We start from the raw sequence: 461,373 nt of genomic DNA, 5'->3' as shown, positions 1-461,373 counted from the left end.
TTCGGTGACGGCGTCGACAGCGGTGGTGGGTTCGACGAGGACGAGGATGTCTGGGGCGGCGTGCAGCGCACGAGCCAGTGCGACGCGCTGCCGTTGGCCGCCGGAGAGATTGCCGCCGAGCTCTTGGATCCGGTGGTCGAGGCCGCCGTCGACGAGGTCGAGCAGCTCGTCGACGCCTGAAGCGGTGAGCACTTCGGCGGAGATCGGCAGGTGGGCGGTGGTGGTCCGGGGCGTGTCGGCTGGGTGGACGGCTGTGCCGGGCTGGGCTGGGCCGGTGTCGTCGGCGGCGGCGACGACCATGGCGATGTTCGAGGCGATCGTGCCTTCGAACAGATCGACCTCGTGCGGTGCGACGAGCATCGTTTCAGGACCGAGGCTGCGAGAGTGGGCGGTCAGGGCCTGCAGCACGGCGGCTGCGTCCTCGGCATCAGCGGCGACGATGCAGGTCAGAGATCCTGTGGGGGCGGTGAGGTGACCGTCGGGTGTCGGCCAACCGGTGATGGTGACTCCGGACGCGGTGGTCGCGACTGCCGGGCGGGTGCCGGCGGCATCACGGGTGGAGGGGGCCGCCTCGGTGAGGGTGTCTGTTGCGGTGGGGGTGTCTGCTGCATCGTCGGGGTCATCTGCAGAGCCGGGGTCACCTGCAGCGTCGATGCTGGTGAGCAGGCGGGCGATGCGCTCGGCGGCTCCATGGGACTGGGCGAAGAGGCCGACGATCTCGGCGAGCGCGCGCATGGGCTCGGTGAGGAAGGCGGTCATGCCGAGGATGCCGATGAGAGCGCCGACGCTCATCAGGCCCTCGGTCAGGCGGAGGCCGGCGACGATGAGGACGATCGCCAGCACCACGGACATGACGAGCGCCCCGAGTCCGGCCAGGCGTCCGGTCCTCTCACCTGTGGCGATGCCGGCGACGGCGGCGGCATCGGAGGTGGCGCGGTAGCGGCGCACGGCCCACGGCTCTCCGCCCATCGCCTTGATCACGCGCAGCCCGTGCATGAGATCGGAGGCCGAGCGTCCGGCGGAGGCGACGGCTTCGAGCTGTGCGGTCGCTCGCTTCGACACGGAACGGCCGGGCAGGGCGACGATGACGAGGCCGATGGGGACCGCAATGAGGACGACGAGGCCGGTCACGGGATCGGCGATGAGGAGGAAGACGGCGGCGGTGATCATGCCCAGCACCGAGGCGATGCCGCGTCCGGCCTGCTGGAAGGACGCAGCCGCGGTGTCTGCGTCTGCGGAGGCGATGGACAGGACCTCTCCCGAGGTGCGGTCGGCAGGCAGGGCGGAGGCGGTCAGCGCTGCGTGTGTGATCTCGACGCGCAGGGCGTGGGCTTCGTGTTCACGGGCGGCGTTGCACAGGCGGGCACCGAACCGGTAGCCGACAACGCTGAGCACGGTGAAGAGGAGGCCGAGGCCGATGATCGAGACGATGAGCGCGGGGATCGACAACGGGATGATCGCCCGGTCGACGATGATGCCGATCGCCACCGGCACAAGCGCTTCGCAGACCTGCCACACCGACAGGGCACCTGCTCCGCCGATCAGCGGACGGAGACGCCGGCGGGCGGCTCGGCGCAGCAGCTGCGCACCGGTTTCAGGGATCTTCGGCACGAAGGCTACCCTAACATCGTCGGTATTCGAAGGGCTTCGGTTCGGACTCTGCTGTTCCGGTCATTCCTCGGTAGAATGCCCGACATCGGCCGCGAACGTTTGCAACGCCTCAGCGAGTGCTTCTGCCTGGCGACGCAGATCGGCTGTGCCTTCGGCGGCTGACATATCATCGGGAGGCGGGGTGCCGTAACTATGATGCCTAATACTGCGATCGGCCCCAGCGTCGACGTCGAAGACCACCCGGTCTCCTCTGTGCCAGGTACAGAAGTATTCGACTGCTCGGCCGCCGTCATCCTGGCTTGTACCCTCGAGTACGAGCAACGGAGTCCCGTTGGGAACTCCCATATCTGCGGCGACATTTCCCGAAGCCGAGACTGCCCTCACTTGCCGATGACCGGCCGAAACGGGAATACCGAACCGGGTGTCGAGTATTTCGTGCAATGAGGCGTTGACAAGGTCCTCGGACTGGAGCCCCGGTACGGTGGTCCTTGCCAGCCAGGTGTGGATGAGAGCTATGGGCTCTCCGCCGACTCTGCGCAGACGCAACAGTGAGACGAGGTCCGTGGTGCCCAACGCGTCCTCTGCTCGAGAGATGAGGTCCGTAGCGCCCAGTGCATCCTCGGCGCGAGGGGAGGACGCCAGACTGAAACACAGCACCTCTGTGGTCACGATATCGTCAGGACTCGCGATCTGTGCGGAGAGTCCGGACATCTTCTGCACGGCGCGGTGGTGCTCGTGCTTGGGTGCCACTACACTTCCCCGCCCACGCCCGCGTTGGATCAGTCCATCGTTAGTGAGCCCAGACAGCGCCTGTCTGACCACGGAACGAGAGATGCCGAATCGCTCTTGGAATTGCGCTTCTGTGGGTAAATGAGCCCCAGGTGGCAAATCACCTTCCAAGATCGCCCCACGCACCACATCCCCGAGTTGCTTGTGGAGAGGGAAGTCGGCGGACGGGTCGAGCAGGGTCGGTGACTGCTCATCGATCCACATAGTTACTCTTCCTCAGGGGGCTCAAGGGCGACTTCAGGGTATCTCACATCGCCTGCGCGGCCTCCCACACGACATTCCACTTCGGCGCCAGCGCAGCCGCGCGTTCGATCGACAGCACCAAACTCGCTTCTCGGGCGATGCCCTGTCCGGCGATGTCGAAGGCGGTACCGTGGTCGACCGAAACGCGCACCACCGGAAGCCCGACGGTAATGTTCACGCCGTCGTCACCATAGACAGCTTTGAACGGAGCGTGGCCCTGATCGTGGTAGCACACGACTACGAGGTTGACCTCGCCGCGAACTGCGGAGGGGATGAGAGCGTCGCCTGGCAGCGGACCGTCAACGTTGAGTCCCTGCTCTTTCGCCGCAGCAACGGCTGGTGCGAGCACATCGGCATCCTCATTGCCAAACAGCCGATTCTCCCCCGCATGCGGATTCAGCCCCGCAAGTCCGATTAGCTCGTCAGGTGTACCCATCGATTCGGCAAAGGCGCCCGCAAGTTTGAGCACGCTGAGAGTGCGGTCGAAGGAGATGTCTTCGATTGCCTGACGCATCGATACGTGCGTGGTGAGGTGGAAGAAATAGAGGTCTCCGGCTGAGAGCACCAGCGAATAGTCCTTGACACCGAACTCATGGGCCAGCAGCTCGGTGTGGCCCGGGAACTGGTGACCACCGGCATGCATGGCAGCCTTGTTCAGCGGTGCGGTGACGATGCCGTCTACTGCACCGGCCTTGGCAAGCCGGCAAGCTTCGACAACATAACGATAAGAGCCGTCTCCAGCAGAGGCACTGAGCTTGCCCACTGCAACATCCGCCAGAGACTGACCGACTTGAATAACTTCGACAGTGCCGGGAATGTTTCGAGCTTCTTCGGGAGAGCCGATCTCTCGTACTGCTGAGACATCTCCTCCGACGGTTTCGACTCCACGCCGGATGGATGCCACGTCGCCGATCACGACCGGCACGCACTTCTCTCGCAGGTCATTGTGTCCGAGCAGCGACTTCGCGGTGATCTCAGGCCCGATCCCGGCAACGTCTCCCACGGTGATAGCCAAAACGGGTAGCTTCATTATTCGTTTCCTTCTATTTCGTAGTCCAATAGATCTGCGGCGATATGTGCGACATCAAGACGACGGCCGAATCCGCCTGCCTTGGTGACGACGGTCGTCCCGTGGCGACCCCCACCGCCAATGGTGCCGATCGGAATGCCCTCTCGTACCGTCGCATGGATTTGAAGGCTATGTGCACCAAGATGGTTGAGCACAGCTCTCGCACCTTCTCCTCCTAGCAGCATTAGTCCGGCCGACGAGTCGGAGCCAACAACCGCGGCCGTCGTCTCGGCGATGAATTCTGCGACAAGGTCCGTCTGGGAGGTCCGTTCTGACGGAGGACTGATGACAGTGATTGGTGCGACAGAGCCGCTTGCTCGGACCTCCGTCAGCCACTCACGACGTGCTCCACCTTCCAGGACCTGCGCAAGCTCCGGTTCCCGAACGTCGACTATTCCAGGCAACGTCTCAGTGAGGGCGACAATCTGTTCTCGGGTCACAGTATGTAGAGAACTCGCGACGATGACCAGGCGTTTGCACGTCGGCGCGGTCCACACCCTGGGCTCAAGGTCCGACCCCCAGACACTCGAGAGGGCGGAAGCGAGTCCTGCTGAACCGACGGGAACGATGTTTCCGCCCATTTCAGAGGCCACCTCGGCGATGATTCTGAGATCGTCGTCGGTGCTGGCATCGACGGTCAGCGACATCGATGCCGACCCACGAATGCTTTCGATCGCACCCTTCAGCTGTTCGCGATCAAGAGGACCGACGAGAACGGTGCTGCCAGGCAGGATATCCGCAACAGCGGATGTCGTCACCGGAGTGACCGGGTCTGTTCGGATCGCCGTCTCGTCGACCGGGACACCGTCAACCAGGAGCCTTCCACCAACGACTGTCCGGCCCATCGCTGGGTATGCGGGGCAGACAAGGGCAACCGCTTCAGGATGCCTCGACTTCCATTCTGCTAGGGCCCCTTCGATCTGCGCGGCGACGGAACCTCGGAGCGTGGAGTCGATTTTGAGAAAGAGTCGTTGATTCGGCGCGGCTGCACCCGAGCGCACAGCATCCTGAGTCTTCTGACATGCCTCGTCGGCATTCATGGCTCGAGCGTCTGTGACTCGGGCACTGACTGTTCCGTCCTCCTGATTCTCACGTCCGGGCTCGGCCAGCTGCAGTCGGGTTTGCCAACCGGCACGAGCGAACTGCACAGAGGAGTCAGTAGCTCCCGTCAAGTCGTCAGCGACGACCAGGACCGCCGGGGAGGTCATAGCCCCTCGGGGCGCAGTGGGGCCGACTCAGTTTCCTCGTTCTGGTCTTTGAGCCCGCCCTCACGCTTGAGGACCCATGCGGCAAGCAGCGGGGCGAGCACTGCGGAAACAAGGACCGCTGAGGCGACCTGGGCGGTTGCTACCTCAACATAAGGCTCAAAGGTCGGATCAGCTCCGGCGATGATGGCCGGAGTGGCAATGGCATTTCCTGCCGTCGTGGCCGAAGCGATGCCAATTCCAGACTGCTTGCCGCGTCGAAGAATCCACCGGTAGCCGAAATAGGCCAATGTTCCAGTGAAGAGAGTTGCGAAGGCTCCGACAAGAAGGCCGGAAAGACCACCTGTGACGACGTTGCCAAGATCGATTCCGGTTCCGAGCGCAAAAGCAAAAAAGGGGATGACCATGTTCGGAATCGGCCGCATAATCTCTGTCCACTTCTCATCGAGATTGCCGACGATGACGCCAAGAACGAGCGGGATCACCGCAGCCAGCAGCAGCGTGTATGGGATGTCAGCAAGTCCTGCGGCACCGAGGAAGAGCATGGAGAAGAACGGACCGTCATTGATCGCTGAAGCCATATAGGCTCCACGATCGCGAGCATCTCCATAGCGGCCGGTAAAAGCAAGCCAGAGACCACCGTTGCTGTTGTCCATAGTGACGATCAAAGCAAGAATCGAGACCCCGAGGATTCCATCGATGCCCACGAAATGACCGAGAAGGACAACAAGGAATGCCGGGATGATCGACTTCGTCAGGAGAATAGTTCCAGCCGTAGCCAAGACAGGCCCCGACGTCTTCAGCGTGATCTGCATACCCGTAGCAAAGATAAGGATGCCGATGAGCGGCAGAGCCGAGTCCTTGAAGAGTGCTGTGGTGAAGTTTCCGAGGTCAAGAAACCCGGGGAAGAAGGTCCCGACGATGGAGCCGAGGATGAGCGGAATGAGCATGATTCCACCCGGAATCCGGTTCATTCCGTCGAAGAGCGGTACGCGGCTTCTGATCTGTGATCCGGCAACCATGACGAATCCCCTTTGCAAGAAGTGATGTGAGCACATCAATGTTTATTTGTACGTACACAGTGTACGTACAAATTAACAAAGCGCCAATACCACGTTACTGCGGACTGCAGGCCGCCAGACTCACCTCTCCCCTGTCAGCGGAATGCCTGCTGGCCGGTGATGTGACGGCCGAGGATGAGGGTGTGGATCTCGTCAGTGCCTTCGTATGTGCGCACTGATTCGAGGTTGTTCGCGTGCCGCAGCGGCGAATACTCGAGGGTGATGCCGTTGCCGCCGAGCATCGTCCTGGCTTCGCGGCAGATGGCGATGGCTTCGCGGCAGTTGTTCAGCTTGCCGACCGAGATCTGCACAGGGTCAAGGGTGCCAGCGTCCTTGAGGCGTCCGGTCTGGATGGCCAGGAGGGTGCCCTTCTGGATCTCCAGGGCCATGTTCACCAGCTTCTCCTGAGTGATCTGGTAGGCGCTCAGCGGCTTGTCGAACTGGAGGCGATTCTGCGCGTAGTCGAGGGCGACCTCGAAGGAATCGCGGGCGGCGCCCATGGCGCCCCACATGATTCCGTATCGGGCCTCATTGAGGCAGGAGAACGGACCCTTCAGTCCCGTGACCTCGGGCAGGACCGCCTCGGCGGGCAGCTTGACGCTCTCCAGGTCGATATCGCACTGGATGGAGGCGCGCATGGACAGCTTCTGCCCGATCGGGGTGGCGGTGAAGCCGGGGGTGTCGGTGGGGACGAGGAATCCGCGGATGCCGTCGTCGGTGGCCGCCCAGATGACGGCGATGTCGGCGATCGAAGCCAGGCCGATCCAGCGCTTGGCGCCGTTGATCTCCCATCCCCCGTCTGGGGTCTTCGTCGCGGTGGTCGCCATGGATCCGGGGTCGGAGCCTGCGGTCGGTTCGGTGAGTCCGAAGCAGCCGATGATCTCGCCCTTGGCCATGCCGGGCAGGTAGCGGTCCTTCTGCTCTTCGGAGCCGAATTTGTGGATGGCCGACATCGCCAGCGATCCCTGCACGGAGACGAAGGTGCGCAGACCGGAGTCGCCGGCTTCGAGTTCGAGGGCGGCAAGACCGTATTCGACGGCGGAACGGCCGGGGCATCCGTACCCCTTCAAGTGCATGCCGAGGAGTCCGAGTTCACCCATCTCTCGCACGATCTCGGTCGGGAAGATCGCGCTTTCGTACCAGTCGGCGATATTCGGGCGGATCCGAGCGTCGACGAAGGTCCGGACCTTGTCGCGCAGCGCCAGCTCGTCCTCGGTGAAGAGACCCGCGAGGTCGAGCAGGTCGGACGGGTCGGTGCTGATATCTGCGGTCATGGTTGGCTCCTGGGACGGTTGGCGGCTGGGCGGGCTTGTTTGGACTGCGAAGTCCTTCTCTTTCACTGTGCCACTCGCATTACAACAAGTCCAAGACTTAATATTGACCCTATTGATTGTTCTGATTGATCAATCCGTGGCGGCTGCGCCTCAGCTGCCGCGGAAGCCGCGAGGCGGTGCCGAGATACTGAGCCAGAGGAGCACCGGCATGGAACTGAGACATTTCGAGGCCTTCGTCGCCGTTGCCGAGGAGCTGCATTTCGGCCGTGCCGCCGAGAAGCTGCACATCGCGCAACCCGCGCTGAGCCAGATGATCCGCTCATTGGAGAAGGAACTCGGGGTACGGCTCTTCGACCGCACGACGCGTCGAGTGCGCCTGACCGCCTCAGGCGAGGCGATGCTCGAACCCGCGCAGGCAATCGGAACGCAGGTCGACGGGGCGAAGCGGATCGCACGTGCCGCCCAAGACGGTGCGGTCGGTCGGGTGCGGATCGCCTTCGGAGGGACGAGCGGCTATTCGATCCTCTCGCTCATCGCGCGTGAGGTGGCGGCCAGACAGCCGGGCATCAGCCTCGATCTCAATCCGCAGATGTACTGCGGTGAGGCCGCACAAGCCGTGCGCGACGGCGACATGGATCTCGCGGTCGTCAGTCCGCCGGCACCGGCGGGCATCGACGTCCACGTCATCCGGCAGGAGACCGTGATGGTCGCCGTACCGAGCAGCCATCGATTGGCTGACGAGGATGAGATCTCGATGGCCGACCTCGCTGACGAACCGTTCATCTCCTATGCGCCTTCGCACGGTTCACAGGTCAGGGAGGTGATGGTCCGGCTGGCCGATGAGGCCGGGTTCCTGCCGCATGTCATCCAGGAGGCGCCGGACCCCTACAGCCTGCTGGCCCTCGTCGGCGCTCAGGTGGGAGTGGCTGTGGTCGTCGAGTCCTCGGACCACATCCGCATCGACGGTGTGCGCTATGTGCGCCTCGCCGAGGGCGGTGATGCGTTCACACTGGCGCTCGGCTGGCGCCGAAACAACCCCTCGGAGGCCTTGGCACGAACCCTCGACATCGTGAAAGACCTCCTCCCCTCCCCTCTTGCTACATGACGGCGCCCCAGCAACCCGGCGCTGGGTTGCTAGGGCGCCGTCACGTAGCAATTACCAGGAGATGACCTGGGGGACGCTGACGTGCTTGAGGCCTTCGAGGCCGAATTCGAGGCCGAAACCGGACTTCTTCACCCCACCGAAAGGCACGCGGGGATCGACAGCACCGTGCTTGTTGATCCAGGTCGTACCCGCTTCGAGTCGGGCCGCAACCCGACGGCAGGCATCAAGATCTGTGCCCCACACCGAGGATCCGAGACCGACTTCGAGTTCGTTGGCCCATTCGATGGCCTGCTCGAGATCGGTGTACTTGATGATCGGCAGCACGGGACCGAACTGCTCCTCGGCGACAAGCGGGTTGTCGTTGTCGATGTCGGCGACGAGCGTCGTCGGATAGAAGTACCCGGGCTGCTCAGCAGCAGGGTCACCGCCGGTGAGCACGCGCGCTCCCCCATCCTTCGCCGCCTGCACGAGGTTCGCGACGATGTCGTACTGCTGCTTGTTCTGCAGCGGTCCGAGGACGTTCTCCTCGTTCAGGCCCACGCCCATCGGGGACTGCCCGGCCACCTCGACGAGAGCCTGGCAGACCTGGTCGTAGAGCGATTCGGGGACGTAGAGCCGCTTCATCGCCGCACAGGTCTGACCGGTGTTGATGAATGCGCCCCAGAACAGATCCCCGGCAATCGCCTTTGGGTCCGCGTCATCGAGCACGATGCCCGCGTCGTTGCCGCCGAGTTCGAGGGTGATGCGGGCGAGGTTGTCCGCGGCGGTGCGCATGATCGCCTGCCCGGTCTTCGTCGATCCGGTGAACATGATCTTGTCGACATCGGCATGGCTGGTCAGGGCGGCGCCGACGGCTCCGTCGCCGGGCACGACGGTGAGCACATCGGCCGGCAGCACCTGGTTGACCACGGCCACGAGCGCCTGCACGGACAGCGGGGTGTACTCCGAGGGTTTGAGGACGACGGTGTTGCCCATCTTCAGCGAGGGGGCGAACTGCCAGACGGAGATCATCATCGGCCAGTTCCACGGCCCGACCGCACCGACGACACCGACAGGCCTGTAGTGGAGTTCGGCATGGGTCTCCCCGTCATCGACGAGGACTTCGGGTTCGAGTTCGAAGGCGGCGTTCGCACGCAGCCACGCAGCGCACGCGCCGACTTCGAAGCGGGCATTGGGGCCGTTGAGGGGCTTGCCCTGTTCACGGGAGAGGAGCTCAGCCAGCGCCTCGGCGGAGGCTTCGATGGCGTCGGCGGCCTTGCCCAGCAGTTCGCTGCGTTCCTGAGAGCTGCGCTCGGCCCAGGCAGGCTGGGCCCGGTGTGCGGCGGCGACGGCCGAGTCGATGTCGGCGGGGGTGCCTTCAGCGGTGCGGCCGACAACCTCACCGGTGGCGGGATCAAGGATCTCGCGACCGGAGGGGTCCTCGATCGCCGTCAGGATGGCGGCCGCGGTTGTGAGGTCGGTTGCGGTGGTCTCGGTGGTCATGATGCTCCTTTTATATCGGGGACTGTCAGATCAGTGGTGGGTGCGTCGGACTCGGGTCGGTCATGCGCCTCGGCGATGGGGCGGTCTCTCATCCCAGGCTTCCACCGGAACCGATTCCTGCATAGAGGTTCGGTGAGGACGAGCGGAGGACGAGGGCCCAGATGGTGCCGATGAGTCCGGGGACAAGGACGATGGCTGGCAGCAGCCAGGACAGGACCGTGGTGCCTTCTGTGCCGATGAGGACGTTGAAGTTGATGACGATGGAAACGAAGAGGATGAGGAGGCCGACCGCCGACAGCCCCGGCGCGATCGCGCGGGTCCACAGTGAGTACTCCCCTGCCTTCGTGCGCAGGAAGCCGACGACGGCGAGGGCGGTGAGCGCCATGAGCAGGACGAGGCCGAAGGCGCCCATGTTCGTCAGCCAGGTGAAGAGGGTGACGACGGGGAACAGCAGGTCATCGCTGCCGGAACCGACCACCGCGAAGACGAGGATGATCACGAGTGCCAGTCCCGACTGAGTGAGGGAGCCTGCCACCGGCGCACCGGTGCGCCGCGAAGTCCTGGCCAGACCCGCAGGAAGGACCCGGTCGCGGCCGAGGGCGAAGACGTAGCGGGCGACGATGTTGTGGAAGGCGACGAGCGCGGCCAACAGCGAGGTGAGGAACAGCAGGTTCGCCAGGTCGACGAACCACACCGGCGCGTGCTCGCCGAGGAAGACGAACATGAGGTCCGGGCCGAACTGCTGCGACCGGACGATGACCTTCGTCGCTCCCTCGCCGACGACCATCGCCCAGGCGGAGAACGCATAGAACACCGCGATGATGGACACGGCGATGACAGTGGCCCGACCTGCGGTGCGCTTGGGGTCCTTGACCTCCTCGTTGTAGATGGCCCCGGATTCGAAGCCCATGAAGGCCGCGATCGAGAACGCCAGGGCTGCACCGACTCCGGGGGCGAAGAGCTGGTCGATGGCGAAACCGTCGGTGGTGATGCCTTCGGGGCTGTGCGCGAGTCCGATGATGTCGAAGACGATGACGACGAGGAACTCCGCACCGACGATGATCCCGAGCACTTTCGCGGAGAAGTCGACTCGGAGGACTCCCATGATCCCGACGATGACCCACGCGATGAGGGCGCAGACCCACCATGACCAGGAGATGCCGAAGAGGGAGTCGAGGAAGGAGGAGAAGACGAAGCCGAACATCCCGGCGATGCCGATCTGCATGGCGTTGTAGGCCACCAGCGCGGTCATCGCCGCACCCATTCCGACGGGCTTGCCCAGTCCTTTGGAGATATAGGCGAAGAAGGCGCCGGCGTTGTGGACGTGGCGACTCATCGCCGCATAGCCGATCGCGAAGAGGATGAGGACGATCCCGAGGACAACGAAGGACAGCGGAATCCCGACCAGCCCGGTGACGGCGAAATTGCTGGGGACACCGCCGGCGACGACGGTCAACGGCGCCGAGGCGGCGATGATCATGAAGACGAGCGCGGGGATTCCGATGCGGCGGGCATCGAGTGAGGCCGTGGCCGCAGGGGCGTGTCCGACCTCTGTGGAAGGCTGATCGGCAGCGCCGCCGATCGGGGAACCCAGGCCGCCTTTGGCCGGTTCCGAGCTGAGAGTGCTCATGTGATCCACCTAACAGTAAGAGGGAATACTGCAAGTGTGATCGCCGGAGGCCTGCCGCGTCTTGGCTTTGCAGGCAGAGTTCTTGACGATTCGCGCATCCGGGGCAGGCCGACTCGGGCCCGCGCGGCCGAACCCCGTCAGTCGGACTGGGCGCTGCGGCGATATCCGGCGGGCGGCTGACCGACTGCGCTGCGAAAGAGGCGGGAGAAGTGCGCGGGATCGCTCAGCCCCCAGCGGGCGCCGATGGCGGCCACCGGAATCTGACGCTGTCCGGGGTCGGCGAGGTCGAGTCGGCATTTCTCGATGCGGCGGCGCCGGATCTCCCCGGCCACGGTCTCCCCGCTGCCTTCGAAGATCTGATGCAGGGTGCGCACCGAGATGAAGTGGGCGGCCGCGATGGTCGACGGGCTGAGCTGCGGGTCGGAGAGATGCGCGTCGATGAAGCTCGTGATCTCGGCCCACAGGCGCTGCCGCTCATCAACATCACCTCCGGCCGCCGAGAGTTCGTCGGCCATCACCGTGGTGAGCAGGTCGACGACGTTTCCGGCCAGCCGCACCCCGGTCGCCCGATTGAGGGTCGGCAGCATGGCCCCGGCCTGGGAGATGACCTGAGCGACGACCGCGCCGAGCTGGTGGTCGGTGCCGATCGGAGTGGCCGTGAGCTGGCCGACGGTTCCGGCGGGCAGGTTGACCCGCGACTGCGGGAACATCATGACGTAGGACGAGAAGTTCGAATCGAAGCTGAGCGTGTACGGGCGGGACGTATCGTAGATGGCCAGGGTTCCGGGCGCCAGGGCGACCTCGCGCCCGTCCTGGATGAGCAGGCCGTGTCCGTCGAGCTGCAGCGAGACCTTGAAGTAGTTCGTCCCGGCAGAGCAGTCGTGCGCCCCCGATCGGGCACGGGCGATCAACTCGGGAGTGCGCAGGACGGCATGCGGGTTCGCATTGATCTGCGACATCACCACGGAGTCGTAGTCACGCGCGCTGATGCGCCCCTGGAATCCGCCGCGGCGCTGAGGCTCGGTGTCGAGGGGGACGAACGAGTCCGAGACCAGGCTCTGCCAGCCGTCGAAGTCGTTCGCGGTGTCTTCAAGCAACATCGTCGTCCTTAGATCGCTCGGCCCCGACCGCTTCGTCGAAGGCGTGTTGTCCGGTCACTCTATCCCCAACCGGCGGGGCAGTCACGACCCTGAGCCAGATTACCGACCATTCGGTCGCTTACCGACGACCCGGTGGCCTCCGGCCCCACCTTGCCGCTGCGGCGGCCCTGGGTCAGCTCTGCCGTCCCAGCCGACCGATGACATAGTCGAGCTGGGCCCGGAACCCGTCGAAGTCGAATCCGCGTCCGCCGATGATCGCTGTGGTCTGCGCCCCGAGCAGGTAGGTGAGGAGGACTTCCGTTTCGGACTCGATGTCCGCCTCGCCGCGCAGCTCACCGTCCGTACGGGCCTGTTCCAGCCACGCGACGATCCACGTCCGCCACAGCTCCATGGTCTCGGCGGTCGCGCGGGCATGCTCGGGGTTCTGGGCCACCTCGGCGAGGTAGGACAGAACAACGCGGGCTTCGTCGCGCAGCTGCGGCGTCACCGGGAGCACCTCGTGGGCGAAGGCGCGCAGAGCGCCGAGTCCGCGCTGCCCCTGCGTCGAAATCGTCACCCGGGAGTTCGTGGCCTCGAAGACGAATAGGTAGGTGGCCGCGAGGAGGTCCGCCTTCGAGCCGAAATACGTCTTGACGACCCCGTTGGCGAAGCCGGCTTCGGTGGCGATATCGCGCATCGTCGCCCCGTCGAGCCCTTGCCGCGCGATCAGGCGCAGCGTCGCCTGCACGAGGTCCCGACGACGCTGATCATGGTCGACGATCTTGGGCATGATTCCTCCGCAGCGGTGCAATTCGGGTCTTGACTTTATTTCCTACAAGTGTAGATTTTAGCGTGACTCAGCCCACAGGCCCAGATTGCAAAGGTGCATAATGTCCTGCCATTCCTCCGCTGCCGTCGCCGAGGCGACCTCAGCCACCCCTTTCACCCTGCCCACCGAAACCGAGATCGCAGGCGTCACCTCGGTGCTGCGCTCGGCCGGGCACTTCCCCGACACAGCCCGCATGGCCTATGTCGGCCTGCTCGACCCCGTGCGCGGCACAGATCGGACCGCCGCCGAGGTGGACCGCCGTTTCCGTGCCTTCATCCTCGACAAGACCGCCGGCACGGCCCGCGACATCATCGTCTCGGTCACCCGTGAGTCGGTCGAGACCGTCACCGAGGTGGACTCGACCGAGATGGGCGAGTTCCCTGTCATGGAAGAGGAGTTCGAGGTCGTCGAGGAGGTCCTCGCTTCCGATCCGACATGGCTGGCCAGCCTCGAGAAGCGCGGGCTGCCCGTCGAAGAGGTGCGAGTGGCACCGCTGTCGGCCGGTGTCTTCGAATACCCGGAGGAGAAGGGCCGCAGGATCCTGCGCGGCCTGGCCTTCCACCAGCAGCACGAGGCTGATTCTGCGTGGGCGCACCCGATCGACGGACTCGTCGCCTATGTCGACGTCACGAACAAGACCGTCGACCAGATCCTCGACCTCGAGGTCGTCCCGGTGCCTGCCGAACACGGGAACTACACGGACCCGGAGCTCACCGGTCCTGTGCGGACCACGCAGAAGCCGATCTCGATCACGCAGCCGGAGGGCCCGAGCTTCACGGTCACCGAGGGCAACCACATCGAATGGGAGAAATGGTCCTTCGATGTCGGCTTCGACATGCGCGAAGGCCTCGTGCTGCACAATATCGCTTTCGATGACGGCGAGCGCCGTCGCACGATCCTCGACCGGGCAGCTATCGCGGAGATGGTCGTTCCCTACGGCGACCCCTCCCCGGTGCGGTCGTGGCAGAACTACTTCGACACCGGAGAATATCTCGTCGGGCAGTGGGCGAACTCGCTCGAGCTCGGGTGTGACTGTCTCGGCGACATCACCTACCTCTCCCCCTGGGTGGCGAACAACCTCGGCGAACCCCGGCAGATCAAGAACGGCATCTGCATGCACGAGGAGGACGCCTCGATCCTGGCCAAGCATTCGGACCTGTGGTCGGGGGTGGCCTACACTCGCCGCAACCGTCGCTTCGTCGTCTCGTTCTTCACTACGGTCGGCAACTACGACTACGGCTTCTACTGGTATCTCTACCTCGACGGCACGATCGAGTTCGAGGCCAAGGCCACCGGTGTCGTCTTCACTTCCGCGCTGCCGAATGGGTCGACGGATTTCGCCTCGGAGATCGCGCCCGGCCTCGGCGCACCGTTCCACCAGCACCTCTTCGGTGCCCGACTCGACTTCGCCCTCGACGGCGGCAAGTGCCGGGTCGAGGAGGAGGACGTCGTCAGGCTCCCGGTCTCGGACGACAATCCGCGCGGCAATGCCTTCAGCCGGTCCCGCACCGTCCTGGGTTCGGAGCTCGAGGCGCAGCGTGATGCGGACCAGTCGAAGGCTCGGACCTGGGTGGTGACGAATCCGGAGTCGGTCAACCGCCTCGGCGAACCTGTCGGTTACAAACTGCATCCGATGGGCCTGCCGACCCTGCTGGCGGATGAGGATTCGTCGATCCATCGCCGCGCGACATTCGCGTCGAAGGCGCTGTGGGTGTCGCAGTATCACGAGGACGAACGCTATCCGACCGGTGATTTCCCGAACCAGCATGCCGGGCATGCGGGGCTGCCGGCATGGACCGCCGCGGACCGGAACGTCGATGGTGAGGACATCGTGGTCTGGCACAGCTTCGGGCTCACTCACTTCCCGCGGGTCGAGGACTGGCCGATCATGCCCGTCGACACCGTCGGCTTCAAGCTGCGCCCCGAGGGCTTCTTCGACCGCTCCCCCGTCCTCGACGTCCCGGCGCCGGAGTCCGGCAGCACCTGCTGCGACTCCTAACCTCCCCATTTGCTACTTGACGGGTCCCCAGCAACCCGGCGAGGGGTTGCTGGGGACCCGTCGGGTAGCACGGAGGGCTTGAGCAGGCACGGAATTGACGATGCGCGCACAACCGTCAGCGACGGCTTGCCGAATCGTGCACACCTCAACCGCCCCCATTCCGCCATAGTGACCGGCGTCACTAGCCTGTGGCCATGACTACTGAGCATGAAGCAGGCACCGTGGCCTCGAACACCGCAGACCACCCGGATACGTTTCCCACGAAGTTCCCGACCGAGCGATTCGACTACATCGTCGTCGGCGCGGGCTCGGCCGGGTGCGTGCTCACCCGCCGCCTCCTCGACGCCGGCAAGAAGGTCTGCCTCGTTGAGGCCGGTGAGGACGAGACCAATCCGAACATCGACCATCTCAACAACCTCGGCCTGATCTGGCACTCGGCCCAGGACTGGGACTACTACACTCCCCCGCAGCCAGCGGCGATGGACCGTCGCATTCATCTGCCGCGCGGCAAGGTGCTCGGCGGCTCGAATGCGCTCAATGCCGTCATCTGGGTCCGCGGCGACGCGTGGGACTACGAGCAGTGGGTCGAGGCCGGATGCCCGGGATGGTCATGGGACGATGTCCTCCCCGTTTTCGAAGCGATCGAGAACTATGACGGGGAGATCACTGCAGGTCGGGGCACCGGCGGGCCGATGGATGTGCGTGTCGGCTACGAACGCAATCCCCTGCAGGAGGACATGTTCACAGCCGCCGAACAGACCGGTGTGCCCGTCAACGAGGACTACAATTCCGGCAGCGTCGAAGGCGTCGGACGGATCCAGCTCAACGTCCGCGACGGCAAACGACTGAACACATGGCGCGCCTACCTCAAGCCCCGCCTCGGCGATGGCAATCTCACAATCCTCACCTCGGCTCACGCACGTCGGCTCCTCCTCGACGGGACGACGGTCACCGGTCTTGAGGTCGATTTCCGCGGTCGGGTCGGCACCTTGTCCGCCGCTGAGGTCGTCCTCTCCGCCGGTGCTCTGGCGTCTCCCGAACTGCTCCTGCGCTCGGGCATCGGTCCCGCCGCGGAGCTCGCCGAGGTCGGGATCGACTCGGTCCACGACCTGCCGGGAGTCGGTAAGAATCTCCAAGATCACTGGCTCTCGCCTGTCGTCTTCTCAACCGGCGACCGGGAAGTGCCGATGGGCGAGGTCGCACCGGCGGAGGTTCACTTCTTCGCGAAGTCCCGGCCCGAGGTGCCGGTGCCCGACACTCAGCCCCTGTTCTTCTCCGTACCGATGTACGCCCAGGATGCCGCCCCTGCCGCACAGACCGGTCCGGGTCCCGGCGGAGCCTTCACCTTGCAGGGCGGCCTGGTGCGCCCGGAGTCTCGCGGCGAGGTGCGGCTCAGCGGACCGAATCCGCAGGATCCGCTCATCGTCGATCCGCGTGTGCTCTCTGAGCAGGCCGATGTCGACGCGCTCGTCGCCTCGGTGAGGCAATGCCGTGAGATCGGCCGGGCAGAAGCGCTGTCACCGTGGCAGCCGACGGAGATCTATCCCGGCCCCGAGGTGGCCGACGAGGATCTCGAGGACTATGTCCGCGGGTCGGTCGTCACCTATCACCACCAGGCCGGGACCTGCCGGATGGGTACGGACGCCGAGGCGGTCGTCGACCCGAGCACCTTCGAGGTCCGTGGCCTGACCGGCCTGCGCCTGGCCGATGCGTCGATCATGCCGTTGGTGCCGACGGGGAATACGAACGCTCCGACGATCATGATCGCCGAACGCGCCGCAGCCGCGCTCGTCGGCTCGAGTGTGGAGGGCATCACCGCTCCCGCCTCCCACTGACTCCCTCATTTGCTACCCGACGGGTCCCCAGCACCGTGGCGCCGGGTTGCTGGGGCGCCGTCGGGTAGCAAGGGGCTGGTATCTTCTACTTCGTCGGCCGATCTGCAGACGAGAGGGACTGGGAGTGCACGAGGCAAGCGAAACGACCGTTCCCGCTCAGGAGCTGCTGGTGACCATCGGGGCCGGGCTGCTCGCCGGCGGGATCTCCTCGGTCGACGTCGAAGATGCCCTGACCGGCCTGGCGCCCGCCGTCGGATTGAAATCCATCAATGTCGCCGCCCTGCCCAAGGGGCTGTTCCTCACCGTCGGCCCCGGCAGTCCCACCCGGTTCGAACGCATCGGCCCTGATCTCCGGTTCGACCAGACCGCGAAGCTGCTCGACATCGTCGACGCTCTGCGATCCCGACGCCTCGGCGTCGAAGCAGCCCGACGCATGATCGACACCGAGGTCGTCGCCAGTGCCCCGCGATGGCCCGCGTGGGTGACCTACCTCGGGGCGCTGCCCATCGGCATCGGACTCTGCCTGCTGCTCGAACCGGGACCGGTCAACCTCGCCTTCGCCGCCTTCGGCTCCCTCATCGTCGCCGGCGTCCTGGCGCTCAACGCCAGGCATCCCAGCCTCGGCCCGCTGCTGCCGGTCGCCTCGGCGTTCATCGTCGCCGTCCTCATGCTGATCGGCTACCGACTCGATTGGCTCGAGAGTCCGCTGCGCACGATCGTCGCCACCCTCGCCCTGCTGCTGCCCGGCAGCGCTGTGGTCACGGGTCTCACGGAGATCTCGGCCGGCGCCCTATCGGCCGGCAGCTCACGGCTCGTCTCCGCCACCGTGCAGCTGGCGATGTTCATCGCCGGAGTCGCGGGTGCCGCCGTGATCACCGGAACAGGCGCCGAGGCGCTTGCGAACTCCCAGCTGACCGATTCGACGTGGTGGCTCTCCGCCCTCGGAGTGGCCGCCGCGACCGTCGGCCTCATCCTCTACCTGCACACCCCGCTCGAACACACGGTGCCGATCGTCCTGACCATCGGTGCGGCGGCGCTCGCACAGTTGGGCATCGGTGCCCAGTTCGGTGCCGCCATCGGCGGCCTCGCCGGTGCCCTGACCGCCTCGTTGGTGGCCGTCGTCCTCTCCCGCCTGCCGCGGGGTCCGATCTGGCGGATCAGCTTCGTGCCCGCCTTCCTCGTCGTCGCACCCGGATCGTTCGGGCTCCTCAACGCCTCGCAGATCGAATTCGGCAATGGTGCCGGAGTCACCGGCAGCCTGCTTGCGGCAGGGGCGACGTTCTTCACGATCGCCATCGGCACGGTCATCGGCTCGGCGCTGGCCCATGCGGCCGAACCCAAGGACGAAATCGTCGCCTGAGACCCTCCCAAACAACCCGACGGCCTCCCAGCACCGTGGCGCCGGGTTGCTGGGGGCCCGTCAGGTAGTAATGGGTTAGGAGGGGTCTTCCTGGGCGAACGGTGCCGAGGCCGAATCGAGCCGCTCGACCTCGTCCGCGCTGAGTTCGAGCTCGGGTGCGGCCATGAGCGCTTCGAGCTGCTGGGGCGTCCGGGCAGATGCGATCGGAGCCGTCACTCCCTTGGCCAGCAGCCACGACAGCGCCACGGTCGTCGGCGCCACTTCATGGGACTTCGCGATCGCCACGAGATCATCGACGGCCTTGAGGCCCTCGGCGCCCATATATCCCTGGACCATTGCGCCGCGATCGGCGCCCTCGAGGTCGGCCTCGCTGCGGTATTTGCCGGTGAGGAATCCGGCGGCGAGGCTGAAGTAGGAGAACACGGCCAGGTCGTGCTTCTCGGCTACAGGGCGCAGATCGGTCTCGTACTCGTGGCGGTAGACGAGGCTGTACTGCGGCTGGATGGCGACCGGCTTGACCAGGCCTTCGTCCTCGCAGGCGGCGAACCACGCGGCCAGGCGGGCCGGCGAATAGTTCGACACGGCGATGTGCGTGGCCTTACCGGACCGCACGATCTCATCGAAGACGCGGGCCACCTCGGCGATGGGGGTCACCTCATCGTCACGGTGGGCATAGTAGAGGTCGACGTAATCGGTCTGCAGCCGCTCGAGCGAGGCATCGATGGCGGTGCGGATATAAGCGGGATCCTGGGTTTTGTGGTCGGGGTGATCGCCGACCTTCGTGGCGATGATGACGTCATCGCGGTTGTCACGACTGGCCAGCCACGTGCCGATGATGGTCTCGGATTCGCGACCGGTCTTCCCGGGCACCCAGGCCGGGTACGACTCGGCGGTGTCGAGGAAATTTCCTCCCGCAGCGACAAAGGCGTCGAGGACGGCGTGGGATTCGGCTTCGTCGGCCGTCCAGCCGAAGGTGTTCGTGCCGAGGTTGATCGGGAAGACGGACAGGTCGGTACCGGGGATCTGCTTCCGTGACGTCAAATTTTCCTCCATTCGTCGAGTGCTCGGGCCACATACGGCCCACACTTCCGCACAACGGAATCGTGGGGAGGACTATTCCGCCGAGGCGGCCTGGCCCTCTGTCCGCGAAGCGCGGGAGGTCGTGAACGCCGCCTTTTCGTAGCCGGCCCGAGCGTCCTCCCGCACCTGCGCCACCTGGTCGGGGACCATGGCTGCGAAGACACGGTCCCTGACCGGCTGCGGCAACAGGCCGGCCACTCGGGTGACCGGGCCGATGAAGCCGGGGACAGTGATCTCGAAACGGGGCCGATGCGCGGCCGCGACGACGGCACCCGCAACATCATCGGGACGCAGCAGCGGGCCCGCCCCGGTCCCGGTTCCCGCGGCCAGGACGGTGTCGACGACGACGGGCATGACCACGGAGATGTCGACCCCGGCCCCGCGCATCTCCGCGCGCACCGCCCTGAGGTAGCCGAGCACCCCGTGCTTGGTCGCCGCGTACGTCGCCTCCCCCGGGGTGGGCAGGATCGAGGCCGCCGAGGCGACCGTGATGAGGTGCCCGCGCCCGGCCTCACGCATGGCAGGCGCGGCCGCCTTGATGCCGTTGATGACGCCGAGGAGGTTGACCTCGACCTGCGCGCGAGCTGCCGACTCCGGTTCTTCGTCGAAGCCTCCGACCCACATGATGCCGGCATTGTTGACGAGCACGTCGATGGGGCCGAGATCGCGGCGGACGTCGTCGAGGAAGTCCGTGAACGAGTCGAAGTCGGTGACGTCGAGCGGATAGGCATGCACGCCGAGCTCGGCGCCGGTTTCCCGTACGGTCGCGAGGTCGCGGTCGCCGATGGCCACTCGGGCTCCGGCGGCAGTGAGGCGAGCGGCGATCGCCTTGCCGATACCGCGTGCCCCGCCGGTGATGGCCACGACCGTGCCGCGAGATGTGCGTGTCCGGCTCATGCGGCGACCGCCCTCTTCTTCATCTCCCGTTCGATCTCCCACAGGTAGTGGTCGAAGTCGACTTCCATGGTGTGTCGGGGCGAATCGTAGAACTGCTTCTTGTTCCGGCGGTCGTCGCGGGCCATCTGCTTGACCATGTCCCGTCGGCTCGGCAGCTCGTAGGCTCCGGTGAGGATCTTCGCCACGAGCTTCGCCTGGACCTCGGACAGCGGCATGACCGCCCCCACCGGTTGGAGCAGTCCGATGAAGAACAGTCCCGGCCTGTCGGGGTGGACCATCCGCTTCCACAGCGGCAGGTCGTTGTTCTCGACGTCGACGACGTCCGAGGACAGGAACGGGAACGACACCCGGTAACCGGTGGCCCAGACGATGAGGTCGGCCGGTGCCGAGGTGCCGTCGGTGAAGACGACACGGTCGCGCTCAAGGCGGTCGATCCCCGGACGCACCGTCACGGCACCTGCCTTGAGCCGGTCCCGGATGGCATCCGACTGCACAGGGTGGGACTGGCCGGGGGTGTGCGGAGGCACCGGCAGTCCGTATCTCTTCAGTCCTCCGGAGGCGAGCGCACCGAGGCGCAGCCTGGCCGAGGTCATCCACCAGGGTGCCCATCCGGGCAGGACGACCTGGTCCGTCGCCATGCCCATGACCGTCTTCTTCATCACCCATTGGCCGCGTCTGATCGAGAGGTTGACGCTGCGGGCCCGGTGGGAGCCTTCGACGGCGATGTCCATGGCCGAATTGCCGGCACCGACGACGACCACATCGCGTCCTTCGAGCTGGTCACCGCTGCGATAGTCGTGGGCGTGGATCTGTTCGCCGTCGAACTCCCCCGGATAAGCGGGGTCGGGCCACCGGGCATCCCAGTGATGGCCGTTGGCGACCATCACCGCGTCGTAGTGCCGGGTCTCTGTTCCGGCAGCGGAGGTGATGTCGACATCCCAACCGCCGCGGCCGCCTCGGCGAACATCGGTGACCTCGGTGTTGAAGGTGATGGTGTGCCCGAATCCGAAGTGGTCGACATAGTCGCGGAAGTAGTCGAAGACCTGATCGTGGCGGGCGTAGTGCGGGTAGTGCTCGGGCATCGGGAAGTCCGAGAAGGCCATGCGCGGGCACGAGGTGTTGATCTGCAGCGTCTCGTAGCAGGCGCTCTGCCCGTTGGGGTTGTCGAAGAGCCAGGTGCCCCCGATCTCGCTGCCCTTTTCGAAGCAGTCGAACGGGATGGCCGAGGTGTAGAGGGTCTTCGCCGCGGCGATGCCCGAGGATCCTGCCCCGATGATGCAGACCTTCGGCAGTGAGGGGTCCGGAGCGATGGGAGCAGTGTGGGCCGGGGCGCGACGACCTTGTCGAATCATGTAAGCCATGACACAGAGTATGCCAGTGAAAATATGAATTTTCACTATAATGGGGATATGGATTCTCCTCCGGCCCAGCCCACTCCCCCACGTCGCTGGCACGGCACCCTGCGGGCGGAGCGAGATTCGGCCCGCCGCGAACGCCTGCTCGAGGCCGCTCTGAACCTCTACGGAACGATCGGGTTCCGCAAGACCTCGGTGCAGGCGCTGTGCCAGGAATCGGGAGTCTCCAGCCGGTCGTTCTATGAGCTCTTCCCGACTCAGGAGAGCCTCCTCGAAGAGCTCTACATCGAACTCAACAATGAGATCATCACCGCCCTCGACACCCTGCAGCTCGCCTCCACGGACACCCTCTTCGCCTCCACATACCGGGTCGTCGACACCGCGCTGGCCCCGATGCTCGACGACGAACGCAAGGCCAGGGTCCTCGAGGTCGAGGTGGTGGGAATCTCCGAATCGCTGGAGAACCGCCGCCACCTGACGATGCGTCTGCTGGCGGCCGCGATCTCCGCCGCCGTAGTCGAGTTCGATCAGGCCTATCGGGTGATCGACGAAACGACGCCGACCACCGCCGAGGAGGTGCCGACCACGGTAGGGCCGACCATCACCGAGGAGGGACCTGGCTTCGGTCTCACCAGCCTCGTCCTCGTCGGCGGGATCACCGAAGTCCTCGTGCAGAGAATCCATACCCCACCCGGCCAGCGGACGGCGAGAGGCGACTTCCTTACCGAGATCGCCGAGGTGGTTCTGCGGGCTCATGGCATCGCCGAGCGGCAGTTCCATTCCCTGCCGCTGCAGGGACCCTGATCGCGGCCCGCGCCTATTTGAGCAGCCGGTCCATGCGCCGGTCCGAGAGCTTCTTCCCGCCAGTCTGACACGTCGGACAGTACTGCAGCGATTTCTCGGCGAACGACACCTCCGCGATCGTCGACCCGCAGACCGGACAAGGCTGACCGGTGCGGCCGTGGACGGAGAATCCGCGCTTCTTCGCGGCTTTGACCTTGCTTGGCGGCAGGCCGATGAGTGCCTCACGGGCGGCGCCGAGGACAGTGTGGATCGCTGCCAGCAGCCGACCGGCGTCGACGGAGTCGGCCGGAGCGAACGGGGAGATCTTCGCGGTATGGAGGATCTCATCGGAGTAGGCGTTGCCGATGCCCGCGATGATCTCCTGATCCTCGAGGACATTCTTGATCCGCCCGTGGGAGGTCGACAGCGCAACGGCGAACTGGTCGTCATCGACCTTCAGAGCGTCGGGTCCGGACGCGGCGAGGGCGGCCACCTCGGCGCGATCGGAAACGAGGGCCACCGAGGCGTTCTTCTTCGTTCCCGCCTCGGTGAGGTCGATGCCCGCCCCTGAGGCCAATCGGATGCGCATCCCCAAAGGACCCTTGCCCATCTTCAGTGGGGCGGTCGGAACCCTGTCGTGCCAGACCAGCCAGCCGGCTCGGGCGAAGCGGCAGACGAGGTCGAGGCCGGCGAATTCGATGATGAGGGACTTGCCGACGCGAGCGGTCCCGGTGATCTCGAGACCGGCGAGTGAGTCGAGGCTCGGGTCAACGGTTTTGAGCAGGCTGAGTTCGGCGATGTCGATGCGTTCGACGAAGTCACCGACGATCTTCCGGCGCAGGAACTCAGCGAGCGCGTCGACCTCTGGCAGTTCCGGCATGGGTCAATTATGCGCCCTTGTGGCCCCACTACACGAGGGATACGGTGAGGAGAGAATTCGAATGCGTGCATCCCCACGGATTCGATCGCTGCTACAGGAGGTTGATGATGGCCGAGAATGTCGCGCAGAAACTCATCCGATCGCATCTGGAGTCCGGGGAGCTCGCTCCCGGAAACGAACTCGGGATCCGAATCGACCAGACGCTCACCCAGGATGCAACCGGCACTCTGGTCATGCTCGAGCTCGAGGCGCTCGGCCTCGATCGGATCCGCACGGATCTGTCCGTGCAATACGTCGATCACAACCTGCTGCAGACCGATGAGAAGAACCCGGAGGACCACGAGTTCCTCCGCTCTGCGGCGGGACGGTTCGGACTGTGGTTCTCTCCTGCCGGCAACGGCGTCTCCCACCCCGTCCACCAGTCCCGGTTCGGCAAACCCGGGGCCACCCTCATCGGTTCGGACTCCCACACATGCGCGGCCGGGGCGCTGGGAATGCTCGCCATCGGCGTCGGCGGTCTCGAGATCGCCATGGCCATGGCCGGTGAGCCGCTCTACATCAGCGCTCCGCAGATCATGGGCGTCGAACTCACCGGAACACTGCCCGACTGGGTCTCGGCCAAGGACGTCATCCTCGAGATGCTGCGCCGCCACGGCGTCAAGGGCGGAGTCGGCAAGATCATCGAATACCACGGCGACGGGCTGAAGAACCTCACCGCCATGGACCGTCACGTGATCGCGAACATGGGGGCCGAGCTCGGTGCCACCGCCACCGTCTTCCCTGCCGACGACGCCGTCCGCGACTACCTCGAGGCCAGTGACCGCGCCGACGATTTCACCCGACTCGAAGCCGACGAGGGCGCCGAATACGACCTCACCGACACCATCGACCTCTCGCAGCTCGAACCGCTCATCGCCGCACCGTCATCGCCGGGCAACGTCACCCCGGTGCGCGAAGTCGCCGGCGCAGACGTCTTCCAGGTCGTCATCGGCTCCTCCGCGAACCCGGGGCTGCGGGACTTCGCCGTGGTCGCGCAGACTCTGGCCGAGCGGCAGATCCATGAACAGATCTCCCTCGACATCAACCCCACCTCCCGTGAGGTTCTCGCCGATCTCATCGCCGGCGGCTGGCTGACCTCCCTGGTCGGCTCCGGGGCCCGGATCCACCAGTCGGGCTGCATGGGCTGCATCGGGATGGGTCAGGCACCGGCGGTCGGCCGCAACAGTCTGCGCACCATGCCGCGCAACTTCCCCGGGCGGTCCGGCACCGATGAGGATTCGGTGTGGCTGTGTTCGCCGGAGACCGCTGCCGCGGCCGCGCTGACCGGGAAGATCACCGACCCGCGCGACCTCGACATGGACTATCCCGGCGTGCGGCTGCCGAAGAAGTTCTCTGCGAACCGGAAGATGCTCGTGCCTCCGCTCGAGCCGGAAGAGGCGCGGAAGGTCGAACTCGTCAAGGGCTCGAACATCTCGACCCTGCCCGACTTCGAACCGCTGCCCGACGACATCGATCTGGAGATTCTGCTCAAGGTCGGCGACAACGTGTCCACCGACGAGATCATGCCCGCCGGGTCCCGTGTGCTGCCGTACCGGTCGAACATTCCGAAGATCTCCGAGTTCGTCTACATCCAGGTCGACGACACCTACGCCACTCGTGCGATCGAGCATGACGGCGGCCATGCCATCGTCGGCGGAGAGAACTACGGGCAGGGCTCGTCCCGTGAGCATGCGGTCATCGCTCCCCGCTACCTGGGGCTGCGGGTGGTGGTGGCGAAATCTCTGGCCCGTATCCATTGGCAGAACCTTGCGAACTTCGGTGTTCTCGCTCTCGAATTCACCGATGAGGCCGACTACGAGGCTCTGTCCCAGGGCGATGTGCTCGCCTTCCGCGGCCTGCGCGATGAGCTCGGCAAGGGGACGACGATCACCGCCGAGGCGGCCGGTCGGACGTTCGAATTCAGCCATGGCCTTTCGCCTCGTCAGGTCGAGATGGTCCTCGCCGGCGGCCGCATCCCCCAACGCGCCGCCCACCTCGCCTAACCCCTCCTACTACCCGACGGGCCCCCAGCAACGTGGCGAACGGTTGCTGGGGGCCCGTCGGGTAGCAATAGGGAGAGAGAAGAGACGACGGCGGCCCGGGTATCTGTTCGGTACCCGGGCCGCCGTGTGTTCGAACGGTCAGACGCTCAAAGTCTCAGAGCCTCAGCCCTTCACCTTGGCCTCGATGGCCGCGCCGACCTCTGCGTCGATGTTCTTCCAGTACTGGATCGCGTTCGACAGCACCGGCTCTTCGACTCCGTCGGAGAGTCCGCCGACGACGGTCTCGATAAGACCCTGACGCTCTTCCTCGGTGTAGACCTCGCGCACCAGGGTGTGCGCCTGACCGAAGTCATCATCCTCGGAGTGCAGGCTGTAGGCGCTGCGCACGAGTTCGCCATCGGATTCCCAGCCGTTGTCGACCGGACCCTGTTCGTCCTGGTAAGAACGTCCATACGAGTTCGGGGCGTAGACCGGTGCATTACCCGAGTGGTGGTACTGCATCTGGCCTTCCTTGTCGTACGAGTTCGTCTTCGTGACAGGGGCGTTGACCGGCAGCTGGTTGAAGTTCGTGCCGATGCGGTTGCGCTGCGCATCCGGGTACGAGAACACGCGGCCCAGCAGCATCTTGTCCGGCGAGAGCCCGGTGCCCGGCACGGTGTTCGAGGGGCTGAAGGCCGCCTGCTCGATCTGTGCGAAGTGGTTCGAAGGGTTCTTGTTGAGCGTGAACCGGCCCACCTCGATGAGCGGGTAGTCCTTCTTCGACCAGGTCTTCGTCAGATCGAAGGGGTTGAACCGGTAGTCCTTGGCCTCTTCGTACGGCATGATCTGGACGCTGAAGGTCCAGGACGGATAGTCGCCGCGCTCGATGGCCTCGAACAGGTCGCGACGGTGGACGTCACCGTCTTCACCGGCAAGCTTGCCGGCTTCCTCGTTGCTCATGTTCTCCACACCCTGATCGGTGTGGAAGTGGTACTGGACCCAGAACTTCTCGCCCTCGGCATTGACCCACATGTAGGTGTGCGAGGAGTAGCCGTTCATGTGGCGCCAGCTCTTCGGCAGACCGCGGGGTCCCATGAGGTAGGAGACCTGGTGCGCCGATTCGGGCGAGAGTGACCAGAAGTCCCACTGCATGTTGTTGCTGCGCAGACCCGAATCGGGGGTGCGCTTCTGCGAGTGGATGAAGTCAGGGAACTTCATGGGGTCGCGGACGAAGAAGACCGGCGTGTTGTTGCCGACCATGTCGAAGTTGCCCTCTTCGGTGTAGAACTTCAGCGCGAATCCGCGCACATCGCGCCAGGAGTCGGGCGAACCGAGTTCACCGGCGACGGTGGAGAAGCGGGCGAGCATCGGGGTCTTCTTGCCCGGCTGCAGGAAGTCCGCCTTCGTGTATTTGGAGACGTCCCCGGTGATTTCGAGCTCGCCGAAGGCGCCGGAGCCCTTCGCGTGCGGGCTGCGCTCGGGCACGCGCTCACGGTCGAAGCGGGCCAGTTTCTCGACGAGTGCCACATCGTGGAGCAGAAGCGGACCGTCGGCTCCTACGCTCAGCGAGTGGGCGTCGGATTCCCTCGGCGCACCCGATTCGGTCGTCGAGGCCTTCTTATCGTCGTGTCCGGCGTATTCATGATCTGTATGTTGCGTCATCACATCTCCTTCAACCGTTTGACATCAGGCGACCGCGCGCCGTCCACCGTTTCTGCCGCACCGAAGAGATGTCTGTCTCGCCGGTGCTGTGGATCGGAGGGCTGCACATGCCTCGCCTGATCTCGATTTCCCGACTTCGGCTGTGCAGCGCTTCGGCTGTACAGCGTCGGAATTACTTTCAACCTAGCGAGGTTATCCATTCAGTACAACCCAGGGTAGACTTTATTCATTCCATTTTAGGGTGTTGATCAGCTCACCCCTGCGCCGAGGCGGCCGAACCCCCGCTCGAACCGCCGGCAGACCCGCCGGTTCCCGAGCCCGACGACCCGCCGCTGCCCGCGGAGGATCCGCTGCCGCCGGTGGCCGATGAGCCGTCCGTGCCGCCGCCGGTATCGCCTGCGCTCCCGGAGGCTCCCGCACTGTCCGAGGCTGTCGATCCGGTGCTTGCATCGGTGCCGTCGGAGGTCGTCGAGCCGGTATCGGTTCCGGTGTCTGTCGTGGTGTTCGCTCCCGGGTCGCCCTGGCTGGAATCCGTGCCCTGCGAGCCGGTCTCTCCCGTCGAGGTGGACTGCCCGGGCTGCCCGCCCGAGCCGCTGTCGGATGAGTTCTGCTGTCCGTCGGCGCTCGAGCCGGAGCCGCTGCTCGAGTCCTCACCGGACGATCCGGAATCGGAGGTCCCGGTATTCGTCTCCTCGCCCGTCGTCGACTGCCCCGAGACCGATCGTGAGATCTGCGAGGTGCCCGGGGAGATGTCGGCATCGGTAAAGGATTCGGCCATGACGACGCCGCCGAGCCCGATTCCGAAGGCGGCAACGCCGATCGTCAGCGGGTAGAGGACCCGCTTGCGGCGCAGATTCTGCCACCAGGTGCGGGGTTTGTCGTCGCGTCCGCTCTCTGCTTCGCTGTCGACCGTATCGTCTCCCTGCGCCGAGGCGGCTGTCTCGTCCGCGTTGCCACCGGCGGGTTCCGGTGGGGCGAAGGCCGAATCCTCGGCTAGTGAGGGATCAACAGCGGTCGCTTTGTCGGTGGGGTTCTTAGCGATCTTCGCCTTGACGGCCGGGGCAAGTTTGGAGCCGACCTCTTGGATCTTCTCCTTGCCTTTGTCGAGGCTGCGGCCGTACAGGGTGACGGCCAGCGCCGTGACGATGCTGGCGACTCCGGCACCGACGACAGTGCCGGCCACGCCGAGCTGACCGCCGATCACCGACGAGGTGGCTGCGGCGCCCGCACCGGCGATGAGCTGGGTGGCTGAGATCCTGCCCTCGGACTTCTTCTCATCCTCGGCCTTCTCAGTGCCCTCTTCGACGTGTGTCGCAGCGGCAGTGGACGCGGTGGTCATCCCAGCCCTGGATCCGTCGGTCATGGCCCGCGTCTGCTCGGCGAGGTTTTCGTCATGGGTCGGCCCAGAGGATTGGTTCGCTGCGTTCGCGGCGTCCCGGCGGATCGGGTTGGGCGGCATCACCGGAGTGGTCACGTGTTCGGTCGGTGTGTGGGCCGCATTCGGGTGAGCTGCTGCGAGCTCTTCGGTGATCATCGGCAGGGTCTGGGAATGGTTCTGCGCGCGAGAGTCGTCTGTGGTGTCGCGCTGTCCGCTCTTCTCACTGTGGCCTGCCGTCAATGTTCCTCCAAAAGCCGGTGGAATTCCATTCTCGGACAGCGATGTTCGGGCATCCTGAAACCGTGTGACCGAAGCTGGGAAAGCCCTGATGGACGATGCCTTCGTAAAGGTTCCCACCTGGGATGATGCGTGAGAATGTGACCTGAAGGACAGCCGTCTCTCACCGATCTTTCAGGTCGGTTCGACGCCGGCGAGACTTCACTGCCCAGACTGCGGTCCGCTGAGTCCGACAACGGACCGTTCGTCGGCAAGAACGTCATCGGGCTCGAGCGCGAGAAGACAGAAGCGCGGGTGGTCAGGCGTGGGGTGCAAGGTGAGCACGAAGCGGAATTCATGTGTGGGAATCGGCACCCCGACGCTCATCGAGAGGACGTCGTCACCACCACCATCACCAAGGTCACCGACGCCGGATTCGGTCTCGTCGACCATGAGGTTGATGGCGAAGCAGCTCTCCGCCAATCCGACGAGGTTGACCTCCTGGCTGCCGTGGAAGCGTGCAGGCTCGGCAGGGCCCACCCGGCGCTCCTGCCCGTCGATTTCGAGAACCACCTCGCTGGTGGGCAGAAAGGTGCGGGCCAGTGTGGGCAGGGGTGAGAACGGGCTGGGCCTGTCCAACCGGGCGATGCTCAATCGCCACGGCCGCAATCCTGGGGTGAGTGTGGCCGACCCGGCGAGGGAGACGAGCTCGGTGGTCTCACCGGCGCCGTTGGCCCAAGCAACGGCGGGTCGGTCGGCGAAGGAGGCGAGCGCGCGCATGACTCAGCTGCGCACGGTCGGGTAGGGCCGCCTCGGTGCCGGTGAGCTCATCCCTTGCAGAGGCAGAACGGGTGACCGGCCGGGTCGAGGAAGACCCGGAACGTCTCGCCGGGCTGTTCGGGGGCTTTGCCCGCACCGATCTCGAGCACGGACTTCTCCGCGACGTCGAGGTCGTCGACGATGACGTCGAGGTGCATCTGCTGCGGGTGGGCCTGACCGGGCCAGCTTGGTGCGTGATAGTCCTCGACCTGCTGAACGCACAGCGGGGGCCAGGAATCGGAGGTGACTTCCGCCCAGGTGCCGTCCTCCTCGACGGTGACCTTCCAATCGAGGAGCTTTCCGTAGAACTCTGCGAGTTCGGCGGCGTCGGGAGCATCGAGTACGACCACAGGTTGCTTTGCGATAGCCATGACCTGAGTCTACGCCGCAGCACGGACATGGCGAAGGGGTCAGGAAACGGTGGCGTAGGCTCGTTGAGCAGATCCGCCGGGCGAGCGATCGCGCCGGCACCCCGAGCGAAGGTGCGCGATGAGTTCTCACATGCTGCCAGTCAGCGACACTCCGGCGGTGTACATCATCCACGACAATCCCGAATGGATCGCTCCATTCACGGAATCGCTCGATCACCTGGGCGTTCCTCACATCGAATGGCTGCTGCCCGAGACCACGATCGATCTCGCTGCCGAACCTCCGCAGGGCGTGTTCTGGTCGCGGTTGTCGGCCTCGGCTCACACCCGCACCGATCCGCACGTCAAGGAGTACGGGCGCGCAGTTCTCGACTGGCTCGCCGCCGCCGGGCGCCGGGTCATCAACGGTCGCGGAGTCTACGAGCTCGAAGTGAGTAAGGTCCGTCAGCATCGCGCGCTGTCCGCCCGCGGCTTCGATGTGCCGCGCACTGCGGCCGCCTTCGGCTCGCAGGCGCTCGTTGAGACAGCGCAGACCTTCACTCCCCCGTTCATCACGAAGCACAATCAGGGAGGCAAGGGGCTCGGGGTCCGCCGCTTCGACTCCCATTCCGAGCTCGCCGAGGAGGCCGCTGATTTCGCGCCCGACGGCGCGAACGCCCCGATCGACGGCATCACGCTCGTCCAGGAATACGTGCTACCGGCCGAGCCGTTCATCACCCGCGCCGAGTTCATCGGCGGCCGCTTCCACTATGCGGTGCGCGTCGACGTCTCTACCGGGTCCTTCGAACTCTGTCCGGCCGACGCGTGCGCTGTTCCCGGCACATCGGAAGCATCGGTCGATCCGTTCACCCGCCGGGAGGAGATCACCTCTGAGACTCCTCTCGTCGGCAGGCTCGAGTCCCTGTTGAGCGAGCTGGGCATTCACATCGCCGGCATCGAATTCATCGAGACTCTCGATGGGCGTCAGGTCGTCTATGACATCAACACGAACACGAACTACAACCCGAGCGTCGAGAACGCCGAGCGCGGGTCAGGTCGACTCGCTGCCGCAGACCGAATTGCGGAGTTCCTCAGCAGCGAACTCGCCGAGGCGGTACCCGGCCTCGAGGCATACGCGCAGTCCCGCTGAGTCCGGCGAGTGCCGCCCGGTTACCCTGGTCGGTATGAAGAGTGCGCGTCGAGCGGTCCTTCGCCGCCTGCTCACGGCGATCTGCGAAGTGCGATCCGGTCGTCGCACCCTCATCGCCGTCGATGGTCTCGACGGTGCCGGCAAAACGGTCCTCGCCGAGGAGCTCGTGGGGTTGGCGGCAGATGGCTTGTCCGCTCGTCCGGTCGCCTCGGTGAGCATCGACGGCTTCCACCACCCTCGAGAGGTTCGCTACGCCCGAGGACGGGGGCCCGAGTCCTTCTTCCGCGACTCCTACGACTACGCAGCCTTCGAACGCGCGGTGGTCTCCCCGTTCCGGCGGGGAGCATCGGTCACCCCAGCGGTCTGGGACGTCGACGCGGACGCGTCGATTCCGCCGGAGGCGCTCGATCTGCCCGAGGACTGTGTCCTCCTCATCGACGGAATCTTCCTCCATCGTCCCGAACTGCGCGAGCTCTGGGATGCGAGCATCTGGGTCGAGGTTCCATTCGAAGTGTCCGTGCCTCGGGGAAACCAGCGCTTCTCCCACCTCACCGACTCAGACCCGGGATGCGAGGCCAACCACCGCTACGTCGGCGGACAGCGCCTCTACTTCGCCGAGGCTGCACCGTGGGAACACGCCACCTGGGTCGTCGACAACGAGAACCTCGATGACCCACGGCTGATCACAACGCCTATCGGGAACACTCACCAGCTGCGGCGGCCCCTGATCTGACTTGGTCGATGTCTTGCGAAACGGCATTCTTACCGGCCCAGGGAAGCCTCTGAAAGACGATACCTGCTATGATCTGAGCCAGACTCTCAATGTCGGCTGGGAAAAGGTAGACGCGAGTAAGTGCAAGTAAGCCTGAATAAATATCGAGCCGGGATGTTGATGCTGTTCGTTGCCAATTGCGCCTTTCTGGTTGCTGGCATCATCATCCCGGTTATCGATGGAGTCGTCCCGATTACTCAGTTCGCGCCACTGGTAATCAGCGTGTTCATCACTGTGGCACTCTCATTCTCCGAGGATGCGGGCCGAGGATTCAACGAACGCCGCCCCGTGTATTCGACATTGTCAGCGGTCCTCGTCGCCATTGGCGCTGTCTCAGCATTCCTCGGTTTGACTAGCGCCTGGATCAGCTCTATTTCAGGGCTCTTGCTTCTGGTGCTGGTATCGATCGTCGTCGACAAAAAGAGAACCGCGCCCCACAAGGCTGGCGATCGAAAGTAGGCCACACCACTCCCCTAGACTGGCCTCATGAGCACAGGTGTTGATGCAGTCGTCGTCGGATCCGGCCCGAACGGCATGGCCGCCGCTGTCACCCTGGCACGGGCAGGACTGTCCGTGCAGGTCTTCGAGGCCCAGCCGACGATCGGCGGCGGCGCCCGCACCCTCGACCTCGGACTGGCCGCGGGCATCACCCATGACATCTGCTCGGCCGTCCACCCGCTGGCCATCGCCAGTCCCTTCTTCGTCGACTTCGACCTGCGCGCCCGCGGGATGGAACTGACCACTCCCGAGATCTCCTACGCCCAGCCTCTCGACGGCAAGCCCGCCGCGCTGGCATTCCACGATCTCGACGAAACGGTCGACCGCCTCGGCGAGGCAGGGCCGGAATGGCGTCGTTTCTTCGCGCCTCTGCTCGACCGCGTCGATGATGCGATCTGGCTCTCCCTCGGTGACAAACGGTCCGTGCCCGAGACCCTGCGCGATGTTCCCGGCATCGCGAACATCGTGAAATTCGGGCTGCGACTGCTCGGCCAAGCCAGCCCCGCCTGGAACATTCCGCTGTCCCACGAATCGACGCAGTCCCTGTTCACCGGGGTCGCCGCCCACGCCATCGGCGGGCTGCCGGCCATGGGCACGGCGGCCACGGCCACGATGCTCTCCACCGTCGCCCACGCCGGCGGGTGGCCCTCCCCCATCGGCGGTTCGCAGGCGATCATCGACCACCTCGTCGCCGACCTCGAAGCCCACGGCGGAACCGTCACCGCGAACGCACGCATCGACCACGTCTCCGACCTGCCTGCGGCGCGCGCGTACCTGCTCGACACCTCGGCGCTGGGTGCCGCCCAGATCTTCTCCGGACTGCTGCCCGCACAGGTCGACAAGGCCCTGCGCGGTTTCAAACAGGGCAATGCGGCCGCGAAGGTCGACTTCGTCCTCAACGGACCGGTCCCCTGGTCCGATCCCGAAGTGGGCCGAGCAGGCACGATCCACGTCGGCGGAACACGGGCGCAGATGGCCGCCGCCGAGGCGCAGGTGACGAACGGACGGATGCCCGCCGATCCCGTGTGCCTCGTCTCCGACCCGACCGTCTTCGACCCGTCCCGCGAGGTGAACGGCCTGCGACCGCTGTGGACGTACGCCCATGTCCCCTTCGACTGCCCACTCGACCCGACCGAGTACATCACCCGGCAGATCGAGCGCTTCGCCCCCGGTTTCCGCGACCGCATCGTCGCCCACAATGCGATCCCCGCCTCGGAGATGGCCGGGCACAACCAGAACTACATCGGCGGGGACATCGCCACCGGCGTCGTGTCCTTCTATCGCATGATGGCCCGCCCTCGCCTGAGCTGGGACAACTACAGCCTCGGCGTCCCCGGTGCCTTCCTGTGCTCGGCCGCGACCCCGCCGGCGCCGGGCGTGCACGGGATGAACGGCTGGTTCGCCGCCCGCCGAGCACTGAAGACCCGGTTCGGCATCACCGAGGCCCCGAGTCTGGCCCCGAATCCGGCCTCCTGAGACCCGGCCGTCGAGCTGATCTCGCCCGCCACACACCGTTGGCCACGGCTACTGCCGCGACGACGAGCCCGGCCCCGATCGCCTGACCGAGGGTGAGCCTCTCACCGAGGATCAGCGCAGCGAGCACGAGCGCCAGCACGGGTTGGATGAGCAGCAGACTCGCTGTCATCGTCGGTGCCAGCCGCACGCTCGCCCCGTTGATGAGCAGCCACGCCACCACCTGACCCAACAGCGCCAGGGCGATAAGCAGCATCCACGAACGCGGGCTGATTCCGCCGAGGTGAAGGCCGCCGGTGAACTGCGCGATGATCGCCGATGACACCGCCGCCGAGGCGGTCGCCCAGGCCAACGGCTGAATCGTGCCCTCGGCCTTGCGCCTCGTCCCCCGGCGGGTGAGGAACATGTACACGCCGTATCCGGTCCCGGCGATGAGACCGAGGACGGTGCCGAGGACGGCACCCTCACCCACCTCGGCGAGGGAGAGGATTCCACCCACGAGTCCGACGCCGATGAGCATCAGCGGCAGGGCGATGAGGAAACGGCGGCTCACCGGCTCACGGTCGACGATGAGGGCCAGGAGCGGGAGCACGATGACCTGAACGTTGACGAGCACGGTCGACACACCCGCACCGACGAGGTAGATCGCGGCGGTCCAAGCGATGTAGTCGATGCCCAGGGCGATTCCGGCAGCGATCGCCCAGGCGATTCCGGTCCGCGACAGCCCGCCATGGCGTCGGCGTTCGACGAGCGCCAAGGGGACGAGTGCGATGACCGCGATGGCACACCGCAGGACTGCGGTCGTCGCCGCATCCACACCCGCGAGCTTGACCAGGATGGCCGAGATCGACAGGCACAGCGCGCCGCCGAGGACCGCCACGACGGCGATCGCCTCGGGTCGCTTCTGCGGCTGGCGAAGGTCGGCGGTGGTCATCACTCGACAGTAGGTCCAAAACTCGGCCGGCGCCATGGCAGGGCGCCGCGCTTCGTCCGCCGGAGGCGACCGCCGAAGCTCAATTCATCGAAGAACGGGGTGAGCGCCGGGAACTGCCCGCACGCATGAGGGGATCGGCACTCGTCCCGTTTTTCGGCGCAGGAGCCTCGTCTTCGACGTTCACCGGCACAACCGCCTCGGCGGCCAGTATCCGGGCACCCTTCGCGGCCTTCACCCCCGCGCCGAGGACCCCGATGATGACGAGGACGGCTCCGCACAGCTCACCGAAGCTGACCCGCTCACCGAGGACGATGAACGCCGCGCTCATGCCGACGACGGGCACAAGCATGGAGAACGGTGCGACGACTCCGGCGGGGTTGCGCGACATCAGCCACGACCAGATTCCCGAGCCGAGGATCGTCGCGATGACCACGGTGTAGACCAGCCCCGCGATCGCCCACAGCCCGGTCGAGGTGGTCAGCCCGACAAACGATGCGCCGACCCTCTGCGGTCCTTCGACGAGGAGGGAGAGGATGAGCATCGGCACCGGTGAGACGACGGACATCCACATCGTCAGCTTGACCGGCTCCGTCGTGTGCGCCTGCCGGTTGCAGATGTTGCCGATCGCCCATCCGAAGGCACCGGCCAGGGTGAGGAGGAAGGGCAGGAAGCTCGCGTGCGAGTCGAAGCGCTGCCAGCCGACGACGGCGAGGCCGGCCATCGCGAGGAGGAGGAAGGCCATCTGGGAGCCTCGCACCTTCTCACGCAGGAATGTCATCCCCAACAGCACCGTGAACGGACCCGACGCCTGGAGCACGAGAGAGGCGAGGCCCGCGGGCATCCCGGCAGCCATCGCCCAGTAGAGGAAGAGGAACTGCAGCAGACCGAACCCGAGCCCGTAGCCGATGATCCACCGCGCCCTGACATCGGGTTTCGGCACGAAGAGCAGCGCCGGGATCGCGAGCAGAGCGAACCTCAGAGCGACGAGGAGGAACGGCGGGAACTGTGCCAGGGAGAGGTCGATGGCGAGGAAATTCAGTCCCCACATGATCGCCACCGAGGCGGCGAGAAGACAGTGCTTGAGCGACATGATCCTATTTTCACCGCCGCTCAACCATTAACACAATCGAAAGTTTCTTATCTGACCATGTAGCCACACTTCACAGTCGCAGTCTCGACACGTAGCCTGAGAACATGGATCCCCGCCACCTCGAACTCCTGCGCCAACTCGACGAACGCGGCAGCGTCACCGCCGTCGCCGAGGCGACGTTCCGCACCCCGTCAGCGGTGTCCCAGCAACTCAAGGCCGCGACCAGGGAATTCGGACACACCCTCGTCGAACCGGCCGGGCGCGGACTGCGGCTGACGCCGGCAGGGCGGCTGCTCGCCTCCGGGGGTCGACAGGTGGCCGCAGCGATCGCCGACGTGCAGGCGGACTGGGAGGACTACCTCGGCGAGGATTCCGGCGAAGTGCACATTGCGGGCCTGCCCAGCGCGCTCACCTATCTCATTCCTTCGGCGCTGACGGAGCTGCGGGCAACCAGCCCGGCGATCACCGTCCACACCTCAGACGTCGATATCGCCGAGCACGAATTCGCGGGCCTCCTCGGCGATGTCGACCTCGTCATCGCGCACTCGCTCATCTCCCAGCGCCCCGTCGGCACCGAAGGACTCACCGTCGATGTCCTCGCCCGCGAACCCATCGACGTCGCGGTGGCCGATGACCACCGTCTGGCCGGGCGGTCGGAGGTGAGCCCCGACGACCTCACCGACGAGCAGTGGATCGGGGTGCCGCGAGGCTACCCGTTCGATACGATCCTCACCTCGATCGAGCATGTCACCGGACACCCCCTTACCGTGACTCAGCGCATCCGGGACAACCGGCTCATCGAAGCCCTTGTCGCCGCAGGAGACCACATTGCGCTGCTCCCCCGGTTCACGACGCCGCGGAATGCCGGTCTGCGGCTGATCCCTCTGGCCGGGATCTCGGCGACCCGCTGGGTCGTCGCGGTCAGGCGCTCGGACGCGACGGGACGCCGTGCGGTCACCCGTGTGCTCGAGGCGCTGCGAAGCGCCGCGGCACGAGTCTCTCCAGGGGCAGGAACGCCGCCCAGCAGATGACGGTCGGCAGGAAGTGGATGCCCAGCGCCAGGTAGGTCATGAGGTGGAACAGGAAGAAGAAGGCGACGGCAGCGTAGAGCCACTTGCCCTTGAGGAACAGGACCACCGGTGAGAGGAACTCGAAGACCAGCGTCGCCCACTGTCCGGCGATGAGGAGGCCGGGCATCTCGAGGAACGGCTTCGACCATTCGGCGCCGCGGCGCATGAGCGCCCAGATGATCACGGCGCCATTGGCCCAATGCGTGATGTTGCCCGAGGCGATCCACTTCATGAGCACCGAGTAGAAGTAGGTGAGCACGACCGCGATCTGCACGACCCGAAGTGCCCATCCCGCCTTCGCCGAGGTGGTGCTGACGTCCCGGAAACGTGCGGGTCCGATCGTCGGCAGGACGAGGGCGGCGATGACGAGGGCCATATGGTCGTGCGCGACGTAGCCGTATCCCTGGGTGTAGAACATCCACGCCCCGAAGGTGATCGCCACCGCCCAACCGCTGAGGCGCTGCAGGATTCCTGCCGCTGCGAGCAGGGAGAAGACGATGATGAGGGTGAGGAGGATCTGGGCGCCGAGGACGCTGACGGCGGGGATGTGGAGGAACCTGGCCAGCCACAAAGGTTGGTAGAACTCGGGAGTCCAGCCGTGGGCGATGACGTCACCGGAGATGGTGAGCACGTCGATGATGATGAAGACGTAGATGAACACGCGGAACACGGCCACGCGGGCGAGGGGGACCTCGGGCATGAACCAGCGCAGGAACGCATTGGTGGGGGCCGCCTCGGCGGGAGCATTCGTCAAGGTCGGGGTGCGGCTCATCGGACCTCCCACGTCGCCAGCGTCGTCTCTTCGGGTTCGCCGACGCTCAGGCCGTTCTTCAGCTGCGTGGTGGTGCGGCAGAGGATCATCTTCTCCGGCTTCGGCTCATTCGGGTGCAGGCGCTCGTAGGAGTCGGCCATGGACTGCATGAGCTCGGGGTGGGCGATGACCCGGTCGAGCTGGGATTCGACGTCGCCGCGTTCGATGCCGACGGTGGCGGTGTTGAAGCCGAGCCGGCGCGGTTCGTCTTCCCCGGGGAACTGGGCGGCGATGCAGGTCGAGCCGACCGTGCCGTTGAGGTCCTTGGCGGTGGCGTACTGGGTGAGCGAGCCGAGCGGGAAGAAATCGTTGGTGTTGAGGAACTGTCCGCAGGTGAGGATGACGAGCGCCACGGCCGGAACGGCGATGCGCCAGCCGATCGAGAGCTTCGACAGGGGTTTCACGCGGGTCGCAGGCTTCGAGGAGTGCGTGTCGGTGCGACCGGTGCCGGTGGCCGAGGAGGGTGCGGAGGTGGACCCCGCGGGGTCTGCTGCGGACGCGGCAGGGTCGTGTCTCGTCAGGAGACGACGCTTCTTCTCTTCCATACGCTTGCGGAGCTCGTCCTCTCGGGTGCGGATCGTTCGCAGACAATCCTATGCCCACCACTACCCGACGGACTCCCAGCACCCTGGCGTGGAGTGGTCCCCGAAAGTTGGACTGTGATCAACACAAGACAACTTGAAGGGACCACTCCATGCGTAAGGACTGTCTGATCACAGACGAACAAGCCAGGGCCGCGATCGACCTCTTCGACAAAGGGCACGGCTATGCCGCGACAGCCACGAAGCTCGACGTGCATAAACCCACGCTCAAACTCCTCCACGACCGGTGGCTGGTGCGTGGAACAATATCGGTCATGGAACCGCACCAGCCCCGCCGCATACCGGCAGAGACGAAGATCGCGACTGCGAAACGGTACCTCGACGGCGAACACAAAGTCGTCCTGGCTCAAGAGCTCGGTTTGGCGTCCTCGCGTACCGTGGTTGATTGGGCGAAGAAATACCGGGACAAGGGCGAAGACGCGTTCGTGACACCGCCGCCGGCCAAAGGCAAGACAGCACGAATACGAGCCCTCGACAACGGTCAGGACCCCGATGCTGATCCGGCACCGTCGAAGCCAGACCTGATGGCGAAGAAGACGCATGTCGAGGACATGAGTGTGTCAACCCCATTTGGCCCCACTGTGATGCTTTGATTTGGCCCCACCCCAGCATGTGTGGTCGTGCTCGCCGCGCGTTGGTAACAGTCGCGGCCCAGCGGGGTCGGGCGGTGTTGTGTTGCGAGCCTTTCTCCGGCCACAGGAGTGGCCGGGCCTCTCAGGTTCCAGTGTGGTCAGAACGGCGGATCGCCAGGGCCGTAGTCGGGTTCGGTTGGTCCGAATCGGCGACGCAGTCGCTGAAGGTCCTCAATAGCCGAATCGATCAGATCGGCGGCATGCTCGCGGCCACTGGGCTGAACAGACTCGATGGTGACACTGATCCCGTCCAGGAGATCCTGGGCGTCATTGAGGCGTTGGCTGATGTAGGCGACCCAGTCCTCGGTGGCATCGATGGCATTTCCGCTGGCTGGTTCCTGATCCTCGGTGGTGATCATGGTTGATCTCCTTCCTGCAAAGTGGCCTCTTCGCTCCTGGCCCGGGTGGTGCGCAGCCGGTAAGAGCTGGTGCCGGTGTTGATGATGTGGGCGTTAAACGTCAACCGATCGACAACGGCCGCGGCCAGCCGCGGGTCGGTGAATGTCTGCCCCCACTCGCTGAACGAGGCGTTCGAGGCTGTCGCAATCGAGGCTCGTTCCTCACGTTCGGTGATGATCTGGAAGAGTAACTCAGCTCCACGAGAATCGAGGCTGACATACCCCAACTCATCCAGGCACAGCAGGTCCAGGCGAGCATAGCGGCCCACTACCCGGGAGAGCTGCTTGGCATCGGCGGCCTCGGTGAGCTCGTTGACCAGGGCCGCCGTCGTGACGTAGCGGACTCTGCGGCCCTGCTCGGCCGCGGCGGTCCCCAGACCGATCAGCAGATGCGTCTTCCCTGTCCCGGAATCACCGAGTAGCACCAACGGCTCACCGGCATCGATCCACGCTCCGGTGGCCAGAGTCGCCAACCGGGCCGGCGGCAAATCCTCGATGGCGGCGGTATCGAAGTCGGACAGGTGCTTGGTGCGAGGAAACTTCGCTTCCTTGATCCGCCGGATCCGACGGCGGGCATCACGATCATCACACTCCGCGGCCAACACCTCAGCCAGGTAGGCCTTGTGCGAGAGCCGTTCTCGGGCTGCTGCCTCGGCCATCGGTGAGGCCTGGTCACGGATCGTGGGCATGAACAGGGTCCGACAAGCCGTGGCGATCGCGGCCTCAGCCGCCTGATCACCCAGAGCAGTCACTGCCGGCGTCGATGCCGGGATGGTTTTCGCGTTCATGCTCCCACCACCGAGACCAGTTCGTCATAGGCGCCCAGGCCCGGCACCGGCCTCTCCCCGACTGGTCCGACGTGGGCCGGGACGACCACCGCCGGTGGCGCAGTCATCGCCTGACCGGCCCGGCGGGCCTCGACCGCGACCACATCAGCATCGAAGCATCCCAACCCGGTCGCGGTTGTCAATGCGGTGACAATGTCACCGTTGGGCAGGCTGCGGTGCAGTAGCAGCACACCGATGAGCGCCCGGGTCCCGGCCGTGTCGCCGAGTTGCCCACGCGCAGCATCCCAGAACCGTTGATGAGCGTTCGTGAACATCCCGGACTTCCGGGCAGCCGCCAGCGCGGTGGCCCCGGCGAATGCTCCGGGCTTGCGTATGAGGACTTCCAGGTAGTGATCGAGGACCAAATCTTCGGTGTACTTATGCAGCGACCGGGTATGGACAGCGACCACCCCCGACTCAGCGATCACGGTCACCGTCGTGGCCCCCAAACGCACCTGGAGGCGTCTGCCAGCCAACCGGGCCGGCACCGAGTAATAGGACTGACGTACGCACACTCTGGCTCTCGCATCGACCCGACACGACAGGGTCTGCGCGGCATCGAAGACCTCATCGGGCAAACCCCGCAGGCCAGGCAGCTCCCGGGCCGCCGCGGCCCCGACCGTCTCGACCCGGCCGGTGATCTTTCGGTCGTCATCACCAGCATCGGCAGCGACCATGAAAGCGTTGAGCTCGGCTAAGGAGGCGAACTCGGGCACCGGCACCAGATGACGGCGCCGGAACCGACCGACCTCCCCCTCGACGCCACCCTTCTCATGAGCACCCTTGATCCCGGGCTGGCAGAAGAAGCTATCGAACCCGTAATGCGACCTCAGGGCGACAAACCGGGGATTCTCCTCCCGTTCCCGACCCAGCAGCACCCGCACCACCGCCGGAGTCAGGTTGTCATACCGGATCATGCCCGTCGGGACTCCACCGAGCCGGTCGAAGGCCTTCACATGACCGTCGAGAAACGACTCCTGAGCCTGGTTGGCGTAAGCAATGTGCACGGCTTTACCCGAATGCGATAGGCGCAGAATGAACATCCACAGCTTCAACCACACCCCACCGATGAGGGCGTAGAACTCCCCGAAGTCGACCTCGGCTTCAGCCGCCGGGGCATGGGTTTGAGGAACCTTGACCTCCAACGACTGATCGAAAATGTCCCGGCGCAGCTTCGCGACCAGGGTTCGCACACTCGACTCCGCAACCTCGACTCCTTCCTCCTCGACGAGGCGCTGCCAGACCCGCCGGGCGGTATGACGCTGCTTCCGAGGGACCTCTTTGTCAGCAACTAACCAAGCCCGGACGGTGGCAACGTGCTCACCGAGGACTGGTGCTACCCTCTCCGGAGTCTTCCGCCGCGGTGGTACCGCATCCGCCAACGCCTGACGTACCGTCCTGCGGTGGACCTTGTACTTTTGGGCTAACTGTCGAATCGACATCTCATGGTCTCTGTGGTCTCGTCGGATATTCTCGAATTGCTCCACTCTCGACATCTCCTTCATATGCCCCACCTCTTCGTGAACGTCTTGGTCGACATCACGAACGGTACGGCTGGTAGGTCGGGGGTGGGGCCAAATCAGAGGATCATTTTTGCTCCAAGTGGGGCCATTTCAGACTGTCACACTCAAGGACATCAGCCTGGCCGAGTATCGGCAGCTGCAAGACCGGCTGCTGCGGGCTGAAGCGGAGAACGCTTACTTGAAAAAACTGCGGGCCTTGAGGCAAAAAGGGCAGCTGTGAAAGCACGCATTGTTGCCAGTCTCAAGGCAGACTATCCACTGCCATTGCTGCTGCAGGTCGCGGGTTTGGCCCGGTCGACGTTCTTCTACCACCAGAAACGATTCGACGTGAGACCCGACCCATACGCGCAGGTGAGAACCCTCATCGAGGACATCTTCGAGAAGAGTCACAAACGCTACGGGCACCGCAAGATCTGGGCTGTCTTGGTCAAACAGGGCATCACGATCGCGAAGAAGACCGTACTGCGATTAATGCGTGACATGGGTCTGCAGACCGAGGTGCGGAAGAAGAAATTCGACTCCCATCGCGGCACGGTCGGAGCCGTTGCTGACAACGTACTCAATCGGGAGTTCACCGCTGATGAACCGAACGAGAAATGGGTTTCCGACGTCACGGAATTCGCTGTTGAAGACAAGAAACTGTATCTGTCACCAGTGATCGATCTGTTCGATGCCGGTGTGGTGTCGTACTCGATGTCGACGTCACCGAACACGGCATTGACGAACGAGTCGCTGATGCGAGCCTGTCAGGGACTGCGTCCCGGGCAGACACCGCTGGTGCACACGGACCAGGGGTTTCAGTACCAGCACGTGTCCTGGGCGTCGATTCTAGCTAAGCATGGTGCTACACCGTCGATGTCGCGGAAGGGAAACTGCTGGGATAACGCGATGGCGGAGAACTTCTTCGGGCAGTTGAAGTCCGAGATGTTCTATCTGCAGAAGTTCGACACGGTCGAGGACCTCAAAGCCGCGATCAATGAGTACATTCATTGGTATAACTACGAAAGGATCTCGACACGACTTGGCGATCTTGCCCCGATGGAATATCGGAACAAGACCGCCAAGGATGGTGAGCCTATTTACGAACTATGCTGACCTCACAGCAGTCCAACTTTTGGGGACCAGTCCAGCGCCAGGTTGCTGGGGACCCGTCGGGTAGCAAATGTCAGGAGCTGCGGGCGTAGAGGTTGAGCTGCTCCCAATTCGCCGCGTACTTCTGGAACGCGGCGACCGCAGACTCGGAGTCCTGGTTGCTCAGCCCGGTCACCCACGAATCGACGAGCTCCGGGGCTTCGGTCGGCCACAGCACATCGGACATTCCGCCGAGGTCGAGTTCGAGGATCGAGTTCATGTCGAAGCTGTCGACCCACTCGGCGAGCACCGAGGTCTGTTCGACCATGTCGACGACTTTCGAGTTGTCGGCGATCGTCTCCGCCGCCCATTCCATCCGCGCCGAGGCGGCCAGGATGTCCGTGCGGACGAGCACCCGCAGACCGGCATCGGTCTCGTCGGTGATGATCTGGTCTTCGGACAGCGAAAAGAACAGCCACCATGCCGGCGGCACGTCCCACGCCGAGACGCGGGTGAAGATGCGAGTGTCTTTTGCGTCCTGGAGCCACTCGGCACGACGGCTTGCCGCACGTCGGCGAACGGACTTCGGAGCGATGATGTCCAGCGTCGCCTTCGAGGTGTGCTCGGTCAGCGATTCGAGTGCCTCCCACCCGCGGATGTCCTCTTGCGCGGGACAGAAACGATCGACTCCGTCCGCTGTCTGAGACGCCGGAAGATAGACGGGAGTGCGGCGGAAGGAGTCCGCCACAGGGCTCGGCGGCAGGGAGATCAAGCGGTTGTCGGCGTCTTGGGAGATCTGCGCTTCGATCCGCTCCCGGTTGTCTTCCACCTGCCTGTCTTGCAATTCGGAATGCACCACAATGGGCTCGAAGATCCGCAGGGTGACGACATAATCGCGACGATAGGACATGGGTCAAGCCTATCCAAGGTCGCCTCGCAAAATGGAACTTCCCAGTACGAACAGGTAGGATTTAAGCGCATAGCAGAGATCTAGTCCGGGGCCAGTCGCCCCAATGACGACGGAGGGGGTCACGCCAGTGGGTCGCGGCCGCGCAAAGGCAAAGCAGATCAAGGTAGCTCGGAAGCTGAAGTATTACAGCCCGGATACCGACCTTAATAGACTCCAGCAGGAGCTGGGCGCCGACTCGCGCAAGTCCGGTTCGTCTGATCCGTACGATGACGAGCCTGATTACTCGGCCTACGCCGACAAGTACAACGTCGACGATGATGACGAGTACGAGGACGACTGAGCACAGGCGGGACTGGCCGGATACGGCTGATACGACTTCTCAGAGGGCGGGGACTTCGGTTCCCGCCCTCAGTCGTGTCCGCGCAGTTCCCGTGCAGGTTCGTCCCTTCACCGAGGCGGCCCTGTACAGGCCAACTCCCCCACCGAGGCGGCTCCGCGCAGTGGTGCCCGCTCCAAAGCATCCATCACCGTTACCCTCACCGCCAACAGCTGGCGCCAGCACCTACCGGAAGCAGCACACCCCCGCGTAGGACCACGGGGGTGTGAAGCTAAGGGTGAGGGATGCTCCCGGGGCGGGCCGGAAACACCTCCCGGGGCAGAACCAGAACCGGAACCAGCGCAGACGGCCAGGCCGCGGCCTACTGCAGGATCGCTGCGCCGCCGTCGACGCCCTTGGCGCCCTGCACATAGTAGGGGTCGGAGGCCAGCGCACCATCATCGGCAGCCACCTCGCCGAGCACCCAGGCGCCGGGGCTGGCAGCGAGCACACCGTCGACCGCGGACGGGTCGACGACGAGGACCATGCCGACGCCGAGGTTCCAGGTGCGTTCCCGATCGGCCTGCGGCACTCCGCCCAAGTCTCCGAGCACGGAGAACACTGCCGGGATCTCCCACGAGGAACGCGACATCGTCGCGACCAGTCCCTGCGGGAGCACGCGTGCGACATTGGCTGAGAGTCCGCCGCCGGTGACGTGGGAGACCGAGTGCACGGCTCCGGGCAGAGCGTCGAAGAGGGCCGCGAGCTCACCGGTGTAGACATGCGTGGGAACAAGCAGCTCCTCACCGAGGGTGCGTCCGAATTCCTCGACGTGCCGGTCCAGGCCCCATCCCGCCTCGGCGATGATGTGGCGCACCAGCGAGTAGCCGTTGGAGTGGATTCCCGATGCGGGCAGCCCGATGAGCACGTCTCCGGCACGGACCTTCTCAGGTCCGAGCAGATCGGCGGCCTCGACGACGCCGGTGGCGGCACCGGCGACATCGTATTCGTCGACGCCGAGCAGACCCGGATGTTCGGCGGTCTCCCCGCCGACCAGTGCCACACCGGCCGAGGCGCAGGCGTCGGCGATGCCGCGCACGATGTCGGCGATGCGTTCGGCCACGACCTTGCCGCAGGCGATGTAGTCGGTCATGAACAGCGGGCGGGCACCGCAGACGATGATGTCGTCGACGACCATGCCCACGAGGTCGTAGCCGATGGTGTCATGCTTGTCGAGAGCCTGGGCGATGGCGACCTTCGTGCCCACTCCGTCAGTCGACGAGGCCAGCAGCGGACGGTCGAAGTCCTTGAGCACGGATACGTCGAAGAGTCCGGCGAATCCGCCCATTCCGCCCACCACATGAGAGTTGTGGGTGGCCGAGACTGCGGCCTTCATGAGTTCGACGGCGCGGTCTCCGGCCTCGACATCGACGCCGGCTGCGGCATAGGTGGTGGACTTCGGCGCGGTGGCCTGCGGGTTCGCGTCGGAACTCAACTCAGCATCCTTTGTCGGCAGGGGTGTTGTTGACGGGAATCGGGTACTCGCCCGAGAAGCAGGCCGTGCACAGCTGGCTGCGCTCCTGCTGGGTGGCGGCGATCATGCCGTCCAGTGAGATATAGCCCAAGGAGTCCGCGCCGAGGTTCTCGCAGATCTCATCGGTTGTCAGCCCGTTGGCGATGAGTTCGGCCCGGGTCGCGAAGTCGATGCCGTAGAAGCACGGCCACTTCACCGGCGGGGACGAGATGCGCACATGGACCTCTGCCGCTCCGGCTTCCCGCAGCATCCGCACGAGGGCTCGCTGGGTGTTGCCGCGCACGATCGAATCGTCGACGACGACGAGGCGCCTGCCTTCGATGTTCTCGCGGATGGGGTTGAGCTTGAGGCGGATGCCCAGCTGCCGCAGGGTCTGCGAGGGCTGGATGAAGGTGCGTCCGACGTAGGCGTTCTTCATCAGCCCCTGCCCGAACGGGATGCCCGAGGCTTCGGCGTAGCCGACGGCGGCGGGGGTGCCCGATTCGGGGGTGGCGATGACGAGATCGGCGTCGACCGGGAACTCTTCGGCCAGCTGCCTGCCCATCTGGGTCCGCGCGGCGTGGACGTTCTTGCCGGCGAGCATGCTGTCCGGGCGGGCGAGGTAGACGTATTCGAAGACGCAGCGAGCCTGGCTCGGTTCGGCGAAGCGGTGGGAGCGCAGCCCGTCCTCATCGATGGCGATGAGCTCGCCGGGTTCGATGTCACGAACGAACTTCGCACCCACGATGTCGAGTGCCGCGGTCTCCGAGGCCACGACCCACCCGTTTTCCAGCCGGCCCAGCGAGAGGGGACGGACTCCGTGCCGGTCGCGGGCGGCGTAGAGGGTGTGCTCGTCCATGTAGACCAGCGAGAACGCTCCCTCGACATGCGGCAGCAGGTTGAGAGCCGCCTCGGTGAGGTTCTCTCCTTCCTCTGTCGCGAAGAGTTCGGTGACCAGTGAGGTGTCGTTTGAGGAGTCGCGGAAGGGTCGGGTGCGGGAGGTCTTCCTCGTCGCCTCTTCGACGACCTTCGTCGCGTGGTCGCGGCGGGAATCGGCCATGGCCTCGAGCGCGTCGAAGTTCGTCAGGTTGCCGTTGTGGGCCAGCGCCACGGTGCCGAACGGGGTCGGTCCCAGGGTGGGCTGGGCGTTTTCGAACGACGGTGATCCGGTCGTCGAATACCGGGTGTGTCCGACGGCGATGTGTCCCTGCAGAAGTTCGAGGTCGCGTTCGTGGAACACCTGGGAGACCAGGCCCATATCGCGGTAGATGAGGATCTGCTTGCCGTTGCTGGCGGCGATCCCGGCGGACTCCTGTCCGCGGTGCTGCAGGGCGTAGAGCCCGAAGTAGGTGAGTTTGGCGGTTTCCTCGCCGGGTGCCCAGACTCCGAACACACCGCATTCATCCTGCGGTCCGCGGTCCTGGGGGTCGATTTCGTGCGTCAGCTGCCCGTCTCCTCTAGCCACGAGTGAAATTGTCTCATACCCGCAACCGAGCTCAGACCGCTCGATCAGACTGTGGAATCGGGGGTGCTTCCGCGCCTGGAATCCCCATTGTCGACCGCGTCATCGACGTCCACGGACTCCCCCGCCGAGGCGGTCGGATCGTCGGTCGAAGCGCCCGCCGAGGCGGTCGGATCGTCGGTCGAAGCACTCGCCGAGGCGGCCGGTTCGTCCGTCGCAGCACTCGCCGAGGCGGTCGGTTCGTCCGTCGCAACGTCCGTCGCCGCGTCCGCAGTCGCCCCCGCATCCGGGTCCTCTCCGCGGGCTTCGGCGATGCGCCGGCGGGCGACTTCCTTCGGGTCGTCGACCATGTCGATCTGCGCGTCGACGCGGTATTCCTTCGCCCGCTTCTTGCCCGTCCAGTCGAGGATGAGGGCGACGAGCCCGCCGAGAAACAGTCCGCCGATGCCGAGTACGAGCAGCAGCAGACCCAGCCCCTTGGCCACCGTGTAGCCCATCGGCATATCGGTCGGGTCGACGAACATCGCGAGGATTCCTGCGACGATGACGCCGAGCACCGCACCGATGCCCATGAACACCGAATACTTGGGGCTGCGGCGGACGGCGACGTCGATCTGGTCCTTCATGATCTCCTCGGGCGGGGGCCGCTCACGGCCGATGGCTCACCGGGCAGGGCCCGGCACTACAGGTCGCGAACATTCTAGTCGAGTCACCCTGAGCCGCTTCCCAGACTGTCTCGGGGACGCACTTCCCAGGCAGTCTCGGGTCCGTGCCCATAGACTGGACTCATCCAGTTGGGCGGTCACAGCAGACAGGGGTTCAGACATGGCACACACGATCATCGTCGGCATCGACGGTTCCGATAACGCAGCATGCGCACTGCAGTGGGCGACCACGCACGCGCAGAAGACCTCCGCCGAGATCCGTCTCGTCGCCGCCTACACCGTCCCCGGCGTGAACATGAGCCAAGCCGATATCGTCTACCCCGCCGACTTCGATGCGGCTGTGAAGAAGACCGTGGAATCCATCGCCGAGGCGGCCGCCGACTCCGTCTCGGACGCCGGGGTGCCCGTGTCGACGACGATCGTTCCCGGTGACGCCTCGGGTGTCATGGTCGAGCATTCGAAGAATGCCGATCTCGCCGTCGTCGGTGCCCGCGGCCGCGGCGGATTCGCCGGGCGTCTGCTCGGTTCCGTGGCGCTGGCGATGCCCGCGCATTCGCACTGCCCCACCGTCGTCGTCCCGAGCACCTGGCCGACCCGGGTCATGCCGACCTCTCCCCTGCCCATCGACGATCCCGTGCGGGCGAAGGAGGCCAGGACCGCCGAGGCGGACGGAGGGCAGCGTCCCGACTTCTCCGGTGAGATCGTCGCCGCCGTCGACCCGTTCGAAACGGATACTCCGGTGCTGCGGGCCGCGGCTTCGCAGGCGGCGATCTACCAGCTTCCGCTGCGACTGGTCGGCGTCACCGCCACGCACATCCTCTCGCCCGAGTGGATGCCCAGCGAGGAGCATCTCATCACGATGTATGACGAGGCGGCGAAGTCCTATGAGGCTGCGGCGGAGTCCCTGACCGGGGACTTCCCCGATCTCGAGGTTCGCTATTCGATCTTCGATGCTCCCGCCACCGAGGTGCTCGTGTCCTCCACGTACACCGCCGAACTCATGGTCATCGGTTCCCGCGGTCGCGGCGGCTTCGTCTCGACGATCCTCGGGTCGACGTCGCAGGGAGTCCTCTCCCACGCCGTGTGCCCGGTCCGGGTCGTGCGGGTGAACAGGCGTCAGCCCGGCCGTCGCCGCTGAGCCGGACCCGAGCGCCGAAACCCAGCCCCGAGCCCCGAGAACGGTCGGCTCCTCAACGAGCCGACCGTTCTCAGCCGAGGGCGATGAGTCCGATGCCGGTGACGACGACGAGGGCGCCGAGGAGTTTGAGCACGACGTTCTTCTCACCGAAGAACCACCAGGCGAGCAGAGTGCCGATGATGATCGAGGTCTCCCGCACCGGGGCCACGAGCGCCACCGGCGCCTGCTGCATCGCGTAGAGGACGAGCACATAGGCCAGCGGTGAGAGGATCGCCACGGTCACCAGCGCGCGTTTGTGCGCCCGGAGGATCTCTCGGAAGTCAGCGCGCCTGATCGCCCCGCCCGGCAGTCCGAGGATGCCGGCGGTCATGAGGATCCCGACGCAGGCCTCGGAGACGGCGAAGTACAGCAGCGGGGAATCGCTGATGTGGTTGACTGCGAAGTCGTCCCACAGAGTGTAGGAGGCGATGAACGCCCCGATCAGTGCGCCCCAGGCGAGCCCGCGGCGCAGCCCGGAACCGCCTCCGATGCCGTCGCCCCCGCTGCGGGGACGGATGGTCACCACCGCGATGCCGGCGATGACGATGAACGCACCAGCCGCCTCGGCGAGGGTGGGACGTTCACCGAGGAAGGCCACGGCGATGATGATCGTGACCACCGGTCCGGTGCCTCTGGCCGTCGGGTAGACCACACCCAGGGGCGCATGGTCGTAGCCGGACTGCAGGGCCACGGAATAGGCGATGTGGAAGACCGCGCTGAGCGCGGCCGCTGCCACCAGCGTCCAGTTCAGCGCTTGGATGCCGGTGGCGATGATGGCGACTGCGACCGGGGCGAGCAGGATCGCCGAGAGCCCGTGGTAGGCGAGCACGAAGGCATAGCCCTTGCCGGTGACGGACTTCGCGGCGAGGTTCCACAGGGCGTGGGCGACCGAAGCGATGAGGACGAGGCCGAGCACCGGGAAGGTCATCGGCGCACCGCGCCCCAATCCCAGCCCACGACCGAGCCGCGCTCAGCGGCCACCCGCGTTGTCACAGCTTGATGGCGACGGTCTTCGTCTGCGTGTATTCGTCGAGGGCTTCGATGGACTTCTCGCGGCCGTAGCCGGACTTCTTGAATCCGCCGAAGGGCAGCTCCACTCCCCCGCCGGCGCCGTAGGTGTTGACGAAGATCTGACCGGCGTCGACCTCGGCGGCAACCCGATGCGCCCGGGAGATGTTCTGCGTCCACAGGGCGGTGACGAGACCGTAGTCGGTGCCGTTGGCCAGCTCCACGGCTTCGTCCTCGTCGGCGAACGGCATCGTCACGACGACGGGGCCGAAGACCTCTTCCTGAGCGATCCGCGACTGCGGGTCCACGGAATCGACGAGGGCCGGGGTGATGAACGCCCCCTCGGCGAGGTCATCGGCCAGACCCTGCGGCCGCGTGCCGCCCGTGACGATCTCCCCGGAACCGGCCGACCCAGTCCCGGCCGCCCCGGAACCACCCGACCCGAAGCCACCCGACCCGGCACCGGCCGAACCCGAACCGGCCCCCACCTCGGCGAGGAACCCTGCCACCCGGTCGTGCTGCTTGGCCGAGATCAGCGGTCCGAGCATCGGATCGTCGAGGCCGTAGCCGATGGTCACACTCGACATCGCTGCGGTCATCTTCTCCACGACTTCGGCGTGGACGTCACGGTGGACGAGCAGCCGGGATCCGGCTGAGCAGGTCTGTCCGGCGTTCTGGATGATCGAACGCAGCAGCGACGGGATGGCCGTGTCGATATCGGCGTCGGGGAAGACGATGTTCGCGGACTTCCCGCCGAGTTCGAGCACCGTCGGCACGACCCGATCGGCTGCGGCGTGGGCGATCGCGGACCCGGTCTGCGTCGATCCGACGAAGCCGAGGTGCGCCACTCCCGGATGCGCGCTCAGGGCGGCTCCCGCTTCGGCGCCGAGCCCGGTGACGACGTTGAACGCTCCGGCCGGGAAGCCGACGGCGTGGATGAGTTCGGCCAGGCGGACCGTCGACCGGGGTGTCTCATCGGCGGGTTTGGCCACGGCGCAGTTGCCGGTGGCCAGCGAGGTCGCCGCGGCTCGGCCGATGAGCTGGAGCGGATAGTTCCAGGCGACGATGTGCCCGGTCACGCCGAAGGGTTCGCGCCGAGTGTAGACGTGCATGTCATCGGCCATCGGGATCTGGTGCCCGTAGTACGACTCGATGGTGTGGCCGTAGAACTCGAAGTAGCGGGCGCACACGTCGACGTCGGCATATGCCTGCGTCAGCGGTTTGCCGGTGTCCTCGGATTCGAGGCGGGCGAGGTCATCGCGGTGGGCGGTGATCATGGCCGCAGTGGCCACGAGCAGTCGGGACCGCTGTTCCGGACTCGACCTCTTCCACTCCTGCTGCGCCTTCGCGGCCGCCTGGACGGCCCGGTCGACTTCGTCCGCACCGGCGCGGGAGACATCGCCGAGGATGCCGCCGGTGGCCGGATCGACGTTCGCGTAGGTGATGAGCGAGGGCACATGCCGTCCGCCGATGAACGACGTCGTCTGCGTGATCTGTGCGCTCATCGTCGGTCCTCGAGGTCTGCTGCGGTGAACAGCGGAAGGTGATCGCTGAGGTCCGCGCGAGTCCCGGAGGCCTCGATACCGCCGTCGGCGAGCGCGGTCGCGAAGTCGGTGCGGCCGGCGACGAGGTTCAGCCACACCTCGGCGGAGGTTTCGACGACGTTCGGCGGGGTGCCGCGCGTGTGGCGGGGCCCGGCGATGCATTGGGTGACCCCGAACGGCGGAACCCGGACCTCGACGCTGTTGCCTTCGGCGCGGGCGGCGAGCTCCTCGAGGGCGAAGCGGACGGCGGTGGCGATGGTCGGCCGGTCGACCGAGCCCGCGTCGAGCGACGTCTGCCGCGACCACATCTCCAATGCGCTGCGACCCTGATCGGGGTCGATCCTTCTGCGAATCGCCATCAGTCCCACTTCCTCTCACTGATATCGGCTATATCTTTCCCGAGCTCCAGCCGTCCGACAACGTCCGTCCGCCCATCGGAATCGGTTCCGCCGGTGACCGGGTCCGTGATCGCCGCGATCGTCGCGTCGATCTCCTCATCGCTCACCGAGGCGGTGCGGCCGTCCGTCACCGAGGCGTCCTCCCTCACCGAGGCGGTGCTTGCCGTCCCCTCCCCCACCGAGGCGCCGCGCTCCCCCGCCGAGGCGGTGCCCGGCCCGGCGTCGAAGGCGCCGACCAGTTTGAGCAGGGTGAGAGCGACGAGGCCGGTGGCGCGGGAGGATCCGTCGAGGCACTTCACCGCCACCGAGTATCCGGCGGGCGTGGCCATGACGATGACGCCTTCGGCCCCGCCCTTGGCGAAGATCCCGAGGCGTTCGATCACCGTGGTGTTCGGCCTCCCGTGGCCCTCAATCGCCCACGGATCGGCGAAGACCGCCTCGGTGAGGGTGCGTGCTTCACCCGCATACGCAGTCCAGTCCTGTCCCGTCGCCGAGGCGGAACCGAGGTCGGCGCCCCCGCTGCCGAGTGCCATGACTCGGCCGATGGCCCGGGCCAGCCCGGTGAGGCTGAGTGCGAACACGGGAGCTCCGCAGCCGTCGACGCCGACCGCGGCCGGGTCTTCGGAAGCGAAGGCGGTGACCACCTCGGCGACCTTCTTCTGCACGGGGTGGTCGGGGTCGAGGTAGGTGGCGGTGTCGGCGCCGATGGCGCGGGCCGCGGCGAGGAACGCCGTGTGCTTGCCCGAGCAGTTGAAGTACAGGGGCGAGCGCGGGTCGGTGTTCTCGTCCCCCTGTGCCCGTGCGCGTTCCTGCAGTTCGCGGCGGAAGGCTCCGTCGGCGGGATGGGCGGAGGGACACTGCAGATCGGACACGCTCAGCCCGGCGGACTCGAGCATCGAGGACACGACCGACACGTGCCCGGCTTCGGACTTGTGCGAGGCCGTGGCCAGGGCCGCGGCGGGCCCGGTCAGCTGCGCGCCGAGGCTCATCGCGGCGATCGCCTGCAGCGGTTTGAGGCTCGACCGGGTGAAGACGGGAACCTCGGGGGCACCCAAGCGGATCACCGGTGATCCGTGCGGGTCGAGGACGACGGCGGACCCGATGTGCCGGGATTCGATGAAATCGGAACGGATGACCACGGCGAGCTCGGCGGCGTCGGCGGCGGTGAAAGTCGAGAAGGTCACGCACTCAAGCCTACGACCCTTTAGGCTGGTGGCGTGAAGGTTCTTGTCATCGGTTCGGGCGCCCGTGAACACGCCCTTGTCCTCGCCCTTTCGCGCGACCCGCAGGTCGACGCCGTCATCGCCGCACCCGGCAATCCCGGGATCGCACAGATCGCCCACACCGAGGCGGTCGATGCCTCCGATGCGGCCGCCGTGACTGCGCTGGCCGAGTCCCTCGACGTCGATCTCGTCGTCATCGGACCCGAGGCTCCGCTGGTCGCCGGCGTCGCCGACGCTCTGCGCGAAGCCTCATTCCCGGTCTTCGGGCCCAGTGCGGAAGCCGCCCACCTCGAGGGGTCGAAGGCGTTCGCGAAGGAGATCATGGAGTCCGCGAACGTGCCGACGGCACGCACCGTGGTCGCGTACTCTCCCGATGAGGCCTCTGCAGCGCTGCGCGAATTCGGCGCCCCGCACGTGGTCAAGGCCGATGGACTGGCCGCCGGCAAGGGCGTCGTCGTCACCGACGACTTCGATGCCGCGCTGGACCATGCGCGCTCCTGTCTCGAGGTCTCCGATCGTGTCGTCATCGAGGACTTTCTCGACGGCCCCGAGGTCTCCCTCTTCGTCCTCTGCGACGGCAAGACCACGGTCCCGCTGGCACCGGCGCAGGACTTCAAACGCATCGGCGACGGCGACACCGGCCCGAACACCGGCGGCATGGGTGCCTATTCGCCGCTGCCGTGGCTGCCGGCCGGCACTGTCGAGGAGATCATCGACACCGTCGCCCAGCCCGTCGTCGATGAGATGGCTCGCCGCGGCACCCCGTTCACCGGGCTCCTCTACTGCGGACTGGCCATGACGTCGAAGGGGCTGCGCGTCGTCGAGTTCAACGTCCGCTTCGGCGACCCCGAGACCCAGTCCGTGCTCGCCCGACTGCAGAGCCCGCTGGGTCAGACCCTGCTCGCAGCCGCCGAAGGCCGTCTCGAGGAGGTCGGTGACCTCGACTGGGATCCGCGCGCCTCGGTGACGGTGGTCATGGCGGCGGAGAACTACCCGGGCACACCCGGCACCGGCGACATCATCCGCGGCCTCGACACGGCAGGAACACTGCCCGACGTCAGCGTGCTGCACGCCGGCACGAAGCTCGCGACCGGCTCCAGCGGCGGTTTCGCCCCCGAGGATGCTGTGATCACGAAGGACATCGCCGAGACCGGTGACATCGTCACCGCCGGCGGACGCGTGCTCTCCGTCGTGTCCTTGGGCGATGGCCTCGACGATGCCAGGGCCCGGGCGTACGCGGCGATCGATGAGATCAAATGGGCCGGTGAGCAGCACCGGACCGATATCGCCGAGGCGGCCGCCGCCGGCCGAATCGCACTGGCCGACATCTACCCCGCCCCCGAGGTCGCTCCCACTCCTGCAGGTTCCCGCGCGGCAGGCACCGGCACTGCAGGTACCGGCGCGGCAGGTTCCGGCGCTGCAGGTTCCGGCGCTGGCGCCGGCCTGTCCGCCGCGGCTCCCGAGCTGCCGGGCTGGAAGCACGTGTACTCGGGCAAGGTCCGCGACCTCTACATTCCTGCGGACGCCGCCGATGCGGCCAGCGCGGAATCTCTGCTCATGGTCGCCTCCGACCGGATCTCCGCCTATGACTGGGTGCTCGATTCTGAGATCCCGGACAAGGGCAAGGTGCTCACGGGGCTGAGCCTGTGGTGGTTCGATCAGCTCTCCGAAATCATCGGCAACCATGTCATCAGCTCCGATGTTCCCGAGGCCGTGCGCGGTCGCGGACTCATCGTTGCGAACCTGTCGATGTTCCCCGTCGAATGCGTCGCCCGCGGGTACCTCACCGGTTCCGGCAGGGCCGACTATCAGGCCACCGGTTCGGTCTGCGGCATCCGGCTGCCGGCAGGACTCGTCGAGGCCGACCGCCTCGAACCCCCGATCTTCACCCCGGCGACGAAGGCCGAGCTCGGTGAGCACGATGAGAACGTCAGCTTCGACGCCGTCGCGAAGACCGTCGGCGATGACACTGCTGCGAAGCTGCGGGACCTGACCGTGGAGATCTATCAGCGCGCCGAAGCCATCGCGCGCGAACGCGGAATCATCCTCGCCGACACGAAGTTCGAGTTCGGCACCCTGGCCGATGGCACGATCGTCCTCGGCGACGAGGTGCTCACCCCGGATTCCTCCCGCTTCTGGGATGCCGAGGGATATGAGCCCGGGCAGACGCAGTCGAGCTTCGACAAGCAGTTCGTCCGCGACTGGCTGACCACCGAGTCCGGCTGGAACAAGTCCTCGGACACCCCGCCCCCGGCACTGCCCGACGAGGTGGTCGAGAAGACCCGCGCCCGCTACATCGAGGCCTTCGAGAAGCTCACCGGGCAGACCTTCCCCGCCTGAGTCCAGTCCTTCCCCGGCTGAGCCCAGACCTTCCCCGCCTGAGCCCAGACCTCACCCATCTGAGTCCCGCCTTGCCGGGCCCGCGGCCCCACGCCGCGGTCTCGCGCCCAGCTGGGACCCGCACCTCACCGTCTGTGGTCACAGCACCGAGGAGATCCGCCGAATTCGGCTGAGTCGCCTCGGCGCTGTGACCACAAACGCATTCAACAGCCTTCGCGCTGCGTCCTTCACGCCGACCCACGAACGCGAGCCCCCTCGCGCCCCGACCCCTACGCGCATGTTCCTCGCCGACCCCGTGCGCACTTGCCGCACGCCCTGCGGAAAACGCACAGCGCGACACTGATTCAGCGGCCACCGGTGCAGCCGAGTAGAAATAGTTCAGCATCAGCCGTCTCAGCCAACGAAATTGGTGGAATTCGCCTCTGCCATCGACTACTGTTCTTCAACAGTGACGCGCGCCACAAATCGTGGCGGTCACTCGACGGGAACGAACGGGTAACGGCTGAGCGGAAGCTCTTCTGGCCCCGACCGCCCCGCCTTAGAATGACAGCCTGCGGAGCACGTCCATCGTGATTCCGCCTGATCTTCGACAACGCAGTCGGGAGGCAGCTTTGGATATCGACATCCTCGACGTCACGATCTTCGACGGGGACTCGATCCGGCCGGAGAATCGGGTGAGCATCCGCGACGGCCTCATCACCGAGCTCGGCACCGGCCCCGCACAGTCACCGGCGGATCGAGTCATCGCCGCCACCGGCCGCCTCCTCACCCCCGGCTTCGTCGACGCCCACGTGCACACGACCTTCGGCGGGCAGGAGTCCCTGGCCTGCGATGTCAGCGGCGCCGACGGCCTCACCGAGACCCTGAACATGATCCGTGACTACGTCGCCGCAACGAACGCAGAGAACCCCACCTCCGCCGAGGCGGACGCCACCGATATCCCGGATCCCACGAACTCGCCCGCCCCCACTGCCAACTGGGTCATCGGCGGCGGATGGTCGATGGCCGACTTCCCCGGCGGCAACCCGACCGCAGACCTCCTCGATGCCGCCTGCCCGGACAGGCCGGCCATTCTGCTCAGCGCCGACCACCACTCCGCATGGGTGAACACTGCGGCACTGACCATCGCGGGACTCGACGCCACGACTACGGCACCGGCCGGCGGCGTCATCGTCACCGACTCCCACGGCACTCCCACCGGATGTCTGCACGAATCGGCGATCGACCTCGTCTCCGCCCACGTACCCCCAGCCTCCGACGCCGAGGTCCACGCGGGTCTGCTCGCCGGGCAGTCCTACCTCAACTCCCTCGGCGTCACCGCGTGGATGGACGCCATCGTCGGTGACTACGGCGGGCACCGCGACCCCTATGACACCTATGTCCGCGCCGCCGCCTCGGACGATCTTCACTCCGAGGTCGTCGGCAGCCTGTGGTGGCCGCGCGAGGTCACGGACATCGACGCCGAGGTGGCCGAACTGACCGCTCGGGCCCGCACCGAAGGACGCTTCCGCACCACCTCGGTGAAGTTCATGCTCGACGGCATCGTCGAATCCCGGACCGCGGCTATGAGCTCGGAATACTCGTGCACCTGCGGCGGCCGCGGCACGAGCTACTTCACGAAGGACCACCTCGAAGCCTCGTTCGCCGCCCTCGATCGGGCCGGTTTCGACATCCACTGCCATGCGATCGGCGATGCCGCGGTCAGGGCCGCCCTCGACGCGTTCGCGGCGATCGGTTCGCCCCGCGCCGACGCCCGTCACCACATCGCCCACGTCCAGGTCGTCGATCCCGTCGACGTCCCCCGCTTCGCCCAGCTGGGTGTCACCGCGAACCTGCAGGCTCTGTGGGCCTGCTATGACGAGCAGATGATCGACCTCAACCTCCCCGTCCTCGGCGACGAACGCACAGGGTGGCTCTACCCGTTCGGCTCCTTCGCCGCCGCCGGCACTCACTTGGCGATGGGCTCGGACTGGCCGGTGTCGACCGCGAACCCCTGGGAGGCGATCCACGTCGCCGTCAACCGTTCCCATCCGGGCGCCGCCGACACCTCACCGCTGCTGCCGGAGCAGGCCCTCGACGTGGAGACCGCACTGCGCGCCTACACCTCGGGCTCGGCTCACCTGCTGCGCTCCCGCTCCAACGGCGGCATTCGCCGCGGCGAACCGGCGAACCTCGCTCTGACCAGTGCGAACCCCTTCGAAGTCGCTCCCGGCGAGATCGCGGCCATCACGAACGACCTGACCATCTGTGCCGGCCGGATCGTCCACGACGCCCTGCCGGCGCAGGCACCGACACTGCCGCCGCAGGCACGAACGCAGGCACCGCCGCACCGGCCCACGCCGCCGCCCGCTCCCACCGACTCCGCTCCCGCCTGAGACGAAAGGCCCACCATGACCAGCACAGCGACCGCAGAGACGACACCCGCCGCCGGACTCGACCACCTCGAGATCCAGGGTGTGAAGAAGGTCTTCGGCGACAACACCGCCATCGCCCGTCTCGACCTGTCCGTCCACCGCGGTGAGTTCCTCTCCTTGCTCGGCCCGTCGGGCTGCGGGAAGACGACCCTGCTGCGGATGATCGCCGGCTTCGAAACCCCCACCGACGGGGCGATCTTGCTCTCGGGCAAGGACATCGTCTCGCTGCCCCCGCACCGGCGTCCGGTCAACACTGTGTTCCAGTCGTATCTGCTGTTCCCGCACATGAACATCGCCGACAACATCGCCTACGGGCTCAAGCAGGCGAAGGTGCCCAAACCCGAGATCGCCCAGCGTGTGCGCGACGTGCTCGCCCTCGTGCAGATGGAGGACTTCGCCGGGCGCAAACCCGAGCAGCTCTCCGGCGGTCAGCAGCAGCGCATCGCCTTGGCCCGCGCCCTCGTCAACCGACCCCAGGTCCTGCTCCTCGACGAACCGATGTCCGCACTCGACCGGAAGCTGCGCGAGGAGATGCAGCTCGAACTCAAACGCCTCCACACGAAGCTCGACACGACCTTCGTCTTCGTCACCCACGATCAGGACGAGGCGTTGGCGATGAGTGATCGCATCGTCGTCATGTACGACGGCGTGATCCAGCAGATCGGTTCCGGTGAGGACATCTACGCGAACCCGCACAACGGCTTCGTCGCGGGGTTCATCGGCAAGCAGAACTTCATCCCCGCCGAGGTGGCCGCCGCCGAATCCGGGTCCGTGACCCTGCGGACGGCGAACGCCGTCCTCTCCGCACCGACGACTGCTGCCAAGCCCGCCACCGCAGCCGGGGAGGCCTACGAACTCCAGGTCGGCGACAGGGTCCGCGCGGCCATCCGCCCCGAACGGATGACCGTCGGACCCGCCCGGCAGGGTGAGCAGGCGACGAACACCGCGCGCGGGCGGGTCATGTCGTATTCGTTCCTAGGCGATGTCATCCAGTACATGATCGTCGTCGGCGACAACGACGAGATCCTCGCCCGCGTCCCCGCCGCCGGGCGGGAGATCTTCTCCGCCGACACCGAGGTGGAGCTGAGTTGGGACGCCACCGCCGTCGCCGTCTACTCCGGGGACACCGGAACCACTGCCGGGCAGACCGGAACCTCTGCCGGAGAATCCGGATCGCTCGGTTCCGACCGTGAAGGCGGTGCCTGAGATGGCGCGAACGAGACCCGATGTGACATTCCTGGCTCCGCGGGCCGCCTCGGAGAGGTTGTCCCGGCGAGCGCTGTTGGCCGGTTTCGGCGTGGTCGGCCTCGGTGCGCTGAGCGCTTGCGGGAAGACCACGAAGATGGCCGCGTCCCCGGCCACCGACGGAGAGCTCGAATCGAAGCTCAACCTCTACTCCTGGGGTGACTACGACAATCCCGAACTCATCGAGGCCTTCAAATCGAAGTACGACGTCCTCGTCCAGGTCGACGCCTACGGGTCGAACGAGGAGCTCGTCGCGAAGCTCTCGACCTCACGCGGCACCTCCGGCTATGACGTGGTCGTGCCGACGGGGTCGAACATTCCGCAGATGCTCGAACACGATCTGCTCCAGGAACTCGACCTCAGCCTGATCCCGAACTTCGAGCACATGGACCCGAACTTCACGCATCAGTACTTCGACCCCGACAACACGTACTCGATCTGCAAGGCGTGGGGCACCACGGGGTTCGTCTACAACACGACGAAGATCGACCGGGAGCTCACGAGCTGGCAGGACTTCCTCGACACCGCGCAGAAGGAAGCGGCCGGCACGACTGCGCTGCTCGAGGACCCGTGGGAGGTCTCAGCGATCGCCCTGGCCGCGCTCGGCTATGGTCTCAACACCGAGGACGAGGGCGAGCTCGACAAGGCCCGGAACATCATCGTCGATGAGCTGGCCCCGAACGTGAAGGCCTACGTCGGCAACGCCGCCACCAGCATGATCCAAGGCAGCTTCACCCTGCTGCACGCCTACAACGGCGACGCCCGGCAGGGTCTGACCGAGGTCAAGGATCCGGAGAACTGGAAGTTCGTCTTCCCGACCCCCTCGGCGAATCTGTGGATGGACTGTTGGGCGATCGCCACCGGTGCTCCGCACCCGGATTCGGCGCACGCGTTCATCAACCACATGATCTCTCCGGACACCGCCGTCGAGCAGCTCGACTACATCGGCTACCCGATAGGGACGAAGGGTCTGGCAGAGCAGGCGAAGAAGGCCGATCTCGACGAACAGGACCTCATCTTCCCCGCGCAGAAGGTCCTCGACCGCCTCGAACCGAGCAAGCAGACTCCGGCCGATCAGATCCGGACGAAGATCCTCACCGACGCCCAGGCCAGGAGCGGAGCATGAGCACTCAGCCACGACCGGAACAGTCACGACCGCAGCAATCACGACCGACGCAGTCACGGCGTCAGAAGTCTCGGCCGCAGAAGCCGGCGACGAAGTTCTTCGGCGCCGCAGCCATGTCGTTCCCAACGTGGGCCTATGCGCTGTTCTTCTTCATCATTCCCCTGGCGCTGGTCGTCTTCTACAGCTTCGGGTACAAACCCGACCAGTTCACGGCCATCGCCACCGACCACCTGTCCTTCGACCGGTACCCGGAGGCGATGAGCTCCAGCTTCGTCTCGACGTTCTTCGCGACCCTGCGCATCTCACTGCTCGGCACCCTGCTGTGCCTGCTCATCGCACTGCCGTTCGCGTACTGGCTGGCGATCAAGGTCGCACCCGCCCGCAGGTCCCTGGCACTGGCGTTGGTGATGGTGCCGTTCTGGACGAACTTCCTGGTCCGCACCCTCGGCTGGCAGATCATGCTCTCCCCCGACGGGTTCCTCTCGAACTGGATGCAGAGCCTCGGACTGCTCGACGGACCGCTGGACATCCTCTACACCCGCTCGGCGGTGCAGATCGGCGTCGTCTACAACTATCTGCCGCTGATGATCCTGCCGCTGTTCGTCGCCATCGACGCCTCGGGCAAGAAGCTGCGCGAAGCCAGCTACGACCTCGGTGCCGGGAAGGTGAAGACGTTCATGCGGGTGACGCTGCCGATGGCGATGCCCGGAGTCGTCTCCGGGTGCCTGCTCGTGTTCATCCCACTCAACGGCGACTACGTCACGGCGACCGTCCTCGGCGGGGCGAGCGGGTCGATGGTCGGTCAGCTCATCGCCAACCAGTTCAACACCGCTCAGAACTGGGCGGTCGGTGCGGCCATGGCGATGATCCTCATCATCTCCACTCTGGTCGTCGTCGGGATCGGCTTCGCCCTGCTCAAGCTCGGGCAGGCGATCACGGCCAGACTCAACAGTGTTCCGCTGCACGACGGGAGGGCCTGAGATGCCGAAGAAGAACACGTTCGCGCGCCGGACACCGACCGATATCGCTCTGCACGTCTGGGGCATCCTCGTCTTCGTCTACCTCTTCGTGCCGATCGCGGTGATCATCGCCTACTCGTTCAACAACGGCAAGGTGCTCGCGAACTTCCACGGCTTCGGCCTGCACGCCTATATCAGCGGCATCAACAACGACATCATCGTCTCCTCGATCGTCACGAGCCTGCAGGCCGCGGTGGGCACCGCGATCGTCTCGACGATCTTCGGCACCCTCGGCGGGGTCGCTCTGGCCCGAGCCCGCAAGGGCGCCTGGTGGGCGCTGGGACTCACGGCGATCCTCGGTCTGACCTTGGTCACCCCCGAGATCGTCGACGGCATCTCGTTCCTGCCGTGGTTCGTCACCGTCGGCGTCGATTGGGGCATCACTCCGCTCAACAACGGCCTGGTCAGGCTCATCATCTCCCATGCGATGTTCTCCATGGCGATCGTGACGTTCATCGTCCGGGCCCGGCTGGCCGGAATGGACACCCAACTCGAGGACGCCGCCGCGGACCTCGGAGCGACCCCGTGGAACCGGTTCAAGGACATCACCCTGCCGATCGCGGCCCCCGGCATCCTCGCCGGTGCGCTGATGTCGTTCACCGTCAGCCTGGACAACACGATCCTCTCGAGCTTCGTCCAACAGCCGGGCTACACCCCGTGGCCGGTCTACATTTTCTCCGCCGTGCGTGTGGCCCTGCGCCCCGAGGTGGCCGCGATGTCGACGGTGATGTTCGTGCTCACCCTCGCCGCCCTCGGCTTCGTCGGATTCGTCCTGCGCAAGGCCGGCGGCAATACGACAGAGATCATCAAGACGATGGCCGGATGATGCCCACCCACGCCCTCGCCGAGGATGGGCCCGGGTTCCAGCCCTCCCCGCGCCTCGGGGAGGGCCTCGAGTGCCGTCCCACCCGCACCGAGGTGGCCCATCAGTCCCGCACCACCTGCCCCTGCCGTCTGGCAGAGTTCACACCACCAGCACCTGCCGCCCGGCAGAGTTCGCGCTAACCGCACCAGCAAGAAAGTGAAGTGACATGGACGTGCACGCCGCACTGGCCGAGGCATCGACCGTTCCGTTCTGGCTCGACTCCGATGAGCGCCCCACCCCGCTGCCGCCCCTGACCGAAGACTGCGAGGTCGACCTCCTCATCGTCGGCGGCGGGTTCACCGGGCTGTGGACGGCTCTGCAGGCGAAGGAGCGGGATCCTGACCGGCACGTCGTCCTCGTCGAGGCGAACACGATCGGGTGGGCCGCCTCGGGGCGCAACGGCGGTTTCTGCGCGGCCAGCCTCACACACGGCTATGACAACGGGAAAGCCCACCTGCCCGATGAGAACGAGCGTCTGGCCCAGCTGGGTCGGGAGAACCTCGACGCCATCGAAGCCGCTGTCGCGAAGTACGGGATGGACTGCGAGTTCGAACGCACCGGTGAGCTCGACGTCGCCACCGAGGACTACCAGGTGGCCGAGCTGCGGGAGGCCCACGATCCGGACGCCGGCTTCATCTTCTACGACCAGCAGCAGCTGGCGCAGATCGTGAAGTCACCGACCTACAAAGCTGCGCTGTGGGATTCGCGAGAGGTCGCCCTGGTGAATCCGGCGAAGCTGTGCTGGGAGCTGCTGCGGGTCGTCCGCAACCTCGGTGTCGAGGTCTTCGAGGGCACGAAGGTCACGGATGTCCGCGACGCGAAAACCACTGTGCGGGTGCAGACCCGGGTGACCGCTGAGACGATCGAGGACTGCGCGACCGCCCGTTGCAGCACGATCACGGCGAAGCGTGTGGCGCTTGCGACGAATGTCTTCCCGTCCCTGCTCAAGCGGGTGAGCCTGCACACCGTGCCGGTCTACGACTACGCGCTCATGACCGAACCGCTCAGCGATGAGCAGATGGCGGCGATCGGTTGGGAGGGCCGGCAGGGCATCGGCGACTGCGCAAACCGATTCCACTACTACCGGCTGAGCGCGGACAACCGGATCCTCTTCGGCGGGTGGGACGCCGTTTACCACTTCGGGCGGCAGATCTCGTGGAAGTACGATCAGCGGCCGGAGACCTTCGAGACCTTGGCCGAGCATTTCTTCGCCACCTTCCCACAGCTGGAGGGACTCAAATTCACGCACAGATGGGGTGGCCCGATCGATACGTGTTCGCGGTTCTTCTCGTTCTTCACCAGCGCGTATGGGAAGAAGGTGGCGATGGCGGCGGGATTCACCGGTCTCGGCGTCGGTGCCTCCCGGTTCGCCGGGACCGTCATGCTCGATCTGCTCTCCGGAGATTCGACCGAGCTCACCGAGCTCGAAATGGTTCGGAGACTGCCACTGCCGTTCCCGCCCGAACCCGCCGCGTGGCTGGGCATCAAGGCGACGACGAACGCCCTGATCAAGGCCGATGAGAACGCCGGCAAACGCGGCCCGCTGCTCAAGGTTCTCGACGCCGTGGGCATGGGCTTCGACTCCTGAGTCCGGCGAGCGGACTGCGGGCCGGGGCGCACGCCATGCTTGATAGACTTTGGGCGAGCGCGGGAGGAACTCCCGAACACTTTCACAAAGGAGCAGAACACGCATGGCACGTGTCGTCGTTGAGGTGATGCCCAAACCCGAGATTCTTGACCCGCAGGGCAAGGCGATCTCCGGCGGGCTGACTCGCCTCGGCTTCACCGGGTTCGGTGAGGTTCGTCAGGGCAAGAGGTTCGAACTCGAGGTCGCGGGCGAAGCCACCGACGAAGTGCTCGCCCAGGCGCGCGAAGCCGCGGAGAAGCTCCTGTCGAACCCGGTCATCGAGAATGTCGTGGCCGTGCGGGTGGCCGAGGACGCATCGTGACCGCTGTGGCCGATGATCCCACCCTCGCCGAGGCGGGGGCTGAGTCCGGAGTCTCCGTCGGAGTCGTCACGTTCCCCGGAACACTTGATGACCGTGACGCGGCCCGTGCCGTGCGTCTGGCGGGTGCGAACCCGGTGAACCTGTGGCATGCGGATTCGACGCTGTCCGGTGTCGACGCCGTCATCCTGCCCGGCGGGTTCTCCTATGGCGACTACCTGCGCTGCGGCGCGATCGCCGGTTTCGCCCCGATCATGGAATCGGTCGTGGCCGCGGCGAATGCGGGCATGCCCGTGCTCGGCATCTGCAACGGCTTCCAGATCCTCTGCGAATCCCACCTGCTGCCCGGTGCGCTCATCCGCAACGACCACCAGCATTTCATCTGCCGCGACCAGGACCTCCTCGTCGAGAACGCAGACACCGCCTGGACCGGCGACTATGAGCAGGGCCAGACGATCCGCATCCCGCTGAAGAACGGCGAAGGCGGATACGTCGCCACCGACGAGGTGCTCGACGAGCTCGAGTCCACCGGTCGCGTGGTCTTCCGCTACCAGGGATTCAACCCGAACGGCTCTCTGCGCGACATCGCCGGCATCACGAACGAAGCCGGCAACGTCGTGGGTCTCATGCCCCACCCTGAGCATGCAGTCGAGGCCGGATTCGGCCCTGAGGACGGCGGCGGTATCGACGGTCAGGGATTCTTCTCCTCGGCCGTGCGCACACTCGTCGCCAAGGGCTGAGTCGACTACTTCGTTTCCAGCCGAAGACACCTCAGGCCCCGAGCCTCGGTTCCAAACCGAGCTCGGGGCCTGAGCTGCATTCACGGTCGATCCATGCGGCCGATCGGCTCCCACCGACCGCTCTCAATCCTTGATAGTGAACGTTCCCTCGGACTTGAGGTCACCGCATTCAGTCATGACTGCGTATTCGCCTGTGTGGTCCTCGACCCCAGCCGGAGGCACCACGTGCACCGATGCGGATTCATCCTCGCCGACCAGCTGCGACTTCTCCTTCAACACCTTATTCGGTGCGTCCTTCTTCGCCACCTTGAAGTTGGCCGTGCTGTCGGCCGGACATTGCACCACTGTGAGATCGATTCCAAATTGTTTGAAATCGGCGACTGTCAGCTCATCGTTGTCGATGATGACGTCCCCATCGGCGGAGGCACCGCGATCGCCTTCCACCACGTCGATGCTTGCGGGGAACTCCTTTTTCCTCTCACCGTCTCGCTCCACTGTGACGGTGAAATCGACAGTGGTGTCGGCTTCGGGCTCCCTGTCAAACATGATCGAACCGTCATAGGGGCCGTCTTTGTCCACTCGATCGATCTCGTCGGTCAGAGTATTGGTGACGATGTCTCCCTCTTCCAATGAATCAATGGTGTATTGAATCCCGCCGAAACTCGAAAACCCCATCGGATTCATATACGAGTATTTGAGTGCAAGGCTGGCCTCGACTGGATTCGACTCTTCGCCCGAGTCTCCATTCTTGGCGCTGTCGTCCTGCGCATCGGCCGCTGGGACTGCCAGAGCGGCGTTGCTGGAATCAGTGTGATCGTGTCCGGCGGCCGCCGCGGGACCGGCGGTGAGAGCGGAGAGGCTGATTGCTGCGGTAGCGGCGAGAGCGAGTGTCTTCTTCATTGTGATCATCCTTCTTTCGGCGTTGAAATTCTGTTGACCGGTGATTCCGTATTCGGTTATGCCAACGACGATACGAACCGAGGACGACGCTTGTAGAGTTCTGATCATTGTGGTCATGACAACTTCGAAACAGAGATCTTATGCCCATGTGATGCCAACGCGACCTGTTGAATCGTACGTTGAGACGACGTTCAGAGTCGGATTCCATTCGGAGCCTCAACCTCGCCGAGGCGGCTTCATCGGTCCAGGTCAACACGGTCGTTCGAGCTCGTCTGCGCCAGAGCGCAATGATCATCCACGCACGCCCACTCATCTGTGCACAGGTCATGATCAGATTGCCGATCACATCGTCATCAACCCGCAGGATTCAGCAGGGGCAATTGTTATCGGCAGTTTCGGTGGTTCCCGGGAGAACAAGCGTTCGACGAGATGCACGTCAGCGCGCATGCAAACTCGTTCATCAACGTTTTCGGCGGCGGATTCAAGCTATCGTTGCAACACCTGTCGAATCGTCGTGTTCGTTCAATAGCTTAGCCAGGGCCTCGGCCGGTGTCTTCCAGCCCAGCCGTTTCCGGGGTCGGGCGTTGAGCTCAGCAGCGACCATATCGAGGTAACCCGACCCCCACTGGCTGAGGTCAGTGCTCTTCGGGAAGTACTGCCGATACAGCCCGTTGGTGTTCTCATTCGTTCCCCGCTGCCAAGGCGCATGCGGGTCACAGAAGTAGATATCAAAACCCGTGGCCTCAGCGATGCGTACATGTTCAGACATTTCACTGCCCTGATCCCAGGTCAGTGAGCGCTTCAACTCGGCCGGCAGCTGCGCCATCTTCGCGATCATCGCCTCGGCCACTGCGTTGGCTGTGTGTGACTCAGGCAGATGCAGCAACATCGAAAACCCCGTGGCACGCTCGACCAGAGTCCCGATCGCTGATCCCGATTCGACTGTCCCCAGGATAAGGTCGCCTTCCCAGTCGCCCGGCACGGCCCGGTCCTCGACCGCCTTGGGCCGGTCGGCGATGTTGACCATGTTCGGGATCCGTCCCCGCCGCTCCTGACTGGTTCTGCGCGGTTTACGCAGGCTGCGGCCCGTACGCAGATGCTTGACCAGTTCGCGCTTGAGTCCGCCTCGGCCTTGGACGTACAGGGACTGGTAGATCGTTTCGTGCGACACCCACATCTCCGGATCATCGGGGTAGTCCACGCGCAGTCGTGACGCGATCTGCTCGGGACTGTGGTTCAGTGCCAATCGTGCCTGCACCTCACGGCGCAGGGCAAGATTGGTAGTCAGCTTCCGGTCCCGGTGCCGATGGCGTTTCGCATCAGCGTCTTCCTGGGCGATCCTGGGCCGATAGGCCGGTCGGGAGGGTCTGACGTGTTCCGGGGCGCGTGCGGCGCGGCGCAGTTCGCGACTGATCGTTGACGGGCTTCGATTCAAACGCTCAGCGATTGCTCTGACGCCCAGCCCCTGACCCCGATAAACCGCGATGTCTTCACGGTCATCGATGGTCAGGAACCGGGTTGGGTGACCATAACCGATTGGTGGTTTCACACCTCCACGATGGCGAAACCACCGCCGAAGGATCGATACCGACACGCCCAATACCTCGGCGGCCTCTTCGACGGTCAATCCTGTCCTGATCAGGTCCCAGAATTGGGCCTCGACTGTTCTGGGCAGGGAACGGGGTCCGGGACGGGCCATGGCAACATCCTCCTCACTGGAGGTGTTGCGACGACTCCTTGAACCCAAGGGCAAGAACGCGACACAGATCGACCCCGGCGCTCGACGTTGAATCGAGGGCCGGGGCCGATCTCTTCCTCCAGGACCGGTTCGCGCCGTCGGGCCGGGTGGAGTCACCAACCCGACGGGTCGCCGGTCACTGTCAGCTCTTGTTCTTCCGACGTGCCACGGTGATAGCTGCGGCGCCGCCGAGGATGAGCAGTGCTCCGGCAGTCAGACCGGTGAGTTCAGCACCGGTGCGCGGCATCGACGAGCCGCCTCCGGAACTTCCCGCCTCACCAGAATCTCCGCCGTCTCCACCACCGGATTCGTCACCGGTGACGACGAACTTTCCACTCCCGGGGATATCCATGCAGCTGGTGTGCACGTTGTAGGTGCCGACGTAGTACGCAGGATCATCACCGAGGCCGTAGACCTGGACTCCGGCCGTGCCTTCGTCGTTGGCCGTCGCCGTCTGCTCGTAGAGCTTCTCGCTCATGTCCTCGGAGTACACCTCGAACTGAACGTCGGCGTCTGCGGCACAATCGGTGACGGTCAGCTGCACGCCTTTGTCGCGGTTGATGAAGTCCTGTCCGGAGAGTCGTTCTGGCTCGATCGACAGCTTCGGATCGACGACGCTGCCGTCGTCGGTGACGGTGAAGGTGGTCTCTGCTCTCTTGTCACCGCAGGATGCCGTGACGAGATATTCGCCTACCCATGCGGCTCCTCCATCGCCGTCTGGTGTGAATTGCACGGATCCGGCCGCATCTTCACCGGCCTTCTGAGTCTCGTCCCAGATCACGGTGTCGGGGTCGTCCTTGGCGCTCACTTGGAACGTCACGTCAGAATCGACGTGGCAGTTGACCAGAGTCATGTTGACCCCGTTCTCGAGGAAGTCCTGCAGCTTCTGAGATTTCGGCGTGACGGTGAGATCCGCATCCGCCTCAGCTTCCTCGGTGACCGAGAACGTCGTCTCTGCGGTCTCATCGCCGCAGCTCGCGCTCACGACATAGTCGCCGATCCAGTCCTCGCCGCCCGTTCCCGGCACGAAGGTGGTGAACCCGGCAGCATCCTCACCGGCCATCTGGGTGTCCTCCCAGATGGTCGCGTCCTCTCCCTTGCGTTTGACGGTGAAGGTGACTTCTTCATCCATCGTGCAGTTGGCCATTGTGATGCCGACGCCGTTGTCGAGGAACGTGTCGAGACCCTGCGTCTTGGGATCGACGCTGAGCTCGGCATCGGAGCCGTCATCGGCTGCGGTGATCTCCACACTGCCAGTGAAGGTCTTCGACTCCCGCCCGTCTCGGGCGACTGTCACTGTGACCTCGAGGGTGTCGCCCGCTCTGAGTTCGGTGTTGCCGCGAAGCTCGCCGTTGAACGTTCCGTCGCTGTCGACAGTGATGGAGCCGTTCCCGCCGGGTCCGGCGGTCACGGTGTCTCCGGCCTTGAGACCGGTGATGGTGTACGGGATCGCTTCAGCCGCCTCGTCGACGGTCATCGTCGCCTTGTCGAGGGAGAACGACGCCTCGATCGGTGCCGAGTCCTCGGTCGGCTCGTCCGAACCGTCGTCAGGGTCGGCCGCTTCTTCACCGTCACCAGGGTCCGTGGCATTCTCGTCGCCGCCGGGATCGGTGGCATCTTCGTCCTCTCCCGGGTCGGTGGACGCGGCGCCCTCACCGGGGTCCTCAGGTGGCGTCTCGGTTCCCGGGGGGTCCGCTTGAGCGTCGCCTGCTTCTCCCGCAGCTTGGACGTCTGCCGTTTGAGGTGCCGTGCTGTCATCTGCCTGTGCGGCCGCCTGACCCCACCCGCCGAGCGAGAGAGCCAGGGCGAACGCTGCCGCCATTGCCAGCCGTTTCATGATGGTCCTTCCAGAGTTCTGGCCGGTTGCCGTCTTCAGTTGTGGCTCGGACATTACGCAGGTGACGACGGACACACGACTTTTGGTCATTTAGATCATGACAGAAGTGATATTGCTGATTTGCCGAATGTTTATCACTTCGCAACTCTCGGCTCTCACCGTTTGACTGCTGACCGACTGTAACCGGCGTCCGGCTGAAGCCTGACCAGGGCAAGCGACAGTCGTCAAGCCGATTGGAGCCGACTGTCGACCAGCCGGAACTTTGTCACGGAATCATCGATTTCGACATTTCCGGCTGAAAAAACGTTATGCGGGAATTCCGTCTGCGGGGAGGGAGTTGTGCCGGTGCGACACAGCTGTCGACGTTGCAGCTTCTCGTGAATGCGCCGCGGGGTCCCCGAGCTTGAGCTCGAGGACCCCGCGGTTTCATGGCGTTTCTACTGCTGCGGCGTCGGACCGGTTCTCGACGACGACTCCGCGTCTCCGTCCGAACCGGCCGTGTCGTCGGCAGCAGAACCGCCGCCGTCCGAATCTGCCTGGCCGCCCGAGGCCGCCTCGCCGTCACCGGCTGCAGCATCCTCGCCGCCATCAGCGACATCGGTCTCGGCGTGCGCATCGGCGTCCGTCGCGGCGAGCACCTCAGCATCCGTCTCGGCGAGCACTTCGGCGGTGAACTGCTCTTCAGCGTCCTCACCGCGGAACTGCGACATGTAGAGGCGGTAGTAGGCTCCCTTGTCCGCGAGCAGCTCCTCATGGTTTCCGTGCTCGACGATCGCGCCGTCTTCCATCACGAGGATGGTGTGGGCATCGCGGATCGTCGAGAGCCGGTGGGCGATGACGAACGATGTCCGATCGGTTCGCAGCGCTGCCATCGCCTGCTGCACGAGCACCTCGGTGCGGGTGTCGACCGAGGAGGTCGCCTCATCGAGGATGAGCAGCGACGGGTCGGCCAGGAAGGCGCGGGCGATGGTGATGAGCTGTCGTTCACCGGCGGAGACGCTGCCTCCGTCGGAATCGATGACGGTGTCATAGCCGTCAGGCAGCTGCCGGACGAACCTGTCGACCATCGTCGCCTTCGCTGCGGCGATGACCTCGTCGTCGGTGGCGTCGAGCCGACCGTAGCGGATGTTCTCGGCGATCGTGCCTTCGAACAGCCACGCGTCCTGGAGCACCATGCCCACGTGCGAACGCAGATCGGCGCGACTGAGCTCGCGGACGTCGATGCCGTCCAGGATGATCGTGCCGCCGGTGATCTCGTAGAAGCGCATCACGAGGTTGACCAGGGTCGTCTTGCCTGCGCCGGTGGGGCCGACGATCGCGACCGTGTGGCCGGGTTCGGCGGTGAATGACACCTTCTCGATGAGCGGGGTCTCCGGAACATAGCGGAAACTGACCTCGGAGAACTCGACCTTGCCCGGAGTCCGCGGAGGTAAGGACTGGCGCACCTCGTCAGGTTCCTCCTCATCGGCGTCGAGCAGTTCGAAGGTGCGCTCGGCCGAAGCGACTCCGGACTGGAGCATGTTCGCAACGCCGGCCATTTCGGCGATGGGCTGCGAGAACTCGCGGGAGTACTGGATGAACGCGGTCGCATCGCCGAGCGTCATCTGCCCCGTGGCGACTTTCAAGCCGCCGGCGACGGCGATGAGCACATAGCTGAGGTAGGACACGAACTGCATCGACGGCATGATCATGCCGGAGACGAACTGGGCTCCGGCCGATGCCTTGAACAGCGATTCGTTGCGGCGGTCGAACTCTTCGAGCATGACCTCGTCACGGCCGAAGGCCCGGACGATGTCGAGTCCGGAGAACGACTCTTCGACGTGTCCGTTGACCTCACCGGTGTGCTTCCACTGCGCTTTGAACATCTTCTGCGACCGGGTGCCGATGACTCCGGCGATGATCGCTGACAACGGCAGTGCGATGAGTGCCAGCAGCGCGAGCTGCCAGGACACGATGAACATCATCACGCCGATGCCGATGATCGTCAGCGCCGATTGCACCAGCTGCGAGAATGCCTGCTGCAGCGCCTGCTGGATATTGTCGACGTCGTTGGTCACTCGAGACATCACGTCGCCGCGCTGCCTGGTGTCGAAATACCGCAGCGGCAGGCGATTGATCTTTCGTTCGATGTCTTCACGCAGCCGGTAGACCACGCGCATGACGAGTGCGTTGAGGATGTATCCCTGCGCCCACATGAGCATCGAGGCCACGAGGTACATGAGCAGGACGATGATGATGATCTGCCCGAGTGCCGTGAAGTCGATGCCCTGTCCGGGCACGACATCGGCGGTGGAGAGCATGTCGGCGAAATCGTCGCGGCCTTCGGCCCGAGCACCGGCGATGATGTCGTCGATGTTCGCCCCGGCCGGCAGCTGCGCGCCGATGATTCCCGAATAGACGACGTCCATGGCCTTGCCGAGCACCTTCGGTGCGATGACGGTGAGGACGACGGAGCCGACGACGAGCGCGACGACGTTGATCAGTCCCATCTTCTCGCTGGCCATCAGCCCGAAGAGGCGTTTGACCGAGGGCCAGAAGTGCTTGGCCTTGCGCGGAGGAGCACCTCCGCTCATCTCGAGTTCTTCACCGCTGGGAATGTATTCGTCGTCCGAGGACACGACGGTCTCGGTCGAGGTGTCGTTCGTCATGTCAGTTCACCTCTTCCGTCGTCAGCTGAGATTCGATGATCTCGCGGTAGGTGGAGTTGGATTCGGCGAGTTCCTCATGGGTGCCGCGTCCGACGATCTTGCCTGCTTCGAGGACGATGATCTGATCGGCGTCACGGATCGTCGAGACTCGCTGGGCGACGACGATGACGGTGGCATCGCCCGTCGATTCGTCGAGTGCCGCGCGCAGACGCGCGTCGGTGGCGACGTCGAGGGCGGAGAATGAGTCGTCGAAGACGTAGATCTGCGGTTTCGCGGTCAGCGCCCGAGCGATGCACAGTCGCTGCCGCTGCCCGCCGGAGTAGTTCGTGCCGCCTTGGGCGACGCCCTGATCGAGCTGGTCCTCCTTGTCGGCCACGAAGTCATCCGCTTGGGCGATGCGCAGAGCTTCCCACAGCTCGTCATCGGTGGCCTGGTCATTGCCGAAGCGCAGGTTCGAGGCGATCGTGCCGGAGAACAGGTAGGGCTTCTGCGGGACCAGTCCGATGAGCTGCGCCAGTTGGTGGCGGTTGAACTCGGTGACGGGAATTCCATCGATGAGCACCTGTCCTGCCTGCGGGTCGATGAGGCGGGGAACGAGGTTGACGATGGTCGATTTTCCCGCGCCTGTGGAGCCGATGATCGCCGTCGTCGTGCCCGGCTTCGCGGTGAAGTTCAGTCCCTCGAGGACGGGAACCTCGGCACCGGGGTAACCGAAGGTGACATTGCGGAACTCGAGTTCGCCTCGGCGAGGGAGTTCGTCGACACCGTCCGGAATCGTCATGGTGGTGCGGGCGTCGAGGATTTCGGCGATGCGTTCGGCGCAGACGACGGCGCGGGGGATCATCATCATCATGAATACGCCCATCATCACTGCCACGAGGATCTGCAGCAGGTACTGCAGGAATGCGGTCAGCGAACCGACCTCCATCTGGCCGGCGTCGACGCGGTGTCCGCCGAACCACAGGACTGCGGCGGTGGCCAGGTGGAGGATCATCATGATCGCGGGGAACATGAGGACGAAGAGGTTCCCGACCTTGACAGAGGTCTCGGTCAGGGCGCGGTTGGCGTCGGCGTAGCGGTCGGTTTCGAAGGGTTCGCGGACGAACGCACGGATGACGCGGATGCCGGTGATCTGTTCGCGCAGGACGCCGTTGATGTCGTCGACCTGTCCCTGCATGCGGCGGAACAGGGGCATGAGGAGGTAGACGAGGATGGCGACGACCACGAAGAGGACGGGCACGGAGACCCAGACGAGCCACGACAGGCCGACGTCCTCACGCAGGGCCATGATGATTCCGCCGATGCACATGATCGGAGTGGAGACCATGAAGTTCAGTGTCATGAGCACAAGCATCTGGACTTGCTGCACATCGTTGGTGTTGCGGGTGATGAGGGTCGCGGAGCCGAACTTGGCGACCTCGAGCATCGACAGGTCGTCGACCTGACGGTAGATGGCGCGCCGCAGGTCCCGTCCAACACCCATGCCGGTGCGCGCACCGAAGTAGATCGCGATGATCGCGGTGATGACTTGGACGAAGCAGACGAGCAGCATCGTCATGCCCGTCGACCAGATGAAGTCGGTGTCGCCCTTGGCCACACCTTCGTCGATGATCCGGGCATTGAGGCTCGGCAGGTACAGGGCAGCGATGGTCGAAGCCAATTGGAGGATGACGACGAGAACGATGAACAGCCAATAGGTTTTGGCATATTTCAGGGACAGGCGGAGTAAAGCCACGTTGAACGTCCTGAGTGAAGAGTGACTGATAGATGAGTCGTGAGACTTGCGAAGCGCAACAGGCTATCTTACATGTATTCCCCTTCCAGCGATAGATGGCCGACGTCACTCGGAATTGCCCGTCGGCGTGCTGTCGCTCAAGCACACCATGCGGCACTGACACGACCGCTCCACCGCGTGCCTCCTCGATTCTCGTGCGCTCCGGCATAGGCTGGAATCATGAGCTCAACTCTGCAGGACCTGGTCAATCGCGCCGTCTTCTACTCCACCGAGGTGCAAACGCATTTCGGTGGGCTCATCGCCGATGCCGAATGGGAAGTCGACTTCGGTGCCGACCCGCACCTGACGTTCAGCTCCTCCGACGGTGTCGTTCTGCGCGCACGACCGCACCTGCTCGGCTCCGAATCGAGCCGGGACAAGACCTGGCTGTGGGGTTGGGAGAATGTCAACGACTTCCCCGAGGCAGTCGTCGGTCTGTCCCATGAGGTTCGCAAGTTCGGTGCCGCCGAGGAGGTCGCTGAGCTCACGACCGCCGAACTCGACCTCGATGAGGAGTTGGCGCTGCGCCTGACTCTCGCGGCGAAGGAAGCGACCGGCAAGTGGGCGCACTACCCGGCCGGTGCCGGTGCCGGCACGACCGTGTGGCTTCTCATCGAGTCCCCCGAGATCACCTTGCCGGAACCGCAGGTGAAGGTCTCCGTCCGCGCGTTGATGCAGGGTCTCACACAGACGACGGTCAGCGATCATCGCGCCGCCATCGACGCGTACGTGGCAAAGCGCGGAATCCCGGTCCGCGAGCTGCCGGACGGCGGCCTGCGGATGCTGTTCGCTGACGGTTCGGCTGACTTGTCATTCGATTCCGAGCGACGCATCTCCAACTGCGATATGAATACTCCGCTCGAGGGCGAAGCCGCCGAGCAGTTCGCGGTAGCAGGGCACACGCCCGCCGAGGCGACGCCGAGCACACCGACACCGTCTGCAGGTGCGTCTGCCGACACCCGACCGGCTGTGCAGTCCTCCCCTGCCGGGTCGGCGACGACGCCGTCCCCCGCCGAGGCGGCCCCCACCTCCGGCGCGGGCGCGGACTCCGCGACAGGACCCGGTTCGAGGGACTCGGTTCGCGAAGAGCCTGCCGCACCGTCGGCAGAGGAACACTCCCCCGCCGACTCCGTCCCCGCCGAAGAACCAGCTGCCGATGACTCGGTCGACTCCGCTGCCGCAGAACGGGCGGCTGCGGAGCCTCAACCGCAGTCTTCCGGTGAGGACGAGCACAAGGCCGAAGAACCATCGGCCAAGGAAGACAAGCCGAAGAAGAAGGGCCTGTTCTCCAAGCTGTTCGGACGTTGATTCGAGCTGTAGACACCAAAGTTGTGGGCCCGCAGATCTCTGCGGGCCCACAGCTGTCTTTGGTGTCCTACCGGTTCACCGGCGCCTCCGGTCCCCATCGGAATCCGCGGTCGAAGAGGAACCGTCGTTCTTCGTCGCTCTTGATCGTCAGTTCGCTGTCATCGACCTTCAGGGAGTAGGTGCCGTCACCGATGTCCTCGTAGTCGAACTCGAGTGTGCCTGACGCGTCGCGTATGAGCGTCTGGGCGCCTTCTCGGATGGGATAGAGCTCCGCGGTCAGTGATGATCCGTCGACGCTGTACAGGCCGTCCTGGAAGTCGCCGTCGGCGTAGCGGATGCTCATCCGTTTGCCCTTGCCTGAGCCGACTTGGCCGAAGGCGATCTGGGTGATGTCGTCCGTCGTGTGGCCGGTGCCGTCGATCTTCGCCGGCTCTCCTTCGGCGGTGACTGTATAGACGCCCGAGATCTCTTCTGGTCCACTGGTGCGGCCCCAGCCGAAGCTCAGCCCGGAGGCCACGCCGCTGCCGACGATGATGACGACAGCGAGGGCTGGTGAGATCCAGCGGGTGATGCGTACGAAGGTGCGGTTGCGCCAGATGAGCCCGCTGACGGCCGGTCCGACACTGCGGCCGAGCAGGAACTTGGCAACGCGCGGGACATTGGGAATGAGCAAGATGAGGCCGACCAGGGCCATCGCGCCGGACAGCTGCTTGACGGGTACGTCGAAAGTCAGGTTGAGCAGGAACACGACACTCATGTCCAGAGCTGCGATCAGGGCGCCGAGCCAGGCGGTCCGGCGGAAGAGCAGGAGGATGACGGCGATGAGCTCGGCAAGGCCTGCCAGGAGCTGCACTGTGGGAGAGAACGCCATGAAGCGCCACAGCAGTCCCATAGGACTCATCTCTCCGTATTGGACGATCGCGTCGGCATAGTCGGCATAGCCCATCTGCACGTGGAAGACCTTGGTCCATGCGTATGGCAGGAGCGATACGGCAAGTCCGATGCGCAGCAGCCAATGGAGCGCCCACAGCACTCCGAACAGCCGAGGGCGGTCACTGCCGGAGGTCTCCGCCGCTGAGCCGATTTGGGGATTGTGGGGAATGGATTCTGATGGTTCGGAAGCCGATGATGTGTCGGTCTCAGTAGTCGTCATGGATTCCACATTACCGACAACATTGCATGTTGGAACTGTGGTTTTCCCGAAGGCGTTGTCGGGTGATCCCATGAGAGCACAAAGGGATGAATGCAAAAAAGGAGAGTGTGGGACACAACCCCTAAAAGGTTGTACCCCACACTCTCCAAAAGAATATTGCGGCAGTCACTTACTCTCCCACAACCACCAAGTTGCAGTACCATCAGCGCGCATGGGCTTAGCTACCGGGATCGGAACGGTTAACCGGGCGTTTCCCCACCACTATCACCACCGCAAAACCACACAGACCACCACCACACACCCCACAAGAGGGGTTATGGGCGGTAATGGTCCAAGAACCGCACAGCGAACGCGAACACCAAACAAAAGGCTACATAACACGCACCCCGTCAGGGGTGAAACAATCTTGTCAACACTCTCTTATATGTGTGACCACAAACAAACTCCACGCACACCACCCCAACCAAATAGTTAGAGTGAGTGAGTGATCGGTGTATTAGTACCAGTCAACTCCACACCTCACAGTGCTTCCATACCCGGCCTATCAACCCCATCATCTATAGGACACCTCTCCCGTGCAAAACACGGATGGAAATCTCATCTCGGAGCAGGCTTCCCGCTTAGATGCTTTCAGCGGTTATCCATCCCGAACGTAGCCAACCAGCCATGCTCCTGGCGGAACAACTGGCACACCAGAGGTTCGTCCGTCCCGGTCCTCTCGTACTAAGGACAGACCTCCACAAATTTCCTACGCACGCAGCGGATAGGGACCGAACTGTCTCACGACGTTCTAAACCCAGCTCGCGTACCGCTTTAATGGGCGAACAGCCCAACCCTTGGGACCGACTCCAGCCCCAGGATGCGACGAGCCGACATCGAGGTGCCAAACCATGCCGTCGATATGGACTCTTGGGCAAGATCAGCCTGTTATCCCCGAGGTACCTTTTATCCGTTGAGCGACCACGCTTCCACAAGCCATGGCCGGGTCACTAGTCCCAGCTTTCGCTCCTGCTCGACACGTCCGTCTCACAGTCAAGCTCCCTTGTGCACTTACACTCGACACCTGATTGCCAACCAGGCTGAGGGAACCTTTGGGCGCCTCCGTTACTCTTTAGGAGGCAACCGCCCCAGTTAAACTACCCATCAGGCACTGTCCCTGAACCCGATCAGGGTCCGAAGTTAAGGAATCCACTATGGTCAGAGTGGTATTTCACCGATCGACTCCACATGATCTAGCGACCACGCTTCAACGTCTCCCACCTATCCTACACAAACCACACCGAACACCAATACCAAACTATAGTGAAGGTCTCGGGGTCTTTCCGTCCTGCTGCGCGTAACGAGCATCTTTACTCGTAATGCAATTTCGCCGAGTTCGTGGTTGAGACAGCAGAGAAGTCGTTACGCCATTCGTGCAGGTCGGAACTTACCCGACAAGGAATTTCGCTACCTTAGGATGGTTATAGTTACCACCGCCGTTTACTGGGGCTTAAATTCTCCGCTTCACCCACAAGTGGGTTAACAGGTCCTCTTAACCTTCCAGCACCGGGCAGGCGTCAGTCCGTATACATCGACTTACATCTTCGCACGGACCTGTGTTTTTAATAAACAGTCGCTTCTCTCTGGCCTCTGCGACCACCACCAGCACATCCAGGAGCAAGTCCTGTTCACCGGGATGGTCCCCCTTCTCCCGAAGTTACGGGGGCATTTTGCCGAGTTCCTTAACCACGATTCTCTCGATCACCTTAGTATTCTCTACTCGACCACCTGTGTCGGTTATAGGGTACGGGCAACACACACCCTCACGTCGATGCTTTTCTCGGCAGCAGAGGATCACCAGATCACCCCACCAATGTGGGGCGCCCATCAGCTCTCACACACTTGTGGGGACGGATTTGCCTACCCCCACGTGCTACAACCTTAGACCGTGACTACCATCGCACGGCCTGGCTACCTTTCTGCGTCACACCTCACGCTTACCGACTCCACACTCAGGTCCCCCACTCAGTCCCAACCACAGACCCGAAGGTCTGACGGGGACATCACAGGGTTAGTATCGTGTGTTTTGGTACTGTCGGTTGTGTGTCGGTACCAGAATATCAACTGGTTGTCCATCGACTACGCCTGTCGGCCTCGCCTTAGGTCCCGACTTACCCAGGGCGGATTAGCCTAGCCCTGGAACCCTTGGTCATCCGGTGGACGGGTTTCTCACCCGTCTTTCGCTACTCATGCCTGCATTCTCACTCGAATCGCCTCCACCACTAGTTCACACTGCAGCTTCACCGGCAACTCGACGCTCCCCTACCCAACACCACACCATTACGGCTATTCGTGGTGCTGCCACAACTTCGGCGGTGTACTTAGCCCCGCTACATTATCGGCGCTCAATCACTTGACCAGTGAGCTATTACGCACTCTTTCAAGGGTGGCTGCTTCTAAGCCAACCTCCTGGTTGTCTTCGCAACTGAACATCCTTTCCCACTGAGCACACGCTTAGGGGCCTTAGTTGATGGTCTGGGCTGTTTCCCTCTCGACAATGAAGCTTATCCCCCACTGTCTCACTGCCACGCTGAACCTTGACTGGCATTCGGAGTTTAGTTGACGTCAGTAACCCGGTGGGGCCCATCAGCCATCCAGTAGCTCTACCTCCAGCAAGAACCACGCAACGCTGCACCTAAATGCATTTCGGGGAGAACCAGCTATCACAGAGTTTGATTGGCCTTTCACCCCTAACCACAGGTCATCCCCTCCATTTTCAACTGAAGTGGGTGCGGGCCTCCACGCGCTCTTACACACGCTTCACCCTGCCCATGGCTAGATCACTCCGCTTCGGGTCTAGGACACGCGACTCATACGCCCTATTCGGACTCGCTTTCGCTACGGCTACCCCACACGGGTTAACCTCGCCACGCACCGCTAACTCGCAGGCTCATTCTTCAAAAGGCACGCCATCACAGTCATCTAGATACTGCTCTGACGGATTGTAAGCACATGGTTTCAGGTACTCTTTCACTCCCCTCCCGGGGTACTTTTCACCATTCCCTCACGGTACTATTCCGCTATCGGTCATCAGGAAGTATTTAGCCTTACCAGGTGGTCCTGGCAGATTCACACGAAATTCCACGAGTTCCGTGCTACTCGGGCACACGCACACTGACAGTCGATCGATGTTTCGTCTACGGGACTCTCACCCACTCCGGTCCTGTTTCCCACCAGGTTCGACTACACCCACACACTGACAGACTGGCCATGCTGGACCAGACCATGCGAACCCCACAACACCGTGTACACAACACCAGCACGCTTGACACGCACACGGTTTAGGCTCATCCAGTTTCGCTCGCCACTACTCCCGGAATCATTGTTATTTTCTCTTCCTGCGGGTACTGAGATGTTTCACTTCCCCGCGTTCCCCCCACATGCCCTATATATTCAGACACGGGTCACCACCCTCACGAGTGGCGGGGTTCCCCCATTCGGACACCCTCGGATCAACGCCTGTTTATCGGCTCCCCGAGGCTTATCGCAGATTTCCACGTCCTTCATCGGCTCCTGATGCCAAGGCATCCACCATGCGCTCTTAGACACTCACCACACCCCTACACAAAGGTCGGGTTGATGGGCGTGCGCGAAACAATTGTCTTTCAATCACACAAGATGATGACAAGAAAAATCACATTACATAACACCACAACCCACAAGAGGGTTGCAGCATTGATGCTCGCGTCCACTATACGATTCTCAAACCACTACCAAACACCCACCACCCGCGCCAGCATTCCTGCTGCACGGATCCTGGGGTTGGTCCTGTTGGTTGAAACCACACCCAACACATATGTGTTGGGGTTTGTGATTCCAGGACCCAATAACGTGTTCGTTCTAGCCCACCCGAAAACCACAACCGCACCCGGGGCATTGACCCCAGCCAGGCTGTGTGGGCGAGCGAAGAAAAGTGATGTTCCACCCTTGAGCTCCCAACCGGAAACACGTTCGGCTTCCGCTGTTGGGGTTCTGATGTGTGCTCCTTAGAAAGGAGGTGATCCAGCCGCACCTTCCGGTACGGCTACCTTGTTACGACTTAGTCCCAATCACCAGTCCCACCTTAGACGGCCCCCTCCCCATAAGGGGTTGGGCCACCGGCTTCGGGTGTTACCGACTTTCGTGACTTGACGGGCGGTGTGTACAAGGCCCGGGAACGTATTCACCGCAGCGTTGCTGATCTGCGATTACTAGCGACTCCGACTTCACGTAGTCGAATTGCAGACTACGATCCGAACTGAGACTGGCTTTAAGGGATTCGCTTACCCTCACGGGCTCGCCTCTCTCTGTACCAGCCATTGTAGCATGCGTGAAGCCCAAGACATAAAGGGCATGATGATTTGACGTCATCCCCACCTTCCTCCGAGTTGACCCCGGCAGTCTCCTATGAGTTCCCACCATCACGTGCTGGCAACATAGAACGAGGGTTGCGCTCGTTGCGGGACTTAACCCAACATCTCACGACACGAGCTGACGACAACCATGCACCACCTGTACACCAGCTCCAAAGAGAAGAACTGTTTCCAGAACGGTCCAGTGTATGTCAAGCCTTGGTAAGGTTCTTCGCGTTGCATCGAATTAATCCGCATGCTCCGCCGCTTGTGCGGGCCCCCGTCAATTCCTTTGAGTTTTAGCCTTGCGACCGTACTCCCCAGGCGGGGCACTTAATGCGTTAGCTACGGCGCGGAGAACGTGGAATGTCCCCCACACCTAGTGCCCAACGTTTACGGCATGGACTACCAGGGTATCTAATCCTGTTCGCTCCCCATGCTTTCGCTCCTCAGTGTCAGTTACAGCCCAGAGTCCCGCCTTCGCCACCGGTGTTCCTCCTGATATCTGCGCATTTCACCGCTACACCAGGAATTCCAGACTCCCCTACTGCACTCTAGTCAGCCCGTACCCACTGCCCGCGCAACGTTAAGCGTTGCGTTTCCACAGCAGACGTGACCAACCACCTACGAGCTCTTTACGCCCAATAATTCCGGACAACGCTCGTACCCTACGTATTACCGCGGCTGCTGGCACGTAGTTAGCCGGTACTTCTTCTGCAGGTACCGTCACTTTCGCTTCTTCCCTGCTGAAAGCGGTTTACAACCCGAAGGCCGTCATCCCGCACGCTGCGTCGCTGCATCAGGGTTTCCCCCATTGTGCAATATTCCCCACTGCTGCCTCCCGTAGGAGTCTGGGCCGTGTCTCAGTCCCAGTGTGGCCGGTCGCCCTCTCAGGCCGGCTACCCGTCGTCGCCTTGGTAGGCCATTACCCCACCAACAAGCTGATAGGCCGCGAGCCCATCCCCGATCGAAAAACTTTCCACCAGAACAGATGCCTGTACTGGTCATATCCGGTATTAGACCCAGTTTCCCAGGCTTATCCCGAAATCAGGGGCAGGTTACTCACGTGTTACTCACCCGTTCGCCACTCATCCACCCACAGCAAGCTGCGGGCTTCAGCGTTCGACTTGCATGTGTTAAGCACGCAGCCAGCGTTCGTCCTGAGCCAGGATCAAACTCTCCATAAAAAAATTATGTTACGAATGAATCCCAGCAAGACAGTCAACCCACTTCACGGGGTGAAGAAGGTTGACCAAATAAATAACAGACCCGAACACACAATCAGGGTGCCAGCCGGCGAGGGCTGCCACCCGAGTGTTCGAACCTGTCGGTTGTCTCACCAGAAAATATAATTATCTGGCATCACTTATTGTTCAAACAAACACGCTATTGGATTCTCAAACCACAAACACTCACCCATCACCACAACCCACCATTTTGGGCGTGTTCACTGGGGGCGCCAGTTTCATTGTGTGTCACCCACCCGAACACCCAACCACACTGACAAACCCTGTTTGTCCTGGTCAGGTCCGGTGGAAACCATGTCTTTCAGACCGTGTTTCCGGCCGGGCAACGAGATATAACTCTAGACCAGGCAATCCCGACCACGCAAATCCAAACCCGACTTCCACCACGTGACACCCACCACACACCCCACACAAACACCCACCCACCCCGGAATCACGCGGCAGGACAGGGAATGGACTCCCCCGGAGCTCAGAGTGTCGACGTGGATATTGCTCGAAGGTGCTCACTCTGGGACTCGATGACTGCACCAACCGCGTCCCGCTCCGTGCTGCCGATCCCCTGGCCGGCTGCCACCGAGTTCCATTCGGCGACAGCGTCTACGACCTCGTGGATGATCATCCGGGCCGCCGGTGCAGTCAGGTGACACAGTGGCGCGAAGTCGAGGAGTGCTTCGGGTTCGTCATCTGCTGAGACCGCTCCGTTGATCGCAGTCTGCCGTTCGACTGCCGGCTCAGGTTCGATGTTGATATCAAATGCCGGGCTCAGCTGCCATCCCGCTTCTGCTCGAAGGAAACCGTGGTTGCGCAGATGGTCGTCTGTATTGTGCACCGCGGCAGAGAACACCACTCGTCGATACAGTTCGGCACAATCTTGTCTCCAGCGCCGGCTGTGATCTTCTATTGCCTCTACGACGTCGAGGTAGTCGGCAGCTTCTCCGTCGCGCCGCCCGGCCGCTGTCATTGCACTGATGTACCCGATTCGTCTGTCGGAGGCCCTGTCGAACCGCTCCAAGAGGAGGACCGATCGGTCCTCGATGCTGAGGACTCTGCTCTTTGGGACTTCGATACCCGCCATTCGAGCGAGCTCGAGCGCCACTCCCTCCCACGCGATCACGTCCCACTCATCCGTGGGGCGCGTGAACTTAGCGATCTGCAGTCGTCCCGCGTCGTCGGCCACCGATGCCTTGGGGCGAGCACCACCCAGTGATCCGGTCCCTGCATCGAGGAGGCGCTTGATGGCCGCAGCGGACCCCTCTGTGACGCCATCTGCTGCGCGTTGGAGTTCGGGCAGTGCCAGCAGCTTCGGTACCCGGCTGTTGTCGCTGAGGAATGGTCCGTCAGCACGGCGGCGGAACCGAAGCGCTCCTTGGCGGGTCGAGTCGCTCACTCCGAGTAGGTAGTCGATATCTGTGAGACGGCGGTCGCTGACCATACCTGCGGACACAAGTCGCCGATGTTCTTTGGCAACGAGGTTGCGACCCCACCGGTCTGGTGCGCAGTCAGCGAAAGCACCAGGCAGGCTCGGAACACTGAAGGGTGCCGTCGACAGTGGGAGCTCAGGATCTATCGAGTAGGCCCACCGGGACGATGCATACTCGTCGGAGTACTTGAACGTGGTCGAGGTCTGCCCGCGACCGATGTGGAAATAGGCGGTCCCCACGAAGATCGGAGCACCGTCGTGTTCCATCTCAACCCGGACCTGCTCACTCATCGGCGGACTCGCTCGGGCAGCGATTCTGTCGACCGCAGTCGTCCGACATCGGTGCTCAACGGGTCGAACGAAGCTGCCACGTGGTCGAGCTGCCCCAATGCCTGCATCACCGACATGACTGCGCCGAGGGAGACGCCGGCGTCTCCTCGTTCGATCTTCTGCAGCGTCGATCGTGAGATCCCGGCACGTTCAGCGACTTCGGCAGCTTTCAACGACTGCATCAGTCGCCACCGTCGAATCGATGAACCGATTTCATCGAGGCGGCGTTCGACCTGACGGGTGACAGACATCTTTGCCCCTAACGGTGCGTATCGAACTCGCTACATCATCTAACGACTATGATACGCGTCATTACTGAGGTCAACAAGAGTGCATCCAGCCGGCTGCCCGAGGGTTTCGGGTGTACCTGGTGAATGCAAAAAAGGAGAGTGTGGGACACAACCCCTAAAAGGTTGTACCCCACACTCTCCAAAAGAATATTGCGGCAGTCACTTACTCTCCCACAACCACCAAGTTGCAGTACCATCAGCGCGCATGGGCTTAGCTACCGGGATCGGAACGGTTAACCGGGCGTTTCCCCACCACTATCACCACCGCAAAACCACACAGACCACCACCACACACCCCACAAGAGGGGTTATGGGCGGTAATGGTCCAAGAACCGCACAGCGAACGCGAACACCAAACAAAAGGCTACATAACACGCACCCCGTCAGGGGTGAAACAATCTTGTCAACACTCTCTTATATGTGTGACCACAAACAAACTCCACGCACACCACCCCAACCAAATAGTTAGAGTGAGTGAGTGATCGGTGTATTAGTACCAGTCAACTCCACACCTCACAGTGCTTCCATACCCGGCCTATCAACCCCATCATCTATAGGACACCTCTCCCGTGCAAAACACGGATGGAAATCTCATCTCGGAGCAGGCTTCCCGCTTAGATGCTTTCAGCGGTTATCCATCCCGAACGTAGCCAACCAGCCATGCTCCTGGCGGAACAACTGGCACACCAGAGGTTCGTCCGTCCCGGTCCTCTCGTACTAAGGACAGACCTCCACAAATTTCCTACGCACGCAGCGGATAGGGACCGAACTGTCTCACGACGTTCTAAACCCAGCTCGCGTACCGCTTTAATGGGCGAACAGCCCAACCCTTGGGACCGACTCCAGCCCCAGGATGCGACGAGCCGACATCGAGGTGCCAAACCATGCCGTCGATATGGACTCTTGGGCAAGATCAGCCTGTTATCCCCGAGGTACCTTTTATCCGTTGAGCGACCACGCTTCCACAAGCCATGGCCGGGTCACTAGTCCCAGCTTTCGCTCCTGCTCGACACGTCCGTCTCACAGTCAAGCTCCCTTGTGCACTTACACTCGACACCTGATTGCCAACCAGGCTGAGGGAACCTTTGGGCGCCTCCGTTACTCTTTAGGAGGCAACCGCCCCAGTTAAACTACCCATCAGGCACTGTCCCTGAACCCGATCAGGGTCCGAAGTTAAGGAATCCACTATGGTCAGAGTGGTATTTCACCGATCGACTCCACATGATCTAGCGACCACGCTTCAACGTCTCCCACCTATCCTACACAAACCACACCGAACACCAATACCAAACTATAGTGAAGGTCTCGGGGTCTTTCCGTCCTGCTGCGCGTAACGAGCATCTTTACTCGTAATGCAATTTCGCCGAGTTCGTGGTTGAGACAGCAGAGAAGTCGTTACGCCATTCGTGCAGGTCGGAACTTACCCGACAAGGAATTTCGCTACCTTAGGATGGTTATAGTTACCACCGCCGTTTACTGGGGCTTAAATTCTCCGCTTCACCCACAAGTGGGTTAACAGGTCCTCTTAACCTTCCAGCACCGGGCAGGCGTCAGTCCGTATACATCGACTTACATCTTCGCACGGACCTGTGTTTTTAATAAACAGTCGCTTCTCTCTGGCCTCTGCGACCACCACCAGCACATCCAGGAGCAAGTCCTGTTCACCGGGATGGTCCCCCTTCTCCCGAAGTTACGGGGGCATTTTGCCGAGTTCCTTAACCACGATTCTCTCGATCACCTTAGTATTCTCTACTCGACCACCTGTGTCGGTTATAGGGTACGGGCAACACACACCCTCACGTCGATGCTTTTCTCGGCAGCAGAGGATCACCAGATCACCCCACCAATGTGGGGCGCCCATCAGCTCTCACACACTTGTGGGGACGGATTTGCCTACCCCCACGTGCTACAACCTTAGACCGTGACTACCATCGCACGGCCTGGCTACCTTTCTGCGTCACACCTCACGCTTACCGACTCCACACTCAGGTCCCCCACTCAGTCCCAACCACAGACCCGAAGGTCTGACGGGGACATCACAGGGTTAGTATCGTGTGTTTTGGTACTGTCGGTTGTGTGTCGGTACCAGAATATCAACTGGTTGTCCATCGACTACGCCTGTCGGCCTCGCCTTAGGTCCCGACTTACCCAGGGCGGATTAGCCTAGCCCTGGAACCCTTGGTCATCCGGTGGACGGGTTTCTCACCCGTCTTTCGCTACTCATGCCTGCATTCTCACTCGAATCGCCTCCACCACTAGTTCACACTGCAGCTTCACCGGCAACTCGACGCTCCCCTACCCAACACCACACCATTACGGCTATTCGTGGTGCTGCCACAACTTCGGCGGTGTACTTAGCCCCGCTACATTATCGGCGCTCAATCACTTGACCAGTGAGCTATTACGCACTCTTTCAAGGGTGGCTGCTTCTAAGCCAACCTCCTGGTTGTCTTCGCAACTGAACATCCTTTCCCACTGAGCACACGCTTAGGGGCCTTAGTTGATGGTCTGGGCTGTTTCCCTCTCGACAATGAAGCTTATCCCCCACTGTCTCACTGCCACGCTGAACCTTGACTGGCATTCGGAGTTTAGTTGACGTCAGTAACCCGGTGGGGCCCATCAGCCATCCAGTAGCTCTACCTCCAGCAAGAACCACGCAACGCTGCACCTAAATGCATTTCGGGGAGAACCAGCTATCACAGAGTTTGATTGGCCTTTCACCCCTAACCACAGGTCATCCCCTCCATTTTCAACTGAAGTGGGTGCGGGCCTCCACGCGCTCTTACACACGCTTCACCCTGCCCATGGCTAGATCACTCCGCTTCGGGTCTAGGACACGCGACTAGGTTCGCCCTATTCGGACTCGCTTTCGCTACGGCTACCCCACACGGGTTAACCTCGCCACGCACCGCTAACTCGCAGGCTCATTCTTCAAAAGGCACGCCATCACAGTCATCTAGATACTGCTCTGACGGATTGTAAGCACATGGTTTCAGGTACTCTTTCACTCCCCTCCCGGGGTACTTTTCACCATTCCCTCACGGTACTATTCCGCTATCGGTCATCAGGAAGTATTTAGCCTTACCAGGTGGTCCTGGCAGATTCACACGAAATTCCACGAGTTCCGTGCTACTCGGGCACACGCACACTGCTAGCACATCGGTGTTTCGTCTACGGGACTCTCACCCACTCCGGTCCTGTTTCCCACCAGGTTCGACTACACCCACACACTGACAGACTGGCCATGCTGGACCAGACCATGCGAACCCCACAACACCGTGTACGCAACACCAGCACGCTTGACACGCACACGGTTTAGGCTCATCCAGTTTCGCTCGCCACTACTCCCGGAATCATTGTTATTTTCTCTTCCTGCGGGTACTGAGATGTTTCACTTCCCCGCGTTCCCCCCACATGCCCTATATATTCAGACACGGGTCACCACCCTCACGAGTGGCGGGGTTTCCCCATTCGGACACCCTCGGATCAACGCCTGTTTATCGGCTCCCCGAGGCTTATCGCAGATTTCCACGTCCTTCATCGGCTCCTGATGCCAAGGCATCCACCATGCGCTCTTAGACACTCACCACACCCCTACACAATGGTCGGGTTGATGGGCGTGCGCGAAACAATTGTCTTTCAATCACACAAGATGATGACAAGAAAAATCACATTACATAACACCACAACCCGAAAGGGGTTGCAGCATTGATGCTCGCGTCCACTATACGATTCTCAAACCACTACCAAACACCCACCACCCGCGGCAGCATTCCTGCTGCACGGATCTTGGGGTTGGTCCTGTTGGTTGAAACCACACCCAACACATATGTGTTGGGGTTTGTGATTCCAGGACCCAATAACGTGCCTGTTCTAGCCCACCCCACACCAACGATGACACGGCAGTCACCGGACAACGCTGGAAGGTATGAGCGAAATGAGTGATGTTCCACCCTTGAGCTCCCAACCGGAAACACGTTCGGCTTCCGCTGTTGGGGTTCTTATGTTTGCTCCTTAGAAAGGAGGTGATCCAGCCGCACCTTCCGGTACGGCTACCTTGTTACGACTTAGTCCCAATCACCAGTCCCACCTTAGACGGCCCCCTCCCCATAAGGGGTTGGGCCACCGGCTTCGGGTGTTACCGACTTTCGTGACTTGACGGGCGGTGTGTACAAGGCCCGGGAACGTATTCACCGCAGCGTTGCTGATCTGCGATTACTAGCGACTCCGACTTCACGTAGTCGAATTGCAGACTACGATCCGAACTGAGACTGGCTTTAAGGGATTCGCTTACCCTCACGGGCTCGCCTCTCTCTGTACCAGCCATTGTAGCATGCGTGAAGCCCAAGACATAAAGGGCATGATGATTTGACGTCATCCCCACCTTCCTCCGAGTTGACCCCGGCAGTCTCCTATGAGTTCCCACCATCACGTGCTGGCAACATAGAACGAGGGTTGCGCTCGTTGCGGGACTTAACCCAACATCTCACGACACGAGCTGACGACAACCATGCACCACCTGTACACCAGCTCCAAAGAGAAGAACTGTTTCCAGAACGGTCCAGTGTATGTCAAGCCTTGGTAAGGTTCTTCGCGTTGCATCGAATTAATCCGCATGCTCCGCCGCTTGTGCGGGCCCCCGTCAATTCCTTTGAGTTTTAGCCTTGCGACCGTACTCCCCAGGCGGGGCACTTAATGCGTTAGCTACGGCGCGGAGAACGTGGAATGTCCCCCACACCTAGTGCCCAACGTTTACGGCATGGACTACCAGGGTATCTAATCCTGTTCGCTCCCCATGCTTTCGCTCCTCAGTGTCAGTTACAGCCCAGAGTCCCGCCTTCGCCACCGGTGTTCCTCCTGATATCTGCGCATTTCACCGCTACACCAGGAATTCCAGACTCCCCTACTGCACTCTAGTCAGCCCGTACCCACTGCCCGCGCAACGTTAAGCGTTGCGTTTCCACAGCAGACGTGACCAACCACCTACGAGCTCTTTACGCCCAATAATTCCGGACAACGCTCGTACCCTACGTATTACCGCGGCTGCTGGCACGTAGTTAGCCGGTACTTCTTCTGCAGGTACCGTCACTTTCGCTTCTTCCCTGCTGAAAGCGGTTTACAACCCGAAGGCCGTCATCCCGCACGCTGCGTCGCTGCATCAGGGTTTCCCCCATTGTGCAATATTCCCCACTGCTGCCTCCCGTAGGAGTCTGGGCCGTGTCTCAGTCCCAGTGTGGCCGGTCGCCCTCTCAGGCCGGCTACCCGTCGTCGCCTTGGTAGGCCATTACCCCACCAACTAGCTGATAGGCCGCGAGCCCATCCCCGATCGAAAAACTTTCCACCAGAACAGATGCCTGTACTGGTCGTATCCGGTATTAGACCCAGTTTCCCAGGCTTATCCCGAAATCAGGGGCAGGTTACTCACGTGTTACTCACCCGTTCGCCACTCATCCACCAGGTGCAAGCACCGGGCTTCAGCGTTCGACTTGCATGTGTTAAGCACGCAGCCAGCGTTCGTCCTGAGCCAGGATCAAACTCTCCATAAAAATTTATGTTACGAATGAATCCCAGCAAGACAGTCAACCCACTTCACGGGGTGAAGAAGGTTGACCAAATAAATAACAGACCCGAACACACAATTCGGGCAACCAGCCGGCGAGGGCTGCCACCCGAGTGTTCGAACCTGTCGGTTGTCTTACCAGAAAAAATTATCTGGCATCACTTATTGTTCAAACAAACACGCTATTGGATTCTCAAACCACAAACACTCACCCATCACCACAACCCACATTTTGGGCGTGTTCACTGGGGGCGCCAGTTTCATTGTGTGTCACCCACCCGAACACCCAACCACACTGACAAACCCTGTTTGTCCTGGTCAGGCCCGGTGGAAACCATGTCTTTCAGACCGTGTTTCCGGCGGGGCAACGAGATATAACTCTAGACCAGGCAATCCCGACCACGCAAATCCAAACCCGACTTCCACCACGTGACACCCACCACACACCCCACACAAACACCCACCCACCCCGGTTTCCACCGGCCTGACTTCGCTTGCTGTTAGCGTCCTTCTATGAGCTTTCAGCCTGATGAGACGGCATCCGCGAACGCCCGGGGAGCCGATGCCGCCCCCACCGCCTCCACGAGCTATGACAACGGTGCGGATGCCGCAGCCCGCGCACCGGTTGCAGCGGTGGCCGGGGCCTCCGGCTTCATCGGCGGAGAGGTGCTCAACGCGCTGAGGTCCTGGGGATATACGACACGAACGATCGGCCGCTCCCCTGCCCGTGCCGACGTCACATGGGATGCCCCTGAGGCGATCGCCGAGCTCGTCGATGGCTGCGATCTGCTCATCAACCTTGCGGGTCGCAGTGTCGGTTGCCGGTACACCGATGCTAACCGGCAGGAGATCTGGGATTCGCGCATCGCCACCACCCGCACGCTCAATGACGCGGTGCGGGCCGCCTCGGCGCCGCCGCGACTGTGGATCAACTCGAGCACGGCAACGATCTATCGCCATGCGATCGACCGGCCCCAGACCGAAACGGACGGGGAGCTCGGGGAAGGGTTCTCCGTCGATATCGCGAAAGCCTGGGAGAAGGAGTTCTTCGCCGGCAGCCTGCCGGCCACCAGACGGGTGGCGCTGAGGATGGCGATCGTGCTCGGTGACGGAGCCGCCCTGAACATGCTGGCCACCGCGGCCAGGTTCGGTGCCGGCGGGCCCCAGCACGAGGGACGCTGGTTCCCGCACCGGCGCTATCGCGGGATCGGCCCGGAGGCGTCAGGTCCGACAGTGTGGCACGGGCACCCGTCGACTCACGGGCGGCAGCGGTTCAGCTGGGTCCATATCGATGATGTCCTCCGCGCCATCCGCTTCATCGACACTCATGAGGACCTCGACGGCCCGGTCAACGTTTCGAACCCGCAGGTCACGGACAATGCCACCTTGATGAAAGCACTGCGCACAGCGGTGCGCATGCCCTTCGGGATCCCCGCGCCCCGGTGGCTGCTGGAGATCGGGATGATCGTTCTGCGGCAGGAGTCGGAACTGGTGCTCAAGAGCCGGTGGGTTCTGCCCGAACGGCTCGAGGCCGCCGGATTCGACTTCCGTTGGACTGACATCACAGCGGCGGCGAAGCACCTGCTCCGGTAGGGGACGGTGAAGATCAGCCCGCGGACGCCTCGGCGGGGATTCCCTGTTCGACGCAGTCGGTGCAGTAGGGCTGCAGACCTTTGTCGGTGCATGAGGCGCACCTCAGGTACTGCTTGCGGCACTCGAGGTTTGCGCAGTTGACGAACTCCGGGGTGCTCTCTCCGCAGGAGACGCAGTGCCCGATCGATTCAACGTTGTCACCGAATTCGACGTGCATGCGTTTGTCGAAGACATAGAGGGAGCCGTCCCAATAGCCGGAGCTGCCGAAGGTCTCGCCATAGCGGACGATGCCGCCATCGAGCTGGTAGACCTCTTCGAAGCCGCGGTTCTTCATGAGCACGGACAGGACTTCGCACCGGATCCCGCCGGTGCAGTAGGTGACGACCGGCTTGTCTTTGAGGTCGTCATATTTGCCGGATTCGATTTCGGCGATGAAGTCGCGTGTGGTGTCAGTCTCGGGGACCACGGCATCGCGGAATTTCCCGATCTGGGCCTCCATCGCATTGCGGCCGTCGAAGAAGACGACATCGTCGCCGCGCTCGTCGAGCAGTTTGTGCAGGGCTCCGGGCTTGAGGTGCTGTCCGCCGCCCTGGACGCCGTCCTCGGTCACCGTGATCTCATCCGGAGTGCCGAAGGTGACGAGCTCGTCCCGCACCTTCACGCTCAATCGCGGGAAGTCATCGCCTTCGCCGTTAGACCATTTGATGTCGGCCTTCTTGAACGGAGCATAGGACTTCGTCGCCCGCACGTACTGCTTGACGTCGAAGATGTCCCCGCCGATCGTCGCGTTGATGCCGTCCTTCGACACGATGACCCGGCCTTTGAGGCCGAGGCTCTCTGCCAGGGTGTGCTGCCACAGCTTGACCGCCTCGGGGTCGGGCAGCGGGGTGAAGACGTAGAACAGGACGATTTTCGGGGTTGCCATATCCCCCATTCTAAGGCGGCGCACCGCGCGGAGCTCGCCGAGGTGGTCCACCGGTGGACGCGCTTCGTCGCCGATGCGGGGACACGGCTAAGATTGGCCGTGAGTGCCGTGTCGTATGAAAGGGCCCCGAAGAGGACATGACGTCAAACCTCAGCCCTGCGGATTCCACGCAGGTCGATTCACCGCAGAACGCTTCGAAGAAGGTCAAGGAGACGGTCGAGTTCGCTGCGGCGAACCCCGACGTCGAACAGCCTTACGCCGATCTCGGTCTCACAGCCGACGAATACGAGAAGATCAAGGCGATCCTCGGACGTCGCCCCACCTCGGCGGAGTTGGCCATGTACTCGGTGATGTGGTCCGAGCACTGCTCGTACAAGTCCTCGAAGGTCCACCTGTCGAAGTTCGGTGACAAGGTCACCGAGGACATGAAGAAGCACCTGCTCGTGGGCATCGGCGAGAACGCCGGCGTCGTCGACATCGGCGACGGCTGGGCCGTGACCTTCAAGGTCGAATCCCACAACCACCCCAGCTATGTCGAACCCCACCAGGGTGCGGCCACGGGTGTGGGCGGCATCGTCCGCGACATCATCTCCATGGGTGCGCGCCCGGTCGCTGTGATGGATCAGCTGCGCTTCGGAGCCATCGACCACCCTGACACCGCCCGCGTCGTCCACGGCGTGGTCGCCGGCATCAGCAACTACGGCAACTCCCTGGGGCTGCCGAACATCGGCGGCGAAACCGTCTTCGACTCCGTCTACCAGGGAAACCCGCTGGTCAACGCCCTGGCCGTGGGTGTCATGCGACATGAGGATATCCGCCTGGCCAACGCCTCGGGCCTGGGCAACAAGGTCGTGCTCTTCGGTGCGCGCACCGGCGGTGACGGCATCGGCGGCGCCTCGATCCTCGCGTCCGAGTCCTTCGACGATTCGAAGCCCTCGAAGCGTCCGGCCGTGCAGGTCGGTGACCCCTTCGCCGAGAAGGTGCTCATCGAATGCTGCCTCGAACTCTTCCACGCCGGTGTCGTCGAAGGCATTCAGGACCTCGGCGCGGCGGGCATCTCCTGCGCCACCTCGGAGCTGGCGTCCAACGGTGACGGCGGAATGCACATCGCGCTCGACGACGTGCTGCTGCGCGATGAGACCCTGACGCCCGAAGAGATCCTCATGTCGGAGTCGCAGGAGCGGATGATGGCTGTCGTCCGCCCCGACCGCCTCGAGGAGTTCCTCGAAATCGTCGGCAAGTGGGAGGTCGAGACCTCGGTGCTCGGCGAGGTCACCGACTCGGACCGTCTCGTCATCGAATGGCACGGCGATGTCATCGTCGATGTGCCGCCGCGCTCGGTCGCTCACGACGGCCCCGTCTACAACCGTCCGTTCACCGAACCGTCATGGACCGCCGAGGTGGCTGCGAACACCGTTGCGGCCGCGGGCCTGGCAAAGCCGGAGTCCGATGAGGAGCTGCGCTCGACCGTGCTCGAGCTCGCGGGTTCGCCGAACCTCGCCTCGAAGTCATGGATCACCTCGCAGTACGACAAGTACGTCCAGGGCAACACTGCGCTGGCCTACCCGGACGATGCCGGAGTCGTCCGCGTCGATGAGGAGACTGGGCTCGGCGTGGCGATCGCCACCGACGCCAACGGTCGCTACAGCTTCCTCGACCCAGCGCGCGGCGCCCAGCTGGCTCTGGCCGAGGCCTACCGCAATGTCTCCACATCCGGTGCCATTCCGCGTGCGGTCACCGACTGCCTGAACTTCGGTTCCCCGGAGGATCCGGAGATCATGTGGCAGTTCGCGCAGTCCGTCGATGCCCTGGCCGGAGCCTGCCAGGATATGGGCATCCCGGTCACCGGTGGCAATGTGTCTCTGTACAACCAAACCGGCGGAGTGGCCATCCACCCGACCCCGGTCGTCGGTGTGCTCGGCGTCTTCGACGACGTCACCCGCGCCACCCCCAGCGGCTGGAAGGAAGCGGGCCAGACCATCTACCTGCTCGGCACCACCGAGGATGAGCTCGACGGTTCGGCGTGGGCCGACGTCACGGCGGGCCACCTCGGCGGGGTTCCTCCGCAGTACAAGCCGGCAGCGGAGAAGGAGCTCGGCGAGATCCTCATCAACTGCTCGCGCGACGGAATGATCGATGCTGCGCACGATCTGTCGCAGGGTGGACTCTCGCAGGCGCTCGTCGAGTCGTCGCTGCGGTATGGCACCGGTGCCCGGATCTGGCTCGACGAAGTCTGCGAGCGTGACGGCGTCGACGTGTTCACCGCACTGTTCTCCGAGTCCTCGGCACGCGCGATCGTCGCCGTCCCGCGCTCGGAAGAGGTCCGGTTCAAGGACATGTGCACCGCGCGCAGGTTCCCGTTCGTGCGTATCGGCATGACCGATGCCGGCGATCCGGAGCCGAGCCTCGACATCGTCGATCATTTCTCCATCGGCCTCGACGAACTCGGTCAGGCCCACGAGGGCACGCTGCGTGATCGCTTCGGCGGCAGCGTTGCCGCGGTGACCGAGGCCGCCGTCTGAGCGACGGCGGTCTGCGATATATCGAACAGACCCCTCAGCACCGAGCTGACCAGCTGCAACTGGTCGGTTCGAGGCTGAGGGGTCTGTCTTCTGTGCCCAGTGAACGGGTCAGTGCTCGGAGGTTCGCTGCGCATCGGCGTCGGCTCGGTCCCCGTTGCGGTTCGGGTTCCGACGTCTGCGCCAACGGTCACGGACCGGCCCGACCACTGCCCACGACACCGTGGTGAAGACGGCCACGATCATCCAGTAGATCAGCCAGAAGGAGTCTGCCAGGCCAGCGATCACGATTCCGCCGATCAACAGGGCGATCGTGATCGAGGACGCGGTCAGACACCGCAGCCAATACGCCAGACTGGTCTTTGAAGGCACAGCCGGCGCCGACTCCTGAGCCGAATACCGCTTCGCAAAACGCCGGTCGACTCGAGCAATCAGTTCCGGGCCGAACACGACGGAGAAGCCGACGTAGAACGCGGCCAGACCGTGGCTGAAATCCGACGTAGCACCCCGGTACAGATCGATATACGTCAAGACGATGATGACGATGTCGATGAGTGGTGTGGCAATGAGGAGAATCGTCGACGCCGTGCGCCATCGCAACAGGTATCTGGCGCACACCCCGGCCAGCAGGAAGACCCAGAACAGTGCTTCTCCGATGACAATGTACGGCAGCATCAGGCAACTCGCTTCCGTGTGTGGGCTTCTCGTGCCGCTTTCTCGTATGGATCGAGTGGTCCGCGGTCGAAACTAGTGATGAGGATTCTGGCGAGGATTCTGTCGAGAGTCCCATTCAGGAGGCCACTGGTTTGTGGAGGGCTGGCTGGGGCGAGCCTGCTGACTCGGCGGCGAGACCGTTCCTCCGCGGATTCGCCCGAGCAGATGGCAGAGTCCGAGGACACCGAACATGATGACCAGCCACACAGCCTGAACGGCCACCGCAACTGTCACTCCGCCCGCCCGCTGAGCTGCCAGCACGTGATCGAAAGACGTGTTGAGGATGTTGAGCACCACTGCGATCGCGACGGCGATGACGAGGATCCACCACCGGCGATTGCGGGCGATGCACCATCCGCAGAACACAGCGGCCAGATAGATCGTGCTCAACACCCCCTGGATGATCGCCACGGTCAGCATCGAATCGGCGGGCCCGGCTCCACTCATGCCCATGAACATCGATATCAATGGGGTGAGGACAACCAAGGCGAGGCTGCCGATCAGGTAGATCCCGGCGCCGACGATTCTGCGCGCCCATGTTGTGTTCTTCACCAGCAGTATGGCGATCGTGCCGAGGACGAGTCGCAGAACTCCTCCCACCAGTGTCCCGGCGGAATAGAAGACCACGGCGTCCGGTCCTCCGGCGTAGGCCATCGGGGCCAGCACCAGCGCCGGGAGCGCTCCGATGATGAGCGCCGCCCAGAACAGCGACCGGGCAAGCCACCCAGGATGCCGCGAAGCCTGCCCAGTCGATCCCGCAGAGTCCTGATATCGCCGCGCGGCGTCCAGATCGCCGGGAGGCTGATGTCCGCTGTTGAGCTGAAAGTCGCCTGCACCCGACTGCCACGACTGATTCGGCTCAGGCCAGTTGCCCTGATTGTGACTGCTCTGTCCGCTGCTCATACTCCCAGCTTAAACATCAACTGCCCCCTGTGCGGACCGGGCAATGTCGATCGATTGCGCTCTGACCATCGGGTGAATTGCTCATAATTCCACTCTAGGAACCTGAGCGGTTCACTCGTGTGGCAATGCTGACACGGGTACAGCTGCGTCCGGCCCCGCAGCCCGCCCCCGTCCGGCCGCGCAGCATGCCCCGTCCGCGTCCACGTGACGCGCGCCCACGTGACCCAAGATGACGCCGGACACACATGCACCACTGCGAATGTGATTGCCTGAAAGGGATCGCTGCGGCGCACCGGCCGCAGCCATACCGCACGATCGACCAGAGGAGTCAGTTATGGCGACCATTCGCACATCACACGCAGGATCCTTACCCCGCACCCCCGAACTCATCGAGGCCAACAAGGTCAAGCAGCAGCAGAACACCGCCCGCCTTGCCGGAGAGTCCGTCTCCGATGCGGATGCACAGCAGTTCGAGGAACTGCTCGCCGCCAGCGTAACCGACCTCGTCAAGCGTCAGAAGGACCTGGGCATCTCGCTGCCCAACGACGGCGAATACGGACACGCCATGGCCGCCGAGTTCGACTACGGGGCGTGGTGGCACTACTCGTTCGCCCGCACCGGCGGACTCGAACTCCATGACCTCAACCTGTTCGAAGAGCCCGCGAATCGGTCGACTCCCGACAACGTCGTGCTCACGAGCTTTTCCGATCGCCGCGACCGCAACCTCTTTCCCAATGTCTACACCGATGCCAACGCCGGCACCGACACCGGGACCCAGCCTCAGTTCCCGAAGGCGACGGGACCGATCAGCTACATCGGTCAGGACCAGGTCAACCGCGATATCGCAAACCTCAAGGCAGGTCTGGCAGCGGCAGGCTACGACGAGCGCGCCGGCTACATCAACGCCCTCTCCCCCGGTTCGGCCTCCCGCATCGCCAACGAGTACTACAAGACCGACGAGGAGTTCATCTGGGCGTGGGCCGATGTGCTGCGTGAGGAATACCTCGCCATCACCGAGGCGGGGCTGACCGTCCAGATCGACGATCCGTCCCTGGCCGAGAACTTCGACCAGATCAACCCGGAACCGTCGTTCGACGATTACCGCAAGTTCATCCAGGTCCGCATCGACGCGCTCAACCATGCGCTGCGCGGCATCGACCCGGCTCAGGTGCGGGTTCACACATGCTGGGGTTCGTGGCACGGACCTCACGTCACCGACCTGCCGTTCATCGAGATCGTCGATCAGGTGCTGTCGATCAACGCCGCAGGCATCACGTTCGAGGCCGCCAACGTCCGGCACGAACACGAATGGCGGATCTGGGAAGAGAAGAAGCTGCCCGAGGGCAAGTACATCATCCCCGGCATCGTCTCCCACTCGACGAACGTCGTCGAGCATCCCGAACTCGTCGCCGAACGCATCGGTCGCTTCGCCAAGCTCGTCGGCCCTGAGAACGTCGTCGCTTCCACCGACTGCGGCCTGGGCGGACGTGTCCACCCGGACATCGCCGTCGCGAAGCTGCAGTCGCTGACCGAAGGTGCGGAGATCGCGTCAAAGCGCTTCTGAACCTGCCCTGCAGAGACTGCAGAATCTGCAGAAACATCGGTCCCCTCCGCTCGGCTCACGTGCCGGACGGAGGGGACTTCTGCATTCCTAGACTCTGCCGGGCAGACCCTCACGCCCCGTGACCGAGCTCCTCGTCGAAGCATTCCGCCAGGGTCGGGTGGGCGAACTGGTAGCCGGTTTCCTGCAGCTTCTCCGGCACCACTCTCTGATCGGCCAAGGCGAGTTCCTTCGCCCCGTCACGGCCGAGCATGAGCTCGGTGATGAAACCAGGCGTCGGGATCCACGCAGGTCTGCGCAGGTGGGCGGCGAGCGCCTCGGCGAATTCCGCCTGCGAGACGAGCTCGGGGGCGACGGCATTGACCGGACCCCGCACATAGTCATAGAGGACGGCGTGCACATAGGTCCGCGCAACATCGTCGAGCGAGATCCACGCCAGGGCCTGCTCCCCGCTGCCCAACCGCCCGCCGGCACCGGCGAGGAACAGCGGCGCCTGCAATTTGAGCAGCCCGCCCAATGAGCTGAGCACGACCCCGGTGCGGATCGACACGTGCCGGATCCCGGCCTCTTCGACTCCGGCCGCGGTCTCTTCCCACTTCTGACAGACCTCGGCGAGGAATCCGTCACCGGCCGGACCCGATTCGTCGACCGGTTCGTCCGCCTTCGCCCCGTAGTAGCCGACCGCCGAAGCACAGACGAAGACCGCAGGCCGCTTGGCCTCGGGCAGACCGCGCATCGTTTCGACGAGCAGCCTCGTCGAGTCGATGCGGGAGGACCAGATCTCATCCTTCGCATGCTTGGTGAACCGGGTGGCGATGGATCGCCCGCCGAGGTGGACCACCGCATCCGCCCACGCGAGGTCCCGTGGGTTGAGGATTCCCAAGTCCGGATTCCAGTGCACCTCGTACGGAAACTTCGGCGTCTCGCGCACGAGGAGGCGGACGAAATGTCCCGCGGTGGAGAACAGTGCGGCGACCTGACGCCCGATCAGACCGCTGCCGCCGGCGATGAGGATGTGTCTGCCCTTCTTCCGGGTGAGCAGCGGCGCCCTCGTCGATTCGAGGAACTCGATGTCCTGGAGCATCCGCCGGTGTCGGGCTTCGAAGGTGGCCTCGAGGTAGCGGGTGAGTCCGCGATCGATGACGTCGAAGCCCTGTGGTGCCATGGAGAATTCGACGTGGTCGTCGATCTTCGTTCCGCCCGCCACCGAGGTGAACTCATGAGTGTGCTTCCACTGGCTCAGCGGCCCCTTCTTCAGTTCGTCGACGAAGGAGAACCGCGACGGCCCTTCCGAGTGCACCGAGCTGAAGGGGCGCCGCACGAGTCCGTAGGTGCCGGGCACACTCGTGCGGACCTGAGCGACCGAGCCCGGGGCGATCGGAGGATAGCTCTCCTCGACGATCTCCTGCGCCCAGTGCGGTGAGAGGCGGGTCAGCGCCCCCGGCCGAGCATGCCAGTCGAATGTGGTCTCCGCGCCGAGCGGAACCTCAGATGTCCACTCAAAGTTGGTCATGGCATCCCTCCTACCTCGAATGATGCCACCAGAATCTGAGAATGTGACCTACAACGCACCCAAGTCCAAGTGAATTGTTCGCGCCGAGGCGGCTCACCCTGACAGCTGCCATGCTGCGACCGTCCGGCGGGGTCCGAATCCTGCTTCCGCGGGTTCGAAGAGTGCGCGCAGTGATCTGGATCAGGGCGCCCGCACTTCGAACCCGCGGGTGCGGCTCGGTCAGTCGGCGGAAGGAATCTTCCCGAAGCGGAACGCCGACCAGAAGTCACCGCGCACATAGCCGTGTTCGGGTTCGGGGTCGAAATCCCAGTGGCGGACCCGCCCGACCTTGAGCGCATCGGCGACGAGCTGCCGGCTGCGCTGTGACCGCAGCACGTGATCCTCGAGGTGGTCGAGGTCGTAGCGGGATTCGAGCTCGGCTCGCATCGCCGCCAGCGTCTCGGCATAGGCGGGATCCTCGGCCCGATTGACCAGCTCGTCCGGATCGGCGGCGAGGTCGAAGAGCAGCGCGGGATCGCCCGGGCACAGGGTCAGCTTGCAGTCCCCGCGGACGAGCGTGACCTGCGGTCGGTAGGTGCCCTCGGCGAAGTATTCGATGACGACGTCCCGATCCGCAGGTCCGGCCTCACCGGTGACTTCCCGCCGAGCCGACTCGAGCAGGGAGGTTCCGACGAGCCCCTCATCCAGCGCCGAGGCGGAACCCGAGTCTGCGTCCCCGACCGTTTCGGACGGGGCAGAGCCATTCCCGCCCGTGGCGGTCCCCCGAGCGATCTCGAGCAGAGTGGGCGCGAGGTCGACGAGGCTGACGGGGTTCGCATAGCGACCGGGAGTGACCACCTCGGCGGGTCCGTTGATGATGATCGGCACCCGCGAGGACTGTTCGTACGGCGACATCTTGAACCACAGTCCCTTCTCCCCGAGCATGTCGCCGTGATCGCTGGTGACGATGATGACGGTGTTCTTCGCGAGGTCGAGCTCCTCGAGCCGCTTCCGGATCGCACCGATGTGGTCGTCGATGTAGTTCACCGCCGCATAGTAGGCGCGCCGGGCCCGGCGCACGTCTTCGATGCCGGGTTCGCGCTGGTCGAAGCCGCACATCGTGCGCAGCCGGTGGCTGTGCGGGTCCACGGCCGCGTCGGGAACCTCGGGGTGGGCTGGGTCCGGGATGGCCACCTCGGCGAATCGGTCCCAGTTGGCCTTCGGCGGCTCGTACGGGTCGTGGGGGTGGATGAACGAGGTCACCATGAGGAATGGCTGATCGGTTCCGGCCGCCTGATTCGCTCGTTTGCGGTCATTGAGGTGACGCAGGCTCTTGAAGATCACCTCATCGTCGAAGTCCTGCTGGACGTTGGCCGTCGCCGCGCCCGCGGTGAACACGGGGTCGGCCTCGTGGTACCACTGCAGCTTCTCCTCCAGCGGTCGCTTCCAGTCGGGAACCATGTCGAGGTCTGCCGGGTAGACGTCAGTGGTCAGGCGCTGTTCGAAACCGTGGTGCTGATCAGGGCCGATGAAGTGCATCCGTCCGATGAGCGCCGTGTGATAGCCAGCCGTGCGCAGACGGTGGGCGAACGTCGGCACCGAGGCGGCGAAGTCGTCACCGTTGTCGAGGCAGTCGACGTCGGCGGGCATCCGCCCGGTCATCATCGACGCCCGCGACGGCGCGCACAGCGGAGTGTTGCAGTAGGCGCGATCGAAGACCGCGCCGTCGGCGGCCAGGGCGTCGATGTTCGGCGTCAGTGCTGCCTCGTCACCGTAGGCGCCCAGCGCCTGAGCTGCCATCTGATCGGCTTGGATGACGACGATATTCGGGGTGGTCAAGGTGTGTCCTTCCTGGTCAGCCACGGGAATCGGTGGTGCTGTCTGAGTCATCGGCGGAGGCGGTGCCGCTCACCGAGGTGGAATCGTCCGCCGAGGTGGTGCCTGAGTCATCGGCAGCGGTGGAGTCACCGGCAGCGCTGGAGTCGGCGTCGGCGTCGCCGGCGTCAGCCTCGGCGGAGTCGGAGGACTCGGGTTCCGGAGTCCATCCGTCAGCCCACTCGCCCGTCTCGTAGTCGAAGCCGACGGGGTCGCCGTTCTCGTCCGTGCGCTGGTACCAGCCGGTGTAGTCTTCGTGCTCGGAGTCGATTCCGCCGTTCGCACCGTCACCGGGCTCGGTCGGCACGACCTGGAGGGCGAAGTCGTCACCGTAGGCATCGGCACCTGCAACAACGGCGTTGTCGACCGCGTTGAGTGCATACTGCCGGCGCAGGGCCCGCGGATCCGTGCGCAGCTCCTTGAACCACGCGACGATGATGAAGAGCATGACGATCGCGAACGGCACCGCGGTGACGATGACGAGCTGTTGGAGCCCTTCGAGTGCACTGGCGTCGCCGAGCAGAAGCATGACCACGGCGATGCCCGACATCACCAGACCCCAGAACACGACCACCCACTTCTTCGGTTCCTGATCACCGCGGCTGGTGAGCATGCCCATGACCACCGAGGCGGAGTCAGCGGAGGTGATGAAGAAGATCGCGAGGACGAGGATGACGACGAACGGCAGCCATTCGACGAAGGGAAGGTTGTCGATGAGGGTGAAGAACACCTCGGGGGCTTCCATGCTGTCGCTGAAGCCCGAAGCACCGGAACGATACATCCAGATCGAGGTTCCGCCCATGATTCCGTACGCGACGAAGAGCAGGGTCGAGGGGATGAAGATCGTGCCGAGGATGAACTGGCGAATGGACCGGCCACGGGAGATGCGGGCGATGAAGGTGCCCACGAACGGCGACCAGGAGATCCACCAGGCCCAGTAGTACACGGTCCAGATCGACTGGAATTCCTGGGTCTCGGCACCCCAGGACAGGGACCTGCCCATCATGTCGAACATCGAGCCGAGGTATTCCATGAACGCCGAAGGCAGCAGGTTGAGCAGGTAGAGCGTGGGCCCGAGGAAGAGCACGAGCGCGACGATGCCGACGGTCAGCACGATGTTGATCGACGAGAGGTAGCGGATTCCGCGGGAGACGCCGGAGACTGCGGAGATGATGAAGCCGAGGGTGAGGACGAGGATGATGATGACGAGCATATTGTTCGTCATCGGTCCCGCGCCGGAGACGATGCTCACGCCGGTGCCGATCTGCATGGCAGCGATGCCCAGGGCCGCGGCCGTGCCGAAGAGGGTCGCGACGATCGCGAAGATGTCGACGAGTTTGCCGGCAAAGCCCTCGGTCTGTCGTTTGCCGAAGAGGGTGACGAAGATCGAGGACAGCAGCAGGGAGCGGCCGCGACGGTAGGCGGCGTAGGCGATGGCGCCGCCGACGAGGGCGTACATCGCCCAGGCATGGAAGCCCCAGTGGAAGTAGGTCTGGGCCATCGCACCGTGGAGCGCCTCGGTGGTTTCGGGGTCGTTCGTCAGCGGCGGCGGAGAGATGAAGTAGGTCAGGGGTTCGGAAGGTCCGAAGAAGAGGACGCCGATGCCTATGCCGGCCGCGAAGAGCATGGCGACCCAGGAGAAGGTGCTGAACTCCGACTTCTCCCCGTCCTTGCCCAAGGGGATCTTGCCGTAGGGAGAGAACGCGAGGATGAGCAGCGAGACGAGGATGATGATGGCCACGAGGTTGAACAGCCACCCGACGTTGAGGGTGGCCCAGTCGTAGGCGGCCTGGGCGACGGTGGCGACGCTGCTGGGGCTGGAGATGCCCCAGATGACGAAGGCGACGGTGAGTGAACCGGCGATCGCGAAGATGATCCGATCAAGTGAGTAACGGCGTCGCTGCTCGTCGATGGCGATGCCGGGGACGAGGATCGGGTGGGTGTCGTGCGGGTAGTGGGTGTTGTTCTGCTCGGCCGCCTCGGCGGTGCGCTCCCTGTCGTCGGGCCGGCGATAGTCGAATTTGCCGAGCTGACGGCCGGTCTCGCGACTCACCCGCCCCGCTTCGGCGCTCACGCGCTTCGCGTCAGCCTTGATCTTCTCGCGCGGGGCCGAGCGGGGATGTCCCGCCCGATTGCCCTGCTGCCTCGAGTGCTCGCCCTCCGGCGTTGAGTGCGCCGAGTCGGTGTTCGTCACCGACTCGGTATCGGTTCTCTTCTTGCGGGCATCGGTCATGCGTCAGCTCTTTCCGGTGGAGGTGGTCAATGGTGAGAGGTGACCAGCCACCGGCCGCTGCGGTATACGCAGTCTCGCCCGCTGACAATCGATGGTCGGCGGGTCGGCTGAGCGTAGGCGAATGGAGTGAAAAGCGGCCGGACTGGTCTCTGCGTCAGCGGCTCAGGGCTCTCCGCCCCACCAGCCGATGGCTGCCTCTTCCCAGGAGTCATCGGCGAAACCGCAGCTCGGGCGCTCCGCATTCGGGGTCGCAGTTCCGCAGTATCGCGGAAGGACATCACCGATGGGGGCCATAGTTCTGGACGATAACAGCTTCATTGCGGCTTCTCAACAAATTCTCAGCAACCAGCAGGCGAACGCGGGCCCAGCGAAAGTCGTGCGGAAACCAGACGCAGAGCCCTCCGACTCGGGCTGAACGCGGGCCGCAGTCGCTGCACTCGGTCGATCGGAGGTCGATCGGAGGTCGATTCAGTCGGTCTCAGCCGAGGTCCGACCGGGCTCGGGCCGGATGACGACGCAGCACCGACCTTCTCGCGGGCACAGTTCGGCCCGCTCGGCATCCTCGCCGCGCCCTTCGAGGACTCCGCCCAAGAGCGCATGATTGAGTCCGCAGACGAGATCGGTGTGGCTGCGGCTGAGCCGATGGAACGGGCAGTTGCGCAGGCCGATGCTCCCGTTCGCCTCGACCATCGGCTCGTAGCCGCGCTCTTCGAGCAGGTCGCACAGTTCGTCCTGGGGGCTCGATTCGCTCAGGTCGCTCGACGGGTCCGAGCCTGCGGCACCGAAGCGGCGCCCTTCGGCACCCGCGGCGCGGAGCAGCGCGGTATGGACGATGCCGTCGTCGTCATCATCGAAGGCCGTGGCAAGCAGATCCGCGAGCAGCTCGTAATCACGGGGAGGCACAGACACAGCGCGCTCCTGCTGAATCCGAAAGTAGTGCTTGGCCGGACGCCCGGCACCCGGCCCCGCGGCTCCGCCGGGGCGAGCGAACGACGTGCCCAACAGGCCGGCGTCGACGAGCAGATCGAGGTGGTAGGCCGCCAGGGTTCGACTGATCCCTGCGGCCTTGGCCGCCGCGTCTCTGGTGATCGGCTCGTCGGATTCGGACACCGCGGTGTACAGGCTCTGCCGAGCCGGGTCCGCCAGGGAGCTCAGATCGCGCAGGGCTTCCGCTCTCGACTGCCCGTCCGGGCTCGACTGCCTGCTTGTGCTCATGCCGAAATTCTATCACCAAAAAAGTTTGACAAAAGGGTCGGGCGGGTGAAGTCTATAAATAACAACTTTTAGTTTTAGAAGGTGGTCATCATGTCTCACACATCCGCACCGATCAGCTCCTCCCCCACGAGAGCCGAGGTCGGGAAGGACCCCGCCCACAGCGCCTACGTGCTGCTGCGACTCGGGTTCATCGCCCTCCCGCTGCTCATGGGCCTCGACAAGTTCACCAATCTGCTCACCGATTGGCCGCACTACTTAGCACCGTGGCTGACCGACCTGCTTCCGTTCTCGGCGCAGACGGCCATGTACCTCATCGGCATCGTCGAGATCGTCGCGGCCATCGCGATGGTCATCCGTACGCGGTGGGCTGCATGGGTCGTCGCCGCATGGCTGGCGGGCATCATCATCAACCTGCTCACGTACTCGGGCTTCTACGATGTGGCGCTGCGGGATCTCGGCCTGCTCATCGCCGCGGTCACTCTCGGCCTGCTCGCACGGAAGTACAACCGTCCCCGCAGGCCGGGAAGCGGCGCATGAGCTCGCCGGAGCACCTCAGCCTCGACGTCGACCGGGATATGGCCGGCGCCGAGGCGGCCGCTGCCGATCTCCTCACTGCACTCGGTCTCGACTTCAGCTCGACGCACCTGAGGGAGACTCCAGGCCGTATGGCCCGGGCGTGGGCCGAGATGCTCACCCCGCGGCCATTCGATGCCACCGTGTTTCCCAATGACGAAGGCTACGACGAGCTCGTCCTGGCCCGCGATATTCCCTTTCGGTCGATCTGCGAGCACCACATGCTGCCGTTCGTCGGCACTGCCTGTGTCGCATACCTGCCGGGTGAGCAGATCCTCGGGCTGTCGAAGCTGGCACGCCTCGTCGAGTACTTCGCGTGCCGCCCGCAGACGCAGGAGCGCCTGACCAGGCAGGTCGCGCTGTGGCTTGAGGAGCATCTGCAGCCGAAGGCCGTCGGCGTCGTGGTCCGCGCCGAGCATTCGTGCATGACGCTGCGCGGCGTTCAGGCCACCGGTTCGTCTACGGTGACGTCAACGCTGCTGGGTGGCCTGCGCAGCGATCCGCGCTCCCGTCAGGAGTTCCTGGCGCTGGCCGGGGCTGGCCTGTGACTGAATACGCCAGCCTGACAGCACGTTCCCTTACGCCGCCCTCGGCGCCTCAGCCGGCTTCGACGAGGATGACTCCGACGACGATGCAGCCGATGCCGATGAGCGCGCGCCGCGTCAGCGGGTCCTTCCAGATCGCGCGGGAAAGCAGACTGACCAACGCCACACCACAGGCGGCCCACAGACCGTAGGCGACGCCGAGCGGCATCCCCGCGGCAAGAGTTCGACTGAGGAACCAAAATGCCGCGAGATAGCTGACTGCCACGGGGATGACCCAGATCTTGCGCTGCAGACCGGAGCTGGCGCGCAGACACAGGGTGCCGGCGACTTCGCTGAGAATGGACAGTGCGAGCCAGATCCAACTCATTCGGTCACCTCTGCTTCCACGGATTCGGATTCCTCCGGTGATCCGGATTCGACGAGGATGACGCCGATGATGATGACGGCGATGCCGATGATCGCGCCGATGCTCAGGTGCTCGCCGAAGAACACCACACCGAGTGCGGCGACGAGCGCGACTCCGCTTGCCGACCAGGTGGCATAGACGGCGCCGAGCGGCATGCCGAGGCGCTGAGTGAGGCCGAGGATGAAGAACGCGATGGCGTAGAAGACGACGACTCCGGGAATCCAGATCGGATCGACGACGGACGCGCGCAGCATCAGGGTGGCGGCCACCTCGGCGAGGATCGCTGCCACGAGGAGGAGAATTCGGCGCGCGGTCATGCGGCCCCCTTTCCTTCTGCCGCATCGATGAGGGCGAGCGCGTGCTCGCGCACCAGAGCGAGATCGGCGGCAGGGAAGACGCCGGTGGCCTCGGACATCCATGCTCCGTCGGCACAGAACCGGGCCGCGGTCAGCAAGGCTGCGTTGCGCGGCTCGAGGCCATCGACGTCGAACCACGAATTCAGGTGGTCACTCCAGGCCTGCGCCAGCTTCGGGTGGTAGAGCGCGTCGGAGAAGATCCAGTAGTCGGCGCGCGAGACCTCCGCGGTCGTGGCGACGGCGACATATGCGCGGTGCCGGTCGAAGCTCGAGAGTTCTTCGGCGGGCCGTCCGGTGTGCTCGCAGAGCATGAGCGCCCAGTGTTCGGCGGCGTGCTCGACGAGCCCGACCATGAGCGCTTCCTTCGACGGGAAGTGGTACATGAGTCCCGGCTTGGTCAGCCCGGCCTCCTGGGCGACCGACTCGAGTGAGATCGTCACACCCTGCACCGAATCATGGGATTCGGCCAGGGCCTTCGCCGCCTGGAGAATCCGTGTCTTCACATCTTTTGCCATGGCTCAACTTTACCAACCGGTTGGTAAAGTACACCAGTCCGTGCATCGAAGATCACAGCCCGAGGGGCGGCCCGCACTCCTTCAGCGCGGACCGCCCCTCGTCGGCCGACTCTCGTCTCAGCCGTGACCTCAGTTGAGCAGCGCCCGGTCCCCCAGGCTCGCACCCTTGAGCTTCGAGAATTCCCCGAGCAGGGTCTCAACGGTCAGGTCCTTCTTCTCCTCGGCGGTGGCCTGGTAGATGATCCGGCCCTCATGCATCATGATCAGCCGGTTGCCCAGGGCGATCGCCTGCTCCATATTGTGAGTGACCATGAGCGTGGTCAGCCCGTCGGCTTCGACGATCTTCTTCGTCAGCGCCGTCACGAGGGCCGCACGCTGCGGGTCGAGAGCCGCGGTGTGTTCGTCGAGCAGCAGGATCCGGGGTTGGGTGAAGCCGGCCATGAGCAGACTCAGTGCCTGCCGCTGTCCGCCAGACAGCAGCCCGACCTTCGTCTTCAACCGGTTCTCGAGACCGAGTTCGAGGGTGGCCAGCTCTTCTTTGAAGTGCTCCCGCCGCGCCGAGGTGGTTCCCCGTCCCAGCCCACGACCGCGGCCGCGTTTGAGCGCCAACGACAGGTTCTGTTCGATCGTGAGGTCCGGTGCGGTGCCGGCCATCGGGTCCTGGAAGACTCGCCCCAGATACTTCGACCGCTTGTATTCGGGCATCCGGGAGACTTCGGCACCGTCGATCGTGATCGATCCGGTGTCGATGGGCAGCCGTCCGGAGATCGTGTTGAGCAGGGTCGATTTGCCGGCTCCGTTGGAGCCGATGACGGTGACGAAGTCGGATTCGTCGAGTTCCAGGGACAGTTCCTGCAGCGCCTTGCGCTCATTGACGGTGCCCGAGAAGAAGGTCTTCGAGATGTTGTCGATCTTGAGCATGGCCCTCAGCCTTCCTTGCCCGTGGGAGCACCGGTCGCCGCAGCGGGGATATCGGCGATCTCGGCGGGGTCCTTGGTGTCGGTCGTTCCCTGCGGCACCGAAGAGGCCGCGCGATTGCCGCGGCCGCGCAGCGACGGGATCCGTTTGAGGAAGCCCCATCTGGGCAGCAGCAGTGCGATGACGACGAGCAGCGCGGTGGTCAGCTTCATGTCGTTCGTGTCGAGTCCGGCACGCAGTGCGAGGAAGATGATGAGTCGGTAGATGACCGAACCGAGGAGCGCGCCGAGGCTGGACATGAAGATGTTGCGGCTGCCGAACACGGCTTGACCGAGAATGACCGAGGCCAGTCCGACGAGGATGAGACCGATGCCCATGCTGATGTCGGAGAATCCCTGGTACTGGGCGACGAGCGCACCGCAGAGTGCGACGAAGCCGTTCGACAGGGCGAGAGTGAGCATCGTCGTGTTGTCAGTGTTCACGCCGAGGCTGCGGATCATCTCTCGGTTGTTGCCCGTGGCCTGGATGGCCAATCCCAGATCGGTGGTGAGGAACCAGTCGATGGCGAACTTGAGGATGAGGGTGAAGACGAGCAGGATCGCGATCGAGATCCAGGTGCCCAACCACATGTTCTCCCGCAGGAAGGTGAACACGGTGTCTTCTCGCAGCAGCGGCAGGTTCGCCTTGCCCATGATCCGCAGGTTGATCGACCATAGGCCGATCATGGTGAGGATTCCCGCGAGCAGTCCGTCGATGCCGCCCTTGGTGTGGAGGAGACCGGTGATGTAGCCGGCGATGAGTCCGGCTCCGATCGCTGCGGCGGTGGCCAGGTAGGGGTTGACCCCGGCGATGATGAGGGAGGCTGCGGTGGCGCCGCCCGTGGTGAAGCTTCCGTCGACGGTGAGGTCGGGGAAGTTGAGGACCTTGAAGGTCAGATAGACCCCGAGCGCCATCGCGCCGTAGATGAGCCCGAGCTCCAATGCTCCGAACATGGGTTTCCGTTCATATGGTGGTGTGGTGGTTCGCAGTGACTCCTGGGGCCGCCGACTCTGTGTCGTCGGCCCCTGGAGCCTGTGGCCCTCACCCGGCGATGCCGACCGTGGGCCACAGCGGTCGAGCCGGAGGCGCAGACCGGATCATGCCTGCTGCGCCTCCGCCCGCGGTGGTCACTCGATGACGTTGTCGGCTTCGTCGATGAGCTTCTTCGGGATTTCAGCGCCCTGGGCCTTCGCGGCCTTCGGGTTGACGACGAGTTCGAGATCCGAGCTGGTCTCGACCGGCAGCTCTGCCGGCTTCTTCCCGTCCTGAAGGATCTGCAGAGCCATCTTTCCGGTCTGTTCGCCGAGCTTCGTGTAGTCGATTCCGCGCGTGATCGCCGCACCCGATTCGACCTGTCCTGCCTCGGAACCGACGAGCAGGGCCTTGTTCTTCTCAGCGGCCTGGACCATGGTGGACACGGCCGAGACGACGTTGTTGTCGGTGGGCACGTAGTAGGCGTCGACCTTGCCGAGTGAGTCGACGGCCTGAGCGAGTTCGCCCGAGTTCGCGATCGTCGCTTCCTTGATCTCGACGCCGAGTCCCTTGGCGGCCTTCTTCGCGAGGTCGACCTGCACCTGGGAGTTGACCTCACCGGAGCTGTAGACGATGCCGACGGTCTTCGCATCGGGTTTGACATCCTTGACGAGCTTGAGCTGCTCCTCGACCGGGTTGAGGTCCGAGGTGCCGGTGACGTTTGCGCCGGGCTTGTCGTTGCTGTCGACGAGTCCAGCTTCCTCCGCGTCGGTGACGGCGGTGAAGAGCACGGGCTTGTCCGTGATCGCCTGTGCCGCGGCCTGGGCGGCCGGGGTGGCGACGGCGAGGACGAGGTCGAGGTCCTCGTTCGCGAAGTTCTGGGCGATCGACGTCGCGTTGGCCTGCTCACCCTGAGCATTCTGCTCATCCCATTCGACCTCGACTCCAGCGTCGTCGAAGGACTTCTTGAAGCCTTCGCTGGCGGCGTCGAGCGCGGGGTGCTGGACGAGCTGCGAGATGCCGATCTTGAACGAGTCGCCCTCGCCGCCTTCTCCGCCGCCGTCACCGCCGGAGCAGGCCGAAACCGCAAGAATCGAACCGACCGCCACGATCGCTGTGGCCAATTTCCTGAGATGCATAGTTCTCCCCTTTGAAAATCCGGTCCGCCGGTGCGGATCCGTCACAGTATCCGCGTCAGATGCCGCCGCCCGCGCGCAAGGACGGTCGGCAACGCAGATCAGTGATGTGTCGGTCCTGCCCAGACCTTTCTGGTTCAATGACGCACATCACGTCGAATGTGATGATATCCACCTTATGGCCCGCCACTGACACGGGGTGCCGTTTGCGGGTTTTGGAGACAATCGTCCCAGTATCGTTATCTCTGGCGACAGACGTCCTATCAGGGTTCGATTTCGACGTCCGATCGTCCCAGAACATCGAGGATCCAGGCGAAGTCGAACGCGGTCTCCCTCCACGCGTCATAGCGGCCGGAAGCGCCTCCGTGGCCGGCGACCATTTCGGTCTTGAGCAGGGCATTCGCACCGACTTCACGCAGCCGGGCGACCCATTTCGCGGGTTCGACGTAGAGGACCCGGGTGTCGTTGAGCGAGGTCACGGCGAGGATCTTCGGGTAGTCCGTGTCGGTGACGTTCTCGTACGGGGAATACGAGCGCATGTACTCGTACACGTCCGGATCGTGCAGCGGATCGCCCCATTCCTCCCATTCGATGACGGTCAGAGGCAGCTCCGGCATGAGGATCGAGGTCAGGGCGTCGACGAACGGCACATGCGCACTGATTCCGGCGAAGATCTCCGGAGCCATGTTCGCGACCGCGCCCATGAGCAGCCCGCCTGCCGATCCGCCGGTGGCGACGAGCTGATCAGGCTGAGTCCACCCCGCATCGACGAGGTGGTGCGCGGCGGCGACGAAGTCCGTGAAGGTGTTCTTCTTCGCCGTGGTCTTGCCCTGGTCGTACCAGTGGCGACCCATCTCCCCGCCGCCGCGGACGTGGGCGATGGCGAAGACGACCCCTCGATCGAGCAGCGACAGCCGGGAGACCGAGAAGTACGGGTCCATGCTCGCTTCGTAGGAGCCGTATCCGTAGAGGACGAGCGGTGCGGGTTCGACCGGCGCCGAGGCGGTTGTGCGCTGACCGGCGCCTCCGAAACGATGCAGATCCGACCGGTAGACCACCGAGATCGGCACCTGCGTGCCGTCCTCGGCAGTGGCCCACAGGAGGGTCTCGTCGTAGGCGTCGAGGTCGACGGAACCGAGCACGGGCTGACGTTTGAGCACCGTGTCTGTGCCGTCTGCGACGCTGTGGGAGTAGAGCACAGACGGGGTCGACATGGAGGTGAAGAGCAGCCGGATGGCAGTCTGTGCGAACTCGGGATTGCCGGAGAGCATGAGGGTTCCGGTCTCTCGACCGAAGGGCAGCTCTTCCAGGGCGGCAAAGGGCGAGGCGGAGTCCGTGCCGAGTTCGATGATGCCGACGCGGGCGAACCCGCCGCGGCGATAGCTGAGGACGATGAAGCCGGCGAAGGCGTCGACGTCTTCGATGCGCAGGCCGTCGACGTCGTCGAGCACGGGGCGCGGCTGCGCGGTCGGGTCGGCGGCGGGGACGTCGACGAGTTCGAAGTCGGCGCGGTTGCGGTTATGGGTGATGAGGAAGCGGTCCTCGCCGCCGATGACAGCGTGTTCGACGTTGTATTCGACGCCGTCGACTCGCGGCCAGACTGCCTGCGGTTCGGCTTCGAGGTCGTCGGTGCTGATGACCCAGTAGCCGGTGGTCGTCTTCGACCCGGTGACGACGAACATCATGGTCCCGGAACGGGAGAATCCGGAACCGACGAAGTAGCGTTCGTCGGGCTCTTCGAAGATGCACACATCCTCGACAGCGGCGGTGCCGACGCGGTGGCGCCACACCTTCTCCGGACGCCATGCGTCGTCGACGGTGGTGTAGAAGACGTAGCGGCCGCTCGGGTCGATGGAGGCTCCGGCGAAGGTGCCGTCGATGACGTCGTCGAGGTCCTGTCCGGTCGACAGGTCCCGCAGACGCAGCGTGTAGCGCTCGTCGCCGGAGGTGTCGACGCCGTAGAGCAGCCACCTGCCGTCGTCGGAGAGTGAGAAGGATCCGAGTGAGAAGAACTCCTGGCCCTCGGCAGCGATGTTCGAGTCGAAGACGACCTCTTCACCGGGCAGCGCGTCTTCGCCGACCTCCGGAGGAGTCCAGTCGTCGGGGCCGGAGACGGGGACACGGACGCTGATGCCGTAGTCGAGTCCCGCGCGGGTGCGTGAGAAGTACCAGAAGTTCCCGCGCCGGCTGGGCACGGACATGTCCGTCTCTTTGATGCGGGTCTTGATCTCGGTGAAGATCGATTCCTGCAGCCCCTCGAGATGAGCGGTCTGCGCCTTCGTCCAGGCGTTCTCCGCTTCGAGGTGGGAGATGACCTCCGGCGATTCCTTCTCCCGCATCCACTCGTAGTCGTCGACGAAGGTGTGCCCGTGGTGGGTCCGCTCGAAGGGCACCTTCTTCGCCACCGGAGCGGACGGGATCGCTGTGCCGGAAGAGGGTGTCGCCCTTGCCTCGGGGACGGTGTTCGCAGAATCGGAATCAGTCATGGTCCCACCCTAGTCACTCCGCTCCGCGGCTCCCAGACGCTCCGACACCCACCTGCGCAGAATGCACACAACGCGGTCAATGAGCAGAACGCGCAGAGTGCGCATAATCTCGCAGTGGACACTCAGCAACCTCTAAGGTGAGTCTCACATCACACCTGCCTTCAAAGGAGAAGTCCGTGCCACAGGCGCCACCTCCCGAGGATTCGACTGTCGAATCCTCCCATCCCTCCCGACGAATGTTCGGCCGCATCGCCTACGGCGTGATCGCGGTGGCCGCGATCGGAACGGCGACGACCTACTCGGTCAGGGCCGCCTCGGCGAAGGGAGACCTGACCTCGAACCTCACCCTCATCGCCCCGGCCGGCGCCGGCGGCGGTTGGGACGGCTTCGCTCGTGAGACCCAGCAGGCCATGCGCGTCGAAGCGCTGGCCAACAACGCCCAGGTCGTCAACATCCCCGGAGCCGGCGGCACCATCGGCCTCGGCGAATTCTCGACCATGGACGGCCAGGCCGATACGCTCCTGGCCACCGGCACCGCCATGGTCGGCGGAATCGCGCTGAACAAGTCACCGGTCGGATTCGACGACACCACTCTGCTGTCCCGCGTCGCCGAGGACTACGACGTCCTCATCGCCGCCGCCGACTCCCCGCACGACACCATCGACGATGTCATCTCGGCATGGAAGAAGGACCCGAAGGGCTTCGTGTGGACGGGCGGCTCGGCCGGATCCGTCGACCACCTGACCATCGCGCAGCTCGCACTGCTCGGCAAGATCCCCGCCTCGGACATCACCTACATTCCGAAGTCCGGCGGCGGCGAGGCGATCCAGACGCTGCTCTCGGGCACCACCGACTTCGCCTCCTGCGGCTTCAACGAGGTCTCCGACCAGATCGAAGCCGGACGGGTCAAGGCCATCGGAGTCGCCGCGCCCGAACGCATCAAGGGCTTCGACGATGTGCCGACCATGTCCGAGCAGGGCTATGAGGTCACATTGACGAACTGGCGCGGCTGGCTCGGGGCACCTGGAATCACGAAGGACGAATCCGCTCAGCTGCTCGAGGTGCTGAGCAAGACCCGCGACAGCGCCTCGTGGAAGGACGCTCTCGACCGAAACAAGTGGACAGACGTGTGGCTGACCGGCGACGAATTCGCCGAGTTCGTCAAGGAGGACACCTCGCGGGTGGAGAAGCTTCTGAAGGAGTTGGGACTGTGAGCGTTCCCACGCAGATGACTACGACCAGGACGGGCCACCTCGGCGCGGGGACCTGGTGGCAGGGCCGATCGGGCCTGATCGTTCCGCTCATCATGGGCGCATTCTCGACGTACCTGCTCGTCGGCATCCTCACGATGGAGGTCGCCGAGGATGCCGACAAACCGGGCCCTCAGTTCTTCCCGATGCTCATCATGCTCGTCGGCTATGCGCTGACGGTCCTGCTGACGATCGCCTATATCCGCACCCCGGAGCCGGTCGAAGTCGACGACGAAGTGCCGGCGACCGCGGAGGAGGACAAGGCGTTCTCGACGCCGGTCACCTCGGCGGTCTCGGCCTCTCGGCTGTCCCCGCACGAGGAGGACGAACCGGAGGACGATCGCCAGGCTCTGGCCGCGGCACGGGCCGCCGATTCGAAGCATCGCACGCACAGCGACTTCGTGTCCCTGGCCTGGGGCGCAGGCGGTTTCGCGGCCTTCGCACTCATCCTCGAGTTCGCCGGCTGGATCATCGCAGCGGCCCTCCTGTTCTGGTGCGTGGCGAGGTCGATGGGGTCGAAGAAGCCTCTGTTCGATCTCACCCTGGCACTGACCTTCTCGTCCCTGGTCTACATCGCCTTCGCGGTGATGCTGGGACTCAACCTGCCTTCGGGCATTCTGGGAGGCGGGTTCTGATATGGACGCTCTCATGTCCCTCTTCGAGGGCTTCTCACATGCTCTGACGCCGATGAACCTGCTGTGGGTCGTCGTCGGCTGCTTCCTCGGCACCGCTGTCGGCGTGCTCCCCGGACTGGGCTCGTCGATGGCCGTGGCGCTGCTGCTGCCGATGACGTTCGCCCTCGACCCGACCGGCGCGTTCATCATGTTCTCCGGCGTCTACTTCGGCGGTCTCTTCGGCGATTCGACGATGGCGATCCTCATGAACACACCGGGTCAGGCCTCGGCGATCGCCTCGACCTTCGAAGGCCACAAGATGGCCCGGGCCGGACGGGCTCCGCAGGCTCTGGCCACGGCTGCGATCGGTGCGTTCATCGGCGGGCTCGTCTCCTGTTCGCTGGTCATCTTCGTGGCACCGGCCCTGGCGTCGCTGTCGACGAGCTTCGGCCCGGCCGAGTTCTTCGCTCTCGCGCTCTTCGCCTTCGTCGCGACCTCCTCGGTGGTTGCCGATTCGGTGCTCAAGGGCCTCATGGCACTCGTGCTCGGCATCGGAATCTCCGTCATCGGCATCGATTCCGTCTCCGGCACCGAGCGCTTCACCTTCGGTGTTCCCGAGCTCTTCGACGGGGTCTCCCTGGTCACGGTGACTGTGGGCATCCTGGCTCTCGGCGAGGTGTTCTTCATCGCCTCGCGGATCCGTCGGAAGGCCACGGACAATACGATCAACGCCTCCGGCCGTCCCTACCTCAGCCGCAAGGAGTTCGGCCAGGCCGTGCCCGCGTGGCTGCGCGGCACCGCGATCGGCCTGCCCTTCGGCGTCATCCCGGTCGGCGGAGCCGATGTGCCGACGTTCATGGCCTACGGACTTGAGCGCAAGCTCGATGCCCGCCGGAAGGATCCGCAGTTCGGCAAGGGCGCGATCCGCGGACTTGCCGCCCCCGAGGCGGCCGGTTCGGCGACGACGGGCATTGCCATGGGTGCCCTGTTGGCTCTGGGTCTGCCGATCTCGGCGACCGCGGCGATCATGCTCGCAGCGTTCCGCCAGTACGGCATCCAGCCCGGCCCGCTGCTCTTCGACCGCTCCCCCGAGCTGGTGTGGGGTCTGCTGGCGAGCTTCTTCCTCGCGATGATCGTTCTGCTCATCATCAACCTGCCGTTCGCTCCCCTGTGGGCGAAGCTGCTGAAGATCCCGGACCCGTACCTGTACGGCGGCATCGCGGTGTTCTGTGGTCTGGGCATCTACGCCACATCCGCATCGACGTTCGAGCTGCTCATCCTGCTGGGCATCGGCATCATCAGCTTCGTGCTCAAACGCTACGGCGTGCCTCTGGCACCGCTGATGATCGGCATGGTGCTCGGACCCTTGGCCGAGTCGAGTCTGCGGGATGCACTGTTGGCTGCCGGCGGCGACGCAGGGACACTCGTGTCCTCGCCGATTACGATTGTGCTCTACCTTGTGCTCATCGCCGCCCTCATCTACACCGGTATCGGTAGGGTGCTGGCCCGCAGGCGGCAGAAGCAGACGACGCAGGATCAGGTCGCCGTGGCAGAGGATGCTGTCCACTGATCAGCGGCGCGACTCCGTTCCTGTCCTGACGACGAAGGCGGCCGGCCCACTGCGGGGGCGGTCGCCTTCGTCGTTCTCGGGCCCTCATTCCTGAGGCTCGCCGCCTCTCACTTCACGGTCTGTCGCGTCGGTTCTTCCTCACACCGGCTCTTCCTCGCGACGGTGCGGAGTTCGGCGATGCGATAGGTGAAGGTTCCGGTGTATTCATAGACACGTCCGATCATCGGCACATCGACGACGAGGTCGATTCTCTGCCGGTCGATTGTGTCGTCGAAGCGCTCGTTCAGGGCAATGGCGGGGCGAACGGCTTTCGGCACGGACACTCGCAGCCGACCGAGCCGGAGGGCGATTCGAGAACTGTTCAACCGCAGTCCCCCATCGACGACGTCGACGGAGAATTCGGCCTCGACGATGGACGGCATCCCGAGCACGTCGACGACACCGCCTCGAACGACGGACACTGCGTCGACCATCGACCATTCACCCGAGTCCAACCGCATGGTGCGCGTCGCTGTCTGCCGACCGCTCACAGTCCGGTTCTCGACGCGGAACGGCACCCCACGGTGCATGCCTGGCACGATCACCCTGCACCGCCTGGCCACGGCCAGGAGCGGGCGCAGCCACCGTCGCTCGGAGCCAAAGACCTCGAAGACCCCTTCTCCGATTCCGACGGAGCCTGCGGGAATCGCAGCGAAATAGCGGCGGAGCGCCGGATGCAGTTCGTCGACTCGCGACCCGAGCGCCCGCTCGTACGGGGATCGGGTCTCGCGGCTCATGTCTGCGAGTGTAGGGCATCCTTCTCGCCCTGCGCCGTAGCGTCAGCACCGGGCATGAGCCGTCCTGCACCCTTGAGACCGAAGCTCGTGAGCACCGCGGCGACGAGGACGAGGACGACTGCCGAACCTGCCGCCCACTGCACGCCGAGTTCGAAGGCGGGAACGACCACCTCGGTGATCCGCTCCCCCGCGGCCGCGCTCAGGGTTCCGGCGTGTTCGAGGGCCGAGCCCAAGGTCTCGAACTGCGGCCGGTCCGCCCTGTCCCCGAGAGTGGACTGCAGTGCGGATCCGTAGACAAAGGTCGACAGTCCCCCGAGGACGGTGGTGCCGAGCACCGATCCGAACTCGTAGGCGGTTTCCGATATCGCCGAGGCGGCTCCCGCCTTGCGAGCCGGGACCGCGGAGAGAATGAGGTCGTTCGTGATGACCTCGGCCCCGCCCAGCCCGATGCCGAGGACGAGGAAGGCGAGCAGCATGCCCACCACCGAATGCTCGGGGGTGAAGGCGACGATTCCCATTCCGACGGCGTTGAGCGCGAGCGCGCTCGGCACGACGATTCTCGGTTCGAGGCGGGCGACGATCGGGACGACCAAGTAGCCTGCCGCGATCGATGTCACCAGTCCCGGGATGAGCACGAGGGCGGCCTCGAGCGGGGAGAGTCCCAGGACGAGCTGCAGGAGCTGGGTGCCGAAATAGAGGAATCCGGCCAGCCCCATGACGCTGAGCAGGTTCGAGACCACTGCCGAGGTGAAGACCCGGTTGGCGAAGAGCCGGACGTCGAGCATCGGATTGGGAGTGGCGAGCTGCCGGAGGACGAAACTCGCACCGGCGATGATCGCCACGGACAGGCTGGCCCAGAAGAGGATGTCGACGCCTTCGGACATCGCGTGCTTGATGGCGAAGACGAGCGGAGTGAGCGCGAGCATCGACAGAATGATGGAGAACGGGTCGAACCGGCCGGGGTTCGGATCGCGGGATTCAGGCAGAAGCAGAGCGGCCGCCGGGATGAAGAGCGCGATGAGCGGCAGGTTGATGAAGAAGATCGAGCTCCAGTGGAAGTGCTCGAGCAGGATGCCGCCGAGGATGGGCCCGAGCGCCGCTCCGCCGGAGAACATCGCGGCCCAGGTGGCGATCGCGATGCGACGGTCCTTGTCGTGGGCGAAGATGTTGCGGATGAGTGAGAGCGTCGAGGGCATGAGTGTGGCACCGAATACGCCGAGCAGCGCCCGGGCGACGATGAGCATCTCCGCCGAGGTGGAGAATGCCGCGAGCAGCGATGCCAGCCCGAAGCCTGCGGCTCCGATGAGGAGGAGGCGTCGGCGTCCCAGCCGATCGCCGAGGCTGCCCATGGCCACCAGCAGACCGGCGAGCATGAGCGCGTAGATATCGACGATCCACAGCAGTTGGACACCGGTCGGGTGCAGCCCGGTGCTGATGGCCGGGATGGCGAAGCCGAGCACGGTGTTGTCGATGGAGATCAGCAGCACAGGGATCATGAGCACGGCCAGGCCTGCCCATTCGCGGCGGCCGGCACGCAGCTGTGGAGCGAGTGTCGTCGTCATGCGTTCCACTGTACCGTCCGGACGGTACAGTTGAAAAGCTCGAACCCGTGTCTGAGTCGAATGCTCAGCGAATGCGCAGATCGGCTGCACCGACGCGGCCTCCGCGCCCGATCGACTCGGCCTCTGCGCCTGATCGACTAGGCTCGTGGTCATGGCACGCAATCCGTCCGAGACCAAAGAGAAGCTGCTCAACGCGTTCGACGAACTCCTCGACGAGCACGGCACTGCCGGTGCCACCCTCGACGCGGTGGCAGCTCGCGCAGGAGTCTCCAAGGGCGGACTGCTCTATCACTTCGGGTCGAAGGCCGAGCTCATCAGAGGCAGCCTTGAGCGGCTCGAGCTTCTCGTCGCCGAGGACGTCGAGGAGATGAAGGCCGCCGGCGAGCGTCTTCACTATCACTACCTCGAGACCTCGGCCGAGGTCGGCACCGCACTTGACCGCAGCCTCATCGCCGCAGGGTGCCTGGCCCTGGAGAACGACGATGCGAAGGCCGCGCTGCGCACGACCAGGGAAGCGTGGTTCAACACGCTCAACGACCACCTCGGCGATGCTGATCTGGCGATGACGATCCAGCTTATCGGCGACGGCATGTACTTCAACCAGAACTTCGGACTCTCGCAGGACGATGCACTCGCACACGTCAAACGGATCCTCAAACGCCTCGGACTCTAAAGCACCTGCCTCTGCACACCTCGGCTTGGCACACGCACTAGGAGGTCGAAATGGTCACGTTCCGTGCTGCAGAACGTGACCATTTCGACCACCCAAGAGCCGATTTTCCGACCGCCCCAGTTTGGGAGTCAGCCGCACCTGTCAGCTCACGTGATGGACCTCCTGCAGCCCGTATACCGGGGTGTCCATCCCCTCGTAGCGGGCCTTGAGCTGGAGGGCCAGGTAGAGCGAGTAGTGCCGGGCCTGGTGGAGGTTGCCGCCCATGAACCACAGATTCTCCTGCTGGGTGGGCTTCCACATATTGCGCTGCTCGCCCTCCCACGGACCCGGATCCTTCGTCGTCTCGGAGCCCAGTCCCCAGCACTTGCCGACCTTGTCTGCGGTCTCCTGGTCGACGAGGTCGGCGACCCAGCCGTTCATCGAACCGTAGCCGGTGGCGTAGACGACGAGGTCTGCCGGAAGCTCGGTGCCGTCGTCGAGTACAACGGCATCCTCGGTGAGGTGGTCGACCTGCCCCTTGACGAGCTTCACCTTGCCGTCGGCGACGAGCTCTGCCGATCCGACGTCGATGTAGTAGCCCGAACCTCGGCGCAGGTATTTGAGGAACAGACCCGACTCATCGTCTCCGAAGTCGAGGTCGAAGCCGGCGGCTTCCATCCGCTGGTAGAAGTCCTTATCGCGTTCCTTGATCTGGTCGTAGAGGGGGATCTGGAATTCGTGCATGATCCGGTACGGAAGCGAGGCGAAGATGAGATCCGCCTTCTCCGTCGTCACACCGTTGTCCAGCGCTCGTTCGGAGTACAGGTCGCCCATCGCGATGTCGACGAGCGAATCGCTTTTGACGATGTGCGTGCTCGAACGCTGCACCATGGTGACGTCGGCGTCGCTTTCATACAGAGCACCGCAGATGTCGAACGCCGAGTTGTTGCTGCCGATGACGACGACCTTCTTGCCTGCATATGCGTCGGGCCCCGGGTGCTGGGAGGAATGCTGCTGTTCGCCCTTGAACACGTCCGAGCCGGGGAAGGTGGGGGTGTTCGGTTTGCCGGACATGCCCGTGGCCATCACCAGGTGGGTGGGTCGCAGCGTCAGCTTCTCCCCGTTCCGTTCGACATCGACCGTCCACTGGCCGGCCGCTTCGTCATATTTCGCCGAGGTGGCTGACGTGGCCGACCAATACGGGATCTCCATCACCTTCGTATAGAACTCCAGCCAGTCCGCGATCTTGTCCTTGGGTGCGAAGACCGGCCAGTTGTCCGGGAACTTCAGGTACGGCAGGTGGTCGTACCAGACGGGATCATGCAGGCACAGGGATTTGTATCGTGAGCGCCACTGATCACCGGGGCGGTCCCACCGATCGATGACGAGTGCGGGAACACCGAGCTGGCGGAGGCGAGCGCCCAGAGCGATTCCGCCCTGTCCCCCACCGACGACGAGGATGTACGGGTCGGCGGTCTTGCCCCAGGCCGCATCCTCCTCGGCGAGCTTCTCCGACCAGCTCTTCCGTTCAGGATCGACTCCGTGTTCTGCACCTTTGACCCTTCGGGTGCCGCGTGGCTCTTCGTGGCCGGCGATCTCCTGCAGTGAGGTCAGCATGGTCCATGCTTTGGTGCCGTCCTCGTCGATGAGCCGGACGAGGCCTTTGCCGCGTCCCACCGAGGTGGTGAAGGTGAACCAGGCTTCGGTGACTCCGTCTGCCGTGGCCGCGGGCTCGGCAAGACCGAAGTCCGCTGGTGAGACCCGGTCGAGATTGTGGGCCAGCAGGTCGGTGACTCCATCGGGGTTCTCAACGGTCTTGAGGTTCCAGGTGAAGGACACAAGGTCGCGCCAGTAGCTGTCTGTGGCGAACAGGCCCGCCGCGGCGGGGATGTCGCGGCTGGCCAGCGCGGCCTCGAATTCCTGGAGCCATGCCGTGGCGATGTCATCGGCAGTCAGTCGCGGACGGTCAATCGTCGTTGTCATCTCATTCCTCCTCATTGAGTTCAGTGACTCCAAGCTAATCCCGGCGATGCAGCGGAGGAAGAGTTGCATCGAGTTGCATCGGTGTCATGGTCAGGACCGTTGTCCCGACCTATACTCAAGTCATGCTTCAGCCGGATCTGGCGCATCTCGCCAGGGATCTGACACGCATTCACGATGCTGTGATCGCCGGGGCCTCGCCCCCGGTGCAACCGCGCGCGCTCGTCAGGCGCTCGTGGGATCGGATGCTGCGCTTGGGGCTCGACCCTGCGGGGGCGAACCGTCGAATCGTCGATGACACTGCGGAGGTCGAATCCCGCCGGCAGAGATCGAAGCTGCGGCTGGTCGTCGACGAGATGCGATCGGTGCTGCTGAGGGCCCCGGATGCCGCGCCGTTCATCCTCGTCGTCACCGATGCCGATGGGGTCATCCTGTGGCGCGACGGAGCGGTCTCAGCCAGGCGGCAGGCCGATGATCTCGGATTCGTCGAGGGTGCCCATTGGGCCGAATCGACGGTCGGGACGAATGCCATCGGCACTGCACTCACCGAGGAGGCTCCGGTCCAGCTCTTCTCCGCAGAGCATTTCGAGTCCACGCAACATCCTTGGTACTGCAGTGCCGTACCAGTTCATGATCCTGACGACGGGACGCTCCTCGGCGTCGTCGACATCAGCGGACCGGCGATGACTCTGCACCCGGCGGTGCAGTCCCTGGTGACCACTGCGGTCCGCCTGGCCGAGGCGCGGCTGATGATCGCTCAGCAGGAGCAGCTGAATACCCTGCGTGATCGGATGTCGGCGATGCTGGCGGGGACGCCGGGTCCCGCGCTTGTCGTCGATGATGCCGGGTGGGTGGCCTATCAGCAGGGAGTGCGCAGCCGCGACCGCATCGAAGTGCCGGCCGCTGACCGTTCGATCCTCATCCCCGGTGCAGGACTGTGCCGACCGGAGAAGATCACCGGCGGCTGGCTTCTGCGGCCCGCAGGTGACCGCCGCGCTTCCGTCACCCTGAGAACCTCAGCGGATCCGCCCGTGCTCGAGATCCACTCGGGTGATGAGCCGTTTGTCGTTCCGCTCACGCCACGGCGGGCGCAGATTTTGGCAGCGGTCACCTCGGCGGGTCCATCCGGGATCACCACCGGCGATCTCAGCCGGCGACTGCACGGGGACTGCGACCATGTGGTCACCGTCCGCGCCGAGGTGTCCCGCCTGCGCCGCTCGATCGGCGCCATGCTCGCCACTCGGCCCTATCGGTGGGCCGATGGGGTGAGCGCGCGGGTGGAATGAGGACCCCGGCCCGACGATCCATCAGGCGGAAACGGCCATCACCAAGCTGTCAGTTCCCTGCCGCGTCGAGCCACCAGCGGTATCGCATTCGCAGCGCCCTTTCGGTACTCGCCACAGCGGTCACGACGGCGATGCCGATCGTGACCCACAGAGGCATCGTGAACAGCGGCTCGATGGGGCCGATCCGTTCGGCGATCGGAGGAATCCGCAGGACTGGCACGGCGATCTCCTGTAGCAGCAGTGCGACTCCGACCAGCAGAACCACGACTGAGATCACTCCCATCGCACGGCTGAGGCGCGGGCGACGCTCATCCAATTTCGCTCGCCTCCCCTCTGCGGACCGGCCATCCGGCTGCAACTGCTTCTCGGCCCCGTCTTCGGCGACGAAGTGGCATCGCTTCAATCCGAAGTTGCTCGCGGCGACTTCGATGCTCCCACCCTCGACCGGAAAAACGGCAGGAACTCGCGAAACCGCATGCTGGCGACCATCCCGATAGAGGAAGACCTTGAGATAGCCGTTCTCGTCAGTCTTCCACTGGCGGACGTCGACCGAATAGCGGACCGGACGGGCTTCGGAATCGTGATGCTCGAGATGAAAGAGCGACCGGCCGAGCAGCTGCCACCACCGGAACGGCGACAGCACCCTCCCGTCCCCGTGCTCAATCCGCTCGATCGCTCGACGACGTCTCCACTGTCGAAGCATCTGGGTGCTCCTTCGGCACTCGAAGTATTTCCAACACAGCGTATTGGTGAGTTCACGAGTATACTAACACGGTGTATTGGTCAGCGATAGGGGAACGGAGTCGGTGCACGTATGAGTGGGACTGAACGTGGGGACACTCGAGATCGCATCCTCGCCGCAGCGGCGGACATCATCGCCGAGGAGGGAGTGACGGCCAAACTGAGCGTGCGGGCAGTCGCAGCCCGCGTGGGTGTGAGCACAGGCTCCCTGCGGCATCATTTCCCCACCCAGCAGCTGCTGCGAGATGAGGTCATGCGGCGCGTCTACGACTGGTTCCTGCCGCGCACTGACATCCACGATTCCGCGGTTCCGCCGCGTGATCGCCTGGTCGGATGCCTTCGCCAGGTTCTGGCCATGGCTGGGATCGGCGCCGAATCTCGCGCGGCGATGACGACGGTCACGGAGAGCTTCATCTCCGCTGAGCAGACCGACGATGTGCGCGAGGCGTATCTGGCCATGCAGCGCGACGGGCAGCGCCGCGTCGAAGCATGGCTTCAGGTGCTTGCCGATGAGGGAGCGCTCACCGACAGCACCCGCATCCCCCAGTCGGCGCGCTTTCTCTGCACCGTCCTCTCCGGACTCTCGCTCGAACGAGCTCTGCCGTCCGAAGACTCGCTCGTACAGTTGGAGACCGAGACGCTCTACATGGCCGCAGACGCCGTCCTCAGGTCATAGCGCCCCCGGTGCTCCGGCACGCCGACGGGCGGACGCCTCGGGGCGGTGCCCCGCGAACGGCAGAGGCATCTCCACCTGTCGGCCCGCCAGCACCCGTCAGTCGCCCTGCGCCCCGCGGTAGCTGCCGATCGACCACAGCACGCCCTCCGGATCCTGGATGCTGAAGTCGAGGGATCCGTAGTCCTGTTCGGTCAGGCCCATGACTTCGGTGGCACCTGCGGCGAGCGCACGCGCATGGAGTTCGCGGACGTTCCCGGCGGCCAGATACACCGACCCCGAGGCGACTCCGGTCTTCGTCATGGCCCCGCCGTCATCGCGGACGGATCCGAGCATCACTCCCCCGCCTTCGGGCCACGCCAGTTCAGCGTGGTCGACGCGGTCGGGATCGTCGGCGTTCGTGTACTCGGCGACGACGTCGAAGCCGAGTGCTTCCTGCAGGAAGGTGATCGCCGCTTTGGCATCGCGGTAGCGGAAGGTGGGCCAGACATTGGCATTCGTGTCGGACATGTTTACTCCTCTGATCGTCTTGGCTGGATCTCCATCATCGACGCCTCCCCCGCGCCCGGTCTTGGACGAATGGGAACAGATCATTCGCTCGACGAGGCGGCTCCCACAGAATCCGACCCCACCGCGGCCCGTCGCGCCAGGTCATCATCGGCCAACCACTGGCGCGGGCTGAGTCCGACGAAATCCTGGAAGTCCCGGTTGAGGTGCGATTGATCGGCATAGCCGCAGATCACAGCGATCTCGGCCAACGACGTCTGCCCCGTCGACACCAGTCGCCTGGCCCGATCGAAGCGGACGACGCGCGCCGCGTCCTTCGAACCGATCCCATATTCCGAGCGGAACTGGGTGGTGAGGTGGCGTCGGCTCCAGCCGATGCCATCGGCCAGCAGCGACACGGGCAGCCCGCCATGGCTGTCGGCGATGCGACGCCAGGCGGCGACCACCTCGGCGCGGGGACGGATGGCGTCATCGATCGTGCGCATGAGCACCTCGTCGACGGCGGCGAACCGTGCGGACCATTCGGTCTCGGCATTCACCCGTTCGTGGAGCTCGGCGGCCAACGGCCCGGAGATGTGGGCAAGGTCCACGCTGTGATGGGCGAATTCACCGGCGGGTATGCCGAAGAAGGCACGCGGCGCCAGCGGATTGAAATTGATCTGGATTCCGGCCATCGTCCCGGGATGAGCGATGTGAGTGGGGCGCAGGTGGAGACCGGCCAGCAGGACGTCGAAGTGCTCGCTCGTGCCGGTCTGTGCATCGACCTGGCACAGCGGTTCGTCGATCGAGACGATGAAGGTCAGCGTTCCCGACGGCAGCCCGAGATGCGTCCCCGCGGGGACGCCGGAGATGTCGTAGCCGGCGTAATCGCCCACGAACGGTCGCAGCCTCGGGTGAGGCTTGCGGGTCAGCTCGTCACTGCGCGACGCGGACATGGCGCCAGTGTAGACCCGACGCAGCTGTGGCCGTGGGACAGAACCGTACGGCCAGTCAGGACCGCCGGGCGATGTCCCAGATCGGGTCGGTGAAGGAACGGTCGAGGTCGAACCCGAAGTCCTCACCGAGCACTGCGGCGAACTCGGCGGAATCAGTCAGGGTCCGCTCGGAGAGTTCGGGCTCGCTGCCCGGTCGACGACTGCGCAGATGACGGCCCTCGAGCGAGACCTTCCCACCGTTGTCGAGAGCCCTCGCCACCACCGGCGCCCCGGTGAAACGTGTGCTGGGCTTCGTCGCCGTGAACCAGTTCGACACTTCGAGGTCGGCCTGCTCACGTGCGATGTCTGCGAAGGCATAGACGGTGCGGAACTCTTGGTCAGCGCTGGTCCGGGATTGCAGTGCCCAGTCGGCTTCGGCCCGCATCGTCGGTTCCAGCACGGTATCGGCCGGGACCAGTCGGTGCTCTCCGTGCTCGGTCATCCGTGGCCCAGCCTCCGCGTCGAATGCGAGTGCAGCCTCCGGAGTCCCGCCGCCGAATCCGGGATCGACGAGGTACCGCCGACCGTCCAGATCGACGACCGTCGCCTGATGCGTCAGCCCTCCCGGTGAGGTTCTCCCCTCGCCGAGGTGGACGCGGGCGAGGATCGGATAGGCACTCAAACCGAGCTCGGTGAGCACGGCACGGATGAGTATCGCGTGTTCGTGGCAGTAGCCGCCGCGACCGGCATCGAGGAGCTTCGCGGTCAGGGAGTCGAGCTCGATGGGGATGCCGCGAGGCTCACCTGCCGCACGTACGGCGATGACGTCGAGGTTCTCGAAGCAGATCGACCGCACGTGGGCGCTCAGCAGCTCGTCGATGAGGTCGATGACCTCGGCAGGCGTCCCTTCCGCCCGACGCCGCAGCACCTCTTCCGAGCTGTCGAGTCCGAGCCGATGGGCATACCTGGCGACGAGCGATGACGATGACAATGCGGTTCCTTTCGCAGGTGGGGCCATGTTCAAACCCACGGCCGTGCTCCGGGCACGGGTGAGTTCAGGCCCACGGTTGGGGGCGGAGTCCGTGTCCGCCGCGATAGTTCGGTGATGCCGGTTCGGTCCACTCGCCGAGGAGGTGCTCGGGCAGCCGATAGACCGTGACCTGCAGAGGATGGCAGTTCTCGACCGCGTCGTCGCCGTCCTCGCCGAACATGGGCGCGGACAGGTCCCCTCCGGGGCAGGTGGACAGTGCCGCGAGCAGGTCCTGCTCGGCGAAGAACTCAAAGTAGTCCCCGGGTTTCGCCGGGCAGGTCTTCATGAAATATTCGTCGTTGTCATTGAGCCCCGTGCATTGGAAAACGTTGAGCACATCGTGGACGTCGAACTCGGTGAGCCCGAACGGCACGATCGCGCGGACGAGGTTCGAATGGCAGTGATAGTCGAAGTCCACGCCGCTGAGCATCTGTGACACGTAGGGATCGCAGCGGGTGCCCAAGGTGTCATGCAGGCGGCCGCCCTCAGAGTCGGTGCCGTAGTCGGCCAGGGTGTCGCCGACGATCGTGGCCATCGGGCGCAGAAACGGCAGTGTCGACCACAGCCGGTCGAAGGTCGAGACGTGGGCGGCCTGCAGCTGCCGGGTCCGGGCCGCCCAGAACCGTTCCCTGGGGTCGCGGCGGTTCCACAGGTTGAGGTCACCGACTTGTGGGCCGTCGACCGTGGAGATCCGACAGACGTGTCCGGCTGGGATCTCCCACGCCTGACCGGACCGGATCGGAATGGTGAACGTGTCGACGGTGTCTCGGTCGCCGGTTTCCTTGCCGATGCGTGAGTAGAAGTCTTCGTCGACGTCGAGTGCGGCACCTTGATAGGCCGCTTCGGTCAGGCGTGAGGCCTGTGGCATGACTGTTCCTTCCCTGCTGCGGTATCCGCTGTCCTGCCTGCCACGATGCCACCTTCTGCCGCCGGACCCAAGAGGCTGCGATTCGGGTCTATGCTGAAAAGAGAGCCTTCACGCACCGAATATTGGGAGGTCGGCATGGCTGAAGAGACCATTGACGTCGAGCTGCAGGACACAGGAGAGTACCTGGCCAGCATCCACACTGACACGGGCACCGATGAGATCGATCTGATGCTCTCCGATGCAGAGGAGGTCTCCGACGGCGTCCTGGGCAATGACGAAGCCACGGCCCGCGCGACGGTGGAGTTCCTCCTGCGCCACCAACACTCCGGCGACTTACCGGAACGCATCGACCTCGTCGACATCTCCGCCGCCTATGACGGAGCGATCGAGTCCATCCGCCAGCTGCGCGGATAGCAGGACCCAGTCCAGCAGTCCCAGCACACTGCACACAGTGAAGGGCGGGACCGACACACAGTCGGCCCCGCCCTTCACTCGCTCCTCAGTCCTCAGGGGCCGAGTCACCCAGCCCTCAGGGCCCGAGTCTTTCAGTCCAGCAGGTCGTGGCGCACGATCGACTGTTCGCGATCAGGGCCGACACCGATGACCGACATCCGGCAACCCGAAAGCTCCTCGAGGGCGAGCACGTACTTCTGCGCATTCTCGGGAAGGTCGTCGAAGGTTCGGGCCTTCGTGATGTCCTCGCTCCAGCCGTCGAAGTACTCGAAGATCGGCTTCGCGTGGTGGAACTCGGTCTGGGACACCGGCATCTCGTCCTTACGCACTCCGTCGACGTCGTAGGCGACGCAGACGGGGATCCGGTCGATTCCGGTGAGCACATCGAGCTTCGTCAGCACATAGTCGGTGAAGCCGTTGGTGCGTGCGGCGTAGCGGGCGATGACCGCGTCGTACCAGCCGCAGCGGCGCGGGCGTCCGGTATTGACTCCGAATTCTCCGCCGGCCTTCTGCAGGTATTCGCCCATCTCGTCGAAGAGCTCGGTGGGGAACGGGCCGGCTCCCACGCGTGTGGTGTAGGCCTTGACGATGCCGACGACGCGGTTGATCCGGGTCGGTCCGATGCCCGTTCCGACGCAGGATCCGCCGGCGGTCGGGTTCGACGAGGTGACGAACGGGTAGGTGCCGTGGTCGACGTCGAGCATCGTCGCCTGGCCGCCCTCCATGACGACGACCTCACCGCGGTCGAGCGCCTCGTTGAGCATGAGCTCGGTCTCGGCGACGTAGGGGCGCAGCCGTTCGATGAAGGGTTCGAAGTATTCGACGATCTCCTCGACAGACACAGCGCGACGGTTGTAGACCTTGACGAGCAGTTCGTTCTTCTGCCGCAGGGACCCTTCGATCTTCTGCCGCAGGATGGATTCGTCGAAGACATCCTGGACGCGGATGCCCAGGCGCCCGATCTTGTCCATGTACGCCGGGCCGATGCCGCGGCCGGTGGTGCCGATGGCGCGCTTGCCGAGGAACCGCTCCGTCACCTTGTCCAGCGTCTGGTGGTAGGGCGCCACGAGGTGGGCGTTCGCCGAGATCCGCAGCTTCGAGGTGTCGGCTCCGCGGGACTCGAGTGCATCGATCTCCTCGAAGAGCGCCTCGAGGTTGACGACGACGCCGTTGCCGATGACCGGGGTGACGTTGGGTGAGAGGATACCGGCGGGCAGAAGCTTGAGTTCGTACTTCTCTCCTCCGACGACAACCGTGTGGCCGGCGTTGTTCCCACCATTGGGCTTGACCACGTAGTCGACGCTGGTGCCGAGGATGTCGGTGGTCTTACCTTTACCTTCGTCGCCCCACTGAGCGCCGACGACAACGATTGCTGGCATGAGAGTGCTTCACCTCGAAGTGAAAAGGGGATGTCATTACTCGCTAAGTCTACTGGGTCACACCGACACGGCCGCGAACGGGAGGCCTCAACCTCCCGCCCGCGGCCGAATCGAGACAAGTGGCCGATTCGAGACAAGTGCCCGAATCGAGACACGTGCCCGAACCTGGCTCCGTGCCCGGCGCCGGGCACGTACTCACTCCATGCTCATCCCCTTGGCCGGCGCGATCCGCGACATCGACCTCGCCGGAATCGCCGAGGCGAGCACTGCGGCCAGCACCGCGGCGACGCCGATCAGTCCGATCTGCGCCCACGGCACCGACAGGACGGGGTCCGCGGCCGCAGGCATCAGCGACGCCGTTCCGACCCATCCGTAGAACGTGCCCACCACGGCGCCGGCGACCAGCGCGATGAGCGTCATCAGCAGCGATTCGATCGTGATCATCCGCGACATCGCCGAGCGGGTGAAGCCGAGCGCCCGCAGCAGCGCGCCTTCCCTGCGCCGGTCGATGACAGAGAGCGTGAGCGTGTTGCTCACCCCGATCACCGCGATGACCACCGCGGCGGCGAGGAGCCCGAGCACCACGGTCAGAGCGACCTGGAACATCGAGGCGAACTCCGCCCGATGCTGTGCCGCAGTCGCATCACCTGTGGCACCGACGGCGTCGAGTTCTGAGGTCAGGACCTCGATCTGCGAACTCGAAGCGTCATCGGCGATCTTCGCCCACGTCTGTTCGGCCACATCGTCGCCGCCAGATGTCTTGAGGGTCTTCGCATCGGCGCCGCTGACCAGAGCCGTCCCCGCGGGGACGTCGTACGAGGTCTCGATCGTGAGGTCGAGGTCCTGCTCGCCGAGGCGGACGGTCGCGGTCTGGCCGTCGACGTCGGAATCCGCGTCGTCGAGTCCCATCGATCTCGGGTCGATGAGGATCGTGCCCTCATCGATGTCGTACCCCTCACTGCGCAGGACTGGGGAGTCGGCGGCCGCCTCGGCGCTGGTGATCGCCACATCGCCCGAGCTCTTCGTTCCCTCGACGCCCACCTCGGCGGTGGGAGCAGGGACGTTCACGCGCTCCTCGACGATCGGCGAATCATCGAGCACGGAGGCGATCTTCGCTTCGTCGCCACCGCTGTGGCCCGTGGTCGAAACGACGAGATCGACGGGGGTGTCCTCGGCGGTGGCGAGTTCGAGGGTCCGCTGCAGGCTTGCCGACCCGACGACGACGGCGGTGACGAGGGTGACGCCGATGAGCAGCGCCCCCGTCGTCGAGGCGGTGCGGCCTCCTGCCGTGCTCGCCGATCGTCCGGCCAGCTTCACGGCAGGCGAGCGCCGGGTGAACAGGCCGACGAACCCGGCCAGCAGCGCCACCAGCGGCGGGACGAAGACGCGGGCACCGATGAGGAGGGCGACGAAGAGGGCGAAGCAGCCGGCGATGCCGAACAGCACGTTGTGGCTGGTGGCACCGAGCAGGCACAGGCCGATTCCGGCGATGCCGAGCACGAGCGCCAGAGTGAGTCGCACCCACCGGACTCGCGGTACGGCGGCAGGCACGTCGACCGGGCGCATGGCCTCGATCGGGGAGACCCGGGAGGCGCGGATAGCGGGGATCAGCCCCGCCGCGAGGGTGACGAGGATGCCGACGACCGGACCGACGATGAACGCCGCGGGGGTCAGCGACATCTGGGCGAACTCCGGCATCCACAGGGCCCGGACCAGGGAGGACAGTCCCCAGCCGATGAGGAGACCGAGCCCGACGCCGAGCACGGAGCCGACGATGCCCAGGCTGAGACTCTCGACCACGGCGGCTCCGCGCACCTGCCGGCGTGAGGCACCGACGGCGCGGAAGAGCGCGAGGACCCGGATGCGGGAGGCGACGAGGACGTTGAAGGTGTTCGAGATGACGAGTGCTGCGACTCCGGCGGCCAGCAGTCCGAAGGCGATGCCGATCGTCGAGAGGATGTCCGAGCTGTCAGAGAGCGATTCCATCTGCTCGTCGACGACCTGGTCGACGGTCTGGACCGTCACGCCCTGCTCATCTCCGGTGTCGGCGAGCGCGGATTCGACTGCCTCGGCGAGTGCCGTGCGATCGCTGCCGTCGTCGGCGACGATCCGGATGGAATCGGCCATGAGCTCACCCGGTGCGGTCTTCAGCCCGCCGTCGGTGAGGTAGAGGTTCATTCCTGCGGCCGAGGAGCCGGGCATGATTCCGGAGACGGTGTAGCTCGGTCCGTCGCCGGAAGGACGACCGGCCCCGTCGAATTCGTCGAGGCTGATGGTGTCGCCGACTCCGGCCCCGAGGGTCTTCGCGTCGGCTTCGCGGAGCATGAGTTCGTCATCCGCGGTCGGGACCGCGCCCTCGATGGTCTCGACGTGACCCTGTGGGAGGTTCGTCGCCGATCCCGTCACCGAGGTGGACCCCGAGGTGACCGAGACGAAGGCGGACTCCGTGAGCTGGGCGGACTCGACCCCGTCGACCTCGGCGACCGTCTTCGTCAGGGACTCCGTGAGAGGTGAGGAGGCAGAGCCTTCTGCGGCAGCGGCAGGGTCGTCGGGGGCAGTCGCGGTGACGGCGACGTCTGCTCCGGCCCATTCGGCGCTGACCTGGTTGCGCAGGGTGTCGCCGAAGGACTGGGAGAACAGGAGGGCCGCGACGATGAAGGCCACGGACACGGCGATGGCGATCATCGCCGCAGCCAGGCGCCCGGAGGCGCTGCGGAGGTTGGACCAGGCGATGCGGATCATCGGGCACCTCCGTCCGACTGCGCAGCGGTGCCGGCAGCATTGCCCGGCGATGCCGTGACGTTCATCAGTGCGGCCGCCACGGATTCCGGGTTCGGCTGAGTGAGTTCACCGGCGAGGCGACCGTCGGCGAGCAGGACGACACGGTCGGCACGCGCGGCTGCGCGGGGGTCGTGGGTGACCATGACGACGGTCTGGCCGAGTTCGTCGACGGAGGCGCGCAGGATGTTGAGGACCTCTTCGCCGGCGTTCGAGTCGAGGTTGCCGGTGGGTTCGTCGGCGACGAGCACATCGGGTTGGGACACGAGGGCGCGGGCGACGGCAACTCGCTGCTGCTGTCCGCCGGAGAGTTCGTGGGGTCGGTGTTTGAGACGCCCCCGCAGACCGAGCAGGTCGACCATGCGGTCGAAGACCCGGCGGTCGGGCTTCTGCCCCGACAGCTGCGAGGGCAGCAGGATGTTCTCCTCTGCGTTCATCGCGGGCACGAGGTTGAACGACTGGAAGACGAAGCCGATGCGGTCGCGACGCAGCGCCGTGAGCTTGCGGTCGCTGAGACGCGAGATCCCCGTGGAACCGATGTAGACCTCACCCGAGTCCGGGGTGTCGAGTCCGGCGAGCATGTTGAGAAGCGTCGATTTGCCCGAGCCGGAGGGTCCCATGATGGCGGTGAAGCGCTCGGCTCCGATGTCGAGGCTGAGGTCGTCGAGCGGCCTGACCTGCGCATCCCCTGTGCCGTAGGTCTTGCGCAGCCCGATGGCCTGGATGGCCAGCCTCGGTGCAGGGTTCTCTCCCTGCCCGCGGGTCGAGCCCTGGGCGGGGTTCGGCGAGGAATTCGGGGACGGATGGGCGTCGGTGTGCGTCGCTGATGTGTTCATGCCTCCAGCTTCGCCTCCGACCCGCCCTCGCACATCGGACCTGAGGATGGTCTTGTTCCCCAGCGCCGAGGCGGCCGTGACCCGGCCGTCATACCTGAGGATGATCTCGGTTCCCCCGAGGATGGCTCCGGTTCGGATCGATGAGTTCCGATTCAGCGCCGGTGCCCGACGAGGCCTGCTTCGTAGGCGAGCACGACGGCCTGCACGCGATCACGGGCCTCGAGCTTCATGAGGATACGACCGACGTGGGTCTTCACCGTCGGCTGCGCGAGGAAGAGCCGTTCGCCGATCTCAGTGTTGCTCAGGCCGGTGGCGATGAGCACGAGGACTTCCCTCTCCCGCGGAGTCAGAGATTCCAGCCGCCGAGCTTCTGCCTCGCTGAGCCGGCTGCCGCCCACCTCAGCCGATGCAGATGCCGCGACGTGGGCCCCGGTCCCCGAGGTTGTCGGAGCCTGCCCGGTCCCCGAAGTTGCCGGAGCCTGCCCGGTCCCCAAGGATGCCGGAGCTTCCCCGGGATGAGACGGGTCCTCCTCGCGGAGGTGGGGCAGCAGTCGGGTGTCGAGCAGACGTTTCGTGGTGGTGGGGGCGATGACCGCGCCGCCGTCGACGACGGTGCGGATCGAATCGAGGAGCACCTCGGGCAGGGTGTCTTTGAGGAGGAACCCTGCCGCACCGGCCCGCAGCGCACGCAGAGCGTATTCGTCATCGTCGAAAGTGGTGAGCACGATGATCTTCGGGGCCCGAATCGTCCCTGCGTCGGCGAGGGCGAGGATCCGCTGAGTCGCTTCGATTCCGTCGACGCGGGGCATCCGGATGTCCATGAGCACGACATCGGGTTCGTCCTGGGTGACGATGTCGAGGCCCGCGACACCGTCGCCGGCCTGTCCGACGACGGTGAGGTCCGGCTGGGAATCGATGACCATGGCGAACCCCGCCCGGACGAGGGCCTGGTCGTCGACGAGGACGACGCGCAGCGGTCCGGTCCTCGCCTCATCACAATCGCTCATCGGCTGCCTTCCTCGGCTCCGGGGTGAGCCGCCTCGGCGAGGTTCCCCTCCGCAGCGGAATCTGCGCGGGCAGCGGAACCCGTCCGGGCCGCGGATCCTGCCCGGGCAGCGGAATCTGCCCGTGTTCCGCCTGCTTCCGGGGCGGGCAGCGGGAGCCTGGCCTCGACGAGGAATCCCGTCATCGATCCGAAAGCGCTGCCGGGGACCGCACCGGAGGAGAACCCGGGCGTCGCATCATCACGCTTCTCGTTCCGATCGCTCAGTCCCGTCGACCGGATCGGTCGTGCGGTGAGGGTGCCGCCGTAGAGGGCGACGCGTTCCTGCATGCCGACGATGCCGTGCCCGCGTCCGTTCTTCCGCGTCGAATCATCGGTTCCGCGAACCGAGGCGACCCCGCTGCCTCGTCCGGTCCCGATGTCGCCTCCGGTTCTGCTGCCGCGTCCGGTTCCGTTGTCGCTGATGCGCGCGACGAACTCCTCATCCTCGACCTGCAGTTCGACATGTGCCCGCGCGCCGTCCCCGGCGTGCTTGAGCACATTCGTCAGCGCCTCTTGGACGATGCGGTAGACGGCGAGAGAGGCTCCCTCGGGCAGCTGTCCGCGGTCGAAATCATCCACACCGGCGACCGAGACCGGAAGGCCCGCCGCCCGCACATCGGCGATGAGGGAGCCGATGTCAGAGATGCCCGGCAGCGGCGCCGAGGGACGGTCGTCGTCGCCCTCGGCACGGAGGAAACCGAGCAGGGAACGCGTCTGCGCCAGCGCCTCCCGGCCCGTGTGTGCGATGGTCTCGAGCGCTCCGGCTGCGACGGAGGGATCGGTCTTCGCCGCATAGCGTCCCCCGTCGGCTTGGGCGATGACGACGGACAGGGAATGGGCGATGACATCATGCATCTCCCGGGCGATGCGCATGCGTTCGGCATCGGCGGCCAGCCGGGTCTCGGATTCGCGTTCGCGCTCGAGCAGCCGGTTGCGTTCCCAGATGTCCTCGATCCTGCGGCGACGGCGGTAGCCGGCACCGCCCCACAGCCAGGCGATGAGCACGATCGCAGCGCACAATGCCACGACCACGGCCATGAGCACGTATTCGCCGGTCTCCATGGGCCGCGGATCGGCTCCGATCGTCGTCTGCAGGAAGATGAGGTAGAGCCAGCCGCCGAGGAGGACTGCTCCGATCAGCCCCAGAACGAGCACGATGCGACCGTGGAGGCGGGTGCCCCAGGCCGTCGTCGAATACACGGTGATGGGCACGGCGACCATCCCGAATGTCGGTCCGATCATCGTGAGCACGGTGAGCAGACTGCCGATCGCGATGAGCGAGGAGCTCCACAGCGGGGCCGCGCGTCGCAGGCCGAGCGGCAGGGTCTGGAGCAGAACGATCCCGATCTGCACCCAGGTGGGCACGAGGGCCAGCGCGTTCTGCTCCGCTTGGGAGGCGGCGATGACGACCGAGAGGTACGCGATCGGCAGGGCCCAGAGCAGAGAGTCGACGATCCAGGGCCGAGCGGTGACGAAGCGACGGAGGCGATCGAAGCGGTCGGGGGTGCGCTGCTGGGGCTCTGGCCGCCCGCCCACGGCCGCAGTCGATCGATTGCTCATGCCAGCCATGGTAGTTCTGAGCCGGCGGGGCTCACATCATACTCAGGGCTGATCCCCGTTGATCGCTGCCTCGTACAGCCGCTCCCTCACAGCACCCCGCTCAGCCGCGGCGAGAGCGATCGGCCAGGATCTGTTCGCGGAGGATGTCCGCGTGACCGCAGTGCTGAGCGAGCTCACGCAAGACATGGAGAAGTACCCAGCGCAGCCGCAGCGGCCCCGACCTGTGTCCGGTGAGCACGGTGTCCAAATCCAGCCCCTCGACCGCGGCGTGTGATCGTTCGACCGCGGCCCGGTAGTCGGCGCTCACCGAGGCGATGGTGTCCGTCGACTCGAGCAGGAACGAATCCCGCGAGTCCTGCGGCAGCCCGTAGTCAGTTCGGTTCCTACCCGTCACGGCCTCACCGAACCAGACGGTTTCGACGAAGACGGCGTGCTTGAGCAGCGACAGGAGCGTCGTCCGGCTCGGCACCAGGTGCCGTCTGGCCTCCTCCTCACTCAGGTCGTCGAGGCACCCGAGCAGATGGCGCCGATGTTCATCGATGAACGCGGCGAACTGCACATCGAGCTCGGATCCACGCACATCGAAAGGGCTGGGTTGGTGCTCGACCAGCTCGGTTTCGCGCGCATCGAAGGGGTTGGACTCTGAGACTCCGCTGTCTGTCATGGCTCAAGCGTAGAGCCGCCTCGGCGAACACACCCCACATCACGGGCACCGCAACATCCTTGTTCGGCAGGTCACCCGGCCCTATGCTGAAGTCACCCACGTATTCCGTCGTTCGGGCAGGAGCCTTCTGAACGTCGCCGGAGCAGTCGACTTCAGGGCATCACCGCTCTTAGGAGGTTGCTCATGTCCACCACCTCAATGCATTCGGCCGCGAATTCCCCTCAGGGTTCGACGCAGAGTTCGCAGCAGACCCCCGCGCTGCCTTATGCCAGCCGCCACGACCAGCTCATCGGATCCGTCATCGACGCCTCCACCACGCTGCTGGCCGCCTACGATCACGACATCGTCAAGTTCGGCATGGGTGCGCCGGCCCCGGACATGCTGCCGTCGAAGGACTTCGCGCGCATCGCCGGAGACGTCTTCTCCCCGGAGAACTTCACCTACGGGGAGACCAAGGGCGAACCGATCCTCCTCGACGCCCTCCACGAGTACCTGTCCTCGACGGGACAGATCCCGCCGGAGCAGCAAGGCAATCTCGACCGGCTTCTCATCACCTCGGGAGGTATGCAGGGCCTCGATCTCGGGTTCAAGCTCTTCGTCAGCCCCGGTGACCTCGTCGCCTGCGAGTCCCCCACCTACACCAACGGTTCGGCCACGGCCATGAGCTACGAGGCCGAGATCCTCGAGGTCCCCGTCGACGAGAACGGCATGCAGGTCGAGGTCCTCGAAGAGCACACCGCCCGCACCGGCCGAGCACCGAAGGTCATCTACACCGTTCCGACCTTCCAGAACCCGGCTGGGGTGACGATGTCCCTGCCTCGGCGCGAACGCCTGCTGTCCTTCGCTCACAAGCACCGGTCGGTCATCATCGAGGACAACCCGTACGGCATGCTCCGCTTCTCCGGCGAGTCCCTGCCGGCGCTGAGCGACCTCAGCCCGAACGATCCCCTCATCTTCGGGGTGCGCACGTTCTCGAAGTTCGTCGCCCCCGGTCTGCGGGTCGGCTGGATCGACGTCGACCCGGAGGTCCGCGAGCTCGCCGTCAATGCGAAGCAGACGATGGATTCGTGCGCGGCCGTGCCCAACCAGCACCTCATCGCCCGGTGGCTGGCCGAAGGCGGTGCCGAATCCCACGTCGAAACCCTGCGCGTGGCTTACCGGGAGCGCAAGATCGCGATGGCCGAAGGTCTCGAACGTCTCTTCCCCGGCGAGATCAGAGCCACCGACCCCGACGGCGGGTTCTTCCTCTGGGTGACCTTCGATGACGAGACGATCGACACCGAAGACCTCATGCCCACCGCCTTGGAAGAGGGTGTCGCCTACATTCCGGGGCCCGCGTTCTCGCCCGCCGGGAACTTCTCGAATGCACTGCGTCTGTGCTTCGCCTCGGCGACGCCCGATCGCATCGACGAGGGGCTCGAACGCCTCCGTCGTGCCGTCGACCGGTACCGTTCCGAACGCTGACCGCGCACGGCGACACAGAGTACAGAGTCCCTCGCCGAGGTGGCCCGCCCTGGCCGCGCCACCTCGGTGATCGTCGGCGACCGCCTCGGGCCGATCCCTGCCGGCGGTCGCTGTGTCCGTGGCCTGTGACAGAATGATCCTGATGGTCATCCGTCACGGTGGTGGGGCTCACCGTTCCCAACCTCGACGCGGACCTCATGGTCTGCGAGCGACAACAGTCCCTACCTCGACCGGCGTCAGCATGCCCGAAAGGTAGGAGAGTCCTTGGCCGAAGCACGCCCCCTCCATCTGCGTCTGCCCTATCTGGGCCTCGCCGTCCTCGGCGGCACTCTCGGCACGGCCGCCCGCGAGGCGATCAGCCTCTCTGTTCCCGACCTCGCTGGGATTCCGATGGCGATCCTCGGGATCAACATCCTCGGTGCGTTTCTGCTCGGTGTGCTCTTGGCCGGCCTGTCACGGCTGGGACCTGATGCAGGTATGCGACGGCGGGTGCGGATCATGCTCGGCACGGGTTTCATGGGCGGGTTCACGACATACAGTGCACTGGCCGCGGATACTGCGGGCCTCCTCGGCGAGGGTCGGGTGGGTGCCGGTGTGCTCTACGGTCTCGCGACCGTGGTCATCGGCGGCCTCGCCACGTGGGCGGGAATCGCGACTGCGTCGGTGCTCGTGAAAAGGGGCGCGAGGTGAGCCCGCTGCTCTTCATCGCCATCGCCGTGGCCGGTGGACTCGGAGCCGGTGTGCGCATGCTCTTCGACGGCGCCTATAAGGTATGGAGCCCACGGTCGACGCCGTGGTCGACCCTGCTCATCAACGTCTCGGGCTCGCTGGTGCTCGGGTTCCTCACCGGTCTGGCGGGCGCCCAGCTGCTGCCCGAAGCCTGGCATCTCATCCTCGGCACGGGTTTCCTCGGCGGGTACACGACGTTCTCGACGGCCAGCTTCGAGACCATCAGCCTCATCGAGGAACGCAAATGGGGATCGAGCCTGCTCAGCGGCCTCGGTACTTTGGTCTTCGCGACTGCAGCGGCCGGCCTGGGACTGTGGCTGGGCGGATTGGGCTAGGCGCTGTCCGCGCACACGCCGCACTGCCAACGCCAAACGGCCCAGGTGAAAGCGAACAGCACACGATTGAACGTGGCCTATTCACCATCCCCTGGGCCGCCGGCCTGGGCCGTCAGCGCGCGAGCGTCAGCTCAGTTGTACGCGCGGTGGTACTGAGCCGGGCGGTAGTCGATGTCGAAGCGCAGTGCGTCGGCGGCTCTCAGCGCGAAGTTCGGGTCGCGCAGGTACTCTCGGCCCACGAGGATCGCATCGGCCTGTCCGGTGGCCAGGATGTGCTCGCCCTGGAACGGCTCATTGATGAGTCCGACTGCCGCGGTCGGCAGACCCGATCCTTCCCGCACGCCTGCGGCCAGGTTCGTCTGGTAGCCGGGGCCGACCGGGATCTTCGCCATGACGTTGCCGCCGGAGGAGACGTCGATGAGGTCGACTCCGTGGTCCTTGAGCCAGCCGGCGATTTCGACGGTGTCCTCCAGATTCAGCCCGCCTTCGGTCCAATCCGTGGCCGACAGGCGCACGAACACGGGAACGTCCTCGCCCACCTCGGCGCGGGTGGCGTCGACGATCTCGAGCAGCAGACGGGCCCGATTCTCAGAACTTCCGCCATAGGAATCAGTGCGGGTGTTGCTCAGCGGGGAGAGGAACTCGTGGAGGAGGTAGCCGTGTGCGGCGTGGATCTCGACGAAGTCGAACCCGGCCTCGATCGCCCGGCGGGCCGAATCACGGAAGGCCGCGACCACCTCGGCGATCTCCTCTTCGCTCAGGGCACGCGGTGCGGCGAGCCCGTCGAAGGCGAGCGCCGACGGGGCGACGGTCTGCCAGCCGCCTTCGCTTTCGGGAAGGCTGCCGGACTGGTCATTGCCCCACTCCGGCCAGGTCGAGGCCTTGCGGCCGGCGTGGGCGAGCTGGATGCCGGCGGCCGCGCCCTGGGAGTGGAGGAAGTCGACGATGGGGACGAAGGCGTCGCGCTGCTCGTCGTTCCACAAGCCCAGGTCCTTTGCCGAGATCCGCGCCTCCGGGGTGACTCCCGTGGCTTCGACGATGACGGCACCCGCTCCCCCACGGGCCATCGAACCGTAGTGGACGGTGTGCCACGGCGCGGGAACGCCGTCGAGGGTTTCGACGGAGTACTGGCACATGGGCGGGACCCAGATGCGGTTGCGGAACGTGAGTCCGCGCAGGGTGAGCGGTTCGAACAGCAGATGAGACATAAGACCTCGTGATCTCGTCGAGAATGGTCGTTCGGAAGTATGAGATTCTTCGTACTTCGGGTTCGCACTTTACTACGAGATATTTCGTACTACCAAATGTTTCGTACAATGGAGGGAGACGACAGTGAGAGGAGGTCACCGGATGCGCCTACTCGAACATCCCACCCGGGAAGAGATGAGACTCGATACCGTGCTGGCTGCCCTCGCGGATCCCGTGCGTCGCTCGGTCGCCTGCCGGCTCAATGACGCGTTCGGCGATCACGCCTGTGCGACCTTCGAGCTGCCCGTGTCGAAGTCGACGGCGACCTACCACTTCCGCACCCTGCGCGAGGCCGGAGTCATCCGCCAGGAGTACGAGGGCACGAAGATCATGAACACCCTCCGCAAAGACGACCTCGACGCTCGGTTTCCCGGCTTGCTCGACGCCGTCTTCGCTGCCCAGGACATCGAACGCGGCGATTCCTGAGCTCAGATACGGCTTCTGCCCGCATCGGCTGAATGCAGCCCCCGCATCGGCCAAAGATAAGTGGGGCCAGATTGCACGCCTACTCGCAAGTAGCGGACAATCTGGCCCCACTTAATTCGCATTCAGCACGGCTACCGGCGTCGCGGCACCGTGAAAGCAGGCAACAGCCGTGAGCGCAGGTCACAGTGCCGTCAGCTCACCGGGTGGAGCGTCTCACTCCCCGCGGCCGATAGCTTCCACAGCCGTCGGGTCGGAGGAGTTGAGGAACTCTTCGATGCGGGCGGCCTCTTCGCCTTCGCCGATCGCTCCGGCGGCGCGGCCGAGGGCGTAGAGGGCGCGGAGGAATCCGCGGTTGACTTCATGCGAGTACGGGATCGGTCCGGCGCCGCGCCATCCGGCGGCGCGCAGGGCGTCGAGTCCGCGGTGGTAGCCGACGCGGGCGTAGGCATAGGCGTCGACGAGGCGGCCTTCCTTATGCGCTTCATCGGCGAGTTCGGCCCACGCCAGGGACGAAGCCGGCAGTGCAGCGGCCACGTCGATGGGCTCCTCACCGGCGTCGATGCGCGTGCGGGCTTCGACGTCCGGGTGGTCCTCGGGCAGGTAGGTCGGCTGCGGGCCGAGCTGGCTCGCATCCAGGTTGCCGATGTGCGATGGGTTGCCGATGGGCTGAGTCATGGATTCTCCTGAATCGTTGTCGGGGGCGTTTTCGTCATCGTCTCGCCGAGGCGGCTGCTCGCCCCGGCATCATGGTCAGTCGGTCTTCACTTCGGAGGGCAGGACCTTGTACGGGTTCGTGCTCAGCGCGCCGACGACTCCGGCGTCGGCAAGCGTCTCGAGCTGCTTCTTGTCCTTGACGTCGGTGGCCCACACATCGAGGTCGACCCCGGTCCACTTCGCGGCGATATCGGCCTCGACGGCCATGGCCGTGTATCCGTCCCCGGACAGCGACTCGTTCCCGGTCGCCGTCACATCGCCGGTGAACATCGCGTCGATGTTCGCATCGGCGGCAGCACGGGCCACCTCGGCGTCGTCGGTGCGCACGATCGTCGAATCCTCGAGCCCCGCCTCGGTGATGGTCTTCAGTGCCGGTTCGGCCACCTCGGGGGAATCGATGGCGGGCAGGAACACTGTGTCCCCGCCGATCTCGTCGACGAGATCGTCCCAGGTGATCGTCTCGCCGCTCGCTGTGTCCTTGCGTGGGGGTGTGATCGTTGCGTCGTCGAACTCGGACACCGTGACCTCGTCAAGGCTCTTCTTCAGGCCCATCTGATCGGCTGCGGTCTCCGGATTCGCGGCGACGATCGTGCCGTCCTTCAGCGCGAACAGGGTCGGGGCGGGCAGGTAGCCGAACTTCACGTTCTCGGTGAAGGCGAGCTTCGAGTTCGCCGGGTACACCGCGGATCCCCCATCGAGCGCTGCCACGGCCGGAGGATTGAGCGATTCGACGGTGAGCTGGTCCTTCGACCCGAAGACGTTGAACAGGATGACGCCCACGACGAGGAGGACGACGATCCCGCCGGCCCACAGGGGTGCGTAGAACTTCTTCGGCTCCGGCCGTTCGGGGACGGGGATGCGCTCATTGGATTCGGGGTCGACGCTCGGCAGCGGATCGGTGAGCCCGCGACCGTAGCGGTCCTTGTCGATGCGACGCTTCTTCTTGCTCATCGGCTGCTGTCCTCTGTCGTTCCGGCCCCGGTGACCAGGCCCTTGAGGAAGCCTGCGCCCCAGCACAGGTGCATGGTCGGCAGGATGAGGCCGAACCAGAATCGCTCACGTCGGCCGCAGTCCTTCGCCGCCGAGGCGGTCGCGAGGATTCCGGCAATGTAGCCGAAGCTCGGCACGTGGATGAGGGAGGTGAAGCGGCGGAGGAACTTCGGCCACGTCTTCGTTGTGCCAGTGAGCTGGAGCAGGGTTTCGATGACTGCCGCGCCCATGCCGAGCACGAGCAGCGGCGGGGCGAAGTAGCGGATCGAGTTCTGCGCACCGTAGCGGCGGATGAGTTCGGCCCGCCAGATGCCGGTGGCCCAGAACTGCTGGGCGATCTTCGACCAGGTGCCGCGCGGCCAGTAGGTGACTTCCATGTCCGGGTTGAACCAGATGCGCCCGCCGGCGGTGCGGATACGCAGGTTCAGCTCCCAATCCTGCCCGCGCTTGATGCCTTCGTCGAAGCCGTCGAGGATGTCGAAGACTTCGCGGCGGTAGACGCCGAGGTAGGCCGATTCGGCTTCCTGCGCTTCGTCACCCGAATGGTAGGCGGGACCGCCGAGGCCGACCGGGGACATATACGCCCGAGCCACCGCTTTCTGGAAGGAGGTCTTGCCGCGGGCGAGCATGAGTCCGCCGCAGTTCGCGGCCTTCGTCTCGCGCAGGGTGTCGATGGCCTGCTGAGTGTATTCGGGGCAGAGTCCGGAGTGCGCGTCGACGCGGATGATCACTGGATGATGGGTCGCGGCGATCGCGAGGTTGAGGCCGATCGGGGTCGCGGCCTGCGGATTGTCGACGGTCTGGATCCGCGAATCGGTCGCCGCCATGGCCGCGATGATGGCGTTCGTGTCGTCGGTCGACGGGCCGAGGGCGAGGACGGCCTCTTTGTCTCCGTCGTAGTCCTGGGCGAGGATCGTGGTGATCGCCTGGCGGATGTGCTCGGCCTCATTGAGCACCGGCATGATGTAGGAGACGCCGGGCTTCTCGGGCAGCGGCGGCAGCCCGTCCGGGGTCAGGATCTCAAGTACTTTCGACACGTCCTCAATCTTCCCACATCCGCACGCACGCGGCCTTGAGGGGGCGCTCAGGTGACCACCCTCACCGAGGCGGCCGGCCCTTGCCCTGCATCGTCGCCAACGTGATCCGAGGACCACTGGCAAATAAATAGAATAAATATCGTTTGGATGCTCGATCGGGTTGCGTTGGATTCCGTCGTGAGCACATGGTGGACTTCCCGTCGCAATTCCAGGTAGGCAGGCTCGTTTTGGGTGAGTCACCCGAAGGGCTGGTGGTCTCCGCACCGTTAAAGCATTGCCGCCGACAAGGTCCTCAATCCATCTGGCGCGAGGTGTTAAAGTAAATAAAATAAATACGATTCCTCCGAGTCGGCAGGAGACTGCAGTGGCTGACCCAAATGTTTACGGCCCAAGCCCATTTACACCGGGCTACAGTAAGCCTCCGCTAGTGTTCGGCGGCCATCAGTCTGAACTCAACGAAATAACTGAGGTCTTCCGTACGCTCGATTTCGGGGAGAACGATTCCCTGTTGGTCTCGGGACTCCGCGGCTCCGGCAAGACTTCCATGCTGTCCCGGCTTCAAGACGCCGCACGCGAAGCCGGATGGATTGTCCTTGCAGACGATGCAAGCTCGGGCCTGATGGAGCGGATCACTGAGTCATCCATCCCGCGAGAGATCAACCGACTTACAGAGACTACGCGCGCCAGGCTCAGCAGCATAGGAATTTGGAAGTTCTCAGTTGGCTTGGAATACGTCGACCGGAGTCGCACCGTAAAGCCGCTTCTCCGCGATGACCTTATTGCACTTTCTACTGCGCTGAACGGTGAAGCCGGAGTCCTCATCACCATCGATGAAGTATCGTCAGGAAAAGTCCGGTTGCGCGAGCTGTCTCGGTTTGCACTTGAGGTCGCACACGCAAAAACTGAAGGCGCCAACATCATGATCGCCTTTGCCGGAATCAAGGTGGATCTGGACGAACTGGCGAAGAACGATCACACAACCTTCATCCGGCGCTCTCGCGATTTGGATTTCAGACGTCTGAATCCCAAAGAGACTAGGCATGTCCTCGAAGAGACCATTCGAATCGCCGGCAGATCTATCGCGCCTGAGGCTTTAGAACTCCTTGTCCGAGTCACCCAAGGCTATCCATACCTGATCCAGTTAGCAGGCGACTATGCATGGAGAAATACTCCCACTGAGGATACGATCTCAGTCACCGACGCACAGATCGCCCATGATAAGGCGATCAAGTCTGTGCAGCGTCGAGTCATCAGCCGAGTTTACGAAGATCTGTCTGACCGCGACAGAGATTTTGTCAACGCAATGGCAGTAGACGAATCTGGACGAAGCAAGATCTCCGATATCGCTGACCGAATGGGCACTTACGGACAATATGCACAGATCTACAAGACCCGCCTGATCAATAGTGGATATGTTCAATCCGACGGGTGGGGATACGTTGCATTCTCCCTGCCCTACCTTGGCGACTATATACGTTCAATGACCCCACAGAACCCCGCGACTTCGGCAAGTGTCAACGACTGGAGTGCATACCCGCCACCACCAACCGTGTAGGTGCGCACACTTCGTCACTTACTTGAGCGGCGCTCGACCACCTCAGTCGGCGAAGGCGGCCCGCCAGGGTCAGTCGGTCGTCTCCGGTGTGAGTGCGTGGTGGAGTTCCCGGCGCAGCTCGAGAAACGCCGGGTCGGCTTCGATGGCGTCACGGTCACGCGGCCGAGCGAACGGCACGTCGAGTTCGGCTTGGATGGTCGCCGAGGGGCCGTGGGAGAGGACGAGGATCCGATCGGCCAGCAGCAGCGCCTCGTCGACGTCATGGGTGACGAGGACGAAGGTGCGTTTCTCGTGCTCCGAGAGTTCGAGCAGCTGCTGCTGCAGCGCATACCTCGTCAGTGCGTCGAGGGCACCCAAGGGTTCGTCGAGGAGCAGGACCTCGGAGTCGAGTGCGAAGGCGCGGGCGATGCCGACCCGCTGGGCCATGCCTCCGGAGAGCTGGTGCGGCTTGAGATCGGCAGCCTCACTGAGCCCGACACGGTCGAGCCACTTGTCCGCGATCGCCTCCCGTTCCCCAGCGGAGCGTGCCGACGTCCCGACAGAGCGTGCCGAGCCTCCGGCCGCGTCGAGGGCGAAGAGCACATTCCCCTTGGCGCTCAACCACGGCAGGAGGACGTGCTGCTGGAACACCATGCCCATACGTCGGCTGGGGCGGGTCACGGGCTGACCGGTCAGCGTGACCTGCCCGCGGTCGGGGGTCTCGAGACCGGCGAGGATGCGCAGCAGCGTCGACTTCCCCGACCCCGAGGGACCGATGACTGCGACGAACTCGCCGGCACCGATCTCGCAGGAGACGTCGGAGAGGATCTGCTGCGTTCCGCCCTTGGGACGGCGGAAGCTTTTGGAGATCCCGGTCAGACGCAGCTGCGGGGCCGCCTCGGCGAGGGTGCAATCCTTGGGATCGGAATCGCTCAGGGTGTCAGTGGAGGTGTTCATGCGGCGGGCACCAATCGGTGGAGTTGGGCGACGGCGCGGTCGAGGAGGAACCCGACGACGCCGATGATGAGGATGGCGACGACGATCGAATCGATGTTCATGGCGTTCCATTCGTTCCAGACGAAGGTGCCCATGCCGCGGTTGCCGACGATCATCTCGGCGGCGATGATGACCAGCCACGCCGTCGACAGGGAAGTACGCAGTCCGGTGACGATCGCGGGCACGGTGGCGGGCAGGACGATGCGCACGGTGTGCTGCCAGGCGGTCGCCTCCAGGGTCCGGGCGAGGTCGAGGAAGTGGGGGTTGACGCGGCGGACGCCGTCGATGGTGTTGATGAGGATGATCCACAGCGAGGCCATGAAGATGACGAAGACCGCGGTGGCTTCGGAATCGCGGAGGATCGCCAGGCCGATGGGAAGCCACGCCAGGGGTGAGACCGGGCGCAGCACCTGCACGATCGGGTCGAGGGCGGTCTCGAAGAGGCGATTGCTGCCGAGGAAGAGCCCGAGCGGGATCGCGATGGCCGCGGCGAGTCCGAAACCGAGGAGCACTCGACGCAGCGAGGCGAGGAGGTGGAAGACGATTCCGACGTTGTTCGGCGGTTCGAAGACGAACGCGGTCGACACGACTTCGACGAGGCGGTGCCAGCTCGCGGCCGGTGTCGGGGCGAGTCCGCCGTCGTCGTACCCGGCTGTGACCAGCTGCCACGCGAGGATGAAGGCGGCGGCGAGGACGATGAAGAGTCCCCCGGCCTTGAGCAAGCCGCGGATTCTGAGCACACTGCCGACGCCCGCGGTCGCGTGCGTCTGCCCCTGTTCGGAGATCTGCCCCTGCACCGAGGTCTCCGACTGGCTGCTCAGCTGACCTCTCGTCTGACTGCTCATCGGTCTAGATGCTCCACTTCTTCGGATGGCGAGGGTCGAAGGTGCGGCCGAGCACGGTCTCGGACAAGTGTTCGCGGGTATCCCCGCCGAGGCGGTCCAGCACTGTCGCAGCCGAGCGCGAATCGAAGACGGATCGCACTGCCGTCGAATAGTCAGCCGCCTGCGCAAACTTCTGCGTGCCGGTGAGTCCGCCGCGGTTCATCGCGTCGAGCATCCACACTCCGTAGGATTCGTGTGGGTACGGCTGGAAGCCGATCCTGTCGGGCACGGACCTCTTGCGACCGGTTCCGTCGGCGAATTTCCCGGTCAGCACGGCTTGAAGTACGGGCTTCGGCATTCCCAGCGCCGATCCGGCGGCCATGAGGTCGGCGGTCTGTGCGCGGTGTGCCGGTTCGTCGATCCACAGGGACACATCTGCCAGTGCGCTCAGCAGTGCGGCGTAGCTGTTCGGGTTCGCGCTCGCGAAGTCCTCGCCGACGGCGAAGCTGCAACACGGGTGGTCGGGCCACAGGTCCTTGGTGAGCAGGTGGATGAACCCGACCCCTTCGGCAACGGCGCGCTGGTTGAACTGGTCGGGCAAGCAGAACGCGTCGAGTTCGCCCACGGCGAGCGCGGTGACCATATCGGCCGGGCGCATGATCCGCAGGTCGACATCACGCTCCGGATTGAGGCCGCCGGAGGCGAGGTAGTCGCGCATGAGCAGGCTGTGCACCGAATAGTCGAAGGGAAGGCCGACGCGCAGCCCGGCGAAGTCCTCCGGGCCCTTGACCGTGCCCCGCAGCGACCGGGCGACGGTGACCCCGTTGCCGTTCGTGTTCGTCACGAACGGCAGGCGCAGGTTCCGCTGCCCGGAAGCGAAGTTGTGGTGGATGGCCAGCGGCATAGGCGCGAGCATCTGTGTGGCGTCGAGTTCACCGGCGACGAACGCGATCCACAGTTCCGCCCAGCCGGTATAGCGGCGCAGCGTCACCTCGAGTCCGTACTTCTCATAGACGCCGAGGCCTGCGGCAGTGACGATCGGGGTGCCGCAGGTGATCGGCACGTACCCGACCGTCAGCTGCCGTTTCTCGAGCCCCGTCGGCGGGTCGAGGGAGGGCACGAAGTCCGCCGCGGCGATGCCGGTGCTTCCAGCCTGCGTCGCGGTGCAGGCGCTGAGCAGGGCCGCAGCTCCCGCGGCCCCGCCGAGTCCCAACAGCCGTCGTCGTGACAGCGCCGAGGCGGCCGGCCCCGTTCTCATGATCGTGTTCATCCGTGACGCTTCGTCCTACTCCGCATCGTCCGGGTCAGCCCAGACGGTCGAGCTCCCACCGCAGCTGCCCTTCCGAGGGCGACTGGACGGGGATGAACGTCGCTTCCCGGAAGCGGCGGTTGGCGTGCGAACCGACGGCGTAGCCGCGGCCGCCGGCCGTGCGGATCTCGAGCCCGGAGGCGGCCGTGGCCACTCGACCGGATTCGAGACGTAGGGACAGGACCTCGCTCGGCTCGGGACGATTACCCGAGGAGATGCGTTCGATGACCTCGCCGAGGCGGCTCTTCGCTTCGTTGAGCGCCTGTCCTTCTTCCTCGACGTCGTCGGTGAAGACTTCGTTGATGCCTCGCAGTCCCGCCTCGGCACCGGTGTGGGCCGCCGCCGCCAGGCCGAGGCAGAAGCTCGACTGGAGGACTGCGGCGACGGGACGCCAACGGGCGAGCAGGCCGGTGAAGTCCTCGCCGATGACCTGCCCGTGGTCGAGATCGCTGATGTCGACGCTCACCGAGGTCGACGCTGTGCCCTTGAGTGCGAGCAGGTCGAGTTCCGGGCCGACGGTGACGCCGTCCTCGGATACCGAGAACGCGACGATCGACTTCGGTCCGGACTGTCGGTCGGCGGAACCGATGGTCTCGGACGGCGAACCATAGGCGGCCGAAACGATGACCGCGCCGGGATAGAGGTTCGAGGCCCACGCGAGCTTGCCGCGCAGCGCGAGCCGGCCGGTATCCGTACCGCCCGCACCAGTGTTGCCCGCATCGGTGCCGCTCGCATCGGTCCCGACTTCGAGTCCGAGTTCGCCGGCACCGGCGGAGGCCTTGAACGCCGGGGCCATTCCGGACACGCCGATAGTCTCACCGCGGCGCAGACTCTCCAGATGCCGGTCGGCGAAGTCCCCACCGGTGGTCGCGAGGTAGTCGATGGCCATCCGCTGCCCCCACACGGAGAAGGCGAGGCTCAGCGAGTGCCGGGCGATCGTTTCGATCACTGCGGCCTGGTCGGCCAAGGTGCCGTTGGCCCCCTGCCCGTCCCTGCCGGCCACACCGAGGTCGAGGAGTCCGGCACGACCGAGTTCGGGGAGGAACTCGGAAACCTGCCGGTCTCCCCGATCAAGGGCAGGAGCCGCCTCGGCGATGGTTTCAAGCAGTTCGGCCGGGACGATCTCAGAGGTGAGTGCGTCGGTCGGGCTGCTGATGGTCTCGGTGCTCATGGTCAGGCGTTCGACCCGGTGGTCGTCGCGGTCTCGAGTTCGACGGGGCGGATGAAGGTGTTCGCCACCGGTGACCACTTCACGGCGTCGTCGCTGATCTGCTTGAGCGTTGCGTCATCGGCGTCACCGTCGAGCGAGATATTCGCGCGCACCTTCGTGATGCCCAGTTCCTTCTCCGGGTCGAGGTCGCCGACGCCCCAGACGGCGGAGATGTCGATCTCGCCCTCAAGCTCGATCTCGATCTTCGTCAGGGTCACGCCGCGGTAGGTGGCGATGGCCTGGATGCCGACGTTGATGCAGGAGCCGAGGGCGCCGAGGGCGATCTCGGTGGGGTTCGGGGCCTGATCATCGCCGAGGAGGGGGTGCGGTTCGGAGATGAGGAACGGTTTGTGGTCGCGGGCGTAGTTGAGGTTGCGGAATCCGGACTCGGTCACGGACTTGACCTGGATCTTCTTGCGGCCCTGTTCCGGGGTGGCCTTGTTCTTCTCCGAGAGGTCCTTGAGGCGGTCGACGTCGATGTTCTTCGTGGTGTCGATGCCGTTGTTCGTGTCAATGCTCATGGGGCTCACACTCCGTACTTTCAAACGCGGTTGGTGAGGCCCAAGCTATCGACGAGTGGCAGAACGTGAGCCCGAATCGTCATCTTTCGACACATATTGCTCAACAGTTCAGAATCTACTCAAGCGAAGCTCACGTTTCTCGGAGGCTTTCTCAAGGGGCATTCAGGAACAACGTCATGCAGTCCGGTGCATCGGCGGACTTCTCGGCCGTGGATGTGCTCAACTATTCACCGAGGCGGCGACGGTGAGATGAATTCCGCCGTCGCCCCGAGCCGTGCGGCTGCGAGGGCTCGCCTTCGACGCCTAGTCACAGCCCGCGGGCGATGAGCTCCTTCATGATCTCGTTCGTTCCGCCGTAGATCTTCTGCACCCGTGCGTCGGCGTACATCCGGGCGATCGGGTATTCGAGCATGTAGCCGTACCCGCCGAAGACCTGCAGGCACCGGTCGATGACCGAGTTCTGAACGTCCGCGGCCCAGTACTTGCCGGCCGATGCCTGCTCGGTCGTCAGTGTGCCGGCGGTGTGGGCGGCGATGAGGTGGTCGACGAAGCTGCGTGCGGCGAAGGCTTCGGTCGCGCATTCGGCGAGCACGAACTTCGTGTTCTGGAAGCCGAGGATCGGCTGCCCGAATGCCTCACGCTCCTTCGCATAGTAGATGGCCTCGCGCACCGCGGCCTCGGTGGTGGCGGCGGCGCCGACGGCGATGGACAGGCGTTCCTGCGGCAGCTGCTGCATGAGTTGGACGAAGCCGCGTCCCTCTTCGCCGCCGAGGAGGTTCTCGATGGGAACCCGCATGTCCTCGAAGAACAGCTCACGAGTGTCCTGACCCCGCTGCCCGATCTTGTCGAGTACGCGACCGCGCGAGAATCCGGGCAGGTCGGCCACCTCGGCGACGATGAGGGAGAGTCCCTTGGCGCCGGGTGCGTCTCCGGTGCGGGCGACGATGACCACGAGATCGGCGTGGGTGCCGTTGGAGATGAAGGTCTTCGCTCCGTTGATGACGTACTCGTCGCCGTCGCGGAGTGCCTTCGTCTGCACGTTCTGCAGGTCCGAGCCCGTGCCGGGCTCGGTCATCGCGATGGCGGCGACGAGCTCGCCGGAGGCCATGCCCGGCAGCCATCTGCGCTTCTGATCCTCGGTGCCGAAGGCGTTGATGTAGTGGGAGATGATCGTCGAGTGCACGCTGTTGGCCCATGCGGCGTCGCCGATGAAGCCCTGTTCCTGGAGGATGACGGCCTCGTGGGCGAAGGTGCCTCCGCCTCCCCCGTATTCCTCCGGGATCGAGATGCAGAGCAGCCCGGCCTCGCCGGCGCGGTTCCACAGTTCGCGGTCGACCTGCTTCGCCTCGGCGAAGCGGGCCTGGTTCGGCACGATCTCCTTGGCGAAGAATCCGCGTGCCAGATCGCGCAGATCGTCCGTCTCCGCGGTTTCCCATCCACCGCGGTATCCGTCAAGAATCATGCTCTCGTCTCCTGTCTGGTGGGGTCATCTGTTCCAGTGGGTCGCTGCGTCCGGTGAGGCGACTCGACCCGGTGGGGTCACTCGTCCTGGTGGGGTCATTGGTGCGCGATCTCTTCGATCGGCAGATCGTGCTCTGCGGCGAAGTCGGTCCAATGCGCCGTCGGCTGCGCCGCGAAGGCCCGTTTCAGCTGCTCGTGCTCGGACCCGAGCTGCGTGGCCAGCGCCTTGGCGAAGTGCGGTTCGATGCACGCGACCGCAACGTGCCCATCGGCGGTGGCATAGGTGCGATAGAACGGGGAACCCCCGCCGAGGTGGCCGCCCGGAGAGCTCAATCCGTGCCGTGCCGGCCCTGCCGCCCAGGCTGCCGCCTCGTCGAGGACGACCCGGCGGACGATTCCACCGCCCTGTCCGGGGGCGCGCAGGTCTCGCTGTCGCAGGTCTCGCTGGCGCAGACCGGCGAGCGCGGCGACGACGGCGTTCTCCGAGCCGAGGACATCGGCGATCGGAACGGTGGGCATGGTTCCCGGGACGAGTGTGGCGTGGGCGGCCTGGTAGGTCAGGTCGTGGCCGGGAACATCGGCTCGGTCGCCGGAGAAGCCGACGATTTCGACGTGGACGAGGTTGTGGCGGTCGATGAGTTCGGGCAGACCGAGTGCGGCTGCGGCGCGTGGCCGCATGGCGGTGAGGACGATATCGGCCTCGGCTGCGAGAGTGTCGAGGCGTTCGCACCCGGTCGGATCTTTGAGATCGATCGTCACGACGTCCTGCCCGACCGTCAGCTCGTCGTAGTACTCGCGGACCGCGAAGGTCAACGGGTCGCCCTGCGGCGGTTCGACCTTGATGACGCGCGCACCCAAAGACTGTAGGCGGGCAGCGGCCAGTGGGCCCGGTAAGTTCACCGCCAAAGAGATAACTGTGACGCCATCGAGGGGCTCCCGATCCTGCATTCCGTCTCCTCGCCTCTCTGCAAGCTGTATTTCCCTGAAAGCGCGTCTCTCTGAAAGCTGCGCTTTTGAATGAACGTACAGTAGATTGAAAGAGTGTTCAATAGCGGGCACGGAAGAACCGATGTCGCAACACCGCAGCGAATGAGATGAGGACCGTGGCAGAAGCAACCGGCACAGACCCGATCGACAACGGCACGGCCGACACCAGCACAGATACGACCGGGGATCTCGCCGACTTCGGCGAGCAGGACCTCACGAGCCGTGCGCGAATCCGCAACGCCGCACTCCAGCAGTTCGCCGCCCACGGCTTCGCGGGCACCCCCCTGCGCGCCATCGCAGCCGAGGCGGGGGTGGCCATCGGGCTGATCTCCCACCACTTCGGGTCGAAGGCCGGACTGCGGAAGGCACTGGAGACCTGGATCGTCGGACTCTTCGAAGCGGCCATCGATTCTGCCGATGAGCGGACGACGGGTTCGGTCGCCGACGCACCTGCACGTGATGCCGCCGTCGCGCAGATGCTCAGCGACCACCCTCCGGTCGTCGCCTACCTGCGCCGCGAACTCCTCGAACCGCCCGAGGATCGCACCCTCATCACGCGCCTGAGCAGGGCCTCGCAGAAGAGCGTCGATGCGATGCGCGCCAACGGCCTCGCCTCGACGAGCCGAGATCGCGTCGAGCAGGTCGTCACCGTCATGGTCCGACAGCTGGGAAAGCTATTCATGCAGCCGCTCGTCGATCAGATCGTCGACTCGTTCCCCGAGGATGAACGCCCCACTGGCACACCCGAGATCAGCGTCGAGGTCAATTCCACCCGCCCGCACGACTGACCTACGCACGGCAGCCACACACCCCTGACCTGCGCAGACGTCACCCACACCCTGCACCGGGTTGTGCCGTGTCGCACATTCCCGTAGATTCACAACATAGGACATCATACGTCCTACGTGTCAGTTGGGACTCGACGCTCTCACCGGTCCCCCTACGAAACTCACTGTGAGGAGGGAGCATGGACGCTCCGGGACTCGGCGGCCTCAACTGGGCCGTGATCATCATCTACCTCTTGGCCACTCTCGGCATCGGGGTCTGGTTCACCAAACGCGCCAGCGGAGGAACAGAGGAGTTCTTCAAGGCCAGCGGCCGCATCCCGGCCTGGGCGGCCGGCTTCTCCATCTACGCGACGACGCTGTCGGCCATCACCTACATGTCCACACCCGAGCAGGCCTTCCTCACCGACTGGTCGTATGCCGCCGGAAACATCGCAATCTTCGCGATCGTCCCGCTGCTCGTGCTCTTCTACATCCCCTTCTTCCGCAAGCTCGACGTCACCACGGCCTATGAGTACCTCGAGGAGCGCTTCGGCCCGAGCATCCGCGTGCTCGGCTCCGTGCTCTTCGTCCTCTTCCACATCGGCCGCGTCGCCATCGTCATCTACCTGCCGACCCTGGCCATCAGCTCGGTCACCGACATCAACCCGGCGCTCGTCGCCGGCGCCGTCGGCGTGCTCTCGGTCGTCTACACCTTCCTCGGCGGCATCGAGGGCGTCATCTGGTCCGACGTCGTCCAGGGCATCATCCTGCTCGTCGGCGCGGCCGTCATCCTCGTCTTCGGCATCATGGCCCTCGACGGCGGGCTGGCGACAGTGGTCTCCGATGCCGCGGCCGATGACAAGTTCATCTCCGCGGACAACTGGAAGTTCGGCGGGGCCGCCGCGGCGATCCCGATCGTCTTCCTCGGCTCGGTGTTCAACAACCTGCACCAGTACACGGCCAGCCAGGACGTCGTCCAGCGCTACCAGACCACGGACTCGCCGAAGTCGACGGCACGTTCGCTCATCGTCAACGGCTTCCTCGCCCTGCTGACGATCCCTCTGTTCTACGGAATCGGCACCGTCCTCTACAGCTTCTACCAGCACTCGGAGGCCCTGCCGGAAGGGTTCAACACCTCGGCGCTGGTGCCCTACTTCGCGGTCACAGCACTGCCGGCAGGCGTCTCGGGGCTGCTCATCGCCGCGATCTTCGCCGCCGCACAGTCGACGATCTCCTCGAGCCTCAACTCGATCTCGGCCTGCGTGACCGTCGACATCCGCGACCGCTTCTTCCCGCCCAAGGACGGCAAGCCGCGCACCGGAGTCGCCTTCTCCCGCGCCGTCATCGTCATCGTCGGTGCACTCTCCGTCGGGGTCGCGCTCTATCTCTCGGCCACCGATCAGGCTCAGACCTGGGACCTGTTCCTCTCGATCACCGGACTCTTCGGTGTTCCGCTGGCCGGTGTCTTCGCGCTCGGCATCTTCACGAAGCGGGCGAACACCTCGGGCGTGCTCGCCGGGCTCCTCCTCGGTGCGGGCCTGGCCTGGATCGTCCAGGAGCAGGCCGGCCTCACACCGTTCGCCGTCTCCACCGTCGCATTCGTCGGCGCCATGATCTTCGGCTATCTCGTCTCGCTGCTCACCGGCGCCATCGGCGGCCGCAGCGACCACGATGTGCTGCCGCTGACGATCTACGGCAAGCGCGCCAGCTACACCCGCCGAGTTCCGACTCAGCCCACCAACCCCGCCGAGGCGGTCTCCGCCTCCGCGGCCACCGCCGAGTCCACGTCATCGATCGGATCGGATCCGACCCGCCCGACGACCACCTCGGCGACAGTCAACACGCACGATAGGCAAGGACACGATCATGACTGACTTCCACGGAATCATCCCCCCGCTGCTCACCCCGCGCACCTCCGACGGAGAGATCGACCGGGCGGGCATCGCCGCCCTCGTCGACCACCTCGTCGCAGGCGGAGTGCACGGAGTCTTCGTGCTCGGGTCCTCCGGCGAGGTCCCCTACCTCACCAATGATGAGCGTGACCTCGTGCTGGCCACCGCGCTCGAGGCCGCGGCCGGCCGGGTGCCCGTGCTCGTGGGCATCAGCGAGCAGACGACGACGCGCGTCATCGACGAAGCCGACCGCCTGCTGGCGATCGGCGGGGACGCGGCCGTGGTCACCACGCCGTTCTACGCCCTGTCCGACGCCGCCGAGGTGGAGCGCCACCTGCGTGCCGTCGCCGCCCATGTCAGCGTGCCCGTCTTCGCCTACGACGTGCCCGTGCGCACGCACATGAAGATGCCGCTCGACCTGCTCGTCCGCCTCGCCGAAGAGGGCGTCATCGCCGGCGTCAAGGACTCCTCCGGTGACGACGTCGGCTTCCGCCGCCTGCTGCTGGCGACGAAGCACCTGCCGGACTTCGCCGTGTTCACCGGCCACGAGGTCGTCACCGACGGCGCGATGCTCGGCGGCGCGGCAGGCATCGTCCCCGGCCTCGGCAACGTCGACCCCGCCGGGTACGTGCGCACCTATGACGCGGCGAAGGCCGGCGACTGGACGGCCGCGGTCACCGAGCAGGACCGTGTGGCTCGCCTGTTCGACATCACCGGTGCCGCGACGCCGGGCCGCGTCTCCGCCGGTGCCGCGGGCCTCGGCGGGTTCAAGACCGCACTGCAGCTCATGGGCATCATCGATTCGAACCGGATGGCCGAGCCGATGGAGGCCCTCGACGCCGCAGAGACCGAACGCGTCCGCGAGATCATCACCGCCGCAGGACTGCTGTGACCCTGCCCGCCACTGTTGCCGTCGATATCGGAGGCACGAAGATCCGTGCCGGTTCCGTCATCGACGGGCACCTTGCGCACGTGCGCAGCGTGCCGACGCCTGCGACGTCGGGTGCGCAGGCGGTCCTCGACACCATCGCCGAGGTGGCCGCCGCCGTGATCGCGGAAACGCAGGCTTCCCGTGACGGATCCGTTGACGGTGACGGTTCCAGTTTCGGTTCCGGTGACGGCTTCGGTTCCGGATCCGGTGCCGATTCCGGTGCTGACTGGGCGGGTCCCCCTGCCGGTTCGTCGGGCTCTTCCGCCGATCCCGTGTGGCGCATCGGCGTCGGTTCGGCCGGGGTCATCGACCCCGCGACCGGGGTCGTGATCTCGGCGACGGATTCGCTGGCCGGTTGGGCCGGCACCGAGCTGACCGTCGAGCTCTCCGCCCGCACCGGACTGCCGGTGCGAGCTGTCAACGATGTCCATGCCCATGCGCTCGGCGAGGTCGTCGCCGGAGCCTCCCACGGTTCGAGCAGTTCCCTGCTCGCTGCTGCCGGGACCGGAATCGGCGGCGGGTTCATCACGGATGGTCGCCTGCTCACTGGCAGGAACTCGGCCGCCGGACATATCGGCCATCTGCCATCGGCAGCCGCAGCCGGACTGCCCTGCCCGTGCGGCGGCACCGGACACGTCGAAGCGATCGCCTCGGGACCCGCCATCCTGGCCACCTACCACCGCCTGCTGCGGACTAACGGACCCGCAGCCCCAGAGCCGAGCGCACAGCCTGCGACCGCATCGCCCGCGCCCGACCCGACGGCAACGAGCACCCGATTCTCAGCGTCATCCCCGGCGAACACCCGCGAATTGGCGGCGACCGCCTCGGCGGGGGATGCTCTCGCCGTCCGCGCCTTCGATACGGGCGCGCGAGCCTTGGGATCGGCGCTCGGCGGGATCGTCAACGTCCTCTCCCCCGAGGTCGTCGTCATCGGCGGCGGCCTCGCCGAGATGGGCAGCATCTGGTGGGTGCCCCTGCGCGAGGCCTTCGCCGCCGAACTCATCCGCGCCACCGCAGGGGCCGAGCTGCGGAAGGCAGAATTGGGACAGGACGCCGCCCTCATCGGCGCGGCAGGACTATGGGCCGACACCGTCTCACCGCACGCCGCCACCGCCGCGCACGCCACCTCCGGATCCGAGGATGCCCCACCCGATTCCACCACGAAAGAGACTCACTGATGCTGTCGAAGACCGAAATCCTTGAGGCTCTGCGCGGGCGGCTCATCGTCTCCGTGCAGGCCTACCCTGGCGAGCCGATGCGGGATCCGAACACGATGGGCCAGATCGCCGCCTCGGCGGTGGCAGGCGGCGCGGCGGCTGTGCGCGTGCAGGGACTCGGCGATATCCAGGCCTCCCGCTCAGCGGTCGAGGTGCCTGTCATCGGACTGTGGAAGGACGGGAAGGACGGCGTCGTCATCACCCCGACCTTCCAGCACGCCTATGCTGTGGCGCTGGCCGGATCCCACATCGTCGCGCTCGACGGTACCCGGCGCGAACGACCTGACGGGCTGAGCCTGGCCGAGACGATCGGACGTCTCCACGAGCAGACGAACGCCCTGGTCATGGCCGATTGCGGCAGCCTCGATGATGCTCGGGCGGCGGTCGAGGCCGGTGCCGACATCATCGGCACGACCTTGGCCGGCTACACCGACGAACGCCCGAAGACCGACGGCCCCGACCTCGACCTCATCAGCGAAATCCGTGACGCAGCGCTTCCCGCGATGCTCGTCGCCGAAGGCCGCATCCATTCCCCCGCCCAGGCCGCGGCCGCGCGTGACGCCGGTGCCGAGGCCGTCGTCGTGGGCACCGCGATCACTCACCCGACCACGATCACCTCATGGTTCGCCGAGGCGGTCGAGGGCTGAACGAACCGCCCTCGACGACACCGGCGACCGCTCGATCGGCGACCCATCAGAGGGCGCGCGTCATTTGCGGCAGTCGCACCGCTCAGAGGTCCTGCCAGTCCGGTTTGTTCTCGTACGCGTGGCGGTAGTAGTCGGCAAGCTGGAGCCTCGAGGCCGCCGCATCGTCGAGCAGCACCGTGACGTGCTGATGCATCTGCAGCACCGACGCCGGCCACATCGCCGAGATCGACCCCTCGACCATCTGATGCACGGCCTCGGCCTTGTTGCCGCCGGTCGCCACGAGCACAAGGTGCCCGGCCTCCATGATCGTGCCCATCCCCTGCGTCAGGCACAGCTTCGGCACCTGCTCGACGTCACCGTCGAAGAACCGGGCGTTATCGACCCGCGTCTGATGCGTCAGCGACTTCACCCGCGTCCGGGACGCCAGGGATGAGCCGGGTTCGTTGAACGCGACGTGGCCGTCGGTGCCGATGCCCAGGATCTGCAGATCGATTCCGCCCGCCGCGGCGATCTGCGCCTCATAGTCCGCCGAGGCGGCCGCCAGATCATCCGCGGATCCATCGGGTCCGTGGACGGCCCCCTCGGCGAAATCGACGCGCGAAGCGATCTGCGCCTCGATGACGTTGCGATAGCGTTCCGGGTGGTCGGCGGCGATGCCGACGTATTCGTCGAGCATGAACGCCTGCGCATGAGCGAAGGACAGTCCTTCGTTCTTGTGGCGGGTGGTCAGCTCGTCGTAGATGCGCAGCGGACTCGAACCGGTCGCCAGCCCGAGGACCGGTGACGTCTGCGTGCGCAGCAGCCGCTCGATCGCATCGGCGGCGAGCTCCGCCAGGGTGTATTCATCGGCGATGACAACTTCCATCAGTTCTCCTCGAGGGCGCGCATGATCGGCTCGTAGTGGGCGGTGATTGCGTCACGGAACGCTTCGGCATCGCCGGATTCCGCGGCGTCGAGCATGAGTCCGTGCGATTTCGCCGTCTGCTCCAGGTCGGCGGCCACGGCGACGTTGAGTTTCGGCAGCACTGCGGTGTGGACGTCCCAGAAGGCTGCGACGAGTTGGCCGACGAGTGAGTTGCCGAGCTGGGCGAGCAGCCCGGTGTGGAAGGCGCGGTCCTGCTGCGGGAAGGTCTTGCCGTCGGCTGCCAGGGCGGTCATCTCGTCGACGAGGGCGTGCAAGTCGGGGTTCGAGGTGCCCTGCAGGGCGCTGACGATCTGATCGGCCATTCCGTGGTCGAGGGCCTTGCGGACGTCGACAACGTCGCGCAGCGGATCGAGGTCGTCGCCGGGGCTGAGCACTCCGCGGAAGACGAGGGCTTCGACGAGGGCGTCGAGGCTCATCTCGCCGACATAGGTGCCGTGTCCGTGCCGGACGTCGACGATGTCGAGGGTGGAGAGCTTGCGGATGGCCTCGCGCACGTTCGATCTGGAGACTCCGAGGCGGTTGCACAGTTCGCCTTCGGTGGGCAGGAGGTCGCCGGGGCGCAGTCCGTCTGAGAGGATGAGATCCTTGATTCGGTCGGAGGTCGTCACCTTCCGACCGGCCGCTGTCGCCTCCGTCATGAGCACCTTCCGCCATCGATTCCGTGCTGAGTCTCCAGTATACGTCTGACATCAGATGTGTGGGTGATCTGTTGCAGGTTCCGGACACGCTCCAACTGCCTTGTCATATTCCGTATCCCGGTCGCAGCCCGGCAGCCTTGTCGCATTCCAGCTGCCTTGTCATATACGGAAGCCGGTTCGACTACTAAGGTGGTAGGCACCAGCGGTCGTCCTGCGGCCGAACTCTACGACGCATTGGAGCACTCATGACTGGATTAGTGGCCACAGTCGCCATAATCATCGTCATCCTCGTCATCGCCGTTCTGCTCTTCGGCAAGCTGCGCACCAGCATGTTCTTCACGGTGAAGACGCAGGAGAATGTCATCGTCGAGCGATTCGGCAAGTTCAAGAAGGTTGCGAAGCCGGGACTGAATACGAAGGTGCCGTTCGTCGAGACGACGAGCCGGCCGATCTCGCTGCGAGTCCAGCAGCTCGAGGTCAATATCGAGTCGAAGACGAAGGACAATGTCTTCGTCACCGTTCCCGTCGCCGTCCAGTACGTCGTCGAAGAGGACAACGTCGCTGATGCCTACTACCGTCTGGCGAACTCTGAGGAGCAGATCCGCTCCTACGTCTTCGACACCGTGCGCTCGGCGCTGTCGGGGCTGACACTGGATACGGCGTTCGAGTCGAAGGACGATATCGCCGAGAACGTGGAGCGTCGGCTGTCGGAGTCGATGAAGCGCTACGGGTTCAAGATCGTGAGCACCCTCGTCACGGACATCACGCCTGACCCGAAGGTGCGCGACTCGATGAACTCGATCAACGCCGCACAGCGCGACCGGGTCGCGGCACAGTCGCTGGCCGAGGCGGACAAGATCAAGCGTGTGACCCAGGCTCAGGCGGAGTCCGAAGCGATGCGCCTGCACGGTGAAGGTGTCGCCGCTCAGCGGAAGGCGATCGCCACCGGTATCGCGGAGCAGTACGCGAAGCTGCAGGAGGTGGGCATCGACAAGACGGCCGAGCAGCTGCTGATGATGACTCAGTACTTCGACACCATGCAGAACGTCGCTCAGGAGGGACGCTCGAACGTGCTGTTCATGCCCTCGAACCCGGGTGGTCTGGGCGAGATGGGCCAGGAGATCCGCAACGCCCTGTTCGCCGCCAACGCCGCCGAGGACGGAGCGACCTTCACGGCACCGGAGAGCCGCTACAGCTCGAGCCCGAGCCATCGCTCCGAGCAGCCGGCAGTCCCGCAGCAGCCGACCAACCCACCGAGCTCAGGTGGGTCCGGCGGGTCCGGCCAGTCGAACTCGCAGTCGGGCCGGTCGGCAGGCCAGGCCGTCCGGTCGGCGGCACAGTCCGCGAAGTCGGCTGCGCAGCAGTGGAAGCAGGGCCAGCAGCCGCCGCAGAATCCCCAGCAGTAGTCGCAGACGCAACCGGGGACTCAGTCGTTGCGGTCGTTCACCTGCCACTCACCACGAACGGAAGGAAGAATCATGCAAGCTCTCTACACTGCAGAAGCACTGGCCACCGGCGAGGGCCGTGATGGCCGTGGACGGACGAAGGACGGAAAGGTCGAGGTCGATCTCGCCACTCCCACGGAGATGGGCGGCAGCGGCGAGGGCACCAACCCCGAACAGCTCTTCGCGGTCGGCTACGCGGCGTGCTTCCACTCGGCGCTGCGCCTCGTGGCCGGTCAGACCAAGGCGAACATCGAGGACTCCTCGGTGGGCTCACGCGTGAGCATCGGCAAGAACAACGAGGGTGGGTTCCAGCTCGCCGTCGAGCTCGAGGTCACTCTCCCGCACGTCGACACGGCCGAGGCCCAGGCGTTGGCCGACAAGGCGCACAAGGTGTGCCCGTACTCCAATGCCACCCGCGGCAACATCGACGTGACCATCACCGTCACCGACGACTGACCATCGGCGGGGAGGCTGCCAACTGCGGGGCCGCCCGCCCGGAGCCCCGCGTCGGGAACTCAACTGAAACTCCGCGCACAACACAGCTGAGGGGCGGGTGAAGATCTTCCTTCATCCGCCCCTCAGCTGTGCGCGGGCCCAGCCCTATCCGGACCGAACGGCCCGCGCACGCGAACGCCGCGTCAGCGCTTGGTCGAACCCAGCGTCAGCGCTTGGTCATCGCTTCGAGCGCGGACTTCTCGACCGCCTCGGCGACGGCCGGGGCCACACGGGGATCGAGCGCACCAGGCACGATGTACCCGGGAGCCAGGTCATCCCCGACGAGGTCGGCGATCGCCCGAGCGGCGACGAGCTTCATGTCATCGGTGATCTCGTCGGCGTCGGCGTCGAGCGCACCGCGGAAGATCCCGGGGAACGCGAGGACGTTGTTGATCTGGTTCGGGAAGTCGCTGCGCCCGGTGGCCACCACGGTGGCGTACTTGGAGGCGATGTCGGGGACCACCTCGGGGTTGGGGTTCGATAGGGCGAAGATGATCGCATCATCGGCCATGTTCTCCAGGTGCGCCTCGTCGATGGTGCCCCCGGAGACGCCGATGAAGGCGTCGGCTCCGTCGAGGGCTTCGCCGATTCCGCCGGAGATTCCGCGCGGGTTCGTCGACTCGGCGAGGAGCTGCTTCGTCTCGGACAGGTCGGGGCGTCCGGATTCGACGACGCCCTTCGAGTCGAGGACGACGATGTCGTTGACGCCGGCGTCGGCGAGGATCTTCACGACGGCAACACCGGCGGCGCCGGCACCGGAGACGACGACGCGGACGGAGTCGAACGACTTCTTCACCACGCGCAGCGCATTCGTCAGCGCGGCGAGGACGACGACGGCGGTGCCGTGCTGGTCATCGTGCATGACGGGGATGTCGAGGGCCTCCTTGACCCGGTCCTCGATCTCGAAGCAGCGCGGGGCGGAGATGTCCTCGAGGTTGATCGCACCGAAGGTCGGAGCCATGCGGATGATGGTCTCGACGATCTCGTCGGTGTCGTTGGTGTCGAGCACGATCGGGATCGCGTTGAGTCCCGAGAAGGACTTGAACAGGGCGCACTTGCCCTCCATCACCGGCAGCGAGGCGGCCGCGCCGATGTCACCGAGGCCGAGCACGGCCGACCCGTCGGAGATGACCGCGACGAGGCGGCCCGTCCAGGTATGGGTGCGTGCGAGCTGCGGTTCGTCCTTGATCGCGGTGCAGACCTTGGCCACGCCGGGCGTGTAGGCGATCGACAGATCGCGCTGGGTCTCCAGCGGGCTGGTGAGTTCGGCGGACAGCTTGCCGCCTTCGTGTGCGGCGAAGATCTCCTCATCGGTGATGGGAGTCGGCGCGTTCTGGCCCGAGCCGGTCGAGTTTTCGGCGGTGGTCGTCATGTTTGATCCTCGTGGTTGATGCGGCGACAGGTCGTATTCGCTGTTGCCGGCAGTGATCGTCTGAACGTGCGCCGTCGGGGGCGCGGTCTCGGCTGCACTCGCGCGGGTTTACGTGAGCCCGCAGGGTTCGCATGTTCACATGAGCCTGCGCAAATTCGCATGAACCTGCATGGGTCCGCGTGAACCCTGGTCGGTTCGCCGAGGCGGTCCTGACGAAGAACTGGTCACCAGTGAAGGATGGTGCGGTGACGTCTGCGCGTCCTGTGGTGCAGACCCTAGGTGAAGGGCGCCGCAGGTGCGCGCTGTGCGGATACGGCTCGCATAAGGGCGAGTGTCGACCTCATGGGTCGCATCCGGCAACCCCCACAGCATAACCGATGGCGTGACTCACTTCACCCGAAAATCCACCCCTCGCCGAGGTTGTCCGTCGTTTCGGTGGCATGTTCTCCAGACCATTGGCCGGAGTTCACGGCGCCGGTCGTCGGCAGCGACCGGCACTCCTACTCCTGGTCGGCCTTCCTGTACCACTACCGCTCCAGCCACCCGGTCCGGTCTGTTCCCGACACATGCACCTCCCCGACCCCGGGTGGTTCATGTGTCACCCCCTGCCTAAGTTCTCGTGTCAGTGCCGAATGGGAAGATGGTCAGACATCGAAATCATCGAGCGCAGAAAATCGACAAAGATTCGAACTATTTGAATATTTGCTATTGTGCATTGTCGTTCGATGCTCTACTATAGAATTAACAACTTTTCAATTCAGCTCCACTTCTCCGACGATGAGGTCCGAGGCAGGTGAAATCGCAATGAAGGGCACCACAGATTCGACACAGGCGAGCGCCGCCGAGGCAGCGTCGTCCGACTCCTCGCTGCGAGTCACCATCCGGTTCGAATCGAACATGACCCACTTCGCCGAGGCGGCCATGGTCTCTGATCGCGCCCGCTTCGAGGTGCTCGAGTCAGCTTCGGCGACTGTGCTCGAACAGGTTCTCCTCGGTTTGGACTTCGCCGTTCCCGAGGGAGCTCAGCCGTTCCGCTGTGCAACGATCGCCGGGACCTTGGAGCGCCGCCACCGGGAAGCCCAGGCCGAATACGACGCTGAGGAGCGTCGTCGCAAGGATGCAGGCAAGACCGTCGCCGGCGCGAGGTGCGTCGCTACCAAAGACGCGGGCAGCAGCGACGCGACCTCGACGGAGATCGAACTCTATGACGAGGAGTTCGCCCGCGCTCAGCAGGTTGCTGCGGACAAAGCCGCGGCGCTGCAGCTTCCCGACTTCCCGAACTTCACGCCCACGTCGTGGTTCGCGCAGTGGGTCTATGACAATGTGGAAGCGGACGACCTCGTCGAGATCTCGACGATCCTCGGCACGAACAGCGCCCGCACGTACAGGCAGCTGTCGGGAGCAATGACGGTTTTCTACGGGCTCCCCCGCTTCGCCGATCGCGTTCGCGCCGGCGAATTCACCCAGGCACACGTCGACGTCGTCACCCAGCTGTGCGCGACCGTGAACTTCGAGTTCCTCCCGAAGCTCGACGAGTTCCTCGCCGCCAAGCGCGCGGACATCACCTGCGAGACCCTTCGCCGGTCGCTGGCGAAGATGATCAGCATTCTCGTTCCTCCGGTTGCCATGACGGAGATTGCCGCCAAGCGCCGCCGCGTCGACGTCGAGGGTTTCAAGGACGGTTCGGCCTGCCTCACCGTCAGCGGCCCCTCTGCCGAGATCTTCGCCTGCTACAACCGCGTCCAGGCCATGGCACTGACCATTCATGGGAAGAACAAGTCGGCTCTCAACCTTCCTGTCGGGATGGCGATCTGCGACGAACGGTCCATCGACCAGCTCCAGTATGACCTGTTCGTCCGCCCCGTGCCTGAGCTGAAGGTCAAGGTCGTGTCCATCGACCCGGTCACCGGAATCCAGACGACCGACGAGAAGTCGATGCTCGACGCTGACGGAGAGCTCATTCCCGGCGTCGACACTGACGAGGGGCTCGCCGAGTTCGCCAAGACCGTGGGCGCAGAGCCCACGGACGCTGACGACGATTCGTCCAGCAAGGCTGCCGGCTCCGCTTTCCGCACTGCCGACTGCGGCGACGATGGCGACGGGCTCGGTCCGGCCGAGCATTGGGTGAAGGTGCGCATGCCCACCACTCAGTGGTGGCTGTCGAGCCAGGCGGCCACCGTCGCAACCGTGCCCTTCCTGTCGCTGACGGGTGACTCGGACCTGCCCGGTACCTTCTCCGACGGTTCGCCGATGCCCGCCGAAGTGGCACGCACGATCGCTGGACGTTCCAAGACCATCCAGCGGATTCTCACCGACCCGGCCACCGGAACCCCGATCGACGCGAAGGCCACGAGCTACCAGATTCCCAACGACCTGCGCAGGACGTTGGTCGAACAGTGGACCGTCTGCTCCGTCCCCGGCTGCCAGCGCAAGGCCGAGAAGTCGGAAATCGACCACGTCGTACCGTTTTTCCACCTCAACCCGCTCAAAGGCGGGCTGACCCGGTTCGGAAACCTGCACCCGCTGTGCAAAAAGCACCACGCGCTGAAGACCGCCGGTCGCTACGGCGTCACTATGCCCAAATCCGGAGAGGTCGACTTTGAGTTTCGGCACGGGATCTCGGCGAAGGCGACGGCTCCCGAGCAGCCGATCAACATCGCCCAAGCTCTCGAGCTCGAGGCTTTGGCGCAAGTCCACCTCAAGCGGTGGAGTCTGCCCAAAAGCATGGTTCCGCCTGCACCGCAGGTACTCGAACTCATGCCCGGCGAGTCGACGATTCGTGCGAGGGACGAAGCGAAGCGCCTCCAGGAGGAGCTCGCGGCACGGCAGCAGCGGCTGTCGAAGGCGTTCAAGGCCCAGCGGCTCGCGCGAGCGCGGCTGAGGCTCGAACGCTGCCTCGACTGGGAGAACTCTGTCTTCCAGCTCTGTCTCCCTCCCGGTTCCGACCCTGCCGCGATGAAGCAGCTGACAGGGGACGCCAGGTACGCCAAAGAGGTCAGGTGGGCGCGTCTGAACCACCGCGACCTCGACTCCATCAGCTACGACCCGAACAAGCCCGAAGAATCCGATCCCCGCAACACGGCTGAAACCAGCGCCGCGACGTTCAGCGGCACTGCGCAGTCCAAAGCGGCTGGAGCTGTTGACCCCTGGGACCACCGCTTCGTCTCGAAGAAGGTGAACTGGGACCACGACCTCGAGGCCGATCCCCCGCCGTTCTGACCGCGGGCCTCCCAACGGCGTCGAACCATCGAGAATCAGCGGGATCGAGGTAGCGAAGTCCCGCGTCGTTGAGGCAGCGACTGGGAATCACGCCCAGTTGCGAGGTGAATGCCTATCCCACTGCAGAACAATCGCGATCAGTGGAACGTCGCGCACGGTTACTTCGTCACCGGATAGGTTGGGTGTAGAAATCCAACCCCATTCGAGTTTCGACGTGGCTTCCCGACTGCAGGAGTGGAACATGAGTGTGCTCTATCTGATCCGACATGGACAGGCGTCCTTCGGCACCGACGATTACGATCGGCTCTCCGACCTCGGTAAGGAGCAGAGCCGCATCACCGGCCGGTTCCTCGCCGCCCAAGGCGTCGAGCCCGACCGGATCGTCCATGGTGAAATGCTGCGGCAGCGACAGACCGCGGCAGGCATCATCGAGGGTCTCGGCGGTGGCGCCGACCCTGACTCTGACGGCGGGCAACGGAGCACTCACTTGCCCGAGGCTGACGTCGACGCCGGGTGGAATGAGTACGCTGCGTGGGAACTCACTGGGGTATTGAAGGATCTCGACCCGCGGTCGAAGCACGACTCGAAGATCTTCCAGGGCGAGCTCGAACGCGGCGCCGCACGCTGGGCCTCAGGCGAATTCGACGGGGATTACACAGAGACGTATGCACGGTTCACATCACGCGTCGACCGTGCCCTCAGCGACGCGGTCGCAGCCATGAGCTCAGGCCAATCGACGATCGTCGTCTCCAGCGCCGGGGCCATCGCATGGACCGCAGCCAAGCTCATCGGCGGCGGCTTCGACCAGTGGATGGCGTTCAACCGCGTGACGATCAACACCGGCATCACGAAGATCATCACCGGCAGCGGCGGCACCAGCCTCATCTCGTTCAACGACCACGGCCACCAGGCCCCGAAGGACGCGACCTACCGCTGAGTCGCGCTGGTCGCACCACTCCGCGCCAGCCGAAGCCGTACCGAGCGAACTGAAATAGCGAGTCAGCTCAATCCCGACCGCCCGTGCTCCACCCCGGTGGGGATCCCGAGCACAAGCGGTTCCGCCGGTCCGCAGCAGCTTCCCCCTGCGGCCTGCGCTTCTGCTGGCGCATCGATCGTCGCATCGCACGAAGTCCCGATATCGGCCGAGCACACCCCTGTCTCGGGCAGGACGAGTTCGACTCTGTCGGCGGCTTCCTGGTCACCGGCGAGCGCTGCGACGACGGAACGAACCTGTTCGTAACCGGTGTACATGAGGAATGTGGGCGCTCGTCCGTAGGACTTCATTCCCACGATGTAGAAGTTCGGCTCCGGATGCGCAAGCACCCGGGCACCATGCGGGGCGACCGTTCCGCAGCTGTGATGTTCGGGATCGATAAGCGGACCCAACTGCCGAGGAGCTTCGACCACCGGGTCGAGGTCGAGTCGAATCTCACGCAGGAACCCAAGATCAGGGCGGAATCCTGTGGCCGGAACGACCCGATCGGCATGAAGCGTCACCGACTCACCCTCGGTTTCAGCCGCAACGGACCCGGCGCCGCCAAAGGCAGCAGCAACGGTCCCAGCGCCATCCGTGCCGAACCCGGTAATCGTCGTCGAGGCATGAACCTCGATGACTCCGGTTTCGACGAGGTGGCGAAGCCGCGCCCCCAAAGCGCCTCGCGCAGGCAGACCGTCCTGGTCTTCTCCGCCGTAGACGGATGCGGGATCTGCCCGTCTGAGCACCCAGCTGATTCGCGTCTTCGGTGCCTCGTCACGCAGTTCAGCCAAGGCCAAGAGTGTGTTCGCTGCCGAATGTCCTCCCCCGACGACCAGAATCCGGCGCCCGGCGAACTGCTCACGATCGCGGCCCACCACATCGGGCAGAGGTGAGGTCACGAACCCGCTGCGACGAGCCTCGACCTCACCGGGAGCTGGAAGTCCGCCCTGCCCGATCGGGTTCGAGCTCTCCCAGGTTCCCGAGGCGTCGATGACAGCCCTGGCGTGAAGATCGGCCAGTGTTCCGTCGGAGTTCTGAGTGCGGATGAGGAAAGGAGCCGACTCTCGCTGAGCCGTACCCGTTCGGTCCTTGCCGACGCGAGTCACTGCCACCACACGGGTCTCGGTGAGGATGGAGTCCCGGAGCTCAGTCGTCTCAGCGAGAGGCCTGAGGTAATCGCGGACGAGCTCGGCACCCGTGGGCAGGGAGTCACCGTCGGGCTCCTGCCAGCCGGTGGGCTTCAGCAGACCCCGCGCCGCCTCGTCGATATTGTATTTCCACGGAGAGAACAATCCGATATGACCCCATTCGGCCACTGCCGCCGCTGGGGTCGAACCCGCCTCGATAACAAGCGGACGGATGCCGCGCCTGACCAGCTGGGCCGCGGCCGCGAGGCCGACGGGCCCGGAGCCGATCACGGCAACCGGCAGATCAGCAAGCGCGATATCAGTCATGGGGAGCCTCCTCGGTGATCGGGCTCGACGTGGCCTGCGACGTCATGGACGTCGCACCGGCGTCAGGGACGAGATCGGCGATCAGAGCTTCGATGCGAGCCCGGATGTCATCACGGATTCTCCGCACCGATTCGAGACCCTGACCTGCGGGATCATCGAGCACCCAGTCTTCGTACCGTTTGCCCGGGAAGATGGGGCAGGCGTCACCGCAGCCCATGGTGATCACGACGTCGGAGGCGCGAACGGCATCAGGGGCGAGCAGCGTCGGCCGGTTGTCCGTGATGTCGATGCCGACTTCACTCATCGCCTCGACCGCAATCGAATTGATCGACTCAGCGGGCTCGCTGCCGGCGGACCGGACTTCGATGCGGTCTCCGGCCATGGCGCGGAGGAACCCGGCGGCCATCTGCGACCTACCCGCGTTGTGCACACAGACGAACAGGACGCTCGGCTTCGCGGACGACTGTGCGGAAGGCTCCACGGAAGAGGTTGTGCTCATGCTTGTTTCGCTCCATGTTCAGAGGTGGACGGAAAGAGACGCGGTCGCGCCCACAGCGCGACGTAGACGAGGGCGACGAGGATGGGCACCTCGATGAGAGGGCCGACGACTCCGGCGAGAGCCTGCCCGGAGGCAACGCCGTACGTTCCGATCGCCACGGCGATGGCAAGTTCGAAGTTGTTGCCGGCCGCGGTGAAAGCCAGAGTCGTCGTCTTCTCGTAGCCCAAGTGCAGTGCTTTGCCGATGATCATCCCGACAGCGAAGACGACGACGAAGTAGACGAGAAGCGGCAGTGCGATGCGGGCGACGTTGCCCGGGTGGGACGTGATTTCGTCGCCTTGGAAGGCGAAGAGTACGACGATGGTGAAGAGCAGTCCGTACAGTGCCCACGGGCCGATCTTCGGGAGGAACCGGTCTTCGTACCACGCTTGCCCCTTCGCCTTCTCCCCGACTGTGCGGGTGAGGAAGCCGGCTAGAAGCGGGATGCCGAGGAAGACGAGGACGCTGAGTGTGATCGCCCAGAAGGAGAATTCGCTGCTGGTCGTCGGCAGCCCGAGAAGGTCAGGCAGCCATTGCAGGTAGAACCAGCCGAGGAGACCGAAGGCGAGTACCTGGAACACCGAGTTGATGGCGACGAGGACGACGGCGGCCTCGCGGTCCCCACATGCCAGATCGTTCCAGATGAGGACCATCGCGATGCAGCGTGCCAGGCCGACGATGATCAGACCGGTACGGTACTCGGGCAGGTCAGGCAAGAAGAGCCAGGCCAGTGCGAACATGAACGCGGGCGCCGCCAGCCAATTGATGACCAGTGAGGTGATCATGAGCTTCTTGTCCGCCAGCACGCGCCCGGTCTCGTTGTACCGGACCTTGGCGAGAACCGGGAACATCATCACCAGCAGGCCGACGGCGATCGGCAGCGACACGTTCGCGACCTTGACCGAGTCCAGTGCCGCTGCGAGGCCAGGCACGAATTTGCCCAGCAGCAGACCGAGCGCCATGGCGCCGATGATCCACAGCGGCAGGAATCGGTCCAACGTCGACATCTTCGCGGCCACCGGCGATTCGGTGCGAGCAGGCGCCGTGGAATGCATGGTCCCCCTTGGGGTCGGAGTCGATTCGGCGCCGCGGTCGACCGCCGACGCATTGACGTTCATCGATACGATAGGACCACAAGGCATCGACAACTGTCAATGTATAGGCATAATGGAAGGGTGACCACTCACCCTGCACCTGCCCCCGCACCCGCCCCGACAGAGGCGGACGCCTGCTGCCCGTCGCTGACCGTCTCGCCGTTGAGGCTCGATGACGCTCAGGACTATGCGCGCATCCTCAAGGCAGTGGCCGACCCGACTCGGCTGCGCTTGGTCTCCCTCGTCGCTGCGCACGAAGGGCAGGAAGCGTGCGTGTGCGATCTCACCGAACCTGTCGGACTCGGCCAACCCACCGTGTCCCACCATCTGAAGATCCTCGTCGATGCCGGGGTTCTCCACCGGGAGAAGCGCGGTGTCTGGTCGTACTACTCACTCGAAGCCGCGACGCTGAACCGCCTGTCCGAGTTCCTCTCCCCGAACGGGTCGAAACCGCCGGGACTCGTTTAGTCGACCCCGGCTCACTCGTGCATCCGCGCGCCCTTGACCGTCCGATCCACGCCATTCTTCGCCCCGCGCAGCGCCACTCCGACGAGGTTGAGCTCCTCGGCGGGAACTTCCGCAACGGCCGCCCGGTTCGCTGCATCATGGCCGGTGGAGAACAGTTCCTCGGTGTAGACGGCGGTCGGGATTCCGCGCCCCAGCGCCTTCGATCTGATCGACTTCAGCTTGTCCGCATCCGCGGTCATCACCATCACCGGCTGGCGCAGCATCGGCAGGTAGTCGTTGCCGTCGGCGTCACGGTAGTTCTCTCCGACCAGCCCCTCCGAGCTGGTGGCGATGCCGGACATGAGGAACGCGGTGACGTTGAGCTCCTGCCACGGCTGCAGGTCGTTGCGAAGAACGACGACGACCTTCGTATCGAACCGGACCGGAACGCTCGGCTCGGCACCGGGGGTCGGGGCGGCCGCCTCGGTGACGGAATTCGGCTCGGCCGCCTCGGCGGAGGACGACGTTTCTGTTGGCGCTGTGGATTCTGTGTTCTCGTGCATGGATCCAGTTTCACCGGCCGCGCACACCGGGGTCTTGTACATTTGTTGCATGGTCGACGTCATCCGCGCCTGGCATCCCGAGGTCCCGCAGGTCCAGGAGGTCCTCCACGCCCGCTTCGACCATCATGCCTACCCCGCGCACACGCACGATTCGTGGACGGTGCTGCTCCTCGACGAGGGGGCCGTCACCTATGACCTCGACCGGCACGATCACCTGGCCACTCCCGCGGCGGTGACATTGCTGCCGCCGCAGGTTCCCCATGACGGGCGTTCCGCCCTGGCTGACCAGGGCTTTCGCAAGCGGGTCCTCTACCTCGACCCCGAGTGGCTGCCCCAGTCCGCGGTCGTTGCCGCTGCGGATGCGCCCACCCTGCTGGGCACGGATGCCCTGACCACCGTCACCGACATCCACTCCGCTCTGGCTGATCCGGCCGATGCCTTCGCCGCCGAGTGCGGTGTGCTCGCCCTCCGAGAGACCGCGCTATCCCGGCTCACGTCGACCGCGGAGACCGCGTCGGATGCGCCGTTGGCTCGCCGTCTGCGCGAAATGCTCGATGATCGTCTGCTCGAGTCCTTCACCATCGCCGAGGCGGCTGCCCAGCTCGGCGCCCACCGCAGCCACTTGGTGCGAGTGTTCACGTCCACGTTCGGCATCGCGCCCCACCGGTACGTCATCGGCCGCCGCGTCGATCGCGCACGCCGACTTCTGCTGTCCGGTCACTCCCCCGCCGAGGCGGCCGCGGAGTCAGGCTTTCATGATCAGGCGCATCTCACGCGGCATTTCCGCTCCACCTTGGGTACGACCCCGGGAGTCTTCGCGGCTTAGGTGACCGTTCGCCTGGGTTCGCCCCGATCCGCCCCAGCAGTATCGACCCAGACCACCCGAACTAGAACCCGGCCGCCCGCACCTACCGCTGCCGATGCGCGTATGCGACCGCCTCGGCGCGGCTGCGCACTCCGAGTTTCCGGTACAGCGCCGACAGACGGTTCTTCAGGGTTCCGGACACGACGCCGAACTCGCGGGCAATCTGCGCCACGGACTTCGGAGAGTCGATGGCGAAGAGCAGCGACTGCTCGGCAGGGGTGAGGTCGGTCGCGAAGTCCGGCGACAGCGGTGAAGTCTCGGGCAGGTCGAGCAGGCGTCGGCGCAGCTCGGCCGCCGTCACCTCCCCCGATCCGAACGACCGAGCCAGCGCCTCCCACATCGGATGGTCCGCCGACTCCGACACCAGAGCGTCCCGGGATGTCTTCGACAGCTGCGCGATCGCCAGCACCGACGACGTGATCGAGCAGTAGTCGAGCACATGCACGAACGTCTCGAGCGCGTCATCCGTGTGCCCCTCGTGATGGAGGATGTCGGCGCGCAGAGCCATCGCAGAGCTCTTGAGCCTCGGCCCCTGATCGCCGGCCAGCGTCTGCGCGGTGGCGGACCACAGCGGATCGTGTTGGCCGAAGACCAGCGCCTGCCGGGCCTTGACGATCGAATACCCGGGGCTCTGCGGGCTCATATGATCGCTGAGATCCTGCAGCGCCTTCTTCTCCCCCGCAGCCACGAGGACCGCGCTGGCGATGTTGACGATTCCGGAGAACCGCGTGCTCGGGATGTCGGCCATCGGGACGAAACGGACCCGCGAACTCTCCGCCAGCAGCTTCGCCGCGACCGTCGCCTGCCCGCTGTAGACAGAGTGCAGGCTGCGGACGATATCGGGAATCGGCCCGAGGTGTCCGGTGGCCTTCGCATCGTCGAGGCCGGCGAGGATCCGCTCCGCCTCGGCGAGGTCGAGACGGTCGAGGGCGCGCATCATCTCGATGCACAGCGCCGTGCGTTCGTCCGGCAGGGTCGCCATCCCGAATCGCGCTGCATTGTTCCTGGCCCGCTCCATATCGCGGTCCATGTCCGATCCGTGCCCGTATCCCATCCCGGCCAGGGCGTGTTCGACGAGCCCGGTGAGCAGGGGGTGCGGCGAGTTCGGCGTGTAGATCTCGGCGAATTGGACGACGCGCTGGAGCATGGCCATCGCCTCGGTGAAACGTCCGGCGACGTTGAGGTTCCGACCGTGTTCGAGGTTGAGTTCGGCCTGCAGCATGAGCGTGGGTCCGGGTTCTCCCTCGCCGAGGCGGCGCAGCCGTTCCCGCCCCACCTCGAGGATGTTCAGCGCGAGCCTGTTCTCCCTGTTCAGGCGGTGGGTGCGTGCTTCCAGCGTGGTGAGCACAGCCACCTCGTCGGCGGACAGCGGCAGTGCCGGATTCGCCTGGAGCTTGCCGTGGAGTTCGGGCAGGACGATGCTGTCGAAGTCGGTGGCGGCCAGCATCGTGGGGCCGTCATCGGTGCCGAGTTTCAGTCGGGTCGAGTCGATGCGCCGGGCCGCGCTGCGCGCCAGGGTGAGGATCGGGTTCCGGGCGAGCACATCCTCGGGGACCCTGAGGTAGGCCTCGATGGCGGTGGGCGCGTCGAGGAAGACGTTGACCGAACGGCGCGCCCACGCCCGTTCGAGCACCAGCCAGTTCTTCGTCTCGACGACGAGGTCGACGACCTCGGCGATCCCGGAACGGTCGTCCGAGCGCATCCGCCCGAACATATTCGAGATGGCGGCCCCGAATGCTTCGCGCGGGTTCCTGCGGGCGGTGTTCGAGCCGGTCGCGATCACCCGACGCATGAGCATGCGGATGAGCGGCGGGACGGTGAAGACCTCGTCGGTGGCGGTCGAGATGGTCAGCAGACCCTGCCCGAGGAGGAGGGATGTGAGTTCTTCGGGTGTCGCTGTCGCCGATTCGGCCACCTCGGCGGCGGCGAAGGCGGAGTGGACGAGGTCGACCGTCCCCGAGGTGATCCGCGGTGCCCATGCGAACAGGGTCAGGAGGTAGAGGGCCCCGGCCTCCCGGGTGGTGCCGTTGACGACGGGGGTCAGTTCAGGTGAGAGCATCGCGTCGATGCGATCGGGATCGACATCGGCGGCGGAGATGCCCGCGTTGGCGCAGGCCCGCACGAGCGTGTCGGCGATACGGATGCGACCGCCGCTGCAGGCGAAGAGCCTGTCCAGGTCGGATTCGGAGATGGCGTCGCCGCGGTCGACCGCCTCGGCGAAGGATGCGAGCGATGTCGCACGCGGTCCGAACTGAGCGTCGAATTCGGGAGTCGAATTCGCAGCGGAGTCTTCGGGGTCTGCTGAGCGAGCGAGGTGGGATGAGGTCACAGTTCGGGTCTTCTCTGTCATTGCGGCGGTGGCCGCCGGGCAGTGGGTGACTGCCATCAGGAGGGGAAAATTCGGTGCTGGGTAAATGTCAGGGTACCGCATGAAACCGAGACCGCTGGTGAGCCGCGAACATGTCACGGCCCACCAGCGGCGGAATCGGTGATTCACCTCATCGGTGCATCAGCCTTGGGCTCGGCGGCGGACCGCGACGATCGCGACGACGCCGGCTGCGATGAGCAGCGAACCGGCCAGGCCGAGTGCGACAACCCCGGTTGCGCCGGTGCGCGGCAGGTCGCCGCCGTCGGACGAGGCACCCGCGTTCGCGTCGCTCGACGATCCAGCGTTCGCACCGTTGGAACCGGCGTTGGAGCCGGCGTTCGCCGTCGCCGAGGTGGTCGCCCCCGCGTCCTTGTCCGCTTCCGTTTCGGATTTCGATCCGTCCGAATCGGCACTGGACTTAGCGCCGTCGGCGTCGGCCTTCGCAGTCGATCCGTCAGCCTTCGCGTCCGTCTCGGCACCGTCGGCATCGGCCTGGGCATCCTTCTCGGAACCGTCCGAGTCAGCCTTCGCGTCCTTGTCCGAACCATCAGCGTTTGCTGCCGCCTGAGCTGAAGCCTCAGATGAGGAGTCAGCGGTCGAGGCAGCCTTCGCAGCAGACTCGGCGTTCGCTTCCGCTGCGGCCGAGGCCTCAGCGTTGGCGTTATCCGAGTTATCAGCGTTCGCAGCCGCAGAAGCAGCCTTGTTCGCCGAGGCGTTCTCCTCCGACGTGGCATCTGCCGACGTTTCAGCCGATGCATCCTCGGTGGCAGCCGACTTCGCGGCAGCTTCTGCATTCTTGTCAGCCGAGGCAGAGGCAACATCGTTGCCATCGGCATCAGCGGCCTTCTCGGCAGCAGCCTGAGCAGCAGGGTTGCTGTCCCCATCAGCCTGAGCTGACGCCGACGCGGAAGCGGCAGCGTTCTTGTTCACATCAGCCTGAGCGTCCTTCTCGGCTCCGTCGGCATCAGCTTCCTGAGCACCGTCGACGTCAGCCTTCGCACCCTCAGCTGCAACGTCGGACTCAGCGCCGTCAACGTCAGCCTGAGTATCGGCCTCAGCCTGAGCGTCCGGGTCAGCAGAAGCACCCGGGTCGGCGGCATCGGTTCCGTCAGCGTTTGCTGCAGCGTTTACCGACGCCTCCGACGACGAATCAGCGGTCGACGCAGCCTTGGCAGCCGACTCAGCATTGGCCTCCGCTGCGGCCGAAGCTTCAGCGTTGGCGTTATCCGAGTTATCCGCATTGGCGGCAGCCGACGCGGCCTTGTTCGCCGAAGCGTTCTCCTCCGACGTGGCATCTGCCGAGGTCTCAGCCGATGCATCCTCGGTCGCGGCCGACTTCGCCGCAGCTTCTGCATTCTTGTCAGCCGAGGCAGAGGCAACATCATTGCCATCGGCATCAGCGGCCTTCTCAGCAGCAGCCTGAGCAGCAGGGTTGCTGTCCCCATCAGCCTGAGCCGAAGCCGACGCGGAAGCGGCAGCGTTCTTGTTCACATCAGCCTGAGCGGCCTTCTCGGCTGCGTCGGCATCAGCTTCCTGAGCACCGTCGACGTCAGCCTTCGCGCCCTCAGTTGCAGCGTCGGGCTCAGCGCCGTCAGCCTTCGCGTCCTGCTCGGCTTCAGCCTGCGGATCCGAAGAGGCACCGTCGGCGTCAGCCTGAGTATCGGTCTCTGTACCGTCGGCGTTCGTCGCGGCCTCAGCCGATGCCTCAGACGAGGAGTCAGCGGTCGAGGCAGCCTTCGCAGCAGACTCGGCATTGACCTCGGCAGCGGCAGAAGCCTCAGCATTGGTGTCGTCCGAGTTATCAGCGTTGGCAGCAGCCGAAGCGGCCTTGTTCGCCGAAGCATTCTTCTCCGACGTGGCATCTGCCGACGTTTCAGCCGACGCATCCTCAGTGGCAGCCGACTTCGCAGCAGCTTCCGCATTCTTGTCAGCCGAAGCCGAAGCAACATTGTTTCCGTCAGCGTCAGCAGCCTTCTCGGCAGCAGCCTGGGCAGCCGGGTTGTTGTCACCGTCAGCCTGTGCAGACGCCGAGGCAGAAGCGGCAGCGTTCTTGTTCACATCAGCCTGAGCGTCCTTCTCAGCACCGTCGGCGTCAGCTTCTTGGGCACCGTCGACGTCGGCCGTTGCTCCGTCGACAGCCGCATCTGACTCAGTGCCGTCAGCCTTCGCATCTTGCTCGGCCTCAGCCTGCGGATCCGAAGAAGCGCCGTCAACGTCAGCCTGAGTATCGGTCTCAGTACCGTCGGCGTTTGCCGCAGCCTCAGCCGATGCCTCAGATGACGAGTTAGCGGTCGACGCAGCCTTGGCAGCGGACTCGGCATTCGCTTCCGCAGCGGCCGAGGCCTCAGCGTTCGCGTTATCGGAATTGTCCGCATTCGCAGCAGCCGAAGCGGCCTTGTTAGCTGACGCGTCTTTCTCAGAGGTGGCATCCGCTGACGTTTCAGAAGACGCATCCTCGGTGGCAGCCGACTTCGCAGCGGCCTCAGCATTCTCATCGGCGGCGGCCGAAGCGACATTGTTTCCGTCAGCTTCGGCAGCCTTCTCAGCAGCAGCCTGAGCGGCGGGGTTGTTGTCCCCATCTGCCTGAGCTGATGCAGATGCAGAAGCCGCAGCGTTCTTGTTCACGTCAGCCTGGGCATCTTTCTCAGCACCGTCAGCTGCAGCATCCGACTCAGTGCCATCAGCCGTCGTATCCTGCTCGGACTCAGCCTGCGGGTCAGCAGAGGCACCCGGGTCGGCGGTATCTGTTCCGTCAGCGTTTGCCGCAGCCTCAACCGATGCCTCCGACGAGGAGTCAGCGGTCGACGCGGCCTTCGCAGCGGACTCAGCATTGGCTTCAGCTGCGGCCGAAGCCTCAGCGTTGGTGTCATCCGAGTTGTCCGCATTCGCGGCAGCCGAAGCAGCCTTGTTTGCCGAAGCGTCCTCCTCAGACGTCGCGTCAGCCGAGGTTTCAGCCGACGCATCTTCAGTGGCAGCCGACTTCGCCGCAGCTTCCGCATTCTCATCCGCTGCAGCTGAGGCGACGTTGTTCCCGTCAGCATCCGCAGCCTTCTCGGCAGCCGCCTGGGCAGCAGGGTTATTGTCCCCATCAGCCTGAGCCGACGCCGAGGCAGAAGCCGCAGCGTTGACGTTCGCGTCCGAGTCCGGTTCGTCGACAGTGACCTTGACGGTCACCTCGTCGGTCGAACCATCCGGGTAGGTCACGACAACCGGCACCTCGATGACGTCGCCGGGCTTGGCACCCTCAGGAATCTTGACGTTGATCTCGCCGGTATCCGGATCAATCGTCACCCCGTCAGGCGCGTTCTCTCCGGGCTCGAACTTCGTGCCCTTCGGCGGCTGGTCAGCCTCCACCTCGTCGGTGGACGGATCGTCGAAGGTCGGCGCATCGATCTTCACGGTGTCACCCGGCAGCCCCGATCCGTCTTCATACTTCGGATCGGTCTCCTCGGTGACCGGAGTCGCAGGAGTGAAGACCGCCTCGGTGAAGTCCTTCGACCCATCCGGGTACGTGACGACAACCGGAACCTTGACGTCACCGCTGTCGGGGAACTTCGGAATGGTCACCACACCGGTCTTCTCATCGATCGTCGCACCCTCCGGCGCATCGGGACCGAGCTCGTACTTCGTGCCATCGGGGGCAGCAGCGGACTCACCCGTCTCGCTGTTGACGAACTTCGGCGGATCCGACTGCACACCCTCGGTGTCCGGATCGCGATCCTCGTTGACGACGTCGTACTTCGGATCGATGTCCTGGGCGGTCTCGGCCGAGACGATGAAAGAATCAGCCGCAACATCGTTGCCTCCGGAGACGAGGACAGCGTGGAAGAACTCGCCGTCCTTAGCCGAATCGGGCACGGTGAACGTGCAGGCGTCGACCTGAGCGTCGATCGACGTCGACTTGTCCAGCTCGCAGGATTTGAGCACCTTGCCCGAGTTGTCGCGCCATTCGATGACCGACGGCAGATCCGACAGTGTTCCCGACAGGTTGAGTTCGGCGGTGTCGCCCGGACGTGCGGGCTTGTCCGTCTCGTTGTAGTTCGTGATGTCGAGGTCGACAGGCAGGTACGGCATCAGCGCGAAGTTGACGTTGTAGAGGCTGTTGACGTTCTTGCCGTAATCGGCCCGGTTGGTCGGCAGCAGAGCATCGACCGACTGGTTCTCACCGGGGACGGCCTGTGGTCGCCAGCCGCCTCCCTGGTTGAAAGCTCCGAACACCGGCTGGTTGAACCCGGTGTAGCCCTGGATGACGGTGTCACCCTTCTGCACCCACACGAACACGTTCTGCGGATCGAGGAAATCCTCGCGGTTCTGGCTCTTGTCGGTGTAGTCACCGAAGCGCAGCGAGTAATCGCCCTTGTCGTTCGTCTGTCCCTTGACGGTCTTGAGGATGTACTCGGGGTGCTCCTCGAGCATCTTCTTCGTCTGGGCCGGCCACTCCGCAGCGGGGAAGTTCTTCTTCATCTCCGCGTTGGCCTTCGCGCCCTCAGGCGTCAGCGTCGAGGCGTAGACGGTGTAGCCCGTCACGCCCTTGTCCTTGCCGTTCTGCGACGGTCCGGTGGCGACGTTGATGAAGTCTCCGTCGCCGGTCTCGAGCCACACGCGTCCGGAGATGACGTTCTTCTGCTTCTGCTGAACGGACGCTCCCGCCAGCGGACCCTTCGGATCGTCCGTGACACCGTCGGCGTCGACGAGGTAGGAGTTCTTCGCCGAGGGGGCGACTTCGTAGACCTGAACCGAGGTCAGCTGCATGGTTCCTTCGGCCACAGCGAAGGCGCCCAATGATGATTCCGTCGGTTTGACGAATCGGCCCGGAGTGAACCCGTTGACCTGACGCAGGTAGTGCAGGGTGTTTCCCGTCGCCTCATCCGTCTGCGGTTCGACCCAGAGCCGGTACTCCTGGTTCGGCTTGACGTGGTATTCGTGCTTGACGCCGTTTCCGTCGGTCCACTGGATGCCGCCCTTGCCCATACCGAAGGCATACGTGCCCTTGCCGCCGTTGCCGCCGACGACTCCCTTGACGGTGTGGGTCTTCGCGCTGAAGATCGGCGAGATCGAGCCATCGGAGTCGCGGAACTGCGCGTAGACGGTGACGCCATCGAGCTTTTCCTGACCGTTGTCATAGGTCGACGACGGGTTCGAGTCCACGGTCGATTTGAAGACGTGTCCGGAGATGAGTCCGGCACCGACGCCGTGTGCGTCGGTGAGGTTCGCGCCGACCGTGACACGCCCGGAGGCGATCGCGTCGGCGTCGATGATCTGCGAGGCCTGAGCCGCGGCCTTGGTCGACGACGACGGTGCCGAATAGGCAGGAGATGAAATGCCGATTCCGGTGCCGAGGGTCGCAGCGACCGAAAGCGTGAGACCGGTAGCGACCACGCAGGCATTGCGCTTGACGGCAGAGGCATTCAGCCATGTTCCACTTCGGGACATAGTTGACCTTTCAGGATTTGACTAACAAGTTACTGCAGCAATTACAGGCAAACGAGGGGAATGCAACATTGTCCTCCTGGCTGCATTTGCAGAATACTACGAATCTGCCGCATTTCTACTATCAGTAACAGAAATAACTACAGAAATAACCTACAATACGGAAATGTTCATTTCGGAATATTTCAATCCTGAAATAGACGGTATTGGATACTCAAATCCTGAAGGTTCAGCAGGCCCCGAACGCCCTGCCCCCGGCGGCTCCCCGCCGCCGCCCAGGACGCAACAAACCGCGGAAATCGTCGCGAATCCTCACTGCACATCCGCCTTCACTAACCGCGCAGAATTGCCTATGATAGCGCAACCAGGAATCCAACTCGACATTCTCGTACATTCGCTCACGACAATTCATCTGCCCGAGAATTCTCCTCGGGGAACGCGTGCTTCGCCAACATCTCCGGTAAGCACCGACGGCAGCAAAGCGCCTTTCAGGCAACCGGCACGAGAACAATTGCGGACGATTCTGTATTATCAAGACTGCACGGCCTGATGAGCGAGATGACGACTCGAACACCTGCGGGATCTCCCCTATCGATCCCGGTGCCGCAGAAGCATCGTCGCTCCCCACGGCAGTGCACGACCGTCGCAGCCTGCCACCACCGCCTCGGCGCTGGAGCCCCACACCACAGCAGCCTCGACGGCGAATCCGCAGTGAGAACAGTGACGCAGCACACCCCCTCGACGCCTAAGATGACGTCAAGACCCGGGCCAGTCCTCCCCGACCGGCCGCAGGAAGGACCACCATGACCCACGACAGAGTCGAAGAGTACTTGAAGCGCGCAGCCGACGCCGGACTTGGCACCCTCGACGAATCACGAGCACTCGGTGCCGTGTACCGCGTATCGCGCCTCGCCGAGATCTTCGAGCACCACCAACGGACCTCGCTCGGCTACTCCCAGTATTCCCTCGAAGAGACCGAGGTGCTCATCGTCCTCCTCTTCGGCGAGGGCCTCAACTTCACCCCGAAGCAGCTGGCCGACGCGGTCTTCGTCTCGCCCGCCAATATGACGGCGAAGCTCAGTCGACTCGAGGAGGCCGGACGCGTCGAGCGCACCCTCAACCCCAGCGATCGCCGCAGCATCGTCGTCAAGCTCACCGAACAGGGACGCGCAGACGCCACGGAAGCATTCCAGCGCCTCATCGCTCACGCCGATGGGGTCATGAGCCCGCTCACGGACGACGAAGTCGCCCAGTTCTCCGGGCTGCTGACGAAGCTGCTCATGGCCAACGGGGATGACGCGGGAGACGTCGCCGAGAGCTGAGCAGAGCCCCCGCAGGGAGACCCCCGCTTCCCTCGACCTCAGGACCCCTCAGCCCAAGCAACCCCACCCCTCAAGCTCACCATTCCGGCCGCGCAGGGACAGTTGTTATCCAAACGAGACAACACCTGGTGTACTTAGTTGAAATTTTAACTTATAGTTGAACATGCAACTACCTCCTCTTCGAACACCCGGACGTGATAATGACACACCAACCGACCGTGCCCACCTACTACCAGGGCCCGTGGACTCCTCAACAGCCGCTCGTCAGCCAGAAATCGTTCCTCGCCACGTGGCTGCTGGCTTGGCTCCTCGGCGGACTCGGCGCCGACCGTTTCTACCTCGGCAAGATCGGAACGGGAATCCTCAAGCTCATCACCTTCGGCGGTCTGGGTGTGTGGGTGCTCATCGACCTGATCATGACCCTGCTCGGGGCACGGAAGGACAAGCAGGGACTTCCCCTGCGCGGATACAACGACCATAAGAAGGTCGCATGGATCGTCACGGGTGTCTTCGTGGTGCTCGGCCTCATCATCGGCGGCGTCTCCGCGGCCAATGCTCCGGCATCGACAACAGACAGTTCGTCGATCGTCTCCGATGCTGAAGACGCGGCGGAGGAAGCTCCCGCGGCCGACGTGGCTGAAGAACCTGTCGAAGAAGCCGTCGACGCGGAGCCTGCAACCGAAGACGAAGCCGCCGAAGAGCCGGCGGCCGAAGAACCTGTCGCGGACGAACCTGCAGACGAACCCGTCGAAGAAGAGCCGGCGGCCCCGGCCGAAGAAGAGAACGATTCGAGCGTTCCTGCCGAGTACCAGTCGGCGCTGACGAAGGCCGAAACGTACTCGGACATGATGCACATGAGCAAGCAGGGCATCTACGATCAGCTGACCAGCGAATACGGTGAGGACTTCTCCGCCGAGGCCGCTCAGTACGCCATCGACAACGTCCAAGCCGACTGGAACCAGAATGCTCTGGAGAAGGCTCGCGTCTACCAGGACGATATGGCGATGTCACCGAACGCCATCCACGATCAGCTCACGAGCGAATACGGCGAGCAGTTCACGCAGTCCGAAGCCGACTACGCGATCGAGAACCTCAACAACTGACGACTCACGTCACCAGGCCGGAGGCGGGCGAAGGGCAAGTGCCCTTCGCCCGCCTTCGTGCGTATCGGTCGACTTCGCGTCTAATGCCCGCGTCGGCGCGCATGGCCCACCTACCCGCGCATCGCCCGCCTGCGAACAGCGACCCCTCACGCCCAGCGGTACTCGTATTCCGGGCGGCCCGGGGTGCCGTGGCGGGGCTGTTTGATCGCCTGCTTCGTCGACACGAGGTGCTCGAGGTAGCGGCGGACGGTGACGCGGGAGAGCTCCAACCGCTGCCCCACCTCGGTGGCGGAGACCGGAACGGTGGAATCTCGGACGAAGGCGGACACGGCTTCCAGGGTCTCGGCGATGAGGCCCTTGGGCAGGGGCGTCGCGGAGACCGATCGCAGGGCTGAGAGCGCATTGTCCACCGACGCCTGCGTCGCGAGGCTCCCGGACCCGGCGAGTCCCTGCCGGAAGGCTCGCTGGTTCTCCAACTTCTCCTTGAACGCCGCGAAGGTGAATGGCTTGATGAGGTATTGGGTGATGCCGACCGAGATCGCCGAGCGGATCACCTGCAGGTGCCGCACCGCGGTGATCGCGATGATGTCGACGTCCCGACCGCGGGAATTCAGCCGCCCGGCCACCTCGAGTCCGTGGGAGTCCGTGAGGTTCATGTCGAGGAGGATGATGTCGACGGGATGACCCGCCTCGGCGAGGTCGTCGAACTTCGCGATCGCATCGCGTCCGCTCAGGCAGATGTCGGCGACGGCGAATCCGGGAACGCGGGCCACGAAGTCCGCATGTGCCTGCGCCGTCATCGGATCGTCCTCGACGATGAGCACCCGCAGCGCGGGATCACTGGGCATGTCCACCTCCTTCAGAGAGAGTATCCCCCAGCGGCAGCGTGACCGTGAAGATCGCCCCGCCATCGGATTCGACATCGATGTCCCCGCCGAGGCGGCTCACCGCCTGCCGAACCAAGACGAGCCCGAATCCGTGCCGCCCCACGCCTGCGACCTCGGGTTTCGCTGAAGCGCCGAGGTGGAAGAGCGCGTCGATGTCTTCGCCGGCAACCCCGGCGCCGGAGTCGGCGATGGTGATGATGAGTTCCCCGTCGGCGGCGACGAAGTCCGCCCACACGTGTTTCTCTTCCGAGTCCGCGACCGCGTCGAAGGCATTGTCCAAGAGGTTGCCGGCGACGGTGACGAGGTCGCGGGCGTCGAGGCTCTCGGGAGGCAGCTCACCGACGGCGGTGACGGTGAGCTCGATGCCGCGTTCGTGCGCCTGAGCTGCCTTGCCGATCATGAGCGCGGTGATGAACGGTTCGTCGAGCGCCCCGACGAAGGAGTCGGTGAGCCGCTGCGATTCCTGCTCATCCTTGACCGCGAAGTCGAGCGCCTCCTGGGTGCGGCCGAGCTCAATGAGCGTCGAGACCGTGTGCAGCCGGTTCGCGTGCTCGTGGGTCTGGGCGCGAAGGGCCTCGGACAGGGTAGTCATCGTCGCGAGCTCCCCGGTGAGCTCCTGGATATCGGTGCGATCGCGCAGGGTCGCGACCGTTCCCCCGCCGCGACCGCCCCGCGGTTGGCTTGCGTGTTTCTGGCTGATGACCAGGACTCGGTCCTCGGTGAAGTGGATTTCATCGACGGCGACCCGACCGGTCGACAGAAGGTCACGGACAGATTCGGGCAGGGCCACCTCGGCGAGGGTGATCGGGGTGGATTCATCGGGCTCGGGCAGGCCCAGCAGAACGGCCGCCTCGTCGTTGTAGAGGACGAGTCTGCCGGAATCGTCGGCGAGGATGAGCCCCTCGCGCAGGGAATGCAGTGCGGAATCGTAGAACGCGAAGAGCCGGCGCAGCTCCTCGGGACCGTACCCGAGGGTGACTTTCCGCAGGTAGCGGGCGAGCAGCCAGGAGCCGAGCCCGCCGAGGGCGAGCGCGGCGAGGCCGACGATGATGATCTGCGGCAGCGATGCCGCCTGCGCCACGGACATGCTCTGCAGGGTCACGCCGACGGCGACCATCGCGGTGACCTCGCCGTTCTCGTCTGTGATCGGCACGATCGAGCGCACCGATGGGCCGAGGGTGCCCACGTATTCCTCGGTCTCGGCCTTTCCTGCCCGCGCCGAAGCCGTACTGCCGATGTAGGTCTTGCCCAGCTGCTCGGGGTCCGGGTGGGTGTATCGGGTGCCGTCGCGGTCCATGATCGTCACGAAGTCGACCTCGGCGGTGTCGATGACGGTCAGCGCGTATGGCTGCAGCTTCTCCGATGGGTCATCAGTGGTCACGGCTTCGGTGACAAAGGGGTCGTGGGCGAGCGTCTCGGCGATGGACAGCACCCGTTCCCCGGTGGCTTCGCGGATGTTGCCGAGCGTCGTCACGTAGCTCGTCACCGACAGCGCGGTGCAGACGAGGACGATGAGGACGAGCTGGACGAGGAAGAGCCTGCGCGCCAGCGGTCCCCCGCGGGGGCGAAACCGGGAAGCGTGCCGATTTCGCCCTCGCCGAGGCGGGGCCGGGGCCTCGGAACGGACTTTGAATGCGGGAGGCTCAGGAGTCATCGCCCAAAGGAACAGGAGGAGAGAGGAAATCGATATCCAACTGCTCAGACTTTCTCATCTTCGACAGCGGGAACTCGTCATCGGAATGGACCTCCCCAACGACTTCTGACACTGCGGCGCTTACCGCGTCAGACTTTCCAGCTTTGCTTGGATAGCACTTTGCCGCCAGGGCCTCGGCAAACTTAGCCCAGAGGGCATTCGCATGGAACGGCTCCCCTCCCGGTTTCAATTCGCTAATCTTCTCTGCCAGCGAATTGGCATCGGTCGGCAGAGGGCGCTGGTCCGGCGCCTCGACCATTTCGTCAGGAAGAGACGGCAACCTGCCGGCTTCGACGATCACGTGTATGGTCAGCTGCATGCCTGACGAATTCCAATCATCGGATTCCACTCGAATTTCCGAGACTTGGTTCAGCACCCGACCGATCGGCGATTCAGGCTTGTCGTACTTACTTCTCACCAGTTTCTGAAGTGGCTCCAGCCAGAAGTGAACCTCATCAGGCACAGCAAAACGACTAAACCAGCGCCCGACTGCCAACCCGAAATCTCGTTCATCATGACCGGTTGCAAATTCATATCCGGCAGCCAAGGGAACGTCAACGACATCGTCTTTGAGCACACTTACGATTTGAGCGAGATCTGCGAATAGGCAGTCATTGCCGTGACCCACTCGCGGATACCTCGGATTCTCATGCTTGAGTGCTCGGGTACGCTTGTCACCTTCCAAAGGGACCAGTGGAGCAAGCTGGAGGTACTCACGCTTGGCCAGGACGACGTCGCAGGTCTGGGATACAACCACATGCGCCCCTTCGAGGCCAGCATCCCCCGAGTATTCGACGACGTTTCCTTGTCGGAGCTCCTGAAAATAGTCCTCACCCATGCCCATAGCCCGTTAAGGCTCCGGCGAATAGGTCGGAGCGGGCCTATTGACGTCCGTGGGTGTAGACGCATGGTGCCAGCGCTGCTGATCGAGCAGCGCGAGGAACCGGAGTCGGGCGCCCAGTCCGCCGGCTTCCTCGATAGTTTCGATCTGCCTCATCACCCGGCCGAGCGCTTCCTCATTGGCAGCCGAGATCCTACCACCAGAAGCCCACAGATGGACTGTTCGCCTGGAGACTCCAAAAAGCTTTGCAACTTGGTCCCAGGTATATGCCCCTCGGGTCTTAATCTGTTTGACGAGATCAGCAGTGGACTCGATTTCAGCATGGACGGGAGCAGCTGAATCGACGTTGGGCGACTTGTCCGCTGAACTATTCGGTGGGCTCTGATGAGCGTCGGAAGCCGGTCGGAGTGGATCATCTTCAAATACAATCATGACTGGGATCGACGTCCCGGAAATGGACATCGTCGACATAGGCAGGCCCCGGGTGAGGAAGAGCTCTTCGCGTGAGAAATCAGTAGTGGTCATGAGTCGTACCTCTCATAGAACTGATCAGTCACCACACCCCGGAAATGGTTCGAAGCAATTCCGGACAAGCGGTTTAGCTGTGCCTGAACCGTTCCTCGTTCATTGTCCAGTCGACCCTCTTCGTATGCGTCCAAGTCGAGGATCCAGCTCGGCTCGTCTACCGGGCGCAGGGTGGGGTCGATCGATTGCCCGTTGCCGAGTCGAGCGGAACGCATCAGAAGATAGGACGAATCCACCCGGTAGACGGACTCAGTCATACTGTGAACCAAGTCGGCATCCACGGGAGAAACCAAGTGTCCACCAAGAACGGCAGGGACGAAGTGTTCTTCCAGAAGATTCAAGTCGGCTTGGCCGACGATTCGATTCGTATACCGATACCCAATCCGACTGAAACGAGGAATTGTCGCGCACTCATTCACTGCATCAAGACCAACAAGCAGCCGATCCACAAAATCGTTGTGATTCGTATAATCGGTCGATTCCAGGGCGATGAAATTCAGGCCGACAGCCAGACTCCATTGTTCATCCCCAGAGAAGAAGCGCACGATCTTCCCTCGGCTCTGCTCCTGCGCGCCCCCGGATTGATTTACCAAAACCTCGACTTCTGTCTCCTCGTGCTTGAACGGGTACACAGGTCCGAGATTCTTGACGATATGAGCAACCACCTGGTCGAGGTCAAAGGTCGTCAGATCTGGCCACCGAATCTGCGCTAGAACGCGAGCGAGCGGTGGATTCTTCAACTCGGCTCGATCTGTATTTGGGTAGGGCAGATTCTGGGTCACATTTCACACTCTACTTCACACTCCGACTGGTGTGAAGTAGTTGCTGAGTGATTCACATGAGACCTGAAACGACTCCAGCGCCGGTTCGCTCGACATGGCCGAACCGGCACCAGATCCGTCGTCACTTCTTGCTGGACCCGTTGAGCAGGAGGGACAGTCCGATTGCGGCCAGCCAGGTGTCCTTGGCCACGGCGGTGCCGTCCTGCGATGGGCGGATGCCGTCCTCTTCGGTCATCGAGTCGATGGAGAAGTAGTTCGACACGAGCCCGGCGGCAAACGTCGTCAGGGCCGCACCGGCGATGCGGGTGGGCACGAAGGGCAGCAGCAGGGCGGCGCCGACGGCGATCTCGCCGTAGGAGAGGAACTTCCCGAACTGGGCAGGGGTGAGGTTTTCGACCATGGGAACACCATTGGCGGCCATCTGCTGGAGGCCGGCCGCGGATTCCTCGTCGAGACCGAGCTTGCCGATGCCGGAGTTGAGGATGAATGCGCCGGGAACTGCGCGCAGGAGGGCGTTGGTGATCTTCACGTGAGTGCTCCTTCTTAAGAGTGTCCTGACGCTCCCACATTAGCCGTCAAGCGTGTCTGTGAACACTATGAACGCAACCGAGACACCGATCACACCGGCTGGCACAGTTGTCGGGTACATCACCACCGCGGCCAGCAGTCGCGCGCAATCACATCCACCGACGGGTGGGGTTGCGAACAGCATTTGGAGGAATCATGGCAATGTCGCCACAACAGAACGGCGGATCCCCGAACACGGGGAACGCCACCGCAGCGGCTACCGATCAGGGAGCCCCGCAGCGGAAGAAGGATCGCACTCACTGGCTCTACATCATGGTCATCGTCGCCGTGTTCGCCGGTGCCGCCATCGGGCTCATCGCCCCGGATGCCGGAATCGCGCTGGAACCCCTGGGCAAGGCGTTCGTCGCACTCATCAAGATGATCATCGCCCCGGTCATCTTCTGCACCATCGTCTTGGGCGTCGGATCCGTGGCGAAGGCCGCCACCGTCGGCAAGGTCGGCGGACTCGCGCTCATCTACTTCCTCGTCATGGCGACCTTCGCCCTGGTCATCGGCCTCGTCGTCGGCAACTTCATCCACCCCGGCGACGGACTCCACCTCCAGCCGTATGAGGAGGCCGCCGGCGGTGAGGAAGGCGGCATGGTCGGCTTCCTCATGAGCCTCATCCCCGGTGACATCCCGGTGCTGCCGACGCTGGTGCTCGCGCTCCTCGTCGGATTCGCCCTGCAGTCGATGGGCAAGGCCGGCGAGCCCGTGCTCACCGGCATCAAGCACATCCAGGCAGTGGTCTTCAAGCTCATGATGATGATCATGTGGGCCGCCCCCGTCGGTGCCTTCGGCGCGATCGCCGCGGTCGTCGGCAAGACCGGCTGGGCCGCGATCGGTGCGATGGCGACCCTCATGGGAGCCTTCTACCTCACCTGCGCGCTGTTCATCGTCATCGTCTTGGGCGGTCTGCTCAAGATCGTCACCGGCCTGAACATCTTCCTGCTGCTGAAGTACCTGGCCCGTGAGTTCCTGCTCATCTTCTCGACCTCGTCGTCGGAGTCGGCTCTGCCGCGCCTCATCGCGAAGATGGAGCATGCCGGTGTTTCGAAGCCGGTCGTGGGCATCACGGTGCCCACCGGCTACTCGTTCAACCTCGACGGCACCGCGATCTACCTGACCATGGCTTCGCTGTTCGTGTCCTCGGCGATGGGCATGCCGATGTCGATCCCCGAGCAGATCTCGCTGCTGGTATTCATGATCATCGCGTCGAAGGGCGCTGCCGGAGTCACCGGTGCTGGCCTGGCCACGCTCGCCGCCGGCCTGCAGTCGCACCGCCCCGAGCTGCTCGACGGCATGGGCGTCATCGTCGGCATCGACAAGTTCATGTCCGAGTGCCGTGCCCTGACGAACTTCACCGGCAACGCCGTGGCCACCCTGCTCATCGGCAAGTGGACCGGCGAGATCGACATGGACCAGGCCCGCGCCACCCTGTCCGGTCAGAACCCGTTCGACGAGCTCTCGCTCGAACCCGACGTTCACGGAACGCCGACGAATGCCCCCGAGGCGGACGCGGCCCTGCCCGATCCGCAGACCACCGTGGCCGCCGATAGCCAGGCGAAGTCCGGCGTCGTGAGCTGACCTCCGGTTGCTCCCGCGCCACAAACACCACGGGTGCCGTCGTCCTCATCGTGAGAATGCCGGCACCCGTGGTGTTTCGTCTCCCCTCGCCGAGGCGGGGCGCAGTATCGTCATGTCATCGGCTGACACCCTGGTGGGTTCACAGCGGTCCTCCGGGCCGTCGTGAAACTACATTTCAGGCGGCTCGTCGAGGATCTCGAACTCGTCCAGGCTGTCGGGATCGACAACGACAATCGCCATATCCTCAACGACCGCACGAAGAGTCTTCTGCTCGTGGATTTCTCCCGTCGCCGCACCAGCAGGACCGAAGAGCGCGATGGCACGCGAATCTGCTCCCGGAGAGAATCGCGGGTGGTACCAAATGCCCTCGAATCCAGACTCGTGCAGACTATGAGCCCACTGCCGAGGAATCTGATATTGCTCCATTGAGCACAGCTCGGACGTGACCCCATACGGGAAAGCGTCGTTACTCGATACATGCGCCGCCTTCACCGGCTCTGCCAGGGTCAAGCTCGAGACGACTCTGCCTTCGAGAAAGGTCGTGGTGACGACCCCAGACCGAGCTATATCGGGACCGATGCTTTCACGGGCGGCCACGGCGTCGCTGCTAGCCAAATAGCAAGTTCCGAATGGTTCGGAGAGATTGAACCGACCTTTCCCGTCCGAGGAAAAGAACCATGGCTCGTGCTCGTGACGGTGTCCCCGTCTCCATCGCGTACCCGCATCGACGGGCCGTGTGGGGAAAGTGCTCAGATCTTGGTCGGGATGCGGATGGCGCTGCGCAACAGCTTCTCTGCTCATCACTCGGCGTCGACTCACGCAGACCAACGAGAGACGCTGCACTTGGCGAGGTTCTCCGCCAGAGCATTCTCTCCAGCATCAAGCAGCTCAAGCGGTGATCGGTCCCCGGCTTCGCCCAGCGGTGTACGAAGCCACTGTGCGATAGTGAACGGATCCGCTGAATCGCACAGAAGGCCGACGAGGTGCAGTACGTCTTCACGAACCCGTTTGCCGTCGAACTGGAACGCGGGAAACAATGTGCGACCTTGAACAGTCAGCACAAAAAGGCGTCCATCACTGACCCTCTTACTCACACCTTGACGAGTGATCTTCCACATCGTCATCAAAGCCTTCGTGGAGTACACAGGGCCGATGATTCTGCCTAGCTGGCCCCCCGCGCTCCGCGGAACCATGGCGACCATTTTGGAGCCGAGTGCTTCGGCATCTTTGACGTTCTCCAGGTCAGCCGCCGGAACTTCGGCGAGCTCGCGCCGGACGGCTTCAAGAATTGCACGCTCATTCGCATCTCGCCGTTGCTGCTCAGCGGTCGGTGAATTCACGATCGGACCTCCACCTGAAGTGATGTCAACTGTGTCAACTATTCTGTCTCCACGCGGTCGTACTGTCAACCATGTCAACTTCCATCGCCATGACGCGAACATCGTCGCACTCGAGAGCGCGGGAGAGGGTCGGTGTTGCAGAGACTCCGCGGGGCAGCACTCAATTCCCCAGAGCTTTCATCTCCGGTCAGGTTCAGCAACGCGATCGTCCGGGCGGGAGCCCGACGTCGTGTGTATTCGCCGCAAAGCTTCGGTGTGCTGGTATACGGATTCTGGTGGAAACGTCACTGGAACTCGCGGCATGTGCGGGTGGCTCGACCGAGCGAGGATCATTCGTAACCCAACTCAGCAACCAGCGAAGCCACTGTTTCGACGGCACGTCCGGCGTTCAGCCACTCGACCGGCGACCTGCCGTCCAGCTCATCGTTCGCATCTGTCATGAACTGCTGAATAGTCAGCGGATGCTCATATGGCGGAAAGTTCGGGATGATTGTGCGCAGCCCCGGAACCACCTGGTTGCCTGCGAACTGCCAAGCTGGAAACAGTGTTGCGAGCCCGCTATTGGAGGGCAGGGCGTACAGGTCACCGGCCAACTGCGAGCGGCGGATACTGGCATCTTGCCGTCCCAGCAGTTCGCACACCTCGCCAATCGTCAGAGCAGAGTCACGCGCCTCTTTCTCTGCAAGCGCCCGGTCCTCAGCGATCTGGATGCGCGCAGCTTCATATGCCTGCGGAGTCAGATCCTCTTCTGTGAGATCGGTGGCCTCAAGCAAGAAGGCACGCTCGTCTGCCGATAGAGGCTCAGTGTAGTCAGATCGTGGCCTGCCCATGTATATGACGATACGGAACAAACGTGCACAACACCATTAAACTGAATCGCACGCCTCTAATTCGCCGCGTGTTCCCGTGCCTGGTTGATGACCGTGGAAGCGATGTCGTTCGGGTGTGATTCGGGGAGCCAGTGAGACGCGCCCTCGAGAGGGACAAAACGATAAGGCCCTTCGACGTAGCGAGCGCTGAGTTCTGCGGTCGCGCGGGAGAAGGCGATGTCCTCGCTGCCCCAGATGAGGCTCGTGGGCACGGTGATGGGAGTGGTCGGCGTCCGATCGCGGCCATCCATCGCTTGGTAGTACTTGAGCACGGACAGAAAGGCCCCTGGCTCACTGAATCGCGCAACATAGGAGGCTGCGAGATCTTCGGAGACGGCGCCGCCGTAGAGGTTGACCAGCTTCTTTCCGTCATCGCGCAGCAATGTTCGGGCCACTCCCTCCGGGTGGTCTTGGATCGACCGCATATAGCCCATGCGTTCATGCTGATCGTCGTCCGTCTTCAGCTGTTTGCCCAGCGCTCTGGGGTGCGGGGTCGACACGATGGTGCAGGTGTGCAGACGCTGCGGGTGGTTCGCGGCAAAGGGCCACGCGACCAGTCCGCCCCAATCATGACCGACGAGGTGGAAGCGTTCGAGTCCCGCCGCGCGGGAGACTTCGTCGAGGTCAGCGACCAGATGTGCGATCGTGTACTCCCCCACAGGTTCCGGACGCACTCCCGGCGAATATCCTCGTTGGTCATAGGCGAACACACCCATTCCCTGCTCGAGGAGCAGCGCCCCTGTCTTCTCCCAGCACGAGGCGAATTCCGGCCACCCGTGCAGAAGGACCGCGTCACCGAGGTCATGGTTCGGGCGCGCGGGCGTTGCTCGGAAAGCGGTGAACTCCCCTTGGTCAGTGGACACGGTCAGCGCTTCGGCGTCGGCGGTTGCAGGCAGTTCTGCCAAGCGTCCGGCCACCGAGGCATTGTCGAACGGGGCACCGCTAAAGGGCTGGGACGTCGTCGATGTTGCCACGGGTCAGCCTCCTCGCTGATTACGGGCCGTTGATTTTAGGCGATGGCTGTCGTGGTCGGCGCGATCCCGACATGGCTGTGTCGTGAATCCTGATTGCGAGCCAAGCAGCTTACACATTATTCAGTGCTCCAAGGACCGATTGCGGTTCCAACGATCACAGTATCCACATCGGCGCCATCAAAGTGTGCGGCTCCTGCTGCTACATATAGGAATGATCCCGATGGGTAGGTTCTGGTAGCGCCGAGATCGAGCACCGGACCGTATCCAAGTTGCAGTTCGCCAGCCGCTACATGGAGATGGGCAGCGGCTGAGTGTGAGTGTGGTCCGTCGTAGACACCAGCGGGAATGAAGAATGCATAGGAGAAAATTTCGCCAGGGCTCCGGGTGCCGACGAGAGTCGCAGGTTTCGTACCATCATCGTGCGTCACTTCCCACGGCATGTCATTTGGGTCAAAGGCTGCTGCGCCAGGCAGAGAGCTGATCATGGCCAGAGCCTAGTTCTTCGGGTGGCCATGCAGCTGGCGGGAATCGGACTTCACACTCTGTACAGTCTTCCGCCATGTGGGAGGTATGTGCACCCCTCACCCCTTGCGCATAATAAACACCGTCACCGAGCTCCCAGCCACGTCGATCCGCAGCTTTCCGTCATCGCCCACACCGCCGCTTGGCGTCGGCGACGCACTCGCACCAGCCGACGCACTCTCCGTGCCCGATGCCCCCTCCCCGCTAAAAGGCACCTCATCAGGCAGCGGGTTCGCCGACACAACCTGCGTAGCACTCTTCACATCGTTCGACTCCCCGAACACCTGCGACGCCGACGACACACTGAACCCCGAAGGCATCGAGACCGTCACCGGGTTCCCACCCACCTTCGCCGCGTCGTTTGCGTTGATCACCGTCGTGACCAGGGTGCGGCCGTCGTTCTTCGAAACCGTGTAGGCGCTCATGTTCCCGCCGCCGGCCACCGCAGTCTTAGTGAACTGTCCGCCAACGCTCGGCACCAGCAGCCGCAGCCCGAGCATGTTCGGCCTCACCTGAAACTCATTCGACCGGTCCCCTCGGTCGGCCGGATCGCAGATCAGCGACATCGGGGCTCCGCCCTTGCAGGCTCCGAGCATCGAGTGCATGGCCATGCGCTCGACGCCCAGGGTCGCCGCGTACAGCGTGTAGTCGGCGGCCCACAGCGCCGAGGCGTTCGTCAGTGAGGTGTCGTTCGTGCCCGGGCAGCTCGTCGGCCCGGTCTCTTCGAGCCACAGCGGCAGGCCCGCAGCATCGGCCTTGGATTTCCCGATGCCGAGGTTCTTCTTCGCTGCTTCTTTCGCAATGGGTTCGATAAGGTTCGGCGCCTGCGGACCCCTGCCAGGCACCGAGGAAGAATCACAGTCGTAGAGCTGGTACCAATGCTGCGAAAGCGCGGTCTTCTTCTTCACACCAGAGTCCAGGAAGGCCGTCATCCATGCGCCGTCGTAGACGTCGGGACCGATGATCGGCGCCTCGGGACGCTTCGCATGAATGGCCTTGGCATACGCTTCGAGCTGCTTGACGTATTTGCCCTCGTTCCAATCGTCGCCGCGCACGGCACCACCGGGAACATCGTCGACGGTGTACCCGTTCGGTTCATTGCCGATCCCCAGACCGATGAGGGAATCGCCGAGGATGTCGACCGCGTGCGCGGCCATGTCCGCTCCGCGTTCCGGATCGTAGGTACCCAGCGGAACGCCGAGGGTGACGGTGGAGCCGGTGACATCGACGAGCTTCTTCAGCCTCTTGAGGTCGTCGGGGGTGATGGTGGTCTGTTCGCCGTGCTTCGGCTTCTCCCCCTTCGACGTCCAGAACGTCCTCCGGTCAAGCGCATTGCCGGCGAACCGCAGCGCCGGCGACCCGAGTGCCTTCAGCTGCTCGTCAAGGTTGGAATTCGCCGGATCCAGCCGGGGGTCGGCCAGATCGGTGGCTTCGAAGGAGACTCCGATGTTGTCGGCAGTGAAATGTGGACCGGTCTGGTCCGTGGTAACCGCGATATCGGCAGCTGCCCCTGAAGCGTCGACGTTCGACTGCTCGAATTCGGTCGGAGTGGGACTCGGGTCCGAGGTCGGCGATGAACCATCAGGATCGAACCACGAGCACCCCGACAGAACGAGGGCGAGCGCCAGCACGCCGCCCTGAAAACTCCTTCTGATGTTCACGGAAATAACTTTGCCCTGTCCGCCCGGATACAACAACTTCCACAGTCACAATCCCACAACCGCCGCACCCCACCGACACAGCCCAAAATGTCCGCATCCCCTCCCGCCGAGGCGGCCGCCCCGTTCTCGTGGCATCGTAGGGTCAGAGACACCGCCGCCCGAACATCCACCCGAAGAACCGCCCGAAGAGAGGACCAACTGTGCCCGAGCGCCCCAACAGCCCCTCTCTCACACCCGTCCGCGGGGCTCTCGGCCTGTCGGTGGCGATGGGCATGGGCCGGTTCTTCTACACCCCGGCACTGCCGCTCATGGTCGCAGCCCTCCACTGGAGTTCGGCACCCGGAGCGTGGATCGCGACGCTGAACTACGTCGGCTACTTCATCGGCACTGCCGTCATCGCCCGCGGCTGGGTCGAACCCAACCGGTTCATCTACCGCCTCAGCCTCATCGTCTCCACCGTGGGACTGGCGGCGGTGGCACTGACGCCGAACCTCATCTGGCAGGGCAGCATCCGCACGATCGCGGGAATCGCCTCGGGGCTCATCTTCGTGTGCGTGACCCAACGGATCCCCGCGAACTCCCGCAAGCCCCACCACGGCGGCATCTCGTATGGCGGAGTGGGCTTCGGCATCCTCGTCTCCGGGGCCATCGTCCTCGCCGCCGGCAGCTTCGCCGACTGGCGTCAGCTGTGGCTCATCTGCGCGGCAGTGTCCGCCATCTTCTCCGTCATCGCGTGGACGTGGCCGATCCCGGCCCGAATCCCACCACACACGACCGCCACTTCCCCGAAACCCGACACAACCACCCCAACCGCGACAAGCAACCCCAACGCCACAGACACCCTCGCCGAGGCGGACTCCCCCTTCGACGCCAACCGCCGCCGAGCCATGGCCATCCTCTCCACCGGCTACTTCTTCCAAGGCGGCGGCTACATCATCATCGGCACCTACCTCGTGGTGCTCGCCGGCCCTGTTTTTGGCGACACCGCGGCCGCCTCGACGTGGCTCATCGCCGGAATCGCCACGGCAGCCTCTCCCCTCACCTGGTCGGCCGTCGCCGCCCGCATCGGCACGGTCAAGGCGCTCACTGCCTGCTACTGTCTGCAGGTCTTCGGTGCCCTGCTCGCGGTCTTCGGCTCGACACCGGCCGTCCTCATCATCGCTGCGGCCCTCTTCGGGTTCACGTTCATCGGGGTGGTCATGATGACGATCGGCGTCGGCACGCAGATGGGAGTCGCGAACGCCTCAGCGAAGCTGACGTCGTGGTACAGCATCGGTCAGATCGTGGGGCCGGCCCTCGTCGCCGCGGCCCTGAGCGACCACATCGCCGCGGCCTTCGTCGCCTCGGCGATCGCTTTGGCCATCGCTATGGCCCTGACCTTGGCCGGCGTCCTCACCGGCAACGTCGACCGCTGACCTATGCCTGAATGCCATTTCGACGTCATTGTGACAGAGGCAAATGCTCCCAGGCAGACTTCAGCAGCTATTCCCGTTAAACCTCCTTCTAGCGACTGACACGATGGCCCCAACGAGCGAACGAAACTAAGGGACTTCCGGAACCGCCCACGGTTAGTCCTGACGAGATTCCAGCCGTCATCGACAGGCCTCCGCGCTATTGGAGCCTTCTCCGGTAGGAACTTTGAAGGTTGCTCGCATGAAACATCCACCCGGATTCAAGCGGGTACTCGTTTGACGTCGAAAGATCAATACCGTCCGCTCCGTTCACTATCACGGTAGATTCGACTTATGTTCATAGCCGACCCTATTCACCTCATCGTTGAGGATCTTGCTTCACGTATTAAGCGCAGCGTAGCCGTCGATGACGCGGCACTAAACTACATTGCACACAGCACTCATCGGTTCAGTGATGAAGATCAGATTCGCGTGCAATCTATCACAGAGCGGCAGTTGCCGGAACCCGTCCTCGGCTACGTCAAGTCTATGAACTTGGCATCACTTCACGAGCCACTTGTCGTTCCAGCGCTTCACGAGCACGGTTTCGACAATGACAGGCTTCTAGTTCCGATTAGATCATCGCAGGAACTAATCGGAGTCTTATGGACTACACATCACCCACTACTTTCCGAAGACGATAAGCGCGCATGCCAGCAGGCTGCGAACCGATTGGCGCCGCTCCTCCAACCGTCGGCCGGTTCATCCGACAGTGTCATCGTTGAACGCCATCTACACAATCTCGTATCCGATGACCCCACCATCAGGAGGACAACTGCCGAAATGCTGATCTCTCATCGTCTATTGCATTCGGACAATCCGATGATTGTGATTGCTATTGGGCGGCCAGACTCACAAGAAATTGATCAGCAAGAGCATGCGGAACTTCGACTTGCGTGGTTCCAGGCTACTGGGCGCTTTCATCCCCGAATGCTGACTGCGCATGGGAGTACGCATACTTTTGGACTGCTTGAAGTCTCTGAGGAATATTCCGCGACAGCCCTCTCGCACTCCCTAGAATCAGTACGGCGTTATATGCGCAGCCGACTTTCGAGTCATTTTGAAGACTTGCGTATTGGCGTGGGAAGTCTGCGTAGTCTCAACGAAGTACACATCTCATACTTGGAAGCAATTTCCGCAGTCAGTATGGGCGTGGACCTAGATGATCCGGTGATCGTTTGGGACGACCACGCACTTGAGACACTCCTCGGCCTCGTTGCGACGTCTGCAATTACCAAGTCTCGACTACCTACAGTCCTGCGAGACACCCTTGCACAGATTAACGATGAAATTATCAAAACAATCACGACGTACCTTGATCTAGCCGGAAGCGTATCGGATGTTGCACGCGAGCAACATCTGCACCGCGCGACGATTTACTACCGCATCAACCAGTTCGAACGAGCAACTGGCCTCAACCTCAAGTCAGGTCGAGACCGGTTGCTCGTTCATTTGGGGATACACCTCATGGACCGAATCGATCCGTGAACATCACATAGGTGTATATCCGAGCAACACCTTCGGAAGCCAGAGAGACAGTTCGGGAACATAAGTCGTCAATGCAAGAGTCGGAATCCACCCAACCCCAATCATGACCAACGTCGGCTTCATCATCTCGTTCACTGGCGCTTTGCCCAGTTGAGAGCTGAAGTATAGAAGTGGTGCAGTCGGCGGCGTCACGTTCGCCATCCCCAAGTTAACTCCGATGATCGCCGCGAAGTGAATCGGATCCACTCCGATGCCCATTGCGACGGGCAAGAGAATGGGTGTGACAAGCAAGACTCCACTCACGTCATCAATCAGCATTCCAAGTATGATGACAAACAAGTTGATCATCAGCAGGAGCACTATAGGGCTCTCGGAGATTGAGAGCAACACGGTACTGATGGCGTCTGGAAGTCTTTCCATCGTAAAGATTCGAGATAGAATCATCATCGAATACGCCATAATCATCACGACGCCGGTGGTAGCAGCGCCTTCGACGAAAACATTCTTAAGGTCTCGCACTTTGAGCCGCTTGTAGATCCACAAGCCCACTGGAATCGTATAGATCGCGGCCACCGCTGCTGCCTCGACTGTGGTCAGAATGCCGCTGTATATTCCGCCGAGGATGATCACCGGCAATACCAATGCAGGAATGCCGGTGACTGTACGGCGCCCAAATTGCCGTGCCATTTGCGGGAACGGAACCGGATCCAGTTGCACGATATCAGGTTCTCCAGCCCTGACGCGCTTGGCAGACTCCGAGCGCATATAGACCAACGTGACGATGCTAAGGATCACCGTAAGTATGAGCCCAGGAATCAACGTGGACAAAAACGCCGCCAGCACGGACACGTTAGCCAACCAGGCGTAGAGAATCATGATGCCACTCGGAGGTATGAGCAGGCCGAGAATTGACGCATTGGCCATGAGGGCAGCGGCAAACCCGCGCGGGTAGCCGGCTTTGTGCAGTTTGCCGAACATGATCGAACCGATTGTCGACAGTGCGGCGAGTGCGCTTCCGGAGATTGATCCGAATACTGCACTAGCTAGAACAGAGGCTATTCCAAGTCCACCCTTGATCCGGCCAAGGAGCACCTCCGCCCACTTAACGATGACATCACCGACGCCGCCCCGTTCGATGAGCTTGCCAGCAATGATAAACATCGGGATTGCCAATAGCAGCGTTGAGTTCAGTTGGCTGTATCCGTACGGCAGTAAGAAATTGGGGTCGTACCCAAGCGAGATGACAAGGAACACTGCGACGCCGAGGAAGGTCCAAACGACTGGAACGCCAAGAGCCAGAAGAACGATGAGAAGAATAAGCCCAATGAGCAACATTGATGATCACCCTTCCGACTCGTGATCGAGTGCAGTTCCGGTGTGTTTCGGCGAGGACGGAGCCTGGCTATCCTTGAGTTTGGCTATCGCCACATATAGATTGGCGGCAGTGTACATGGTCATGAGAATGAAGCCCACGATGACTGCCGACTGCACGATAATGAGCGGAAGGGCGAACACCGGAGTTGTCCCGGGCCGGTCCAAGCTATGTTGTATATATAGACATGCCCACCAGCTTAGAATGAGCCCCACGGCCAAACTGATCGCGGATACGATCACCTGAACGATCTGTTTAGTTCGCTCGCTACGTAGGTAGGCTTGCAGGACATCAGCCGAAATGTGAGTACCTTCTGCACTGGCGTACGAGGCACCGATGAAGTACATCCATATGGTTGGGATGAGGATGAGTTCATTGAGTCCCAGAATTGTGGTGCCTAGTACATAACGCAGAATGACCTGAGCGAACAAGCCGACGACAACTAGTGCGCAACAGATAAACAAAATCCACCGCTGTGCTGCAAGTAGCCACTTCGCTGTTGCTTGCAGTTTCTTCTTCATGGTTGCCAGCCTTTCTCAACTACTCGGCGGTGAATAGTCAAAACCCATTTCATCAGCGAGCTCTTTGATCATCTCCACCTGGCCCGGGTCGTTGAGAACCGACCACGCGTTCTGCTGAGCATATTTGGCGAAGTCTTTCAATTCCTTTTCGTCGAAGTTCACAACTTCGATACCTTCGTCGGCCATCTTTTTGCGGTACGTGTCCTCAGCCTCACTCGAGATCTCGAAGCTGTTCTTCGTTAAGGTCTCACCCGCGTCCCGAAGAACCTGCTGATCCGCCTTGGATAGTGATTGAAACGTCGGTCGATTAATTAACAGATGTGTAGCCTCAAACATGTTGTTGTACTGGTAGTAGTGGCTTATGACGTCTTTGAACTGAAGGTAGTTGACCAAAGGGTGCCCTCCGGTCCAGCCGTCGACAGCTCCGGTTTGAAGGCCCTGGTAGACGTCGGCGTAAGCCATTGATACCGTGCTGAAGCCCATAGATTTGGTGTGCCCGGCCGTTATCGGAATTTCCGGAACACGGAGTACAACATCCTTGTCCACGCCCATCTTTGCAGGTTCGGAAGCGGGCTTGCTGGTAGCTATGCCACCAAACCCCTCAGCGAACAGCCCCAACAGTTCGATGTCCTGTTCCCCGTGAATCTCGCGCATCTGCTTCCCTAGGACCGAGTCCAAAGTGAAGTACCTGTTGACGTCCTGGTAGTTGGTGAAAAGGTATGGCAAGAACTGAATTTCGAGCCTATTGTCGAGGTTTGTCGGGGTGGAAATTAACCCCATGTGCATGGTTCCTTGGCCGATTTCGTCATACATGAGCGTGTAGTCGCCCAGCTGATTGTTCGGATAGATCTCCATGCGGACTCGCCCTGACGTGCCCTCCTCCACGGTTTGGGCCATTTTGCGTAACTCGGTGGTGTTGGGGTGGTGGTCGTTGTTTTGGCCCGCTACCCGCAAAATCAATGCGCCATCGTTATCGCTGGTTGCACATCCTCCAACCGCAATACTGAGCGCAAAAGCGGCAGCGGAAGCTAGAATCTGTCGACGTTTCATTGGTTCTCAAGCCCTTCGGCTCCATAAGTACTTATTGGATTAGACTGTGAAGCGTTCGGGTGCCAAGTGAGCGATTGGGTGTGACGTGACTCCGTCCACGGCCAGATCTTTAGCAATCTCGCCCATGACTGGCGCAAGTTTGAACCCATGTCCTGAATAGCCGCCCAATACGAACACCTTGTCGCTACCAGGGACTGGCCCTACAAGCGCATGTTCGTCAGTTGTGTAGGCATCCATGTGAACAGAAATCCTCGAGGGAGTGGATTCCAACCCTGGATGGCACCGAGCAACCTCACGATTGATTGCTCCGAGTTCGGCAAGATCGACGTCACGATGCAGATCCTCAGGGACTTCTACATCGCCAAATGTAGCCACACTACCGATCTTCGTCATCGTGCCTTCGAGCGCTGGAATTCCAAAGGTTTGAATCTCGCCGCCAACACGCCCAAATGCAGGGAAGTTTTCGGATGAGTAGTCATCAAGCTTCTTGGACAGATACCAGGTCATAACTATCTTTCGAGGTACCAAGTGGTCAGCGAACTGCGGAAATACCCGTGCAGTCCACGGCCCTGTGGTGACTATCACTTTGTCAAACTCTTCGTCTTTGCCATCTGCGTTGATTCGAACCCCGGAACCACTCTCTACAATCGAATCAACGCGGCAATTTTCGCGAAGTTGCGCACCTAGTTCAACAGCACGTTCAGCTGCCGTGAATACCGCCATCTCCGGCCGGATGACACCACCTTCGCGGTCCAGGACTGCAATCTCGTCAGAATCGAGCCAATGCTGAGGATATCGTTTCATCGCTTCGGCAGAATCAAGTACCTCGTGATCAATCTCGAACTCTTCGACTGAGCGGATGACGTTGGCGATTCGCTCGTCACTCTTCGGTCCAATCATGAGTGCACCGTTGAGGTTCAACAGGCTTTGCCCAGTTTCTGCTTCGAGCTCCTGCCACAACTTCCGAGACGCTTTGAGCATGGGTACGTAATCCGCACCCTCCATGTACGCCGTCCGGAACATGCGTGACTCTCCACCAGCGGCGGACCGTTCGTGAGCAAGCCCAAATTGTTCGAAACCGACTGCATCAATTCCGGCCTTGGCCAGCTGCCACAGCGCCATGCTGCCCATCGAACCGACACCGACTACCGCAACTTTGAGGTTGGACATTGAGATGGTCTCCCTTTGAGTGGTTTACTACTCCTCGCCTTCGAGGAGTTTGATTCATTGAAACAGTCCTCGGGACGAACGTCATCAGCCACGTGTCGAAGGGAGTGATGTACAAATACGACAAATGTCGAATTGCGCCACCCTCTGCGGGCGCTGCGGGTGTCAGAGTTTCCGGTAACGTTTCTACGTTCAGAGACTTCTACTTCCCATGGAAATCGACGCAATGACGGGTCAGGCGAAGCGTCTGCCGTCGAGGAGCCTGTGACTCTTTGAGCTAGATTGTCTACAGATACTTGATCACCACTGGCTAAGCGGACCTCCCATTAGCGCACCCCGAAGCACCACCACCGAGGTGGCACGCAACCGACCTCGCGTGTAAGACTACGTAGGCATTTGTTATTTCAACGATCGCTCGGATTCCGAGCGGTCACCCCGATGACGACGCCCTCCCCGTAGGAGTGCGGAGGAACCGAAGGAGCGACCCCATGACAGAGACGCCAGGGCTCACGGGCCATTGGGACATCGACCCCTCCCACTCTCGCCTGGGCTTCTCCACTCGCCACGCGATGGTCTCCCGTGTGCGCGGAGCGTTCAACAATGTCACCGGTTCGGCCGACATCGCCGAGGATCTCTCGGATTCGACCGCCACCGTCGTCATCGAGACTGCGAGCGTCGACACCCGCAGCGCGGACCGGGACACCCACCTGCGCTCGGCGGACTTCTTCGACGTCGACGCCTACCCGGAGATCCGCTTCGTCTCCTCGGCCATCGACGAGGTGGACGAGGGCTCGTATATCGTCACCGGTGATCTGACGATCCGTGACATGACGAAGACCGTGTCCATCCCGCTCGAGCTCATCGGCGTCGAGTCCGATCCCTTCGGCAACCTGCGCGCCGGCCTCGAGGGCTCCCGCCGCATCGACCGCAAGGACTGGGGCGTGACCTGGAATACGAAGCTCGATTCCGGTGGCGTGCTCGTCAGCGACAAGATCACGCTCGAGTTCGAGCTCTCCCTGATCAAGAACGTCGCCGAGGCGGCCCCCACCGATGCCGCGGACACCACCGCCGAGGCTGAGGCCCCCACCGAAGCACCGGAACCCGTCACCGAGGCGGCTCCGACTCCGGAAGCCGACACCTCGTCCCCGAAGCCGGAAGCCCCGGAGTCGGTGACCCCGACTCCAGCCGCTGACGAGACTGCCCCTCCCGCGCCGAAGGCCCCGGAGAGCACAGCATCGGTGGACGCGAAGACTGAGCCTGCCACCGATGAGTTCCCTCCCCCACCGCCGGTCAAGCCGGCCGAATCTCCCGCTGACAAGCCGACTGAGAAGGCGCCTGAGGCTAAGCAGTCGGACTCACAGTCGTCCGGAAGCGGCCTCGGAAAGCTCTTCGGCCTCCGCTGAGCCCAGCTGGCCAGGCCAGCAATACACAGCAGTCCTCACCGCGGGTGAGATCGGTGCACGAGCCGATCTCACCCGCGGTTATTATTGGGATCATCACCGTGTCACCGGACAGAGAAAGTGGGACTGCCATGGCCAAGCTGACGAAGGTGGTATCTGCCATCGGGTCTCTCAAGGACCTCAACTCCGCCCGGGCCGAGTTCGATGACGCGTCGAAGACCATCCCCACCGAGGCGGCCTTCCCACCCGAAGACATCCGACCAACCGAGGGTGATGCCCGGACCCTCATGCTTCGGGTGACGAATCCCGGAAACCTCGCCGAGGCGACCCCGCAATCGTCGTCGAGCCAAGGTGACACCTTCGCGGTCATCCACGTCCCGCCCGCGGGCGACTTCGCCGCTGTTCTCGTGTTCAATCCCTCGACTCAGATCGAGTCCGGACAGACGTTCGGCACGATCGCCGACGAGGGCGGCTGGCCGGTCGTCGTCGCTATGGCCGAGGAGTTCCTCGGCATCCGCATCGATCACATCGCCGAAATTGAGTCAGACGCACTCGGCCGAGTCATCGACGAGTTAGGCGGCCTCCCGGTGTACAGCCGTGCAGCTTTCGGCGCAGATGGAACTGATTTCGTTGAGGGGACGAACACTCTCGATGGGGCGACGTCGACAATCTTCACCGCTGCCGACCCGGTCGATGATGCTGGCCAGACACGAACCCGCAATCAGCGTGCAGTTGTCCGGGCGCTCATCCAGGCGCTCAAGTCCGGCGGACTGGTGAAGGACCCGAACAAGGGAGCAGCTGTGCTCGGACATTTCGCGGCGGGGATCAAGCACAATGCGGAGCTGACTACGGTCGAACTCGGCAAGATCGCCAATAACCTCCGCGCCCTGCAACCTGACGACATCGCTGTCGTCACGGTGCCCACGAACTCGCGTCGCGAGGACGACGGCAGGGTCATCATCGATTTCGACCCCGAGGCGATGCCGGCGCTCAAGAACGCCCTGGCCGGCAACGACCTCGCCGACTTCCTCCGCTACCTAGTGTCTCTGGGATACTGACTCAGATCGCAACAGTCTTTCTGCCCGTTTCAATTAAATACGCAACGAAAGCTGAGCATGCTACCAGCATGTACTTGGCTAGAGGCTGGTCGACTTCCGAGCGCTCGATGGCTGCATGACGAACCCCTTCCGCATCTGATGTCCATCCATACATCTTCGCCCAGGACGATTCAAGAGCTGGATGTATCTCAACACCTTTGGCTTTCAACTGTTTCAATCCGCTACCAAGCGTGCTCTTGCTCGTTATGATTTTTACAATTGACTCTACAGCTGAAATTGATTCTTTCACCGAGTTCGAATAGTCCGGGTTCTTTCGATCCGCCAACAACTCACCCGCGCGCTCGAGATGCCTGCGTGCGCCACTGAACTCTCGTGAGAGTTCAGTCGCAGATGCAATTGCAGCAACCTCAACATCTCCATCGACCGGAACAATCCGTTGCTCTATAAATCTATATCCAACCAGGAAGCGCTCAAACCGATGATTAAACTCGTCTATGGCGGCTTCAGCTGCCCCAGACAGTTCTCCGCTCCGCACCCGATTAAGTTGGCGAACAAATGATTCAACCATGTCCAAGACAACAAACCATTCGCCCGTAAGAATTCTCTCCTTGACTAGTACCCAGACTTGCCTAGTGGAAGATTGCTCATCTCGCGGCTTGCTGAAAATATTGACCCAAATTGAAGCCGCCAGCTCTTCATCCGCATAAAGGTCATCCTTATAGGTTCGCAACACATCTAGCGTAGCGTGAACCAAGTTCCACAATGCCGTGCGCGTTTCAGTGTCAAGCGAGTCCTTTTGAATCACTGTACGCACCGGGCTGAGTCCCATGCGCTGAGAAAACGACATCATAGACACAGCATACCGACCTCGGCGGGGAGACAGCTCATGCCCAAAATTCATCACGATATCGCTGTAAATCGTCAAAAGGATAAATATGCTCATCAGCGGATACAACAAGCGATACTACATCGGACCTAGAGCACGCCAGTTGGCTTCGAACTTAGTCAACACGCTAAGTCACGTAGGCGGATAGGGGCAGTTCGTCGCTACTAGCCCTGCGCCTCGCCATCATCGAGTGGTGCTCGGATTAGGATTTCCGTCGCCTTCCACAAGATTGCGAACACACTGCACAATTGATTGGTAGTCTTCGTCTCGGTAATGGAACGGTTGCGGCCCCCATTTGTGATCTCTACTGATCCGGACTTGGCTACTGGACCTGACGACTGTTGACTTGACTTTCGATTTGGCGAAGTTGCGGTACCGGACGTAATCTGCATTGGCAGCGGCGGCCCTGTCCGCGTACTCTTCTGCTTCCGTAGGCCTAACGTTTCGCAAGCTAGTTAACGCTTCGGCAACTCCTTGTCCACGTGTCAGTCTGCGGCTTACTTCTCGGCTACCACGGTGCAGTCGTCGCCAACTACGTCCCAACTTCGCCAAACTATCGCTTTGAGGGTGCTGGGCACCGTCGACGGCGCCCGCCCACTCGATGTCGAGCAGAATCGTCTTCTCCGACAGGCCCGCACCTTTGAGACCATCGATGAGTTTGATGTATCCCGATTTCCAGGCGTTGAAATGCTCGTCGGTACCGAATTCGACTAGCCGTGCACCGCTGCAGCGCGCTGCGCGAGCGGCTCCACAGGACTCGATTTCAAGTGAATTCGTCATGGTCGTGCCGTCGGGGAACTTCCAGAATCCTCGTCGTTCATCGACCAGGTCGAGGAGGACGATTTCGAGTTCGTCGGCGTTCTTGACGATCCTCTCAATGCCGCTCCCACTGAGGTCACTGATGACCATACGCTTCTGGAAAGCGGAGGTCAGATCGCTGAGATCGATTCCAGCTGCCCCATGTGGAGACTCGAGGCTCGTCACCGAGTGCCTGGCCACGTAGGCCACGACCTCAGCTTCAGGCATGAATTCCACGGAATCACGGCTCACGCAGGAGCCGAATATCGCGATCTTCATCGGTTCGAGTCCTGGTGGACGGTAGGTGAGCTCTCTTCCTGACGCAAACGTTGACGTTCCTCGTATCGCTCATCGGCAATCTTGCGTGCACGAGACGCGAGCCTGCGACCGGTAAAGTCGTCGGCAGCAGCAACCGCCGACGCCCGGTCATCTGGATTCGCCGCTCGCAAAACGACTCGGTTCTTACTGGGATTCAGCCGCAACGGCGGTGCATCTGTGATTCGAGGAGCACTCACAGCCTGAGAAGCAGGTTTCGGCAATGCCGGGAATTTCGCTTTCGGCATCTCGGCGTCAAAGGATTTGGGCCATACCTGTTCTTCGGCAGCGGCGAGCATCGGAGTCGGAGTTTCTTCGACTTCTTCGCCTGTGTGCTGTCGTTTCACATGGCGTGCAGGCGCGGCCTTCTTCTTGAACGGGCGCGCCGCATGCCGCGGGATAGGATTCTTGATGAGTTCGGGTTCGAGGATGTTGATTTCCTCTTTGACCGCATTGCTGACGACGTCGGCTAGAAGCTTGTCAGCAATATCTTCCTTACCTTTGGCAACATTCCACGCCCACCAGCGGTACTTCTCGGCTACCGCCTCGGCGGGACCATTCATGAGGATCTCGCCTCGGTGCATCCAGACTGCGCGGGTACACAGCTCCTGAATCACTTTTGCGGCATGGTTGACGAGCAGAACCGTTCCTGCTTCGGCAAGGAGTTCGTCCATTGCACGCTCACTGCGTTCGGCGAAAGTCGCGTCTCCGGTCGAGAGTGCCTCGTCGATGAGCAGAATCTTCGGGCGAGCGGCCAGTGCGATGGCAAATCGCAACCTTGCCCCCATCCCCGACGAATAGGTACCCATTGGTCGGTGGATAGCCGATCCGAGGGCCGAGAGCTCGACGACGTAATCATAAGCGTCAGCTGCCTCGTCAGGCGAGAGCCCCATCGCCAAACAGCCTAGGCGGACATTTTCACTTCCCGATAGTCCGGGCTGCAAAGCAGCACTGACCCCGAGCAGAAGCGGCTGGTAACGGACGAGAATGCGTCCCCGATCTGGTTGTTCTACTCCTGCAACATTACGAAGAAACGTCGATTTGCCGGAACCATTGGCACCGACGATGCCGACCATTTCGCCCTCGCGAGCGACGAAGTTAACCCCACGCAGAGCACGCACCGTTGTCTGGCCCTGGCGGCCAGTAACGGCGTTCGTCAGGCGCCGAAGACCTTTGGCCCTGTGACTTGGATCGTTGGTATTGACCGTATAACGGACTTGGACATTCTCAGCGATGATAGTTGGGTCCTGGAGCTCAGAGGCGGCCATAATTCTCCTCTCCTCTCCAGAAGAATAGGAATCCGACGATGAGCAGCCCAAACGCCCATACAGTACCGATGATCCACATTTTTGGATCGGAGTCGACCCCGTAAAGCAGACTATCGCGCGTCAGCGTGAGGTACGCGTGCATCGGATTGAGCTGCATGAGCTCTAAGAGGACAGGCTGGCCGCTAAGGCGATCTTCAATAGAGAAGAAGACCCCCGAACCGTAGAGCCAGAATCGGCTGACAATCGACATGAAGTTCGTGAGGTCCGGGATCTTGTGACCGAGGCGCGCCAGGAAACAAGCCAGACCTACGTTGAAAATTGTCTGCAGGATGACAATAGGAATCACGAGAACGATTCGCCAAGTGATGACTTCAAGCGGCGGCACGACCGCAAGCACAATTGTCATGACGAGTACAGTCGGCAAGAAATCGAGAAAGTTGCGAACGACAACCGAGATCGGAAGGGCGGCCCTCGGAAACTGAAATCCCTTGATCATTGGTGCGCCTGAGCGAATTGCTCCAGTTCCGCCTGTCATGCACTTTCCGGTGTAGCCGAAGAAGAACACGCCGATGACGAGGAAACCGAGGAAGTTATCAACACCCTTTTGCGCTTGGAGGATGTATCCGAAGATGAACCAGAAAGCGAGCACAGAAAGCAAAGGGTTAAGGAACAACCACCCGTACCCGAGCAGATCTTTTCTCGTCGAGCTGGACATTTTTGCTCGAGATTCGGCAATGATGAAATGCCGACGATTCCACAATGCAGCCAAGTAGCTGCCTAGGCTTGTCCGCCGTCCGACAGGGACGAGGCCCTCGCTCGAGACCGACGGGATCGAGCTCAGTCCCAGGGGATTCTTCGTCTCACTCATTGTGCGTCAGCTCCCATGAGTCGAGAATAGACCTGCCCATATCGTCGTCCGATTTCCTTCCACCTGCGCGTCGCAAGAACGTGTGCACGTCCATTCTGTCCGTAATTCTCTCGCGCACTGTCATCGCAAGCCAATTCGGACAGCGCTTCGGCCAAGCGTTGAGGCTCCTGCGGCGGAGTACACAATCCTGCGCTCTCAGGCACCAGTTCTCGCAAAGCCGGCAGATCCGAAATGACTACCGGTCTTCCTAGCCCCATCGCTTCGATCGGTTTGATCGGTGTGACCAATCGGCAGACTGGCTCATCCTTCCGCGGAACGACGATGGCATCGAGCGCAAGCTGATGTTCGATGGCCTGTGTCTGCGACACGCGTCCGGTGAACACTGCCTTGTCTCCCAGCGCCTCTGCCCGTTCACGCAATTCGGGCAATGCAACGCCGTCGCCCGCGATGAGGAGTCGCACATCCGTTCCCTGCCTGCGGGCGAGCGCGACGGCATCGACAAGGTCGTCGAGTCCTTCGTAGCCGACGATGGATGCGGCGGTGCCGACCCAGATGCCGTCCTCAGGCAGACCGAGGCGGGTTCGGGTCTCTGCCGGTGTGCGACTCGTATCCGTATTCACCACAGCTTCGGATACGGAGTTCGGGATGAGTGTGATCGATTCGGCCGGCACTCCTCCCGCGATGAGGTGCTCCCGCATGGTCTCGCCGAGAGTGATGACGGCATCTGCTGCTGAGGCGATTTCGATCTCCTTACTCCGCATCAGTGCGAAGCGCTGACTCTCCCGCCGCGCAGTCCGTTCGGCAGGGGTACTACCGGCCGCAGCCCAGGTCTCCTCGAGAACCCCACGGACCTCGTACACCCAGGGCAGCCCGATCGCTCGGGCCGCGGCGCCGGTGGCCAGCCCATTGACGTAGTGCGTGGTGGTGTGGAGCAGGTCCACCTGACGCTCAAGAGCTTGGTTCGCGATCCATGCAGCTTGCTCTTCGAGCCGCGCGGTGGGTGTGGCAGCTGGGCGGAGCGGTACGTCTCGCAGATAGTCGACACCGTCGACGGTCTCGACCATGTCTCCGCTGAGGCGGCCGATCGTCACCGGGTAGGAGGGACGAGTGGTCGCTGCCACTCGGTGCCCGGCGTCTTTGAGGGTGGTGAGAATGAGGTGGCTGCGATAGGCGTAGCCGGATCGCGTGTGCGGCAGGGAGTTCGTCAGCACATGCAGGGACGCGGCGGCTCCGAGACCCGTGCAGGCAGCGGGCCGAGCGACAAGATGCGAGTCAGTGTCGGGCCACCATCCAGGAGACATGGATTTTCGTTCTGCGGAAAGACGTCGCTTGCGCTTGCCGTCCGGGAGCACTGTGATCGCCTCGTCGATGTTGCCTTCGGTCCACTGAATGCGAGAGCGCAACGACGCTGCTGAGTCGAGCGAGTCAGCTATGCGATCTGCGGCATTGAGCATGCCGAGGTTGAGAGCGATCTCTCCGAGCAGTCGAGATGGCTGCTCATCTTCGGCCGCTGTGATGATGGCTTTGGCACGGCTCTCCTGTCCCAACAGCCACGCCGAGGCGGCGCCCGTCGCGGCACCGGGGACTTTCCCAAGCAGACGGCCGACCGTGTGTGAAGCTGATTTCGGGAGCCGACGCGCCAACTGCATGGAGAAGAACACACGGTCGTCGTTCATATGGCCGGCAGTCGTGATGACCGCATTGCCGATCTGTTTAGCAAGGAACTTGAGGTTCATGACCGCACCTGCTTAAGGATCCGGTCGTATTCGGCACCCATCACATCGACGCATGCGTGGTCGACCACCCACCGATGCCCGGCTGCATCCGGACTCTCAACGCCCTGCACCAGTGCCTGCATCGCAGTGACAATCGAATCCACATCGCCGGGACGAGCAACGATGCCGGCCTTGTTCTCGCTGATGATCTCGGCTGCCTCTCCTGCCACAACGCCGAGAATCGGCACCCTACGGGCCAAGAGCGAATAGAGCTTCGATGGCACAGTGAGCGCATGAGCGGGAACATCGCCGAGACTGACGAGACCCGCGTCGGCCCACTCCCAATGTTCGGCGAGGGCCTGGCCGGTGGTCTGTTCGAAGAACTCGACCGGGGCTCCGAGTGTTCCGGCGAGAGTCTGAAGGTTCAATCTGTCGGCACCGTCGCCGACGATGCGGACCCTGATACCGGGAGTTCGAGAGGCCGCAGCGATCACCGAGGCAAGATCCTGTGACCGACCGACGGTACCGACATAGAGCAGTTTAGTCTCCCTGCCATCTGCGGTGCATTCATGAGGCGTTTGGTCGATCTCTGACCGTCCGACACCGCTGCGGACGACTTCGGCCTGGATCCCCCTACGTTGAAGGAGGTAACGAAAGCTTTCTGTTGTCACGACAACCGCAGAGGCTCGACGCTGAACGACAGTGAGCAGTCCGGGAAGAACTTTCTCTTCGAGATAGGATGTCGCGGCCCGAGGAATATACTTTCCGATCGCGTTCGTCACCAGTGCCAGATCGCTGATGAGATCGGGCCAGACGTCTCGCACCTCGGCGATATGAGGAACACGCAGTGCTCGGGCGATGATATCCCCCGCGAAGAGGAACGGCAGTGCCGGCGTAGTCGAGATGACAACGTCGGGTCTACGCGGACCGCGCATTCTGCCGATGATCGCGTTGACGGCTCCTGCCGAGGCGACTCCTTGGTCGAGCAGCTGCCGAGCCATGGAGCTTCCGCTGTGCAGGTAGGGCACACGAATGATCCGCTCCCCCAGCTCGCCGGTCTCCCACGTTCCGCCGAGTTTCGCCGCAACCCGTCTCCGCAGACGTCCGACCTGGGAACCGAAGAACTCATCGCGCCTGGTGTGCGGATAGTGCGGATGAGGAGCGGCGACGATGACCTGGTGCCCTCGGTCGACAAAGTGGCTGACGAGGGTCGCCCACCTGCGCTGCGGGGCGCCGACCTCGGGCCAGTAGTAGTGGCTGAGCAGGAGGATCCTCATGCAGTCGCCGCCTCCTTCCGTGCGCGTCGCCGCAGCCACAACGGCAACAGCGCGTAGAGAGCAAGCAACACTACCCAGAACACATGGGCAGGATACGTCGTCGCCGTGTTGCCGCTCAGCAGCGTCGGTACAGCCATTACGCAGGCGAGGACACACAGTGACGCGTGGAAGAGCGAGACAGAGCTGTGCGGCCACCCTGCCTGCTGGATGCGCTGGTAGATGTGCTCTCTGTGAGGGAGCAGAATGTTCTCGCCCCGGAACAGGCGTAGAACCAGGGTGAGACCGACATCGAAGTAGACGAAGATCATCGGAGCGACGATGACGACGATCGGCACACCTTCGACGAAGAGCCACACGGCGAGCGCGAAGACAGCTGCACCGATTCCGTAGCTACCGGTGTCTCCGAGGAACGCTTTGGCCCGGCCGAGGTTGAAGGGAAGGAAACCGACAGCGGCGCCGGCCAGTGCCAGTGCAAGCAAGGCGATGTCGTTCTCGCCGATCCATGATCCGACGAAGGCGAACCAGCCGGCTGTGATGATCGTCCATTCGGTGACATATCCGTTGAGGCCGTCGACGAAGTTCACAGCATTGACCGTGGACACTCCCATGACAGCGAAGGCAAGCACGTGGGCGATGCCCTGAGAGGAGATCATTGCGATGGTTGCACTGAACAGCAGCGCCAGGACGATCTGCCCGACCAGTCGGCCTGCCGGACGCAGTGAGTCGAGATCGTCGGCCATACCGATCGCGGAATAACACCATGTGAGCACCAAGAACCCGATGGGCAGGAGGATGCTGCCAACCCCGAATACTCCGTGTTCCGTGACGCTCCAAACTATGGCGATCAACGTTGCGACTGTGATCCCGCACCCGATGGCGATTCCCCCGCCCCGCACAGTCGACAGTGTGTGCGAGGAACGATGCGAGGGGACATCGACGACTCCTGCTCTGCGCAGCAGTGGGAAGACGATGAGTGCGGCGACCACCGTGACCACTGCGGCCACGACGAAGATCACCAGCGACTGCAGATCCATCAGAGGCCGACTCCGGTGTCCTGTGGCTCGGCGTCGAGCAGACGTGTCAGATGTGCCTCGAGGTCATCTCGATGAGTGAAGACCTGAGGATCGCGGGATTCAGCGACGAGACCTGAAAGCTTCTCAAGATCGATCGGGGTGACCGGCACTTGAGTGATGAGCGGATGATTGGGACGACTGTCGACTTCACCCGGTGACAGAAGCGCTTCGGTGAGCTTCTCCCCCGGCCGCAGGCCCGTGTAGACGATCTTTGCATCACTGCGACCTGACAGTGCGATCACTCGCTTGGCAAGGTCGTCGATGCGAATCGGCTCGCCCATGTCGAGAACCAAGGTTTCTCCGGGACCGCCGATCGCAGCGGCCTGAAGAACGAGTTCACATGCCTCATCGGCGGTCATGAAATAGCGAGTGACTTCGGGGTCGGTGACGGTGACGGGGTCGCCGGCTGCAACCTGAGCCACGAAGGTCTCGAGCACCGACCCTCGTGAGCCGAGCACATTGCCGAAACGCACCGACATGTACCGCCGCCCGGTCTGCGCAGCCACTGAAGCGATCGCCCGTTCGATGGAAAACTTCGTCCGACCGAGCACGGAGGTTGCTCCTGCGGCCTTATCAGTGGAGATATGAACGAAGGAATCGACGTCATGAGTCACAGCAGCTTGGAGCAGATCGAGGCTCGCACCGACGTTCGTGCGCACTGCCTGCTCCGGGAACCGCTCGAGGAAGGTCAGATGTTTGAGCGCCGCAGCGTGGAAGATGATGTCGGGCTGCGCCTCGGCGACGAGGGCATCGATGAAAGCGGGGTCTCTCAGGTCTCCGAGAACGAGGTCATCACTTGTCAACAGCGCTGAGCCTTCGAGCCCGAGTTCCGTGGCGTGAAGCCCGGATTCGTCTCGATCCGTCATGACGAGCCGGGCAGGATCGAAGCGAGAGACCTGTCGGCACAGCTGGGAGCCGATGGAACCGCCTGCGCCAGTGACGAGCACGACCTTGCCGGTGATCGCTGAAGCGATGTCATCGATATTGGTCGAGATCGGCTGACGTCCGATGAGATCTTCAAGGCTGATATCGCGGAAGCCGCGATGCCGCAGATCGGCGACGTCGAGAGAGTCCGGTTCCGGTCGCGTGTAGTCAGAATCCGAGAGCTTCGGCATGATCTTGATCTCGACAGGACGAGACTCGAGGTTCGACGCGATTCGGGACAGCTCGTCGGGAGGCAGATCAGAGATGGCGATGATCACGACTCCCGCGCCGGTGCGGTCGACGTGGGCGGCGATTTCAGAAATCGGCCCGAGCACTCTGATGCCGTTGTAACGCAGATGCCGCTTGGCCGGATCGTCGTCGAGAATTCCGACGGCGACGTACTCGCTTCTCGCGTCGTGGGCAATCATGTCAAGGGCGAGCATCCCCTGATCGCCTGCTCCGACGACGAGTGTCGGCCGGGACGATCCCGAAGTCGTGAGACTGCGCTGGCGCAGATTGCGACGCACCCAGTTCTCGAGGCTCTTGACCACGATCATCAGCGCGCCTGCAGCGATCGGGACGCTGGTGGGGATGAGCAGACGGCTGGCGAAGGCGAATTCGGCAACCCACATGATTCCGACACCCAGGGCGACCGTTCCGACGATCGCCGCGAACTGGTCGGTCGAACCGCGTCGGTAGCGACCGCGATAGATCGCCAGAGGTCCGCCGATGAGGAATACGATCATGGCGATCGCCGAACACACGAACATGCCGGGTACGTTAACGAGCTGCGCGTGGAAGTCGTATCTCACAAGCGTCATCGCCACGACGAGGAACGCAAAGACGAGACCATCAATGAGTGACAGAGCCAGGACTCTGCCGTGCCGTCTCAGTGGGGTCCGTGAGGGAATGGGCCCAGAATTGCTTCCCACTGTCCTCTTTTCTCCCGAAATCTGTGGTCAGGCTCGGCATGTTCCAATTCGGTGACCCGCGTCTCATCGAGCCTTGCCGAGTCTCATTCGACTCCCTGATTGTACTATTGGGCCTGACAGGTTTCGTACAGGAATAGTGCCGCTGTCCTGGAGAATCGGCTGGGCTCTACAAGACACTTTGCCGCATCCGGCGCACTTCCGGTCAAGGTCGCTTGTGCGTCACCGGTTCACGATCCGCGCAATCGATCTTCGCACTCCCGCCACCTCCGAGAGGACTCCTTCCTTGTCACCGACACCGCTTCGCACACTGAGAACCGCACTGTGGCATTGGCGGAAGGGGGGTATCTCCCAGTTGTCGACCTGGCGACGCCGCCGAGCGATCGTACAGGGTGTTGCAGAGCCCTCCAACCAGATCGCAACAGGCACTCTATCGAGAGATGTCCTTACGGAGCTTTTTCCGGCATTGCCAGAACCGCAGCGCACGCCAATCTTCGCCGAATGCCGGGTTGGAGTTATTCTTGACGAGTTCTCGGCGCAGAGCTTCGGCTACGAATGGTCGACGACCGAACTCACCCGCAGGAACTGGGCGAAGGAGCTCGATGGTCTCGATTTCGTATTCATCGAATCGGCGTGGAACGGCAACCACGGGGATTGGAAGTACAAGCTCACGAGCCCTTCGGGTCCGAGCAAAGAGATCACCGAGCTGCTGGCAGAGTGCCGACGACGTGGTATTCCGGCAGTGTTCTGGAACAAGGAGGACCCCCCTCACTTCGAGGACTTCCTGCCACTGGCCAAACTCTGCGATGTTGTCTTCACTAGCGACGTTCGCCTGGTCGCTGAGTATCAGACGCGGCTTGGCCACGATCGTGTCATAGTCTTGCCCTTCGCCGCTCAACCGGCGATTCACAATCCCTCTCGACCTGCACACAATTTTGCCGCTCGCGACATCGCCTTCGCGGGAATGTACTTCGCGCACAAATACCCAGAACGTCGCGAGCAGATGGATCTACTCCTCGGAGCTGCGGAGTCCGTCTCGGGGCGAATGGAACACGGGCTTGAGATTTTCTCCCGGTTCCTTGGCGACGACGAACGCTATCAATTCCCAGGACCGCTGGCCGAACGCGTAGTCGGGTCTCTGCCATACCGCAACCTATTGACGGCCTATAAGCATTACAAAGTATTCCTCAACGTCAATTCTGTAGTCGAATCCCCTAGCATGTGCGCCCGACGCATCTTCGAGATCACAGCTGCGGGTACCCCGGTGGTGACTACTCCGAGCGCGGCGACTAAGGAGTTCTTTCCCACCGATGAGGTTCCGCAGCCGGAGACCAAGGAAAATGCCGAGCAGGTGCTGCGCGCATTCGTCCGCAGTAGAGAACTTCGGGATCGCACCGTTCACAAGGTACAGCGGCGTATATGGAATGAACACACCTACACTCACCGAGCACTGGCTGTGATGGATGCCCTTGAGATGGAGCACAAGAACCCGTTCCAGGCGTCGATCTCTGCAGTGGTATCAACCAACCGTCCGGAACACCTCAACGACATCATCACTACACATGCCGCGCAGACTCACGGTGACAGGGAACTCGTGTTGGTAACTCACGGCTTCACTGTGCCGCCTGACTTCGCCGCCCGCGCCAACGATGCCGGCGTCGAACACATGCAGGTCGTCGTCGTCGATGGCATAGAGCACCTGGGAACCTGCCTCAATCGAGGGATCGCAGCGGCAGGCGGAACGATTGTGGCGAAGATGGATGACGACGACATCTACGGTTCCCATTATCTGACTGATCAGCTGGCGGCGCTGCGCTTTTCAAACGCTGAACTGGTGGGCAAGCAAGCCCACTACCTGCATCTGCGAGGACGCGACATAGTCATGTGCCGGTTCCCAGAGCGGGAGCACCGATACACGGATCTCGTCATGGGCCCCACTCTCATGGGACGCCGAGAACTATTCCTAGATCATCCGTTCGCTCAACGGACACAGGGCGAGGACACGGAGCTGCAAGAACGCCTTATTTCGGACGGTGCCCGCATCTATTCGGCAGACAGATTCAACTTTGTGCAGGTGCGCGGTGACCACGCTCACACATGGTCTGTAGATGACGATCAGCTTCTGGCAAACAGTGATGTCCATTCATTCGGTTTCGCACGCGACCACTATTGTTTTTGAGTGAGTACGCGCGCGATGACGCTCCGCAAATCATCCTGTCATAGGCAGTGCCGATAGTGTCCAAGATGCCGGTTTTCTCTCTCCGACGCAAAGCCATCGAGACATGACCGCGAGTATCGAGGTCAATGAGACAACTGCCCAGTGGATTCGTGGATCATTTCGCAGCTGGCTTCTTCGAGTGCTGCGAGTTGGGTTGCGTGGTAGGCGGATCCGCGGTGCTCGTACACGGTGAGTGTGCCCGGCCGTTTAGTCACGATTTGGACCGAGATTGCCCCCGTTACCTTTTAAGTAGCCCCACCATCCGTCAGGATAGAAGGGGTCGCTGGCCTGAGGACCCCGGCATGATCCATTCCCCCAGTCATCATGATCCGGGGGGGTGTAGTCACCGGGGTTCGAAGGCACCAGGGAAATCGCTAATAGGGGCCAGAACCATTGGCAGAACACATGCCTTGAGCCCGACCGTAACGTGGATGCCGAGCCCAGGAGCCACCCAGCACTACCGGCCAGCCGAACCGCAACAGTATCCGGTCACATGAGTCGAAGTGAATCGCCCCGGGGATAATAGAGGCAGGGAGATTGGAAGAAGGAGATTCTCTCTTGCCAGTGAAATACACCGACGAACTCAAGGCTCGTGCCGTCGAGCTCGTCTTGCATGCCCAGGCCGACCCAGACACCGCGAACGGAGCGGTCACCCGCGTCGCGAACGAACTCGGCCTGAGCAAAGAGACCCTGCGAGTCTGGGTACGTAAGCACAAAGACTCCGGCAAAGCCACACCGACTGAGTCAGTCGATCTTGAGGCCGAAAACCGCCGACTGCGGGCTGAGTTGGCTGAAGCGAAGCGGGCCAACGAGATTCTGAAGAGGGCATCGGCTTTCTTCGCGGCGGAGCTCGACCGCCCATCGAAGTGATCGTCGCCTTCATCGACGACAATCGCGACGAGTTCGGAGTCGAGCCAATCGTGCGCGCCCTGAAAGGGACTGCCGCGCGGATTGCTGTGAGCTCGTATTACGCCTACAAGAAGCGTCAACCATCAGCCCGGGCCCGCCGGGACCAGGCACTGATGGTGGTCATCCAGGATGTGTATGAGGCGAACTACTCCTGCTACGGGGTGCGGAAGATGTGGAAGGCGATCAACCGCGACTACGCTGACCAGTTCGGTCCGGTGGCCCGCTGCACGGTGGAACGGTTGATGCGCCAGCTAGGCATCGACGGAATCCGGCGGAAGCGGAAACGGCCGAAGACGGACTCAGCCCGTGCCGAGGAGTGTCCGGATGATCTCGTTGAACGTCAGTTCGCAGCACCGGCCCCGAATTGTTTGTGGGTCGCGGATATTACGTATGTTCCGACGTCTGCTGGATGGGTGTACACGACGTTCATCCTTGATGTCTTCCACCGCGAGATCGTCGGCTGGCAGGTGACGAACCATATGCGGGAGTCACTGGCCAGGGACGCACTGACAATGGCTCTCGCTGCGAAATACCGGGCCGGCGAAGACGTCTCGGGGCTCGTCCACCACAGCGACCGCGGCGTGCAATTCCGATCGATTCGCTATGGCGAAACCCTGGCGGAGTCAGAGGTCGTGGCATCTGTGGGATCGCGTGGGGACTCATACGATAACGCTATGGCCGAGGCGCTGAACTCGGTCTACAAGGCAGAACTTATCGACCGGAAAGTGTGGTCGGGGTTGATCGAGGTGATGGCGGAGACGTCGAAGTGGGTGGCCTGGTACAACCAGGAACGACTGCATTCAGCGATTGACTACCGCCCGCCGCTCGAGGTCCGTTCCGAATGGATCAACCAGTCCGCGACAGAGTCTGCGGCTGCTTAGGAAACCAAGAAAAGGAGCCTCTACGAAACCCGGGGCTTGACAAAGAAGATGAGTGACATGATCACCAACCACGCTGACATCGACGTATTCATCGGTATCGATGTCGGCAAACACAACCACCACGCTGTCGCCTTGGACCGCGACGGGAAACAGTTATTGTCGAAGGCTCTGCCGCAGAATGAAACTAAGCTGCGGACCCTGATCAGTCGACTGCGCAAACACGGCCAGCTACTCGTGATCGTCGACCAACCCGCCACCATCGGGGCGCTGCCCGTCGCGGTCGCCCAGGCCGAGGACATCCCGGTGGCTTACCTGCCGGGGTTGGCGATGCGCCGCATCGCCGACCTGCACCCGGGTGAGGCAAAGACCGATGCTCGTGATGCCGCCATCATCGCTGATGCCGCCCGCACGATGCCGCAGACGCTGCGAGGCATCCGGGTCGCTGATGAGAACGTTGCCGAGCTGTCCATGCTGTGTGGCTATGACGATGACCTGTCCAAACAGGCCACGGCGACATCGAACCGGATCAGAGGTTTGCTCACTCAGATCCACCCCGGACTGGAGACCGTGGTCGGTCCGCATTTGGATCATCCAGCGATGCTGGCGCTGTTGGCTGAGTATTTGAAGCTTTGGGGACCAGTCGATCGTGCGTTTGGGAGCCACCGATATTGCCGGTGGGGGCCAGCAGCCGGGACTATCGGGTCCACCAGCCACCCACCGACGGTTTCTCACGAATTCAGAGCAGCATGTTCACGCATGTTATGACTGCCAGTCTCGACCCAGATCGTGTTGTGCACGATTCGGTCCATGATCGCATCCGCGTGGACTCCAGACCCTAGTCGTTGATGCCAGTCCTTCTTCGCATACTGGGTACAGAACACCGTCGATGCCGTGTCGTAGCGGCGCTCGAGCAGTTCCAGCAGCATACTGCGCATAGCCTCATCGGGAGGATCGAGTAACCATTCGTCGATGACGAGGACGGTGAACGCGGCGTATTTCTTCAATAACTTCGTCGTGCCCAGCGGTTTGTCCTTTGCTAGTGCCCAGGCCTCTTCCAGATCAGGCATGCGAATGTAGTGAGCTCGGATCCGGTGCTGACAGGCTCGTTTTGCTAGAGCACATCCCAGATAGGACTTTCCCGAACCGGTGAATCCTTGGAACACGACGTTCTGGCCGCGGTCGATGAAGCCGCAGGTTCCTAGCTGCGCGATCACGTTCTGATCCAGTCCTCTCTCATCGACGCGGGACAGTTGCCGCAGGTCCGCTGCCGGGTATCGTAGTCCGGCCCGGCGGATGAGTCCTTCAACTTTGGCATGGTTGAACCTCGAGTGGGCTTCGTCGACGATCAACTGCAGGCGTTCATCGAAGCTCATTCCCATAGTCAGGTCCTCGTCCTGGGACTCGAGTGCCTCCAGCAAAGGTGTCGCACCCATCTCGCGCAGCTTGCGCTTGGTTTCTGTATCGATCGCCGTCACTGTCGGCCTCCTGCATAGTAGGAGGCTCCACGAACGTAACCGCCGTGCTCGACAGGCTGAGCCTCGTCGGCTCTGGTGTGGTCTTGCCCTGTGACCAGGATCGGGTTCACATGCGCATAGCGTGGGGACCTCACCGGACCGGCCAAAGCGATCCGGCAGGCCGCCTCGACCCTTTCAGCAGAGTAACGGCGGGCCAGCCTCAACACCGCCAGGGCCGGGTTGAGTCCTTGCTCGTCGATGGGAACAGACTCGAAAATGCGATCGATGACAACCAGTGCCGATGGACCGATCCGCTCGGCCCACCGGCGGGCTCGCGGTTTGTCCCACAGCTGGTACTTCTCGCCGACCGGCAGGTCGGCCTCATTCGTCCGATACTCATTCGCTGCCGTTACCGGTAGCAGCAGGTGCGTCGTGATCCTCTCATGGCCGGAATAGACCTCAAGACTGCGATCGGTGATTCGCAGATCAACCTTGGCGCCGATATGGGCAAACGGCACTGAATAATAGTTCCGCGCCCAACTGACATGCCCATTCCTGGCCACCCGGCGCCCGTAGACCCACCGGCTGATCTCGTAGGCAACCTGCGGCAATCGCCTCAGCAGTGGCTGCTCATCGGTGGTGAAGACGCTGAGTCTGGAACCTGGCCGCTTCTGGAAGGGCTCGGCGTTATAGGCTGCGACTCGCTCCTCGATCGCCGATGCCAGTTCCGGCAGCGAAGCAAACCGTCGGTCCCGAAGTCCCGCGATCACCCACGTGGCCACATGCCCGACAGTGTTCTCCACACTCGCCTTGTCTTTCGGTGCTCTGATCCGGCCCGGAAGCACTGCCGCCGAATAGTGGGCAGCCATTTCCCGATAAGCATCGTTGAGCACGACCTCACCATCGCGGGGATGAGCGATCACTCCGGTTTTGAGGTTGTCCGGCACGATCCTCGGCGTCGATCCGTCGAAAGCGGTGAACATTGCCACATGCGCCCGCAACCAGGAATCCTGGCTCATATCCAGACTCGGATACACGAACGCGTACCGGCTGAATGGCAGACACGCGACGAACAGATACACGGTCACAGGCTGACTCGCCCCCGACGGATACAGTCGCATCGTCGGCCCCGACCAATCGACTTCGATCGTCTGCGCGGCCTTGTGACCGACTCGGGAAGCGGCGCCAGTGACCAGCACATGACGTTGATAGGTGCGGCAGAACCGGTCGTAGCTCATCGCCGCATCACCAGCAGCAGCGCATGCATCGACATACTCGCCATGGAGGAGCTTCAGCGTCACCCCGACCCGAGCCATCTCCTTATGGATTCGTTCCCAGTCGGGTTGGGCGAACACACTGTGATGGTCGCCGCGGCCCGGGAACAACAGACTGTACACCTCACCATCGGGGCAGTCTTTGACATCATCCCAACTCAGGCCGGCAGCATTCGCGGCATCGAGGACTTGGGTGACAGACTTACGGGACATCGCCTGAGACGATGCAATAGCTCTTCCCGAGAGCCCCTCGGCCCGAAGCTGTAGAACCAGCTTCGCTCTGATCTTGCGTACCATGAATATTCTCCTTCTGCCGCGTGCCCTATACACGCGGCGGAAGGAGCTTATACGTCAGTGGCCCCCATGCACGCCATAGCTGGCCCCGAACCACACGATTATCTGATCAGGCGTCCGGCCCCCGAACCCACGATTGACGGCCCCCAATAAAGCGGATATTCAGTTGGCGAAGTACCCGACACCCAAAGCCTTACGGCATGCTGGCAAACATAGGGTCGAGACCTTGTTGCGCAAGAAGGCGCCACGGGCGTGGAAGCGGTGGGCGGCAGCGATCTTCACCGCACTCGAGGGGCAGACGGTGGTGGTGTCGGGCACCGACGCCGCCGGCCTCGTCCTCCCCCAGCTGGCGACCTCGTTAGCGCAAACGCGTGCGTCGAGGGATGAAGTGCTGGTACGTATCGAGACCCTGGTCGAGGCGCATCCGCTTTTCGAACTCCTGACGTCGATGCCGGCAGTCGGCGTCAGGACCACCGCGAGGATCCTCACCGAAGTCGTGGGTAAGGACTTCGAATCCGCCGGGCACCTGGCATCGTATGCCGGTTTGGCGCCGGTGACGTGGCGGTCAGGGACTTCGATCCGCGGGGATCATTCGTCCCGTCGCGGCAACAAGATGCTTAAACGAGCCTTGTTCTTGTCGGCGTTCGCGTCGTTGAAGGACCCGTTGTCGAAGGCGTATTACGACAAGAAGCGTGCCGAGCATAAGAAGCACAACCAGGCCCTGATCGCGTTGGCTCGCAGGCGCTGCAACGTCCTCTATGCCATGTTGCGCGATGGTGCCTACTTCCACGCACCCGAGGCGGTGACCGCTGCCTGAACCGACCAGTCACGAAGTGCCTGATCAGTCCGGGAGAAGGGTCCCGGACCGATCACCCCTGCTCTTTCGGACCCACTAGATACTCTTGAAGAAACTCGTGCCTGCCCCTTGACTTAAAACATAGGGGCACGTTACCTCAGAAGTTGCCCCAGGATAGTGTCACATCAGCACCGATCCACACATCGCTGCCAATCGAGCTGGGACCCTCCTGAGGTTGTGGCGTCGGGGCGCGAGTTGTGTTGAGCAATCCGAAGCCAGACTGGTATTAGGCAAAATAGGGTGCAAAATTCTCTCGACCAAAGCTGAACGTCGCCAAACTTGTTGTCAACGCTTCAACTGGATGACGAAAGCGGGTCAAGGACCCACCCGGCACAACGGCCACGTAGCGTCCCACTGTGGTTCCGCCGCGGAGCGGTGAAGTAACAGGCGAAAACTATCCGACCGAATGCTAGGAATCTCCGTAACTAATAGTGCTGAGGTCCTCCATGGTGGCAATCGATGCGAACTGAACAGTGTGACATTCAGTCCACCTATCCGTTGGTAGCAAGCAGCGTCCGTTCACACCAGAGCGACTCTGCGGAAAGTTGACAGACGAAGCGTTTGCACGAAAAAGGATCGACCAGTCGAAGGCAAGTTTCATTGAACCAGCTCATCAATCGCGACAGCCGATCGCAATGAACCAAGGTCGGCCCTGAGAACAGCATCCACGACCGCCTTGCGCCCCGTTCGCTCCGCCCAGCGGCGAGCATCGGCATCGCAGATAGCTCGGCGTACGTGTTCGGACCACGCCGCAAGAGCATCCTCAGCGAATGATTCATCGTGGGAGTCTGCAAGCCGCGCGGCCAGTCGGTATGGGCCGAGCGTCCTCCCCAGAACTACCTCCTGTAGCTCACGACTTTCTTCAATGCTCAAAGCAGAGCGGCAGATGATCTGGCTCATCCTGGCATAGTGATCGACCAGGATGGAAGCGAACGTATCGCCCCGCGTTGACTGGGATATATGAGGGGCTTCATCAGGCTGGGGATCAGCCTCGATGAAGTAGTCTCGATCGGACAGAGCCGCAAACCGCTCTCCGGTCGTGACGACTTGCAGGATAAATTCTGCATCCTCTCCAAGATGGACTTCCGCATCAAATAAGATACGGTTCCTCCTGAGCATGTCGGCCTCAAAGGCGCCACAGACCAGAAAAGTCCACAGAGCAAGTTGGCGGCTGATGCCTTCGTGACGAGTGGCCGGCGTTCGCATGAACGAGCGCCCTCCTCGAGAACGCCGTACAGAAACCCACTCCATTTCGGAACATCTCAAATAATCCACCAGCTCTGCCAGGGCGCCCGGCGCCAGGAGATTGTCATCATCTAGGAAGAGCACGTATTTTCCGGAAGCGGCGGCGATGATGTCATTCCGACCTGCAGAAGCGCCTCCGGATCCTTCTTCGTGGCGAAATAAGGTGAGCGGCATCGGCGAAGCGCTAACGCTCCTTTCGAGCTCGTTCCAGTATTGCTGGAAAGAATTCGACTGGGAAGCGTCGTCTACGATGACCACCTCCGCTTCCCCCCGGATGATGCCGGGTTGCTCTAGGACGCTCTCAACAGCACGCCTAAGGGAAGTGGGACGTTCGTAAGCAGTTATGCCTATGGTAATTACAGGCGCAACGGTCGATTCCATAAATCTACCTCCTCAGATCACACAAAATGGTCGTGGCGCCAGTTGACGTTCTCAGTGAGTATTTTCGCGGGAACTCCTCCAATCGCAACGTTCTCCTGCGTGAAGGCTTTGGTCACCAACGCAGCATTCCCCACGATTGAGTTGCTGGCGACTCTCGCTCCTTTCATGAATGTGACGTCAGCACCTACCCAGACATGGTCCCCGATGACGATCGGCTCCGGATGGTTCAAAATCTCGCCCGTCGTGATGTCGTACATCTGATGAAGGTCATCCGGGCGCACAGAAATCCCTTTGCTCCACAGGTTGTCTCGACCGATCGTCACCTCGGCATAGCTTGAATCGTGCAACTCGAAACGCGCTTCGTTAAGGGAAGAGCTTTCGCCTATGGAGACCTTTTTGCCGTGACCCGCACTACCGAGATTGAACGTAACGTTGCGTATGCCCCAGCGGTGAGTCTTGCCAATGATCAACGACGAGCCGTTTGAGAGCGCAGCCGCGGTGTTGATGAAGCGCGACCCTTCATGCACTTCGACCGTGTTCCCCATGCCGGCGAACCGTACCCTGAAACCTTCAACGTCTGGGTTCTCGACCTGCGTCCCATCGGCCATAACCATGAAGAAGCGGTTTGGCGCGTCCGTCGGGGGCGAACCTCCCTTGTTCTCCGTCAACCGGCTACACCTCAATTGTCTCTGCAAGCTCGGCGGCTCGCTCCCGGTAAGTAGTCTTGAGCGCCTCCGGGATGCGGTCCTCAGCCCATTCGAGCAAATGAAGGGCGAAAGCTTGCCACCGTTCGGCTACCACCCCATAGTAGGTATGAAGGTCGGAGATACGCAGATGCGTACCGCGCAGAGATTCGAGCACCGCCATGCGGCGCTCGTCATTGATGTTTGTAACCTGCGCGCGCTGAGCGAACTTCCGATGAGTGCAGACGTCGACCTCCAAGAAACTAATACTGTGCGCAGCCAGGATGCTGTGCCAATGATAAAGCACATCATTATGCACGATAGTCGGCCCGAAGAATATGTTTGCATCATGGAGCAAAGTCGTACGGATGATCCGATTCCACGGATAGTTGATAAGCCCTGCGACGAGGCCCCGTTTAGCTTCAGTCTCTTCGACCTCGGGAAGTTGCTGCCAAATCTCGGCATCAGCGTTGAACATGCCCCGCGATCGCCCCTCATCGACGTACTCGATACGATACTGAACGAAAAGCAAGTCCGATTCATCATGGTCTGCTTTCATGATTGCCTGTCGAAGCGCGTTTGCGTTGACGACATCATCAGCGTCCAGGAAGTAAGTATACCGTCCAGTACACAGCGGAATTATTGCGTTACGAGCCCGCCCGGCCCCACGGTTCTTCTGTTCGAAGACATGAACGTTTGCGAACTTTCGCTCGTATTCGCGCATGACCTCCAACGAATCATCGGTCGAACCGTCGTCGATCAGGAGTACGTCGAATGCCAGGCCCTCCAACGCGACCACCGAATTCAGAGTTTCCCGCAGTAGGTCGGCGCTGTTGTATACAGGTATGACAATCGTGAGATCGAGATCGGGATATGCCGTGCGATATCCAGCAAAATGCGAAACTGTCTTCTGGGGAACATCCGCAGTCGGCTCAATCCTTCTCGCACGATCGTATATGTCGGCCAGCCGATGCTGGATGATCCTCGCTGCAGCGGGCTGGGTCTGCCGACGCACTATCCATCGTTGTCGACTTACGTAGTCGATGAATTCCTCGAACAGAATCTCCCGGTGTTCCGCTGTGCTGGTCTTCAACGACTCTAGAATGGTGTTCGCGTGACTGGCAATTGCACCCAGCTTATATTCGAAGGCTCCCATCGTCTGTCCTTCACGTGCCATCCGGTGATAGCTGACGATCTCGTCACAAGCGACTACTCGCTCGGCGCGTGACAGAACATGCCAGTGAAGTGGGTTGTCCTCGTAGAAGTAATCTCCCTCCGGGTACAGCACGCGATGCGCTCGCACGAAGTCGCTACGATACAGTTTTCGCCACGGTACCGGTGAAAGGCGCAGCAGACTCGGATGGCTCGAAGCTGAAATCACCTGTTCCAATGGGATTTTCCGCCATCGTTCGCCGTCATAAGCGTTCGCGAAACTTCTGTCGTTCTCGTCGAAAGTGCGGAAGTCGCCGATGACCAGTTCGGCATCGTTGTTCTCGGCCAACTCCACCAACCGGCTGAATGCCGACTTCGTCACCCAGTCGTCGCTGTCGACGAAGGCGATATACTTACCCCGCGCGGCTCTTATACCCAGATTGCTCGGCACACCTGCTCCGCCTAGCGTGTTGTGATCCAGTTCGATGACACGAATTCGATCATCGAGCGCCCTATGCATATCGATGACCTGCCGACCGTTATCTGTGGATGCATCGTCGACGATTATCAGCTCGAAGTCTTCGAAGTCCTGCATAAGCACGGACTGAATCGATGTGTCCAGGTACGGTGCAACGTTGAACACCGGCATAACGATCGACAGGAAAGGCGTGCGGTTCGAAACTGCCACCTGGGATTGTTGTTTTACGATGTGAAGCACACCCGCACTGCCGGAGGACAATCTGCGAATTCGGTAGTCCTTGGAGTCACGCGTCGGGGTATCGGGTCCGAAATCGACCGGAGCCGAGACTGGTCCTACTGGAGTTTGAAATACCCCGAAGACTTTCCACCGAGAGTCGAGGATCCCTTCCACGGTTCTGATGGCAATTTGGCTAGTTCCGTCCGACTCGTCGAGCTCAAACTCGTGACGCCGAATTCGACCGTCGACCTCTCGCAGTAGATGCAATGCATTAAGTTTGACCTCGGGACCACGACTCAAGCTCAGTTCTATTTGTCCCCGGAAAATCCTCGCCGACGAGACAGCCACGTCGAGGTATCGTTCAGCAAACCCTGCACTTTCGCGCGATTCCGTTTCAGCGAAGTTCGGAAACAAGCGAAGGAGCCGGCCACTGGCGACGAGGACCCGATCCCCGGGCGTAGTCAAGACCCGCTGATGCTTGACTTTGCAGCCCTGAACGCATTCGTCGGTGTCGTGCCTACGAACGATTGAGACGAGAAGCTCTCCATCAGGGAACTGTTCTAACTGGGCCGCAGCAATCACATCATCGTCGCTGCTGACAGTAACCGGAACGTCAAGTTTTGCTTCGCCATTATCGAACCTCACCGCGACTAGCTGATGAGAGTCCGGTGCACTGATTGTCACGCGAACAGCTCCATCGTCCACGACAACGGAGTGTAATACTGGACGCTGAATCAACGGCGCGGCAGTCACCCATTCCGGATCGACCCCCATCCAGCTCTTCAACGTCTCATCCACGTCAGCTTGCGCGAAAGTCGTTGCTCGAAGGTCTCCGCCGACGATGTCCTCGACAACCACAGCTCGTTCCACGTTCAGCGACTGAACCCGCGGAGAGTGTCCTTGAACTGCAACTGCATGGCGAACGATCGCCACATCGGCTTTTACTTCGTCGCCGTCGAAGATCTGTGTGATCCTGCCTGACTGAACGAGCTCATGGAGCGCGTCTGCTATCGGGCCAGGCCGATCGGCCCCATCCGCCGAGTCTGACTGAAGCACTGCAACTCGAGCCCCTGTGGCAATTAGCGAATAGAGTTCGTCGACGACTGCCTCGATGAACTCATTGCGCCTCGGGGAACGCCGCCCATCGAGAATCAGAATCACATCGAAAGCGGTCGAAGATTGCGCGTCTTTCGTCCATCGAGCCGGCGCTGCGAAAGCTTGTCTGCCGTATCCGGACCGCAAGTATGCACTTTGTTCACCTGCGCTAATGCGGTTATGGAACTGGGAGTACGCCTCCCGGTATTCGAGCCACACCGGATCAATCCAAAGCCCCTGTTCAAAATCGTCCTGCGCATCATCAGACTCATCGATCAGAGCAAATTCCAGAGGAACTTCAGGACCTACGGCCTCAACTCGCGCGCCGGTGGCTGCTTCCAGGCGTTTTCGAAATTCGGTTCCTGCGCCCTTCCGAGCACCATCAAAGTACCCGATCTCATCGATCACAGCATCACGGCGGAACACGAGGGACGGCTCCGATACCACGAGACGTGCGCCTCGTGAGCTCACGAGTGATAGGTCGTCGCTGACTCGTGCCTTTCGGACGATATTTGCCAGTTTGCCACTGTTATCGACAAGATCGCGCACCTGAACTTCAATGCGCCGCGGGTGGGCCCAAGCGTGATCACTATGAAAAGTGATAAACGCTCCTTCTGCCACAACTATCGCATCGTTGCGACGACTGTACTGGCTTGAACTTTCGGAAGTGCGGACGACTTTGATGCGTGCATCCAGCGCGGCGATCTGTTCCAACACCGGTGAAAATTCGCCGGGTGAACCGTCAACAACAATCAGCTCCAGATTTTGGTAGGACTGTTCCACAATCGATCGAGCCGCAGTCACCGAGTTCGCCGTCGGTTGGTCTGTCGTCATAATCACAGAGACCAGCGGCCCCTCGTTGACAGGTCCGGTGGCCTCGGCCTGCAGCCGCTGAAATCCAGAGCCTCCGTCTCCGCTCAAACTGATCCGTTCCAAACCGTAGCGATAGAGAGACGGGTTCAAAGTGAGCAATGAACCTTCAAGTGTGCCGCCGAAACGCGGATGCTCCAGCTCTACCGCAAGCGCCTGTTTGCGCCATGAGCTGTCATCGAGGCGTGAAATAAGAATACGGGCAGGCTCAATCAGATCTGCATGCAGCAACCGCTCAATCAGCAGCTCATTCAGTTTCCGATCAAACTCTCCCCCTGCCAGCACTCGTGTGGAAATGAACTTCAACAGCGCTTGTTCAGACGCACGGTCAAGTTCACGGGCATGCAATAACTCAGAAAGTGCCCACAAATCCTTCAGGCTCATCCTGTCCAGCGTCTGGTCGAACGCCCGCGGCTCGTCTGCGAACCGCGCGGCGGCGGCTCTCAGACTGGCCCAATCGTGCTTTCCGTAAGTGAACCGTTCTGAGAGTAGATCGAGCGCCCAGATGGATTCGTGACATGCGCCGAAGGCCCGCATTCGCATCGTTGAGATCTTTGAGGATCGACGGGCTGAGAGGCGCTCAAAGCGCGCTCTGTCCCCTGCCACAAATTCGAGTGTCGAACTCGCCGGATCTGACGACTGTTGAGATGCCGCTGTACCCGGTGCCGAGTATGCAGGGAAGTCGGCATAGCTACCGTTACTAAGTCGAACCAGGAAGTCGTCCGAATGCATGTACGGGGATTCAGAGTTTTCGGAGATACGTTGCACCATCACAGTTTAACAGGTTGCGATCCTCGGAATTTGCAACGCATTTAGGCAAACGGATACAAGCAACTACAGTGGCGGCCAATTCTTTGTGATGTCGTTGTTTGACCATGCCCGTTCACGGCAGTAGAGACCTTCCGGAGGAACAGCGGGGCATCACACTCTGCATCCGTGTCAGGCAGGTCCGATAACGTTGGCTGAAGAAGATTGCGGAAATCGATACCTTAAAGGTGAACTCCAATTGAAGTTCCCGCACCGATACACCCGCTCAAAACGGCATTCGCGATCAGCAAAGCCGGATCTTCGGCCGCCGCCCGATCAGAGGCTGTCGACCAATTCATTCCGCCACAACGTCAGCGCCGAACCGATGGCCATGTGCATGTCCAAGTACTTGTAAGTACCGAGCCTGCCCCCGAAATACACCTTAGGTTCAGCAACGGCACGCTGACGATACGAAAGCAGGGCAGCCCTGTCGTCGGAAGTATTCACCGGATAGTACGGTTCATCATCCCTATCAGCGAAACGCGAGAACTCTCTCATGATGACGGTTTGATCGGCCGAATGTGCCGTCGCACGCTCCGGGTGGAAATGTTTGAACTCGTGGATTCTGGTGTAAGGCACATCTGCATCCGGATAGTTCATCACGGGCGTTCCTTGGAAGTCGCGAACGGGCAAAATCTCCTGCTCGAAATCCAAAGTCCGCCAGCTCAGCGCTCCTTCGCTGTAGTCGAAGTATCGGTCCACCGGCCCGGTGTAAACCACCGGGACCTGCCCGACTGCGGATTCCTTGTTCCATGGCTGCGTCGAGTCGAAGAAGTCGGTATTCAAACGAACCTCAATATTCGGATGGTCGGCCATGCGCTCGATCCAAGCAGTGTAGCCGTCAGTCGGCAGCCCTTCATATGTGTCGTTGAAGTATCGGTTGTCGTAGTTGTACCTAACAGGGAGTCGCGAAACGATGTCTCCGGGGAGCTTCTCCGGCGACGTCTGCCATTGCTTCGCTGTGTAGTGCGCGAAGAACGCTTCGAACAGTGGACGCCCAACTAGCGCAATGCCCTTTTCATAGAAGTTCCGTGCGGAAGCGACATTGTACTCGCCTGCTTGCTCCCTGATGAGTGCTCGCGCCTCATCAGGGGTGTACGCGGCATCGAAGAATTGATTAATCGTGTGGAGATTCACCGGTAGCGCAAAGACTCGACCTGCATGCGTGGAGTAGACCCTGTGGGTGTAGTTTGTAAATGTGGTAAATCTATTGACGTAATCCCACACCGCTTCATTTGACGTGTGGAAGAGATGGGCTCCATATCGATGTACCTCGATCCCTGTCGTCGGTTCGATCTCACTGTACGCGTTGCCTCCGATGTGGGAACGACGCTCAATGACAGTCACTTTTCTGCCGGCATGAGCTGCCCGCTCGGCAATAGTGAGACCGAAGAAACCAGAACCAACTACAAGAAGATCAGACATGCTGAACATCTTCTCATACCGATAGTTCGGAAGCTCTTTCACTTGAACCCGACTGATTGGGGCGCATCGCTGCATCCGTCTGCAATAGCGGCGTGATTCCCTTTGGCTGCATCACGGCGACGATCAATTCTTCACGCAAAGTTCACAATCGAGCGGTCACTCCGCTCGAGCCAGCAACCACACAGGAAGGGCACTGAGGTAATCTGATGTGGCGTTGTAGCCTGAATCTTTATGAGTCGTTTTCAGGCGGCCGCGCTATTCTCCACAACGACCAATTGAGGTATGCCCAACTGTGACGATGACTACCACCATAGATTCCGCGTCGAGAAATCATCAGCCTTCGGTCTCCATCGTCATGGCAGTTCACAATGACACAGAGTTTGTCCGCAGAGCGATCGACAGTGCACTGTCACAGACAGAAGCGAACATCGAAGTCATCTGCGTTGATGACGCGTCGACAGATGACACCGTTACAGTCGTTCACAATATGACCAGCGACCCTCGGCTCAAACTCATCGGGTTGGAGGCCAATTGTTCCGCCTACCAAGCTCGACGTGTAGGCATTGCTGCTGCGAGTGCACCCTATGTTCTGTTCCTCGACGGCGATGACGAACTGGCCCCCAACGCTGCGGAAGTCACGTTAGCCAAAGCTCGAGATTCATCGGCGGATGTCGTCGGATTCGGCGTAGAGATGGTCATGCCCGCAGGCCAAGGAACACCTCGCTTCGAACGCTCCCTTCAGCCCAAACACGCTGAGCTCGTCGGCGAGCAGATTGTCCCCGCGCTATTTCCACCCGGTCAACCCGCACAGGGTCACCTGTGGAAGTACCTGTTCGACCGAGAACTCCTCCGCGACGCATATAGGCAAGCCGACGAGTCATTTCAGTTCTATCGAGCAAATGACATTCCAGTTTCGTTCCTCGCTCTGTCAGCTGCACGCAGATATGTGTCGACTTCGAATCGTCTGTACCGCTATTTCTTCCGTCGAGGCACGAGCGGGCAATCGATCGATACTCTCGACCAGTTCAAGTTCTACCTGAGCGCAGTCGATTCGATGGAGTCGATCGATGGCCAGGTCCCCATTCATGCCCACGCGTCATATCAATCGGCTCGACGATCACTCATCAGTAATCTGGTCCGCGATTGTTTGGAGCGAACTTCGGGAGACTTGCAAGCTCAATGCTTCGATCTCCTGCTAGATCGTGTAGGAGCGCTGGATATCGTTCTGGCATCGGCTGACTTCTGCAGAGAAGCACTTCCGATGCTCGTGAAGCGACTCGGTCATCTCGAGGTCCCACGGGTCCACCTCGCACGAAGCGTTGTCGTGACAACATCGCACCTAAAGACAGGTGGCCTCCAAGGAGTTGTCGCCTCCCAGTCGCACATCCTGGCGGGCGAAGGCATCGACGTGACCGTCGCTCTTCACCAGAATCAAGACATCGACCATCCGATCACGCCCGACGCCAGAAATGCGGCCGTCGTCGGCAGCAGTTGGGCCGAAAAGATCCAGTGCTTCCTCGATATCTGTACTGGGGTCAAAGCAGATGCTGTATTCGACCACCATCTCCTCTACAACGAGTACTGGCCGTTCTACGCTCTTGCAGCAAGAACGGTAGGGATCGGGACGATCGGTTGGGTGCACAACTTCGCCCTTCGGGCGATGTTCAACGGCTCGACCAGGACGTCATTCATTGCTGCCAATCTCTCTACCTTGGAAGACGTCGTAGTGCTGTCTCCGACGGATGTAGCCTTTTGGAGCATGAATGGTGTCGACAACGCCGTCTACCTCCCGAATCCGCCATCGCCCATTCTCATCGAGCAGGGAACGGTCTCACAGCCCAAGAAGCTCGAATCTGCCCCCATCGAACTCGTGTGGTGGGGTCGCCTCCAGCAATCAACAAAACAAGTAGCTGAATTGTTGAAGGTTGCCGCGCACCTCAGGGACCATGGAACCGAATTCCATATGTCCATCATCGGGCCAGACGGTCCCGATCTGACGCGAACCGCTCTGATCAGGGAAGTACAGCACAATGAACTCGAGGAATCTGTTGCCGTCCTCGGCCCCTTACATGGGGAGGAGCTGGCCTCGGCACTTCGGCACGCCGACTTGAGTCTCATGACCAGCTCCATCGAGGGATTCCCCTTGACTCTGGTCGAAGGGCAGGCATTGGGGCTACCTGTTGTCATGTATGACATCCCGTGGCTGGCTTATCTCGAAGGAAACGACGGAATCAGAACTGTTCCGCAGAAAGACGCCAATCAGATGGCGCTCGCGATCGCCGCCTTCGCGGAGGACCCACAGTCCTATCAGGCCGCATCTGCTGCTGCGCTCGACTCGGCACGTCGAGTTCTCGACCTGGATTTTGGATCACTCTATCGCCAACTCGTCGAGAAGCAGCTGGATACAAACCGCCGTCCGTCACCCACTCCGGAAGCTTCCCAATTGCTACTTCGACTTAGCGTTGAGTACTCCGAACGGACGGCACGTGCTCTGGCTAAATCTCGAGCCGAAGCCACGTCCTTGAAAAACAAGCTCGCCGCCGCACCGTTCACGCCGACTAGTTCGAATGTCACTGTGCCTGGCATCGAGAACTTTCAACAGTACCGAAAGAATCGCAGTTCACTGTTGCGGAAGTTCATTGCAAAGGTTCTGCCGAGCACCTGGAAGCAAGCGAATTTCATCGCCGAACGCAATGCCAAATGGAACCATACGGCTCTCAAATCGATCGCGCGACAACAACAGGAAATTGTGCGTTCGCTCAACGGGTTGCAGCAGGCGACGAAAGAATCTGCCGTAAGAACGGCAGCAATGGAGAGGTATCTACGTTCCAACCGGGACGAACTCAGAGACCAATAGCATCACCGTTCGCTCCGCCCGGGTGCAGACTCTCGATTCGGGTCTCGTCAATTATCTGCAACAACTTCGTGATCGCAGTGCTGCTTCCATCGGCGACTCGTCTGCAGGCAAGTGCCTCAATGAGTGCGGTCCTCGTGTCGGCGGACACTATGTTGCGCATCTCGATGTTCAGCTCTGCTACAGAGCGCGCTACGAGTCCCAATCCCGAGTCTGCGACGAGCTCGGCCCTTGCGGTCTGATTGTCGGTCACAGCTTCAGTATTCGGGACGTAGACCGCGGGCAGTCCCACAGCAAGATTCTCGTGCACTGAGTTGTATCCGGCAGAACACACCGCAAATTCGAACGCTTTCAAGTACGGGGCCAGCGGGTACCTACCGTGGACAACCACTGCCCCTGGGATGTCAGGTTCGTGGTTAGCCACTGGCGAAACCAGTACAACCGGGGTCAGTTCGGTACTTAACGAGTTCAGACTTTCGATGCTCGCTGTCACAGCAGAACGACTATCCAGCTGTGCACTGCCAACTTGGATGAGTGCGTACTGCTTAGCTGTGTCGAGACCGAGTGCACTTTTTGCAGCCTCGCTATCCAGAATCTCCAACTGGCTCGCTTGAGATACTGGTCCAACATAGGAAACCTCGCTCTGATCATGAGGAGCTTCCCCAGTCACCTCGCCGGGAACGATGACAAAGTCAGCTACGTCGAACGGCCGGTCATATTGAACCCTGGTGACGTCATCTTTCCACATTCCACGACGCAACCAGACCAGAGGAATTTCCAGCCGACGGCTCACCTGAGTGACACCCCGATAAACAGCGGTGCCATCGAAGACAATGACATCGGGACGATCAGTGCTGAGGCGCCGATGGAGAAAGCGGGCGAACGATCGGTTCCATGTCGAAAGGGTCCACGGAGAGGCAGTCGAACTTGGGTGGTACATGACCGGATACCCCCACTCACGCACGACTCCGTACGCCGTCGACAAAGTGAGAACTGCGGTACGGCACCCGGCACGTTCAGCTTCCGAGGCGACAGCTAGACACCGAGAGAGATGGCCCATTCCCGACCCATTGCTCGTGACAAAGAGAACTCTCGGTCCGTCAGGTTCGCCACCGTGCCATGGTGTCGGAGTCAGCTCCGGTACCACCTCGGCAGCACGAAGTGAATCAACATCCCCGAGCAGAGTAGTAGCGCTTGCATCGATACGGTCGAGCAGTAGTTCCTGCTTGAACTCGTGTCGTGACTGCTTGACGCGGTTGTCGCGGACCTCAGCGATGACGTCCTGATTGTTCTTCGCCGCGAGCTCCCGGCGGAGAGTCAACAGCGTTCGAGTCGTTCTCCGGTCCAAGTACACTACGACCGCGCACAGTACTGCAAGAATCCAGGTGCCGAAAACAGCTGCCCACACAGCCAGGGCTGATGATCGGGTGTCCGGCGCGGAGGCGAGAACCGTAATTGGTCCCGCTACGGCCAGCAATCCCGTTGCGACTCCCGCACCCACTAGCGCAGATTTGAACCGTTTCCCCACCGTGCAAGCTCCTTTTCCGCTGCCTCAGCCGACAGCTCCTCAGCGAGATTAGTCGGCACCTCGCCGATCACACCATTCTATTCGCGTAGCATTCTTGTTGAAGTTCGGATCGTCGACGCCAAGGCGAAATTTCGCTAGCGCATCGACATATCAGAAAGAGTCCCAAATGAATATCGTCATCGCTGGTACCGGGTACGTCGGACTGTCGAATGCAGTTGTGCTCGCACAGCACCATCACGTTACGGCTGTCGATCTATCCGAAGAGAAGGTCGATCTCATCAGCCGCGGAGTCTCGCCGATCATCGACCCGGAGATCTCCGATTTCCTCGCGAACAAGAAACTCGACCTCACTGCGACCACTTCTGGCGACGAAGCCTATGCATCCGCAGACGTCGTCATCATCGCAACCCCTACCAACTACGACGAAGACTCAAACTTTTTCGACACGACGACTGTCGAATCAGTGCTCGACCAAGTACTTGCAGTGAACGACGGTGCACTGATCGTCATCAAGTCCACCGTCCCTGTGGGTTTCACACAGCGTCTCCGCAGCGAGCGTCCAAACGAACGAATCGTGTTCTCTCCTGAATTCTTGCGTGAGGGCAAAGCGCTCTACGACAACCTGCACCCCTCACGAATCGTGGTGGGTGATACTGGACCCGACGGTCAGCTGTTCGCTGAACTGCTTGTGGAGGGTGCGCTCGACGAAGATGTGCCGGTCCTCCTCACCGATGCGACCGAAGCCGAGGCCATCAAACTGTTCGCGAACACCTTCCTCGCAATCCGCGTCGCCTACTTCAACGAACTCGATACTTATGCCGCAACGCATGGGCTGGACACCACTCAGATCATTGAAGGCGTCGGTCTCGACCCGCGGATCGGCAATCACTACAACAATCCGTCGTTCGGGTACGGAGGCTATTGCCTGCCGAAAGATACCAAACAACTGCTCGCCAACTATCAGGAAGTCCCGCAGAACCTCATCCAAGCGGTCGTATCATCAAACACGACTCGAAAGGACTTCGTCGCCTCGGACGTCCTCTCACTTCATCCTTCTGTGGTCGGGGTCTACCGACTCGTCATGAAGGCCGGATCTGACAATTTCCGGGAATCTGCGATCCAGGGAATCATGAAGCGCATCAAGGCCAAAGGAATCGAGGTCATCGTCTACGAGCCCGAGCTCGAGGAAGTGGAATTCTTCCATTCGGAAGTTGTCCGCGACCTCGATGAGTTCAAGAGACGGTCAGATGTCATTCTCACCAACCGCAAGGCTTCAGCGCTTTCCGATGTCGCAGAGAAGATCTATACGCGCGATATCTACGAACGAGACTGATGTGAAGCGCAGAGAATAGTCGCGCTCGGTCGTCGGCGTCGGGGCCAGCCCGGGGCGAGTGGAGTTGTGCTAGTCAGTTCTCGGAGACTGTAAAGTCCTCGAGACGTTTCCCAACCCCGAACAGCTCCTCTATAGCGGCAACTGACCTCGCGGCGGCCAGCCCATCGCCGTATGGATTGACGGCTTTGGCCATGGCCCGATATGCATTTGCGTCGTCGAGAAGGATCGAGATTTCGTCGACGAGTCGTCTCGTATCTGTACCGACGAGCGAAACCGATCCGGCGTCGACCGCCTCGGGGCGTTCAGTGTTGTCCCTCATGACGAGCACAGGTTTGCCGAGGCTCGGTGCCTCTTCTTGGATACCTCCGGAGTCGGTGAGAACAATGTCCGAAGCTGCCATCACCGTAGTGAACTCGCCGTACGAAAGCGGCTCCGTGACTAGCACATTTTCGAAATTCCTGACACGAGGCAACACAGCCTCACGAACGAGAGGATTGCGGTGGGCTGGAAGAAGGATGGTCAGTCCGGGTCGAGCTTCGGCGAGCGTTGCCAAGGCATCTCCGATACGCTCCATCGAAGATCCGAGGTTTTCGCGGCGATGCGTCGTCACCAACAGCTTCGGTCGATCGGCTGCGACATATTCAGCAACAGCACCATCAGCTGGAGTGACGTTCATATCGACAGCGATGTGAAGGGCATCGATGACGGTATTCCCTGTCACCACGATATTGGACGGGGCTACCCCCTCAGCCAGCAGGTTGTCACGGGATCGAGTCGTCGGTGCAAGGTGAAGCGCTGAGATCTGGCTGGTCAGTTTCCGGTTGGCTTCCTCAGGAAAAGGACTGGAGAGGTCCCCTGATCGAAGCCCGGCTTCAAGATGGACCACAGGAATCCTCCTGTTGAAAGCAGCGATCGCAGCCCCCATCACTGTAGTGGTGTCACCCTGAACAAGGACCGCGTCTGGCCGCTCTTCGTCAAGAACACTGTCGAGTTCACCGATCACACGTGAGGCTATCCCGTTGAGCGTCTGTCCTCGCGCCATGATGTTGAGATCAATATCGGGAACGATGCCGAAGAGTTCGTTGACCTGGTCGAGCATCTCGCGATGCTGGGCTGTGACCAGGGTTCGCGACCGTAACACCGCACTCGATTCGATCGCGCGAACGAGGGGTGCCACTTTGATGGCTTCCGGTCTGGTACCGAAGATAGTGAGAATTGAGGGAGTCACACATACGCTCCTGTTTTGGAGAAGGCTGCCGACATTTCAAGGGCAGGGTTCTCGCAGCTCTTTCTGATGTTTCCACAATCATAGGTGTGATCATTCGATGCCCCTGCAAAACCACGTATGCGCGTGCTCAGGTAACATCAGAATCCGGTCAGCCCTACTTTGGAGAACCCCACTGATGCCCAACACCTCTGCCCCCGTCCGTCCTTCTGTCGCCGTCATCGGCTTGGGGTACATCGGCCTTCCGACCGCAGCTGTCCTGGCCAGTTCGGGCGCAGAGGTTGTCGGGGTCGATATCAACGCCGACGCAGTGGCCACGATCAACGCCGGCCAAGTTCCCTTTGTCGAACCTGACATGGCAACCACGGTGGCCGGCGTCGTTTCGCAGGGGTATCTTCGAGCAACGACTGAGACTCCGCACGCGGATACCTACATCGTCGCTGTGCCGACGCCCTTCAAAGACGGGCACAAACCGGACCTGTCGTACATTGAGACAGCAGGCCGGCAGATCGCTCCGCTGCTCGAGGGCAACGAGCTCATCATTCTTGAATCGACGTCGCCTCCGGGAGCAACGGAGTTCCTGGCGGAAACGATCATCAAGGAACGCCCGGACCTCACGCTCAACCCTGGCAGCGCACAGACTGTCTACTTCGCACACTGCCCTGAACGTGTGCTGCCCGGCCGGATCATGATCGAGTTGCGCACCAATGATCGCATCATCGGCACTCTCAATGGCAATGCCGGTGAGCGCGCTCGCGACCTGTACGAGCTCTTCTGCGAGGGCGAGTTCCTCATGACAGATGCGCGTACCGCAGAGATGGCGAAGCTGACCGAGAACGCCTACCGCGATGTCAACATCGCCTTTGCGAACGAACTGTCGGTGATCTCCGACGGTCTCGACATCAATGTGTGGGAGCTCATCGAACTCGCGAACCACCACCCTCGAGTCAACATCCTGCAGCCTGGACCAGGTGTGGGCGGCCACTGCATCGCCGTTGACCCATGGTTCATCGTCTCAACCGCGCCAGAGCAGTCCTCACTGATCCGAACTGCACGCGAGGTCAACGACTCGAAGCCCGGTTATGTGCTCGACAAGCTCCTCCCTCAAGCCCGTCGCATCCAAGATGTGCAGATTGCGGCGCTCGGCCTGGCGTTCAAGCCGAACATCGACGATCTGCGCGAAAGTCCGGCCCGCCAAATCGTCGGAAAGCTCGCCGAAGAACTCCCCGAGGCAACTATCATGGCTGTCGAACCGAACATCGATGTGCTTCCGGCCGAGCTTGAAAACCGCAGCAACGTCGCTTTGACCTCGCTCAACGAGGCTATTGGCGCTGCAGATATTGTCCTGCTGCTCGTCGATCACAACGAGTTCAGTCGCCTTGATAGGTCCTTGCTGGCTCAGAAGATCGTGCATGACACTCGGGGAATATGGAGCTGAAGAGAATCAGCGCAGTCCGGTTCAGCTTGAAGCGCCTAAATCGCAATCATGCTCAATTAATAGCACAATAACTTTTCGGCAACAGCTTATTGACGAACAGCCCGATTGGGATGATTTGGCAAAGACTACCCTAGACGTTCGATAGAATTCAGCGCATGAATGTTGAACAAGTCAATAGAGTGCGCAAGGCCGTGATCCCCGTCGCCGGCCTGGGAACTCGGTTCCTCCCCGCGACCAAGGCCACCCCCAAAGAGATGCTCCCCGTCGTCGACAAACCGGCGATCCAGTACGTCGTCGAAGAGGCGACAGAAGCTGGTCTACGCGACGTCGTTATGATCACTGGGCGCAACAAGCGCCCATTAGAGGATCACTTCGACCGGGTTGACGGACTTGAGGTAGCGCTGGCGAAAAAGGGTGACCAAAAGAAGCTCGCCGCGGTTCAGCATTCGACGGACCTTGCCGATATCCACTACGTCCGACAGGGAGACCCCAAGGGGCTCGGCCACGCCGTTCTCAAGGGACGTCAACACGTGGGAAACGAACACTTTGCCGTGCTCCTTGGCGATGACCTCATCGACGAACGCAACCCGATCCTGCCGAAAATGATCGAGGTCGCGGAGAAGACCGGCGGCAGCGTCGTTGCCCTCATGGAGGTCCCACCCGAGTCTATCCATCTCTACGGCTGCGCGGCTGTCGAGACCACGGCTGACGGCGAAGTCGTCAAGATCACCGGGCTCATCGAAAAGCCCGCCACCGAGGACGCTCCCTCAAATCTCGCGATCATCGGCCGCTACGTTTTGGCTCCGGAGATCTTCGACGTCCTCGAAACCACGAAGCCGGGACGGGGCAACGAAATCCAGCTCACCGACGCACTCCAGGAACTCACCGGAGATACGGGCGGGCACGGCGTCTACGGAGTCGTGTTCAAGGGTGCCCGCTATGACACCGGCGACAAACTCGACTACCTCAAAGCCGTCGTGCAGATCGCGTGCGACCGTGACGATCTCGGCGAATACCTCAAGGGCTGGCTGCGCGACTACGTGCCGACCCTGGCTTAGCCAGAGACGCTCCACACACGAATGCCGTGGGCCGGCCTGCAATCTGCGGGCCGGCCCACGGCATTCGGTTTTCAGTCAGCGAACCGTACCTCCGGTTCTCCGACCGCCGTTCATGGTGTGAACGGCGGCTGGAGGACGACCGTCAGGCGCGCTTCCGGCGGGTGGTGTAGAAGTACACACCAGCACCCAAGGCGATCAGTGCGAGGCCCGCAACCAGTGCACCCCATGGAGACAGACCAGTTCGCGGCAGGAAACCGTCGCCGCCACCGGGCTTGCCAGCGTCACCAGGATTGCCTGAGCCACCGGGCGTGCCTGAGTCACCAGGCTTGCCCGGGTCACCTGCATCGTTCGGCACCTCATCGGCGTCGATCGAGTTCGTCAGAGTCACCTCGACAGTGGTGTTCTCACCGATCGTCACCGTGTCCTCACTGAACTCGTGATCGGTCCACTCACCACCCGCGATCGCGACCGGGGCAGCTTCCTTGAGGGTCAGTTCCGCACCGTACGGCAGAGCATCGCTGGTTGCGACCGTACCATCGGCGTGCACCGTCAGCTCACCCTTGCCGGCTTCGAAACCGTCACCGGCCGGGTAGGAGTACTCGACCACGAACTCGGTAGTCGGGTTCACCAGGTCTGCTCCCGATCCTTCAAGAGCCTTGACCACGGAGAAGTGACCCGCACCCCGCTCATTCTCATTCGTGAGCAGGACGTCCACCGTCGTGCCGTCACCGATCGTGAGCGTATCCGTGCTGAACTCGAAGTTCACCCACGTACCACCCTCGATCTTCACGGGTTCGACCTCGGTCAGAGCTACCTCGGCGCCATAGGGCAGAGGATCGCTCTTCACGGTTTCACCGTCAGCCTTGACCACGAGCTCACCCTTGCCGGCCTCGAAACCGTTCCCGGCCGGGTAGGAGTATTCGACGGTGAACTCGGTGTCTTCGGGTACGAGCCCCTTACCGGTTCCTTCGACGGCCTTCGTCACGGAGAAGAATCCGTCGTTGAGACCGATCGTGTTCGTCAGCGTGACCTCAGCCGTCGTGCCATCTCCGATGGTGACGGTGTCCGGGCTGAACTCGTGGCTGATCCACTCGCCGCCTTCGGGCGCCTCGGGGGCAACCTCGGACAGCTTGACCTCCGCACCGTACGGCAGCGCTTCACTGGTGGCGACTGTTCCGTCGGCCTTCACCACGAGCTCACCCTCGCCGGCCTCGAAACCGTTGCCGGCCGGGTACGAGTACTCGACGGTGAACTCGGTGTCATCAGACACCAGTCCGGCGCCGGATCCCTCCAGTGCCTTGACGACGGAGAAGTGACCCGAGTTGAGGTCATGCTCGTTCGTCAGGAGGACATCGACCGTCGTGCCGTCGCCGATCGTGAACGTGTCCGTGCTGAACTTGAAGTCCACCCACGTACCGCCCTCGACCTTGACGGGCTCGACCTCGGCCAGAGTCACCTCGGCGCCATAGGGCAGAGGATCACTCTTCACGGTCTGACCATCGGCCTTGACCACGAGCTCACCCTTACCGGCTTCGAAACCGTTGCCAGCTGGGTACGAGTACTCAACGGTGAACTCGGTGTCTTCAGGCACGAGACCCTTGCCGGATCCCTCCACGGCCTTCGTCACGGAGAAGTAGCCTTCGTTGAGGCCGTAGGTGTTCGTCAGAAGCACCTCGGCGGTGGTGCCGTCACCGATCGTCACGGTCGACGGGCTGAACTCGTAGCCTTCCCACGTCGCGCCTTCGATGTTGATCGGCTCCGCCTCGGTCAGGTGCACCTTGGCGCCGTACGGCAGCTGTTCGCTGGTGACGGGTGTGCCGTCTGCGGACACCTCGAACTGGCCCTCACCGGCGTCGAAGCCCTTGCCTGCCTCGTACTCGTAGTGCACGACGAAGCTGGCGTCATCCGGCAGCAGACCGGAGCCTTCACCGTCGAGCCCCTTGGCCACGGAGAAGTCGCCGGTGTTGAGCTCGATGGCGTTGTCCAGGACGACCGCAGTGGTCTCATCCTTGCCGATCGTCACGACGTTGCCCTCGGTCCACGAAACATCCGTCCAAGTACCGCCCTCAGGGTTCTTCGGAGCGACCTCTTCGAGAGTCACCTGCGCACCAGCAGGCAGGTCCTTGATGACCACCGGTTCGCCGCCGGGAGTCACCGTGATCTCACCCTTGCCGGCGTCGAAGTTCGGGCCTTCAGGGTAGGAGTACTTCACCGTGAACTCGGCGTCGTCGGCCACGAGGTGGTCACCGGTGCCACTGACCTTCTTTTCAACGCTGAAAGCACCGAGATCGAGTTCGATCGTATTCGTGAGCGTGACACCGAAAGTGGTCTCGTCACCGATCTTGAACGTCGAGTGGTCGAAGGTCGAGCCCGTCCACGTCGCTGCCGCGATCGGTCCGGGCTGGACCTCGGAGAGTGTCACCTGCGTGTCATACGGCAACGGATCGCTGGTGACAGCCTTTCCGTCATTGAGGACGGTCAGAGTGCCTGCTCCGGTGTCGTTCTCTGCACCGAGGGCTTCCGGCAGCTCGTAGGTGTAGTCGACCGTGAAGGCGACATCGTCATCGACGAGGTGCGAAGCATCGCCCTCGACGACCTTCTGCACGGAAAAGTCGCCGTTGTTCCACGTGATCGGGTTGTCCAGATCGATGGTGATGACCTGGTCCTTGGTCACGGTGAACTCGGACTCGCTGAACTCGGGCACGCCCCAGCTTCCGCCCTCGGGGTCGACCGGAGTCATCTCCTCAAGGGTGACGGTGGCACCGGCCGGAATCTTTGGGCTGGCCTCTGAGGTCTCACCGGCCGCGACCGTGAGCTCTCCTGAGCCGCCCTCGAAGCCGTTGGTTCCCTCAAAGCTGTACTTCACGATGAACTCAGTGCCCTCCGGGATGAGCTCCTGCCCATCGCCGGAGGTCGACTTCTTCACCTGGAACTGTCCGAGGTCCTGAGTGATCGTGTTCGTCACATCGACCGTCACGGTCTTGTCCTCACCGATGGTGAGCGTATCGTGCGAAAGCTTCGGATCGTCCCAGGTCGCACCGGGCACGTTCGGCAGGCCGATCTCCTTGAGCGTCAGTTTTGCGCCGACGGGGAGGTCGCCGCTTTCGACGGCGTCGCCGTTGGCCGGAAGCTTCAGCTCACCGGAGCCTGCGGGGATGCCCTTCGCGGAGTCTGCCGGATAGCTGTAGGCCAGAGTGTATTCGGCGTCGTCCGGCAGCGAGACCCCATCGGGATTCTCGATGGTCTTCTGCGCCTTGAACGTGCCCTTGTTGAGGACCGCACGGTTCTTCAGCGTCAGCTTCGTGACTTTGCCGAGGTTGCCGTTGTCCGCACTGAAGGTCAGCTCCGTGATCTCGTTGCCGTCGGCGTCGACGATCACCGGGTCATCCCATGTGACGTTGGCTGGATCGGTGGGCTTGATCTCGTTGATCGAGACAGTAGTGCCACGCCAGATCTCCGGGCTGGAGAGTGAACCGCCCGCATGGAACTTTCCAGTCCGCTCCTGCGGCTCCTGCCCCTCTTCGTGGTAGGTGTATTTGACCTCGAATTCCGGGTACAGCGTCGTGTCGCCCGTGAGTTCCTTCTCGATCTGGAATTTGCCGAAGTTGCGTCCGACGACGTTGCCCCCGCCAGAGCGGCGAGTGGTGCTCGACCGTTCGATCTTCTTGGTCTCGCCGGCGACGGTCCACTCAGCACCGTTGTAGAAGACACGGTCGCCATTGGGCCTGAGCTCTCCGGGAGTGTTGACGTCGACCTTCCACTGGACCTGGTAGAACGCCCCGTCGATGCCGCGGGTGCAGGGAACGTCTTCGCCCTTGTTGGTCGTGCATTCTCCTGCCGAGTAGTCCGAGCCCAGCCCTGCCTCGGTAGTGAACGACGCAGTGAGGTTGCCGTTGCTCCACTTCACTTTGTCGGTCGGGACTGTTGCGTAGTTCAGCGACTCACGGCCCCAGCTGTTGTAGCTGATCGATTTGGCTGCCAGGACGCGAGGGTAGGTTCCGTCTTTGACCAGTGTGTAGTCGTCGGTGTCCATGACATCGGTGACAGAGACCTTCTCGCCGATGCCCATTCCCTGCTTGCCCGCGGGGACGTTGACCGTCCAGATGATCTGGTCGTTGATGTTGTCGTACCAGCCGTACTTGCCCTGGCCCTGCGAGCCGTACTCGCAGTTGCTGTCGCACCAGTTGGCGTTGCGGGTAATGACGACTTCGTTCTGGAATTCGCCGAAGTCGTACGTGTGCTCGATCGTCTCAATATTGCGGAACGTCGACTGCACGGTGAGGAAGAACGATCCGGATACGTCGTAGGGATTGTTCTCGATGAAGTCTTCGTCTGCGGTGCACGTGATCGTGTTGTTCTGCACGAGGCATTCGCCAGCAGATTCGCCATCCGGTCCAGTCAGGGCGAACCGGTCGTTGGAGGCGTTGAGCTCTTCGGGCATGTCCAGCGACACCGTCACTGGGTTCTGTGCCTTGCCGTCGATCTTCCACGAGACGTTCAGACGCTGGTTGGTTCCACTGGGGAACTCCTCCTTTTCGAAGCTGATGTCGGTGAACACGATCGGGCTGCCCTCAGCGGGAGCCTGGGTATTCGCGCTCGCTGCCTGCGGCAGCATCATCGCTGAGCTGAGCGCCACGAGGAGTGTCAGCAGATAGATGGTGAAGCGCATCAACCGGTTTGGCGGCGCCTCGAGACTGTCAAGCATTCTTGTCCTTCTGGTAGCAGGTGAACTGTCCGCTCGCCTCCCCAGAGGCAGGGCGGACGATCGCAAACGCGCACGAAACCACGCGCTGCAGACGTCCTGTCGACCCTATGAAGAAGTGACAGTAGACTGAGAGGAAACTGAGAATATTGAAGCGATTTCACCCTCGAATTCACCCCCTTCGACGCTACGATGTCCGTTTTCTGATCGGAGAGAGATCGAACAGGTGCGTTTGAGTGAAGTGCGGCCTGAATGATCACGGAAGGAACCAGCCCGCCTTGTTCGTGCGTCACGCAGCTCCCAAACTCCTCACGAGGATCGATCATCCTGCGTGGACGCGCTTCTCCACCGGCCTCACGGGGACAGAAACCGTCCTCCTCATCTCAGCGCCGGCCGGACTGGGCCGAGGGTGGTTCGCACGGTCGTGGCCCGGAGACCAAGATGTCCTCACCGTTCACGTCGGCAATGATGCGAAATTCTCAAACCCTGGCGAGGCGAACACCGCGAGCTCCCTCGCCGAGGCATTTGAAAAGTTGCGCACAGACGGGCTGACCCGGCCAGGCAGCCAGCGTCGGGCGGCAATCGTCCTCGACTCCCCCATCATCGACTGGACTGTTCTGGCAACTCACGGCTATGGCCTGGCGCGGGTGCCGGATCTGCTGCTCAGTGTCGACGAGATCACCGCGCTCAGTGAGAACTCCGATGCTGCTCCTCCTCGCTCTGAGAACGACCATGACCACCGCACAGCTGCAGAAGAGCTCCACAGGCTCACCGGCGGCTGGCTCGAACCAACCCTTCTCCTGCTGAGTGAGCCGTCTGCCCTTGATCGCGCTCACGAGGCGCTACTCCCATTCCTGTCGCACTGGATCGACTCGCAGCACAACGGCTGGGAGATGGCGAAATCAGCATTCCTTGACCCGCTGACCACGCAGACACTGTCCGTATTCTTCAGTGAGATCCATGGTGATCCGCCGCTCGTCGAGGACCTCATAACAGCGGGATTCCTCGTTCCGGGTGAGGACGGTACGCCGTTCATGCCGGATTTGATCCGACGGGCTCTGAAGACTCTTGTCCGGCAGAACGATCCTGCGCTCGCGGACGATCTGATTGCCGTGGCAATCGATGCTGTTGCAGAATCCGCCGACCTCGTCACAGCTGTGCAGCATGCTGCAGCCCACAGACACTGGCGGGCGTTGGGTACGGTCCTCGTCGAACGAGGAATGGAACTCTTTGTTTCAGATGCTCGCATCATCCGCAGGCTTCTCGCTCTCACACCCGAAACGTTTGTGGATCAGTGGCTGGGCGATTTCAGCGGCGCAGCCATTCGCCTTCTCAAAGGTGCCAGGACGGATGGAATGTCGTTCGTCCTTCCCGACGGCAGACTGGAGTACGAGCGGGACGGCCTGGCCTCACGGATGCGGACCCATACGATACGCCTCTACCGAAACCCGGGGGCGCAGGCGCTTGTCTTCGGGCTCATCGAAGTCGGCTACCTGCGTATTGCCGGCCACGACACACAAGCTGCGACTGCAGCCAGTCGACTGATCACGGCGCTGCACACTGTGGAGTCCCGAAGCCAGTTACGTCCCGCACTGGCCAGTGTGGTCAGTCTGCACGCCGGTGTGGCGCTCGAGATCGGCGGAGATACTGCCACAGCGTACTCGAGCTACCTCGCAGCGTTCTACCACGTCGAGGAGACTGACCACGCCTTCCTGCTGAGCGACACCACGTCCAAGCTCGCGCTCCACACCGCACTGCGCGGTGATACCCACGCAGCGCGCGAGTGGATCGCGGAACACGATCAATGGATCGGAAAGGTCGACTGGGGTCTCCCGACGGTCGCACGCAATGCTCAACTTGCGCGCGTCCTTGTGGCTCTGGCAGACCTTGACCTCGAAGAGATGAACGATGCGCTCAGTGTCCTTCCGGCAGCACCGGATCAGAATGAGACTTGGCAGGTCCATGCCTACCTCCTCGCCATGTTCAACCTCCTTGAGTGTGACAGTCTGAAATGGCCCCACTTGGAGCAAAAATGATCCTCTGATTTGGCCCCACCCCCGACCTACCAGCCGTACCGTTCGTGATGTCGACCAAGACGTTCACGAAGAGGTGGGGCATATGAAGGAGATGTCGAGAGTGGAGCAATTCGAGAATATCCGACGAGACCACAGAGACCATGAGATGTCGATTCGACAGTTAGCCCAAAAGTACAAGGTCCACCGCAGGACGGTACGTCAGGCGTTGGCGGATGCGGTACCACCGCGGCGGAAGACTCCGGAGAGGGTAGCACCAGTCCTCGGTGAGCACGTTGCCACCGTCCGGGCTTGGTTAGTTGCTGACAAAGAGGTCCCTCGGAAGCAGCGTCATACCGCCCGGCGGGTCTGGCAGCGCCTCGTCGAGGAGGAAGGAGTCGAGGTTGCGGAGTCGAGTGTGCGAACCCTGGTCGCGAAGCTGCGCCGGGACATTTTCGATCAGTCGTTGGAGGTCAAGGTTCCTCAAACCCATGCCCCGGCGGCTGAAGCCGAGGTCGACTTCGGGGAGTTCTACGCCCTCATCGGTGGGGTGTGGTTGAAGCTGTGGATGTTCATTCTGCGCCTATCGCATTCGGGTAAAGCCGTGCACATTGCTTACGCCAACCAGGCTCAGGAGTCGTTTCTCGACGGTCATGTGAAGGCCTTCGACCGGCTCGGTGGAGTCCCGACGGGCATGATCCGGTATGACAACCTGACTCCGGCGGTGGTGCGGGTGCTGCTGGGTCGGGAACGGGAGGAGAATCCCCGGTTTGTCGCCCTGAGGTCGCATTACGGGTTCGATAGCTTCTTCTGCCAGCCCGGGATCAAGGGTGCTCATGAGAAGGGTGGCGTCGAGGGGGAGGTCGGTCGGTTCCGGCGCCGTCATCTGGTGCCGGTGCCCGAGTTCGCCTCCTTAGCCGAGCTCAACGCTTTCATGGTCGCTGCCGATGCTGGTGATGACGACCGAAAGATCACCGGCCGGGTCGAGACGGTCGGGGCCGCGGCGGCCCGGGAGCTGCCTGGCCTGCGGGGTTTGCCCGATGAGGTCTTCGATGCCGCGCAGACCCTGTCGTGTCGGGTCGATGCGAGAGCCAGAGTGTGCGTACGTCAGTCCTATTACTCGGTGCCGGCCCGGTTGGCTGGCAGACGCCTCCAGGTGCGTTTGGGGGCCACGACGGTGACCGTGATCGCTGAGTCGGGGGTGGTCGCTGTCCATACCCGGTCGCTGCATAAGTACACCGAAGATTTGGTCCTCGATCACTACCTGGAAGTCCTCATACGCAAGCCCGGAGCATTCGCCGGGGCCACCGCGCTGGCGGCTGCCCGGAAGTCCGGGATGTTCACGAACGCTCATCAACGGTTCTGGGATGCTGCGCGTGGGCAACTCGGCGACACGGCCGGGACCCGGGCGCTCATCGGTGTGCTGCTACTGCACCGCAGCCTGCCCAACGGTGACATTGTCACCGCATTGACAACCGCGACCGGGTTGGGATGCTTCGATGCTGATGTGGTCGCGGTCGAGGCCCGCCGGGCCGGTCAGGCGATGACTGCGCCACCGGCGGTGGTCGTCCCGGCCCACGTCGGACCAGTCGGGGAGAGGCCGGTGCCGGGCCTGGGCGCCTATGACGAACTGGTCTCGGTGGTGGGAGCATGAACGCGAAAACCATCCCGGCATCGACGCCGGCAGTGACTGCTCTGGGTGATCAGGCGGCTGAGGCCGCGATCGCCACGGCTTGTCGGACCCTGTTCATGCCCACGATCCGTGACCAGGCCTCACCGATGGCCGAGGCAGCAGCCCGAGAACGGCTCTCGCACAAGGCCTACCTGGCTGAGGTGTTGGCCGCGGAGTGTGATGATCGTGATGCCCGCCGTCGGATCCGGCGGATCAAGGAAGCGAAGTTTCCTCGCACCAAGCACCTGTCCGACTTCGATACCGCCGCCATCGAGGATTTGCCGCCGGCCCGGTTGGCGACTCTGGCCACCGGAGCGTGGATCGATGCCGGTGAGCCGTTGGTGCTACTCGGTGATTCCGGGACAGGGAAGACGCATCTGCTGATCGGTCTGGGGACCGCCGCGGCCGAGCAGGGCCGCAGAGTCCGCTACGTCACGACGGCGGCCCTGGTCAACGAGCTCACCGAGGCCGCCGATGCCAAGCAGCTCTCCCGGGTAGTGGGCCGCTATGCTCGCCTGGACCTGCTGTGCCTGGATGAGTTGGGGTATGTCAGCCTCGATTCTCGTGGAGCTGAGTTACTCTTCCAGATCATCACCGAACGTGAGGAACGAGCCTCGATTGCGACAGCCTCGAACGCCTCGTTCAGCGAGTGGGGGCAGACATTCACCGACCCGCGGCTGGCCGCGGCCGTTGTCGATCGGTTGACGTTTAACGCCCACATCATCAACACCGGCACCAGCTCTTACCGGCTGCGCACCACCCGGGCCAGGAGCGAAGAGGCCACTTTGCAGGAAGGAGATCAACCATGATCACCACCGAGGATCAGGAACCAGCCAGCGGAAATGCCATCGATGCCACCGAGGACTGGGTCGCCTACATCAGCCAACGCCTCAATGACGCCCAGGATCTCCTGGACGGGATCAGTGTCACCATCGAGTCTGTTCAGCCCAGTGGCCGCGAGCATGCCGCCGATCTGATCGATTCGGCTATTGAGGACCTTCAGCGACTGCGTCGCCGATTCGGACCAACCGAACCCGACTACGGCCCTGGCGATCCGCCGTTCTGACCACACTGGAACCTGAGAGGCCCGGCCACTCCTGTGGCCGGAGAAAGGCTCGCAACACAACACCGCCCGACCCCGCTGGGCCGCGACTGTTACCAACGCGCGGCGAGCACGACCACACATGCTGGGGTGGGGCCAAATCAAAGCATCACAGTGGGGCCAAATGGGGTTGACACACTCACCTCCTTGCAGGTCGGCCCAGAAAGGCCCTCGACGTCACGAGCAGCATGCGCTTCCAGCGCCCTCACCCGTCGAAGACACCGCTGGCGCAGAGCCTCTTTGCGATTGCTGATCGTGCGGCCCACGCAGCGAATCCGTCCGGATCACCCTCGTCCGAAAATGCGGCCGCACCGCCTCAGGCTCCGGAGCTTCTGCTCCTCGACGCCTGTTACGCCGTGGCAACCGGTGATCTGGAACGTGCTTCTCTTCTTGTCACTCGCGCCCGGGCTGATGTGACGGGCGCTCGGTGGCTGAACCTCGCAACGCAGCTGGACATCATCACGAACGGCCAGGACCCCGAGCACATGGTTGACCAGATCATCGATGACGTTGTGTCCGGGCATGGGGAGCTGAGCGATTTGGTTCTGCTGCGGCGTCATGCGGTTCTGACGGACTCCCACTTGCGGCGTCTGCCTGAATCGGCACGCGCGCGGATCATGTCTATCCCGGAGGTTCGTACTGACGAGAGAATTCGTCCGACTCTCACCCCACGTGAGAACGAAGTGCTCGATGGCCTTCGCGAAGGGCTGACCCGTCGACAGATCGCCGAGAAGCAGTTCCGATCGGAGAACACTGTGCGGTCGCAGGTGAGGAGCCTTTACCAGAAGCTCGGCGCTGCGACTCTGGACGAGGCCCTGGAAGCGGCGCGACGCTGGGGGCTGTGAGCCGATGTCACTCTCATTGCGGCGAACGAGGCGATTCGTGCTACCGATATCGGACTGCTGCTCGTCGGCCACATTGAGTTCACCCGCATCGACCGGACGTTGCTCACGCAGAAGATCGTCCACGACACGCGTGACGTGTGGGGCTGAAGCTGCACACACCTTCTTACCGACTGCGCCGCTGAGATTTCTCAGCGGCGCAGTTGCGTTCTGCGACGCAGCGTCAAAGTGAGTCCTGTGGGGCTACTCTGTCAGGTCGTCAATCAGCAGGGCGTAGAGCTCTTTCATTTCGGCAGATCGGCAGAGATGGGCAAGAATCGCGGCTGGACTCTCCATAGGAGGGTTGCGTCGCCGGCGGTACAGAGTGAGCACGGCCATCACCGCTTTGTCGCGATGCGCATACGCAGTGTTTGTGATGAACTCGTCTCCGGTGAGGATTTCGATTGAAGCCTCACGAACGATGTCCGAATCGAGCAAACCAGCTCGCTGGTCATCAGTGACTATCGCATCCGCTCCGCTCATGAGCGCTGCGTGCAAGACATGTTCGTCATCAGGGTCCCGCAGTCCGTACCCGTACTCCCGATCACGCGGAGCTTGGATCTCAGCTCCCGGGAACGCCGCACTCATCCGGCGTAAAAGGACCGCGCGCCTTTCCCCATTCGTAGAACGGTTTTTCTTCACGTCGATTCGGTTGAGTACATCGATCAACTCGTTGAGGACACCGGAGCTCCAATGGGGTGCATAGGCGCTTTCTGCCGCAAGCTGCAGGAGGAAGTCCCTCTGCATACCCGGGACGAGTACACAAGTGTCTAAGACAGCTTTGTACACGCGAGCGTCCTCTCAGCTCAGATGATTCCTGCGTTCTTCTCGAAGCTCGGACAGGGCTTCCGCACTCTCCTCTACGTCGACGTCTTGATACTCGTAGGAGCTCTCAGCGATGAAATCCGATCGCTCGATATGAAGCTTGTCCCGGTAAGCCACAACATCAGCCAACCGCAATTTGCGTCGAACCGAACCAGGAACGTTGGCTTCGAGGTCGCCTGTATCGATGAGTTTGACGATAGTAGGACGACTGAGCCCAAGCAGATCAGCTGCCTGCTGAGTAGTGATCTCCTGATCACGGCGGAGCAGGCTGACCGATTGCCCTTTACGAAGCCCTTCTGCAGCCCGCTTCAGCACGTCGAACAGCTCCTCTGTCAGCTCCACCCGGTCAGCCCCGTCAGCTCCGGACAAGTAATAGCGAGCCGAAGAACCGTCTGTGCGCCGCTGCTTATGCGCAATGAAATCAACAACGGCAGCCAACTTGTCGGATTCGGCACTGTCTTCAGCTGGCACTGAAATGGCATCCGCTTCGATCATGACCGTTCTTTCCCTCCACCAGATGCTCCTATTTTAGTTACGAAAGTTACGAAACACAATAGGATCGGCGACAGAGGTCTGGTGCACACGGCAGGCACTGCGCCGGAAAAGCAATTGCATCCGTTCAGCAGGGCAGTCAAGCGTATGGTGGACTCAACGTCTCCACTGCAGACTGAGTGCATCTCATTCGTGCTGGTGGAGACCACTTTCATTGCCGCTCACTGCTGTGCTGAGGAGAATCCTTGACCGCTGAACCGATCTGGCTTCCCGACCCTGACCAGACCCCGCGTCCGCAGATCGCTGACTTCACCGAATTCGCCAACCAACGCACCGGCCAGACCATGGCCGGCTTTGATGAACTGTGGCAGTGGTCGGTGAACGACCTCGACGGGTTCTGGGGTGCGGTCTGGGACTTCTTCGACGTCATCGCCGACGAGCCCTATACCGAAGTGCTTGCTGATCGGTCCATGCCCGGCGCCACCTGGTTCCCCGGCACCCGCCTCAACTACGCCGAACACGCCCTGCGGGCCGGCCTCGATGACAAGCTCGCCGACGAACCAGCGATCATCACCATCACCGAAGACGGGCACCGCACCGAGATCACCTGGCGCGAGCTGCGCCGCCAAGTCGGATCCCTCGCCGCCTGGCTGCGCGGCCAAGGAGTCGAACAGGGCGACCGCGTCGTCGGCTACCTGCCGAATACCCACCACACTCTCATCGCCTTCCTCGCCTCCGCCTCGCTCGGTGCCATCTGGTCCGCCTGTGCCCAGGACTACGCCGCCGAAGGTGCCGCGACGAAGCTCGGCCAGCTCGAGCCGAAGGTGCTCTTCGCCGCTGACGGCTACCTGTGGAACGGCACGTCCTTCGACCGCCGCGACCAGGTCGCGGATTTGGCCCACCGGATGCCGAGTCTGCGGGCCGTGGTCGGGGTGGGCAACCTCGGCGAGGAATTCATCGATGATCAGGATCAGATCACGAACCTTGTCACCTGGGCCGATGTCACCTCTGGGGATGCGGTACCTGAGTTCGCGCGCGTCGATTTCGATACCCCGCTGTGGGTGCTGTACTCCTCGGGCACGACGGGGATTCCCAAGGGGATCGTGCACAGCCACGGCGGAGTCGTCATCGATCACCTGCGTCTGCTGGGTCTCCACCTCGATCTGCGTCCGGGTGATCGGTTCTTCTGGTACACGAATACGAACTGGATGATGTGGAATCTCGTCGCCTCGGCGCTGGTGGCCGGCGCGACCACGGTGTGCTTCGACGGCAGTCCCCTCTATCCGGGGCCCGGCCGGCTGTGGGAGATCGCCGCGGATACCAAGGCCAACGTGCTCGGGGTCAGTCCCGGGATCTTCCTGGCCGGGATGAAGGCCGGACTCGAACCCGGGCGGGAGCACGATCTCTCCGCGCTGCGCACGATCGGGGCTACCGGTGCCCCGGTGCCTGCTCACTGCTTCCCGTGGGTGCGTGACGCCGTCGGCGAGCGCGTGCAGCTGGCCTCGACGTCCGGCGGCACAGACGTTGTCAGCGGTTTCGCCGGCTCCGCCCCGAACTGCCCGGTGTGGGCCGGAGAACTGTCGCGACCTATCCTCGGCGTGGCCCTGGAGTCGTGGGATGACTCTGGTCAGCCGTTGGTCGATGAGGTCGGGGAGATGGTCATCACCGCACCGATGCCGTCGATGCCGGTGAAGTTCTGGAACGATCCCGACGGGCAGCGCTACCGCGACACCTACTTCTCGATGTTCCCCGGAGTGTGGCGCCACGGTGACTGGATCACCATCACCGACCACGGCAGCGTCATCATCTCCGGCCGCTCGGACGCCACCCTCAACCGGCAGGGTGTGCGCCTGGGAAGCGCCGACATCTACGACGTCGTCGACGGCATCCCCGAGGTGGCCGAGTCCCTGGTCATCGGTGCCGAGCAACCGGATGGCGGGTACTGGATGCCGCTGTTCGTTGTGTTGGCGTCGGGGGTTTCGTTGGATTCTGCTTTGCGGTCGCGGATTGCTGGGGATCTGCGGTCGAAGGCGTCGCCGCGGCATGTGCCCGATGACATCATCGCCGTGCCCGCGATTCCGCACACTCGCACGGGCAAGAAGCTCGAAGTCCCGGTCAAGCGGCTCATCCAGGGGCATGCGCTGGATCGCGTGGCCAATGCGGATGCTGTGGATTCGTTCGAGGCGCTTGAGTACTTCGCGCGGTTTGCTGAGGGTGGGGCTGGGTCAAGGTGAGTTTCTTCTGGCGGCGGTCGGAACCACGGGCCGGGTTGGCTGACATTTGGCTTTATGGTTGGCCGCGTATAGTGGGCGTACTCAAGTAGTCGATCGCTGAAGGTGGGTGAACGCGATGACAACATCAGTCCAAGTACTTCAGTACATCAAGTCCGAGATGCCTCACGTCACCAGTACCCAGGCGATGAAGCTTCTCTATTACACCCAAGCCTGGTCACTTGTATGGACAGGCAGACAAGCATTCTCCGATCCAGTGATCGCCTGGCAGTATGGTCCGGCGACTCTGGACGCGTACCAAGCTTTCCAGAATCAGGCCCGACCTCGGCGGGACCTGATCGGAGACGATTTGAAGTCGGTGGTGGATGCAGTCATCGTTCACTACGGTCAAATGACTGCAGGGCAGCTGAGGGACATGACCCACAGTGAACGTCCGTGGCGCAACGTATACTACGCAGCAGATGGCGGGCACGAAGCCAGGAGAGCAATTTCTCTTACGGATATGAAAAAGGAGTACACGATGCAGGCGCTCAAGGGCAAGGGACCAACCAAGCCCCAGCTTCATTCTGCGGTCGTGGACCAAGTTGCGTTTGAAGCACTCCTCGATCGTGTTCGAGCTGAGGACCGGGAAGCGCTGGACATCCTCGCTTCCCGGTGATCTATTACTTGAGCGTGGATCAAGTCATCCAGATCCACGACGCTGAAACTACAGCGCCGCTTCTGGACTACAACGCCCTCGCATCTGCCGTTCATTCACCCATGGCCGGATTCGGTGATTTCGAACCGTACCCGACTCTCTTTGAGAAGGCCGCGGTTCTCCTCGCGCACTTGGCGAACAATCATGCGTTCCACGATGGAAACAAGCGTTGCGCTTGGATCTCGTGCAGGGTGTTTCTCTTGATGAATGGGATCTCAATCGAACCAACGACCGAAGAGATCGTTCAGTTCGTCGAAGAATGCGTAGTCCGTGATAAATGGGGCAACAGGGACATCGCTGTCTGGCTCAACGAGCATCAGGCATAACTCGCAGCGAGACTCTGGTCAGTGTGCCGGAGGTCGACGAAAGACCCGATCCGTGTGCTCACCACCGGTAGAGTTCGGCGGCGTTGCCGCCCATGATCGTCTCGACGACGTCGGGATCGATCGCCGCGGTGCGGACGTAGTCGAATGCACGGACATACTTCTCCCCTGGAAGTAGGGGTGGTCGGATCCTGCCATGACCGTGCCGTGGCCATAGGCTTCGAGAGCCAGCCGCAGTGCCGGTTCATAGAAGTTCGCCGCGTCGAACCACATCGACCGCAGAGCCGTCTGCGGTGAGGACGGGAAGGCATCCCAGTCCGCGAAGTTGTCCTCGATGCGTTGGAACAGGACCGCCAAGTCACCGCCGAGGTGAGCGATGTGAAAGCGGATGTGCGGGAACCTCCTGGGCACATCAGCCTTGAGCAGGTGCAGGACCGCCGTGGCGTCCTCGACGGGCGCCCCATTCACCCACGCCAGACCGGCATCGGCGAACACGCGCCCTGCCCGGTCGGATGCACATTGACGACCGTTGCCTGCCGATCGAGTTCGGCCCAGATCTCATCGAGACCCGGATCCGACAGAGGAGTCCCGTCCGGGAAGACCGTGGGAACAGAGACCCCGAGGAAGCCTGGAGCCGAGAGGATCCTACGCGCCTCGGCGATGGACTCATCCACGTGCGGCAGAGGCAGGTGGGCGTAGGCGAAGAAGCGTCCGGGATAGTCCTCCAGCAGCCGCGCGTACGTGTCGTTGACCGACGCGGCGGCCGCGGCGACAGGGCCGGCATCGGGGCCGAACGCTCCCCGCGGCATGACGGAGAGAACCTGAGCATCGACCCCGGCCCGGTCCATCCATTCCAGTCGTTCAGCCATGTCGTGGGCGTCGGAATCCGCGTGCATGCCGCGAGCGATCTTCGTGCTCGCCGGGTCAACGCCCAATGATTCGATCGCATCGAGATGCTTCGTGGGGTAGACGTGCGCGTGTGTATCGATGACTCGACCCATTTCCTCATCCTTCATTTCTGCACACGCACCTCACCGCGGGCCAGGCCCGCGCAGACGACCGTCGCAAGACCGCCGACTCCTGCGACCACGCTGATCGTCGCGAAGGCTGCGACCGACGGCACAGGAACTCCTTCCACCGACACTGCCATGATCGAACCGATGGCGGCAACGCCCGCGCTGGCGATCGACGTGCCGATCGCGCGAACCAGAGCATTGACGCCATTGGCCTCCCCGATCTGCGGCCCCGGTGCGCAGCGGACGATGAGCATCGGCAGCGCGGCATACCCGATGCCCACGCCGATCCCGATCACGGTGGCCCAGACGATGACCATGGCACCGCTCGGTGAGCCGACCAGGCGCAGGAGATACCCGATGGCCGTGACGATGCCGCCCAGCGCGAGGACGAGCCGCGGTCCCCAGTGCTCGGCGATCCACGCGGTCAGCGGCGCCACTCCGAACATCGCCGCCGCGTTCGGCAGCATGGCAAGGCCCGCAGCCGCCGCAGACCAGCCGAAGCCGCCGGCCGCCGTCGGTGACTGGAGCTGTTCCGTGGTCAGCAGCAGGTTGGCGAACATGAGCATGCCGAGGATCAACGAGGCGAGGTTCGTGAACAGCAGAGGAGCTGAAGCGGTGGCGCGTAGGTCGACGATCGGGTTGCCGCTGGCCAGCTGCTGTCTGCCCCAGGCGAGGAGGACGACGAGCGCCACGGCGAAGGAGACCAGAGTCGGTGCGCTGGCCCATCCCCAGATGTTGCCCTGGGAGATGCCCACGAGCAGAGCCGAGAGGCCGACCGTGAGCAGTCCTGCGCCGAGGAGGTCGAACCGTCCCTGCGTTCGTGCGGTCGCTGCCGGCATGACGAGGACGATGAGCACGATCGATGCCGCCGACAGCGCGGCCGAGGTCCAGAACAGCGACTGCCAGTCGAAGACATCGAGGATGAGACCGCCCAGCGGGATGCCGATTCCTCCGCCTACACCCAGCGTCGCCGAGAGGATCGCCAGGGACGACGAGACCCTGTGTGCTGGCAGACTGTCACGCATCTGCGCCATCGCCACGGGCACGAGCGCCGTTCCCAGCCCCTGCAGGGCACGCCCGGTGATGAGGGTGCCGAGTCCGCCGAGCGGGGCGATGACCGACCCGATGAGGACGAAGACCATCGACAGGATGAGCATCCGCTTGCGACCGAACATATCGGACAGTCGCGCGATGATCGGTGTGGCCACAGCACCGGTGAGCAGGGTCGCGGTGACGAGCCAGGACACAGCCACGGGTGAGACGCTGAGGAGGTCAGGAAGGACGGGCACCGCCGGGACCACGAGGGTCTGTTGGAGTGCGACGACGAGGCAGGAGAACCCTGCCACGACGATGAGCCCGGTGCCCGAACTCGATGACTTCTTGGCTCTGACCGCGTCGGTCGCGGAGGTCGTGGATAATGTTCTCATATGCCCTTCCCATGATGTGGTCCGCCTCGACCACCGGCGGGCGCCGGTGAGCGCGGAGGCGGAATCTCGCTTCTCGATCATGAGACCAGGGAAAGCATGCGATCGTGTTCCTCGTGCAACAGTTTTCAGAATTGGGCGCCGTCAGCGATGATATGTTGAGGTTCTGTGTTGCTCCCTGCAACAGGTAGACGGTGAGGAGAGGGATCGTGGAGTCTCAGCCGATCATCGTCGACGAGCTGGATCGACGGATCCTCCTCGCCCTCATCGCTCAGCCGCTCGTCCCCTTCTCGCAGCTCGCGGACCGCCTCGGCGCGAGCACGGCGACCATCGCCGCCAGGTACAAACGCCTGCACCGTCAGGGACTCGTCCGCATCACCGGGCGCACCCTGCCCGGCTTCGGGGGCCGCCACGCCTACCTCGTCCGGGCAGGCTCGAGGCCCGATCACGTCGCCCATCTGGCGTCCTCCGTCGCCGCCTATGACAACAGTCGGTGGGTGCGGATTTCAAAGGACGGGACAGAGCTGATGTGCGGCCTCGTCACCGACTCCCCCGCCCACGACCCGATCCTCACCCTGCTGCCGTCGGAGGCTCTGCGCAGCCTCGACGTTCATGAGCTGCTCCACGTCTGGGGAGTCGGCAGCAGCCTCAGCACACACCCGCCCGGGTCGATCGATCACCTCGATGAGGCACTGATCGCGCACCTGGCCGCCGACGGGCGTGCGTCTCTGCGAGACCTGGCGAGGTCACTTCAGGTGAACGCGAGCACCGTGTCCCGGCGCCGGCAGCATCTCATCGATTCCGGTGTGCTCTACTTCGAAGCCGACGTCCATCCGGAAGCGCTCGGTGGGACCGGCGACGCCATGGTGTGGATGAGCCTGCCACCCGGTCGGATTCGTGCGGCCGGTCAGAGGCTGCGCGCCGATTCCCGCGTGCGCTTCACGGCAGCGACGAGCGGTTCGAGCGACCTCGTCGCCCATGTCCATGTCATGGACAATCAGACTCTTCTGGCATTCGTCGATGAGACCTTGGCCGACCTCGAGGTCGCCTCGACGACGGTGATCCCCATGGGGCGTGTTCTCAAACGCAATGCGGTATGAACAGACTCTGCAGCGCCACACTGTGCGCCCGCAGGGTCACCGGCTAGGGCGGGCTGCGATCAGTCCTGGCACTTGCGATGTTGCCTCAATGAGTGAATGCAGATCACGGTCCAGCATCGCTTGATCTATCCTGGAGGGGAAGTCCCCGGCATACGCCTCTGTCGAACCTGAGTCGGCATGCAGCCGGGGTTTTTCTTTTGATCCGTGCCTTAGCTGCTCGTTATCCGACACAACGAACCCGACCCCGTACTCCACTGTCGTGGATGTACGGGGTCGGGCCGCCTCGGCGAGGGTTTCAGTCCTTCACATCGACTGGGTCGACGGGATCACTCTCCGTCGATGTGTTCGGCGCTGGTCTCCTTGGTGTTCTCGACGTTGGCGACCACTTCATGCGACTTCAGGCGGGTCTTGATGCCGACGCAGAAGACGATGGCGGTGAAGATGGCGCAGATCAGCTCGCCCCATCCGAACGTGAGCACGCCCATCGCACCTTCGCCATAGTTGCTCAGCAGGCTGAGCACGGCCAGACCGCCGAGCCACAGGACCATCCACCAGCCGGACTTGAACTGCAGCGGCGGGATCTTGCTGCGGTCGCTGAAGACGTAGTGCAGTCCCAGGACCACGTAGCCCAGCGCCATCGCGAGGAACAGCTTCCAGTTCGTGTCCCACCCGGTCCAGAAGACGATGAGGTTCGCGGCGAGGAACCCGAGGAACGGCAGGATGTCTCCGCCGGGCAGACGGAACGGACGCTCCTGATCGGGCAGCTGACGGCGCAGCGCCGCCACCGTGACCGGGCCGGAGCCGAAGGAGATGACTGTGCCCGAGGTGATGAACCCGACCATCTTCGCCCACGAAGGAAACGGGAAGAACAGGAAGCAGGCGACGATGAACGTGATGAGCAGCCCGAACCACGGGATGCCCTTCTTGTTCAGCTTCGTCATCGCACTCGGGGCATTGCCCACGCGAGCCTGCGAGTACGACAGGCGCGGGGTGAGCGCGGTGAAGATCAGACCGGTGTCGGCGGGAGAGACGACGGCGTCGATGTAGAGGATGATCGCCAGCCACATCGCGCCGAGCATGATCGCGATCTCCGCCCACGGTCCCGCCGAGTTCGAGAACGACAGTCCGCCCCAGCCGTCCTTGAGCAGGTCGGTGGGGATGGCCCCGATGAACGCGACCTGGAGGAGGATGTAGATGATGCCGGTGAGCACGATCGAACCGATGACGGCGAAGGGCACGTTCTTCTGCGGGTTCTTCGTCTCGCCGGCGAACTCCACGCCCTGGCGGAAGCCGAGGTAGGAGAACACGATGCCCGCCGCCGGCAGAGAGGCGAAGATCGGTGCGATGCCGTTGGGGGCGAAGCCGCCGAACTCGGCCATGTGGAAGTGTCCCGGGTTGAACGCCAGCATGGCGAGGCCGACGAACACGAGGACGATGACGAGCAGCTTCCACCACACGAGCACGTTGTTGAACTGGGCGAAGAACTTCACACCGAACATGTTGATGACGCAGAAGACTGCGACCATCGCGATGCTCACGAAGATGCCCGGAACCGTGAGGACCAGGACGCCTTCCTTCGATTCCATCAGCCACGGCATGTAGCTCGACGCGTACTGGACGGCGGCGAGGACCTCGATGCCGACGGTTCCTGCTGCCGACAGCCACGTGATCCACCCGCTGGTGTAGCTCGCGAACGAACCGAACGCATAATGCGGGTAGCGCACGACACCGCCGGCGACGGGGAACATGACGCCGAGCTCGGAGTAGTTCAGGGCCACGAAGATGATGAGGATCGCGCCGAGGGCCCAGGACAGGATCGCGGCCGGGCCTGCCATGCTCGCGGCGTCGAAGGCTCCGAAGAGCCAGCCGGAGCCGATGATCGAACCGACTCCGGTGAAGAGCAGCCCGGTCTTGCCGATATCGCGTTTGAGGCCTTTGTCATGGACGACGGTCACGCTCGTGGGCGAGCCCGATGACTGTGGGGATTGCGAGGGCACCTTTGCCTCCCAGGGTAGACGGCAGCATTTCACGATTCTCGGCGGCCAGTTTTCTCCTGTCGATGCGTGATGTCAATTACATAGCCGAGTTATAGGGCCAGGTCATGGACGCAGACGACCCCGAACATGGCTTTTGCGTGTTCGGGGTCGGATGGTGGAACGTTTCGGGTCACTATGTGAGGTTTGCGGCGGTGAGGTGGGCGCGCCTCGGCGAGCATGGCCTCGCGGGTTGCGCCCCTTCCCCTACCTCTCAGCCCCGCAAGCTGAGCCGGGAGAGAACTTGCCTTTTGGGCGGCTCGGCGATTGTAACTTTGCATATTTGAAACGATAGTCAAAAATTCTTGTACTCGAGCCCGTGACACTAGACGAATGGCGCACACCGCCGACCAGACGATTAATTCAGGCAGTACATCAACAAAGTTGAGACTTATACTTATACTTGCAAACTTACAATTACAAGTATAAGTTTGAAACATGGAATTGACTGCAGACAATCTCGATGCCGTCCTGGCTGACATGCGGAAGCATCGAGGCGACACGACTGATGTCGAAGTCAAACGTGCAGCTGGAGGTCTGCCTCAAAGCATCGGAACGACGATCAGTGCATTTGCGAATATGCCCGACGGCGGACTGATCGTCTTGGGAGTCAATGAAGCCGAGGGGTTTTCCATCAATGGTGTATCCGATCCTGCTGGCCTTGAAGCTGGCGTAGTCTCTGTAGCTCGAAACTCGGTGGAACCGCCTCCTTACATCGAGACAACGACGATCGACTATGAAGGACTCTCAGTAGTTCTTGCTCGAGTCGAGGGACTCCCTCCACGCGAAAAGCCGTCGCGCTATAGAGGAAAGGCCTACTTACGACAGGCGGACGGGGACTATGTCATGAGTTCGTCCGATCTGCACATGCTGGAAGTCGCTAAACTCAACGCGACTGAAAGAATCAACGGCGACACACAACAAGTGCAGGGCACTACGCTCCAAGACTTAGATCAGGAATTGGTCTCGGCATTTCTCAGGCAGATCCGATCGCAATCATCGAGGTTGCGTGACCAAGACGATAAAGCCGTGCTGCGCCAGCTTGGAGTCATCACACCAGACGAATCCCTCACCGTGGCAGGCATCTATGCTCTGGGAAACTTTCCGCAAGGACTCTTGCCTGCGCTCCAAGTGACGGCAGCTGTTCAACTCCCCCGAGATGGCGGAAGCGCCCGAACTCAAAACCTCAGGCATTTCGATGGCCCTTTGCCGGTACTGCTGGACGGCCTCATGGACTGGGTGACAGCAAACCTGACCACGCGCCAGCAGTATCAACCGAACGGCCATCTCCGTAACACTCTGGAAATTCCCCCCAGGGCCGTCAGAGAAGCCCTCGCCAATGCGCTTGTTCACCGCGATCTGAGTCCAGATACCCTCGGTCTCGGCAAGTCGGTCCAAGTGAGAATCAATAACCGAGTTCTGACCATCACAAATCCAGGCGGTTTGCGAGGACTGACTCTGTCTCAGATCACGAGCAATTCACCTGCACAGGCAGCGGTCAACCAACGACTCTATGGCATTGCGAAGTATCTTCGTACCAGTGACGGAGAAAACGTCATCGAGGGCGAAGGCGGCGGCGTCAAGGAAATTCTGCGTGCGACTGTGGAATCCGATCTGCATCGCCCTCAGCTAGTCGACACCGGAGTCCAATTCACGGCGAACCTTTGGCGTGGCTCAGCATTTTCGCCCGAGGACTCTGCCTGGCTGGCAAGAAACTCGAGTGGACATGAGCTCACACACCTGCAGAAACAAGTGTTGCTGAAAGCTCGCGACGGAGAATATTGGGACATCAACACCCTGCGCCAAGAGTTCTCACCTCTGTCCTCAGTTGAAGCAGAAGAACAGCTCAGCGACCTCGTCCGTTGGGGGCTTGTCGAAACCAGCTTCGAACAGAGCAACTCCCCCGACTTCGCCGACGAGAGCGCGCCTGAAGGCTCGAAGTTACCGCAGAAAAGAGTCCCCAGAAGCAGTCCGTCGCCCAATGTCTCCGAAGTCCCGTCGGTGAAACCGCCTATCGCAGACTCATCGGCCAAGGAGCGAAAACTGTCGAAGAATGCCCCCCAGGTGTTGGCAGCAATTGAGCGAGGCAACGCAACTATTCCGCAGATCGCGGAGGCTGTCGGCCTAAACCACAATCAGGTGAGGTACGCCCTGAAGAACCTCGAGGCCCATGGTCGAGTCTTCATGGACGGCGGCCAGGGCAGAAAAGATACCCGATACACGTTGCTCTAAAGCTCAATGACGGAGAGTGCTAGAAGGCGGTCCGATCGGAGCCTATCCACGTGTGGAAATCCGATCGGCCCGCCCGCCAATTTCGTGGCCCTCAGCCCGCGTTCGCGTCCGCGGTGAGGTGGGCGCGCGCCTCGGCGAGCATGGCCTCACGCGTCGCGATCTTCACCCGCTCGCGTCCCTCGGCCTCACCGAGGGCCTTCTCCGCGGCCTCGAGACGGTGGTAGCCCTCCCAGTCCGCGAAGTCGACGCCCTTGGACTCGAGCAGCTCGACGATCGACTCCTCCCCTGCATACAGGGGCTCGGTGAGCGCACCAGCGGCCTGATCGTCGAGGATGTGCCCGATCGTCTCCAGGGCATCACCCTTCGTGTGCCCGATGAGCCCGACGGGGCCGCGCTTGATCCACCCGGTCGTGTACACGCCGGGGATGACGTCCGCCTCGGCGGCCTGTGACTGATCGTCCGTGTCGACGACACGGCCCTCATGATTGGGGATGACCCGCTTGGCCTCGTCGAAGGGCAGCTGCGGCAGCTGCGTGCCCGCATACCCGACCGCCCGGTAGACGGCGTCGATGTCCCAGTCGTGGAACTGCCCCGTCCCCGTGACCCCGCCGGACCCGTCGAGTTCCTGACGTTCCGTGCGCAGCCCGGTCACCCGATCCTCGCCGAGGATCGCCACCGGTGCATGGAGGAAGTGCAGGTGCAGCCGGCGCTTGGCCCCGGTCTCCTCGCGCATCGCGAAGTCCGTGAGCGTCTTCGTCACCTGCTTGACCTGGTTGGACGACTCGATCGCGTCGAGCGACCCCTGATCGAACTCGTAGTCCTCGGGGTAGACGATGATGTCGACGTCTTTGACCTGTCCGAGTTCGCGCAGCTCCAGCGGAGTGAACTTCGCCTGCGCGGGACCCCTGCGGCCGAACACGTGCACGTCGGTGACCTTCGAGGACTTCAGGCCCTCGTAGACGTGGTCGGGGATCTCCGTGGTGTGCAGGTCATCGGCCTGCTTCGCGAGCACTCGGGCCACGTCGAGGGCGACGTTGCCGTTGCCGAGCACCGCAACCTTCTCCGCCTCCAGCGGCCACGTCTGCGGAACATCGGGGTGGGCGTCGTACCAGTTGACGAAGTCCGCGGCCCCGTAGGAGCCGGGCAGGTCGATACCCGGCAGGTCCAACTGCGCATCGACGAAGCAGCCGGTGGAGAAGATCACCGCATCGTAGCGGTCGGTGAGCTCGCCGAGGTTGATGTCGGCCCCGTATTCGACGTTGGAGAACAGTCGGATGTCCCCGCAGTCGAGGACCTTGATGAGCGCATTGATGATGCCCTTGATCCGCGGGTGGTCGGGGGCGACCCCGTAGCGGACGAGCCCGAAGGGTGAGGGCAGACGGTCAAACAGGTCGATGCTCAGTTCAAGATCGTGTTCGGCCTTCGTCAGCAGGTCCGCGGCGTAGATGCCGGCAGGTCCGGCGCCGATGATGGCGACGCGAAACGGTGTGGTGGTCATAGGTGTCCTCGTTCAGTCGTCGGTGTTCTGCGGGGGCAGGCCCGCGATGAATGGGTGGTCTCTGTCGATGACTCCGTGGGCGGCGGCCCCGCCCGGGGAGCCGATGTCGTCGAAGAAGTCGACGTTCGCCTTGTAGTAGGCCTCCCACTCATCGGGGACATCGTCTTCGTAGAAGATCGCCTCGACGGGGCAGACGGGTTCGCAGGCTCCGCAGTCGACGCATTCGTCGGGGTGGATGTAGAGGGAGCGGGTGCCTTCGTAGATGCAGTCGACCGGGCATTCTTCGATGCAGGCGCGGTCCTTCACGTCCACGCAGGGCTGCGCGATGATGTAGGTCATGGGTTCCTCAGCAGTTCGGCCGTCTGCGCGGCGGGTTCGATCGCCGAGGTGAACGCACCGTCGGCGTAGGGGCTCAAGGTCACGACATCGCCTGCGACGATGATCGCCGGCGAGCGCACGCCTCGGCGGGCGGCATGGAAGGCGATCGTGCCGAGCGTCCCGATCGTCACCCGCTGCCGGTCACCGAATCCGTCCTCGATGATCGCCACGGGGCAGTCGGTTCCGCGCTCACCTGCGGCGAGCACCCCGGCCGAGTGGATGAGGGTGCCCACGCCCATGAGTACGACGACGGTGTGGTCGCGTCCTCCGCCGATCTCTGAGAGCTGGTCGTGTCCGGTTGCGACCGTGTATGAGGTGGCGACACCGCGGTGGGTGAGCGGGATCCCGGCGAGCGCGGGAACGGAGTTCGCGCTCGTCACACCGGGGACGACGCGCACGTCGATGCCCGCGTCCCGGCAGTGGGCGAGCTCCTCTCCCCCACGTCCGAAGACGAAGGGGTCCCCGCCCTTGAGGCGGACGACGCGCAGACCCCGCTTCGCCTGTTCGACGAGGATCTCATTGATCCTGTTCTGCGGCACCGGATGATGACCCGACTGTTTGCCGACATCGATGATCTCGGCATCCAGGGGTGCACCGCGTTCGGCTTCGAGCTGGTCGATGACGGAACGCGCGCCGAGGCGGTCGGCCACGATGACCTCGGCCCTCTCCAGGGCGCGCAGACCGGCGACGGTGAGCAGTCCGAGGTCTCCGGGTCCGGCCCCGATGAGCAGCACGCTGCCCCGGGCCTGCGGTGGGAAGTGCGTCATGCGGACGGCTCCTGGGCGCGGGGCTGGCCGTCTGCGGCGGCTGCTTCGGGGGTGTGGATTCCCGCGGCCAGGGTGTTTCCGGACTGTGCGTCGATGATGACGAACGCTCCGGCCGAACCGTGCGCGCGGAAGTCAGGGACCGGCAGGGCTGCCGAGAGCTTCACCTCGGCCAGGCCGATGTCGTTGCCGGCGAGCGCCTCGGCGGGTTCGATCTGCGAGGTCTCGAGGTTGCGGCGGGCGGTGACGGTGACGATGGCCTTCACGGTCGTCGTGCCCGTCTTCACGAGCACCCGCTGTCCCGTGCGCAGACCGTCGGCGGTGAAGGGGAACACCTCGGAGGCCAGCTCGCGGCGCGGTTCGGGCAGGGATCCTGCTGCGGCGATGACGCTGCCGCGCGCCGTGTCGACGTCGTCGGCCAGGCGCAGCGCCACCGACAGTGGTGCGCTCGCGGTCTCCAGGGGACCGTCGGCAGTGTCGATGCCGATGACCGTGGACGTCACCCCGGCCGGGTGGATCTCGATCTCATCGCCGAGGCGGACCTGTCCTGACGTGATCTGTCCGGCCACCGCCCGGTAGTCGCGGTAGTAATCAGGGTCGAGTCCCGGTGCCAGTCCCCCTTGGGGGCGCAGCACCGTCTGCACGTCGAGGCGGAAGGCCTCAAGGTCCGCGGTGTCAGCATCGCTGCTCGGCAGGGTCTCGAGCAGATCGAGCAGTGCCGGACCCTGATACCAGGGGGTGTTGTCCGAGGTGGTGGCGATGTTGTCTCCGGCCAGGGCGGAGATCGGGATGAGGTGCGGGGCGTCGAGGCCGATCTCGGCGGCGAGGTCCTTCACATCATTCTCGACCGTCTCGATCGCCTGCTGGTCGAAGTCGAGCAGGTCGATCTTGTTGATCGCGATGATGACGTGGCGGATGTTCAGCCGGGAGACGACGGTCAGGTGCCGGCGGGTCTGTTCGGTTGCGCCGGTGCGGGCGTCGATGAGGACGACGACGGCGTCGGCGGTGGAGGCGCCGGTGACCATGTTCCGGGTGTACTGCACGTGTCCGGGGCAGTCGGCGAGGATGAACGAGCGCTTGTCCGTGGCGAAGTACCGGTAGGCGACGTCGATGGTGATGCCCTGTTCGCGTTCGGCCCGCAGACCGTCGGTGAGCAGCGCGAAGTCGAACTCTCCGCCGAGGAATCCGCGTTCCCGGCTGGTGGCAGTGACGGCGGCGAGCTGGTCGGCGAGGATCGCCTTCGCATCATGGAGGAGCCGACCGACGAGCGTGGACTTGCCGTCGTCGACGGACCCGGCGGTGGCGAAGCGCAGCAGCGTCTTCGTCGCAGGGTTCGTCGCGGCTGTCGTCGCAGGGCTTGTTGCCGCCTCCGGTGCGGTGGTCTGCGCCGGTGTGGTCGTGGTCTGGGATGTCGTCATCAGAAGTACCCGTCTTTCTTCCGGTCTTCCATGGCCGCGGCCGAGATCCGGTCGTCGGCGCGGGTGGCACCGCGCTCGGTCACAGTGGTGGCGGCCACCTCGGCGAGGATGGATTCGAGGTCATCGGCACTCGATTCCACGGCTCCGGTGCAGCTCATGTCCCCGACGGTGCGGTAGCGGACCGTCTTGCGGGTGACGGTTTCGCCGCCCTGCGGGGTGGAGAATTCGCCGGTCGCCCACCACATGTCGTCGCGGTTGAAGACCTCGCGTTCGTGGGCGAAGTAGAGCTCGGGCAGGGCGATGCCCTCGCGGGCGATGTAGCTCCACACGTCGAGTTCGGTGAAGTTCGAGATCGGGAACACGCGCACGTGTTCGCCGGGCAGGTGGCGACCGTTGTAGATGTTCCACAGCTCGGGGCGCTGGCTGCTGGGATTCCAGCCGCCGAATTCGTCGCGCAGCGACAGGATCCGCTCCTTCGCCCGTGCCTTGTCCTCATCCCGGCGGGCCCCACCGAACACCGCGTCGAAACCGCCGTCGGCGATCGCGTCGAGCAGCGGCTGGGTCTGCAGGGTGTTGCGTGTCCCGTCGGGACGTTCGCGCAGTCGGCCGTCGTCGATGTAGTCCTGGACCTTCGCGACTTTCAGGTCGAGGCCGAAGCGCTCTGCGGTCTCGTCACGGAAGCGGATGATCTCGGGGAAGTTGTGGCCGGTGTCGACGTGGAGGAGCCCGAACGGGATCTTCGCCGGCCAGAACGCCTTCGCCGCGAGGTGAAGGACGGTCACGGAGTCCTTGCCGCCGGAGAACAGCAGCACGGGGTTGTCGAACTCGGCGGCGACCTCACGGATGATGTGGATCGCCTCGGATTCGAGGATGTCGAGGGTGGACAGGGTTCCCGTGGGTGCCCCTGTGGCGGTCGAGGTGGTGGAGAGGGTGTCGATGCTCATGTGTGGAGTCCGCATTCTGTCTTGTTCGAGCCGGACCAGCGGCCGGCACGGGGGTCTTCGCCTTCGGCGACGGGGCGGGTGCAGGGCTGGCAGCCGATCGACGGGTAGCCCTGCGACAGCAGAGGATTGACCGGCACGTCGAAGGCGCGCGCATAGTCGGTGAGGTCATCGAAGGACCAGGCCGCCAACGGGTTGACCTTGACCAGGCCGTTCTTCTCATCGAAGGTGATCAGCGGGGTGTTCGTCCGGGTCGGGGCCTCATCGCGGCGGACCCCGGTAAACCAGAGTTCGTAGCCCTTCAGCGACTTACTTAGAGGTGCGACCTTGCGGCGGGCGCAGCACAGGCCGGGGTCGCGGGCGAAGAGGTCCTTGCCGAATTCGGCGTCCTGCTGGGCCACGGTCTGCTCCGGGAGGACGTCGACGATGTTGACATCGACCTTCCGAGCCACCTCGTCGCGGGTCGTGTAGGTCTCCGCGAAGTGGTAGCCGGTGTCGAGGAAGAGCACGTCCACGCCGGGCAGGTACTGGGCGACGTAGTGCGGCAGGGCCGCATCGGCCATCGAACACGCCACGGCGCACGCGGCGGTGTCGAAGTGCTGGGAGACCCAGCGGATGACGTCGGCGGGGTTGGCCTCGTCAACCCCGTTCTCGGGGTCACCGGCGAGGTCACGGGCCCCCGCCTCGGCGAGGGATTTCAGTTCCTCGATGGGGCGCGTCATACCAGCTCCTCCTCATCGACGCGGTGGGACCATTCGGAGAACGTCTCGGTCTCTTCTCGTCCGGCGAGGAACCGGCGGACGAGCTTCTCGACGTAGTCGTTGAGGCCGTCGACGGTGACCTTGAGCCCGCGGACGGTACGGCCGAGGCCGGCCTCATCGCGGTCCTTCGAGGCGAGGCCGCCGCCGACGTGGACCTGGAATCCGGCGACCTGCTCGCCGTCGTCGGTGGTCACGATCTGGCCCTTGAGGCCGATGTCGGCGGTCTGGATGCGGGCGCAGGAGTTCGGGCAGCCGTTGATGTGGAGGCTGATCGGGTGGGGCAGCTCGTCGATGTCGGCGAGGCGCTCCTCGAGGCGGGTGACGGCGTCGATGGCTGTCTGCTTGGTCTCGACGATGGCGAGTTTGCAGAATTCGATGCCGGTGCACGCCATCACGGAGCGGCGGAAGAGGTCCTTGCGGCTCGAGAGTCCGATTGTGTCGAGCTCGGCGACGACGTCATCGACCTCGGTCTCGGCGATGTCGAGCAGGAGGATCTTCTGGTGCGGGGTGAGGCGGATCCGGTCGGTGCCGAACTTCTCAGCGATGTCGGCGATCTGGTGGAGCAGTGTGCCGGAGGCGCGGCCGGCGATGAGGCTCGTGCCGATGTAGAAGCGGCCGTCCTTCTGCCGGTGGACGCCGACGTGGTCGCCGGCGACCTCGGGCTTCTTCGGGGCCGGACCGTCGGCGAGCTTGTAGCCGAGGTATTCGGTTTCGAGGACCTCGCGGAACTTCTCCGGGCCCCAGTCGGCGAGGAGGAACTTCATGCGCGCCTTGTTCCGCAGTCGCCGGTAGCCGTAGTCGCGGAAGATCTCGGTGACGCCGAGCCAGACGTCGACGGCCTGGTCGGGGGCGACCCAGGCGCCGAGACGTTCGGCGAAGCGGGGGACGACGGACAGGGCGCCGCCGACCCAGAGGTCGTAGCCGATGCCGTGTTCGGGGTGCTCGACGGCGACGAGCGAGCAGTCGTTGATCTCGTGGAGCACGTCCTGGCTGGGGTGTCCAGTGATCGCGGTCTTGTATTTCCGCGGCAGGTTGGACAGGCTCGGGTCACCGATGTAGCGGCTGGTGATCTCTTTGATCGTCGGTGTCGGGTCGATGAGCTCATCGGCGGCGATGCCGGCCACGGGGGATCCGAGGAAGCCGCGGGGGACGTCGCCGCAGGCCTCGGTGGTCTGCATGTCGACGGCTTCGAGGCGGCGCCAGATCTCCGGGACGTTTTCGATCTCGACCCAGTGGAGCTGGATGTTCTGCCGGTCGGTGAGATCGGCGGAGCCGCGAGCGAAGTCGTTCGAGATGTCCGCGATGGTGCGCAGCTGTGCCAGGCTGAGCTGTCCGCCGTCGGTGCGGATGCGCATCATGAAGTATTCGTCCTCGAGCTCGTGCGGTTCGAGTTTCGCGGTGCGGCCGCCGTCGATGCCGGGTTTGCGCTGCGTGTACAGGCCCCACCAGCGGAAGCGACCGTGCAGGTCATCGGAGTCGATCGAGGAGAATCCGCCCTTGGCGTAGACGGTCTCGATGCGTTCACGGACGTTGAGGCCGTTGTCTTCGGCCTTGTCGATCTCGTTCTTGTTCAGCGGCTCTTGACCGTCGACCTTCCACTGCCCGTTGGACTTCTTCGGCCGGGCGGGCTTCTTCGCACGGGCCAAGGTGCTCGGGGTCGATCCGGCCGGGTTCGATCCGGTCGCGGCCGGGGTGCCTGCGGCCGATCCGCTCGGGGTGTTCGAGTGCTCTTCCACCTGAGTGGACATGGATGTCTCCAAACGCTGATGGGAACCAGTGGTGAGTCACGCTACAAGAACTTCGATTGCTCAACAACTTTGGTTCGACGAATAGTTTCACACGGCGACATATCCCGTCACAGAACCCTATATTCTGCTGGGAATTCGCCGAGGCGGGGCTTGAGTCGGGCTTGCCGCGTTTCGTGGGTGCGGGGCTCGGGATCGATGGGAGGGCGTGCTGTCAGGTCGGCGGTCAGGCGGGCGGCCGTATGGGCGTCTGCGTCGGGTCTGCCTCAGAGAACCGCGAGGAAGCGGTCGCGGACGATGTCGACGAGCAGGTTCGGAACACTGCCACCTGGGATGATGTCCGACTCTGAAATTGCTGAGCCAGGATCGGGCTGCGCGGAGGAGGAGCTCACCGGGGGCTGCTCCTCGGACTGCCGGGTCAGCAGCGGCGGAGCAAGGACGCTGCCGGTGTCTGCGATGAGTCCTCTTCCGAGGTCATCGAAGAAGCCGGGGGCGAGCAGATAATTCGCCAGAACGAGCCATTCTCCACGCTCTTCGTCTTGGCTGAATTTCTGCTCAACAATGCCTTTGAGTTTCACTCCCCCGCCGGCATGGAATCCGACTGCGACGGGACGGCCGATTTCGTGGGACAACATCTGGCCCATCTCGCGACAGGACTCGTTGGCACGTTCGTCGCTGGAGCCTGCTGCGGCAAGCACCACCTCGTCGCCGTCGCGCAGCGGCGGGAGACGGTCGGCGAGGATCGTCGCCAGCCGTGGATCCGGGCCCAAGGTCGGGGCGAGGCGGATGTCGCGGGCGGGCGCATCTGCTCCGTCCGTACGGGCGGCCTGGGCGACCGCACTCGGCGCGCTCGGCGCCACTGAGCCTCCTGCACTCGCAGCACTCGCGGTGGCAGTGTCGCCTGCACTCGGCGCATTCGGGGCGGCGGGACCGCCGGCCTGGGCGACCGCCTCGGCGAGGTCGACGTGGACGTGATACCCCGGCGAGAGCAGAAGCGGCACGAGTACGACGGGACGATCATGCGGCAGCCGATCGAGCACCTCGGCGACATCGGGCTGCTGTACGTCGACATGACCGAGCATCACCTCACCGACGAGCCCGCGAGTGCGCAGGTCATCGGCGACCGCGGCCGCGAGGGCTTCGATGAGCGCCTGCCCCTCGGGCGATGAGGTGCCGTGGGAGATGAGGCCAAGAGAGGGCAACGCCGTCATCTCACCTCCCTGTCGATGAATTGCTCAACGAATGAGCGGGCAGAGTCTGCGATTGTCGCAGCGGCAGCTGTCATGCGGTCAGCGTAGCCGATCGGCCACAGTGCGCCAAACACTGATGTCATCTGCGTCAACACTGGGCTGGCGTCATCTTTCGACTTAAACCGTACGAGTTCGCCGCGAACCCCGCATTCGCATTGTTCTGCTCAACACATTGGGTAGTGTTTGCGTTCGAAACCTCTTCGCATCGACTACGAAAGGCCGCACTCATGCGTCAGCTCATCGTCCTCGGGATCGTCGGACTCATCGCTCAGCTCATCGACGGATCCCTGGGCATGGCCTACGGGGTCACCTCAACCACGCTGCTGCTGGCGGCGGGTACGGCACCTGCGGCCGCCTCGGCGGCGGTGCATTTCTCCGAGTTGGGGACGACATTGGTGTCGGGGATCTCGCACCACAAGTTCGGCAATGTCGACTGGCGGACTGTGGCGATTCTGGCCGGTCCGGGGTTCGTCGGGGCGATCGCAGGGTCGACGTTCCTTGCGAGCCTGGACGGGGATGCGGCGACCCCGTGGATCTCGGGGATCCTGTTGGCGCTCGGCGTCTATGTGGTCTGGCGGTTCCTCGCACTCGGCGGTGCGCGTCCGACATTCAAGTCACGGCCGAGCGCGAAGATGCTCGTCCCGATCGGGCTCGTCGGCGGAACGCTCGATGCGGTCGGCGGAGGCGGCTGGGGGCCGGTCGGGACGACGACGCTGCTCTCCTCAGGACGTTTGGAGCCGCGGAAGGTTGTCGGGTCGATCGATACGAGTGAGTTCGTCGTGGCCGTCGGCGGTTCGCTGGGCTTCCTCATCGCGCTCGGGTCGCAGGGCATCGACTGGAAGATCGTGGGCGCACTGCTCGTCGGCGGTGTCATCGCCGCGCCGTTCGCCGCATGGCTGGTGAAGCTGCTGCCCGCAAAGGTGCTGGCCGTCGCCGCGGGCGGAATCATCATCCTCACGAACGTCCGCACCATTCTGCTCGCCTTCGGGGTGGAAGCGTCGACTGTGTGGCTCGCTGTCGGCGTCCTCGCGGTCATCTGGGTCGCGCTGCTCACCCACGTCGCCCGCCTCGAACGGATCGCGGCGAAGACCCGCAAGGCTGAGGAGGCCGCGGAAGAGGTGCCGGTCGGCAGCTGAGGTTCCTCAGGTCACGCGATACGGCAACGGACCCGACTCTGCACCTCGGCAGGGTCGGGTCCGTTGCATGACGGGCGCATCCGCGGGTGTGCGCCGTACGGATCGGCTCACTCACAAATCTGCACCCTGTGACGCCGGTACATCAGCATCCGCGGGTTCGAAGTGTGGGCGCATACCCCAAAGGGTGTGCGCCCACACTTCGAACCCGCGGGTGCAAGGGCACCACGACGGCGGGGGCGGGTCCGCGGGGACGGTGGGCCGCCTCGGCGAGGGCGAACTGGGCGGTCAGCGCTGCTTGTACACCTTCCGTGCGACGATGACGCCGATGAGGGAGAGCAGGGACAGTCCCGCGTAGTAGAAGCCGGGCACGGTCAGCAGACCCGTCGCGCCGAGCAGTGCGGTGAGGATGAGCGGGGCGAAGCCGCCGAAGATCGCGACACCGAAGCTGTAGGCGATGGTCATGCCGGAGCTGCGGACCTTGACGGGGAACAGCTCGGAGAGCAGGGCCGGCATCGGGCCGAAGTAGAAGACCATGAACAGGCCGACGATCGCCTCGCACAGGGTGAGGACGGGAATCGTAGGGTTAGCTTCCAGAAGGATGAACATCGGCCAGCCAGCGATGATGCCGACGATCGCCGTTGGGATCATCACGGTCGTCGGGCCCACTCGGTCGGCCAGGCGGCCGGCGAACGGGGCGCCGATGAGAGTGATGAGGCCGGCGACGACGGCGCCCGGGAACGCCGCCCAGGCGTCGAGGCCAAGGTTAGTGACGGCGAACTGCGGCAGGTACGTGATGAGGTAGACCGAGATCGTGGCCATCGCGATGATGAGGAACGCGGCGAAGAGGCGGCCGAAGTGCTCACCGAGGAGGACGCGCAGCGGGTTGTCGGTCTTCTCGGCGGCCTTGAACTCAGGGGTGTCGTCCATCTTCGAGCGGATGTACCAGCCGACGGGCCCGATGAGCAGACCGATGGCGAAGGCCACGCGCCAGCCCCAGGAGTGCAGAGCCTCTTCGCTCAGGGTCGAGCTGAAGATCCAGGAGACTCCGGCGGCGAGGAACATCGAGATGCCCTGCGTCGCGGTCTGGAAGGAGGCGTAGTAGGCCTTGCCGCGTTTGGCGTTCTCGGTGAGGAAGGCGGTGGCCGAACCGAATTCGCCGCCAGCGGAGATGCCCTGGATGATGCGAGCGATGATGAGGCCGATCGACGCCCAAATGCCGATGGTGGCCTCGCCGGGCAGGACGACGATGATGAACACACCGAGCGTCATCAGCCCGATCGTCAGCGACAGCGCGGACTTGCGACCGTGCTTGTCGGCATAGCGGCCGATGAGCACAGCGCCGAGGGGTCGGACGACGAAGGTGATCGCGAACGTCGCCCAGGTCATCAGCTGCGCGGACAGGCCCTCGCCGGGGTAGAAGACCGCGGTGATGGATGTGGCCATGAACCCGAACAGGATGATGTCATACCACTCGAGCGCATTGCCCAGACCGGCCGCGACTACGGCCTTCCTTGCCCGCGACTTCTCTTCGCGGGACTCGACGGGTGTCTCAGTCATCGTGTGCCTCTTCTGGTTGGCTTGGTGGATCGGTTGGAGGCGCCTTTGCTTCTCAGCAGATGAGTCTAATGAGATGGTTCTGGGAAGTCATTGGTTGTCTCAATGGGCGGCCGTGTCGTTAAGCCGACAACGCAGTGATCGGAACGACATTCACACCGTCTGGCCTCCGCCCTGCGCTGCCAGTTGAGGTAATGACGATGAGTGCCTCTGGCTTCCCCTGCTTTCCGGTTTCTACGCGGACGGACTGCTGAACTGAACACTTTGCAGAACTCAAACTGAACAGATTGCAGAAACTGAACTGAACACTTTGCAGAGTTTGAAATGAACACTTTGCAGAGTTTCGGTTGGACTGAATGCGGGCGCTCCCGTTACCTCGGCGAGTTTCGAACATATGATGGCCCCGATGCTTCGGGCCTCAGACCTCATGCGTCGGATTCTGCGTCAGTGCCGGTTGTTACGATCACGATATGTCGACCCAAGCACAGCATCTCTCCCCTGCCGCATCCCCTGCAGCAGCGGTCGAAGTCCGTGGCGCGCGCGTCCATAATCTCCGCGAGATCGACATCGACGTTCCGCTGAATACCCTCGTCGCCATCGCCGGAGTCTCCGGATCCGGCAAGTCCTCGCTGGCCATGGGCGTCCTCTACGCCGAGGGCTCCCGCCGCTACATCGAAGCCCTATCCACCTACACCCGCCGACGCATGGGACAGGCCGCCCGCGCCGACGTCGACTCGGTCCGCCACATCCCCGCAGCGCTGGCTCTGCGGCAGCGGCCCGGCGTGCCCGGAGTCCGTTCGACCTTCGGCACCTCGACCGAGCTGCTCAACGTCATCCGGCTGATGTTCTCCCGGCTGGCCTCCCACGTCTGCCCGAACGGGCACCGGCAGGAACCGACGCTCGACGTCGCCGCCGAAGAACCCTTCGCCTGCCCGGAATGCGGTGAGACCGTTGAAGCTCCCGGCGCCGAGGCGCTGGCCTTCAATTCCGGTGGAGCGTGTCCCCGCTGTGAGGGCATCGGCACGATCAGTGAGGTCGATGACGACTCCCTCATCCGCGACCCGAACAAGTCCATCGACGACGGCACCGTCATTCCCTGGCAGATGTTCGGCTTCAACGTCCAGCCCCAGATCGCCCGCGAATTCGGCGTCCGCACCGATGTGCCCTGGAGCGAGCTCGAGGACTGGGAACGCGACATCGTCTTCGCCGGCCCCGAAGAGAAGAAGCACATCACCGTCACCTCGAAGAAGGGACTGCACGACCTCGACTTCACCTTCCGCAACGCCCGCCTGACGGTGACCGAAGAACTCAAACGCGCCGACACTGAGAAGCGGTTCGCCCGCGTCAGCCGGTTCCTCTCCGAACAGGTCTGCCCCGACTGCGAAGGCACGCGTCTCTCCCCGGCAGCCCGGGCACCGCGCATCGGCGATCTCGGGCTGGCCGATGCGACTGCGATGACCCTGGACGAAGTCGTCGATTGGGCGGCAGGCGTTCCAGGCACTCTCCCCACGCCCATGCAGCCGATGGCTCGGTCGCTGGTGGACGCACTCCTCGGCATGGCTCGCAGGCTGCTCGACCTCGGCCTCGGATACCTCGGCCTCGACCGGGCCGGTTCGTCTCTGTCGACCGGTGAACGCCAACGAGTCCAACTCTCTCGTGCCGTCCGGAATGAGACCACCGGCGTCCTCTACGTCCTCGACGAACCCTCGATCGGCCTCCACCCCTCGAACATCAAAGGCCTGCAGGGTGTGATCGCTGACCTCCTCGAGGAGGGGAACTCCGTGGTCATGGTCGACCACGACCCGCTCGTCCTCCGCGAAGCCGACCATCTCATCGAAATCGGCCCCGGCTCCGGCAAGGACGGCGGCTCGGTCGTGGCCGAAGGCAGCGTCGCCGAACTCGACGCACACCCGGACTCCCGCATCGGTCCCTACCTCACCGGCCGCGCCGACGCCCTCGTACGCACTCCCGCACCCGAAGCCGAGATCGTCGACCACGGTCGCATCCGACTGCTCACCTCACCGATCCACACCGTCCACGCCCTGGAGACCGAGATCCCACGCAAGCGGCTCACCGTCGTGACCGGAGTCTCAGGATCGGGCAAGAGCACGCTTGTCCTCGACAGTCTCGTCCCCGCGCTCAAGGCCGAGGCCGCCGGGGACGAGCGTGCGATGCCGTCTCATGTGCGTGAACTCGAAGCCGGCGGGATCGAACGGGTCAACGTCGTCGACGCCACCCCGATCGGCATCAACGTCCGCTCCACCGTGGCGACCTATTCCGGCGTGCTCGATGACCTTCGCCGCGCCTATGCTCGACTCGATTCCGCGAAGGATGCCGGGCTGACGGCCGGGGACTTCTCCTACAACACGGGCTCGCTGCGCTGCCCGAAATGCGAAGGCACCGGCGAGATCACGCTCGATGTCCAGTTCCTCCCCGACGTCGACATTCCCTGTCCTGAGTGCGAAGGGCGACGCTACAGTCCCGACGCGGACGAGTACTGCCGCCCTTCGGATGCCGATGGTCAGCTGCAGTCGCTGCCGGAGCTGTTGGCGCTCACCGTCACCGAGGCGCTCCCCCACCTCACCGCGATGCGCAAGGTCCATGCCCGGCTGGAAGCATTGGAGGACGTGGGGCTCGGGTATCTCACTCTTCACGAGGCCACTCCGGCTCTGTCCGGCGGTGAGGCCCAGCGACTCAAGCTCGCCACCGAACTCGGGAAATCGCAGAAGCACACGCTCTTCGTCTTCGACGAACCGACGGTGGGGCTGCATCCTGACGACGTCCGTGTCCTCGTCGGAGTCTTCCAGCAGCTGCTCGATCAGGGCGGGACGGTGCTCGTCATCGAACACGACCTCGACATGATCGCCAATGCCGATTGGATCATCGACCTCGGACCCGGCGGAGGCCAGGACGGAGGGCAGATCGTGGCGACAGGAACCCCTGGGCACGTCGCGGAAACCTCAGACAGCGTGACAGGTGAGTACCTCAGAGGTCATCTGGCTGAGACGAGGTGACGGAAACGGCCCCGTCCTCAGCGGAGAACGGGGCCGGTTTCGGCGAGAGCCGAAAGGGCCGAGAAGAAACTCAGCCCGGCTCTTCTTCGGTTTCCTTCGCTTTCACTTCCTTGGTGAAGGCCTGGTACTTGCGAATGACTTCGAGCGCCGGACCGTCGGCGAGCAGCTCCCCCTTCTCGATCCACAGGGCGCGATTGCACGTGTCCTTGATCGTACGCATCGAGTGCGAGACGAGGAAGACGGTACCGGCATTCTCACGGATGGCACGGATACGGCCCTCGGAACGGTCACGGAACTTCTTGTCACCGACGTTGAGCGCCTCGTCGACGATGAGGATCTCGTGTTGCACCGAGGTCGCAATCGCGAACTTCAGACGCTGGGACATACCCGAGGAGTACGTGCGCATCGGCAGGTCGATGAAGTCCTCGAGCCCGGTGAACTCGACGATGTCATCGAACTTCGCGTCGATCTCATCACGGGTGAGCCCGAGAGCCAGGGACCCGAGAATGATGTTGCGAGCACCGGAGAGATCCGGAATCAGTGCGGCACCGACACCGAGGAGGTTCGGCCGTGACGTCGCATAGATCGCGCCCTCGGAAGTCGGGGTCAACCCGGTGATCGACCGCATGAGCGTGGACTTGCCGGAGCCGTTGCTGCCGATGATGCCGATGGATTCGTTCTTGTGCGCGACGAAGCTGATGCCCTTGAGGGCGTGAACCTCTCGCAGCTCCCGCTTCCGCCCCATCACGTTCTTACTGCCGAGCTTGAGCTTCTTGCCCGTGGCCAGGGTCTTGTAGCGGACGTGGACGTTGTCGCAGACGACGACGGGTGGGTTGTTCCTGGTCACCTCGGGGAGGCTGCCGGTGTCGAACGAATTCTCGTCACTCATCACGACCAAACCTTTCCTCGGCCTGCCAGAAGAACACGAAGCCGATGATGAAGATGCCGAATGCCCAGATAGCAAGGTGCCAGAAGTAGTCGTAGGGAACGACACCGTCCTTCATGAGGATGCCGCGAGCAATGGACAGCACGTTGTTGATGGGCTGCCAATCAGCGAACGGCTGCAGGGACGGGTTGATCTTGTCGACCATGACCTTGAGGTCGAAGAAGACACCCGAGGTGTAGAAGATCATTCGGGAGATGAACGGGGTGACCTGCGACAGGTCCCGGAAGTGGACCGTTGCGCGAGCGAAGATGAACGCCACACCCTGGTTGAAGACCCAGAACAGGAACACCAGCGGGATGAAGAGGAACCAATCCCAATCAGGTCGTGCACCGAAGAGGATGACGATGAGCGCCATGAAGATGAGGGTGGGGATGAAGTCGAGGAGGTTCTGGAACACCTTGGCGATGGGCAGAACAATGCGCGGGAACGGCAGCGATTGGACGAGCGACGCATTCGAGATGATCGACTTCGCACCGCCGTTCATCGAGCTGTTGAAGAACTCGAGGATGAAGACGCCGATGATGACGAAGGGAGCGAAGTCGTCGGGTCGCGCGGTGGCGCCCTTCATGATGACGCCGAAGACAGTGCCGTAGATCAGAGCTGAGAACGACGGGCGCAGCAGCACCCAGAGCATGCCGAGGCGGTTGCGCTCGTTCTCGGACTGCATCCGGTACTTCGCAAGCGTGTACGTGAAGTCGCTTCGGTTGAGAAGCTGTTTGACGTACTGGGGCAGAGACGGCCGTCCACCCACTCTCTCGAGTCCGTGCTCGGCAGCAAGCCTGGCCATATCCATGAACAGAAAATTCTCTCGTCGGCGACTGGGGATAGAACAGAAAGAGTCTACGGGATGAGACTAGCGCAGACTCACAGTCGGCTGTGAGCCTTGAAGTCGAAGTCGGGGTCGTCCAATTGGGCCCTCGTCGGAATATTATTACCGCCGAGTACTCGCCTGGCGGCGGCCTGCATGGGCGGCCAGTTGAAGGTCTCGACACCAATGAGCTTCGCCTCGGGATCGGCCCCGTCGAAGTGGAAGACCTGGAACTTGGCTCCGGACGGGTCACGGCGAATGATCGTATCGGTGGCGTCGGGGCTGATCAGCCCGGCCGTGAACACCTTCTCCGGGCCTTGGAAGCTCCAGTGCCAGGGGACTTCTGACCAGATCCTCGCGCTAGTCTCGGTCGACTCCGTCTCGCTGTCGGTCGCGTTCGCACCGCCGTCGGGCACGTTCGCACCGGCGTCGGTCGGGGTTTCACCGGCGTCGGCCGGGGCTTCAGCCGGGGCATCGGCGAGGAGTTCAGCGAGGAACTTCCCGTGGCTTTCTGCCACCGGTTCGCACGCCCAGGGATGGTCGAGAGCATAGGGTCCTGCGGTGACGGTCGCGCAGTCTCCGGCGGCGAAGATTCCGGGATGCGATGTTGCCAAACTCTCATCCACTTTCCACGCCGAGGCGGGTGTGTCGCCGTCGATCGGAATGACTCGCGGTGTGGCTCCGACACTGGTGATGAACAGGTCGTGAATATCTGCGGGGATGTCGTCGGGGCTTGAGGTGTGGGCGACGAATCGGACTCCGGCGGCCTTGTGCGCTTCGAACAGCGCGTGCCGCACCGGCTCCGACAGCTGCTTGCGCAGCGGTTCGTCCCCGCGCAGGTAGACCGTGGCTTCGTGGCCTGCCGCCACCGCCGAGGTGGCCACCTCAATCCCCAGGAAACCGGAGCCGAGCACGCCGACGTTCAACGTTGAGGTGGCTCGCTCGACGCGGTCGAGGACCCATTCAGCATCGCTGAGGTCATAGACCGGCAGTGCGTCGGGATAGTTCGGGATCTGCGGCCGGTTCGCTTCCATCCCGGTGGCGAGGATGCAGTGGGTGAAGTCGATGGACTCCCCCGAGGCCAGGTGCACGGTCCCGGCGGTGGCATGGTGGTCTGCCAACGGACCGGGGTGCCGCTGGGTCTCGGCGGTGTAGCGGGAGGTGGCAGCCTCCTCGGCGAGGGTGATCTCCTCTGCCCGGTCACGAACGAAGGTGATGTGCTCGGTCGAGTCGAGGTGGTAGGGCAGGTGATGGCGGGACCCGTCGAAGAGGTGCTTCGACAGGGGCGGCCGCTCGGAGGTCTCGCCTGCCTTCGGGTCGATCAGCGTGACCGCCTGCCCCCGCGCGTTCAGCTCCCGGGCCGCGGTGGTTCCAGCCAGTCCCGCGCCGATGATGACGATCCGCTTGCTCATGTCTCCATGCTAATCCTCGCCGAGGCGGTCCGCCGCGACTTCGTTGATGGCGCGGATTCCGCGCACTGGCGAAAGAGCCACCGGGACCGTGGCCAGCGCCATGAGTGCGGCTCCGGAGACGGCGGCTCCGACCGGTCCGATGAGTGTGATCAGGGTGCCGCCGAGGATCGCACCGATGGAGAGTGCGCCCCAGGACACGAGTCGGTAGCCGGCGTTGACACGTCCGCGGAATTCAGCGGGCAGAGCGAGCTGGCGGATGCTCGTCGATTGTGAGTCGGCGACACCGCTGCCAAGCCCTGAGAGGAGGAAGGCGACAGCCAGGCCCGGGACGAGGACGGCGGGAATGAACGCAACGATGACCATCCCGATCAGCGGGGCCGTGTTGCCGACAATGAGGCTGACCAGCAGAGAGCGGCCGTATCCGAAGCGCCTCGTGAGGCGGGGACTGAGCAGGCTGCCGACGAGAGCGCCGATGCCACCGCAGGTCACCACCGCGCCGAAGATGAGAGGGCCGGCGGGCAGTCCGGCGAGCATCTGGACGGCGAGGGCGAGCATGAGGATCTCGTGGCCGAAGTTCCACAGGGATGCCTCTGCTGCCAGGGCACGCAGGATCGGGTGGCGGATGAGCACCTTGAGACCGTCGCGCGCCTCGGCAATGGCCGAGCGTTCGGCAACGGTCGAGGGTGAAGCGGCGGGTCTGTCAGCCGTTTCGGCCGTGGCCGGTTCAGGTGGGGGTTCGGTCACGCGCAGGCGCCCGATGAGCAGTGCGGAGGCCAGATACCCTACCGCATTGACCGCGATCGCGACCGGTGCGGTGACGGCCTGGACAATGAGTCCGCCGACGCCGGAACCGGCGGTCTCGATGGCGGACTCCGTGGCTGTGATCTTGGAATTTGCGTCGACGAGGGCGTCCTCAGGCACGAACTGCGGCAGGAACGAGAAGTCCGCGAGCTGGTAGAGCACGGTCATCGTGCCGATCGCGAAAGCGGCCCCGACGGCGACGGGAATCGTCAGCGTGTTCGTCAGAGCAAGGACGCATACAGCAGCGAGGAGGATACCCCGCACCCAATCGGCGAGGATCATAAGCGGTCGTCTGGGGCGGCGGTCGACGACGACTCCGAACCAGAGCGTGACGGCGAGGAACGGGGCGACGAGTGCCGTGCGCACCCAGGAAGCCTCCATCGCGGTCGCGCCGAGGGTGATGAGGGTGAGGGCGGGCAGGGCGATCTCCCCAACCTCTGCTCCGAGTCGAGAGAGCGCTCCAGCGCTCCAGAAGAGGCGAAAACTAGGAACCGTCCACGCTGACGTAACTGTTGTCATGGAAATGCAGGTTATCTTAGTAACCATGTAAATATCAATAGTGGTTACAATGGAGTTATGCCTGAGATCGTTCCTCCCGCAGCTGCTCCCGGCGAGCTGGAGTTCGTCCGCGCCTTCGTCAACACCCGCGATATCGACCTGGGAACCGATCGCCTCGCCGATCCGGCCGGTTGGTCGGAGTGGGCGCACGAGCAGGGAATCGATCGCCGGGCCGGCAGCGGTCGCCTCGGCGAGGACGGCGAAGCCGACCATGTGACGGAGGCGGATCTGCGCCGAGCGCGCGAACTGCGGGAAATTCTGCGCTGCGGGCTCCTAGCCAATCATTCGAAGGCGGGCACGCCCGACACGGTCATCGACGCACTCACCGAGGCGGCCCGGCGCACGACCCAGGTCGTCATCACCGACCGCGGCGCCGAGCTCGTCACGGCCGGCACCGGTATCGATGCAGCGATCGGTCGGGTGGTGAGCGCGGCGACCGCGGCACTCGGGGACGGGACATGGGCCAGGCTGAAGGCGTGCGAATACGACAGCTGCCAGTGGGCGTTCTTTGATCACTCACGCTCTCGCACGGGACGCTGGTGCTCGATGGAGCTGTGCGGCAATCGGGCGAAGCAGGCCCGGTGGCGGGCCAAACAAGCGAATCAGTGAGGGCGAGGGCGCCAGAGAGGGGCGGTGCCCTCTCTGCTTTCCCCGCCGTCCGGACGGTCGGACCACTCGTGCCGGTGGTGGTCGAGATGCGCGATCATCAGCCTGCGAACTTCGTCGCCGTCGCCTCGGAAGACGGCATCGACAAGAGCATGATGTTCACGATTTCCCGAGACCATGTTCGTCTCACGGGTGACGCGTCCAATTCGAGCGCTGTCACGAAGTCGCCCGATCATCTCTGTCAGCTTCGGCATCGCAAGCTCTGCGACGAGCCCTAAATGGAATGTTCGGGACGCCGCTAGGTATCGCTGATAGTCCTCGGCTTGGCCCGCCTGCTCCATTTCGTCGATGAGGCGCTCGTATACTTCGCGTCGGTCCGGGTCGATTCGAGACGATACTTCCACCAGCGCCTCAACCTCCAGCAGGCGCCGCATAAAGAGGTTCTCTTCCAGAGCCTCCGTGTCCATCTCCACCACCCGGAAACCGCGATTCCTCACAATCTCGAGTGCGCCCTCACCGGACAATCGCTGAACGGCTTCGCGAACCGGGGTCGGAGACACATCTAGTTCGTCTGCGAGACTGCGAATCGTATAGGTCGGCCCTGGTACCAAGGCTCCGGCGACTAGACGATCGCGAATGATCTCTTCAGTCCGATCGCGCAGGCTGTGCACGGTCAGCTTGGGAAGTTCCAACGACACCTCACCGAGGCGCTCGGTAGCATCGGCCATATTTTCCACCTCAGTTTGATCGTCCGACTGGAGCCTAAAGCTGTACTTCAAGATCCATCAATGGCGCGTGCTGCTGTGCACCATAGATATCCGTCTCCCCCGGTCCTCCTTGATCAATCGGTCTGATGAAAGTGAACTTCAGAGCTCGTCCCGGACGGAAGATGAACCACGAGGACAGAGCAGAGGGTTGAAGCCCATACGCTTCTGTGACCTTCTCAGGTGTCAGAGAACCTCCTTCTAAGACCTTGTCCAAGACCTCGACCTCTTTAAAGATGATATCGAGAGTCAAGCGGTGTGGACCTGCGTTTTTGCTCCGGACCACCTCGGCGACGTCTCTCAGCCGTTGCTCAGGCATGGTCTCCTCCGATTTCTTTTACGGTGATTGTCGAGAACTCGTTCGGATCGTCGACGTGGATGAGATGGTAGATCGAGAACTCGAAGCACTGGCCGACTGGGAACTCCGCCGGCGAGAAGGGGAACGCCACATTTCCCGCCGTGTTCAGTTGGCCCGGATAGTCCACATGCAGCAGGCTGCCCGCCACTTCGTGGCAGATCGCCAGCGAGTCCTCTGCGGTATCTGCGATCGTTTCGATCACGACCCCGACTTCGGAAGGCGCGGATGCCGGGAACGTGTCTGCGCGCTGGTTGAGCGGCACCGCGTCCACCCCGTACCGCTTGAACGAGATCGACCGCGCCGACAGCCCGGCGCTCTCAAGCCTCTTCTCAGTTCTGCTGCGAACAGTCTCGAGCACAGAGGGCAGCGCTTCGATGAGGATCGGATCGGCGATTCCGGCGATGCACGCCGATCGGTACCCGACTTCGCAGGCTCCTTCGAGTTTGAGAGTGTACGGCTGCGGGATGAACTTCACTCCTTGCACCCGCACAGATCGTTCGGTCTCCTGGGTGATGGTCACCTCGGTGAGATCGACGATTCCGCCCGGTCCCGCCTGCTCGAACGGATTCTCCCGTTCATACAGGGAATGCCCCGTGACCGACTTGACCGTCGAACGGCGGTGTTGGGCACCCGGCTCGAAGATGACGTATTCCCTGCCGATGACGGCAGTGAGCACGTCCATCTCAACGGGTTCACAGGCAAGTGCTCCGCATTCGAGGACCTTTCCCGCATAGCTGGCCAGCCCCCTGTCGAATCCTTTGAGGATGGGCAGTGCCGAGAAGATGGCGTCATCGCAGATCCGGCCGACGAGGACGACATCGGGTTCTTCTGCGAAGACTTCCGCGACCGGTTCCGGGCCGAGCTGAGCGACGATCCGCGTCGCATCGTCGATGGCATCGTGAGTGAGTTCTGCCCCGCTCTCGAACTGCTCGGACTGCCCTGCACTGACGATCTGCTTTAGTCGGTCGCGATCGTCGATCTCCGAGTCGATGACCCCGAGGCGCAGTTTCCAGTTTCGCTCAGCAGCCAGTTCCATTACGATCTCGTTGACCCACTGCAGGTGCGGGCGTCCACCCGCGCCACCGCAGTTGCCGATCACCACCGGGATCTTCCTGGGCAGACATTCGTCGACGAGCAGTCCGATCTCGTATTTGATCGTTGCCCGGGATGTAAATGATTTTCCAGCACCGAGGTAATAGGGGCCGGGATCGGTCGATCCTGCGTCGACGGCGACGAGGTCTGGCGCGAAGTCACGTACTGTCCGTCGAAAATCTTCGGCAGAGAATCCGTATCCAAGGGTTCCCGTCGGTGCAAGAATCCTGAATTCTTCTGAGGTGTTCACTGAAGTGTCTTCCTGTTCATTCATTTGATCACGATTGCGTCGCTGGCTTGCCATGAGAAGTACAGTTCCTCACCTTGTTCGAAATCCGTGTCCTGCCCGTAGTAGGGAATCTTGACATTGAGAGTTCCGAACGGGACTTCGGCAAGGATGAGGATCATCGGCCCCAGGAATGCGGATTCGACGATCCGCCCCCGCACGCAGTTGTCAGCGTCAGCTTTGGCCCCGGTGGTCACGGAGATTCGTTCGGGACGGATGATCACTGCACAGTTGTCAGTGCCGCTTTCAAGTGCCTCTGTGTTCTGGACGGAGATGTCGACTCCGCCGACGGAGACGGTCTTTGCCTTCGAATCTCCACTGTCAATCTCGAAGATGTTGCTCGAGCCCATGAAGTCGGCGACGAATCGACTGCGCGGCGAATCATAGAGGCTCCGGGGGCTGCCGAGCTGTTCGACTATTCCTCCGTTGAGAACGGCGATCCGATCCGACATCACGAGCGCTTCCTCTTGGTCATGTGTGACATAGATGAACGTCGTTCCGACCTGACGGTGGATGCGCATGAGTTCGAGCTGCATCTGCTTGCGCAGCTTCAGGTCGAGAGCACCCAACGGTTCGTCGAGCAGAAGAACTCTCGGCTCATTGACCACAGCGCGAGCCAGAGCGATCCGCTGCTGCTGTCCACCGCTGAGCTGAGCGGGATAGCGGTCGGCGTAGGCCCCCATGTTGACCATGTCCAGACTGTCCTGCACTGCCTGGGGAATGCGCGACTTCGCCCATCTCTTGCGGCGCAGACCGTATGCCACGTTCTCCTTGATCGTCATGTGCGGGAACAGCGCATATGACTGGAACACTGTGTTGATAGGCCGTTTGTCCGGGGCCTTGCCCAGAGCGCTGGATCCGTCGATGAGGAGCTCACCGCTGCTGGGCTCATCGAATCCGGCGATCATCCGCAGGATGGTGGTCTTTCCGCAACCGCTCGGGCCGAGCAGCGAAAGGAACTCGCCTTCCTTGATGCTCATATCAAGATTCTTGATCACATGATTACCGCTGAATCGCTGATCGATGCTTTTGAGTTCCACAACGTTGGCACTCATCCGATGACCTCCTGATTGAATTCGATCGTCCATTTCTGCCTGTTCTCGTTCAGTGCGAACCAATCAGGAATGTTCAGGTCTGCGATTGAGCCGTCTTTTCCATACGGCATCTGCGCCTTGAGCGATTCTGACAATTCGGCCTTCTTATTCACGGGCGCATTGAGGAGGTCGGCAGACATTTCCTGTTGCGCTTGAGCAGAGATGGCAAGATCGATGAACTTGTATGCGAGATCGGTTTTCGAGCTCGTCTTGGGTATATGAAGTCGGATGTCTCCCGCGATCGCGCCTTCTTCTGGGGTGACATACTCGATGGGCTTGCCGCCCTTCTTCAGCGCGGCAGCACTTGAGGCGTAGGCGGCACCGATTGTTGCTTCGTCGCCTTGGAACAGGTTTTCGCCGGCACCTGCCGTGTCAAAATACGACGCGACTTTGAGCTTCCCCAGTTCTTTGACGGCAGTGTCGATGTTATTTGCTTCGCCACCGAAAGCTTGGTTGATGCCGAGGACGAAGGGCAGGCCCATTGCGTTGGAGACCGAGGGTGCGGTCACCTTATTGGCGTACTCGGGCTTCCACAGATCTTTCCAGCTCTTCGGAGGAGTATCGATCTTCTCGGTGTTGTACGTGAGACCGACCGCATAGAACCCAGCCGAGATAGCGAACTTCTTCCCGTCCTTCTCATAGACTGCTTCGTCGATGAGTGAATCTGCGTTGCTCAGCTTCGACGTATCGATGGGTTCGAGGACGTTCATGGATTCCGCGTGCTCCGAGACGCCGCCGTCCATAAAAGCGACGTCGATATCGGAGCCGCCCTGCATCAGTTTGCCGAGTGTGACGTTCGAAACCGCCATTTCTTCACGGACCTTGACGTCGTACTTCTCTTCGAACGGCTTGATGACCCGTTCTCGGATCGAGTCGCCGTACGAACCGCCGTACGTGGCGATTGTGAAGACGCTGTCGTCCGAACTCTGGCTGACGAGACCGCACCCCGACAACAGCAGCGTGAGGCTGCAGAGGCCAATGAGTATTCTCTTCATCGCGACATACTTTCCAGGTCAGAGAGCTTGTCGATCGCCAGCACCAGAAGCAGAGCGACGATCGCGGACAATGAGGACAGTGCCGCCACCACGGGGTCGGCGCTGTACTGCAGATGGTTGAAGATCTCGACAGGCACAGTAGCCAGGTCACCCGGGGCAATGAAGACACTGAGTTCGACATTGATCCAGGACATGACGAAGGCGAACAGCCACGCGCCGATTGCCGAGCGTTTGACGATTGGCAGCATCACATCGATCACGGTCCTCCAGCGAGAGCCGCCGAGGTCTCTGGACGCTTCGAGCAGCGCGGGATCAACCTCGCCGATCGAACCGACAATCGAACGAATCACGTAGGGAATCGCGATGACCACGTGGCCGAGCAGAAGACCGAGCTGTGTGCCTCCGATGCCGACGAGTGCGTAATACTGCATCAGCGCAGCACCGATCACTACCTGCGGAACGATGAGTGGGCTGAGAAAATAGCTGGTCATCGCGCTAGCCCATGCACGCTTACTGCGGCCGAGGGCCACAGAGGCGAGGAAGCCGATGATCAGACTCACCGTCGCAGCGACTGCTGCTAACACCAGGCTGAGTACGAGTTCCCTGCGATAGACCGCATTGCCGATCACTTGGCCGAACCATTCGAAGGTGAGGCCCTTCGGTGGGAACGACAGGCCGTTTCCGGTTCCGAATGACGCCCCGATCAGCACGACGATGGGTCCCACGAGGAATGCGATGACGAGTACGAGGTACAGCGTCACTGCCGCTTTGGTCAACGTTGGTTTCATGATCAATCACTCCGAGTCGGAATAGCTGTCTTTCGGCCCAAGACCTCCAGCGAGAAGAGGACGATCATGACCGGAACGAACACGAACACCGCAATCGCCGAACCGAGCTGCCAGTTCAGATCGACCGAGAAGGTTTCATAGATCAGAGCTGCCATCACCTTCACACGTCCGCCGCCGAGCACTGCCGGTACGACATAGGAGCTGATCGCGAGCGCGAAATTGATGGAGAAGCTTGCGATCAACGCAGTGCGGCTGAGCGGAACAGTGATCCGCCAGAAGGTGCTCCAGGGTCCTCCGCCCAGATCTCGCGCCGCGCGAACCAATGACAGGTCATGAGATTGGAGAGTTGCGGACGATGTCAGATAGGCGAAGGGCACGAGGAAGTGCACGAGGCCGACGATCACACCCAACTGGTTGAACATCAATCTCATAGGTGCGTCCACAAGGCCGAGGCCGATGAAGATGTCATTGATGATTCCGTCCGAACCCAGCACAATCTGCCAACCGAAGGCGCGGACCACGGCGCTGGTGAACAGAGGTGTCAGCACAGCGATGAGAATCAGCTTCCGCAGCGCACGGCTGACCACCAGACGGCTGGAGATATACGCAAGGGAGTATCCGACGATGATGGAGATTGCCGCTGACAGGAACGACAGCCAGATCGAACGGACGAGGACGATCCAGTAGTAGTCCTCCCCGAGCAGCTGCTCATACCAGTGGAAGGACAGGCGATGGTCAGAGATCAGACTTTGGACGACCACCGCCATCACTGGGATGACGAAGACGATGGCATAGAAGAGGAAAGTCGGAGTGATGAGTGTCGAATTCCACCGCAATTCGGCACGCTTCTGCGAACGATTCATCAGGACTCCGGCACACTTCCACTGACGAATCGCGGGAGCCAGATCTCGTCATCGATTTGGATGAATTCCACACTGACGTGATCGCCGATGGCGGGTTCTCCTGACGCCGCACGCAACCGACCGAACATCTTGACCCCGTTGTGCAGGTCGACCAGTGCAATGTGAAAAGGAAGCTCGGGATCGAAATAGGGATTCTCCGCTTTCCACACCTTGGAGAAGCTCTCGATTGTGCCTGAGAGGGGCTGGGCTTCCCAGCGATACTCCGGTGAGGCGCAGTACGGACAGAACGCCCGAGGAAAATAGATCGTCCGTTGACATTTCGAGCACACTTGCAGTCGGATCTCACCCTCTGCACCGGCTGCGAAGAACGGCCGGTTCCACTCTTCGAGTACCGGCAGTGGGTGCCCAGGTCGTTCTGCGGCGAATTCGTGGTTGCTCATCAGATGCCTCCCTTTCTCAGGATCAGTGCCGACTGTCCTGTGCCTTTGCCGAAGCAGATCATTCCGAATCCGGTGACGACTGCATGCTGAGGATTGGGCACCTGCCGTTCCGCCTCGACCTCTTGGTTCATCTGCATCAGCACCTCGGTCAAAGCGATGGCGCCACCGCCGGCACCGGTCTGGCCGCATGACAGTTGTCCTCCGCCGGTGTTGATCGGCAGCTTGCCGGTGACGGAGATGTCAGTGTCTTCGATGAAGCGACCGCCCTCTCCCTGAGGGCAGAAGCCCATTCCCTCGAGTTGAACGAGTTCCATGATCGGGTAGTCGTCGTAGAGACCGACGATGTCGACGTCATCGTGCGAGATCTGCGCTTCGGCGAACATCTGGGACTGGAACTCCGCCCATGCCCCCGACATGAGGAGGAACTGATCGCCGCCGTAATTACTGCGGTGATCTCCGGACAGGATCTCGATGTACGACAGCCCCAGAGACTCGGCCTTCGCCTTGGACATGAGCAATGTCGCCTCACCGCCTCCACATGGAAGCACACAGTCGTAGAGACCGATGGGCTCGGCAATCTGCCTGCAGTTCAGATAGTCATCGAGGGTAAGAGGGGTGCGCAGGAGCGCGTTCCCATTGTGAACTGCATTCGCTCTCTGCGTGACTGAAAGCTTGCCCAGCTGTTCACGGGTCGTGCCGTAGTCGGCCATGTGCTTCCGCTGCAGCATGGCGAACAGTCCGTTGGTTCCGCCGAACCCGTGAGGCGCGATGTAGTCGCGCATGCTCGAGTTGAAATCGTTCATCAGCTTGTTGTGAACCGCGACCGAATACGAGTCTGCCGCAGACACAACGACGACCTCGGCTCGATCGTTGTTGATCGCCTGCTGTGCTTCGAGTACACCCGCGATGTGGGCTGCACCTCCTGCGCTGCCTTGATAGGTCCACTTTGCGCAGATGCCGCTCTGCTCAGCGATCGTCGTCGTATTGTCGGGACCCATCAGAAATGAACTGACACCGAGACCATCGACGTCAGTGGGCGCGACACCGTACTTTGCCAGCACTCCTCCGATGCTCTTGAGGATGAAGTGCTGAGTCGTCTGCGTCGGCTTCTTCACATAGGGAGTCTGATAGGACCCAACTATCACTGCTTCATTCGCCATTGAATTCTCTTTCGTTCGGCTTGTCGTACGAAGACTGTCAACCGCGTACAGCGGTCATTTCAGGTAAAAGCTCGTCGTTGTCATCTCCCATTTGCCCGCCGGTCCACCGCACTCTGCCCGGCGTACGGCTCAAGCGCGGAGAGACATTCTGCATACGCACACTGCCCAATTGCGGATCATCGACGTCGATGATGTTTTCCCGTGCCGCGTAATGTGGATCTGCGAAGATGTCTTCGATTGTGTAGACAAGGCCGGCGACAACGTCGTTTTCGATCATGATCTCCATACAGTCAGATGATGACCGAACAGCGAACCAATCCGACATAATCTGATCCAGTTCTTCAGCATTGGCCACCCTGTTCCTGTTGGTGTTGAAACGCGGGTCATCGGTAAGTTCCGGCCTGCCGATTGCGGTGGCTAACCTGGAGAACGTGCGCTGCGATCCCGCGGAAATGGCAATCCACTTCTCGTCGGAGGTCTGATAAGTATTTCGTGGAGAGTCCTCGTCCATGCGGTTGCCGTTGCGCTGCTTGACAATGCCAGCCTGGTCGTAGCCGATGACCTGAGCATCGGCCAAGCGGAAGAGTGACTCGTAGAGACTGACATCCACGACCTGGCCCTTACCACTCCGTTGACGTTCGTAAACCGCCATGAGCGATCCTTGCACGGCGCTGTGACCGGCAAGAACGTCGACGAGAGGGAACGCGGACAAAGTCGGCGGTCCGCCCTTCGGCCCCGTGAACGAGGGAATGCCGCTAATCGCCTCGGCCACTGTCCCGTATCCCGCTCGCCCGCTGTACGGCCCAGTCTGGCCATAACCCGAAATTCGAGTGACTATCAATCCCGGGTTGATCGCCATCAGCTCTTCCGGCCCGATGTTCCAGCGTTCCAGTGTCCCGGGACGGAAGTTCTCGAGCACGATGTCGACATCGCGGACAGCGTTCCGAACAATCTCCGCGCCTTCCTCTGTTGAGAGGTCAACGGTGATGAGGCGCTTGTTCCTGTTCGTCACCTTCCACCACAGCGGGACCTCTCCCTTGTTCGGAGGCCATTGGCGAAGGTCATCACCATGCACAGGGTGCTCGACTTTGATCACCTCGGCGCCGAAGTCCGCGAACTGTGTTCCGGCGGTCGGCGCCGCAATCATGTTGCCGAGTTCGAGGACTCGCATTCCGGCAAGAGGCCCATTGGTCGACGCATCGGTCATGTGTTTCTCCTTCATGAACTGATTTCTGAGGTGTGAGGTATCACTAAATGTGATGTCGATCATAGCTACGTCCGACCGAGATTGACAATAGGTCGACGTGCCTCAGTGACTTTGAGCGCGTGGGTGGGGTTGGTGCCTCAAAGACTTTGAGCGCGTAACTCCCAGCAAACGGGAGGAAGCTTGCCTGACATGGAAGGCAAGATCCCGATGACCGCGAGGCGTCACGTCACGAACAAGCTCCACACCGCCTACCGAAAAGCATCCAAGACCGACCGTGGTCGCATCCTCGACGAGGTGATCGCGACGACCGGGATGGGCCGATCCACAGCCAGACGAATGCTCACCGGCCCCGTACTGCCCAACCCGAACGAGCAAGTCGACAAACGTCGCCTGAGACCCAAAACCTACTCCGACGACTCTCGGGCCCTGCTTGAGCATGTATGGGCCCTGATGGGCATGCCGTGCGGAAAGTACCTCGTGGTGATGCTGCCACTGTGGCTACCGCTGTTGGACGAGGCAGGCGACCTCGACCACACCTTCGCCACTCCCGAGACAATCAGGGAACTGGAATCGATGAGCCCGGCAACCATCGATCGTTACCTGTTGCCGGCACGTCAATCGATGCGCCTGCGAGGCATCACAACAACGACGCCTTCACCACTGCTGCGGAACTCGATCGGACTATCAAAGGTCGGCGACGAACCACCGACAGTTCCCGGAGTTATCGAAGCCGATACCGTTGCCCACTGCGGGCCAACGTTCGTCGGGGAATTCGTTCGTACTTTGACGATGACGGACCTGGTCACCGGATGGACCGAGAACGCCTCGATCCGCAACAACGCGGCGAAATGGATCGTTCAAGCAGTGGGCGACCTCCAAGAAATGTTTCCGTTCCCACTCTCGATCTTCGACTCCGACAACGGATCTGAATTCATCAACCACGAGGTCGCTGACTGGCTCCAGGAACGCGATATTGCTCAGACACGTTCGCGTCCCTACAAGAAGAATGACCAGGCTACCGTGGAGTCGAAGAACAACCACATCGTCCGTAAACACGCGTTCTACTGGCGTTATGACACCAGCGAGGAACTGGAGCTGTTGGGACGACTATGGCCGGTGGTATCGATGCTGCTGAATTTCTTCACCCCGACGAAGAAACCTGTGGGATATTCCACTACCGCTGACGGTCGTCGTCGGCGCGTCTATGACAAGCCAGCGACCCCGTGGAACCGGGTCCTCGATTCCGGTCTCCTCACGACACAGCAAACCGAGACTATCCAGGCGCGAATCATTGGCGTCAACCCTGCCGATCTCACTCGCCAGATCAACCAGATCCAGATGAGTTTGATCGAGCTCGCTCAAGGCAAAACCGAGTCGATGGCCGCGGCCCGGCATCTGAACATGGCAGCATTGGAATCGTCGATGAGTCGACTCCAAAGAAGCAAATGATCCGCAAGCCTCGCGCTCACAAGTCGTGAGGCACCACCACAGGCCACGCGCTCACTTCCCACTGAGGCACCTCGTAGGTTTCCTCAGCGAATTCAGCGTGTTGCCCCCAAAGGTCGATTTCCCGCGCTCGGTCGCCGCTCCACGCCTGCTCGCCCTCCTCTGGTCAATGCGAGCAACTGGCTTGCGTGCCTAGACTGAAGACATGGATGAAGAAACGACCGTCACCGTCAATGACATCCCCGAAGGGGCCGCCATCATCGACGTCCGCGAGGACGATGAATGGAATGCCGGGCACATCGAAGGTGCGATCCACGTGCCGCTCGGCGAACTGCCGAGCCGCCTCGACGACCTTCCACTCGACGACGACATGTACGTCATCTGCCGCACCGGCGGACGCTCGAACCGGGCCGTGGCCTGGCTCAACCAGAACGGCTTCGATGCCTTCGACGTCGTCGGCGGCATGGGCTCATGGAACCTCGACAACGGCAAGCCGATCGTCTCCGAGACCGGCGAAGAACCCTGGGTGAAGTGACGGCTCTGAGTCGCCGAATCTCTCTGGCTTCCCTTTGGGCTGACCTCTCAGCCGTCGGTCCCTGTCCAAGGGATCGTTAACGTCGGGCCAATCGGTGGTCAGGAAGGCCCGATTGCACGGTGCCGAAAACTGTATGCTCTACCGCGATTAATGATCCACTCGATTGCTTAATAAAGTTATCAGCCCGATCTGCCTGGTCTAGTCAGCCTCAGCGGGGTCCGGGATCTCATCAGGTCGGTACTTCGGCAGCCGAGAAGCCGGCACTGCTGCAATCAGGCTGATGCCGGCGAGGATGAGGAACCCGAGCTCGAGCGTGCGCAGTCGCTGCTGAGAATTCAGCTCGACGGCATGCTCGACCTGCTCCGGTGTCGCCGTCGTCTCTGCGAGGACCTCCCGCAGTTCGTCGTTGCTCACGAAGTTCGCATTGTCGAGATCGACCTGCTCGACGAGCTCCGGCGGCAGATCGGGATGGTCATCGGCAGCAGATGCCAGTCCCGCCGAGAGCACCGTGACCAGCAGCGCTCCCATCACCGCGGTGCCGACCGCAGAGGCAAGATTCTGCGCAGTGCCCCGGATCGACCCGACATCACCGGCCAGATGCTTCGGCGCGGCCGTGACCAGGACATTGAAGACCAAGGTCACCAACGCGCCCTGCCCGATGCCGAACACAATGAGGCCAAAAATCGTCGGCAACGTCTCCCAGTTGTTCGTCACGACGAACGCCAACCAGACGAGCGCCGCCGTCGTCAGGCCGAAGGAGAACAGCGCGATGGTGCGCGGAGCAAATCGCTTGTAGAAACGGACGATGAGAGTGGCGGTGACGAACACCGTGAGGTTGAACGGCAGCATCGCCAACGACGTATCGAAAGGTGTACGCCCCTGAACGACCTGGATGTAGGTGGGCACGGTGAAGTTCACCGCCGCCTCCATGGCGACGATGACGAACATCGCATAGACCGCAGCCCGCTCGCTCGGGCGGCCGAGCACACTGATGTCGACGAGCGGCACCTTTCCCGCCGCCTTTCGCCTCTTCGTCCACACGAAGAACAGCTGCCCGAGGACGATGCCGACGACGATGAACACCGGTGCCGGTGACAGCCCGGCGACAGAGAACGGTGCTCCCTCCTCCGCGGGGATGACGCCCCAGGCGTTGAGGTTGTTGAACCCCATTGTCAGCAGCACGACCGCGGCACCGATGAGCGTCGAAGCAACAAGGTCGATCCGGATCGAGGCGTCCCCCTTGTCCGACTTCAGGGTGAAGGTCAGCGCGAAGACGATGACGGCCAATCCCAACGTGATGAAGAAGATCGGTCGCCACCCGACGAGCGTGCCCAAGGTGCCGCCGATGAGGAACGCGCTCATTCCGGAGAAGGCCCGTGCCGAACCGAGCGATCCGACAGCGGCCGCCTGCTGCGCGCCGCGATAGTTCTCGGCGATGAGCGCAACCAGGGCGGGCACGATGATCGCGGCGGCAGCACCGGCAAGCAGCTGCCCGGTGATGACCCAGGCCACCGTGCGAGAAAAGATCATGAGCAGCGAGGATGCTGCAAAGACGACGAGCACCACGCGAAAGATGAGCACCCAGCCGATCCTTTGGCCCAGCTTTGCGCCGGTCATCACGAGTGCCGCTACCGCGAGACCGTAGACGACGATCGTCGACGAGGCGACCGTGGGCGGTACGCCGAAATCTTCGACCATCCCACCGAGCGAGATCGGCAGGGCGGCGACATTGAACGACATGAGGACCTGGGCAAGGAAGAGTCCGATCATCGGCGCCCAGGATCTGCGCTCCTCTGCGTCGGCATTCGGCTCGGTGGCGGTGCTCATCAGCGTCCTTCCCGAACGCGTTGGGCGACAGCGTTCGATGCGAAGAGATTCAGGCCCAGGGCCCGAGAGAGGTGGAAGCACGCTCGCTGACCGCGCACACTGTTGCCCGCGGCGTCCACCCTCGGCGAGAACGTGCCCAGGGCTCCTTTGCCCGGGGCGATAGCGACGATGCCGCCGGAGACTCCGGACTTAGCTGGCAGACCGATCTCGAAGAGCCATTCGCCGCTGTTCTCATACATTCCGCACGAGGCGAGCAGCGCGAGCGTATCGCGTGCCACCTCTGCAGAGACGACCTGCCGACCGGTCAGCGGATTGATGCCGCCGTCGGCGAGGGTGGCTCCCATCACCGCGAGGTCATGCGCGGTGACCTGCAGCGAACACTGCCGGGTATAGATGTCGACGGTGTCGAGCGGATCCGTGATGATCCGCCCATAGCTCTCCAGCAGGCGAGCCAGGGCCTTGTTGCGCTGATTCGTCGTCATCTCCGACTCGTACACCCGACCGTCGAGACGAAGTGGACGACCGGCGAAGCGAGAGAGCCCAGAACGGATGTTCTCCCATTTCTCCGCCGAGGTGGTTCCGGGCATGAGTGCGGTCGTGGCGATGGCGCCGGCGTTGACCATCGAATTCAACGGCTTCCCATCGTTGAGTTCGACCGCCATCACCGAGTTGAAGGCGAGCCCCGTGTTGTTGACACCGACACGTTCGTGGACGAGTTCGGAGCTGCGGGACTGACAGACGAGCGCGAAGACGAAGGCTTTCGAAATGGATTGGATGGAGAACTCGGTGTCGACATCACCGACTTCGTGCACGGTCCCGGCCGATTCGATGAGGCTGAGTCCGAACCACCTGGGATCCGCCTCGGCGAGGACCGGGATGTAGTCGGCGACCTCACCGTCGTCGAGTCCGTGGTAACGGGCGTGGACTTCCTCCAGAGTCGCGTCGATGACGCCGTCGGAGGGCAGGCCGCCGGTGGAGGCTCGCTGTGTGACCGTTTCCCCTTCGGGCCCGACCATATCTGATCCTCGTCCCAACTGTGTGGGTTCGCGTGGGGCAGGCCACTCAGCACCCGTCCGCAGAGTGATCTCACTCTATCTCAGGACTCTCCTCTTGAACAGGGTTCCGACCATCGTTCCGGACCCCCTTGATCCCGCGCCGGGCGTAGGTCTACCGTCGGGAACAAGGATCACAGCCAGACCCATGGTGATCCTCAATCAACCGCCCGACATCAACCGCCCGACGCGACGAGCGTGTTCCACTCCGAAAGGAGCCGAAGTCATGAGCGACGAGAAGAACCCGCCAGAGAACGCAGAAGAACAGAACGTCGACGACGAACAGGAGATCGAGAGCTCTGCCGTCGGAGTCAGCGCCGAGACAGACGCTGAAGGCGGTTCGCAGACACCCGAGGAGAGGCTCGAGCGCATTGCCGCAGAGCACGAGGTTTCGATCGAGCGGGACCCTGTAGCGGTCCAGGCCGAGGCCGAAGGGTCTGCTGCCGATAAAGACCGCGATATCAGCGGTGGCGACACGACAGACGAGGACGACGACGGTTCGGAGCCTCCGGACTGAGTCCGCGTGCCTGCGCACACGCCGGAGCCAGCGCACACGGGAAGCGGCGCAAAAGCGAACCGGTCCACGGCACTGAAATCTCGCGCTGACGTGTCCGCAGAGTCCACGATGCAAGAACTCCGTGGACACAACTGTGACAGGTGGCCCGGATTTGGCAAGGTAGAAGAATGACTACTCGCGCCGGCCAGTTGGCCCAGGACAAGGATCTCGTGGACATCCCTGCCCTTCTCGATTCCTATCACGACCTGGTTCCCGACCCCTCGGTGCCTTCACAAGCAGTGAGCTTCGGGACCTCAGGCCACCGCGGTTCGAGCTTCAACCGATCCTTCAACGAGGCGCACATCGCGGCCATCACCGCCGCCATCGTCGACTTCCGCCGAGACAAGGGCATCCGCGGACCGATCTTCCTCGGCCGTGACACCCACGCGCTGAGCGAGCCTGCGTTCCTCACCGTCCTCGAGGTGCTCGCCGCCGCCGAAGTGCCCGCACTCATCGACGAACGCGATGGTTTCACCCCGACCCCGGCAGTCTCCCACGCGATCCTCGGGTTCAATGCAGGCAAATCCCGCGACGATGCGCAGGCCGACGGCATCATCGTCACCCCCAGCCACAATCCGCCTGCCGACGGCGGCATCAAATACAACCCGCCGCACGGCGGGCCGGCCGGCACCGAGACGACGACCTGGATCGCCGAACGTGCCAACGCCTACCTCCGCGACGGGTGGGAGAAGATTCCGCGCACCCCCTTCCAGCGGGCCTTCCACCTTGAGAACACGGAGAACTTCGACTACGTCTCGAACTACGTCGACGACCTCGAATCCGTCATCGACCTCGACGTCATCCGCTCATCCGGGCTGAAGATCGGCGCGGACCCGCTCGGCGGTGCCAGCGTCGACTACTGGGCGGCGATCGCCGAGGACTACGACCTCAACCTCACCGTCGTCCACCCGGACGTCGACCCGACCTGGTCGTTCATGACTCTGGACTGGGACGAGAACATCCGCATGGACTGCTCCTCGCCGTATGCCATGGCCGGTCTCATCGCCTCCCGCGGCGACTTCGACATCGCCACCGGCAATGACGCCGACGCCGATCGGCACGGCATCGTCACTCCCGACGCCGGACTGATGAACCCCAATCACTACCTGGCTGCCGCGATCGACTACCTGATCGAGTCCCGCACAGACTGGCCGGCGGGTGCCGGGATCGGGAAGACCCTCGTCACGTCCTCGATCGTCGACCGCATCGTCGCCTCACACGACCGCTCGCTGTTCGAAGTGCCCGTCGGCTTCAAGTGGTTCGTCCCCGGCCTACTCGATTCGAAGTTGGCCTTCGGCGGTGAGGAATCGGCAGGTGCCTCGTTCCTGCGTCGGGACGGCAGGGTCTGGTCGACGGACAAGGACGGCATCATCCTCGCCCTCCTCGCAGCCGAGATGGCCGCGAAGACCGGGCAGACCCCCTCGCAGCGCTACGCGGGACTGGCAGCGAATCACGGCACCAGTGCCTACGCCCGTCAGGACGCCCCGGCGACCCGCGAGCAGAAGGCCCGCCTCGGCGCCCTCGATGCGTCACAGGTGAGCGTGAAGACCGTCGCCGGTGAACCCGTCACCTCGGTGCTCACCTCGGCGCCGGGAAACAGCGCCCCGATCGGCGGACTCAAGGTCACCACGGACAACTCCTGGTTCGCCGTGCGCCCCTCCGGCACGGAAGACGTGTACAAGATCTACGCCGAATCCCTGCGCGACGAAGACCATCTGCGCCAGGTCCAGCACGATGCACGGACTCTCGTCGATGGGGTGCTGAAGTAGAGGTCCGCCTCTGATCGCACTCTGATCCCACGCTCGAGGTCTGTCGTCGAACTGACGACCGAGTGAGCCGTAAGGAATTTTGTTCATTTTCGTCAGAGCGCGACGAATCACGATCGGATATCGCTGAGCAATCGGAATTGTCGTGGGGACTGCCCACGACACACCGCGTCCGGTCGAAGCGACGGTCGCTTGGCAGTGGCTTCACCTCGAATTTCGTCGGCAAGAGGATTTGTCACCATCTGGCCGGTTCCCGTCGTGTAACAGTCGCGTTCGCACGACTGCAATATTCCTGTTCTCCATCCGTGACCGGCTCCGAGTCGGCTCTCAGTCGGCGTTGCCGCGTCCTCAAATTCGATCGAAATACTGTTCATCGTCAATCGACATGCCACCTTGCAGTGGCAGCACATGAGCAGAAGGGATCGACACAATGAAGTCCACCATCCGCAACCGCGCAGCAGCTCTGGGAATCGCCACCGTCGCCGGACTCGCAGGCCTCGGACTGGCAAGCGGACCGGCTATGGCCGCCGACGCCTCGCTCGCCGATTCGTCGAGTCAATCGGCGAGCTCGGGAGTCGACGCCCAGTCCGTGTACTACCCGACGAATTCGACCGACTATGCGAACGAACTCGTCCGTGCCTGGGGTACCGACAACACCGATCGCGTCGAGGCCTTCGCTTCCGGAGACGTGGCCGAGCAGCTGGCAGACCACGACGGTGACGACGCCACGCACTGGGACCAGACCGGCGGCGAACGCACCGGAGACACAACCTACGTCACCTACGAGAACACAGTGACCGGGGAAAAGATGGCGCTCGGAGTCTCCGAAAAGGTCATTGACGACCAGAACGAGTGGGGCTCAGCACCTCACGCAGTGACCTATGTTCAGTTCGCAGACTGACAGCAGCGCAACCGAACCAGCAATCGACGCAAAGGGAAGAGCAGAAGCCATGAAGAACACCATCCGCAACCGCGCAGCAGCTCTCGGAATCGCCACCGTCGCCGGACTCGCAGGCCTCGGGCTCGCGGGCGGCCCGGCAATGGCCGCCGACGCCTCCGTCGCCGACTCGTCGAGTCATTCGGCGGACTCGAGAGTCGACACCCAATCCGTGTACTACCCGACAGACCCGGTCAAGTACGCCGATGAACTCGTCATCGCTTGGGGCCAAGGCGCCACTGATCGCGTCGAAGCCTTCGCCTCTCCCCAGGTCGCGGAGAAACTCGCCGCGCACGGCGATGACAACGTCACCCACTGGGATCGCGTCGGCGCCGAAGGGGCGGCAGGAACGATCTATGTCGACTACGAGAACACCGTCACCGGCGAGAAGATGTCGCTTGGAGTCCCGAACGAAGCCGTCTCCAACCCCGACAACGAGTGGGGCACACCCAACGGCGTGCACAAGGTCCAGTTCGACGACTGACCACCCGTCTTCGCAAATTCGCAGCGCGAGAGCATTCAGTGACGACAATCCGTCGCAGGAGTGAAGACCTTCCAGACGACAACCCTTAAAAGGAAGCTCAAGGGAAAGGAACAGCACAATGAAGTCAACAATCCGCAACCGCGCAGCAGCACTGGGAATCGCCACCATCGCCGGTTTCGCCGGAATCGGGCTGGTCAGCGGCCCCGCTTTGGCGGCCGATGCTGGTGCAGCCGACTCAACGGCGCCGGCGGCCGCCTCGGACGTCGACACTCAATCCATCTACTATCCGATCGAAGCCGGCAAGTACGCAGATGAACTCGTCATCGCCTGGGGCCAGGACAACACCGAACAAGTCAAAGCGTTTGCCAGCGACGAAGTCGCCGAGAAACTGGCAGACCATGGCGATGAAAACGGTTCTCACTGGAGGAACTCCGGGGCAGAAGGCACCGCGGGAACAACGTACATCACCTATCGGAACACGGAGACCGGCGAGAAGATGACGCTCGGTGTCTCCAACCAGGCCATCGGCGACCAGGATGAATGGGGCGCAGCACCTCACGCTGTGCACAAGGTCAAGTTCGAAGGCTGACTCGGCCCCACACTGTCTGACCCCCTCGCCGGCACTCCCCACATGACGAACCCCGCTCAGGAAGATCCTGGGCGGGGTTCGTCGTGCACAGCCGACGGCAACGATCGGCCGCCTCGGCGAGGATTTACAGGTGCGCCTCCGGGGCGTTCTCCACATAGTCGCCAACGGTGTCGTTCGTGAACGCGTCCTGCACCTTCTTCAGCTCATCCTCGTCGACGTTGACGATCGACTGACCGTCCGGGGAGGTGCCGACGCCGGCGACGGGAGCGGTGAAGAACTCGATGTCAGTGGGGCGGACATCGCGCATATTGAATGCCGTTCCGGAGATGTACTTCGCGTCCAGACCCGAGTCGACGTACATGTACGGCGCGAAGTTCTTGACCATGTCCTGGATCTTCTTCGGGTTCGACAGCGTATCGGCCGAAATGATCTCGTTCGTCAGGCCGCGGATGAACGCCTGCTGATTGCGCGCACGCTGGAAATCGCCGTCCTTGAACTGCTTGCGCTCACGCACGAACGTCAGCGCCTCATCACCGTTGAGGACATTCTCACCCTGGGTGAAGCTGTAGCCGTTCTTCTCAAACGCCTGTTCAGAGTTCACGGTCACCCCGCCGAGGCTGTCGGTCAGAGCCTTGAACCCCTCGAAATCGATGATCGCCACGTGATCGAGATCGGTGCCGATGAAGTCCGAGACCGTCGTCACGGCCAGCGGCAGACCGCCGTAGGACAGCGCCGAGTTGATCTTCGCCTTGCCGTGCCCCTCGACGTCGACCCACGTGTCACGCGGGATCGACATGATCTGGACGCTGCCGCCGTCATTGGGCAGGTGCATGACCATGATCGTGTCCGAACGCAGACCGCGCGAATCGTTGACATCGACATCTTTCATCGACTCATCGGAGCCGAGCAGCAGGATGTTCGTTCCGCCGTCCTCGGCGTTGCCGCTCTTCTCCTTGCCGAAGACCTGTTCGTCGCTGAGCTTGTTCGCGTTGTTGTCGAAGGACCGGCCGACGTTCCACACGTAGAGACCGACGCCGAGCACGCCGAGGATGACGATGATGAGCAGGATGACGAGCACCTTGCGCCACACGCGCTTCTTTTTGCGCGGGCGCTGCTGCTCGTCGGGCTGGTGGTCGAAGAGATCGTCGAACGTGGTGTTGTCCGTCATCGGCACTCCGGGGTCTGAGGGCGGCGTCGTACGCCAGGGAACGGGGGCAATCTCGCCAATTGTATAGCGGGTGTCGTGATTCAGTTCTCAGCCTCGCGCATCCAGTGGCGGACTGTTTTCCGGGGAGCCGCCGATGACCCCGCGGGCGAACGGGTGGGCAGGGCCGCCTCGGCGAGGTGTTCTGCCCGTTCAGGCATGGTGTCACCGTACTTGGCACGGATACTGCGGGAGCGGCATTCGCGGGGACCAGCCGAGAGGCGAGCGCACCTCATTGGGCGACTCGCACTCCGCCGAGGTGAGAGGACTCACCAGTAATAACGCAGGATCCGTCTGGTTGTCGTTCTGGGCGCTCGGTAGACTTTCCTGGTGTTCAATAACTATCGGGAAATTCTGTCACTTCCCGGTGCTCTCAAGTTCTCCTTGGCCGGTCTCGTCGCCCGGATGCCCATCGCAGTGCTGGGACTGGGAATCGTCCTCTTCATCCAGGGCGTGACCGGGTCGTACGGCATGGCGGGCATCGTCTCCGCCGTATACATGATCGTCCAGGCACTTGCCGGCCCCGGGATCGCTCGCCTCGTCGACCGCCTCGGTCAGGCGAAGGTCATGGCGCCCATCGTCATCACCCACCTCATCGCACTGACGCTGCTCATCGTCTCCGTGTACGAAGAATGGTGGCCGGGATTCATCTTCGTCTTCGCCGGGATCAGCGGTGCCACCGTCGGCTCGGTCGGTTCGCTGGTGCGTTCGCGCTGGTCACATATCGTCGACACCCCGAAGAAGCTGCAGACCGCATTCTCGTGGGAGTCGGTCGCCGATGAGCTGATGTTCGTCTCCGGACCGGTGCTGGCCACGGTGCTCGCGACAGCCGTGTGGCCGCCGGCGGGCATCATCCTCTCGATGATCACCGTCGGAGTCGGCTCGCTGCTGCTCTACATCCAGAAGTCGACCGAGCCTCCGCCCGTCGAGCGGACCACCGAGGCGAAGGGCCACGTGTTCTCGAACCCGGGCATCTTCGCGATCATCATCGTCAACATCTTCCTCGGGGTGAACTTCGGTGCCATCGACGTCATCGCCGTCGCCTTCGCCGACGAGCTCGGTGTGAAATCCTCGGCCGGTGTGCTGCTGTCGTGCCTGGCGCTGGGGTCCCTCATCTCCGGAGCGCTGTACGGAGCCAGGAATTGGCAGGCCGCCGTCCATCACCGCTTCGGTGTGGCCGTGTCCGCTCTGGCAGTGGGCGCGTGCCTGATGCTGCTGGCGAATTCGATGGTCACCTACGGCATCATCCTCATCGTCGTCGGCTCCGCGATCGCACCGAGCCTCATCGGCGCCAACTCCGTCATCGAGCAGCTCGCTCCCCCGCGCAGGCTCACCGAGGCGTTCGCCTGGTTGGGCACCTCACTGGGCTTCGGCGTCGCCTTCGGATCCGCTGTCGCCGGCAACATCATCGACGCCTTCGACGCGAAGACCGCGATGCTCCTGCCCGCCGGCTGCGCGGTGCTCGGGGCGATCATCGCCCTGTCGCTGCTCAAGCTCTTGAACCCTTCGCGGTCGAGTCACGAAGCCCGGTTGGAGAAGGACCGCCGACGCGTGAAGGTCGTGGAGTAGGGCATTCGTCACCGTTAGCGTCACGTCCTCTCGGCAGCCTCGCTTCGCACGGACGCGCGGCGGTTTGGGCATCCTGCACCGCTAGCGTCACGTCCTCTCGGCTGCGTCGCTTCGCACCGACGCGCGAGCATCCAACGCCGTTCGCGTGAAAACACCCCGTTGCAACGGGGTGTTTTCGAGTTTGCGGGGCGGTGTGAAGTGAACGGTGAGGGATGCTTGCCGGCGCTCACGACGAATCGGCGGGCCGCCTCGGCGAAATCCCTGCGCCAACTCTGCTGTCCACCTGCAACTCTGCTGTCCACCTGTATGAACGGCCGCAGACCACCTGTACCAATGCCGCATAGCGACCGGGTGCGGGAGCACGCAGGGTAGAGATCTGACACAACTACGAGGAGGTAGTCACGTGAAGGAATCACCCACATCACCCACCGGCTCGGCATCGAGTTCGCCTGCCGATGACGGACATCAGCTGAAGAAGGGGCTCAAACAGCGCCACCTGACGATGCTCGCCCTCGGCGGCGTCATCGGTGCAGGCCTGTTCGTCGGATCGAGCGCCATCGTCGCCGATGCCGGACCCTTGGCATTCGTCTCCTACGGCATCACCGGCATCATCGTCTTCCTCGTCATGCGGATGCTCGGAGAGATGGCCGCCGCCAAACCGACCACCGGCTCATTCACCGACTATGCCCATATGGGACTGGGGCGGTGGGCCGGCTTCACCACCGGCTGGCTGTACTGGTACTTCTGGGTCATCCTCGTCGGCTTCGAAGCCGTGGTCTGCGGGCAGACGATCCAGCGCTGGTTCCCGGACATCCCCGTTTGGGCCACCGCCGGCACCGTCCTGGTGATCATGACACTGGTGAACCTCATGTCCGTCGGCACGTTCGGTGAAGCCGAATACTGGTTCGCGAGCATCAAGGTCGCCGCCATCATCGTGTTCATCGCCATCTGTGCGGCCTTCGTCTTCGGACTCTGGCCCGGTCAGTCAGCGGACTTCAGCAACCTCACCGCGCACGGCGGTCTGCTGCCCAATGGTGTGTTGACGCTGTTCACTGGGGTCGTCGCCGTCGTGTTCTCGATGACCGGCGTCGAAGTCGCCACCATCGCCGCGGCCGAGTCCGAAGAACCGGTCAAGGCGATCCGCCGCGCCGTGAACTCCGTCGTGTTCCGCATCCTCGCCTTCTTCATCCTCTCGATGGTCCTCATCGTCATCGTCGTACCATGGAACACCATCGTGCCCGGGGAATCTCCGTTCGTGACCGCTCTCGATCACATCGGAGTGCCCGCAACGGCCGACCTGCTCAACCTCGTCATCGTCATCGCCGCACTCTCAGTCCTCAACACCGGGATGTACACGGCATCGCGGATGCTCTTCGTCATGGGCAATCGCGGTGACGCCCCGAAGGTCCTGACGACGACGAACAAGCGCGGCGTTCCCGTCATCGGCATCCTCTCGTGCACCGTCATCGGCTATGGATGCGTCGCACTGTCGGCCCTGTTCCCCGACGATGTCTTCGACTTCCTCATCAACTCCTCCGGCGCGGTGTTCCTCTTCGTCTACCTGATGATCTGCCTCTCCGAGCTCAAGCTGCGCCGCAGGTGGGAGAGGGAGAAGCCGGAAATCCTCGTCTTCAAGATGTGGCTCTACCCGTATCTGCCCGCCGCCGTGACCATCGTCATCGCCGCCGTGCTCATCAGCATGCTCTTCCGCTCCGACCTGCGCATCGAGCTGCTGCAGGGACTGGCCGTCTGGGCGATCCTGTCGATCATCCACTTCGCCACCCGCCGACGCCGGCAGACGTCATCAGTCGTCGACGATATCGGCGAGGTCGATGCCGGTGCGACGAGCGCTCTCGATCGCTAACCACAGAAGCGCCGTCCCCTTCGAGGAGGCCGGAGCGAAGCCGAGGAGCTCGCTGACCTTGTTCATCCGGTAGACGAGCGTCTGCCGATGGATGCTCAGCTGCTTCGCGCTGCGACTCCAGTTCCCGTCGTTGCCGAGGAACACCCGCACCGATTCGACGAGCTCGGTAGAGTTCGCACGATCGTAGTCGATGACCGGGCCGAGCACACCGCGGACGAGGCCGCGCACCTCGGCGGGGGTCGATGGAAACATCGACACGGTCTGGTCATCGTCGTACCTGACCACGGGTGACTGGAGCTCCATCGCACGTGATCCCGCCAGCTTCGCCTGGCGGACCACCTCGGGGAACGAGGAATTCGACGTCAGCGTCGAGCTCACTCCGGTGACAGCGTCATCACCGACTGACTCGGCGATCCTGCGCAGAAGATCGTCATCGTCGGGAACGACACCGAGCAGTGAGCTGCCCTGCCGGGCCAGCAGCGGAGCGAGTCCGTCCAGCCAGGTGCGGCGGTGGACGTCGCTGTCGGTGAGCTCGGCCCCGGACACCGACGTCCAGCAGGCGACGACCACGGCCTCCGTCAGTCCGCGCCGATTCAGCTCCGGCCACACCGCCGAGGGTGTGATCGTCTCCGCGAGCAGTCCGGAGAAGAGCTCCTGTCCTGATTGCCGCAGCCGGTCCTGTTCGGCGCCTCGATAGCGGAACTCCATCGTGAGCAGGCCGACCACGTGCGCCAGCAGGGGTTTGTCCGGTGTCGCGCCGGCGATAGGGGAAGCGGCGAGCCGAAGGTAGGGGTCTCCGGGCAGGGCGACAACCTCGGCGGCGGTGTCCGGGGCCTCGCTCAGCCCCGTGCGCTCGGCATGACGACCGGCGAAGAGGACGGTGCCTTCCCGTTCGTCCCACAGGCAGAGAGACCATCCGCTGATCTTCTCCAGAGCGCTGAGGCGGCTGCCGATGCCCTCCCCCGCTTCGACTTCCATGCTGTTGATGTCATACAGACGTCTGATCGCAGTGATGCGGCGTCTTTCGGCGTCGATAGAGCTTTCGATGACGGCGCGGGCAAGAGTGACGAACTGCAGATCGAACCGACCTGTCAGGACCGGGAAGCTGCGCTCAGATGCCGCTTCCAGCATCGGATCGCCGGCGGCAGGACTGTTCGGGCCGAGGGCAAGAACCAGTGCGCTGACTCCGGCATCGATGATCTTCACCAGCCATTCCACCTGGTCAGCAGGGTCCCTGGGGATTCCTGGGCCCGTGGTCATCACCAGGTCGCCGGGCCCGACCCAGTTCCAGGGGTCCTCGAGATCGCACACATGCGCCCACGTGACCATCCGGTGGCCACCGGCACTCCCGGCTACGAACTCAAGGCCCATCGTGGGCAGGGCTGCCAGATCGTCTACCGAGATCATCATCATCCTTCATTGGAGCACCCGGTCGATTCGGGCGGACACGTCCACATCATCACATGCGCAGGAAGGAGGGGACTAGCCAAACGTATGAAGAGCGCGCTCAAGGCTGTGCACATCACGGGTGGTTCGGCGTCGAACCGCCGCGAATACTGACCATATACAGCTCAACAGCACTCCAAAGAAGGAGGCCCCATGCGCACCTCACACTCAGCACACACGTTCACAGACACCACCGGGTCGACGGCTCGAAGCTCGTCGACGGGTCGAAGCCCATCGACTGATCGAACCTCGTCGCCGGGTCGAGCCGGCTCGACGGCTGGGGCCGGCTCGACGTCTCCGCAGGAGACGGCCCTGTGGAAGACCGACCGGACCGGGCATCGGCGGGCGGCCCTGGATGAGGACATCGCCGTCGACGTCGCGATCGTCGGCGCCGGCTTCACCGGACTGTGGTCGGCGTACTATCTGCTCAAAGAAGACCCGAGTCTCCGGGTCGCCATCGTGGAGAAGGACGTCGCCGGCTTCGGTGCATCCGGCCGCAACGGCGGTTGGGCTTCGGCGATCTTCCCGATCTCGCTGGCCCGAGTCGCCCACTTCCATGGGCGCACGGCCGCACTCGACCTGCAGCAGGCGATGAATGATGCCGTCGACGAGATCGGGAGGGTCAGCTCCGCCGAGGGGATCGACTGCGACTACGCGAAAGACGGCTTCATCTCGTTGGCACGCAATCCTGCGCAGCTGGCCAGGGCGCGCACAGCGGTCCGGGCGGCGGAGGACTTCGGCGCCCACGGTCAGATGAGGTTCCTCGACGGCACCGAGGCTGCAGACCAGGTCAGAGCCACCTCGGTGCTCGGTGCCACCTTCACCCCGCATTGCGCGGTCATCCAACCCGACCACCTGATCCGGGGCCTTGCCGCCTGGGTCGAATCGCACAGCGGAGCGATCTACGAGGACACCCCCGCACTCACATTGGAATCTGGCCGGGTGCGCACGCCCGGCGGGACCATCTCCGCCGAGGTGGTGGTGCGGGCCACCGAGGCCTACACTCCCGAATTCCCTCAGTACCGGCGCGAAGTCGCACCGCTGTATTCGCTGGTGGTGGCCACCGATCCGCTCCCTGCGGACCTGCGATCCGATCTCGGGTTCGACGGGCGGAAGGCCTTCAACGATATGCGGAATCTGCGCATCTACGCCCAGTCGACCGCCGATGGGCGGATCGTCTTCGGCGGACGAGGTGCGCCGTACCACTTCCTGTCCCGCGTCGATCCGCGCTTCGACACCGACACCCGCATCCACAACAAGATCGTCGACACCATGCACGACTTCTTCCCGCAGCTGCGCGATGTGCCCATCGCCCACCGGTGGGGTGGCCCACTCGGAGTCCCCCGCGACTGGTTCCCCTCGGTCGGACTCGATCGGTCGCGCGGCATCGCCTGGGCCGGACCGTACGTCGGCGACGGTGTGGCCACGAGCAACCTGGCCGCGCGGGTCCTGCGCAACCTCATCCTCGACAAGTCCGACGAACTCAATTCCCTGCCCATCGTCGACCACCGATCGCCGAGGTGGGAGGTCGAACCGTTCCGATGGGTAGGGGTCAATGCGGGGCTGGCCGCAGCCGAGCTCGGCGACTTCGAGGAACGGATCACGAAGCGACCGTCGACGATCTCGGCCCTGCTCGAAAAGCTCACCGGAGCGCACTGACTCCGGGATTTGGCCCCTCCGCTGAATCAGCACTGAACTCAATCCGTTCCCAGACCGCCGACCATCAACACTCACATCCATACTCAGGTTCACACTCAGAAGGGACTCCAATGACCACTCTCACTCACATTCCCGGCAGCGACATCGACGGCTCACTCAAGGGCGCCGGCGTACGCGCGGGTGCCGACAGCGGCAATCCGCTGCTGCGCACCCTCCCGGTCGACCCCGGCAACAGCGCTCAGACCGGGATCTGGGAATGCCAGCCCGGCGGCTGGCCCGTCGTCGACCGCCAGGACACGGAGGTCTGCTATATCCTCTCCGGGCGTGCAACTCTGACCGATGACGAGACCGGGCAGACGTCTGAGATCTCGACGGGTTCTTTCGTCGTCCTTCCGGTCGGCTGGAGCGGCCGCTGGGATGTCACCGAGACGGTCCGCAAGGTCTACGTCATCTACTGAGCGCCCCGACGTTGCCGTTTGAGCATCCGTCACCGTAGGCGGTACGTCCTCTCGGCAGCGTCGCTTCGCACCGCTGCTTGAGCATCCGTCACCGCTAGCGTGAAAACACCCCATTGCAACGGGGTGTTTTTACGTTTCCGGTGAGGGATGCTCGCACTCTGTGCCCGCACCGCTCCGGCCCACCGCGAGTTGCCGTCGCAGTGGTTCCAACTTGCCCGCCCGATGTGCCAGCGGGACCACGGAACTGCGGGGCCGCCTCGGCGATGTCAAAGATCTTTGACATTTCGATGTCAAACATGCTTTACTTTTAGATGTAAAGCAAAGTTGACATCAAGGAGCCGTATGGAAGTGCAGACCTCGGACCTCAAGCAGGTCCGCAAGGCATCCGGGCTCACTCAGGCTCAGCTGGCTCAGCTGACTGGGGTATCGCGACAGACGATCATCGCGACCGAGCGCGGCGACTACGCCCCCAGCGTGTATCTGGCGCTGCGTATCGCCCGAGCCTTGAACACGACCGTCGAAGAGATCTTCTCGCTTCAGGAGGAATCACAATGAACAACGTCAGCGACAAGAGGAACCGCCCCAACGAACTCGCCGACAGGATTGCAGGATTCAATGACCCGTCCATGGGCGATGAGCGCGAACGCAACGTCATCCTGCGGGCGTATACGTTCGGCTCGATCTTCTCCACGTACGCGTTCTTCACGCTCGCACTGATCTTCGCCATACTGGGCGCGGGATTGTGGTCGGCGCTCATCGTGCTCGCCTCGGGTCTGAGCGGAGTGGCCATCTCGGCCTACTGCAGGCGCGAGAATGTCGACTTCTCAATGGCTTTGGCCCGTGTCTCGCCGAAGCGACTCATCATCACCAACGTCATCAGCGGCCTGTTCACCATTGCCTGGCTCGCCGCGGTCGTCTTCCACATGAGCAATGGCTACCCGCTCATCGACGCCGGGATGGGCAAGAGTGCGATGCCCGGCGCTCCCACCAGCACATATTCCATCGTGTTCGGCGCAGCGTTCGGTTTCATCGTCGCACTCACCATGATGACGATCTCCCGTGTGCGCAAGTCCAAGCAGGCGCGCGCCGAGGCGGCCGCCGCCGCTGAGATCGAAGACGAAGACTGATCGGTCGCCGCCACGGCTGCGGTCGGCGGTACGGCTGCGGTCGGCGGCAGCGCACCGAGCATCGGTCACAGTTAGCGGCAGAACACCCCGTTGCACCGGGGTGTTCTGCCGTTAACTGTATGAGGTGCCGCCATAGGTGTGGCTTAGCGCTAACGGTGCGGGATGCTTCTGCCGAAATCGGCAGTTACGGCGCTGTCGGCAGCAGGGGCGATGCGCCGGGGAAGCTCAGGCCCAGTCCTTCATCGCAGAGGTCTCGCCGACTCCGGCGTTGAAGACGTTGTGCGGGTCGAGTTCTTTGAAGTGGGCTTCCATCTCGTCCGGCACACGGTAGAGGCGCCCGTAATTGTGCTCGGCAGGCACAGCCGCACCCCGGGCCTCGAGCAGCTCGGTCATCTGCTTCTTCAGCGCCACCGTGTCGACACCCTTCTTCGCCACATGATCCTGGTGGAAGACGTGACAGAAGAAGTGACCATAGTAGGAGCTGATGTGCAGCTGCTCGGCGATCTCGTCGGGAAGCACCTCCAGCCAGTCGTCGTCATCGCGGCGCAATGCCACGTCGAAGGTGATCATGTCCGAGGAGTCCTCGCGATTGAGGTTGAAGTAGCGGGTCGCGGCGCTCGCGGCACCGAACCGGTGGAGCATCGCGGACTGAGCCTCATCGGCATCGCAGACGAAGTACGCACCGTCGTGGGCCGCCTCGGCGAAGAAATCATCGAGGAACTGCCCCATCCGCGCCTTCTCCTCACCGCTGACGACGAGCAACAGGTGGTGTTCGAACCTGTCGCGGTACTCCAACATCCGCTTGGGCAGCTGCTGCGGCAGCAGGCCGAACGCGTTCTGCGCGATCGTGTCCGCGACGGTCTCGCCGAAGAACGGAAGCTTCGCGAACACACCGTTGGCCCAGTTCTTCAGCGCGAAGAGCTTGATCTGCTCGCGGCTGCCGGCGTGCTTGATCGAGACGAACGTATCCTTGCCGTACTTCTCGGCGAGGTCGAACGAGGGACGGCCCATGTACTCGCCCGAGATCGGCAGCGGCATGTCCGAGGTCAGGATCGCCCGGCGCAGGTCCTCGAGTTCGGCCGGTGAATTCGTGCCGACGTAGAAGGTCGTCGCGCCGGTCTCCTTCGGGAAGGTGCGGGTGCGCACGGCGAAGACCATGAGCTTCCCGGCCGAACCGGAGGCTTCATACAGGTAGTCGGAGTTCGCGTTGAACCGGGCCGGCGAGTCGACGATCTTCCGGACCTGCTCGCCGTATTCGGTCTCCGTCGTGTCCGCGGGTGAGGGGGTGACAGCAGCCGGATCCCAGTCACCGCGTTGGAGTTTGTCGAGGATGTGGGCGGGGTCGTCACCGAGCTCCACGCCGAGGTGGTTGACCAGTTCGAGGCGTCCTGCCTCGGTGACGCGGGCGAAGATCGCGTGCTTCGTGAACGCCGGGCCCTTGCGGATCTGGGATCCGCCGGAGTTGTTCGCGATCCCGCCGATGACGGAGGCACCGATCGAGGACGAACCGATGACCGAGTGGGGTTCGCGGCCGAGCGGGGCGAGCGCCTCGTCGAGTTCGTACAGCGTGGAGCCGGCCAGGCAGATCGCTTCGCGGGCGTCGTTGATGAGGTGGATCTGGTTGATGCGCAAGGTTGAGATAATGACGATTTCGCGGTCGTAGTCCTGCGCTCCGGGTCCGGATCCGCCGGTCAGACCGGTATTCGCCGACTGCGGGATGACGATGAGGTCGTTGTCGACGCAGACCTGGAGTGCCCGCCACATGTCGACGAGGCTGCCCGGGCGCAGCACGGCGAGCACATTGCCGCCGCCGAAGCGGTTGCCCTTGGCGTAGGGGGCCGTCGCCCTCGCCGAGGTGAGGACGTGACGAGGTCCCATGATGTCGATGAACGCGTTGACGGCTGGCGATTGGCGGCGTGGTCTGCCGGGCATGTGCTCGATCCCTAACAGTAGGTGACGGTTGTTCTCATGGTAGGACGCTCGGCCCGCACCCCGCGACCAACTCTCCCTGCTACCCGACGGGTCCCCAGCACCGTGGCGCCAGGGTGCTGGGGACCCGTCGGGTAGCAACTGGGGTCAGTAGGGGCGGTTTCTGCTGCGCCTCAGAGGTGTCGCTTCGAACCTCCGGCCACGGTGGCCAGGCAGAGCAGACACACGGCGGCGACCGCACCGAGTGACAGGCTGTACGGCAGTACCGGCAGCAGGGCCGCGAGCACTGTGGGCAGGAGGAATCCCGAGTAGGCCAGCGAGTAGTACACGCCGGTGATCCCGGCCAGATCATCGGGTTCGGCGATGGCCTGGACGACGATGAGGCCGGCCACGACGCAGATGCCATAGGCAATGCCGAGCACGATCGCGACGACCAGAGCAAGGATCGGATTCGCGACGAGTGCAGCGACGACGGCAAGGCCCATACCCAGAGTCATGAGCACGAGACCGACGACGAGACCGCGTCCACCGGTCCACCGATTGATGCTCGGAACAAGGTTCTGCACGAGTGCTCCGGCACCGAGGGTGACGACGGTGAGCACGGTGGCGTAGAGCGTCGTCCACTCCCCCAGCTGCTTCTGCACGAGCGCTGGCATCACCGCATAGGCGACTCCCGCGGCGGCGAAGACCCATGGTGCGGCGGGGATGATGAGGCGGATGAAGGTGCGGTGCCCCACCAGGGGAATCCGCAGGCCGCGCCACCAGTGCTGGTCCGACCGCTGGTGCTTCGCCAGGGTCTCGGGTGCGGTGAAGACGATGAGCAGAGCGACGATGGACAGCAGACCGTGGACACCGTAGGGAAGAGCCTCGGGCAGCGGGCCCCACTGGGCCAGGCATCCGGTGACCGCAGCGCCGATGGCGAATCCCACGGTCAGCGTCAGCGCGGGGCGACGGGCGCCCGCGGTGATATTGGCTTTGTGGTCGAACGGCGGGGAGGAGAGTTCCTTGATCCAGCTCGTGCCCACCGACATCGCCACACCGACGCCGATTCCCGCAAGCACCCGACCGACACACAGCAGCCAGAAGAGGTCGAAGCCGATGCCCAGCAGCACACTGCCGAGGATCGCCGCGATCGTTCCGCCGATGAGGACGGGCTTGCGTCCGCGTCGATCAGAGAGCGCCGAGGCGACCAGGAGTCCCGGCACGAGTCCCCCGACGTACATGCCGAGTAAGAGGTTCGCCTGCCAGATCGCGTAGCCGCCGTCCTCCTCGTACATGTGCACGAGCGGGGTGAAGTGATTGCCGCCCCAGGCGAGCAGGAACATGGCGGGAACGACGCGAAGCCAAGCCCCGCCTCGGCGAGGGGATGGGCCGGTTGCCGGCAGCGCATCGGCTGTCGGCGCTTCTTGGGTCGCGGTCTGGTGGGTCATCAGCTCTCCGGGAAATGCGTGGCGTCGATGTGGTGGCGGACGAGGCTGCCGAAGGCGCTCGCATCGCCGCGTTCGGCGAGGTCGGTGAGCTCGGCATGCTCGTCGAAGAGGGTGGTCAGGGAGCTCGGCTGGTCGATGACGGCCTGATAGGTCAGTCGGGCCAGGCGCGGGCCCATGGTCGTGAGCATCTCGTCGACGACGGTGTTGCCGCCGGCACGGATGATGCGGGCGTGGAAGGCGTAGTCGGCACTGGCGAAGTCGAGAGAGCTGCCGGCCTTCAGCGCAGTCAGCTGACGGTCGAGGAGTGTGCGCAGGTCGGCCGCCACCGGAGCGAGACCATCAGCAGCGGTGAGGGTGTGGACCGCGTCGACCTCGAACATCGCACGCACGGCGAGCAGGTCCCTGCGCTCCCTGCTCGTGACGGTCGTGACGATCGCGCCCTTCTTCGGCACGAGGCGCACGAGCCGCCACCTCTCCAGCTGGAGCATCGCCTCGCGGGCCGGCGTGCGACTGGCCTTCTGTGCCTCGGCGAGGTCAGCCTCGGTGAGCAGGGCACCGGGTTCGAATCGGGCTTCGATGACTTCGCGGGCGGCCCAGGCGGCCATGCGCACAGCCAACGGGGAGGAGTCGTCAGTTCTCTCCCAGGGCAGGGTCAGCAGATCGTCCATGCCCCCACGCTAACAGATGCATACATTGATAGATGCATCAGATCGAGGTGATTGCAGTGTGATCTTGAGCAAGAAGATCACGAATCCGCTTATGAAGGCGATAGCGATTCTGCTAGATTCGTTGACGGCCCGATTCGGGCCGCCAGCACCGCATCGACGAAACGACACGCGAAGCCCTGCGGGGAGGCTCTGCCTCTCGAGGACACTTCTGATACGGCACGCTCGAGCATTCGACCGCCGAACGTCAGGAGACCTGATGACCTCATCTGTCCAATCCCGCCCGCACTCACCAGGACGTGTCGGTCCGATGATCGCCGTCGCCGCGGCCGCCGCATTCCTCGCCACCTTCAACGAGACCTTCCTCAACGTCGCGTTCACGCCGATCATGTCCGACTTCGGCGTCGACGTGAACACGGTCCAGTGGCTGACAACCGCCTACCTCCTCGTCGCCGCTGTCTTCGTGCCGGTCGCGAACGTCCTCTACCACCGCATCCCCACTCGTGCGCTGTTCGTCAGCGTCGTCGCGGTCATGGTCGCAGGATCCGTCGTCGGCGCCCTGGCCCCGGACTTCGGCGTCCTCCTCGTCGGTCGCCTCATGCAGGCCATCGGCACGGGGCTGCTCACCCCCATCGGCATGAACATCACCCTGGCCGTGTCCCCGCGCGAGAAGCTGGGCATGAACATGGGCATCATGGCCGCGATGACCACGCTCGGGCCCTCGCTGGCCATCGTCCTCTCCGGTGTGCTGCTGACCGTCGCGCCGTGGACGACTCTCATGTGGGTCTTCGGTGCCCTGTGCTTCATCGTCCTCATCGCCGGTGTCATCGTCCTGCGCACCGTTCCCGAACTGGGTAGGCCCCGCCTCGACGTGCTCTCGTTCCTGCTCGTTGCTCTCGCTCTGGTCGGTATCCTCTACGGCGTCACCGCTGCCTTCGGCGGATCCGCACGGGTCGCCGGCGGTTCCGGAATCGTCGGTCTCATCGCTCTGTGGCTGTTCATCGTGCGTCAGCGTCGGATCACCAATCCGCTGCTGAACCTGCGTCCGTTCTCGAGCACGCCGTTCGTCCTCGGTGTGGTCATGACCATGCTCGGTCTGATGTTCGTCTTCGCCATGAACGTCGTCATCCCCCTGTTCCTCCAGTCCGCTCGCGGCATGGATCCGCTGGGGGCCTCGATCACGCTGGCCCCGGGCATCCTGCTCACCGTGGTGCTGGGGCCCGTCGCCGGTCGTCTCTTCGACCGTCACGGCGGAAAGTGGTCGATCCCGCTCGGGTTCCTCGTCATGGCCGTCTTCGTCACCCTCGTCGGAGTCGCTGCCGGCGGCACATCGATTCTGCTGTTCGGCATCCTCTACATCCCGGCCGTCCTGGCCACTGCCTTCATCATCGGACCCGCTCAGACCTTCGCACTATCCCATCTCGACCGTGAGACCAGCCCGCACGGCGTCACAGTCGTCTCGACGAGCTTCCAGATCGCCGGTTGTGTGGGCACCTCGCTGGGCGCGGGCATCTACGGTGCGCTGAGCGCCGGGCGACTGAGTGCAGGTGCCGGCGAGATCGACGCATTGCTCACCGGGTTCCACGGATCCGTCGCACTCGTCGTGCTCACCTCGGTCATCGGCATCATCCTGGCGATCGCGGCCTACCGTTCGGTGCGGAAGGATCACGCCCATCGAAACGCTGCGACCGCCTCGGCGGGGGTGGACGATGAGTTCGGTTCGAAGGCTGAGTCGGGCGCGGATGGCACAGTGTCTTCGATCATGAAGACCGACGTGTTCGCTCTCTCGACCGATCAGACCGTGCTCGAGGCGCTGCAGACGTTCACCGGCCGCGGTATCTCCGGGGCGCCGGTGCTGGACTCAGACGGGTCGCTCGCGGGCTTCCTCTCCGACGGCGATGTCATGCGCTACCTCTCGGCGGCTCACCCGTCGTCGACGTCGATCTACTCCTTCGCGATCGGTGCCGAGGACGACCTCGAGCAGGCCCTGTCGGACCTTTCGAGCCTGAGCATCATGCGCTTGGCCACGCGCGAGGTCTTCACAATCGACGCTGGGGCTTCCATCGCCGAGGCGGTCGCGGCACTCTCCGACGCCCACCTCAAGAAGGTCCCGGTCATCGATGCGAGCGATGGCCGCGTCGTCGGCATCGTCAGCCGCTCGGCGATCAACCGCCTCGCGATCGGCAGCTACCTCCACGCCCGGGCCGACACCTCGAACATGCAGTCAGCCTGACCCTTATTGCTACGTGACGGCGCCCCAGCAACCTCGCGCCGGGTTGCTGGGGCGCCGTCGGGTAGTACGGGGAGGGCGGCGTTGAGGGGACGTAGGCCGGTCGGCTACGTCGCTGCGGTTCGGCGGACCTGCCCGGGGGTGCGTCCGATGACGCGGCCGAAGGCCCGGGTGAAAGCGGCCTCGGAACCATATCCGAGGTCACCGGCGAGCCTGGCCACAGACACATCCTCGTCGAGAAGTCGCGAATGGGCCACGCTCATCCGCCACCGGGTGAGATATTCGACCGGGGTGGTGCCGGCGAGTTCTGTGAAGCGGGCGCTGAACGACGATCGCGACATCGCTGCCGCCTGGGCCAGACGCCTGAGATCCCAGTCGCGACCAGGATCGTGGTGGATCGCCTCGAGCACTCGACCGATCCGCGGGTCCTGCAGCGCCCGCAGCCAGCCGGGGTTCTCTACCTGCTCCTCGGACAGCCAGGCGCGGATGGCGTGGATGACCAGCACATCGGCCAACCGGGTCGCCACCGCTCCGCCGCCGGCCTGCGGCGTCGTGAGTTCTTCGGCGATGAGCCGCAGCAGATCACGCACCGGCGAAGCAGCGGACATGGTGTCGCCGTCGATGTGCAGGAGGTCAGGCAGGGCCCGCATGAGTTCGCGAGAGGCAGGGTCGTCGAAGCTGACGATTCCGCAGATGAGCTGCGTGGCACGGCCTTGACCGCCGTATCGCAGCCGCGAATACTGCGGGGTCAGGTATTCCTGCTCGAGCAGATCCACGCGGGGACCGCGGGAAGCGTTCCGCGAACCCAGCAGATCGTGCCCGAGCCCATGCGGTACGAGAGCGAGGTCACCGGCTCTCAATTCGACCGCCTCGGTGCCGGGCAGACGCAACCACATCGATCCCGCGGTGACGACGTGAAAGCTCACGGAATCGGCGATCGAGGGCATCTCCAACGACCACGGTTCTCTGACCTCGGTCTGACAGCAGAAGGTGCTGCGCATGCGCAGCGTGTGCAGCACGCGCGCCAACCGATCGCGCCCGTCGTCCGTCGTGGCCGTCATATCGTCATCGTCCCACAGCCGATCACCGATGCTCCGAGGGTTTCGGACGATTGGTCAAAGAATCCGTCATTTCAGCCATAGAAACGCCTCCGTCCGCTCCATAACCTCGGAAGTGCAACCACCGCACGACAACGGGAGCCCCTCCCCCATGAAACGAGAGAAGTGATCGACCATGTACGTCATTGCAGGAGCCACCGGCCGCGTCGGATCGGCCGCCATCACCCATCTTCTCGACCGGGGAGCGCCGGTGCGAGCGCTCACCCGCAGCGAGGAGTCTGCTGCGCGCCTGAGATCGCATGGCGCCGAGGCCCGGATCGCAGCGCTCGAGGACAGAGAGTCGCTCACCGCGGCGCTGCACGGTGCCGCGGGGCTCTTCGTGCTGCTGCCGTTCGATCTCACCGTCGATGATCTCGATGCCCACGCGAATCGGCTCATCAGCGCGATCTCCGCTGCCGTCACCGAGGCGGCCGTCCCTCACGTGGTCATGCTGTCTTCGGGCGGGGCGGACCGCGCCACCGGCACAGGCCCGATCACCGGACTCCACCGATTGGAGCAGGCCCTGTCCGCCACCGGAACCCTGCTCACAGCGCTGCGGCCCGGACATTTCCAGGAAAAGGTCGCCGAGGTGGTCGACATCGCAGCCGAGACAGGAACCTTTCCCGTCTTCGCCTCCTCCGCCGACCGGCCGATGCCTCTCGTCGCGACAGCGGACATCGGGCAGATCGTCGCTGAGACGCTGCTGCGCCCACCCCAGCGAAGTGAAGCGGTCGACGTCCTCGGTCCCGAATACAGTGAACGCGAGATCGCGTCGGTACTCGCGGCAGAACTGGGGCGAACGCTCGAAGTCGTGACCATCCCGGAAGAAGCATGGGTTCCGACTCTGGTCGAGACCGGACTGCGTCCGCACATCGCGGCCGCACTGGCCGAACTCAATGCCGCAGATGAGCATGGGCGTCTCGCCCCGCGCGGCGATCGAGTGCTGCGGACGTCGACGGAACTGGTGACGACGATTCGCCGACTTCTCACCCCGGCTCAGGCGGCCCCCGATGCAACCGCCGATTGACGACTCCGTGCAAGTGCTGCCCCAGATCGTCCTCGCCGCTGCCATCATCAGCAACGGTCTGCTCGCCGGAGTGTTCTTCGGCTTCACCACCGCGATCTGTCCGGGCCTGAAGCGAGTCGACGATCCCGCCTATGTGCGAGCCTTCCGCGCGATCAATTCGGTCATCCTCAATGGGCGTTTCATCGCAGTCTTTCTCCTCGCTCCCCTCAGCGCCGTCGCCTATGCAGTGATCGGAATCGTCGGTCAGGATCCGGTCGCATCAACGGCGGGCAGCGCCAGTGCGCTCTGCGCGCTGCTCAGCACCGTCATCACTGCCGCAGCGAATGTGCCGCTCAATCGCACCCTCGATGCCGCAGCCATCGGGTCGGCCGAGGATCGGGCGCTGGCGCGGAACAGTTTTGAGGGTCCGTGGAATCGCTGGCATCTGGTGCGCACCGTGGCGAGTGCGACGGCGCTTCTCGCCCTCACGATCCCGCTGCTCATCGGGTGAGGCCCCGAAGACGCCCATTTCCCACTTGCTACGTGACGGCGCCCCAGCACCCCGGCGCCGGGTTGCTGGGGGCCCGTCGGGTAGTACGGAGGACGGTTTTGGGTGACTACTTCGGGGAGTCGCTCAGCTCTCCGGTGGTGAGCAGGTGGGTGAGCACGTCGGTGACGGTGACGACAGCATGACTGCCGTCGGCTCGCTCGACCAGCGCCAGCTGTGTGCCCTCCTGCCGCATGGTCTCGAACGCCCGCACGACGGTCAACGACCCCGGCAGGACGGTGACGGGGCGCGCCGCCTCGGCGATCGGGTCCCCACCTGCGAATCCGAGCACATCCCTGACGTGCACCACATGGCTCAGGGGACGGCCGGGTTCGGTGCGAATGAGGATGCGACGGTGACGATCGCGACGCGACGCCTCCCGCACCTCGCTCGCGGTCGCATCCGGTCCGACAAACGTCGGCAGCGGCCGATCCGCCACGAGCTCCGCGAGACTGAGCTGAGTGAGTTCGAGAGCTCCGAGCAGGGCAGCCGACGATTCCCTCTCCAGGGTTCCGGCCCGCGCCGAGTGCTCCAGCAACTGCTGCAGATCCTCGGGCGTATGCGCCTGATCGACCTCGTCGACCGGTTCGACCCGCACGAGACGCAAACACGCATTCGCGGCATTGTTGAGCACGTGCAGCAGCGGGCGGGTGAGGAACATGAATGCCCGCATCGGCAGCGCCAGCAGGATCGCCGAACGCTCCGGATTGGCCACTGCCCACGACTTCGGCGCCATCTCACCGACGACGAGGTGGAGGAACGTGACGATGATGAGGGCAAGGACGAAGCCGGTGATATCAGCGATCCACAGCGGCAGACCGAGTGACTCAGCGACAGGAGTGATCCAGTGGTGGACGGCAGGTTTCGTGATCGCACCGAGCGCCAGGGTGCACGCCGTGATACCCAGCTGGGACCCGGCCAGCAGCACCGACAGTTCGGTCGAGCTGCGCAGCGCGGCACGGGCCGACCGGCTGCCGGCGGCTGCGTCCTCGAGGCGGTGCCGTTTGGCGGCGATGAGTGCGAACTCGACGGCGACGAAGAACGCGCTGAGCCCGATGATGGCGATCGTGAGGACGATGATGACCCAGGGATTGCTCATCGGTCCACCTCGATTCCGATCCGCAGCGCCGAGGGCACATGCGTGGCCACCTCGAGGACCGCGATGACGAGATGTGCGGTTGCCGGAGTGTCGGTTCCAGCCAGATCGGCGGGGTCGAGCGGCAGTTCGATCCTGACCTCGTCACCGACCGCGGGGAATCCCTTCGCGTGTTCGATGACGAGACCGGACAAGGTCTGCGCCGAGGTGGCCGGCAGTTCGCGCTGTAGGACACGGGCCACCTCGTCGAGGGGAATGATTCCAGGCGCCCGCCAGGTGCCGTCGCCGTTGTCGATGAGTTCTTCGATGGTGTGGTCGTGTTCGTCGGCGATGTCGCCGACGAGTTCCTCGCCGAGGTCCTCCATCGTCACGATTCCGGCGAAGCCGCCGTATTCGTCGACGACGCAGGCCATCTGCTCGCGGTGCTCGAGCAACGCTGCCACTGCGTCCGGCAGCGTCAGAGATTCGGGGACGAAGACCGGCGGGCGCAGGAGGGAGCGCACCTCGGTCGCGGTGGCAGTTTTTCCGGTGGTCGGGACTCCGGCGGTCTGTGCCTCGGCGGTCGGCGCCTCGGGGGCCGGGCCCTCGGTGGCCGGCCCCTCCTCGGCGAGGACGTCGAGGAGGTCGATCGTGCCGAGCACCTGATCGTCTGCGTCGAGCACGGGGTAGCGGGAGTGCCCGGTACTCATGCGGTCGCGGACCTCGGTCAGGGGCGTGTCGATGTCGATGACGTCGACGCGTGAGCGCGGCACCGTGGCGTGGGCGACCGTCTGCTGCGGGAAGTCGAGGATGCGGTCGAGGATGAGGGAATCGTCGTCGACGAGGTCACCGCTCTCCCGGGATTCGGCGACGATGTGCTTGAGGTCGCGCCGGGTGGCTGAGTGATCGACGTCGTGGACGGGTTCGATGCCGAGGACGCGCAGCAGGGCGTTCGAGGCTTTGTCGAAGATCGTGATGAGCCAGCCGAACAGGGCCAGATAGAGCGACGTCGAGCGGGCGAGCCAGGTCGCCAGTGCCTCGGGTCGGGCGATCGCGAGGTTCTTCGGGAACAGTTCGCCGAAGAGCATCTGGATGAGCGTCGAGACGAGCAGGGCGAGAACGGTGCCGATGAGGATGCCTGTGCCCTGCGGGATCGGGGTGCCGCCGAGGGCTTCGCCGACTGCGGTGCCGATGAGCGGTTCGGCGACGTAGCCGACGAGCAAGCCGGTGACGGTGATGCCCAATTGGGCGCCGGAGAGCATAAAGGAGGTGCGTCGTGTGATCGACAGCGCTCGGTCAGCGGCGCGATCACCCGCGGCCGAGCGGGCCGCCAGACGGGATCGGTCGACGGCCATGTACGCGAATTCCTGGGCCACGAAGTAGCCGGTGACCACAGTGATGAGAAGGACGACGAGGAGGCCTACGAGAAGTGAGAGCAGCCAGGTCAACGGTCACCACCTGCCTGCGCGCTATGAAATTGTTCTGGGGTGCGAAGTGTGATGTCCCAGCCGGGACTTCGATAGTCGTCCATGGTCCTTCCGAAAGTGATCAAGTGGGCGGCTTGTCACGATTATTCCGGTGTCGGCTGGCAGAACGCTGAACCACACCCCTATTGCTACGTGACGGCGCCCCAGCAACCCGGCGCGAGGTTGCTGGGGCGCCGTCGGGTAGTAAATGGGGAGGTGAAGGCGGGTCAGGGGGTGACGGCAAGGTGGCTGAGAGTCTCTTCGTCGGCGATGACTTCGACGAATGCGACCCGACCATGAGCGAAGCGGAACAGGTAGAGCGCTCGGGCAACGCCGTCGGAGACATACGCGGCAGCAGGAACACCGTCGATGTGGACCAGGCGGGTCGCCTTCGCACGCCCATTGAACACCCGGGCCACCGCGTCGCTGCCGATGATCTCAGGGCCGATGAGCGGGGCACCGAATTCGGCACCCGCCCCCGCCAGGCTCACGGCCGCAGGATCGCTGCGTACCTTGATCTCCGGGTCGAGCAGTTGGAGGAGTCCGCCGAAGTCTCCTCCGCGGGCCGCCTCGAGGAAGGACGTGATGGCGGTTTCCTGCCGGTACCGAACCTCCGCTGCATCCACCTTGCGCAATCGTGCGCGAGCCCGGGACGCGAGCTGACGTGCAGCGACTGGGCTGCGGTCGACGATCGGGGCGATGTCGTCATAGGAAAGAGCGAAGATGTCATGAAGGACCAACGCCAGCCGCTCCAATGGACCGAGAGTGTCGAGGATGACGTGCAGTGCCACCGTGAGATCGTCTCGCAGCAGGGCGCTGTCCTCCGGACTATCAGTGCGGACGCCCCCTCCTCCCCCACCGCTTCCGGGAGCGCTGCCGGCTCCGGCCGCTTCGCCGGCCGGGTCGTGGTCGGGGGCAGCCTCGTCGTCCGATGCCTCCCAGTGCAAGTCCTCACGTCGGGCGGCATCACGACGAATGGCATCGATGCAGACCCGCGAAATGACCGTCGTCAGCCACGCCTCGAGGTTGTCGATGGCCGCGATATCGGCTCGCTGCAAACGGATCCAGGCCTCCTGCACGGCATCGTCGGCAGCCCACGGGGAACCGAGAGTGCGGTGCGCGATGGCGAACATTTTGGGTCGGTATGAGGCGAACTGATCGGCCACATCGGCGAGGGTCTGCGGCGGTGTGTCCGATGGCATCGGCATCCTGACGACGGCGGGTTGTCACGTTTTCGGTCCGAGCTGCGACTCATGAGTGAGTCCGGCACACGTCGGTCCGATCACCCGCACCAACACCAGCCAAGGAGTCATTGTGACTGTTCTGCCGACCACCATTCTTGACGAGCTTCGCACCGCTGTCCAGGGTCGCACCTGGTTTCCCAGCGAGCCGGAGTTCGATGAGGTCCACCGCCCGTGGAATCGAGCCATCGACCAATCCGTCCTTGCCGTCGTCGAAGCCGCCGATATCGCCGACGTCGTCACCCTCGTGAACTGGGCGCGCGGACGTGGCCTGTCGATCGCCACCCAACCGACCGGTCATGGCGCCACCGGACGGGCTGACGACACGATCCTGCTGCGCACGACCCGCCTCAACCGGATCGACATCGACCCCGCACAGCGCACGGCCACGATCGGAGCAGGCGTGAAGTCCGGCGAACTGCAGAGCGCGGCAGAACACGGGCTGACCGGACTGCCGGGCAGTTCCCCGGTGGTCACTGTCGCCGGAGTCGCCCTGGGCGGTGGCCTGAGCTGGTTCGGCCGATCGTTCGGATGGGTCGGTGACAGCATCCGCGCGTTCGACGTCGTCGACGCCGACGGCCGCGCCCGCCGCGTCTCCGCGACAGAGGACCCGGACCTGTTCTGGGCACTGCGCGGAGGCGGAAGCGAGCTCGTCATCGTCACCGGCCTCGAGGTCGGACTGCAGGCTGCCCCGGACGTCTTCGGCGGGCGTGTGCTGTGGTCCGGTGACCACGCCAGGCAGGTCGCCGAAGTGTTCCGGACGATGACTCGCGCCGCTCCCGAAGCGCTGACCCTATGGCTGGAACTTCTCCATTTCCCGGGCTCGGGGCCGATGGTCGCCATCGACTCGACCTACCTCGGCGACAAGGAGGAAGCGCGTGAGCTCATGCGCCCACTCGACGCACTGCCGACGCCGTTGTCGGATTCCCGGGCGGCGATGAGCGTCGCCGAGCTGGGGTCGATCACGGCCGAACCGACCGACCCCGGCGTCGGCAGCTCCCGCGCCGAGCTCCTCACTTCCCTTGACGATGGCGCCCTAGACGCACTCCTCGGTTCGCCCATCGACCCACTTCTGTCGGTGCAGGTCAGGCACCTCGGGGGCGCGTTGGCACAGCCGACCGACAACCCGCACGGCGCCTTGGACGAGCCGTACAGCGTCTACATGTTCGGCCTTCCCGTCACCGAGGAGGCCGCCGAGTCGATCGAGCAGAAGCAGGCCGTTCTGGCGCGGGTCCTGCCAGCCAGCGGACGCAAACCCGTGACGTTCCTCAATCCATACGAGGGCCTCGCCGACGCATTGCCCGGAGAGTCCCTGGCACGCTTGCGTCGGCTCAAGGATGAGCGGGACCCGGGGCGGGTCTTCCGCGGCAACTTCAGCATCGCCGACTGAGCCCCTCCCAGAACTACTGTGAGTATGGGTAGTGGCTGGTCTGGGACTAGCTGGCAGAGTAGGAACTGACCGTCCCCTCAATCATCATGACTCAAATTACTACTGACTCAGACGATGTCTTCGTCACGATCTGTCTGGTGATTGGTGGGCGGTCGGCACCGGCTCGGCCCACATCGATAACTTGATCAGAAGGTTGTCCGTTCTCAAACGAACGTGACTCATCACAGTAGTGTTTCGACGTGACTATCTCCCGGACCGGAGCCGACCGTTCGACGGTCGGACCACATCCGCTCTGACACGGGAGAATCACGAACCGTCATGTCTATCATCTCGCATTTGTACGCGTTTGTCGTCGGCGTCGACACCCACGCGAAGAACCACGTCTACGCCGTGCTCACCAACACCGGTGAGCAAGTCGATACCCGCGAATTCCCCACCAGCAAGGCCGGCCTGGCCAGGGCCTTGGACTGGGTCGGTCGCCGTACCGGCGGGGACCAGGACACCCTGTGGGTCATCGAGGGCATCGGCACCTACGGAGCGATCCTGGCCGAGACCGTCGCCGAAACAGGCTACACGGTCGCCGAGGCCGCCAGCATGAGTGCCCGCGACCGCCATGCCACCGGCAAGGACGACCGCATCGATGCTTACAGGGTCGCTCACACCGTCCTATCAATGGACGAGTCGCGACTGCGTTGTCCCCGGCAGGCCGATGGTCCGCGCCAGGGACTGCGGATCCTGGTCAAGGCCCGCCAGTCCATGACCCAGGAGAAAACCCGGACGATCAATGCGCTGACCGGCCTGTTGCGGGCCAATGACCTCGGGATTGATGCGCGCCGGAAACTGTCTGTGGCCAAGATCCGCACGGTCGCGAAGTGGCGGGCTCGCAACGAGCCTGTGGCACGGGTAGAAGCGCGCCGGGAAGCGATCCGGTTAGCCAAACGCGTGATCGAACTCGATGCCGATATCAAGGACTACGCCACCCGGATCCTGGCCTTGGTCAAAGACAGCCCGGCGGCTGTGCTGCTGGAACAACCCGGCATCGGTGCGATCACCGCGGCCGTGTTCTACCTGGCATGGTCGCATCCCGGGCGGGTGCATTCCGAGGCTGCGTTCGCGAAGTTGGCGGGGACGAATCCGATCCCGGCATCGTCGGGCAACGTGGTGAGATTCCGGCTTAACCGCAGTGGAGATCGTCAGTTGAATTCCGCGTTGTACATGGTGGCCATCACTAAGCTTTCCTTCGATGAGAGGACGCGGGCGTACATGGCTAAACGGCTCGGGGAAGGGAAGTCGAAGAAGGAGACGATTCGGTGCATCAAGCGGTATGTGGCCCGGAATGTGTATCGGCTTCTCGAGGCGACGAGCGTGAGGTGCGAGGCCGCTTGACAAGCATAGAAGGATCGTGACGGCGCCCCAGCAACCCGGCGCGAGGTTGCTGGGGCGCCGTCACGTAGCAACTAGTAGTTATTCGACGAGTTTGCCTTCCTGGCTGATCTCGCCGGTGGGCATGAGGGCCGCGACCTCCTCGGAGACCTCCGGGATCGATTCGCGGACAACTCCGGTGGCAGGCGACCATACGAGGTTGACCTGCAACTCGGGGTCCATCTCCGGATAGTCGCTGCGGTTGTGGCAGCCGCGGGTCTCGCGGCGTTCCAGCGCGCATTCGAGCGTCGCCCGGGCCGCGAGCGCCGAGGACCGCAGGTCGAAGGCGTGGGCGAGGTCGGCGAAGCCCGCGATATCCGGGTGGATGCCGACCGACCCCATCCGCGCCTCGATGTCGGCAAGCTTCTCCAACCCCGCCCGCAGTCCGGCCTCGTCGCGGACGACGCCGGCGTGCTCGGTCATGAGGTTGCGGATCTCGCGCTGCAGGGCACGGACGTTCTCCGTCCCCTCGGAGGCCAGCAGATCAGAGATCTCAGCCCGTGCCTCGGCGACGGCCTCCTGCGACCGCACCTGCGCCTCCAACCCGTCGGAGTACGCGATCGCGGCCCGGCCGACGATGCGGCCGAAGACGAGGAGTTCGATGAGCGAGTTCCCGCCCAGCCGGTTCGCCCCGTGCAGCCCGGACGAGGCCTCGCCGATGGCCCACAGTCCCTCGACGTCGGTGCTGTGATCGACCGGGTCGACCCACACTCCGCCCATCGAGTAGTGCGCAGTCGGGGCGATCTCGATCGGCGAGCGCGTGATGTCGAGCATCTGCGTCTCCATCATCGTCTGGAACACTCGGGGCAGTCGGTTCATGATCGTCTCCCGCGGCAGGTGTGAGACATCGAGCCAGACTCCGCCATTCTCGGTGCCGCGGCCCTCGGCGATCTCGGTATAGGCGGCCAATGCCACCCGGTCGCGGGTGGACAGTTCCATGCGCTGCGGATCGTAGCGTTCCATGAACCTCTCCCCCAGCCCGTTGCGCAGTATCCCGCCCTCACCGCGGGCTGCCTCGGAGACGAGGGTGCCGGCCGCGTTTTCAGGTTCGATGATCCCCGAGGGGTGGAACTGGACGAGTTCGGCGTCGCGCAGGCGGGCCCCGGCCTCGACGGCCAGGCGGAAGGAGTCGCCGGTGTTCTCATCGCGGCGTGACGAGGTGCGTCGCCAGATCCGGTTGTGCCCACCGGCGGCGAGGATGACGGCGTCGGCGTGGATGCGGTACCCGGTGCCGTCGATCGTGTCGAAGCCGTAGGCACCGAAGATGCGCCCGTCGGCGACCAGCAGCTTCGTGATGTAGACGCGGTCGAGGATCGGGATGTTCAGGGCTTCGGCGCGACGAATGAGGGTGCGCTGGATTTCGAGCCCGGTGTAGTCGCCGGCGAAAGCGGTGCGACGCCAGGTGTGGGCGCCGAAGAAGCGCTGAGAGATCCGACCGTCGTCCTCCTTCGCGAAGTCCATTCCATATCGCTCCAGGTCAGCGATGCCTTCGGCGGCGCCTTGGGTGACGATTTCGACGGTGCGGGGGTTGGCGAGGTCATAGGATTCCTTGATCGTGTCGGCTGCGTGCTGCTGCCATGTGTCCCCCGGATCGACCGTGGCCAGGGCCGCGTTGATGCCCCCGGCGGCCAGCGAGGTGTGCGCGTCCTCCTTCGGCCGTTTGCCGACGGCGAGGACATCGGCGCCCGATCCGGCGACCTCGATCGCGGCCCGCAGGCCGGATCCGCCGGTGCCGATGACGAGCACCGAGGTGGAGATGGAGTGTTCTTGGCGGCGGGCTGAGCCCTGTGTGGTGGTCATAGATTCCACTATGGAACCGCCCGCTTCATACGTCCAATGCATTGTTTGAGTCAAGTTGATAGCGATAGACTATTGCCATGTCTGACCTGCACGGAGACCGATCATGAACCTCGAACAGCTGAGAAGCTTCGCCGAGGTGGCCGCCACCGGCCATTTCACGAAGGCCGCCGCGACGCTCCACTTGGCCCAGCCGTCGCTGTCCCGACAGATCTCGACCCTGGAGAAGGAACTCGGGGCCGAACTCTTCCACCGCGCGCACGGCCACATCGCGCTCACCGATGCCGGGCAGACGCTGCTGCCGACGGCGAAGCGGATGCTCGCCGACGCCGAGGCGATCCGCCGTGACATGGATGAGCTCGCCGGGCTTCGCCGCGGCCGGGTCCGGCTGGGTGCGACCCCGACCCTGTGCGTGAGCCTCGTGGCCGAGGCGATCAGCCGGTTCCACACCGCCCACCCGGGCGTCGAACTCGAACTGGTGGAGAAGGGTTCCCGGGAGCTCATCGAGGCTCTGGCCGGCGGCGAACTCGACCTCGCGCTCATCACCCGCACCTTCGAACTCGCCCCGCAGATGCCCAGGCTCAGTCTGCGCCGCCTCCTCGCCGAGGACCTCGTCGTCATCGCCGCCGCCGGCAGTGACCTGCTGAGCGCGAATCGCGCGGAGACGGACAGCGCAGTGCCCAATCAGATCACCCTCGCCGAGGTGGCCGACCTTCCCCAGGTCATGTTCCATCACGGCTACGACCTGAGGGAGGCGACCTCGGCGGCGTTCGAATCAGCGGGGTTGACGCCGAATATCGTCGTCGAAGGGGTGGAGATGGATGCGGCTCTGCGCTTCGTCGAGCGCGGACTCGGCGTCGCGATCGTCCCGGCCATGGTCCTCGTCGACCGCCCCCGGCTGGCCTCGGTGCCATTGGTCGACCCTCGGATGCCGCGCACAGTCAGCCTCGCCACGCGCGCGGACGTGCGGGCGACCAGGGCCGCCTCGGCGATGGAATCGACGATCCTCCACACCGCGCGCACACTGCCCGAGCTCGAACCCGGCCTGGCGGCGCATGTGCGGCTGGTGGGGTGAGAAGTGACTACGCCGGGAGGCAGATCCCGTCGAGGATGAACCGAGTGCGTCGCTCATAGTCCGCGGCGAGCGGCCGTCTCCCGAACTTGAGGGCGAGCGCGTTGTCCACGGTGATCGCCTGAAAATCATCTGGAGTGAATTCTGCGGGCAGAACATTCTCTGCCCGACCCGCTTCGACCAGCTCTCTGTGAAATTCACTGCCGACCCGACAGAGATCCATCAGCGGCTCCGAGTCGGGAAATGTCTGCAGCAGGACGTCGTTGACTGCCGGCAATCGGTATTGGAGCGCCCGGATGGCGCCGATGTAGAACCGGATTCGTTCGCGGATTCCGTCAACCGTCCGCGCTTCCTCGATGGCGGTCGTGAACTCCATCGCCACGACCTCCTCGATGACGGCGTCGATCAGCCCGACCCTCCCGCCGAATCTGTTGAAGATCGTCGCTTTGCTCACCTTCGCCGCTGCCGCGATGCTCTCCAGCGGCACCGTCAGCCCCTCAGCTCGGAACAGGTCGACCGCGGAGGCGCGGATCCGCTCGACGTTGCGACGCGCGTCGGTACGCAAGGTCGATGCCGAATTGGTTCCGGACACACTCATGGTCACTCCTCCACCAGAACTTGACCTCATGTGTCAGTTTATTTCAGAATGGAGTCCTCCGCGAAATTGACTAGCATGGTCAACTTATCTCGAAGCGCATACAATGCGGCCTGCGGAGGCCCTACTCAAAAGGAGCACCATCATGATCGTCGTCACTGGAGCCACCGGGGCGCTCAACGGGCACACCGTCAACCACCTTCTTCGCCACGTCCCGCCCGGAGACATCGGAGTCAGCGTCCGGAGTCCCGAACGCGCGCAGCACCTGGCCGGTCGCGGAGTCCGCGTGAGATATGGAACCTATGACGATGGCAAGGCACTGCGTCACTCCTTCGAGGGAGCCGACCAGGTTCTGCTCGTCTCTTCCAGTGATGTCACCGACGACGTCGTCACGCAGCATCGCACTGCAATCGACGCGGCGGTGGAGGCCGGCGCCTCGCGGATCCTCTACACCAGCGCCCAGGGTTCCGCATTCGACTCTCCTTACCCGCCTCTGGCGATCCACGCCGCCACCGAACAGCACCTGGCCGAATCGGGTGTGGCATGGACGGCCCTGCGCAATGGCTTCTACGGAGACCTCGGGCAGCTGCTCGGCCCGTGGTGGTCAACCGGAACGATCGCCAAGCCCGACGATGGACCTTTCTCTTGGATCGACCGCCGAGATGCCGGTGAGGCGGCTGCCGCGATCCTCATCGGCGATGCCTCGGCAGACGGCCCCATCGATCTCACTCTTCCGGCACCAGTTACGCTCGACGACTTCGCCGCGCGAGCATCCGAGCGCGTCGGTCGTCGTATCGGGCGCGTCGTCATCGAGGACGAGGAATGGGTCGCCGCCGAGACAGCCCGCGGAACACCGGAGACGCTCGCACGATTCACCCTCTCGATGTTTCAAGCCACCCGTACAGGTCATTTCGCACACTCTGACCCCACACTGCAGCGCCTGCTCGGACGCGAGCCCCGCAGCATTGCCGATCAGATCGCAGACCAGCCCGCCGTATGACAACAGCACTCCGCACGTTTCCCGAGCTCGAACCCGACCTCACCGACTTCGTCCGGGTGGTCGAGTGAACGGTCATGGTTGCACCAGTCGTCGTACTTTCACAAGTCCCCGAGTGAACATCCGGTGACCGACCGCCCTTGCGCCTGACCGCCGACTACAGTGAATGTCGACGGATGCCGCCCGACGAAAGGCCACCATGTCCCCGACAGCCGCCCCGGACGACCGCCTCCTCATCGCCGAGGAGGTCATGCTGCTCATGCTCCCCGACGACGGCAAGGTCGGTTCCGCTCTTGAAAACGCCCGGTATCCGCTGACCGGCGCACTCCTCGTCGAGCTCGCCGCCCGCGGGTACGTCGACGTCCGTGAGGAGAGGAAGACGACGTACGTGCGCGCCTCCGGCCACGGCTCGGCGGGACTTCCCGACGACGGGCTGCTCGCCGATGCACTCACCGCGCTCGGGGACAAGGAGCACAAGGTTTCGAGGTTCGTCGAGAACGAATTCCCGAAGATCGCCGAGGCGGTGCTCGAGCGCCTCGCCGACCGCGGAATCGTTGCGAAGGAGACGACGAAATCGCTGTGGGTCTTCACGACCACGCAGTGGCCGCAGAAGGATTCCCGCCCCGAGGAGGCCCTGCGTTCGGACATCACCGACGTCCTCGAGGGGCGGGCCGATCCGGATGAGCGCACGGGCGCGATCATCGCCCTGCTCTCGGCCGCAGGTGTGCTCGGTTCGCTCCGGCCTCCGCTGCCGTGGAACAAGGAGAGCAGGAAACGGGCCGAGGCGATCGCGAGCGCGAACTGGGGCTCGGCGGCAGTGTCCGCGGCCGTCGAATCCGTGACCTACGCGGTCACGGCCGCCGTGACCGCAGTGTTCGTCGCGACGACCGCGACGACGGTCATCAACACCTGAGGGCAGGAAGCTGCACGTTTCGGCAGCACCCCCGGGCTGTCTGCGGTCTCAGAGCGCGGTCGTCTCCGGCCTCAGGACCAGGCTGCCTCCGGCCTCAGAACCAGGCGTCGGCGAGCAGCTTGAGCGACTTACGCTGCACCTCGGGATCATAGGCGTAGGTGACGGTGATGAGCTCGTCGGCACCGGTGCGCTGGACGAACTCGGCCATCTGCGCAGTCGCCGTATCCGGTGAACCGACCGCGCTGATGGACAGCATCGGGCTGGTCCCGCCTCGGGCTGCGATCTCGGCCGGGTCGACCGGGGGCTGCAGATTGCGGCGGCGCCCGGTGCGCATGTCGTTGAACATCTGCTGCACCGAGGTGAACTGGCGGGCCGCCTCGGCGTCGGTGTCGGCGACGATGACGTTGATCCCCGCCATGACGTATGGTTCGTCGATCTGCGCGGTCGGAGCATCGGTGGTGAACGAATCGCGGTACGTCTTGATGGCGATGTCGATCTGGTCAGGCGCGAAGTGCGAGGCCAGGGAGAACGGCAGTCCCAGCTGCCCGGCGATCGAGGCGCCGTTCATCGTCGATCCGAGCACCCAGATGGGCACGTCCATGCCTGCCGAGACCGCGGACTTGATCGGCATGGTGTGCGCCTGCCCGGTCTCGGAGAACCAGCCCTGCATGTCATAGATGTTCTGCGCGAAATCCTGCGGTTCGGCCGAGGACCGGGCCAGCGCCTGCGCGGTCATCCCGTCGGTGCCGGGTGCGCGCCCGAGGCCCAAGTCGATGCGGTCGCCATGGATGTTCGCGAGCGTTCCGTACTGTTCGGCGACCATGAGCGGGGCATGGTTGGGCAGCATCACGCCGCCGGATCCGACCCGGATCTTCTCCGTCACCGAGGCGGCCTGAGAGATGAGCAGGGCCGTGGCGCTGGCAGCCAGGCCCATTGTGTTGTGGTGCTCGGCGAACCACAGGCGCTTGTATCCCAACTCGTCGGCAAGCGTCGCCGAAGTCATCGATTCGGCAATGGCATCTCGCGCGGTCGATCCTTCGCGGATGGAGACGAGGTCGAGGATATTCAACGGAACGGACAAGGCGAAAGGCTCCTTCGGTGGGCGGTCGGCGCGGTCGCAGAATGCAGTCACTGGAGATAACAGTCCGGACAGACGGTTCTATTCCTGGGGTGAGGGCGGATACTCTGAAGGCATCGGGCTCCCCCATATGCATCGGATTCCCCTGCAGAGGAGAGAACATGAGAACCTCACCGAGGCGGCGACCCGGACGGCTTCTCACCGGCGCCGTCATTTCCTTCACTGTCGTGCTCACCGACTGCTCCTCTGATTCGGGCTCCGACGGCACCGAGGGTCGCGACGATGACACGTCAGGGGCCGCCTCGGCGAGCTCGGATGCCGACTCCTCCGGCACCGACTCCGGGACCGACTCCGCTGCTGCAGCACCGGATGCGGATTCCCCCGAGGTCGTCGCCACCGGCCTCGAATCCCCCTGGTCGATCGCCTTCCACGGGCAGACCCCGCTGGTCAGCGAACGCAACTCGGGTCGCATCCTCGAGATCGCCGCAAGTGGGGAGGTCCGTGAGGTCGGTCGGATCGACGAGGCGTCGGCGTCGGGCGAGGCCGGTCTCCACGGTCTCGCCGTCGACGACGAACAGCTCTATGCCTTCTACGCGGCTGAAACGGAGAATCGAATCGTACGGTTCGACCTCCTCGGCGAGCCCGGGGATCTGTCGCTGGGTGGGGCCGAAACGGTCCTCGACGGATTGCCGACCGCGAATTTCCACAACGGCGGGCGGCTGGCGTTCGGGCCCGACGGGATGCTCTATGCCACTCTCGGCGACACGGGCGATCGGGACAGTGCACAGGATGAGAAGGAGCTGTCGGGCAAGATTCTGCGCATGACGCCCGACGGTGAGGTGCCCGAGGACAATCCGTTCGGCGATTCGCTCGTCTTCAGCATGGGTCACCGGAATCCGCAGGGCATCGGGTGGGATGACGAGGGCACGATGTATGCCTCGGAATTCGGGCAGGACACGTGGGATGAGCTCAATGTCATCGAGGCCGCCGGCAATTACGGGTGGCCCGAGGTCGAAGGCATCGCCGAGGATGGCGGTTCCGGCGGTGGCGGTTCCGGGGACGGTGCGGGTTCCGGTTCCGGCGATGGCGAATTCATCGATCCGGTGCAGCAATGGTCACCCGACGAGGCGAGCCCCAGTGGACTGGCCGTCACCGAGGACAGCATCGTCATCGCCGGCCTTCGCGGGCAGCGCCTGCACCAGGTGCCGCTCGATGACTTATCGGAATCCACTGAGCTCTGGGCCGGTGAGCACGGTCGTCTGCGCGATGTGGTCCAGGCGCCCGACAGCTCGCTGCTGGTGCTGACGAACAACACCGACGGCCGTGGAGAACCCGGCCCTGACGATGACCGACTGCTGCGCTTCACCCCCTGACCAGGTGCGCCTCTGACCTGGTGCACCCGGCCTAGTGCTCTCCTGACCCAGTGCTCTCCTGACCCAGTGCTCGTACCGATCACGAGGCTCGCCCTTGAGCAAGCGCCCGACACCCGCCGGACACGACGAAGCCCCGAACGCGCATCGCGTTCGGGGCCTCGTGAAGAAGGCGCTGAGCCGGGTGCTTGAGAACCCGCTCAGTTGTCCTTGGTGCCGGGCAGGCCCTTGGACTTGCGGCGCATGAGGAGGACGACGATGACGATGATGGCCAGTCCGCCCACGGACAGCAGCACGATCATCGGCGTCGACATTCCGGAATCGCTGCCGGTGGACTCACCGATCTCGCCGCGGTCTTCGGTGTCCTTGCCCGGTTCGTCGACGACTCCGCCGCCGAGTCCGGCCTTCGTCGACTCCTCGGACGATTCCTTGACATCTCCGCCGGCGCCCTCGGAGTCCTTGATCGCAAACGAGTAGTCGCCGGAGATCGGGTGACCGTCCTGAGACACCACACGCCAGGTGACCTTGTAGTCACCGGGCTTGAGGTCATCGGGCAGGGCCACGCTGAGCTTCTTACCCTCAACGGTGAGCTCACCGGCAGAGACGTCCTTGCCGTCGACGACGACTGTGACCTCGGAGCCGACCTCTTGGATTTCGGCGGAGAAGTTCATCTCCAGCCATTTGGGCTGCTGGTCGAGTTCGGCACCGTCCTCGGGATTCGACGACACCAGCTGGTCATGCGCACTGGCGGCGGGAGCGAATGCGAACACGCTCATCGCGGCCACCAGCAGGGCGGCGAAGCCCAGCCTGAGAGCGGACCAGTTCTGTCGTGTCATGAGTCGAGTCATGAGAGTTTCTCCTTCGAGGCGTACCTGCGATATCGGTCGAGTCGGCAAGTCTTGTGTTCCAGTATCACTGAGAACGCGGTGACAGCGCACGCAGGCGGTCGGTGATTCCGGGCACGGACACCTCGATTGTCTCAAGAGTTTCTTCGAAATCCTTCAACTCCCCGTACCAGGGGTCCTCGACGTCAGGTGCGGGCGCTCCGTCGAAGCTCGCCGAGGCGGCCGGCCCTTCACCGGCGCCGCCCGCGGTCGCGTCCCCTCCCGCGCTGCTGCCCGCACCGGCGGGGGCAGCGGTCACCCGGGGATCGAATTCGCGCAGCATTCGCAGCTCCGGAGCCGCCTCGGCGGGAAGATCGGCGATCATCCGCTCGAGCGCACGATAGTGGCGGGCGGTCATCGCCACCGCCAAGTCACGGTCGGCGAGCCATTCGGGCGTGATCTGCCGGGCGACATGATCATCGGTGCGGTAGCCGGCGGCGGCGAGCACACGCGCCTGACGTGGGTCGATGGGGTTGCCGGCCTCCTCGTCGCTGATCCCTGCGGAGTCGACGACCGCCTCGGCGCCGTTGCGGGCCAGGTGCTGCTCGAGCACACGTTCGGCGGTGACGGACCGGCAGATGTTTCCGGTGCAGACGAAAACGACGGATGCCATCCTCATGCGTTCCTCCTCATTGCACGACAGGCAGGTGCGCGACGACGGTCGCCCCTGGCACTGATCACGATACTGTTGGGCCATGACTTCTGAAACCTCACAGACCTCGATCAGGCCTCAGGACGACCTCTATCAGCACATCAACGGCGAGTGGATCGACTCGTTCACCATCCCCGACGACCGGGCCGGTGACGGAGCCATGCGAGAGCTCTTCGACACCGCCGAGACCAAGGTCCGCGACATCATCACCTCCGTGACCGACTCTCCGCAGGAGCCCGGATCCGAAGGGCAGAAGGTCGCCGACCTGTTCACCTCGTTCATGGACGTCGACCGCGTCAACGAACTCGGCGTCGCCCCGCTGAACTCGACGTTCGCCGCCATCGACGCCGCCGAGGACAAGTCCGAACTCGCCGCCCTGCTCGCCCGACTCGAGACCGAAGGCATCGGCGGGGTGCTCGGCGGGTACGTCACCGCCGATGCGAAGGACTCCGACGTCTACGCCCTCTACCTCGTCCAGGCCGGCATCTCCCTGCCCGATGAGGACTACTACTTCAACGACGACCACGCCGAGGTGCGCGCGAAGTTCCTCGCCCACGTGCAGAAGATCGCGGCCCTGGCCGGACTCGGTGAGAAGTCCGGGATCTCCGACGCCGAGGTGGCCGCGAAGGTGATGGCGTTCGAAACCGAACTCGCCCGCCACCACTGGGACCGGGTCGCCTGCCGCGACGCGGAGAAGACGTACAACAAGCATTCGATCTCCGAGCTGCGCGACCTCGGCCCCGAATTCGACTTCGACTCCTACCTGGGCATCCTCACCGCCGATGCGACCGACCTGAAGTACCTCGTGGTCTCCCAGCCCTCGTTCGTCACGGGTATGGCGAAGGTGTGGGCGGAGACCGACATCGAGACCATCAAGACGTGGCTGCGCTTCGTCGTCGTCTCCGACACCGCTTCACTGCTCTCGGACGAGTTCGTCGAGGAGAACTTCGACTTCAACTCCCGCACCCTTTCGGGCACCCCTGCCCTGCGGGAACGCTGGAAGCGCGGGGTCGGGCTCGTCGAGTCCCTCCTCGGCGAGGCGGTCGGCAAACTCTACGTCGCCGCCGAATTCCCGCCCGCGGCCAAGGACGCCATCGACCACCTCGTGGGCATGCTCATCAGGGCCTACGACAAGTCGATCCGCGAACTCGACTGGATGAGCGAGGAGACGAAGGATCGCGCCCTGGTCAAGCTCTCGAAGTTCACCCCGAAGGTCGGCTATCCCGAGGTCTGGCGTGAGTACCCGGCGGCGATCGATGCCGCCGACCTCGTCGGGAACGTGCGGCGCTGTGCGCAGGCCGAGCATGTGCGGCAGGTGGGTCGCATCGGCGGGCCCATCGACCGCACCGAATGGCTGATGACCCCGCAGACGGTCAACGCGTACTACCACCCGGTGATGAACGAGATCGTCTTCCCAGCCGCGATCCTCCAGCCCCCGTTCTTCGACGCCGAGGGAGATGTGGCTGCGAACTTCGGAGCGATCGGTGCGGTCATCGGCCACGAGATCGGGCACGGCTTCGACGATCAGGGTTCACGTTATGACGGCGACGGCAACCTCGTCGACTGGTGGACGTCGGCCGATCGTGAGCGCTTCGAGGAGCGCACGAACGCGCTCATCGCCCAGTACGAGGAGCTGGTCCCGGCCGGTCTCGAGGCATCGCAGCATGTCAACGGGGCGCTGACGGTCGGTGAGAACATCGGTGACCTCGGCGGCCTGTCGATCGGGTGGAAGGCGCTCGAACTCGAACTCGGTGAGCGGGCGGGCACTCCCGGAGTGCCAGTGGCCCCGAGCCCGGAGCAGGCGAAGTCGTTCTTCGAGGCGTGGGCGAAGGCGTGGCGGTCGAAGATGCGCACCGAGGAGCGTGTGCGTCGCCTGTCGATCGACCCGCATTCGCCGGAGGAGTTCCGCTGCAACCAGGTCGTGAAGAACATGACCGCCTTCCACGACACCTATGGCGTGGACGAGACCGACGGCATGTACCTCGCCCCGGAATCACGAGTCACCATCTGGTGATTGCTACCTGACGGGCCCCCAGCACCCTGGCGCCAGGGTGTTGGGGGCCCGTCAGGTAGTTCTGGGGGTGCGGGAGCCGCTGGGACTCAGCGGTGGCGGCGGATGAGGGAGACCATCCGGTAGTCGAACTCCTGCCAGCTGCTGATCGGCTTGTCGGCCTCCAGTGACGCCTGGAAGTCCTCGACTTCGGTGCGCTCGGATTCGAGCGGAATGTCGAAGGGCATCTCCACATACAGCAGCCCGCTGGCGTCGGTGTGGACGATGTCGAAACCGGCCTTCTGCGGTTCGAGTTCGTTGTTCATCACGATGAGCAGTCGGTCCTCGGGCGCCGCGTACTCGACGTCGATGCCGTCGGCATAGCCCTGCTGCGAACGCAGCTCCCGCTGCGCCTGGATGACGAACGCCGAGTAGGCGCCGATTCCGATGACCGGGATGCGTGAGGTCAGCGCCTCGGTGGCGACGTCGATGAGCCGCGACCGGGCCTTGCGACCGAGGGGGCTGAGGTCTCCGCCGGACATCGCGACCCCGTCGAATCCGACGAGAGAGACCCGCGCGTCATCGTGATTCGGGTTGAGGATCGTGATGTCGAGACCGAATCGGGAGTACCAGGGACGAGTCACCTCGGCGCTCTCGTCGTCCCACCACACGTAGAACAGGAACGGCACGTTGATGCCGGCTTCCGAGTAGAAGAACGGGGGACGTCGCTCACCTGCGGTGACGTCGAAGGGCACGACGTTTCCCTCGATGGGTGCAGGGCAGGTGGCGAACGAGGTGAACGCGAAGGGGTAGTTGACCGCACGGTTGAAGTCGATGACGAGCGAACCGTCCTGGTTCGGCACCCCGAGGTCGATCGTCCGCCATGCCGCGGTGGTCGATCCGTTCGTCCCGTCGTGGAAGTCCAGCTGCAGTCCCGTGACCGGGCACCCGGTGGCCAGCAGGCTGACCTCGCCGTGCTGCGTTTCGAAGGTGACGGTCCCGGCGGCCTGGGTCTGCAGCTGCAGGTCCTCCTGCGCGGTCTCGATCGTATAGGTCGGGAACGGGTCGAATCGGGTGAAGTGGGCGAGGAAGACGAAGTCCGGATCCGGGTCGAAGACCGGAACCTCGAAGAACTTGCCGAGCAGCGGCGACTTCGAATTGCGCACACGCACACCGAGGCGGCCGCCCCGGTCGATGAGCTCGTAGAGGACGTTGCCCACGGTGAACCAGTTCAGCGATCCCCCGGCGGGCAGTTTCGCGCTGAAGCCGTGGTCCTCGACTCTCACCTGCGGGCGTGGTGCCGGTCCATGGTGAGCATCGGTCGACACATCGCCGTCGCCGCCATCGTTCGCGGCCTGGCTCGTCACTGCCGGCAGAGTCGAGGTGTCGCTGGGCACCGATGGGCTGGTCGCGCGCGTCGCCTCGGCATTGCCCGTACCGGCACCGAATCCGGCACCGAATCCGGCACCGGATCCATTCCCGGCACCGTTCCCGTTCCCGGCCCCGTTCCCGCCTGCCGCGGCCGATCCGCCGCTGAGCAGGTCGAAGGTCTCTGCTGCGGGGCCTGCGTTGATTCCGGAGTCGAGGGAGACGGTGACCCACCCGTCCTCGACAGTGAAGGTTCCCGGGGCGTCGGACCACGTGGATTCGACGTCGAGCCAGTGGAGTCCGACGACGCTGAGCCATCCGAACGGTTTCGCCAGTGCCGAATTTCGTGAATCGCGCCAGGTGTTCCACTCCGTCACGAACTGATTCACGTCGAACACTCCTTGCCGTCGATGCTGCGGTTGCAGGGTCCCTGCCGCCGCTGTCGCCCCAGGCTCGGTGCAACCCGATGTCTGAGACCTCTTCCCTTGTCATCCAAACTACCGCAAAGGATAGGCTGGGGAAATGAATGAATCACTCCCGAGACCGGTTCCTGCCGCGCAGACCGCGGACGACCTCGGCGACTTCGTCAGCGCCTCCCCCAGCTCATACCACGCCGTGGCCACCGCCGCCCAGCGTCTGGAGAAGGCCGGTTTCTCCCGCCTCGATGAGGCGAGCGCGTGGGCGCTGACTCCCGGGACGGGCAATTTCGTCATCCGTGACGGTGCGATCATCGCGTGGATCAATCCCACCACCGCCGAGGCGGCTCCCGGGTTCCGCGTGTTCGGTTCCCACACCGATTCCCCGGCTTTCAAACTCAAACCCGGCCCTGAGTACACCGCGGAGGGGACGCGTCAGGTCGGTGTGGAGATCTACGGTGGTCCGCTGCTGAATTCGTGGCTGGACCGGGAGCTCGCCTTCGCCGGTCGGCTCAGTCTCGCCGACGGCCGGACCGTGCTCGCACAGACCGGGCCGATCGCCCGTATCCCGCAGCTGGCGATTCATCTCGACCGGCAGGTCAATGAGGGTCTGACCTTGGACAAGCAGCGTCACACGGCTCCGGTCATCGGCCTGGCCGAACTCGCCGAGGCAGACATCGTCGAACTGCTCGCCGCCTCCGCCGAGGTGGATCCCGAACAGGTGGCCGGCCACGACGTCTACACCGTTCCTACGCAGGCACCGTCACGGTTCGGTGCCTCCGAGGAGTTCTTCGCCTCGCCGAGGCTGGACAACCTCCTGTCCGTCCACGCCGGAGTCACCGCCTTGGCGAATCTCGACGCCGACGGTCTCGAGGGGATCCCGCTGTTCGCGGCCTTCGATCATGAGGAGATCGGATCGAACTCACGGTCCGGAGCGTGCGGGCCGTTCCTCGCCGATGTCACCGAACGCATCATCGCCTCCCTGCTGCCGAACTCGACGCGCAGCGACTATCTGGCCTCCTTGGCCGCCTCGGTGTGCGTGTCCTCCGATGCCGGGCACGCCGCGCACCCGAACTATCCGGAGCGTCACGACCCGCATGTGCGTCCACACCTCGGCGGCGGTCCGCTGCTCAAACTCAATGCTCAGCAGCGCTACGCCACGGATGCCGTGGGCACAGCAGTGTGGGCGCGAGCATGTGCGGCCGCCGGGGTCGAGTATCAGGACTTCGTGTCGAACAATGCGATGCCCTGCGGGTCGACGATCGGTCCGCTGACCGCCACCCGCCTGGGCATGACCACCGTCGACGTCGGACCGGCACTGTATTCGATGCACTCGGCCCGGGAGATGGTCGCGATCTCCGACGTCGTCGCCCTCGGCGCGGTCGCGAAGACGTTCCTCCAGGGCGACTGACCCGCGCCCCACCTCGGCGAGGTTGTCCCACGCGCTGACCTCGTGATACGAATTGCATGACCCCACGGGAGCCCTCTTCAAGGGCTGAGATCGGACTGAATCGTCCGAGACCGTAGAACCTGATCCGGTTGATACCGGCGTAGGAAGTGAGGACTGCAGATGACTGCATTCACCCCTGAAACACCTGTCCCTGCCACGACTGTGCCCACCGAGCGTGACCTCGGCCCGACCCCCGACGCGAACGAAGCGGCCGCCTCGGTGCGGGGATCCGAGGATCAGTCGGTGCGGAAACCCGAGGACTGGTTCACACTTGAGCAGTACCCGACGCATTCGCCGGACTGGGTCGAGGACGCGGAGCACCAGGTCCGCGTGCCGGTCACCCGCATCGAACTCGACGACACCGACGGCCGAGCGAACGACCCCGTCCACGTCTACCGCACCGTCGGCCCCGGCAGCGTCCCCGAGGAAGGCCTCCCAGCGCTGCGGTTCCCCTGGATCGACTCCCGCCTCGACACCGAAACGTATGCAGCCCGCGGCCACCGCATCGCCGACGACGGACGTGCGGCAGTGCGCAGAGGTGCGCCCTCGCAGCAGTGGAAGGGGCGCAAACCGGTTCCGCGACGAGCCAAGACCGGCCGCACGGTGACCCAGATGCACTACGCCCGGCAGGGCATCATCACCCCCGAGATGCGGTTCGTCGCCCTGCGCGAACAGTGCGATGTCGAACTCGTCCGCGCAGAACTCGCCGCCGGGCGCGCCATCATCCCGAACAACATCAACCACCCCGAATCCGAGCCGATGATCATCGGCAAGGCCTTCCTCGTGAAGATCAACGCGAACATCGGAAATTCCGCGGTCACCAGCTCCATCGCCGAGGAGGTCGACAAGCTGCGATGGGCCGCGAAGTGGGGCGCCGACACCCTCATGGACCTGTCGACCGGCAATGACATCCACACCACCCGGGAGTGGATCATCCGCAATTCGCCGATCCCCATCGGCACCGTCCCGATCTACCAGGCGCTGGAGAAGGTCGACGGTGACGCGAACGCGCTGACCTGGGAGATCTACCGCGACACCGTCATCGAGCAGTGCGAACAGGGTGTGGACTACATGACCGTCCACGCCGGTGTGCTGCTGCGCTACGTCCCCCTCACCGCCAACCGGGTCACCGGGATGGTCTCCCGCGGCGGGTCGATCATGGCCGGCTGGTGTCTGGCCCATCACGAGGAGAACTTCCTCTACACCCACTTCGATGAGCTCTGCGAGATCTTCGCCCGCTACGACGTCGCGTTCTCACTCGGCGACGGACTGCGACCGGGCTCCATCGCCGATGCCAACGATGCCGCCCAGTTCGCGGAACTCGACACTCTCGCCGAACTCACCGAACGCGCCTGGGCCCACGACGTCCAGGTGATGGTCGAAGGGCCCGGGCACATTCCGCTCCACCTCGTGCGGGAGAACGTCGAACGTCAGCAGGAGCTGTGCCACGGCGCACCCTTCTACACCTTGGGTCCGCTGGTCACGGACATCGCACCCGGCTACGACCACATCACCTCGGCGATCGGAGCGACCGAGATCGCCCGCTACGGCACGGCGATGCTCTGCTATGTCACCCCAAAGGAGCACCTCGGTCTGCCCGACCGCGACGACGTCAAGACCGGAGTGATCACGTACAAGATCGCCGCCCACGCCGCCGACGTCGCGAAGGGCCACCCCGGGGCGACGGCCCGCGATGATGCGCTGTCGAAGGCACGGTTCGAGTTCCGGTGGCGGGACCAGTTCGCTCTCGGTCTTGACCCGGAGACCGCCGAGGCGTTCCATGACGAGACGCTGCCGGCGGAACCGGCGAAGACCGCGCACTTCTGTTCGATGTGCGGGCCGAAGTTCTGCTCGATGCGCATCTCCCAAGACATCCGCGACACCTACGGAAGCGCCGAGGCGCAGGCCGCGCTGGCAGGCATGCAGGAGAAGAGCCGCGAGTTCCTCGCCTCCGGCGGGACGGTGTACCTCCCCGAGCCAACTGTCGGCCCCCACGACGGCTGAGCCGCCTGACCCCACGACCCCCAAGACGGCTGAGCCAGCCGACAACCCGACAACGGGCGGCTGAGCGCGCCGGCACCAATGCCGTCAGCGCCTCAGACGCCCGCCGCGGGTGTTCTACTTATTCAGTTCGTCGAGCGCTTTCTGCGAACCCGGATGCAGTGTGATCGGCTTCGGCGGTTCGGCGGTGTCGAGGTTGATCTCCTTCGCCGCCGCATGCACCTTGACCAGGTCGTCCTTCTTGTCGAAGACGAGCTTCGTCAGAGCGCAGGCAGTGCCTTCGTCCATGTCGTTGCGGACCATGAGCACGTTCGGGGTGACGATCGTCTTGATCGCGTCGACGCCTTTGTAGGTGTCGCCGGGAATCTCGGCCACCTCGTAGACGGGGTTGATCTCCTTCATCTTGCCTTCGAGGTCGGAGATGTCGAGGATCTCGACGTCCTTGCCGTTCGAGGTGAACAGGTCGGTGACACCCGCAGTGGGCAGACCGCCGGACCACACCATGCCGTCGATGGATCCGTCCTTCATCCCGTCGACGGTCTTCGACAGGTCGAGGCGCTGTTTGGTCACATCGCCGTCCTTGAGGCCGGCGGATTCGATGAGGCGGTTGGCGATGACCTCGGTGCCGGACTTCGGCGACCCGGTCGAGATCGTCTTGCCCTTGAAGTCCTCAACCGAATCGATCTTCGCGTCCTTGCGCACGACGACGTGGGTGTAGTTGTCGTAGATGCGTGAGAGCGCCGAGATGTCCTCGGCCTCCTTGAAGTCAGCGTTGCCAGAAACCGCATCGGCTGCGGTATCGGCCAAGGAGAACGCGATGTCGAAGTCGCCGCTGGACAGCTGTTGGAGGTTCTGCACGGAGGCGCCGGTCTCCGAGGCGGTCGCCTTGAGATCGGAATTGTCGGAGATCACCTGCGCCAGACCGCCGCCGAGCACGTAGTAGACACCTGTCGAGTTTCCGGTGGCGATGGTGATCTGCCCGGAGGCGGCAGTGCAGCCGTCTCCGCCTTCGGCGGCGGGTTCGGCTTCGCGTTTGCCACCACATGAACTCATCGTCAGCACCGCGGCCAGGGCCGCCGCAGCGATCGTGAACGTCGTTGTTCGCTTCATGGACTTCGTGCCTTTCTCAGTTGGTCCCGGCCGGTGTTCCGGTCGAGGGTGGTTCCGTGGAAGGTCCGTCGCCGGACCCGGCCGCGCCGGTTGCGCTCGTTCCTGGTCCGCCGTTCGCCGAGGCGGCCGTTCCGTCCTCGGTCCCCCTCGCCGAGGCGGTCGCCGGCTTTCGTCGGAGGAGCAGGTGGATGACGACGGCGAGGGCGAGGGCCGCGAAGCCGACCGTCATCGACAGCGGTTGGAGGTAGAGGAGCGCACCGGCGGCGAGGAAGCACAGGACCCGCTCGGGCCATCCGGCACGGCGGATGATCCAACCGCCGGCGCCGGCGGCCAGGGCGGCAACGGCGAAGGCGGAGACGAAGAAGGTCCAGACTGCGCCGACGAATCCTCCCTGCGCCACCAAGGCAGCCCCCTCGGGGGTGAAGGTGAAGGCCAAGGGCACGAGGAACGCAGGGATCGCATACTTACACGCCTGCCACATCGTCGCGATGACGCGGCCTCCTGTGATGGCCGAGGAGGCGACAGCTGCCAGCGCTGTCGGCGGGGAGACCTCGGAGAGGACCGCGTAGTAGAAGATGAACATCGCTGCCGCCGCCTCGGGGACTCCGAGGGTGATGAGGGCGGGTCCGACGATGACCCAGCTGATGATGAACGAGGCGGTCACCGGCACCGCCAGACCGAGCACCGTCACGGCGACAGCGGCGAAGATGCAGGTGAGGATGAGGATGACCGTCGGATCGTCCGAGAACGCCTGCGCTCCCTTGATGAGGATGTCGGAGATGACCTGGCCGAGTCCGGTCTTCGTGATCGTCGAGACGATGATGCCTGCGGCCGCGCACACGCTGGTCACCGGCAGAACGGAGCGGATGCCTGTCGACAGGGCTCCGTAGAAGACGTCCCAGACGGCGCTGAGGATGGTGGCGGGTTCGCTGCGGCGGGCGAGGATGATCTCGATGATCCCGAAGCCGATGCCGACGAGCGTCGCGTAGACGACGGCTTTGAAGGGAGCCATGCCGAGGGCGAGGAAGACGACGATGATGCCCAGGGAGATGAAGTGGTAGAAGCCCTTCTTGAAGATCGGCCATGAGCGCAGGCCCGGGGGCGGGGCGTAGTCGACTTCGATCTTGCGGGAGTCGATTTCGATGGCGAGGAAGATGCCCAGGTAGTAGAGCAGGGTGGGCACGACCGCCCAGAGGAGGACGAGCCCGTAGGAGACGTTGAGCAGCTCGGCGATGATGAACGCCGCAGCGCCGAGCGTCGGCGGGGACAGGATCGCGCCGATGCCGGAAGCGGCGAGCATACCGCCGGCGTTCTCCTTCGGATAGCCGGCCTTCTTGAGCACCGGCCAGGTGACCGCACCGAGCGAGACCGCCGTGGCCGTGCCCGAACCGGAGACCGTGCCGAGGAGGAACCCGGACAGTGCCACCGTGCGCCCGGGTGCCGCTTTCGACTTCTTGAACAGGGAGAAGCTGAGGTCGATGAAGAAGCTCGCCGCTCCCGTCTTGTCGAGCACGGCCCCGTAGATGGTGAACAGCACGATGTAGGTCGCGGCCACGTCGAGCGGGATGCCGTAGAAGCCCGAGGCGTCGTTGTACAGGGCGTTGACGATCTGGTCGAAGTTCTGTCCGGCGTGCGAGCCCGGCCAGTTCACCGGTATGTAGGAGCCGTAGTAGCTGTAGAGGAAGAAGACGATGCAGAAGATCGGCAGGATGAGGCCCGTGGTTCGGCGGGTGGCTTCGAGGATGAGCAGCAGCAGGACTCCGCCCATGATGACGTCGAGGGTCGTCAGCGATCCCTGCCGGTTGAGGAACTCGTTGAATCCGCCGGAGAAGAACGGCAGCACCGGATAGGCGCAGGTGAGGAATGTGATGACGACGAGGACCCAATCGAGGATCGAGGGGTTGTCGTTCTTCGCTCGCTTCGTCCGCGATTTCGCCGAGGCGGCCCCCGCCGCCGCTTCTGCGGCCCGGTCGGCCGCCTCGGCCTTGCGCCCGAATCCTGGGCGGTAGCAGATGAAGACCAACGGCAGCACGAAGGCGAGGAACCACATGAGGTAGAACTGGTTGCCCTGCCGCAGCGGGAAGAACACCTGATTGAGCACGAACAGCGACACGACGAAGCAGACGATGCCGACCCCGAGGTCGAGCCTGCGCGTCAATGTGCGCTGTGGCAGCTCCTCATCGTATTGGGCGATGAGATCGTCGACGTCGGTCTGCGGCACCGGGCCCGTCGGAGCGGCCTCGGCAGTGCGTCCGGACATCCTCGTCCTTTCAACTGTTCGAAAGAGCAGACGCGATCACCGTCGATCAGCGTTGCCCGTTCACATCGATGAGAACTCCCTCACAATATACCGAGGCAATGACACGACCCTCTCGACAGCCTCTGGACTCGACACGCTTGATGGGATCGTTATCCGCAGTGCCGGAGAGTGGGACTTTACGGCTCTGCCCGCGGCACCTCACGTGCGCCGATGCACCTCACGTGCGCGGCTGCACCGTACGAGCTCGGGTAGGTTGATTCCATGACCGAGCCTCAGAAAGCCTTCGACGCGCATCTGCACATCATCGATCCGGATCATCCGCTGATCGAGAACAACGGTTATCTGCCCGACCCGTTCACTGTTGCGGACTATCGGGCACGCCTGCAGAGCCTGCCGGACGTCGGAGTCGCTATCGCAGGCGGTGCCGTCGTGTCCGGGTCGTTCCAGGGCTTCGACCAGGGGTATCTCATTGCGGCTCTGCGCGAGCTCGGCCCGAACTATGTCGGCGTCACCCAGCTGCCGGATGGGACCACCGATGACCAGATCCAACGCCTCGACGAGGCCGGTGTCAAAGCACTGCGGTTCAATATCGCCCGCGGCGGCTCTGCCACCCTCGAGGCTCTCGACGCTTTCGCCCGGCGAGTCCACGACCTTGTCGGATGGCACGCCGAGCTCTACATCGACGCCCGCACCATCGATGCCGACCTCGCCGATCGCATCGCCTCCCTGCCGGCGGTGAGCATCGACCACCTCGGCATGCACGAAGACGGCCTGTCGACTCTGCTGCGACTCGTCGAGCGCGGCGTGAAGGTCAAGGCCACCGGGTTCGGGCGAGTGGAGCTCGACCCCGCCGAGGTGGTCCGTCGCATCGTCGACACCGACCCGAGTGCGCTCATGGTGGGCACGGACCTGCCATCGACTCGGGCCCGTCGGCCCTTCGCCGACACCGACTTCACGAAGATCCGTGACGCCCTCTCCCCCGCCGAGGCGGACGCCGCGTTCTGGTCCAATGCTGCGAAGTTCTACGGCATCGACTCCGACACCTGAGTCCGAGGTACCCAGTAGCATGGGGCCAATGAGTTCACATCAGTCGAATCTCGCCTCCACTCTGCACGGTCTCGACGGTCGCAGCTACGGCAATCTCAAGCAGATCCGCGGCCGCTACGTCTTCGGACCCGTCACTGTGTTCATCGATCGGATCCAAGCCGATCCATTCGCGTCTCCGTCGAAGGTGCGGGTTCGGGTGGACCGGACCGATGCGCAGTTCCCGCCGGAGCTCACCACCGATCGCGCCGACCGGATCGCGGCATCGGACTATCTGCTGCGGGCAGGGAATGCGGTGCTCGAGCGACTCAAACAGCGCACCATCATCCTCGGCCGCCCTGGCCAGGAGATCCTCGAGCGCACGAACATCCTCATCGACGACAAGGGCTTCGAAGCACGGCTGCTCGTCAATCTTCCGGCCCGCGGTCGTCGCGTCCTCGGCCATCAGGCTGCCGACATCCTCACCCGCGATCTGCCCGAGTTCGCCGAAAGACTCTTCCTCTTCGAACAGTGGTCCGATGCGGACGCTCACACCCCAACAGCCCGCAGGCTTGCCGACCACGTGCAGCTGCACAGGGATCAGCTGGAGCTGCGTCGCCACCTCGGCGAGACCGGGCTCATCGGTTTCGTCGGAAACGGTGCGATCCTGCCGCGCTCATCCGGGGACTCGGACCTCCCGATGGATTCGCGGACCGCGATCACCTTCACCTCCCCTCCCGAGCTTGAGCACACGGTGGAGCTCTCGAGCGGACGCCGGCTGACCGGCATGGGCATCCCCCGCGGTGTCACCGTCATCGTCGGCGGCGGATACCACGGAAAGTCGACGATTCTGCGCGCGCTCGAACGCGGCGTCTACCCGCATATCGCCGGTGACGGGCGCGAATGGGTCATCAGCGACCCGACTGCCACCTCCATCCGTGCCGAGGACGGTCGCGCCGTGACCGGCGACGACATCTCAGCGTTCATCAACAACCTACCCTCGGGCACTGACACGAGATCCTTCTCCACGACGAATGCGAGCGGATCGACGTCACAGGCGGCCAACCTCGTCGAAGCGATCGAAGCCGGAGCGCGTACGCTGCTCATCGACGAGGACACCTCGGCAACGAACTTCATGATCCGCGATGAGCGCATGCGTGCCCTCATTCCCGCCGAACGGGAACCGATCACTCCGTTCGTCGACCGCGTCCGCCCACTGCTCACCAGGCAGGGAGTCTCCACTGTGCTCGTCGCCGGCGGATCGAGCGCATTCTTCGAGGTCGCTGATCACGTCATCGCCCTCGACGCCTATTTCCCCCGCGTCGCCACCGAGCAGGCGCACGAACTAGTCGGCATCACCGCCGAGGAACTCTCCCGCGCAGAAAGTCCGCACACCGCCGAAGAAAATGTGGAGCCCACAACCAGCATCAACGCGACCGGAATCGACACGGCCGGCGTCGATGCAGCCGAGACTCACGCCCCAGATTTCTCCGCTCCTCCGCGCATCCCGACGGCCAAGGCCCTGCGACCTGCGTCGAAGACGAAATCGGCACGGGCGAAAGGGTCCGACCGGATCCAGTTCGGCAAGAGCTTCATCGACCTCATCGCCGTCGCTCAGCTCGTCGATACGCAGCAGGCCTCAGGTGTCGCCGAGGCGCTCGAGTATCTCGCGGAGATCTTCGACGGACGCACCGCGCTGACCGCCGCCTTGGCCGAGATCGACGCCATGCTCGATGACCAGGGCATCGACGGACTCACCGGCCACCGCGACCACCCCGGCCACCTGACACGGCCCCGCACACAGGAGATCGCCGCCGCGCTCAACCGTTACCGGGAGCTCTCGCTCTCACGTTGAGCCCAGGCGAAGCGATCCTCGAGAATCGGTGTTCGGGAAATACCCGTATTCCGTCGCCTACGGAATATTGATATTACCCGAACATTCTCCGCGTCTCACCGAAAGCGTGACGACTCAGTCGCGCCACCCGAGCTCTGCAATAAGATCTGCAGCAAGCACCGTCGACGCCGCAGAAACCTCAGCCGGCGAACCGACTCCTGATTCAGCCCGTCCGGCCATAAACGATCCTGTAGCCGAATCCCCGTCGGCAAACAGTCGAGCGAGATGGGTGAGAGCTTCCTCGCTGACCACGCGACTCAGGTCATCAGACAATAGAGTGACAAACGACTGCCGCAGATCAGCCGCGCTCTCGGCCCGCAGAACCCGGTAGATATCGTGCGCATCTTTGTCATTGAGCCGATGGGGAGTACTAACCCCTGATCCACCGGCGGGGGTCTTCTGGGGTTGCACTGTCAATGTAGTCGATGCGTGGTAGTCAGCGGGTACACCAAAGGACCAGCCCACTCGTCTAGCTCTTCCACTCACCGTTTTCTCATCAGGCCCCACAGGACACATCGTGCACAGACGTAGTCGCGGCTACGGACTCGATGCCGCCGCCCATAGCCGCGACCACTGAGCCTGCCACGGCCATGATTTCGGGAGATGAATAATCAGTCTCCGCCCCGTACTCGCCAACCGTGCAGAGATAGCAATGATCTTCCTCAGCAGAGTCTGCCACCGCACCAAGCCCATTCCCGCCGCTCGGGCGGCGGCTCGAGCAATATTGAACGCGATGATCGCGAACGCCAGCCAGGCTTGGTTGGCCACGAACTTCCCCGACGGCAGATGCGCCAAAGGGCCCTGCTTGAGTTCAGCGATGACTTGCTCGACGATCGCATGACCACGGTGCCGCCGATCAGCCTCCACAGTGTTGAAGTCACTATTGGTGATGAATGCGTGATATCGCCAGGTGGCAAACAGTGCTTCCTGCGAGTCGGGTTTGACCTTGACCCTGCGCACCACCAACCGGCAGTTGACTCGTTCGGCTTTCGGACGCGACGCGAACGCGGTGAACGACGCGACTTCGGCGACTTCGGCATCGGAGATCCACTGACCGGACTCGTCATCATAGATCGCCTGCGGGTAGAAAATCGGCTCCCACCGATCCTCAGCGATGCTACTGATCGCTGCTGTGACGGTCTTCCATTGCGGAATCGTGTACGACCACCAGGCTCCGGCCTGTTCGGCTGCGGTGATATTGACCCGTTGGCAGAAGGCAGCATCGGCACGGATGAGGACCTGTCGGCCCGGGGCGAGCCGGGAGATGGTGGACAGCCCACGAGCCAGATGCCAATTAGCGTGATCTCCGGAGCGAATATTTCCCCGCCGCAGCTGGGACTCGAGCACCACCGGGGCCGACTGATCGGTGCTGGCCGTGACCAGCAGTGCGTTCAGTCCCCGCACTCCGGAGTAGCCGAACGCCGCAGCCTGCTTGTGATGGCCATGAACGCCACGAATGGTGTCATCCATTTCGACCATGATCGGCCCCTGACCATCAGGGACCATCGTCGGCAGACGACTGAGCAGATCTCGATTCGTCTTCGCGATCTGGAGGACGTGTCCATGGGTGAACGAACGTAAGAATGTTCCCAGTGTCGATGGTGCACGAACAGCACCGATGAGACTCGGCGTGGCTCCGGCCCGCAGCAGGTCGAGGTCATCGATCGAATCGGCTCCTGCCAACATTCCCGCGATCAGTGTCCGCGATTTCACCACGTGGTTCGGTGATGCCACTGTCATCGTCGACAACGACTGACTCAATCCGGCTTGTTCGGCCAAGTCGAGTACTGGTGCCAAACCGGCAGCGGAAACGAGGCTGGGCTCGTCGAAGACGGGTTTGTGGGTATGAGAGACTGTCACTTGCGAGGTGTCCTACTGGCGCGTGGTCGATAGTGGCTTGATCACTACTATTTACCCACGTCAGAGGGGCATTTCCCATTCAGGGAACAATCATCAGACATCACCAATACGGTGGATCAGGGTTAAAAGGTAACGGGGCGGGGTGCCTCGTCGGCTCTGAAGAGGGTGTGCTGGGGTGGGGTCAGAGGCCGAATGCGCCACCACCGACGAGGATTGCGATGCCCAGGCCGATGAGCACGATCGGGAACAGGATGTGTTCCCAGCGCTCGAGGACCTCGGCGATCCCTCGGCGGGTCGCAATGAACTTGGCCACGCCCACGAGCACTGCCACCAGGGCCAGGAATACGATGCAGTAGGCGACCACGGCCGCCGAGCCGACACCGAGGAAGACCGGGACGTAGACGCCGATGTTGTCCCCGCCGTTGGCGAAGGTCACTGCGGCCACGGTCCAGACCGCGACGTTCTTGCCCTCGATCTTGGCCCCGTCGTCATCGTCATCGTCGTCTCCCTGCCCAGCCTGCCAGACGGCCCACAGCCCGAGCCCCAACGGGATGAGTCCGAAGTACGGGATGACCTCCGACGGAAGGAATGCGCCTGCTCCCAGAGCCACGAGCACTGCCGCACCCAGGATTCCGACGAAGCCCAGGTACTGTCCGGCCAGGATGCGGGTGGTGGTCCCGCGTCGACCGGCCCCGCGGGCGAAGAAGAGCGAGAGCACGATGATGTCGTCGATGTTGGTGGCGATGAACAGTCCGATCGCCTGCAGGACCGAGGTCAGGATCACGCGCCCACCTCCACCGTGCCGCAGCCGGGGACGGTGCAGGCCGGGTCCAGGCAGGGGGCGTCCGTATCGGCGGCGAGGGTCACCTCGACCAGTGCACTCAGTGCCCGCGCCAGGTGCAAGTCGGCGATCTCGTACCGAGTCTGGCGGCCCTCGGGCGCGGCCACTGCGATCCCGCAGTCCCGCAAGCACGCCAGGTGGTTCGAGACATTCGGCCGCGATAGCTCCAGATCTCGGGCGAGTTCTGCCGGGTAGGCGGGTCCGTCCAGCAAGGTTAGCAGGATCCGGGAACGGGTTGGGTCGGCCATCGCCCGACCCAACCGGTACATCACGTCCAATCGAGAAACAATAGTCAGCATGCAATGAACTATACAGTAACCACTGAACTTCCGACGAAGTCATCCGGGGTCGCCGGCTCCGGGGCGTGCTGGTGTCTGGCGGCGGCGTGGTCGGTGGGGACAAGAAGGTGCCGTCGCGGAGCATCGCGATGAGCACGTCGCAGCGGCGTCGGGCGAGGGCAATCATGGCCTGGTTGCGTCGCTTCTTCTGGTCGATCCTGCGGTCGCAGTAGGCCCTCGATTCGGGGCACTCCAACGCGGCGAAGGCGGAGAGGAACAGGGCGTGTTTGAGGACCTTGTTACCCTTCCTGGAGGGGTGGTCCCCGCGGATCGAGGTGCCGGAGCGCCAGGTCACCGGGGTGAGTCCGGCGTAAGAGGCGAGGGGCCCTGCGGTCTCGAACTCCTTCCCGATCACCTCGGTGATGATCCGGGCAGTGGTCCTTACGCCAACCGCCGGCATGGACGTCAGGAGGTCGCGAAGAGGGTGCGCGGCCACCAACTCCTCGACCTGCCCGTAGACCTCGTCGCGGGCGGTGCGCAGCTGGGCGAGTCGGGTGGCGAGCTGACGCAGCGCCAGGCCGGCGGCGTCCGTGCCAGCCACCGTCACAGCCTGCTGAACCAGGGCCTCGAAGATCTCCCCGCTCAGCCGACCCTGGCCCGCTGGGCGTGCTTGCGCATGGACGTCGCCACCCGGGCCTGTCCGGTCTTCTACAGGGCGGCAGGGATGGGGTACTTGGCCAGCAGGGCGGGCATCACGGGGTGGTCGAACTGCTTGCCGATGATCCGCTCGAGGGTGGGGTGGATCTGGGTCAGCAAGCCCCGGATCCGGTTCGAGGTGGCGGTGGCCTGCTTGGCCAAGTCATCGTCGAAGCCGCAGAGCATGCTCAGCTGCGCCGCCTGCTCATCGGCCAGGACGATCGAGCGCAGGGTGTGGGCAGGGAACGGGCCGCCTCGGCGATTATCGCCGCATCGCAGGCATCGGTCTTCGCCTCGCCGGGGTGGAGGTCCGCGATCCGTCGCATCGCGAGCCCGGGGAGGTAGCCGACCCGCACGCCCATGTCCCGAGCGACGACCACCGGCAGCGCCCCAATGGTGGCCGGCTGGTCCACCACCAGCAGCACCGTGCCATGGCCGGTGACCTTGGTGATCAGGGCGCGGAGCTTCGCCCCGTCCTGCGGGTGGGGCTAGTCCAGCAGCTTCTCGCCGTTGCGGTCGATAGCGACAGCATGATGGGCGGCCGAGGAACACGTCAACGCTGTCGTGTTCGGGGTTCATCAGGTCCTCCAAGGTCGTGCGAACAGGGAACAGGCTGGCTTGTCCTGCGGCCTCAGGGTTCGGCATCCACGTTACGCCCGACCTGCCGGCACGATTGCTCGCGCGGTCTGACCCCTATCAGCGATTCCCCTGGCGCCTTCGAACCCCGGTGACTACACCCCGCCCGGATCATGATGACTGGGGGCATCAATCATACCGGGGTCCTCAGGCCAGCGACCCCCTCTATCCTGACAGATGGTGGGGCTACTTAACCCCTGATCCACAGGCGGGGGTCTTCTGGGGTTGCACTGTCAATGTAGTCGATGCGTGGTAGTCAGCGGGTACACCAAAGGACCAGCCCACTCGTCTAGCTCTTCCACTCACCGTTTTCTCATCAGGCCCCACAGGACACATCGTGCACAGACGTAGTCGCGGCTACGGACTCGATGCCGCCGCCCATAGCCGCGACCACTGAGCCTGCCACGGCCATGATTTCGGGAGATGAATAATCAGTCTCCGCCCCGTACTCGCCAACCGTGCAGAGATAGCAATGATCTTCCTCAGCAGAGTCTGCCACCGCACCAAGCCCATTCCCGCCGCTCGGGCGGCGGCTCGAGCAATATTGAACGCGATGATCGCGAACGCCAGCCAGGCTTGGTTGGCCACGAACTTCCCCGACGGCAGATGCGCCAAAGGGCCCTGCTTGAGTTCAGCGATGACTTGCTCGACGATCGCATGACCACGGTGCCGCCGATCAGCCTCCACAGTGTTGAAGTCACTATTGGTGATGAATGCGTGATATCGCCAGGTGGCAAACAGTGCTTCCTGCGAGTCGGGTTTGACCTTGACCCTGCGCACCACCAACCGGCAGTTGACTCGTTCGGCTTTCGGACGCGACGCGAACGCGGTGAACGACGCGACTTCGGCGACTTCGGCATCGGAGATCCACTGACCGGACTCGTCATCATAGATCGCCTGCGGGTAGAAAATCGGCTCCCACCGATCCTCAGCGATGCTACTGATCGCTGCTGTGACGGTCTTCCATTGCGGAATCGTGTACGACCACCAGGCTCCGGCCTGTTCGGCTGCGGTGATATTGACCCGTTGGCAGAAGGCAGCATCGGCACGGATGAGGACCTGTCGGCCCGGGGCGAGCCGGGAGATGGTGGACAGCCCACGAGCCAGATGCCAATTAGCGTGATCTCCGGAGCGAATATTTCCCCGCCGCAGCTGGGACTCGAGCACCACCGGGGCCGACTGATCGGTGCTGGCCGTGACCAGCAGTGCGTTCAGTCCCCGCACTCCGGAGTAGCCGAACGCCGCAGCCTGCTTGTGATGGCCATGAACGCCACGAATGGTGTCATCCATTTCGACCATGATCGGCCCCTGACCATCAGGGACCATCGTCGGCAGACGACTGAGCAGATCTCGATTCGTCTTCGCGATCTGGAGGACGTGTCCATGGGTGAACGAACGTAAGAATGTTCCCAGTGTCGATGGTGCACGAACAGCACCGATGAGACTCGGCGTGGCTCCGGCCCGCAGCAGGTCGAGGTCATCGATCGAATCGGCTCCTGCCAACATTCCCGCGATCAGTGTCCGCGATTTCACCACGTGGTTCGGTGATGCCACTGTCATCGTCGACAACGACTGACTCAATCCGGCTTGTTCGGCCAAGTCGAGTACTGGTGCCAAACCGGCAGCGGAAACGAGGCTGGGCTCGTCGAAGACGGGTTTGTGGGTATGAGAGACTGTCACTTGCGAGGTGTCCTACTGGCGCGTGGTCGATAGTGGCTTGATCACTACTATTTACCCACGTCAGAGGGGCATTTCCCATTCAGGGAACAATCATCAGACATCACCAATACGGTGGATCAGGGTTAACGCGCTCCGCAATCTTATGAAGTTTCGCCACGAGCAACGCAGCACTCCCGGCGACATTGGCTATCATCCTGCGATCATCAGACTCGTCGAGGGCCGGGATCTCAAGTTCGCCAAAATCAACCAAGGCAGCTTCCAGCCCTCGGGCTTTCCGTGTCGCCTTCTTGCCATGAGGAGGAATCCGAGCGCCCCGCCTGCCGCCACCACCCAGCCCCTCAGGAACCATCAAGTCGATGGGAATGCCATCTTCACGCGCCCACGATCCAGGCTGGCCCAATGGGAGAAATCCCGCCCGACCCATCGCGTCCTCAAGCAGCGGAACGTCATTGAGCCGACGAGGATCGATTGTCACATCACTGTCTTTCGTCGCCTCCGCCAAAGCGACGTCGATGCTTCCGGTGCGCAGATAGACGGCCTGCGCACCGATGACGATCACTGCGGACCTCTGAGGCCCCAGCGCGTCCAGAGCATCGAGAAGTGTCGATCGCGAGCGGATCAGCAGGTCGTCGCTCACCGCCACAACTCCTCATTCGCCTGCATCCATCCGATCAGGTCTTCACCTTCGGCAGGAGCCCTCCCCGGCCCCGTCAGCAGATCTGCAGCGACCTGAGCAGGAGCTGCTATTCGCAGTCCGTCACCGCGGATCAATGCTCCTCGAGTCAGGGCAGGAAAGGCAGGAGCCGCAACAAGCACATTGACTCCCGAGTCGACAGACCGCAATCCCCACCGGTCCGCAATCTCGGCAGGTCGATCCGCGTAGAGCATGAGTGAACGGGTGGGCGCATACTCCGACCAAGTTGATGCCGCCGCGGATCCGGTGACGGCATAGTCGTCGGCACCATCTGCAACGGCACGCTCTATCACGTCCTCAATGCCGCGCGGAGCCAGCCATGACGTCACAGAATTGGTTTCGAGGAAACGATAGTCGACACTCCAGCGTCGCAGCACCTCGGCCCAGTCCTTCACCGCGAGTCCACCACGCCCCTCACGCGCCACCAAGTCCTGCGCTTCGAGGAAATCGACGACGCGATACACGGACCCGGCCGATACCCTCGATACCTCGATGAGCTCGCGCATTCGCCATGGCCCAGGCCGATCGCACAGCGAGCGGACGATCGCCGCCGCCGGTGCCCCTTTCAGGTCCCCCTTCGGACGTCCCGGACCTCGCCATGGATCCTTATCTGCCCCACGGTCTGACACAAACAGTGCGGGGTCGCCCATTTCGAGTCGAACGTTTCCAGTGGCGTCCACATAGGACATCCCCGCCGCGCTCAATTTGTCACGAACCGACGACGCCAGGTACTTCGCAACAACCAGGGCCGGTTCGGCCGAGCTGCCGATCCACCGTTCCATCAGCGTTTCGACCACGGACGACACATCACGCGGTTCAAGCGTGCGCTTCACTTCCACTGGGATAGCGCGTTCCTCCGACCCCGGCGCCTTGATGCGAAGCCAGCCGTCCACTCGAGTTCCACGACTCTCCCCGTTGTCACCGGAATCAATGGTGACCTCCCAACCCGCAGGAAGCCGCTGCCGTAGGTGCCCCTCGGCGGCATCAAGAAGCTGAATCTCAGAGTCAAGCGCCAGAGCGCCAAATGCAACGGACATGTTCAGATAATACCCCCTTTCCGTCGCTGACGGAATAGTCTAATTTCCCGAACATCGCCGAGGCGGAGCGACTACCCGTCCAGCAGTGCCGAGAGTTCGGCGGCGGTCCCCACCGGCAGCGAGCACGATGTGCCGCGGCAGACGATCGCCGTCCCCGCAGGGACGCCGATCTCTCCGCCGTCGGGTCCCGGCACTCCGGTCGAATTCGTGAGCAGCGTGACGGACGGATGCTTGGCCGCGAGTCCGCGCAGCGTGCCGTCGACAGTGGCGACCCGGACCTGGCCGAGTGCTCGTTCCGCCTGCCACAGCGCGTGACCGCAGCCGCGCGGAGCCTGCCCTGCGAGCGCCCGGTAGACCCCGAGGAAGCGATCGCGCAGCTCGAGCAGCCGCCCCGTATCCAAGGACGCGACCTCGCCGGCCGATGTATCGGAACCTGTGTTCCCCGAGGCCTGAGCCACCGCATCGACGCCGATTTCGGCGAGCAGCAGCACGGCCTCTGCACCGGCCGACCGGCCCGAGGGCACGGTGTTGTCGACCGGGTCCGCCGACTTCACGTCGATGATCCCGTCGCCGAGCGAGTCGACGACTTCGAGGATCCCGTCCTCATTATCGGAGGTGAACTGGTCCAGCATCTGCTCACCCGCAGTGACCAGGACATTCACCTGCACCGAAGCGGCCCCTTCCGGCAGCTGCCTGACCGTGATCCCAGCGGTGATGAATTGCGCCCAATCGGCGAGGCCGCCCTGCCCGGGGCCGGGCTCACCGTCGGTGAAGCTGCGCCGCACGGTCAGTTCGGCACCCGCGAAACGCTCATGCATCGCCGACCAGAAGCGCACTGCAGCGTTCCCCCACACCTCCGCAGCACCATCCGCTCCACTCGCGTCCGCAGCTTCGGCCCCCATGTCCAGAGCCGCCTCGGCGAGGGCGGTAATGCCCAGGGAATTCCATTCGGTGATGATCTTCGTATCCCGGGCCGGCTGCGCGCGCCCGGCCCGCAGCTCGTCGAGCTTCTCACGTTGGCGTCGAGTGGCCTCGATGTCCCACGGGGCGGGGTGTTCGGCGTCGAAGGGCACGTCCTCCATCCCGAGCCAGTCGATGATCCGCACGGCCGCGACCACCTGGCCCGACAGCTCGGCACCGGCCGGCGAGTCGACGAGTCCGAGCAGACCTTCCTGCCCTGCCTGCGCGAATTCCTCGGGGGTGAAGACATAGGCGGCGCCTTCTTCGGACTCACCGGCTGAGTTGCGCGAGTCCGCGTCGAGGGCGGCGATGAGTCCGTCTTCGGTCGACAGGTCGCTGATGAGGAAGTTCGCGGTGTCAGCGATCTCCCGTTCGGCCAGGGCCAACCATTTCGACCCCGGGTCGAGGGCCCGTTCGACCTTCGCCCACGCGACGACGGCACGCAGGTAGAGGGCATTGTCGTAGAGCATCTTCTCGAAGTGCGGCACGAACCACTGCCGGTCGACGCTGTAGCGGGCGATTCCGCCGCGCACCTGGTCACGCATGCCGCCGCTGGCGATCCGGGCCAGCGTCGAGCGGACCGCGATGAGGCAGTCGAGGACGAGTTCCCCGCTCAGGTGCCCGTCTGCGCCGAGCCAACCGAGGCGCCCTTCCGCGCGGGCCTGTGCCACTGGGTGCACATCGTCTGGGTACGCATCGTGCCCGACCGAATCACTCGCCGAGGCGGTGCCACCCGCGCCGTCGTTCGCCGAGGTGGTCCCGCCCAATCGGACGAACGCGGCCAGGAGCTGGAGGACGTTCATCATCGGTGGGAATTTCGGTGCCCCGCCGAACCCGCCCCATGCGGGATCGTAGGAATCGAGGAGGGCTGCGGCGGCGGAGTCGAGTTCGTCGGCGCTCAGGGACTCGGCGGCCGCCTCGGCGGGAAGAGCGCTCGTCACGGCATCGGCCATCTCGACCAGGCCGCGGTCCATCCGCGAAGTCATCTGGTTGACCTCGTCTCGGCGGTCCGTCCATGTGCTCGACACTGCGGAGAGCACCTGGGTGAAGGCGGGCAGGTTGCCGCGCGGGGCGGGCGGGAAATAGGTGCCCGCATAGAAGGGACTGCCGGCGGGGGTGGCGAAGATCGTCATCGGCCAGCCGCCCTGCCCGGTCATCGCCTGCAGTGCATTCATGTAGTAGGCGTCGATGTCCGGAAGCTCCTCCCGGTCGATCTTGATCGGCACGAACCGGTCATTGATCAGCTTCGCGATCGCTTCGTCTTCGAAGGATTCATGCGCCATGACGTGGCACCAGTGGCAGGTGGAGTAGCCGATCGAGATGAGGAGGGGCAGGTCACGACGGGCCGCCTCGGCGAGGGTCTCCTGTGTCCACATCCGCCAGTCGACGGGGTTGTCGGCGTGAGCGCGAAGGTAGGGGCTGGTCGAGTTGGCGAGTTCGTTCGGCATGCCTCCAGCGTCTCACCTCGCGCAGGAGTACGCGAGGTCAACCTGAGCAATTGCTACAAGGAACCTGTCTTTTATGAGAACATGGAGTCATGAGCACCGTCGCGAAGACCCTCGACCCGCAGATCGGCCTTGACACCCGCGGAATGGCCATCAACACTGTCGCCGCCGTCGTCTTCCTGATCACGTGGATCAGCTTCGGACTCCTTGAGGTCATGACCCAAGATACCTATGTATCTACACCGGGTCCGAGCCTCCTCCGACTGGCACTCGTCGCCCTCGCCTGTGCCACTGCGATCATCATCGGCCGGGGGCTTCGCCCGATCCCCCGCAGCGTATACATCGTCGTGACCGTGTTCCTCTGCACATTCGAAGCGCTGAAGTCGATCTTCACCATCAACACGTTCGGCGCTGACACCGGCATTCTGGCCAACTCTTCCGCACTCACCGCAGTGCTGGGCACCATGAATCTCATCGCGGCGGTCCTCTTCCCGATACTCGTGGCGATCGCCCTCGCCACAGTCACGGCTCGACTCGTCCCCGTCGCCGAGGCGGCCGCCCCGACCACCCTCCGCCACCGTTCACGTAACGCCGCCATCGGATTGTTCGCAGCGGTCGGGATCGTGCTCCTCGTCTGGCTGCTGCGGACCATGTTCATCGACTCCCAGTTCCTGTGGGAATACGGTGATGCGCTCAATGCCCTCGGCGCTGCGATCGGGTTCGTCTCCGCGATCTTCGCCCTGCGGGTCATCGCCGAATCGCGGTCGCAGCCGGCCGACGCACAGGCGGCCGGTTCGTCACGGTCCGGGATCACACCCCGCTCAGCTCGCACACTGGCATTCGTCACCTTCGCCTGCGGACTCTTCCTGTGCCTGGTGTCGACTGTACTCGCGGTCGGCTTCCCACCGCTGTTCGTCGTGGGATACACGGGCTGGGTCATCAGCCTCTTCGGTCTCGTCATCGGCGGTTTCGTCCTCGCCGTTCGCACACTCAGCGCGACCAGAGCGACCATCTCGGCCCAGACCGGCGGCACGGCCCAGGCAGATGCCCCTGCCCACAGGGTTGATCCTGTGCAACGATGAGCACATGACTGCGACAGTGCTCAAGTGCGGGAAGCTCTTCGACGGCGAATCCGGTGAGCTGCGTCAAGCCCAGGAGATCCTCGTCGAGGACGGCATCATCGCCGACATCGGAACCAGCGTCGACCGCCCCACCGACGCCGAGATCATCGACCTCGGCGAACGCACGGTTTCCCCGGGCTTCATCGATGCCCACGTCCACCTCACCATGGACGCCTCGACCCTGCCGATGCAGACGCTCGGATCGACGGCGACGAAGGCGCTGACCGGACTGTCCATCGCCCAGGGCTACCTCGAATCCGGGTTCACCACAGTGCGCGACCTCGGCGCGATGGACCCCGAGACCCCGACGCTCGACCTTCGCAATGCCATCGACGCGGGCCTGGTCATCGGGCCCCGCATCCTCGCCGCCGCTCACATCATCTCCCCCACCGGCGGCCACGGCGACATCGGCGGCTTCTACCCCACCCGCTGGGACATCCCCGTCTCCGCCCTGGCCGACGACCGCGCGGAGATCCGGGCCGCCGTCCGCCGTGAACACGCCATCGGCTCCGACTGGGTCAAGACCGTCAACGCCGGCGGCTACTTCAGCCCCGGCGACGACCCTGCCGTGTGCACCTGGTTCGACGACGAGATGGAGGCCCTGTGCGCCACCGCCGCCCAACTGGGCATGCCCGTGGCCGTGCACACCGGAGCCGCCGACGCCTGCAAACAGGCCATCCGCGCCGGCGTCCGCAGCCTCGAACACGCGTACCTCATCGACGAGGAGGGTGTCGCGATGGCCGCCGAGGCGGGAGTGTTCATCGTGCCCACGATGCAGATGACCCAAGAAGACCTCCAGCAGCTCGAAGACGGCACCCTGCCTGACCAGGCCGTATGGAAGTTCTCCCGCGATTCCGAGCAGATCCTGGCCTCCCAGCGGCTCGTCGCGGCCTGTGACGCCGAGGTCGTGTTCGGCACCGACTGCGGAATGTTCCCCTTCGACCACGGCGTCAAGGAATTCGTCGCCCTCGTCGCGGCCGGACTGTCCCCGCTGCGTGCGCTGAAGGCAGCGACGTCCACTGCGGCACGGATGCTCGATCGCGAGGATCTCGGGCGACTGCGTCCGGGGGCCTGCGCCGATATCGTCGCCATGCCCGGCGATCCGCTCACCGATATCTCGGTCACCGGCGACGTCGATTTCGTCATGTCCCGCGGCCGCATCGTCCGCCGCCCCGCTCACCACTGAGCGCACCCTCGCCGAGGTGGTTCCGCCTCGGCGAGAGTCAGTGTAGTTTCACGGTGGCCACGTCCCGAATACGGGCTAGGCAGGACTTCGACTCACAGGGCTTCGACGACCTCGACGAGGCGGTCAGGGGTGTTCGTGATGATGCCGTCGGCGCCGACGTCAATGGCGCGTTCCATCTCCCCGAGCTCGTCGACGGTCCACACGAGGCTCGACATGCCGAGTTCGTGGATCGCGGTGAGGAAGTCCGGGTCGGCGGCGCAGAATTCGGGGTTGACCTGGTCGACCCATTCGGCGAAGTCCTGGAGTTCGTCCGGGCACGGTCGGCCGAGCACGCCGACCGGGATCTCGGGGGCGAGTCCGTGGAATTCGCTGATGAACGCCCAGTTCGCGGACTGGACGACGAGCATTCCCGCGGCCAATGCCCGGTCGAGATAGTTCGGCAGGGCGCGCAGGGAGTCAACGATCGCCTCGGCGATTCCGGGATACCGTTCGGGGTGTTTGACCTCGAGCAGCAGTCCAGTGCGGGTGTCGTGGACGAGCGCGAGCACCTCGGCGAGTCGGGGCACACGGATCCCGGCGAACTGCTCACCCTTCCAGCTGCCGGCGTCGAGGGTGGCGATCTGGGCGGCGTTCATGCCCGCGATGGACCGGTCGGTGCGATCCGGGTAGAGGGTCCGGGCGTCGGTGGTGCGGTCGATGGTCGTATCGTGCATGATAATGAGCTCGCCGTCGGCGCTCATGTGCACATCGGTCTCGATCATGTCCGCGCCCTGGTCGATGCCGGCGATGAAGGCGGGGATCGTATTCTCGGGCCAGTCCGCGGACGCGCCGCGATGCGCGATGACCAGGGGCGGAACACGGACACGGGCAGATTCGGGCACGGCCGCGGTGAGATCGTGGGGACGATGGGTCGCGGTTGTCGACGGGCGGCGGGGATCGGGTCCGGCGGTGGGTGTGACGAGGGTGATGGGCATTTCGGGACTCCTCCACGGAGGCTGCGAGGGTGGTCGGCGGCCGTTCCGGCGTTCGATCAGACTGCGCGAGGTGGGTGTTTTCGGCTGTGCAATGGCGGCCAGAATAGTCAGGGAGAGCAAGTTCCCGATGATGTGCGGGTGGACGGAATGTGAATCCTGGCGGTGTCCGCGCTGGTCGTCGGCTGGGGCGGCTCTGGACTGGAGCGATACGACGGTCTGCACCGGAGCGATGCGTCGTTCCGCCTCGGCGATGGTGTTCGACGTCGAATTCGACAGGGGGCGCTGTCCCCGGACATGCGCCGTAAGTGGCAGACTGGGGATCAACCACGGACGGAGTTCTCGCATTCGCCCCTCCGATCCTCACCGCATGATTGCCGAAGGAGGCGCAGTTCGATGGAGATGCTCCAGGGCGTGTTCGACAGTGTCAGCACTGTCTCGTCATATGTTCTTGTGGCCGTTCTCATCCCCACGGGCCTGTACTTCACCATCCGCACAGGCGTCGTCCAGTTGCGGCTGCTGCCCGAGATGTTCCGCACCTTGGTGGAGCCGGGCGGACGTGACTCGGAAGGCAATAGGAACATCTCGCCGTTCCGTGCGTTCTCGATCTCTGCGGCTTCGCGTGTGGGCACGGCGAACATCGCCGGCGTCGCCCTGGCGATCTCGCTCGGCGGTCCCGGTGCGATGTTCTGGATGTGGCTGACTGCGATCGTCGGCGGTGCCACCGCATTCGCCGAGTCCGCTCTCGGTCAGCTCTACAAGCTCAAGGACGGTCCGAATTTCCGGGGCGGCCCGGCGTACTACATCAAGCACGGGCTGAACATGAAGTGGTTGGGGCTCGTCTTCGCCGTCATCGTCGCGATCACCTACGGCATCGTGTTCAACTCGGTGCAGTCGAACTCGATCGTCGACGCCGTCGGGGCGTCACTGGACATCGATTCCTCGAATGGGACCTTCGCCGCGATCGCCGGTGCGATCATCGCCGTCGCCGCCTTCCTGATCTTCGCCGGCGGCGCCAAGCGGATCTCGAACATCTCCGCCTACCTCGTGCCGTTCATGGCCGGCATCTACCTCATCGTCGGCATCATCGTCGTGGTGATGAACATCGGCGCCGTGCCCTCGATGATCGCCACGATCTTCACCGATGCGTTCAGCATGGATTCGATCGCCGGCGGTACGCTCGGCTCGATCATGCTCATCGGTGTTCAGCGCGGACTGTTCTCCAATGAGGCCGGTATCGGTTCGGTGCCGAACGCTGCGGCCACCGCATCGGCGTCGCACCCGGCCAAGCAGGGCTTCGTGCAGGCTTTGGGCGTGTACTTCGATACGATCCTCGTCTGCTCGATCACCGCGTTCATCATCCTGCTCTCGAACCCCGAGTACGGCGGCTCGGCCGAGGGCATGCAACTCACGCAGACCGCGCTGAGCGGGCAGCTGGGGCAGTGGGCGATCCACTTCCTGACTGTGGCGATCTTCCTCTTCGCGTTCTCGTCGATCCTCGGCAACTACTACTACGGCGAAGCCAATATCGAGCACCTGACGACGAGCAGGGTCGCCCTGCGCGTGTACCAGGTGATCGTCATGGCCGCCGTGTTCGTCGGTGCGATCGCCGCCCTCGATTTGGTGTGGACCGCGGCGGACATCTTCATGGCGATCATGGCGCTGATCAACCTCTTCGCTCTGATCTTGCTCTCGCCGCTGGTATTCGCGCTGCTGAAGAACTACCAGCAGCAGCGCAAAGCCGGCTACGAACCGGTCTTCCGTCGTGGCGATCTGCCGACGTTCAAGCGCATCAGCACCGACGTCGACGCCTGGGATGGCACCGACGAGGTGACCACGACGAAGTTCTGGCAGGACCGAGGCAAGAAGGTCCGCCCCGACGGCGAGTGATGTCACGGGCTTCATGAGTCCGCAGTCCTCAATGCACATCGGGCGCTCCGTTCTGGGGCGCCCGATGTGTTTTCATTCTCGATGTCCTGAAGCGCCGCTGGCCCTTCAGGCATTCCCCCTGATCCCTCAGCCATCCCCCTGACCCATCAGAAGGAGGTCACGATGAGTATCGATCGTACTGAGTTGGCCAAAGCCCTCGCCGAGGTGACCGGATGGTCGGTCACGGCCGATCCCCACCGAGTGACGTTCGTCAATGATGATCCACCGCAGGTGGTCATCTGGACGGTCACCGATGACGAGCTGGGCCAGATGCGATACAACGAGAACCTCCGCGCCAAGCATTATGGCGGCAGGAAGACAGCCGAATTGGGTGCCTTGTGGCTTCCCCTCGCCGAAGCGCTGGGACCCTTTGAATTATCAGAGGGATCCCGAGGATACATGGAGGGAATGGACATGACCGTTCGCGAATAGCTGCCGTCAGCGCTTGACCGACTTCGACGTAGCTCCGGTCGCCCAGCTGACCTGGCCGAAGGTGACGCGGTAGGTCTTTTTGCTCTTCGACTTCACCTTGTAGGTGGCCTTGCCCTTCTTCGCGGTGACCGTCTTCAGAGTCTTCCACTTGCTGCCGGACTTGACCTGGAACTTCACCTTCGGGTTGTAGTTGACCTTGCCGTAGCGCTCGGGGTTGTAAACCTTCGTCGACGAGGTCAGAGTAACCGTGCTGCCGCTTCGCTTTGAGGACAGCGAAGCGTAAGTCTTCCCACGGACGTAGAACGAGCCCTTCGTGTAGTCGGGCTCTTCGACTTCGCCCCAACCGTTGCTCGTCGAGTACCCATAAGCCGAGATCTCCGACGGACCCAACGTATATTTGCCAAGGCCATAAATTGATGGACAGACCTGCACGCGGTCTTTAGTTGCCGAGCCATAGGTTCCATAGTTGGCCCAAGTGGCGAGACCATGCTTACCCCGGACTTCAGTGGAAACGTTCCAGGAGTCCACTCCCGACTTTCTATGCTTCATGTAGACATTCGTCTTCTTACAGTTCCAGTCGGAAACGACAACGTTGTCGGCAGACAACTTGGTGACATCGAACTTGGCACTCGCAGCCTCGGCAGAGACAGCGGGACCGATGGCAAGAGCAAGGGCGGCAATTGAGGCAACGAGTGCGCGTTTGAGGAACTTCATTGAGACTCCAACTGAAGATGGGATGGAAGGGGATGCCAAAGTCGGAGTCAACGAGAGTGCAGTCGGCAACGTCAGGTCACGAAACTCGAAAGTTGTATGGCCGAATATTATCACATCTGCAGTCTGCGACCGGTCTCCTCAGCCACATGAAAAGGCGGCCCGAACGAAAACGCTCGGGCCACCCGGGAGCTGGGAACTAGATCAGCTTAAGAACATGCACCAACTTCCTACTCACTCCAAGATCAGCGCCTGACCGACTTCGAGGTGGCTCCGGTTGCCCATCCCTTCTGACTGAATGTAACGCGGTAGTACTTCTTGCTCTTCGACTTCACCTTGTAAACGGCCTTGCCTCTTTTCGCGGAAATCATCTTCAGTGTCTTCCATTTGCCGCCCGACTTGACCTGGAACTTCACCTTCGGGCTGTAGGCGACCTTGCTGTAGCGTTCCGGATTATAAACCTTGGTCGACGAAGTCAGCGTAACCGTGCCTCCTTTGCGATTCGAGGACAGGGAAGCATCAGTCTTTCCGCGGACGTAGAACGAGCCCTTAGTAAAGTCAGTACGGCTAACCACCTGCTCTGCGTCCCAGTCTGTTGAGTCATATCCGCTAACTCTGGACGCTCCGATCTCGTACTTTCCGAGTCCATGCCTCGACACATTCAATGCAACCCGAGTGCGTCGCGGATCATCATCATTCGCAAAAATTGCGACATCTGCCTCTTCGCCGGCGTTAGAGTAGCCTTCTGCTTTGTATATGTCCGAAACGACCTTCCACCTCTTCACGCCACTCTTTTTATGAAGCATTTCTATTTCGATCTGACGATCGGCAGAACTAGAAACTACGATGCTTTTCGCCGACGACTTCGTAACGTCGAACTTTGCACTTGCTGCCTCAGCAGAGACAGCAGGAGCAATCGCGAGAGACAGAGCGGCGAATGACGCCACAAGGGCGCGCTTGAGGAACTTCATCAGGACTCCAAGAGAAGAAGAATGAACAGAGGAATGCCAGAGTCAGAATCTTCGGATGTGTAGTCGGCAACGAGAAGTCACGAAACTTGAAAGTTGTATGGCCGAAGATTATCACACCTGAAGTCTAAGGGCTCCCCCACTCAGTCAGAGCACTTACCCAACCACCTCGGCCGCACGAACTTCCCTTAACCACACGAAAAAGGGCGGCCCGAGCGAAAACGCTCGGGCCGCCTCGGCGAGTGAAGCTCAGTCGGTTTACACCGACTCAGCAACAGGTTGCCGTATCAGTTCGCGGGTGCCGCTTCATCCTCAAGAACCAGCGGGTACACACCATTTTCGTCGTGGACCTCACGACCGGTGACCGGCGGGTTGAACACGCAGGCCATGCGCAGCTCTTCCTCGGCCACGACGGTGTGCTTCTCGTTCCCGTCGAGCAGGTACATGACGCCGTCGTGGAGCGGGTAGACCTTGCCGGTCTCCTCGTCGGTCAGCGTTCCCTTGCCCTGCACGCAGTACACGGCTTCGACGTGGTTCTGGTAGTGGAACGTCGAGGTGGTTCCGGCGTAGATCACAGTGTCGTGGAACGAGAATCCGACGCGCTCCTTGCCGAGCACCATGCGGCGTGAGCGCCAGGTCTCGGACTTCACATCGCGGTCGGTGTCGTTGAGGTCATCGCGGTTGACTACGTACATTCGTGGTCCTTTCACACAAGGTCGGAGAAGTTGAAGGGGTGGGCCGCGGACTCCAGTCGTGCACCGACGGCGTCCGGCAACCCAGGTGGGCGATCGAGCAGGTGAGCTCGATTCCGCCCAAAGCTCAGGCCAGCGCCACTGCTGCGACGCCGGCCTGGGCAGAGGTGGGTCAGGCCAGTGCGGCCTTCGCTGCGGCGGGAGCGAACTTGAGCACTCCGGCCTCGATGATGTCGAGTCCAGCCTGCAGATCGCGCGAGTCGATCGTCAGCGCCGGCATGATCTTGATGACTTCGTCCTCGGGGCCCGAGGTCTCGAGCAGCAGACCGTTCTCGAAGGCGTAGGCGGCAACCTTCTCAGCCACCTCGGTGTCCTCGAAGTGGAGACCGGCCAACAGGCCGCGTCCGCGAATCGAGGCTCCCTCGGCCTTCTCGACGATCGAGTCGAGGCGCTGGTGGAGCTCGGCGATGGTGTCAGCCAGCTGGTTCTGGAACTCGTTGTCGGCCCAGAAAGTCTTGATGGCGGCAGTCGCGGTCACGAACGCGGGGTTGTTTCCGCGGAACGTGCCGTTGTGCTCACCCGGCTCCCAGACGTCGAGCTCAGGACGGAACAGGGTCAGTGCCATCGGCAGACCCGAACCGGAGATCGACTTGGACAGGCAGACGATGTCGGGCTCGATGCCGGCCTCTTCGAAGCTGAAGAACGAACCGGTGCGGCCGCAGCCTGCCTGCACGTCATCGACGATGAGGAGGATGTCGTGCTTCTTGCACAGCTCGGACAGGGCACGCAGCCATTCGGCGCGAGCGGCACGCAGTCCGCCTTCGCCCTGCACGGTCTCGACGATGACGGCGGCGGGCTTGTCGACACCCGAACCGGAGTCGGCGAGGACCTTCTCCAGCCACAGGAAGTCAGGCATCTCGCCGTCGAAGTAGTCGTCGTAGGGAATCTTCGAGCTGTTGGTCAGCGGGATTCCCGCACCCTCGCGCTTCATCGAGTTGCCGGTCACCGACAGCGAGCCCAGCGTCATGCCGTGGAAGGCGTTGGTGAACGAGAGCATGTGCTGACGTCCGGTCACCTTGCGGGCGAGCTTGAGAGCAGCCTCGACGGTGTTGGTGCCCGTCGGTCCGGGGAACATCACCGAGTAGTCGAGTCCGCGCGGCTTGAGGATGAGGTCCTGGAAGGTCTGGAGGAACTCACGCTTGGCCGGGGTCTTCATGTCCATCGAGTGGAGGACGGCGCCCGACTGCAGGTATTCGACGAGCGGACCCATCACTGCTGGGTTGTTGTGGCCGTAGTTGAGTGCGCCGGCGCCGGAGAAGAAGTCGAGGTACTCGTTGCCGTCCTCGTCCCACTGCTTCGCACCTTGTGAACGGGCGAAGGTGGCCGGCCAGGAGCGGCAGTAGCTGCGAACCGCAGATTCGCGGGTTTCGAAGATGTCGGGCTTGTCAGAAGGTGTGGCGGTCATCTTTGGAGTCCTTTCGACTTCGTGATTGTGCGTCTGCATCTCGTGCAGTCGCTGAAGGCGGTGGTCGCAGTCGCTCAGGGCGAGCGATCTCTTCCGCCTCCTGACGCCGGCCGCGGTCTCTCCCTTGAACCAGGGGGTCCGCCCAGCGCCGTGGTGGGGCTCGTTACAGGGGCGCGATCTCGTAGAGGTATTCCGTGTCGTGGCCGTCCGGGTAGAGGTCCGGGGTGAACAGCGGGCGACGGTCGAAACCGGCCCCGCGCTTCTCCGCGAACGCCTGGAACAGACGGTTGGACGCCGCATTGTCATCGGTGATCGTCGTCTCCATGCGGAGAGCGCCGGTCCGGTCGGCCAGCTCGTGGAGCATGGTCGACGCGAGTCCGTGTCCGCGGAAGTTCTCGTCGACGGCGACCTGCCAGATCATCAGGGTGTCCGGATTCTCCGGACGGGTGTACCCGGTGATGAAGCCGGCGGGTTCTCCGTCGATTCGTGCGATCACCGAGGTGTCCGCGAAGTCGCGGCACCACAGCAGGTACGAGTACGAGGAGTTCAGATCGAGCACGGCTGTGTCTTTCGCGAGCCGCCATAGATGTTGCCCGTCCTCCAGCTCAGGAGTCCGGACGTCGATTTGCGTCTTCGGTTCAGCGAGTGCGTTAATCACGCCAACAAACCTAGCGGGATGAGATTGAGCGTCAACCTCGAAAGTGCCGATTTCGGGGCACTTTCGCAACGATCACCCCCGGCTACCGGAATGTAACAGACCCGGCCTTCCCCATGGCATCGCTGGGATGTGACGGGGCGCTCCTTCGCGCTCCTGACGCGCCAAGGCTTCGTTATCGTTTCGTTACATTAGCGCACTTTTGGAACTGTGGTTCCACGTGTTCCATGTCACTTGGACCGAATTGGGACAGCAAGACATGTTGCTGGGCGCCGAGGCGGCTCGGGCGCATTCTCGTGCGTTTGATGACGGGTCCGAGGGCCCACTGCGAGGGCCTGAGGGACGGTATGAGAGACGGTTTGAGCACGGGCTTGAGGCAGCTTCGCGAACTTCGAGGGCCCTGCGCGCAAAGCAGTGGTCGCTATCGGATACTTGGACGCAAACAGAGGTCGCTATCGGATATTTCTGCTTCCAGAAAGTATCCGATAGCGACCTCTGTTCGGAGGGGCCGAGTCCGACAGCCGCGCAGCGCCTTCCTCAGCACTCGACGACGTTGACGGCGAGGCCGCCGAGCGCTGTCTCCTTGTACTTCGAGGACATGTCGGCGCCGGTCTGCCGCATCGTCTCGATGACTTCGTCGAGGCTGACCCGGTGCTGCCCGTCGCCCCACAGCGCCATGCGCGAGGCGTTGATCGCCTTGCCCGCGGCGATCGCATTGCGTTCGATGCACGGGACCTGCACGAGTCCGGAGATCGGGTCGCAGGTCAGGCCGAGGTTGTGCTCCATGGCGATCTCGGCGGCGTTCTCCACCTGCTCGGGTGTGCCGCCCATGACTGCGGCCAGTCCCCCGGCCGCCATCGATGAGGCGGAGCCGACCTCCCCCTGGCAGCCGACCTCGGCACCGGAGATCGACGCCCGCTCCTTGTACAGGACTCCGATCGCCGCCGCGGTGAGCAGGAAGTCGATGATGGCCTTGTGCTTCGCGGACTCGCCGCCCTCGGCCACCGAGGGCACGTAGTTGAGCGCGTAGTGCAGCACGGCCGGGATGATGCCCGCGGCACCGTTCGTCGGCGCCGTGACCACCCGACCGCCCGAAGCGTTCTCCTCGTTGACGGCCATGGCGATGAGATTGACCCATTCGAGGTAGTAGCCCGGGTCGCGGTTCGGGTCCTCGGCCTTGAGCTTGAGGTACCAGTCGTGGGCGCGCCTGCGGACCTTGAGCCCGCCCGGCAGGTAGCCGGAACGGTCCAACGACGCCGAGGCGCATTCCTCCATCACCGAATAGATGTGGAGCAGTCCGTGTCGGATCTCGTCCTCGTCCCACATCGTCAGTTCGTTCGCGTGCATGATCTCGGCGATCGACATACCGCTCTCGGTGCAGCGCTCGAGCAGTTCAGCTCCGGAATGGAACGGGTACGGCAGCTCTTCGCTGTAGGACTCGAGTTCGGCGTCGATGACTGCGTCGGCGACCGCGAACTCGGGATCAGCGTCCGCGAACTCCGGATCAGCGTCCGCACCGGAATCGCCACCGGACGCGGCTTCGGCAGCCGAAGCAGCCTCGGCGGCCTTCTCCTTGTCGAGGAATTCGGTCTCCGAGGTGACGAAGCCTCCGCCGACGGAGTAGTAGGTCTCCTCGGCGATGGTCTGCCCGTCAGCGTCGAAGGCGGTCAGGGTCATCGCGTTCGTGTGGCGCGGGAGGACGGTCAGCGGTCGCTTGACCATATCGTCTTCGGTGAGGGCGATCTCGACTCCATTGCCGGTGGAATCGCCGAGGATGATCTTCCCGGTCTCGGACATCCGTGTCCGCCGGGCGGTGAGTTCGTTGGCTTCGATGATGTCGGGTCGGCATCCTTCGAGGCCGATGAGGATGGCATCGAAGGTTCCGTGGCCGGCACCGGTGGCGGCCAGGGACCCGAAGACGTCGACGCGCAGGTCCGTGACGGATCCAAGTGCGTCGCCGAGGAGGTCGATGAAGTACGCACCCGCTCGCATCGGTCCGACGGTGTGGGAGCTCGAGGGACCGATGCCGACGGTGAAGAGGTCGAAGACGCTCAATGGCATGGCAATCACTTCGTTTCTGGTGGGATGACGACGGGGCCGACCGAAGGGCCGAACACAATGTTCGGCGAATCCGTGCGAGCGTTTGAGCCCGCGCTCACTTCGACCGACCCCGCTTGGAGGTTGTTCCCCGTCAGGGGGTGTGACTCAGAGGGAGTTGGCTTCTGCGTAGGCAGCGGCGTCCATGACTTCGCCGACCTCGGTCACGGTGACTTCGAACAGCCAGCCTTCGCCGTAGGGGTCGGAGTTGAGCAGGCCGGGTGAGTCCACGGCCGCCTCGTTGATGGTGACGACCTCGCCGGTGACCGGGGTGTAAAGGTCGGACACGGACTTCGTGGATTCGACCTCACCGCAGGTCTCACCGGCAGTGATGGTGTCGCCGACCTCGGGCAGATCGACGTAGACGACCTCGCCGAGAGCGTCCGCGGCGACGGCGGTGATGCCGACCTTGACGGTCTTGCCGACGAGGGCATCGGCGGCGCCGTCGACCCATTCGTGCTCGGCCGAGTAGGTGTAGTTGTCAGGGAGCGGGGGCAGCTGTGCCATGTTTCTTCCTTCTCTGCAGACGCCGGGGAACGGCAACTGCGACGTTGTTGTGGCAGGTGAGACCAGTCTACGAGTCACCGGCATCACCTGGGTGAACTCAGGGAACTGACTTGAGGAACCCGAACTCAGGAACCCGAACTCAGTTCCCTGAGCCCACAGAACTGAGCTCAGGAACCCGAGCTCAGTGGGACGGGCGGGTGTAGAACGGCAGCTGCGTGACGGTGAAGTCGTGTGCCTTGCCGCGGATGTCCACGGTCACTGCGGTTCCCACCTCGGCGCGGTCGCGGTCGACATACGCCAGGGCGATCGGGTGGCCGAGCGTCGGTGAGGGCTGCCCCGAGGTGACGGTGCCGACCTCGGTGCCGTCGACGGACACGGCGGCTCCCGAGCGGGCGGCGCGGCGCCCCTCCGAGGTCAGCCCCACGAGCACGCGCGGCGGTTCGGTCTGACCGAGCTTCTCCAGCGCCTCCCGGGCGAAGAAGTTCTCCTTGGTCTTGAACCCGATCATCCGGCCCAGTCCCGCATCGAATGGGGTGGTGCCCTGGTCGAGTTCGTTGCCGTAGAGCGGCATCCCGGCTTCCAGACGCAGCGAGTCGCGTGCGGCGAGTCCGCAGGGCACGAGTCCGTAGTCAGCGCCCGAGGTCACGAGCGTCTCCCACAGACGGGTCGCGCCGATGTCCGGGGCGTAGAGTTCGAATCCGTCCTCACCGGTGTATCCGGTGCGGGCGAGCATGAGGTCGATCCCGGCGATCGTCAGCGGCATCCACGCGTAGTACTTGAGTTCGCGCACTGCCTCACCGATGGTGATCGTGTCCGACCCCGCCGAGGTGGCTCCCCCGTTGGCATCGTCGGTGACCTCGGCCTTCGCGTGGTCCCCGGCCCCGGTGCGGGGCCCGAATTCGCCGTGTGCGGACTCGTCGAGGGCACGGAGGATGATCGCCTCCGAGTTCGGTCCCTGCACGGCGATGAGCGCGGTGACGTCGGATTCGTCGACGAGTCGGACCTCCGCGCCGGGGACGATCTCGCGGATGAAGGTCTGGACCCGGTCCTTCAGCGCTGAGACCACGGCGGGCGTGTTCGACGCATTGGGGACGATGAGGAACTCCTCCTCGCCGATGCGGTAGGTGATGAGGTCATCGAGGAGGCCGCCCGCCTCGTTGACGATGACACCGTACTTGGCCTTGCCGATCTTCATCTTCGAGTACTTCGCCACGAGGGCGTAGTCGAGGAAAGCCGCGGCATCGGTGCCGCTGATGCGCACCTCGCCCATGTGGGAGAGGTCGAAGAGGCCCGCGGCCTCACGCACGGCACGGTGTTCGGCGAGTTCCGAACCGTACTTCAGCGGCATGTCCCAGCCGCCGAAGTCGGTGAATGAGGCACCGAGTTCGGCGTGGATGGCGTGCAGCGGGGTCTCTCGGGTCTGGGCGGAACCGCCCTGGGTGTTCTCGGTCATCACTTGTCCTCTTCCTCGAACTCTTCGAAGGCCTCTGGCGGCGGGCAGGAGCACACCAGGTTGCGGTCGCCGTACGCTCCGTCGATGCGGCTGACCGGCGGGAAGTACTTCGTCAGGCGCAGGCCGGGAACGGGGAACACCGCAGTCTCACGGGAGTACTTGCCGTCCCAGTCATCCATCACGACGGTCGCCGGGTGCGGTGCGAGAGCCAGCGGCGACTCCTCGTAGGAGTACGCCTTGCCGATCTCGTCGATCTCGGCGCGGATGGTGCGCATGGCTTCAATGAAGCGGTCGAGCTCGTCCTTGTCCTCGGACTCGGTCGGTTCGACCATGAGGGTGCCGGGCACCGGGAAAGCCAGGGTCGGGGCGTGGAAGCCGAAGTCGACGAGGCGCTTGCAGACATCCTCGGCGGTGACACCTGTGGCCGAGGTGATCGCGCGCAGGTCGAGGATCGTCTCGTGGCCGACGAGTCCGTTCTCTCCCGAGTAGAGGATCGGGTACACGTCGCCGAGCTTCTTCGCCAGATAGTTCGCGCCCAGCAGTGCCGCACGCGAGGCTTCGCGCAGTCCCTCGGCACCCATGAGCTCGAGATAGGCGAAGCTGATGGGCAGGACTCCGGCGGAGCCGAACATCGATCCGGAGATCGGCAGCTCCTTCGCCTCCGGGTCACCGGCGACGAGCTCGGCCGCGGTGGCATCACCGGGCAGGTAAGGGGCGAGGTGTTCGCGCACGGCGACCGGTCCGACGCCGGGGCCGCCGCCTCCGTGGGGGATGCAGAAGGTCTTGTGCAGGTTGAGGTGGGAGACGTCGCCGCCGAATTCGCCGGGCTTCGCGAGTCCGACCATGGCGTTGAGGTTCGCACCGTCGACGTAGACCTGGCCGCCGGCCGCGTGGACCTTCTCGCACACCTCGCGCACCTGCGGCTCGAAGACGCCGTGGGTGGAGGGGTAGGTGATCATGATGCCGGCGATCTTGCCTTCGTGCTTGGCGATCTTCGCATCGAGGTCGTCCATGTCCACGGAGCCGTCGTCGGCCGTGGCCACGACCTGGACCTGGAGACCGGCGAGGACTGCGGAGGCGGCGTTCGTGCCGTGGGCCGACTGCGGGATGAGCACGACGGTGCGGGCGTCATCGCCGTTGGCTACGTGGTAGCCGCGGATGGCGAGCAGTCCGGCCAGTTCGCCCTGCGAGCCGGCGTTGGGCTGCAGGGACACGCGATCGTAGCCGGTGACCTCGACGAGGGAATCCTCGAGGCGACCGATGAGCGTGCGCCAGCCCTGGGTCTGCTCGACCGGGGCGAAGGGGTGGATGGAGGCGAATTCCGGCCAGGTGATGGGCTCCATCTCGGCGGCTGCGTTGAGCTTCATCGTGCACGAGCCCAGCGGGATCATCGTCCGGTCCAGTGCCAGGTCCCGGTCGGCCAGGGTGCGCAGGTAGCGCATCATCGCGGTCTCGGAGCCGTGGGCGCTGAAGACGGGGTGGGTGAGGAATTCGGTATCGCGGTGGAATTTCGCTTCGAATGCGGGTTCGGGCACGGCGTTGGCTCCGAAGGTCCCCGCCGAGGCGGCCGCGAAGTCCGCGTCATCGACCCTGGCGTAGATGCCGAGGGCTTCGAGCAGACCGTTGGCATCGGCGACCGTGTGGGGTTCGCCGAAGGAGACGCCGACGGTGGTGTTGTCGATGACGCGGATGTTGTATCCGGCCCGGTCGGCCACGTGTCGAGCGGCTTCGGCGTCGGCGACGCGCAGTGCCACGGTGTCGAAGAACTGCCAGGTGAGCACCTCGGCGCCGGGGGCGGTGTCGGCAGCCGTCGCGAAGGCGTGGGCGAGGCGGTGGACGCGGGAGGCGATGCGGGTGAGGCCGATGGGGCCGTGGTAGACGGCGTACATCGAGGCGACGTTGGCCAGCAGCGCCTGCGCGGTGCAGATGTTCGACGTCGCCTTCTGGCGGCGGATGTGCTGTTCGCGGGTCTGCAGGGCCAGGCGGTAGCCGGGCTTGCCCTGGGCGTCCTTGGACACTCCGACGAGGCGGCCGGGCAGCTGACGCTGGAGACCGGACTTCACGGCCATGAACCCGGCGTGGGGGCCGCCGAAGAAGAGGGGCACACCGAAACGCTGGGCGGAGCCGACGGCGATGTCCGCACCCTGGGAGGCGCAGTCCTTGAGCAGGGTGAGGGCGAGCAGGTCGGCGTCGAAGGTGACGAGTGCGCCGCGGTCGTGGGCGCCGGTGACGGCTTCGGAGAAGTCGCGGATGGCGCCGGTGGTGCCGGGCTGGGCGCAGACGATGCCGAAGATGTCTTCGCCGACGAGGCCTTCTGAGAGGTCGGCGACGGTGACGCGGAAGTCCATGGCCTTGGCCCGTGCCCGGACGACGGCGATGGTCTGCGGGTGGAGTTCGGAGTCGAGGACGACGGTTGTCCCCTTCTTCACGGCTCGACGCATGAGCAGGACCGCCTCGGCGACGGCGGTGGCCTCATCGAGGAGGGAGGCGTTGGCGATGTCGAGGCCGGTGAGGTCCTGGACGACCTGCTGGAAGTTCAGCAGCGCTTCGAGGCGGCCCTGGGAGATCTCGGGCTGGTACGGGGTGTAGGCGGTGTACCAGGCGGGGTTCTCGACGAGGTTGCGGCGGATCACGGCCGGGGTGATCGTGTCGTAGTAGCCCTGGCCGATGAGCTGGGTGCGCATGACGTTCTGGGAGGCGAGGTCGCGCAGATCGTTCAGCACGTCGAATTCGGAGCGTCCTGCGGGGAGGTTGAGCTCTTCGTTCTGGATGGATTCCGGGACGGCGGCGGACGAGAGTTCAGCCAGTGATTCGTAGCCGAGTTCGGCGAGCATGGCCTGCACGTCGTCGGCGCGAGGGCCGATGTGGCGGTCGGAGAAGGGGCGCGCTGTGTCCCCTGTTGCCTGCGTCGTATGGGCGAGTGAACTGGTCAATTGCCGTCCTTGGGTCGGTGTCGCGCCCACCGAATTGGAGGACGCAGCGATCGCTGAGTGTCCTCCCCGATCTGTCGGATGCGCGGTCGCACCGCACGTGTGCGGCGAACTCGCGTCCTTCAGATATGCCTGCATTCGGTGGTACTGGGCCTGAGAGTTTCCCGGGGAGGGAATTGCACCTACGGCGCTGCTCGCACTGCTCGGGCAACTGGTCGTTGCGGCAGCGGGGCAGCTCTCCCACGTCATGTCTTAGCGGCGTATGTAATTGTGTGCAGAGCCTGGTCTGCGGTGCGCAGTATCTGTCGGGAGCCGCGTAGCACCCGTCGGCGCTGCACGGTGCCTGTCGACACTGCGCCTCCGATTCTAGTGAATGAAATCACCCCCGACAAACCCTCGGCAAAGCCCCTGCTCCACGCCTCACCTCGCTCGCAGAGCACGGGCAGAACACAGGTCGCCATCGGATACTTTTCGCGCCGTGAAGTATCCGATAGCGACCTGGATTTGGGCTCGAATGTCCGATTGCGACCTGCGTTTCGGCGCGGATGTCCGATTGCGACCCATGTTTGGGCCGCACTCAGCGCGGTACGTTCGCGACTCAGGCGCTGCCGCCGGCGGTGACGACTCCCCCGTCGGCGGTGAGCACCTGCGCGGTGATCCAGTCGGCGTCGGCTGAGGCGAGATAGGCGACGGCGCCGGCGATGTCCTCGGGAGTGCCGAGGCGCTTGACCGGATACGCCGAGGCGACCTGCTCCTCCTTGCCCTCGTAGAGGGCGGTGGCGAACTTCGTCTTGACCACGGCCGGGGCGACGGCGTTGACGCGGATATCGGGGCCGAGCTCCACGGCGAGCGTCTTCGTCAGGTGTGAGACCGCGGCCTTCGAGATGCCGTAGAAGCCGATGCCCTCACTCGGCACCTGTCCCGCGACCGAGGAGATCGCCACCACGCGCCCCTTGTTCTCACGGAATTTCACTCCCTCGTGGCGGACAGCATCCTGGACCCAAGCGAGCGTTCCGAGGACATTGACGTCGAAGATCTTCCGCGCGGCGTCGAGTTCGATGTCGACCAGTGGTCCGTAGACGGGGTTGATGCCGGCGTTGGCCACAAGTACGTCGAGGCGGCCGAACTTCTGTGCAATGGTGTCGAACACCTCGGCACGGTGGGCCGGATCATCGGCCTTTCCGGCGATGCCGATCGCCGTGCCCTCGGGGAATTCGGCGACCGCTTCTTGGAGTGCTTCGGGTTTGCGAGCGGTGATGATGACGGTCGCGCCTTCGGCCTGCAGGCGGTGCGCGATGCCGAGTCCGATGCCGCGGCTGGCTCCGGTGACGACGGCGACCTGGCCTTCGAAACGGCGGCCGGAGAGCGGTGCGGCGGATCCCGCAGATTGGGCGGCTGATCCCGCGGTCTGTGCTGCGGAACCTGCAGTCTGTGCGGCTGACGTGCTGTCTGACATATGTGAACTCCAGTGTTCGGTCGATGACGTGCGCTGTCGATGCTGACCACACCCGCAGAATTGAAGCGAGCGTTCGTTCAGCAATCTGTTCTCATCGTAGGCATCACCTGGGACAATGACAAGATCCGCCTGCATGCAGCTGGAAGCGAGAATGCGGTGACAAATGAACTGCGACACCGAACTGCAACGAGAATGGAGTCATGAATCATCTCGAGTTCCATCTCGACCTCGGCCCGGCCGACTTGTTCCCTTTCGCCCGGGATGCGATCTTTTCGTGGACGCTGCAGGATCTCGCCGGCGTCGTCGTCCGCCCTGCTCGCCGAGTCAGCGCAGACCAGGTCGTCAGTCTGGGGCTCAATCCCGGATGGCCGACCTCGCCGAGGCGGCTGCGCGGTCGCGATCTGCTCGTGCCCGTCGGTTCGTGCGTCGTCACCGAAGTCATCGACGAGGTCGACCGCGCCGGATTCACCTATCGCACCTTACCGGGGCACCTCGAGAACGGTGAGGAGACCTTCCTCGTGTCCATCGGCTCGGACGGCCGCCTCGGCGTGATTATCAGTGCCGATTCAGTGCCTGCTCATCCGCTGCTCCGGGTCGCCGCCCCAATGTCGGTGGCCGGGCAGAAGATGATGGCCCGGCGCTATGCCGCCGGTCTCAAACGCCTGCTGACCGAGCCCACCGACACCACTCCGGCCCACTGATGGAAGGGTGCATGACACGCTCCCCGGACTCAGCCATTGCTGCCGCCTCACGCCTGCTGGGTCGCAAGCTGGAGCTTGCCGAGGTGTTCACGGCCGGCCAACATGCGCTGACACTGCTGGCCTCCGACAGTGACTCCGGGGTGATTGTCCGAGCCTTTCCCGCCGGGGATGATGCCGTGGCGAGGGAAACTGCGGTCCTCGATCGACTCCTGCCTCTGCTCCCGATGGTTCCCCAACTCATCGCCGCCAGCGCTGACCCTCGCGAGCCGCTCATCATCACTACGAAGGTCAGCGGTTCGACACCGGATCCCGAAACACCGCCGGACACGATCGCTCATGACATGGCCGCCGCACTGGTCCGCATCCACGCACTTGACGGCACCGGTCTGCCGGCAACTCCACAGACCCCGCCGCCGGGGGAATCGGCGATCGCCGTTCGCACACAACGGGAGTGGTCGAGTCTCGATATGGACGATCCGGTCCTCACGCACACGGACTTCTGGACGGGCAATGCTCTCTGGGCCCGGGGGTGCCTCACCGGGATCGTCGACTGGTCGGGTGCGAGCTGCGGTCCTCGCGGGGTCGACCTCGCGTGGTGCCGCCAGGATCTCGTCCTGCTCGGCTTCCCCGAGGCGGCCGGCATCTTCCTCGCCGAATACGAGCGGCTGCTGGGGCGCCGGATCTCCGACATCAGTGCTTGGGACGTCCAGGCCGCGGCCCGCGCCCACGACCGCGTCGAGACCTGGTTGCCGAACTATCACGGAATCGGCCGGACCGACATCACCGCCGAGGATCTCCGCCACCGCCTCGACGCATGGAACGCGACGCTGTGAACCTGGCTGGGTTTGAACTCATTCCACGGTCGGCAGGACCGCCTCGGCGAGGGTGAGCACTGCCTCCAGCGAGGCCTTCCCATGGTCGGTGCGATGGGCGAGGTAGAGCTTCGTCGGCTCGTCGGGAATGTCCAATGGCACGGCCACGGTGCCGGTCTCCCGCGTGGCAGCGGACACCGAGTCGAAGGTGATCGAGATGCCGACACCGGCCGCAATCAGGGCTCCGATCGTCTGCGAATCCGGCGCGTTCTGGACCAGCCTGGGTGCGAATCCCGCCTCGTGGCACAGGCGCAGCGTTGTCTCTCGCAGCGTCGACGAAGGGTGTTCGGGCAGGGCGATGAAGTCCTCGTCGGCGAGCTCATCCACCCGCACTGAGGCACGTCCCGCCAATCGGTGCCCGACGGGCAGAGCGGCCGAGAGCCGCTCGACCATCACCGGCCGCCCCGTGATCCCCGGCGGCTGCTGCCACCACCGCAGGAGCGCGAGGTCGAGTGAGCCGTCGAGGAGCCGGGTGATCCCCTCCTCGGCATAGACGTCCGATTCGAGCCCGAAGCTGATCCCCGGTGCCTGTGTGGTCGACGCCGCGACGAGTGCAGCCGCCAATCCGCGCGACGAGGAGCGGGCAAAGCCGAGTTGGACGTGTCCAGTTTCTCCGTCGGCTGCCCGGCGCACCGCCTCGGCGGCCAAGGTTCGGTACTCGACCATCTTGCGGGCCGGCTCCAGCAGGGCCTCCCCTGCCGCGGTCAGCGCCACATTGCGGGTCGTGCGGCGGAAGAGATCGACGCCGAGGTGGTCCTCGAGTGTGCGGATCGTGCGGCTGAGCGGCGGCTGCAGCATTCCGAGCCGCTCGGCCGCGCGACCGAAGTGCAGCTCCTCGGCGACGGCGAGGAACGCCTTGACCTGCTGAATCTCCATCGACTGCCCTGCTTTCGTCTCCCGACTGATTACCGACCGGTTCACGGCTGGCCGCTCGGCCGCCCAGCGGGCTGCCTACTCGGCCAATATCTCTTCTGATAATAATGCATGTACATTATTGCTTCTTTTGTTATATAGTGGGACGGACCACGCGCCCGCCGCACGTGCTCGAGCGGGCCCGAGCACGACAAAATCCGCCCGCACCCGACGACGCCACCACGCCACGACAGTGAGGAAGACATTCGCCGATGAAGCAGTCGACCACCCCTGAGGACGACCACCGGTCCCCTGCCCACGACCGCCTCGCCGAGTTCCTCCCCCGCGCGGGCTCAGGACCGCTGTCCGGCCAGATCGTCGTCGACTTCTCGCGCGTCCTCGCCGGGCCGTACTCGACGATGATGCTCGCCGACCTCGGCGCCACGGTCATCAAGGTCGAAGGCCCCAAGGGCGATGACACCCGACATTGGGCGCCACCGGTGCGCGACGACGACGCCACCTACTACCTGTCGATCAACCGCAACAAGTACGACATCGTCCTCGACTTCACGGACCCCGGCGACCTCGCCACCGCGCAGAAGCTCGCGGCCCGCGCCGACATCATCGTCGAGAACTTCAAACCGGGTGGGCTGAGGAAATTCGGCCTCGACTACGCCAGCGTCTCAGCAGGCAACCCCGCAGTCGTCTATGCCTCGGTGACCGGTTTCGGACCAGAGAATCCTCTGCCCGGATACGACCTCCTCATGCAGGCCCTGTCCGGTTTCATGTCGGTCACCGGCAGCCCGGACGGTTCGCCGTACCGTGCCGGAGTCGCCGTCTTCGACGTCATCACCGGCCTGCACACGACGATCGGCATCCTCGCCGCAATCCAGCACCGGACGCTCACCGGCGAGGGGCAGCTCGTCGAGACCAACCTCATGTCCTCGGCGATGTCCGGCCTGGCCAACCAGACCGGCGCCTACGCCGCCGCAGGCGTGAATCCGACCAGGATGGGCAACGCCCACCCGAGCCTCTACCCGTATCAGCCGATGCCCACGAAGTCCGGTGAGATCATCGTCGCCGCCGCCAATGACGGCCAGTTCCGGATCCTCGCCGAGGTGGTCGGACGTCCCGATTGGTGTGACGACGAGCGCTTCGCCGCAGCGAAGAACCGCAATGCCAACCGGGACGTCCTCGAACCCGAACTGCTCGAGGCCCTCCAAGCTCATACCGCGCAGGAATGGTTCGACAAGCTCTCGGCCGCAGGCCTGCCCTGTGCCCCGATCAATACGATCGCCGAGGGCGTCGAACACGCCAAGAGCCTCGGCCTTGAACCGGTCGTGGACACCGGCAGCGGGCAGCGCGTCATCCCGACCGTGCGCAACCCGATCACTCTGTCGAAGTCGCAGGTCTCCTACGATCTCGCGCCTCCCGAGCTCGGCGCTGATTCCGAAAAGGTCCGCGCCTGGCTCGACAGCCTCTGAACCACCACTTACCGTCCACCCCACCGAAGGAGATATACCGATGGACAACACTGAACTTGACGACATCCTCTCTGCTGTCCGCGAATTCATCCGCGAGAAGGTCGTCCCGCTTGAGACCCAGGTCGAAGACGAGGATGCTTTCCCCGAATCGATCATCAAAGAGTCCGCCGAGATGGGCCTCTTCGGCTGGGCTCTGCCCGAGGAGTACGGCGGCCTCGGCCTCAACGCCGAACAGGACGCCCTGCTGGCCATGGAACTCGGCTATACGACACCGTCGTTCCGGTCCCTGTTCGGCACGAACAACGGCATCGCCGGGCAGGTGCTCGTCAACTACGGCACCGATGAGCAGAAGTCCGAGTGGCTGCCCCGCCTGGCCTCCGGAGACGTCGTCGCGTCCTTCGCTCTCACCGAGTCCGAGGCAGGCTCCGATCCCTCGGGTCTGCGGACGAAGGCCGTGCGCGACGGTGATGACTACATCATCAACGGCTCCAAACGGTTCATCACCAACGCCGAGACCTCCGATGTGCTCATGGTCTTCGCCCGCACCGACCCCAACGCCACCGGCTCGAAGGGCATCTCCGTCTTCCTCGTGCCCACGAAGTCCGCAGGCGTGACCGTCGGACCCCACGATCACAAGATGGGTCAGGCCGGAGCCTGGACCTCGGAGATCTTCTTCGACGACGTCCGCGTGCCCGCCGCCAACCTCATCGGTGGTGAGGAGGAGAAGGGCTTCTACGCGGCGATGGCCTCGCTCAACAAGGGCCGCCTGCACATCGCCGCCATCTGTGTCGGCCAGTCCATCCGCATCCTCGACGAATCCGTGCGCTTCGCCGCCGAGGCGAAACAGGGCGGGGAGCCGATCGCCCGGTTCCAGCTCGTCCAAGCGATGCTCGCCGACATCTACACCGAGGTGGCCGCCGCCAAGGCGCTCGTCCTCTCGGCCGCACAGCGCTGGGACGCCGAGACCGACCGCAAGCTCGGCCCCTCCTCGGCGAAGCTCTTCGCCTCCGAAGCACTCGCCCGCATCGCCGACAAGGGCGTGCAGATCCAGGGCGGAATGGGCTATATGCGCGAGTCCGCGGTCGAACGCTTCTACCGTCACGCCCGCCTGTTCCGCATCTACGAAGGCACCTCCGAGGTCCAGCGCGTCGTCGTCGCCAAGCAGCTGCTCAAGGGCGCGCACAAGCCCCAATTCAACCTCTGACCCGCGTCTTCACTGCACTGACCTTCACTGCACCTTCACGAACAATGACTACGGTGGGCCACCTCGGCGAGGATCGCACCGCACACGAACGAAAGGAACCACCATGACAGACACCACCGCATCGAATTCCACCCCGGCCGACTCCGGCATCACCGTCACCGAGACCGGCGGAGTCACCGCCATTCCCGGGCTGCTCACCGGCAAGGTCGCCGTCGTCACCGGCGGCGGGCAGGGACTCGGACTGTCGATGGCGCGCAGCCTCGTCGATTCCGGGGCCAAGGTCGTGATCGCCGATATGAATGAGGAGAGCCTGCAGCAGGCCGTGGCCGAGCTCGGCGGCGGGGGCGTTGCCGCCGGTGTCGTGTGCAACGTCTCCGACCTCAAAGCCGTCGAGAAGCTCGCCGAAGAGGCCACGACCGCGTTCGGCGGTGTCGACATCTGGGTCAACAACGCCGGCATCACCCGCGATGCGACAATCCGGAAGATGAGCGAGCAGCAGTTCGACGACGTCATCTCCGTGCACCTGCGCGGCACGTGGAACGGGCTCAAGGTCGCCACCGCGCTCATGCGCGAACAGGACCGCGGCGGCTCGATCATCAACGTGTCCTCGATCAGCGGCAAGGTCGGCAACCCTGGACAGTCGAACTATTCTGCGGCGAAGGCCGGCATCGTCGGCATGACGAAAGCCGTGTCGAAGGAGGTCGCGTTCAAGAACATCCGCATCAACGCGATCCAGCCCGGCTTCATCAACACAGCGATGACCGCGGCCATGCCTCAGCACGCGATCGATTCGAAGCTCGCCGACATTCCGCTCGGTCGCGCCGGCGAACCCGAGGAGGTCGCCTCGGTCGTGCTCTTCCTCGCCTCCGGGCTGTCGAGCTACCTCACCGGCACCGTCACCGAGATCTCCGGCGGCCGCCACATCTGACCGATGTCTGCCCTCTGACCAGGCAGAACCTCGCCGACGGGGCCGCCTCGGCGAGGGTCAGGCCTGTGCGGTTCGTCTGCCGGGCAGGCGGACGACTCCGAACGCGAGCATGCCGACAAGCGGCAGCAGCGGCCAGATCCAGGTGACGCCGTTGTCGTTGACCATGCCGGTGTCGGCCATGATCGCCAGGCCCGCGCAGATGGCCGCCGAGGCGGCGATCGGCTTCCACACCGGCGGCGCAGGCCGATCGTCGGGTGCCGGTGTTTCGAAGCGGCCGAAGATCGCCACGAGCACTCCGGTGATGGCCAGCAGAGCGATTGCCCACAGCGGTCGGGTGGCCCACCAGATGCCGGTCAGCGGGGTGGGCAGCAGGGCGCGTGCGTCGAGGGCGATGAGGATGTTGGCCAGGGCTGTCAGCGCGGTCAGGTGCCAGAGGAACCAGGTCATGATGCGCTGGTTGACCATGACGGTGAGGAACCACAAGCCCGGGCTGCGCAGGAGTTTCGCCAGTGGGCGCTGGAGCATGAGGACGATTCCGGCCTGCGCCATGCCGAGGAAGGCCATGGTCACGCGGGTCGGGGCCGAATTCGAGATCGCGTCGGTGCCGGCGGTGATCATCGACACCGGGTACGGGCCGAGCCCGACGAGGAGCCCGAGGCCGACGGCGCCGATGACGAAGAGCAGCAGGCAGCGTTTGATGCTGGAGAGTCGCCCGTCGAGCCAGGCGTAGCCGAACTGGTGGAAGCTCGCCCAGACGAGCAGATAGTTCGGGTAGCCGGCGAGCTTGCTGTCGGCGGCGATGCTGATGATGTCGATGATTCCGGCCAGGCCGATGCCGACGATGATCGACCACCAGCCCCACTTCTCCCACAGGATCAGACACGGCGGGGCGACGATGACGACGAGCAGATAGGCGGCGAGGAACCAGGTCGGCACCAGTGCCATCTGGGAAGCCAGCTGCACGGCGGCCGGCTCGGCACCAGCGGCCAATGCGATGACGCAGGTGGCCAACCAGGTCAGCAGCAGTGGGATGAGCGGCAGACCGAGTCGGCGCAGTCGGGCTCGCAGCCATTCGCCATACCCGGTGTTCCGGCGCCTCGCCGAGCGCCACGACAGGGCGTTGGAGTATCCGCCGACGAGGAAGAAGATCGGCATCACCTGGAACACCCAGGTCAGCGGGTGCGCCCATCGGGCTTGATCGAGAAGTCCGTGCGGGTTGATGCCGCCGGTGGCGCTGACGGCAATGATCGTCCAATGGCCGAGCACGACGACGGTGATCGCCGCGGCGCGGAGGAAGTCGACCTCGCGACTGCGGGAGTCAGGAGTCGCCTCGTCGACCTTGCGGGCCTGGGCGAGGAACGAGCGGGGCATGTGGGGACTTCCTTGTCGGCGGGGTGGCGGAGGGGGTGACGGTTGCTGTCGCGGGTGATGGTGCGGGCTTCGGGTGATGGTGCGGGCCGGCGGTCGGAGAGCTGCCAGTCAGGCTTCGTATTTGATCTCTCCGCCGACGACGGTGAGCGCGACACGGGTGTCACGGATCGCCTCGGCGTGGGCGAAGAGGGCTTCCTCGGAATCGTAACCGAGCAGGCCGTCTGCGTTGAGCTCTTCCGTCCTCGGCCTCTCGGCGTTGAGTCCGTCGGCGACGCAGGGATCCGTGTCGACGACGATGAAGTCGGCGTCCATGCCCGGCGCCAGATACCCGCGGCGATCCTCCAAACCGGCGGCGAACGCGGGCCCCTGAGTGTGCAGGCGGATGGCCTCGACGGCGCTCAGCCGACGGTGCGGTTGGAAGCTTGTCGCTGCGTCCCCAGAGATGTTCGCCCTGGTCATCGCCGCGTAGATCGCGGCGAACGGATTGGCAGGTTCGACAGGCCCGTCGGAGCCGAAGACCACGTGGGCACCCGCGGCGAGCAGGTCCGGCCAGGCGTAGGCGGCCAGCTGCGCGGATTCGTCGATGAGGTGGAGTAAGTGCAGATCGGAGATGCAGTGCCGGGGCTGCATCGAGGCGAGCACTCCGAGTTCGGCGAAGCGGGCGACGTCGCCCGGCTGGATGAACTGAGCATGTTCGACGCGGTGACGAAAAGGACGGTCGAAGCGTTCCTCGGCGGCCGCTGTGATCTCGCGCAGGCGGTCGAAGACTTCGAGCACGTGGTGGTTGGCTTGGTCGCCGATGGCGTGGATGGCCACGGAGATCCCCGCCTCGGTGGCGATGCGGGCCTGGTCGAAGAGTTCGTCCTCGGTCATCTGTGCGATGCCGAAGTTCTCCGCCTCACCGTCGGTTTCGGGAAACGGTGAGGACATGTGCGAGGTGTGCGAGCCGAGCGCGCCGTCGGAGAAGAGTTTGAGCCCGCCTCTCTGCAGCCAGTCGTCTCCGTCGCCGGTGTGCCAGCCGGTTTCGATTGCCCACGGCACTTCGGGTCCGCGCAGGAAGAGCGTGACCCGCATGTCCTGCCGGTCGGCTTCGCGCAGGTCGTTCCATCCCAGCGTCGAGGCGATGCCGTCGAAGTCGTGGATGCCGGTCAGCCCCTGGGACAGGAACAGCTTCTGCGTGACGGCGAGGCGTTCGACCTGCTCCTCACGGCTGGGTTCGGGGATGAAGCGGGCGACGAGGTCCGTGGCGTCTTCTCGCACGAGCCCGGTGAGCTGCCCGTCATCGTTGCGGACGAAGCTGCCACCCGAGGGATCGGGGGTCTCGGCGTCGATGCCGGCGATCTCGAGGGCGTGGGCATTGGCCCACAGGGTGTGCAGGTCGAGGGACCACATGGCCACGGGATGGTCGGGCACCTCGGCGTCGAGGAGCGTCCGGTCCGGGTAGGACGGGTCGTCCCATTTGTTGAGGTCCCAGCCGGAGCCGACAACCCAAGTGCCCACGGGGAGGGAATCTGCTCGTTCGCGGATGGCGGTGACCGCCTCGGCGAGGGATTTCGTCTGGGACAGATCGAGGTCGGTCAGCGAATCGGCGTATATGATCGAGTGGATGTGTCCGTCGACGAATCCGGGGAGGATGACTTGGCCGTTGCAGTCGATCTCATCGATCTCGAGGCCGGGGATGACCGTGGTCGCACCCACCCCACCCGCCGAGGCGAGCGCCGCCGTCGTCGATGACTCCGCGGCAGCGATGTCGAGCAGTTCGGCCCGAGTGCCGACGGCCACGATGGTCTCCCCGTCGACGAGGATCGCATCGGGCGCGGCGCCCTGGGCTGTGGGGTTGTCCGCGACAGGGGTGTCGATGGTTGGGACACCGCCACCGTCGCGCCGATCGGCACGGTCGGTGGTTCCGGCACTGTCGGGATGATCAGCGGGCGCGAAGGTGCGCACAACGGCGTTGGAGAACAGACGCATGGGCACCAGTCTAAGGGCCGTCCCCACTCCCCCACGAGCACCTTTTTCTACCGGGAGTAGAATGCGGTTCATGGCCAATTTCTTCAGCACTCAGGACACCCGGCTGGCGGCGGGAGCACGCGTCCTTCTGCCGGCGGTGTGGCTCGGGCTCATCATCGGCATCTCGCTCATCGAAGCCCCGCTGAAATTCACCGCCCCAGGCATCACCATCCCGCTGGGACTGGGCATCGGGCGCCTGGTGTTCGGCGTGATGAACTGGGTCGAGCTGGCGATTGCGGTGGTCCTGCTGTGGTCGATGCTCAAGTCGGGCGTCGACCGTGTCTACCGAGGTCTGGCCAGCGGGCTCATCGCCGTGCTCATCATCAAGGTCCTCGTCATCAGGCCGCTGCTCAACAAGCGCACCGACGCTGTGCTCGCCGGTGTTGACGACGGCGGATCGGCCATGCATCTGTTCTACATCGCCGCCGACGGGCTGCTCATCGTCGGTCTCATTGCCGCGCTCGTGCTTGCGGTGCGCCGCTGGGTGACGGTCCGCCCCGCCGTGGGAGCCGCCTCCACGTCTGTTTGAGGCGAACCTGAGCGTTCATCATTAACCGCTCCTGTCCCTACAGACTAGGGAACCCGTCTATCCCGGTTGACGTCGGCTGGACAGAGTCGATTCACTCCGATGCGGTGGAATGCCGACGCCGCGGCCCGCCTGCTCAGGCCGTGAGCGCGGCTGCTTTCCGTGCCCTGGCCTGCTCAAGGAAAGCGCTGAAGAGGATCTGACGGTCCTGCTCATCGGCGCCTTGTTCCTCTGGGTGCCACTGCACGCCGAGGATCCAGGAGTTCTCGATCCGTTCGGTGGCTTCGACGACACCGTCAGCGGCTCGTGCGGCCACCCGCAGTCCCTCCCCCACGCGGTCGACTGCCTGGTGATGGCCGTTGCGCACCGTGAGTTCGGCGCCTCCGTAGAGGTCGTGGACGATGGAACCGGGCGTCAGGGTCACGGTCTCGTCGATGAACAGAGGATGCCCGGGAGCGCCCTTGTGCAGGTCGAAAGGGTCTAGGTCCGGAATGAGCGAGCCGCCGCAGGCGACGTTGAGCAGCTGTGATCCTCGACAGAGCGCGAGGAGCGTCGCATCGTCAGCTATCGCCGACTGGATGACCGCGATCTCCCGATCATCGGCTCGTCGATCTTTGCCGTATTCGTTCGGCACCGGGCCGGTGTTCCCGTAAAGCCGCGAGTCGACGTCGCCCCCGCCGAGCACGAGGATGCCGTCGGCTCGCGCAATGGCTTCCTCATCGGGTGCGCTGTCGGCTCCGACGTCGTGGATTCTCACTCTCGCGCCGAGGCGATGCAGATCGTCGACGGCCGTGACAGTCAGATCCCGCTGCAGAGCGACCGAGTCGTCGGTCTGTCCAGGCATATTCAGCTGCACGACCACCACGATCTCGACATCCGCCGAATCAGCGGGACTCGTCCGCATGACGTCGTCGTGCGTCAGCACATTCCGATTCACTTCACTCCTTGACAATCGATTCGACCATTGACGAAATGCACCGCGTTCCAGCCTCGATGACGGTTCACACAACGGCGCCGAGGCGGCCGCGCATGCGTTCTGTCGCCTGAGCGACCACCCAGGCGAAGAGAGCGCTGTCGACGGCTTCGGTTTCCGCACGATCCTCTGGATGCCATTGCACCGCGACGATCGCATGGTTCGGGTCTTCGACGGCTTCGATGCACCCGTCGGCGGCGCGGGCAGTAACCTGCAGACCCTCGCCGAGGCGGTCGATGGCCTGGTGGTGGTAACTGGAGGTGTATGCCGTACCGGAGAGACCAAGCGCCTCCGACAGTCGCGAGTTCGCTGCTACCTCAACCGAATGGACGGTTCCGACGTGCTCGACCTCGGATTCGGGCCAATGCTGGTACAGGCTGCCGCCGCGCTCGACATTCCACAGCTGCAGTCCCCGGCAGATGAGCAAGGTGGGAATGCCCTGCTCTTCAGCCGCCGTGATGGCTCGCGCATCAGCGTTGTCCTGGCCCTCGAAATCGGTGCCGGCATACGTCTCATCGGGTATTTGCCCGTAGCGTCTCGGATCGATATCCGAGCCGCCGGGAAGCACGATCCCGTCGACATGTGCCAGCAGTCCGCCGTCCAGAGACGGAGGGATGACGACCGGCTCTCCTCCAGACACCGCGATGGCACGGAGCACGGCATCGGCCACGACGCTGCCGGAATAGCGAAGACCCTTCACCTGTGCCGAGGACATTGCGGGAACACCGATCAACGGCCTCTCGTTCATGCCGGAGTTCTTTCAACATCATCGGCAGAAGACGTCGTCACCTGTCCGGCTTCGAGAGTCTCGGCGGGGAATGGAAGGTGAGGCATCCATGCCGACCACACACGTTCGAGCGAACCGTCCTCGATGACCTTTCGGATCCCTTCGTCGAGTCGTTCGAGCAGCTCCGGTCGGCCCTTGGAGACGCCGACGCCCCAGGGGTTGCGGGTCTGAGCTGTGAAGGCCAGGTCGAATTCCGGCTCGTCGCCGAGGGGAACGGTGACCACATCGTCGTCGACCATTGCGTCGACGGTGCGGTCCCTGACAGCTTGGATCATGTCGCCGAAGACATCATCGGTGGGCCCGAACGGAACGAGTTCGGCTCCGGGGAATGTCTCAGCCAGGGCCATGTTCGCACTTCCCTCGATGGCCGCCACCTTGTAGCCTCGCAGGTCCTCCGGACTGCGGGCCGGATCACCTGCCCGCACCAACACGGATTCGTTGAACACGGCGTATGGGCGAGTGAAGTCGAGCTGTGCCACACGGGACGGGATGATCCCCTGCCCGCACCACACACCATCGGCGTCACCACGCTGGACCGACGGAATCATGTCGTCCCACGCGACCACGTGCCACTCGAGCCTGAGCCCGAGAGAATCAGCGACCAGTGCCGCTGCTTCGGGCTCGTAGCCAGTGCGAGTCACTCCGCCGTCGGTCGATTTGTCGAACAGCGGTGCGGCAGCCGAATCGATGCACGCCAAGCGGAGAATTCCGCTGTTCGCCCCAACGGATTCCGACGGGCCAGTATTCATGGTCCGCTCTCTCCTCTCCGCCGCGCTCACGGGATTGCCTGCCAGTACTGGTCGAACTCCCACTGCGTGAGTGCGCCGCAGTACTGTGCCCACTCGTTCTCCTTCATCTCGAGATAGGTCTCTGCGAGCTGTGGAGGCAAGGCGGTGCGGATGAACTCGTTGCCGCGGAATGCTTCGACAGCGTCGCCGAGCGTGCGCGGCAGGTCGACTCCCTTTGCACCAGCTTCCGGCGGCTCGATCTGGTTGCCGATCCCATCGGCTGCGGCAGCGGCCAGCAGCGAGTGGGAGAGATAGGGGTTGACGGAGGCGTCGGGAACCCGCACCTCGGCGCGTCCGTTCGAGGAGATCCGAATCATCGAAGCACGGTCGTCGAGACCCCAGTCGGCTGTTGCCGGCGCGAACTGGCCCGGGTCCCAGAAGCGCTTATACGAGTTCACCGTTGAGGCGAAGATGAGCATCATTGCCGGGGCATTCTTGATGATGCCGCCGACGACCCAGCGGCCGACCTGCGAGAGGTGGAGGTCCTTGACTCCCGCATCTGCGAAGGTGTTACGGCCGGACTCGTCCCACAGGGAGATGTTGTGGTGGCATCCGGCGCCCATCTCACCGATGAAGGGTTTGGGCATGAATGAGGCTTCGACATCGAACTCGCGGGCGACCTGCGAGCAGATCTGTCGATAGGTGACCAGCCGGTCCGCGGTCCTCTCGATCTCGTCGAAGTTCCAGTTGAGTTCGATCTGGCCCTTGTCCTCGTAGTCACCTTCGATCATGTCGAAGCCGAGTGCATTCGCGTATTCGTGGACGCGCTTGTAGATGGGACGCATACCTTCGAGGTATTCGACCTGGTAGGCGGGATTGTAGCCGGGGATCGTGTTCGGTTTGATCGATTCGCCGACCCACACCATCTCGGGTTCGGTTCCGGACTTCATCGTCAGCCCGAAGTGATCCTTGAGCAGCTGGTGCGTGCGCTTCATATGGGCACGAGAGTCGTGGAAGTTCGGCCGGCCGGCAATCTCGCCGAGGTGGTCCGGTTCGTAGGTCGAGCAGAAGATCCGTCCGATCGACTTGTCCCAGGGCAGCTGGTTGAACGAATCAGGCTCGGGCATCGCGACGAATTCCTTCGACCGGATGTCGGCGCCGATCGGGTTCCCGAACACGTCGTTCTGGAAGTCCATGAGTGCGTTTCGCGTGAAGTTCACACCCTTGTCCAGGTTGCGCACGATGTGCTTGGCCGGAACCATCTTCGCAACGGTGCGCGAGCGCAGCGTGGGGACCATGTAGTAGAGGTATTCGACGCCGGAGCGCTCGATCTTCTCTTTGATCTCCTCGACGGTGTCATTGTCCATATTGGCCGAATGATGACGTTCGAGGGCAGGCGGATTCAAGCTATCGTTGCAACACCTGTCGAATCGTCGTGTTCGTTCAATAGCTTAGCCAGGGCCTCGGCCGGTGTCTTCCAGCCCAGCCGTTTCCGGGGTCGGGCGTTGAGCTCAGCAGCGACCATATCGAGGTAACCCGACCCCCACTGGCTGAGGTCAGTGCTCTTCGGGAAGTACTGCCGATACAGCCCGTTGGTGTTCTCATTCGTTCCCCGCTGCCAAGGCGCATGCGGGTCACAGAAGTAGATATCAAAACCCGTGGCCTCAGCGATGCGTACATGTTCAGACATTTCACTGCCCTGATCCCAGGTCAGTGAGCGCTTCAACTCGGCCGGCAGCTGCGCCATCTTCGCGATCATCGCCTCGGCCACTGCGTTGGCTGTGTGTGACTCAGGCAGATGCAGCAACATCGAAAACCCCGTGGCACGCTCGACCAGAGTCCCGATCGCTGATCCCGATTCGACTGTCCCCAGGATAAGGTCGCCTTCCCAGTCGCCCGGCACGGCCCGGTCCTCGACCGCCTTGGGCCGGTCGGCGATGTTGACCATGTTCGGGATCCGTCCCCGCCGCTCCTGACTGGTTCTGCGCGGTTTACGCAGGCTGCGGCCCGTACGCAGATGCTTGACCAGTTCGCGCTTGAGTCCGCCTCGGCCTTGGACGTACAGGGACTGGTAGATCGTTTCGTGCGACACCCACATCTCCGGATCATCGGGGTAGTCCACGCGCAGTCGTGACGCGATCTGCTCGGGACTGTGGTTCAGTGCCAATCGTGCCTGCACCTCACGGCGCAGGGCAAGATTGGTAGTCAGCTTCCGGTCCCGGTGCCGATGGCGTTTCGCATCAGCGTCTTCCTGGGCGATCCTGGGCCGATAGGCCGGTCGGGAGGGTCTGACGTGTTCCGGGGCGCGTGCGGCGCGGCGCAGTTCGCGACTGATCGTTGACGGGCTTCGATTCAAACGCTCAGCGATTGCTCTGACGCCCAGCCCCTGACCCCGATAAACCGCGATGTCTTCACGGTCATCGATGGTCAGGAACCGGGTTGGGTGACCATAACCGATTGGTGGTTTCACACCTCCACGATGGCGAAACCACCGCCGAAGGATCGATACCGACACGCCCAATACCTCGGCGGCCTCTTCGACGGTCAATCCTGTCCTGATCAGGTCCCAGAATTGGGCCTCGACTGTTCTGGGCAGGGAACGGGGTCCGGGACGGGCCATGGCAACATCCTCCTCACTGGAGGTGTTGCGACGACTCCTTGAACCCAAGGCACCGTTGTCGAGGAGATCGTCCTGAATCGAAGTTTTGAAGGCATCTGCGAGGTTCGTTTCAGCCGAATCATTGCGACGCAGGATCTCCTGCACGCACGGATCTTCAGTGGTGGGCGGGGTTGTGATGGTCATAGCTTCCTCTTCTCGCGGACCGGCGACGATGCCGGGTTCTGAGTTCGGCGGGTGCCGAAGTTGTGTGCGGTGGGTATCTGAGGTGTGGTTCTCGAGTGGGCTGCAGGTGCGGCAGTGCTCAGCTGCGGACGTCGAACGTCAGCGGCAGGGTGATCGGCCCTGTGTTGCCCGAGTCGGGGAGCCAGGTGTCGCCTCCGGGACAGGCCAGATTGGTGATCTTGGCGGCTAGGAGCGGCAGCGCCTGGCTCATATCGGCCCTCGCAATGTAGTGGCCCAGGCAGTGATGGATCCCACCGCCGAATGTGAAGTGGGGCTTCCGCTCTTCAGCCGTGATGTCGATATCGGGATCAGGGTAGGCACGTTCATCGGTTCCCGAACTGTGGGTGAACAGATGGACGGTGGTGCCGGCTTCGAAATGCACTCCCTGGAAGTCGAAGTCCTCGATGACCTCCCGTGTCACCCACCGAGTCGTCGGATTCACACGCAGCACTTCTTCGAGCGCAGTTTTGGCCAATTCAGGCCGCTGCGCCAGAATCTCCCACTGTTCGGGGTTCCGGATGAACGTCTGGATTGCCAGGCCGAGCTGATTGCGGGTGGTGTCCATGCCGCCGAAGAGCATAAGGACGAGTGCATTGCGCAGCTCTTCGGCATCCAGCTTGTCTCCCGACTCGCTGAAATGGACCAAGCGCGACACGACGTCCTGACCAGGTTCGGCGCGTCGCTCCTCGATGAGGTCTTCGACGAATGCATACAGCTCATTCACCGCCTGATCGACCTCGTCGATCTTCTCTTTGACCTCGACGGACAGCGCATAGCCGACGGTTGAGTGTGTCAACCCCATTTGGCCCCACTGTGATGCTTTGATTTGGCCCCACCCCAGCATGTGTGGTCGTGCTCGCCGCGCGTTGGTAACAGTCGCGGCCCAGCGGGGTCGGGCGGTGTTGTGTTGCGAGCCTTTCTCCGGCCACAGGAGTGGCCGGGCCTCTCAGGTTCCAGTGTGGTCAGAACGGCGGATCGCCAGGGCCGTAGTCGGGTTCGGTTGGTCCGAATCGGCGACGCAGTCGCTGAAGGTCCTCAATAGCCGAATCGATCAGATCGGCGGCATGCTCGCGGCCACTGGGCTGAACAGACTCGATGGTGACACTGATCCCGTCCAGGAGATCCTGGGCGTCATTGAGGCGTTGGCTGATGTAGGCGACCCAGTCCTCGGTGGCATCGATGGCATTTCCGCTGGCTGGTTCCTGATCCTCGGTGGTGATCATGGTTGATCTCCTTCCTGCAAAGTGGCCTCTTCGCTCCTGGCCCGGGTGGTGCGCAGCCGGTAAGAGCTGGTGCCGGTGTTGATGATGTGGGCGTTAAACGTCAACCGATCGACAACGGCCGCGGCCAGCCGCGGGTCGGTGAATGTCTGCCCCCACTCGCTGAACGAGGCGTTCGAGGCTGTCGCAATCGAGGCTCGTTCCTCACGTTCGGTGATGATCTGGAAGAGTAACTCAGCTCCACGAGAATCGAGGCTGACATACCCCAACTCATCCAGGCACAGCAGGTCCAGGCGAGCATAGCGGCCCACTACCCGGGAGAGCTGCTTGGCATCGGCGGCCTCGGTGAGCTCGTTGACCAGGGCCGCCGTCGTGACGTAGCGGACTCTGCGGCCCTGCTCGGCCGCGGCGGTCCCCAGACCGATCAGCAGATGCGTCTTCCCTGTCCCGGAATCACCGAGTAGCACCAACGGCTCACCGGCATCGATCCACGCTCCGGTGGCCAGAGTCGCCAACCGGGCCGGCGGCAAATCCTCGATGGCGGCGGTATCGAAGTCGGACAGGTGCTTGGTGCGAGGAAACTTCGCTTCCTTGATCCGCCGGATCCGACGGCGGGCATCACGATCATCACACTCCGCGGCCAACACCTCAGCCAGGTAGGCCTTGTGCGAGAGCCGTTCTCGGGCTGCTGCCTCGGCCATCGGTGAGGCCTGGTCACGGATCGTGGGCATGAACAGGGTCCGACAAGCCGTGGCGATCGCGGCCTCAGCCGCCTGATCACCCAGAGCAGTCACTGCCGGCGTCGATGCCGGGATGGTTTTCGCGTTCATGCTCCCACCACCGAGACCAGTTCGTCATAGGCGCCCAGGCCCGGCACCGGCCTCTCCCCGACTGGTCCGACGTGGGCCGGGACGACCACCGCCGGTGGCGCAGTCATCGCCTGACCGGCCCGGCGGGCCTCGACCGCGACCACATCAGCATCGAAGCATCCCAACCCGGTCGCGGTTGTCAATGCGGTGACAATGTCACCGTTGGGCAGGCTGCGGTGCAGTAGCAGCACACCGATGAGCGCCCGGGTCCCGGCCGTGTCGCCGAGTTGCCCACGCGCAGCATCCCAGAACCGTTGATGAGCGTTCGTGAACATCCCGGACTTCCGGGCAGCCGCCAGCGCGGTGGCCCCGGCGAATGCTCCGGGCTTGCGTATGAGGACTTCCAGGTAGTGATCGAGGACCAAATCTTCGGTGTACTTATGCAGCGACCGGGTATGGACAGCGACCACCCCCGACTCAGCGATCACGGTCACCGTCGTGGCCCCCAAACGCACCTGGAGGCGTCTGCCAGCCAACCGGGCCGGCACCGAGTAATAGGACTGACGTACGCACACTCTGGCTCTCGCATCGACCCGACACGACAGGGTCTGCGCGGCATCGAAGACCTCATCGGGCAAACCCCGCAGGCCAGGCAGCTCCCGGGCCGCCGCGGCCCCGACCGTCTCGACCCGGCCGGTGATCTTTCGGTCGTCATCACCAGCATCGGCAGCGACCATGAAAGCGTTGAGCTCGGCTAAGGAGGCGAACTCGGGCACCGGCACCAGATGACGGCGCCGGAACCGACCGACCTCCCCCTCGACGCCACCCTTCTCATGAGCACCCTTGATCCCGGGCTGGCAGAAGAAGCTATCGAACCCGTAATGCGACCTCAGGGCGACAAACCGGGGATTCTCCTCCCGTTCCCGACCCAGCAGCACCCGCACCACCGCCGGAGTCAGGTTGTCATACCGGATCATGCCCGTCGGGACTCCACCGAGCCGGTCGAAGGCCTTCACATGACCGTCGAGAAACGACTCCTGAGCCTGGTTGGCGTAAGCAATGTGCACGGCTTTACCCGAATGCGATAGGCGCAGAATGAACATCCACAGCTTCAACCACACCCCACCGATGAGGGCGTAGAACTCCCCGAAGTCGACCTCGGCTTCAGCCGCCGGGGCATGGGTTTGAGGAACCTTGACCTCCAACGACTGATCGAAAATGTCCCGGCGCAGCTTCGCGACCAGGGTTCGCACACTCGACTCCGCAACCTCGACTCCTTCCTCCTCGACGAGGCGCTGCCAGACCCGCCGGGCGGTATGACGCTGCTTCCGAGGGACCTCTTTGTCAGCAACTAACCAAGCCCGGACGGTGGCAACGTGCTCACCGAGGACTGGTGCTACCCTCTCCGGAGTCTTCCGCCGCGGTGGTACCGCATCCGCCAACGCCTGACGTACCGTCCTGCGGTGGACCTTGTACTTTTGGGCTAACTGTCGAATCGACATCTCATGGTCTCTGTGGTCTCGTCGGATATTCTCGAATTGCTCCACTCTCGACATCTCCTTCATATGCCCCACCTCTTCGTGAACGTCTTGGTCGACATCACGAACGGTACGGCTGGTAGGTCGGGGGTGGGGCCAAATCAGAGGATCATTTTTGCTCCAAGTGGGGCCATTTCAGACTGTCACACTCAGACGGTGTTCGCTCGAGAGGCGATGAACGGCCAATGCTTATGATCGAGTCCCATCATTGCGCACAGCGCTCGGGTCGCGAACGGTTCGGCGAAGTCACGCACGAAATCGCATTCGCCCTGATCGGCGAATCCGGCTATGAGCTCCTCGGCGATCTCTGCGAATTCCGGTTCGAGCTTCCGTGCCATGGATGGGGAGAAAGCAGGGTTGAGGAGTCGACGGATGCGGTGGTGTTCGTCGCTTTCGAGAACAAGCAGATTCTTGCTCCACCACTCGTGGAAAGCACCTGAATGGACCCCATGGTGATCAGGCCAGCGAGCGCTTCCCTGCGAAAGCTTCTGGTCCTTGAGCAGGGCGGCGACCTCGTCATAGCGCAGCACCGCGAAACCGTAGTTGGTCTGAGCGATCCAAGATTGCTCACGCGCGTCTCTGACCTGCTCGGATGCCATGGCGAAACTCGGATCTGAGATGTCCAGATACGGAATCTCTGCTGTATCGACCGTGGTGGTCATGGTGTTCACACTCCCGCGAATCCTCGTTGATCTACGCTTGAACTAAACATTCATTTCTGAATGAATGATTTCCATGAATCAAATCACACTCCTACCCGTCGCGCAAGACCTCTCCGGAGATTCCCCCGCCTCATCGGCGTTCAATCCCCATAACTACATTCCCCACATATCAGCCATAGGGCAGCCTCGACGCGCCTTTCGAGAGCCGGCTGGGTGAAAGAACGCCGCGCCAGGGGGTTGCCGAATTCTCAGCGATCCGCAATGATTGAAAAACAGATGTTATTGATTTCTGTCCTCGATCGCTGTCAGACGTCTTGAATCTGCCGTCTCTGACGGACACAGCGATCCCGACGATGGTGGACGAGCACCGGAGTTCAATGGAGAAATCGTCGACCAATGGAGGCCGAACAATGAATGCCCAGACACCTCGCCGCATTGCCGTCATCGGCAGCGGACCGGGCGGATGCTTCACGGCGCAGGCACTGAGACGACACTGGAAAGATGCAGAGATCACGATTTTCGATCGTCTCGCCGCACCGTACGGACTGATCCGCTACGGAGTCGCCGCCGATCACCAGCACACGAAGGCTGTGACTCGGCAGTTCGATCGCAACTTCCTCTCCGATGACTTCCGCTTCGCCGGAAATGTCGAGGTCGGCAGCGACATCAGCCTGGCCGAACTCAGGTCCGTCTTCGACATCGTCGTCCTTGCGACTGGTCGCTGGCGCGACCGCGCATTGACTGTCCCGGGATCCCACTTGGATGGTGTTCTGGTTTCCGGCGACATCGTCAATGCGCTCAACACCGTTCCTCGACCGAATCTGCCGATGCCGTCCATCGGTGAACGGGTCGTTGTCGTGGGGGCCGGGAACGTCGCTCTCGACATGGTGCGCTTCCTCACCAAGACCGCTTCCGACTACGTCGACAGCGATGTCAGCCCCGAGGCCCTGGCCTCCTACCTGTCACGGCCGGCACGCGAGATCACGGTGCTCAGCCGCTCTCCGATCGCATCGGCGAAGGCTGATGTGGCGATGGTTCGCGAACTCGGCAAGATCCCAGGAGTCGCCTTCACCGTTGCCAATTCATCATCTGCCGCCGAGGACAACAGCCTCGGTCTCAAGCGAGAGGCAGCCTTCGCAGATCTCGCAGCCATCGAACCCGATGAGACGCGAGCGGTGGTCCGCTTCGTCTTCGGTGCCACACCCTCACGCATTCGGGGCACCGATCATGTCGAGTCCGTCCATCTCTCAGAGGCGCCTGCCGGGGAGACCAGCGTCATTCCCGCTGATACCGTCATTTCGGCGATCGGCTTCGATGTCAACGCTCCTGGCCATTGGCATTATGCGGAAGAGTACGACTTCGCCCCGTCTGACGGCCCGGGCCGACTCGAATGCGGCCTCTACCGAGCAGGATGGCTCAAGCGCGGCCCGGTCGGGGCGATCCCGGCCAACCGGGCCGACGCCCACCAGGTTGCGAAAGAGATCATCGCCGACGTCGAATCCGGCAGATGTCCCGTCGGAGACGACCCCGGCGGCTTCCTCGCACTTCCTGAAAGCCTGCGCTGCCAGGCGGTGAGCTTCTCCGATTGGCAGCACATCGATGCCGCAGAAGTCGCCAACGCCGAACCGTCACGGATTCGGACGAAGTTCAAGACCCATGCCGAGATGCTCGATACGGTCGAGGGCCTCAGAACGAACGTCTCTGCCGCCAACCCTCAGACCATCGTCTCATCACGCTCTATGGTGAAAGGATAGCCATGAATATCGTCGTCCTCTATGGAACCGAGTCGGGAAACTCCGAGCTCATCGCTCAGGACCTCTCAGACAAGATCAACGCCGATGGGCGGTCCGCTGAAGTCTCCGATCTGCAGGACTTCGAACCGGAGTCCATCACGGCTGAGAACTTCTACATCATCGTGTGCTCAACACACGGCGACGGAGAACTGCCCAATACTGCCCAAGACTTCTTCGAGAAGTTCTCCAACTTCGAGGGAGATCTGGCCGGCGTCCGCTATGCGATGTTCGGGTTGGGAGACAGCTTCTACGAGGAGACCTACTCTCAGGGCAGCGAGCACATCGACCGTCGCTTCGCCGAGCTCGGCGCAGAGCGCGTCGGTGAGTACGGCCGCCATGATGCCTCCTCCTGGGACCTGCCGAGCGATGTCGCGCTCGAGTGGCTGCCCGCGGTCGTCTCCGCTGCTGACGCCTGAGCCGACCGCCGCCGCACCTCTGAGGCAATCGCCGCAGCCATCGGGCCAGTCACGTCCAGACGGTAGGATCGAGCAAGGCGATGTGACCCCAGGAGGTGCAGGACTGTTGAGCCAGGCATTCAGGTACGTGCTTGCTTCTCACGGATCGAGCGGACCATTCGGCTACGGCGATGCCCTGGCAGATCAGATCGTCTCTGCGATCTCGCTCGGCTCGATCTCGGTCGGGGAACGCCTCCCTGCCGAGGTCGAGCTCGCTGATGAGTTCAACGTCGCTGTGGCGACGCTGCGGAAGAGCCTCGCGCTGCTGCGAGACAAAGGCATCGTCGAAACCCGTCGGGGTCGCGGCGGCGGAACCTTCATCGTCAAGGTCCCCTTCCCCTCCGACGAACAGATCAGCACCTATCTTGCGAGCCTGTCCATCGTGGCCTATCGCGACTACGGCGATGAGCACACGGCCGTCGCCACCGGCATTGTCCGTTTGGCATGCCAACGCGCCCACTCTCAAGCCATCGGCGAACTCCGTCATGCCGCACAGAGGCTCGAGGAAGCGACAACTCTTGCAGAATGTTCGGCAGCCGATTCTCGATTCCACACCCAGCTGGGCGTCGTTTCCCAGTCTCCGAGGCTGCTGCGCGCATCCATGCGCCTGCAAAGTGAGATTCTGGCCCTCAAATGGTCTCCCGCCGGCGCCGCTGCGCAGAAGAACGAGGTACTCGCTGACAACGCCGAAATCGTCGAAGCCGTCGCCGCTCACGATATCGAACGCGCAGAGCGTGCGGTTGAGGCGAATATCAGGAAGACTGTCTACAGTCTCATCGACGTCAAGCTGACCATCGAATCCCATGGCGCTGACCAGTCGACTGTGCAGTGAGTAGGAGCGACATGACCAATTCTGCTGTGCGTGACGTAGCACGGGAGCTCTCGGCCTGGGCAGACGGCCTGTTCCTCGGGCTCGAGGAGCTCGAACGCAACCTCAGTGCCCATCTCACCGCTGACTTCGCAGGAGAACCTCCGTTCGAGGTCGGCCGGAGAGCTCGCGCGGCACTGGGAGCCGACATCGCCGATTTCCTCGGTGCCCATGCCGGATTCGACGGTGCCGGACTCATCTTCAAACTCGATCTGCTGGAGCCGTCCACTGCCCGCATCGAATGGTGGATCACCGACGGCGACGGCGTCGCGCGCAGGGACTTCATCCTCGATCGCAGCTCGGACCGGTTCTACGACTACGAATATCTCGAGTGGTTCGAAGGCGGCTTCAACGCTGGGACCCGGACCTTGGCAGGCCCCTATATCGACCACCTCGGAGTTGATGACTATATCGTCACTCTCACCGTTCCGTGCCACGTGAATGGCAGCAAGGTCGGGGTCGCAGGGATCGACATACTCATGAATGACGTCGAGTCCCAGCTGCTGCGAATGCTCTCACCGCTCGGCCATGGTGCAGCCGTACTCAGCAGGCACAATCAGGTGCTTGTCGGAAATTCCGGAGAGCTGAGCACCGGGGTGCGCATTGCAGTGATGCCGCCGGGATACTCTCGCCTGCCTCTTGACGTGACAGGCGTGGACCTCAGTCTGCTCTATCGCGTTGACGAAAGCTGATCCGACGCCACCGTTCGCGAAGACCAGTCTGATGCCGGATCAGCAGTGCGGCCCCTGTCATATCGACAGGGGCCGCACTCATTGCTTCGGGGACTGATTCTGCACTGATTCCGTGCGAGTCAGGATCGGCACGTTCCTGGAGTCGACCCCGCTGCCTCGTCTCAGTCGAACTTCGTCCGCTCGGGCACAGCATGTGCGAACTGTGTTGCATCTCCGCCTGCTCGCCCACGGCGCTCAGGATGGGAGGTGAACAGATACAGGGCACCGACTCCGACGACCACCAACGACATGAGTCCCACGATCCATGCGTCGTACCAGGGCACATCCGGCACCGGCCACAGAACGATGACCATGGCGAAGATCTGATAGACCAGAGCCGAGATCGAGATGAGCCAGCCCCATTTGCCCATGGTGAACTCTCCGCTCGGCTTCCAGCCTTTCACCCGTGCCCTGATCGAGGCGAACACCACCGAGGCGAAGGCCAGGTAGATGCCGAATGAGGCGAACGAGATGATAGCCAGGAGCGCATTCTCGCTCAGCAGTGAGATGAGGATGACGGCCGAGGGGATCGCACCGGCAACGATGAGCGCATACGGAGGGACTGCGCGTGTCCGGCTGAACTTTGCCAGCAGATGCGAGAACGGCAGCTGATTGTCTCGACCCATCGAGTACATCAGGCGCGATGCGGCTGCCTGCAGAGAGATCGTGCAGGAGAGGAACGACACCAGGACGACAGCCATCACCAGCTTGAAGCCGACCGGACCGAAGGCTTCGAGGAAGACGACTGTGATCGGATCCGGAATCGTTCCGTTGATGATGTCTTCGAAGCTGCCCACCGACAGGATCAGTCCCAGAGCGATGAACATCGAGGCGAGACCACCGACGTAGATCGTCATCCGCATCGCTTTGGGGATGACACGACCGGGGTTGCGCACCTCTTCGGCGACGTCGCCATTGGCTTCGAAGCCGTAGTAAAGGTAGATGCCCATGATCGCGGCTCCGACGAAGGCGAGTGCAAATGGGGTCTGATCCTGCATGTCAGCCGGCCGGAAGTCCTGAAACAGCACTGACAGGTCGTGTTTGCGCACCGTGAGCAGCAGCCATACACCAATTGCCGCGGTGGCGAAGATCTCCACAACGAAGCCGACGAATGCGACATTGGCCAGGAACTTCGTCCCGCACAGATTGGCGATGGTGGCGAGGAAGATGATGAAGAGCGCCAAAAGCACGTTGGCGATCGGAGACATCTCGATCCCCAGAAGGGCACCGAGGAACGGCCCGGCTCCATAGGCCACCGAGGCGATGGTGACGTTGATGGCGATCATGTAGATCCAACCGCTCATCCACCCCCACTTCTTTCCCCAGAGGTGCTTGTTCCAGGGGTAGATTCCGCCGGCGATCGGATATTGAGAGACAACTTCGCCGAAGACGGTTGCCACGAGGAGCTGACCGGCTCCGGCGAGGATCAGCATCCAGAATGCTGGCGGTCCGGCCAGTGCCATCGACGCGGCGAAGGTCGCATACACGCCGACGACTGGTGACAAGTAAGTGAATCCGAGGGCGAGGTTGCCCCAGAATCCCATGTCCCGTTTGAAGTCTCCGCCCTCGTCGTGGGCATTGCTGCCCGTAGCGGGATTGAGTGTTGATTGAGTGTCCATGCTCCCGATTCCTTCGTTGGAGTCGAAGCTCGCCCACCACATCACCCTCGCTCCGATAACAGCCCGTTCGATCCTCTTATACGACGTGGCCGACTGCGATGGAAGCGAAGCGCCGTCATGGCAAGGTTCGCTGAACTAAAACCTATGTTTATATTTCTTTAAATGGCCTGAGTGCCGAAATAATCGGATCAGGAATCGATACGAATCGCCCCGAACAGCCTGAAGTTGAACGTCTCCCCCTTGAAATGCCACGGCTTCGAGGTCTCACTAAGCGAACAGATCATCGGTGATCCATCCTGCGGGTCATCAGAATACTATCAACTCTATATGTTTAAGCAAGGCATTTTCAGCAACGTTTGTGACACGGGCCTCTTCGGCGCCCGTGCAATGGACCCACACTGCGTGCCCGACCCGCCCCACCCTGCGGTGGCGAGCTCGAAACTGTCAGTAGTACACAGCCAGCGGACCGCGTGGACCGTCGATGACGTCGACGGGGGTGTCGAACACCCTGGACAGCACCTCGCTGGTCATGATCTCGTCCGGTGTTCCGAATTCGACGATCGCTCCGTCTTTGACCGCGCAGATGTGGTCGGCGTAGTGGCCGGCGAAATTGATGTCGTGGAGGACGATGACGATGGTTCGGCCCATCTCGGCGGCCGCTCGGCGCAGGTGCTGCATCATCTGCACGGACCGCTTCATATCGAGGTTGTTCAGCGGTTCGTCGAGAAGCACGTAGTCGGTGTCCTGGGCCAATACCATCGCCACATAGGCCCGTTGCCGCTGTCCGCCGGAGAGCTCGTCGATGAACCGGTTCTCCAACTCGCCAAGCTCAAGGAAGTCGATCGCCTGCGAAATGACTTCCTCATCGACCGTCGTCAGTCGCCCCTTCGAATGGGGGAAGCGACCGAATCCGACGAGCTGCCGGATCGTCAGTCGGGTGATGAAGTGGTTCTCCTGGCGCAGAATGGACACGATCTTCGCCAGATCCTTCGACTTCGTCGAGCTCACGTCGTACCCGGCCACCGAGATCGTCCCAGCATCCAGTCCGAGCAGCCGACCGATCATCGTCAGCAGCGTCGATTTTCCCGCACCGTTGGGACCGACCAGCGCGGTGACTCCCCCGGCCGGAATCTGCAGATCGACTGGTCCGATCGACACGTCGTCGCTGTAGGACTTGCGGACCGATTCGAGCGTGATCACAGGCGCCCCTTTCGCAGAATGACGAGCAGGAAGGCGCCGCCGCCGACGATCTCGATGATGATCGACACGACGCCTTCTGCGTAGAAGATGTTCTTCATGACGAAGTACGCACCACCGAGGACGACAAACCCGATGAGCGCGGCCATCGGGAAGAGCCGCTTGTGGTCGAAGGTGTCTGCGAACTGGTAGGCGAGCATCGCGACGAGGAATCCGAGGAAGACCATCGGCCCGATCATCGACACGGACACGGCCATGAGGATGGAGACGAAGAAGAGGACCTTGAGCAGCTCGCCCTTGAAGTTCAGCCCCAGGTTGCTCGTCATGTCTCGGCCCAGCGCCAGCACGTTTAACCGCGAAGAGCACAGGTAGAGGCCGAGACAGGCGAACAGGCACAGCGGGATGGAGACCGGCAGGTAGCTCGCATCCGAGTTCGAGATCGACCCGAACAGGCGTGCGGAGAGAATGTCGAATTCGCTCGGCGTGAGCGTCCGCTGCATGAACGTCGCCACCGAGCCCAGTCCCCCGCCGATGACGACGCCGATGAGCAGCATGAGCGCCACCGACGAGTGCCGCCCCGACAGCAGCCATCCATAGAGGGCAAGCGACAGACCGACCATGAGGCCCAGCTGGACGACGAAGGGCACGAGTCCCTTGAGCTCGACGATCGCGGTGACCCCGAAGAAGTACATCGCCGAGGTCTGGATCGCCACGTAGAGGGACTCGAATCCCATGATCGACGGCGTGATGATCCGGTTGTTCGTCACGGTCTGGAAGGCGACCGTGGCGAAGGACTGGCAGAGTGCGACCATGGCGATGACGACGAGGTTCGTCAGCCGCAGCTGCGCGATCAGCCAGAAACCGGGGTCGGTGATCGGCATCGGATTGTCCCAGGCCAGGATGCCCAGAGCGATCCCCGCCGAGGCGACCGCGAGGACGATGATGATCGTCCAATACCTGCGCACCGACTTCGCCGTCGGCAGCGGTCCGGAGTTCCGCGACGGCTGTCCCGACCGATGATGCGAACGCTCCGCCTCTCGCCGAGGCGGCTCCCCTTCCCGTACGTCTGTAACCTGACCGGTGTCGTCCTTCGCACGCATGCTCATTCACCCGACCTTCCGCTGGCGCAGCAGCAGGGCGACGAACACTGCCGCACCGACGACGCCGAGGATGAGCGAGACGGGCACTTCGAAGGGCATGACGATGAGGCGGCCGATGAGGTCGCAGACGGTGACGATAGCGATGCCCAGCAGGCACACCCAGGGCAGGTTCGAGCGCAGGTCGTCGCCGCGGATGAGGGAGACGATATTGGGCACGATGAGCCCGAGGAACGGCAGGTTGCCGACGACGACGGTGACCACGCCGGTGGCGACGGCGACGAACACGGTGCCCAGCAGCACGATCTGGTTGTAATTGAGACCGACGTTCGTGGCGATCTCTTTGCCGAGACCCGCCACGGTGAAACGGTCGGCAAGGATGAAGATGGCGACGACGACGGCCGCGACGATCCACAGAGTCTCGTACTGGCCGCGCAGGATCGAGGTGAAGCTGCCCGCGAACCAGATGCCCAGCGATTGGAGCATGTCGGTCCGCACGGCGATGAATGTCGATACGGCGCCGACGACGGCACCGAGCATGATTCCGACGATGGGAACGATGAGCGAGGACTTCAGCGAGACGCGGCGGAGGAAGACGAAGAACACGAGCGTGCCGATGAAAGCGGCGATGATCGCCCCGACCATGCGTGCCGCGATCGAGGCATCGGGGTAGATGATGACGGTGAGCATGAGCCCGAGGCCCGCCCATTCGGTGGTGCCCGTCGTCGTCGGTTCGACGAAGCGGTTCTGCGTGAGCAGCTGCATGACGAGCCCGCACATCGCCATCGCAGCTCCGGCGAGGACGAGGGCGATGGTGCGCGGGATCCGCGTGATCTGGAACATCTGCGCCCCGCCGTCACCGCCGAAGACGTCGTAGACGCCGGTGAACAGGGAGAGGGCGAGGAGGCCTGCGACCCCGAGGATGCCCAGCAGCAGCGGCCATCCGAAGAGTCGTCCCTTCGCCGAGGCGGCCCCACGCGGGGACGGATTCGCCGTCCCCGGCTGGGACGATTCCTCCGTCCCCGGTCGGGCAGGATTCGCTGCCCCCGGTCGGGCCGGAGCCGATGACGCAGCCACCTGTGCTCCGGATCTCCGACGTCGGGCCGCCTCGGCGAGGGTCATCACTTCTGTTCTTCGAGCTTGTCTGCGAAGTCGTTGAAGAACTCGGTGTACGTCTGGATGCCTTCGTTGAGGTAGGTGTCCTCGGGGAAGTAGACGATCTTGTCGTCCTTGATCGCGGGGACGTCCTCCAGCGCCTCGGAGTCTTCGAGCACCTCGGCGGCCGGAGCCGAGCCCTTCTCCCGCTCTTCGGGGGCGAAGGAGGCGTCGCGGTCGAGGACGACCATGAGTTCCGGGTTCGACTTCGCGATGGCTTCGACGGAGATGTCGTCACCCTGGTGGTCTTCGCTGCCCTCTTCGACCTCGAGGGCCGGGGTGAGGCCGAGGATGTCGAAGACGGGTCCGACCGTGCGGCCGACCGATGGTGCGGCGTAGCCGATGTCGCCGGCCGAGGTGATCAGACCCATGGCCTTGTCATCGCCGTCGTAGGCGGCCTTGGCGCGTTCGATGGAGGCGTCGAAGTCCTCGATGAGCTTCTTCGCCTCACCCTGCTTGCCGAAGACCTCGCCGAGCACGGTGGTCTGGCGGCGCAGTTCGGCGTCGAAATCCTCGCCGTCGCGGGGATCGAGTTCGAGCACGGTCGCGTCGGGGGCGAGCTTGGCCAGATCGTCATGGAACTGGGCGAATCGCTGGCCGTTGACGATGAGGTCCGGCTTGGCCTCGACGACCTTCTCGAGGTCGGGCTCACGGTGGCTGCCGAGGTCGAGGATCGAGTCGTCCTTCGTATAGTCGAGGTCCTCGCTCATCAGAGACACGGCTCCGGCGCTGAGCTCGATGTCCCAATCGGCAAGGGTTTCGAAGGTGCGATTGTCGGTGGCGACGACGGACTGCGGAGGCGAGACGACGGACTGCTTGCCGTTGTTGTCTTCGACCTCGATGGCGGCACCGGAGTCCTCGGCCTGCGCCGAATCGGATTCAGCGGAGCCGCAGCCAGCCAGGGTCAGAGCGACGACGCCTGCCAGGGCGCTCAGTTGAAGGCGAGTCGAAACCATAGGGTCCTACTTCCAGGAATGAACGGATGAGAAAACCGTGTGCGCACACTGAAAGTAAGCTTAGCCTATGCTTTCCGAATAACGGCAGAAAAGTGTGATGTTAACTGCATCACATCTGCAGTGATGTGGTTGAGACCCCTCGTGGGCTGGTTCAGATGGCTGCTGGTGAGCTGGCCCAAGCTTGCACGGGGGCTGACTCAGATGGCCGCGACGAGGCGGTCGACCTCGGCCTGGGTGTCAGCCGCAGCGGTCGGGCCGCCCGCCCCTCCGCGGCTGACCTTGAGTCCGGCCTCTTCTACGATGACCGCTCCGCCCGCGTAGTCGTAGATGCCCAGGCCTCGCTCGGCGTAGCCGTTGACGCGCCCCTCGGCGACCATGCACAGGTCGATGGCGGCCGAACCGCAGCGCCTCAGGTCGTCGTAGCCGCTCATGAGGTTCTCGAGCTTGGCGAGCTGCGGTCCTCGGTTGTCGCCGGTGTAGGCGAACCCAGTTGCGAGCAACCGCCCGGACAGTCCGGACGGGGTGCCGCGCAGTCTGCGCGCAGGGATCGTCGCCGAGGCGGCGTCATCATGATCGGTCAGGCAGCCCTCGACGCGGTACGCGCCGCGCCCCTCGGCCGCCAGCCATGTGGCGTCGAGTCCGGGTGAGGCGACGAGGCCGATGCGCCAGCGACCCTGCCCGAGTCCGGGCTCGGGAACCGCCCCGGGCTCGGCGGTCGCCCCGGGTTCGGCGGTCGCCTGTTCGCAGACGCCGACGGAGAAGGCGTGGTGTTCGATGTTGCGGACATAGTTCACGGTTCCGTCGATGGGGTCGACATGCCATTCAAGCACCGGGCCGTCGTCACTGAGGTCGATGAGTGACCCCGCCTCGGCATCGTAGGCATGAAGCCGTCCGAGAAGCTCTGCTGAGAAGAACTCGACCGGGTCGAGCGCCGCCGCTCCTTCCTCCCCGACCATGAGGTCCTGCGGCCTCACCTTCAAGAGGTACCCGCGGACCAGCGCTTCGATCTGCGCATCGGCCCGGGTCACCAGGTCGTTCGGCGAGGTCTTCGTATCGACCACGCGCGCATCCAGACTCGACCCCAGCAGCGGCCTCCACGCGAGCATCTGCTCCCAGGCCATGGCAGAGAGGTCGGCGGCGATGCGGATGAGGGGCAGGTCAACGATCTCAGCGGGCAGCGATTCGGGCTCGGAGTTCATACCGCCACTCTAGACAAGAGTTTCGCCCTCTCGCCCGGACGTCCATGCCCACCCGTGCCCGTCCACACCGACAGCACCAGCCGACTTTCCTGTAACAAGACTGCAATACTGCGCCGAGTGTGTCGTTCTTGTATCTAAGCCGCAGTGAGGCGGCTGCGAACCATCTCTCATGACAGGAATCCGAGTCCCGAAAGTCTTTGGCGGGCACCCTGATGAACGCTTCGAATCGAGACTCTTCTCTTCATGTAGCCGACGGATTCGAAACAAGGCTTTTCGGTGTAGAAGGTAACCGTTTCGCCTATTTCTGCACCTATCTGCCGCATTGTCGGATCGAGCATATTTCCAGATGCCGATCGAGTGAGGAAAATCGAGCATGCAGCGGACACGATTCACTCATGGAATGCACAAGGGCGGTGACCCATCACTTCGATGGGCCACCGCCCTTGTGTCGGCGCGGGAAGAATCAACGTCCCTGGGACTGAGAATCACTTCTCCGCCCCTAGGATTCGGGGATCAGACGGGGTCCGCGACCTCCGCCTTCGGTTCGCTGCGCTTGACGGGACCGTGCCTGCGCACGATCTCCTGCACGGCCTGAGACGAAGTGCCGGCCGCCTCGGCGATCGCACCGAAAGTCGCACCCTCTTCGCGTGCGCGCAGGATCGCCATCACGTAGTCGGTGTTGATTTTCGATCGCTGCCGCGCAACCTTTCGGACCGCTCCGACTAATGCGGCCTGATCGACTGTCAATTCACGAGCTCGACGAGACATGGTTTCTTCCCTTGCATTCATGTAGTGGCCCGTTGCCACGAATTGGTGTAGTCCCATTAGATACCACGAATATGTCAATACACCAAGAATTCCCGGATAAAGGAACTCAGGGTTCGATCGGGAGCCGTTCTGAGCTTGAGTGATAACGAATCGATAACGTTCAACCGCTCTGAACGATGACTGTGCGGATCCCGACCAGGGGTGGAATGTCTCGCTGTTTCGGCAACCCAAGTGGCACAATGCGGACATGACGACTATGGCCCATCTCACCGGTGCGAATCGGGCGACCGTCGACGCAGACGGGTCCACGATGACGCTTCCCTCCACTCTGGCAGCCGAGTTCCGTGCAGCAGGCATCCGCGATTTCAGCATCGATGACACTGACCGTGCCGCCTATTCCTCGGACGCCTCTCTGTTCCGCCTCGTGCCCGCCGCAGTGGTCTTCCCACACGATGAGGAGGAGGTGCGCTCCGTCCTGGCGATTGCACGTCGCCTCGGTGTGCCCATCACCAGCCGCGGGGCAGGCACCTCGATCGCCGGCAATGCGATCGGTCGCGGAATCGTCCTCGACTTCTCTCTCCATATGAATGCCGTCCTCGACCTCGACCCGGACGCAGGATCGGCCTGGGTTGAAGCCGGGTGCGTCCATGCCCACCTGCAGAAACAAGCCAGACCTCATGGTCTGCGCTTCGGTCCCGATCCGTCGACGCACACCCGCTGCACGATCGGCGGGATGATCGGCAACAACGCCTGCGGGCCGCGAGCTCTCGGCTACGGGCGCACCGGCGACAATGTCCTTGCGCTCAAGGTCATGCTCATCGACGGCACTGTCGTCACCCTCGATGACTCGGACGCCGCGGAGGTCTTTCCGCGCCTGCACGAACTCGTCGCCGCGAACCTCGGCACGATCCGCACGAACTTCGGCACGTTCTCCCGACAGGTATCCGGGTACGGGCTCGAGTCCCTCCTGCCGGAGAACGGATTCGACGTCCGCCGCGCCTTCGCCGGCACCGAGGGGACCTGGGGCGTCGTCCTCGCTGCGAAGATGCGTCTGGTCAGGGAGCCGAGTTTCACCTCGGCGGTGGTGCTCGGCTATGCGGACATGGTCGCGGCCGCCCACGATGCGCCGCTGCTGCGCGATTTCCCCGTCGCCGCCTGCGAGGGCCTCGACTCGCGGATGCTCGATCGGGTCATCGAGACCAAGGGCGCCGAGGCGGTTCCGACACTTCCCGAGGGCGCGGGCTGGCTCGTCGTCGAACTCACCGGTGAGGACGAATCCGCTCTGACGCAGGAGACTCAGCGCCTCATCGCCGAATCGAAGTCGTTGGACTCTGCGGTCCTCGACGCGGGGGCCGCCGCCGAGGTGTGGGCGATCCGCGCCGACGGTGCGGGTCTGGTCTCGCGGACTCCGGACGGGCGCGATGCGCACGCGGGATGGGAGGATTCCGCGGTCCCGGTCGACCACCTCGGCGATTATCTGCACGACCTCATGGAGCTCCTCGACGAGCACGGGCTGTGGGGCATTCCCTATGGGCACTTCGGTGACGGCTGTCTGCACATGCGTGTGGACTTCCCGCTCGAGGACCCGAACGGTCCGCAGGTGATGCGCGACTTCATGGTCGCGGCCACGAAGCTCGTGGCCCGGCACGGCGGGTCTGTCTCCGGGGAGCACGGCGACGGCCGGGCCCGTTCCGAGCTGCTCAGCCTTATGTACACCCCGGCAGCGCTCGACCTGTTCTCCCAGGTCAAGGCACTTTTCGACCCACAGCATCTGCTCAATCCGGGCGTCATCGTCGACCCGGACGCCCTCAACGAATCGCTCCGGCTCACTCAGCTGCCGCTGCGGCAGGAGCTGCCGGGGACCTTGGCAATGGCCTATGAGGGAGAATCCGCAGGCTTCGCCTCGGCTGTGCACCGGTGCACCGGCGTCGGCAAGTGCCGAGCGGATTCCGCCGCGAGCGGCGGGACCATGTGCCCGTCCTACCAAGCCACGCGCGATGAACGGCATTCCACGCGGGGGCGCGCACGGGTTCTGCAGGAGATGGTGTCCGGGGATCTGCTCGAACCCCGCTGGGACTCCCCCGAAGTCCACGAGGCCCTCGATCTGTGTCTGTCGTGCAAGGCCTGCGGGGCCGAGTGCCCGACCGGCACGGACATGTCGACGTACAAGGCCGAGGTGCTCTACCAGTCCTATAAGGGCAAGGTGCGGCCGATGAAGCACTACTCGCTCGGATTCCTGCCCCAGCTCGCGCGCCTGGTCACACCTGTGGCACCGGTGCTCAACCGGGTGTCGGGACTGCCGGGGCTGACGACGCTGGCCAAGAGGATGGCCGGCATCGACGTCCGCCGCTCGATTCCGCAGTTCGCGGCCACGACGTTCCGGAAGTGGTGGACGACCACCGCCGAGGCGCGGGCGGAGTCGGATTCGCCCGCGCGGTCGGCAGGCGGGGCACTGTCAGGTGCTGAGTCGCAGACGGGAGCGGCCGGTGCGCGCCCGACCGCCGAGGTGGTGCTGTTCGCCGATTCGTGGTCGAACCACTTCGCCCCGCGCATCCTCGCTGCGGCCGTGGCCGTGCTTGAGCGTGCCGGAGTGCGCGTGCGGGTCATCGACCAGACCGTGTGCTGCGGCCTGCCGCTCATCTCGACCGGACAGCTCGATGCGGCGAAGGCGAATCTCTCTGAGACGATCACTGCTCTCGATGCCACGGGTGATGTGCCGATCATCGGTGTCGAACCCTCGTGCCTGGCCACGCTCAAGGACGATTCGCGCAAGCTGCTGGCCGATGATGCCTCGAACCGTGTGGCCGAGCGCGTGCAGACCCTCGCGCAGTATCTGCTGAGCATCGGCGCCGAACTGCCGGATCTCTCCGGCGTCGAGGCGCTTGTGCAGCCGCACTGCCACCAGTCGGCGATCTTCGGCAACGCGGCTGACAAGGAGCTGTTGGCCAGATCCGGAGCGAGCACCGAGTTCCTCGGCGGCTGTTGCGGACTGGCCGGGAACTTCGGTGTCGAGGACGGCCACTATGAGACTTCGGTCGCCGTGGCCGAGGTGGCTCTGCTGCCCGCACTGCGGAAGCAGGACGCGCGGCGGGAGCAGGCGTCGCGGCGAGAGCAGAACGCGCGGCCGAAGCGGACGGTTGCAGCACAGCCCCGCGAAGACGTGGCGGCGGGTGAGGATTCGGCGCTGCAGGTGGTGCTTGCCGACGGCTATTCGTGCCGGACCCAGATCACGGATCTCTCCACAGCCGACGGCGTGTCGCTGGCCGAACTCCTCGCCTGGGGATGGGGGCTGGAACCGCGCCGTTGACGGTCGCTCTGGGGCCGCCTCGGCGAGGTGTTCTCAGGCCTTCGCGGCGAGGTGTTTTCAGGCCTTCGCTGTGAGAACCGGGACCTCGGCCTCGAGGAGGATGCGCTGAGCCTGGGAGCCGAGGATGAACTTCCCGATCGCCGAACGCTTGCGCAGACCGATGACGATGAGCTGGGCCTTGTACTCGACGGCCAGGTCGTTGAGGGTGCCCGGCAGATCGTCTTCGTGATCGGGCTGGAGCACCTCGACCTCGATATCGGACTCCTTGCCGAGTTCGACGATCCGTTTGATTTCGTCCTCGTCGATCTCGGTCGGCGTCCCGCTGGCACCTCGTCGCTGAGAATTGATCACGACGGCAGTGCTCGACCGCAGTTTGGCCTCCGCGAATCCCGCGCGCAGAGCAGCCTCACCCTCGGGAGCAGGTAGGTAGCCAATGAGAATCGTCATGGCCACCAGTATATGGACTCTCCGATGATTCATTCATTTTGGGATCATCTGGCGGTCAGGTTTCCCCACTCACCCACCCCTTTTGCTACCTGACGGGCCCCCAGCAACGTGGCGCCACGTTGCTGGGGGCCCGTCAGGTAGCAAATCAGATCGCTGAGGCGTCGACGATCGCCTGCACTCCCGCGGCGAGATCCTGCAGGGAATCGACGAGCTCGGGCGGGTGGAGGATCTCGATGGGGGCGGGAATGCCGGCCAAGGTGGCTGCGACCCACCTGAGGTCCTCGAATCCGAAGGTGACGCGCACGCTTCCGCCCGCCTCGGTGATGGTGGCGGTGCGGGTGGGGAACCATTCCTTCGCTTCCTTCGCCGAGGCGGCCACGCGCAGCTCCACGGTGTGCGGGTAGGCGGTGGTGGTGACGGCGGCGCTCACGGCCGCCTCGGCGTCGGGGTGGGGACGCGGGGCGAAGGTCAGGGTCGTCGAGTGGACCTCGCTCATCCGGTCAAGGCGGAATACCCGGTGGTCGTGGCGGTCGAGGTCGAAGGCGAAGAGGTACCAGTGGGCGCCGAGGACGACGAGCCGGATCGGTTCCACGCGGCGGGCGGTCGCGGCCGAGTGGGATGCGCTGCTGGCAGACCTGGCGATTCTGGCAGTGGTTCCGACGACGATTCCGGCGGTGGTTCCGGTTGAGGACACAGCCGAGGTTCCGGCCGTGGAACTCCCGGACGGGGTGGGATCGGTGCGTCGCAGCTTCTGGTAGTCGAACGTCGCGATCGTCGAGGCGCTGATCGCCGAGGCGAGCGAAATGACCGCACCGATGTCGACGCCGGGGACATTGCCTTCGGACACGGACACTGCGGCCGAGATGTCCGCGACGGCTGCGCGCATCGCGGCAGGCAGCATCGACCGCAGCTTGGTCGTCGCCGAATCCGCGTGCTCGGTGTCCAGCCCTGCCCCGCGCAGCAGAGCAAGGCCGACCGCGGTGGCCAATGCCTCCCCCGCCTCCAGCTGCAGCGGCGGCAGCACGGTCCGCGACTCGGCGCGGTATCCGCCGGCGAGGCCCGGCACGGATCCGATGACGTAGCCGAGTTCGCGCAGCTGGGCGATATCGCGCCTGATCGTGCGGGGTGTGCATTCGAAATGGGCAGCGAGCTCCGGCGCCGAATACGTCCGGCCTGACGCGAACATCCCCAGCAGGGACAGCAGCCTCGTCTCTGACCTCATGTGGGCTCCCTTCGGTGCACTGTCGGTCCGATGTCCGAACTTCTTCGATCACACCGTCTGATGCGGACACTATATGTCCTCATAGTCCTCAATACTCGAAGACACGAACCGGAACACCGGCTCGGGCAAGGACAATCAGGAGAGATCATGGCCTTCTTCGCACCCAGCACCACCGACGAGACCGACACAGCCTTCACGTTCCTCACCCAGCAGTGCACTCAGCTCAAGCTCACCGCCCGCGGCCTCAGCGATGAGCAGGCCACCAGCACTCCGACAGCCAGTTCTGCGAACATCAAGGGCCTCATCGCCCACGTCGCACAGGTCGTCAACGGCTGGCTCAAGCAGGTCGAGAACCCCGAGCGCGTGGTCCCCTTCGAGGAGTTTCCTGCGATCAATGCCGAGATCGGCCTCGAGGGAATGTTCGACAGTTCCGCTGTTCCGGATCTCGACATCGCCGAGGTGGTGGAGATCTTCGAGCGCGTCATCGCCGGCATCGATGAGGTCCGACAGACCGTCGTCGACAACAGCGTCGACCTCGGGGCGGTGAGTGCGACCCCGCCGAATCCGTGGATGCCGCAGGACTTCGTCATGTCCGTGCGCTGGATTCTCTTGCATCTCAACACCGAGGTGGCCCGGCACGCCGGCCATGCCGACATCATCCGCGAATCCATCGACGGCGCGATCGCCTATCAGCTCAACGCCGAGGCCGATGGTCAGCCCTGGCCTCCCGAGGGCATGGAGGACTGGTCCTGATCGACCGCACTCTCCCCCAGAACTACTGTGAGTATGGGTAGTGGCTGGTCTGGGACTAGCTGGCAGAGTAGGAACTGACCGTCCCCTCAATCATCATGACTCAAATTACTACTGACTCAGACGATGTCTTCGTCACGATCTGTCTGGTGATTGGTGGGCGGTCGGCACCGGCTCGGCCCACATCGATAACTTGATCAGAAGGTTGTCCGTTCTCAAACGAACGTGACTCATCACAGTAGTGTTTCGACGTGACTATCTCCCGGACCGGAGCCGACCGTTCGACGGTCGGACCACATCCGCTCTGACACGGGAGAATCACGAACCGTCATGTCTATCATCTCGCATTTGTACGCGTTTGTCGTCGGCGTCGACACCCACGCGAAGAACCACGTCTACGCCGTGCTCACCAACACCGGTGAGCAAGTCGATACCCGCGAATTCCCCACCAGCAAGGCCGGCCTGGCCAGGGCCTTGGACTGGGTCGGTCGCCGTACCGGCGGGGACCAGGACACCCTGTGGGTCATCGAGGGCATCGGCACCTACGGAGCGATCCTGGCCGAGACCGTCGCCGAAACAGGCTACACGGTCGCCGAGGCCGCCAGCATGAGTGCCCGCGACCGCCATGCCACCGGCAAGGACGACCGCATCGATGCTTACAGGGTCGCTCACACCGTCCTATCAATGGACGAGTCGCGACTGCGTTGTCCCCGGCAGGCCGATGGTCCGCGCCAGGGACTGCGGATCCTGGTCAAGGCCCGCCAGTCCATGACCCAGGAGAAAACCCGGACGATCAATGCGCTGACCGGCCTGTTGCGGGCCAATGACCTCGGGATTGATGCGCGCCGGAAACTGTCTGTGGCCAAGATCCGCACGGTCGCGAAGTGGCGGGCTCGCAACGAGCCTGTGGCACGGGTAGAAGCGCGCCGGGAAGCGATCCGGTTAGCCAAACGCGTGATCGAACTCGATGCCGATATCAAGGACTACGCCACCCGGATCCTGGCCTTGGTCAAAGACAGCCCGGCGGCTGTGCTGCTGGAACAACCCGGCATCGGTGCGATCACCGCGGCCGTGTTCTACCTGGCATGGTCGCATCCCGGGCGGGTGCATTCCGAGGCTGCGTTCGCGAAGTTGGCGGGGACGAATCCGATCCCGGCATCGTCGGGCAACGTGGTGAGATTCCGGCTTAACCGCAGTGGAGATCGTCAGTTGAATTCCGCGTTGTACATGGTGGCCATCACTAAGCTTTCCTTCGATGAGAGGACGCGGGCGTACATGGCTAAACGGCTCGGGGAAGGGAAGTCGAAGAAGGAGACGATTCGGTGCATCAAGCGGTATGTGGCCCGGAATGTGTATCGGCTTCTCGAGGCGACGAGCGTGAGGTGCGAGGCCGCTTGACAAGCATAGAAGGATCGTGACGGCGCCCCAGCAACCTGGCGTGGACTGGTCCCCAAAAGTTGGACTGCTGTGAGGTCAGCATAGTTCGTAAATAGGCTCACCATCCTTGGCGGTCTTGTTCCGATATTCCATCGGGGCAAGATCGCCAAGTCGTGTCGAGATCCTTTCGTAGTTATACCAATGAATGTACTCATTGATCGCGGCTTTGAGGTCCTCGACCGTGTCGAACTTCTGCAGATAGAACATCTCGGACTTCAACTGCCCGAAGAAGTTCTCCGCCATCGCGTTATCCCAGCAGTTTCCCTTCCGCGACATCGACGGTGTAGCACCATGCTTAGCTAGAATCGACGCCCAGGACACGTGCTGGTACTGAAACCCCTGGTCCGTGTGCACCAGCGGTGTCTGCCCGGGACGCAGTCCCTGACAGGCTCGCATCAGCGACTCGTTCGTCAATGCCGTGTTCGGTGACGTCGACATCGAGTACGACACCACACCGGCATCGAACAGATCGATCACTGGTGACAGATACAGTTTCTTGTCTTCAACAGCGAATTCCGTGACGTCGGAAACCCATTTCTCGTTCGGTTCATCAGCGGTGAACTCCCGATTGAGTACGTTGTCAGCAACGGCTCCGACCGTGCCGCGATGGGAGTCGAATTTCTTCTTCCGCACCTCGGTCTGCAGACCCATGTCACGCATTAATCGCAGTACGGTCTTCTTCGCGATCGTGATGCCCTGTTTGACCAAGACAGCCCAGATCTTGCGGTGCCCGTAGCGTTTGTGACTCTTCTCGAAGATGTCCTCGATGAGGGTTCTCACCTGCGCGTATGGGTCGGGTCTCACGTCGAATCGTTTCTGGTGGTAGAAGAACGTCGACCGGGCCAAACCCGCGACCTGCAGCAGCAATGGCAGTGGATAGTCTGCCTTGAGACTGGCAACAATGCGTGCTTTCACAGCTGCCCTTTTTGCCTCAAGGCCCGCAGTTTTTTCAAGTAAGCGTTCTCCGCTTCAGCCCGCAGCAGCCGGTCTTGCAGCTGCCGATACTCGGCCAGGCTGATGTCCTCGACATGCGTCTTCTTCGCCATCAGGTCTGGCTTCGACGGTGCCGGATCAGCATCGGGGTCCTGACCGTTGTCGAGGGCTCGTATTCGTGCTGTCTTGCCTTTGGCCGGCGGCGGTGTCACGAACGCGTCTTCGCCCTTGTCCCGGTATTTCTTCGCCCAATCAACCACGGTACGCGAGGACGCCAAACCGAGCTCTTGAGCCAGGACGACTTTGTGTTCGCCGTCGAGGTACCGTTTCGCAGTCGCGATCTTCGTCTCTGCCGGTATGCGGCGGGGCTGGTGCGGTTCCATGACCGATATTGTTCCACGCACCAGCCACCGGTCGTGGAGGAGTTTGAGCGTGGGTTTATGCACGTCGAGCTTCGTGGCTGTCGCGGCATAGCCGTGCCCTTTGTCGAAGAGGTCGATCGCGGCCCTGGCTTGTTCGTCTGTGATCAGACAGTCCTTACGCATGGAGTGGTCCCTTCAAGTTGTCTTGTGTTGATCACAGTCCAACTTTCGGGGACCACTCCAGCGAGAGGTTGCTGGGGCGCCGTCGGGTAGCAGTTGTAGGGAGTTAGGCGACTGAGGCTTCGGCTGCGGCCTTCTTCGAGACTCGGTCGACCAGGTGGTCGGTGTAGGCCGGCATCGTGAGGAACTCGGCGAAGGGCTCGTCCAGGGCCGTGGTGCGGAAGATCTCCACAGCCTCGTCGAGGTGGTCGTCGGGACGGCTCTCCATCGCTGCCAGCTCCTCACCGAGGTAGCGCTCGGCCAGTCGGCGAGTCAGCTGCTGGCCGTTGTCGAGGGTCACCTCGTGGTGGATCCACTGCCAGATCTGCGAGCGGCAGATCTCCGCGGTCGACACATCCTCGAGCTGGTTCTCCAGTGCCACGTGGCCGTTGCCGCCGAGCCATTCGTTCATGTACCCGATGGCCACACGGATGTTCACCCGCACGCCCTCCTCGGTGACGATCGGCTCGAGACCGGTGGTGTCGAGGATGTTCTCACTGGTCACCTGCACGTCGGGACGCATGTTCTCCAGCTGGTGCGGCTTCGAGCCGAGTGCGGCGTCGAAGACGGCCAGGGCAGCCGGCACGAGAGCCGGGTCGGCGACCCAGGTGCCGTCGAAGCCCTGCCAGGCCTCGCGTGCCTTGTCCTCACGCATCCGCTCGAACTCGGCGGCCACGAACTCCTGGTCCGGGTGGTCGGACATGAGGTTCGACATGGTGCCGATGGCGTGTGCTCCGCGACGGTGGCAGGTCGCGACCAGGCGATCGGTGAAGGCCTTCATCAGCGGCAGATCCATCGTCAGGCGCTCCCGGTCGGGCAGCACGTAGTCGGTGGTGTTGCGAAGGTTCTTCACCACGGAGAACAGGTAGTCCCAACCGGCGGCTTCGAGGCCGGCGCAGTGCTCACGCAGTTCGAAGAGGATCTCTTCCATCTGGAACACCGCGGTGATCGTCTCGATGTGCGCGGTGGCGCGGATGGTGCCCTGCTCGATGCCGAGCATGTTCTGCGCACGGATGAAGATCTTGTTCCACAGGCGAGCCTCCTGCGAGGACTCGAGCTTCGGCAGGTAGAAGTACGGGCCGGAGCCGCTGTCGATGAGGTAGCGGGCGTTGTGGAAGAAGTACAGACCGAAGTCGACCAGTGCACCGGAAGCGGCGAACTCGGTGCCGTTGTCATCCACGTAGAGCAGATGCTTCTCCGGCAGGTGCCAACCGCGGGGACGCAGTCCGATGGTCGGCTGGTTGTCGTTGTTCACTCCGGGCAGCTGACCGCGGATGGCGCGGTAGAGGTTGACCTGTCCGCCGATGATGTTGGCCCAGGTCGGGCTCGTGGCGTCTTCGAGATCGGCGAGCCACACCTTGGCCTGCGAGTTCAGCGCGGCGACGACCTCGGTCTCGGTGACCGGACCGGTGAGCTCGACACGACGGTCTTCCAAGCCGGGGGCTCCTTCCGAGCCGGCAACGGTCCAGGACCGGTCGGCGCGGATGCGGGCGGTCTCGGGCTTGAACCGCGGGAGGGTCCCGCCGTTCATCTCGGCCTGACGGTTGCGGCGAGTGCGCAGCAGGTCGGAGATGGTGCCGGCGAACTCGTCGTGGAGTACGGCGATAAAGGTCAGTGCGGACTCCGAGAGGACGGTGCCGAAGCCGGTTTCGAGCGGCGCGTTGATCTTGATGTAAGACATGGGCTTCTCCTCACCCGTCGTAGTGTGCTGCCGGTCAGTGCTGCCGGGAGTCATCGGTTCTGTGAAAGCGGTGCTGTCGAGGATCCTCGCCGAGGCGGCTCTATCGTGAGCGTTCCGGTGGGATCGTGGCGGGGTTGAGATTCGACTGTGGTGCAACGGCGCGGATCGACAATGCAAACCCCGTGAAAACATTGCCGATCCGCGCCGAGTTCCTAGCGGCCGATGGCCGGTGCCGCACCCGGGCCGTGCAGCCCGGGCGGGCGGGGCTCCGCGGAGCCGGTCGAACTCAGTGGAACTGAGCGGTTTCGGTCGAGCCGGCCAGAGCGGTGGTCGAGGACTCAGGGTTGAGTGCCGTCGAGACCAGATCGAAGTAGCCGGTGCCGACCTCGCGCTGGTGGCGGGTTGCGGTGTATCCGCGCTCTTCGGCGGCGAACTCGCGCTCCTGCAGGTCGACGTAGGCCTTCATCTGCTCACGGGCGTAGCCGTGTGCCAGGTCGAACATCGAGTAGTTGAGCGCGTGGAAGCCGGCCAGGGTGATGAACTGGAACTTGTAGCCCATGGCGCCGAGCTCACGCTGGAACTTCGCGATGGTCGCATCGTCGAGGTGCTTGCGCCAGTTGAACGACGGCGAGCAGTTGTAGGCCAGCATCTGGTCCGGGTACTCCGCGTGGATCGCGTCCGCGAACTGCTTGGCAGCTTCGAGGTCGGGAGTGGAGGTCTCCATCCACAGCAGATCCGCGTACGGTGCGAAGTTCAGTCCGCGGGCGATGCCTGCTTCGATGCCGTTCGTGATCTTGTAGAAGCCCTCGGAGGTGCGTTCGCCGGTGACGAAGCGCTGATCGCGCTCATCGATGTCCGAGGTCATGAGCGTGGCCGCCTCGGCGTCGGTGCGGGCGATGACGAGGCTGGGCACGTTCTCGACGTCGGCCGCCAGGCGAGCCGCGTTGAGGGTGCGGATGTGCTGCGAGGTCGGAACGAGGACCTTGCCGCCGAGGTGGCCGCACTTCTTCTCGGAACCGAGCTGATCCTCGAAGTGCACACCGGCGGCGCCGGCCGCGATCATCGAGCGCATGAGTTCGTAGACGTTGATCGAACCGCCGAAGCCGGCTTCCGCGTCAGCGACGATCGGAGCGAACCAGTCGTCGACCTTCTTGTTGCCTTCCGAGCTCTCGATCTGGTCGGCGCGCATCAGAGCGTTGTTGATGCGGCGAACGACCTGCGGCACCGAGTTGGCCGGGTAGATCGACTGATCGGGGTAGGTCTGTCCGGCGGCGTTCGCGTCGGCGGCGACCTGCCAGCCGGAGAGGTAGATGGCGTTGAGGCCGGCCTTGACCTGCTCGACGGCCTGGTTGCCGGTCAGTGCGCCGAGTGCGTTGACGTACTCGCCGGACTTGATGTCGCTGGAGGTGATCTGGTTCCACAGGCGCTCGGCACCGTGGCGGGCCAGCGTGTGCTCCTCGATCAGAGATCCGCGCAGTTTGACGACATCCTCGGGCTCGTAGTCACGAGCGACTCCCGACCAGCGGGCGTTGGTCGCCCAGTCGCGGCGGATGGCTTCAGCATCGTGCAGGTTGCTCTGCGTGGTGTTCTCAGTCATGTTCCTTCACTTTCTCGTTCGTTCGGGGTTGTTGATGTATCCAGTCTGAGGGGGCTGCAAGAGGTTCGATAGAGAATTTCCGAATGAATAATCGCGATATTTCCGGTTTCAGAAATTTCGACGTTCTGTCATACTGATTCGAACGCATGTGAACTGGCACACAGAAACGATTGGAGCCGCCTTGGTCAGCATCGGAGCGGAACTCGAGGACGATGAGCAGCAGACCGATCCCTTGAGCATCGGCAGAAGAATTCGCTTTTTTCGCAAGCAGCGCGGATTGACCCTGCACGAGCTGGGGCAGGAAGTGGGGCGTGCAGCCTCGCAGATCTCGACGATCGAGAACGGCAAGCGAGAAACTTCTGTCACGCTCCTGGCGACCATCGCGAAAGCGCTGAAGACCGATGTCGCCGACCTCATCGACCCGGCCCCGATCGATGAGCGCCAGGCTCTCGAGCTCGAGGCCGAACGCAATCAGGCCTCGCCCATGTACTCGTCCCTGGGGCTGCCGCAGGTGCGGATCAAATCTCTGCCTGCCGATGCGCTCGAGGCGATCGTCGGTCTGCAGCGGCAGCTCGGGGAGGTCCTCGAACGCCGCGCGGCGACTCCCGAGGAAGCGAGGCGGGCGAACCGGGAGCTGCGGGATCGGATGAAGGAGAAGAACAACTACTTCGCCGATCTCGAGGCCACCGCCGCCGAGCTGCTCGACCTCGTCGGCTACGAATCGGGCACGGTCTCCCAGCGGCAGACGGCGCTCATCGCGGAGAAGCTCGGCTTCAGCCTCCACTACGTCTCGGACCTGCCCGAGTCGACCCGGTCGATCTCGGACACCGCGAACAAGCGGCTCTATCTGCCCAATGCCGATGCCGCCTTCGATCCGCGCTCCCATCTGCTCATGAGTCTGGCCCCGCACGTGCTCGGCTATGACTCCCCGAAGGACTTCCACGAGTTCCTCGAGCAGCGCGTGGAGGCGAACTACTTGGCCGCGGCGATCCTGCTGCCCGAGTCGGCAGCCGTGCCGATGCTCGAGGAGGAGAAGAGGAAGCGGGTGCTCTCGGTCGAGCATCTGCGCGATATGTTCGGCGTCGGCTACGAGATGGCCGCCCACCGGTTCACAAACCTCGCCACCGAGCATCTGGGCCTGCCCGTCCACTTCATGAAGGTCCACAACTCGGGCACGATCCACAAGGCGTACTCGAACGACGGCCTGCCGTTCCCCACCGACCCGCTCGGCGCGATCGAGGGCCAGTTCGCCTGCAAGCGCTTCACCTCCCGCACGGTCTTCCGCGTCGCCGACCGCTTCAGCCCCTACTACCAGTACACCGACACCCCGCACGGCTCGTTCTGGTGCACCGCACGCGTCCTGCCCGGCGGTGACTACGCCATCAGCGTCGGCGTCCCGTTCGCCCACGTCCGCTGGTTCGAAGGCCGGGAATCGCCGATCCGCTCGAAGTCCGAATGCCCGGACCCCTCGTGCTGCCGGCAGGCACCCGAAGACCTCGCGGAGAAATGGGAGGACCAGGCGCTGCCGTCGGCGCGCATGCACGCCTCCCTGCTGGCCGCCGTCCCGCCCGGCGCAGTGCCCGGCGTCGACGACACCGAGGTCTACGAATTCCTCGAACGCCACTCCGGTTGATCGACGGCACCGATCACCGGTGCATCAATCCCTCGCCGAGGCGGCTCCCCCACGTCGGGTCCCCCGTGACCAGGTCTGACGAGCGTTGGGTTATTCCGCAAGGACTTCGGCGAGGCGGACGAGCATGAGTTCGCGCCACCACAGATATTCGTGTCCGCCGACAAAAGGGCGAGGTGCGAAGTCGATGCCGCGAGCAGCGAACTCTCCGGTCGCCTCGGCGACAGAGTCCGCAATGGCCGTCTCCAGAATCCCGTGGTCGACACAGAATGTCGGACGGTCGGCGGTCGCCGTCCGGGTTTCCAGCGTCCGAGACTCCGGCGCCCCTGCGAGTCTGCCCGGATCATCGTCGGTGGTGCTCGGCGTGAGATCCCAGATCCTGCGCCCCTGGTCGTCGGTTTCCCAGAACGACGGCGAGAGGCAGATCCCGCGGAACTCCTTCGGATGCCGCAGCGAGAAGAACGCCGCAGCCAGTCCGCCGTACGAGGCACCCGCGACGATCGTCCGGGCAGAGACCTCCGGGGCCGTCTGACGAACGAGCGCGAGCACGTCGTCACAGAACCGCGGATTCATCACGAGGTCGTCGGCGCGCTGACCGACGGCCGCGTCCTCGTCGGGGCCGTCGTTCCCGACGGGTGCATGGTCGATGGCGATGACCGCTGACGGCGGGGACACCAGTTCGTCGATCGCGGCGAGCAGTCCCCCGCGGATGAACCGCTCCCCATCGAAGACGACGAGCACCGGCGCCGAGGCGGGACCTCGCTGCGGTCGGTGGGTCCAGATCCGCCTCGGCGCGGAACCGAGGGTGATGACCTGTTCGTCGACGTCGGACAGACCTTCGCCTGCCCCGCTGCGGGAGCCGGTCGCCGGCCGGTCCCCACCGGTCCAGATCAGGGGTCGGGCGTCGGGAGCGGCGAGCTCGAGGACCTGTTTCCTGCGCATGTCCGTGACCGTGCGCAGGCCGTGATCACCAACGGGCACGAATCCCCGTTCGAGGACATCGAGCCAGGTCGGACGGTCGGCATCTTGGAGTCCTCGCGGCACGGGCAGGAAGCGAAGCGCCCCGCGATACCCTCGCGGAACCGGCAGCTCGATCGAATACCTCGTCGCGTCGGCACCGTCGACACTGTCGCCGCCCTCGTCCCGGGCAGAGTGCCGGGTCATGATTCCGCCCAGCACATTCCGTCGGTCGGTGACGCCGTTGAGGTCGACGAAGATCTCCTGCTCGTCACCGGGAGCCGCCTCGGCGGGGATGGATGAGGCCGGCAGATCCACCTGCAGCAACCAACTCTCGTCACGACCGTTTTCGGTCCACGTGCACAGGGCAGAAGTCGAACCGGTCTGCTCCGCCGAAGAACTGGCTGCACTGGTTCCGGTCATGATCCGACCGCCGCAGTGTCGATCGCCTTGTCGCCCTGGTCCTTCGCGTCGAGAACGGTCGAGACCCATTCGGCCTGTGACTGCCAGCTGTCAGGGGTATTCTCCTCGAATGGGATCGTGTCCTCGGTCGACCAGTGGAAAAGCTCCGGATCGTCGCCGCCGAACTCATCGATCGTCTCCTCCGCCCACGGCATCACGGGCTCGACCGGAGCTTCGGTCATCGCCACGGGGACCACGCCCACGGACAGAGCAGCGTCCGCATCGGAGACGTCGACGTGGAGGCGGGTCGAATCGCGGGCACAGGCATCGTCACTTTCGCTCATAGCTTGGTTAGCCTAAGCTAAATTACCATAGGAGCTGTCTGCGTCCCAGAGCGGCGGTGCAGGTCAGTTGGGAGCGTCAGCGCGACACGGATCGCCGGCGAGGAGATCTCAGCGGGCCGAGTTCTCGAAGGCCCGATCGACGATCGTTTCGGCAATCGCCAGCGCCGAGGTGGCCGCCCATCTCGGCACGGACCTGACCACGGTCAGCCTGCCGCGCCTGGTCATCGTGAGCTCGTCGATGAGTTCGCCTTCGGCGGTCATCGCCTGAGCTCGGACTCCGCGGGTCCCGGGCGCTACGGCGTTCGGGTCGAGTTCGGGGACGAAGCGGCGGATTCCGTCGACGAAGGCGGTTTTGCTCACCATGGGCTTCACTCCGCGGGCCGCTGTCTTCGCAGTCTGCGCGGCGAACTTCCAGAACCCCTTGGACCGGGCAGTCGAGGTGATGTCGGCGAGGTCGAATCCGTGCCGGTCGTAGGCTTCACGGCCGAGAGCGACGAAGGTGTTCGGTCCGAGGATGAGTCCGTCGTCGAGTCCCCGGACGATCGAGGTTTCGGTGAACGGGGCCTGCAGGTCGGGAACGGACCCGATGATGCCGCGGACCACCTCGGTGTCGGTGGCCGGGCTTCGGTAGAAGTCGCTGGTGAAGGGCACGATCCTCGGTTCGGCATCGAGTCCCGCAGAGACCGCGAGGCGATCGGCCTGGAGACCGGCGCAGACGATGACGATGTCGAAGGTGCCGAGCACTTCCTCGGCTGGCGCTTCGCTGCGCGACCTGCCGCCGGGAGCGTCACCGGTGCGTGAACCAGAGTCGCCGATGCGCGAGCCGTCGCGATTCGCCCACGCGTCGGAGACCTTCTGCGTCCACTCGCCGAGAGTCGATTCGGCCTGCTTGAACCAATCCTGCTGTCCGAAGCGATCGCGCAGCTCGTCTGCAATGCCGATGACGGGTTCGCGGCCCTCGTCTCCGCGATAGGTGCGCGGACGGTCATGGACCTGTTCGTCGCGTTGGTCGCGGTCGTGGACCTGGTCGTCGCGGCCGCCTCGGTCATCGACGGCATCCTTACCCGACCCGCCCCGTTCGCCGGCCGTGTTCGCACCACGGTCGTCCTCGTCTGATTCTCCGGCTGCGACCCCGTCCCCCGTCGGCGAGTCATCTGCCGGAACCGGGCGCCCGCGCAGTCGGACTTCGCTGCTCATGGTGTCGAATCCGGTGACCTCGGTTCCGAAGCGGAATGTCCCTCCGGCGGCGCGCACATCGGAGGCGAGCGCTGCGGTGAGCGCCGAGAAGTCGGCGATGGCTGCATGGGGTGAGAAGAGCCCGAGGACTCCTCTGACAGCTGGCTCGACGGCTCCGATCTCGTGACGCTCGAGCAGTCTGGCGCCTGGAACCTCATTGTCTTTGGCGCGGGCGAAGATCTCTTCGAGGCGCTCGGCCTCATCGGTGTTCTGGGCGATGAGCAGCTGCCCGCATTCCCGGTAGGGAACTCCTGCCTCAGCCATATAGGGAATGAGCAGCTCGAGACCTCGTCGGGTGAGTTTCGCCTCCGCTGAGCCGGGCTTCTGGTCGAGTCCGGAGTCGACGATTCCGGGGGTGTGACCGCTCTGATGTGCAGCGACGGACTCGGCTTTGTCGAAGACGGTGATCTCGGCGTCGGGGAACCGCTTGGCGACTTCGCAGGCGGCGGCGGCGCCGAGGATGCCGGCACCGACGATGGCCACTCGTGAAATACTCATACAGCAATCTTGGCACCGTTCGGGGTGAAGGAGAAGGATGACGACGGTCTTGGACTGGCCGGGCAAGGCCACGGCTTTCGCGCTCGGTCGCCGCCTCATCTCCGCCGGCGTCCCCGCGGCGAATCCCGGTGACGGGATCACATCAACGGAGCCCCGCCTCGGTGACGGGATCACATCAACGGAACCCCGCCTCGGTGACGGTGCTCCTCATCCGCGCCTGCGGGACGGCAATGGCGCGACTTACACCCCGGATCCGCGCGAGAATCTCCTTCTCATCGGCGACAATCTGCCCGGGCTCTCGGCGCTGCTGGCCACGCATCGCGGGCGGGTCAAGGTCGTCTACATCGATCCGCCGTACAACACGGGAAATGCGCACACGTACAAGGATCACGGGCACGATCACGCCAGTTGGCTGTCCTTCATGACGCCGCGGCTGCTGCTGGCCCGCGAACTCATGCGCGATGACGGGGTGCTCTTCCTCCATCTCGACGACAAGGAGAGCGCGTGGGCGCAGCTGCTCGGGCACGAGATCTTCGGGGAGGACAATTCGCTGGGCACGCTCATCCATCAGCGCGCGAAGGGCGGCGGCAATGCGCCCTCGTTCGTGCGCGGGCACGACTATGTGCACGTGTGGGCCCGGGATGCGAGCCGGGTGGGGCCGTTCCTCACGGAGAAGAAGTCACCGGCGAGGCTCGAGGTCATCGACGGCAAGCGGATGCTCGTCGAGACCGATGTGCTGCGCGCCGGGTTCGGCCGGTACGCGCGCGGATCCGAGCGGCGGCTGATGTACGAGGACATCGTCGCCGTCAAAGGGGAGAAGAAACTCGCCGAGGTGGACGCGAAGTTGGCATCGGGCGAGTACATCCTCAGGCCATGGGGTGAGGACGGCAAGCACGCGGTCGTGCGTGTGACCCCGGCGGAGAAGGCGAGTTCGAAGATGTACTCGATCATCAAGGCGCTCGGCGGGCAGAACGATCTGGAGCCGCTGGGTCTCGGCGGAGTGTTCAGCTATCCGAAGCCGGTCGAGCTGGTCAAGGCGCTCGTGGCCTCGCAGACCTTCTTCGACCCCGAGGCGATCGTGCTCGATTTCTTCGCCGGGTCCGGGACCACTGCGCAGGCTGTGATGGCCGCGAACGAGCGGGACTCAGGATCGCGGTCGTTCGTGCTCGTGCAGACTCCGGAGCCGCTGCGGTCGAAGAACGCCAAGGCAGTGGTGACAGGAGCGGGGTCGGTCGCGGGCGATGCCGGTGCCGGAGATGACGGCGCGGGCGTGGCCGGCAGGTCCGGCGCGGCCGGCAGGGCGGGCGGCGATGCTGCGTTCCCGACGATCAGCGAACTCACCGCCGAACGCATCCGCCGCGCCGCCGACATCCACGCCCCCGGACTGCAGTTCGCCCAGCTCGAGGTCGCCGACGGCGAACGGCCCGCCGCCACGCCCATCAGCTGAATTGTCTGGTCGATCCGCGTCGTTCTGAAGCGGCGGATTCAAGCTATCGTTGCAACACCTGTCGAATCGTCGTGTTCGTTCAATAGCTTAGCCAGGGCCTCGGCCGGTGTCTTCCAGCCCAGCCGTTTCCGGGGTCGGGCGTTGAGCTCAGCAGCGACCATATCGAGGTAACCCGACCCCCACTGGCTGAGGTCAGTGCTCTTCGGGAAGTACTGCCGATACAGCCCGTTGGTGTTCTCATTCGTTCCCCGCTGCCAAGGCGCATGCGGGTCACAGAAGTAGATATCAAAACCCGTGGCCTCAGCGATGCGTACATGTTCAGACATTTCACTGCCCTGATCCCAGGTCAGTGAGCGCTTCAACTCGGCCGGCAGCTGCGCCATCTTCGCGATCATCGCCTCGGCCACTGCGTTGGCTGTGTGTGACTCAGGCAGATGCAGCAACATCGAAAACCCCGTGGCACGCTCGACCAGAGTCCCGATCGCTGATCCCGATTCGACTGTCCCCAGGATAAGGTCGCCTTCCCAGTCGCCCGGCACGGCCCGGTCCTCGACCGCCTTGGGCCGGTCGGCGATGTTGACCATGTTCGGGATCCGTCCCCGCCGCTCCTGACTGGTTCTGCGCGGTTTACGCAGGCTGCGGCCCGTACGCAGATGCTTGACCAGTTCGCGCTTGAGTCCGCCTCGGCCTTGGACGTACAGGGACTGGTAGATCGTTTCGTGCGACACCCACATCTCCGGATCATCGGGGTAGTCCACGCGCAGTCGTGACGCGATCTGCTCGGGACTGTGGTTCAGTGCCAATCGTGCCTGCACCTCACGGCGCAGGGCAAGATTGGTAGTCAGCTTCCGGTCCCGGTGCCGATGGCGTTTCGCATCAGCGTCTTCCTGGGCGATCCTGGGCCGATAGGCCGGTCGGGAGGGTCTGACGTGTTCCGGGGCGCGTGCGGCGCGGCGCAGTTCGCGACTGATCGTTGACGGGCTTCGATTCAAACGCTCAGCGATTGCTCTGACGCCCAGCCCCTGACCCCGATAAACCGCGATGTCTTCACGGTCATCGATGGTCAGGAACCGGGTTGGGTGACCATAACCGATTGGTGGTTTCACACCTCCACGATGGCGAAACCACCGCCGAAGGATCGATACCGACACGCCCAATACCTCGGCGGCCTCTTCGACGGTCAATCCTGTCCTGATCAGGTCCCAGAATTGGGCCTCGACTGTTCTGGGCAGGGAACGGGGTCCGGGACGGGCCATGGCAACATCCTCCTCACTGGAGGTGTTGCGACGACTCCTTGAACCCAAGAGCCCGAGAACGCGTCGGATCGACCGGACAATCGCCAACGGCTGAGTTTCAGCGCGCCGATTACTCCAGCGCGAGGTCAATGTGCGGCCAGTTCGGCCAGTTCCGCTTCGAGGATCGCCTTCGCCGAGGCGGCGCTGCGCTCATCGAGCATGACCTCCTGAGCCAATCCCTTGCCCAGGGCGATCATCCGCATCACCCATGCCAGGGCGGCTGCGTTATCCGCGCCGCCGACCTCACCGCCGGTGGCCCCTGCATCGTCGGTACCAGCGTTGTCACCTGCAGCCTCTTGGCGCCAGCCCCCGGCCCGTTCAACGAGCCTCATTCCGAGGTCGAGGGTCGCGCGATCGGTGGCCCGGATGATCTCGCCGATCTGCTCGTCCATCACCGCTCTGGCAACGTACGTGTACCACACGGACGCCCCGATGCGCATGGCCTCACCTGTGGGAATGAACGCGAGGCAGAATTCCCGCAGGTCCCCCATCGCACTGCCGGAAGCCGATTCGGAAGTGCCACCGGCAGACTCCCGTTCGGTCCCCTCAGCGCCCTCCGCCACCTCGGCGCCTCGGGCGATCTGTCGGCAGCCTTCGAGGATGAGTTCGCTGCGGGAGGGGAAATAGTGCTGCACGCGGCCGATTGAGATTCCTGCCGCCTCGGCGACAGAACGGAACGACACTCCATCGATCCCGTTGAGGTAGATGACCTGCCACAGGGCGTGGACGATCTCGGTGCGGCGCTGGGCATGGTCGACGATCTTCGGCATGCCCCCACTTTACAATACGTTCAACTTGCATCATTATTGCGATATGAACATATTGCCATCGCGTGATGAGGGCATCGCGGTCCGCTCCCTGACGAAGAGCTACGGCTCTCACCGAGTCGTCGACGACCTCAGCTTCGACGTCGCACCCGGCCAGGTGACGGGATTCCTCGGCCCCAACGGCGCCGGCAAGTCGACGACTCTGCAGATGATCCTCGGACTCGTCTCCCCTGATTCCGGCACCGCGACCATCCACGGTCACCGCCTGTCCGTCCACCCGGATCCCGGCCGGGTCGCCGGAGCGTTCCTCGGTGCCGAGCACATGCTGTCGGGACTGACCGCTCGGGGGCATCTCGACTGGATCGCGAAGGCCACGGGGACCCCGGGTGACCGGATCGACGAGATGCTTGAACTCGTCGATCTCACCTGTGCGCATGCCCACCGCGTCTCGCAGCTGTCCCTGGGCATGCGGCAGCGGCTGGGGATCGCCGCTGCACTGCTCACCGGCCCTGATGTGCTCATCCTCGATGAACCGCTCAACGGACTCGACCCGGCCGGCATCACCTGGCTGCGGACCCTGCTCGCGGATTTCGCCGGCAGCGGCAGGACGGTGCTGCTCTCGAGCCACCTGCTCCGGGAGATCGAGCTCATCGCCCACCACGTCATCATCATCCGCGACGGCGCCCTCATCGCCGACCTCCCCCTGAGCGAGCTGCGACGGGAGTCGGCGGTGCGGGTGCAGGGGCCGAACCTCCTCCCGCTCCTCGACTATCTGCGGGCAGAAGGCGTCACGGTCGACGCGGATGAGGCGGTCGACGCAGATGAGGCGGTCGACGCGGATGAGGCGGTCGACGCGGATGAGTCGGTCGCCGCAGGTGAGGCGGACGCCAGGGCGCTGATCTACGACCGCGAACCCGGCGAGGTCTTCAGGCTCTGCGTCCGCCTCGGCGTCGAACTCACCGGGCTCCACGCGGGCGAACGCGACCTCGAAGACATCTTCATGGGCCTCACCGCGCCCACAGGGAAGCCGACCGACACCACCCAATCGAGCAGCACGCCACGGCACTCGACACAGCCGACTCCGGGAGGGCAGCTATGAGCACGACGACCAGAGCGCCGAAGACGTCTGCACCCCGGTGGATCTCGGCCGAATGGGCGAAGTTCCGGGACCTGCGACGACCCCGCCGGCTCCTCATCACCGCTCTCGTGCTCGGCGTGGGCACGGCCGTGCTCCTCATACTCACCATTCCCGCCACCCGCGGTACGGCACTGACGGACACCGGCACCGAGGATGTGCTCTCGGCCGGCGTCCTCGGCGTCGATGCCGCCGCAGCTGTTCTCGTCGTCCTCGCGGCCTGGTTCGCCGGGGCCGAATTCCGCACCGGGGCGATCACGGAGGCTCTGCTGCGGACCCGCGGCAGGGGCCACATCGTGACGGCGAAGACCCTCGTCATCGCTGTGGCCTCGGCTGTCACCGCGGTCGTCACCGCCGTGGCCGTCACCCTCTGCGGCATCGTCCTCGCGGGGACTGTCGCCGGCGCCGATGGGAAGGAGGTCCTCGAAGTCGCCTTCGGTCCCGATCATCTCCGGCTCGCGCTCGGCGGCGCCCTGCTGCCCGTGATCTTCTCGGTCCTCGCGGTGTTCGGCGCGGTCGCGTTCCGGTCGGTTGCCGGCGGAGTGCTCACACCGCTGGCTCTGCTCTCCGGGTCGATGGTCGCCGGGTGGCTGCCCGACGGTCCGGCTTCCCTCATCCGACCGCTGCTTCCTTTGGGTGCCGTCCACAATGTCAGCGGAATCGCCGAGGCGGGAGGAACCGAGTACGTCGGTGTCCTCCCAGCCCTCCTCGTCCTCATCGTCTGGGTGGTCGGCGGAGCAATGCTGGCGACGTGGCGTCTGCGCCGGCAGGACTTCTGAGGCACGGAATCTGAGACGCTGAGTGCGCTCTGCCGGACTCCTCAGACAGCACTCGGGTCAACGACGTAGGGTCGAAACGAGTCCGTCAGATACACCGAATAGGAGTCACCATGTCAGTCGTCGCCATCAATGCCCTCACCGTCCCGGAACCGGCTCGGGCCGAACTCGAGAAGCGCTTCGCCGAACGCAAGCACTCGGTCGACGGCTCCCCCGGCTTCGAAGGGTTCCAGCTGCTGCGCCCGGTGGCCGGCGGGGACCAGTACTTCGTCTACACTCAGTGGGCGACCCGTGAGGACTTCGAGAACTGGCGCGCCAACCGCTCGCCTGCCCACGAGACCAGCGGCAAGAAGCCCGTCTCCGAGCAGGCGAATCTCCTCGAGTTCGAGGTCGTCGACCTCGGCGAGTGAGGGTCGCCAGACCAACCGCAGCAACACGGACCCAAGGACGTCGGCCTATGCGTCGGCGTCCTTGTCCAATTCGCTGAAGGCCTCGACCTTCTTCGGATTCCCTGCCACGAGGATCTCGTCGTCGGCGTAGAGGATGACGTCACGATCGGCGATGTCCCAGTGGGAGCCGCCTCGACGCTTGAAGGCGACGATCGTGACGTCGTATCTCCCGCGCAGCCCCAGCGAAGCCAAGGGCACGTCGGCGACACGCACCGGCGGGGTGGTGCGGGCGAGGACGAAATCCTCGTCGATGGGCAGGAAGTCCGAGATGTGCCCTCTGATCAGGTGCGCCAGACGCCGGCCCATGTCGTTTTCGGGGCTGATGACGTTCGTGATGCCCAGCTGGTGGAGGATCTCGGCGTGGGGTTCGCTGATCGCCTTCGCCCAGATGTGCCGATTGCCGAGTTTGAGGATCCGGGAGGCTGCGAGGATGCTCGCCTGGAGGTCGCTGCCGATGGCGATGACGACGCGGGAGACCTCGTCGATGCCCAGCTGCCGCAGCACCACCTCGTCGGTGGCATCCGCGCGGGAGGCGTAGGCGATGATGTCGGCGTATTCGGACACCGCCGCTTCGTCGATGTCGACGCCGATGACCTCGACCCCGTGCTCGGCGAGCTCACGGGCCAAGGATCCGCCGAAGCGGCCGAGCCCGATGACGGCCACCGCCCCGTCCTTGGCCAGGGGTGTGGGGTCGCCGGTGAAGAACGACGCTGATCGCGCCATCCAAGATCTTTCGTTCACTGTCGTGTCCTTTCTCAACCTTCGCCCTGCTCAGCGCTCCGACTGACGGTCGGGCCGCCTCGGCGAGGGTGTCGGCATTCGATGATCCGGCGCTCAGCCGATCAGCGGTCGTTCCTTCGGAAGTTCGTAGCGGATGGGTCGTTCGCGCAGGGCCAGCCCGGAGGCGACGGTCACCGGGCCGAGCCGGCCGAGCGCCATGGTGAGGATGAGGACGATCTGGCTGGGGGCCGAGAGGTCCGCGGTGATTCCGGTCGACAGGCCGACTGTGCCGAAGCCGGAGATGACTTCGAAGAGGACCCGGCTGAGGCCGAACCTCGGATCGCAGAGCAGGATGACCATCGTGGCCAGCAGCACCCAGCCGAGCGCGAGGACGATGACCGTCGTCGCCTGTCGGTGCACGTCACGGGAGATGCGGCGACCGAAGAGCGTGACCGAGCGTCCGCCGCTGATCTCCGTCCAGGTCGTGGCCGCGAGCACGGCCATCGTCGTGATCTTCACGCCGCCCGCGGTGCCGGCCGGGCCGCCGCCGATGAACATGAGGATGTCCATGCCGAACCACGACACCGTGTGCATCTGGCTGATGTCGATCGAATTGAACCCGGCCGTGCGGGTGATCGTCGACTGGAATGTGGCCGCCTGGATCTTCCCCCACGCGTCGAGGTGGCCCATCGTCGCGTCGTTGTTCCACTCGATCACGGCGATGAAGACGGTGCCCCCGATGAGCAGGACCGGGGTGAGCACGACCATGATCCGCGTGGTCAGACCCCATCTCAGCGGGGTCCGGTATCGCCGGACGAGTTCGATGAGCACCGGATAGCCGAGCCCGCCGAGGACGACCGCCAGCCCGATGGGACCGCAGATGAAGGGATCGGCCACGTACCCCATGAGGTTGTCCTTGCGGAGGCCGAATCCGGCGTTGTTGAACGCGGAGATCGAGTGGAAGATCGCGTCCCAGATCGCGCGTGCGACCGGTTCGTCGTAATGGAGGGAGAACCGGAGGAACAGCGCCGAGGCGACCGCGAGTTCCGTACCGAAGGTCAGTGCCGTGATGCGCAGAACGAGGGGCTTGACGCCGCCGATCGCGTCGCTTTTGGTCTCCGAGGCCACGGACTGGCGCAGCCGCAGACCGGCCTTGCCTGCCAGCAGCAGAGCGAGAAGAGCAGTGAGCAGGAGGACACCGAGCCCGCCGGCCTGGATGAGGCAGATGATGACGATCTGGCCGAAGAGCGTGAAGTCCTGCCCGGTGTCGAGGACGACCAGGCCGGTGACGCTCAGCGCCGAGGTGGCGGTGAAGAGGGCTTTGAGCAGTGAGATGCCGCCTTCGGCGACGGTGGCTGCCGGGGTCATGAGCAGAGTCGTTCCGGTGACCAGTGCCATGAGGTAGCCCGCGATGACGCGGACGATCGCTGAGCGATGTGAGCTGTGCACTCACGAAATGTAGCACCATTGCTCGGGGATGAACCTGTGTGCAGACAACTCCCCGGTAACGGTCAGAATCCTGCTACTCTGCCATTCTGAGTGGTTCGGGTCGGCCTGGAGTCACCCCGTGCCATGCCCGTGCCCGTGCTCTGCCCGCGGCTCGTCTCGCAGCTCGTTTCCGAGACGCATCGAAAGCAGCTGCAGTTCGTCCACAGAGAAGTGTCGAGGTATCCCATGAGTCAATCCGAATCCCAGACCATCACCGAGGACCGGGGACACGGCTTCGTCCGCGCCCTCGGCACGGTCGATGCACTCTTCATCGGCTTCGGCGCGATGATCGGCTTCGGCTGGGTCGTGCTCACCGGAGAATGGCTCAACGGTGCGGGCACGCTCGGGGCGATCATCGCCTTCGCCGTCGGCGGCATCATCATGTGCTTCGTCGGCACAGTGTATTCGGAGATGGTGGCGGCCATGCCGCACGCCGGAGGTGAGCACAACTACCTCATCCGGGCAATGGGCCCGCGGGTGTCTCTGTTCGGGTCGTGGGCGATCACCGGCGGATACATCAGCGTCGTCATGTTCGAGGCAGTGTCCGTGCCGAAGACCGCGGTCTACCTGTTCCCGAATCTCGAGCAGATCAAACTGTGGAACGTCGCCGGCTTCGACGTCTACCTCACGTGGGCGCTGGTCGGCACGATCACCGCGATCATCATCGCCTTCGTCAACATCCGCGGCGTCAAGATCGCCTCAATGGTCCAGACCTTCGTCGTCTGGTTCCTCATCATCGTCGGCCTCATGCTGCTGACCGGCGGTTTCGTCGGCGGCAAGCTGGAGAACACCGAACCGCTGTTCACCGGCGGCGGCGCCGGGTTCATCGGCGTCATGGCGGTCGTGCCGTTCCTCTTCGTCGGTTTCGACGTCATCCCGCAGTCCGCCGAGGAGGTCAAGCTTCCTCCGGCGAAGATCGGCAAGCTCGTCGTGCTGTCCGTGGTCATGGCGATCGTCTTCTACATCATCATCATCGGCACCACGTCGATGGCGATGCCGGCGTCGCAGCTGGGCACCCATGATCTGGTCACGGCTGACGCGCTGTCGATCATGTTCGACTCGACCGTCTGGGGCAAGATCGTCATCGCCGGCGGTCTCGCCGGAATCATCACGTCGTGGAACGCCTTCCTCATGGGCTCCTCGCGCCTGATGTGGGCGATGGCCGCGGCCGGAATGATCCCGAAGTGGTTCGGCAAGCTGCATCCGAAGTACCGCACCCCGTCGAACGCCATCATCTTCATCGGCATCCTCTCGGCGATCGCACCGTTCTTCGGCACCGCCGCACTCGGGTGGATCGTCGACGCCGGGTCGCCGGCCATCGTCATCGCGTACTTCCTCGTCAGCGTCGGGTTCCTCGTGCTGCGCAAGCGCGAACCGAACATGGAACGGCCCCTGCGCATCGGCGGTGCCCGCAACGGCGGCGTGATCATCGGAGTGATCTCGTCGGTGCTCACGTTCATCCTCTTCATCCTCTACATCCCGATCACCCCGGTCTCTGCGCAGCTGGCGTGGCAGTCGTGGGTCGGCTTCGCGGTCTGGCTGCTCGTCGGCATCTGGTTCATGTTCCGCCTGCCCACCGGCATCAAGGCCGGCCCGAACGCTGAGACCGAGCTGCTCGCGAAGGTGAAGTCGCTGCGCAAGAAGTAACCGCCGCGGCGGCACCCGCTCCGTCGCCGCCACGCGGCACCACAACGCACCCCTCACCGAGGCGGGGCACCCGCTTCGTTCCCGCGCAGCCACCTCCCTGTGCATCCACCTCCCTGCGCAGCCACCTCCCTGTGCATCCACTTCCCTGCGCAGCCACTTCCACGCACCCCTCACCGTTAGGTTCATATCATCCCGTTGCAACGGGGTGGTGTGAACCTAACGGTGAGGGGTGCGCGACTATCTGTAGGAGGCACCGCTACCGGTGCGGGATGCCGGCGCAGCAGCGCTCTGCCCGAACTGTAGGAGGTGCCGCTGACAGTGAGGGATGCACCCACGCCAAGCAGGCACCGAACGGTAGGGGCTGCCACTGACAGTGCGGACTGCCGGCGCGAGATCGCTGCGCGTTCCGAGCCCGGGCATGCGAACGCGGCCGCCGGCCTGAGGCAACGGCGACCGCGCTCGGTCTCGGGAGCGGGAGTGGTCTCAGACGGCGGCGTCGAGGCCGCGCATCTTCAGACGCTCACGCTGATTGGGGTTGACACTCGGGCGGAACGGCATCTCGACCACCTCGGCGCGGACCGGGACTCCCGGGGTGTCCGCGAACGGCTCCGGCAGGTGCACCCAGTATTCGGTGCCGAGCGCCGTGGCTTCGACCGGCACATGCGCCATCGCGATATTCGCTTCGAGCTCCGGCGAGTACCACGGGGACGTCACATAGCCGACGGCATCTCCCTCGGCACTTGCGCTGACGAGCCAGAAGTCCGGCGCATAGTCCGTGATCGGTTTGCCGCCGACCAGCAGACCCACGAGCTGCGTCCGGTACGGCGGGGTGCCGGCCTCGAGCAGTCCGCGCACTTCTTCGAGCCTTGCCTTGCCGATGTAGTCGGCTTCCTTCTTCCGCGGTACCTGGTAGGACAGGTTGACCTGGAAGGGCAGGGTCTCGAAGTCCATGTCCTGGCCCCACGAGAGGATGCCCGCGGCGATCCTGCGGTGGTGGCTCGGGGCGACGACCCTGAGGTTGTAGGGCGCACCGGCCTCCAGCACGGCATTCCACATATCCTCGGCGTACTTCGTCGCGTCCTTGAGGTAGATCTCGTACCCCTTCTCCCCGGTGAACCCCGTCTGGGAGATGATGACGTCGCGGCCGCCGACCTGGGCCTCCATGAGACCGTAGCTCGGCAGGGTCCGTCCCTCCTCACCGACGAGGTCGGCGATGACGTCGACGGACTTCGGTCCTTGGACCTGCACCGGCGAAACGTCGATCTCGCCGATCGTGACGTCGAATCGGCCGCCGACGTTGACCCCCTGCAGCCAGAGCATGAGGTCGGTGTCGGAGAGGCTGAACCAGAACTCGTCGATCGCGACCCGCAGCAGGATCGGATCGTTGAGGATGCCGCCTGCTTCATTGCACAGAATGACGTAGCGGGCGCGCATCACCGGGATCTTCGTCGCGTCACGGGTGATGACGAAGTTCACGAACGCCTCGGCGTCGGGGCCCTTGACCTGGATCTGCCGTTCCACGGCGACGTTCCACAAGGTGACGTCGTTGACGAGTGATTGATACTCGGCCATCATCCCGCCTTCGTCGCGGGGAATGTAGCCGCGCGGGTGATACATCCGGTTGTAGATCGAGGCCCGCCAGCATCCTTGCTGCATGGACAGTTCCCAGTACGGGGACTTGCGGACTCGGGTGTCGATGAGCATCTCGACCGGGGTCGGCCCGGACTGTCGTAGGTTGATCGGGACTTCTCTGTCGCTTTGGTCCACTGTGGGGACGTTGTTGTCCATGGTGTTCCCCCTGCTCGCACAGTTCTATATTATGGAACTCAATTCCCATATTATGGGTATAATGAGTGTAGGATCGAAGGCACCGGGACGCAAGGGACTCGGACTCCGAGTTTCATGAATCGGCCGTTCGCGAAGGAGACGAGGATGTCACAGGCGACTCTGCGCACGCTTCTCAGCACCGCCCGCTACGAAATTCTGCCCACGGCCGGAATCGTCGAACGCGTCGGTGAATACGTCGCTCCCGGCCGCGAGATCACCGTGACCGCATCGACGGGGCTGACTCTCGAGGCGACGCTGTCCACCGCCGAACAGCTCCAGGCCTCAGGCTTCCGCGCGGTGCCGCATATCGCGGCACGGATGATCCATGGTCGTCCCGAGCTCACGGAGATCGTCGATCGACTCGCCGAGGCGGCCATCGACCGGATCTTCGTCCCCGCCGGGGACGCCACTCCCCCTGCCGGTGGGTACGTGGGCGCGCATGACCTCCTCGTCGATCTCTCGAGCATGGCCGCTCCGTTCCAGCACATCGGCGTCAGCGCCTACCCGGAATCGCATCCTCTCATCCCCGATGACGTGACGGTGCAGGCGATGTGGGACAAACGCGACTACGCCACCCACCTCGTGTCGAACCTGTGCTTCGACCCCACGACCGTGGCTTCCTGGCTGGCCCGAGTGCGTGCGCGCGGCATCGAGCTGCCGCTCATGCTCGGGATCGCCGGCAAGGTGGAGCTGGCGAAGCTCGCCCGGGTCGCGACGAAGATCGGAGTGGGCGAATCCACGCGGTTCCTGCGCAAGAACACCGCGACCTTCACGCGGATGGCCAAGCCCGGCGGCTACAACCCGCGGAAGTTCCTCGACCGGCTGGCCCCCGCACTCGACGACCAGGACATGGGCGTGGCCGGGCTGCACATCTACACGTTCAATCAGATCAAGGACACCGAGGTGTGGCGGCGCAGGCAGCTCGCCGCCCTCGGTGGTGCCGAAGAGGTCTCGAGCGTGTGGTGACGGACGCTGAAGGCGTTTCCTGACGGATGCCGGTAAGGCCAGTGGTGACGGACGCCGGAAAGGCCGCTCCGCGGACCAGATGTCACACTTCGGGTTCCCGATCCGACATACCGGATGACGGGCGAAGGGTCGCCCGCCGCAGCCGCATCGCGACAGCATCGCGAACACACCATGCGAAAGGGAACCCATGACACGCATCAGCCTCGACCAGATCAATCAGAAGGCCTATTCTTCGGTCGCCCATATGGACTCATACTGCAGGCGAGCGCTCGGCACCGAACTCTATGACTTCGTGAAGCTGCGCGCCTCCATCGTCAATGGCTGCGGATTCTGCGTCGACATGCACTCAAGTGACCTCCTCGCCCACGGGATCTCGTCGCGCAAGGTCCTCAACGTCGCCGCCTGGCAGCATGCCGGTGCGATCTTCGACGACCGCGAACGCAGTGTCTTCGCCCTCACCGATGCCGTCACGAAGATCGGCCCGGATTCCGTCACCGATGAGATCTGGGAGGCGGCGGCGAGTCACTTCGCGCCCGAAGAGCTCGGTGACCTGCTGCTCGGGATCGCGACGATCAATGTGTGGAACCGTCTGGCGATCAGCACCGAGACCACCCCGCCGGCAGAGACCACCCCGCTGGCAGAGTCCGATGCCGCCGCGGCGCCCGCACCCGGCGATCGGTCGTGACGCGACGCCGCCGAGAGCTGACGCTGGTCTACATTGGTGCACGTGAACTCAGTCGACACCGACACACCTGCGACCCGTGCCTGGGGTGACCACCGCAGCCGTCTCTTCGGGATCGCCTATCGCATGCTCGGAGATGTCGGACTGGCCGAGGACGTCGTCTCCGAGGTCGGCATCGCTGCAGTCGTCCAGGAGCGCAAGAGCGCAACCGTGCAGTCCTGGCCGGGGTGGCTGACGACTGTCTGCGTGCGTCGGTCGATCGACGAGGCGCGACACCTCGAGAGCGTCAAGGAGGAATACCCAGGAGCGTGGCTGCCCGAGCCGGTCGCCACCGAGGCGCTTCCCGACGAGGCCCTGGCGAACAAGGAGCTGCTGTCGGTGACCTTGCTGCATCTGGCCGATCAGCTCACTCCCGAAGCCAGAGCCGCCGTCGTCCTCGCTCGTGCGTTCGACGTCCCCACGGGCGAGATCTCCTCGATCCTGGGCAAGTCCGCCGCCGCAGTCCGGCAGATGATCTCCCGCGCCGAACGGCGACTCGACCTCGACCGGCATACGGCACACTCCGGCAACAGGCAGGTGATCGACCGACTCGTCGATGCGATCCGCTCCGGCGATCAGTCCGGGGCTCTGCGTCTGCTTCTGGCAGACGACGCGATCTTCTGGAGCGACGGTGGAGGACTGGTCCCGTCGACGCGCAATCCGCTCTTCGGCAACGACCGCATCATCCGCTTCCTCACTGCGGTCATCGATCCGGACGATCCCACCAGCCAACAGGTGACCGGAGTCGTCGATGTCAACGGCGAACCGGCCATCGCAGTCACCAAGGACGCAGGCCTGCGCGTGCTTGCGGTCGAGATCGACGAAGCCGGGCTCGTGGCGGGTCTGCGCCAGGTGAACAACCCGCACAAGCTGGAACGACTGCGCGCTGGTGTCGGACTGCGGTAGCCGGCGGCCGGCTGCGGAGCGGTGCCTCTACCGGTGGGCGACCTTGCGCTTGAGCGTCCGCGACAGCAGCCCTGCCTCATCAGCCAGCAGGGCACCGAGGCGGTCGTGGTGTTCGGCGATGCGCATCGTCGGTCCCGAGATGCCGACGGCCGCGACGACATCACCGTCGGTGCCGAAGACGGGGGCGGCCAGGGCGTCGAGGCCGATCTCGAATTCTTCGTGGACGATGGCGAATCCGCGTTCTCGCACCTGAGCGAGGTCATCGGTGAGCTCCTTGCGCGAGCCCAGCGTCCGGTCCGTCCGACGCTCCAGTCGACCGGTCGGCAGCGGGATGACGTCGAAGGCGTACATGACCTTGCCGAGTGCCGAACAGTGGGGCGGCACATCGACATCGGCCCAGTTCGTCGCACCGAGGACGAAGGTCGAATCGACCTGAGCGACCTGGACGACTCCCCGCGGTCCGGGCATCGCCAGATTGACGGTCTCCCCGGTCTCCTCGCTCAAGCGCTGCAGCGTCGGATCGGCCGCGGAGACGAGATTCTCGACCCGATCGAAGCGCGATGCGTAGGTCGCGAACAGCGAACCCCCGCGATAGAGGCCGTCACCGTCGCGTTCGACAAGCCCGTTGCGTTCGAGGGCCGAGAGCAGGCGCGAGACCGTGGACCGGGCCAGATCGGTCTCCTCGACCACCTCGGTGTAGGAGATCGGTTCGTCGGACCGGACCACCAGCGACAGTATTTCGGCCGCCCGGTCGATCGACTGGGTCCCATTGCTCATCGTGCTCAGCTCCGTCGGGGACAGTAGGCCGGCGCACTCAGGTCGCGCCGACCGCACTCACCCTACCCCACACCCATCGGCCTCTGTCCGGGTTGCGCCATGTGCGTTACAGTTTCGAAATGAGCAACAGCGAGGTCGCTTCCGGCGGAGTGCAGTCCGTCGACCGGGCCGTGACGATCCTCGAGATCATCGCCCGCACCGGACTGGCCGGGATCACCGAGATCGCCGGCGAGCTCGGTGTGCACAAATCGACGGCCTCACGCATCGTCTCCACGCTCGAGGCCCGCGGCCTCGTCGAACAGGATCAGCACCGCGGGAAGTACCGTCTCGGGCTGTCGATCCTCCGTCTGGCCGGGGCGACGACCGCACGCCTGGACATCGTCCAGGAGGCCCGCCCGATCACGAAGATGCTCGCCGAGGCGACCGGTGAGACGATCAACATCGCCGTGCTCTCCGACGGCGCCGCCCTCTACCTCGACCAGGCGGCGTCAACGGCGTCGGTGCAGAGTCACAACTGGGTCGGTCAGCGCATTCCGCTGCACGCGACCTCCAACGGCAAGGTCCTGCTCTCGGGGCTGAGCAAGGCCGGCGTCCGTGAGACCGTGGGGCCGAAGCTGCCGCGCTTCACCCCGCACACCGTGACCTCGGTCCCGCAGCTGCTCACCCAGGTCGCCGAGGTGGCCGCATCCGGATTCTCGCTCGTCATCGATGAGCTCGAGGTCGGGCTGACCGCCGTGTCCGCTCCCGTGCGCAATGCCCACGGCGATGTCATCGCTTCGATCTCCGCGTCGGGACCGAGCTTCCGCTTCACCGAGGAGAAGGTGACCTCGGCCAGGGAGCTGCTCGTCCAGGCCGCCGCAGACATCTCCGCCCGCCTCGGCTGGCGCGAGCACTGAGCCCGGCGCGAGCACTGAACCACACGATCCGGGCACGGATCACCCTCTTGACACACCCACCTCGGCGCGGGACGATCATCGTACGCAGTTCCACATAGCGCACCTCGTTGCATGATTCGCAACACTGCAGGTGAAGGCGAAGAGGCCTTCAGAGAGGAGCCGGCTCATGGCTTCCGTCCCCGCCCAGGCCAGCGTCGTCGTTGTCGGAGCAGGCATCGTCGGCAACAGCCTCGTCCACCATCTCGCCGAGCTCGGATGGACCGACATCGTCCAAGTCGACAAGGGTCCGCTGCCGAATCCGGGCGGCTCGACCGGCCATGCCTCGAACTTCATCTTCCCCGTCGACCACTCGCGTGAGATCACCGACCTCACCCTCGACAGCATGCGCCAGTACAAGGACCTCGGCGTCTTCACCGAATCCGGCGGCCTCGAGGTCGCCCGCACCGACGAGCGGATGCAGGAGCTGCGCCGCCGCATGGCCTCGGCGCGCGCATGGGGCATCGAATCCTCCCTCGTCACCCCCGCCGAGGTGGTCGAGAAGGTGCCGTTCCTCGATCCCGAGGTCATCCTCGGCGCCTTCTGGACCCCGACCGTCGGTGTCGTCGATTCCGTGCGGGCGGGCACGATGATGCGCGAATCCGCCGAAGCGAAGGGAGCACTGACGGTCTCGCCGAACACCGAGGTCACCGGCATCGACGTCGACGACGGCCAGATCACCCGCGTGCACACCACGAAAGGCGAGATCGAGACGAACCGCATCCTCATCGCCTGCGGAGTGTGGAGCCCACGCATCGCGGCCATGGCCGGAGCCGCGATCCCCCTGACCCCGGCGGTCCACCAGATGATCAGCGTCGGCCCTGTCCCCCAGCTGGCCGAACGTCCCGGCGAGATCTCGTTCCCGATCGTGCGGGACATGGACACCTTCTGCTACGAACGCCAGCACGGATCGGACATGGAGATCGGCTCCTACGCGCACCGGCCCATCCTCCACGACCCGGACGAGATCCCCTCGATCGAGGCCGCGAAGCTCTCCCCCACGGAGATGCCATTCACCGATGACGACTTCGATCCGCAGCTCGAGCAGGCACTTGAACTCATGCCCGAGGTGCTGTCGAACCCGGACGTCGAAATCCGCTACGCCATCAACGGACTCTTGTCCCTGACCCCGGACGGGGCGCCCATCCTCGGCGAATCACCGCAGGTGAAGGGCCTGTGGTCGGCGGCGGCAGTGTGGGTGAAGGAAGGACCGGGAGTCGGTCGGGCGGTGGCCGAATGGATGACGAACGGACTGCCCGAGATCGACGTTCAAGGTGCGGACATCGCGCGTTTCCACTCCCACCAGCGCACCCGCGCTCATGTGAAGGCCCGCACCTCGGAGGCGTTCAACAAGACCTATGGCATCGTCCACCCCTCCGAGCAGTGGAGTTCCGACCGCAACGTTCGCCGCTCCCCGATGTGGCAGCGCGAAGCCGACCTGGGTGCGGTGTTCTTCGAAGCCGGCGGGTGGGAGCGCCCGCAGTGGTATGAGTCGAATGCCGGCCTGCTCGAGGAGTTCGGCGACGCTGTCATGGACCGCAGAGCCGAATGGGACCGCCGCTGGTGGTCCCCGATCATCAACGCCGAGCACCTCGCGATGCGCAAGCGCGCCGGACTCGTGGATCTCTCCAGCTTCGTCATCTTCGACGTGTTCGGTCCTGCCGCCCTCGATGCGGTTCAGCACATCGCTCTGGCGCAGATGGATGTTGCGATCGGCCGGGTCGTCTACACTCCGATCCTCGATGAGGGAGGCGGGTTCCGCTCGGATCTCACGATCATGCGCCTGGCCCACGACCGGTTCCGCGTCGTCACGGGAGCCGCCCACGGGATGGTCGACGTGAAATGGTTCGCCGACAGGCTGCCGGCGACCGGCGCGCAGATCGCCGACCTCACGAGTTCGTGGACGACGATCGGTCTGTGGGGACCGCGAGCCCGCGACATCCTCGGCGCTCTCACCGGTGCCGATGTCTCTCATGAGGGGTTCAGATTCGGGACGGCACGGACCATCGAGATCGGCTCCCTCGAGGTGCTCGCCTCGCGCATCTCCTATGTCGGCGACCTCGGCTGGGAGCTCTACGTGCCGATGGAATCGAGCCTGAAACTCTGGGACGCGCTCATGGAGGCCGGCGACGAGCACGGGCTGATCCCCGTCGGTCTCGGTGTGTACGGCACGACGGGTCGGATCGAGAAGGGCTACCGGGCTTTCGGTGCTGAGCTCGATTCCGAACGCAGCGTCGTCGAGGTCGGGATGAGCCGACCGAAGGTGAAGGCCCAGGAGTTCATCGGCAAGGCCGCCCACCTGCGCCACCGCGACGAGGAGCCGAAGACCGTGCTGTGCTCGCTCACCGTCGATGACCACACGAGCACCAGCGGTGAGAAGCGGTACATGCTCGGCGGAGAACCCATCGTCTCTGCGAACGGTCAGCCGCTGGTCGACGGGCACGGACGCACCTCCTACGTCACTTCGGCGGGGTCGGCTCCGAGCCTCGGCAAACACGTGCTCATGGCGTTCCTCCCGCCCGCCGAGGCGGTGCTGGGCAACCGACTCCAGGTCGTGTACATGGAGGAGTTTTACCCGGTGACAGTGGCCGCGATCGATTCCACGCCGCTGTTCGACCCCGACAACGAGAGCATCCGGAGGTAGCCGTGAACATCCTCGTGTGCATCAAACGCGTCCCCGATATTGCCGGTGCCGTCACCCTCGATGACGCGGGGACCGGCATCGACGAATCCGGGCTCGGCCACACAATGTCCTCCCATGAGGAGTGCGCGGTCGAGCTCGCGATCCAGACCGCGGCCGCGACCGGTGGGACGGTCACGGTGCTCACTGTCGGCCCCGCCGAGGCGGTCGAACAGCTGCGCGCGGCCGTGGCCGTGGGCGCGAACGACGGGATCCTCATCGAGGCGGCCGATCCGTCCGTGTTCGGTCCCGAGGACATCGCGCAGGTCATCGGTGATGTCGTCCGCGACCGGGCGGAGGCGGGACAGTCCTTCGACCTCGTGCTGCTGGGCAATGATGCCGCCGACACCGGTGACTTCCAGGTCGGCATCCGGCTGGCCTATGACCTCGAGTACCCGGTGCTCACGAACATCCAGATGCTCACCCCGGCAGAGGATGGCAGCGGGCCCGGAGCTGGAGCGAACTCCACGGCGGGAGGGTCCGGGTCCGTCGAAGCCCGTGGAATCGGGCCGGCCGGCACGGAGATCTTCGCGCTCGATCTGCCCGCCGTCGTCGCCGTCCAGGAGGGCGGAGTCGACCCGCGCTATCCCTCGATCACGGGGCGGATGAAGGCGAAGAAGGCTGCGATCGTCGAATACGACGCCCCGGAACCGGGGACGGGAAATCCGCGGATCCGGCTCGAACTGCCTGAGGTGAAGGCGAGTGCTGTGACCATCCTCGGTGAGGGTCCGGATGCGGCTCCTGCCTTGGTCGATGTTCTGGAAGAGATCGGAGTGATCCGGCCATGACCTACGTCTTCGTCGAAACGGACACGTCCGGCGACGTGACCCTCACGTCCGCCGAGGCCATCACCTTCGCCCGCACAAACACCCACTTACTACCTGACGGCGCCGCAGCAACCTCGCGCCGGGTTGCTGGGGACCCGTCGGGTAGCACGGAGGGGGTGGTGGTCGGGGAACTCACTGATGATGCCGTCGCCCAGTTGGGGCGGCTGGGGGTCAGCGTCATCCACCATCTCGAGCACCCTGACCTCGAGGACTATTCGGCTGCCGCATGGGCGCAGGCGATCGTCGACATCGCTCCGGAATCCGGGACGCTGCTGGCCTCGGGCACACCGCGCGGCATGGAGCTCATGGCTCATGTCGCCGTGCGCACCGGTCAGGCCATGGCCGCGAACATCGTCGCCTGCGACGATGACGGACTGCTGCGGCAGGTCTTCGGCGGCACTGCCTTCGAACGCCTCCGCCTCGACGGAGACCTGCACGTGCTCACGATCGCCGGCCACGCCTGCAATCCTGAGGAGACGACCCCGGTGACACCGGAGGTCTATGACTATGACCTCACCATCGCCGAGGCGGACCTGGCCACCCGTGTTCAGCGCACCGAGGCCGAGGTCGCCGACGACGCATCCGGCCTGACCTCGGCAAGAGCCGTCGTCGGGGCCGGTCGCGGGGTGGGTTCGGAGAACGGATTCGGCGAGGTCCTCGAACTCGTCGACCACCTCGGCGGGGCCTTGGGCGTCTCCCGTGTGGTCACGGGTCTCGGCTGGCGACCGCACTCCGAACAGGTCGGCCAGACCGGTTCCCGGATCTCCCCCGACGTCTACATCGCCTGCGGAATCTCCGGGGCGATCCAGCACATGGCCGGAATCGAGGGGGCGAAGACGCTCGTGGCGATCAACACCGACGCGGAGGCCACGATGGTCCAACGCGCCGACTACGCGATCATCGGCGACCTCCACGAGGTGGTCGCCGCCGTCAACGAGGAGATCGTCCGCCGGAAGCAGTGATTTCCGTGGCCGCCCGCAACCTGATTAACTATGGAACGATCGTTCAGACATAGTTCCCAATCAGCTCCCGGAGGCAGTCATGGCCACTTTCGAACTCTCACCCGAAGTGCGCTGGTCGGATCAGGACCTGCTCGGCCACGTCAACAACGCCCGGATGATCACGCTCATCGAGGAGTGCCGCGTCCGCTGGATGCACGAGATCCGAGCCGGACACATCACCGGCGGCGGACTTTTAGTCGCCCGCCAGACCATCGACTACCTCATCCCCGTCATGTACGGCCCCGAGCTGAAGATGACCGTGACGGTGAAGAAGCTCGGCAACTCCTCGTTCACCGTCAATACCCGCGGTGACCAGGACGGACGTCAGGTCTTCGACCACGACTGCGTGCTCGTCCACATCGACCGGGAGACTCAGAAGCCGGCCCCGCTCACGCCCGAGCTGCGGGCGGTCTTCGAGCCCTACCTGCAGAGCTGAGCGCTGGGCCGGCCGGTCAACTGATTCCGGCTCACGGAACGCCGCACTGGGTGGACGAAATGGTCACGAATTCCCGCGGGGGACGTGACCATTTCGACCGCCTAGGCACAGTGGGAACGCCCAGCAGGAATGTCCGAAACTGCCGCGCAATCATGGCCGATTCGTTCAAGCCGACCCCCGGTCCGCCAGCCTAGGCTGAAGGCATGAAACTCGACGCGATCTCCATCATCACCGCCGACATGCCTACCGCCATCGCCTTCTACTCCGCGCTCGGCCTCGAGCTCGTCGACGGCGGCCCGGACGCCCCGCACACCGAGTTCACCTCCGGTGCCCTGCGGATCCTCCTCGACACCGAGGCGGTCATGCTCGGCATCGATCCCGAATGGACCCCGCCGACCGGCGGACACAAGATGTCCCTGGCCTTCGACTGCACCACCGCCGAGGCGGTCGATGAGACATTCGCCCAGCTCACCGGCCGTGGCGATGGAGACAGCAAGCCCGTGGCCGGGATCGTCCACGAACCCTGGGACGCGTTCTGGGGACAGCGCTACGCCGTGGTCTCCGACCCCGACGGCAACAAGGTCGACCTCTTCGCCGCCCTCGACTGAGTCCGTCCGCATCAGAGGCAACCGCCGACGTCCGGGACAGCCCCAAGGCCTCACCCGATGAGCGAGCGTTCATCGCGTCGCAGGTGGGCAGCGTCGGAATAGCCGACCTCCGCGGCCGCCGCGGTGCGGGTGTGACCTGCGGCGATGAGTTCTCGGGCGGCCTGCCAGCGCAGGATTTTTGCCAGATGTTTGGGACCGTAGCCGAACCATTCGGCACTCAGCCGGCGCAGCTGCCGCGGTGAGTACGCGAACTCGGCAGCCGCCTCGGCGACGGTCTGCGCAGGCGTGCCCGACCGCGCGTCCAGGCGCTCGGCCAAGGCCATCGGCCGAGGATCCAAGGACGCCCGCTCCGTCAGTTCGCCGGCCACACCGAGCAGGACCCGAACTGCCCCCTTCACCGAGGCGGCCCCGTCCTGATCCGCGCCCCGCACCCCAAATCCGCGACGCTCCACCCCGGATCCGCTGCCCCGCACCTCGGACAGTCTGCCGCCGAGCACCGCATCGAGCGGTGCCACCCGGTCGGCCAGCTCACTCGCCGAGGTGGCCAGCAGCTGCGGGAGCACACCCGAGTCGAAGCGCAGACCCACGGTCGGGGCGGTCGAACCGGCATACGTCCGGGCCAGGGAATCGGCACCGGCGATGACGATCCGCCCATCGATGACGATGAGGTCCATGCACCCATCGGGAACGATGAGCGTGCTGGCCGGAGCAGGCGCGGCAGCCACCCCGGCGGAGGGGTTCCCACGGTCGGGGTCAGCCGCCTCGGCGAAACGGTCAGCCGCCTCGGCGAAACGGTCAGCCGCCTCGGCGAAACGGTCAGCCGCCTCGGCGAGGGAATCCGTCGCATCGGGAGCCGAGACCCACAGGCTCGCGTGGAGCCGGGGGATGCGGGTCTGTCTGTACATGGACTCGGCCTTCGGCAGGTCTCGGCGGTAAACTCGTCTGTGATCATCTGGTGCGGGCGGCACGCGCTGCCCCCAGAATAACGCGCGGACAACCCCCGAAAGAGGGCGAGCGCCCAAGCAGCGGGAAGGAATCATGGCAGCAGCATCCTCGGCGCCGGTTTCGGCACGCCGGCAGGCTCGCCATGTCACGGTCTTCCTCGACGTCGACGGTGTCCTCAATTCCTATCCGGTGCCGAAGCTGCGCATCATGACCGAGGGGCGGAAGAAGCTGCAGGCGTGGAACTTTGAACTGCACTACCGGCCCTCCGTCATCGAATTCTTCGACCGCCTCGTCGAAACCCACGAGGTCGACGTCGTGTGGCTCTCCACCTGGTCGCAAAGGTGCAAGTCCGAACTCGAACCGAAATTCGGCCTGCGCAACTCCTTCGACGTCATCGAAATGCCCGACCAGACTCACAATCGCTTTGCCCACGACCCGCAGCAGTGGTGGAAGGCCCGTGCCATGGAGGAGTGGCTGTCCTCGCACGAGCACGGCCGTGCGATCTGGATCGACGACGACCTGGCGTGGCCGGCAACGCGCGAATACTTCCTCAACCACTACTCGCCCAACCGACTCAAACTCATCGCCCCGGACTTCTCGAAGGGCCTGACGAAGGCCCACCTCAAGGAGATCCGCGAATTCGCCTACCCGAAGGATGCTTCATGACGCGCATCGGTCTGCTCGATTCCGGACTCGGACTCCTCGGCACCGCCGACGCGCTCTTCCACCTCGCTCCCGACGCCGACCTCGTCCTAGCCATGGACCCGGACTTCACTCCCTACGGCAGCCTGAGCACGCAGACCCTCGAACAGCGGGCCCTGCATTCGGCCGGAGTGCTCGCCGAATGGGAACCCGATGCCATCGTCATCGCCTGCAACACCGCCTCGGTGCAGGCACTCGAAGCCGTGCGCGCCCGCTACGAACCGGCGATCCCGGTCATCGGCACCGTGCCTGCTGTGAAGATGGCCGCCGGCACCGGACAGGACTTCGCGATCTGGGCGACGCCGGCGACCACCGGCAGCGACTACCAGCAGAACCTCATCGATTCCTTCGCCGCCGACCTGCACGTGGCGAAGGTCGCCTGCCCGGGGCTCGCCGAGGCGATCAACGCCGCCGATCTGCCGACGATCGATGCCGCCATCGAGGATGCCTTCACCCAGATGGGCCCCGGGATGGAAACCGTGGTGCTCGGCTGCACCCACTACGGACTCGTCGCCGATCGGATCATGGCCGCCCGCGCCGGAGCCCTCACCCTCTTCGACTCCCCCATGCCGGTGGCCAAGCAGACGCTGCGTCGCATCGGACTCGAACCCGCCGGAGTCGGTGACGAACAGCCGGGCTCCGGACGGGTGCTCGCGACCTTCGCCTCCGGCCGTCGCGTCACCCTGCCGGAATCGCTTGCCGCCTACCCGGCGGGCAAGCGCCTGCTCGCCCGGGAGGCATGAGCCCGCCCGCACGCATGCCCTGCCGCGTACCCGCACGCACGCGAGCGTGAGCGCACAGGCGCCTCCGCGTTCCCTCTGAGCCCGGGCTTTCCGCACTCCGCGAGAGTAGAATGGGGTGGACAGTCAATCGTCAAAGGAGGCGATTCGGCATGTTGGTACTCAGTATCCTCGCCGCACTCGTCGCGCTCGGAGCCATCACGCTGGGAAACAGCCTGAGGATCGTCAAACAGTATGAACGCGGAGTGGTCTTCCGCCTCGGCAGAGTGAATGCCGAACCCAAAGCACCGGGGATGACGGCGATCATCCCGTTCGTCGACAAGCTCGAGAAGGTCAATCTGCAGATCGTGACGATGCCGATCCCCGCGCAGGAGGGCATCACCCGCGACAACGTCACCGTCCGCGTCGACGCTGTCATCTACTTCAAGGTCATCGACCCGCGCAAGGCCCTCGTCGATGTCGAGGACTACCAGCTCGCCGTCGGCCAGGTCGCCCAGACGTCCCTGCGCTCGATCATCGGCCAGAGCGAACTCGATGACCTGCTCACCAACCGCGAACGCCTCAACCAGGGATTGGCGATCATGATCGACAGTCCCGCCGTCGACTGGGGCATCCACATCGATCGCGTCGAGATCAAGGACGTCGCCCTGCCCGAGACGATGAAGCGGTCCATGTCGCGCCAGGCCGAGGCCGAACGCGAACGCCGATCGCGTGTGATCATCGCCGATGGTGAGCTGCAGGCGTCGAACAAGCTCGCGCAGGCCGCCGAGGCGATGGCGCACACCCCCTCCGCCCTCCAGCTGAGGCTGCTGCAGACCATCGTCGAAGTCGCCGCCGAGCGGAATTCGACCCTCGTCCTGCCCTTCCCCGTCGAGCTGCTGCGCTTCCTCGAAGGCAACACCCCGACCCCTGACCCGACCACCGAGGCGGGCGCACGGTCCACCACGAGCACCACCGCCGAGGCGGGGGCGCAGTCGCCTACCACCGCTGGGTCCGCCACGGGGTCCGATTCCACCGAATCCCAGCCGTCCGCCGAGGCCACGGCCGGAATCGCCGGCACCGCCGATCTCGACGCCATCGTCCAGGCGATGTCCGAATCGCTCAAGCTCACCGGGCTCATGCCCGAGCAGGAGCGCGTGACTTCGGACATGCCCGAGCAGGAGCGCACCACCTCGGACACGACCGACAAGTCCGGCATGGCTGACCAGTCCGGCACGGCCGACCAGGAGGAGCACTTCGGGCACGCATGAGGTCTTCAGCGTCCGCCCAAATCGGACGGTTAGGCTGAGGGCATGGACCTCAAACGCACCGGCAGAACCGTCATCGTCAACGGCGTCATCGCGCTCGTGATGGGTGCGCTGATGATGGTCTGGCCAGGCACCTCCGCCGAGGTGGTCGTGCGGATCTTCGCCTGCTGGCTCGCCGTCATCGCCGTCTCCTCCCTCGTATTCGCACCGCGGGGAGGCCGCACCGGCAGCATGGTCACGCGAGCGGTCCTGCTCATCCTCCTCGGTGTGCTCATCTTCCTCACCCCGATGCTGTTCGCTTCCATGGTCACCGTGCTCACCGGCTTCGCGATCATCTTCTTCAGCTTCCTCGCCCTCACGGTGTCCTTCTTCATCCGCCGCATGGGCGTGTCCACCTGGTGGGCGCTCACTGTCATCGGCGTCCTCGGCATCATCCTCGGCGGGTTCTTCCTCTTCGCCCCGGGCGCCGGGGTGACCGCGCTGATCTTCACTCTGGCCGGGTTCATCATCCTCGTCGGCATCGCCCTCATAGCCCTCGGCCGTCGCCTGCGCAAGGTCGATCGGCAGATGCAGTCCGACCCGCACCGCAATCGCCCCGACGACGGTGGCGGCGACGTTATCCGCGGCGAGATCATCGACTGAGGTCGGCCGCCTCGGCGCGCTTTCGCTCTCTTACTTCCAGAGCCCGTCTAACGTTCTGAACCCGCCTTTCTTCCTGAGCCCGGATCCGCACATGTGCGGATCCGGGCCTTTTCGTGTGCCCATCTCAGGCAGCCGTGGCCATTGTCACAGCATGATCTTCCGCCTGCTTCGACCGCTTTCGCTCCGTTCTGCGCGAACTCGCCTCTATAGCACCTGACCTGGAACATTGCGTGAACTGCAGGCGAAACGTACCGAATGTGCATGAGCATTTCGCGCTTCTCGGAATCGGAGTTCACCGCCCATTCACCTTCTCCGTAACCTGGAGGTCATTCGGCCTGCGGATCATGGGTGCCGACGCAACCTGCACGCAGACTTCCGCTAGGAGATTCGAATGACCCAGGTTCTGGCCCCGGAGCGCCACACTCCGCCGCCTGCCCTCGGCCGCAGCAACGACCGCCTCTGGCATCTGGCCTTCGGTGGCCTGCTGGCGATCACCCTCATCGCCTTCACCCTGTGGTCCTTCGACTTCGTGGGTCGGGACGCACCCCGCATGGTGCTCATCACCACGGTCATCTTCGGCGCCTTCATGGCGTTCAACATCGGCGGCAACGATGTCGCCAATGCGTTCGGCACCTCCGTCGGTGCGGGCACTCTGACGATGAAGCAGGCCCTGCTCATCGCCGCGGTCTTCGAGGTCAGCGGTGCTCTGCTGGCGGGCGGCGACGTCACCGACACGGTCAATAGCGGCATCGTCGACCTCAGCGGGGTGGCGATCAACCCGATGGACTTCGCGTTCATCATGATGGCCGCCCTCCTCGGCGCTGCCTTGTGGCTCCTCCTGGCGACCCGGATGGGTTGGCCCGTGTCGACGACGCACGCGATCATCGGCGGCATCATCGGTGCGTCCCTGACGATCGGCTTCGTCACCGGCACCGGCGGGTTCGCCATGGTGCAGTGGTCCGAAGTCGGCCAGATCGCGATCTCCTGGGTGCTCTCCCCAGTCCTCGGCGGACTCGCCGCGTTCTTCATCTACGGCCTGATCAAGAAATACGTCCTCGGCAGGTCGCTCTCTCACACCCTCAAGCCGCACATGCTCGCCCCCGTCACTCCGGCCGAGGGCTCCGTCGACGCACGGATCGACGCCGCGACGACCGGTTCGGGAACTGAGGCTGAAGACGCTGCCGGCACCGGCATGATCGGCACTCATTCGGCTCTGCAGCGCTGGGTTCCGCTCATCGCCGCGGCCGGTGCGGTCATCATCACCGCGATGCTGCTGTTCAAGGGGCTGAAGAACCTCGACATGAGCGTGTCCACCGTCGGCGGAATCCTCGTCATGGCGATGATCGGCGCGGCCGTGTGGCTGGCGGTGTTCGTCTTCGCCAGGACCCTGCGCAAGCAGACCGTTCCCCGCGCAACCTACATCCTCTTCTCGTGGATGCAGGTGTTCACCGCCTCCGCCTTCGCCTTCAGCCACGGTTCGAACGACATCGCCAACGCCGTCGGCCCTTTCGCCGCCGTTCTCGATGTGCTGCGCACCGACAGCATCAACGCCGAGGCGACCGTACCCTTCGCGGCAATGCTCACCTGCGGTATCGCCCTCATCGTGGGCCTGTGGTTCATCGGCCGGAAGGTCATCGCGACCGTCGGGACGAACCTCACCGAGATCCATCCCGCCTCCGGCTTCGCCGCTGAGCTCGCGGCCGCGGGAATCGTCATGGCCGCCTCGGTGAGCGGGCTGCCAGTGTCCTCGACGCACATCCTCATCGGCGCGATCATCGGTGTCGGCCTGGTCAACCGCTCGGCGAACTGGAAGCTCATGAAGCCGATCGCCCTGGCCTGGGTCATCACCCTGCCGGCAGCCGCCGCGATCGGAGCGGTCAGCGTGCTCGTCCTGCGCACCGTCATGGGCTGAGCCGACCGGGTCCCACGCCCCGTCGATTCCGACACCAGACCGGCCTTTTCGCCCCGCCGGCGCCCACGCCCCGCCGACTTCTCTATGAAGTCGGCGGGGCGTTTTTCCTCCGCACCCTGGTGCCGACAGTCGACCCTGTGCTACCTTGATCCGCATGGGAACATTGAACAGCAGCGCAATGACTGCGCCTTGCTTCTACATTCGTCACCGCAGCGCCTGACGGCGCGCTCGACGAATTCTTCTGCGATCGGCTGACCGACGACGGTCACCCTGATCTCCTCTGCAAGCGCGTTGTCCTCCCGGAAAGCCCTCGGCATCCGGGCGAAGCGGCAATCGGCTGACTCCACAGAGATCGACTGCGTTCGATCCGATTCACCCACATTGCGCTGCCTCGGGTGCCTCCATTTCCACTCTTGGAGCACCGCTCAATGCGACCCCACTCATCGCGCCGTTCCCGCCACAGCGGATCGGCACAGCAGCATCAGTCACCTAGCCGTTCCGTGCACGGCGGGCGGCACGAACTCGGCCAGAACTTTCTGCGCTCACCCACCACCATCGACACGATTGCGAGCCTGGCTCGTTCCACTACAGGGCCGATCATGGAGATCGGCCCCGGTGACGGAGCAGTCACGACCGAGCTCTATCGACTCGGTCGCCCACTCACACTCGTCGAACTCGACGAAACGAGGCTTGATCACCTTGAAGAATCATTCCCGCGGGCCGAGGTTCGGCACGCCGACGTCCTGACCACCCGGCTCGACCGGCCGGTCATCGTCGGCAATCTGCCGTTCCACCTCACCACTCCCATCCTCCGCAGACTGCTGCGGACCGGGCAATGGCGGCACGCCGTGCTGCTCACTCAGTGGGAGGTCGCCCGCAAACGCGCGGGAATCGGCGGCTCGACCATGCTCACCGCGCAGTGGGTGCCGTGGTTCCGCTTCCGCCTTGCAGGACGCGTCCCGGCCGACGCGTTCACCCCGAAACCCAGCGTCGATGGCGGCATCCTCACCATCGATCGCTGTCCCACCGGATCGCTGCCACCGCGCGCCCGATCCGATTATCAACAGTTCGTCCGTTCGGTCTTCACCGGTCGCGGACGAGGAATGAAAGGAATCCTCTCGACGATGAGCATCACCGATCGCCGCACGCTGCAATTGACCATGGACCGCAACGACATCAGAGGAGACGCTTTGCCCAAAGACCTCACCCCAGACCAGTGGGCCGGACTCTATACCGAGCTCAACGGCGCATCGAACCCGAAGAACACCGGCACACAGAAGAAGAGCACAAAGAAGGGAAAGACCATGCGAAACGACAAAGGATCACGGACGAACCCCATCACCGAGGCGGCCGCGGAGAAGCCATTGATCACCGGCGAGCTGCCCATCATCGACGCCACACCGGCGACCGAGAAGCTGCAGGCATCCATTCCGGGTGCCGATCCGAAGGCGAAGAGCCACGACAAGGGTCATCTGCAGGCCGAACGCGGTTTCATGAACCAGCACCAGAAGCCGCAGCAACCCCAGCCGAGGTGGAACCTGCCCCGGAGGTGAGCGCAAGCGCATCAGTTGATCGCTGGAAGTGAACGCCCCGGCCTGACGGTTGTCCGTCGGGCCGGGGCGCCGCGATCCTTCTCCGGGAGTTCATCTTCACCGGCGGCCGGCGCTCGTAGACTGAAAACAGTAGGTCCACGCACTGCGCATTCGGTCGAGAGGGCAGCCGGAATGGACAAAGAACACGGCACTCACATCAGACGCTTCATCAACGGATGGTGCCCGAGTTGCGAAGAGAGCAGCAGCCTGACTCCGGGCCGCCTCAACGCCGACGGGACCATCGAGCTCCGCACCTGCGTCGACTGCGGGGAAACGGTCGACGACCACGACCCACGATTCTGGTCCTCGGCTGCAGACGCCGATGAAGAAGGACTCGTCTAGCCTCCCACTCGGTCATGTCAGACCCACCGTCTACACTGAAATCACGTTCGCGAGTTGTGGCCATCGGTACCTGGCCGGCCACACGGCAACCCGTCATCGACCGGGTGCCCCAGGGGAAGAACGGGTCCGAGCCAACCGCTCGGGCAAGCTTCGATCCGGGCCGCTGTGTCCGAGAAGGACGGTCAACCATGTCCGCAGAATTCCATGGCAACCCCACCTCCGACGGTGCAGACGACTCCACTGGCCGCAAGGACGATGACGAGATCCGCCGCAGAGCCGCCGAACAGTGGCGGGGCTTCGACCCCTCGGAGGCGCTGCATTGGTCGAAGGTGCTCCTGCACCACTCCCCCGACCCGCAGCGTGCCGCCATCAAAGCCCAGATGAGTTCGGCAATCGCCCGCGGCATCGCGGTCGCCGGACCCGATTGGGTACGCACGGCCGATACCGCACGCATGGACGGTTTCAACCCGGTGCTCTACCAATCGCTCTTCGAGAGCCTGCGCACCATTCCGAAGTCGGCATTCCGTTCCCACCCGGGACATCGGCAGGCAACGTTCAAGACCTACCTGCCCGGCACGCCGTATGAGACCGAACTCTGGTGCGACTGGCCGAAAGTCTTCCTCAACGAGGGCTTCGATGCCCGCACCGCCACCGCGCTGACGCTGCTGCGCGCCGAACCGAAGTTCCCGCGACCGCGCACACGCGGACAGGGTTAGTCGCTCGTCGTAACGGTCGTGCGCAGATATACGGCCACGGCGAGCGCGAGGGGGATCGTCTCCCGCTGCCCTTCGATGTCCACGGTGACCTCATCATCGGTGGAGTCGATGACGTCGAGTGCCGCCTCGGGAAGCACCCCCACCTCGGCGAGCCTGCCCAGGACCTGCGGATCCGCGTCCGAAACCCTCAGCACCGCATAGGTGCCGGGGGCCGCCTCGGCGAGGAGAAGCGGCGAAGCGAAGGAATCTACGGAACCATCGGCCTGCGGAATCGGGTCGCCGTGCGGGTCGGCGTTCGGCCGCCCGAGGAACGCGTCGATACGGTCGATGAGCCGATCGGAAGCGGCGTGCTCGAGGATCTCGGCCTCATCATGGACCTCGTCCCAGCCATAACCGAGCGATTCGACGAGAAACGTCTCGATGAGCCGGTGCCGGCGCACCATCGACAGCGCGATCGTCTTGCCCTGCTCGGTGAGCACCGGCGGACGGTAGGGCACACGGGTGATGAGGTCGAGTTCATCGAGACGTTTGAGCACCTCGGTGACATTGGCCTTCGTCGTTCCGAATCGCTTCGCAAGCTCGGTGGCCGTCATCGGGTCCCCGCCCCATTCCTGGGCCGACCAGATGGCCTTGAGGTAGTCCTGACTGACCTCGGAGACTTCACCTGCACGCATGGGATCAGTATCCCATGGACGATCGGACACAGATGTTGCGAAACGATTACCTGTGGCCCGGCCCACCGCCGAGGAGGTGGTGCCAGAATCACATTCATGACCTCCCATCCGATCCCCTCCGAACCGGTTCCCCCGGCCGACGGCACCGGTCACGACCGACCGGAGGCCGTCGGCCGAGAAACCTCCGACGGCCTCTCGCCTGCCGCCATTCGGTCGCCGCTGCGCGCATTCCGCGACTGGCTGAGAACGCGCAGGACGGCGTCCCATGCAACACCGGCAGCTCACCGCGAGCCCGCCGATCGGCGAACACGATCCGAACCGATCACCCAAGCCGGACTGTTCCACCCGGGCGAGATCGAATACGCACACGTCAGGAGCCAACCGCCGTTCGATACCGACCGTCTCATCCTCACCGACCTGCGGATCATGCGGGTGCGCACCGACGCCGCCGGCGCCGTCCTCCAGGTCTCCCAGGCCGCCCCATGGCAGGTCATGTCCGCCCAAGCCGAAACCATCCGCGACCGTACGACCGTGACCGTGGAACTGCACGTCGGATCGTCGATGCGGCTCGAAGAGACCACACCCACCGAGGCGCAGCGCTTCGTCGACACCCTCACCGAGGTAGTCGCACGCTCCCGGACCTGAAGCGAACCTCCATCCGTCTTAGTCGGTTTCCTTAAAACAGGGGGTGATGTATTTGTGAAAATCCTCCATCCGTAGAATGGATCGGGCCCAATTTTGGGCCCAGTCCACTTTTGCCAACCGGAGGTCGATGCGTGCAGGATCCGAACGAAGAGAAGTTGAAGCGCCCAATCGTCGAACGAGAGCGGTTCGGCGGCACCGACCGTGCGACGAGGATCAGCAGGGACGTCGACCCTGAGAAGCGCGCTCCGATCGACAGCACGGAGATGAGCAAGGGCCCGGAGGAGCTCTCCGACGAGCGTGGCTCCCGGGTCAACTGGCGAGTATTCATCGTCGCCTCCCTCATCATTCTCGCGTTCTCCGTGTGGGCGATGATGATGCCCGACACGGCTCAGTCGACCATGAAGTCTGCCGTGGACTGGATCGCAGAGAATCTCGGCTGGTTCTACGTCGTCACCGTCACCGTGGTCATCGGCTTCGTGCTCTGGGTTGCGTTCTCCAAGGAGGGTTCGGTCCGCTTGGGGCCCGACCATTCCCGCCCGCAGTACAACCTCTTCACCTGGGTCGCCATGCTCTTCGCCGCCGGCGTGGGCATCGATATGCTCTTCTACTCGGTGACCGGACCGATCACCCAGTACCTCCATCCCGTCAACGCCTCCCCGGAATCGGCGGCGGCTGCTCAGGATGCGGTCGTGTGGACGATGTTCCACTATGGCATCGCCGGCTGGTCGATGTACTCGCTGCTGGGCATGGCCATGGGCTACTTCGCCTACCGCTGGGGTATGCCCCTGTCGATCCGTGCAGTGCTCTACCCGCTGCTGGGCAAGCGCGTCCGCGGAGCCACCGGTGACGTCATCGATATCTTCGCCCTCGTCGGCACCGTCTTCGGTGTGGCCACCTCGATGGGCATCGGCGTCGTCCTTCTCAATGTCGGCTTCGCCTCGCTGTTCGGGCTCGAACAGGGACTGGCCCTGCAGATCGCTCTCGTCGTCGTCGCCGTGGTCATGACCGTGGCCGCCTGCACCTCAGGCGTGGACAAGGGCATCCGTCTGATCTCCGAGCTCAACCTCTGGTCGTGTGCGGCGATGATGCTCTACATCCTCATCACCGGCAAGACTGCATTCCTGCTCAACGCCATGGTCGAGAACATCGGCCGGTTCATCTTCTCCCTTCCCGAGCGCACCCTGTCGACGTTCGCCTATGTCGACGGCGGCTCCGAATGGATGGGCGGCTGGACCCTGTTCTTCTGGGCTTTCTGGCTCGCCTGGGGTCCCTTCGTGGGTCTGTTCCTGGCCCGCATCTCCCGCGGCCGCACCCTGCGTGAGTTCGTCATCGCCGCGATCACTGCTCCCGTGCTCTGTGACTTCATCATCGTCACGATCTTCGGCAACTCGGCCCTGTCCGAGGTGTTCAACGGCAACGACGAGTTCGCGAAGACAGCCATCGCTTCCCCGGAACAGGGCTGGTACGACCTGCTCGAGATGTTCCCGGGAGCGACGTTCCTCGTCGGTTTGGCCACTCTGTCGGGACTGCTGTTCTACCTCACGAGTGCGAACTCCGGTGCCATGGTGATGTCGAACTTCTCGTCCTCGATCCCCAATCCGGAAGAGGACGGCAAGAAGTGGCTGCGCATCTTCTGGGCCCTGGTCACTGCGGTTCTCACGATCGCTATGCTCGTCGCCGGCGGTGTGACGACGATGGAGTACGCAACCCTGATCTTCGCCTTGCCGGTGACGATCATCGCCTACCTCGTCATGGCCTCGTTCTCGAAGGTGCTGCGCATGGAGCGCGCCGAACGCGAGGGCCGTACCCGTCGGCGCCGCGCCACTGCCGCCCACGGCGGTCGTGCTCCGGAGAAGACCTGGCGTCAGCGTTTGGCGACCCTGCGGTCGTACCCGACGAAGAAGGCCGTCGAGCGTTTCGTCGCCGAGGTGGTCGGACCGTCTCTGGAGGCCGTGTCCAAGGAGTTCCGCGAACTCGGCTACACAGTCGAGCACATCCAGACTCTCGACGAGGACACCGAGATCACGACGAACACGCTCAACGTCGACATGGGCGATCAGCGCGACTTCCACTACGAGGCCGCGGCCGTCGAGGCGAACGTGCCGTCGTTCGGTGCCCGCAACGCGCCCCGCGGAGACGACCGCTACTACCGGATCGAGGTCTTCACGCAGACCGGTTCGGAAGGCTACGACCTCATGGGTCTGAGTTCGCAGCAGATCATCGACGACGTGCTCGACCGGTACGAGAACCACCTGTCGTTCCTCGCGTATTCGCACGAGCATTCGTTCCAGTCAGTCGTCACTCCGCCGACGCCGCCGACAACGGATTCGATTCCTGCGGTGCCGAAGGACGCCGACGATGTCGAGGAGCTCGAAGAGCCGAAGCACTGAACCGAACCCCTCGCCGAGGCGGCTGTGCCCACCCGTGCACAGCCGCCTCGGTGACGGGGTGAGCCTATGAGGAGCGGTGACCGAAACGGTCACCGCTCCTGCTGTATTCACCGACGGTGTCGGGAGTCCTCAGTGTCGTATGCGACAAGGCGCTGCGAGGCCAGTGAGGCGTGGAAGAATCGAATCATGAAGTTCAGGCACCCGTCCATCGGCATGATCGTCGTCTTCGGTCTGTTCATCGCCGGAATCGCCCTCGTCGCCTTCACCTCGACGAATGCGGGAGTCGCATCGAAGCACAGCCCCGACGACTTCGGCGGCGACCCTTATTTGGCGCCGTCCATAATTCTCGGACTTCTCCTTGCCCTGAATGCGGTCGCAATCGCGGCGATGGCCATCGCCAGCGGAGACGATCATCCCGACCACGCCGAGGCGGACCCGCACACTCCGCGGCAACCGAAGTCGATCACCCGGTTCGTCCACGCTCCGCTTCCGCGAGTCCTCCTAGTCGGTCCGATCTGGGCGGTCTGCTCTTTGGTGGCACTGTTCATCGGGCATACGTATGCCGCGGACCCGGGCATGCCCGGAACTGTGTGGGGAGACCTCACCGGCAACCCGCTGTCCGCCCTGTCCATCGTGTTCCTCTGCTGGGCGACGGCGAACATGTCCTTCGCCTGGTCGTCTCTGGCCGAAGCCTTCTACCAAGATCATCGCCGGGTCTCTCTCACGATTCTCACCTGCGGGCTCGGTCTGGGATGTCTGACGGCCGGTCTCTTCGGCTTCTTCGGACTCGCCACACTTCCAACAGTCATCGCGTTTCTGCTCGGGTTGATCTGCCTGATCCTTTCGACGGCCCTTCTCATCCTGCTCAGATGGTGGGCGATCAGGCGAGCCGACCGTTACGACTCCGGCGAACGGCAGCCTGCTGGAAGCCGACGGGGATTCGGTCGAACCTCTCAGCCGCCCGAGGACGCCCTCCAGCCCGGCGAGCGGGTCCTGACCAGCTACCTCGGCGAGACCCCGGACTCCCATTCGAATGGCGGCGCCGCCGACCCGCAGGTGCTCGTGTTGACCGACCGACGAATCTTCCGTGCTTCGATCATTGCGCCGGGGCACACGTTCGTCCTCGAACAGGCCGAGCCCGGTCAGCTGAGCGGCGGCGCATCGGAACGTCGCAGCAACCACGTGATCACAACGGTGCTCTTCAACGGCCGGCAGCCGATGAGCGTGACAGGCGGCACCGAGGAAGCATCTGGTCGCTTCGCCGAGGCGATCACCGTCCTCGCCCGGACGGGCCGTCTTCCTCACTGATCCGACGCGCCACTCCACATTCTCCCGTGACTCCGAGGCGACGGATCCGGAACATCGTCACTCCCCGGGTTCGCTGAGTTCCTGCGAGGATGGAGACATGACAAGAAACAGAGGCTCCAGGGGCAGTACTACTCTCGTGTTCGGGATCGGATTCGCCGTCTTCGCCTCGATTCCGTTCTTCCTTGCCAATGCCGGTATCAATCCGCTCCGCAAGCATGTGCTCAGAGGCATCAACCCGGACCAGGCGCCGAGCATCGGGATCCTGGTCCTGTTCTTCTTCTCTGCCATCGCCGCCTTCGCCTTCTACGAGAACAAACCGCCCGCCGGCAGCGATGCCGCCCGTGCGCAGCAGGCCGCGGATCCGCATGGAGTGAAACGCAGACAGCCGCCCACCGCTTTCGTCCGGAATCCATGGCCTCGAGTGTTCGCCGTCGGACCGGTATGGGCCGTCTGCGGAGTCATCGCCGCATTCGTCTGGCACGCCTTCGCTAAGGACTCCGGCATTCCCGGCACCGTCTGGGGCGACCTCACCGCATCGCCTCTGTCGGCCTTCGCCCTGCTCTTCGGACTGTGGGCCACGGTCAACTTCAGCCTCGCCCTCGGAGCGATCGCCGACGCCTTCCACCGCACCCTTTGGGCGATCTTCCTCCTCGTCTCTGTGCTCATCGCGATTCTCGCCATCACCGTCGGCGTCGTCGCCTCGAACATCCTCACAATATCGCCCCTGGCGGCCCTGGCTGTGACCGCCGTCTGCCTCATCATCACCACGGCGGCACTCGTCCCGGCTCGCCTGTTCGCCGTCACCCGTGCACGCGTCACCAACCGGATCGATGCCGCCCACGAATCTCGACTGCAGTCCCTGCTGGCGACGCTCGCCCCAGGTGAGAACCTCATGCTCCACTTCGCCGACAGGGAGAACCCTGCCGGACAGATCCTCGCCGCCACGAACCAGCGACTCCTCCTGGCCGCACCCACCAGCATCGGAACCAGTCCCACCCGGCCGGGACAGGTCCGCATCCTCGACCAGGCTCATCCCAGACAGCTGCGCGGCGCCAGCACCAAGTTCCGCCCGACCGGGCACACCACCTCGGTGCATTTCCGGGACCGCCCGGACATGGAACTCGTCGGCGGGGACCCGAGTGAGGCAGACAAGTTCGCCGAGGCACTGACCTCTCTGGCCACGACCGGACGTCTTCCGCAGGAGGAGGATACTTAAGCCATGGACCTCAGCCAGGTGGTCGCTCTGCTCACCGCCGGCGACTACACGATCTCCCGCGAGATCATCCAACGCGGCTTCGGCGTGCTCTTCCTCATCGCCTTCGCCTCCGCGTTCAACCAGTTCCCGGCTCTCCTCGGCGAACGGGGACTCACCCCTGCTCCGCGCTTCATCGCTCTGACCTCGGCCCTTCAGGCGCCGACGATCTTCCGCTGGAAGCGGTTTTCCTATTCGGACCGAAGGCTGCGCCTCGTCTGCGTAGTCGGAATGGTCCTGGCCGCCTCAGCGATCATCGGTCTTCCCCAAGCCGGCCCCGCGTGGGTGCCGATTCCGGTGTTCTTAGCGATGTGGGCGCTGTACTTCTCGATCGTCTCGATCGGGCAGCGCTTCTACGGCTTCGGTTGGGAATCGCTGCTCCTCGAAGCCGGGTTCCTCATCGGTTTCCTCGGCTCTCACGAGGTGGCTCCGACTCTGCCGATGATCCTGCTGCTGCGCTGGTTCGTCATCCGCATCGAGTTCGGTGCCGGAATGATCAAGATGCGCGGCGACTCATCCTGGCGCGATCTCACCGCGATGGACTATCACCATCAGACCCAGCCGATGCCGAACCCGGCCTCCCGCCTGGCCCACCTCATGCCGGGCTGGTGGCACAAGGGCGAGACCCTGGGCAGCCACATCGTCCAACTCGCTGCCCCGTGGCTGCTGTTCGCACCGCAGCCCATCGCCTCGTTCGCGGCCGTTGCCATCATCATCACGCAGCTCGCGCTCGTCATCAGCGGCAACTACGCGTGGCTGAACTGGGCGACGATCCTGCTCGCCTGCTCCGGCATCAGCGACACCTTCTTCCGGTGGATCGTCGGCGGCCCGTTCCCCGGGTGGGGGTGGAGTTCCGTGACCGGAATCCTGACGGATCCCACCGGCACCGAGGCAGCCGACCGTACCGCCGGCACCTCCCCCGCCGATGCCCTTCCGATCTGGTGGCTTGTCATCGTTCTCATCTTCGTCGCCTGGCAGGTGTGGTTGAATATCCCGGCTCTGCGGAACCTGTTCTCGGCGAACCAGCTGATGAACGCGAGCTTCAACCGGCTCGGCCTCGGCAACGCATATGGTGCGTTCGGGTCGATGA

General features: G+C 63.7%; 376 protein-coding genes, 6 rRNA genes, 7 pseudogenes, 3 riboswitches and 1 other annotated feature (2 of these 393 running past the window's edge). Of the genes and pseudogenes, 155 read left to right on the top strand and 234 right to left on the bottom strand.

Annotated elements, in window-relative coordinates; all coding sequences use genetic code 11:
• From L1F31_RS04035 to L1F31_RS04010, 7 genes and pseudogenes are all read right to left on the bottom strand, one after another.
• Positions 1 to 1,611: the 5' portion of an ABC transporter transmembrane domain-containing protein gene (locus tag L1F31_RS04035; RefSeq protein ID WP_265419402.1), read on the bottom strand. Its footprint begins 210 nt before the window's first position; 1,611 of the gene's 1,821 nt are visible here — the first part of the coding sequence; its start codon is at positions 1,609 to 1,611; the stop codon falls past the left edge of the window.
• A gap of 60 nt (positions 1,612 to 1,671) precedes the next feature.
• Positions 1,672 to 2,361: a GntR family transcriptional regulator gene (locus tag L1F31_RS04030; RefSeq protein WP_265419401.1), complete on the bottom strand. Its 690-nt coding sequence runs from the start codon at positions 2,359 to 2,361 to the stop codon at positions 1,672 to 1,674.
• Between the two features lie 9 nt (positions 2,362 to 2,370).
• Positions 2,371 to 2,604, bottom strand: a pseudogene (locus L1F31_RS19040) (GntR family transcriptional regulator); the annotation flags it as partial.
• A 43-nt stretch (positions 2,605 to 2,647) separates the two neighbouring features.
• Complete coding sequence (gene pdxA, locus L1F31_RS04025) at positions 2,648 to 3,673, bottom strand: 4-hydroxythreonine-4-phosphate dehydrogenase PdxA (protein WP_265419400.1); 1,026 nt, start codon at positions 3,671 to 3,673, stop codon at positions 2,648 to 2,650.
• Positions 3,673 to 4,920: a four-carbon acid sugar kinase family protein gene (locus tag L1F31_RS04020; RefSeq protein WP_265419399.1), complete on the bottom strand. Its 1,248-nt coding sequence runs from the start codon at positions 4,918 to 4,920 to the stop codon at positions 3,673 to 3,675. Before L1F31_RS04020 ends, pdxA begins: the two co-directional genes overlap by 1 nt.
• Positions 4,917 to 5,939 (bottom strand): 2-keto-3-deoxygluconate permease, encoded by a 1,023-nt coding sequence (locus tag L1F31_RS04015; RefSeq protein WP_265419398.1) that lies wholly within the window; start codon positions 5,937 to 5,939, stop codon positions 4,917 to 4,919. The genes L1F31_RS04020 and L1F31_RS04015 overlap by 4 nt, the downstream gene beginning before the upstream one ends.
• Before the next feature lie 134 nt (positions 5,940 to 6,073).
• Positions 6,074 to 7,252: an acyl-CoA dehydrogenase family protein gene (locus L1F31_RS04010; RefSeq protein WP_265419397.1), complete on the bottom strand. Its 1,179-nt coding sequence runs from the start codon at positions 7,250 to 7,252 to the stop codon at positions 6,074 to 6,076.
• A gap of 208 nt (positions 7,253 to 7,460) precedes the next feature.
• Here L1F31_RS04010 and L1F31_RS04005 point away from each other — a divergent pair, with 208 nt between their 5' ends.
• Positions 7,461 to 8,357, top strand: coding sequence for a LysR family transcriptional regulator (locus L1F31_RS04005; protein WP_265419396.1), 897 nt, complete (start codon positions 7,461 to 7,463; stop codon positions 8,355 to 8,357).
• A gap of 51 nt (positions 8,358 to 8,408) precedes the next feature.
• Here the strand turns inward: L1F31_RS04005 and L1F31_RS04000 are convergent, their stop codons facing one another.
• The 4 genes from L1F31_RS04000 to L1F31_RS03985 form a co-directional block, all read right to left on the bottom strand.
• Positions 8,409 to 9,839: an aldehyde dehydrogenase family protein gene (locus L1F31_RS04000; RefSeq protein WP_265419395.1), complete on the bottom strand. Its 1,431-nt coding sequence runs from the start codon at positions 9,837 to 9,839 to the stop codon at positions 8,409 to 8,411.
• Between the two features lie 88 nt (positions 9,840 to 9,927).
• Positions 9,928 to 11,469 (bottom strand): APC family permease, encoded by a 1,542-nt coding sequence (locus tag L1F31_RS03995; protein ID WP_429860944.1) that lies wholly within the window; start codon positions 11,467 to 11,469, stop codon positions 9,928 to 9,930.
• A 137-nt stretch (positions 11,470 to 11,606) separates the two neighbouring features.
• Positions 11,607 to 12,569 carry an AraC-like ligand-binding domain-containing protein gene (locus L1F31_RS03990; RefSeq protein WP_265419394.1) on the bottom strand — a complete coding sequence of 321 codons (963 nt, stop codon included), beginning with the start codon at positions 12,567 to 12,569 and terminating at the stop codon, positions 11,607 to 11,609.
• A gap of 172 nt (positions 12,570 to 12,741) precedes the next feature.
• Positions 12,742 to 13,338, bottom strand: a complete 597-nt coding sequence (locus L1F31_RS03985; protein WP_265419393.1) for a TetR/AcrR family transcriptional regulator — start codon at positions 13,336 to 13,338, stop codon at positions 12,742 to 12,744.
• Positions 13,339 to 13,438: 100 nt separating this feature from the next.
• Between L1F31_RS03985 and L1F31_RS03980 the strand changes: the two genes are divergently transcribed.
• The 3 genes from L1F31_RS03980 (at position 13,439) to L1F31_RS03970 (ending at position 18,571) form a co-directional block, all read left to right on the top strand.
• Complete coding sequence (locus L1F31_RS03980; RefSeq protein WP_265419392.1) at positions 13,439 to 15,376, top strand: primary-amine oxidase; 1,938 nt, start codon at positions 13,439 to 13,441, stop codon at positions 15,374 to 15,376.
• Positions 15,377 to 15,570: 194 nt separating this feature from the next.
• Positions 15,571 to 17,211 (top strand): GMC family oxidoreductase, encoded by a 1,641-nt coding sequence (locus tag L1F31_RS03975; protein ID WP_265419391.1) that lies wholly within the window; start codon positions 15,571 to 15,573, stop codon positions 17,209 to 17,211.
• 124 nt (positions 17,212 to 17,335) lie between these two features.
• Positions 17,336 to 18,571 carry a threonine/serine exporter family protein gene (locus L1F31_RS03970; protein ID WP_265419390.1) on the top strand — a complete coding sequence of 412 codons (1,236 nt, stop codon included), beginning with the start codon at positions 17,336 to 17,338 and terminating at the stop codon, positions 18,569 to 18,571.
• A gap of 75 nt (positions 18,572 to 18,646) precedes the next feature.
• On the opposite strand, the gene L1F31_RS03965 is transcribed toward L1F31_RS03970, so the two are convergent.
• The 3 genes from L1F31_RS03965 to L1F31_RS03955 all read right to left on the bottom strand — a co-directional run bounded on the left by L1F31_RS03965 (position 18,647) and on the right by L1F31_RS03955 (position 21,909).
• Positions 18,647 to 19,612 carry an aldo/keto reductase gene (locus L1F31_RS03965; RefSeq protein WP_265419389.1) on the bottom strand — a complete coding sequence of 322 codons (966 nt, stop codon included), beginning with the start codon at positions 19,610 to 19,612 and terminating at the stop codon, positions 18,647 to 18,649.
• 72 nt (positions 19,613 to 19,684) lie between these two features.
• A complete protein-coding gene (locus L1F31_RS03960; RefSeq protein WP_265419388.1) occupies positions 19,685 to 20,548 on the bottom strand; it encodes an SDR family oxidoreductase in 864 nt (287 codons plus the stop codon).
• The gene (locus L1F31_RS03955) at positions 20,545 to 21,909 is read right to left on the bottom strand and encodes a flavin-containing monooxygenase (RefSeq protein ID WP_265419387.1); all 1,365 of its coding nucleotides are present in this window, start codon (positions 21,907 to 21,909) and stop codon (positions 20,545 to 20,547) included. Before L1F31_RS03955 ends, L1F31_RS03960 begins: the two co-directional genes overlap by 4 nt.
• A gap of 48 nt (positions 21,910 to 21,957) precedes the next feature.
• Between L1F31_RS03955 and L1F31_RS03950 the strand changes: the two genes are divergently transcribed.
• The gene (locus tag L1F31_RS03950; protein WP_265419386.1) at positions 21,958 to 22,707 is read left to right on the top strand and encodes a TetR/AcrR family transcriptional regulator; all 750 of its coding nucleotides are present in this window, start codon (positions 21,958 to 21,960) and stop codon (positions 22,705 to 22,707) included.
• Positions 22,708 to 22,720: 13 nt separating this feature from the next.
• Here the strand turns inward: L1F31_RS03950 and L1F31_RS03945 are convergent, their stop codons facing one another.
• On the bottom strand, positions 22,721 to 23,566 hold the full coding sequence (locus L1F31_RS03945; RefSeq protein ID WP_265419385.1) for a DNA-formamidopyrimidine glycosylase family protein: 846 nt from the start codon (positions 23,564 to 23,566) through the stop codon (positions 22,721 to 22,723).
• 107 nt (positions 23,567 to 23,673) lie between these two features.
• Here L1F31_RS03945 and L1F31_RS03940 point away from each other — a divergent pair, with 107 nt between their 5' ends.
• Positions 23,674 to 25,608 carry an aconitate hydratase gene (locus L1F31_RS03940; protein ID WP_265420384.1) on the top strand — a complete coding sequence of 645 codons (1,935 nt, stop codon included), beginning with the start codon at positions 23,674 to 23,676 and terminating at the stop codon, positions 25,606 to 25,608.
• Between the two features lie 162 nt (positions 25,609 to 25,770).
• On the opposite strand, the gene L1F31_RS03935 is transcribed toward L1F31_RS03940, so the two are convergent.
• The 4 genes from L1F31_RS03935 to L1F31_RS03920 all read right to left on the bottom strand — a co-directional run bounded on the left by L1F31_RS03935 (position 25,771) and on the right by L1F31_RS03920 (position 30,033).
• Entirely contained in the window at positions 25,771 to 27,249 is a 1,479-nt protein-coding gene (locus L1F31_RS03935) for a catalase (RefSeq protein ID WP_265419384.1), read from the bottom strand.
• A 253-nt stretch (positions 27,250 to 27,502) separates the two neighbouring features.
• Positions 27,503 to 28,867 (bottom strand): hypothetical protein, encoded by a 1,365-nt coding sequence (locus L1F31_RS03930; RefSeq protein ID WP_265419383.1) that lies wholly within the window; start codon positions 28,865 to 28,867, stop codon positions 27,503 to 27,505.
• Between the two features lie 198 nt (positions 28,868 to 29,065).
• Positions 29,066 to 29,623: a HutD family protein gene (locus tag L1F31_RS03925; protein ID WP_265419382.1), complete on the bottom strand. Its 558-nt coding sequence runs from the start codon at positions 29,621 to 29,623 to the stop codon at positions 29,066 to 29,068.
• Between the two features lie 47 nt (positions 29,624 to 29,670).
• Positions 29,671 to 30,033: a VOC family protein gene (locus tag L1F31_RS03920; protein WP_265419381.1), complete on the bottom strand. Its 363-nt coding sequence runs from the start codon at positions 30,031 to 30,033 to the stop codon at positions 29,671 to 29,673.
• Between the two features lie 118 nt (positions 30,034 to 30,151).
• Here L1F31_RS03920 and L1F31_RS03915 point away from each other — a divergent pair, with 118 nt between their 5' ends.
• The 4 genes from L1F31_RS03915 (at position 30,152) to L1F31_RS03900 (ending at position 33,905) form a co-directional block, all read left to right on the top strand.
• Positions 30,152 to 31,159: an ATP-grasp domain-containing protein gene (locus tag L1F31_RS03915; RefSeq protein ID WP_265419380.1), complete on the top strand. Its 1,008-nt coding sequence runs from the start codon at positions 30,152 to 30,154 to the stop codon at positions 31,157 to 31,159.
• Positions 31,160 to 31,193: 34 nt separating this feature from the next.
• Positions 31,194 to 31,892, top strand: coding sequence for a nucleoside/nucleotide kinase family protein (locus L1F31_RS03910; RefSeq protein ID WP_265419379.1), 699 nt, complete (start codon positions 31,194 to 31,196; stop codon positions 31,890 to 31,892).
• Positions 31,893 to 32,045: 153 nt separating this feature from the next.
• Complete coding sequence (locus L1F31_RS03905; RefSeq protein ID WP_265419378.1) at positions 32,046 to 32,390, top strand: hypothetical protein; 345 nt, start codon at positions 32,046 to 32,048, stop codon at positions 32,388 to 32,390.
• A gap of 27 nt (positions 32,391 to 32,417) precedes the next feature.
• The gene (locus tag L1F31_RS03900; protein WP_265419377.1) at positions 32,418 to 33,905 is read left to right on the top strand and encodes a phytoene desaturase family protein; all 1,488 of its coding nucleotides are present in this window, start codon (positions 32,418 to 32,420) and stop codon (positions 33,903 to 33,905) included.
• Here L1F31_RS03900 and L1F31_RS03895 read toward each other — a convergent pair.
• On the bottom strand, positions 33,865 to 34,836 hold the full coding sequence (locus L1F31_RS03895; RefSeq protein ID WP_265419376.1) for a DMT family transporter: 972 nt from the start codon (positions 34,834 to 34,836) through the stop codon (positions 33,865 to 33,867). The two genes, L1F31_RS03900 and L1F31_RS03895, sit on opposite strands and share 41 nt — an antisense overlap.
• Before the next feature lie 79 nt (positions 34,837 to 34,915).
• Positions 34,916 to 35,926: an EamA family transporter gene (locus tag L1F31_RS03890; protein ID WP_265419375.1), complete on the bottom strand. Its 1,011-nt coding sequence runs from the start codon at positions 35,924 to 35,926 to the stop codon at positions 34,916 to 34,918.
• 104 nt (positions 35,927 to 36,030) lie between these two features.
• On the opposite strand from L1F31_RS03890, the gene L1F31_RS03885 reads away from it, so the two are divergent.
• Entirely contained in the window at positions 36,031 to 36,957 is a 927-nt protein-coding gene (locus L1F31_RS03885; RefSeq protein WP_265419374.1) for a LysR family transcriptional regulator, read from the top strand.
• On the opposite strand, the gene L1F31_RS03880 is transcribed toward L1F31_RS03885, so the two are convergent.
• On the bottom strand, positions 36,881 to 37,768 hold the full coding sequence (locus L1F31_RS03880; RefSeq protein ID WP_265419373.1) for an HTTM domain-containing protein: 888 nt from the start codon (positions 37,766 to 37,768) through the stop codon (positions 36,881 to 36,883). The two genes, L1F31_RS03885 and L1F31_RS03880, sit on opposite strands and share 77 nt — an antisense overlap.
• Positions 37,765 to 38,352 carry a hypothetical protein gene (locus tag L1F31_RS03875; protein ID WP_265419372.1) on the bottom strand — a complete coding sequence of 196 codons (588 nt, stop codon included), beginning with the start codon at positions 38,350 to 38,352 and terminating at the stop codon, positions 37,765 to 37,767. Before L1F31_RS03875 ends, L1F31_RS03880 begins: the two co-directional genes overlap by 4 nt.
• Positions 38,353 to 38,501: 149 nt before the next feature.
• On the opposite strand from L1F31_RS03875, the gene L1F31_RS03870 reads away from it, so the two are divergent.
• Positions 38,502 to 39,002: a helix-turn-helix domain-containing protein gene (locus tag L1F31_RS03870; protein ID WP_265419371.1), complete on the top strand. Its 501-nt coding sequence runs from the start codon at positions 38,502 to 38,504 to the stop codon at positions 39,000 to 39,002.
• Between the two features lie 137 nt (positions 39,003 to 39,139).
• Here L1F31_RS03870 and L1F31_RS03865 read toward each other — a convergent pair whose 3' ends face one another.
• Genes L1F31_RS03865 through istA (L1F31_RS03855) form a run of 3 tightly spaced genes read right to left on the bottom strand, consistent with a single transcriptional unit; the run spans position 39,140 to position 41,762 of the window.
• Positions 39,140 to 39,400: a hypothetical protein gene (locus tag L1F31_RS03865; RefSeq protein WP_265417433.1), complete on the bottom strand. Its 261-nt coding sequence runs from the start codon at positions 39,398 to 39,400 to the stop codon at positions 39,140 to 39,142.
• The gene (gene istB / locus L1F31_RS03860; RefSeq protein WP_265417432.1) at positions 39,397 to 40,227 is read right to left on the bottom strand and encodes an IS21-like element helper ATPase IstB; all 831 of its coding nucleotides are present in this window, start codon (positions 40,225 to 40,227) and stop codon (positions 39,397 to 39,399) included. Before istB (L1F31_RS03860) ends, L1F31_RS03865 begins: the two co-directional genes overlap by 4 nt.
• Positions 40,224 to 41,762, bottom strand: a complete 1,539-nt coding sequence (gene istA, locus L1F31_RS03855; RefSeq protein ID WP_265420372.1) for an IS21 family transposase — start codon at positions 41,760 to 41,762, stop codon at positions 40,224 to 40,226. Before istA (L1F31_RS03855) ends, istB (L1F31_RS03860) begins: the two co-directional genes overlap by 4 nt.
• Positions 41,763 to 41,978: 216 nt before the next feature.
• Here istA (L1F31_RS03855) and L1F31_RS03850 point away from each other — a divergent pair.
• Positions 41,979 to 42,884: pseudogene (locus L1F31_RS03850) on the top strand (IS3 family transposase); the annotation flags it as partial.
• A gap of 70 nt (positions 42,885 to 42,954) precedes the next feature.
• Here L1F31_RS03850 and L1F31_RS03845 read toward each other — a convergent pair.
• Positions 42,955 to 43,770 carry a DUF8083 family protein gene (locus tag L1F31_RS03845; protein WP_265419370.1) on the bottom strand — a complete coding sequence of 272 codons (816 nt, stop codon included), beginning with the start codon at positions 43,768 to 43,770 and terminating at the stop codon, positions 42,955 to 42,957.
• A 127-nt stretch (positions 43,771 to 43,897) separates the two neighbouring features.
• Between L1F31_RS03845 and L1F31_RS03840 the strand changes: the two genes are divergently transcribed.
• Entirely contained in the window at positions 43,898 to 44,110 is a 213-nt protein-coding gene (locus L1F31_RS03840) for a DUF3073 domain-containing protein (protein WP_265420383.1), read from the top strand.
• A 358-nt stretch (positions 44,111 to 44,468) separates the two neighbouring features.
• Here the strand turns inward: L1F31_RS03840 and purM are convergent, their stop codons facing one another.
• Genes purM through L1F31_RS03825 form a run of 3 tightly spaced genes read right to left on the bottom strand, consistent with a single transcriptional unit; the run spans position 44,469 to position 47,687 of the window.
• Positions 44,469 to 45,581, bottom strand: a complete 1,113-nt coding sequence (gene purM / locus L1F31_RS03835; protein WP_265419369.1) for a phosphoribosylformylglycinamidine cyclo-ligase — start codon at positions 45,579 to 45,581, stop codon at positions 44,469 to 44,471.
• A gap of 1 nt (position 45,582) precedes the next feature.
• Positions 45,583 to 47,064 carry an amidophosphoribosyltransferase gene (gene purF / locus L1F31_RS03830; protein ID WP_265419368.1) on the bottom strand — a complete coding sequence of 494 codons (1,482 nt, stop codon included), beginning with the start codon at positions 47,062 to 47,064 and terminating at the stop codon, positions 45,583 to 45,585.
• A gap of 44 nt (positions 47,065 to 47,108) precedes the next feature.
• On the bottom strand, positions 47,109 to 47,687 hold the full coding sequence (locus tag L1F31_RS03825) for a hypothetical protein (RefSeq protein WP_265419367.1): 579 nt from the start codon (positions 47,685 to 47,687) through the stop codon (positions 47,109 to 47,111).
• Positions 47,688 to 47,886: 199 nt separating this feature from the next.
• On the opposite strand from L1F31_RS03825, the gene L1F31_RS03820 reads away from it, so the two are divergent.
• Positions 47,887 to 48,864, top strand: coding sequence for a universal stress protein (locus L1F31_RS03820; RefSeq protein WP_265419366.1), 978 nt, complete (start codon positions 47,887 to 47,889; stop codon positions 48,862 to 48,864).
• Between the two features lie 70 nt (positions 48,865 to 48,934).
• Here L1F31_RS03820 and L1F31_RS03815 read toward each other — a convergent pair whose 3' ends face one another.
• The 4 genes from L1F31_RS03815 to L1F31_RS03800 all read right to left on the bottom strand — a co-directional run bounded on the left by L1F31_RS03815 (position 48,935) and on the right by L1F31_RS03800 (position 53,037).
• Positions 48,935 to 49,831 (bottom strand): EamA family transporter, encoded by an 897-nt coding sequence (locus tag L1F31_RS03815; RefSeq protein ID WP_265419365.1) that lies wholly within the window; start codon positions 49,829 to 49,831, stop codon positions 48,935 to 48,937.
• Positions 49,832 to 49,892: 61 nt separating this feature from the next.
• Complete coding sequence (locus L1F31_RS03810; protein ID WP_265419364.1) at positions 49,893 to 51,416, bottom strand: aldehyde dehydrogenase family protein; 1,524 nt, start codon at positions 51,414 to 51,416, stop codon at positions 49,893 to 49,895.
• The gene (locus tag L1F31_RS03805; RefSeq protein ID WP_265419363.1) at positions 51,413 to 51,814 is read right to left on the bottom strand and encodes a sterol carrier family protein; all 402 of its coding nucleotides are present in this window, start codon (positions 51,812 to 51,814) and stop codon (positions 51,413 to 51,415) included. Before L1F31_RS03805 ends, L1F31_RS03810 begins: the two co-directional genes overlap by 4 nt.
• Positions 51,814 to 53,037 carry an asparaginase gene (locus L1F31_RS03800; protein ID WP_265419362.1) on the bottom strand — a complete coding sequence of 408 codons (1,224 nt, stop codon included), beginning with the start codon at positions 53,035 to 53,037 and terminating at the stop codon, positions 51,814 to 51,816. The genes L1F31_RS03805 and L1F31_RS03800 overlap by 1 nt, the downstream gene beginning before the upstream one ends.
• A gap of 33 nt (positions 53,038 to 53,070) precedes the next feature.
• Between L1F31_RS03800 and purD the strand changes: the two genes are divergently transcribed.
• The 10 genes from purD (at position 53,071) to purQ (ending at position 64,771) form a co-directional block, all read left to right on the top strand.
• The gene (purD, locus tag L1F31_RS03795; RefSeq protein WP_265419361.1) at positions 53,071 to 55,416 is read left to right on the top strand and encodes a phosphoribosylamine--glycine ligase; all 2,346 of its coding nucleotides are present in this window, start codon (positions 53,071 to 53,073) and stop codon (positions 55,414 to 55,416) included.
• A gap of 611 nt (positions 55,417 to 56,027) precedes the next feature.
• Positions 56,028 to 57,791, top strand: coding sequence for an amidohydrolase (locus L1F31_RS03790; RefSeq protein WP_265419360.1), 1,764 nt, complete (start codon positions 56,028 to 56,030; stop codon positions 57,789 to 57,791).
• Positions 57,792 to 57,806: 15 nt separating this feature from the next.
• Entirely contained in the window at positions 57,807 to 59,036 is a 1,230-nt protein-coding gene (locus tag L1F31_RS03785) for an ABC transporter ATP-binding protein (protein WP_265419359.1), read from the top strand.
• A gap of 1 nt (position 59,037) precedes the next feature.
• The gene (locus L1F31_RS03780) at positions 59,038 to 60,201 is read left to right on the top strand and encodes a polyamine ABC transporter substrate-binding protein (protein ID WP_265419358.1); all 1,164 of its coding nucleotides are present in this window, start codon (positions 59,038 to 59,040) and stop codon (positions 60,199 to 60,201) included.
• Positions 60,198 to 61,181 carry an ABC transporter permease gene (locus tag L1F31_RS03775; RefSeq protein WP_265419357.1) on the top strand — a complete coding sequence of 328 codons (984 nt, stop codon included), beginning with the start codon at positions 60,198 to 60,200 and terminating at the stop codon, positions 61,179 to 61,181. Before L1F31_RS03780 ends, L1F31_RS03775 begins: the two co-directional genes overlap by 4 nt.
• Before the next feature lies 1 nt (position 61,182).
• Positions 61,183 to 62,046, top strand: a complete 864-nt coding sequence (locus L1F31_RS03770) for an ABC transporter permease (RefSeq protein WP_265419356.1) — start codon at positions 61,183 to 61,185, stop codon at positions 62,044 to 62,046.
• Positions 62,043 to 62,225 (top strand): hypothetical protein, encoded by a 183-nt coding sequence (locus tag L1F31_RS03765; protein ID WP_265419355.1) that lies wholly within the window; start codon positions 62,043 to 62,045, stop codon positions 62,223 to 62,225. Before L1F31_RS03770 ends, L1F31_RS03765 begins: the two co-directional genes overlap by 4 nt.
• A 26-nt stretch (positions 62,226 to 62,251) precedes the next feature.
• Positions 62,252 to 63,673, top strand: coding sequence for an NAD(P)/FAD-dependent oxidoreductase (locus L1F31_RS03760; protein WP_265419354.1), 1,422 nt, complete (start codon positions 62,252 to 62,254; stop codon positions 63,671 to 63,673).
• Positions 63,674 to 63,776: 103 nt separating this feature from the next.
• Positions 63,777 to 64,034 carry a phosphoribosylformylglycinamidine synthase subunit PurS gene (gene purS / locus L1F31_RS03755; RefSeq protein ID WP_265419353.1) on the top strand — a complete coding sequence of 86 codons (258 nt, stop codon included), beginning with the start codon at positions 63,777 to 63,779 and terminating at the stop codon, positions 64,032 to 64,034.
• The gene (purQ, locus tag L1F31_RS03750) at positions 64,031 to 64,771 is read left to right on the top strand and encodes a phosphoribosylformylglycinamidine synthase subunit PurQ (RefSeq protein ID WP_265419352.1); all 741 of its coding nucleotides are present in this window, start codon (positions 64,031 to 64,033) and stop codon (positions 64,769 to 64,771) included. Before purS ends, purQ begins: the two co-directional genes overlap by 4 nt.
• Before the next feature lie 123 nt (positions 64,772 to 64,894).
• Here purQ and L1F31_RS03745 read toward each other — a convergent pair whose 3' ends face one another.
• The 5 genes from L1F31_RS03745 to L1F31_RS03725 all read right to left on the bottom strand — a co-directional run bounded on the left by L1F31_RS03745 (position 64,895) and on the right by L1F31_RS03725 (position 73,629).
• On the bottom strand, positions 64,895 to 65,671 hold the full coding sequence (locus tag L1F31_RS03745; RefSeq protein WP_265419351.1) for a hypothetical protein: 777 nt from the start codon (positions 65,669 to 65,671) through the stop codon (positions 64,895 to 64,897).
• A 481-nt stretch (positions 65,672 to 66,152) separates the two neighbouring features.
• Positions 66,153 to 67,370, bottom strand: coding sequence for an IS30 family transposase (locus L1F31_RS03740; RefSeq protein WP_265419350.1), 1,218 nt, complete (start codon positions 67,368 to 67,370; stop codon positions 66,153 to 66,155).
• A gap of 181 nt (positions 67,371 to 67,551) precedes the next feature.
• Entirely contained in the window at positions 67,552 to 69,246 is a 1,695-nt protein-coding gene (locus L1F31_RS03735; protein WP_265419349.1) for a hypothetical protein, read from the bottom strand.
• Between the two features lie 437 nt (positions 69,247 to 69,683).
• On the bottom strand, positions 69,684 to 71,894 hold the full coding sequence (locus L1F31_RS03730; protein WP_429860943.1) for an ABC transporter ATP-binding protein: 2,211 nt from the start codon (positions 71,892 to 71,894) through the stop codon (positions 69,684 to 69,686).
• Between the two features lies 1 nt (position 71,895).
• Entirely contained in the window at positions 71,896 to 73,629 is a 1,734-nt protein-coding gene (locus L1F31_RS03725; RefSeq protein ID WP_265419348.1) for an ABC transporter ATP-binding protein, read from the bottom strand.
• A gap of 219 nt (positions 73,630 to 73,848) precedes the next feature.
• Between L1F31_RS03725 and L1F31_RS03720 the strand changes: the two genes are divergently transcribed.
• A complete protein-coding gene (locus L1F31_RS03720; protein ID WP_265419347.1) occupies positions 73,849 to 74,976 on the top strand; it encodes a DUF6882 domain-containing protein in 1,128 nt (375 codons plus the stop codon).
• A 67-nt stretch (positions 74,977 to 75,043) separates the two neighbouring features.
• Here the strand turns inward: L1F31_RS03720 and L1F31_RS03715 are convergent, their stop codons facing one another.
• The 9 genes from L1F31_RS03715 to L1F31_RS03675 form a co-directional block, all read right to left on the bottom strand.
• Positions 75,044 to 76,129 carry a DoxX family protein gene (locus L1F31_RS03715; protein ID WP_265419346.1) on the bottom strand — a complete coding sequence of 362 codons (1,086 nt, stop codon included), beginning with the start codon at positions 76,127 to 76,129 and terminating at the stop codon, positions 75,044 to 75,046.
• Between the two features lie 156 nt (positions 76,130 to 76,285).
• Positions 76,286 to 76,404: ribosomal RNA gene (gene rrf, locus L1F31_RS03710) — 5S ribosomal RNA — on the bottom strand.
• 201 nt (positions 76,405 to 76,605) lie between these two features.
• Positions 76,606 to 79,723, bottom strand: a 23S ribosomal RNA gene (locus L1F31_RS03705).
• A 435-nt stretch (positions 79,724 to 80,158) separates the two neighbouring features.
• Positions 80,159 to 81,686: ribosomal RNA gene (locus L1F31_RS03700) — 16S ribosomal RNA — on the bottom strand.
• The 16S, 23S and 5S rRNA genes sit together here, the layout of an rRNA operon.
• A gap of 529 nt (positions 81,687 to 82,215) precedes the next feature.
• A complete protein-coding gene (locus L1F31_RS03695; protein ID WP_265419345.1) occupies positions 82,216 to 83,457 on the bottom strand; it encodes a type II toxin-antitoxin system HipA family toxin in 1,242 nt (413 codons plus the stop codon).
• A complete protein-coding gene (locus tag L1F31_RS03690; protein ID WP_265419344.1) occupies positions 83,454 to 83,747 on the bottom strand; it encodes a helix-turn-helix domain-containing protein in 294 nt (97 codons plus the stop codon). The genes L1F31_RS03695 and L1F31_RS03690 overlap by 4 nt, the downstream gene beginning before the upstream one ends.
• Before the next feature lie 189 nt (positions 83,748 to 83,936).
• Positions 83,937 to 84,055, bottom strand: a 5S ribosomal RNA gene (gene rrf / locus L1F31_RS03685).
• A gap of 201 nt (positions 84,056 to 84,256) precedes the next feature.
• Positions 84,257 to 87,375, bottom strand: a 23S ribosomal RNA gene (locus tag L1F31_RS03680).
• 429 nt (positions 87,376 to 87,804) lie between these two features.
• Positions 87,805 to 89,332 (bottom strand): 16S ribosomal RNA (locus L1F31_RS03675).
• A gap of 527 nt (positions 89,333 to 89,859) precedes the next feature.
• Here L1F31_RS03675 and L1F31_RS03670 point away from each other — a divergent pair.
• The gene (locus L1F31_RS03670; protein ID WP_265419343.1) at positions 89,860 to 90,939 is read left to right on the top strand and encodes an epimerase; all 1,080 of its coding nucleotides are present in this window, start codon (positions 89,860 to 89,862) and stop codon (positions 90,937 to 90,939) included.
• Between the two features lie 13 nt (positions 90,940 to 90,952).
• Here the strand turns inward: L1F31_RS03670 and trhO are convergent, their stop codons facing one another.
• A complete protein-coding gene (trhO, locus tag L1F31_RS03665) occupies positions 90,953 to 91,864 on the bottom strand; it encodes an oxygen-dependent tRNA uridine(34) hydroxylase TrhO (RefSeq protein ID WP_265419342.1) in 912 nt (303 codons plus the stop codon).
• A 137-nt stretch (positions 91,865 to 92,001) separates the two neighbouring features.
• Between trhO and purL the strand changes: the two genes are divergently transcribed.
• The gene (gene purL, locus L1F31_RS03660; RefSeq protein ID WP_265419341.1) at positions 92,002 to 94,386 is read left to right on the top strand and encodes a phosphoribosylformylglycinamidine synthase subunit PurL; all 2,385 of its coding nucleotides are present in this window, start codon (positions 92,002 to 92,004) and stop codon (positions 94,384 to 94,386) included.
• A gap of 108 nt (positions 94,387 to 94,494) precedes the next feature.
• On the opposite strand, the gene L1F31_RS03655 is transcribed toward purL, so the two are convergent.
• Entirely contained in the window at positions 94,495 to 95,058 is a 564-nt protein-coding gene (locus L1F31_RS03655) for a hypothetical protein (RefSeq protein WP_265419340.1), read from the bottom strand.
• 72 nt (positions 95,059 to 95,130) lie between these two features.
• The gene (locus L1F31_RS03650) at positions 95,131 to 96,000 is read right to left on the bottom strand and encodes a hypothetical protein (RefSeq protein ID WP_265419339.1); all 870 of its coding nucleotides are present in this window, start codon (positions 95,998 to 96,000) and stop codon (positions 95,131 to 95,133) included.
• Between the two features lie 334 nt (positions 96,001 to 96,334).
• Here L1F31_RS03650 and L1F31_RS03645 point away from each other — a divergent pair, with 334 nt between their 5' ends.
• Positions 96,335 to 97,564, top strand: a complete 1,230-nt coding sequence (locus tag L1F31_RS03645; protein WP_265419338.1) for a cobalamin-independent methionine synthase II family protein — start codon at positions 96,335 to 96,337, stop codon at positions 97,562 to 97,564.
• Positions 97,565 to 97,673: 109 nt separating this feature from the next.
• On the opposite strand, the gene L1F31_RS03640 is transcribed toward L1F31_RS03645, so the two are convergent.
• The 5 genes from L1F31_RS03640 to L1F31_RS03620 form a co-directional block, all read right to left on the bottom strand.
• On the bottom strand, positions 97,674 to 99,074 hold the full coding sequence (locus L1F31_RS03640) for a TIGR01777 family oxidoreductase (protein WP_265419337.1): 1,401 nt from the start codon (positions 99,072 to 99,074) through the stop codon (positions 97,674 to 97,676).
• A gap of 219 nt (positions 99,075 to 99,293) precedes the next feature.
• Complete coding sequence (gene betC, locus L1F31_RS03635) at positions 99,294 to 100,892, bottom strand: choline-sulfatase (RefSeq protein ID WP_265419336.1); 1,599 nt, start codon at positions 100,890 to 100,892, stop codon at positions 99,294 to 99,296.
• Between the two features lie 16 nt (positions 100,893 to 100,908).
• Positions 100,909 to 103,161, bottom strand: a complete 2,253-nt coding sequence (locus tag L1F31_RS03630; protein ID WP_265419335.1) for a BCCT family transporter — start codon at positions 103,159 to 103,161, stop codon at positions 100,909 to 100,911.
• Between the two features lie 162 nt (positions 103,162 to 103,323).
• A complete protein-coding gene (locus L1F31_RS03625; protein ID WP_265419334.1) occupies positions 103,324 to 103,455 on the bottom strand; it encodes a hypothetical protein in 132 nt (43 codons plus the stop codon).
• Between the two features lie 174 nt (positions 103,456 to 103,629).
• Entirely contained in the window at positions 103,630 to 104,376 is a 747-nt protein-coding gene (locus L1F31_RS03620; protein ID WP_265419333.1) for a helix-turn-helix transcriptional regulator, read from the bottom strand.
• Between the two features lie 90 nt (positions 104,377 to 104,466).
• On the opposite strand from L1F31_RS03620, the gene L1F31_RS03615 reads away from it, so the two are divergent.
• A complete protein-coding gene (locus L1F31_RS03615; RefSeq protein ID WP_265419332.1) occupies positions 104,467 to 104,913 on the top strand; it encodes a DoxX family membrane protein in 447 nt (148 codons plus the stop codon).
• Positions 104,910 to 105,497, top strand: coding sequence for a GTP cyclohydrolase I FolE (folE, locus tag L1F31_RS03610; RefSeq protein ID WP_265419331.1), 588 nt, complete (start codon positions 104,910 to 104,912; stop codon positions 105,495 to 105,497). Before L1F31_RS03615 ends, folE begins: the two co-directional genes overlap by 4 nt.
• A gap of 49 nt (positions 105,498 to 105,546) precedes the next feature.
• On the opposite strand, the gene L1F31_RS03605 is transcribed toward folE, so the two are convergent.
• The 7 genes from L1F31_RS03605 to L1F31_RS03575 form a co-directional block, all read right to left on the bottom strand.
• On the bottom strand, positions 105,547 to 105,861 hold the full coding sequence (locus L1F31_RS03605) for a DMT family transporter (RefSeq protein WP_265419330.1): 315 nt from the start codon (positions 105,859 to 105,861) through the stop codon (positions 105,547 to 105,549).
• Positions 105,858 to 106,217, bottom strand: coding sequence for a DMT family transporter (locus tag L1F31_RS03600; RefSeq protein WP_265419329.1), 360 nt, complete (start codon positions 106,215 to 106,217; stop codon positions 105,858 to 105,860). The genes L1F31_RS03605 and L1F31_RS03600 overlap by 4 nt, the downstream gene beginning before the upstream one ends.
• Positions 106,214 to 106,771 (bottom strand): TetR/AcrR family transcriptional regulator, encoded by a 558-nt coding sequence (locus tag L1F31_RS03595; protein ID WP_265419328.1) that lies wholly within the window; start codon positions 106,769 to 106,771, stop codon positions 106,214 to 106,216. Before L1F31_RS03595 ends, L1F31_RS03600 begins: the two co-directional genes overlap by 4 nt.
• A 129-nt stretch (positions 106,772 to 106,900) precedes the next feature.
• On the bottom strand, positions 106,901 to 107,692 hold the full coding sequence (locus L1F31_RS03590) for an ABC transporter ATP-binding protein (RefSeq protein WP_265419327.1): 792 nt from the start codon (positions 107,690 to 107,692) through the stop codon (positions 106,901 to 106,903).
• Positions 107,693 to 107,697: 5 nt separating this feature from the next.
• Positions 107,698 to 108,681: an ABC transporter permease gene (locus L1F31_RS03585; RefSeq protein ID WP_265419326.1), complete on the bottom strand. Its 984-nt coding sequence runs from the start codon at positions 108,679 to 108,681 to the stop codon at positions 107,698 to 107,700.
• A 174-nt stretch (positions 108,682 to 108,855) separates the two neighbouring features.
• Positions 108,856 to 109,839, bottom strand: coding sequence for an ABC transporter substrate-binding protein (locus L1F31_RS03580; RefSeq protein WP_265419325.1), 984 nt, complete (start codon positions 109,837 to 109,839; stop codon positions 108,856 to 108,858).
• 260 nt (positions 109,840 to 110,099) lie between these two features.
• A complete protein-coding gene (locus tag L1F31_RS03575) occupies positions 110,100 to 112,322 on the bottom strand; it encodes a S9 family peptidase (RefSeq protein WP_265419324.1) in 2,223 nt (740 codons plus the stop codon).
• 176 nt (positions 112,323 to 112,498) lie between these two features.
• Here L1F31_RS03575 and L1F31_RS03570 point away from each other — a divergent pair, with 176 nt between their 5' ends.
• From L1F31_RS03570 to L1F31_RS03560, 3 genes are read left to right on the top strand one after another with little or no spacing between them, the layout of a single operon-like run.
• A complete protein-coding gene (locus L1F31_RS03570; protein WP_265419323.1) occupies positions 112,499 to 113,536 on the top strand; it encodes a Bug family tripartite tricarboxylate transporter substrate binding protein in 1,038 nt (345 codons plus the stop codon).
• Positions 113,533 to 114,207 carry a tripartite tricarboxylate transporter TctB family protein gene (locus L1F31_RS03565; protein ID WP_265419322.1) on the top strand — a complete coding sequence of 225 codons (675 nt, stop codon included), beginning with the start codon at positions 113,533 to 113,535 and terminating at the stop codon, positions 114,205 to 114,207. The genes L1F31_RS03570 and L1F31_RS03565 overlap by 4 nt, the downstream gene beginning before the upstream one ends.
• A 1-nt stretch (position 114,208) precedes the next feature.
• Positions 114,209 to 115,756, top strand: coding sequence for a tripartite tricarboxylate transporter permease (locus L1F31_RS03560; protein WP_265419321.1), 1,548 nt, complete (start codon positions 114,209 to 114,211; stop codon positions 115,754 to 115,756).
• A gap of 107 nt (positions 115,757 to 115,863) precedes the next feature.
• Here the strand turns inward: L1F31_RS03560 and L1F31_RS03555 are convergent, their stop codons facing one another.
• A complete protein-coding gene (locus L1F31_RS03555) occupies positions 115,864 to 116,532 on the bottom strand; it encodes a DUF4166 domain-containing protein (RefSeq protein ID WP_265419320.1) in 669 nt (222 codons plus the stop codon).
• Positions 116,529 to 118,094: an MFS transporter gene (locus L1F31_RS03550; RefSeq protein WP_265419319.1), complete on the bottom strand. Its 1,566-nt coding sequence runs from the start codon at positions 118,092 to 118,094 to the stop codon at positions 116,529 to 116,531. Before L1F31_RS03550 ends, L1F31_RS03555 begins: the two co-directional genes overlap by 4 nt.
• A 151-nt stretch (positions 118,095 to 118,245) precedes the next feature.
• Between L1F31_RS03550 and L1F31_RS03545 the strand changes: the two genes are divergently transcribed.
• Positions 118,246 to 118,767: a TetR/AcrR family transcriptional regulator gene (locus tag L1F31_RS03545; protein WP_265419318.1), complete on the top strand. Its 522-nt coding sequence runs from the start codon at positions 118,246 to 118,248 to the stop codon at positions 118,765 to 118,767.
• 141 nt (positions 118,768 to 118,908) lie between these two features.
• On the opposite strand, the gene L1F31_RS03540 is transcribed toward L1F31_RS03545, so the two are convergent.
• Entirely contained in the window at positions 118,909 to 120,729 is a 1,821-nt protein-coding gene (locus L1F31_RS03540) for an NAD(P)/FAD-dependent oxidoreductase (RefSeq protein WP_265419317.1), read from the bottom strand.
• A gap of 122 nt (positions 120,730 to 120,851) precedes the next feature.
• Between L1F31_RS03540 and L1F31_RS03535 the strand changes: the two genes are divergently transcribed.
• Positions 120,852 to 122,012 carry a GAF domain-containing protein gene (locus L1F31_RS03535; RefSeq protein ID WP_265419316.1) on the top strand — a complete coding sequence of 387 codons (1,161 nt, stop codon included), beginning with the start codon at positions 120,852 to 120,854 and terminating at the stop codon, positions 122,010 to 122,012.
• A 49-nt stretch (positions 122,013 to 122,061) separates the two neighbouring features.
• Here L1F31_RS03535 and L1F31_RS03530 read toward each other — a convergent pair whose 3' ends face one another.
• The gene (locus L1F31_RS03530; protein WP_265419315.1) at positions 122,062 to 122,715 is read right to left on the bottom strand and encodes a hypothetical protein; all 654 of its coding nucleotides are present in this window, start codon (positions 122,713 to 122,715) and stop codon (positions 122,062 to 122,064) included.
• Between the two features lie 111 nt (positions 122,716 to 122,826).
• Between L1F31_RS03530 and L1F31_RS03525 the strand changes: the two genes are divergently transcribed.
• The gene (locus L1F31_RS03525) at positions 122,827 to 123,429 is read left to right on the top strand and encodes a TetR/AcrR family transcriptional regulator (protein ID WP_265419314.1); all 603 of its coding nucleotides are present in this window, start codon (positions 122,827 to 122,829) and stop codon (positions 123,427 to 123,429) included.
• Positions 123,430 to 123,525: 96 nt separating this feature from the next.
• Here L1F31_RS03525 and L1F31_RS03520 read toward each other — a convergent pair whose 3' ends face one another.
• The 4 genes from L1F31_RS03520 to L1F31_RS03505 all read right to left on the bottom strand — a co-directional run bounded on the left by L1F31_RS03520 (position 123,526) and on the right by L1F31_RS03505 (position 126,745).
• On the bottom strand, positions 123,526 to 123,936 hold the full coding sequence (locus L1F31_RS03520; protein ID WP_265419313.1) for a VOC family protein: 411 nt from the start codon (positions 123,934 to 123,936) through the stop codon (positions 123,526 to 123,528).
• Between the two features lie 80 nt (positions 123,937 to 124,016).
• Complete coding sequence (locus L1F31_RS03515; protein WP_265419312.1) at positions 124,017 to 124,868, bottom strand: helix-turn-helix domain-containing protein; 852 nt, start codon at positions 124,866 to 124,868, stop codon at positions 124,017 to 124,019.
• 55 nt (positions 124,869 to 124,923) lie between these two features.
• Positions 124,924 to 125,838: an arylamine N-acetyltransferase family protein gene (locus L1F31_RS03510; RefSeq protein ID WP_265419311.1), complete on the bottom strand. Its 915-nt coding sequence runs from the start codon at positions 125,836 to 125,838 to the stop codon at positions 124,924 to 124,926.
• Between the two features lie 64 nt (positions 125,839 to 125,902).
• Complete coding sequence (locus L1F31_RS03505) at positions 125,903 to 126,745, bottom strand: urea carboxylase-associated family protein (RefSeq protein WP_265419310.1); 843 nt, start codon at positions 126,743 to 126,745, stop codon at positions 125,903 to 125,905.
• 135 nt (positions 126,746 to 126,880) lie between these two features.
• Between L1F31_RS03505 and L1F31_RS03500 the strand changes: the two genes are divergently transcribed.
• Positions 126,881 to 127,159 (top strand): hypothetical protein, encoded by a 279-nt coding sequence (locus L1F31_RS03500; RefSeq protein WP_265419309.1) that lies wholly within the window; start codon positions 126,881 to 126,883, stop codon positions 127,157 to 127,159.
• Between the two features lie 131 nt (positions 127,160 to 127,290).
• Here L1F31_RS03500 and L1F31_RS03495 read toward each other — a convergent pair whose 3' ends face one another.
• The 6 genes from L1F31_RS03495 to L1F31_RS03470 form a co-directional block, all read right to left on the bottom strand.
• Positions 127,291 to 128,577 (bottom strand): adenylosuccinate synthase, encoded by a 1,287-nt coding sequence (locus tag L1F31_RS03495; RefSeq protein ID WP_265419308.1) that lies wholly within the window; start codon positions 128,575 to 128,577, stop codon positions 127,291 to 127,293.
• Positions 128,578 to 128,772: 195 nt separating this feature from the next.
• Positions 128,773 to 131,319 carry an FtsX-like permease family protein gene (locus L1F31_RS03490; RefSeq protein WP_265419307.1) on the bottom strand — a complete coding sequence of 849 codons (2,547 nt, stop codon included), beginning with the start codon at positions 131,317 to 131,319 and terminating at the stop codon, positions 128,773 to 128,775.
• Positions 131,316 to 132,191 carry an ABC transporter ATP-binding protein gene (locus tag L1F31_RS03485; protein WP_265419306.1) on the bottom strand — a complete coding sequence of 292 codons (876 nt, stop codon included), beginning with the start codon at positions 132,189 to 132,191 and terminating at the stop codon, positions 131,316 to 131,318. Before L1F31_RS03485 ends, L1F31_RS03490 begins: the two co-directional genes overlap by 4 nt.
• A 152-nt stretch (positions 132,192 to 132,343) precedes the next feature.
• Positions 132,344 to 133,198, bottom strand: a complete 855-nt coding sequence (locus L1F31_RS03480; RefSeq protein ID WP_265419305.1) for a response regulator transcription factor — start codon at positions 133,196 to 133,198, stop codon at positions 132,344 to 132,346.
• Positions 133,195 to 134,796 carry a sensor histidine kinase gene (locus L1F31_RS03475; RefSeq protein ID WP_265419304.1) on the bottom strand — a complete coding sequence of 534 codons (1,602 nt, stop codon included), beginning with the start codon at positions 134,794 to 134,796 and terminating at the stop codon, positions 133,195 to 133,197. Before L1F31_RS03475 ends, L1F31_RS03480 begins: the two co-directional genes overlap by 4 nt.
• 100 nt (positions 134,797 to 134,896) lie before the next feature.
• Positions 134,897 to 135,460, bottom strand: a complete 564-nt coding sequence (locus tag L1F31_RS03470) for a DinB family protein (protein WP_265419303.1) — start codon at positions 135,458 to 135,460, stop codon at positions 134,897 to 134,899.
• A 183-nt stretch (positions 135,461 to 135,643) separates the two neighbouring features.
• On the opposite strand from L1F31_RS03470, the gene L1F31_RS03465 reads away from it, so the two are divergent.
• The 3 genes from L1F31_RS03465 (at position 135,644) to crcB (ending at position 137,988) form a co-directional block, all read left to right on the top strand.
• Entirely contained in the window at positions 135,644 to 136,924 is a 1,281-nt protein-coding gene (locus L1F31_RS03465) for an aminotransferase-like domain-containing protein (RefSeq protein WP_265419302.1), read from the top strand.
• Between the two features lie 264 nt (positions 136,925 to 137,188).
• The gene (locus L1F31_RS03460; RefSeq protein ID WP_265419301.1) at positions 137,189 to 137,614 is read left to right on the top strand and encodes a fluoride efflux transporter FluC; all 426 of its coding nucleotides are present in this window, start codon (positions 137,189 to 137,191) and stop codon (positions 137,612 to 137,614) included.
• Entirely contained in the window at positions 137,611 to 137,988 is a 378-nt protein-coding gene (crcB, locus tag L1F31_RS03455) for a fluoride efflux transporter CrcB (RefSeq protein WP_265419300.1), read from the top strand. The genes L1F31_RS03460 and crcB overlap by 4 nt, the downstream gene beginning before the upstream one ends.
• Positions 137,989 to 138,119: 131 nt before the next feature.
• Here the strand turns inward: crcB and L1F31_RS03450 are convergent, their stop codons facing one another.
• Entirely contained in the window at positions 138,120 to 139,196 is a 1,077-nt protein-coding gene (locus L1F31_RS03450; RefSeq protein WP_265419299.1) for an NADH:flavin oxidoreductase/NADH oxidase, read from the bottom strand.
• 142 nt (positions 139,197 to 139,338) lie between these two features.
• Here L1F31_RS03450 and L1F31_RS03445 point away from each other — a divergent pair, with 142 nt between their 5' ends.
• Entirely contained in the window at positions 139,339 to 139,662 is a 324-nt protein-coding gene (locus tag L1F31_RS03445) for an ArsR/SmtB family transcription factor (RefSeq protein WP_265419298.1), read from the top strand.
• A gap of 213 nt (positions 139,663 to 139,875) precedes the next feature.
• Here the strand turns inward: L1F31_RS03445 and L1F31_RS03440 are convergent, their stop codons facing one another.
• The 3 genes from L1F31_RS03440 to L1F31_RS03430 all read right to left on the bottom strand — a co-directional run bounded on the left by L1F31_RS03440 (position 139,876) and on the right by L1F31_RS03430 (position 142,403).
• Positions 139,876 to 140,337 carry a DUF3151 domain-containing protein gene (locus tag L1F31_RS03440; protein ID WP_265419297.1) on the bottom strand — a complete coding sequence of 154 codons (462 nt, stop codon included), beginning with the start codon at positions 140,335 to 140,337 and terminating at the stop codon, positions 139,876 to 139,878.
• Between the two features lie 75 nt (positions 140,338 to 140,412).
• Complete coding sequence (locus L1F31_RS03435; protein ID WP_265419296.1) at positions 140,413 to 141,327, bottom strand: hypothetical protein; 915 nt, start codon at positions 141,325 to 141,327, stop codon at positions 140,413 to 140,415.
• Entirely contained in the window at positions 141,324 to 142,403 is a 1,080-nt protein-coding gene (locus tag L1F31_RS03430) for a glycosyltransferase family 2 protein (RefSeq protein ID WP_265419295.1), read from the bottom strand. Before L1F31_RS03430 ends, L1F31_RS03435 begins: the two co-directional genes overlap by 4 nt.
• Before the next feature lie 364 nt (positions 142,404 to 142,767).
• Here L1F31_RS03430 and L1F31_RS03425 point away from each other — a divergent pair, with 364 nt between their 5' ends.
• The gene (locus L1F31_RS03425) at positions 142,768 to 143,958 is read left to right on the top strand and encodes an ATP-binding protein (RefSeq protein ID WP_265419294.1); all 1,191 of its coding nucleotides are present in this window, start codon (positions 142,768 to 142,770) and stop codon (positions 143,956 to 143,958) included.
• Between the two features lie 69 nt (positions 143,959 to 144,027).
• Here L1F31_RS03425 and L1F31_RS03420 read toward each other — a convergent pair whose 3' ends face one another.
• The 7 genes from L1F31_RS03420 to L1F31_RS03390 all read right to left on the bottom strand — a co-directional run bounded on the left by L1F31_RS03420 (position 144,028) and on the right by L1F31_RS03390 (position 151,206).
• On the bottom strand, positions 144,028 to 144,894 hold the full coding sequence (locus L1F31_RS03420; protein WP_265419293.1) for an ABC transporter ATP-binding protein: 867 nt from the start codon (positions 144,892 to 144,894) through the stop codon (positions 144,028 to 144,030).
• Positions 144,891 to 145,778, bottom strand: a complete 888-nt coding sequence (locus L1F31_RS03415; RefSeq protein WP_265419292.1) for an ABC transporter permease — start codon at positions 145,776 to 145,778, stop codon at positions 144,891 to 144,893. Before L1F31_RS03415 ends, L1F31_RS03420 begins: the two co-directional genes overlap by 4 nt.
• Before the next feature lie 4 nt (positions 145,779 to 145,782).
• Positions 145,783 to 147,015 (bottom strand): CmpA/NrtA family ABC transporter substrate-binding protein, encoded by a 1,233-nt coding sequence (locus L1F31_RS03410; RefSeq protein WP_265419291.1) that lies wholly within the window; start codon positions 147,013 to 147,015, stop codon positions 145,783 to 145,785.
• Between the two features lie 46 nt (positions 147,016 to 147,061).
• Complete coding sequence (locus tag L1F31_RS03405) at positions 147,062 to 148,237, bottom strand: acyl-CoA dehydrogenase family protein (RefSeq protein WP_265419290.1); 1,176 nt, start codon at positions 148,235 to 148,237, stop codon at positions 147,062 to 147,064.
• Between the two features lie 2 nt (positions 148,238 to 148,239).
• Entirely contained in the window at positions 148,240 to 148,797 is a 558-nt protein-coding gene (locus L1F31_RS03400; protein ID WP_265419289.1) for an OsmC family protein, read from the bottom strand.
• 307 nt (positions 148,798 to 149,104) lie between these two features.
• Positions 149,105 to 150,259, bottom strand: a complete 1,155-nt coding sequence (locus L1F31_RS03395) for an acyl-CoA dehydrogenase family protein (protein ID WP_265419288.1) — start codon at positions 150,257 to 150,259, stop codon at positions 149,105 to 149,107.
• 95 nt (positions 150,260 to 150,354) lie between these two features.
• Positions 150,355 to 151,206, bottom strand: a complete 852-nt coding sequence (locus L1F31_RS03390) for a CoA transferase (protein ID WP_265419287.1) — start codon at positions 151,204 to 151,206, stop codon at positions 150,355 to 150,357.
• 155 nt (positions 151,207 to 151,361) lie between these two features.
• On the opposite strand from L1F31_RS03390, the gene L1F31_RS03385 reads away from it, so the two are divergent.
• From L1F31_RS03385 to L1F31_RS03365, 5 genes are all read left to right on the top strand, one after another.
• Positions 151,362 to 152,033: a TetR/AcrR family transcriptional regulator gene (locus tag L1F31_RS03385; RefSeq protein ID WP_265419286.1), complete on the top strand. Its 672-nt coding sequence runs from the start codon at positions 151,362 to 151,364 to the stop codon at positions 152,031 to 152,033.
• 179 nt (positions 152,034 to 152,212) lie between these two features.
• Positions 152,213 to 153,886: a sodium:solute symporter family protein gene (locus L1F31_RS03380; RefSeq protein WP_265419285.1), complete on the top strand. Its 1,674-nt coding sequence runs from the start codon at positions 152,213 to 152,215 to the stop codon at positions 153,884 to 153,886.
• The gene (locus L1F31_RS03375) at positions 153,876 to 154,796 is read left to right on the top strand and encodes a dihydrodipicolinate synthase family protein (RefSeq protein ID WP_265420381.1); all 921 of its coding nucleotides are present in this window, start codon (positions 153,876 to 153,878) and stop codon (positions 154,794 to 154,796) included. Before L1F31_RS03380 ends, L1F31_RS03375 begins: the two co-directional genes overlap by 11 nt.
• The gene (locus tag L1F31_RS03370; protein ID WP_265419284.1) at positions 154,793 to 156,013 is read left to right on the top strand and encodes an ROK family protein; all 1,221 of its coding nucleotides are present in this window, start codon (positions 154,793 to 154,795) and stop codon (positions 156,011 to 156,013) included. The genes L1F31_RS03375 and L1F31_RS03370 overlap by 4 nt, the downstream gene beginning before the upstream one ends.
• The gene (locus L1F31_RS03365; protein WP_265419283.1) at positions 156,013 to 156,699 is read left to right on the top strand and encodes an N-acetylmannosamine-6-phosphate 2-epimerase; all 687 of its coding nucleotides are present in this window, start codon (positions 156,013 to 156,015) and stop codon (positions 156,697 to 156,699) included. Before L1F31_RS03370 ends, L1F31_RS03365 begins: the two co-directional genes overlap by 1 nt.
• An 82-nt stretch (positions 156,700 to 156,781) precedes the next feature.
• On the opposite strand, the gene nagB is transcribed toward L1F31_RS03365, so the two are convergent.
• Entirely contained in the window at positions 156,782 to 157,564 is a 783-nt protein-coding gene (gene nagB, locus L1F31_RS03360) for a glucosamine-6-phosphate deaminase (protein WP_265419282.1), read from the bottom strand.
• Complete coding sequence (locus tag L1F31_RS03355; RefSeq protein WP_265419281.1) at positions 157,564 to 158,262, bottom strand: FadR/GntR family transcriptional regulator; 699 nt, start codon at positions 158,260 to 158,262, stop codon at positions 157,564 to 157,566. The genes nagB and L1F31_RS03355 overlap by 1 nt, the downstream gene beginning before the upstream one ends.
• A gap of 245 nt (positions 158,263 to 158,507) precedes the next feature.
• Between L1F31_RS03355 and L1F31_RS03350 the strand changes: the two genes are divergently transcribed.
• Both L1F31_RS03350 and L1F31_RS03345 read left to right on the top strand, forming a co-directional pair.
• Positions 158,508 to 159,668 (top strand): SPFH domain-containing protein, encoded by a 1,161-nt coding sequence (locus L1F31_RS03350; RefSeq protein ID WP_265419280.1) that lies wholly within the window; start codon positions 158,508 to 158,510, stop codon positions 159,666 to 159,668.
• A 72-nt stretch (positions 159,669 to 159,740) separates the two neighbouring features.
• Complete coding sequence (locus L1F31_RS03345) at positions 159,741 to 160,163, top strand: organic hydroperoxide resistance protein (protein ID WP_265419279.1); 423 nt, start codon at positions 159,741 to 159,743, stop codon at positions 160,161 to 160,163.
• A gap of 205 nt (positions 160,164 to 160,368) precedes the next feature.
• Here the strand turns inward: L1F31_RS03345 and L1F31_RS03340 are convergent, their stop codons facing one another.
• Positions 160,369 to 161,574: an NAD(P)-dependent malic enzyme gene (locus L1F31_RS03340; RefSeq protein ID WP_265419278.1), complete on the bottom strand. Its 1,206-nt coding sequence runs from the start codon at positions 161,572 to 161,574 to the stop codon at positions 160,369 to 160,371.
• A gap of 804 nt (positions 161,575 to 162,378) precedes the next feature.
• Here L1F31_RS03340 and L1F31_RS03335 point away from each other — a divergent pair.
• A complete protein-coding gene (locus L1F31_RS03335) occupies positions 162,379 to 164,793 on the top strand; it encodes an HNH endonuclease signature motif containing protein (protein ID WP_265419277.1) in 2,415 nt (804 codons plus the stop codon).
• Positions 164,794 to 165,034: 241 nt separating this feature from the next.
• Entirely contained in the window at positions 165,035 to 165,730 is a 696-nt protein-coding gene (locus tag L1F31_RS03330; protein ID WP_265419276.1) for a histidine phosphatase family protein, read from the top strand.
• Between the two features lie 62 nt (positions 165,731 to 165,792).
• Here L1F31_RS03330 and L1F31_RS03325 read toward each other — a convergent pair whose 3' ends face one another.
• Genes L1F31_RS03325 through arsB form a run of 3 tightly spaced genes read right to left on the bottom strand, consistent with a single transcriptional unit; the run spans position 165,793 to position 168,816 of the window.
• Positions 165,793 to 167,223: an FAD-dependent oxidoreductase gene (locus L1F31_RS03325; RefSeq protein WP_265419275.1), complete on the bottom strand. Its 1,431-nt coding sequence runs from the start codon at positions 167,221 to 167,223 to the stop codon at positions 165,793 to 165,795.
• Positions 167,216 to 167,722, bottom strand: coding sequence for an arsenate reductase ArsC (locus L1F31_RS03320; RefSeq protein WP_265419274.1), 507 nt, complete (start codon positions 167,720 to 167,722; stop codon positions 167,216 to 167,218). The genes L1F31_RS03325 and L1F31_RS03320 overlap by 8 nt, the downstream gene beginning before the upstream one ends.
• Positions 167,719 to 168,816 (bottom strand): ACR3 family arsenite efflux transporter, encoded by a 1,098-nt coding sequence (gene arsB, locus L1F31_RS03315; RefSeq protein WP_265420380.1) that lies wholly within the window; start codon positions 168,814 to 168,816, stop codon positions 167,719 to 167,721. Before arsB ends, L1F31_RS03320 begins: the two co-directional genes overlap by 4 nt.
• 120 nt (positions 168,817 to 168,936) lie before the next feature.
• Here arsB and L1F31_RS03310 point away from each other — a divergent pair, with 120 nt between their 5' ends.
• Complete coding sequence (locus L1F31_RS03310; protein WP_429860942.1) at positions 168,937 to 169,323, top strand: ArsR/SmtB family transcription factor; 387 nt, start codon at positions 168,937 to 168,939, stop codon at positions 169,321 to 169,323.
• An 11-nt stretch (positions 169,324 to 169,334) separates the two neighbouring features.
• Here the strand turns inward: L1F31_RS03310 and L1F31_RS03305 are convergent, their stop codons facing one another.
• Entirely contained in the window at positions 169,335 to 169,865 is a 531-nt protein-coding gene (locus L1F31_RS03305; RefSeq protein ID WP_265419273.1) for a DUF2000 family protein, read from the bottom strand.
• Positions 169,866 to 169,914: 49 nt separating this feature from the next.
• On the opposite strand from L1F31_RS03305, the gene L1F31_RS03300 reads away from it, so the two are divergent.
• Complete coding sequence (locus tag L1F31_RS03300; RefSeq protein WP_265419272.1) at positions 169,915 to 170,691, top strand: helix-turn-helix transcriptional regulator; 777 nt, start codon at positions 169,915 to 169,917, stop codon at positions 170,689 to 170,691.
• A gap of 82 nt (positions 170,692 to 170,773) precedes the next feature.
• Here L1F31_RS03300 and L1F31_RS03295 read toward each other — a convergent pair whose 3' ends face one another.
• Together L1F31_RS03295 and L1F31_RS03290 are read right to left on the bottom strand one after the other, a co-directional pair.
• Positions 170,774 to 173,059 carry a helix-turn-helix transcriptional regulator gene (locus L1F31_RS03295; RefSeq protein ID WP_265419271.1) on the bottom strand — a complete coding sequence of 762 codons (2,286 nt, stop codon included), beginning with the start codon at positions 173,057 to 173,059 and terminating at the stop codon, positions 170,774 to 170,776.
• Positions 173,060 to 173,239: 180 nt separating this feature from the next.
• On the bottom strand, positions 173,240 to 178,531 hold the full coding sequence (locus L1F31_RS03290) for a YPDG domain-containing protein (protein ID WP_265419270.1): 5,292 nt from the start codon (positions 178,529 to 178,531) through the stop codon (positions 173,240 to 173,242).
• Between the two features lie 800 nt (positions 178,532 to 179,331).
• On the opposite strand from L1F31_RS03290, the gene L1F31_RS03285 reads away from it, so the two are divergent.
• Positions 179,332 to 179,850, top strand: a complete 519-nt coding sequence (locus L1F31_RS03285; protein ID WP_265419269.1) for a MarR family winged helix-turn-helix transcriptional regulator — start codon at positions 179,332 to 179,334, stop codon at positions 179,848 to 179,850.
• Between the two features lie 200 nt (positions 179,851 to 180,050).
• Positions 180,051 to 180,953: an Ltp family lipoprotein gene (locus L1F31_RS03280; RefSeq protein WP_265419268.1), complete on the top strand. Its 903-nt coding sequence runs from the start codon at positions 180,051 to 180,053 to the stop codon at positions 180,951 to 180,953.
• 146 nt (positions 180,954 to 181,099) lie between these two features.
• Here L1F31_RS03280 and L1F31_RS03275 read toward each other — a convergent pair whose 3' ends face one another.
• From L1F31_RS03275 to L1F31_RS03250, 6 genes are all read right to left on the bottom strand, one after another.
• Positions 181,100 to 181,801: a response regulator gene (locus L1F31_RS03275; protein WP_265419267.1), complete on the bottom strand. Its 702-nt coding sequence runs from the start codon at positions 181,799 to 181,801 to the stop codon at positions 181,100 to 181,102.
• On the bottom strand, positions 181,791 to 183,494 hold the full coding sequence (locus L1F31_RS03270; protein ID WP_265419266.1) for a sensor histidine kinase: 1,704 nt from the start codon (positions 183,492 to 183,494) through the stop codon (positions 181,791 to 181,793). Before L1F31_RS03270 ends, L1F31_RS03275 begins: the two co-directional genes overlap by 11 nt.
• The gene (locus L1F31_RS03265; protein ID WP_265419264.1) at positions 183,484 to 184,371 is read right to left on the bottom strand and encodes a hypothetical protein; all 888 of its coding nucleotides are present in this window, start codon (positions 184,369 to 184,371) and stop codon (positions 183,484 to 183,486) included. Before L1F31_RS03265 ends, L1F31_RS03270 begins: the two co-directional genes overlap by 11 nt.
• A gap of 12 nt (positions 184,372 to 184,383) precedes the next feature.
• Positions 184,384 to 184,899 (bottom strand): helix-turn-helix domain-containing protein, encoded by a 516-nt coding sequence (locus L1F31_RS03260; protein WP_265419262.1) that lies wholly within the window; start codon positions 184,897 to 184,899, stop codon positions 184,384 to 184,386.
• The gene (locus L1F31_RS03255; RefSeq protein WP_265419261.1) at positions 184,896 to 185,681 is read right to left on the bottom strand and encodes a TIGR04255 family protein; all 786 of its coding nucleotides are present in this window, start codon (positions 185,679 to 185,681) and stop codon (positions 184,896 to 184,898) included. The genes L1F31_RS03260 and L1F31_RS03255 overlap by 4 nt, the downstream gene beginning before the upstream one ends.
• A 121-nt stretch (positions 185,682 to 185,802) precedes the next feature.
• The gene (locus L1F31_RS03250) at positions 185,803 to 186,210 is read right to left on the bottom strand and encodes a hypothetical protein (protein ID WP_265419260.1); all 408 of its coding nucleotides are present in this window, start codon (positions 186,208 to 186,210) and stop codon (positions 185,803 to 185,805) included.
• Between the two features lie 194 nt (positions 186,211 to 186,404).
• Here L1F31_RS03250 and L1F31_RS03245 point away from each other — a divergent pair, with 194 nt between their 5' ends.
• Complete coding sequence (locus L1F31_RS03245) at positions 186,405 to 187,835, top strand: cation:dicarboxylate symporter family transporter (protein ID WP_429860941.1); 1,431 nt, start codon at positions 186,405 to 186,407, stop codon at positions 187,833 to 187,835.
• 168 nt (positions 187,836 to 188,003) lie between these two features.
• Here the strand turns inward: L1F31_RS03245 and L1F31_RS03240 are convergent, their stop codons facing one another.
• The 6 genes from L1F31_RS03240 to L1F31_RS03215 all read right to left on the bottom strand — a co-directional run bounded on the left by L1F31_RS03240 (position 188,004) and on the right by L1F31_RS03215 (position 193,201).
• Positions 188,004 to 188,636, bottom strand: coding sequence for an RES family NAD+ phosphorylase (locus tag L1F31_RS03240; RefSeq protein WP_265419258.1), 633 nt, complete (start codon positions 188,634 to 188,636; stop codon positions 188,004 to 188,006).
• Positions 188,637 to 188,650: 14 nt separating this feature from the next.
• Positions 188,651 to 189,175 (bottom strand): hypothetical protein, encoded by a 525-nt coding sequence (locus L1F31_RS03235; protein WP_265419257.1) that lies wholly within the window; start codon positions 189,173 to 189,175, stop codon positions 188,651 to 188,653.
• A gap of 329 nt (positions 189,176 to 189,504) precedes the next feature.
• Complete coding sequence (locus L1F31_RS03230) at positions 189,505 to 189,948, bottom strand: hypothetical protein (RefSeq protein ID WP_265419255.1); 444 nt, start codon at positions 189,946 to 189,948, stop codon at positions 189,505 to 189,507.
• A gap of 113 nt (positions 189,949 to 190,061) precedes the next feature.
• Positions 190,062 to 191,018, bottom strand: a complete 957-nt coding sequence (locus tag L1F31_RS03225) for an alpha/beta fold hydrolase (protein ID WP_265419254.1) — start codon at positions 191,016 to 191,018, stop codon at positions 190,062 to 190,064.
• Positions 191,019 to 191,134: 116 nt separating this feature from the next.
• Positions 191,135 to 191,503: a cupin domain-containing protein gene (locus tag L1F31_RS03220; protein ID WP_265419253.1), complete on the bottom strand. Its 369-nt coding sequence runs from the start codon at positions 191,501 to 191,503 to the stop codon at positions 191,135 to 191,137.
• Between the two features lie 96 nt (positions 191,504 to 191,599).
• Entirely contained in the window at positions 191,600 to 193,201 is a 1,602-nt protein-coding gene (locus L1F31_RS03215) for a hypothetical protein (protein WP_265419251.1), read from the bottom strand.
• A 200-nt stretch (positions 193,202 to 193,401) separates the two neighbouring features.
• Here L1F31_RS03215 and L1F31_RS03210 point away from each other — a divergent pair, with 200 nt between their 5' ends.
• A complete protein-coding gene (locus L1F31_RS03210) occupies positions 193,402 to 194,616 on the top strand; it encodes a YbfB/YjiJ family MFS transporter (RefSeq protein ID WP_265419250.1) in 1,215 nt (404 codons plus the stop codon).
• Between the two features lie 330 nt (positions 194,617 to 194,946).
• Positions 194,947 to 196,140: a PucR family transcriptional regulator gene (locus L1F31_RS03205; protein WP_265419249.1), complete on the top strand. Its 1,194-nt coding sequence runs from the start codon at positions 194,947 to 194,949 to the stop codon at positions 196,138 to 196,140.
• Positions 196,141 to 196,143: 3 nt separating this feature from the next.
• On the opposite strand, the gene L1F31_RS03200 is transcribed toward L1F31_RS03205, so the two are convergent.
• Genes L1F31_RS03200 through solA form a run of 4 tightly spaced genes read right to left on the bottom strand, consistent with a single transcriptional unit; the run spans position 196,144 to position 200,253 of the window.
• Positions 196,144 to 197,475, bottom strand: a complete 1,332-nt coding sequence (locus tag L1F31_RS03200; RefSeq protein WP_265419247.1) for a TRAP transporter large permease — start codon at positions 197,473 to 197,475, stop codon at positions 196,144 to 196,146.
• Positions 197,476 to 197,481: 6 nt separating this feature from the next.
• Positions 197,482 to 198,033, bottom strand: coding sequence for a TRAP transporter small permease (locus tag L1F31_RS03195; protein ID WP_265419246.1), 552 nt, complete (start codon positions 198,031 to 198,033; stop codon positions 197,482 to 197,484).
• 15 nt (positions 198,034 to 198,048) lie between these two features.
• The gene (gene dctP / locus L1F31_RS03190) at positions 198,049 to 199,083 is read right to left on the bottom strand and encodes a TRAP transporter substrate-binding protein DctP (protein WP_265419245.1); all 1,035 of its coding nucleotides are present in this window, start codon (positions 199,081 to 199,083) and stop codon (positions 198,049 to 198,051) included.
• A gap of 39 nt (positions 199,084 to 199,122) precedes the next feature.
• Entirely contained in the window at positions 199,123 to 200,253 is a 1,131-nt protein-coding gene (gene solA / locus L1F31_RS03185) for an N-methyl-L-tryptophan oxidase (protein ID WP_265419244.1), read from the bottom strand.
• Between the two features lie 485 nt (positions 200,254 to 200,738).
• Between solA and L1F31_RS18960 the strand changes: the two genes are divergently transcribed.
• Both L1F31_RS18960 and L1F31_RS03175 read left to right on the top strand, forming a co-directional pair.
• Entirely contained in the window at positions 200,739 to 201,653 is a 915-nt protein-coding gene (locus tag L1F31_RS18960) for a YceI family protein (protein ID WP_346732481.1), read from the top strand.
• A 128-nt stretch (positions 201,654 to 201,781) separates the two neighbouring features.
• Positions 201,782 to 202,708: an LCP family protein gene (locus L1F31_RS03175; RefSeq protein ID WP_265419243.1), complete on the top strand. Its 927-nt coding sequence runs from the start codon at positions 201,782 to 201,784 to the stop codon at positions 202,706 to 202,708.
• Position 202,709: 1 nt separating this feature from the next.
• Here L1F31_RS03175 and L1F31_RS03170 read toward each other — a convergent pair whose 3' ends face one another.
• The 8 genes and pseudogenes from L1F31_RS03170 to L1F31_RS03135 all read right to left on the bottom strand — a co-directional run bounded on the left by L1F31_RS03170 (position 202,710) and on the right by L1F31_RS03135 (position 212,653).
• Entirely contained in the window at positions 202,710 to 203,651 is a 942-nt protein-coding gene (locus L1F31_RS03170; RefSeq protein ID WP_265419242.1) for an AbiJ-NTD4 domain-containing protein, read from the bottom strand.
• 126 nt (positions 203,652 to 203,777) lie between these two features.
• The gene (locus L1F31_RS03165; protein ID WP_265419241.1) at positions 203,778 to 204,671 is read right to left on the bottom strand and encodes a DUF6270 domain-containing protein; all 894 of its coding nucleotides are present in this window, start codon (positions 204,669 to 204,671) and stop codon (positions 203,778 to 203,780) included.
• A gap of 764 nt (positions 204,672 to 205,435) precedes the next feature.
• Positions 205,436 to 205,975, bottom strand: a pseudogene (locus L1F31_RS19035) (ABC transporter ATP-binding protein); the annotation flags it as partial.
• Positions 205,962 to 206,843 carry an ABC transporter permease gene (locus tag L1F31_RS03155; protein ID WP_265419239.1) on the bottom strand — a complete coding sequence of 294 codons (882 nt, stop codon included), beginning with the start codon at positions 206,841 to 206,843 and terminating at the stop codon, positions 205,962 to 205,964. The gene L1F31_RS03155 and the pseudogene L1F31_RS19035, both read right to left, overlap by 14 nt.
• On the bottom strand, positions 206,840 to 208,579 hold the full coding sequence (locus L1F31_RS03150) for a glycosyltransferase family 4 protein (RefSeq protein ID WP_265419238.1): 1,740 nt from the start codon (positions 208,577 to 208,579) through the stop codon (positions 206,840 to 206,842). Before L1F31_RS03150 ends, L1F31_RS03155 begins: the two co-directional genes overlap by 4 nt.
• The gene (locus L1F31_RS03145) at positions 208,576 to 209,835 is read right to left on the bottom strand and encodes a glycosyltransferase family 4 protein (RefSeq protein ID WP_265419237.1); all 1,260 of its coding nucleotides are present in this window, start codon (positions 209,833 to 209,835) and stop codon (positions 208,576 to 208,578) included. Before L1F31_RS03145 ends, L1F31_RS03150 begins: the two co-directional genes overlap by 4 nt.
• Positions 209,832 to 210,869 (bottom strand): MraY family glycosyltransferase, encoded by a 1,038-nt coding sequence (locus L1F31_RS03140; RefSeq protein ID WP_265419236.1) that lies wholly within the window; start codon positions 210,867 to 210,869, stop codon positions 209,832 to 209,834. Before L1F31_RS03140 ends, L1F31_RS03145 begins: the two co-directional genes overlap by 4 nt.
• The gene (locus tag L1F31_RS03135; protein ID WP_265419235.1) at positions 210,869 to 212,653 is read right to left on the bottom strand and encodes a nucleoside-diphosphate sugar epimerase/dehydratase; all 1,785 of its coding nucleotides are present in this window, start codon (positions 212,651 to 212,653) and stop codon (positions 210,869 to 210,871) included. Before L1F31_RS03135 ends, L1F31_RS03140 begins: the two co-directional genes overlap by 1 nt.
• 574 nt (positions 212,654 to 213,227) lie before the next feature.
• On the opposite strand from L1F31_RS03135, the gene L1F31_RS03130 reads away from it, so the two are divergent.
• The 4 genes and pseudogenes from L1F31_RS03130 to L1F31_RS03115 all read left to right on the top strand — a co-directional run.
• Positions 213,228 to 214,940, top strand: a complete 1,713-nt coding sequence (locus L1F31_RS03130; RefSeq protein WP_265419234.1) for a glycosyltransferase family protein — start codon at positions 213,228 to 213,230, stop codon at positions 214,938 to 214,940.
• A 603-nt stretch (positions 214,941 to 215,543) separates the two neighbouring features.
• A complete protein-coding gene (locus tag L1F31_RS03125) occupies positions 215,544 to 215,849 on the top strand; it encodes a transposase (RefSeq protein WP_265418338.1) in 306 nt (101 codons plus the stop codon).
• Positions 215,810 to 215,938: a sequence feature (AL1L pseudoknot), on the top strand. (Overlaps the previous gene by 40 nt.)
• Positions 215,846 to 216,769 (top strand): IS3 family transposase, encoded by a 924-nt coding sequence (locus L1F31_RS03120; RefSeq protein WP_346732468.1) that lies wholly within the window; start codon positions 215,846 to 215,848, stop codon positions 216,767 to 216,769. Its footprint overlaps the feature before it by 93 nt. The genes L1F31_RS03125 and L1F31_RS03120 overlap by 4 nt, the downstream gene beginning before the upstream one ends.
• A gap of 57 nt (positions 216,770 to 216,826) precedes the next feature.
• A pseudogene (locus tag L1F31_RS03115) lies at positions 216,827 to 217,390 on the top strand (IS110 family transposase); the annotation flags it as partial.
• A 107-nt stretch (positions 217,391 to 217,497) separates the two neighbouring features.
• Here the strand turns inward: L1F31_RS03115 and L1F31_RS03110 are convergent.
• Both L1F31_RS03110 and istA (L1F31_RS03105) read right to left on the bottom strand, forming a co-directional pair.
• The gene (locus tag L1F31_RS03110; RefSeq protein WP_283255771.1) at positions 217,498 to 218,244 is read right to left on the bottom strand and encodes an ATP-binding protein; all 747 of its coding nucleotides are present in this window, start codon (positions 218,242 to 218,244) and stop codon (positions 217,498 to 217,500) included.
• Positions 218,241 to 219,794 (bottom strand): IS21 family transposase, encoded by a 1,554-nt coding sequence (gene istA, locus L1F31_RS03105; RefSeq protein ID WP_265417440.1) that lies wholly within the window; start codon positions 219,792 to 219,794, stop codon positions 218,241 to 218,243. Before istA (L1F31_RS03105) ends, L1F31_RS03110 begins: the two co-directional genes overlap by 4 nt.
• A 127-nt stretch (positions 219,795 to 219,921) precedes the next feature.
• Here istA (L1F31_RS03105) and L1F31_RS03100 point away from each other — a divergent pair.
• Positions 219,922 to 220,608 (top strand): annotated as a pseudogene (locus tag L1F31_RS03100) (transposase); the annotation flags it as partial.
• A gap of 636 nt (positions 220,609 to 221,244) precedes the next feature.
• Here the strand turns inward: L1F31_RS03100 and L1F31_RS03095 are convergent.
• The 4 genes from L1F31_RS03095 to glf form a co-directional block, all read right to left on the bottom strand.
• Positions 221,245 to 222,273, bottom strand: coding sequence for a glycosyltransferase family 2 protein (locus L1F31_RS03095; RefSeq protein ID WP_265419233.1), 1,029 nt, complete (start codon positions 222,271 to 222,273; stop codon positions 221,245 to 221,247).
• Between the two features lie 17 nt (positions 222,274 to 222,290).
• Positions 222,291 to 222,941: an LbetaH domain-containing protein gene (locus L1F31_RS03090; RefSeq protein ID WP_265419232.1), complete on the bottom strand. Its 651-nt coding sequence runs from the start codon at positions 222,939 to 222,941 to the stop codon at positions 222,291 to 222,293.
• Between the two features lie 4 nt (positions 222,942 to 222,945).
• Entirely contained in the window at positions 222,946 to 227,154 is a 4,209-nt protein-coding gene (locus L1F31_RS03085; protein ID WP_265419231.1) for a glycosyltransferase family 2 protein, read from the bottom strand.
• 699 nt (positions 227,155 to 227,853) lie between these two features.
• Positions 227,854 to 229,011 (bottom strand): UDP-galactopyranose mutase, encoded by a 1,158-nt coding sequence (gene glf / locus L1F31_RS03080; protein ID WP_265420377.1) that lies wholly within the window; start codon positions 229,009 to 229,011, stop codon positions 227,854 to 227,856.
• Positions 229,012 to 229,300: 289 nt separating this feature from the next.
• On the opposite strand from glf, the gene L1F31_RS03075 reads away from it, so the two are divergent.
• Positions 229,301 to 231,859, top strand: coding sequence for a glycosyltransferase (locus L1F31_RS03075; RefSeq protein ID WP_265419230.1), 2,559 nt, complete (start codon positions 229,301 to 229,303; stop codon positions 231,857 to 231,859).
• On the opposite strand, the gene L1F31_RS03070 is transcribed toward L1F31_RS03075, so the two are convergent.
• Complete coding sequence (locus L1F31_RS03070; RefSeq protein ID WP_265419229.1) at positions 231,846 to 233,384, bottom strand: glycosyltransferase; 1,539 nt, start codon at positions 233,382 to 233,384, stop codon at positions 231,846 to 231,848. The two genes, L1F31_RS03075 and L1F31_RS03070, sit on opposite strands and share 14 nt — an antisense overlap.
• 166 nt (positions 233,385 to 233,550) lie before the next feature.
• Here L1F31_RS03070 and L1F31_RS03065 point away from each other — a divergent pair, with 166 nt between their 5' ends.
• Positions 233,551 to 234,717 carry a nucleotide sugar dehydrogenase gene (locus L1F31_RS03065; RefSeq protein WP_265420376.1) on the top strand — a complete coding sequence of 389 codons (1,167 nt, stop codon included), beginning with the start codon at positions 233,551 to 233,553 and terminating at the stop codon, positions 234,715 to 234,717.
• Between the two features lie 73 nt (positions 234,718 to 234,790).
• On the opposite strand, the gene wecB is transcribed toward L1F31_RS03065, so the two are convergent.
• Positions 234,791 to 235,945: a non-hydrolyzing UDP-N-acetylglucosamine 2-epimerase gene (gene wecB, locus L1F31_RS03060; protein WP_265419228.1), complete on the bottom strand. Its 1,155-nt coding sequence runs from the start codon at positions 235,943 to 235,945 to the stop codon at positions 234,791 to 234,793.
• Positions 235,946 to 236,120: 175 nt separating this feature from the next.
• Between wecB and wecC the strand changes: the two genes are divergently transcribed.
• Together wecC and galU are read left to right on the top strand one after the other, a co-directional pair.
• Complete coding sequence (gene wecC / locus L1F31_RS03055) at positions 236,121 to 237,380, top strand: UDP-N-acetyl-D-mannosamine dehydrogenase (RefSeq protein ID WP_265420375.1); 1,260 nt, start codon at positions 236,121 to 236,123, stop codon at positions 237,378 to 237,380.
• A 155-nt stretch (positions 237,381 to 237,535) separates the two neighbouring features.
• Positions 237,536 to 238,438 carry a UTP--glucose-1-phosphate uridylyltransferase GalU gene (gene galU / locus L1F31_RS03050; RefSeq protein WP_265419227.1) on the top strand — a complete coding sequence of 301 codons (903 nt, stop codon included), beginning with the start codon at positions 237,536 to 237,538 and terminating at the stop codon, positions 238,436 to 238,438.
• A 142-nt stretch (positions 238,439 to 238,580) separates the two neighbouring features.
• On the opposite strand, the gene L1F31_RS03045 is transcribed toward galU, so the two are convergent.
• Positions 238,581 to 243,143: a DUF5979 domain-containing protein gene (locus L1F31_RS03045; RefSeq protein ID WP_265419226.1), complete on the bottom strand. Its 4,563-nt coding sequence runs from the start codon at positions 243,141 to 243,143 to the stop codon at positions 238,581 to 238,583.
• Between the two features lie 275 nt (positions 243,144 to 243,418).
• Between L1F31_RS03045 and L1F31_RS03040 the strand changes: the two genes are divergently transcribed.
• The 5 genes from L1F31_RS03040 to L1F31_RS03020 all read left to right on the top strand — a co-directional run bounded on the left by L1F31_RS03040 (position 243,419) and on the right by L1F31_RS03020 (position 248,771).
• Entirely contained in the window at positions 243,419 to 245,176 is a 1,758-nt protein-coding gene (locus tag L1F31_RS03040) for a hypothetical protein (RefSeq protein WP_265419225.1), read from the top strand.
• Positions 245,177 to 245,267: 91 nt separating this feature from the next.
• Entirely contained in the window at positions 245,268 to 246,806 is a 1,539-nt protein-coding gene (gene istA / locus L1F31_RS03035) for an IS21 family transposase (protein ID WP_265420372.1), read from the top strand.
• Entirely contained in the window at positions 246,803 to 247,633 is an 831-nt protein-coding gene (gene istB / locus L1F31_RS03030) for an IS21-like element helper ATPase IstB (RefSeq protein ID WP_265417432.1), read from the top strand. Before istA (L1F31_RS03035) ends, istB (L1F31_RS03030) begins: the two co-directional genes overlap by 4 nt.
• Positions 247,630 to 247,890, top strand: coding sequence for a hypothetical protein (locus L1F31_RS03025; RefSeq protein ID WP_265417433.1), 261 nt, complete (start codon positions 247,630 to 247,632; stop codon positions 247,888 to 247,890). The genes istB (L1F31_RS03030) and L1F31_RS03025 overlap by 4 nt, the downstream gene beginning before the upstream one ends.
• A gap of 224 nt (positions 247,891 to 248,114) precedes the next feature.
• Positions 248,115 to 248,771, top strand: a complete 657-nt coding sequence (locus L1F31_RS03020) for a helix-turn-helix transcriptional regulator (RefSeq protein WP_265419224.1) — start codon at positions 248,115 to 248,117, stop codon at positions 248,769 to 248,771.
• A 240-nt stretch (positions 248,772 to 249,011) separates the two neighbouring features.
• Here the strand turns inward: L1F31_RS03020 and L1F31_RS03015 are convergent, their stop codons facing one another.
• Positions 249,012 to 249,596, bottom strand: a complete 585-nt coding sequence (locus L1F31_RS03015) for a PIN domain-containing protein (RefSeq protein WP_265419223.1) — start codon at positions 249,594 to 249,596, stop codon at positions 249,012 to 249,014.
• A 12-nt stretch (positions 249,597 to 249,608) separates the two neighbouring features.
• A complete protein-coding gene (locus L1F31_RS03010; protein WP_265419222.1) occupies positions 249,609 to 250,127 on the bottom strand; it encodes an excisionase family DNA-binding protein in 519 nt (172 codons plus the stop codon).
• A gap of 242 nt (positions 250,128 to 250,369) precedes the next feature.
• On the opposite strand from L1F31_RS03010, the gene L1F31_RS03005 reads away from it, so the two are divergent.
• The 3 genes from L1F31_RS03005 to L1F31_RS02995 all read left to right on the top strand — a co-directional run bounded on the left by L1F31_RS03005 (position 250,370) and on the right by L1F31_RS02995 (position 253,378).
• Positions 250,370 to 252,358 carry an acetoacetate--CoA ligase gene (locus L1F31_RS03005; RefSeq protein WP_265419221.1) on the top strand — a complete coding sequence of 663 codons (1,989 nt, stop codon included), beginning with the start codon at positions 250,370 to 250,372 and terminating at the stop codon, positions 252,356 to 252,358.
• 115 nt (positions 252,359 to 252,473) lie between these two features.
• Positions 252,474 to 253,013: a Panacea domain-containing protein gene (locus tag L1F31_RS03000; protein ID WP_265419220.1), complete on the top strand. Its 540-nt coding sequence runs from the start codon at positions 252,474 to 252,476 to the stop codon at positions 253,011 to 253,013.
• 14 nt (positions 253,014 to 253,027) lie between these two features.
• Positions 253,028 to 253,378 (top strand): type II toxin-antitoxin system death-on-curing family toxin, encoded by a 351-nt coding sequence (locus tag L1F31_RS02995; protein ID WP_265419219.1) that lies wholly within the window; start codon positions 253,028 to 253,030, stop codon positions 253,376 to 253,378.
• Positions 253,379 to 253,396: 18 nt separating this feature from the next.
• Here L1F31_RS02995 and L1F31_RS02990 read toward each other — a convergent pair whose 3' ends face one another.
• Genes L1F31_RS02990 through L1F31_RS02980 form a run of 3 tightly spaced genes read right to left on the bottom strand, consistent with a single transcriptional unit; the run spans position 253,397 to position 255,818 of the window.
• On the bottom strand, positions 253,397 to 253,870 hold the full coding sequence (locus tag L1F31_RS02990) for an amidohydrolase family protein (RefSeq protein ID WP_265419218.1): 474 nt from the start codon (positions 253,868 to 253,870) through the stop codon (positions 253,397 to 253,399).
• Positions 253,840 to 254,391 (bottom strand): amidohydrolase family protein, encoded by a 552-nt coding sequence (locus L1F31_RS02985; protein WP_265419216.1) that lies wholly within the window; start codon positions 254,389 to 254,391, stop codon positions 253,840 to 253,842. The genes L1F31_RS02990 and L1F31_RS02985 overlap by 31 nt, the downstream gene beginning before the upstream one ends.
• Positions 254,388 to 255,818 (bottom strand): MFS transporter, encoded by a 1,431-nt coding sequence (locus L1F31_RS02980; protein ID WP_265419215.1) that lies wholly within the window; start codon positions 255,816 to 255,818, stop codon positions 254,388 to 254,390. Before L1F31_RS02980 ends, L1F31_RS02985 begins: the two co-directional genes overlap by 4 nt.
• Before the next feature lie 206 nt (positions 255,819 to 256,024).
• Between L1F31_RS02980 and L1F31_RS02975 the strand changes: the two genes are divergently transcribed.
• Entirely contained in the window at positions 256,025 to 256,915 is an 891-nt protein-coding gene (locus L1F31_RS02975) for an AsnC family transcriptional regulator (RefSeq protein ID WP_265419214.1), read from the top strand.
• A gap of 326 nt (positions 256,916 to 257,241) precedes the next feature.
• Here the strand turns inward: L1F31_RS02975 and L1F31_RS02970 are convergent, their stop codons facing one another.
• Positions 257,242 to 258,912 (bottom strand): APC family permease, encoded by a 1,671-nt coding sequence (locus L1F31_RS02970; protein ID WP_265419213.1) that lies wholly within the window; start codon positions 258,910 to 258,912, stop codon positions 257,242 to 257,244.
• A gap of 474 nt (positions 258,913 to 259,386) precedes the next feature.
• Here L1F31_RS02970 and L1F31_RS02965 point away from each other — a divergent pair, with 474 nt between their 5' ends.
• The gene (locus L1F31_RS02965; protein WP_265419212.1) at positions 259,387 to 261,180 is read left to right on the top strand and encodes an RNA/DNA-binding domain-containing protein; all 1,794 of its coding nucleotides are present in this window, start codon (positions 259,387 to 259,389) and stop codon (positions 261,178 to 261,180) included.
• A gap of 91 nt (positions 261,181 to 261,271) precedes the next feature.
• On the opposite strand, the gene L1F31_RS02960 is transcribed toward L1F31_RS02965, so the two are convergent.
• From L1F31_RS02960 to L1F31_RS02925, 8 genes are all read right to left on the bottom strand, one after another.
• Positions 261,272 to 262,678, bottom strand: coding sequence for an FAD-dependent oxidoreductase (locus tag L1F31_RS02960; RefSeq protein ID WP_265419211.1), 1,407 nt, complete (start codon positions 262,676 to 262,678; stop codon positions 261,272 to 261,274).
• A 12-nt stretch (positions 262,679 to 262,690) separates the two neighbouring features.
• On the bottom strand, positions 262,691 to 263,017 hold the full coding sequence (gene fdxA, locus L1F31_RS02955; protein WP_265419210.1) for a ferredoxin: 327 nt from the start codon (positions 263,015 to 263,017) through the stop codon (positions 262,691 to 262,693).
• Positions 263,014 to 263,823 (bottom strand): uroporphyrinogen-III C-methyltransferase, encoded by an 810-nt coding sequence (gene cobA, locus L1F31_RS02950; protein WP_265419209.1) that lies wholly within the window; start codon positions 263,821 to 263,823, stop codon positions 263,014 to 263,016. The genes fdxA and cobA overlap by 4 nt, the downstream gene beginning before the upstream one ends.
• Positions 263,820 to 265,238, bottom strand: coding sequence for a sulfate adenylyltransferase subunit 1 (locus L1F31_RS02945; protein WP_265419208.1), 1,419 nt, complete (start codon positions 265,236 to 265,238; stop codon positions 263,820 to 263,822). The genes cobA and L1F31_RS02945 overlap by 4 nt, the downstream gene beginning before the upstream one ends.
• Positions 265,238 to 266,182: a sulfate adenylyltransferase subunit CysD gene (gene cysD, locus L1F31_RS02940; protein ID WP_265419207.1), complete on the bottom strand. Its 945-nt coding sequence runs from the start codon at positions 266,180 to 266,182 to the stop codon at positions 265,238 to 265,240. Before cysD ends, L1F31_RS02945 begins: the two co-directional genes overlap by 1 nt.
• On the bottom strand, positions 266,179 to 266,901 hold the full coding sequence (locus L1F31_RS02935) for a phosphoadenylyl-sulfate reductase (protein ID WP_265419206.1): 723 nt from the start codon (positions 266,899 to 266,901) through the stop codon (positions 266,179 to 266,181). Before L1F31_RS02935 ends, cysD begins: the two co-directional genes overlap by 4 nt.
• Positions 266,898 to 268,688: a nitrite/sulfite reductase gene (locus tag L1F31_RS02930; protein ID WP_265419205.1), complete on the bottom strand. Its 1,791-nt coding sequence runs from the start codon at positions 268,686 to 268,688 to the stop codon at positions 266,898 to 266,900. The genes L1F31_RS02935 and L1F31_RS02930 overlap by 4 nt, the downstream gene beginning before the upstream one ends.
• 263 nt (positions 268,689 to 268,951) lie before the next feature.
• On the bottom strand, positions 268,952 to 269,896 hold the full coding sequence (locus L1F31_RS02925) for a sirohydrochlorin chelatase (protein WP_265419204.1): 945 nt from the start codon (positions 269,894 to 269,896) through the stop codon (positions 268,952 to 268,954).
• Positions 269,897 to 270,162: 266 nt separating this feature from the next.
• On the opposite strand from L1F31_RS02925, the gene L1F31_RS02920 reads away from it, so the two are divergent.
• Complete coding sequence (locus L1F31_RS02920; RefSeq protein WP_265419203.1) at positions 270,163 to 271,071, top strand: sulfite exporter TauE/SafE family protein; 909 nt, start codon at positions 270,163 to 270,165, stop codon at positions 271,069 to 271,071.
• 285 nt (positions 271,072 to 271,356) lie between these two features.
• Here the strand turns inward: L1F31_RS02920 and L1F31_RS02915 are convergent, their stop codons facing one another.
• Entirely contained in the window at positions 271,357 to 272,628 is a 1,272-nt protein-coding gene (locus tag L1F31_RS02915) for an MFS transporter (protein ID WP_265419202.1), read from the bottom strand.
• A gap of 467 nt (positions 272,629 to 273,095) precedes the next feature.
• On the opposite strand from L1F31_RS02915, the gene L1F31_RS02910 reads away from it, so the two are divergent.
• The gene (locus tag L1F31_RS02910) at positions 273,096 to 275,639 is read left to right on the top strand and encodes an excinuclease ABC subunit UvrA (protein ID WP_265419201.1); all 2,544 of its coding nucleotides are present in this window, start codon (positions 273,096 to 273,098) and stop codon (positions 275,637 to 275,639) included.
• A gap of 70 nt (positions 275,640 to 275,709) precedes the next feature.
• Here the strand turns inward: L1F31_RS02910 and L1F31_RS02905 are convergent, their stop codons facing one another.
• The 4 genes from L1F31_RS02905 to L1F31_RS02890 form a co-directional block, all read right to left on the bottom strand.
• Positions 275,710 to 276,528 (bottom strand): ABC transporter ATP-binding protein, encoded by an 819-nt coding sequence (locus L1F31_RS02905; protein WP_265419200.1) that lies wholly within the window; start codon positions 276,526 to 276,528, stop codon positions 275,710 to 275,712.
• Positions 276,521 to 277,378 (bottom strand): ABC transporter permease, encoded by an 858-nt coding sequence (locus L1F31_RS02900; RefSeq protein ID WP_265419199.1) that lies wholly within the window; start codon positions 277,376 to 277,378, stop codon positions 276,521 to 276,523. The genes L1F31_RS02905 and L1F31_RS02900 overlap by 8 nt, the downstream gene beginning before the upstream one ends.
• 71 nt (positions 277,379 to 277,449) lie before the next feature.
• A complete protein-coding gene (locus tag L1F31_RS02895; RefSeq protein WP_265419198.1) occupies positions 277,450 to 278,805 on the bottom strand; it encodes an FAD-dependent oxidoreductase in 1,356 nt (451 codons plus the stop codon).
• Positions 278,806 to 278,814: 9 nt separating this feature from the next.
• Positions 278,815 to 280,125: an MFS transporter gene (locus tag L1F31_RS02890; RefSeq protein WP_265419197.1), complete on the bottom strand. Its 1,311-nt coding sequence runs from the start codon at positions 280,123 to 280,125 to the stop codon at positions 278,815 to 278,817.
• A 57-nt stretch (positions 280,126 to 280,182) separates the two neighbouring features.
• Between L1F31_RS02890 and L1F31_RS02885 the strand changes: the two genes are divergently transcribed.
• Entirely contained in the window at positions 280,183 to 280,773 is a 591-nt protein-coding gene (locus tag L1F31_RS02885; protein WP_265419196.1) for a CGNR zinc finger domain-containing protein, read from the top strand.
• Here the strand turns inward: L1F31_RS02885 and L1F31_RS02880 are convergent.
• The 10 genes from L1F31_RS02880 to L1F31_RS02835 form a co-directional block, all read right to left on the bottom strand.
• Positions 280,767 to 281,498: a GntR family transcriptional regulator gene (locus L1F31_RS02880; RefSeq protein WP_265419195.1), complete on the bottom strand. Its 732-nt coding sequence runs from the start codon at positions 281,496 to 281,498 to the stop codon at positions 280,767 to 280,769. The genes L1F31_RS02885 and L1F31_RS02880 overlap by 7 nt on opposite strands.
• Before the next feature lie 34 nt (positions 281,499 to 281,532).
• Complete coding sequence (locus L1F31_RS02875; protein WP_265419194.1) at positions 281,533 to 281,853, bottom strand: DUF4387 domain-containing protein; 321 nt, start codon at positions 281,851 to 281,853, stop codon at positions 281,533 to 281,535.
• Positions 281,846 to 283,234 (bottom strand): acyclic terpene utilization AtuA family protein, encoded by a 1,389-nt coding sequence (locus tag L1F31_RS02870; protein ID WP_265419193.1) that lies wholly within the window; start codon positions 283,232 to 283,234, stop codon positions 281,846 to 281,848. The genes L1F31_RS02875 and L1F31_RS02870 overlap by 8 nt, the downstream gene beginning before the upstream one ends.
• Positions 283,235 to 283,254: 20 nt before the next feature.
• Positions 283,255 to 284,250 carry an ABC transporter ATP-binding protein gene (locus L1F31_RS02865; protein ID WP_265419192.1) on the bottom strand — a complete coding sequence of 332 codons (996 nt, stop codon included), beginning with the start codon at positions 284,248 to 284,250 and terminating at the stop codon, positions 283,255 to 283,257.
• Between the two features lie 71 nt (positions 284,251 to 284,321).
• Entirely contained in the window at positions 284,322 to 285,359 is a 1,038-nt protein-coding gene (locus tag L1F31_RS02860) for an ABC transporter substrate-binding protein (protein ID WP_265419191.1), read from the bottom strand.
• Positions 285,356 to 286,084 carry an ABC transporter permease gene (locus tag L1F31_RS02855; protein WP_265419190.1) on the bottom strand — a complete coding sequence of 243 codons (729 nt, stop codon included), beginning with the start codon at positions 286,082 to 286,084 and terminating at the stop codon, positions 285,356 to 285,358. Before L1F31_RS02855 ends, L1F31_RS02860 begins: the two co-directional genes overlap by 4 nt.
• 65 nt (positions 286,085 to 286,149) lie before the next feature.
• Complete coding sequence (locus tag L1F31_RS02850; protein ID WP_265419189.1) at positions 286,150 to 286,914, bottom strand: ABC transporter permease; 765 nt, start codon at positions 286,912 to 286,914, stop codon at positions 286,150 to 286,152.
• 95 nt (positions 286,915 to 287,009) lie between these two features.
• Entirely contained in the window at positions 287,010 to 287,450 is a 441-nt protein-coding gene (locus L1F31_RS02845; protein ID WP_265419188.1) for a Zn-ribbon domain-containing OB-fold protein, read from the bottom strand.
• Entirely contained in the window at positions 287,450 to 288,610 is a 1,161-nt protein-coding gene (locus L1F31_RS02840) for a thiolase family protein (protein WP_265419187.1), read from the bottom strand. Before L1F31_RS02840 ends, L1F31_RS02845 begins: the two co-directional genes overlap by 1 nt.
• Before the next feature lie 37 nt (positions 288,611 to 288,647).
• Positions 288,648 to 289,880 carry a CaiB/BaiF CoA transferase family protein gene (locus tag L1F31_RS02835; protein ID WP_265419186.1) on the bottom strand — a complete coding sequence of 411 codons (1,233 nt, stop codon included), beginning with the start codon at positions 289,878 to 289,880 and terminating at the stop codon, positions 288,648 to 288,650.
• A gap of 126 nt (positions 289,881 to 290,006) precedes the next feature.
• Between L1F31_RS02835 and L1F31_RS02830 the strand changes: the two genes are divergently transcribed.
• Positions 290,007 to 291,266, top strand: coding sequence for a DDE-type integrase/transposase/recombinase (locus L1F31_RS02830; RefSeq protein WP_265419005.1), 1,260 nt, complete (start codon positions 290,007 to 290,009; stop codon positions 291,264 to 291,266).
• Between the two features lie 202 nt (positions 291,267 to 291,468).
• Positions 291,469 to 291,798 carry a rhodanese-like domain-containing protein gene (locus tag L1F31_RS02825; RefSeq protein ID WP_265419185.1) on the top strand — a complete coding sequence of 110 codons (330 nt, stop codon included), beginning with the start codon at positions 291,469 to 291,471 and terminating at the stop codon, positions 291,796 to 291,798.
• 198 nt (positions 291,799 to 291,996) lie between these two features.
• Here the strand turns inward: L1F31_RS02825 and L1F31_RS02820 are convergent, their stop codons facing one another.
• Both L1F31_RS02820 and glsA read right to left on the bottom strand, forming a co-directional pair.
• Positions 291,997 to 293,625 carry an MFS transporter gene (locus tag L1F31_RS02820; protein WP_265419184.1) on the bottom strand — a complete coding sequence of 543 codons (1,629 nt, stop codon included), beginning with the start codon at positions 293,623 to 293,625 and terminating at the stop codon, positions 291,997 to 291,999.
• Positions 293,625 to 294,641 (bottom strand): glutaminase A, encoded by a 1,017-nt coding sequence (glsA, locus tag L1F31_RS02815; RefSeq protein ID WP_265419183.1) that lies wholly within the window; start codon positions 294,639 to 294,641, stop codon positions 293,625 to 293,627. The genes L1F31_RS02820 and glsA overlap by 1 nt, the downstream gene beginning before the upstream one ends.
• A 262-nt stretch (positions 294,642 to 294,903) precedes the next feature.
• On the opposite strand from glsA, the gene L1F31_RS02810 reads away from it, so the two are divergent.
• The 5 genes from L1F31_RS02810 to L1F31_RS02790 all read left to right on the top strand — a co-directional run bounded on the left by L1F31_RS02810 (position 294,904) and on the right by L1F31_RS02790 (position 299,009).
• Positions 294,904 to 295,194, top strand: a complete 291-nt coding sequence (locus L1F31_RS02810; RefSeq protein ID WP_265419182.1) for a hypothetical protein — start codon at positions 294,904 to 294,906, stop codon at positions 295,192 to 295,194.
• A gap of 167 nt (positions 295,195 to 295,361) precedes the next feature.
• On the top strand, positions 295,362 to 297,002 hold the full coding sequence (gene pgm / locus L1F31_RS02805; protein WP_265419181.1) for a phosphoglucomutase (alpha-D-glucose-1,6-bisphosphate-dependent): 1,641 nt from the start codon (positions 295,362 to 295,364) through the stop codon (positions 297,000 to 297,002).
• A gap of 427 nt (positions 297,003 to 297,429) precedes the next feature.
• The gene (locus L1F31_RS02800) at positions 297,430 to 297,900 is read left to right on the top strand and encodes a hypothetical protein (protein ID WP_265419180.1); all 471 of its coding nucleotides are present in this window, start codon (positions 297,430 to 297,432) and stop codon (positions 297,898 to 297,900) included.
• A 49-nt stretch (positions 297,901 to 297,949) separates the two neighbouring features.
• On the top strand, positions 297,950 to 298,420 hold the full coding sequence (locus tag L1F31_RS02795; RefSeq protein WP_265419179.1) for a hypothetical protein: 471 nt from the start codon (positions 297,950 to 297,952) through the stop codon (positions 298,418 to 298,420).
• Positions 298,421 to 298,538: 118 nt separating this feature from the next.
• Positions 298,539 to 299,009, top strand: a complete 471-nt coding sequence (locus tag L1F31_RS02790) for a hypothetical protein (RefSeq protein WP_265419178.1) — start codon at positions 298,539 to 298,541, stop codon at positions 299,007 to 299,009.
• A 124-nt stretch (positions 299,010 to 299,133) separates the two neighbouring features.
• On the opposite strand, the gene L1F31_RS02785 is transcribed toward L1F31_RS02790, so the two are convergent.
• Positions 299,134 to 300,177, bottom strand: a complete 1,044-nt coding sequence (locus tag L1F31_RS02785; protein ID WP_265419177.1) for an LCP family protein — start codon at positions 300,175 to 300,177, stop codon at positions 299,134 to 299,136.
• A 366-nt stretch (positions 300,178 to 300,543) separates the two neighbouring features.
• On the opposite strand from L1F31_RS02785, the gene L1F31_RS02780 reads away from it, so the two are divergent.
• Both L1F31_RS02780 and L1F31_RS02775 read left to right on the top strand, forming a co-directional pair.
• Positions 300,544 to 301,782, top strand: a complete 1,239-nt coding sequence (locus tag L1F31_RS02780; RefSeq protein WP_265419176.1) for an MFS transporter — start codon at positions 300,544 to 300,546, stop codon at positions 301,780 to 301,782.
• A 403-nt stretch (positions 301,783 to 302,185) separates the two neighbouring features.
• On the top strand, positions 302,186 to 303,646 hold the full coding sequence (locus tag L1F31_RS02775; RefSeq protein ID WP_265419175.1) for an amino acid permease: 1,461 nt from the start codon (positions 302,186 to 302,188) through the stop codon (positions 303,644 to 303,646).
• On the opposite strand, the gene L1F31_RS02770 is transcribed toward L1F31_RS02775, so the two are convergent.
• Complete coding sequence (locus tag L1F31_RS02770) at positions 303,587 to 305,059, bottom strand: PucR family transcriptional regulator (protein ID WP_265419174.1); 1,473 nt, start codon at positions 305,057 to 305,059, stop codon at positions 303,587 to 303,589. The genes L1F31_RS02775 and L1F31_RS02770 overlap by 60 nt on opposite strands.
• 186 nt (positions 305,060 to 305,245) lie before the next feature.
• Here L1F31_RS02770 and L1F31_RS02765 point away from each other — a divergent pair, with 186 nt between their 5' ends.
• The 4 genes from L1F31_RS02765 (at position 305,246) to L1F31_RS02750 (ending at position 308,336) form a co-directional block, all read left to right on the top strand.
• On the top strand, positions 305,246 to 306,751 hold the full coding sequence (locus L1F31_RS02765) for an FAD-dependent oxidoreductase (protein WP_265419173.1): 1,506 nt from the start codon (positions 305,246 to 305,248) through the stop codon (positions 306,749 to 306,751).
• Between the two features lie 110 nt (positions 306,752 to 306,861).
• Entirely contained in the window at positions 306,862 to 307,209 is a 348-nt protein-coding gene (locus tag L1F31_RS02760; RefSeq protein WP_265419172.1) for a cupin domain-containing protein, read from the top strand.
• Between the two features lie 342 nt (positions 307,210 to 307,551).
• Positions 307,552 to 307,764 (top strand): helix-turn-helix transcriptional regulator, encoded by a 213-nt coding sequence (locus L1F31_RS02755; protein ID WP_265419171.1) that lies wholly within the window; start codon positions 307,552 to 307,554, stop codon positions 307,762 to 307,764.
• Positions 307,761 to 308,336: a hypothetical protein gene (locus L1F31_RS02750; protein ID WP_265419170.1), complete on the top strand. Its 576-nt coding sequence runs from the start codon at positions 307,761 to 307,763 to the stop codon at positions 308,334 to 308,336. The genes L1F31_RS02755 and L1F31_RS02750 overlap by 4 nt, the downstream gene beginning before the upstream one ends.
• A gap of 225 nt (positions 308,337 to 308,561) precedes the next feature.
• On the opposite strand, the gene dld is transcribed toward L1F31_RS02750, so the two are convergent.
• From dld to L1F31_RS02735, 3 genes are all read right to left on the bottom strand, one after another.
• A complete protein-coding gene (dld, locus tag L1F31_RS02745) occupies positions 308,562 to 310,268 on the bottom strand; it encodes a D-lactate dehydrogenase (RefSeq protein ID WP_265419169.1) in 1,707 nt (568 codons plus the stop codon).
• 170 nt (positions 310,269 to 310,438) lie between these two features.
• Positions 310,439 to 311,695 carry an MFS transporter gene (locus tag L1F31_RS02740; RefSeq protein WP_265419168.1) on the bottom strand — a complete coding sequence of 419 codons (1,257 nt, stop codon included), beginning with the start codon at positions 311,693 to 311,695 and terminating at the stop codon, positions 310,439 to 310,441.
• Positions 311,695 to 312,363, bottom strand: coding sequence for a GntR family transcriptional regulator (locus L1F31_RS02735; protein WP_265419167.1), 669 nt, complete (start codon positions 312,361 to 312,363; stop codon positions 311,695 to 311,697). Before L1F31_RS02735 ends, L1F31_RS02740 begins: the two co-directional genes overlap by 1 nt.
• A gap of 256 nt (positions 312,364 to 312,619) precedes the next feature.
• Here L1F31_RS02735 and L1F31_RS02730 point away from each other — a divergent pair, with 256 nt between their 5' ends.
• Positions 312,620 to 314,593 (top strand): MFS transporter, encoded by a 1,974-nt coding sequence (locus L1F31_RS02730; protein ID WP_265419166.1) that lies wholly within the window; start codon positions 312,620 to 312,622, stop codon positions 314,591 to 314,593.
• 104 nt (positions 314,594 to 314,697) lie between these two features.
• Here the strand turns inward: L1F31_RS02730 and L1F31_RS02725 are convergent, their stop codons facing one another.
• Complete coding sequence (locus L1F31_RS02725; protein WP_265419165.1) at positions 314,698 to 315,651, bottom strand: AraC family transcriptional regulator; 954 nt, start codon at positions 315,649 to 315,651, stop codon at positions 314,698 to 314,700.
• 172 nt (positions 315,652 to 315,823) lie between these two features.
• Here L1F31_RS02725 and L1F31_RS02720 point away from each other — a divergent pair, with 172 nt between their 5' ends.
• Positions 315,824 to 316,714 (top strand): NmrA family NAD(P)-binding protein, encoded by an 891-nt coding sequence (locus L1F31_RS02720; RefSeq protein ID WP_265419164.1) that lies wholly within the window; start codon positions 315,824 to 315,826, stop codon positions 316,712 to 316,714.
• Entirely contained in the window at positions 316,698 to 317,204 is a 507-nt protein-coding gene (locus tag L1F31_RS02715) for an anthrone oxygenase family protein (protein WP_265419163.1), read from the top strand. The genes L1F31_RS02720 and L1F31_RS02715 overlap by 17 nt, the downstream gene beginning before the upstream one ends.
• Before the next feature lie 106 nt (positions 317,205 to 317,310).
• Here the strand turns inward: L1F31_RS02715 and L1F31_RS02710 are convergent, their stop codons facing one another.
• The 3 genes from L1F31_RS02710 to L1F31_RS02700 form a co-directional block, all read right to left on the bottom strand.
• The gene (locus L1F31_RS02710; protein WP_265419162.1) at positions 317,311 to 318,339 is read right to left on the bottom strand and encodes a CNNM domain-containing protein; all 1,029 of its coding nucleotides are present in this window, start codon (positions 318,337 to 318,339) and stop codon (positions 317,311 to 317,313) included.
• The gene (locus L1F31_RS02705) at positions 318,336 to 319,763 is read right to left on the bottom strand and encodes a hemolysin family protein (protein ID WP_265419161.1); all 1,428 of its coding nucleotides are present in this window, start codon (positions 319,761 to 319,763) and stop codon (positions 318,336 to 318,338) included. The genes L1F31_RS02710 and L1F31_RS02705 overlap by 4 nt, the downstream gene beginning before the upstream one ends.
• Positions 319,764 to 320,008: 245 nt before the next feature.
• On the bottom strand, positions 320,009 to 320,983 hold the full coding sequence (locus L1F31_RS02700; protein WP_265419160.1) for a sigma-70 family RNA polymerase sigma factor: 975 nt from the start codon (positions 320,981 to 320,983) through the stop codon (positions 320,009 to 320,011).
• A gap of 112 nt (positions 320,984 to 321,095) precedes the next feature.
• Here L1F31_RS02700 and L1F31_RS02695 point away from each other — a divergent pair, with 112 nt between their 5' ends.
• Entirely contained in the window at positions 321,096 to 322,412 is a 1,317-nt protein-coding gene (locus L1F31_RS02695; protein ID WP_265419159.1) for an FAD-binding oxidoreductase, read from the top strand.
• Positions 322,413 to 322,730: 318 nt separating this feature from the next.
• Complete coding sequence (locus tag L1F31_RS02690; RefSeq protein WP_265419092.1) at positions 322,731 to 323,798, top strand: IS110 family RNA-guided transposase; 1,068 nt, start codon at positions 322,731 to 322,733, stop codon at positions 323,796 to 323,798.
• Positions 323,799 to 323,876: 78 nt separating this feature from the next.
• On the opposite strand, the gene L1F31_RS02685 is transcribed toward L1F31_RS02690, so the two are convergent.
• Entirely contained in the window at positions 323,877 to 325,634 is a 1,758-nt protein-coding gene (locus tag L1F31_RS02685; protein ID WP_265419158.1) for an L-aspartate oxidase, read from the bottom strand.
• A gap of 103 nt (positions 325,635 to 325,737) precedes the next feature.
• On the opposite strand from L1F31_RS02685, the gene L1F31_RS02680 reads away from it, so the two are divergent.
• The gene (locus tag L1F31_RS02680) at positions 325,738 to 326,706 is read left to right on the top strand and encodes a LysR family transcriptional regulator (protein ID WP_265419157.1); all 969 of its coding nucleotides are present in this window, start codon (positions 325,738 to 325,740) and stop codon (positions 326,704 to 326,706) included.
• 7 nt (positions 326,707 to 326,713) lie between these two features.
• Here the strand turns inward: L1F31_RS02680 and L1F31_RS02675 are convergent, their stop codons facing one another.
• A complete protein-coding gene (locus tag L1F31_RS02675) occupies positions 326,714 to 327,301 on the bottom strand; it encodes a TetR/AcrR family transcriptional regulator (protein WP_265419156.1) in 588 nt (195 codons plus the stop codon).
• Between the two features lie 142 nt (positions 327,302 to 327,443).
• Between L1F31_RS02675 and L1F31_RS02670 the strand changes: the two genes are divergently transcribed.
• Positions 327,444 to 328,298, top strand: a complete 855-nt coding sequence (locus L1F31_RS02670) for an NAD(P)H-binding protein (RefSeq protein ID WP_265419155.1) — start codon at positions 327,444 to 327,446, stop codon at positions 328,296 to 328,298.
• Positions 328,299 to 328,494: 196 nt separating this feature from the next.
• Complete coding sequence (locus L1F31_RS02665) at positions 328,495 to 329,208, top strand: GOLPH3/VPS74 family protein (RefSeq protein ID WP_265419154.1); 714 nt, start codon at positions 328,495 to 328,497, stop codon at positions 329,206 to 329,208.
• Between the two features lie 94 nt (positions 329,209 to 329,302).
• Here L1F31_RS02665 and L1F31_RS02660 read toward each other — a convergent pair whose 3' ends face one another.
• Complete coding sequence (locus L1F31_RS02660; protein WP_265419153.1) at positions 329,303 to 330,289, bottom strand: LLM class flavin-dependent oxidoreductase; 987 nt, start codon at positions 330,287 to 330,289, stop codon at positions 329,303 to 329,305.
• Positions 330,290 to 330,447: 158 nt separating this feature from the next.
• On the opposite strand from L1F31_RS02660, the gene L1F31_RS02655 reads away from it, so the two are divergent.
• Positions 330,448 to 331,659: a PQQ-dependent sugar dehydrogenase gene (locus tag L1F31_RS02655; RefSeq protein ID WP_265419152.1), complete on the top strand. Its 1,212-nt coding sequence runs from the start codon at positions 330,448 to 330,450 to the stop codon at positions 331,657 to 331,659.
• Between the two features lie 197 nt (positions 331,660 to 331,856).
• Here the strand turns inward: L1F31_RS02655 and L1F31_RS02650 are convergent, their stop codons facing one another.
• Entirely contained in the window at positions 331,857 to 332,504 is a 648-nt protein-coding gene (locus tag L1F31_RS02650) for a copper resistance CopC family protein (RefSeq protein WP_265419151.1), read from the bottom strand.
• 64 nt (positions 332,505 to 332,568) lie between these two features.
• Positions 332,569 to 333,159 (bottom strand): low molecular weight protein-tyrosine-phosphatase, encoded by a 591-nt coding sequence (locus tag L1F31_RS02645; RefSeq protein ID WP_265419150.1) that lies wholly within the window; start codon positions 333,157 to 333,159, stop codon positions 332,569 to 332,571.
• Positions 333,160 to 333,235: 76 nt separating this feature from the next.
• On the opposite strand from L1F31_RS02645, the gene L1F31_RS02640 reads away from it, so the two are divergent.
• A complete protein-coding gene (locus L1F31_RS02640; protein ID WP_265419149.1) occupies positions 333,236 to 335,206 on the top strand; it encodes a M13 family metallopeptidase in 1,971 nt (656 codons plus the stop codon).
• Positions 335,207 to 335,292: 86 nt separating this feature from the next.
• Here the strand turns inward: L1F31_RS02640 and L1F31_RS02635 are convergent, their stop codons facing one another.
• Positions 335,293 to 336,939 (bottom strand): DUF1684 domain-containing protein, encoded by a 1,647-nt coding sequence (locus tag L1F31_RS02635; RefSeq protein WP_265419148.1) that lies wholly within the window; start codon positions 336,937 to 336,939, stop codon positions 335,293 to 335,295.
• Between the two features lie 133 nt (positions 336,940 to 337,072).
• On the opposite strand from L1F31_RS02635, the gene L1F31_RS02630 reads away from it, so the two are divergent.
• On the top strand, positions 337,073 to 338,377 hold the full coding sequence (locus L1F31_RS02630; protein WP_265419147.1) for a M18 family aminopeptidase: 1,305 nt from the start codon (positions 337,073 to 337,075) through the stop codon (positions 338,375 to 338,377).
• Positions 338,378 to 338,432: 55 nt separating this feature from the next.
• Positions 338,433 to 338,541, top strand: a riboswitch (TPP riboswitch).
• Positions 338,537 to 340,420: a phosphomethylpyrimidine synthase ThiC gene (gene thiC, locus L1F31_RS02625; RefSeq protein ID WP_265419146.1), complete on the top strand. Its 1,884-nt coding sequence runs from the start codon at positions 338,537 to 338,539 to the stop codon at positions 340,418 to 340,420. (Overlaps the previous riboswitch by 5 nt.)
• 114 nt (positions 340,421 to 340,534) lie before the next feature.
• On the opposite strand, the gene L1F31_RS02620 is transcribed toward thiC, so the two are convergent.
• Positions 340,535 to 341,527: a TAXI family TRAP transporter solute-binding subunit gene (locus L1F31_RS02620; protein WP_265419145.1), complete on the bottom strand. Its 993-nt coding sequence runs from the start codon at positions 341,525 to 341,527 to the stop codon at positions 340,535 to 340,537.
• Between the two features lie 16 nt (positions 341,528 to 341,543).
• A complete protein-coding gene (locus L1F31_RS02615; protein ID WP_265419144.1) occupies positions 341,544 to 343,787 on the bottom strand; it encodes a TRAP transporter permease in 2,244 nt (747 codons plus the stop codon).
• Positions 343,788 to 344,048: 261 nt separating this feature from the next.
• Here L1F31_RS02615 and L1F31_RS02610 point away from each other — a divergent pair, with 261 nt between their 5' ends.
• On the top strand, positions 344,049 to 344,834 hold the full coding sequence (locus tag L1F31_RS02610; RefSeq protein WP_265419143.1) for an amidohydrolase family protein: 786 nt from the start codon (positions 344,049 to 344,051) through the stop codon (positions 344,832 to 344,834).
• A gap of 28 nt (positions 344,835 to 344,862) precedes the next feature.
• Entirely contained in the window at positions 344,863 to 346,665 is a 1,803-nt protein-coding gene (locus L1F31_RS02605; RefSeq protein WP_265419142.1) for an ABC-ATPase domain-containing protein, read from the top strand.
• Positions 346,666 to 347,241: 576 nt separating this feature from the next.
• On the opposite strand, the gene L1F31_RS02600 is transcribed toward L1F31_RS02605, so the two are convergent.
• The 8 genes and pseudogenes from L1F31_RS02600 to L1F31_RS02565 form a co-directional block, all read right to left on the bottom strand.
• Positions 347,242 to 348,564, bottom strand: a complete 1,323-nt coding sequence (locus L1F31_RS02600) for an IS1380 family transposase (protein ID WP_265419141.1) — start codon at positions 348,562 to 348,564, stop codon at positions 347,242 to 347,244.
• A 181-nt stretch (positions 348,565 to 348,745) separates the two neighbouring features.
• Positions 348,746 to 349,348, bottom strand: coding sequence for a cadmium resistance transporter (locus tag L1F31_RS02595; RefSeq protein WP_265420374.1), 603 nt, complete (start codon positions 349,346 to 349,348; stop codon positions 348,746 to 348,748).
• Positions 349,345 to 349,704: a Cd(II)/Pb(II)-sensing metalloregulatory transcriptional regulator CmtR gene (gene cmtR, locus L1F31_RS02590; RefSeq protein ID WP_265420373.1), complete on the bottom strand. Its 360-nt coding sequence runs from the start codon at positions 349,702 to 349,704 to the stop codon at positions 349,345 to 349,347. The genes L1F31_RS02595 and cmtR overlap by 4 nt, the downstream gene beginning before the upstream one ends.
• Before the next feature lie 94 nt (positions 349,705 to 349,798).
• Positions 349,799 to 350,958, bottom strand: a pseudogene (locus L1F31_RS02585) (IS110 family RNA-guided transposase); the annotation flags it as partial.
• Positions 350,959 to 351,372: 414 nt separating this feature from the next.
• A complete protein-coding gene (locus L1F31_RS02580) occupies positions 351,373 to 352,695 on the bottom strand; it encodes an IS1380 family transposase (protein WP_265419141.1) in 1,323 nt (440 codons plus the stop codon).
• Between the two features lie 100 nt (positions 352,696 to 352,795).
• Positions 352,796 to 353,332 (bottom strand): hypothetical protein, encoded by a 537-nt coding sequence (locus tag L1F31_RS02575; RefSeq protein ID WP_265419140.1) that lies wholly within the window; start codon positions 353,330 to 353,332, stop codon positions 352,796 to 352,798.
• Positions 353,329 to 354,426, bottom strand: a complete 1,098-nt coding sequence (locus L1F31_RS02570) for a hypothetical protein (RefSeq protein WP_265419139.1) — start codon at positions 354,424 to 354,426, stop codon at positions 353,329 to 353,331. The genes L1F31_RS02575 and L1F31_RS02570 overlap by 4 nt, the downstream gene beginning before the upstream one ends.
• Positions 354,427 to 354,497: 71 nt before the next feature.
• Entirely contained in the window at positions 354,498 to 356,834 is a 2,337-nt protein-coding gene (locus L1F31_RS02565) for a thioredoxin domain-containing protein (protein WP_265419138.1), read from the bottom strand.
• A gap of 89 nt (positions 356,835 to 356,923) precedes the next feature.
• Here L1F31_RS02565 and L1F31_RS02560 point away from each other — a divergent pair, with 89 nt between their 5' ends.
• Together L1F31_RS02560 and L1F31_RS02555 are read left to right on the top strand one after the other, a co-directional pair.
• Complete coding sequence (locus L1F31_RS02560) at positions 356,924 to 357,913, top strand: hypothetical protein (protein ID WP_265419137.1); 990 nt, start codon at positions 356,924 to 356,926, stop codon at positions 357,911 to 357,913.
• Between the two features lie 4 nt (positions 357,914 to 357,917).
• Complete coding sequence (locus tag L1F31_RS02555) at positions 357,918 to 359,138, top strand: metal-dependent hydrolase family protein (protein WP_265419136.1); 1,221 nt, start codon at positions 357,918 to 357,920, stop codon at positions 359,136 to 359,138.
• Positions 359,139 to 359,230: 92 nt separating this feature from the next.
• On the opposite strand, the gene L1F31_RS02550 is transcribed toward L1F31_RS02555, so the two are convergent.
• Complete coding sequence (locus L1F31_RS02550) at positions 359,231 to 360,112, bottom strand: glycerophosphodiester phosphodiesterase (RefSeq protein ID WP_265419135.1); 882 nt, start codon at positions 360,110 to 360,112, stop codon at positions 359,231 to 359,233.
• 393 nt (positions 360,113 to 360,505) lie between these two features.
• Between L1F31_RS02550 and L1F31_RS02545 the strand changes: the two genes are divergently transcribed.
• Positions 360,506 to 361,999, top strand: coding sequence for an alanine/glycine:cation symporter family protein (locus L1F31_RS02545; protein ID WP_265419134.1), 1,494 nt, complete (start codon positions 360,506 to 360,508; stop codon positions 361,997 to 361,999).
• Positions 362,000 to 362,161: 162 nt separating this feature from the next.
• Positions 362,162 to 362,470 carry a hypothetical protein gene (locus tag L1F31_RS02540; RefSeq protein WP_265419133.1) on the top strand — a complete coding sequence of 103 codons (309 nt, stop codon included), beginning with the start codon at positions 362,162 to 362,164 and terminating at the stop codon, positions 362,468 to 362,470.
• Between the two features lie 6 nt (positions 362,471 to 362,476).
• Here L1F31_RS02540 and L1F31_RS02535 read toward each other — a convergent pair whose 3' ends face one another.
• From L1F31_RS02535 to L1F31_RS02490, 10 genes are all read right to left on the bottom strand, one after another.
• The gene (locus L1F31_RS02535) at positions 362,477 to 363,184 is read right to left on the bottom strand and encodes a hypothetical protein (protein ID WP_265419132.1); all 708 of its coding nucleotides are present in this window, start codon (positions 363,182 to 363,184) and stop codon (positions 362,477 to 362,479) included.
• Between the two features lie 242 nt (positions 363,185 to 363,426).
• Positions 363,427 to 364,152, bottom strand: coding sequence for a hypothetical protein (locus L1F31_RS02530; protein ID WP_265419131.1), 726 nt, complete (start codon positions 364,150 to 364,152; stop codon positions 363,427 to 363,429).
• Between the two features lie 284 nt (positions 364,153 to 364,436).
• Positions 364,437 to 364,844 (bottom strand): ectoine synthase, encoded by a 408-nt coding sequence (locus L1F31_RS02525; protein WP_265419130.1) that lies wholly within the window; start codon positions 364,842 to 364,844, stop codon positions 364,437 to 364,439.
• A 169-nt stretch (positions 364,845 to 365,013) separates the two neighbouring features.
• Complete coding sequence (ectB, locus tag L1F31_RS02520) at positions 365,014 to 366,306, bottom strand: diaminobutyrate--2-oxoglutarate transaminase (RefSeq protein ID WP_265419129.1); 1,293 nt, start codon at positions 366,304 to 366,306, stop codon at positions 365,014 to 365,016.
• 163 nt (positions 366,307 to 366,469) lie between these two features.
• A complete protein-coding gene (gene ectA, locus L1F31_RS02515; protein ID WP_231939510.1) occupies positions 366,470 to 366,865 on the bottom strand; it encodes a diaminobutyrate acetyltransferase in 396 nt (131 codons plus the stop codon).
• Positions 366,866 to 367,498: 633 nt separating this feature from the next.
• Positions 367,499 to 369,022 carry an L-serine ammonia-lyase gene (locus L1F31_RS02510; RefSeq protein WP_265419127.1) on the bottom strand — a complete coding sequence of 508 codons (1,524 nt, stop codon included), beginning with the start codon at positions 369,020 to 369,022 and terminating at the stop codon, positions 367,499 to 367,501.
• Positions 369,023 to 369,166: 144 nt separating this feature from the next.
• The gene (gene gcvH, locus L1F31_RS02505) at positions 369,167 to 369,565 is read right to left on the bottom strand and encodes a glycine cleavage system protein GcvH (RefSeq protein ID WP_265419126.1); all 399 of its coding nucleotides are present in this window, start codon (positions 369,563 to 369,565) and stop codon (positions 369,167 to 369,169) included.
• A 181-nt stretch (positions 369,566 to 369,746) separates the two neighbouring features.
• Entirely contained in the window at positions 369,747 to 371,018 is a 1,272-nt protein-coding gene (locus L1F31_RS02500) for a glycine cleavage system aminomethyltransferase GcvT (RefSeq protein WP_265419125.1), read from the bottom strand.
• Entirely contained in the window at positions 371,018 to 373,951 is a 2,934-nt protein-coding gene (gene gcvP, locus L1F31_RS02495; protein ID WP_265419124.1) for an aminomethyl-transferring glycine dehydrogenase, read from the bottom strand. The genes L1F31_RS02500 and gcvP overlap by 1 nt, the downstream gene beginning before the upstream one ends.
• A gap of 129 nt (positions 373,952 to 374,080) precedes the next feature.
• Positions 374,081 to 374,201, bottom strand: a riboswitch (glycine riboswitch).
• A gap of 345 nt (positions 374,202 to 374,546) precedes the next feature.
• Positions 374,547 to 375,404 carry an SDR family oxidoreductase gene (locus L1F31_RS02490; protein ID WP_265419123.1) on the bottom strand — a complete coding sequence of 286 codons (858 nt, stop codon included), beginning with the start codon at positions 375,402 to 375,404 and terminating at the stop codon, positions 374,547 to 374,549.
• Between the two features lie 200 nt (positions 375,405 to 375,604).
• Here L1F31_RS02490 and L1F31_RS02485 point away from each other — a divergent pair, with 200 nt between their 5' ends.
• Both L1F31_RS02485 and L1F31_RS02480 read left to right on the top strand, forming a co-directional pair.
• A complete protein-coding gene (locus tag L1F31_RS02485) occupies positions 375,605 to 376,105 on the top strand; it encodes a DUF1990 domain-containing protein (protein ID WP_265419122.1) in 501 nt (166 codons plus the stop codon).
• 11 nt (positions 376,106 to 376,116) lie between these two features.
• The gene (locus tag L1F31_RS02480) at positions 376,117 to 376,938 is read left to right on the top strand and encodes a phosphotransferase family protein (protein WP_265419121.1); all 822 of its coding nucleotides are present in this window, start codon (positions 376,117 to 376,119) and stop codon (positions 376,936 to 376,938) included.
• An 18-nt stretch (positions 376,939 to 376,956) separates the two neighbouring features.
• On the opposite strand, the gene L1F31_RS02475 is transcribed toward L1F31_RS02480, so the two are convergent.
• Positions 376,957 to 377,853: a LysR substrate-binding domain-containing protein gene (locus L1F31_RS02475; protein ID WP_265419120.1), complete on the bottom strand. Its 897-nt coding sequence runs from the start codon at positions 377,851 to 377,853 to the stop codon at positions 376,957 to 376,959.
• A gap of 248 nt (positions 377,854 to 378,101) precedes the next feature.
• Here L1F31_RS02475 and L1F31_RS02470 point away from each other — a divergent pair, with 248 nt between their 5' ends.
• From L1F31_RS02470 to fabG, 3 genes are all read left to right on the top strand, one after another.
• Complete coding sequence (locus tag L1F31_RS02470; RefSeq protein WP_265419119.1) at positions 378,102 to 379,313, top strand: CaiB/BaiF CoA transferase family protein; 1,212 nt, start codon at positions 378,102 to 378,104, stop codon at positions 379,311 to 379,313.
• A 40-nt stretch (positions 379,314 to 379,353) separates the two neighbouring features.
• Complete coding sequence (locus L1F31_RS02465; RefSeq protein ID WP_265419118.1) at positions 379,354 to 380,517, top strand: acyl-CoA dehydrogenase family protein; 1,164 nt, start codon at positions 379,354 to 379,356, stop codon at positions 380,515 to 380,517.
• 103 nt (positions 380,518 to 380,620) lie between these two features.
• The gene (gene fabG, locus L1F31_RS02460; protein WP_265419117.1) at positions 380,621 to 381,445 is read left to right on the top strand and encodes a 3-oxoacyl-ACP reductase FabG; all 825 of its coding nucleotides are present in this window, start codon (positions 380,621 to 380,623) and stop codon (positions 381,443 to 381,445) included.
• A gap of 57 nt (positions 381,446 to 381,502) precedes the next feature.
• Here the strand turns inward: fabG and L1F31_RS02455 are convergent, their stop codons facing one another.
• The gene (locus tag L1F31_RS02455) at positions 381,503 to 382,816 is read right to left on the bottom strand and encodes an acyltransferase family protein (protein ID WP_265419116.1); all 1,314 of its coding nucleotides are present in this window, start codon (positions 382,814 to 382,816) and stop codon (positions 381,503 to 381,505) included.
• A gap of 108 nt (positions 382,817 to 382,924) precedes the next feature.
• A complete protein-coding gene (locus L1F31_RS02450; protein WP_265419115.1) occupies positions 382,925 to 384,787 on the bottom strand; it encodes an amidohydrolase in 1,863 nt (620 codons plus the stop codon).
• Positions 384,788 to 384,857: 70 nt separating this feature from the next.
• Between L1F31_RS02450 and L1F31_RS02445 the strand changes: the two genes are divergently transcribed.
• A complete protein-coding gene (locus L1F31_RS02445; protein ID WP_265419114.1) occupies positions 384,858 to 385,355 on the top strand; it encodes a hypothetical protein in 498 nt (165 codons plus the stop codon).
• 133 nt (positions 385,356 to 385,488) lie between these two features.
• Here L1F31_RS02445 and L1F31_RS02440 read toward each other — a convergent pair whose 3' ends face one another.
• From L1F31_RS02440 to L1F31_RS02395, 10 genes are all read right to left on the bottom strand, one after another.
• Positions 385,489 to 386,289 carry a gamma-glutamyl-gamma-aminobutyrate hydrolase family protein gene (locus L1F31_RS02440; RefSeq protein ID WP_265419113.1) on the bottom strand — a complete coding sequence of 267 codons (801 nt, stop codon included), beginning with the start codon at positions 386,287 to 386,289 and terminating at the stop codon, positions 385,489 to 385,491.
• Positions 386,290 to 386,353: 64 nt separating this feature from the next.
• Positions 386,354 to 387,073 (bottom strand): gamma-glutamyl-gamma-aminobutyrate hydrolase family protein, encoded by a 720-nt coding sequence (locus L1F31_RS02435; RefSeq protein ID WP_265419112.1) that lies wholly within the window; start codon positions 387,071 to 387,073, stop codon positions 386,354 to 386,356.
• A complete protein-coding gene (locus L1F31_RS02430; RefSeq protein WP_265419111.1) occupies positions 387,070 to 387,861 on the bottom strand; it encodes a substrate-binding periplasmic protein in 792 nt (263 codons plus the stop codon). Before L1F31_RS02430 ends, L1F31_RS02435 begins: the two co-directional genes overlap by 4 nt.
• A 26-nt stretch (positions 387,862 to 387,887) precedes the next feature.
• Complete coding sequence (locus L1F31_RS02425; RefSeq protein WP_265419110.1) at positions 387,888 to 389,207, bottom strand: glutamine synthetase family protein; 1,320 nt, start codon at positions 389,205 to 389,207, stop codon at positions 387,888 to 387,890.
• A 35-nt stretch (positions 389,208 to 389,242) separates the two neighbouring features.
• On the bottom strand, positions 389,243 to 390,460 hold the full coding sequence (locus L1F31_RS02420; RefSeq protein WP_265419350.1) for an IS30 family transposase: 1,218 nt from the start codon (positions 390,458 to 390,460) through the stop codon (positions 389,243 to 389,245).
• Positions 390,461 to 390,761: 301 nt separating this feature from the next.
• Entirely contained in the window at positions 390,762 to 391,484 is a 723-nt protein-coding gene (locus tag L1F31_RS02415) for a cytochrome P450 (protein WP_265419109.1), read from the bottom strand.
• Positions 391,485 to 391,644: 160 nt separating this feature from the next.
• Positions 391,645 to 391,905: a hypothetical protein gene (locus tag L1F31_RS02410; protein WP_265417433.1), complete on the bottom strand. Its 261-nt coding sequence runs from the start codon at positions 391,903 to 391,905 to the stop codon at positions 391,645 to 391,647.
• Positions 391,902 to 392,732, bottom strand: coding sequence for an IS21-like element helper ATPase IstB (gene istB, locus L1F31_RS02405; protein ID WP_265417432.1), 831 nt, complete (start codon positions 392,730 to 392,732; stop codon positions 391,902 to 391,904). The genes L1F31_RS02410 and istB (L1F31_RS02405) overlap by 4 nt, the downstream gene beginning before the upstream one ends.
• Positions 392,729 to 394,267 (bottom strand): IS21 family transposase, encoded by a 1,539-nt coding sequence (gene istA, locus L1F31_RS02400; RefSeq protein WP_265420372.1) that lies wholly within the window; start codon positions 394,265 to 394,267, stop codon positions 392,729 to 392,731. Before istA (L1F31_RS02400) ends, istB (L1F31_RS02405) begins: the two co-directional genes overlap by 4 nt.
• Positions 394,268 to 394,398: 131 nt before the next feature.
• Positions 394,399 to 394,911 carry a cytochrome P450 family protein gene (locus L1F31_RS02395; protein WP_265419108.1) on the bottom strand — a complete coding sequence of 171 codons (513 nt, stop codon included), beginning with the start codon at positions 394,909 to 394,911 and terminating at the stop codon, positions 394,399 to 394,401.
• Positions 394,912 to 395,321: 410 nt separating this feature from the next.
• Here L1F31_RS02395 and L1F31_RS02390 point away from each other — a divergent pair, with 410 nt between their 5' ends.
• The 4 genes from L1F31_RS02390 to L1F31_RS02375 all read left to right on the top strand — a co-directional run bounded on the left by L1F31_RS02390 (position 395,322) and on the right by L1F31_RS02375 (position 398,719).
• The gene (locus L1F31_RS02390) at positions 395,322 to 396,665 is read left to right on the top strand and encodes an FAD-dependent oxidoreductase (RefSeq protein ID WP_265419107.1); all 1,344 of its coding nucleotides are present in this window, start codon (positions 395,322 to 395,324) and stop codon (positions 396,663 to 396,665) included.
• 2 nt (positions 396,666 to 396,667) lie between these two features.
• Entirely contained in the window at positions 396,668 to 397,120 is a 453-nt protein-coding gene (locus L1F31_RS02385) for a flavodoxin domain-containing protein (protein ID WP_265419106.1), read from the top strand.
• 106 nt (positions 397,121 to 397,226) lie between these two features.
• The gene (locus L1F31_RS02380; protein WP_265419105.1) at positions 397,227 to 397,991 is read left to right on the top strand and encodes a FadR/GntR family transcriptional regulator; all 765 of its coding nucleotides are present in this window, start codon (positions 397,227 to 397,229) and stop codon (positions 397,989 to 397,991) included.
• Between the two features lie 11 nt (positions 397,992 to 398,002).
• Positions 398,003 to 398,719, top strand: a complete 717-nt coding sequence (locus L1F31_RS02375) for a cache domain-containing protein (RefSeq protein ID WP_265419104.1) — start codon at positions 398,003 to 398,005, stop codon at positions 398,717 to 398,719.
• A gap of 161 nt (positions 398,720 to 398,880) precedes the next feature.
• Here the strand turns inward: L1F31_RS02375 and L1F31_RS02370 are convergent, their stop codons facing one another.
• From L1F31_RS02370 to L1F31_RS02340, 7 genes are all read right to left on the bottom strand, one after another.
• On the bottom strand, positions 398,881 to 400,377 hold the full coding sequence (locus tag L1F31_RS02370; RefSeq protein ID WP_265419103.1) for an APC family permease: 1,497 nt from the start codon (positions 400,375 to 400,377) through the stop codon (positions 398,881 to 398,883).
• 444 nt (positions 400,378 to 400,821) lie between these two features.
• A complete protein-coding gene (locus L1F31_RS02365; protein ID WP_265419102.1) occupies positions 400,822 to 401,577 on the bottom strand; it encodes an iron ABC transporter ATP-binding protein in 756 nt (251 codons plus the stop codon).
• Entirely contained in the window at positions 401,574 to 402,674 is a 1,101-nt protein-coding gene (locus L1F31_RS02360) for an iron chelate uptake ABC transporter family permease subunit (protein WP_429860957.1), read from the bottom strand. Before L1F31_RS02360 ends, L1F31_RS02365 begins: the two co-directional genes overlap by 4 nt.
• Before the next feature lie 6 nt (positions 402,675 to 402,680).
• Positions 402,681 to 403,793, bottom strand: a complete 1,113-nt coding sequence (locus L1F31_RS02355) for an ABC transporter permease (protein WP_265419100.1) — start codon at positions 403,791 to 403,793, stop codon at positions 402,681 to 402,683.
• On the bottom strand, positions 403,793 to 404,782 hold the full coding sequence (locus L1F31_RS02350; protein WP_265419099.1) for a siderophore ABC transporter substrate-binding protein: 990 nt from the start codon (positions 404,780 to 404,782) through the stop codon (positions 403,793 to 403,795). The genes L1F31_RS02355 and L1F31_RS02350 overlap by 1 nt, the downstream gene beginning before the upstream one ends.
• A 197-nt stretch (positions 404,783 to 404,979) precedes the next feature.
• Positions 404,980 to 405,981: an inositol monophosphatase family protein gene (locus tag L1F31_RS02345; RefSeq protein WP_265419098.1), complete on the bottom strand. Its 1,002-nt coding sequence runs from the start codon at positions 405,979 to 405,981 to the stop codon at positions 404,980 to 404,982.
• A 513-nt stretch (positions 405,982 to 406,494) separates the two neighbouring features.
• A complete protein-coding gene (locus L1F31_RS02340) occupies positions 406,495 to 406,647 on the bottom strand; it encodes a hypothetical protein (protein WP_265419097.1) in 153 nt (50 codons plus the stop codon).
• Between the two features lie 412 nt (positions 406,648 to 407,059).
• Here L1F31_RS02340 and L1F31_RS02335 point away from each other — a divergent pair, with 412 nt between their 5' ends.
• A complete protein-coding gene (locus L1F31_RS02335; RefSeq protein WP_429860956.1) occupies positions 407,060 to 410,056 on the top strand; it encodes an FAD-binding and (Fe-S)-binding domain-containing protein in 2,997 nt (998 codons plus the stop codon).
• A gap of 57 nt (positions 410,057 to 410,113) precedes the next feature.
• On the opposite strand, the gene L1F31_RS02330 is transcribed toward L1F31_RS02335, so the two are convergent.
• Together L1F31_RS02330 and L1F31_RS02325 are read right to left on the bottom strand one after the other, a co-directional pair.
• Positions 410,114 to 410,503 (bottom strand): universal stress protein, encoded by a 390-nt coding sequence (locus tag L1F31_RS02330; protein ID WP_265419095.1) that lies wholly within the window; start codon positions 410,501 to 410,503, stop codon positions 410,114 to 410,116.
• A 145-nt stretch (positions 410,504 to 410,648) separates the two neighbouring features.
• Positions 410,649 to 411,725, bottom strand: a complete 1,077-nt coding sequence (locus L1F31_RS02325) for a helix-turn-helix transcriptional regulator (RefSeq protein WP_265419094.1) — start codon at positions 411,723 to 411,725, stop codon at positions 410,649 to 410,651.
• A gap of 147 nt (positions 411,726 to 411,872) precedes the next feature.
• Between L1F31_RS02325 and L1F31_RS02320 the strand changes: the two genes are divergently transcribed.
• On the top strand, positions 411,873 to 412,478 hold the full coding sequence (locus tag L1F31_RS02320; RefSeq protein ID WP_265419093.1) for a mycothiol transferase: 606 nt from the start codon (positions 411,873 to 411,875) through the stop codon (positions 412,476 to 412,478).
• A 327-nt stretch (positions 412,479 to 412,805) separates the two neighbouring features.
• Complete coding sequence (locus L1F31_RS02315) at positions 412,806 to 413,873, top strand: IS110 family RNA-guided transposase (RefSeq protein WP_265419092.1); 1,068 nt, start codon at positions 412,806 to 412,808, stop codon at positions 413,871 to 413,873.
• A 75-nt stretch (positions 413,874 to 413,948) separates the two neighbouring features.
• Here L1F31_RS02315 and L1F31_RS02310 read toward each other — a convergent pair whose 3' ends face one another.
• The 4 genes from L1F31_RS02310 to aceA all read right to left on the bottom strand — a co-directional run bounded on the left by L1F31_RS02310 (position 413,949) and on the right by aceA (position 418,704).
• On the bottom strand, positions 413,949 to 414,827 hold the full coding sequence (locus L1F31_RS02310) for an IS3 family transposase (RefSeq protein ID WP_265419091.1): 879 nt from the start codon (positions 414,825 to 414,827) through the stop codon (positions 413,949 to 413,951).
• Positions 414,824 to 415,390 carry a helix-turn-helix domain-containing protein gene (locus L1F31_RS02305; RefSeq protein ID WP_265419090.1) on the bottom strand — a complete coding sequence of 189 codons (567 nt, stop codon included), beginning with the start codon at positions 415,388 to 415,390 and terminating at the stop codon, positions 414,824 to 414,826. The genes L1F31_RS02310 and L1F31_RS02305 overlap by 4 nt, the downstream gene beginning before the upstream one ends.
• A gap of 103 nt (positions 415,391 to 415,493) precedes the next feature.
• A complete protein-coding gene (gene aceB / locus L1F31_RS02300) occupies positions 415,494 to 417,107 on the bottom strand; it encodes a malate synthase A (RefSeq protein WP_265419089.1) in 1,614 nt (537 codons plus the stop codon).
• Between the two features lie 286 nt (positions 417,108 to 417,393).
• Entirely contained in the window at positions 417,394 to 418,704 is a 1,311-nt protein-coding gene (gene aceA / locus L1F31_RS02295; protein ID WP_265419088.1) for an isocitrate lyase, read from the bottom strand.
• Positions 418,705 to 418,885: 181 nt separating this feature from the next.
• Here aceA and L1F31_RS02290 point away from each other — a divergent pair, with 181 nt between their 5' ends.
• Entirely contained in the window at positions 418,886 to 420,337 is a 1,452-nt protein-coding gene (locus L1F31_RS02290; protein WP_265419087.1) for an XRE family transcriptional regulator, read from the top strand.
• A gap of 90 nt (positions 420,338 to 420,427) precedes the next feature.
• Here the strand turns inward: L1F31_RS02290 and L1F31_RS02285 are convergent, their stop codons facing one another.
• The 3 genes from L1F31_RS02285 to L1F31_RS02275 all read right to left on the bottom strand — a co-directional run bounded on the left by L1F31_RS02285 (position 420,428) and on the right by L1F31_RS02275 (position 423,771).
• Positions 420,428 to 421,714 carry an alpha/beta hydrolase gene (locus tag L1F31_RS02285; protein WP_265419086.1) on the bottom strand — a complete coding sequence of 429 codons (1,287 nt, stop codon included), beginning with the start codon at positions 421,712 to 421,714 and terminating at the stop codon, positions 420,428 to 420,430.
• Entirely contained in the window at positions 421,711 to 422,037 is a 327-nt protein-coding gene (locus L1F31_RS02280; protein WP_265419085.1) for a hypothetical protein, read from the bottom strand. Before L1F31_RS02280 ends, L1F31_RS02285 begins: the two co-directional genes overlap by 4 nt.
• A 108-nt stretch (positions 422,038 to 422,145) precedes the next feature.
• Positions 422,146 to 423,771 carry an FAD-dependent oxidoreductase gene (locus L1F31_RS02275; protein WP_265419084.1) on the bottom strand — a complete coding sequence of 542 codons (1,626 nt, stop codon included), beginning with the start codon at positions 423,769 to 423,771 and terminating at the stop codon, positions 422,146 to 422,148.
• 37 nt (positions 423,772 to 423,808) lie between these two features.
• Here L1F31_RS02275 and L1F31_RS02270 point away from each other — a divergent pair, with 37 nt between their 5' ends.
• Positions 423,809 to 425,218, top strand: a complete 1,410-nt coding sequence (locus tag L1F31_RS02270; RefSeq protein WP_265419083.1) for a site-specific DNA-methyltransferase — start codon at positions 423,809 to 423,811, stop codon at positions 425,216 to 425,218.
• Between the two features lie 38 nt (positions 425,219 to 425,256).
• Here the strand turns inward: L1F31_RS02270 and L1F31_RS02265 are convergent, their stop codons facing one another.
• Together L1F31_RS02265 and L1F31_RS02260 are read right to left on the bottom strand one after the other, a co-directional pair.
• Positions 425,257 to 426,474, bottom strand: a complete 1,218-nt coding sequence (locus L1F31_RS02265) for an IS30 family transposase (protein ID WP_265419350.1) — start codon at positions 426,472 to 426,474, stop codon at positions 425,257 to 425,259.
• A gap of 125 nt (positions 426,475 to 426,599) precedes the next feature.
• Positions 426,600 to 427,283, bottom strand: coding sequence for a TetR/AcrR family transcriptional regulator (locus tag L1F31_RS02260; RefSeq protein ID WP_265419082.1), 684 nt, complete (start codon positions 427,281 to 427,283; stop codon positions 426,600 to 426,602).
• 43 nt (positions 427,284 to 427,326) lie between these two features.
• Between L1F31_RS02260 and L1F31_RS02255 the strand changes: the two genes are divergently transcribed.
• From L1F31_RS02255 to L1F31_RS02245, 3 genes are all read left to right on the top strand, one after another.
• Positions 427,327 to 428,379: an ABC transporter ATP-binding protein gene (locus L1F31_RS02255; protein ID WP_265419081.1), complete on the top strand. Its 1,053-nt coding sequence runs from the start codon at positions 427,327 to 427,329 to the stop codon at positions 428,377 to 428,379.
• Positions 428,376 to 429,194, top strand: a complete 819-nt coding sequence (locus tag L1F31_RS02250) for an ABC transporter permease (RefSeq protein WP_265419080.1) — start codon at positions 428,376 to 428,378, stop codon at positions 429,192 to 429,194. Before L1F31_RS02255 ends, L1F31_RS02250 begins: the two co-directional genes overlap by 4 nt.
• A 110-nt stretch (positions 429,195 to 429,304) precedes the next feature.
• A complete protein-coding gene (locus L1F31_RS02245; protein ID WP_265419079.1) occupies positions 429,305 to 429,601 on the top strand; it encodes an antibiotic biosynthesis monooxygenase family protein in 297 nt (98 codons plus the stop codon).
• Positions 429,602 to 429,646: 45 nt separating this feature from the next.
• Here L1F31_RS02245 and L1F31_RS02240 read toward each other — a convergent pair whose 3' ends face one another.
• Both L1F31_RS02240 and L1F31_RS02235 read right to left on the bottom strand, forming a co-directional pair.
• Positions 429,647 to 430,363, bottom strand: coding sequence for a potassium channel family protein (locus tag L1F31_RS02240; protein WP_265419078.1), 717 nt, complete (start codon positions 430,361 to 430,363; stop codon positions 429,647 to 429,649).
• A 111-nt stretch (positions 430,364 to 430,474) separates the two neighbouring features.
• Positions 430,475 to 431,809 (bottom strand): TrkH family potassium uptake protein, encoded by a 1,335-nt coding sequence (locus L1F31_RS02235; protein WP_265419077.1) that lies wholly within the window; start codon positions 431,807 to 431,809, stop codon positions 430,475 to 430,477.
• Positions 431,810 to 432,034: 225 nt separating this feature from the next.
• On the opposite strand from L1F31_RS02235, the gene L1F31_RS02230 reads away from it, so the two are divergent.
• Entirely contained in the window at positions 432,035 to 433,495 is a 1,461-nt protein-coding gene (locus L1F31_RS02230; protein WP_265419076.1) for an APC family permease, read from the top strand.
• 483 nt (positions 433,496 to 433,978) lie between these two features.
• On the opposite strand, the gene L1F31_RS02225 is transcribed toward L1F31_RS02230, so the two are convergent.
• Positions 433,979 to 435,283, bottom strand: a complete 1,305-nt coding sequence (locus L1F31_RS02225; protein WP_265419075.1) for a glycine cleavage T C-terminal barrel domain-containing protein — start codon at positions 435,281 to 435,283, stop codon at positions 433,979 to 433,981.
• Positions 435,284 to 435,427: 144 nt separating this feature from the next.
• Here L1F31_RS02225 and L1F31_RS02220 point away from each other — a divergent pair, with 144 nt between their 5' ends.
• The 3 genes from L1F31_RS02220 (at position 435,428) to L1F31_RS02210 (ending at position 437,915) form a co-directional block, all read left to right on the top strand.
• Entirely contained in the window at positions 435,428 to 436,288 is an 861-nt protein-coding gene (locus L1F31_RS02220) for a methylenetetrahydrofolate reductase (protein ID WP_265419074.1), read from the top strand.
• Between the two features lie 187 nt (positions 436,289 to 436,475).
• A complete protein-coding gene (locus tag L1F31_RS02215; protein ID WP_265419073.1) occupies positions 436,476 to 436,973 on the top strand; it encodes a carboxymuconolactone decarboxylase family protein in 498 nt (165 codons plus the stop codon).
• Positions 436,974 to 437,015: 42 nt separating this feature from the next.
• On the top strand, positions 437,016 to 437,915 hold the full coding sequence (locus L1F31_RS02210) for a sigma factor-like helix-turn-helix DNA-binding protein (protein ID WP_265419072.1): 900 nt from the start codon (positions 437,016 to 437,018) through the stop codon (positions 437,913 to 437,915).
• A gap of 27 nt (positions 437,916 to 437,942) precedes the next feature.
• Here L1F31_RS02210 and L1F31_RS02205 read toward each other — a convergent pair whose 3' ends face one another.
• Positions 437,943 to 438,692, bottom strand: coding sequence for an IclR family transcriptional regulator (locus L1F31_RS02205; protein WP_265419071.1), 750 nt, complete (start codon positions 438,690 to 438,692; stop codon positions 437,943 to 437,945).
• Between the two features lie 119 nt (positions 438,693 to 438,811).
• On the opposite strand from L1F31_RS02205, the gene L1F31_RS02200 reads away from it, so the two are divergent.
• The 6 genes from L1F31_RS02200 to L1F31_RS02175 all read left to right on the top strand — a co-directional run bounded on the left by L1F31_RS02200 (position 438,812) and on the right by L1F31_RS02175 (position 445,176).
• Entirely contained in the window at positions 438,812 to 439,588 is a 777-nt protein-coding gene (locus L1F31_RS02200) for an IclR family transcriptional regulator (protein WP_265419070.1), read from the top strand.
• A gap of 166 nt (positions 439,589 to 439,754) precedes the next feature.
• Positions 439,755 to 442,268, top strand: coding sequence for a GcvT family protein (locus tag L1F31_RS02195; RefSeq protein ID WP_265419069.1), 2,514 nt, complete (start codon positions 439,755 to 439,757; stop codon positions 442,266 to 442,268).
• A gap of 2 nt (positions 442,269 to 442,270) precedes the next feature.
• Entirely contained in the window at positions 442,271 to 443,092 is an 822-nt protein-coding gene (locus L1F31_RS02190; RefSeq protein ID WP_265419068.1) for an electron transfer flavoprotein subunit beta/FixA family protein, read from the top strand.
• Positions 443,089 to 444,093 (top strand): electron transfer flavoprotein subunit alpha/FixB family protein, encoded by a 1,005-nt coding sequence (locus L1F31_RS02185; RefSeq protein ID WP_265419067.1) that lies wholly within the window; start codon positions 443,089 to 443,091, stop codon positions 444,091 to 444,093. Before L1F31_RS02190 ends, L1F31_RS02185 begins: the two co-directional genes overlap by 4 nt.
• Before the next feature lie 79 nt (positions 444,094 to 444,172).
• Complete coding sequence (locus L1F31_RS02180; RefSeq protein WP_265419066.1) at positions 444,173 to 444,568, top strand: acyl-CoA thioesterase; 396 nt, start codon at positions 444,173 to 444,175, stop codon at positions 444,566 to 444,568.
• Between the two features lie 203 nt (positions 444,569 to 444,771).
• A complete protein-coding gene (locus L1F31_RS02175; protein WP_265419065.1) occupies positions 444,772 to 445,176 on the top strand; it encodes a VOC family protein in 405 nt (134 codons plus the stop codon).
• A 50-nt stretch (positions 445,177 to 445,226) separates the two neighbouring features.
• On the opposite strand, the gene L1F31_RS02170 is transcribed toward L1F31_RS02175, so the two are convergent.
• Entirely contained in the window at positions 445,227 to 446,081 is an 855-nt protein-coding gene (locus L1F31_RS02170) for a helix-turn-helix domain-containing protein (RefSeq protein WP_265419064.1), read from the bottom strand.
• 133 nt (positions 446,082 to 446,214) lie between these two features.
• On the opposite strand from L1F31_RS02170, the gene L1F31_RS02165 reads away from it, so the two are divergent.
• From L1F31_RS02165 to L1F31_RS02130, 8 genes and pseudogenes are all read left to right on the top strand, one after another.
• Positions 446,215 to 446,787, top strand: a complete 573-nt coding sequence (locus L1F31_RS02165; protein WP_265419063.1) for an HAD domain-containing protein — start codon at positions 446,215 to 446,217, stop codon at positions 446,785 to 446,787.
• Entirely contained in the window at positions 446,784 to 447,566 is a 783-nt protein-coding gene (locus tag L1F31_RS02160) for a glutamate racemase (protein ID WP_265419062.1), read from the top strand. The genes L1F31_RS02165 and L1F31_RS02160 overlap by 4 nt, the downstream gene beginning before the upstream one ends.
• Before the next feature lie 149 nt (positions 447,567 to 447,715).
• The gene (locus L1F31_RS02155; protein WP_265419061.1) at positions 447,716 to 448,813 is read left to right on the top strand and encodes a slipin family protein; all 1,098 of its coding nucleotides are present in this window, start codon (positions 447,716 to 447,718) and stop codon (positions 448,811 to 448,813) included.
• Between the two features lie 42 nt (positions 448,814 to 448,855).
• On the top strand, positions 448,856 to 449,452 hold the full coding sequence (locus tag L1F31_RS02150) for an HdeD family acid-resistance protein (RefSeq protein ID WP_265419060.1): 597 nt from the start codon (positions 448,856 to 448,858) through the stop codon (positions 449,450 to 449,452).
• A gap of 391 nt (positions 449,453 to 449,843) precedes the next feature.
• Positions 449,844 to 451,364: an inorganic phosphate transporter gene (locus tag L1F31_RS02145; protein WP_265419059.1), complete on the top strand. Its 1,521-nt coding sequence runs from the start codon at positions 449,844 to 449,846 to the stop codon at positions 451,362 to 451,364.
• A 428-nt stretch (positions 451,365 to 451,792) separates the two neighbouring features.
• Positions 451,793 to 452,596, top strand: a pseudogene (gene erm / locus L1F31_RS02140) (23S ribosomal RNA methyltransferase Erm); the annotation flags it as partial.
• Between the two features lie 492 nt (positions 452,597 to 453,088).
• On the top strand, positions 453,089 to 453,298 hold the full coding sequence (locus L1F31_RS02135; RefSeq protein ID WP_265419057.1) for a hypothetical protein: 210 nt from the start codon (positions 453,089 to 453,091) through the stop codon (positions 453,296 to 453,298).
• A 45-nt stretch (positions 453,299 to 453,343) separates the two neighbouring features.
• A riboswitch (SAM riboswitch) is annotated at positions 453,344 to 453,454 on the top strand.
• Between the two features lie 32 nt (positions 453,455 to 453,486).
• On the top strand, positions 453,487 to 454,014 hold the full coding sequence (locus L1F31_RS02130; protein WP_265419056.1) for a hypothetical protein: 528 nt from the start codon (positions 453,487 to 453,489) through the stop codon (positions 454,012 to 454,014).
• On the opposite strand, the gene L1F31_RS02125 is transcribed toward L1F31_RS02130, so the two are convergent.
• Entirely contained in the window at positions 454,011 to 454,688 is a 678-nt protein-coding gene (locus L1F31_RS02125; RefSeq protein ID WP_265419055.1) for a metal-dependent transcriptional regulator, read from the bottom strand. The genes L1F31_RS02130 and L1F31_RS02125 overlap by 4 nt on opposite strands.
• A 96-nt stretch (positions 454,689 to 454,784) precedes the next feature.
• Here L1F31_RS02125 and L1F31_RS02120 point away from each other — a divergent pair, with 96 nt between their 5' ends.
• The 5 genes from L1F31_RS02120 to L1F31_RS02100 form a co-directional block, all read left to right on the top strand.
• Positions 454,785 to 455,333 (top strand): hypothetical protein, encoded by a 549-nt coding sequence (locus tag L1F31_RS02120; protein ID WP_265419054.1) that lies wholly within the window; start codon positions 454,785 to 454,787, stop codon positions 455,331 to 455,333.
• A gap of 131 nt (positions 455,334 to 455,464) precedes the next feature.
• Positions 455,465 to 457,723 carry a choline BCCT transporter BetT gene (gene betT, locus L1F31_RS02115; protein WP_265419053.1) on the top strand — a complete coding sequence of 753 codons (2,259 nt, stop codon included), beginning with the start codon at positions 455,465 to 455,467 and terminating at the stop codon, positions 457,721 to 457,723.
• A 186-nt stretch (positions 457,724 to 457,909) separates the two neighbouring features.
• Positions 457,910 to 459,031: a hypothetical protein gene (locus L1F31_RS02110; RefSeq protein WP_265419052.1), complete on the top strand. Its 1,122-nt coding sequence runs from the start codon at positions 457,910 to 457,912 to the stop codon at positions 459,029 to 459,031.
• A 97-nt stretch (positions 459,032 to 459,128) separates the two neighbouring features.
• Positions 459,129 to 460,247, top strand: a complete 1,119-nt coding sequence (locus tag L1F31_RS02105) for a hypothetical protein (RefSeq protein WP_265419051.1) — start codon at positions 459,129 to 459,131, stop codon at positions 460,245 to 460,247.
• 3 nt (positions 460,248 to 460,250) lie between these two features.
• Positions 460,251 to 461,373 carry the 5' portion of a lipase maturation factor family protein gene (locus L1F31_RS02100; RefSeq protein WP_265419050.1) on the top strand. 473 nt of this gene lie beyond the right edge of the window, so only the first 1,123 of its 1,596 coding nucleotides appear in the window; the start codon lies at positions 460,251 to 460,253; its stop codon lies off the right edge, out of view.

It is taken from the genome of Brevibacterium spongiae, from assembly GCF_026168515.1.
Taxonomy (GTDB): domain Bacteria; phylum Actinomycetota; class Actinomycetes; order Actinomycetales; family Brevibacteriaceae; genus Brevibacterium; species Brevibacterium spongiae.
This window is presented reverse-complemented; position numbering and strand designations above follow the sequence as displayed.

Bases quoted from the DNA above. Each gene is read 5' to 3' on its own strand.
- pdxA (WP_265419400.1), bottom strand. From the start codon at position 3,673: ATGAAGCTACCCGTTTTGGCTATCACCGTGGGAGACGTTGCCGGGATC.
- L1F31_RS04020 (WP_265419399.1), bottom strand. From the start codon at position 4,920: ATGACCTCCCCGGCGGTCCTGGTCGTCGCTGACGACTTGACGGGAGCT.
- L1F31_RS04015 (WP_265419398.1), bottom strand. From the start codon at position 5,939: ATGGTTGCCGGATCACAGATCAGAAGCCGCGTACCGCTCTTCGACGGA.
- L1F31_RS04010 (WP_265419397.1), bottom strand. From the start codon at position 7,252: ATGACCGCAGATATCAGCACCGACCCGTCCGACCTGCTCGACCTCGCG.
- L1F31_RS04005 (WP_265419396.1), top strand. From the start codon at position 7,461: ATGGAACTGAGACATTTCGAGGCCTTCGTCGCCGTTGCCGAGGAGCTG.
- L1F31_RS04000 (WP_265419395.1), bottom strand. From the start codon at position 9,839: ATGACCACCGAGACCACCGCAACCGACCTCACAACCGCGGCCGCCATC.
- L1F31_RS03995 (WP_429860944.1), bottom strand. From the start codon at position 11,469: ATGAGCACTCTCAGCTCGGAACCGGCCAAAGGCGGCCTGGGTTCCCCG.
- L1F31_RS03990 (WP_265419394.1), bottom strand. From the start codon at position 12,569: ATGTTGCTTGAAGACACCGCGAACGACTTCGACGGCTGGCAGAGCCTG.
- L1F31_RS03985 (WP_265419393.1), bottom strand. From the start codon at position 13,338: ATGCCCAAGATCGTCGACCATGATCAGCGTCGTCGGGACCTCGTGCAG.
- L1F31_RS03980 (WP_265419392.1), top strand. From the start codon at position 13,439: ATGTCCTGCCATTCCTCCGCTGCCGTCGCCGAGGCGACCTCAGCCACC.
- L1F31_RS03975 (WP_265419391.1), top strand. From the start codon at position 15,571: ATGACTACTGAGCATGAAGCAGGCACCGTGGCCTCGAACACCGCAGAC.
- L1F31_RS03960 (WP_265419388.1), bottom strand. From the start codon at position 20,548: ATGAGCCGGACACGCACATCTCGCGGCACGGTCGTGGCCATCACCGGC.
- L1F31_RS03955 (WP_265419387.1), bottom strand. From the start codon at position 21,909: ATGGCTTACATGATTCGACAAGGTCGTCGCGCCCCGGCCCACACTGCT.
- L1F31_RS03950 (WP_265419386.1), top strand. From the start codon at position 21,958: ATGGATTCTCCTCCGGCCCAGCCCACTCCCCCACGTCGCTGGCACGGC.
- L1F31_RS03945 (WP_265419385.1), bottom strand. From the start codon at position 23,566: ATGCCGGAACTGCCAGAGGTCGACGCGCTCGCTGAGTTCCTGCGCCGG.
- L1F31_RS03940 (WP_265420384.1), top strand. From the start codon at position 23,674: ATGGCCGAGAATGTCGCGCAGAAACTCATCCGATCGCATCTGGAGTCC.
- L1F31_RS03935 (WP_265419384.1), bottom strand. From the start codon at position 27,249: ATGACGCAACATACAGATCATGAATACGCCGGACACGACGATAAGAAG.
- L1F31_RS03925 (WP_265419382.1), bottom strand. From the start codon at position 29,623: ATGCGCGCGCTCGCCTCCTTCGCCGACCGACCCGCCGTTGCTTGGGCC.
- L1F31_RS03920 (WP_265419381.1), bottom strand. From the start codon at position 30,033: ATGGCTATCGCAAAGCAACCTGTGGTCGTACTCGATGCTCCCGACGCC.
- L1F31_RS03915 (WP_265419380.1), top strand. From the start codon at position 30,152: ATGAGTTCTCACATGCTGCCAGTCAGCGACACTCCGGCGGTGTACATC.
- L1F31_RS03910 (WP_265419379.1), top strand. From the start codon at position 31,194: ATGAAGAGTGCGCGTCGAGCGGTCCTTCGCCGCCTGCTCACGGCGATC.
- L1F31_RS03905 (WP_265419378.1), top strand. From the start codon at position 32,046: ATGTTGATGCTGTTCGTTGCCAATTGCGCCTTTCTGGTTGCTGGCATC.
- L1F31_RS03900 (WP_265419377.1), top strand. From the start codon at position 32,418: ATGAGCACAGGTGTTGATGCAGTCGTCGTCGGATCCGGCCCGAACGGC.
- L1F31_RS03895 (WP_265419376.1), bottom strand. From the start codon at position 34,836: ATGACCACCGCCGACCTTCGCCAGCCGCAGAAGCGACCCGAGGCGATC.
- L1F31_RS03890 (WP_265419375.1), bottom strand. From the start codon at position 35,926: ATGTCGCTCAAGCACTGTCTTCTCGCCGCCTCGGTGGCGATCATGTGG.
- L1F31_RS03885 (WP_265419374.1), top strand. From the start codon at position 36,031: ATGGATCCCCGCCACCTCGAACTCCTGCGCCAACTCGACGAACGCGGC.
- L1F31_RS03880 (WP_265419373.1), bottom strand. From the start codon at position 37,768: ATGAGCCGCACCCCGACCTTGACGAATGCTCCCGCCGAGGCGGCCCCC.
- L1F31_RS03875 (WP_265419372.1), bottom strand. From the start codon at position 38,352: ATGGAAGAGAAGAAGCGTCGTCTCCTGACGAGACACGACCCTGCCGCG.
- L1F31_RS03870 (WP_265419371.1), top strand. From the start codon at position 38,502: ATGCGTAAGGACTGTCTGATCACAGACGAACAAGCCAGGGCCGCGATC.
- L1F31_RS03865 (WP_265417433.1), bottom strand. From the start codon at position 39,400: ATGATCACCACCGAGGATCAGGAACCAGCCAGCGGAAATGCCATCGAT.
- istB (WP_265417432.1), bottom strand. From the start codon at position 40,227: ATGAACGCGAAAACCATCCCGGCATCGACGCCGGCAGTGACTGCTCTG.
- istA (WP_265420372.1), bottom strand. From the start codon at position 41,762: ATGTCGAGAGTGGAGCAATTCGAGAATATCCGACGAGACCACAGAGAC.
- L1F31_RS03845 (WP_265419370.1), bottom strand. From the start codon at position 43,770: ATGTCCTATCGTCGCGATTATGTCGTCACCCTGCGGATCTTCGAGCCC.
- L1F31_RS03825 (WP_265419367.1), bottom strand. From the start codon at position 47,687: ATGAAGGACCAGATCGACGTCGCCGTCCGCCGCAGCCCCAAGTATTCG.
- L1F31_RS03820 (WP_265419366.1), top strand. From the start codon at position 47,887: ATGGCACACACGATCATCGTCGGCATCGACGGTTCCGATAACGCAGCA.
- L1F31_RS03815 (WP_265419365.1), bottom strand. From the start codon at position 49,831: ATGACCTTCCCGGTGCTCGGCCTCGTCCTCATCGCTTCGGTCGCCCAC.
- L1F31_RS03810 (WP_265419364.1), bottom strand. From the start codon at position 51,416: ATGAGCGCACAGATCACGCAGACGACGTCGTTCATCGGCGGACGGCAT.
- L1F31_RS03805 (WP_265419363.1), bottom strand. From the start codon at position 51,814: ATGGCGATTCGCAGAAGGATCGACCCCGATCAGGGTCGCAGCGCATTG.
- L1F31_RS03785 (WP_265419359.1), top strand. From the start codon at position 57,807: ATGACCAGCACAGCGACCGCAGAGACGACACCCGCCGCCGGACTCGAC.
- L1F31_RS03780 (WP_265419358.1), top strand. From the start codon at position 59,038: ATGGCGCGAACGAGACCCGATGTGACATTCCTGGCTCCGCGGGCCGCC.
- L1F31_RS03775 (WP_265419357.1), top strand. From the start codon at position 60,198: ATGAGCACTCAGCCACGACCGGAACAGTCACGACCGCAGCAATCACGA.
- L1F31_RS03770 (WP_265419356.1), top strand. From the start codon at position 61,183: ATGCCGAAGAAGAACACGTTCGCGCGCCGGACACCGACCGATATCGCT.
- L1F31_RS03765 (WP_265419355.1), top strand. From the start codon at position 62,043: ATGATGCCCACCCACGCCCTCGCCGAGGATGGGCCCGGGTTCCAGCCC.
- L1F31_RS03760 (WP_265419354.1), top strand. From the start codon at position 62,252: ATGGACGTGCACGCCGCACTGGCCGAGGCATCGACCGTTCCGTTCTGG.
- purS (WP_265419353.1), top strand. From the start codon at position 63,777: ATGGCACGTGTCGTCGTTGAGGTGATGCCCAAACCCGAGATTCTTGAC.
- L1F31_RS03745 (WP_265419351.1), bottom strand. From the start codon at position 65,671: ATGAAGAAGACACTCGCTCTCGCCGCTACCGCAGCAATCAGCCTCTCC.
- L1F31_RS03740 (WP_265419350.1), bottom strand. From the start codon at position 67,370: ATGGCCCGTCCCGGACCCCGTTCCCTGCCCAGAACAGTCGAGGCCCAA.
- L1F31_RS03735 (WP_265419349.1), bottom strand. From the start codon at position 69,246: ATGAAACGGCTGGCAATGGCGGCAGCGTTCGCCCTGGCTCTCTCGCTC.
- L1F31_RS03730 (WP_429860943.1), bottom strand. From the start codon at position 71,894: ATGACGAACGACACCTCGACCGAGACCGTCGTGTCCTCGGACGACGAA.
- L1F31_RS03720 (WP_265419347.1), top strand. From the start codon at position 73,849: ATGAGCTCAACTCTGCAGGACCTGGTCAATCGCGCCGTCTTCTACTCC.
- L1F31_RS03715 (WP_265419346.1), bottom strand. From the start codon at position 76,129: ATGACGACTACTGAGACCGACACATCATCGGCTTCCGAACCATCAGAA.
- L1F31_RS03695 (WP_265419345.1), bottom strand. From the start codon at position 83,457: ATGAGTGAGCAGGTCCGGGTTGAGATGGAACACGACGGTGCTCCGATC.
- L1F31_RS03690 (WP_265419344.1), bottom strand. From the start codon at position 83,747: ATGTCTGTCACCCGTCAGGTCGAACGCCGCCTCGATGAAATCGGTTCA.
- L1F31_RS03670 (WP_265419343.1), top strand. From the start codon at position 89,860: ATGAGCTTTCAGCCTGATGAGACGGCATCCGCGAACGCCCGGGGAGCC.
- trhO (WP_265419342.1), bottom strand. From the start codon at position 91,864: ATGGCAACCCCGAAAATCGTCCTGTTCTACGTCTTCACCCCGCTGCCC.
- purL (WP_265419341.1), top strand. From the start codon at position 92,002: ATGACGTCAAACCTCAGCCCTGCGGATTCCACGCAGGTCGATTCACCG.
- L1F31_RS03655 (WP_265419340.1), bottom strand. From the start codon at position 95,058: ATGCTGCCGTACATTGTCATCGGAGAAGCACTGTTCTGGGTCTTCCTG.
- L1F31_RS03650 (WP_265419339.1), bottom strand. From the start codon at position 96,000: ATGAGCAGCGGACAGAGCAGTCACAATCAGGGCAACTGGCCTGAGCCG.
- L1F31_RS03645 (WP_265419338.1), top strand. From the start codon at position 96,335: ATGGCGACCATTCGCACATCACACGCAGGATCCTTACCCCGCACCCCC.
- L1F31_RS03640 (WP_265419337.1), bottom strand. From the start codon at position 99,074: ATGACCAACTTTGAGTGGACATCTGAGGTTCCGCTCGGCGCGGAGACC.
- L1F31_RS03630 (WP_265419335.1), bottom strand. From the start codon at position 103,161: ATGACCGATGCCCGCAAGAAGAGAACCGATACCGAGTCGGTGACGAAC.
- L1F31_RS03625 (WP_265419334.1), bottom strand. From the start codon at position 103,455: ATGGCCCCCATCGGTGATGTCCTTCCGCGATACTGCGGAACTGCGACC.
- L1F31_RS03620 (WP_265419333.1), bottom strand. From the start codon at position 104,376: ATGAGCACAAGCAGGCAGTCGAGCCCGGACGGGCAGTCGAGAGCGGAA.
- L1F31_RS03615 (WP_265419332.1), top strand. From the start codon at position 104,467: ATGTCTCACACATCCGCACCGATCAGCTCCTCCCCCACGAGAGCCGAG.
- folE (WP_265419331.1), top strand. From the start codon at position 104,910: ATGAGCTCGCCGGAGCACCTCAGCCTCGACGTCGACCGGGATATGGCC.
- L1F31_RS03605 (WP_265419330.1), bottom strand. From the start codon at position 105,861: ATGAGTTGGATCTGGCTCGCACTGTCCATTCTCAGCGAAGTCGCCGGC.
- L1F31_RS03600 (WP_265419329.1), bottom strand. From the start codon at position 106,217: ATGACCGCGCGCCGAATTCTCCTCCTCGTGGCAGCGATCCTCGCCGAG.
- L1F31_RS03595 (WP_265419328.1), bottom strand. From the start codon at position 106,771: ATGGCAAAAGATGTGAAGACACGGATTCTCCAGGCGGCGAAGGCCCTG.
- L1F31_RS03590 (WP_265419327.1), bottom strand. From the start codon at position 107,692: ATGCTCAAGATCGACAACATCTCGAAGACCTTCTTCTCGGGCACCGTC.
- L1F31_RS03585 (WP_265419326.1), bottom strand. From the start codon at position 108,681: ATGTTCGGAGCATTGGAGCTCGGGCTCATCTACGGCGCGATGGCGCTC.
- L1F31_RS03580 (WP_265419325.1), bottom strand. From the start codon at position 109,839: ATGCATCTCAGGAAATTGGCCACAGCGATCGTGGCGGTCGGTTCGATT.
- L1F31_RS03575 (WP_265419324.1), bottom strand. From the start codon at position 112,322: ATGACTGATTCCGATTCTGCGAACACCGTCCCCGAGGCAAGGGCGACA.
- L1F31_RS03560 (WP_265419321.1), top strand. From the start codon at position 114,209: ATGGACGCTCTCATGTCCCTCTTCGAGGGCTTCTCACATGCTCTGACG.
- L1F31_RS03555 (WP_265419320.1), bottom strand. From the start codon at position 116,532: ATGAGCCGCGAGACCCGATCCCCGTACGAGCGGGCGCTCGGGTCGCGA.
- L1F31_RS03550 (WP_265419319.1), bottom strand. From the start codon at position 118,094: ATGACGACGACACTCGCTCCACAGCTGCGTGCCGGCCGCCGCGAATGG.
- L1F31_RS03545 (WP_265419318.1), top strand. From the start codon at position 118,246: ATGGCACGCAATCCGTCCGAGACCAAAGAGAAGCTGCTCAACGCGTTC.
- L1F31_RS03540 (WP_265419317.1), bottom strand. From the start codon at position 120,729: ATGACAACGACGATTGACCGTCCGCGACTGACTGCCGATGACATCGCC.
- L1F31_RS03535 (WP_265419316.1), top strand. From the start codon at position 120,852: ATGCTTCAGCCGGATCTGGCGCATCTCGCCAGGGATCTGACACGCATT.
- L1F31_RS03530 (WP_265419315.1), bottom strand. From the start codon at position 122,715: ATGCTTCGACAGTGGAGACGTCGTCGAGCGATCGAGCGGATTGAGCAC.
- L1F31_RS03525 (WP_265419314.1), top strand. From the start codon at position 122,827: ATGAGTGGGACTGAACGTGGGGACACTCGAGATCGCATCCTCGCCGCA.
- L1F31_RS03520 (WP_265419313.1), bottom strand. From the start codon at position 123,936: ATGTCCGACACGAATGCCAATGTCTGGCCCACCTTCCGCTACCGCGAT.
- L1F31_RS03515 (WP_265419312.1), bottom strand. From the start codon at position 124,868: ATGTCCGCGTCGCGCAGTGACGAGCTGACCCGCAAGCCTCACCCGAGG.
- L1F31_RS03505 (WP_265419310.1), bottom strand. From the start codon at position 126,745: ATGCCACAGGCCTCACGCCTGACCGAAGCGGCCTATCAAGGTGCCGCA.
- L1F31_RS03500 (WP_265419309.1), top strand. From the start codon at position 126,881: ATGGCTGAAGAGACCATTGACGTCGAGCTGCAGGACACAGGAGAGTAC.
- L1F31_RS03495 (WP_265419308.1), bottom strand. From the start codon at position 128,577: ATGCCAGCAATCGTTGTCGTCGGCGCTCAGTGGGGCGACGAAGGTAAA.
- L1F31_RS03490 (WP_265419307.1), bottom strand. From the start codon at position 131,319: ATGATCCGCATCGCCTGGTCCAACCTCCGCAGCGCCTCCGGGCGCCTG.
- L1F31_RS03485 (WP_265419306.1), bottom strand. From the start codon at position 132,191: ATGAACACATCAGCGACGCACACCGACGCCCATCCGTCCCCGAATTCC.
- L1F31_RS03480 (WP_265419305.1), bottom strand. From the start codon at position 133,198: ATGAGCGATTGTGATGAGGCGAGGACCGGACCGCTGCGCGTCGTCCTC.
- L1F31_RS03475 (WP_265419304.1), bottom strand. From the start codon at position 134,796: ATGAGCAATCGATCGACTGCGGCCGTGGGCGGGCGGCCAGAGCCCCAG.
- L1F31_RS03470 (WP_265419303.1), bottom strand. From the start codon at position 135,460: ATGACAGACAGCGGAGTCTCAGAGTCCAACCCCTTCGATGCGCGCGAA.
- L1F31_RS03465 (WP_265419302.1), top strand. From the start codon at position 135,644: ATGTCCACCACCTCAATGCATTCGGCCGCGAATTCCCCTCAGGGTTCG.
- L1F31_RS03450 (WP_265419299.1), bottom strand. From the start codon at position 139,196: ATGTCTCATCTGCTGTTCGAACCGCTCACCCTGCGCGGACTCACGTTC.
- L1F31_RS03445 (WP_265419298.1), top strand. From the start codon at position 139,339: ATGCGCCTACTCGAACATCCCACCCGGGAAGAGATGAGACTCGATACC.
- L1F31_RS03440 (WP_265419297.1), bottom strand. From the start codon at position 140,337: ATGACTCAGCCCATCGGCAACCCATCGCACATCGGCAACCTGGATGCG.
- L1F31_RS03435 (WP_265419296.1), bottom strand. From the start codon at position 141,327: ATGAGCAAGAAGAAGCGTCGCATCGACAAGGACCGCTACGGTCGCGGG.
- L1F31_RS03420 (WP_265419293.1), bottom strand. From the start codon at position 144,894: ATGAACACCTCCACTGACACCCTGAGCGATTCCGATCCCAAGGATTGC.
- L1F31_RS03415 (WP_265419292.1), bottom strand. From the start codon at position 145,778: ATGAGCAGTCAGACGAGAGGTCAGCTGAGCAGCCAGTCGGAGACCTCG.
- L1F31_RS03410 (WP_265419291.1), bottom strand. From the start codon at position 147,015: ATGAGAACGGGGCCGGCCGCCTCGGCGCTGTCACGACGACGGCTGTTG.
- L1F31_RS03405 (WP_265419290.1), bottom strand. From the start codon at position 148,237: ATGAGCACCGAGACCATCAGCAGCCCGACCGACGCACTCACCTCTGAG.
- L1F31_RS03400 (WP_265419289.1), bottom strand. From the start codon at position 148,797: ATGAGCATTGACACGAACAACGGCATCGACACCACGAAGAACATCGAC.
- L1F31_RS03395 (WP_265419288.1), bottom strand. From the start codon at position 150,259: ATGATTCTTGACGGATACCGCGGTGGATGGGAAACCGCGGAGACGGAC.
- L1F31_RS03390 (WP_265419287.1), bottom strand. From the start codon at position 151,206: ATGCAGGATCGGGAGCCCCTCGATGGCGTCACAGTTATCTCTTTGGCG.
- L1F31_RS03380 (WP_265419285.1), top strand. From the start codon at position 152,213: ATGGACGCTCCGGGACTCGGCGGCCTCAACTGGGCCGTGATCATCATC.
- L1F31_RS03365 (WP_265419283.1), top strand. From the start codon at position 156,013: ATGCTGTCGAAGACCGAAATCCTTGAGGCTCTGCGCGGGCGGCTCATC.
- nagB (WP_265419282.1), bottom strand. From the start codon at position 157,564: ATGGAAGTTGTCATCGCCGATGAATACACCCTGGCGGAGCTCGCCGCC.
- L1F31_RS03355 (WP_265419281.1), bottom strand. From the start codon at position 158,262: ATGACGGAGGCGACAGCGGCCGGTCGGAAGGTGACGACCTCCGACCGA.
- L1F31_RS03350 (WP_265419280.1), top strand. From the start codon at position 158,508: ATGACTGGATTAGTGGCCACAGTCGCCATAATCATCGTCATCCTCGTC.
- L1F31_RS03345 (WP_265419279.1), top strand. From the start codon at position 159,741: ATGCAAGCTCTCTACACTGCAGAAGCACTGGCCACCGGCGAGGGCCGT.
- L1F31_RS03340 (WP_265419278.1), bottom strand. From the start codon at position 161,574: ATGACGACCACCGCCGAAAACTCGACCGGCTCGGGCCAGAACGCGCCG.
- L1F31_RS03335 (WP_265419277.1), top strand. From the start codon at position 162,379: ATGAAGGGCACCACAGATTCGACACAGGCGAGCGCCGCCGAGGCAGCG.
- L1F31_RS03330 (WP_265419276.1), top strand. From the start codon at position 165,035: ATGAGTGTGCTCTATCTGATCCGACATGGACAGGCGTCCTTCGGCACC.
- L1F31_RS03325 (WP_265419275.1), bottom strand. From the start codon at position 167,223: ATGACTGATATCGCGCTTGCTGATCTGCCGGTTGCCGTGATCGGCTCC.
- L1F31_RS03320 (WP_265419274.1), bottom strand. From the start codon at position 167,722: ATGAGCACAACCTCTTCCGTGGAGCCTTCCGCACAGTCGTCCGCGAAG.
- arsB (WP_265420380.1), bottom strand. From the start codon at position 168,816: ATGCATTCCACGGCGCCTGCTCGCACCGAATCGCCGGTGGCCGCGAAG.
- L1F31_RS03305 (WP_265419273.1), bottom strand. From the start codon at position 169,865: ATGCACGAGAACACAGAATCCACAGCGCCAACAGAAACGTCGTCCTCC.
- L1F31_RS03300 (WP_265419272.1), top strand. From the start codon at position 169,915: ATGGTCGACGTCATCCGCGCCTGGCATCCCGAGGTCCCGCAGGTCCAG.
- L1F31_RS03290 (WP_265419270.1), bottom strand. From the start codon at position 178,531: ATGTCCCGAAGTGGAACATGGCTGAATGCCTCTGCCGTCAAGCGCAAT.
- L1F31_RS03285 (WP_265419269.1), top strand. From the start codon at position 179,332: ATGACCCACGACAGAGTCGAAGAGTACTTGAAGCGCGCAGCCGACGCC.
- L1F31_RS03280 (WP_265419268.1), top strand. From the start codon at position 180,051: ATGACACACCAACCGACCGTGCCCACCTACTACCAGGGCCCGTGGACT.
- L1F31_RS03275 (WP_265419267.1), bottom strand. From the start codon at position 181,801: ATGCCCAGTGATCCCGCGCTGCGGGTGCTCATCGTCGAGGACGATCCG.
- L1F31_RS03270 (WP_265419266.1), bottom strand. From the start codon at position 183,494: ATGACTCCTGAGCCTCCCGCATTCAAAGTCCGTTCCGAGGCCCCGGCC.
- L1F31_RS03265 (WP_265419264.1), bottom strand. From the start codon at position 184,371: ATGGGTGAGGACTATTTTCAGGAGCTCCGACAAGGAAACGTCGTCGAA.
- L1F31_RS03260 (WP_265419262.1), bottom strand. From the start codon at position 184,899: ATGACCACTACTGATTTCTCACGCGAAGAGCTCTTCCTCACCCGGGGC.
- L1F31_RS03245 (WP_429860941.1), top strand. From the start codon at position 186,405: ATGGCAATGTCGCCACAACAGAACGGCGGATCCCCGAACACGGGGAAC.
- L1F31_RS03240 (WP_265419258.1), bottom strand. From the start codon at position 188,636: ATGAGCAGAGAAGCTGTTGCGCAGCGCCATCCGCATCCCGACCAAGAT.
- L1F31_RS03220 (WP_265419253.1), bottom strand. From the start codon at position 191,503: ATGATCAGCTCTCTGCCTGGCGCAGCAGCCTTTGACCCAAATGACATG.
- L1F31_RS03205 (WP_265419249.1), top strand. From the start codon at position 194,947: ATGTTCATAGCCGACCCTATTCACCTCATCGTTGAGGATCTTGCTTCA.
- L1F31_RS03200 (WP_265419247.1), bottom strand. From the start codon at position 197,475: ATGTTGCTCATTGGGCTTATTCTTCTCATCGTTCTTCTGGCTCTTGGC.
- L1F31_RS03195 (WP_265419246.1), bottom strand. From the start codon at position 198,033: ATGAAGAAGAAACTGCAAGCAACAGCGAAGTGGCTACTTGCAGCACAG.
- dctP (WP_265419245.1), bottom strand. From the start codon at position 199,083: ATGAAACGTCGACAGATTCTAGCTTCCGCTGCCGCTTTTGCGCTCAGT.
- solA (WP_265419244.1), bottom strand. From the start codon at position 200,253: ATGTCCAACCTCAAAGTTGCGGTAGTCGGTGTCGGTTCGATGGGCAGC.
- L1F31_RS18960 (WP_346732481.1), top strand. From the start codon at position 200,739: ATGACAGAGACGCCAGGGCTCACGGGCCATTGGGACATCGACCCCTCC.
- L1F31_RS03175 (WP_265419243.1), top strand. From the start codon at position 201,782: ATGGCCAAGCTGACGAAGGTGGTATCTGCCATCGGGTCTCTCAAGGAC.
- L1F31_RS03170 (WP_265419242.1), bottom strand. From the start codon at position 203,651: ATGAGCATATTTATCCTTTTGACGATTTACAGCGATATCGTGATGAAT.
- L1F31_RS03165 (WP_265419241.1), bottom strand. From the start codon at position 204,671: ATGAAGATCGCGATATTCGGCTCCTGCGTGAGCCGTGATTCCGTGGAA.
- L1F31_RS03155 (WP_265419239.1), bottom strand. From the start codon at position 206,843: ATGAGTGAGACGAAGAATCCCCTGGGACTGAGCTCGATCCCGTCGGTC.
- L1F31_RS03150 (WP_265419238.1), bottom strand. From the start codon at position 208,579: ATGAACCTCAAGTTCCTTGCTAAACAGATCGGCAATGCGGTCATCACG.
- L1F31_RS03145 (WP_265419237.1), bottom strand. From the start codon at position 209,835: ATGAGGATCCTCCTGCTCAGCCACTACTACTGGCCCGAGGTCGGCGCC.
- L1F31_RS03140 (WP_265419236.1), bottom strand. From the start codon at position 210,869: ATGGATCTGCAGTCGCTGGTGATCTTCGTCGTGGCCGCAGTGGTCACG.
- L1F31_RS03135 (WP_265419235.1), bottom strand. From the start codon at position 212,653: ATGACGCTTGTGAGATACGACTTCCACGCGCAGCTCGTTAACGTACCC.
- istA (WP_265417440.1), bottom strand. From the start codon at position 219,794: ATGGTACGCAAGATCAGAGCGAAGCTGGTTCTACAGCTTCGGGCCGAG.
- L1F31_RS03095 (WP_265419233.1), bottom strand. From the start codon at position 222,273: ATGGAATCGACCGTTGCGCCTGTAATTACCATAGGCATAACTGCTTAC.
- L1F31_RS03085 (WP_265419231.1), bottom strand. From the start codon at position 227,154: ATGAGCCTGAAGGATTTGTGGGCACTTTCTGAGTTATTGCATGCCCGT.
- glf (WP_265420377.1), bottom strand. From the start codon at position 229,011: ATGTTCAGCATGTCTGATCTTCTTGTAGTTGGTTCTGGTTTCTTCGGT.
- L1F31_RS03075 (WP_265419230.1), top strand. From the start codon at position 229,301: ATGACTACCACCATAGATTCCGCGTCGAGAAATCATCAGCCTTCGGTC.
- L1F31_RS03065 (WP_265420376.1), top strand. From the start codon at position 233,551: ATGAATATCGTCATCGCTGGTACCGGGTACGTCGGACTGTCGAATGCA.
- wecC (WP_265420375.1), top strand. From the start codon at position 236,121: ATGCCCAACACCTCTGCCCCCGTCCGTCCTTCTGTCGCCGTCATCGGC.
- galU (WP_265419227.1), top strand. From the start codon at position 237,536: ATGAATGTTGAACAAGTCAATAGAGTGCGCAAGGCCGTGATCCCCGTC.
- L1F31_RS03045 (WP_265419226.1), bottom strand. From the start codon at position 243,143: ATGCTTGACAGTCTCGAGGCGCCGCCAAACCGGTTGATGCGCTTCACC.
- istA (WP_265420372.1), top strand. From the start codon at position 245,268: ATGTCGAGAGTGGAGCAATTCGAGAATATCCGACGAGACCACAGAGAC.
- istB (WP_265417432.1), top strand. From the start codon at position 246,803: ATGAACGCGAAAACCATCCCGGCATCGACGCCGGCAGTGACTGCTCTG.
- L1F31_RS03025 (WP_265417433.1), top strand. From the start codon at position 247,630: ATGATCACCACCGAGGATCAGGAACCAGCCAGCGGAAATGCCATCGAT.
- L1F31_RS03020 (WP_265419224.1), top strand. From the start codon at position 248,115: ATGCGCTTCCAGCGCCCTCACCCGTCGAAGACACCGCTGGCGCAGAGC.
- L1F31_RS03010 (WP_265419222.1), bottom strand. From the start codon at position 250,127: ATGATCGAAGCGGATGCCATTTCAGTGCCAGCTGAAGACAGTGCCGAA.
- L1F31_RS03000 (WP_265419220.1), top strand. From the start codon at position 252,474: ATGACAACATCAGTCCAAGTACTTCAGTACATCAAGTCCGAGATGCCT.
- L1F31_RS02985 (WP_265419216.1), bottom strand. From the start codon at position 254,391: ATGAAGGATGAGGAAATGGGTCGAGTCATCGATACACACGCGCACGTC.
- L1F31_RS02980 (WP_265419215.1), bottom strand. From the start codon at position 255,818: ATGAGAACATTATCCACGACCTCCGCGACCGACGCGGTCAGAGCCAAG.
- L1F31_RS02965 (WP_265419212.1), top strand. From the start codon at position 259,387: ATGGAATTGACTGCAGACAATCTCGATGCCGTCCTGGCTGACATGCGG.
- L1F31_RS02960 (WP_265419211.1), bottom strand. From the start codon at position 262,678: ATGACCACCACACCGTTTCGCGTCGCCATCATCGGCGCCGGACCTGCC.
- fdxA (WP_265419210.1), bottom strand. From the start codon at position 263,017: ATGACCTACATCATCGCGCAGCCCTGCGTGGACGTGAAGGACCGCGCC.
- cobA (WP_265419209.1), bottom strand. From the start codon at position 263,823: ATGACGCACTTCCCACCGCAGGCCCGGGGCAGCGTGCTGCTCATCGGG.
- L1F31_RS02945 (WP_265419208.1), bottom strand. From the start codon at position 265,238: ATGACGACATCCCAGACCACGACCACACCGGCGCAGACCACCGCACCG.
- cysD (WP_265419207.1), bottom strand. From the start codon at position 266,182: ATGAGCATCGACACCCTCTCCACCACCTCGACCGCCACAGGGGCACCC.
- L1F31_RS02935 (WP_265419206.1), bottom strand. From the start codon at position 266,901: ATGACGCGCCCCATCGAGGAACTGAAATCCCTCGCCGAGGCGGGGGCC.
- L1F31_RS02930 (WP_265419205.1), bottom strand. From the start codon at position 268,688: ATGTCCACTCAGGTGGAAGAGCACTCGAACACCCCGAGCGGATCGGCC.
- L1F31_RS02925 (WP_265419204.1), bottom strand. From the start codon at position 269,896: ATGACGGCGTTGCCCTCTCTTGGCCTCATCTCCCACGGCACCTCATCG.
- L1F31_RS02920 (WP_265419203.1), top strand. From the start codon at position 270,163: ATGCGTCAGCTCATCGTCCTCGGGATCGTCGGACTCATCGCTCAGCTC.
- L1F31_RS02915 (WP_265419202.1), bottom strand. From the start codon at position 272,628: ATGACTGAGACACCCGTCGAGTCCCGCGAAGAGAAGTCGCGGGCAAGG.
- L1F31_RS02910 (WP_265419201.1), top strand. From the start codon at position 273,096: ATGTCGACCCAAGCACAGCATCTCTCCCCTGCCGCATCCCCTGCAGCA.
- L1F31_RS02905 (WP_265419200.1), bottom strand. From the start codon at position 276,528: ATGAGTGACGAGAATTCGTTCGACACCGGCAGCCTCCCCGAGGTGACC.
- L1F31_RS02900 (WP_265419199.1), bottom strand. From the start codon at position 277,378: ATGGATATGGCCAGGCTTGCTGCCGAGCACGGACTCGAGAGAGTGGGT.
- L1F31_RS02895 (WP_265419198.1), bottom strand. From the start codon at position 278,805: ATGAGCAAGCGGATCGTCATCATCGGCGCGGGACTGGCTGGAACCACC.
- L1F31_RS02890 (WP_265419197.1), bottom strand. From the start codon at position 280,125: ATGACAACAGTTACGTCAGCGTGGACGGTTCCTAGTTTTCGCCTCTTC.
- L1F31_RS02885 (WP_265419196.1), top strand. From the start codon at position 280,183: ATGCCTGAGATCGTTCCTCCCGCAGCTGCTCCCGGCGAGCTGGAGTTC.
- L1F31_RS02880 (WP_265419195.1), bottom strand. From the start codon at position 281,498: ATGGCCGATGCTACCGAGCGCCTCGGTGAGGTGTCGTTGGAACTTCCC.
- L1F31_RS02875 (WP_265419194.1), bottom strand. From the start codon at position 281,853: ATGCCTGAGCAACGGCTGAGAGACGTCGCCGAGGTGGTCCGGAGCAAA.
- L1F31_RS02865 (WP_265419192.1), bottom strand. From the start codon at position 284,250: ATGAGCATCAAGGAAGGCGAGTTCCTTTCGCTGCTCGGCCCGAGCGGT.
- L1F31_RS02860 (WP_265419191.1), bottom strand. From the start codon at position 285,359: ATGAAGAGAATACTCATTGGCCTCTGCAGCCTCACGCTGCTGTTGTCG.
- L1F31_RS02850 (WP_265419189.1), bottom strand. From the start codon at position 286,914: ATGGCGGTGGTCGTCCAAAGTCTGATCTCTGACCATCGCCTGTCCTTC.
- L1F31_RS02845 (WP_265419188.1), bottom strand. From the start codon at position 287,450: ATGAGCAACCACGAATTCGCCGCAGAACGACCTGGGCACCCACTGCCG.
- L1F31_RS02840 (WP_265419187.1), bottom strand. From the start codon at position 288,610: ATGGCGAATGAAGCAGTGATAGTTGGGTCCTATCAGACTCCCTATGTG.
- L1F31_RS02835 (WP_265419186.1), bottom strand. From the start codon at position 289,880: ATGATCGACATCACATTTAGTGATACCTCACACCTCAGAAATCAGTTC.
- L1F31_RS02830 (WP_265419005.1), top strand. From the start codon at position 290,007: ATGGAAGGCAAGATCCCGATGACCGCGAGGCGTCACGTCACGAACAAG.
- L1F31_RS02825 (WP_265419185.1), top strand. From the start codon at position 291,469: ATGGATGAAGAAACGACCGTCACCGTCAATGACATCCCCGAAGGGGCC.
- L1F31_RS02820 (WP_265419184.1), bottom strand. From the start codon at position 293,625: ATGAGCACCGCCACCGAGCCGAATGCCGACGCAGAGGAGCGCAGATCC.
- glsA (WP_265419183.1), bottom strand. From the start codon at position 294,641: ATGGTCGGGCCCGAAGGGGAAACGGTCACACAGCGAGCCTCCACCGGC.
- L1F31_RS02810 (WP_265419182.1), top strand. From the start codon at position 294,904: ATGAGCGACGAGAAGAACCCGCCAGAGAACGCAGAAGAACAGAACGTC.
- pgm (WP_265419181.1), top strand. From the start codon at position 295,362: ATGACTACTCGCGCCGGCCAGTTGGCCCAGGACAAGGATCTCGTGGAC.
- L1F31_RS02800 (WP_265419180.1), top strand. From the start codon at position 297,430: ATGAAGTCCACCATCCGCAACCGCGCAGCAGCTCTGGGAATCGCCACC.
- L1F31_RS02795 (WP_265419179.1), top strand. From the start codon at position 297,950: ATGAAGAACACCATCCGCAACCGCGCAGCAGCTCTCGGAATCGCCACC.
- L1F31_RS02790 (WP_265419178.1), top strand. From the start codon at position 298,539: ATGAAGTCAACAATCCGCAACCGCGCAGCAGCACTGGGAATCGCCACC.
- L1F31_RS02785 (WP_265419177.1), bottom strand. From the start codon at position 300,177: ATGACGGACAACACCACGTTCGACGATCTCTTCGACCACCAGCCCGAC.
- L1F31_RS02770 (WP_265419174.1), bottom strand. From the start codon at position 305,059: ATGATGATGATCTCGGTAGACGATCTGGCAGCCCTGCCCACGATGGGC.
- L1F31_RS02765 (WP_265419173.1), top strand. From the start codon at position 305,246: ATGCGCACCTCACACTCAGCACACACGTTCACAGACACCACCGGGTCG.
- L1F31_RS02760 (WP_265419172.1), top strand. From the start codon at position 306,862: ATGACCACTCTCACTCACATTCCCGGCAGCGACATCGACGGCTCACTC.
- L1F31_RS02755 (WP_265419171.1), top strand. From the start codon at position 307,552: ATGGAAGTGCAGACCTCGGACCTCAAGCAGGTCCGCAAGGCATCCGGG.
- L1F31_RS02750 (WP_265419170.1), top strand. From the start codon at position 307,761: ATGAACAACGTCAGCGACAAGAGGAACCGCCCCAACGAACTCGCCGAC.
- dld (WP_265419169.1), bottom strand. From the start codon at position 310,268: ATGCCCGGCAGACCACGCCGCCAATCGCCAGCCGTCAACGCGTTCATC.
- L1F31_RS02740 (WP_265419168.1), bottom strand. From the start codon at position 311,695: ATGACCCACCAGACCGCGACCCAAGAAGCGCCGACAGCCGATGCGCTG.
- L1F31_RS02735 (WP_265419167.1), bottom strand. From the start codon at position 312,363: ATGGACGATCTGCTGACCCTGCCCTGGGAGAGAACTGACGACTCCTCC.
- L1F31_RS02730 (WP_265419166.1), top strand. From the start codon at position 312,620: ATGACCTCATCTGTCCAATCCCGCCCGCACTCACCAGGACGTGTCGGT.
- L1F31_RS02725 (WP_265419165.1), bottom strand. From the start codon at position 315,651: ATGACGGCCACGACGGACGACGGGCGCGATCGGTTGGCGCGCGTGCTG.
- L1F31_RS02720 (WP_265419164.1), top strand. From the start codon at position 315,824: ATGTACGTCATTGCAGGAGCCACCGGCCGCGTCGGATCGGCCGCCATC.
- L1F31_RS02715 (WP_265419163.1), top strand. From the start codon at position 316,698: ATGCAACCGCCGATTGACGACTCCGTGCAAGTGCTGCCCCAGATCGTC.
- L1F31_RS02710 (WP_265419162.1), bottom strand. From the start codon at position 318,339: ATGAGCAATCCCTGGGTCATCATCGTCCTCACGATCGCCATCATCGGG.
- L1F31_RS02700 (WP_265419160.1), bottom strand. From the start codon at position 320,983: ATGCCATCGGACACACCGCCGCAGACCCTCGCCGATGTGGCCGATCAG.
- L1F31_RS02690 (WP_265419092.1), top strand. From the start codon at position 322,731: ATGTCTATCATCTCGCATTTGTACGCGTTTGTCGTCGGCGTCGACACC.
- L1F31_RS02685 (WP_265419158.1), bottom strand. From the start codon at position 325,634: ATGACCACCACACAGGGCTCAGCCCGCCGCCAAGAACACTCCATCTCC.
- L1F31_RS02680 (WP_265419157.1), top strand. From the start codon at position 325,738: ATGAACCTCGAACAGCTGAGAAGCTTCGCCGAGGTGGCCGCCACCGGC.
- L1F31_RS02675 (WP_265419156.1), bottom strand. From the start codon at position 327,301: ATGAGTGTGTCCGGAACCAATTCGGCATCGACCTTGCGTACCGACGCG.
- L1F31_RS02670 (WP_265419155.1), top strand. From the start codon at position 327,444: ATGATCGTCGTCACTGGAGCCACCGGGGCGCTCAACGGGCACACCGTC.
- L1F31_RS02665 (WP_265419154.1), top strand. From the start codon at position 328,495: ATGTCCCCGACAGCCGCCCCGGACGACCGCCTCCTCATCGCCGAGGAG.
- L1F31_RS02655 (WP_265419152.1), top strand. From the start codon at position 330,448: ATGAGAACCTCACCGAGGCGGCGACCCGGACGGCTTCTCACCGGCGCC.
- L1F31_RS02650 (WP_265419151.1), bottom strand. From the start codon at position 332,504: ATGACTCGACTCATGACACGACAGAACTGGTCCGCTCTCAGGCTGGGC.
- L1F31_RS02645 (WP_265419150.1), bottom strand. From the start codon at position 333,159: ATGAGGATGGCATCCGTCGTTTTCGTCTGCACCGGAAACATCTGCCGG.
- L1F31_RS02640 (WP_265419149.1), top strand. From the start codon at position 333,236: ATGACTTCTGAAACCTCACAGACCTCGATCAGGCCTCAGGACGACCTC.
- L1F31_RS02630 (WP_265419147.1), top strand. From the start codon at position 337,073: ATGAATGAATCACTCCCGAGACCGGTTCCTGCCGCGCAGACCGCGGAC.
- thiC (WP_265419146.1), top strand. From the start codon at position 338,537: ATGACTGCATTCACCCCTGAAACACCTGTCCCTGCCACGACTGTGCCC.
- L1F31_RS02620 (WP_265419145.1), bottom strand. From the start codon at position 341,527: ATGAAGCGAACAACGACGTTCACGATCGCTGCGGCGGCCCTGGCCGCG.
- L1F31_RS02615 (WP_265419144.1), bottom strand. From the start codon at position 343,787: ATGTCCGGACGCACTGCCGAGGCCGCTCCGACGGGCCCGGTGCCGCAG.
- L1F31_RS02610 (WP_265419143.1), top strand. From the start codon at position 344,049: ATGACCGAGCCTCAGAAAGCCTTCGACGCGCATCTGCACATCATCGAT.
- L1F31_RS02605 (WP_265419142.1), top strand. From the start codon at position 344,863: ATGAGTTCACATCAGTCGAATCTCGCCTCCACTCTGCACGGTCTCGAC.
- cmtR (WP_265420373.1), bottom strand. From the start codon at position 349,704: ATGCTGACTATTGTTTCTCGATTGGACGTGATGTACCGGTTGGGTCGG.
- L1F31_RS02570 (WP_265419139.1), bottom strand. From the start codon at position 354,426: ATGTCCGTTGCATTTGGCGCTCTGGCGCTTGACTCTGAGATTCAGCTT.
- L1F31_RS02565 (WP_265419138.1), bottom strand. From the start codon at position 356,834: ATGCCGAACGAACTCGCCAACTCGACCAGCCCCTACCTTCGCGCTCAC.
- L1F31_RS02560 (WP_265419137.1), top strand. From the start codon at position 356,924: ATGAGCACCGTCGCGAAGACCCTCGACCCGCAGATCGGCCTTGACACC.
- L1F31_RS02555 (WP_265419136.1), top strand. From the start codon at position 357,918: ATGACTGCGACAGTGCTCAAGTGCGGGAAGCTCTTCGACGGCGAATCC.
- L1F31_RS02550 (WP_265419135.1), bottom strand. From the start codon at position 360,112: ATGCCCATCACCCTCGTCACACCCACCGCCGGACCCGATCCCCGCCGC.
- L1F31_RS02545 (WP_265419134.1), top strand. From the start codon at position 360,506: ATGGAGATGCTCCAGGGCGTGTTCGACAGTGTCAGCACTGTCTCGTCA.
- L1F31_RS02540 (WP_265419133.1), top strand. From the start codon at position 362,162: ATGAGTATCGATCGTACTGAGTTGGCCAAAGCCCTCGCCGAGGTGACC.
- L1F31_RS02535 (WP_265419132.1), bottom strand. From the start codon at position 363,184: ATGAAGTTCCTCAAACGCGCACTCGTTGCCTCAATTGCCGCCCTTGCT.
- L1F31_RS02530 (WP_265419131.1), bottom strand. From the start codon at position 364,152: ATGAAGTTCCTCAAGCGCGCCCTTGTGGCGTCATTCGCCGCTCTGTCT.
- L1F31_RS02525 (WP_265419130.1), bottom strand. From the start codon at position 364,844: ATGTACGTAGTCAACCGCGATGACCTCAACGACACCGACCGCGATGTG.
- ectB (WP_265419129.1), bottom strand. From the start codon at position 366,306: ATGACCGCCACACCTTCTGACAAGCCCGACATCTTCGAAACCCGCGAA.
- L1F31_RS02510 (WP_265419127.1), bottom strand. From the start codon at position 369,022: ATGCCATTGAGCGTCTTCGACCTCTTCACCGTCGGCATCGGTCCCTCG.
- gcvH (WP_265419126.1), bottom strand. From the start codon at position 369,565: ATGGCACAGCTGCCCCCGCTCCCTGACAACTACACCTACTCGGCCGAG.
- L1F31_RS02500 (WP_265419125.1), bottom strand. From the start codon at position 371,018: ATGACCGAGAACACCCAGGGCGGTTCCGCCCAGACCCGAGAGACCCCG.
- L1F31_RS02490 (WP_265419123.1), bottom strand. From the start codon at position 375,404: ATGTCAGACAGCACGTCAGCCGCACAGACTGCAGGTTCCGCAGCACAG.
- L1F31_RS02485 (WP_265419122.1), top strand. From the start codon at position 375,605: ATGAATCATCTCGAGTTCCATCTCGACCTCGGCCCGGCCGACTTGTTC.
- L1F31_RS02480 (WP_265419121.1), top strand. From the start codon at position 376,117: ATGACACGCTCCCCGGACTCAGCCATTGCTGCCGCCTCACGCCTGCTG.
- L1F31_RS02475 (WP_265419120.1), bottom strand. From the start codon at position 377,853: ATGGAGATTCAGCAGGTCAAGGCGTTCCTCGCCGTCGCCGAGGAGCTG.
- L1F31_RS02470 (WP_265419119.1), top strand. From the start codon at position 378,102: ATGAAGCAGTCGACCACCCCTGAGGACGACCACCGGTCCCCTGCCCAC.
- L1F31_RS02465 (WP_265419118.1), top strand. From the start codon at position 379,354: ATGGACAACACTGAACTTGACGACATCCTCTCTGCTGTCCGCGAATTC.
- fabG (WP_265419117.1), top strand. From the start codon at position 380,621: ATGACAGACACCACCGCATCGAATTCCACCCCGGCCGACTCCGGCATC.
- L1F31_RS02455 (WP_265419116.1), bottom strand. From the start codon at position 382,816: ATGCCCCGCTCGTTCCTCGCCCAGGCCCGCAAGGTCGACGAGGCGACT.
- L1F31_RS02450 (WP_265419115.1), bottom strand. From the start codon at position 384,787: ATGCGTCTGTTCTCCAACGCCGTTGTGCGCACCTTCGCGCCCGCTGAT.
- L1F31_RS02445 (WP_265419114.1), top strand. From the start codon at position 384,858: ATGGCCAATTTCTTCAGCACTCAGGACACCCGGCTGGCGGCGGGAGCA.
- L1F31_RS02435 (WP_265419112.1), bottom strand. From the start codon at position 387,073: ATGAACGAGAGGCCGTTGATCGGTGTTCCCGCAATGTCCTCGGCACAG.
- L1F31_RS02430 (WP_265419111.1), bottom strand. From the start codon at position 387,861: ATGAATACTGGCCCGTCGGAATCCGTTGGGGCGAACAGCGGAATTCTC.
- L1F31_RS02425 (WP_265419110.1), bottom strand. From the start codon at position 389,207: ATGGACAATGACACCGTCGAGGAGATCAAAGAGAAGATCGAGCGCTCC.
- L1F31_RS02420 (WP_265419350.1), bottom strand. From the start codon at position 390,460: ATGGCCCGTCCCGGACCCCGTTCCCTGCCCAGAACAGTCGAGGCCCAA.
- L1F31_RS02415 (WP_265419109.1), bottom strand. From the start codon at position 391,484: ATGGGGTTGACACACTCAACCGTCGGCTATGCGCTGTCCGTCGAGGTC.
- L1F31_RS02410 (WP_265417433.1), bottom strand. From the start codon at position 391,905: ATGATCACCACCGAGGATCAGGAACCAGCCAGCGGAAATGCCATCGAT.
- istB (WP_265417432.1), bottom strand. From the start codon at position 392,732: ATGAACGCGAAAACCATCCCGGCATCGACGCCGGCAGTGACTGCTCTG.
- istA (WP_265420372.1), bottom strand. From the start codon at position 394,267: ATGTCGAGAGTGGAGCAATTCGAGAATATCCGACGAGACCACAGAGAC.
- L1F31_RS02395 (WP_265419108.1), bottom strand. From the start codon at position 394,911: ATGACCACCACGGTCGATACAGCAGAGATTCCGTATCTGGACATCTCA.
- L1F31_RS02390 (WP_265419107.1), top strand. From the start codon at position 395,322: ATGAATGCCCAGACACCTCGCCGCATTGCCGTCATCGGCAGCGGACCG.
- L1F31_RS02385 (WP_265419106.1), top strand. From the start codon at position 396,668: ATGAATATCGTCGTCCTCTATGGAACCGAGTCGGGAAACTCCGAGCTC.
- L1F31_RS02375 (WP_265419104.1), top strand. From the start codon at position 398,003: ATGACCAATTCTGCTGTGCGTGACGTAGCACGGGAGCTCTCGGCCTGG.
- L1F31_RS02370 (WP_265419103.1), bottom strand. From the start codon at position 400,377: ATGGACACTCAATCAACACTCAATCCCGCTACGGGCAGCAATGCCCAC.
- L1F31_RS02360 (WP_429860957.1), bottom strand. From the start codon at position 402,674: ATGCGTGCGAAGGACGACACCGGTCAGGTTACAGACGTACGGGAAGGG.
- L1F31_RS02355 (WP_265419100.1), bottom strand. From the start codon at position 403,793: ATGACCCTCGCCGAGGCGGCCCGACGTCGGAGATCCGGAGCACAGGTG.
- L1F31_RS02350 (WP_265419099.1), bottom strand. From the start codon at position 404,782: ATGGTTTCGACTCGCCTTCAACTGAGCGCCCTGGCAGGCGTCGTCGCT.
- L1F31_RS02345 (WP_265419098.1), bottom strand. From the start codon at position 405,981: ATGAACTCCGAGCCCGAATCGCTGCCCGCTGAGATCGTTGACCTGCCC.
- L1F31_RS02340 (WP_265419097.1), bottom strand. From the start codon at position 406,647: ATGGCGATCCTGCGCGCACGCGAAGAGGGTGCGACTTTCGGTGCGATC.
- L1F31_RS02335 (WP_429860956.1), top strand. From the start codon at position 407,060: ATGACGCTTCCCTCCACTCTGGCAGCCGAGTTCCGTGCAGCAGGCATC.
- L1F31_RS02330 (WP_265419095.1), bottom strand. From the start codon at position 410,503: ATGACGATTCTCATTGGCTACCTACCTGCTCCCGAGGGTGAGGCTGCT.
- L1F31_RS02325 (WP_265419094.1), bottom strand. From the start codon at position 411,725: ATGAGGTCAGAGACGAGGCTGCTGTCCCTGCTGGGGATGTTCGCGTCA.
- L1F31_RS02320 (WP_265419093.1), top strand. From the start codon at position 411,873: ATGGCCTTCTTCGCACCCAGCACCACCGACGAGACCGACACAGCCTTC.
- L1F31_RS02315 (WP_265419092.1), top strand. From the start codon at position 412,806: ATGTCTATCATCTCGCATTTGTACGCGTTTGTCGTCGGCGTCGACACC.
- L1F31_RS02305 (WP_265419090.1), bottom strand. From the start codon at position 415,390: ATGCGTAAGGACTGTCTGATCACAGACGAACAAGCCAGGGCCGCGATC.
- aceB (WP_265419089.1), bottom strand. From the start codon at position 417,107: ATGTCTTACATCAAGATCAACGCGCCGCTCGAAACCGGCTTCGGCACC.
- aceA (WP_265419088.1), bottom strand. From the start codon at position 418,704: ATGACTGAGAACACCACGCAGAGCAACCTGCACGATGCTGAAGCCATC.
- L1F31_RS02285 (WP_265419086.1), bottom strand. From the start codon at position 421,714: ATGACCGGAACCAGTGCAGCCAGTTCTTCGGCGGAGCAGACCGGTTCG.
- L1F31_RS02280 (WP_265419085.1), bottom strand. From the start codon at position 422,037: ATGAGCGAAAGTGACGATGCCTGTGCCCGCGATTCGACCCGCCTCCAC.
- L1F31_RS02275 (WP_265419084.1), bottom strand. From the start codon at position 423,771: ATGAGTATTTCACGAGTGGCCATCGTCGGTGCCGGCATCCTCGGCGCC.
- L1F31_RS02270 (WP_265419083.1), top strand. From the start codon at position 423,809: ATGACGACGGTCTTGGACTGGCCGGGCAAGGCCACGGCTTTCGCGCTC.
- L1F31_RS02265 (WP_265419350.1), bottom strand. From the start codon at position 426,474: ATGGCCCGTCCCGGACCCCGTTCCCTGCCCAGAACAGTCGAGGCCCAA.
- L1F31_RS02260 (WP_265419082.1), bottom strand. From the start codon at position 427,283: ATGCCGAAGATCGTCGACCATGCCCAGCGCCGCACCGAGATCGTCCAC.
- L1F31_RS02255 (WP_265419081.1), top strand. From the start codon at position 427,327: ATGAACATATTGCCATCGCGTGATGAGGGCATCGCGGTCCGCTCCCTG.
- L1F31_RS02250 (WP_265419080.1), top strand. From the start codon at position 428,376: ATGAGCACGACGACCAGAGCGCCGAAGACGTCTGCACCCCGGTGGATC.
- L1F31_RS02245 (WP_265419079.1), top strand. From the start codon at position 429,305: ATGTCAGTCGTCGCCATCAATGCCCTCACCGTCCCGGAACCGGCTCGG.
- L1F31_RS02240 (WP_265419078.1), bottom strand. From the start codon at position 430,363: ATGGCGCGATCAGCGTCGTTCTTCACCGGCGACCCCACACCCCTGGCC.
- L1F31_RS02230 (WP_265419076.1), top strand. From the start codon at position 432,035: ATGAGTCAATCCGAATCCCAGACCATCACCGAGGACCGGGGACACGGC.
- L1F31_RS02225 (WP_265419075.1), bottom strand. From the start codon at position 435,283: ATGGACAACAACGTCCCCACAGTGGACCAAAGCGACAGAGAAGTCCCG.
- L1F31_RS02220 (WP_265419074.1), top strand. From the start codon at position 435,428: ATGTCACAGGCGACTCTGCGCACGCTTCTCAGCACCGCCCGCTACGAA.
- L1F31_RS02215 (WP_265419073.1), top strand. From the start codon at position 436,476: ATGACACGCATCAGCCTCGACCAGATCAATCAGAAGGCCTATTCTTCG.
- L1F31_RS02205 (WP_265419071.1), bottom strand. From the start codon at position 438,692: ATGAGCAATGGGACCCAGTCGATCGACCGGGCGGCCGAAATACTGTCG.
- L1F31_RS02200 (WP_265419070.1), top strand. From the start codon at position 438,812: ATGAGCAACAGCGAGGTCGCTTCCGGCGGAGTGCAGTCCGTCGACCGG.
- L1F31_RS02195 (WP_265419069.1), top strand. From the start codon at position 439,755: ATGGCTTCCGTCCCCGCCCAGGCCAGCGTCGTCGTTGTCGGAGCAGGC.
- L1F31_RS02185 (WP_265419067.1), top strand. From the start codon at position 443,089: ATGACCTACGTCTTCGTCGAAACGGACACGTCCGGCGACGTGACCCTC.
- L1F31_RS02180 (WP_265419066.1), top strand. From the start codon at position 444,173: ATGGCCACTTTCGAACTCTCACCCGAAGTGCGCTGGTCGGATCAGGAC.
- L1F31_RS02175 (WP_265419065.1), top strand. From the start codon at position 444,772: ATGAAACTCGACGCGATCTCCATCATCACCGCCGACATGCCTACCGCC.
- L1F31_RS02170 (WP_265419064.1), bottom strand. From the start codon at position 446,081: ATGTACAGACAGACCCGCATCCCCCGGCTCCACGCGAGCCTGTGGGTC.
- L1F31_RS02165 (WP_265419063.1), top strand. From the start codon at position 446,215: ATGGCAGCAGCATCCTCGGCGCCGGTTTCGGCACGCCGGCAGGCTCGC.
- L1F31_RS02160 (WP_265419062.1), top strand. From the start codon at position 446,784: ATGACGCGCATCGGTCTGCTCGATTCCGGACTCGGACTCCTCGGCACC.
- L1F31_RS02155 (WP_265419061.1), top strand. From the start codon at position 447,716: ATGTTGGTACTCAGTATCCTCGCCGCACTCGTCGCGCTCGGAGCCATC.
- L1F31_RS02150 (WP_265419060.1), top strand. From the start codon at position 448,856: ATGGACCTCAAACGCACCGGCAGAACCGTCATCGTCAACGGCGTCATC.
- L1F31_RS02145 (WP_265419059.1), top strand. From the start codon at position 449,844: ATGACCCAGGTTCTGGCCCCGGAGCGCCACACTCCGCCGCCTGCCCTC.
- L1F31_RS02135 (WP_265419057.1), top strand. From the start codon at position 453,089: ATGGACAAAGAACACGGCACTCACATCAGACGCTTCATCAACGGATGG.
- L1F31_RS02130 (WP_265419056.1), top strand. From the start codon at position 453,487: ATGTCCGCAGAATTCCATGGCAACCCCACCTCCGACGGTGCAGACGAC.
- L1F31_RS02125 (WP_265419055.1), bottom strand. From the start codon at position 454,688: ATGCGTGCAGGTGAAGTCTCCGAGGTCAGTCAGGACTACCTCAAGGCC.
- L1F31_RS02120 (WP_265419054.1), top strand. From the start codon at position 454,785: ATGACCTCCCATCCGATCCCCTCCGAACCGGTTCCCCCGGCCGACGGC.
- L1F31_RS02110 (WP_265419052.1), top strand. From the start codon at position 457,910: ATGAAGTTCAGGCACCCGTCCATCGGCATGATCGTCGTCTTCGGTCTG.
- L1F31_RS02105 (WP_265419051.1), top strand. From the start codon at position 459,129: ATGACAAGAAACAGAGGCTCCAGGGGCAGTACTACTCTCGTGTTCGGG.